The organism is Vreelandella piezotolerans, assembly GCF_012427705.1.
In the GTDB taxonomy this organism is placed as follows: Bacteria; Pseudomonadota; Gammaproteobacteria; order Pseudomonadales; family Halomonadaceae; genus Vreelandella; species Vreelandella piezotolerans.
On record NZ_CP048602.1, the window covers coordinates 573,134 to 1,032,679 of the forward strand.

General features: G+C 59.0%; 419 protein-coding genes, 4 tRNA genes, 5 pseudogenes and 1 riboswitch (2 of these 429 only partly in view). Of the genes and pseudogenes, 240 read left to right on the top strand and 188 right to left on the bottom strand.

What is annotated here, in order from left to right; translation table 11 throughout:
* From dapD to map, 5 genes are all read right to left on the bottom strand, one after another.
* Positions 1–352, bottom strand: the start of a protein-coding gene (gene dapD / locus GYM47_RS02665; RefSeq protein WP_153843445.1) for a 2,3,4,5-tetrahydropyridine-2,6-dicarboxylate N-succinyltransferase. It extends 674 nt beyond the left edge of the window; 352 of the gene's 1,026 nt are visible here — the first part of the coding sequence; its start codon is at positions 350–352; its stop codon lies off the left edge, out of view.
* Positions 353–394: 42 nt separating this feature from the next.
* Entirely contained in the window at positions 395–739 is a 345-nt protein-coding gene (locus GYM47_RS02670) for a Spx/MgsR family RNA polymerase-binding regulatory protein (RefSeq protein WP_139528311.1), read from the bottom strand.
* Between the two features lie 33 nt (positions 740–772).
* The gene (gene dapC, locus GYM47_RS02675) at positions 773–1,969 is read right to left on the bottom strand and encodes a succinyldiaminopimelate transaminase (protein ID WP_153843446.1); all 1,197 of its coding nucleotides are present in this window, start codon (positions 1,967–1,969) and stop codon (positions 773–775) included.
* A 122-nt stretch (positions 1,970–2,091) separates the two neighbouring features.
* Positions 2,092–4,767 (bottom strand): [protein-PII] uridylyltransferase, encoded by a 2,676-nt coding sequence (locus tag GYM47_RS02680; protein ID WP_153843447.1) that lies wholly within the window; start codon positions 4,765–4,767, stop codon positions 2,092–2,094.
* Positions 4,767–5,558 carry a type I methionyl aminopeptidase gene (gene map / locus GYM47_RS02685; RefSeq protein WP_139528314.1) on the bottom strand — a complete coding sequence of 264 codons (792 nt, stop codon included), beginning with the start codon at positions 5,556–5,558 and terminating at the stop codon, positions 4,767–4,769. The genes GYM47_RS02680 and map overlap by 1 nt, the downstream gene beginning before the upstream one ends.
* Before the next feature lie 322 nt (positions 5,559–5,880).
* Here map and rpsB point away from each other — a divergent pair, with 322 nt between their 5' ends.
* The 18 genes from rpsB (at position 5,881) to tilS (ending at position 26,587) form a co-directional block, all read left to right on the top strand.
* Complete coding sequence (gene rpsB / locus GYM47_RS02690; RefSeq protein ID WP_139528315.1) at positions 5,881–6,633, top strand: 30S ribosomal protein S2; 753 nt, start codon at positions 5,881–5,883, stop codon at positions 6,631–6,633.
* 212 nt (positions 6,634–6,845) lie between these two features.
* Positions 6,846–7,715: a translation elongation factor Ts gene (gene tsf, locus GYM47_RS02695; protein ID WP_139528316.1), complete on the top strand. Its 870-nt coding sequence runs from the start codon at positions 6,846–6,848 to the stop codon at positions 7,713–7,715.
* A 122-nt stretch (positions 7,716–7,837) separates the two neighbouring features.
* On the top strand, positions 7,838–8,608 hold the full coding sequence (pyrH, locus tag GYM47_RS02700; RefSeq protein ID WP_139528317.1) for a UMP kinase: 771 nt from the start codon (positions 7,838–7,840) through the stop codon (positions 8,606–8,608).
* A 4-nt stretch (positions 8,609–8,612) separates the two neighbouring features.
* Positions 8,613–9,170: a ribosome recycling factor gene (frr, locus tag GYM47_RS02705; protein ID WP_139528318.1), complete on the top strand. Its 558-nt coding sequence runs from the start codon at positions 8,613–8,615 to the stop codon at positions 9,168–9,170.
* Between the two features lie 87 nt (positions 9,171–9,257).
* Positions 9,258–10,043 (top strand): polyprenyl diphosphate synthase, encoded by a 786-nt coding sequence (uppS, locus tag GYM47_RS02710; protein WP_153843448.1) that lies wholly within the window; start codon positions 9,258–9,260, stop codon positions 10,041–10,043.
* Positions 10,036–10,857 carry a phosphatidate cytidylyltransferase gene (locus GYM47_RS02715; RefSeq protein ID WP_153843449.1) on the top strand — a complete coding sequence of 274 codons (822 nt, stop codon included), beginning with the start codon at positions 10,036–10,038 and terminating at the stop codon, positions 10,855–10,857. Before uppS ends, GYM47_RS02715 begins: the two co-directional genes overlap by 8 nt.
* Positions 10,854–12,050 (top strand): 1-deoxy-D-xylulose-5-phosphate reductoisomerase, encoded by a 1,197-nt coding sequence (gene ispC / locus GYM47_RS02720; protein ID WP_153843450.1) that lies wholly within the window; start codon positions 10,854–10,856, stop codon positions 12,048–12,050. The genes GYM47_RS02715 and ispC overlap by 4 nt, the downstream gene beginning before the upstream one ends.
* Before the next feature lie 43 nt (positions 12,051–12,093).
* Positions 12,094–13,452: an RIP metalloprotease RseP gene (rseP, locus tag GYM47_RS02725; protein ID WP_153843451.1), complete on the top strand. Its 1,359-nt coding sequence runs from the start codon at positions 12,094–12,096 to the stop codon at positions 13,450–13,452.
* Between the two features lie 100 nt (positions 13,453–13,552).
* Positions 13,553–15,904 (top strand): outer membrane protein assembly factor BamA, encoded by a 2,352-nt coding sequence (gene bamA / locus GYM47_RS02730; RefSeq protein WP_369692960.1) that lies wholly within the window; start codon positions 13,553–13,555, stop codon positions 15,902–15,904.
* 19 nt (positions 15,905–15,923) lie between these two features.
* Complete coding sequence (locus tag GYM47_RS02735; protein ID WP_139528410.1) at positions 15,924–16,424, top strand: OmpH/Skp family outer membrane protein; 501 nt, start codon at positions 15,924–15,926, stop codon at positions 16,422–16,424.
* 51 nt (positions 16,425–16,475) lie between these two features.
* On the top strand, positions 16,476–17,513 hold the full coding sequence (gene lpxD / locus GYM47_RS02740) for a UDP-3-O-(3-hydroxymyristoyl)glucosamine N-acyltransferase (RefSeq protein ID WP_153843452.1): 1,038 nt from the start codon (positions 16,476–16,478) through the stop codon (positions 17,511–17,513).
* Positions 17,514–17,648: 135 nt separating this feature from the next.
* Entirely contained in the window at positions 17,649–18,092 is a 444-nt protein-coding gene (gene fabZ, locus GYM47_RS02745) for a 3-hydroxyacyl-ACP dehydratase FabZ (RefSeq protein WP_044629712.1), read from the top strand.
* Complete coding sequence (gene lpxA / locus GYM47_RS02750; protein ID WP_153843453.1) at positions 18,089–18,856, top strand: acyl-ACP--UDP-N-acetylglucosamine O-acyltransferase; 768 nt, start codon at positions 18,089–18,091, stop codon at positions 18,854–18,856. The genes fabZ and lpxA overlap by 4 nt, the downstream gene beginning before the upstream one ends.
* Before the next feature lie 29 nt (positions 18,857–18,885).
* Positions 18,886–20,061, top strand: coding sequence for a lipid-A-disaccharide synthase (gene lpxB / locus GYM47_RS02755; RefSeq protein ID WP_153843454.1), 1,176 nt, complete (start codon positions 18,886–18,888; stop codon positions 20,059–20,061).
* The gene (gene rnhB / locus GYM47_RS02760; protein ID WP_153843455.1) at positions 20,051–20,668 is read left to right on the top strand and encodes a ribonuclease HII; all 618 of its coding nucleotides are present in this window, start codon (positions 20,051–20,053) and stop codon (positions 20,666–20,668) included. The genes lpxB and rnhB overlap by 11 nt, the downstream gene beginning before the upstream one ends.
* Positions 20,669–20,710: 42 nt before the next feature.
* Entirely contained in the window at positions 20,711–24,214 is a 3,504-nt protein-coding gene (dnaE, locus tag GYM47_RS02765; RefSeq protein WP_153843456.1) for a DNA polymerase III subunit alpha, read from the top strand.
* Positions 24,215–24,360: 146 nt separating this feature from the next.
* The gene (gene accA / locus GYM47_RS02770) at positions 24,361–25,317 is read left to right on the top strand and encodes an acetyl-CoA carboxylase carboxyl transferase subunit alpha (protein ID WP_139528328.1); all 957 of its coding nucleotides are present in this window, start codon (positions 24,361–24,363) and stop codon (positions 25,315–25,317) included.
* The gene (gene tilS / locus GYM47_RS02775; protein WP_153843457.1) at positions 25,298–26,587 is read left to right on the top strand and encodes a tRNA lysidine(34) synthetase TilS; all 1,290 of its coding nucleotides are present in this window, start codon (positions 25,298–25,300) and stop codon (positions 26,585–26,587) included. Before accA ends, tilS begins: the two co-directional genes overlap by 20 nt.
* On the opposite strand, the gene ppx is transcribed toward tilS, so the two are convergent.
* A complete protein-coding gene (gene ppx / locus GYM47_RS02780; RefSeq protein ID WP_153843458.1) occupies positions 26,584–28,131 on the bottom strand; it encodes an exopolyphosphatase in 1,548 nt (515 codons plus the stop codon). The genes tilS and ppx overlap by 4 nt on opposite strands.
* Positions 28,132–28,608: 477 nt before the next feature.
* On the opposite strand from ppx, the gene rho reads away from it, so the two are divergent.
* The 8 genes from rho to GYM47_RS02815 all read left to right on the top strand — a co-directional run bounded on the left by rho (position 28,609) and on the right by GYM47_RS02815 (position 35,394).
* Positions 28,609–29,868 (top strand): transcription termination factor Rho, encoded by a 1,260-nt coding sequence (gene rho, locus GYM47_RS02785; RefSeq protein ID WP_139528331.1) that lies wholly within the window; start codon positions 28,609–28,611, stop codon positions 29,866–29,868.
* A 60-nt stretch (positions 29,869–29,928) separates the two neighbouring features.
* Entirely contained in the window at positions 29,929–31,422 is a 1,494-nt protein-coding gene (ubiD, locus tag GYM47_RS02790; protein WP_153843459.1) for a 4-hydroxy-3-polyprenylbenzoate decarboxylase, read from the top strand.
* Positions 31,423–31,464: 42 nt separating this feature from the next.
* Positions 31,465–32,229 carry an NAD(P)H-flavin reductase gene (locus GYM47_RS02795; RefSeq protein ID WP_153843460.1) on the top strand — a complete coding sequence of 255 codons (765 nt, stop codon included), beginning with the start codon at positions 31,465–31,467 and terminating at the stop codon, positions 32,227–32,229.
* A gap of 65 nt (positions 32,230–32,294) precedes the next feature.
* Entirely contained in the window at positions 32,295–32,423 is a 129-nt protein-coding gene (locus tag GYM47_RS18455; RefSeq protein ID WP_255303977.1) for a hypothetical protein, read from the top strand.
* A 372-nt stretch (positions 32,424–32,795) separates the two neighbouring features.
* On the top strand, positions 32,796–32,969 hold the full coding sequence (locus GYM47_RS02800) for a hypothetical protein (RefSeq protein ID WP_168444428.1): 174 nt from the start codon (positions 32,796–32,798) through the stop codon (positions 32,967–32,969).
* A gap of 3 nt (positions 32,970–32,972) precedes the next feature.
* Positions 32,973–34,046 (top strand): 3-deoxy-7-phosphoheptulonate synthase, encoded by a 1,074-nt coding sequence (locus GYM47_RS02805; protein ID WP_153843461.1) that lies wholly within the window; start codon positions 32,973–32,975, stop codon positions 34,044–34,046.
* Positions 34,047–34,107: 61 nt separating this feature from the next.
* Positions 34,108–34,617 (top strand): DUF3087 family protein, encoded by a 510-nt coding sequence (locus tag GYM47_RS02810; RefSeq protein WP_139528336.1) that lies wholly within the window; start codon positions 34,108–34,110, stop codon positions 34,615–34,617.
* A gap of 48 nt (positions 34,618–34,665) precedes the next feature.
* Entirely contained in the window at positions 34,666–35,394 is a 729-nt protein-coding gene (locus tag GYM47_RS02815) for an MliC family protein (protein WP_153843462.1), read from the top strand.
* Positions 35,395–35,417: 23 nt separating this feature from the next.
* On the opposite strand, the gene GYM47_RS02820 is transcribed toward GYM47_RS02815, so the two are convergent.
* Positions 35,418–36,488, bottom strand: coding sequence for a metal-dependent hydrolase (locus GYM47_RS02820; protein WP_153843463.1), 1,071 nt, complete (start codon positions 36,486–36,488; stop codon positions 35,418–35,420).
* A gap of 213 nt (positions 36,489–36,701) precedes the next feature.
* Between GYM47_RS02820 and gloA the strand changes: the two genes are divergently transcribed.
* Together gloA and GYM47_RS02830 are read left to right on the top strand one after the other, a co-directional pair.
* Positions 36,702–37,142, top strand: coding sequence for a lactoylglutathione lyase (gene gloA / locus GYM47_RS02825; RefSeq protein WP_139528339.1), 441 nt, complete (start codon positions 36,702–36,704; stop codon positions 37,140–37,142).
* Positions 37,143–37,203: 61 nt separating this feature from the next.
* Positions 37,204–37,629, top strand: coding sequence for an META domain-containing protein (locus tag GYM47_RS02830; protein ID WP_153843509.1), 426 nt, complete (start codon positions 37,204–37,206; stop codon positions 37,627–37,629).
* Between the two features lie 12 nt (positions 37,630–37,641).
* Here GYM47_RS02830 and GYM47_RS02835 read toward each other — a convergent pair whose 3' ends face one another.
* The 17 genes from GYM47_RS02835 to GYM47_RS02915 form a co-directional block, all read right to left on the bottom strand.
* On the bottom strand, positions 37,642–38,823 hold the full coding sequence (locus GYM47_RS02835) for an FAD-dependent oxidoreductase (RefSeq protein WP_153843464.1): 1,182 nt from the start codon (positions 38,821–38,823) through the stop codon (positions 37,642–37,644).
* A complete protein-coding gene (locus GYM47_RS02840) occupies positions 38,820–40,964 on the bottom strand; it encodes an FAD-dependent oxidoreductase (RefSeq protein WP_153843465.1) in 2,145 nt (714 codons plus the stop codon). The genes GYM47_RS02835 and GYM47_RS02840 overlap by 4 nt, the downstream gene beginning before the upstream one ends.
* Before the next feature lie 54 nt (positions 40,965–41,018).
* Positions 41,019–41,642: a TIGR04282 family arsenosugar biosynthesis glycosyltransferase gene (locus GYM47_RS02845; protein ID WP_153843466.1), complete on the bottom strand. Its 624-nt coding sequence runs from the start codon at positions 41,640–41,642 to the stop codon at positions 41,019–41,021.
* Positions 41,632–42,351, bottom strand: coding sequence for a TIGR04283 family arsenosugar biosynthesis glycosyltransferase (locus GYM47_RS02850; RefSeq protein WP_269202176.1), 720 nt, complete (start codon positions 42,349–42,351; stop codon positions 41,632–41,634). Before GYM47_RS02850 ends, GYM47_RS02845 begins: the two co-directional genes overlap by 11 nt.
* Positions 42,338–42,973: an ATP-binding cassette domain-containing protein gene (locus GYM47_RS02855; RefSeq protein ID WP_153843468.1), complete on the bottom strand. Its 636-nt coding sequence runs from the start codon at positions 42,971–42,973 to the stop codon at positions 42,338–42,340. The genes GYM47_RS02850 and GYM47_RS02855 overlap by 14 nt, the downstream gene beginning before the upstream one ends.
* Positions 42,974–42,997: 24 nt before the next feature.
* Positions 42,998–44,686, bottom strand: coding sequence for an ABC transporter permease (locus GYM47_RS02860; protein WP_153843469.1), 1,689 nt, complete (start codon positions 44,684–44,686; stop codon positions 42,998–43,000).
* A 36-nt stretch (positions 44,687–44,722) separates the two neighbouring features.
* On the bottom strand, positions 44,723–45,940 hold the full coding sequence (locus tag GYM47_RS02865) for an ABC transporter substrate-binding protein (protein ID WP_153843470.1): 1,218 nt from the start codon (positions 45,938–45,940) through the stop codon (positions 44,723–44,725).
* A gap of 24 nt (positions 45,941–45,964) precedes the next feature.
* Positions 45,965–47,014, bottom strand: a complete 1,050-nt coding sequence (locus tag GYM47_RS02870; RefSeq protein WP_153843471.1) for an aminoglycoside phosphotransferase family protein — start codon at positions 47,012–47,014, stop codon at positions 45,965–45,967.
* A gap of 201 nt (positions 47,015–47,215) precedes the next feature.
* A complete protein-coding gene (locus tag GYM47_RS02875; RefSeq protein ID WP_153843472.1) occupies positions 47,216–50,062 on the bottom strand; it encodes a valine--tRNA ligase in 2,847 nt (948 codons plus the stop codon).
* A gap of 106 nt (positions 50,063–50,168) precedes the next feature.
* The gene (locus GYM47_RS02880) at positions 50,169–51,485 is read right to left on the bottom strand and encodes an HlyD family type I secretion periplasmic adaptor subunit (RefSeq protein WP_153843473.1); all 1,317 of its coding nucleotides are present in this window, start codon (positions 51,483–51,485) and stop codon (positions 50,169–50,171) included.
* Complete coding sequence (locus GYM47_RS02885) at positions 51,482–53,620, bottom strand: type I secretion system permease/ATPase (RefSeq protein WP_153843474.1); 2,139 nt, start codon at positions 53,618–53,620, stop codon at positions 51,482–51,484. Before GYM47_RS02885 ends, GYM47_RS02880 begins: the two co-directional genes overlap by 4 nt.
* Complete coding sequence (locus GYM47_RS02890) at positions 53,607–55,034, bottom strand: TolC family protein (protein WP_153843475.1); 1,428 nt, start codon at positions 55,032–55,034, stop codon at positions 53,607–53,609. Before GYM47_RS02890 ends, GYM47_RS02885 begins: the two co-directional genes overlap by 14 nt.
* A 34-nt stretch (positions 55,035–55,068) precedes the next feature.
* Positions 55,069–55,848 (bottom strand): SapC family protein, encoded by a 780-nt coding sequence (locus tag GYM47_RS02895; protein ID WP_153843476.1) that lies wholly within the window; start codon positions 55,846–55,848, stop codon positions 55,069–55,071.
* 74 nt (positions 55,849–55,922) lie between these two features.
* Positions 55,923–57,101, bottom strand: coding sequence for an MFS transporter (locus tag GYM47_RS02900; RefSeq protein ID WP_153843477.1), 1,179 nt, complete (start codon positions 57,099–57,101; stop codon positions 55,923–55,925).
* A gap of 55 nt (positions 57,102–57,156) precedes the next feature.
* Entirely contained in the window at positions 57,157–57,588 is a 432-nt protein-coding gene (locus GYM47_RS02905) for a DNA polymerase III subunit chi (protein WP_153843478.1), read from the bottom strand.
* A gap of 80 nt (positions 57,589–57,668) precedes the next feature.
* Positions 57,669–58,790 (bottom strand): branched-chain amino acid aminotransferase, encoded by a 1,122-nt coding sequence (locus GYM47_RS02910; RefSeq protein WP_153843479.1) that lies wholly within the window; start codon positions 58,788–58,790, stop codon positions 57,669–57,671.
* A gap of 154 nt (positions 58,791–58,944) precedes the next feature.
* Positions 58,945–60,465, bottom strand: coding sequence for a leucyl aminopeptidase (locus GYM47_RS02915; protein WP_153843480.1), 1,521 nt, complete (start codon positions 60,463–60,465; stop codon positions 58,945–58,947).
* Positions 60,466–60,599: 134 nt separating this feature from the next.
* On the opposite strand from GYM47_RS02915, the gene lptF reads away from it, so the two are divergent.
* From lptF to bfr, 5 genes are all read left to right on the top strand, one after another.
* Entirely contained in the window at positions 60,600–61,679 is a 1,080-nt protein-coding gene (gene lptF / locus GYM47_RS02920) for an LPS export ABC transporter permease LptF (protein WP_139528359.1), read from the top strand.
* A gap of 5 nt (positions 61,680–61,684) precedes the next feature.
* Positions 61,685–62,749, top strand: a complete 1,065-nt coding sequence (gene lptG, locus GYM47_RS02925) for an LPS export ABC transporter permease LptG (protein WP_153843510.1) — start codon at positions 61,685–61,687, stop codon at positions 62,747–62,749.
* 34 nt (positions 62,750–62,783) lie between these two features.
* The gene (locus GYM47_RS02930) at positions 62,784–63,257 is read left to right on the top strand and encodes an RDD family protein (protein ID WP_230834473.1); all 474 of its coding nucleotides are present in this window, start codon (positions 62,784–62,786) and stop codon (positions 63,255–63,257) included.
* A 157-nt stretch (positions 63,258–63,414) separates the two neighbouring features.
* Positions 63,415–63,621: a (2Fe-2S)-binding protein gene (locus GYM47_RS02935; protein WP_139528361.1), complete on the top strand. Its 207-nt coding sequence runs from the start codon at positions 63,415–63,417 to the stop codon at positions 63,619–63,621.
* 183 nt (positions 63,622–63,804) lie between these two features.
* Positions 63,805–64,290, top strand: a complete 486-nt coding sequence (gene bfr, locus GYM47_RS02940; RefSeq protein ID WP_139528362.1) for a bacterioferritin — start codon at positions 63,805–63,807, stop codon at positions 64,288–64,290.
* Positions 64,291–64,403: 113 nt separating this feature from the next.
* Here the strand turns inward: bfr and GYM47_RS02945 are convergent, their stop codons facing one another.
* Together GYM47_RS02945 and sodC are read right to left on the bottom strand one after the other, a co-directional pair.
* The gene (locus GYM47_RS02945) at positions 64,404–65,873 is read right to left on the bottom strand and encodes a carbon starvation CstA family protein (RefSeq protein WP_153843481.1); all 1,470 of its coding nucleotides are present in this window, start codon (positions 65,871–65,873) and stop codon (positions 64,404–64,406) included.
* A gap of 200 nt (positions 65,874–66,073) precedes the next feature.
* Positions 66,074–66,607 (bottom strand): superoxide dismutase family protein, encoded by a 534-nt coding sequence (gene sodC / locus GYM47_RS02950; protein WP_139528368.1) that lies wholly within the window; start codon positions 66,605–66,607, stop codon positions 66,074–66,076.
* A 267-nt stretch (positions 66,608–66,874) separates the two neighbouring features.
* Here sodC and GYM47_RS02955 point away from each other — a divergent pair, with 267 nt between their 5' ends.
* From GYM47_RS02955 to GYM47_RS02980, 6 genes and pseudogenes are all read left to right on the top strand, one after another.
* Positions 66,875–67,648, top strand: a complete 774-nt coding sequence (locus GYM47_RS02955; protein ID WP_153843482.1) for a pseudouridine synthase — start codon at positions 66,875–66,877, stop codon at positions 67,646–67,648.
* Between the two features lie 8 nt (positions 67,649–67,656).
* Positions 67,657–68,505: a tRNA cyclic N6-threonylcarbamoyladenosine(37) synthase TcdA gene (gene tcdA, locus GYM47_RS02960; protein WP_153843483.1), complete on the top strand. Its 849-nt coding sequence runs from the start codon at positions 67,657–67,659 to the stop codon at positions 68,503–68,505.
* Positions 68,502–68,720 carry a DUF1653 domain-containing protein gene (locus tag GYM47_RS02965; protein ID WP_153843484.1) on the top strand — a complete coding sequence of 73 codons (219 nt, stop codon included), beginning with the start codon at positions 68,502–68,504 and terminating at the stop codon, positions 68,718–68,720. Before tcdA ends, GYM47_RS02965 begins: the two co-directional genes overlap by 4 nt.
* A gap of 166 nt (positions 68,721–68,886) precedes the next feature.
* Positions 68,887–69,795 carry an MBL fold metallo-hydrolase gene (locus tag GYM47_RS02970; protein WP_153843485.1) on the top strand — a complete coding sequence of 303 codons (909 nt, stop codon included), beginning with the start codon at positions 68,887–68,889 and terminating at the stop codon, positions 69,793–69,795.
* 33 nt (positions 69,796–69,828) lie between these two features.
* A complete protein-coding gene (locus tag GYM47_RS02975; RefSeq protein ID WP_153843486.1) occupies positions 69,829–70,257 on the top strand; it encodes a protein tyrosine phosphatase family protein in 429 nt (142 codons plus the stop codon).
* A gap of 69 nt (positions 70,258–70,326) precedes the next feature.
* Positions 70,327–72,059 (top strand): annotated as a pseudogene (locus tag GYM47_RS02980) (SulP family inorganic anion transporter).
* 10 nt (positions 72,060–72,069) lie between these two features.
* Here GYM47_RS02980 and zigA read toward each other — a convergent pair.
* The 4 genes from zigA to GYM47_RS03000 form a co-directional block, all read right to left on the bottom strand.
* Entirely contained in the window at positions 72,070–73,296 is a 1,227-nt protein-coding gene (gene zigA, locus GYM47_RS02985) for a zinc metallochaperone GTPase ZigA (RefSeq protein WP_153843487.1), read from the bottom strand.
* A gap of 147 nt (positions 73,297–73,443) precedes the next feature.
* A complete protein-coding gene (locus GYM47_RS02990) occupies positions 73,444–73,719 on the bottom strand; it encodes a TIGR03643 family protein (RefSeq protein WP_153843488.1) in 276 nt (91 codons plus the stop codon).
* A gap of 119 nt (positions 73,720–73,838) precedes the next feature.
* A complete protein-coding gene (locus tag GYM47_RS02995) occupies positions 73,839–74,453 on the bottom strand; it encodes a class I SAM-dependent methyltransferase (protein ID WP_153843489.1) in 615 nt (204 codons plus the stop codon).
* Positions 74,454–74,666: 213 nt separating this feature from the next.
* Positions 74,667–75,029, bottom strand: coding sequence for a helix-turn-helix domain-containing protein (locus GYM47_RS03000; RefSeq protein WP_168444429.1), 363 nt, complete (start codon positions 75,027–75,029; stop codon positions 74,667–74,669).
* Positions 75,030–75,542: 513 nt separating this feature from the next.
* Between GYM47_RS03000 and GYM47_RS03005 the strand changes: the two genes are divergently transcribed.
* Positions 75,543–78,347, top strand: a complete 2,805-nt coding sequence (locus GYM47_RS03005; RefSeq protein WP_153843491.1) for a sensor domain-containing phosphodiesterase — start codon at positions 75,543–75,545, stop codon at positions 78,345–78,347.
* On the opposite strand, the gene GYM47_RS03010 is transcribed toward GYM47_RS03005, so the two are convergent.
* Entirely contained in the window at positions 78,328–79,296 is a 969-nt protein-coding gene (locus GYM47_RS03010) for a helix-turn-helix domain-containing protein (RefSeq protein ID WP_153843492.1), read from the bottom strand. The genes GYM47_RS03005 and GYM47_RS03010 overlap by 20 nt on opposite strands.
* Positions 79,297–79,508: 212 nt before the next feature.
* Here GYM47_RS03010 and GYM47_RS03015 point away from each other — a divergent pair, with 212 nt between their 5' ends.
* The 7 genes from GYM47_RS03015 (at position 79,509) to GYM47_RS03040 (ending at position 86,569) form a co-directional block, all read left to right on the top strand.
* Entirely contained in the window at positions 79,509–80,915 is a 1,407-nt protein-coding gene (locus GYM47_RS03015; protein ID WP_153843493.1) for an ethanolamine ammonia-lyase subunit EutB, read from the top strand.
* Between the two features lies 1 nt (position 80,916).
* Positions 80,917–81,759, top strand: coding sequence for an ethanolamine ammonia-lyase subunit EutC (gene eutC / locus GYM47_RS03020; RefSeq protein ID WP_153843494.1), 843 nt, complete (start codon positions 80,917–80,919; stop codon positions 81,757–81,759).
* A gap of 155 nt (positions 81,760–81,914) precedes the next feature.
* Entirely contained in the window at positions 81,915–83,348 is a 1,434-nt protein-coding gene (eat, locus tag GYM47_RS03025) for an ethanolamine permease (RefSeq protein ID WP_153843495.1), read from the top strand.
* A gap of 96 nt (positions 83,349–83,444) precedes the next feature.
* Positions 83,445–83,639: a CIA30 family protein gene (locus GYM47_RS18460; protein WP_269202177.1), complete on the top strand. Its 195-nt coding sequence runs from the start codon at positions 83,445–83,447 to the stop codon at positions 83,637–83,639.
* Positions 83,603–83,944 (top strand): CIA30 family protein, encoded by a 342-nt coding sequence (locus GYM47_RS03030; RefSeq protein WP_269202178.1) that lies wholly within the window; start codon positions 83,603–83,605, stop codon positions 83,942–83,944. Before GYM47_RS18460 ends, GYM47_RS03030 begins: the two co-directional genes overlap by 37 nt.
* A 112-nt stretch (positions 83,945–84,056) precedes the next feature.
* Positions 84,057–85,823 carry a bifunctional isocitrate dehydrogenase kinase/phosphatase gene (gene aceK, locus GYM47_RS03035; protein WP_153843496.1) on the top strand — a complete coding sequence of 589 codons (1,767 nt, stop codon included), beginning with the start codon at positions 84,057–84,059 and terminating at the stop codon, positions 85,821–85,823.
* A 32-nt stretch (positions 85,824–85,855) separates the two neighbouring features.
* On the top strand, positions 85,856–86,569 hold the full coding sequence (locus GYM47_RS03040; protein ID WP_153843497.1) for an SIR2 family NAD-dependent protein deacylase: 714 nt from the start codon (positions 85,856–85,858) through the stop codon (positions 86,567–86,569).
* Between the two features lie 55 nt (positions 86,570–86,624).
* Here GYM47_RS03040 and bioA read toward each other — a convergent pair whose 3' ends face one another.
* The 6 genes from bioA to bioB are packed head-to-tail and all read right to left on the bottom strand — an operon-like array spanning position 86,625 to position 92,321.
* Entirely contained in the window at positions 86,625–87,893 is a 1,269-nt protein-coding gene (gene bioA, locus GYM47_RS03045; RefSeq protein WP_153843498.1) for an adenosylmethionine--8-amino-7-oxononanoate transaminase, read from the bottom strand.
* Positions 87,890–88,612: a dethiobiotin synthase gene (gene bioD, locus GYM47_RS03050; RefSeq protein ID WP_139528397.1), complete on the bottom strand. Its 723-nt coding sequence runs from the start codon at positions 88,610–88,612 to the stop codon at positions 87,890–87,892. Before bioD ends, bioA begins: the two co-directional genes overlap by 4 nt.
* Complete coding sequence (locus GYM47_RS03055) at positions 88,609–89,394, bottom strand: methyltransferase domain-containing protein (protein ID WP_153843499.1); 786 nt, start codon at positions 89,392–89,394, stop codon at positions 88,609–88,611. The genes bioD and GYM47_RS03055 overlap by 4 nt, the downstream gene beginning before the upstream one ends.
* Entirely contained in the window at positions 89,391–90,104 is a 714-nt protein-coding gene (locus tag GYM47_RS03060) for an alpha/beta fold hydrolase (protein WP_139528399.1), read from the bottom strand. The genes GYM47_RS03055 and GYM47_RS03060 overlap by 4 nt, the downstream gene beginning before the upstream one ends.
* Positions 90,101–91,246: an 8-amino-7-oxononanoate synthase gene (gene bioF, locus GYM47_RS03065; RefSeq protein ID WP_153843500.1), complete on the bottom strand. Its 1,146-nt coding sequence runs from the start codon at positions 91,244–91,246 to the stop codon at positions 90,101–90,103. The genes GYM47_RS03060 and bioF overlap by 4 nt, the downstream gene beginning before the upstream one ends.
* Positions 91,233–92,321: a biotin synthase BioB gene (gene bioB, locus GYM47_RS03070; RefSeq protein WP_153843501.1), complete on the bottom strand. Its 1,089-nt coding sequence runs from the start codon at positions 92,319–92,321 to the stop codon at positions 91,233–91,235. The genes bioF and bioB overlap by 14 nt, the downstream gene beginning before the upstream one ends.
* Positions 92,322–92,490: 169 nt before the next feature.
* On the opposite strand from bioB, the gene GYM47_RS03075 reads away from it, so the two are divergent.
* The 3 genes from GYM47_RS03075 to GYM47_RS03085 all read left to right on the top strand — a co-directional run bounded on the left by GYM47_RS03075 (position 92,491) and on the right by GYM47_RS03085 (position 94,126).
* Positions 92,491–92,796: a nucleotidyltransferase domain-containing protein gene (locus tag GYM47_RS03075; RefSeq protein WP_139528402.1), complete on the top strand. Its 306-nt coding sequence runs from the start codon at positions 92,491–92,493 to the stop codon at positions 92,794–92,796.
* Positions 92,793–93,272 carry a hypothetical protein gene (locus GYM47_RS03080; protein WP_176558261.1) on the top strand — a complete coding sequence of 160 codons (480 nt, stop codon included), beginning with the start codon at positions 92,793–92,795 and terminating at the stop codon, positions 93,270–93,272. Before GYM47_RS03075 ends, GYM47_RS03080 begins: the two co-directional genes overlap by 4 nt.
* Positions 93,273–93,349: 77 nt before the next feature.
* Entirely contained in the window at positions 93,350–94,126 is a 777-nt protein-coding gene (locus tag GYM47_RS03085) for a tRNA-uridine aminocarboxypropyltransferase (protein WP_153843502.1), read from the top strand.
* On the opposite strand, the gene GYM47_RS03090 is transcribed toward GYM47_RS03085, so the two are convergent.
* The 8 genes from GYM47_RS03090 to def all read right to left on the bottom strand — a co-directional run bounded on the left by GYM47_RS03090 (position 94,123) and on the right by def (position 102,518).
* The gene (locus GYM47_RS03090) at positions 94,123–95,034 is read right to left on the bottom strand and encodes a DMT family transporter (RefSeq protein ID WP_153843503.1); all 912 of its coding nucleotides are present in this window, start codon (positions 95,032–95,034) and stop codon (positions 94,123–94,125) included. The two genes, GYM47_RS03085 and GYM47_RS03090, sit on opposite strands and share 4 nt — an antisense overlap.
* The gene (locus GYM47_RS03095; RefSeq protein WP_153843504.1) at positions 95,031–96,284 is read right to left on the bottom strand and encodes a TraB/GumN family protein; all 1,254 of its coding nucleotides are present in this window, start codon (positions 96,282–96,284) and stop codon (positions 95,031–95,033) included. The genes GYM47_RS03090 and GYM47_RS03095 overlap by 4 nt, the downstream gene beginning before the upstream one ends.
* Before the next feature lie 36 nt (positions 96,285–96,320).
* Positions 96,321–97,769 carry a TrkH family potassium uptake protein gene (locus tag GYM47_RS03100; RefSeq protein WP_139528406.1) on the bottom strand — a complete coding sequence of 483 codons (1,449 nt, stop codon included), beginning with the start codon at positions 97,767–97,769 and terminating at the stop codon, positions 96,321–96,323.
* Positions 97,770–97,817: 48 nt separating this feature from the next.
* Positions 97,818–99,191 carry a Trk system potassium transporter TrkA gene (trkA, locus tag GYM47_RS03105; RefSeq protein ID WP_168444430.1) on the bottom strand — a complete coding sequence of 458 codons (1,374 nt, stop codon included), beginning with the start codon at positions 99,189–99,191 and terminating at the stop codon, positions 97,818–97,820.
* A 111-nt stretch (positions 99,192–99,302) separates the two neighbouring features.
* Positions 99,303–99,509, bottom strand: a complete 207-nt coding sequence (locus GYM47_RS03110; RefSeq protein WP_044628944.1) for a dodecin — start codon at positions 99,507–99,509, stop codon at positions 99,303–99,305.
* Between the two features lie 38 nt (positions 99,510–99,547).
* A complete protein-coding gene (gene rsmB, locus GYM47_RS03115) occupies positions 99,548–100,879 on the bottom strand; it encodes a 16S rRNA (cytosine(967)-C(5))-methyltransferase RsmB (RefSeq protein ID WP_153843969.1) in 1,332 nt (443 codons plus the stop codon).
* Positions 100,876–101,868 carry a methionyl-tRNA formyltransferase gene (fmt, locus tag GYM47_RS03120; protein WP_153843970.1) on the bottom strand — a complete coding sequence of 331 codons (993 nt, stop codon included), beginning with the start codon at positions 101,866–101,868 and terminating at the stop codon, positions 100,876–100,878. The genes rsmB and fmt overlap by 4 nt, the downstream gene beginning before the upstream one ends.
* Before the next feature lie 137 nt (positions 101,869–102,005).
* Positions 102,006–102,518: a peptide deformylase gene (gene def / locus GYM47_RS03125; RefSeq protein WP_153843971.1), complete on the bottom strand. Its 513-nt coding sequence runs from the start codon at positions 102,516–102,518 to the stop codon at positions 102,006–102,008.
* A 176-nt stretch (positions 102,519–102,694) separates the two neighbouring features.
* Between def and GYM47_RS03130 the strand changes: the two genes are divergently transcribed.
* The 5 genes from GYM47_RS03130 (at position 102,695) to aroE (ending at position 107,368) form a co-directional block, all read left to right on the top strand.
* Positions 102,695–103,741 (top strand): LysM peptidoglycan-binding domain-containing protein, encoded by a 1,047-nt coding sequence (locus tag GYM47_RS03130; protein WP_139525038.1) that lies wholly within the window; start codon positions 102,695–102,697, stop codon positions 103,739–103,741.
* A 33-nt stretch (positions 103,742–103,774) separates the two neighbouring features.
* Complete coding sequence (dprA, locus tag GYM47_RS03135; protein WP_153843972.1) at positions 103,775–104,896, top strand: DNA-processing protein DprA; 1,122 nt, start codon at positions 103,775–103,777, stop codon at positions 104,894–104,896.
* Between the two features lie 48 nt (positions 104,897–104,944).
* The gene (tsaC, locus tag GYM47_RS03140) at positions 104,945–105,502 is read left to right on the top strand and encodes an L-threonylcarbamoyladenylate synthase type 1 TsaC (protein ID WP_139525040.1); all 558 of its coding nucleotides are present in this window, start codon (positions 104,945–104,947) and stop codon (positions 105,500–105,502) included.
* A 105-nt stretch (positions 105,503–105,607) separates the two neighbouring features.
* Positions 105,608–106,540, top strand: a complete 933-nt coding sequence (gene hemF, locus GYM47_RS03145; protein WP_153843973.1) for an oxygen-dependent coproporphyrinogen oxidase — start codon at positions 105,608–105,610, stop codon at positions 106,538–106,540.
* 9 nt (positions 106,541–106,549) lie between these two features.
* Positions 106,550–107,368: a shikimate dehydrogenase gene (aroE, locus tag GYM47_RS03150; RefSeq protein WP_153843974.1), complete on the top strand. Its 819-nt coding sequence runs from the start codon at positions 106,550–106,552 to the stop codon at positions 107,366–107,368.
* Between the two features lie 42 nt (positions 107,369–107,410).
* Here the strand turns inward: aroE and GYM47_RS03155 are convergent, their stop codons facing one another.
* Together GYM47_RS03155 and GYM47_RS03160 are read right to left on the bottom strand one after the other, a co-directional pair.
* Positions 107,411–107,668: a hypothetical protein gene (locus GYM47_RS03155; protein ID WP_153843975.1), complete on the bottom strand. Its 258-nt coding sequence runs from the start codon at positions 107,666–107,668 to the stop codon at positions 107,411–107,413.
* 19 nt (positions 107,669–107,687) lie between these two features.
* Positions 107,688–108,491 carry a M48 family metallopeptidase gene (locus tag GYM47_RS03160; RefSeq protein WP_139525044.1) on the bottom strand — a complete coding sequence of 268 codons (804 nt, stop codon included), beginning with the start codon at positions 108,489–108,491 and terminating at the stop codon, positions 107,688–107,690.
* 97 nt (positions 108,492–108,588) lie between these two features.
* Between GYM47_RS03160 and GYM47_RS03165 the strand changes: the two genes are divergently transcribed.
* The gene (locus tag GYM47_RS03165; RefSeq protein ID WP_153843976.1) at positions 108,589–109,461 is read left to right on the top strand and encodes an ATP-binding protein; all 873 of its coding nucleotides are present in this window, start codon (positions 108,589–108,591) and stop codon (positions 109,459–109,461) included.
* Between the two features lie 15 nt (positions 109,462–109,476).
* Here GYM47_RS03165 and GYM47_RS03170 read toward each other — a convergent pair whose 3' ends face one another.
* The 15 genes from GYM47_RS03170 to GYM47_RS03240 all read right to left on the bottom strand — a co-directional run bounded on the left by GYM47_RS03170 (position 109,477) and on the right by GYM47_RS03240 (position 123,738).
* Complete coding sequence (locus GYM47_RS03170) at positions 109,477–110,091, bottom strand: hypothetical protein (RefSeq protein ID WP_139525046.1); 615 nt, start codon at positions 110,089–110,091, stop codon at positions 109,477–109,479.
* 189 nt (positions 110,092–110,280) lie between these two features.
* Complete coding sequence (gene der / locus GYM47_RS03175; protein ID WP_139525047.1) at positions 110,281–111,684, bottom strand: ribosome biogenesis GTPase Der; 1,404 nt, start codon at positions 111,682–111,684, stop codon at positions 110,281–110,283.
* Positions 111,681–112,862, bottom strand: a complete 1,182-nt coding sequence (gene bamB, locus GYM47_RS03180; RefSeq protein WP_153843977.1) for an outer membrane protein assembly factor BamB — start codon at positions 112,860–112,862, stop codon at positions 111,681–111,683. The genes der and bamB overlap by 4 nt, the downstream gene beginning before the upstream one ends.
* Positions 112,862–113,521, bottom strand: coding sequence for a YfgM family protein (locus GYM47_RS03185; RefSeq protein WP_153843978.1), 660 nt, complete (start codon positions 113,519–113,521; stop codon positions 112,862–112,864). Before GYM47_RS03185 ends, bamB begins: the two co-directional genes overlap by 1 nt.
* 79 nt (positions 113,522–113,600) lie before the next feature.
* Entirely contained in the window at positions 113,601–114,911 is a 1,311-nt protein-coding gene (hisS, locus tag GYM47_RS03190) for a histidine--tRNA ligase (protein WP_153843979.1), read from the bottom strand.
* 69 nt (positions 114,912–114,980) lie between these two features.
* A complete protein-coding gene (ispG, locus tag GYM47_RS03195; protein WP_153843980.1) occupies positions 114,981–116,096 on the bottom strand; it encodes a flavodoxin-dependent (E)-4-hydroxy-3-methylbut-2-enyl-diphosphate synthase in 1,116 nt (371 codons plus the stop codon).
* Between the two features lie 8 nt (positions 116,097–116,104).
* Positions 116,105–117,097, bottom strand: a complete 993-nt coding sequence (locus GYM47_RS03200; protein ID WP_153843981.1) for a RodZ domain-containing protein — start codon at positions 117,095–117,097, stop codon at positions 116,105–116,107.
* 40 nt (positions 117,098–117,137) lie between these two features.
* Positions 117,138–117,872: a type IV pilus biogenesis/stability protein PilW gene (gene pilW / locus GYM47_RS03205; protein ID WP_139525053.1), complete on the bottom strand. Its 735-nt coding sequence runs from the start codon at positions 117,870–117,872 to the stop codon at positions 117,138–117,140.
* Between the two features lie 115 nt (positions 117,873–117,987).
* Positions 117,988–119,172 carry a dual-specificity RNA methyltransferase RlmN gene (gene rlmN / locus GYM47_RS03210; RefSeq protein WP_139525054.1) on the bottom strand — a complete coding sequence of 395 codons (1,185 nt, stop codon included), beginning with the start codon at positions 119,170–119,172 and terminating at the stop codon, positions 117,988–117,990.
* An 82-nt stretch (positions 119,173–119,254) separates the two neighbouring features.
* Positions 119,255–119,680: a nucleoside-diphosphate kinase gene (gene ndk, locus GYM47_RS03215; protein WP_153843982.1), complete on the bottom strand. Its 426-nt coding sequence runs from the start codon at positions 119,678–119,680 to the stop codon at positions 119,255–119,257.
* Between the two features lie 177 nt (positions 119,681–119,857).
* A complete protein-coding gene (locus GYM47_RS03220; RefSeq protein ID WP_139525056.1) occupies positions 119,858–120,184 on the bottom strand; it encodes a HesB/IscA family protein in 327 nt (108 codons plus the stop codon).
* 43 nt (positions 120,185–120,227) lie between these two features.
* Positions 120,228–121,397: an aminotransferase class V-fold PLP-dependent enzyme gene (locus GYM47_RS03225; protein ID WP_153843983.1), complete on the bottom strand. Its 1,170-nt coding sequence runs from the start codon at positions 121,395–121,397 to the stop codon at positions 120,228–120,230.
* A gap of 31 nt (positions 121,398–121,428) precedes the next feature.
* Entirely contained in the window at positions 121,429–121,896 is a 468-nt protein-coding gene (gene iscR, locus GYM47_RS03230) for a Fe-S cluster assembly transcriptional regulator IscR (protein ID WP_139525058.1), read from the bottom strand.
* A gap of 77 nt (positions 121,897–121,973) precedes the next feature.
* Positions 121,974–122,888: a serine O-acetyltransferase gene (gene cysE, locus GYM47_RS03235; RefSeq protein WP_331250811.1), complete on the bottom strand. Its 915-nt coding sequence runs from the start codon at positions 122,886–122,888 to the stop codon at positions 121,974–121,976.
* Between the two features lie 103 nt (positions 122,889–122,991).
* Positions 122,992–123,738 (bottom strand): RNA methyltransferase, encoded by a 747-nt coding sequence (locus GYM47_RS03240; RefSeq protein ID WP_153843984.1) that lies wholly within the window; start codon positions 123,736–123,738, stop codon positions 122,992–122,994.
* A gap of 140 nt (positions 123,739–123,878) precedes the next feature.
* Here GYM47_RS03240 and GYM47_RS03245 point away from each other — a divergent pair, with 140 nt between their 5' ends.
* Positions 123,879–124,673, top strand: coding sequence for an inositol monophosphatase family protein (locus GYM47_RS03245; protein ID WP_139525061.1), 795 nt, complete (start codon positions 123,879–123,881; stop codon positions 124,671–124,673).
* Between the two features lie 121 nt (positions 124,674–124,794).
* Here the strand turns inward: GYM47_RS03245 and secF are convergent, their stop codons facing one another.
* From secF to queA, 5 genes are all read right to left on the bottom strand, one after another.
* Positions 124,795–125,721, bottom strand: a complete 927-nt coding sequence (secF, locus tag GYM47_RS03250) for a protein translocase subunit SecF (protein WP_139525062.1) — start codon at positions 125,719–125,721, stop codon at positions 124,795–124,797.
* A 49-nt stretch (positions 125,722–125,770) separates the two neighbouring features.
* Positions 125,771–127,624 carry a protein translocase subunit SecD gene (gene secD / locus GYM47_RS03255; RefSeq protein WP_139525063.1) on the bottom strand — a complete coding sequence of 618 codons (1,854 nt, stop codon included), beginning with the start codon at positions 127,622–127,624 and terminating at the stop codon, positions 125,771–125,773.
* 134 nt (positions 127,625–127,758) lie between these two features.
* Complete coding sequence (gene yajC, locus GYM47_RS03260) at positions 127,759–128,085, bottom strand: preprotein translocase subunit YajC (protein ID WP_044628915.1); 327 nt, start codon at positions 128,083–128,085, stop codon at positions 127,759–127,761.
* Between the two features lie 78 nt (positions 128,086–128,163).
* Positions 128,164–129,291 carry a tRNA guanosine(34) transglycosylase Tgt gene (gene tgt, locus GYM47_RS03265; RefSeq protein WP_153844005.1) on the bottom strand — a complete coding sequence of 376 codons (1,128 nt, stop codon included), beginning with the start codon at positions 129,289–129,291 and terminating at the stop codon, positions 128,164–128,166.
* 54 nt (positions 129,292–129,345) lie between these two features.
* On the bottom strand, positions 129,346–130,377 hold the full coding sequence (gene queA / locus GYM47_RS03270) for a tRNA preQ1(34) S-adenosylmethionine ribosyltransferase-isomerase QueA (protein ID WP_139525064.1): 1,032 nt from the start codon (positions 130,375–130,377) through the stop codon (positions 129,346–129,348).
* A 113-nt stretch (positions 130,378–130,490) separates the two neighbouring features.
* Between queA and GYM47_RS03275 the strand changes: the two genes are divergently transcribed.
* The 12 genes from GYM47_RS03275 (at position 130,491) to GYM47_RS03330 (ending at position 146,131) form a co-directional block, all read left to right on the top strand.
* Positions 130,491–130,577 (top strand) — tRNA-Leu (locus GYM47_RS03275).
* A gap of 280 nt (positions 130,578–130,857) precedes the next feature.
* Positions 130,858–137,124, top strand: coding sequence for a calcium-binding protein (locus GYM47_RS03280; RefSeq protein ID WP_153843985.1), 6,267 nt, complete (start codon positions 130,858–130,860; stop codon positions 137,122–137,124).
* Positions 137,125–137,317: 193 nt separating this feature from the next.
* On the top strand, positions 137,318–137,674 hold the full coding sequence (locus GYM47_RS03285; protein WP_153843986.1) for a RidA family protein: 357 nt from the start codon (positions 137,318–137,320) through the stop codon (positions 137,672–137,674).
* A 119-nt stretch (positions 137,675–137,793) separates the two neighbouring features.
* A complete protein-coding gene (locus GYM47_RS03290; protein ID WP_153843987.1) occupies positions 137,794–138,561 on the top strand; it encodes a helix-turn-helix transcriptional regulator in 768 nt (255 codons plus the stop codon).
* A gap of 116 nt (positions 138,562–138,677) precedes the next feature.
* The gene (locus GYM47_RS03295; protein ID WP_153843988.1) at positions 138,678–139,034 is read left to right on the top strand and encodes a RidA family protein; all 357 of its coding nucleotides are present in this window, start codon (positions 138,678–138,680) and stop codon (positions 139,032–139,034) included.
* 1 nt (position 139,035) lies between these two features.
* Entirely contained in the window at positions 139,036–139,980 is a 945-nt protein-coding gene (gene lhpI, locus GYM47_RS03300) for a bifunctional Delta(1)-pyrroline-2-carboxylate/Delta(1)-piperideine-2-carboxylate reductase (RefSeq protein WP_153843989.1), read from the top strand.
* Between the two features lie 107 nt (positions 139,981–140,087).
* Positions 140,088–141,161, top strand: coding sequence for a TRAP transporter substrate-binding protein DctP (dctP, locus tag GYM47_RS03305; protein ID WP_139525069.1), 1,074 nt, complete (start codon positions 140,088–140,090; stop codon positions 141,159–141,161).
* 45 nt (positions 141,162–141,206) lie between these two features.
* Positions 141,207–141,752 (top strand): TRAP transporter small permease, encoded by a 546-nt coding sequence (locus tag GYM47_RS03310; protein ID WP_139525070.1) that lies wholly within the window; start codon positions 141,207–141,209, stop codon positions 141,750–141,752.
* Positions 141,749–143,023 carry a TRAP transporter large permease gene (locus GYM47_RS03315; RefSeq protein WP_153843990.1) on the top strand — a complete coding sequence of 425 codons (1,275 nt, stop codon included), beginning with the start codon at positions 141,749–141,751 and terminating at the stop codon, positions 143,021–143,023. The genes GYM47_RS03310 and GYM47_RS03315 overlap by 4 nt, the downstream gene beginning before the upstream one ends.
* A 20-nt stretch (positions 143,024–143,043) precedes the next feature.
* Entirely contained in the window at positions 143,044–144,075 is a 1,032-nt protein-coding gene (locus tag GYM47_RS03320) for a histone deacetylase family protein (protein ID WP_153843991.1), read from the top strand.
* Complete coding sequence (locus tag GYM47_RS03325; protein WP_153843992.1) at positions 144,072–145,178, top strand: class II histone deacetylase; 1,107 nt, start codon at positions 144,072–144,074, stop codon at positions 145,176–145,178. Before GYM47_RS03320 ends, GYM47_RS03325 begins: the two co-directional genes overlap by 4 nt.
* Positions 145,175–146,131 carry a branched-chain amino acid transaminase gene (locus GYM47_RS03330; RefSeq protein ID WP_153843993.1) on the top strand — a complete coding sequence of 319 codons (957 nt, stop codon included), beginning with the start codon at positions 145,175–145,177 and terminating at the stop codon, positions 146,129–146,131. The genes GYM47_RS03325 and GYM47_RS03330 overlap by 4 nt, the downstream gene beginning before the upstream one ends.
* Before the next feature lie 52 nt (positions 146,132–146,183).
* Here GYM47_RS03330 and GYM47_RS03335 read toward each other — a convergent pair whose 3' ends face one another.
* The 6 genes from GYM47_RS03335 to GYM47_RS03360 all read right to left on the bottom strand — a co-directional run bounded on the left by GYM47_RS03335 (position 146,184) and on the right by GYM47_RS03360 (position 153,848).
* A complete protein-coding gene (locus GYM47_RS03335; protein WP_153843994.1) occupies positions 146,184–147,308 on the bottom strand; it encodes a pyridoxal phosphate-dependent aminotransferase in 1,125 nt (374 codons plus the stop codon).
* Between the two features lie 25 nt (positions 147,309–147,333).
* The gene (locus GYM47_RS03340) at positions 147,334–148,716 is read right to left on the bottom strand and encodes an FAD-binding oxidoreductase (protein WP_153843995.1); all 1,383 of its coding nucleotides are present in this window, start codon (positions 148,714–148,716) and stop codon (positions 147,334–147,336) included.
* A gap of 35 nt (positions 148,717–148,751) precedes the next feature.
* On the bottom strand, positions 148,752–150,383 hold the full coding sequence (locus GYM47_RS03345) for an ABC transporter ATP-binding protein (protein ID WP_153843996.1): 1,632 nt from the start codon (positions 150,381–150,383) through the stop codon (positions 148,752–148,754).
* Positions 150,384–150,392: 9 nt separating this feature from the next.
* Entirely contained in the window at positions 150,393–151,226 is an 834-nt protein-coding gene (locus GYM47_RS03350) for an ABC transporter permease (RefSeq protein WP_153843997.1), read from the bottom strand.
* Entirely contained in the window at positions 151,223–152,200 is a 978-nt protein-coding gene (locus GYM47_RS03355; RefSeq protein WP_139525078.1) for an ABC transporter permease, read from the bottom strand. The genes GYM47_RS03350 and GYM47_RS03355 overlap by 4 nt, the downstream gene beginning before the upstream one ends.
* A gap of 91 nt (positions 152,201–152,291) precedes the next feature.
* On the bottom strand, positions 152,292–153,848 hold the full coding sequence (locus GYM47_RS03360; RefSeq protein WP_153843998.1) for an ABC transporter substrate-binding protein: 1,557 nt from the start codon (positions 153,846–153,848) through the stop codon (positions 152,292–152,294).
* Positions 153,849–154,060: 212 nt separating this feature from the next.
* On the opposite strand from GYM47_RS03360, the gene GYM47_RS03365 reads away from it, so the two are divergent.
* The 11 genes from GYM47_RS03365 to GYM47_RS03415 all read left to right on the top strand — a co-directional run bounded on the left by GYM47_RS03365 (position 154,061) and on the right by GYM47_RS03415 (position 166,687).
* On the top strand, positions 154,061–154,753 hold the full coding sequence (locus GYM47_RS03365; protein WP_062373147.1) for a GntR family transcriptional regulator: 693 nt from the start codon (positions 154,061–154,063) through the stop codon (positions 154,751–154,753).
* Positions 154,750–155,772: a histone deacetylase family protein gene (locus GYM47_RS03370; RefSeq protein ID WP_153843999.1), complete on the top strand. Its 1,023-nt coding sequence runs from the start codon at positions 154,750–154,752 to the stop codon at positions 155,770–155,772. The genes GYM47_RS03365 and GYM47_RS03370 overlap by 4 nt, the downstream gene beginning before the upstream one ends.
* Positions 155,773–155,842: 70 nt before the next feature.
* Entirely contained in the window at positions 155,843–159,502 is a 3,660-nt protein-coding gene (locus GYM47_RS03375) for an ATP-binding protein (protein WP_153844000.1), read from the top strand.
* Positions 159,499–160,128: a condensin complex protein MksE gene (locus GYM47_RS03380; RefSeq protein ID WP_153844001.1), complete on the top strand. Its 630-nt coding sequence runs from the start codon at positions 159,499–159,501 to the stop codon at positions 160,126–160,128. The genes GYM47_RS03375 and GYM47_RS03380 overlap by 4 nt, the downstream gene beginning before the upstream one ends.
* Positions 160,125–161,402, top strand: a complete 1,278-nt coding sequence (locus tag GYM47_RS03385) for a hypothetical protein (RefSeq protein ID WP_231125667.1) — start codon at positions 160,125–160,127, stop codon at positions 161,400–161,402. The genes GYM47_RS03380 and GYM47_RS03385 overlap by 4 nt, the downstream gene beginning before the upstream one ends.
* Entirely contained in the window at positions 161,399–162,265 is an 867-nt protein-coding gene (locus GYM47_RS03390; protein ID WP_153844002.1) for a DUF7281 domain-containing protein, read from the top strand. Before GYM47_RS03385 ends, GYM47_RS03390 begins: the two co-directional genes overlap by 4 nt.
* 248 nt (positions 162,266–162,513) lie before the next feature.
* Complete coding sequence (locus tag GYM47_RS03395; RefSeq protein ID WP_153844003.1) at positions 162,514–162,990, top strand: hypothetical protein; 477 nt, start codon at positions 162,514–162,516, stop codon at positions 162,988–162,990.
* Positions 162,991–163,103: 113 nt separating this feature from the next.
* Complete coding sequence (locus tag GYM47_RS03400) at positions 163,104–163,673, top strand: hypothetical protein (RefSeq protein WP_153844004.1); 570 nt, start codon at positions 163,104–163,106, stop codon at positions 163,671–163,673.
* Between the two features lie 121 nt (positions 163,674–163,794).
* The gene (locus tag GYM47_RS03405; RefSeq protein WP_168444432.1) at positions 163,795–165,369 is read left to right on the top strand and encodes a transposase; all 1,575 of its coding nucleotides are present in this window, start codon (positions 163,795–163,797) and stop codon (positions 165,367–165,369) included.
* Between the two features lie 204 nt (positions 165,370–165,573).
* Positions 165,574–166,239 carry a DUF2971 domain-containing protein gene (locus tag GYM47_RS03410; protein ID WP_153842120.1) on the top strand — a complete coding sequence of 222 codons (666 nt, stop codon included), beginning with the start codon at positions 165,574–165,576 and terminating at the stop codon, positions 166,237–166,239.
* Between the two features lie 217 nt (positions 166,240–166,456).
* Positions 166,457–166,687 carry a type II toxin-antitoxin system CcdA family antitoxin gene (locus GYM47_RS03415; protein WP_231125502.1) on the top strand — a complete coding sequence of 77 codons (231 nt, stop codon included), beginning with the start codon at positions 166,457–166,459 and terminating at the stop codon, positions 166,685–166,687.
* A gap of 72 nt (positions 166,688–166,759) precedes the next feature.
* Here the strand turns inward: GYM47_RS03415 and GYM47_RS03420 are convergent, their stop codons facing one another.
* Complete coding sequence (locus GYM47_RS03420) at positions 166,760–167,077, bottom strand: CcdB family protein (protein ID WP_153842121.1); 318 nt, start codon at positions 167,075–167,077, stop codon at positions 166,760–166,762.
* Positions 167,077–167,322 carry a type II toxin-antitoxin system CcdA family antitoxin gene (locus GYM47_RS03425; protein ID WP_039180194.1) on the bottom strand — a complete coding sequence of 82 codons (246 nt, stop codon included), beginning with the start codon at positions 167,320–167,322 and terminating at the stop codon, positions 167,077–167,079. The genes GYM47_RS03420 and GYM47_RS03425 overlap by 1 nt, the downstream gene beginning before the upstream one ends.
* 123 nt (positions 167,323–167,445) lie before the next feature.
* Between GYM47_RS03425 and GYM47_RS03430 the strand changes: the two genes are divergently transcribed.
* Positions 167,446–168,408, top strand: coding sequence for a ribonuclease Z (locus GYM47_RS03430; RefSeq protein ID WP_153842122.1), 963 nt, complete (start codon positions 167,446–167,448; stop codon positions 168,406–168,408).
* 41 nt (positions 168,409–168,449) lie between these two features.
* Here the strand turns inward: GYM47_RS03430 and GYM47_RS03435 are convergent, their stop codons facing one another.
* The gene (locus GYM47_RS03435) at positions 168,450–168,872 is read right to left on the bottom strand and encodes a hypothetical protein (RefSeq protein ID WP_153842123.1); all 423 of its coding nucleotides are present in this window, start codon (positions 168,870–168,872) and stop codon (positions 168,450–168,452) included.
* A 114-nt stretch (positions 168,873–168,986) separates the two neighbouring features.
* Positions 168,987–169,217, bottom strand: coding sequence for a type II toxin-antitoxin system VapB family antitoxin (vapB, locus tag GYM47_RS03440; RefSeq protein WP_153842124.1), 231 nt, complete (start codon positions 169,215–169,217; stop codon positions 168,987–168,989).
* Between the two features lie 98 nt (positions 169,218–169,315).
* On the opposite strand from vapB, the gene GYM47_RS03445 reads away from it, so the two are divergent.
* Both GYM47_RS03445 and GYM47_RS03450 read left to right on the top strand, forming a co-directional pair.
* Complete coding sequence (locus GYM47_RS03445; protein ID WP_153842125.1) at positions 169,316–169,969, top strand: DsbA family oxidoreductase; 654 nt, start codon at positions 169,316–169,318, stop codon at positions 169,967–169,969.
* A 65-nt stretch (positions 169,970–170,034) separates the two neighbouring features.
* Complete coding sequence (locus tag GYM47_RS03450) at positions 170,035–170,730, top strand: aspartate/glutamate racemase family protein (RefSeq protein ID WP_153842126.1); 696 nt, start codon at positions 170,035–170,037, stop codon at positions 170,728–170,730.
* A gap of 63 nt (positions 170,731–170,793) precedes the next feature.
* On the opposite strand, the gene GYM47_RS03455 is transcribed toward GYM47_RS03450, so the two are convergent.
* Both GYM47_RS03455 and GYM47_RS03460 read right to left on the bottom strand, forming a co-directional pair.
* Positions 170,794–171,990 (bottom strand): E22 family MetX-like putative esterase, encoded by a 1,197-nt coding sequence (locus GYM47_RS03455; protein ID WP_153842127.1) that lies wholly within the window; start codon positions 171,988–171,990, stop codon positions 170,794–170,796.
* 78 nt (positions 171,991–172,068) lie between these two features.
* On the bottom strand, positions 172,069–173,241 hold the full coding sequence (locus GYM47_RS03460; RefSeq protein WP_153842128.1) for a UbiH/UbiF/VisC/COQ6 family ubiquinone biosynthesis hydroxylase: 1,173 nt from the start codon (positions 173,239–173,241) through the stop codon (positions 172,069–172,071).
* Positions 173,242–173,337: 96 nt separating this feature from the next.
* On the opposite strand from GYM47_RS03460, the gene GYM47_RS03465 reads away from it, so the two are divergent.
* Positions 173,338–174,204, top strand: a complete 867-nt coding sequence (locus GYM47_RS03465) for an NAD-dependent protein deacetylase (RefSeq protein ID WP_153842129.1) — start codon at positions 173,338–173,340, stop codon at positions 174,202–174,204.
* Here GYM47_RS03465 and GYM47_RS03470 read toward each other — a convergent pair.
* Positions 174,201–174,854: a DNA-3-methyladenine glycosylase gene (locus GYM47_RS03470; protein WP_153842130.1), complete on the bottom strand. Its 654-nt coding sequence runs from the start codon at positions 174,852–174,854 to the stop codon at positions 174,201–174,203. The genes GYM47_RS03465 and GYM47_RS03470 overlap by 4 nt on opposite strands.
* Before the next feature lie 70 nt (positions 174,855–174,924).
* Here GYM47_RS03470 and GYM47_RS03475 point away from each other — a divergent pair, with 70 nt between their 5' ends.
* From GYM47_RS03475 to GYM47_RS03490, 4 genes are all read left to right on the top strand, one after another.
* Entirely contained in the window at positions 174,925–176,403 is a 1,479-nt protein-coding gene (locus GYM47_RS03475) for a protein adenylyltransferase SelO (RefSeq protein ID WP_153842131.1), read from the top strand.
* A gap of 183 nt (positions 176,404–176,586) precedes the next feature.
* On the top strand, positions 176,587–177,633 hold the full coding sequence (dinB, locus tag GYM47_RS03480; RefSeq protein ID WP_153842132.1) for a DNA polymerase IV: 1,047 nt from the start codon (positions 176,587–176,589) through the stop codon (positions 177,631–177,633).
* Positions 177,634–177,737: 104 nt separating this feature from the next.
* Positions 177,738–178,547 (top strand): alpha/beta fold hydrolase, encoded by an 810-nt coding sequence (locus GYM47_RS03485; RefSeq protein ID WP_153842133.1) that lies wholly within the window; start codon positions 177,738–177,740, stop codon positions 178,545–178,547.
* A gap of 19 nt (positions 178,548–178,566) precedes the next feature.
* Complete coding sequence (locus GYM47_RS03490; RefSeq protein ID WP_153842134.1) at positions 178,567–178,815, top strand: YkoF family thiamine/hydroxymethylpyrimidine-binding protein; 249 nt, start codon at positions 178,567–178,569, stop codon at positions 178,813–178,815.
* Positions 178,816–178,838: 23 nt separating this feature from the next.
* Here the strand turns inward: GYM47_RS03490 and GYM47_RS03495 are convergent, their stop codons facing one another.
* The gene (locus GYM47_RS03495; RefSeq protein WP_153842135.1) at positions 178,839–179,255 is read right to left on the bottom strand and encodes a hypothetical protein; all 417 of its coding nucleotides are present in this window, start codon (positions 179,253–179,255) and stop codon (positions 178,839–178,841) included.
* 116 nt (positions 179,256–179,371) lie between these two features.
* Positions 179,372–180,409, bottom strand: a complete 1,038-nt coding sequence (locus GYM47_RS03500; protein ID WP_153842136.1) for a zinc ABC transporter substrate-binding protein — start codon at positions 180,407–180,409, stop codon at positions 179,372–179,374.
* Positions 180,410–180,521: 112 nt separating this feature from the next.
* Between GYM47_RS03500 and GYM47_RS03505 the strand changes: the two genes are divergently transcribed.
* From GYM47_RS03505 to folE2, 6 genes are all read left to right on the top strand, one after another.
* On the top strand, positions 180,522–181,268 hold the full coding sequence (locus GYM47_RS03505; RefSeq protein WP_231125505.1) for a metal ABC transporter ATP-binding protein: 747 nt from the start codon (positions 180,522–180,524) through the stop codon (positions 181,266–181,268).
* Positions 181,258–182,094 carry a metal ABC transporter permease gene (locus tag GYM47_RS03510; RefSeq protein WP_153842138.1) on the top strand — a complete coding sequence of 279 codons (837 nt, stop codon included), beginning with the start codon at positions 181,258–181,260 and terminating at the stop codon, positions 182,092–182,094. The genes GYM47_RS03505 and GYM47_RS03510 overlap by 11 nt, the downstream gene beginning before the upstream one ends.
* Positions 182,095–182,180: 86 nt before the next feature.
* Positions 182,181–182,843, top strand: coding sequence for a DUF1826 domain-containing protein (locus tag GYM47_RS03515; RefSeq protein ID WP_331250782.1), 663 nt, complete (start codon positions 182,181–182,183; stop codon positions 182,841–182,843).
* Between the two features lie 115 nt (positions 182,844–182,958).
* Positions 182,959–183,423, top strand: coding sequence for an RNA polymerase-binding protein DksA (dksA, locus tag GYM47_RS03520; RefSeq protein ID WP_153842139.1), 465 nt, complete (start codon positions 182,959–182,961; stop codon positions 183,421–183,423).
* A 5-nt stretch (positions 183,424–183,428) separates the two neighbouring features.
* Entirely contained in the window at positions 183,429–184,490 is a 1,062-nt protein-coding gene (locus GYM47_RS03525) for a CobW family GTP-binding protein (RefSeq protein ID WP_153842140.1), read from the top strand.
* Positions 184,487–185,389 (top strand): GTP cyclohydrolase FolE2, encoded by a 903-nt coding sequence (folE2, locus tag GYM47_RS03530; RefSeq protein WP_153842141.1) that lies wholly within the window; start codon positions 184,487–184,489, stop codon positions 185,387–185,389. The genes GYM47_RS03525 and folE2 overlap by 4 nt, the downstream gene beginning before the upstream one ends.
* 68 nt (positions 185,390–185,457) lie before the next feature.
* Here the strand turns inward: folE2 and GYM47_RS03535 are convergent, their stop codons facing one another.
* From GYM47_RS03535 to csiR, 7 genes are all read right to left on the bottom strand, one after another.
* On the bottom strand, positions 185,458–186,195 hold the full coding sequence (locus GYM47_RS03535) for a metal-binding protein ZinT (protein WP_231125506.1): 738 nt from the start codon (positions 186,193–186,195) through the stop codon (positions 185,458–185,460).
* A gap of 258 nt (positions 186,196–186,453) precedes the next feature.
* Entirely contained in the window at positions 186,454–187,728 is a 1,275-nt protein-coding gene (gabT, locus tag GYM47_RS03540) for a 4-aminobutyrate--2-oxoglutarate transaminase (RefSeq protein WP_153842142.1), read from the bottom strand.
* A gap of 56 nt (positions 187,729–187,784) precedes the next feature.
* Positions 187,785–188,723 (bottom strand): GGDEF domain-containing protein, encoded by a 939-nt coding sequence (locus GYM47_RS03545; protein ID WP_153842143.1) that lies wholly within the window; start codon positions 188,721–188,723, stop codon positions 187,785–187,787.
* Positions 188,724–189,518: an EAL domain-containing protein gene (locus GYM47_RS03550; protein ID WP_153842144.1), complete on the bottom strand. Its 795-nt coding sequence runs from the start codon at positions 189,516–189,518 to the stop codon at positions 188,724–188,726. It lies immediately after the preceding gene.
* 266 nt (positions 189,519–189,784) lie between these two features.
* Positions 189,785–190,999 (bottom strand): CaiB/BaiF CoA transferase family protein, encoded by a 1,215-nt coding sequence (locus tag GYM47_RS03555; RefSeq protein ID WP_139525116.1) that lies wholly within the window; start codon positions 190,997–190,999, stop codon positions 189,785–189,787.
* Between the two features lie 27 nt (positions 191,000–191,026).
* Positions 191,027–192,205 carry an acyl-CoA dehydrogenase gene (locus GYM47_RS03560; protein WP_153842145.1) on the bottom strand — a complete coding sequence of 393 codons (1,179 nt, stop codon included), beginning with the start codon at positions 192,203–192,205 and terminating at the stop codon, positions 191,027–191,029.
* Positions 192,206–192,289: 84 nt separating this feature from the next.
* Positions 192,290–192,979: a DNA-binding transcriptional regulator CsiR gene (csiR, locus tag GYM47_RS03565; protein WP_153842146.1), complete on the bottom strand. Its 690-nt coding sequence runs from the start codon at positions 192,977–192,979 to the stop codon at positions 192,290–192,292.
* Between the two features lie 111 nt (positions 192,980–193,090).
* Between csiR and lhgO the strand changes: the two genes are divergently transcribed.
* From lhgO to GYM47_RS03585, 4 genes are all read left to right on the top strand, one after another.
* On the top strand, positions 193,091–194,284 hold the full coding sequence (lhgO, locus tag GYM47_RS03570; protein WP_153842147.1) for an L-2-hydroxyglutarate oxidase: 1,194 nt from the start codon (positions 193,091–193,093) through the stop codon (positions 194,282–194,284).
* A gap of 155 nt (positions 194,285–194,439) precedes the next feature.
* Positions 194,440–195,399 (top strand): TAXI family TRAP transporter solute-binding subunit, encoded by a 960-nt coding sequence (locus GYM47_RS03575; RefSeq protein ID WP_139525120.1) that lies wholly within the window; start codon positions 194,440–194,442, stop codon positions 195,397–195,399.
* Between the two features lie 18 nt (positions 195,400–195,417).
* A complete protein-coding gene (locus tag GYM47_RS03580; RefSeq protein WP_139525121.1) occupies positions 195,418–195,912 on the top strand; it encodes a DUF1850 domain-containing protein in 495 nt (164 codons plus the stop codon).
* A gap of 104 nt (positions 195,913–196,016) precedes the next feature.
* Positions 196,017–198,029, top strand: coding sequence for a TRAP transporter permease (locus tag GYM47_RS03585; RefSeq protein ID WP_153842148.1), 2,013 nt, complete (start codon positions 196,017–196,019; stop codon positions 198,027–198,029).
* 81 nt (positions 198,030–198,110) lie between these two features.
* Here GYM47_RS03585 and GYM47_RS03590 read toward each other — a convergent pair whose 3' ends face one another.
* Positions 198,111–200,639, bottom strand: coding sequence for a penicillin-binding protein 1A (locus tag GYM47_RS03590; RefSeq protein WP_153842149.1), 2,529 nt, complete (start codon positions 200,637–200,639; stop codon positions 198,111–198,113).
* A 193-nt stretch (positions 200,640–200,832) separates the two neighbouring features.
* On the opposite strand from GYM47_RS03590, the gene pilM reads away from it, so the two are divergent.
* The 12 genes from pilM to eno all read left to right on the top strand — a co-directional run bounded on the left by pilM (position 200,833) and on the right by eno (position 217,906).
* Positions 200,833–201,894 carry a type IV pilus assembly protein PilM gene (gene pilM, locus GYM47_RS03595; protein ID WP_139525124.1) on the top strand — a complete coding sequence of 354 codons (1,062 nt, stop codon included), beginning with the start codon at positions 200,833–200,835 and terminating at the stop codon, positions 201,892–201,894.
* Complete coding sequence (locus GYM47_RS03600) at positions 201,891–202,460, top strand: PilN domain-containing protein (protein WP_139525125.1); 570 nt, start codon at positions 201,891–201,893, stop codon at positions 202,458–202,460. Before pilM ends, GYM47_RS03600 begins: the two co-directional genes overlap by 4 nt.
* Positions 202,457–203,104: a type IV pilus inner membrane component PilO gene (locus tag GYM47_RS03605; RefSeq protein WP_139525126.1), complete on the top strand. Its 648-nt coding sequence runs from the start codon at positions 202,457–202,459 to the stop codon at positions 203,102–203,104. The genes GYM47_RS03600 and GYM47_RS03605 overlap by 4 nt, the downstream gene beginning before the upstream one ends.
* A complete protein-coding gene (locus GYM47_RS03610) occupies positions 203,101–203,619 on the top strand; it encodes a pilus assembly protein PilP (protein WP_153842150.1) in 519 nt (172 codons plus the stop codon). Before GYM47_RS03605 ends, GYM47_RS03610 begins: the two co-directional genes overlap by 4 nt.
* Positions 203,620–203,674: 55 nt before the next feature.
* On the top strand, positions 203,675–205,738 hold the full coding sequence (locus GYM47_RS03615) for a type IV pilus secretin PilQ (RefSeq protein WP_153842151.1): 2,064 nt from the start codon (positions 203,675–203,677) through the stop codon (positions 205,736–205,738).
* Positions 205,738–206,304 (top strand): shikimate kinase AroK, encoded by a 567-nt coding sequence (gene aroK / locus GYM47_RS03620; protein WP_139525129.1) that lies wholly within the window; start codon positions 205,738–205,740, stop codon positions 206,302–206,304. The genes GYM47_RS03615 and aroK overlap by 1 nt, the downstream gene beginning before the upstream one ends.
* Positions 206,301–207,404 (top strand): 3-dehydroquinate synthase, encoded by a 1,104-nt coding sequence (gene aroB, locus GYM47_RS03625; RefSeq protein WP_139525130.1) that lies wholly within the window; start codon positions 206,301–206,303, stop codon positions 207,402–207,404. Before aroK ends, aroB begins: the two co-directional genes overlap by 4 nt.
* A 455-nt stretch (positions 207,405–207,859) precedes the next feature.
* Positions 207,860–212,302: a glutamate synthase large subunit gene (gene gltB, locus GYM47_RS03630; protein WP_139525131.1), complete on the top strand. Its 4,443-nt coding sequence runs from the start codon at positions 207,860–207,862 to the stop codon at positions 212,300–212,302.
* Between the two features lie 32 nt (positions 212,303–212,334).
* Positions 212,335–213,753, top strand: coding sequence for an FAD-dependent oxidoreductase (locus tag GYM47_RS03635; protein WP_139525132.1), 1,419 nt, complete (start codon positions 212,335–212,337; stop codon positions 213,751–213,753).
* 265 nt (positions 213,754–214,018) lie between these two features.
* Positions 214,019–215,674 (top strand): CTP synthase, encoded by a 1,656-nt coding sequence (locus GYM47_RS03640; RefSeq protein WP_139525133.1) that lies wholly within the window; start codon positions 214,019–214,021, stop codon positions 215,672–215,674.
* A 10-nt stretch (positions 215,675–215,684) separates the two neighbouring features.
* Positions 215,685–216,548: a 3-deoxy-8-phosphooctulonate synthase gene (gene kdsA / locus GYM47_RS03645; RefSeq protein ID WP_139525134.1), complete on the top strand. Its 864-nt coding sequence runs from the start codon at positions 215,685–215,687 to the stop codon at positions 216,546–216,548.
* A gap of 68 nt (positions 216,549–216,616) precedes the next feature.
* Positions 216,617–217,906 (top strand): phosphopyruvate hydratase, encoded by a 1,290-nt coding sequence (gene eno, locus GYM47_RS03650; protein ID WP_139525135.1) that lies wholly within the window; start codon positions 216,617–216,619, stop codon positions 217,904–217,906.
* 496 nt (positions 217,907–218,402) lie between these two features.
* On the opposite strand, the gene fdxA is transcribed toward eno, so the two are convergent.
* Positions 218,403–218,726, bottom strand: a complete 324-nt coding sequence (gene fdxA / locus GYM47_RS03655) for a ferredoxin FdxA (RefSeq protein ID WP_139525136.1) — start codon at positions 218,724–218,726, stop codon at positions 218,403–218,405.
* Between the two features lie 182 nt (positions 218,727–218,908).
* Positions 218,909–221,476, bottom strand: coding sequence for a DNA mismatch repair protein MutS (gene mutS, locus GYM47_RS03660; protein ID WP_153842152.1), 2,568 nt, complete (start codon positions 221,474–221,476; stop codon positions 218,909–218,911).
* 121 nt (positions 221,477–221,597) lie between these two features.
* Between mutS and GYM47_RS03665 the strand changes: the two genes are divergently transcribed.
* The 9 genes from GYM47_RS03665 to GYM47_RS03705 all read left to right on the top strand — a co-directional run bounded on the left by GYM47_RS03665 (position 221,598) and on the right by GYM47_RS03705 (position 228,738).
* Positions 221,598–222,122: a CinA family protein gene (locus GYM47_RS03665; RefSeq protein WP_153842153.1), complete on the top strand. Its 525-nt coding sequence runs from the start codon at positions 221,598–221,600 to the stop codon at positions 222,120–222,122.
* A gap of 89 nt (positions 222,123–222,211) precedes the next feature.
* The gene (recA, locus tag GYM47_RS03670) at positions 222,212–223,273 is read left to right on the top strand and encodes a recombinase RecA (RefSeq protein WP_139525139.1); all 1,062 of its coding nucleotides are present in this window, start codon (positions 222,212–222,214) and stop codon (positions 223,271–223,273) included.
* 38 nt (positions 223,274–223,311) lie between these two features.
* Entirely contained in the window at positions 223,312–223,773 is a 462-nt protein-coding gene (locus tag GYM47_RS03675) for a regulatory protein RecX (RefSeq protein ID WP_153842154.1), read from the top strand.
* A 148-nt stretch (positions 223,774–223,921) separates the two neighbouring features.
* Positions 223,922–226,531: an alanine--tRNA ligase gene (gene alaS, locus GYM47_RS03680; RefSeq protein WP_153842155.1), complete on the top strand. Its 2,610-nt coding sequence runs from the start codon at positions 223,922–223,924 to the stop codon at positions 226,529–226,531.
* A gap of 106 nt (positions 226,532–226,637) precedes the next feature.
* Positions 226,638–227,888 carry an aspartate kinase gene (locus GYM47_RS03685; protein WP_139525142.1) on the top strand — a complete coding sequence of 417 codons (1,251 nt, stop codon included), beginning with the start codon at positions 226,638–226,640 and terminating at the stop codon, positions 227,886–227,888.
* 192 nt (positions 227,889–228,080) lie between these two features.
* On the top strand, positions 228,081–228,269 hold the full coding sequence (csrA, locus tag GYM47_RS03690; RefSeq protein ID WP_039180068.1) for a carbon storage regulator CsrA: 189 nt from the start codon (positions 228,081–228,083) through the stop codon (positions 228,267–228,269).
* Between the two features lie 124 nt (positions 228,270–228,393).
* A tRNA-Ser gene (locus GYM47_RS03695) sits at positions 228,394–228,486 on the top strand.
* Between the two features lie 30 nt (positions 228,487–228,516).
* Positions 228,517–228,593 (top strand) — tRNA-Arg (locus GYM47_RS03700).
* Between the two features lie 68 nt (positions 228,594–228,661).
* Positions 228,662–228,738, top strand: a tRNA-Arg gene (locus tag GYM47_RS03705).
* Between the two features lie 189 nt (positions 228,739–228,927).
* On the opposite strand, the gene GYM47_RS03710 is transcribed toward GYM47_RS03705, so the two are convergent.
* Positions 228,928–229,932, bottom strand: coding sequence for a tRNA dihydrouridine synthase (locus GYM47_RS03710; protein WP_231125508.1), 1,005 nt, complete (start codon positions 229,930–229,932; stop codon positions 228,928–228,930).
* A gap of 127 nt (positions 229,933–230,059) precedes the next feature.
* Between GYM47_RS03710 and GYM47_RS03715 the strand changes: the two genes are divergently transcribed.
* The 3 genes from GYM47_RS03715 (at position 230,060) to GYM47_RS03725 (ending at position 233,550) form a co-directional block, all read left to right on the top strand.
* The gene (locus tag GYM47_RS03715; protein ID WP_153842156.1) at positions 230,060–230,317 is read left to right on the top strand and encodes an OadG family protein; all 258 of its coding nucleotides are present in this window, start codon (positions 230,060–230,062) and stop codon (positions 230,315–230,317) included.
* 92 nt (positions 230,318–230,409) lie between these two features.
* The gene (gene oadA, locus GYM47_RS03720) at positions 230,410–232,215 is read left to right on the top strand and encodes a sodium-extruding oxaloacetate decarboxylase subunit alpha (protein WP_153842157.1); all 1,806 of its coding nucleotides are present in this window, start codon (positions 230,410–230,412) and stop codon (positions 232,213–232,215) included.
* A gap of 12 nt (positions 232,216–232,227) precedes the next feature.
* The gene (locus tag GYM47_RS03725; protein WP_139525145.1) at positions 232,228–233,550 is read left to right on the top strand and encodes a sodium ion-translocating decarboxylase subunit beta; all 1,323 of its coding nucleotides are present in this window, start codon (positions 232,228–232,230) and stop codon (positions 233,548–233,550) included.
* A gap of 68 nt (positions 233,551–233,618) precedes the next feature.
* On the opposite strand, the gene GYM47_RS03730 is transcribed toward GYM47_RS03725, so the two are convergent.
* Complete coding sequence (locus GYM47_RS03730; protein ID WP_139525146.1) at positions 233,619–234,236, bottom strand: IMPACT family protein; 618 nt, start codon at positions 234,234–234,236, stop codon at positions 233,619–233,621.
* Positions 234,237–234,265: 29 nt separating this feature from the next.
* Positions 234,266–234,736 carry a LexA family protein gene (locus tag GYM47_RS18325; protein WP_231125509.1) on the bottom strand — a complete coding sequence of 157 codons (471 nt, stop codon included), beginning with the start codon at positions 234,734–234,736 and terminating at the stop codon, positions 234,266–234,268.
* Positions 234,737–234,993: 257 nt separating this feature from the next.
* Between GYM47_RS18325 and ccmA the strand changes: the two genes are divergently transcribed.
* The 13 genes from ccmA (at position 234,994) to GYM47_RS03800 (ending at position 250,412) form a co-directional block, all read left to right on the top strand.
* Positions 234,994–235,614 carry a cytochrome c biogenesis heme-transporting ATPase CcmA gene (gene ccmA, locus GYM47_RS03740; protein ID WP_139525147.1) on the top strand — a complete coding sequence of 207 codons (621 nt, stop codon included), beginning with the start codon at positions 234,994–234,996 and terminating at the stop codon, positions 235,612–235,614.
* 55 nt (positions 235,615–235,669) lie between these two features.
* Entirely contained in the window at positions 235,670–236,362 is a 693-nt protein-coding gene (gene ccmB / locus GYM47_RS03745) for a heme exporter protein CcmB (RefSeq protein WP_176558205.1), read from the top strand.
* A gap of 14 nt (positions 236,363–236,376) precedes the next feature.
* Positions 236,377–237,117: a heme ABC transporter permease gene (locus tag GYM47_RS03750; protein WP_153842158.1), complete on the top strand. Its 741-nt coding sequence runs from the start codon at positions 236,377–236,379 to the stop codon at positions 237,115–237,117.
* On the top strand, positions 237,117–237,371 hold the full coding sequence (gene ccmD / locus GYM47_RS03755) for a heme exporter protein CcmD (RefSeq protein ID WP_153842159.1): 255 nt from the start codon (positions 237,117–237,119) through the stop codon (positions 237,369–237,371). The genes GYM47_RS03750 and ccmD overlap by 1 nt, the downstream gene beginning before the upstream one ends.
* Positions 237,361–237,870, top strand: coding sequence for a cytochrome c maturation protein CcmE (gene ccmE / locus GYM47_RS03760; RefSeq protein WP_044629992.1), 510 nt, complete (start codon positions 237,361–237,363; stop codon positions 237,868–237,870). Before ccmD ends, ccmE begins: the two co-directional genes overlap by 11 nt.
* A 50-nt stretch (positions 237,871–237,920) precedes the next feature.
* Positions 237,921–239,927 carry a heme lyase CcmF/NrfE family subunit gene (locus GYM47_RS03765; protein ID WP_153842160.1) on the top strand — a complete coding sequence of 669 codons (2,007 nt, stop codon included), beginning with the start codon at positions 237,921–237,923 and terminating at the stop codon, positions 239,925–239,927.
* Entirely contained in the window at positions 239,924–240,451 is a 528-nt protein-coding gene (locus GYM47_RS03770) for a DsbE family thiol:disulfide interchange protein (RefSeq protein ID WP_139525153.1), read from the top strand. The genes GYM47_RS03765 and GYM47_RS03770 overlap by 4 nt, the downstream gene beginning before the upstream one ends.
* Positions 240,442–240,912, top strand: a complete 471-nt coding sequence (locus tag GYM47_RS03775) for a cytochrome c-type biogenesis protein (protein ID WP_153842161.1) — start codon at positions 240,442–240,444, stop codon at positions 240,910–240,912. The genes GYM47_RS03770 and GYM47_RS03775 overlap by 10 nt, the downstream gene beginning before the upstream one ends.
* Positions 240,909–242,150: a c-type cytochrome biogenesis protein CcmI gene (ccmI, locus tag GYM47_RS03780; RefSeq protein WP_153842162.1), complete on the top strand. Its 1,242-nt coding sequence runs from the start codon at positions 240,909–240,911 to the stop codon at positions 242,148–242,150. The genes GYM47_RS03775 and ccmI overlap by 4 nt, the downstream gene beginning before the upstream one ends.
* 33 nt (positions 242,151–242,183) lie before the next feature.
* Positions 242,184–245,684 carry a chromosome segregation protein SMC gene (smc, locus tag GYM47_RS03785; protein WP_153842163.1) on the top strand — a complete coding sequence of 1,167 codons (3,501 nt, stop codon included), beginning with the start codon at positions 242,184–242,186 and terminating at the stop codon, positions 245,682–245,684.
* 591 nt (positions 245,685–246,275) lie between these two features.
* Positions 246,276–248,018, top strand: coding sequence for a cell division protein ZipA (gene zipA, locus GYM47_RS03790; protein WP_153842164.1), 1,743 nt, complete (start codon positions 246,276–246,278; stop codon positions 248,016–248,018).
* An 88-nt stretch (positions 248,019–248,106) separates the two neighbouring features.
* Positions 248,107–250,143 carry an NAD-dependent DNA ligase LigA gene (gene ligA, locus GYM47_RS03795; RefSeq protein ID WP_153842165.1) on the top strand — a complete coding sequence of 679 codons (2,037 nt, stop codon included), beginning with the start codon at positions 248,107–248,109 and terminating at the stop codon, positions 250,141–250,143.
* A complete protein-coding gene (locus tag GYM47_RS03800; RefSeq protein ID WP_139525159.1) occupies positions 250,140–250,412 on the top strand; it encodes a YheU family protein in 273 nt (90 codons plus the stop codon). Before ligA ends, GYM47_RS03800 begins: the two co-directional genes overlap by 4 nt.
* On the opposite strand, the gene mnmC is transcribed toward GYM47_RS03800, so the two are convergent.
* Both mnmC and GYM47_RS03810 read right to left on the bottom strand, forming a co-directional pair.
* Positions 250,406–252,439 (bottom strand): bifunctional tRNA (5-methylaminomethyl-2-thiouridine)(34)-methyltransferase MnmC2/FAD-dependent 5-carboxymethylaminomethyl-2-thiouridine(34) oxidoreductase MnmC1, encoded by a 2,034-nt coding sequence (gene mnmC / locus GYM47_RS03805; protein ID WP_153842166.1) that lies wholly within the window; start codon positions 252,437–252,439, stop codon positions 250,406–250,408. The genes GYM47_RS03800 and mnmC overlap by 7 nt on opposite strands.
* A gap of 159 nt (positions 252,440–252,598) precedes the next feature.
* Positions 252,599–252,898, bottom strand: coding sequence for a YciI family protein (locus GYM47_RS03810; RefSeq protein WP_139525161.1), 300 nt, complete (start codon positions 252,896–252,898; stop codon positions 252,599–252,601).
* 146 nt (positions 252,899–253,044) lie between these two features.
* On the opposite strand from GYM47_RS03810, the gene GYM47_RS03815 reads away from it, so the two are divergent.
* Both GYM47_RS03815 and GYM47_RS03820 read left to right on the top strand, forming a co-directional pair.
* Positions 253,045–253,986 (top strand): PHP domain-containing protein, encoded by a 942-nt coding sequence (locus GYM47_RS03815; RefSeq protein WP_153842167.1) that lies wholly within the window; start codon positions 253,045–253,047, stop codon positions 253,984–253,986.
* Positions 253,987–254,045: 59 nt separating this feature from the next.
* Positions 254,046–254,675 (top strand): L-threonylcarbamoyladenylate synthase, encoded by a 630-nt coding sequence (locus tag GYM47_RS03820; protein WP_153842168.1) that lies wholly within the window; start codon positions 254,046–254,048, stop codon positions 254,673–254,675.
* Between the two features lie 48 nt (positions 254,676–254,723).
* Here GYM47_RS03820 and GYM47_RS03825 read toward each other — a convergent pair whose 3' ends face one another.
* Both GYM47_RS03825 and GYM47_RS03830 read right to left on the bottom strand, forming a co-directional pair.
* On the bottom strand, positions 254,724–255,629 hold the full coding sequence (locus GYM47_RS03825; protein ID WP_139525164.1) for an ion transporter: 906 nt from the start codon (positions 255,627–255,629) through the stop codon (positions 254,724–254,726).
* 41 nt (positions 255,630–255,670) lie between these two features.
* Positions 255,671–256,570 carry a CYTH domain-containing protein gene (locus GYM47_RS03830; protein WP_153842169.1) on the bottom strand — a complete coding sequence of 300 codons (900 nt, stop codon included), beginning with the start codon at positions 256,568–256,570 and terminating at the stop codon, positions 255,671–255,673.
* Between the two features lie 136 nt (positions 256,571–256,706).
* On the opposite strand from GYM47_RS03830, the gene GYM47_RS03835 reads away from it, so the two are divergent.
* From GYM47_RS03835 to argA, 3 genes are all read left to right on the top strand, one after another.
* Positions 256,707–257,387 (top strand): TIGR00153 family protein, encoded by a 681-nt coding sequence (locus tag GYM47_RS03835; protein ID WP_139525166.1) that lies wholly within the window; start codon positions 256,707–256,709, stop codon positions 257,385–257,387.
* A gap of 9 nt (positions 257,388–257,396) precedes the next feature.
* A complete protein-coding gene (locus GYM47_RS03840; protein ID WP_153842170.1) occupies positions 257,397–258,662 on the top strand; it encodes an inorganic phosphate transporter in 1,266 nt (421 codons plus the stop codon).
* Positions 258,663–258,821: 159 nt separating this feature from the next.
* The gene (argA, locus tag GYM47_RS03845) at positions 258,822–260,138 is read left to right on the top strand and encodes an amino-acid N-acetyltransferase (protein WP_153842171.1); all 1,317 of its coding nucleotides are present in this window, start codon (positions 258,822–258,824) and stop codon (positions 260,136–260,138) included.
* Positions 260,139–260,200: 62 nt separating this feature from the next.
* Here the strand turns inward: argA and GYM47_RS03850 are convergent, their stop codons facing one another.
* Positions 260,201–261,055 (bottom strand): SDR family oxidoreductase, encoded by an 855-nt coding sequence (locus GYM47_RS03850; RefSeq protein WP_139525169.1) that lies wholly within the window; start codon positions 261,053–261,055, stop codon positions 260,201–260,203.
* A gap of 396 nt (positions 261,056–261,451) precedes the next feature.
* Between GYM47_RS03850 and GYM47_RS18465 the strand changes: the two genes are divergently transcribed.
* From GYM47_RS18465 to GYM47_RS03865, 4 genes are all read left to right on the top strand, one after another.
* Positions 261,452–261,574 (top strand): hypothetical protein, encoded by a 123-nt coding sequence (locus tag GYM47_RS18465; protein ID WP_255303816.1) that lies wholly within the window; start codon positions 261,452–261,454, stop codon positions 261,572–261,574.
* 201 nt (positions 261,575–261,775) lie between these two features.
* Entirely contained in the window at positions 261,776–262,222 is a 447-nt protein-coding gene (locus GYM47_RS03855; protein WP_139525170.1) for a hypothetical protein, read from the top strand.
* A 58-nt stretch (positions 262,223–262,280) separates the two neighbouring features.
* Positions 262,281–262,709 (top strand): phage holin family protein, encoded by a 429-nt coding sequence (locus GYM47_RS03860; RefSeq protein ID WP_139525171.1) that lies wholly within the window; start codon positions 262,281–262,283, stop codon positions 262,707–262,709.
* A complete protein-coding gene (locus GYM47_RS03865) occupies positions 262,706–263,731 on the top strand; it encodes a DUF3618 domain-containing protein (protein ID WP_139525172.1) in 1,026 nt (341 codons plus the stop codon). The genes GYM47_RS03860 and GYM47_RS03865 overlap by 4 nt, the downstream gene beginning before the upstream one ends.
* Positions 263,732–263,763: 32 nt before the next feature.
* Here GYM47_RS03865 and xseA read toward each other — a convergent pair whose 3' ends face one another.
* Positions 263,764–265,119 carry an exodeoxyribonuclease VII large subunit gene (gene xseA / locus GYM47_RS03870; RefSeq protein ID WP_139525173.1) on the bottom strand — a complete coding sequence of 452 codons (1,356 nt, stop codon included), beginning with the start codon at positions 265,117–265,119 and terminating at the stop codon, positions 263,764–263,766.
* A gap of 217 nt (positions 265,120–265,336) precedes the next feature.
* Between xseA and guaB the strand changes: the two genes are divergently transcribed.
* The 7 genes from guaB to GYM47_RS03905 all read left to right on the top strand — a co-directional run bounded on the left by guaB (position 265,337) and on the right by GYM47_RS03905 (position 276,343).
* Positions 265,337–266,806 (top strand): IMP dehydrogenase, encoded by a 1,470-nt coding sequence (gene guaB / locus GYM47_RS03875; RefSeq protein ID WP_139525174.1) that lies wholly within the window; start codon positions 265,337–265,339, stop codon positions 266,804–266,806.
* A gap of 89 nt (positions 266,807–266,895) precedes the next feature.
* Positions 266,896–268,473, top strand: a complete 1,578-nt coding sequence (guaA, locus tag GYM47_RS03880; protein ID WP_139525175.1) for a glutamine-hydrolyzing GMP synthase — start codon at positions 266,896–266,898, stop codon at positions 268,471–268,473.
* Positions 268,474–268,572: 99 nt separating this feature from the next.
* On the top strand, positions 268,573–269,316 hold the full coding sequence (locus GYM47_RS03885; protein ID WP_139525176.1) for a zeta toxin family protein: 744 nt from the start codon (positions 268,573–268,575) through the stop codon (positions 269,314–269,316).
* Positions 269,313–269,465 (top strand): hypothetical protein, encoded by a 153-nt coding sequence (locus tag GYM47_RS03890; RefSeq protein ID WP_168444433.1) that lies wholly within the window; start codon positions 269,313–269,315, stop codon positions 269,463–269,465. The genes GYM47_RS03885 and GYM47_RS03890 overlap by 4 nt, the downstream gene beginning before the upstream one ends.
* Positions 269,466–269,609: 144 nt before the next feature.
* Positions 269,610–272,003 (top strand): type I restriction-modification system subunit M, encoded by a 2,394-nt coding sequence (locus GYM47_RS03895; RefSeq protein WP_153842172.1) that lies wholly within the window; start codon positions 269,610–269,612, stop codon positions 272,001–272,003.
* Positions 272,000–273,229 carry a restriction endonuclease subunit S gene (locus GYM47_RS03900; protein WP_153842173.1) on the top strand — a complete coding sequence of 410 codons (1,230 nt, stop codon included), beginning with the start codon at positions 272,000–272,002 and terminating at the stop codon, positions 273,227–273,229. Before GYM47_RS03895 ends, GYM47_RS03900 begins: the two co-directional genes overlap by 4 nt.
* Positions 273,230–273,238: 9 nt before the next feature.
* Positions 273,239–276,343: a type I restriction endonuclease subunit R gene (locus tag GYM47_RS03905; protein WP_153842174.1), complete on the top strand. Its 3,105-nt coding sequence runs from the start codon at positions 273,239–273,241 to the stop codon at positions 276,341–276,343.
* 103 nt (positions 276,344–276,446) lie between these two features.
* Here GYM47_RS03905 and GYM47_RS03910 read toward each other — a convergent pair whose 3' ends face one another.
* Positions 276,447–277,409 carry an XRE family transcriptional regulator gene (locus GYM47_RS03910; protein ID WP_139525180.1) on the bottom strand — a complete coding sequence of 321 codons (963 nt, stop codon included), beginning with the start codon at positions 277,407–277,409 and terminating at the stop codon, positions 276,447–276,449.
* 103 nt (positions 277,410–277,512) lie between these two features.
* On the opposite strand from GYM47_RS03910, the pseudogene GYM47_RS18560 reads away from it, so the two are divergent.
* Positions 277,513–277,682 (top strand): annotated as a pseudogene (locus GYM47_RS18560) (DeoR family transcriptional regulator); the annotation flags it as partial.
* A 33-nt stretch (positions 277,683–277,715) separates the two neighbouring features.
* Here GYM47_RS18560 and GYM47_RS03920 read toward each other — a convergent pair.
* Positions 277,716–278,024: a hypothetical protein gene (locus tag GYM47_RS03920; protein WP_139525181.1), complete on the bottom strand. Its 309-nt coding sequence runs from the start codon at positions 278,022–278,024 to the stop codon at positions 277,716–277,718.
* Between the two features lie 254 nt (positions 278,025–278,278).
* Between GYM47_RS03920 and GYM47_RS03925 the strand changes: the two genes are divergently transcribed.
* The 6 genes and pseudogenes from GYM47_RS03925 (at position 278,279) to GYM47_RS03950 (ending at position 282,425) form a co-directional block, all read left to right on the top strand.
* On the top strand, positions 278,279–278,860 hold the full coding sequence (locus tag GYM47_RS03925) for a DedA family protein (RefSeq protein ID WP_139525182.1): 582 nt from the start codon (positions 278,279–278,281) through the stop codon (positions 278,858–278,860).
* A gap of 66 nt (positions 278,861–278,926) precedes the next feature.
* Complete coding sequence (locus tag GYM47_RS03930) at positions 278,927–279,718, top strand: PhzF family phenazine biosynthesis protein (RefSeq protein ID WP_139525183.1); 792 nt, start codon at positions 278,927–278,929, stop codon at positions 279,716–279,718.
* A gap of 181 nt (positions 279,719–279,899) precedes the next feature.
* Positions 279,900–280,709, top strand: a complete 810-nt coding sequence (locus GYM47_RS03935) for a type IV toxin-antitoxin system AbiEi family antitoxin (protein WP_153842175.1) — start codon at positions 279,900–279,902, stop codon at positions 280,707–280,709.
* A 121-nt stretch (positions 280,710–280,830) separates the two neighbouring features.
* A pseudogene (locus GYM47_RS03940) lies at positions 280,831–281,616 on the top strand (nucleotidyl transferase AbiEii/AbiGii toxin family protein); the annotation flags it as partial.
* An 89-nt stretch (positions 281,617–281,705) separates the two neighbouring features.
* On the top strand, positions 281,706–281,870 hold the full coding sequence (locus GYM47_RS03945; RefSeq protein WP_139525184.1) for a DUF808 family protein: 165 nt from the start codon (positions 281,706–281,708) through the stop codon (positions 281,868–281,870).
* A gap of 75 nt (positions 281,871–281,945) precedes the next feature.
* Entirely contained in the window at positions 281,946–282,425 is a 480-nt protein-coding gene (locus tag GYM47_RS03950; RefSeq protein ID WP_139525660.1) for an NYN domain-containing protein, read from the top strand.
* A 92-nt stretch (positions 282,426–282,517) separates the two neighbouring features.
* Here the strand turns inward: GYM47_RS03950 and GYM47_RS03955 are convergent, their stop codons facing one another.
* From GYM47_RS03955 to GYM47_RS03970, 4 genes are all read right to left on the bottom strand, one after another.
* The gene (locus tag GYM47_RS03955; protein ID WP_139525185.1) at positions 282,518–283,039 is read right to left on the bottom strand and encodes a cupin; all 522 of its coding nucleotides are present in this window, start codon (positions 283,037–283,039) and stop codon (positions 282,518–282,520) included.
* An 89-nt stretch (positions 283,040–283,128) separates the two neighbouring features.
* Positions 283,129–283,425, bottom strand: coding sequence for a DUF1330 domain-containing protein (locus tag GYM47_RS03960; RefSeq protein ID WP_139525186.1), 297 nt, complete (start codon positions 283,423–283,425; stop codon positions 283,129–283,131).
* Between the two features lie 60 nt (positions 283,426–283,485).
* Positions 283,486–284,034 (bottom strand): hypothetical protein, encoded by a 549-nt coding sequence (locus GYM47_RS03965; RefSeq protein ID WP_231125512.1) that lies wholly within the window; start codon positions 284,032–284,034, stop codon positions 283,486–283,488.
* 29 nt (positions 284,035–284,063) lie between these two features.
* A complete protein-coding gene (locus tag GYM47_RS03970) occupies positions 284,064–284,516 on the bottom strand; it encodes a MerR family transcriptional regulator (RefSeq protein ID WP_054641266.1) in 453 nt (150 codons plus the stop codon).
* A gap of 70 nt (positions 284,517–284,586) precedes the next feature.
* Here GYM47_RS03970 and GYM47_RS03975 point away from each other — a divergent pair, with 70 nt between their 5' ends.
* Positions 284,587–284,937 (top strand): permease, encoded by a 351-nt coding sequence (locus GYM47_RS03975; protein WP_231125513.1) that lies wholly within the window; start codon positions 284,587–284,589, stop codon positions 284,935–284,937.
* A gap of 48 nt (positions 284,938–284,985) precedes the next feature.
* Here the strand turns inward: GYM47_RS03975 and GYM47_RS03980 are convergent, their stop codons facing one another.
* The 3 genes from GYM47_RS03980 to GYM47_RS03990 form a co-directional block, all read right to left on the bottom strand.
* Positions 284,986–286,254: a PQQ-dependent sugar dehydrogenase gene (locus tag GYM47_RS03980; protein WP_422822478.1), complete on the bottom strand. Its 1,269-nt coding sequence runs from the start codon at positions 286,252–286,254 to the stop codon at positions 284,986–284,988.
* 47 nt (positions 286,255–286,301) lie between these two features.
* A complete protein-coding gene (locus GYM47_RS03985; protein ID WP_139525189.1) occupies positions 286,302–286,730 on the bottom strand; it encodes a DUF2231 domain-containing protein in 429 nt (142 codons plus the stop codon).
* Positions 286,731–286,905: 175 nt separating this feature from the next.
* On the bottom strand, positions 286,906–287,298 hold the full coding sequence (locus GYM47_RS03990; RefSeq protein ID WP_054641267.1) for a RidA family protein: 393 nt from the start codon (positions 287,296–287,298) through the stop codon (positions 286,906–286,908).
* A 144-nt stretch (positions 287,299–287,442) separates the two neighbouring features.
* Between GYM47_RS03990 and GYM47_RS03995 the strand changes: the two genes are divergently transcribed.
* On the top strand, positions 287,443–288,369 hold the full coding sequence (locus GYM47_RS03995; protein ID WP_139525190.1) for a LysR family transcriptional regulator: 927 nt from the start codon (positions 287,443–287,445) through the stop codon (positions 288,367–288,369).
* Between the two features lie 10 nt (positions 288,370–288,379).
* Here the strand turns inward: GYM47_RS03995 and GYM47_RS04000 are convergent, their stop codons facing one another.
* The 6 genes from GYM47_RS04000 to msrP form a co-directional block, all read right to left on the bottom strand.
* On the bottom strand, positions 288,380–290,410 hold the full coding sequence (locus GYM47_RS04000) for an FUSC family protein (protein ID WP_153842176.1): 2,031 nt from the start codon (positions 290,408–290,410) through the stop codon (positions 288,380–288,382).
* Between the two features lie 2 nt (positions 290,411–290,412).
* On the bottom strand, positions 290,413–291,297 hold the full coding sequence (locus GYM47_RS04005; protein WP_139525192.1) for an efflux RND transporter periplasmic adaptor subunit: 885 nt from the start codon (positions 291,295–291,297) through the stop codon (positions 290,413–290,415).
* A 40-nt stretch (positions 291,298–291,337) separates the two neighbouring features.
* Positions 291,338–291,556 carry a DUF1656 domain-containing protein gene (locus GYM47_RS04010; RefSeq protein ID WP_139525193.1) on the bottom strand — a complete coding sequence of 73 codons (219 nt, stop codon included), beginning with the start codon at positions 291,554–291,556 and terminating at the stop codon, positions 291,338–291,340.
* 95 nt (positions 291,557–291,651) lie between these two features.
* Positions 291,652–293,445, bottom strand: coding sequence for a S8/S53 family peptidase (locus GYM47_RS04015; RefSeq protein WP_196781577.1), 1,794 nt, complete (start codon positions 293,443–293,445; stop codon positions 291,652–291,654).
* Between the two features lie 114 nt (positions 293,446–293,559).
* Positions 293,560–294,192 carry a protein-methionine-sulfoxide reductase heme-binding subunit MsrQ gene (gene msrQ / locus GYM47_RS04020; protein WP_153842177.1) on the bottom strand — a complete coding sequence of 211 codons (633 nt, stop codon included), beginning with the start codon at positions 294,190–294,192 and terminating at the stop codon, positions 293,560–293,562.
* Positions 294,192–295,208: a protein-methionine-sulfoxide reductase catalytic subunit MsrP gene (msrP, locus tag GYM47_RS04025; RefSeq protein ID WP_153842178.1), complete on the bottom strand. Its 1,017-nt coding sequence runs from the start codon at positions 295,206–295,208 to the stop codon at positions 294,192–294,194. Before msrP ends, msrQ begins: the two co-directional genes overlap by 1 nt.
* 229 nt (positions 295,209–295,437) lie before the next feature.
* Here msrP and GYM47_RS04030 point away from each other — a divergent pair, with 229 nt between their 5' ends.
* Positions 295,438–296,385, top strand: coding sequence for a pirin family protein (locus GYM47_RS04030; RefSeq protein ID WP_153842179.1), 948 nt, complete (start codon positions 295,438–295,440; stop codon positions 296,383–296,385).
* A 143-nt stretch (positions 296,386–296,528) separates the two neighbouring features.
* Positions 296,529–298,298, top strand: coding sequence for a mechanosensitive ion channel family protein (locus GYM47_RS04035; RefSeq protein ID WP_153842180.1), 1,770 nt, complete (start codon positions 296,529–296,531; stop codon positions 298,296–298,298).
* Between the two features lie 58 nt (positions 298,299–298,356).
* On the opposite strand, the gene GYM47_RS04040 is transcribed toward GYM47_RS04035, so the two are convergent.
* Positions 298,357–301,821 carry an acyl-[ACP]--phospholipid O-acyltransferase gene (locus GYM47_RS04040; protein WP_153842181.1) on the bottom strand — a complete coding sequence of 1,155 codons (3,465 nt, stop codon included), beginning with the start codon at positions 301,819–301,821 and terminating at the stop codon, positions 298,357–298,359.
* Positions 301,822–301,957: 136 nt separating this feature from the next.
* Between GYM47_RS04040 and GYM47_RS04045 the strand changes: the two genes are divergently transcribed.
* Both GYM47_RS04045 and GYM47_RS04050 read left to right on the top strand, forming a co-directional pair.
* A complete protein-coding gene (locus GYM47_RS04045) occupies positions 301,958–302,728 on the top strand; it encodes a helix-turn-helix domain-containing protein (protein WP_153842182.1) in 771 nt (256 codons plus the stop codon).
* Positions 302,725–303,588: a putative RNA methyltransferase gene (locus GYM47_RS04050; protein WP_153842183.1), complete on the top strand. Its 864-nt coding sequence runs from the start codon at positions 302,725–302,727 to the stop codon at positions 303,586–303,588. Before GYM47_RS04045 ends, GYM47_RS04050 begins: the two co-directional genes overlap by 4 nt.
* Positions 303,589–303,694: 106 nt before the next feature.
* On the opposite strand, the gene GYM47_RS04055 is transcribed toward GYM47_RS04050, so the two are convergent.
* Together GYM47_RS04055 and GYM47_RS04060 are read right to left on the bottom strand one after the other, a co-directional pair.
* Positions 303,695–303,901 (bottom strand): cold-shock protein, encoded by a 207-nt coding sequence (locus GYM47_RS04055; RefSeq protein WP_054641274.1) that lies wholly within the window; start codon positions 303,899–303,901, stop codon positions 303,695–303,697.
* A gap of 216 nt (positions 303,902–304,117) precedes the next feature.
* The gene (locus GYM47_RS04060; RefSeq protein WP_054641275.1) at positions 304,118–304,333 is read right to left on the bottom strand and encodes a TIGR02450 family Trp-rich protein; all 216 of its coding nucleotides are present in this window, start codon (positions 304,331–304,333) and stop codon (positions 304,118–304,120) included.
* Between the two features lie 184 nt (positions 304,334–304,517).
* Here GYM47_RS04060 and GYM47_RS04065 point away from each other — a divergent pair, with 184 nt between their 5' ends.
* Both GYM47_RS04065 and GYM47_RS04070 read left to right on the top strand, forming a co-directional pair.
* Positions 304,518–305,783 (top strand): dicarboxylate/amino acid:cation symporter, encoded by a 1,266-nt coding sequence (locus GYM47_RS04065; RefSeq protein ID WP_153842184.1) that lies wholly within the window; start codon positions 304,518–304,520, stop codon positions 305,781–305,783.
* A gap of 27 nt (positions 305,784–305,810) precedes the next feature.
* A complete protein-coding gene (locus tag GYM47_RS04070; RefSeq protein ID WP_153842185.1) occupies positions 305,811–306,287 on the top strand; it encodes a nucleoside deaminase in 477 nt (158 codons plus the stop codon).
* Between the two features lie 102 nt (positions 306,288–306,389).
* Here GYM47_RS04070 and GYM47_RS04075 read toward each other — a convergent pair whose 3' ends face one another.
* Entirely contained in the window at positions 306,390–306,563 is a 174-nt protein-coding gene (locus tag GYM47_RS04075; RefSeq protein ID WP_044629799.1) for a YqaE/Pmp3 family membrane protein, read from the bottom strand.
* Positions 306,564–306,737: 174 nt separating this feature from the next.
* Here GYM47_RS04075 and GYM47_RS04080 point away from each other — a divergent pair, with 174 nt between their 5' ends.
* Complete coding sequence (locus GYM47_RS04080) at positions 306,738–308,780, top strand: TonB-dependent receptor family protein (protein WP_153842186.1); 2,043 nt, start codon at positions 306,738–306,740, stop codon at positions 308,778–308,780.
* A gap of 90 nt (positions 308,781–308,870) precedes the next feature.
* Here the strand turns inward: GYM47_RS04080 and GYM47_RS04085 are convergent, their stop codons facing one another.
* From GYM47_RS04085 to GYM47_RS04095, 3 genes are all read right to left on the bottom strand, one after another.
* Positions 308,871–311,414, bottom strand: a complete 2,544-nt coding sequence (locus GYM47_RS04085; RefSeq protein ID WP_153842187.1) for a glucose/quinate/shikimate family membrane-bound PQQ-dependent dehydrogenase — start codon at positions 311,412–311,414, stop codon at positions 308,871–308,873.
* Positions 311,415–311,688: 274 nt separating this feature from the next.
* Complete coding sequence (locus GYM47_RS04090) at positions 311,689–312,693, bottom strand: NADP-dependent oxidoreductase (protein ID WP_153842188.1); 1,005 nt, start codon at positions 312,691–312,693, stop codon at positions 311,689–311,691.
* Between the two features lie 190 nt (positions 312,694–312,883).
* On the bottom strand, positions 312,884–313,276 hold the full coding sequence (locus GYM47_RS04095; protein ID WP_044629795.1) for a septal ring lytic transglycosylase RlpA family protein: 393 nt from the start codon (positions 313,274–313,276) through the stop codon (positions 312,884–312,886).
* A gap of 333 nt (positions 313,277–313,609) precedes the next feature.
* On the opposite strand from GYM47_RS04095, the gene GYM47_RS04100 reads away from it, so the two are divergent.
* From GYM47_RS04100 to GYM47_RS04110, 3 genes are all read left to right on the top strand, one after another.
* Complete coding sequence (locus GYM47_RS04100; protein ID WP_153842189.1) at positions 313,610–315,052, top strand: hypothetical protein; 1,443 nt, start codon at positions 313,610–313,612, stop codon at positions 315,050–315,052.
* Positions 315,053–315,165: 113 nt separating this feature from the next.
* Positions 315,166–315,957: an RsiV family protein gene (locus tag GYM47_RS04105; RefSeq protein WP_231128598.1), complete on the top strand. Its 792-nt coding sequence runs from the start codon at positions 315,166–315,168 to the stop codon at positions 315,955–315,957.
* Positions 315,958–316,095: 138 nt separating this feature from the next.
* Positions 316,096–316,575, top strand: a complete 480-nt coding sequence (locus GYM47_RS04110) for an NUDIX hydrolase (protein WP_153842191.1) — start codon at positions 316,096–316,098, stop codon at positions 316,573–316,575.
* Here GYM47_RS04110 and GYM47_RS04115 read toward each other — a convergent pair.
* The gene (locus GYM47_RS04115) at positions 316,558–317,436 is read right to left on the bottom strand and encodes a DMT family transporter (protein ID WP_153842192.1); all 879 of its coding nucleotides are present in this window, start codon (positions 317,434–317,436) and stop codon (positions 316,558–316,560) included. The two genes, GYM47_RS04110 and GYM47_RS04115, sit on opposite strands and share 18 nt — an antisense overlap.
* A 134-nt stretch (positions 317,437–317,570) precedes the next feature.
* Between GYM47_RS04115 and GYM47_RS04120 the strand changes: the two genes are divergently transcribed.
* Entirely contained in the window at positions 317,571–318,443 is an 873-nt protein-coding gene (locus GYM47_RS04120) for a LysR substrate-binding domain-containing protein (RefSeq protein ID WP_153842193.1), read from the top strand.
* Between the two features lie 88 nt (positions 318,444–318,531).
* Positions 318,532–319,089, top strand: a complete 558-nt coding sequence (locus GYM47_RS04125; protein ID WP_153842194.1) for a cytochrome b — start codon at positions 318,532–318,534, stop codon at positions 319,087–319,089.
* Positions 319,090–319,109: 20 nt separating this feature from the next.
* Here the strand turns inward: GYM47_RS04125 and GYM47_RS04130 are convergent, their stop codons facing one another.
* Positions 319,110–320,903, bottom strand: a complete 1,794-nt coding sequence (locus GYM47_RS04130) for a diguanylate cyclase (protein WP_153842195.1) — start codon at positions 320,901–320,903, stop codon at positions 319,110–319,112.
* A 160-nt stretch (positions 320,904–321,063) separates the two neighbouring features.
* On the bottom strand, positions 321,064–321,930 hold the full coding sequence (locus GYM47_RS04135) for a LysR family transcriptional regulator ArgP (RefSeq protein ID WP_153842196.1): 867 nt from the start codon (positions 321,928–321,930) through the stop codon (positions 321,064–321,066).
* Between the two features lie 156 nt (positions 321,931–322,086).
* Here GYM47_RS04135 and GYM47_RS04140 point away from each other — a divergent pair, with 156 nt between their 5' ends.
* A complete protein-coding gene (locus tag GYM47_RS04140; RefSeq protein ID WP_153842197.1) occupies positions 322,087–323,742 on the top strand; it encodes a multidrug ABC transporter permease/ATP-binding protein in 1,656 nt (551 codons plus the stop codon).
* Between the two features lie 8 nt (positions 323,743–323,750).
* Here the strand turns inward: GYM47_RS04140 and fhuF are convergent, their stop codons facing one another.
* The 3 genes from fhuF to GYM47_RS04155 all read right to left on the bottom strand — a co-directional run bounded on the left by fhuF (position 323,751) and on the right by GYM47_RS04155 (position 326,026).
* Positions 323,751–324,524 carry a siderophore-iron reductase FhuF gene (gene fhuF / locus GYM47_RS04145; RefSeq protein WP_153842198.1) on the bottom strand — a complete coding sequence of 258 codons (774 nt, stop codon included), beginning with the start codon at positions 324,522–324,524 and terminating at the stop codon, positions 323,751–323,753.
* A 110-nt stretch (positions 324,525–324,634) separates the two neighbouring features.
* Positions 324,635–325,402 (bottom strand): ATP-binding cassette domain-containing protein, encoded by a 768-nt coding sequence (locus GYM47_RS04150; protein WP_139525215.1) that lies wholly within the window; start codon positions 325,400–325,402, stop codon positions 324,635–324,637.
* 66 nt (positions 325,403–325,468) lie between these two features.
* Positions 325,469–326,026 (bottom strand): cytochrome b, encoded by a 558-nt coding sequence (locus GYM47_RS04155; protein ID WP_153842199.1) that lies wholly within the window; start codon positions 326,024–326,026, stop codon positions 325,469–325,471.
* Between the two features lie 162 nt (positions 326,027–326,188).
* Between GYM47_RS04155 and fhuB the strand changes: the two genes are divergently transcribed.
* A complete protein-coding gene (fhuB, locus tag GYM47_RS04160) occupies positions 326,189–328,168 on the top strand; it encodes a Fe(3+)-hydroxamate ABC transporter permease FhuB (RefSeq protein ID WP_153842200.1) in 1,980 nt (659 codons plus the stop codon).
* A gap of 116 nt (positions 328,169–328,284) precedes the next feature.
* Positions 328,285–328,896, top strand: a complete 612-nt coding sequence (locus GYM47_RS04165) for a LysE/ArgO family amino acid transporter (RefSeq protein ID WP_054645171.1) — start codon at positions 328,285–328,287, stop codon at positions 328,894–328,896.
* A gap of 27 nt (positions 328,897–328,923) precedes the next feature.
* Here the strand turns inward: GYM47_RS04165 and ltaE are convergent, their stop codons facing one another.
* Positions 328,924–329,934: a low-specificity L-threonine aldolase gene (gene ltaE, locus GYM47_RS04170; protein WP_054641357.1), complete on the bottom strand. Its 1,011-nt coding sequence runs from the start codon at positions 329,932–329,934 to the stop codon at positions 328,924–328,926.
* On the opposite strand from ltaE, the gene GYM47_RS04175 reads away from it, so the two are divergent.
* Together GYM47_RS04175 and speG are read left to right on the top strand one after the other, a co-directional pair.
* Positions 329,933–331,291, top strand: coding sequence for an NAD(P)/FAD-dependent oxidoreductase (locus GYM47_RS04175; RefSeq protein WP_231125514.1), 1,359 nt, complete (start codon positions 329,933–329,935; stop codon positions 331,289–331,291). The genes ltaE and GYM47_RS04175 overlap by 2 nt on opposite strands.
* Before the next feature lie 124 nt (positions 331,292–331,415).
* On the top strand, positions 331,416–331,970 hold the full coding sequence (speG, locus tag GYM47_RS04180) for a spermidine N1-acetyltransferase (protein ID WP_058578657.1): 555 nt from the start codon (positions 331,416–331,418) through the stop codon (positions 331,968–331,970).
* 54 nt (positions 331,971–332,024) lie between these two features.
* Here the strand turns inward: speG and GYM47_RS18470 are convergent, their stop codons facing one another.
* Entirely contained in the window at positions 332,025–332,147 is a 123-nt protein-coding gene (locus GYM47_RS18470; protein WP_255303821.1) for a hypothetical protein, read from the bottom strand.
* Between the two features lie 574 nt (positions 332,148–332,721).
* Here GYM47_RS18470 and GYM47_RS04185 point away from each other — a divergent pair.
* The 4 genes from GYM47_RS04185 to GYM47_RS04200 all read left to right on the top strand — a co-directional run bounded on the left by GYM47_RS04185 (position 332,722) and on the right by GYM47_RS04200 (position 337,699).
* The gene (locus GYM47_RS04185) at positions 332,722–334,434 is read left to right on the top strand and encodes a thiamine pyrophosphate-dependent enzyme (protein ID WP_153842201.1); all 1,713 of its coding nucleotides are present in this window, start codon (positions 332,722–332,724) and stop codon (positions 334,432–334,434) included.
* Between the two features lie 63 nt (positions 334,435–334,497).
* Positions 334,498–335,301: an alpha/beta fold hydrolase gene (locus GYM47_RS04190; RefSeq protein WP_139525221.1), complete on the top strand. Its 804-nt coding sequence runs from the start codon at positions 334,498–334,500 to the stop codon at positions 335,299–335,301.
* A 43-nt stretch (positions 335,302–335,344) separates the two neighbouring features.
* Entirely contained in the window at positions 335,345–336,112 is a 768-nt protein-coding gene (locus GYM47_RS04195) for a metallophosphoesterase (protein ID WP_054641358.1), read from the top strand.
* Positions 336,113–336,202: 90 nt separating this feature from the next.
* Positions 336,203–337,699, top strand: coding sequence for an alanine/glycine:cation symporter family protein (locus GYM47_RS04200; protein ID WP_058578655.1), 1,497 nt, complete (start codon positions 336,203–336,205; stop codon positions 337,697–337,699).
* 44 nt (positions 337,700–337,743) lie between these two features.
* Here GYM47_RS04200 and GYM47_RS04205 read toward each other — a convergent pair whose 3' ends face one another.
* The gene (locus tag GYM47_RS04205; protein WP_058578654.1) at positions 337,744–338,682 is read right to left on the bottom strand and encodes a cation diffusion facilitator family transporter; all 939 of its coding nucleotides are present in this window, start codon (positions 338,680–338,682) and stop codon (positions 337,744–337,746) included.
* A 129-nt stretch (positions 338,683–338,811) separates the two neighbouring features.
* On the opposite strand from GYM47_RS04205, the gene GYM47_RS04210 reads away from it, so the two are divergent.
* Together GYM47_RS04210 and GYM47_RS04215 are read left to right on the top strand one after the other, a co-directional pair.
* The gene (locus GYM47_RS04210) at positions 338,812–339,366 is read left to right on the top strand and encodes a GNAT family N-acetyltransferase (RefSeq protein ID WP_153842202.1); all 555 of its coding nucleotides are present in this window, start codon (positions 338,812–338,814) and stop codon (positions 339,364–339,366) included.
* Between the two features lie 46 nt (positions 339,367–339,412).
* The gene (locus tag GYM47_RS04215; protein ID WP_153842203.1) at positions 339,413–340,249 is read left to right on the top strand and encodes an alpha/beta fold hydrolase; all 837 of its coding nucleotides are present in this window, start codon (positions 339,413–339,415) and stop codon (positions 340,247–340,249) included.
* Positions 340,250–340,337: 88 nt separating this feature from the next.
* Here the strand turns inward: GYM47_RS04215 and nirD are convergent, their stop codons facing one another.
* From nirD to GYM47_RS04230, 3 genes are read right to left on the bottom strand one after another with little or no spacing between them, the layout of a single operon-like run.
* The gene (gene nirD / locus GYM47_RS04220; RefSeq protein ID WP_153842204.1) at positions 340,338–340,712 is read right to left on the bottom strand and encodes a nitrite reductase small subunit NirD; all 375 of its coding nucleotides are present in this window, start codon (positions 340,710–340,712) and stop codon (positions 340,338–340,340) included.
* A gap of 28 nt (positions 340,713–340,740) precedes the next feature.
* Positions 340,741–343,266 carry a nitrite reductase large subunit NirB gene (gene nirB, locus GYM47_RS04225; RefSeq protein WP_153842205.1) on the bottom strand — a complete coding sequence of 842 codons (2,526 nt, stop codon included), beginning with the start codon at positions 343,264–343,266 and terminating at the stop codon, positions 340,741–340,743.
* Positions 343,267–343,283: 17 nt separating this feature from the next.
* Positions 343,284–344,591 carry an NAD(P)/FAD-dependent oxidoreductase gene (locus GYM47_RS04230; RefSeq protein WP_139525227.1) on the bottom strand — a complete coding sequence of 436 codons (1,308 nt, stop codon included), beginning with the start codon at positions 344,589–344,591 and terminating at the stop codon, positions 343,284–343,286.
* A 634-nt stretch (positions 344,592–345,225) separates the two neighbouring features.
* Between GYM47_RS04230 and GYM47_RS04235 the strand changes: the two genes are divergently transcribed.
* The 3 genes from GYM47_RS04235 to arfA all read left to right on the top strand — a co-directional run bounded on the left by GYM47_RS04235 (position 345,226) and on the right by arfA (position 349,250).
* Complete coding sequence (locus tag GYM47_RS04235; protein WP_153842206.1) at positions 345,226–347,949, top strand: nitrate reductase; 2,724 nt, start codon at positions 345,226–345,228, stop codon at positions 347,947–347,949.
* Positions 347,909–348,793 (top strand): uroporphyrinogen-III C-methyltransferase, encoded by an 885-nt coding sequence (gene cobA / locus GYM47_RS04240; protein WP_139525229.1) that lies wholly within the window; start codon positions 347,909–347,911, stop codon positions 348,791–348,793. The genes GYM47_RS04235 and cobA overlap by 41 nt, the downstream gene beginning before the upstream one ends.
* A gap of 307 nt (positions 348,794–349,100) precedes the next feature.
* Complete coding sequence (gene arfA, locus GYM47_RS04245; RefSeq protein WP_074210948.1) at positions 349,101–349,250, top strand: alternative ribosome rescue factor ArfA; 150 nt, start codon at positions 349,101–349,103, stop codon at positions 349,248–349,250.
* A 99-nt stretch (positions 349,251–349,349) separates the two neighbouring features.
* Here the strand turns inward: arfA and GYM47_RS04250 are convergent, their stop codons facing one another.
* A complete protein-coding gene (locus GYM47_RS04250) occupies positions 349,350–350,066 on the bottom strand; it encodes a response regulator transcription factor (RefSeq protein WP_139525230.1) in 717 nt (238 codons plus the stop codon).
* Between the two features lie 155 nt (positions 350,067–350,221).
* Here GYM47_RS04250 and GYM47_RS04255 point away from each other — a divergent pair, with 155 nt between their 5' ends.
* Together GYM47_RS04255 and GYM47_RS04260 are read left to right on the top strand one after the other, a co-directional pair.
* Positions 350,222–350,728, top strand: a complete 507-nt coding sequence (locus tag GYM47_RS04255; RefSeq protein ID WP_139525231.1) for a putative pterin-binding protein — start codon at positions 350,222–350,224, stop codon at positions 350,726–350,728.
* Positions 350,729–350,753: 25 nt separating this feature from the next.
* Positions 350,754–353,009, top strand: a complete 2,256-nt coding sequence (locus GYM47_RS04260; protein WP_153842207.1) for an ATP-binding protein — start codon at positions 350,754–350,756, stop codon at positions 353,007–353,009.
* Positions 353,010–353,087: 78 nt separating this feature from the next.
* Here GYM47_RS04260 and GYM47_RS04265 read toward each other — a convergent pair whose 3' ends face one another.
* The 9 genes from GYM47_RS04265 to GYM47_RS04305 form a co-directional block, all read right to left on the bottom strand.
* Complete coding sequence (locus tag GYM47_RS04265; protein WP_153842208.1) at positions 353,088–354,239, bottom strand: EAL domain-containing response regulator; 1,152 nt, start codon at positions 354,237–354,239, stop codon at positions 353,088–353,090.
* Between the two features lie 165 nt (positions 354,240–354,404).
* A complete protein-coding gene (locus GYM47_RS04270; RefSeq protein ID WP_153842209.1) occupies positions 354,405–356,087 on the bottom strand; it encodes a methyl-accepting chemotaxis protein in 1,683 nt (560 codons plus the stop codon).
* Between the two features lie 133 nt (positions 356,088–356,220).
* Positions 356,221–358,062 carry an ABC transporter ATP-binding protein gene (locus GYM47_RS04275; RefSeq protein WP_153842210.1) on the bottom strand — a complete coding sequence of 614 codons (1,842 nt, stop codon included), beginning with the start codon at positions 358,060–358,062 and terminating at the stop codon, positions 356,221–356,223.
* 106 nt (positions 358,063–358,168) lie between these two features.
* Complete coding sequence (locus tag GYM47_RS04280) at positions 358,169–359,776, bottom strand: gamma-glutamyltransferase family protein (RefSeq protein ID WP_153842211.1); 1,608 nt, start codon at positions 359,774–359,776, stop codon at positions 358,169–358,171.
* A 32-nt stretch (positions 359,777–359,808) separates the two neighbouring features.
* A complete protein-coding gene (locus tag GYM47_RS04285; RefSeq protein ID WP_153842212.1) occupies positions 359,809–361,314 on the bottom strand; it encodes a tripartite tricarboxylate transporter permease in 1,506 nt (501 codons plus the stop codon).
* 16 nt (positions 361,315–361,330) lie between these two features.
* On the bottom strand, positions 361,331–361,801 hold the full coding sequence (locus GYM47_RS04290; protein ID WP_139525238.1) for a tripartite tricarboxylate transporter TctB family protein: 471 nt from the start codon (positions 361,799–361,801) through the stop codon (positions 361,331–361,333).
* Positions 361,802–361,870: 69 nt separating this feature from the next.
* Positions 361,871–362,851 (bottom strand): Bug family tripartite tricarboxylate transporter substrate binding protein, encoded by a 981-nt coding sequence (locus GYM47_RS04295; protein ID WP_139525239.1) that lies wholly within the window; start codon positions 362,849–362,851, stop codon positions 361,871–361,873.
* A gap of 124 nt (positions 362,852–362,975) precedes the next feature.
* Positions 362,976–363,506: a chromate transporter gene (locus tag GYM47_RS04300; protein WP_153842213.1), complete on the bottom strand. Its 531-nt coding sequence runs from the start codon at positions 363,504–363,506 to the stop codon at positions 362,976–362,978.
* A complete protein-coding gene (locus GYM47_RS04305; RefSeq protein WP_139525241.1) occupies positions 363,503–364,060 on the bottom strand; it encodes a chromate transporter in 558 nt (185 codons plus the stop codon). The genes GYM47_RS04300 and GYM47_RS04305 overlap by 4 nt, the downstream gene beginning before the upstream one ends.
* 188 nt (positions 364,061–364,248) lie before the next feature.
* On the opposite strand from GYM47_RS04305, the gene GYM47_RS04310 reads away from it, so the two are divergent.
* Complete coding sequence (locus tag GYM47_RS04310; protein WP_139525242.1) at positions 364,249–364,917, top strand: GntR family transcriptional regulator; 669 nt, start codon at positions 364,249–364,251, stop codon at positions 364,915–364,917.
* Positions 364,918–365,006: 89 nt separating this feature from the next.
* Positions 365,007–365,573: a DUF1415 domain-containing protein gene (locus GYM47_RS04315; protein ID WP_153842214.1), complete on the top strand. Its 567-nt coding sequence runs from the start codon at positions 365,007–365,009 to the stop codon at positions 365,571–365,573.
* On the opposite strand, the gene GYM47_RS04320 is transcribed toward GYM47_RS04315, so the two are convergent.
* From GYM47_RS04320 to GYM47_RS04330, 3 genes are all read right to left on the bottom strand, one after another.
* Positions 365,551–367,206 carry a sensor domain-containing diguanylate cyclase gene (locus GYM47_RS04320; RefSeq protein ID WP_153842215.1) on the bottom strand — a complete coding sequence of 552 codons (1,656 nt, stop codon included), beginning with the start codon at positions 367,204–367,206 and terminating at the stop codon, positions 365,551–365,553. The genes GYM47_RS04315 and GYM47_RS04320 overlap by 23 nt on opposite strands.
* A 129-nt stretch (positions 367,207–367,335) precedes the next feature.
* Positions 367,336–369,012 (bottom strand): methyl-accepting chemotaxis protein, encoded by a 1,677-nt coding sequence (locus tag GYM47_RS04325; protein ID WP_153842216.1) that lies wholly within the window; start codon positions 369,010–369,012, stop codon positions 367,336–367,338.
* A 382-nt stretch (positions 369,013–369,394) separates the two neighbouring features.
* Positions 369,395–369,898, bottom strand: coding sequence for a GNAT family N-acetyltransferase (locus tag GYM47_RS04330; protein WP_153842217.1), 504 nt, complete (start codon positions 369,896–369,898; stop codon positions 369,395–369,397).
* 109 nt (positions 369,899–370,007) lie between these two features.
* Between GYM47_RS04330 and GYM47_RS04335 the strand changes: the two genes are divergently transcribed.
* Positions 370,008–370,640: a LysE family translocator gene (locus GYM47_RS04335; protein WP_153842218.1), complete on the top strand. Its 633-nt coding sequence runs from the start codon at positions 370,008–370,010 to the stop codon at positions 370,638–370,640.
* Between the two features lie 10 nt (positions 370,641–370,650).
* On the opposite strand, the gene GYM47_RS04340 is transcribed toward GYM47_RS04335, so the two are convergent.
* The 7 genes from GYM47_RS04340 to GYM47_RS04370 form a co-directional block, all read right to left on the bottom strand.
* Positions 370,651–371,643, bottom strand: coding sequence for an LLM class flavin-dependent oxidoreductase (locus tag GYM47_RS04340; RefSeq protein WP_153842219.1), 993 nt, complete (start codon positions 371,641–371,643; stop codon positions 370,651–370,653).
* 110 nt (positions 371,644–371,753) lie between these two features.
* On the bottom strand, positions 371,754–372,440 hold the full coding sequence (locus tag GYM47_RS04345) for an SDR family oxidoreductase (RefSeq protein ID WP_139525250.1): 687 nt from the start codon (positions 372,438–372,440) through the stop codon (positions 371,754–371,756).
* Between the two features lie 76 nt (positions 372,441–372,516).
* Positions 372,517–373,782, bottom strand: coding sequence for a nitrate regulatory protein (locus tag GYM47_RS04350; protein ID WP_153842220.1), 1,266 nt, complete (start codon positions 373,780–373,782; stop codon positions 372,517–372,519).
* Between the two features lie 78 nt (positions 373,783–373,860).
* Complete coding sequence (locus tag GYM47_RS04355; protein WP_153842221.1) at positions 373,861–375,213, bottom strand: NarK family nitrate/nitrite MFS transporter; 1,353 nt, start codon at positions 375,211–375,213, stop codon at positions 373,861–373,863.
* Positions 375,214–375,549: 336 nt separating this feature from the next.
* Positions 375,550–376,569, bottom strand: a complete 1,020-nt coding sequence (locus tag GYM47_RS04360; RefSeq protein ID WP_153842222.1) for a patatin-like phospholipase family protein — start codon at positions 376,567–376,569, stop codon at positions 375,550–375,552.
* 84 nt (positions 376,570–376,653) lie between these two features.
* Positions 376,654–377,751, bottom strand: coding sequence for a CZB domain-containing protein (locus GYM47_RS04365; RefSeq protein ID WP_153842223.1), 1,098 nt, complete (start codon positions 377,749–377,751; stop codon positions 376,654–376,656).
* Positions 377,752–377,905: 154 nt separating this feature from the next.
* On the bottom strand, positions 377,906–378,634 hold the full coding sequence (locus tag GYM47_RS04370; protein ID WP_153842224.1) for a murein L,D-transpeptidase catalytic domain family protein: 729 nt from the start codon (positions 378,632–378,634) through the stop codon (positions 377,906–377,908).
* A gap of 170 nt (positions 378,635–378,804) precedes the next feature.
* Between GYM47_RS04370 and GYM47_RS04375 the strand changes: the two genes are divergently transcribed.
* Positions 378,805–380,436 (top strand): L,D-transpeptidase family protein, encoded by a 1,632-nt coding sequence (locus GYM47_RS04375; protein WP_153842225.1) that lies wholly within the window; start codon positions 378,805–378,807, stop codon positions 380,434–380,436.
* Between the two features lie 88 nt (positions 380,437–380,524).
* Here GYM47_RS04375 and GYM47_RS04380 read toward each other — a convergent pair whose 3' ends face one another.
* Positions 380,525–382,219 (bottom strand): peptidoglycan DD-metalloendopeptidase family protein, encoded by a 1,695-nt coding sequence (locus GYM47_RS04380; protein WP_153842226.1) that lies wholly within the window; start codon positions 382,217–382,219, stop codon positions 380,525–380,527.
* A 617-nt stretch (positions 382,220–382,836) separates the two neighbouring features.
* On the opposite strand from GYM47_RS04380, the gene GYM47_RS04385 reads away from it, so the two are divergent.
* Together GYM47_RS04385 and GYM47_RS04390 are read left to right on the top strand one after the other, a co-directional pair.
* A complete protein-coding gene (locus GYM47_RS04385) occupies positions 382,837–383,757 on the top strand; it encodes a LysR family transcriptional regulator (RefSeq protein ID WP_139525664.1) in 921 nt (306 codons plus the stop codon).
* Between the two features lie 81 nt (positions 383,758–383,838).
* The gene (locus GYM47_RS04390) at positions 383,839–384,837 is read left to right on the top strand and encodes a glutathione S-transferase family protein (protein ID WP_153842227.1); all 999 of its coding nucleotides are present in this window, start codon (positions 383,839–383,841) and stop codon (positions 384,835–384,837) included.
* A 78-nt stretch (positions 384,838–384,915) separates the two neighbouring features.
* Here GYM47_RS04390 and GYM47_RS04395 read toward each other — a convergent pair whose 3' ends face one another.
* Entirely contained in the window at positions 384,916–385,395 is a 480-nt protein-coding gene (locus tag GYM47_RS04395; RefSeq protein ID WP_139525259.1) for a PRC-barrel domain-containing protein, read from the bottom strand.
* A 94-nt stretch (positions 385,396–385,489) separates the two neighbouring features.
* Positions 385,490–385,687: a CsbD family protein gene (locus GYM47_RS04400; RefSeq protein ID WP_139525260.1), complete on the bottom strand. Its 198-nt coding sequence runs from the start codon at positions 385,685–385,687 to the stop codon at positions 385,490–385,492.
* 519 nt (positions 385,688–386,206) lie between these two features.
* On the opposite strand from GYM47_RS04400, the gene GYM47_RS04405 reads away from it, so the two are divergent.
* Entirely contained in the window at positions 386,207–387,919 is a 1,713-nt protein-coding gene (locus GYM47_RS04405) for a DEAD/DEAH box helicase (protein WP_139525261.1), read from the top strand.
* 133 nt (positions 387,920–388,052) lie between these two features.
* Positions 388,053–388,757 carry a deoxyribonuclease V gene (gene nfi / locus GYM47_RS04410; RefSeq protein WP_139525262.1) on the top strand — a complete coding sequence of 235 codons (705 nt, stop codon included), beginning with the start codon at positions 388,053–388,055 and terminating at the stop codon, positions 388,755–388,757.
* Here the strand turns inward: nfi and GYM47_RS04415 are convergent.
* Positions 388,754–389,464 (bottom strand): glutamine amidotransferase, encoded by a 711-nt coding sequence (locus tag GYM47_RS04415; RefSeq protein ID WP_139525263.1) that lies wholly within the window; start codon positions 389,462–389,464, stop codon positions 388,754–388,756. The two genes, nfi and GYM47_RS04415, sit on opposite strands and share 4 nt — an antisense overlap.
* A gap of 112 nt (positions 389,465–389,576) precedes the next feature.
* Between GYM47_RS04415 and tpx the strand changes: the two genes are divergently transcribed.
* Positions 389,577–390,080 (top strand): thiol peroxidase, encoded by a 504-nt coding sequence (gene tpx / locus GYM47_RS04420; RefSeq protein ID WP_153842228.1) that lies wholly within the window; start codon positions 389,577–389,579, stop codon positions 390,078–390,080.
* Here tpx and GYM47_RS04425 read toward each other — a convergent pair.
* Both GYM47_RS04425 and GYM47_RS04430 read right to left on the bottom strand, forming a co-directional pair.
* Positions 390,070–390,753 (bottom strand): gamma-glutamyl-gamma-aminobutyrate hydrolase family protein, encoded by a 684-nt coding sequence (locus GYM47_RS04425; RefSeq protein ID WP_153842229.1) that lies wholly within the window; start codon positions 390,751–390,753, stop codon positions 390,070–390,072. The genes tpx and GYM47_RS04425 overlap by 11 nt on opposite strands.
* Before the next feature lie 46 nt (positions 390,754–390,799).
* Positions 390,800–391,807 (bottom strand): amidoligase family protein, encoded by a 1,008-nt coding sequence (locus GYM47_RS04430; protein ID WP_139525266.1) that lies wholly within the window; start codon positions 391,805–391,807, stop codon positions 390,800–390,802.
* Positions 391,808–391,933: 126 nt separating this feature from the next.
* On the opposite strand from GYM47_RS04430, the gene GYM47_RS04435 reads away from it, so the two are divergent.
* Complete coding sequence (locus GYM47_RS04435; protein ID WP_153842231.1) at positions 391,934–394,360, top strand: mechanosensitive ion channel family protein; 2,427 nt, start codon at positions 391,934–391,936, stop codon at positions 394,358–394,360.
* Here GYM47_RS04435 and GYM47_RS04440 read toward each other — a convergent pair.
* Together GYM47_RS04440 and GYM47_RS04445 are read right to left on the bottom strand one after the other, a co-directional pair.
* Positions 394,277–394,708, bottom strand: coding sequence for a hypothetical protein (locus GYM47_RS04440; protein WP_153842232.1), 432 nt, complete (start codon positions 394,706–394,708; stop codon positions 394,277–394,279). The genes GYM47_RS04435 and GYM47_RS04440 overlap by 84 nt on opposite strands.
* Positions 394,709–394,739: 31 nt before the next feature.
* The gene (locus GYM47_RS04445; protein ID WP_153842233.1) at positions 394,740–395,714 is read right to left on the bottom strand and encodes a DnaJ domain-containing protein; all 975 of its coding nucleotides are present in this window, start codon (positions 395,712–395,714) and stop codon (positions 394,740–394,742) included.
* A gap of 111 nt (positions 395,715–395,825) precedes the next feature.
* Here GYM47_RS04445 and GYM47_RS04450 point away from each other — a divergent pair, with 111 nt between their 5' ends.
* The 5 genes from GYM47_RS04450 to GYM47_RS04470 all read left to right on the top strand — a co-directional run bounded on the left by GYM47_RS04450 (position 395,826) and on the right by GYM47_RS04470 (position 401,600).
* Positions 395,826–397,235, top strand: coding sequence for a hypothetical protein (locus GYM47_RS04450; RefSeq protein ID WP_139525270.1), 1,410 nt, complete (start codon positions 395,826–395,828; stop codon positions 397,233–397,235).
* Between the two features lie 138 nt (positions 397,236–397,373).
* Positions 397,374–398,153 (top strand): ThuA domain-containing protein, encoded by a 780-nt coding sequence (locus GYM47_RS04455; RefSeq protein WP_153842234.1) that lies wholly within the window; start codon positions 397,374–397,376, stop codon positions 398,151–398,153.
* Positions 398,150–399,199 carry a Gfo/Idh/MocA family protein gene (locus GYM47_RS04460; RefSeq protein ID WP_153842235.1) on the top strand — a complete coding sequence of 350 codons (1,050 nt, stop codon included), beginning with the start codon at positions 398,150–398,152 and terminating at the stop codon, positions 399,197–399,199. The genes GYM47_RS04455 and GYM47_RS04460 overlap by 4 nt, the downstream gene beginning before the upstream one ends.
* Positions 399,200–399,263: 64 nt before the next feature.
* Positions 399,264–400,526 carry an ABC transporter substrate-binding protein gene (locus GYM47_RS04465; RefSeq protein WP_153842236.1) on the top strand — a complete coding sequence of 421 codons (1,263 nt, stop codon included), beginning with the start codon at positions 399,264–399,266 and terminating at the stop codon, positions 400,524–400,526.
* Between the two features lie 84 nt (positions 400,527–400,610).
* Complete coding sequence (locus tag GYM47_RS04470; protein ID WP_153842237.1) at positions 400,611–401,600, top strand: LacI family DNA-binding transcriptional regulator; 990 nt, start codon at positions 400,611–400,613, stop codon at positions 401,598–401,600.
* On the opposite strand, the gene cdd is transcribed toward GYM47_RS04470, so the two are convergent.
* From cdd to GYM47_RS04505, 7 genes are all read right to left on the bottom strand, one after another.
* On the bottom strand, positions 401,597–402,004 hold the full coding sequence (gene cdd, locus GYM47_RS04475) for a cytidine deaminase (RefSeq protein ID WP_153842238.1): 408 nt from the start codon (positions 402,002–402,004) through the stop codon (positions 401,597–401,599). The genes GYM47_RS04470 and cdd overlap by 4 nt on opposite strands.
* A gap of 36 nt (positions 402,005–402,040) precedes the next feature.
* Positions 402,041–402,766, bottom strand: a complete 726-nt coding sequence (gene deoD, locus GYM47_RS04480; protein WP_153842239.1) for a purine-nucleoside phosphorylase — start codon at positions 402,764–402,766, stop codon at positions 402,041–402,043.
* A gap of 14 nt (positions 402,767–402,780) precedes the next feature.
* Positions 402,781–404,025 (bottom strand): phosphopentomutase, encoded by a 1,245-nt coding sequence (locus tag GYM47_RS04485; protein ID WP_139525277.1) that lies wholly within the window; start codon positions 404,023–404,025, stop codon positions 402,781–402,783.
* Positions 404,025–405,377, bottom strand: coding sequence for a thymidine phosphorylase (deoA, locus tag GYM47_RS04490; RefSeq protein ID WP_153842240.1), 1,353 nt, complete (start codon positions 405,375–405,377; stop codon positions 404,025–404,027). The genes GYM47_RS04485 and deoA overlap by 1 nt, the downstream gene beginning before the upstream one ends.
* The gene (gene deoC, locus GYM47_RS04495) at positions 405,378–406,184 is read right to left on the bottom strand and encodes a deoxyribose-phosphate aldolase (protein WP_153842241.1); all 807 of its coding nucleotides are present in this window, start codon (positions 406,182–406,184) and stop codon (positions 405,378–405,380) included.
* An 83-nt stretch (positions 406,185–406,267) separates the two neighbouring features.
* Positions 406,268–407,551 carry a NupC/NupG family nucleoside CNT transporter gene (locus GYM47_RS04500; RefSeq protein WP_153842242.1) on the bottom strand — a complete coding sequence of 428 codons (1,284 nt, stop codon included), beginning with the start codon at positions 407,549–407,551 and terminating at the stop codon, positions 406,268–406,270.
* 34 nt (positions 407,552–407,585) lie between these two features.
* Positions 407,586–408,431: an outer membrane protein OmpK gene (locus GYM47_RS04505; protein WP_153842243.1), complete on the bottom strand. Its 846-nt coding sequence runs from the start codon at positions 408,429–408,431 to the stop codon at positions 407,586–407,588.
* Positions 408,432–408,722: 291 nt separating this feature from the next.
* On the opposite strand from GYM47_RS04505, the gene GYM47_RS04510 reads away from it, so the two are divergent.
* The 6 genes from GYM47_RS04510 to cyoE all read left to right on the top strand — a co-directional run bounded on the left by GYM47_RS04510 (position 408,723) and on the right by cyoE (position 414,686).
* On the top strand, positions 408,723–409,490 hold the full coding sequence (locus GYM47_RS04510) for a DeoR/GlpR family DNA-binding transcription regulator (RefSeq protein WP_062374779.1): 768 nt from the start codon (positions 408,723–408,725) through the stop codon (positions 409,488–409,490).
* Positions 409,491–409,789: 299 nt separating this feature from the next.
* On the top strand, positions 409,790–410,836 hold the full coding sequence (gene cyoA, locus GYM47_RS04515) for a ubiquinol oxidase subunit II (RefSeq protein ID WP_153842244.1): 1,047 nt from the start codon (positions 409,790–409,792) through the stop codon (positions 410,834–410,836).
* A 2-nt stretch (positions 410,837–410,838) separates the two neighbouring features.
* Positions 410,839–412,866 (top strand): cytochrome o ubiquinol oxidase subunit I, encoded by a 2,028-nt coding sequence (cyoB, locus tag GYM47_RS04520; RefSeq protein ID WP_153842245.1) that lies wholly within the window; start codon positions 410,839–410,841, stop codon positions 412,864–412,866.
* Positions 412,866–413,477 (top strand): cytochrome o ubiquinol oxidase subunit III, encoded by a 612-nt coding sequence (cyoC, locus tag GYM47_RS04525; RefSeq protein WP_044629016.1) that lies wholly within the window; start codon positions 412,866–412,868, stop codon positions 413,475–413,477. The genes cyoB and cyoC overlap by 1 nt, the downstream gene beginning before the upstream one ends.
* A 1-nt stretch (position 413,478) precedes the next feature.
* The gene (cyoD, locus tag GYM47_RS04530) at positions 413,479–413,805 is read left to right on the top strand and encodes a cytochrome o ubiquinol oxidase subunit IV (RefSeq protein WP_044629017.1); all 327 of its coding nucleotides are present in this window, start codon (positions 413,479–413,481) and stop codon (positions 413,803–413,805) included.
* The gene (cyoE, locus tag GYM47_RS04535; RefSeq protein ID WP_153842246.1) at positions 413,763–414,686 is read left to right on the top strand and encodes a heme o synthase; all 924 of its coding nucleotides are present in this window, start codon (positions 413,763–413,765) and stop codon (positions 414,684–414,686) included. The genes cyoD and cyoE overlap by 43 nt, the downstream gene beginning before the upstream one ends.
* 95 nt (positions 414,687–414,781) lie before the next feature.
* Here cyoE and pta read toward each other — a convergent pair whose 3' ends face one another.
* Positions 414,782–416,965 (bottom strand): phosphate acetyltransferase, encoded by a 2,184-nt coding sequence (pta, locus tag GYM47_RS04540; RefSeq protein WP_153842247.1) that lies wholly within the window; start codon positions 416,963–416,965, stop codon positions 414,782–414,784.
* Complete coding sequence (locus tag GYM47_RS04545) at positions 416,962–418,146, bottom strand: acetate/propionate family kinase (RefSeq protein ID WP_153842248.1); 1,185 nt, start codon at positions 418,144–418,146, stop codon at positions 416,962–416,964. The genes pta and GYM47_RS04545 overlap by 4 nt, the downstream gene beginning before the upstream one ends.
* Positions 418,147–418,298: 152 nt before the next feature.
* On the opposite strand from GYM47_RS04545, the gene GYM47_RS04550 reads away from it, so the two are divergent.
* The 9 genes from GYM47_RS04550 (at position 418,299) to GYM47_RS04590 (ending at position 426,915) form a co-directional block, all read left to right on the top strand.
* Complete coding sequence (locus GYM47_RS04550; protein WP_153842249.1) at positions 418,299–419,219, top strand: EamA family transporter; 921 nt, start codon at positions 418,299–418,301, stop codon at positions 419,217–419,219.
* Positions 419,220–419,350: 131 nt separating this feature from the next.
* Positions 419,351–419,860, top strand: a complete 510-nt coding sequence (locus tag GYM47_RS04555) for a porin family protein (protein WP_153842250.1) — start codon at positions 419,351–419,353, stop codon at positions 419,858–419,860.
* A 230-nt stretch (positions 419,861–420,090) separates the two neighbouring features.
* A complete protein-coding gene (locus tag GYM47_RS04560; protein ID WP_153842251.1) occupies positions 420,091–421,143 on the top strand; it encodes a type 2 periplasmic-binding domain-containing protein in 1,053 nt (350 codons plus the stop codon).
* 78 nt (positions 421,144–421,221) lie between these two features.
* On the top strand, positions 421,222–421,737 hold the full coding sequence (locus tag GYM47_RS04565) for a TRAP transporter small permease subunit (protein WP_139525289.1): 516 nt from the start codon (positions 421,222–421,224) through the stop codon (positions 421,735–421,737).
* A complete protein-coding gene (locus tag GYM47_RS04570; protein WP_153842252.1) occupies positions 421,734–423,062 on the top strand; it encodes a TRAP transporter large permease in 1,329 nt (442 codons plus the stop codon). The genes GYM47_RS04565 and GYM47_RS04570 overlap by 4 nt, the downstream gene beginning before the upstream one ends.
* Positions 423,063–423,230: 168 nt before the next feature.
* Positions 423,231–424,292 carry an HlyD family secretion protein gene (locus GYM47_RS04575; protein WP_153842253.1) on the top strand — a complete coding sequence of 354 codons (1,062 nt, stop codon included), beginning with the start codon at positions 423,231–423,233 and terminating at the stop codon, positions 424,290–424,292.
* Between the two features lie 49 nt (positions 424,293–424,341).
* Entirely contained in the window at positions 424,342–425,400 is a 1,059-nt protein-coding gene (locus GYM47_RS04580; RefSeq protein ID WP_231125515.1) for a DUF2955 domain-containing protein, read from the top strand.
* A gap of 106 nt (positions 425,401–425,506) precedes the next feature.
* Positions 425,507–425,692 (top strand): CsbD family protein, encoded by a 186-nt coding sequence (locus GYM47_RS04585; RefSeq protein ID WP_139525293.1) that lies wholly within the window; start codon positions 425,507–425,509, stop codon positions 425,690–425,692.
* A gap of 143 nt (positions 425,693–425,835) precedes the next feature.
* A complete protein-coding gene (locus GYM47_RS04590) occupies positions 425,836–426,915 on the top strand; it encodes an NAD(P)-dependent alcohol dehydrogenase (protein ID WP_153842255.1) in 1,080 nt (359 codons plus the stop codon).
* A 17-nt stretch (positions 426,916–426,932) separates the two neighbouring features.
* On the opposite strand, the gene thiC is transcribed toward GYM47_RS04590, so the two are convergent.
* Positions 426,933–428,849, bottom strand: a complete 1,917-nt coding sequence (gene thiC / locus GYM47_RS04595; protein ID WP_153842256.1) for a phosphomethylpyrimidine synthase ThiC — start codon at positions 428,847–428,849, stop codon at positions 426,933–426,935.
* Positions 428,850–428,874: 25 nt separating this feature from the next.
* Complete coding sequence (gene tenA / locus GYM47_RS04600; protein WP_153842257.1) at positions 428,875–429,543, bottom strand: thiaminase II; 669 nt, start codon at positions 429,541–429,543, stop codon at positions 428,875–428,877.
* Between the two features lie 79 nt (positions 429,544–429,622).
* A riboswitch (TPP riboswitch) is annotated at positions 429,623–429,774 on the bottom strand.
* A 385-nt stretch (positions 429,775–430,159) separates the two neighbouring features.
* On the opposite strand from tenA, the gene GYM47_RS18565 reads away from it, so the two are divergent.
* The 3 genes from GYM47_RS18565 (at position 430,160) to GYM47_RS04615 (ending at position 431,901) form a co-directional block, all read left to right on the top strand.
* Positions 430,160–430,426, top strand: a complete 267-nt coding sequence (locus GYM47_RS18565; protein ID WP_153842258.1) for a DUF4238 domain-containing protein — start codon at positions 430,160–430,162, stop codon at positions 430,424–430,426.
* 31 nt (positions 430,427–430,457) lie between these two features.
* Entirely contained in the window at positions 430,458–431,147 is a 690-nt protein-coding gene (locus GYM47_RS04610) for a DUF4238 domain-containing protein (RefSeq protein ID WP_479694259.1), read from the top strand.
* A 130-nt stretch (positions 431,148–431,277) separates the two neighbouring features.
* Positions 431,278–431,901: an FtsB/FtsL family cell division protein gene (locus GYM47_RS04615; protein WP_231125517.1), complete on the top strand. Its 624-nt coding sequence runs from the start codon at positions 431,278–431,280 to the stop codon at positions 431,899–431,901.
* Positions 431,902–432,032: 131 nt separating this feature from the next.
* Here the strand turns inward: GYM47_RS04615 and GYM47_RS18570 are convergent.
* Positions 432,033–432,143, bottom strand: a pseudogene (locus GYM47_RS18570) (IS30 family transposase); the annotation flags it as partial.
* 55 nt (positions 432,144–432,198) lie between these two features.
* Between GYM47_RS18570 and GYM47_RS04620 the strand changes: the two are divergent.
* The 5 genes from GYM47_RS04620 to GYM47_RS04640 all read left to right on the top strand — a co-directional run bounded on the left by GYM47_RS04620 (position 432,199) and on the right by GYM47_RS04640 (position 434,519).
* On the top strand, positions 432,199–432,456 hold the full coding sequence (locus GYM47_RS04620) for a type II toxin-antitoxin system Phd/YefM family antitoxin (protein ID WP_138438255.1): 258 nt from the start codon (positions 432,199–432,201) through the stop codon (positions 432,454–432,456).
* Positions 432,444–432,746 carry a type II toxin-antitoxin system RelE/ParE family toxin gene (locus GYM47_RS04625; protein WP_153842261.1) on the top strand — a complete coding sequence of 101 codons (303 nt, stop codon included), beginning with the start codon at positions 432,444–432,446 and terminating at the stop codon, positions 432,744–432,746. The genes GYM47_RS04620 and GYM47_RS04625 overlap by 13 nt, the downstream gene beginning before the upstream one ends.
* A 136-nt stretch (positions 432,747–432,882) precedes the next feature.
* Complete coding sequence (locus GYM47_RS04630) at positions 432,883–433,155, top strand: CopG family ribbon-helix-helix protein (protein ID WP_153842262.1); 273 nt, start codon at positions 432,883–432,885, stop codon at positions 433,153–433,155.
* The gene (locus GYM47_RS04635; protein ID WP_139525304.1) at positions 433,152–433,433 is read left to right on the top strand and encodes a type II toxin-antitoxin system RelE/ParE family toxin; all 282 of its coding nucleotides are present in this window, start codon (positions 433,152–433,154) and stop codon (positions 433,431–433,433) included. The genes GYM47_RS04630 and GYM47_RS04635 overlap by 4 nt, the downstream gene beginning before the upstream one ends.
* Before the next feature lie 105 nt (positions 433,434–433,538).
* A complete protein-coding gene (locus GYM47_RS04640; RefSeq protein WP_153842263.1) occupies positions 433,539–434,519 on the top strand; it encodes an alpha/beta hydrolase in 981 nt (326 codons plus the stop codon).
* Between the two features lie 149 nt (positions 434,520–434,668).
* Here the strand turns inward: GYM47_RS04640 and GYM47_RS04645 are convergent, their stop codons facing one another.
* The 3 genes from GYM47_RS04645 to GYM47_RS04655 all read right to left on the bottom strand — a co-directional run bounded on the left by GYM47_RS04645 (position 434,669) and on the right by GYM47_RS04655 (position 436,156).
* Entirely contained in the window at positions 434,669–434,923 is a 255-nt protein-coding gene (locus GYM47_RS04645) for a Txe/YoeB family addiction module toxin (protein WP_117618974.1), read from the bottom strand.
* Positions 434,920–435,171, bottom strand: coding sequence for a type II toxin-antitoxin system Phd/YefM family antitoxin (locus tag GYM47_RS04650; RefSeq protein ID WP_039176654.1), 252 nt, complete (start codon positions 435,169–435,171; stop codon positions 434,920–434,922). Before GYM47_RS04650 ends, GYM47_RS04645 begins: the two co-directional genes overlap by 4 nt.
* A 163-nt stretch (positions 435,172–435,334) precedes the next feature.
* Positions 435,335–436,156, bottom strand: a complete 822-nt coding sequence (locus GYM47_RS04655; RefSeq protein WP_153842264.1) for an aldo/keto reductase — start codon at positions 436,154–436,156, stop codon at positions 435,335–435,337.
* Positions 436,157–436,460: 304 nt separating this feature from the next.
* Between GYM47_RS04655 and GYM47_RS04660 the strand changes: the two genes are divergently transcribed.
* From GYM47_RS04660 to bla, 7 genes are all read left to right on the top strand, one after another.
* Entirely contained in the window at positions 436,461–436,817 is a 357-nt protein-coding gene (locus tag GYM47_RS04660; protein WP_331250785.1) for an OsmC family protein, read from the top strand.
* 105 nt (positions 436,818–436,922) lie between these two features.
* On the top strand, positions 436,923–437,450 hold the full coding sequence (locus tag GYM47_RS04665; RefSeq protein ID WP_231125518.1) for a GNAT family N-acetyltransferase: 528 nt from the start codon (positions 436,923–436,925) through the stop codon (positions 437,448–437,450).
* A gap of 22 nt (positions 437,451–437,472) precedes the next feature.
* The gene (locus GYM47_RS04670; RefSeq protein WP_153842266.1) at positions 437,473–437,943 is read left to right on the top strand and encodes a GNAT family N-acetyltransferase; all 471 of its coding nucleotides are present in this window, start codon (positions 437,473–437,475) and stop codon (positions 437,941–437,943) included.
* A 43-nt stretch (positions 437,944–437,986) separates the two neighbouring features.
* Positions 437,987–438,415 carry a GFA family protein gene (locus tag GYM47_RS04675; protein WP_153842267.1) on the top strand — a complete coding sequence of 143 codons (429 nt, stop codon included), beginning with the start codon at positions 437,987–437,989 and terminating at the stop codon, positions 438,413–438,415.
* A 2-nt stretch (positions 438,416–438,417) separates the two neighbouring features.
* The gene (locus GYM47_RS04680; protein ID WP_153842268.1) at positions 438,418–438,876 is read left to right on the top strand and encodes a GNAT family N-acetyltransferase; all 459 of its coding nucleotides are present in this window, start codon (positions 438,418–438,420) and stop codon (positions 438,874–438,876) included.
* 134 nt (positions 438,877–439,010) lie between these two features.
* Positions 439,011–440,417, top strand: a complete 1,407-nt coding sequence (locus GYM47_RS04685) for a sensor histidine kinase (protein ID WP_153842269.1) — start codon at positions 439,011–439,013, stop codon at positions 440,415–440,417.
* A 93-nt stretch (positions 440,418–440,510) separates the two neighbouring features.
* A complete protein-coding gene (bla, locus tag GYM47_RS04690; RefSeq protein WP_153842270.1) occupies positions 440,511–441,392 on the top strand; it encodes a class A beta-lactamase in 882 nt (293 codons plus the stop codon).
* Between the two features lie 109 nt (positions 441,393–441,501).
* Here bla and GYM47_RS04695 read toward each other — a convergent pair whose 3' ends face one another.
* Positions 441,502–442,062, bottom strand: coding sequence for a manganese efflux pump MntP (locus GYM47_RS04695; RefSeq protein WP_139525312.1), 561 nt, complete (start codon positions 442,060–442,062; stop codon positions 441,502–441,504).
* A 290-nt stretch (positions 442,063–442,352) separates the two neighbouring features.
* Positions 442,353–443,072, bottom strand: a complete 720-nt coding sequence (locus tag GYM47_RS04700; RefSeq protein WP_153842271.1) for a CDP-alcohol phosphatidyltransferase family protein — start codon at positions 443,070–443,072, stop codon at positions 442,353–442,355.
* A 259-nt stretch (positions 443,073–443,331) separates the two neighbouring features.
* On the opposite strand from GYM47_RS04700, the gene GYM47_RS04705 reads away from it, so the two are divergent.
* From GYM47_RS04705 to GYM47_RS18330, 4 genes and pseudogenes are all read left to right on the top strand, one after another.
* Positions 443,332–444,312: a zinc-dependent alcohol dehydrogenase gene (locus GYM47_RS04705; protein WP_153842272.1), complete on the top strand. Its 981-nt coding sequence runs from the start codon at positions 443,332–443,334 to the stop codon at positions 444,310–444,312.
* A gap of 33 nt (positions 444,313–444,345) precedes the next feature.
* Positions 444,346–444,744, top strand: a complete 399-nt coding sequence (locus GYM47_RS04710; RefSeq protein WP_139525315.1) for a 6-pyruvoyl trahydropterin synthase family protein — start codon at positions 444,346–444,348, stop codon at positions 444,742–444,744.
* The gene (locus tag GYM47_RS04715; RefSeq protein WP_153842273.1) at positions 444,741–446,675 is read left to right on the top strand and encodes a glycosyltransferase; all 1,935 of its coding nucleotides are present in this window, start codon (positions 444,741–444,743) and stop codon (positions 446,673–446,675) included. The genes GYM47_RS04710 and GYM47_RS04715 overlap by 4 nt, the downstream gene beginning before the upstream one ends.
* 2 nt (positions 446,676–446,677) lie before the next feature.
* A pseudogene (locus GYM47_RS18330) lies at positions 446,678–447,544 on the top strand (lysylphosphatidylglycerol synthase transmembrane domain-containing protein); the annotation flags it as partial.
* 123 nt (positions 447,545–447,667) lie between these two features.
* On the opposite strand, the gene GYM47_RS18335 reads toward GYM47_RS18330, so the two are convergent.
* The gene (locus GYM47_RS18335; RefSeq protein WP_153842457.1) at positions 447,668–448,492 is read right to left on the bottom strand and encodes a RibD family protein; all 825 of its coding nucleotides are present in this window, start codon (positions 448,490–448,492) and stop codon (positions 447,668–447,670) included.
* A 97-nt stretch (positions 448,493–448,589) separates the two neighbouring features.
* On the opposite strand from GYM47_RS18335, the gene ribA reads away from it, so the two are divergent.
* Positions 448,590–449,693: a GTP cyclohydrolase II RibA gene (gene ribA, locus GYM47_RS04730; RefSeq protein WP_139525317.1), complete on the top strand. Its 1,104-nt coding sequence runs from the start codon at positions 448,590–448,592 to the stop codon at positions 449,691–449,693.
* On the opposite strand, the gene GYM47_RS04735 is transcribed toward ribA, so the two are convergent.
* From GYM47_RS04735 to GYM47_RS04750, 4 genes are read right to left on the bottom strand one after another with little or no spacing between them, the layout of a single operon-like run.
* On the bottom strand, positions 449,690–450,490 hold the full coding sequence (locus tag GYM47_RS04735) for a creatininase family protein (protein WP_153842274.1): 801 nt from the start codon (positions 450,488–450,490) through the stop codon (positions 449,690–449,692). The two genes, ribA and GYM47_RS04735, sit on opposite strands and share 4 nt — an antisense overlap.
* A gap of 52 nt (positions 450,491–450,542) precedes the next feature.
* Positions 450,543–451,316 carry an FkbM family methyltransferase gene (locus tag GYM47_RS04740; protein ID WP_153842275.1) on the bottom strand — a complete coding sequence of 258 codons (774 nt, stop codon included), beginning with the start codon at positions 451,314–451,316 and terminating at the stop codon, positions 450,543–450,545.
* Entirely contained in the window at positions 451,317–453,287 is a 1,971-nt protein-coding gene (mdoH, locus tag GYM47_RS04745) for a glucans biosynthesis glucosyltransferase MdoH (protein ID WP_153842276.1), read from the bottom strand.
* The gene (locus GYM47_RS04750; protein ID WP_153842277.1) at positions 453,280–454,809 is read right to left on the bottom strand and encodes an OpgD/OpgG family glucan biosynthesis protein; all 1,530 of its coding nucleotides are present in this window, start codon (positions 454,807–454,809) and stop codon (positions 453,280–453,282) included. Before GYM47_RS04750 ends, mdoH begins: the two co-directional genes overlap by 8 nt.
* Positions 454,810–454,985: 176 nt before the next feature.
* On the opposite strand from GYM47_RS04750, the gene GYM47_RS04755 reads away from it, so the two are divergent.
* Both GYM47_RS04755 and GYM47_RS04760 read left to right on the top strand, forming a co-directional pair.
* The gene (locus GYM47_RS04755; RefSeq protein ID WP_153842278.1) at positions 454,986–456,581 is read left to right on the top strand and encodes an alkaline phosphatase family protein; all 1,596 of its coding nucleotides are present in this window, start codon (positions 454,986–454,988) and stop codon (positions 456,579–456,581) included.
* On the top strand, positions 456,578–457,987 hold the full coding sequence (locus tag GYM47_RS04760) for a mannose-1-phosphate guanylyltransferase/mannose-6-phosphate isomerase (RefSeq protein ID WP_153842279.1): 1,410 nt from the start codon (positions 456,578–456,580) through the stop codon (positions 457,985–457,987). Before GYM47_RS04755 ends, GYM47_RS04760 begins: the two co-directional genes overlap by 4 nt.
* 10 nt (positions 457,988–457,997) lie before the next feature.
* Here the strand turns inward: GYM47_RS04760 and GYM47_RS04765 are convergent, their stop codons facing one another.
* The 3 genes in view from GYM47_RS04765 to GYM47_RS04775 are tightly spaced (at most 12 nt apart) and all read right to left on the bottom strand, a layout consistent with a single transcriptional unit that may run on beyond the window.
* Entirely contained in the window at positions 457,998–458,348 is a 351-nt protein-coding gene (locus GYM47_RS04765; RefSeq protein ID WP_139525324.1) for a DUF4870 family protein, read from the bottom strand.
* Positions 458,349–458,360: 12 nt separating this feature from the next.
* Positions 458,361–459,293: a lysophospholipid acyltransferase family protein gene (locus GYM47_RS04770; protein ID WP_153842280.1), complete on the bottom strand. Its 933-nt coding sequence runs from the start codon at positions 459,291–459,293 to the stop codon at positions 458,361–458,363.
* A gap of 3 nt (positions 459,294–459,296) precedes the next feature.
* Positions 459,297–459,546, bottom strand: partial view of a DUF4870 family protein gene (locus GYM47_RS04775; protein WP_153842281.1) — the 3' portion only. The gene runs 155 nt beyond the window's last position; the window shows 250 of its 405 coding nt (coding positions 156–405); its start codon lies beyond the right edge, outside the window — the gene reads right to left on this strand; the stop codon is at positions 459,297–459,299.

A 459,546-nucleotide genomic window follows, 5' to 3' on the forward strand; every position in this document is an offset into this window, starting at 1 on the left:
GGGGCTTCACCAGGCGGTGGGACAGCAGGTGCAGCTTCAAGTACACCTCAGGTGCGGTTTGCGGCGGCTGATCGCTCTCTAAGAACATCGCCACCAGCGGACGCTGGCTCGCCGCCAGTGACTCTGCCAGTGCGGCTTGGTCGGAGTGGCCTGCCGCTTCCAGCGCTTTGGCCAAGCGGGTGCAATCTTCTGGCAGGAAACTGACCGGGGCATTGCCTGTTGGTGCGTCCAGGGCTTCCTTGGCCGCTGCGACCAGGCGCTCGTCTGGGTGGAATAGTGGAGCCGGGTAGTAGATTTCCAGCCAGTCGCCCTGGGTGTTTTGGGTGCCGATTCCAAGCGCGAAGCTCAGCATAACGCGTATTCCTTAGAGGTTGGTGAGAGGTGTCGGTCAGGATTAGCCACTTAGCGAATCGTAGTCGCCGTCTTGATAGCCGATCATGATGGTACCGTCGTCGAGTTCCAAAAGCGGCCGCTTGAGCAGCGTGGGGTGCTGAAGCAACAGCTGGCGCGCCGAGTTGGCATCAAAATCCTTCTCTTCATCGGAGAGCTCGCGCCAGGTCTTACTCCGCTTGTTGATCACCTCGACCAGCGGCGCGCGATTCAAGATGTGTTCGAGCAGTGCCGCCGACAGGCCATCTTTACGCAGGTCGTGGGTTTTATACATCAGCGCTTTGTCGTCCAGCGCTTTGCGTGCTTTGCGGCAGGTGTCGCAGTTGTGAATCATATAGAGCGTCAGCATACAGCCTCCTTTCGTCGTCTTGGTCGGCGCGGGCTAGCCGCGTTCGAGCAGTTGGCGAAGACGCGTGGCCGCTTCCAGCGTCGGTTCGAGCTCCGCCACTAGGGCTAAGCGTAGCCGCCCAGCACCGGGATTATGGCCGTGTTGTCCTGGGCGGCCCATCAAGCTGCCGGGAAGTACGCTCACGTGCTGCTCGCTGAATAGCCGTTGACTAAAGGCGATATCGTCACCGCCCGTAACCGCAGGCCAGAGGTAGAAGCTCGCCTCGGGCGTGGGGAAATCCATCACCGGGGCGAGCACCTCCGTGACCGCACTGAATTTCTTACGGTAGGCGTCGCGGTTGGCCCGTACGTGGGCTTCGTCCTGCCAAGCAGCGATGGACGCGTGCTGCAGCGGTAGCGACATGGCGCAGCCGTGATAGGTGCGGTAGCGCTTGAACGGGGCGAGCAGGTCTGCATCGCCTGCCACGAAGCCCGAGCGCAGCCCCGGCAGGTTGGAGCGTTTGGAGAGCGAGTGAAACACCACGCAGCGGCGGTAGTCGTCGCGGCCAAGCTCGGCGCAGGCTTGCAGCAGCCCCGGCGGCGGTGTGCTCTCGTCCAGATAAAGCTCGGAGTAGCATTCGTCGGAGGCGATGATGAAGTCGTGCTCGTCGGCCAGGGCAATCAACTCTTTGAATTCGGCCAGCGGTGTGACCGCGCCGGTCGGGTTGCCCGGCGAGCAAATAAACACGATCTGCACGTCGCGCCAAGTGTCGGCGCTGACCGCAGAAAAATCGGGACGAAAGCCGTTCTCGGCCGTGCAGTCCAGGTAGAGCGGCTGGCCGCCTGCCAGTAGCGTCGCCCCTTCGTAAATCTGGTAGAACGGATTGGGCACGGCGACCTGGGCAGGGCGAGTGCGGTCCAGCGCTGCCTGCACGAAGGCAAAGATGGCCTCGCGGGTGCCGTTCACGGGCAGAACTTGGCGTTCGGCGTCTAGGCCGGCGAGGCCAAAGCGCTGGGTGGCCCAGGCAGCGATGGTCTCACGTAGCGCGGGCAGGCCGTTGGTGGCCGGGTAGCGGGCCATCTCGAGCTGGTGGGCAACGAGGGCATCCAGCGCGCCCTGGTAAGGCACATGCTGGGGTTCGCCGATCGTCAGCGGAATGTGCGTCAGCCCCGCCGGGGGCGTGAGTGTCGCTTTGAGAGCGGCCAGCTTTTCAAACGGATAGGGATGAAGGGCGTTGAGATCTGGGTTCATGGCGCGTCCGTTGAGAGCGTGAAGGCGGGAGCTGTGAGCAAAACCATTTATCGAACCACCGATTATAGGCAAGCCCTGGGGCAGGCTCAAACCTAACCACCAGGGCATGGCATCTTTCTGGTTTAGACGCCTAGTACTTCAATCAGCCGTTCACGAAGCTGCTGCTGGCGTTCGGGGTCGGTGAGCGGCTCGCCTGCCTTGGTGGTAATGAAGAACACGTCCTCTACTCGCTCGCCCAACGTAGCGATCTTGGCGGCCGAGAGGGCGATATCCTGCTCCATGAAGATGCGCCCTACCCGAGCGAGAAGGCCGGGGCGGTCGGGGGCGGTCAGCTCCAGCAGGGTGCGCTCGTTGGCTGGGTCCTGTTCGATCACCACTTCGGTAGGCACTTTGAAGTGCTTGAGCTGTCGCGGGGTGTGGCGGGTGACGATCTCGGGGTAGTCATCCGGGTCGTCCAGCTCTTCAACCAGGTGGCTGCGCATCTCTTCGATACGCTCTGAGTCACGAATCGGCTGGCCATGGCTATCCAGTACGATAAAGGTGTTCAGCGTCCAGTCGTTGTGGGACGTGGCAATCCGTGCATCGTGGATGGACAGCCCTAGCTGCTCCATGGCGGCGGCCGTGGCGGCAAACAGATCATCCGCCGAGCGGGTGTGGATGAAGACCTTGGTACCGCCCTCGGCCATGTCGGCGGTGGGTGCACTGATCAGCACTAGCGGCAGCGGTGAGGGCTGGTGGTTGAGAATGCCTTGGGTCTGCCAGACGATCTCGCTGGGTGCGTACTGCAGGAAGTAGTCCTCCCCCAGCGATTCCCAAAGCCGGTCGATGTGAGCGCTATCGACACCCACCGTTTGCAGTAGCGAGCGCGCTTCGGTGCGCGTTTCGCGTACCCAGTCGTCGCGATCTGGCGGATTTTTCAGGCCGCGCCGCAGGGCGCGCTTGGTTTCCGCGTGAAGTTGGCGCAACAGCGACGCCCGCCAGCCGTTCCACAGCGTTGGGTTGGTCGCGTTAATGTCGGCGACGGTGAGCACGTAAAGGTAGTCCAGGCGGGTCTCGTCGCGCACGATCAGCGCAAAGTCGCGGATGACGTCCGGGTCGCTGATGTCGCGCTTTTGCGCGGTCATCGACATCAGCAGGTGGTGCTCCACCAGCCAGCTCACCAAGTTGGTGTCGTGCTGGGAAATGTGGTGGCGATGACAAAACTGCTCGACGTCTCGCGCACCGATTTCGGAGTGATCGCCGCCACGGCCTTTGCCAATGTCGTGGAACAAGCCTGCGATCCACAGCAAGTCGAGCTTGGGCAACTGGTGGATGAGCGTCGCTGCCACGGGGAAGTCGCCTTTGGCCTCTGGCTTGCGGAAGCCGTGCAGGAATTTCAGCAGGCGCAGGGTGTGGGCATCGACCGTGTAGATATGGAACAGATCGTGCTGCATCAGCCCCACGGCGCGGCCAAACTCCGGCAGGTACTTGCCGAGAATGCCGTAGCGGTTCATTCGCCGCAGTTGGCGAGGAACGTTTCCCGGTGCCCGCATAAGGGCCATGAAGAGCCGCTGGTGACGCGGCTCTTCCCGGTAGTGATCGTCGATTTGATGACGGTGGTCACGAATCAGCCGAATGGTATCGGCGCGTACCCCCTCGATCTCCGGGTGTTTGGCCATTAGCAGGAAGAGTTCCAGCATGGCCGCCGGTCGCTCGCGGAACAGGTTGCGCGAGCGCACTTGGATGTAGCCGCCTTTGGTTTCGAAGCGCTCGTTGAGCTTGACGGTTTCCAACGACTCTTTACCGCGCAGAATGACTTCGTCGAAATGCTGCAAGAGCATGTCGTTGAGTCCGGCGAGGGCCGTTACATGGCGGTAGTAGCGCTTCATGAACTGTTCGACGGCGAGTCGTTCGGGAGTGTCCTTGAAGCCGAACATCTCGGCAATGGTGCGCTGATGATCGAACAGCAGCCGATCTTCGGCCCGGCCCGTGAGCATGTGCAGAGCGTAGCGCACCTGCCAGAGAAATGCTTGACCCTGGCTGAGAATGCGCAGCTCGGCGTCGTTCATGAAGCCGTTGGCGACGATGTCGGTGTACTGCTCGGTGCCGAAATGGCGCTTGGCCACCCAGCCAATCATTTGGATATCGCGCAGGCCACCGGGGGAGCTTTTGAGGTTGGGCTCCAGGTGATACTCGGAATTGTTGTAGCGGTAGTGGCGGGCGATCTGTTCCTGCCACTTGGCCTCGAAAAATCGGTCGGCAGGCCACAGGTTCGTTGCGCTCAAGCGCTCGCGCATCTTTTCGCGCAAGCTTTCCGGCCCGGCGATGAGGCGTGACTCCAGCAGGTTGGTGATCACCGTGACGTCCGCTTCGGCTTCGCGCTCGCAGTCGTTGAGTGAGCGCACGCTATGGCCAATCTCGAGGCCGATATCCCACAAAAAGGTGATGAAGGCGCTCAGCGGCTCACGGTAGGGGGAGTCATCGTCGTGTTCGAGCAATAGGAGCAGGTCGATGTCCGAGTGGGGGTGTAGTTCTCCACGCCCGTAACCACCCACCGCTACCAGCGCGACCCCGTCGTCGGGCCAGGCATGCTGCGCCCAGGCGATGGCAAGCAGCTGGTCGAGATACCATGCACGGCCGCGTACCAGATCGCGAATATCGGCCCCAGCGCGAAACTGCTCGTCCAGCCGCGCCTGAATGTCCCGTAAGGCCGCTTTGAACGGCGCAATGGGCGAGCGTGATCCGGCAAGCTCGGTGCGAAACAGGTCGAGATCGAAAAGCGACGTGTCCGGCTCGAACCGGTAGTGGTGAAGAAGCATCAGGCGTTCAAAAAGCTAAAGTCTTCGTCGCTGCGTGCGGTCAGCACGTCAACGCCGGTGTCGGTGACAAGCAGGGTGTGCTCCCACTGCGCCGACAGGCTGCGGTCTTTCGTGACGGCGGTCCAACCATCCCGCAGGACCTTGGTTTTGTAGCCACCTACGTTGATCATCGGCTCGATGGTGAAGCACATGCCCGCCTCCAGGCGAATGTCGGCATCCGGTGCATAGCCGTCGTAGTGCAAGAACTGCGGATCTTCGTGAAAGTCCGCGCCAATGCCGTGGCCGCAGAAGTCGCGCACCACGGAGTAGCCGTGAGCTTCGGCATGCTGCTGGATCACCCGGGCCAGCTCGGAAAGGCGTACGCCGGGCTTCACTAGCTCGATGCTTTTATATAGGCACTCCTGGGTGATGCGGCACAGTCGTTCACCCTGAATGGTGTCGCCAATCACGAACATGACACTGGAGTCGCCGTGGTAGCCGTCTGGCGTGCGCACGGTGATGTCCAGGTTCATGATGTCGCCGTTTTTGAGCTTTTTGCCATCATCGGGAATGCCGTGGCATACCACGTGATTGATCGAGGTGCAGGTCGCTTTAGGGAAACCGTGATAGTTCAGCGGTGCTGGCGTCGAGCCCAGTTCGTTGACGATGTACGCATGGCACAAGCGGTCGATCTCACCGGTGCTGATACCCGCTGTGACGTGGGGAGTGATCATTTCGATAACGCTGGCTGCCTGGCGACCGGCTTCGCGCATTTTCTCGATTTCAGAAGGCGTCTTGATAGGAACGTTCATGAATTCTCGATGTGGCTTCTGGGTGAGTGATGAGTGGCAAATTCAGCGTCTAAACGCGCCTGCGACTTCATCTTGGCAATGATCTATGGTATAAAGCCGCGCGCTTTCCTGCAATCGCCATCCCTCGCTTCTTTCCAGGGCGGCGGCGCGTGGAAAGAGTAACGAGATCGCAACCCAGCACCGCTGAGTTGCACGACAGCAAGCCTTGAAAACACACATGCACCGGCACATGGTCCCGGGTGCCTCTAGCGACGTTCGTCGGCGCTACTGGTCGGATCCATGGGGTGCGTGGAGGCCTAACCCGAGTTTCAGGAGTTTTACCATGTCTCACGTCAATATGCGTGACCTGCTGAAAGCAGGTGCTCACTTCGGTCACCAGACCAAGTACTGGAACCCGAAGATGGGTAAATTCATCTTCGGCGCGCGCAACAAGATTCACATCATCAACCTCGAGCACACCCTGCCGGCGCTGAACGAAGCGATCGACGTGGTCGAGAAGATGGCGGCGTCCAACAACAAGATTTTGTTCGTTGGTACCAAGCGCAGCGCCAGCAAGATCATCAAAGAAGAAGCGAATCGCGTTGGCCAGCCGTTCGTCAACCATCGCTGGTTGGGCGGCATGCTGACCAACTTCAAGACCATTCGTCAGTCCATCAAACGTCTGCGTGATCTGGAAACCATGCGCGAAGACGGTACCTTCGAGAAGCTGACCAAGAAAGAAGTCTTGATGGCCACGCGTGAGCAAGAGAAGCTCGAGCGTTCTATCGGCGGTATCAAGAACATGGGCGGCCTGCCGGACGCGCTGTTCGTGATCGACGTTGATCACGAGCGCATTGCGATCAACGAAGCCAACAAGCTGGGCATCCCGGTCATTGGCGTGGTCGATACCAACTCCAACCCGGATGGCGTTGATTACGTGATCCCGGGCAACGATGACTCCATCCGCGCTATCCAGATCTACGTGAAGGCGATTGCCGACGCGTGTGGTCGCGCGAAAGAAGGTCGTCCGGACGAGTTCGTCGAAGTGACTGAAGAAGAAGCCGCTTCTGCCGACACAAACGCTGCTGCCGAGTAAGGCTGCAGTGGTGCGGCGGGCAGGTGAGCCGCATCGTATCAGAGGGGGCCTTATGCCCCCTTTTTCCCGCTTTGGGTTCGCCCAGGCGGGCCGATCATGCCGGATCAATGCCGGCAAGCGCTCTGCACAGTGATACGCAACGGTCATCTATCGTGCTTATACTCTGTAGCGCGTTTAACTCTCAGTTAGAACCATTTCCGAGGTGAAATCTCATGGCAGCTATCAGCGCCTCTCAGGTTAAGGAACTGCGCGAACGTACCGGTCTTGGCATGATGGAGTGTAAAAAAGCACTCACCGAAGCCGACGGTGACATTGAAGTCGCGATCGAAAACCTGCGTAAAAGCTCTGGTCTTAAAGCCGCGAAGAAAGCGGGTCGTACAGCTGCAGAAGGTGCGGTGGTGACTCGCGTAGCAGACGATGGCAGCTACGGCGTCATGGTCGAAATCAACTCTGAAACCGACTTCGTTGCTCGTGACGATAACTTCATCGGCTTCGCCAACAAGATCGCCGATGCGTTCTTTGCAGCGAAGAGCGAAGACGTTGCCGCCGTGATGGCGGGTGATCTCGAGTCCGCTCGTGAGCAGTTGGTTCAGAAAATCGGCGAAAACATCGGCGTGCGTCGTGCCGTGGTCGTCAATGCCGTTGACGGTGGTTTGGTAGGCGAATACGTGCACGGCGGCCGCATTGGTGTCTTGACCGTCCTGAAAGGCGGCACCAGCGAAGCGGCCAAAGACGTTGCCATGCACGTCGCGGCGATCAACCCGGCCGTTGCGCATCCGGAAGAGATGCCGCAAGAGCAGCTGGACAAAGAGAAAGCGATCATCCTGGCCCAGCCGGACATGGCCGGTAAGCCTGAGCAGATCGCTGAGAAGATGGTTCAAGGCCGCCTGAAGAAGTACCTGGCTGAGAACAGCCTGACCGAGCAGCCGTTCGTCAAAGACCCAAACCAGTCCGTGGCTGAATTCGTCAAAGCCGCCGGTGGCGAAGTGGTCAGCTTCACTCGCTTCGAAGTGGGCGAAGGCATCGAAAAAGAAGAAGTCGACTTCGCGAAAGAAGTCATGGAACAGGCTGGCCGTCGCTAAGGTCAGAGGTTCCAGTTAGAAGATGGCGTGCGCGCGAGCGCACGCCTTCGTGTATCCGGCCCCTGTGAAATACAGGCGCTGCCTCGCCCACCTGTGCCCAGGTCTGCCCCAGGAGAGATGCCATGTCACGTGATGTTCAAGAGTCTACCCCCACTGCTGCTACCAAAATCGATAAGTCGAAGTCGAAGTACAAGCGTATTTTGCTGAAGCTGTCGGGCGAAGCGCTGATGGGTGAGCACGATTTTGGTATCGATCCGAAGGTGTTGGATCGCATGGCGCTGGAAATTGGCCAGTTGGTGGGGATTGGCGTCCAAGTCGGTATCGTCATTGGGGGGGGTAACCTGTTCCGTGGCGCGGCGCTCAACGAAGCCGGCATGGATCGGGTCACGGGTGATCACATGGGAATGCTGGCAACGGTCATGAATGCGCTCGCGATGCGCGATGCGCTGGAGCGCTCCAATATACGCTCCCGCGTGATGTCAGCGATTCCCATGAGCGGTGTGGTGGAGCATTACGACCGCCGCACGGCCATCCGTTATTTGACCTCGGGTGACGTGGTGCTGTTCTCCGCGGGCACCGGAAACCCCTTCTTTACTACGGACTCCGCGGCCTGTTTGCGCGGCATCGAAGTGGACGTAGACGTCGTCATCAAGGCCACCAAAGTAGACGGCGTGTACAATAAGGATCCGGTGAAGCACCCCGACGCCGTAAAATACGACCAGCTCTCCTATGACGATGCTCTGGATCAGAAGCTGGGGGTAATGGATTTGACCGCAATCTGCCTGGTACGTGACCATAATATGCCGGTGCGGGTATTTGATATGAACAAGCCTGGTGCCCTGCTCAACCTCGTGGTTGGGGGCAAGGAAGGCACGCTGATAGACAGAGGGTAACAACGTGATCAACGACATCAAGAAAGATGCAGAGTCTCGCATGAAGAAGAGCGTTGAGGCGCTGCACAGCAACTTCAACAAGATCCGCACGGGCCGTGCTCACCCCAGCATCCTGGATGCCGTGACCGTCGAGTATTACGGGGGCCAAGTACCGCTGAATCAGGTGGCATCGGTGAACGTCGAAGATGCGCGTACCTTGACCGTGGCGCCCTGGGAGCAGGGCATGGTGCCGAAAATCGAAAAAGCGATCATGACCTCTGATCTGGGTCTGAACCCGTCCAGCGCCGGTAACGTGATTCGTGTGCCGATGCCGATGCTGACCGAAGAGACCCGTAAAGGCTACATCAAGCAGGCACGTAGCGAAGCGGAAACTGCCCGCGTGGCCGTGCGCAACGTTCGCCGCGATGCCAACGGTGACTTCAAATCCTTGCTCAAGGATAAAGAGATCACCGAAGACGATCAGCGTCAGGGCGAAGACGAGATCCAGAAGCTGACCGATAAATATATCGCTGAGATCGACAAGGCGCTGACCGCAAAAGAACAGGATCTCATGCAGGTATAACGCCTGCGTTCACTTTGCCACGGGCGGCTTGGCCGTCCGTGGGCCATCGCTTGGCTTACTTATGACTGATCTTTGGTGCGAGAACCCATGACGTCTCCGCAGCTTCCCCAAGAGCAGCCGGGCGGCACGACGCTTTCTCGATCCGAGGAAGCGCTGCCGTCCCATGTTGCTATCATTATGGATGGTAACAACCGCTGGGCGCGGGCACGGGGGCTGTCGGGAGTGCGCGGCCACCGTGCGGGTGTCGAAGCCGTACGTGCGGTGATCGAGCGTGCGGCCGAGCGAGGCGTGCAAACGCTGAGCTTGTTCGCCTTCTCCAGTGAGAACTGGAAGCGCCCAGCCGCCGAGGTGAACGCGCTCATGGAGCTGTTTTTGATGGCGCTCAAACGTGAGGTCAAAAAGCTCAACGAGCGCAATATCCGCCTCTCGATTATTGGTGAGCAGCGCGGCTTTTCCCATGCAATTCAAAAGCATATCCAGCGTGCCGAAGCGCTGACCGCCGAGAATACGGGCATGCACCTAGTGATCGCTGCCAACTACGGCGGCCAGTGGGACATCGCCCGAGCCGCCCGCGAGCTCGCCGAGCAGGTGGCGGCCGGAGAGCTGTCGGCCGACGACATCGACGAAGCACGCTTGGATGCGGCCATGAACACCGACGCCGTGCCGCCGGTGGATCTGTGCATTCGCACCAGCGGCGAGCAGCGGCTCTCGAACTTCATGCTATGGCAGTTGGCCTATGCCGAACTGCATTTTTCGCCCTTGCTTTGGCCAGATTTCGATGGGGCGGCCTTCGACAAAGCGCTCGACGATTTTTGCTTACGACGTCGCCGTTTTGGAATGACTGACGAACAAATAGAGGCGCAAGGTGCTTAAACAGCGGATGATCACCGCAGCCTGGTTGGCGCCCGTGACGCTAATCGGTCTGTTTGGCTTACAGGGAGGTACCTTTGCGCTGTTTACGGCGTTGATCGTGCTATTGGGTACCTGGGAGTGGACCAACCTGGCAGGCGTAGGCGCGTCGCGCACGCGGATGGCGCTGGTCGCGGGGATGGCGATACTGTTGGCGCTGCTGTGGCTGGGCGGTGCGGCGTATGCGGTGTGGCCGCTATGGCTGGCGGCCGCCGGTTGGCTGCTCAATCTTTACTGGGTGACGCATTACCCGCAAAGTAGTCAGCAGTGGCATACCACGTCGCGTCGCCTGCTAATGGGTGTGTGGGTGCTGCTACCGTGCTGGGTAGGCTTCAACGTACTGCGCGAGAGCGGGGCGGTGTGGCTGCTGTTCGTGTTACTGTTGGTTTGGACGGCCGATATTGGTGCCTATTTTGCCGGACGCCGCTGGGGCAAGCGCAAGCTGGCACCGCGGGTGAGCCCAGGAAAATCCTGGGAGGGTGTCTACGGCGGGTTGGCCGCTACGACGCTGCTGGCGTTGCTATTTGCCGCCTGGCAGCCATTGGGTGTACTGGGTGGCGTCGCACTGGTAGCGATTACCGCGGTGGTCACGCTCACCTCCGTGTTGGGTGACCTGTTCGAAAGTATGTTGAAGCGCTACCGCAATATCAAAGACTCCAGCCAGCTACTGCCGGGCCACGGCGGTGTGTTGGATCGTATCGATAGCCTCACGGCGGCCATTCCCATCTTCGCGCTGTTCTATCTGCAGGTGCTATCCCTTCAGGTGAGCGCGCTATGAGTCATGCCTCGATTCAATCGGTCACCGTACTGGGTGCCACTGGCTCCATTGGGAAAAGTACGCTGGACGTCATCGCGCGCCATCCTGATCGCTACCGGGTCCATGCACTGACAGCGCATACCTCGAAAGAGGCACTGCTGGAACAGTGTCATACATATAGCCCCCGCTTTGCCGTGCTGGATGACGCCGCCGATGCCGATTGGCTGCAGCAGGCGCTTCGCCAAGCAGGCTCTGATACCCTGGCGCTGGCGGGGCAGGAAGCATTGTGCGATGTCGCCCGTGCCCCTGAGGTCGATATCGTCATGGCGGCAATCGTTGGAGCGGCGGGACTGTTGCCCGCGCTGGCGGCGGCCGAGGCGGGTAAGCGCGTACTGCTCGCCAATAAAGAAGCCCTGGTGATGAGTGGGGCGCTGTTCATGGACGCCGTGTCGCGTTCAGGGGCCACGCTACTGCCGATCGATTCTGAACATAATGCCATCTATCAGTGTCTACCCTGCGAGCATCGCGGTGGATTGGCCAAGCACGGCGTGCGTCAGCTACTGTTGACGGCTTCCGGCGGGCCCTTTCGTAACTGGTCGGCCGAGCAGATCGCACGTGCCACGCCCGAGCAAGCTTGCGCCCATCCTAACTGGTCCATGGGGCGAAAAATCTCGGTGGATAGCGCCACGCTGATGAACAAAGGTCTCGAGTTGATCGAGGCGTGCTGGCTCTTTGATGCCTCGCCCGAGCAGATTCAAGTGGTCGTTCATCCCCAGAGCGTCATTCACTCCATGGCGGCCTATGACGATGGTTCGGTAATCGCGCAGTTGGGCAATCCCGATATGCGCACGCCCATCGCTTATGGTTTGGCTTGGCCCGAGCGGATCGACGCCGGTGTAGAAGCACTTGACCTGTTCCAGGTGGCGCGACTCGATTTCGAGGCTCCCGATGAAGCGCGCTTTCCTTGTCTGCGTCTCGCCCGTGAGGCGATGCAGGCCGGTGGTGCCGCCCCGGCCATCTTGAATGCAGCCAATGAAGTGGCCGTCGAGGCATTTTTAGCGGGAAGCATTGCGTTTGGCGCGATTCCGGAGCTCGTCGCCGATGTCATGGCGCTGCCCTACCGCGGCGAGGCCGATTCTTTGGAGTGCGTGCTGGCGGCGGATCGCTGGGCGCGCGAACAGGCGGCACTTACCCTACGTCAGTCAATCGCTTAGCCTCAGCTAATGCTGAGCAGCGCGTCGTGCAAAGGAGCGAAAAGTGGGCCTGATACAGAATATCTTAGCCGTCATTGTGGTGCTGGGACTGCTCGTGACCTTTCATGAATTCGGGCATTTTTGGGTCGCGCGTCGCTGCGGCGTCAAAGTGCTGCGCTTTTCAGTAGGGTTTGGTAAACCGCTATGGTCGACGGTGGATCGTCACGGCACTGAGTTTGCGGTGGCGGCCATTCCGCTGGGCGGGTACGTCAAAATGCTTGACGAGCGCGAAGCGCCGGTGCCAGACGACCAGTTGGAGCAAGCCTTCAATCGCAAAACCGTATGGCAGCGCATTGCCATCGTCGCTGCGGGTCCCATCGCCAACTTTTTGCTCGCCATCGTCGCCTACTGGGCACTGTTCGTGGCGGGAACGACCACGGTGGCACCGCTCGTCGGCGACGTTACTCCGAACTCGCCGGCTGCGCAGGCGGGCTTGGCGCAGGGCAGTGAAATCACCGCTATCCAGGGCGAGCCAACGCGCTCTTGGGAAGAGATCAATCTGAAGCTGGTGTCCATGATCGGCTATAGCGGCGAGCTCACCATCGAGGCAACGCCAGAGGGGGCGAGTGCCACACGCCGCTATCAACTGCCAATCAGTAACTACATGGTGCGCCAGGATCCGCCTCAACCGTTGCAAACACTGGGCTTTTCACCCTGGCGCCCTGACATACCAGCAGTGCTCGGTCAGGTCGTTTCTGGGCAGGCGGCCGATGTCGCAGGGCTTCAACCGGGGGATCGTATCGTGTCGCTCGATGGCGAACCCATCGATGATTGGATGCAGTTCGTCGCTGTGATTCGCGACAGCGCGGGTGAGACCTTAAGCGTTGCGTACCAGCGTGGAGGCGAACAGGGCACGCTCTCGCTCACGCCAGGACGTAATACGCTGGAGAGTGGTGACGAGGTTGGGTACATTGGAGCCGGTGCAGAGCCGTTTAGCTGGCCTGAGTCGCTGCAACGCGAAATTCGCTATGGGCCGATCGAAGCCGTCGGCCAAGCGCTGTCGCGCACCGGTGAAATGGTTCTACTGACGGTAGATGCGATCCGAAAGATGCTGGTGGGGCTTATCTCCCCCTCTAACCTCTCCGGGCCGATCACCATTGCACAAATCTCCGGCGACTCGGCACGCGCGGGGCTCGAAGCCTTCGTAGGCTTCCTCGCCTATCTGTCGATTAGCCTAGGGGTGCTGAATTTGCTGCCCATCCCCGTGCTCGATGGCGGTCATCTGCTTTACTATTTCGTCGAGGTGTTACGTGGGCGGCCGGTATCCGAGCAAACACAAGCGATAGGGCTGCGCATCGGGCTCGCCATGGTCGGTACCCTGATGCTAATGGCGCTCTATTTCGATTTGATGCGCCTGTGGTAATAACGCGTGTAGCGCGCTGGATGCCTTGTCATCTGCCTGCACAAATGTATATGGTGCCTGTCTTAACCGACGGGCAGACCAACGCGAGCGAACTGACTGCATGAAAATCAAGACCCTTGGAATGGCGGCACTCTTGCTGGTAGGCGCCAGCGGCGCCCAAGCACAATCCTTTGACGTTTCAGACATTCGTGTGGAAGGACTGCAGCGGGTTTCCGCCGCCTCGGTCTTTAATGCGTTCCCGGTGAGCGCCAACGACCGTGTCGACGAGCAGCAGCTCGCCGCGGCCGCCCGTGACCTGTTCGCCACCGGTTTGTTCGAAGACGTCTCGTTGGCCCGGGAAGGCGATGTGCTGGTGATCCAAGTGGTCGAGCGCCCCACCATCGCGCGCTTGAACATCGAAGGTAACGACCAGATCTCTGATGAAGACCTGCGCAACGGGCTACGCCAGTCGGGTTTGTCGGAAGGGCAGGTCCTACAGCTCTCGACGCTCGAAGAGATCGAGCGTGAGCTCGAGGGCGTCTATCAATCCCAGGGGCGTTACAGCGCTAGCATCGACGTTAACGTCGAGGAGATCGACGAAGGCCGCGTTCAGGTCAACATCGATATCAACGAAGGCGAAGTGGCCAAGATCCGCCAGATCAATATCGTCGGTAACCAGGATTTCGACGATGAGACGCTGCGCGACGTCTTCGAGCTGAACGACCGCCCAGGGCGTATCTTTGGCTGGTTCTCCAAAGACGAGTACTCCCGCGAAGCGCTCTCTGGCGATATCGAGCGTCTGCGTTCGTTCTATTTGGATCGTGGCTACGTCAACTTCGATGTGACGTCGACCCAGGTATCGATTGGCCCCGAGAAGTCCGACATCTTCATTACGCTCAATGTCGATGAGGGCAGCCAGTACCGCGTAGGCGATATCCGCTTTGCCGGTGATTTGCAGATCAGCGAAAACGAAGCCCGCAACCTGCTCGAAATCAACAGCGGCGATATCTTCTCCCGTGGCGATGTCAACGCCTCGACGGAAGCGCTGCGCCAGCGTCTGGGCGCGGAAGGCTTCGCCTTTGCCGAGGTGCAGGGCATTCCTGAAGTGGCCGATGACGGTGAAACGGTCGATCTCGTGATTGCTGTGAATCCAGGTCAGCGCGCTTACGTGCGTCGAATCGAGTTCTACGGTAATACCACGACCCAGGACGAAGTATTGCGCCGCGAGATGATCCAGCTCGAAGGCGCACCGGCATCGACGGAGTCGATCACGCAGTCGCGTCAGCGTCTGGAGCGTTTGGGCTTCTTTAGCCAAGTGGAAGTCGACACGCAGCCGGTACCGGGTGAGCCCGATCTGCTGGACGTGACTTATAACGTGGAAGAGCAGCCCTCCGGTTCGGTCTCTGCAAGCGTCGGCTTCTCGCAGAGCGCGGGCGTGATTTACGGGGTCGGCCTGGCTCAAAACAACTTCCTTGGCACCGGTAACCGTGTCAACGTCGGCGCCCAACGCAGTGACACCTTCACCAGCGTCAACTTCGCCTTCACCGATCCTTACTGGACGCTGGACGGCATCTCTCGCGGGTACAACGTGTTCTACCGCGAAACCGACTACGCCGACTCCGATATCTCGACGTTCTCGACCGATGCCTACGGTGCCGGTATCAACTTCGGCTACCCCATCAGCGAGTTGTCTCGCCTGAACTTCGGTGCCAGCGTCGAAGACGTCACGGTGAAAACCTACTTCGACACTGCCTCGGAAATCCGCCGCTATGTGGAAGATGAAGGCGAAAATGCGCAAAGCCTGAAGTTGACCGCGAGCTGGACACGCAACAACCTGAACCGGGGCATCATGCCGACCGCCGGTAATTACCAGCGCGTCTCGTTGGAAACCGGCGTGCCGGGTAGCGATGCGGAGTACTACAAACTCCAGGCCCGCGCGCAGCAGCTCTTCCCGTTTAACGATGACGAAACCTGGGCGCTGAAGTTCAGCGGTAATTTGGGCTACGCCGATACGCTGGGCAGCAACGATCCCTACCCGTTCTACGAAAACTTCTATGCAGGCGGCCTGGGCTCGGTGCGTGGTTTTACCTCCAACACCTTGGGCGAGCGCACCACGCCCGCCCGTGAGGGTGGCCGTGACCGCACCTTGGGCGGTAACGTACTGGTAGAAGGCTCCGCCGAAGTGCTTTTCCCGATGCCGTTCGTCGAGAACCAGCGCTCGGTACAGCCCTCGCTGTTCTTGGATGCAGGTAACACCTTCCTGAGCTCGTGCTACGACGTGCTGGAAGCGGATGCAGGACGCCAGCAGTGCAGCTCGGGCGTTGACCTTGGCGATCTGCGCTACAGCGTGGGCGTTGGCCTCTCGTGGCTGACGCCGGTAGGCCCGCTGACCTTTAGCGTGGCCGAGCCGCTGAACGACGAAAGTGGTGATGATACGCAGTTCTTCCAGTTCTCGCTGGGTCAAACGTTCTAATTGAAGGAGTAACACCATGGTGCGTAAACTGACTGCTGCTGTGTGTCTATTAGGGGCGATGACCCTACCGGCGTATGCCGCTGAAGTTGCGGTACTGGACTGGCGTGCGGCGCTGATGAATACACAGTCGGCTCAATCTTCGCTGAGTCAGCTCGAAGGGCAAATCGGTAGCCAGCAGCGTGAAGCCGAGGCGCTGGGCGGCGAGTTACAGCAGTTGCAGACGCGTCTGCAGCAGGAAGGGGAGACCATGTCTCAATCGGAGCGCGAGTCGCTGATTGCCGAGCTGCAGCAGAAGGGCGGTCGCTTCGAGCAGCTGCGCCGTGAAGTGCTGCAAGCGCAACAGGCCTCCGAGCAGCAATTCTTGCAAGGGGCCGAAGCCAAACTGGAGCAGGCCGTCGAGCAAGTGCTCGAACGTCATAACATTGACGTCCTCGTAGAGCCGCAAGGTGTGCTGCACTCCTCGACGGATCTACCCAACGTGACCAACGAAGTCACCCAGATTTTCGATTCGCTGAACTAATTTAATGACCCTCGGTGCGGCTTGGCCGCACCACTGCTTCCTTGGGCTCCCATGACGCACGCTTCTTACACTCTCACCCTTGCGGACATCGCACGTCACCTCGGCGTTGATTTCGAAGGCGACGACCATCAGCCCATCCGCGGTTTGGCAACGCTCAAGGAAGCAGCGTCGGATCAGGTCGCGTTTCTTGCCAATCGCGCCTACTTGAAAGACTTGGCCACCACCCAGGCGGCGGCCGTGCTGCTGCACCCAGAGCATGGCAAGAACTGCCCGGTGCCGCGCTTGGAGATGGAGAACCCCTACTTGGGTTACGCCAAACTGTCGCAACTGTTCGATCCGTTACCGGCGCGAGACGTGCCGGGCATCCATCCCACCGCCATGGTCGCCGATGGCGTCATGCTGGGAGACGGTGTCTGCGTGCAAGCGAATGCAGTGATCGAGCCTGGCGTCGTGCTAGGAGATCGCGTGGTCGTTGGGGCAGGTAGCGTGATTGGCGCGGACTGCGTGATTGGCGATGACACGCGGCTGCACGCCAATGTGACCGTGTGTCACGGCGTCGTGATGGGCAAGCGCGTCATTCTACAAAGCGGCTGCGTGATTGGCGGCGACGGCTTCGGTTTTGCCCACGATGGGGCTGGCTGGCACAAGATTGCTCAGCTGGGCGGCGTGGTGCTCGGCGATGATGTGGAGGTCGGAAGCTGTTCCAGTATCGACCGAGGCGCGTTGGGCGATACCGTAATTGGCAACGATGTCAAAATCGACAGCCAAGTGCAGATTGCCCATAACGTCACCATTGGTGACCATAGCGCGCTAGCTGGCTGCGTCGGCATTGCAGGCTCTACCAAAGTGGGTAAGCACTGCATGTTGGGCGGCGGCGTGGGGCTCTCGGGCCACCTGACCATCTGCGATGGGGTGCAGGTCACAGGCATGAGTTTGGTCACCAACTCGATTCACGAACCGGGGGTGTACTCGTCGGGTACCGGTGCCATGAGCAACACCCAATGGCGCAAAAATGCAGTGCGCTTCAAGCAGCTCGACGATATCGCCAAGCGTTTGGCGCGGGTAGAAAAAAGCCAGCGTGAATCGTGAAGAAAGAAGGATTTCCTAAGGGAGTGGCTTGAGGCTTCATAGCAGAAGGTTATAATCCACTGCCTTTTTACCAGTAGGATTGCTGGTACGTGCCTGACACTGCTCAGGCCTTTCGTCATTTTAGAGGTCGTTACGATGGTTATGGATATCAACGAAATTCGCGAATACTTGCCCCACCGCTACCCGTTCTTGCTGGTGGATCGAGTCACGCAGTTAACCGTGGGCGAAACCATCGTTGCGTACAAAAACGTGAGCATCAATGAGCCGTTCTTCAACGGCCATTTTCCTCACCATCCCATCATGCCCGGCGTACTGGTCGTTGAAGCGCTAGCACAGGTATGCGGTATCCTTGGGTTCAAGACGGTCAACAAGCTGCCGGCCGACGGCTATGTCTATTACCTCGTAGGCAGCGACAACGTACGCTTCAAGCGTCCTGTCATGCCAGGTGACCAGCTAACGCTCGAAGCCAACGTCATTCGCGGCAAACGGGGCATTTGGAAGTTTGCCTGCCGTGCCACTGTCGACGGCGAGCTGGCCTGCGAAGCGGAAATCATTTGTGCCGAGAGGAAGGTGGCTTGATACATCCTACTGCTTTGGTCGACCCAGCGGCACGGCTTGCCGATGACGTCGAGGTTGGCCCGTTTAGCGTGATTGGGGCAGACGTCACGATTGGCGCAGGTTCGGTCATTGGCCCCCATGTGGTGGTGAAAGGCCCCACGATACTGGGGGAGCGCACGCGTATCTTCCAGTTCGCCTCGGTGGGCGAAGACTGCCAGGACAAGAAATACGCGGGCGAACCAACGCGTCTCGTGATGGGTGACGATAACGTGATCCGAGAGGGGGTCACGCTGCATCGTGGTACCGTGCAAGACCGCAGCGAGACCACTATCGGCTCGCGCAATCTGTTTATGGCATACGTACATGTCGGCCATGACTGTGTCATTGGTAACGACTGCATCTTGGCCAACCAAGTGACCTTGGCGGGTCACGTGACGCTGGGCGATCACGCCATTTTGGGCGGCTTGTCCGCCGTGCATCAGTTCTGCCACTTTGGGGAGCACGCCATGGCGGGCGGCGGCTCGATCATTACCAAAGACACGCCTGCCTACGTCATGATCAATGGTAATCCCGCAGAGGCGCGTGGCTTGAACTTGGTCGGCTTGAAGCGCCGCGGGTTTAGCCGTGAAGCGATCGCTGCGCTGACCTCCGCTTACAAGCTGGTGTATCGTCAAGGCTTGACCGTCGAACAAGCAGTCAGCGAAATGCGCAGCCGCTTCGATCTGCCGGAAGTCACGCAGTTTGCAGACTCCATTGAGCGCTCGACCCGCGGTATCGTTCGCTAACTCTTCTCTTAACCGGCTCTCCCGTCACTATGACACTGCAGCGCGTATACCTTGTGGCAGGCGAACTCTCCGGCGATATCCTCGGTGCGGGACTGATGCAGGCGCTGCGCGCCCGCCATCCCCAGGTGGAGTTTCGCGGCATGGGCGGCCCTCGTATGGAGGCCCAAGGCTTGAAGAGCCGCTTTCCTCTCGAAACCCTTTCGGTGATGGGCTTGGTCGAGGTACTCAAGCACCTGCCCGAACTCATCCGTGTGCGCCGTACCCTGCGTGAAGAGGCGCTGGCTTGGCAGCCGGACATCATGATCGGCATCGACGCCCCCGACTTCAATATCGGCCTGGAGAAGCAACTTCGTGCCGCGGGTATCACGACGGCCCATTACGTGAGCCCCTCGGTATGGGCGTGGCGTCAGGGGCGTATGAAGAAAATCGCCAACGCGGTGGATGCCATGCTCACGCTGCTGCCTTTCGAGGCGGATTTCTACCATCGCCACCACGTTCCCGTGGCCTTCGTTGGTCATCCGTTGGCCGACGAACTGCCGCTGGAAAATGATCGCGAGGCGGCCCGCCGTGCGCTGGGCTTGGACCCGGGCGCACCGGTATTAGCGCTACTGCCCGGCTCTCGGCGGAACGAAGTTCGTTTCATGGGGGCCACCTTCTTGGAGGCGGTGACGCTGCTGTGCCAGCGCCACACGGAGTTGCAGGTGGTGATCCCTGCGGCCACCGCTCAGCGCTATACCGAGCTTGGCGCGCTGTTGGCAGGCTACCCCGCGTTGGCCCAGCGGATCACGCTGCTGGAGGGCCAAGCCCGCGAGGCGATGGTCGCCAGCGATGCGGTACTGCTGACCTCCGGTACGGCGGCGCTAGAGGCCATGCTGTGCCATCGCGCCATGCTGGTGGCGTATAAAATGGCACCCGCGACCCATTGGCTCGCCAAACGACTGGTGAAAACCCAGTGGATCTCGCTGCCGAATTTGATTGCTCAGGAGAGCGTGGTACCAGAGCTGATTCAGCACGCGGCGACGCCGGAGGCGATTGCCGAGCAGTTAGACCAGCGACTGAGCGATGCCGAGACGCGTCACGCACTAGAAGCGCGCTTTGCCTCGATGCATGCCACGTTGCAACGCACGGCCAGCGAGCGCGCCGCGCAGGCGATTACCGCTTTGGTTGCAGGCGAGCCGCTGGAGGCTAAATCGGATGCCGACTAAACCAGCCGACTTTCCACCGCTGGTGGTGGAGTATGCGGGGGATTTCCTGGCGGGGGTCGATGAAGTCGGTCGTGGGCCGTTGGTGGGGAGCGTCGTCGCCGCCGCCGTGATTCTTGACCCCAAGGCGCCCATCGTTGGGTTGACCGACTCCAAAAAGCTCACTGCCCGCAGGCGTGAGTCGTTGGATGTGCTCATTCGCGAGCATGCCCTCGCGTTTGCCGTGGCAGAGGCGAGCGCTGAAGAGGTCGACTCGCTCAATATCTATCATGCGACGCATCTGGCCATGCGGCGCGCGGTGGATGCCCTACGTCCCCAGGCCGAGTACTTGCTGGTGGATGGCAATCGGCTGCCGGGGCATGCGCTGCCGGGGCAGGCCGTGGTGAAGGGTGACGCTCGTCATCCCGCGATTGCCGCCGCCTCGATTCTGGCCAAGGTGGCGCGGGATGCGCAAATGGCCGAGCTGGATCTGCGCTATCCTGAATACGGGTTTGCCCGCCACAAAGGGTACCCCACCAAGGAACACTTGGCGGCGCTGGAAGCCCACGGTGCACTGGCCGAGCACCGGAAGAGCTTCGCGCCCGTACAGCGCCAGTTAGCGCTGCTGTAGTCGCACACTTCATTTCATTTAGCGTTCAATGCTGAGAGTCCCATGACGGTTCCGTTCGTTCATCTTCGTTTGCACAGTGAATACTCTCTGGTCGATGGCTTGGTCAAACTCAAGTCACTGGTCAGCACGACCGCTGAGCGCGGGATGCCGGCGCTGGCGCTCACCGATGAAGCCAACCTGTTTGGTTTGGTCAAATTCTACAAAGCCGCCCAGGGCGCCGGGCTGAAGCCGATCATCGGTAGCGATCTCTGGCTCTCGAATCCCCATGATGAGGCGCACCCCTATCGCATCACGCTGTTGGCGATGAACGACGTGGGCTACCGTAACCTGACCGAACTGATCTCCAAAGGCTGGACCGACGGTCAGCGCCAGGGACGGGCGATCCTCGATAAACAGTGGGTATTGGCGCAGAGCGAAGGTCTGATTGCCCTGTCGGGCGGGCGTGAAGGCGAGATTGGCCGCCATCTGCTCTCCGAGCACGAGCGGGAAGCGCGCCAGCTGCTGGAAGAGTGGCAGCAGGCGTTTCCCGACCGCTTCTACCTGGAGCTCATCCGCACCGGCCGCCCTCTGGAAGAGGCCTGCGTACACGCTAGCGTTCAGTTGGCGATCGAGACCGGCACGCCGGTCGTCGCCACCAACGACGTGCGCTTTCTGGAGCGTGAGGATTTCTGGGCCCACGAAACCCGCGTCGCCATTGGTGAGGGTAAAGCCCTGGACGACCCGCGCCGCGAACGCCGCTATACCGAAGAGCAGTACCTCAAAAGCCCCGACGAGATGGCGGCGCTGTTTGCCGATATCCCCGAGGCGCTGGAAAACAGCGTGATGATCGCCGAGCGCTGCAGCGTCGATGTGCGTCTGGGAGAGATCTTCCTGCCCGAGTTCGGCATTCCCGAAGGCATGACCCAGGATGAGTTCTTTCGCAAGGTCTCCCACGATGGCCTAACGGAGCGGCTCGATTTTCTGTTTCCCGCCGAGCAGTACCCCAGAGACAGCGACACGTTTCGCGAGATCGACCAGCGCTATCGCGACCGGCTGGAGTTCGAGCTCAACGTCATCATTCAGATGGGCTTCCCCGGCTACTTCCTGATCGTGATGGACTTTATCCAGTGGGCCAAGGACAACAACGTACCGGTGGGGCCAGGGCGTGGCTCCGGTGCGGGTTCACTAGTGGCCTACGCGCAGAAGATCACCGACCTCGACCCCATCGGCTACGATCTGCTGTTCGAGCGCTTTCTTAACCCTGAGCGTGTGTCCATGCCCGACTTCGACGTCGACTTCTGCATGGAGAAGCGCGACCGGGTCATCGAGTACGTGGCCGACCGCTACGGTCGTAACGCGGTGTCCCAGATCGTCACCTTCGGCACCATGGCGGCCAAAGCCGTGGTGCGCGACGTGGCCCGTGCCCAGGGCAAGCCCTACTCGCTGGGTGACAAGCTCTCCAAGCTGATCCCGTTCGAAGTGGGCATGACGCTGGCCAAGGCCATCGAGCAGGAGCCCGCGCTCAAAGAGTTCATCGAGAATGACGAAGAGGCCGAAGAGATCTGGGAAATGGCCCTGAAACTCGAGGGCACCACGCGGGGTACCGGTAAACACGCAGGGGGGGTGGTGATCGCTCCCACCAAACTCACCGACTTTTCGCCCCTGCTATGCGATGAAGACGGCGCGGGCTTGGTGGTGCAGTTCGATAAGAACGATATCGAAGACGCCGGCCTGGTCAAATTCGACTTCCTGGGCTTGCGTACCCTCACCATCATCGATTGGGCGCTTGAGATGGTGGACAAGGTGCGTGACGCTAACGGCCAGGGACCGCTCAATATCGACGCCATTCCCCTGGACGACGGCAAAACCTTCGAGATGCTCAAGCGGGCAGAAACCACGGCGGTCTTCCAGTTGGAATCCCGCGGTATGAAGGAGCTAATCAAGCGCCTGCTGCCCGACTCCCTGGACGATATGATCGCCTTGGTAGCCCTGTTCCGCCCCGGTCCATTGCAGTCGGGCATGGTGGATGACTTCATCAACCGGAAACATGGCCGGGCGGAAGTCTCTTATCCACACCCGGATTATCAGCACGACCTGTTGAAACCGGTGTTGACGCCTACCTACGGCATCATTCTCTACCAAGAGCAGGTCATGCAGATCGCCCAGGTCATGGCGGGGTACACCCTCGGGCAGGCCGACATGCTGCGCCGTGCCATGGGTAAGAAAAAGCCCGAAGAGATGGCCAAGCAGCGGGCAGGTTTCATGGAAGGGTGTGCCGCCAACGGCATCGACAAAGACTTGGCGGGCAATATCTTCGACTTGGTGGAGAAGTTTGCCGGTTACGGTTTCAACAAGTCGCACTCGGCGGCCTACGCGCTGGTGTCTTATCAAACCGCATGGCTCAAAGCTCACTACCCAGGGCCCTTCATGGCGGCGGTGATGTCCACCGAGATGGACAACCTGGACAAAGTGGTGCCGCTGATCGAAGAGTGTCGTCACTTGAAGCTGACGGTGACGCCACCGGATGTCAACGTCGGTGGCTACAAGTTCACCGTGGATACCGATGGGCGGGTGGTGTACGGCTTGGGCGCGATACGTGGCGTCGGGGAAGGCCCGATTGGCGCGATTGTGGAAGCGCGAAACGCGGACGGACCGTTCAAGGATCTGTTCGACTTCTGCCGCCGCATCGATCCGAAACGGATGAACAAGCGTACCCTGGAAGCGCTGATACGCTCTGGCGCGTTGGATAACCTGGGGCCTAACCGGGCGGTGCTGTTCGCGGCGATGGAAGATGCACTGAAGGCGGCAGCGCAAAATCACGCCAACCAGAACCTGGGCATGATGGACATGTTTGGCGATGCCTTCGTCGCCGAAGAAGAGGCCAGCGATGTTTACGCCGAGTATCGTCATGTGCGCGAATGGACGGACCGTGAGCGGCTCTCTGGTGAAAAAGACACCCTGGGGCTCTACCTGACCGGGCACCCCATCGACGAGTACGAACGCGAACTCAAGCGCTTCGTGTCGACGCGTATCAGCGATTTGAAACCCTCTCGGGAACCGCAGCGGGTAGCGGGTTTGGTGGTCGCCATGCGCACCATGAAGTCCAAACGTGGCGATACCATGGCATTCATCACCCTGGACGACCGCACCGGACGTATCGAAGCGTCGCTGTTTGGCGAACTTTTCGAGCAGCTACGCGGCCAAATCGAGTCGGATCAAGTGATCATCGTGGAGGGCGAAGTCTCCAGCGACGACTTTTCCGGTGGCCTACGGCTGCGCGGCAAAGACGTGACGCCGATGGTCACGGCCCGCGTGCGCTACGGCCAAGCCGTAGAGCTGGCGCTGGATGCCGGACAGATCAATGGCCGATTGGTCGAGAGCCTGCGAGATAGCTTGACCCCTTTTCGGGATGACACCGGACTCCCCGTGCGGTTGCAGTACCGCCATCCAGACGCGACCGCTTGGCTGGAGCTGGCCGAGGAGTGGAAGGTTGCGCCGAGCGATGATCTGCTGCTTGCGCTGCGTGATGTGCAAGGGCAGGTAGGCGTCCAGTTACGCTACCGTTAATCACCTAGCGTACGAGCGCCCCAGGGCGCTCGTACGGAATTGAGCGGGCATTGCCTTGCGTGGCAGGGTCAGGGTGCGATAATGGCGCCCAATATGCTCGTTTCGACAAGGCTTATTTTTTTATAGGCAGCTTACAGGCAGAGCCGATGAATCCTAACTATCTCGATTTTGAACAGCCCGTTGCCGAACTCCAGGCAAAAATTGAGGAGCTGCGTTTGGTGAGTTCTGACAGCCAAGTGAATCTCTCCGATGAGATTTCACGGCTGGAGGAGAAGAGCCGCAAGTTAACGGAATCCATCTTCAAAGACCTGACACCGTGGCAGGTGTCGCAGCTCTCGCGGCACCCCCAGCGTCCTTACACGCTGGACTACCTAGCGCACATCTTCACCGATTTCGACGAGCTGCACGGCGACCGTAACTTTGCCGACGATGCCGCTTTGGTCGGCGGGGTCGCCCGTTTGAACGACGCCCCGGTCATGGTGATTGGGCATCAGAAAGGTCGCGACGTGAAAGAGAAAGTGCGCCGTAATTTCGGCATGCCGCGTCCGGAAGGCTATCGCAAGGCCTGCCGTCTGATGGAGATGGCCGAGCGTTTCAAGATGCCGATCCTGACGTTCATCGACACCCCAGGGGCCTACCCGGGTATCGACGCCGAAGAGCGCGGCCAGTCGGAAGCGATTGCTTATAACTTGGCGGTCATGTCACGTTTGAAGACGCCGATCGTCTCCACCGTGGTAGGCGAGGGTGGCTCCGGTGGAGCGCTGGCGATCGGTGTGTGCGACGAGTTGCACATGCTGCAGTACTCGACCTACTCGGTGATTTCTCCGGAAGGCTGCGCCTCCATTTTGTGGAAGAGCGCCGAGAAAGCCTCCGACGCGGCTCAGGCCATGGGCATTACGGCCGAGCGTTTGAAGGAGCTGGGCTTCGTGGACTCGTTGATCAAAGAGCCGCTGGGCGGCGCTCATCGTCACCCGATCGATACCGCAGCGCGGGTTAAAGAAGCGCTGTCGGCCAGCCTCGAACGCCTGCAGGCGCTGGATAGCGACGCCCTGCTAGAGCGCCGCTATGCGCGGCTGATGAGCTATGGCGCCCCAGCCGCCTAAACGGCTGTTAGGCCTGCTCGAAGACGCCCTGGCGGAGACCCCGCCAGGGCGTTGCGTTTGGGTTGCCCTCTCCGGCGGCTTGGACTCCTCGTTGCTGCTGGCGCTGGCTGCCGAGGTGTGTCGCGGCAGCGGCAATAGACTGCGCGCGTTGCACGTCAATCACGGTCTTCAAGCCGCCTCCAATGACTTCGAAAGCCACTGTCAGCGGCTGTGCCAGCGCCTGAGCGTCCCACTCACCATCGAGCGTGTGGCCGTGGACGTCAAGGGAGACGGTGTGGAAGCCGCCGCCCGGCGTGCCCGCTACGCGGCCTTTGCGCTGCATGTGCCTGCGGGTGACACCCTATGGCTGGCGCAGCACCAGGACGATCAGGCAGAAACGCTGCTGCTGGCAGCGTTGCGGGGTAGCGGCATTCGTGGGCTGGCAGGCATGCCATTTCGACGGGAGTGGCAGGGCATCACGCTGCTGCGCCCGTGGCTTGGCGTCACGCGTCAAACCCTGGCCGATACGGCCCACGCGCTGTCGCTTGATTGGTGTGAAGACCCCAGCAATCGCGATATAGCATTCGATCGCAACCGCTTGCGCCATGAGATCCTGCCAACGCTGACTCAGCGCTGGCCAGGGGCGGTGCGCTCCCTGGCCCAAAGTGCAGGCTTGGCTGGTGAGGCCGATACGCTGCTCGCCAGCTACGCTGCCGATGAGCTGGCCGGACTCACGTTAGCGCCGGGCTGTCTCGACGCGTCGGCACTGATGGCGCTGCCACTACCCCGCCAGCGCCTGCTGGTGCGCACACTCTGCCAGCAATGCGGGCTGCCGACGCCTCCCCAGGCACGCTTGACCAGCCTGCTCGGCCAGCTCAGCGCTGCCCAGGATGCCCAGGTGCTCGTCGAGTGGTCCGGTGCCCAGGCGCGGGTATGGCGGCGCAGGCTGTATCTGATGGCGCCATTGGTTGCGCTGCCAAATTGGCAAACGCCGTGGAACGGCGCTCCGGGGGTTTCAACGCCACTGGGGCCGCTGCAGCTGCGCTTGAGCGTCGATGGCGACCGCACCGCCCCCGTTGTGCTGCGCTGGCGACAGGGCGGCGAGATGCTCGACCTGCCTGGGCGCGGTCGGCGTGATCTCAAACGCTGGCTGCAAGAGAGGGCGCTACCACCCTGGGAGCGCAGGCGTTTGGTGATCGTCATGGCAGGAGAGCGCTGTCTAGGTGTGCTCCAACCGCCTGCCAAGGTACTTTGGCAGGCGGAGGGGGTCACGTTCGAGCACGAGCCTTAGGTCGGTATGTTCAAATGAAGCGTCAAACCTGCGTTGGTCATGAACGCCTGCTCCTGCTCTAAATCAGTGCTGAGCAGCGTTGGTTCATCGCTGGGGGGCAGCGTGATGGTCATCGTTTCACCTTGATGATCCACCGTGATCTCGGGCGGGATCGGCGCGCCTTCCGGGCGCGAGTGGTTGATCAAGACCGCGAGACGCAGCAAGCGCGCCAGTTTGACTGCGCTGGCCTGCTGGGACGCCGGCAGCGCTTGCCACTCTTTAATGGGGAATTTACGCCGATGGGCACGCACCAAAAACGCCAGCAACCGCTGCTCGGGGCGTGAAAATCCGGCTAGGTCGGAGTGCTCCAATAGATAAGCGCCGTGGCGATGAAACTGGCTATGGGAGATGGCCAGACCGATTTCATGCACATGGCTAGCCCACGTCAGGTAGTGGCCCTGCTCGGCGGTCAACCCCCACGGCTTTTTAATCGCTTCGAACAGACGATTGGCCGTGTCGGCGACGTTGTCCGCCTGGCGCGTATCGACGTCGTAGACCCGTTTGAGCATCTCCAACGTGTTGGAGCGGGTGTCTTCGGCGCTATTGCGTCCCGCCATGTCGTACAGGACTCCTTCACGCAGCGCGCCATCTGCAAAGCGCATCTGTTCGAGGTCGAACGCCTCGAAGATAGCGCTCAAGATGGCAATGCCTGCAGGGAAAACGCGCGCACGATCAGGCTTCAATCCCTCCAATTCCACTTTGTCGAGCTGTTTGCATTTTAGCAGCCGCTCGCGCAGCTTCTTGAGCCCGCTGCGTGTGATTACGCCTTCTTGTGGCGTGTCGCCATAGGCGAACAGGACGCTAGCGGCGGCCTTGATCGTGCCGCTGGAGCCAACGGGGTCGTCCCACCCCAGGCGCTGGTAGGGACGCTGTATATTGGCCAGCTCCGAGAGGGCCGCCAGCTCGGCGCGACGCATACGTTTTTCCGTCAGATCGCCATCGGCGAAAAAACGGCTGGTAAAGGTAACGCACCCCATGCGCAGACTCTCCAGCGCTTTGGGCTCGAAGGCTTCGCCAATAATGAATTCGGTAGAGCCACCGCCAATATCGACAATCAAGCGTCGGCCGCTTTCGGCCAGCGCGTGGGCGGCGCCCAGATAGATCAGACGGGCTTCTTCACGCCCGGCGATGATTTCGATGGCGTGGCCGAGCTGCGCCTCCGCTCGTTCGATGAACGTTTGGCTATTATGGGCGTCTCGCAGCGCGTTGGTCCCCACGATGCGCAGGTGAGACCCCTCAATATCGGTCAAAAACGGCGCAAATCGGCCCAGACAGTCGAGCGCGCGCTGCATGGCGGCTTCGCTGAGATAACCGTTTTCGTCGAGTCCTGCCGCCAGTTGGACCTTCTCGCCCAGGCGTGCCACGACTTGCAATCGTTCATTTTGGTAATTAGCCACCAGCAGGTGAAAGCTATTGGAGCCCAGGTCAATGGCGGCTAGGCGCTGCGGCTCGCCGCTCTCGAACTCGGCAGGGGCGGCGATGGGGAGCGAAATGTCCTTGGGCATGAGCTATCCTTCAAATTGGCTATGCCAAGGTTGCTGCGACCTCTGGCTATTGTCAATTGCCAAAGGCTTGCGTTTGTCGCGGGGCTTGACTACCATCGAGCTACTGGCTTGATCCGAGTTGGCTTGTTCGTCTAAACAAGCGCACTGACTCGGGCACCCCGAGCAGTACGTACCCAGATGGCATCAGCCAGATGTCCAAGTCGTCAGACAACCCGCTGAAACGCATTCTCCGTGCCAATCAGATTAGCTAGTTTATTTGCACCCTCATGCTAAGCAGTCAGTGATACCGCTTTTACGTATTAGGTATCGTTATGGCGACTGCCCGGCTTTTACCACGCGAGCGTGTGCCTAAATGGGGTCTGAACGCATCACTCGGCGCTTAGCCCTATGATATTGACCCTATGATATCGGCCAAGCCTCCTGTCTTATTCCTGGCGCTTAGCGCCTAGCTTTCATGAGCAATTTTCTAACACACCGATGAATCTCACTGAACTCAAGCAAAAAACCGTTCCCGAGCTGCTCGATATCGCCCGTGAAATGGGCATCGACAACCTGGCCCGTTCGCGCAAACAGGACATCATTTTCGCCATCCTCAAGAAGCATGCCAAAAGCGGCGAGGATATTTATGGCGACGGTGTGCTGGAAATTCTTCAGGATGGCTTCGGCTTCCTGCGTAGCGCCGACAGTTCGTACCTCGCCGGACCGGACGATATCTACGTATCGCCTTCACAGATTCGTCGTTTCAATCTGCGCAAGGGCGACTCCATTTCCGGCAAAATTCGTCCGCCCAAAGAGGGCGAGCGCTATTTTGCGCTGCTCAAAGTCAGCCAGATCAACTTTGATCGTCCGGAAAATGCCAAGCACAAGATTCTCTTCGAGAACCTGACGCCGCTGTTTCCGAACGACCGTCTGCGTATGGAGATCGGCAACGGGTCGACCGAAGATCTGACCGCCCGGATCATCGATCTGACCGCGCCCATCGGTAAAGGTCAGCGCGGCCTGCTGGTGTCTCCCCCGAAAGCGGGTAAGACACTGATGCTGCAGAACATCGCGACCTCGATCACGCGCAATAACCCCGAGTGTCATCTGATCGTGCTACTGATCGACGAGCGCCCGGAGGAAGTCACCGAGATGTCCCGCACCGTGCGCGGTGAAGTGGTCGCCTCCACCTTCGATGAGCCGCCTGCCCGCCACGTACAGGTAGCCGAAATGGTCATCGAAAAAGCCAAGCGCTTAGTTGAGCACAAGAAAGACGTGGTGATCCTGCTCGACTCCATCACTCGCTTGGCGCGTGCTTACAACACCGTCGTACCCAGCTCTGGCAAGGTGCTCACCGGTGGTGTGGATGCCCATGCACTCGAGAAGCCGAAACGCTTCTTTGGGGCGGCGCGTAATATCGAAGAGGGCGGCAGCCTGACGATCATCGCCACCGCGCTGGTCGATACCGGCTCGAAAATGGACGAAGTCATCTTCGAAGAGTTCAAGGGCACCGGTAACATGGAAGCGCACCTTGACCGCAAACTGGCGGAGAAGCGTGTCTTCCCGGCGATCAACATTCGCCGCAGCGGCACTCGCCGTGAGGATCTATTGGCCTCTGAAGATGAAATGCAGCGTATGTGGATCCTACGAAAACTGCTCAACCCGATGGAAGATACCGCAGCCACCGAGTTCTTGATCGATCGTCTGAAAGACACCAAGACCAATCTCGAATTCTTCGAAGCCATGAAGCGCCGTTAAGGCGCTCCAGGGTGGCGGTACCGCTATCAGGCATCAGACAGCCGGGTTGAGGAGAGGGCATTGAAGTACAACGATCTGCGTGACTTTATCGCAGCGCTGGAGGCGCAGGGTGAACTTAAGCGCATCACGGCCGAAGTAGATCCCTACTTGGAAATCACCGAAATCTGCGACCGCACGCTGCGTGCCGGTGGTCCTGCACTGCTGTTCGAAAATGTGAAGGGTCACGACATGCCGCTGTTGGGAAACCTGTTCGGCACCCCAAAACGGGTCGCGCTGGGCATGGGGCAGGATTCAGTCGAGGCGCTGCGCGAAGTGGGCAAGCTCTTGGCATTTTTGAAGGAGCCAGACCCGCCCAAAGGGTTAAAAGACGCTTGGGACAAATTGCCGATCTTCAAGCAAGTGCTCAGCATGGGGCCCAAGAGCGTCAAGCGTGCGCCGGTTCAGGAAGTCGTTTACGAAGGCGATGACGTGGACTTGGGGCGCTTGCCGATTCAGCACTGCTGGCCGGGCGATGCGGCACCGCTGGTCACGTGGCCGCTGGTGATCACCAAAGGCCCCCATAAAAAGCGCCAAAACCTGGGCATCTATCGCCAGCAAAAGATCGGAAAGAATCGCCTGATCATGCGCTGGCTCTCCCATCGCGGCGGCGCGCTGGATTTTCTCGAGTTCCAAAAAGCCCATCCCGGCGAACCGTTCCCCGTCGCGGTGGCGTTAGGCGCCGACCCGGCGACCATTCTCGGTGCGGTGACGCCCGTGCCGGACACGCTCTCCGAATATGCCTTTGCAGGCCTGCTGCGCGGCTCGCGCACCGAGCTAGTGAAATGTGGCCATGCGGACCTCGACGTGCCCGCCTCCAGCGAAATCATCCTGGAAGGGTTCATCTATCCGGATGACATGGCGCCAGAAGGGCCGTTTGGTGACCACACTGGGTACTACAACGAGGTGGATCACTTTCCCGTTTTCACTGTGACACGCATGACCATGCGTCGCGACGCCATCTATCACTCCACGTACACTGGCCGTCCCCCCGATGAGCCTGCCATTTTAGGTGTGGCGCTCAACGAAGTGTTCGTGCCCATCCTATGCAAGCAGTTTCCTGAGATCGTCGACTTCTACTTGCCTCCGGAAGGGTGCTCTTACCGCATGGCGGTCGTCACCATGAAGAAGCAGTACCCTGGTCACGCCAAGCGCGTGATGATGGGCGTATGGAGCTTCTTGCGCCAGTTCATGTACACCAAATTCGTCATCGTGCTGGATGACGATGTGGATGCACGAAATTGGGAAGACGTGATGTGGGCGATCACCACGCGTATGGACCCTGCTCGAGACACCGTCATGGTCGAAAATACCCCCATCGACTACCTCGACTTTGCGTCGCCAGTGTCTGGGCTTGGCTCAAAAATGGGATTGGACGCGACCAATAAATGGCCCGGCGAAACCGACCGCGAGTGGGGGACGCCCATCGTCATGGACGAAGCGGTGAAAACCCGTGTCGACGAGCGCTGGGGCGAACTGGGCATTGATATTCCGCTACCCACACCGCGTCATGGTTAAGCGGATGTGCGGGGCCGAACGACTTTCCACAAAGAGGCTTTCATGAGCGCTACGTTAACGTGCAAAACGCTAACCTGCCAAGTCACCGCCGTCGAGGACCTCAATCCCGACGTGTTCCAAGTGACGCTTGCCGGTCGCGCTGAGGCAATGCAGCATGCGCCCGGTCAGTACCTCGAGCTAATGCTGGACGAGGCCACGTGGGTGCCCTTCTCGATTGCGAGCTGCGACAGAGGCGACGGCACGCTGGAGTTACAGATTCAGCACTGGCCCGAGCGAGATAACTCCCAACGTCTACGCCAACTGCTACAGGTGGCGAATCAGCTCACCGTTCGTTTGCCGAGCGGAGAGTGCGTGTTGGATACCCAGAGTGAGCGTCCGCTACTGCTGATTGCCGCAGGGACGGGGTTCGCCCAGATGAAGGCCATCGTCGAGGCTGCCCTGCGTGACCAGCCCACACGACCCATTTCGCTATGGTGGGCAAACCGTGAGCACCGTGACCTGTATGCCGAAGACCTCGCCTGCGCATGGGCACAGCAGCATGACCAAATAGCGTTCCATGCCGTTACCGAGTTTCCGCTCACCGAGCCGCTCGCTTCTGGAGAACGCATCGTCCATCACCAAGGTCGCGTCGACTTGGTGTTGGAGAGTGAGCTTGCCAAGGCCCCCATCCAGCCAAGCGACTGCGATGTCTACCTCTCGGGCTCGCCCGGCATGGTGTACGCTTGCGTGGACGTGCTGGAACGTTTTGGGGTGAGCAGTGCGCAAATGTTTTCGGATGTGTTTGCCTACGCTCCTCGGCCTCACTAAAATGATTGATCACTTTTAGTGTACGGCTTAAGCCGTCAACTCGATCCGCTATTGAGGAGGCTGTCATGGCCCATCACGACGACAATTTCAAAGACGATTCTGGCATTCTGCCGATCATACTGGGCATCGTGGTCTTGGTCGGTATGAGTGCACTGCCCGCCACGATTGGTTGGATCCAAGCGTTCGGCAGCTAATCACTTGCTCATGGGCAACCCGCACGCAAATTCTCGGTTGCCATTTGGCGCCTGCGCAGGCAGGATAAAGACAGTTCGTCATTAATCGATTGAGGAAGTCCCATGCTACACGGCACGTTGTCATCAAGCGTCACCGCCAAACCGGAAACGGTGGCGTACGCTTGGGCGAGCGTCGGTGTCACTCAATTCGGTTACTATGCAGCGTATTGGTTTAGCCACGGTGTGCCCCTGGCTGACGCTTAGCGTCGCGCCAGCAGGCACACCGCTCCGGTTGCCTGCCGCATGCAAAGAAGCCTCGGTGGGTAACTCCACCGAGGCTTCTTTCGTTTTACGCAACCACATTTCATACGTCATTCATTCAGGAGCTGCACCATGTCTTACCGCGCATACTTTATCGCTAGTCTGAACGCCATCCGTTATATCGGCTATGGCTGGCGATTTAGCGTCGCGCGGTCGGTGCTAGCTGCCACCTCCGACCGTGCCCATTTGGGTGGCAAGTTGGTGATGCGATGTCACGCGCTATGCCCTACGAATTCGGAGAGTTAACTGATGAATGCCCCTATCCATACTGCCAATACTGCTTGCCCCACGACTGCCCCGGCTTCCTCGCTCATGTCTGCAACGGCTCTGCCGCTACCCGCTGAGCTGCGTCAGCGGGTGAGTGTGAACAGCACGCTCCGTTCCCAAATCGATCAGCAGCGCCAAGCGGTGCAGCGTATTCTCAACGGGCATGATGATCGCCTGCTCGTCGTGGTAGGACCCTGCTCCATCCACGATCCGGATGCTGCCCTGGAGTACGCGGATCGTTTGGCCGCGCTCAGCGACGAGGTGCGCGAACGGATTCTGCCGGTGATGCGGGTGTACGTTGAGAAGCCGCGCACTACGGTCGGTTGGAAAGGGCTGGCCTACGATCCCGATCTGGATGGTAGCGGTGATTTGCCGCGCGGTATGACACTATCTCGTGAATTGATGCACGCCGTCGCCTCCCGCGGCCTGCCGATAGCCACCGAGCTATTGCAGCCGATGCTGGCCCCCTACCTGGATGACCTGCTGAGCTGGGTGGCGATTGGGGCGCGCACCACGGAGTCCCAGCTACACCGTGAATTGGCTAGCGATCTCAGCGCTGCCGTAGGCTTCAAAAATGCCACCAGCGGTGACGTGCAGGTGGCCATCGATGCCATGCAGGCGGCGGCCCACTCCCATCAGCGTTTTGCCATGGATAGTCAGGGCCGCCCGATCATGCAGGAGACCGCAGGCAACCCACACACCCATGTGGTATTACGTGGTGGTCACGGTGAACCTAATTACCAAGCGCACCATGTGCGCCGCGCCGTGAATACGCTATGCGAGGCGGGCCAGAATCCGCGCTTGATGGTGGACTGTAGCCACGCCAACGCCCGTAAGGATCACCGCCGCCAAAGTGAAGTCATGCTGGACGTATTGGCTCAGCGTCAAGCGGGCGACGCAAATTTGGTGGCATTGATGCTAGAGAGTCATTTGTACGAAGGCAAACAAGCGTTGACGCCCAGTGCGCTACGCTACGGCGTCTCGGTCACTGATGCCTGCGTCAGCTGGGAGACCACCGAGCGCTTGCTGAAAACCGCCGCGGAACGACTGACCTAGCGCGTTGACTGACCCGGCCAGCCCCGTATCATAAGGACTCCTTTCGATCACGAGGTTGGCCATGGCCTTTACCCTTGAACAGCACGACCCTGCTACGTACCGTCGCAAAGCCCGTATCATCAGCGTGGCAATGGCCGGGCAACTGATCATTTTTGGCCTGCTGTTTTCCATGCTGCTCACCGCTACCTTTGGAAGCAGCATCTGGCTGAACGCGCTGGGCGTTCTGCTGGGCCTGCTCGCCACCAGCGCCATGTTCGCTGCGCTCAGAGAGCGCCCGTGGATGGCCGAAATGCGCTACGTTTGGCAGCTCAAGCACCACTTGTCGCGCATTAGTAGCTATCTGCAGCCGCTGCGCCGTGCGGTGGAACAGGATAATCGTTTAGCGCTGGATATTCTGACCTTCTACCACCAAGGCATGGCTCAACTGGCAGAACTGAACGGCCGCACCACCGATGACGATGCCGAACGGCTCGCAGAAAAAATGCAGGTCAAAGTAAAGCGTGACGAACTAGGGCTACCCAAAGAGGTAGCCACGTTCGACCCGCACGACCTGAGCGCTTTTAAGAAGTAAGTGGTGTAATAAGCCATGAAATGAGGGATTCGATAGGGAGCACGTTCGATGAAGGCTAATACGGCATCACTACGACTCGCCACCGCGGTAGCGACCGCGATACTGCTGGGCGGCTGCGCCACCAGTGCGCCAGTCGATGAGCAGCCAGTGAAAACCACCGTGCAGAGCAGCGCGCCGCTGCTGCCTTCGGTGCTGTTTCCCGGCAGCGCCGAGCGTTTTCAGGCCTGGAACTGCCAACCAGCCAATCAAGACTTGGTCACGGCTGTCAATGGGAACGAGTTACGGCTGTGGTCGTTACACGGTGCGTGGCGATTGCCTCAAGCCGTAGTGGCCAGCGGTGCCCGTTATCAGGATGGCGATATCAGCTTCTGGAATCGCGGCGATCGGGCGCAAATCGAAACGCCGCGAGGGCAGCTACAATGCCATCAAGGGGTTCAGCGGGAGATTGCCACGCGTGGCAGCCACCCGGGTGTGATGTTGTTAGCCCGCGGTAACGAGCCCGGCTGGACGATCGAACTGGCGAACGATGCGCCCGTCATGACCTGGACCACTAATTACGGCAGCGACACGGCGACCATGCCCTATATGGTCAGCGTGATGGATAACGACGCGGGCCGGGTGGTGATCGAGAATGCCAACGCCGAGCAGTTTTTCCGCGTACGTATTGAATCAGGTGCCTGTTTCGACGACATGAGTGGCGAACCCTATCCTGCTCGCGTGACGTTCACCATTGATGGCGAACAATATAAAGGATGTGCACAAGGCATTGCGCCGTAGCCTGTCATGGCCTTGTACGGCCACTAGCAGCGATAGAGGAACGGCTCTGCGCGCCACTGTGGCTCTACGTAGTCGCTGGCGCACAGGGCCGATACATCGCCGCCTGCCCGGGCGGCAAGACGTGCCAGTGTCGCCAAGTGCAGTCCTCTGGGGCTGCGTACTTCTTCACTGATCGCAACGGGTACCCAGCGATCGCCTTCTCGGGTTGCTAGGGTAAAGTTGAAAGGATGAAAACCGGGAAAGCCTAGCCGAATGTCAGTGGCGATAATCGTCTCTTGCCCATCGATGTGACGTGTCTCGAAACGTAAGAACGGCCCAGTGAACCATGTAAGCCGCTGGCCTAGCGGCCCCTCCAGAGCACTTGGCTCCAGCTCGACGTTACGACGCAACGGCTCCAAGGCTGGGGCCCGTTCACGATCGAACACGCTGATCAAACTCTCGTAATAACGATCATCGTCGATGACCGTCGCCCGCCATAGCGCGATGTTGAACGGCGTCGGTTGAATCAGTACGGGAGCCGTCTGTAAATCTGCGTCGGCCAGTGTCGGTGCAAGACGTTGCTCCACGCTCCACTTGGCGCCAGCCGCTGCTATGAGATAAACGCAGGAGATGGCTAGCCCCGCTCGGCAAGCGCTGTGTACCTTGCCGGAGACGCTGGCAATGGTGAGCGCTATCAGCAGCGGCAGCGTGTAAAAAGGGTCGATGATGAAGACGATAGGCCACGCGACCGGTGGCGCGTCCAGCGGCCATAGCAGTTGTGTGCCATAGGTGGTGAGCGAATCGAGCAGCGGGTGCGTCACCAATATCAGCGTAAAAAAACTCCACCAGCGGCCAAACGAGATGTCCTGCGGTGGCGCGAAGCGAGCGCAGAGCACGGCTAGCAGCGTGGCAAGGCCCGTCAATACGAACAGGGAATGGCTGAAGCCACGGTGCTCGGTGACGTTGGCAATGGCGTCGCCATAATCCAGCGCCACGTCCAAATCGGGTAGAGTACCCAGTAGCGCACCTATGACGATGGCCTTTCTGCCCAGGCGCTTACCCAATACCACCCCTCCGACGGCTGCCCCAAGCGCTGCTTGCGTAATCGAATCCACAGACCTCTCCTCGACGAGCCGATAGCGAATCGTCATAGTTACTTGGCATGACGCACGAGATGCACCACCATGACATTATTGTACAGCACATCTATCTTATATTTTAATGTGGCACTCTTGTCTATGTTTTGAGGGTGCCACATGACCCGCGCGACAACGTGCGCTACGGTTTTACAGGATATAATTACCCTTTTTCGATGAAGAGGAAATGACATGCAGTTTTTACATACCATGGTACGTGTCAGTGACTTGGACGCCTCGCTTCACTTTTATTGTGAGTTGCTGGGCCTCAAAGAAGTGCGCCGTAAAGAGAACGAAAAAGGTCGCTTTACACTGGTGTTTCTGGCGGCGCCCGACGACGAAGCCCGCTCCGAGCGCCTTACTGCCCCCGAGCTCGAGTTGACCTACAACTGGGACCCGGAAGAGTACACGGGTGGCCGTAATTTCGGCCATTTGGCCTACCGAGTCGACGATATTTATGGCCTTTGCCAGAAACTTCAGGATAACGGCGTGACCATTAACCGTCCGCCCCGCGACGGCCACATGGCGTTCGTGAAGTCGCCCGACGGCATCTCTGTCGAGCTGTTACAAAAAGGCGATGCATTGTCTCCCCAGGAGCCTTGGGCCTCCATGGAAAACACGGGTAGCTGGTAAGTAGCTGGTAAAACGCATAAGGAGTACGAACAAGGTGAAAGGACAAACCCGCCATATCATCATGGGAATGGGGCTTGCGCTGCTGCTGAGCGCTTGTGGCAGCACACCGCAGCAAGAGCGAACGGATGTACCGCAGGGCGGCACGCTCTCTGGGCCGGTAGTGGAGCAGCGCTGGAACTTACTGCTGGTAGGGACCGATGAGCGGCTCTCCATGCCCGAGACACCGTTCTTTCGCATTGGACGCGACGGGAAGGTTAACGGCTCTGATGGCTGCAACCAGTTCACCGGTAAGGTGAGTTTAGGTGAAAGCCAACGCATCTCGTTTAGCGAGCTGGCCTCTACCCGAATGGCGTGTCCGAACATGGAGGACGCCAAGCGGGTGACTGATATGCTAGATAATGCCTATCGGTATTTGATCGACCATGACCGGTTGGTGTTCTTCGGACCAGATAGCCGCGTCCTCGGCGGTTGGCGAGAAGCTAACTAAGCCGCTATCGGCTTAGTCAGTAAAAGGCGGGTTGAAGCGGGCAAGAAAGCGCGCATCGATCCGCTGTTTCCACTGCCATACCCAGCGGCCCGAAAAGCCTATGGACCCACGGCTGGCAATCGCGTGGCCGTCGCCGGTGCCAATCAGTGCTAGCACGCGACGCGGAGGCTGCCACGGGGTGAGCGTTAAACCGTGGCAGGCGGCCCGCAGATTCTCTGCTAATGCGGGGCCCATACGCACCGCATAAACGCCTGCCTTAGGGAGTGGGGAGGAGCGCAGCGCAGCGCAGTCGCCAGCGGCAAAAATGCCGCGCTGGCCAGTCACTTGAAGCGCCTCGTCCACAGAAATAAAGCCTTTCTCATCCAGCGGCAGCGCCGTTCGTTGCAGCCACGTTTGGCCCACGGCGCCGGTCGCCCAGAGTACGATATCCGCTTCGATGTGCTCACCAGTGTCGGTTTGCACACCGCCAGGTACCAAGGCGCGCCCCCGCACTCCTGTGAGGACGCGCACGCCCGCACGTGTGAGCGCTCGCGCCGTTAACCAGCGAGGCAGCCAGCCAGCGCCAGGCAGCAGCGTTTTGGCGGCGCTGATCAGCTCGCCTTGCCAGTGAATGTCCGGGCGCTGCTGGCGAAGCTGCGCCAAGACGCTCATCAGCGTCTCGCAGCCTGCTGCGCCGCCGCCTACGCTCACAACGTTCTGATGCGCTCCTGCAGGCAGTTTAGCCACCTCTTCGCGTAATGCTTGCCAACAGTGGTGCAACGAGCTGAGCGGGCGCATGGCCAGCAGCGTGGGCGACGTACTCTCCTCAATACCTTTTGGCCCGATACCCTCATCGCTTTGCGGGGCAATAACTTGAGGCAACGTGAGCGTCGAGCCGACGTTGAAGGAGGCCACGTCAAACGCAATCACACTGCCATCCGCCAGCGTTACTTGACGCTCGCTCGTGCATAACGCCACGGCTGGAGAAGCAATAAAGCGAGCCCCCGCCCGCTGGCAGAGCGCCGCGATATCCATCTGAGTCTCCCGCAGCGTGTACTCCCCAGAGAGCCACGCAGGCACGCTGCCCGAGTAGGCGGCCAGTTGGCTGTCGCTCACGACGGTGATCGACACCGCTTTATCCGGGCGTTGAGCAAACGCCTCCAGTACGAAGGCATGGGCGTGACCCGCGCCGATGAGCAGTAGCTGCCGTGTCATTGGCCCTCACCGCGCCGCCAGCTAAAGTACTTCTGCAGCAGTGCCAACACTCGCTCCGGCTTATGGGCGTTTTTCCAAACGCCTGCGGTGGCTTTGGCGGCTTCGCCTAGCGTGGGGTAGGGGTGAATGGTGCCGAGCAGTTTATTCAGCCCCAGCCCGTGCTTCATGGCGATGGTGAACTCGCCCAGCCACTCCCCGGCGTTCTCCGCGACGATCGTCGCCCCCAGAATTTTGTCTTTGCCGGGCACGGTGAGCGCCTTGATAAAGCCTTCGGACGCGCCTTCGGCAATGGCGCGGTCGCTTTCGCTCATGGCGTAGCGGGTCACTTCAAAGGCGACACCTTTCGCGGTGGCCTCTTTTTCGTTGAGACCCACTCGCGCTACTTCCGGCTGAACATAGGTAACGGCGGGCATAAAGCGGTAGTCCACCGCGAAGCTTTTCAGCTCGCCAAACAGCGCATTCACGGCGGCGTGCCACGCCTGATGGGCGGCCGCATGGGTAAGCTGGTAGGGGCCTGCTAAGTCGCCGCAGGCCCAGATGTTGGGCAGGCGCGTCTGCAGCCGCTCGTTGAGCGCCAGCGTGCCGATATCCGTGGTGGTAATTCCTAGCGCTTCCAGCCCTAACCCCTCCACGTTGGCCTGACGGCCTGCGCTCACCAAAAGGTAATCGAACGCCAGAGTATTGCGCTCACCCTCGTGCTCGATCACCAACTGATACTCACCGTCCGTTTGGTTCACCTCCAGCGCTTTCGCGCTGGTCATCACCGTTACGCCCTCTTGGGTGAGGGTGCGCTCCACGTGCTCGCTGACCTCGTTATCCTCTCGGCCCAGTAACTGTGGCGCGCACTCGACCAAGGTGACCTGGCTGCCCAGGCGGGCAAAGCTTTGGCTGAGTTCGCAGCCAATCGCCCCGCCGCCAAGCACCACCAACCGTTTGGGCAGCTCGGTGAGCGACCAAAGGTTTTCAGAGGTGAGCAGCGGCGCGTGCTCGATACCGGGTAGGGGCGGCACGCGGGGGCGCGCCCCGGTGGCCAGCACGATATGGCGAGCGGTGAGGGTTTGTTCACCCACGCGAATTTCCCACGGCGATACCAGGGTGGCGTGCGCTTGATACACCTCCACTCCGAGCTTGGTGTAGCGCTCGACGCTGTCATGGGGCTCGATATCGCGGATGGCCTGATGCACATGCCCCATCACCTTGGAGAAATCCACGCGGGGCTCGCTGGCGCTCACGCCAAAGCGGTGCGCCGTGCGAATGTCATGGGCCGCGCGAGCCGCCCGGATCAATGCTTTCGAGGGAACGCAGCCCGTATTGAGACAGTCGCCGCCCATCTTGTGTTTTTCGACCAGGGCCACCTTGGCCTTCACGGCGCTGGCGATATAGCTAGTGACTAACCCCGCCGAGCCGCCGCCAATCACCACGATGTCGTAATCGAAGCGGCTAGGGCGCGTGAAGCCTTTATAGGCGTTGCGCTTTTGCACCAACACCGCAATGCGCCGGGCCACCCAAGGGAACACCGCCAGCAGCGCAAACGAGGCAATGAGCCAAGGCGAAATAATGCCGCTCAGGCTTTCCAGCTCGCCGAGCTGGCCGCCCGCATTCACGTACACCGCCGTGCCAGGCAGCATGCCCAGCTGGCTCACCCAGTAAAACGTGGTGGTTTTAATCCGCGTCAGCCCCATGACGAGGTTGATCATGAAAAACGGAAAAATGGGCACCAAACGCAGGGTGAACAGATAAAACGTGCCATCCTTCTCGACGCCCCGGTTCACCGTGTCGAACTGGCGGGGAAAGCGTTTTTCGATGGGCTGCCGAAACAGAAAACGGGAAAGCAGAAAGGCGAGCGTCGCGCCGATGGCGCTGGCAAACGAGATGATGAGCAGCCCCCAGCCCAATCCAAACAGTGCACCCCCCAGCAGGGTGAGCAGGGTAGCACCGGGGAGTGACAGGGCCGTCATGACCACATACACCGCAAAGAACATACCCGCCACCTGCCAAGGCGATTGCTGAAAAGCTGCCTGAAAATCGCTGCGGTAGGTTTGCAGGGTGTCCAGCGTGAAAAACGAATGGGCGCCGCTAGCGTAGAAGCCAATCACGGCCAATAGCAGTAGGGCAAACATCAGCAGGCGCTGACGGTTCATGGCAGGCTCCTTGGAAAAAGGGGGGCTGACTCAGTGCTCAAATGGAGGGGTTCCTTACACGTTGGCGTGGCGCTGCCGCTGCCAGCGCTGCCAATCTTCGGGGCGGTCGATGTCCCACATGGTATCTGGGTAGGCGGCTTCCAGGCCCAGCGCCGCCAGGCGCGCTTGCGTCACGCTCAGTACCTGTTCGGTGCCCCAGGGAATGTCTTCAAACAGGCTGGGGTGATCCTGGTGGCTGCCAATCAGCCCGTAGCCGCCATCCTCAGCCGGTAGAATTACCACGGCAAAGGTGCTCAAGGCTGCTCGGCAGCGCTTGAGCATGGCGCTGATAATGCTGGGGCAGTCAGTGCCCATCACCATGGCGGGGCCGTCGGTGCTGTTCAGTGCATGGCGAACGCGCCTGCCCACATCGCCCTGCTGCTGGGCGGCCAAGGCCATGCCGTGTTGGGCCTGAAGCTCTAAAAATAGCGGGTGGTGGTGGTCTAACGAGGTCCACAGCGTGACATTCTCCGCCCCCAGCGCTTCGCAGCCGGTGGCAACACAGTGGCGCACCATGGCGGCGTGGGCTTCGGCGGCGCCCTCTGCGCCCAAGCAGGGGATCAAACGCGTCTTGGCCTGACCCGGCAGCGGTGCTTTGGCCAGCAGGTGCAGGTGGGGCGCGGCGGGCTTAACGTGCATCGCGGTACTCCTTAGCCAGTTGTGTGGCGCTGACACCGCGCCAATAGCGGTAGCGTAGCCGCCACATCAGGCGAATGGTGGGCCAAGCGCCGAACTCGTCCCAGCGCCTGCCCGAGCTTATCACCTTCTGGCGCAGGCAGGCGGGGGATGAATGGGCCTTCAGCCGTTTGCTGAGTTCGATGTCCTCCATCAGCGGCTGATCGGGAAAGCCGCCCAGTGCGAAAAACGTGTCCCGGCGCACAAAGATGCCCTGGTCACCGGTGGCGATACCACTGAGTCGCGAACGTAGGTTCATCAAGCTCGCGACCACTGGCAGCCAGCGGCTTTTGCCCGCGAGCTGAATATCGAACCGCCCCCAGGCGTGTTGGGCAACCGCCTGCTGTAGATTCGTCACCGCACGCTGCTCTTTGTCGGGCGGTAGTCGAGTATCGGCATGCAGAAAGAGCAATGCCAGGCCGCGGGCGTTTTGCGCCCCCAGGTTCATCTGACGTGCGCGCCCAGGTTCACTCTTCAGGACCGTATCGGCAAGTGGCGCGGCCAAGGCCACGCTGGCATCGGTGCTGCCGCCATCCACGACGATGAGTTCAACGCCTGAGGCGCGCAGCAGCTGTAGCCGCGTGAGCGTTGCCTGAATACCGGCTGCTTCATTGAGCATGGGAATGATGATACTCAGTGACAAAGGCGTAGGGTGCGGATCAGCCAAGGGCAATGATCGGTCCTCCTGCGGCGGTGGCATCGGCGTCGTCATGGGTGACGAGTAGAGCGGGTAGGCCCGCTTCCCGCAGTTGACTGAAGACCAGCGCGCGCATCTCTTGGCGTAGGGTCGTATCCAGCTTGGAGAAGGGTTCGTCCAGTAATACGGCGCGGGGTTGGGAGAGCAGCAGCCGCATCAATGCCACCCTAGCCTGCTGCCCGCCAGAAAGCGTGGCCGGATCGCGGGCTTCAAACCCCGCAAGCCCTATCTGGTCGAGCGCCTTGGCAATCTGGGCACTTTTCTGCGGGCTTCTACGGGGCAGGCCAAAGCGCAGGTTGCCGCCGACACTCAAATGGGGAAACAGCAACGGGTCTTGAAACAGTAACCCCACGCCGCGCTGCTCGGCGGGCAGGTGTAGTATGTTGGTATCCCCAAGGCGAACCCGCCCCTGGGCGGTGAACGTGTTGGGTAAAAAACCGGCGATAAACGCTAGTAGCGTCGATTTACCAGAACCCGAGGGACCCATCACGGTGAGCACGTCGCCTGGGGCCACCGTTGCATCGACTGTCAACAGCAGGCGTTCAGCTAAGTGAATGCTTACTTGCTCGAGGGTCAGGGCGTTGGCAGCGTTATTCATGAGGTTCCTTATCCACAGGGCGTCTTAACCTTGGCGTTTAACGTTAAGAGGTGTGCGTCTTGGAGCGCCCAGCCACCTTGGCAAGGCGACGGCGATCATAAAGCCGACGAGCGGCAGGCCCGCTTGCACCAGCGCCCATACGCCGATTAAGCGGCGGTTTCCCCCGGAGGCCAGCGCCACGGCTTCGGTGGTCACCGTTGGGACTCTGCCTGCGCCTAATAGTTGGGTGGGTAAATATTGGCCAATACTGACCGCCAAACCCACCGCCACGGCGGTCAGCAGCGGGGCGAGCAGGAGTGGCAGCCGCACGCGCCAAAACGCCCTGCGGCGCGAGACGCCCAGCGACTGCGCAATGTAGAGCCAGCGCGGATCCAAGCGGCGGTAGGCCTCGGCTAGCGAGAGATACACATAAGGCAGCACGAACAGCAGGTGGCCCGCTACCACCAGCGCTAGCTGAGGGAGAATGCCCAGGCGCTCGGCGGCCACCACTAAGCCATATAAAAATGCGATTTGCGGCACCAGCAGTGGCAAATAGAGCAGCCAGAGCGAACGGGTAGGGTGAATCTGCTGGCGCTGTTCATTTTCGAGAGTGGCGACGACCAACACGGCCGCCACGCCGGTCGAAAGCAGGGCAATGAGTGCGGTATGGGTCAGTGGGCCAGCCAGCATGCTGACACTGCGCTGCCAGTGGTCGACGGTAAGCGACTGCGGTAGCAGCTCAGGAAAACGCCAGAACCCGGCCACCGAGAAGAGCCCAAGCCCCGCCAGCGAGGCCAGCGCGGCGGCGCTTGCCAGAGCAAGCCCTACGCGTCCGAACACACGAACGGCGGCGTCTCCCCGCGTGCGCTCGCCATTGATCAACCAGCGCTGGCTCAGCCTGCGGGCTAGCTGCTCCAACAGCCACCAGCTCAGCAGCGCGGCCAGCGTTACGCCCAGCTGCAGTACTGCCGCCGCCGACGCCATGAAGCGACGGGTGAGGTCGGGGTCGCTAAACCAGCCAAGAATCGAGACGCTCAAGGTAGGTGGCAAGCGCGGCCCCAAAATCAGCGCCATATCCACCACGGAGGTCGCATAAGCAATCACTGCATACACCGGTAGGCGGATGAGTGGATAGAGCGACGGCAGCACCCCTTTGAGCCAAGCAACCGTGGGCGAGTAGCCCAACGATCGTGCCAGCCGCAGGCGCTGCTCGGCCTGGAGCTGAGGCAGTGCCGCGAGGCTCATTAGCAGCAGAAAGGGCGCTTCCTTCAAGACGAGGCCAAGCGTGAGCGCAAGCCCCCACGGATCGTTGACGATCAGCGCATCGGGGGGCGCCTCCCAGCCGGAGAGCCACGGGGAGATCAGTCGTGCCATCAGCCCAGAAGGCGCAATCAGAAAAGCAAAGCCAAACGCCACCGCCGCGTGGGGAATCGCCAGCAAAGGTGACACTAACCGGCGCAGGCTGCGGTCCAGCCAAGTGCCTTGGCTGGCAGCTAAAAACAGCACGACGATGAGCAGCGCTAACGCCGTACTGGCCAGGCCGCTGGCAAAACTCACCGCCACCGAGCGGCCAAGCCCCGGCTGTGCGAAAAGCATTTGCCAAGCAAAGAGGTTGGCCTGATCGCTCCCCAGTACCGGCAAGTAGCCAAAGGCGGGCAGTAGTACCATGCCAAGCCCCGCGGTGACGGGTATCACCAGTAGGGCAATGATCACGATCGGCGCTAGCCGTAGCATGGTTCAGTGAGTCGCACGCGACGAGGAGGAGTGCGCTTAGTTGACACCGTAACGCTCGAGCCAAGCATCCTGTAGGGCGTTCATCCAGCTAGGATGGGGTTCTGCCAGGGTGTTGGATAGCGCATCGACCGGCAGCGCCGAGGGATGACGGTCACCCTGCTCGAAGAGTGCCTGGTCGCTTGGCTCGAGCTGCTGAATGGCCAGCACGCTGCGGTCGCCCCACATGCTGAGCGACTGCTTCTGGGCCTGCGCTTCCGGGGAGAGCAGGAAGTTGGCTAGCGCCATCGCGCCCGCTTTATGCGGCGAGTTGTAGGGAATGGCTACGAAGTGCACGTTGCCTAGGGTGCCGCCTTCGAGTACGTAGCTGCGCACGCTTTGCGGCAGTTCATACTCCATCACCGCTACGGCAGCGTCGGTGGGGTAGAACGAGAAAGCGAGGCTGAGTTCACCGTCGCTCATCAGCGTACGAAGGTTAGGGCCGGATTCGGGAAAGCTGCGCCCGCTGCGCCATAAATGTGGGTGAAGCTCGTCCAAGTAGGCCCACAGCGGCGCGGTGATCTCTTCGAATGTGGTCTCGTCGACAGGGGCATAGAGCGCGTCAGCTTGGTCGGTGAGCTCGATCAGCGCCTGTTTTAGGAACGTACTGCCGGTAAAGTCGGGGATACGCGGATAGCTGAACTGTCCAGGATTCGCTCTGGCCCAGGTGAGTAATTCCTCGATGCTTTGGGGCGGCGTATCGGTTTGGGCGCTGTCGTAGTAGAAGGTGATTTGCGCCTTGCCCCAGGGGGACTCGTAGCCTTCGGTGGGTAGAGTGAAGTCGGTGACGACTTCGGGATTCTCGTCAGGATAGGTAAGAGCGAAGTTCGGCAGCGACGCCGCAAAAGGCCCAAACAGCAGGTCTTGCTCACGCATGGCGGCGAAGTTTTCGCCGTTGATCCAAATAAGATCAATGCTGCCATCGCTATCGTTGCCCGCCTGCTGTTCACCCAGCACCCGTGCCACGGCGCTGCTGGTATCGTCGAGCTTCACGTGCTCTACGCGAACGCCGTAGCTCTCCTGCATCTGCTCTGCGACCCAGGCAATATAGCGGTTGGTGCGCGCATCGCCGCCCCAGGCATTCCAGTACACGGTTTGGCCGTCGGCGGCGTCCAGTACGCTCTCCCACTCTTGCGGGTCGGGCGTGGCAACCGCAGGCGCGGCTAGGCTTATCAGAGCAAACGCCACGGCGGTGGCCAGAGCAGAGCGTGGTTTCATCGCACACCTCATCAAATCAGTTGGTTATAGAGCGGTTTGTAGGCACTGAAGTTCACTGTGAACATGGTCGATAATGGGCAGTGAGAGGTAGTGTTCCACGCGGTCGCGCACGTGGTCGATCACGGCGGCATCGGTGAGCTCCGCCGACCAATCCTCTCCCCGGCGCTCGCTATCCTGGCGTTGCAGGTGCTGAGCGCGCCACTTGGCACACCACGTCAGCGACCATAGCCACGTCGCGCGCCGACAGGCAATTAGCGTATTCACGCTGGGAAGCACGATATCAGGCGTGGCGGCCATGGCCGTCTGCCAGCGGCGATAGAACGCAATGACCTCGTCCAAGCTGAGCACCGCCTGGCTGTTAAGGTCCCAGGTGGTCGAGGTGTAGAGTGAGGTATGGGCTAAATCGATGCCCGGCAGTCCGTAGCGGCATTTTTCGAGATCGACGAGTATGGCGCGCCCCTGGTCCTTGACCAAAAAATTGCCGGGGTGGGTATCGAAGCTGATCAGCGTAGCGGCGGCGTCATCCAGCGTGCTGGGCAGTAAATCCAGCTCCTGTTGAATACGCAGATGAATGCTGCTGGGAAGCTGGGCGTCGTCGAGCCATTTTGCCTGCAGAGACACTTCTTCCACCATGGCCTGCCAAGGTGATTTGGGGGCCAGTAACGGCGGGCGGTGGCGAGGCAGCGGCTGGCGGTGCAGGCTGGCGAGGGTGTCGGCAATGGCAGGCAGGTCCTGGGGAAGTTCGGCCAAGCGCCCGCGAATTGCCTCGACCAGCAGCGCGCCGCGTGGTAGCGATTCGCTGGGCGGTAGTACGCCCTGCAACCGAGGCGTATGTCCGCCTTGGCTGGCCCGTTCATAGCAGGCGGCTTGATAGGCCAAGTTCTCTTCTGGCGGCAGATTCATCTGGCTCTGTTTGGGCAGCCGAGCCACCCAGTCATCGGCGTCTCGGTGGATCCACACGTGGTCGTGTGCTAGGCCCGTATCCGCCATGGGCGTCAGCGAACGGTAGTCGATCTTTGCTTGCTGCAGCGTACTGCCCAATGCCTTCAGGCGCGCCTCAGAGAGTGTCGGCATAAAGCGTTCCGTGTGATTGACGAGAGGTCATGTCATGAATGGTCGACGCGTGCGACTGTCAGTCAGTGACAGCATGACGTTTAACCTTACACGGTTCGTCATAAAAAACGATGGCCATGCAGGTCGTCGCGTGAAAAAGGCGATGTAGATACGACAACGGCACCCAGTAGGTGCCGTTGTGAGACTGTCATGAGCGGGGGATTACATCGCGGCAATCTTCGCTTGCTGCTCTTCCAACAACTTTTTGGCGGACTGGTACTCTGCCAGTTTGCCGCGCTCCTTCTCGATCACGGCGTCGGGGGCTTTGGCAATGAAACCTTCGTTGCTCAGTTTCTTCTCGATACCGCCGATGAGCTTATCCTGCTTCTCGATCTCTTTGGCGAGGCGGGCAAGCTCCGCGTCTTTATCGATCAGGTCTGCCATCGGTACCAACACTTCCATATCGCCGACCAGCTGGGTGGCCGAAAGCGGGGCGTCTTCTGGGTTGGCCAGCCAGGTCACGCTCTCCAGTTTCGCCAGCTTGGCCAGGAAGCGGCGGTTCTGCTCCAGGCGCTCGGCGTCCTCGGGCTGGCCTTTGGTCAGCAGCACGTCCAGCGGCTTACCAGGGGCAATGTTCATCTCGGCGCGGATGTTGCGCACGGCGATGATCACGCCTTTCAGCCATTCGATGTCGCGGGTGGCCTGCTCGTCGATCTTGCTATCGTCGGCTTCCGGCCACGCCTGGTGCATGATGGAGGCGCCGTCGCCCATGTAGGTGCCCGTCAGGGGAGCCACCCGCTGCCAGATCTCTTCCGAAATGTAGGGCATCATCGGGTGGGCCAGGCGCAGAATGGTTTCCAGTACCCGCACCAGGGTGCGGCGGGTGCCGCGTTTGGCTCTATCGCTGGCCGCCTCGTCCCAGAGGACCGGCTTGGAAAGCTCCAGGTACCAGTCGCAGTACTCGTTCCAGACGAACTCGTAAAGTGCCTGGGACGCGTGGTCGAAACGGTACTCGTCCATGGCTTTGGTGACCTGCGCTTCGGTTTTCTGTAGCTGGGAGATGATCCAGCGGTCCGCCAGCGAGAGCTCCACTTCCTCGCCCAAGGTGCCACAGTCCTCGCCCTCGGCGTTCATTAGCACGTAGCGCGAGGCGTTCCAGAGCTTGTTACAGAAGTTGCGGTAGCCATCCAGGCGGTTCATGTCGAACTTGATATCGCGCCCGGTAGTGGCCTGTGAAAGGAACGTAAAGCGCAGCGCATCGGTGCCGTGGGGCTCGATGCCGTCTTTAAATTCCTCTTTGGTGGCTTTGGCAATCGCCTTGGCTTTCTGGGGCTGCATCATGTTGCCGGTGCGCTTTTCCAGCAGCGCGTCCAGGCTGATGCCGTCGATCAAGTCGATGGGGTCCAGCACGTTGCCCTTGGACTTGGACATCTTCTGGCCCTGACCATCGCGTACCAGGCCGTGGACGTAAACGGTCTTGAAGGGGACTTCACCGGTAAATTTCAGCGTCATCATGATCATCCGGGCGACCCAGAAGAAGATGATGTCGAAACCGGTGACCAGCACGCTGGAGGGGTGGAAGGTTTCCAGCTCCGGCGTTTTCTCCGGCCAGCCGAGGGTGCCAAACGTCCATAGGCCCGAGCTGAACCAGGTGTCCAGCACGTCTTCGTCCTGGGTCAGTACGACGTCAGCGCCGAGGCCATGCTTCTCGCGGGCTTCCTCTTCAGTTCGAGCCACGTACACATTGCCGTCGGCGTCGTACCAGGCAGGAATGCGGTGGCCCCACCACAGTTGGCGGGAGATACACCAGTCCTGCAGGTCGCGCATCCAGGCGAAATACATGTTTTCGTAGTTCTTCGGCACGAACTGAATGTCGCCGTTCTCCACCGCCTCGATGGCGGGCTTGGCGAGGCTCTCTACGGCCACGAACCACTGGTCGGTCAGCAACGGCTCGATGACATCGCCGGAGCGGTCGCCGTAGGGCAGGGTATTGTTGACGCTCTCTACCTGTACCAGCAGGCCGAGGGCCTCCATGTCGGCGACGATCTGCTTGCGTGCTTCGAAACGATCCAAGCCAGCGTATTTCGCGGGCAGGGTGGCATCTTCATCGGGCTGCGGCTGACCTTTCAGGTCGAAGATTTCCGCCTGCTCGAGGATCGTTGCATCTTTGGTGAATACGTTGATCAGCAGGTGGTTCTGACGCTTGCCGACTTCGTAGTCGTTGAAGTCGTGGGCCGGGGTAATCTTCACACAGCCCGAGCCTTTCTCCATATCGGCGTGCTCGTCCGCCACGATGGGGATGCGGCGGCCTACCAGCGGCAGCTCGATGAACTTGCCGACCAGGGAAGCATAGCGCGCATCCTCCGGGTTGACGGCCACGCCGGTATCGCCCAGCAGGGTTTCCGGGCGGGTGGTGGCGACCACCACGTAATCCTTGCCGTCGTCGGTCTTGACGCCGTCGGCCAGCGGGTAGCGGAAGTGCCAGAAGCTGCCCTGCTGCTCTTTGTTTTCCACTTCCAGGTCGGAAATAGCGGTGTGTAGCGTCGGATCCCAGTTGACCAAGCGCTTGCCGCGATAGATCAGTTTCTCTTCATGCAGGCGCACGAAAACTTCTTGAACCGCTTTATAGAAGCCATCGTCCATGGTGAAGCGCTCACGGCTCCAGTCGACGCTGGCGCCCATGCGGCGCAGCTGTCGGGTAATGTGGCCGCCGGACTCCTCCTTCCACTCCCACACTTTATCGATGAACGCTTCGCGGCCGAGGTCATGGCGGGTTTTGCCTTCCTCGGCGGCAATTTTACGCTCCACCAGCATCTGCGTGGCGATACCGGCGTGGTCGGTGCCTACCTGCCACAGGGTGTTGTTGCCCTGCATCCGCTTCCAGCGCGTCAGGGTATCCATGATGGTGTCCTGGAACGCGTGGCCCATATGTAGGCTGCCGGTGACGTTGGGCGGCGGAATCATGATCGAAAAGGGCTTGCCGCGGCCAGATGGGGCGAAGCGGTTATCGGCTTCCCAGCGTTCGTACCAGCGGGTTTCGATCTGTTCGGGTTGGTAGGTCTTTTCCATGGGGAGTCGGCTCACGGCTTGCAAAAAATGGTGGCAAGTATAGCGCGAACGCCCTGCGCTCGTCAGGGGCGTTGCGCTTTGCTTGTATGGGCGCTCGATTCGGTGATCAGTCGCGCAGGGCGCGGTCGCGAACTTTTACCACCGGCTCCATCAGGTAATCCAACACGCTGCGCTTGCCGCTGAGAATGTCGATCTCTGCCACCATGCCGGGCATGATATCCAACGGCTGGTTATCGGCGTCGTAGAGATAACCGTCGGTACGCACTTCCACGGGATACATCAGCTCGCCGCTCTCCGGCATCTCGACCGCGTCGGCGGCGATGGTGACCAGCTCGCCATCCAAGCCGCCGTAGCGGGCAAAATCATAGGCGGTCAGTTTCACTTTGACCGGCTGGCCGGGGTAGAGAAAGGCGATGTCGGACGGGCGGATATGCGCTTCTACCACCAGAGCATCGTCGGCGGGCACTACTTCCACCAGCGGCTCGCCAGAACCTGCCACCCCGCCCACGGTACTGATATGGACTTGATTGACCACGCCATCCACCGGCGAGCGAATCGTGGTGCGGGCGACCTGATCGGCGCGCCCTGGCAGGGTTTTTTGCAGCTCGGCGACATGGGAGGTCGCTTCGGCCAACTGAGCTAACGCATCGGCTTCGAAGGCGTTGCGTGCCGCCACTTTACGATCTTCGATTTCCGCAATGGACGCCTCGGCGCGGGCCACCGCGCTCTGTTGACGGGCCACTTCACCTCGCAGCTCGTTGAGCGATTGGCGTACCCGCAGTAGCGAGGTTTCCGGTTCGATGCCGCGCTGGGCCAGCGGTTGGATGATCGCCAGCTCCTGTTCGGCTAGCTGGACGCCTGAGCGTGCCGTGCTAAGGGCGGCTTCCAGCTCCGCTGTCTCTTGGCGTCGCTGGTAGCCCTGCTGCTCCAGCACCTGTAGCTCTGCGTTTAGCTCTAGTTGGCGGCCATGGAAAAGCCGCGTTTCACTGGCGGCCACGCTGGGGGCTGCTTGGCTCAGAGCGTCATCCAGCGCCAGCGGCGTCTGGTTGATTTCGGCCTCTAAGCGCTGGATACGCAGCTGGAGCGAACGCAGGCGCTGGAGGCTTTCCTCGTAGTCACCCTCGAGGGTACCACCGCTGAGCACCATGAGCGTATCGCCTTGGGCGACCGTATCGCCCCGGCGCACGTTGATCTCCGTGACCACGCCGCCCTCCAGGCTTTCGACCACTTGCAAGCTGCGTGAGGGCACGACTTTGCCCTGGCCGCGGGTGACTTCATCGACTTCCGTGAGATACGCCCAAATGAAACCAATCAGCAGAAACGCGATGATCGTGAGCAGAAGTAGGCTACTGCCGATGGGACGCTTGGCACGTCCATGGCGTACGAAGTGCTCGAAATCCAGTTGAGAAGTAGGACGATTCACTGAGTAGTTCCTTCACGCGAACGGTGGGGGGCGGCTTCCACAGGGCGCATGACCTGAGCTTTGGGGCCATCGGCCACGATCTGGCCCTGGTCGAGAATGACCACGCGATCCACCAGCTCCAACAGGCTGGTACGGTGGGTGACCACCACCAGCGTTTGTGCTGTGCTCGCGGCTTTCAAGCGCGCAATGACCTCTTTTTCGGTTTGGATGTCCATGGCGCTGGTGGGCTCATCCATCAGCAGAATGGGCGGCGCGCCCAGCAGGGCTCTGGCCAGACAGATCAGCTGGCGCTGACCGCCGGAAAGTCCCTCGCCGCGCTCGCCAATCGGCATGTCGTAGCCTTTCGGGTGGCGGGCAATGAAGTCATGGGCTCCGGCAAGTTTCGCGGCGTTGAGAATCTGCTCATCGGTGGGGTGGTGGGCTCCAATGGCAATGTTTTGCCGCACGGTGCCGGAGAAGAGCCAGGCTTCTTGTAGAACGCTGCCAATGTTGTGGCGTAAATCCGCAGGGTCGATTTGGCGAAGGTCGGTATCGTCGACCAGCACGGCACCCTGTTCCGGTGGGTAAATGCCCAGCAGCAGACGTGCCAGCGTACTCTTGCCGGAGCCGACGCGGCCAAGCAGGGCGACTTTCTCGCCGGGCTCGATGGTCAGGTTGATATTTGCCAGCGCAGCGGTGGTTTGCTCGGGGTAACGGAAGCTGACGTCCTGCAGGCGCAGCTTGCCTTCCAGCGTGGGACGGCTGAGGTAGTGGCGGCCTGCCGGGCGCTCGGAGGGCATGTTCATCAGCTGGTCGAGCGCGCGGTAGGAGGTACGCGCTTGGTTGATGCGGGTCATGGTTTGCGCCAGCTGTGCCAGCGGCGCCAGCGCGCGCCCAGTGAGAATGACGCAGGCAATCATGGCCCCCATGGAGATCGTGCCAGCGCCCACCAGAAAGACCCCGTACACCACGATGCTCACCTGGGCGGCCTGCTGGGCAAAGGCGGTGGCGTTGAGGGCGAACTGCTGAATCGCGCGACCTTGACGCCCTACAGTCGACTGCTGGTGCACGCTCTCTTCCCAACGTTTGCGAATCATCGGTGCTGCGCCGCTGGCCTTGATGGTCTCCAAGCCCGCAACGGCCTCGATCAACACGCCCTGCTTGGAGCGGCTCTCTTCAAAGGCTTGACCAGAAAGACGTTTGAGAAACGGCTGAACAGCAATGCCGATCAGCAATACGAGGGGAACGGCGATCATCGGGATGAGGGCCAGCGGCCCGCCGATCAGATAAATCACGCCAATGAATAGCAGGATGAACGGTAGATCGACGATGGCGACCAGCGACGCCGAGGCGAAGAAATCGCGCAGCGTCTCGAACTCTCTGAGGGTATTGGCAAAGCCGCCGGTGGAGCCGCGCTTGGCACTCATTTGCAGGTTGAGCACGTGATCAAAGATACGCCGCCCCATGCGTAAGTCTGCTTCCTGGCCAGCCCGTTCGATAAACAGCTGACGCAGGGTTTTTACCGCAAAATCGAACAGCAGGGCGATACTCACACCGATGGTGAGCGCCACCAGCGATTCAACCGCTTCATTGGGTAGTACGCGGTCATACACCACCATGATGAACAGCGACGTGGCCAGGCCTAAAAAGTTGGTGAGCGCGGCGGCAATCACCACTTGGGTATACACCCAGCGATTCGAGGAGAGCGCACTCCAGAACCAGTGGCCGCCTTGAATGGCCGGTTCGCTATTCAAACTGACCGGACGGTAGCGGGCGCGTACGGCAATCAGGTGGCCGATATACGCCTCTTCAAGGGCGCTTACATGGGTTTCGACGGGCTGTTTACCCAGGGCCGGATCAAACAGCGCGAAGCGATTGTCATCGATACGCTCGATGAGGACCACCGCGCGGCCATTTTTCAGCAGCGCCACTGCAGGCAGCAGGGAGTTACCCAGCGTGGCGAGAGGATGCTCGCCCAGTGCGGCGACCATGCCATGGCGTTCGGCGGCATCAATGAAGCCATCAGGTGTCAGTGGGGATTCGTTGCCTACTCGGTGAGCACGCACGGCAGCTTCGGAAACGGGCAGCGCTAGATGGGCGGCCACGAAGGTCAAGCACTGCTCTAGATCGTCCTGATAGGGGTTAGCGGCGTTCAAGGTGAATCTCCATCACATCCAGCAGTTCACCAGTGACCGCGAGCTGCTGGAAAGCGGCCTGTTCCCAGCGCACCCGGCGGTTGATCAGCTCCAGCGCGGTTTGAAATAAGTCGCGCTGGGCGTCGAGCAAGTCGTTGATGCTGCTGCGGCCAACGGCAAACTGCTCGCGATAGGCCAGTAGGGCCTCCTCTTCGGCGGCGAGCGTGGCGGTTTGCGCTTCCAGCTCCGCACGACGGGTGCGGGTATCGGTGTAGGCCGAGCGGACTTCGCGCTCTAACTCACGGCGCAGCGCTTGCTGCTCGTACTGGCTCTGCTGCTGGCGTTCGACCGCTTGAGCAACCCGCGAGGAGGTGGCGCCGCCGCTGTAGGGGGTGTAGTCGACATTGAAAAGTAGCGCGACGTCGTTATCGGATTCGTTGAAATCGTTCACATCGAACTGACGGCCCTCGACCGCCACGCTTAGGCTGGGCAGGCGGGCATTACGGGTGGCCTGGGCCTCGGCATCGCTGGCTTCACTGGTGAGCGTTTGGCTGCGCAGCGCGGCGTTTTTCGCCAGCGCTCTGTCCAACAGGCGGTCTGCGTTGGCATCGCTCAATAGCGCGGCACCCTGGGGCAGCGCGAGTACATCCGGCGTGGAGAAAAACGCTTCCTGATACACGTTGATCGCTCGGGCCAGCTCGCCCTCCAGTGTGACCAAGCGTGATTCGGCGTCGCTCAATCGGCTTTGCGCGCGCAGTACGTCGGCCCGCGAGCCAGCGCCCGCCTCACGGCGTAGGCTCACGTCTTCAAAAATACGCTGATGCTGCTCAAGATTATGCTCGGCCAGTTGGCGCTGGGCGGTCAAGCGGGCCACATCCAGGTAAGCGTTCACCGCGTAGAGGACTTCCTCTTCAACGCTAGACTGGGACTGCCAAAACGCCGCTTCTGCGCTGAGATCGGCGGCGCGAACGCGTTCGCGACTCGCGCCGAAATCCAGCAGTAGCTGGCTCAGCGTGACCACGGCATCGACGCGCGAGCCGCGATCGGGCAGTGATTCAGTACGCTGGAGGTCGTTGCGGTACTCGAGGCCTGCGTTCACCTGCGGGCGGCGCACCGCGCGCACTTCGTCAATGCGCAGCACGGATTCCCGCTCTCGAGAGCGCTGAGCCAGAATGCCGGGCTGCTGCTCGATGGCTTGCTGAATTTTTTCACGTAACGCGATCAGCGCCATAGAACTGCCTGTCGCCTCACTGGCTTGCCATCGCAAGCGGTCGAGGAGCTCTTGGAGCTCGGGCGAAAACGCCGGGCCATCCAGAGAGGAAGCGGGCAAGGCGGCCGTCTCGGCCAGTGGCTCCTCCAGCACGGGTTGCGCCATCAGTGGGGGGCTGACCAGCAGTAGGCCGAGTATGAGCGACCTGGTTACGTTCACATTCATTATCGTTCCTGAAGAGCATCGGTACTTAGCGCGTTTAGGTAGCGCTCGGCCAGTCATATTCGGCTTCGCTGCTCAGCGCTTCTTGCCATTGGGCAAGGGGGTCTGAGGAGTGCGTCGAAGGCTCTGCCGTCGCCTTGCGTTGCCGATAGAGCTGCAAACGGCCAAGCTGCTGTTGCGATTGCAACAGAGCGTACACCAAAGGAACGGCGCCCAATTGCCAGAAAAGCCCTATTTGTTTGGCAGAAAGGGCCTGCCAAGCGCGCTCGTCGATTTGATACAGCGGTGTGCTGCCTTGATAGCCGTGGGGCTGCCAGGGCGTCAGCAGTGCCGACTTGGATAGCGCGGTAATACGCGTGGAAAGCCGCTGACAGCCTTGCTCACGCTGCTGTAGAAATGCCAGCACTTGGGCGGGAAAGCGGGCAAGCTCCCCGTGCTGGTTGAAAAAAGGCTCGGCATCCAGGCGCTCGACGACATAGGGCGAGTGCTGGTCGATGCACAGTCTACCGGGATAGTCAGGGTGCAGCCCAAACGGGTGGCTGCGCAGCGCGGCAGGCACGTAGGCGGCCCGAAAGCGGCCTTGGTCATCCACCAGAAGGTTCTGGCCATCTTCCAGTCCCAGCAGCGCAACAGCCTGCCAACCTGCGCCCGTGTCCGCCAGCGCGATGGGAAAGTTAGCCGCCGCATGGCGCAGCTCAGCGTCTGCCAATGCGACTTGGGTAGTGGTTTGCGCAAAGTGGTAGGCGGTAAAACGCTGCCACATTAAACCGCCGTGGTGCTCTGGGTTGAGCGGCACCCACTGGGCAGCGTGATTCATGGCGACAACCTTCTGTGATCGGGCGTTGAGGGGTAATAAACGGTAAGGCACCTTACCAAACGTCGCTTCTACCGTCAGCGGGTGATCAGTCTACGCATCGTGATGAGGCCAATGATCGGCCCAGGCAGCAGCCACCAAATCACCAAAGGCCCCTGGTTGGCCCATAGTGCCGTGACCAGCGCAATGGAGGGAATCGTCAGGCCAAAGCCAATCGCATTCATCATGGCCAGCGCGGCGCCCAGTCGCTCCGGCGGTGCGCTGGCAGACGCCAGGGCAGAGAACTGCGCTGAGTCGGCGATCACGCTCACGCCCCAGAGGGCAAGCAGGGCCAACAGCAGCCAGGGCGACAGGCCGCCTAGCAGCGGATAGGCAAGGCACAGCGTGCCAGAGACCGCCAGTGCGATAAACGCGACCCGTGCGCTACCGATGCGTCGGCTCCACCGGCCTGCCATCACGCAGCCGGGAAGCCCCAAGGCGATGACCGCGAAGCTTAGCCACGGCTGCAAGCCAGGGGCCGCGCCCAAGCGCTCCAACTCCCTGGTGACTAAAAAGGGCACCAGCGCCCAGAGGGCGTAAAGCTCCCAGCAGTGGCCGAAGTAGCCCAGCGCGGCGGCGCGGAAGTTCTTCTCTTTGAATGCGGCAAGCCCCGCCCAAGGTCGCCCGCCGTTGGCCTTGGCAGGCAGATGTGGCCCCACGCCTAGTTGGAAAATCATCAGCGCTGCCAGAAGAGCAAGGGCAGAGGCCAATAGCAGTGGCCACTGCCAGGGAAGATGCAGGGTGAGCCCGCGCAGCAGGTGCGGCGAAGCAATGCCAAGGGTGAGCATGCCGACCAACCAGCCAAGCGTCGAGCCTGCGTGGGTGGGCGTCCAGCTCACCACTAGCTTCATGCCCAGCGGATAGATGCCCGCAAGACAAAGCCCGACCAAAAAGCGAGCCCCTGCCGCCAACGTGACGTTATCCGCCACGCTGATGAACGCCGCGTTGATCAGCGCGCCGAGTACGGCAGACATCGCAAACAGGTGGCTGGCGCGCACTCGGTCGGCCAAGCCCGTGGTCGCAATCAGCAGGGTGCCGGTAATAAACCCCGCCTGCACAGCGATAGTAAGCAGCCCGAGGTCGCTTTCGCTAAGGCCCACGGCTTCCTGCAGCGCTAAGCCAACGCCGTTAACGCTAAACCATAGCGAGGTGCCAAACAGTTGGGCAATGACGATGACCGCTAGCGGCGTGCGGGCTAACAAGGTATGGGAAAGCATCGGCCGTCTCATCCATTGAGTTGTTGTTATGGAGGGCTTTCAAGTCGTTGGACACTTATCCCAATTTATGCGGCACGACCTCATGCCCCAGCGCCTTGTAGCGTTGCCAGCAGGCACGCTTGGCGACCAGTACCTGCTGGTGCTGGTTGATGATTTCCGCGACGCGGGCGTAACGCTCGACCCCATCGGGAATGTCAGGGTGAAGATTCAGCAGGGCGGTGTCTGCCTGCGGGCTGGGCAGGGTTTGCCAGCCAAGGGTAATGGGCACGCTGTCAGCCAAGTCGCTGTCTTCCAGCGCATGGGGAAGGTAGGCGTCCTCGCGGAACTGCCACAGAGCGTCGTCGGCCTGCTCGGCCAGCGCTTTGTCTTCGCAGTGCAGGTGCAGCCGATAGCCCTTGCGGTGGATGGTCTCGGCGAGCTTACAGGCGAACTGCAGGCGGGCTTCTAGGGTGGTGTCGGGCAGAATATAAAAATCGATGCGTGCCATGGTGGCTCCAGCGGTGTCAACGCGCCTGGCAACCTAGCCGCCACGGTGCGAGTGGCGGCTAGGTTTGTAACGCTAGGGGATTATACCAAGCGGGTCAGCCAGCCGTACTTGTCATCACTGCGGCCGTATTGAAGGTCGAGCAACGTCTTGCGGATGCGTTTGGCCACTTCACTGTTGCCATTGCCCTGCAAACGAATGCGCTCGTTCTCCGTGACCAGCTCACCCACCGGCGTGATGACCGCTGCCGTGCCACAGGCGAAGACTTCGGTAATCTCTCCAGAGGCGGCACCTTCGCGCCACTCGTCGATGCTGATGGCGCGCTCTTCCGGTGTCAGTCCCGCGTCTTTGGCCAGGGTCAGGACGGAATTACGCGTCACGCCTTCCAGAATGGTATCGGTCAGGCGCGGTGTGACGATGCGGCCGTCTTTGTAAACGAAGAACAGGTTCATGCCGCCCAGCTCTTCGATCCACTTGTTTTCTGCAGCGTCGAGGAAGGCAACCTGGCTGCAGCCGTTGGCGGCGGCCTCTTTTTGGGCGGCCAGCGAGGCGGCGTAGTTGCCCCCGCACTTGGCAAAGCCAGTGCCGCCGGGGGCCGCACGTTTGTAGTGGGAGGAGAGCCAGATGGAGACCGGCTCGATGCCGCCTTTGAAATAGGCGGCCGCCGGGGAGGCGATCACGTAGTAGTCGACTTCATGAGCTGGGCGTACGCCAAGGAAAGCCTCGGAGGCGATCATGAACGGGCGTAGGTAGAGGCTGCACTCGTCGGCGTCGCTGGCGGGCGTGGGCACCCAGGCGTGGTCTTGCGCCAGCAGCGCTTTCAGTGAGCCGATGAAATCGTCATCCGACAGCTCGGGCAGCGCTAAGCGGCGGGCGCTACGGCGGAAACGCTCGGCGTTCTTCTCGGGGCGGAAGGTCCAAATCGAGCCGTCGGCATGGCGATATGCTTTGATACCCTCGAAAATTTCCTGGCCGTAGTGCAGCACGGAAGCGGCGGGGTCGAGGGTCAGTGGGCCGTAGGGGCGCACTTGGTGGCCGTGCCAATCGGCATCGACGGTCCAGCGCACGTGGGCCATATGGTCGGTGAAATGTTTACCGAAACCTGGATTTTGCAGAACGTTGTCGCGGATCTCATCGGCCATCGGCTGGTTGGTCGGCAGGATCTCAAAGCGTGTTTCTAACTGGGCATCTGAAGCTGTGGGCACGGCGTGTTCTCTCCGCTAGAGCCAAGCCCCGAAGGGCATCTATTAAGCGTATCGTTTGGACAGCGTGTGCCAGCCTATCCAGGGCACACGCTCATGCGTTCAGGTTTAACGGTTGCGTCAACGAAAGGCAACCATTGTTGGCCGGTTTGTGGGATTAGGCCTCGCCATTTTCGACTTGGGCGTCGGCTTCACGGTCCAGCAGATACTGGGTGAGCAGGCCCACTGGGCGGCCGGTGGCGCCTTTCTGCTTGCCGGAGTGCCACGCCGTACCTGCGATATCCAGGTGCGCCCAGGGGAAGTGGTCGGCAAAGCGCGATAGGAAACACGCCGCGGTGATGGTGCCGGCCGGTCGGCCACCGATGTTGGCCAAATCGGCGAAGTTGGAGTCCAACTGCTCCTGGTACTCATCCCACAGTGGCAGATGCCATGCCCGGTCCCAGGCGACTTCACCGGCCTCTAACAAGTCGAGGGCGAGATCGTCGTCGTTGGAGAGCAGGCCGGTGGCGTGGTGGCCCAGGGCAATAATGGCCGCACCCGTCAAGGTGGCGATATCCACCACGCTGGCGGGGGTGAATCGCTCGGCGTAGGTGAGGGCATCGCACAGTACCAAACGGCCTTCGGCATCGGTGTTGAGCACTTCGACCGTCAGGCCCTTGAGGGTCTTGATGATATCGCCCGGCTTGGTAGCGGCGCCGTCGGGCATGTTTTCGGCAGCGGCGACGATGAACACGGCGTTGAGCTTGGGCTTGATCGCCAATATGGCGTTGACCGTGCCAAACACGCTGGCCGCGCCGCCCATATCGAATTTCATCTCATCCATGCCCTCGCCGGGCTTCAGCGAAATACCGCCGGTATCGAACGTGATGCCTTTACCGATCAATACATGGGGCGCTTCATCGGGGTCGTCGGCGCCCTGGTACTTCATCACGATGAGGCGCGACGGCTCGGCGCTGCCGCGGCCAACGGATAGCAGCGAGTGGGCGCCAAGGGCTTCAAGTGCCTCTTCGTCTAGGATGTCGACGGCCAGCGCGCCTTGGGAATCGCGTCCCAGCGCTTGGGCCTGCTCGGCGAGGTAGCGCGGCGTACATACATTGCCCGGCAGATTGCCCAGCGTACGGGTGACGTTGATGCCTTGGCCAATGGCAATGCCGAGTGCGGCCCCCTGTTTGGCGAGCGGCGCATCATTGGCATCGCTGACGATCAGCGTCAGTTTGGCCAGGCTCGGCGCTTTGGCTGGCGACGACTTGAACTGATCGAAGCGGTAAATAGCACGCTCGGCGGCCTCGAGGGTCTTGCGCGCTTTCCAAACGGCGTCTCGATCATCGATCAGTACGTCGGTAAAGGTGACGCTGGCTTCGTCGACGGGCAGTTTGATCAGCGCTGCCATGGCGGTGTCGAGGGCTTTAATAAAAGCGGCTTCCTGGCATTTATCGCGCTCACCCAAACCCACCAGCAGAATACGCTCCGCCCCTAGCCCCGGTGCAAACGGCACGAGCTGCACGTTACCCAGTGCGGCGTCGAAGTCGCCGCGCTCCAACAGTTGGCCGATCAAGCGCTCGCTGGCGTCGTCTAATTTGGCCACGGCAGGCAGTAAGTCGCTACCTTTATAGACAGGGAGAACGAGGCAAGCCGTTTCGGCTTTGGCGGGGTTTGCGGTCTGAACGGAAAATTCCATGACGTCTCCAACAAGACAAGCAACGAGTGATTCGGGATAATGCCCCGTTATTTAGTGTTTGCTACCAGTTAGATTAGTGTACCCAAGCCATGGGCGCATTGCATGGCCACCTGCACCACTAGTCGGAGAGCGCGTTGATTCTATTCCGGTACTTAACTCGTGAAGTGTTACTGACCATGTCTGCCGTGGCGGGCATCCTGCTGCTGGTGATTATGGGCAGCCGCTTTATCCGCTATTTTTCGGATGCTGCCGAGGGGGATTTCCCGGTCACGATACTCGGCAGCCTGATGCTGTTTCACTTGCCCGGCTTCATGGAGCTGATCCTGCCGCTGTCGTTTTTTCTCGGCATTCTGTTGGCCTATGGGCAGCTCTATATGAACAGCGAAATTACCGTGATGGTGGCGTGTGGCATGAGTCCGACGCGGCTGTTTCGCGTGACGCTACTACCCGCTACGGTAGTGGCCGTGCTGGTCGGTCTTTGCAGCCTATGGTTGACGCCTGCGGGGGCACTGCAAACCGAGGCGACCCTGGAAGAGCAGCGCAGCCGTTTGGACGTATCGGTGCTCGCGCCAGGGCGCTTCCAGGATTTTGGCGGAGGGCGCACGGCTTACATTACCGATTTCAGCAGCGACGGAACTCAAATGCAGGAAGTGCTGGTGCACGAGCAGCCCATGGCGGGGGCAGAAAAAACGCATAGCTACATCACGCGCGCGGGATCGGGCTACCAGGAAACGAACGTCGATACCGGCAGCCGTTTTCTCATTTTGGAAGACGGCGAACGCTACGGCGTAACGCCCGGACGCCAGGATGCCGAGCGTTTGACCTTCGAGCGCTACACGCTGCGTTTGGGACTTAGCCGAGATCGCCAGGAGCTGGATTCGTTGGAGTACGCCACGACCGCCGAGCTGTGGCAAGATCCCGATCCACGCGCTCAGGCACAATTTCAGTGGCGGGCAGGGTTGCCGCTCATGGTCTTCATCTTAGCGCTGTTGGCCCAGCCGCTGTCACGGGTAAACCCACGGCAAGGGCGCTTCGCAAAACTGTTGCCCGCTGTGTTTCTATACGTTGCCTATTTGAGTTTACTGCTTGCCGCTGTCGATGCGATTGGGAGTGGTTCTCTGGCCGTGGCGCTGGGTGTTTGGCCGGTGCATGCGCTGTTCTTGGGGCTCGGTGTGCTGCTGCTGTGGCACTCGCAACGAAAGGGAATGCGCTAATGCTGATCGCCATGGATCGAATGGATCGCTATATCGCCCGCAACGTCCTGGCTGCCATCGTGGTGGTGCAGTTCGTGCTGCTGGGGCTTGATATCACCATTGCCTATATCGGTGACTTAGGGGACACCCAGGGCGACTACAGCGCGCTGGACGTGTTGCTCTACTTGGGGATGCGACTCCCATGGCGCTTTTACCAGTACGCGCCGGTCGCCGTGCTGATTGGCGCACTCATTGGCTTGGGCAGCATGGCCTCCAGCAACGAACTGACGGTCATGCGCGCTGCTGGCCGCTCGCTGGCGCGCATCGTTTGGGGCGTGATGAAGCCCGTGCTGCTAGTGGTCATCGTGGTGCTGCTAGTAGCGGAGTTCGTTAGCCCCAAAACCGAGCAGTATGCCGAAGCGTGGCGATTGGAGCAGCGCCAAGGCGAGGGCGCCATGCTGACTACCCGCAGTGGCTGGCAGTTCGAAGGCGATAGCGTCTACCGCTTTGGGGCCATTCGAGCGGATAACGTGGTGCTGGACTTAACCCGCTACCGCTTCGACGAGCGCCGTCTCATCGAAGCGACCCATGCCAATCGTGCCCACTGGGAGGAGGGGGCATGGCAATTGGAAGGCGTGACCATGACACGTATTTTCGATAACCGCACGGAGTCGGCGTATCAACCGAGTGCGGCATGGGAAACGGCGCTCACCCCGACCCAGTTGGAGCGGCTGCTACGTGACATCGAAAGCCAGGCGCCCAGCGAGCTATGGGCCTACGCCAATTTCCTCCAAAGCCAGAACCTTCAGGCAGACCAGCCGCTGCTCTATTTCTGGCAAAAGGTATTGATGCCGCTCACCATGGGGTCGCTCGTGCTGATTGCCGCCTCGTTCGTGTTTGGGCCACTGCGCTCGGTGGCAGCGGGTACGCGGGTTTTTTATGGCGTAGTGACCGGTCTGGTGTTCAAGTACGTGCAGGATTTGCTCGCCCCGGCGTCGACCATCTTTGGCTTTTCCCCTGTCTGGGCGGTGCTGGTGCCGACTCTTGCCTGTGCCGCGGTGGGCATCTATTTCTTGCGCCGAAATGGCTAAAGGCCGCGCAGACGCACATCAGGAGAATAGAGCAGTGACGACGCGACGTTTTACCCAGTTGGATGACGTTTGGCCCGCCGGCATAGGTCGCCGATTGGGCGCCATGCTGTACGACGGTTTTTTGGTGACGGCCATCTGGATCGCCGTCACCGTGGCTCACTTGGCCTTTTTCCGCTTCGTGCTGGGTCAAACGGCAGAAGAGATCGGTACCACGGCCTTCGACATCTGGAGCCTGCGGCTCATGCTGCTGTTTTTCGTGACGCTGTTCTTCGTCTACTCCTGGCGTCGAGGAGGGATGACGCTAGGTATGCAGGCGTGGCGGCTGCGGGTGCAAACGCTGGATGGCCATGCGATCACGTTAAAGCAGAGCCTGATACGCTGCGCGACGGCCTGGCTGTCCTTGGCGGCCTTCGGTATCGGCTATTGGTGGGTGCTGTTCGATGGGCAGCGTAGAAGCTGGCCAGACATTGCATCCAAGACCGAAACCGTGGTGCTTCCGAAAAAATAATTTTGGGCGTTTTTATTGAAAATAGCTCACCCGTCAACGGGTTATCGTATGTCTCAATGGGCTTAAGGCGAATCGATACTAAAGAACAACGTTTTCTACTTGAAAAGATGTATGCGAATCATTTACATTCATCTCATGATTTTTATGAGGTGTCGCCATGTACGTGTGTGTGTGCAAGGGAGTAACCGATCATCAGATTCGCCAGCAGATTAGCGATGGAGCGCGCAGCTGGCGAGAAGTGCGCGAAGCCACTGGCTGCGGCACCCAGTGTGGTAAATGCGCCTGCTTCGCCAAATCCCTCACCCGCGAGGCCGTTCAGGCCGTACGCGCCGAGTCTGATATGAGTCTCGCTTACGCCGTATGACGCGAATCACTCTTGTTAGACTTATCGTTAGCAAATAACTGATTTGCTTGAATTTTTGTCGTCACGACTGATACTCTCGACAGCATTGGGAGTTAGCCTTTTTATGGCCTATACTCCTTGATTAATGTAAGAGTACGCTGCAAAACAGTACGTTATTGATCAATACGCTAAAAAGGTGACGGCATGAAAGGCGATCCGAAAGTAATTCAGCATCTCAATATCGCGCTTGGCAACGAGCTCGTGGCGATCAACCAGTACTTTTTGCACGCCAAAATGTACAAAGACTGGGGCCTCAAAGTACTTGCTAAATGGGAGTATGATGAATCCATCGAAGAGATGCAGCACGCCGATAAGCTGATCGAGCGCATTCTGTTTTTGGAAGGTATCCCGAACCTTCAAGATCTCGGCAAGCTGCATATCGGTGAAAACGTCAAAGAGATGCTCGAGTGCGATTTGAAGATCGAGCACGACGGCCGCAACGACTACATTGAGGCCATCACCTACTGTGAGAGCGTCAAGGACTACGTGACCCGCGATTTGCTTCGCGATCTGCTGGCCGACGAAGAGGGTCACATCGATCACATCGAAACCCAGCTGCAACTCATCGATCAGGTCGGTATCCAAAACTACCTGCAAAAACATATGGCACTGGCCACTGACGAAGAGTAAGACGTCGTCCGCTTGGCAGTAGGCGATTAAGCGCCGAGCGCTAGCTAATACAAAACGGGCAGCCCCTTGGGGCTGCCCGTTTTGCGTTTCAATGCAAAGTGTTGACCTGATATTTATCGACTGCTCGTGGCCAGCGTAGCGTCTTGATCCAGCGCACCAGGCACCGGCTCATCCACGCTAAACGTGGCGCGGCTCAGGCGGCGTACCCGTTTCATAAACAGCGCGATACAGACCAGCGTGCCAAGGGCGGCGACGATATAGCTGGTTTGCAGCGGCAGATTAAAGCCAATCGGTGCATAGGCCAGGTAAGTGAAGGTTGCCATGGTCATGAAGACTGCCGGGATGGACGTGATCAGGTACGGCTTACGCGAGAGCACAAGGTACATGGTGCCCGTCCAGAGCGCGATCACGGCGGTGGTTTGGTTGGCCCAGGAGAAGTAGCGCCATAGCAGCGTGAAGTCCATATGTGTCAACGCGTAGGACGCCACGAACAGCGGCAGCGCAATCACGATGCGCTTGACGATGGGCTTCTGCTCTACCTTCAAATAATCGGCAATGATCATGCGCGCGCTGCGAAACGCCGTATCACCCGACGTGATGGGCAGCACGATGACACCCAATACGGCCAGCGTGCCGCCCACGGCGCCTAGCATGGTGGTCGAGACTTCGCTGACCACAGCGGCTGGGCCGCCTGCCGCCAACACGTCAGACAACGACTGCTCGCCCTGGAAAAGACTCATGGCGGCCGCCGCCCAAATCATGGCAATCACGCCTTCGGCAATCATCATGCCGTAAAAAATCTTACGCCCGTTGGTTTCATTTTCAGTGGTGCGCGAAATGATCGGCGTTTGGGTGGCGTGGAAGCCCGACAGCGCGCCGCAGGAAATGGTCAAGAACAGCAGTGGGAAGATCGGTGCGCTATCCGGGTGCATGTTCTGGAATGACAGCTCAGGGATCGGCGCGCCCGTGACGACCAAGCCAATGCCGATGCCTGCGGCGCTAAACAGCAAAAGTGCTCCGAAGTAGGGATAAATACGCCCAATGACTTTATCGATGGGCAGTAGCGTTGCGATCAGGTAGTAAGCAAAAATCGCCAGGATGATCAGTGTCAGCGATAGCGATGTCATGTTGGCCAACAGCGCCGCAGGCGACGTGACGAACACGGTGCCCACCAACAGCAGTAACAAGATCGCAAAGCCGTTGACCACGTGCTTCATCGTTTTGCCCAGGAACTTACCCGCCAGTTGGGGAAGGTGAGCACCGTGGTTGCGAATGGAGATCATGCCGGTCAGGTAGTCGTGAACCGCACCTGCGAAAATGCAGCCAATCACGATCCATACAAACGCCACCGGGCCATAGAGCGCCCCCAGGATAGGGCCGAAAATGGGGCCTACCCCGGCAATGTTCAGCAGCTGAATGAGCGAGTTGCGCGTGGTATTCATCGGTACATAGTCGATGTCGTCGCGCATACTGAACGCCGGTGTTTGACGCTTACGATCGGCGACAAACACGCGCTCGACGAACTTGCCGTAGGTAAAGTAACCCACGACTAATAGCACTATCGAGAGAATGAACGTAATCATAAAAAGCACTCAACTGGTCAGGGAGGGTGTCAAGCGAACGGCTAGGCAGCAAGCCACGCTTATTTAGCCGGGGTGAATGTACAGAGACGTGTCGATAAGTGCTTTACGACTTTAGTGGTCTGCGACGTTAGTCGCTGATACACAAAATAAAATGGGCAGCCACAAGGCTGCCCAGTGCTAAACGTGGCCTTGATCGAGCGTTAAGAAGAGATCACGCCGCAAGCCATGCGTGCGCCGCCGCCGCCGAGATGAGGCTCATCTGCGTAGGTGTCGCCCCCGGCGTGAATCATCAGGCTGCGCCCAGGCATGTCTTCCATGCTCAAGCGCGGGGCCAGCACCGGCAGGTTGGCTTCACCGTCGTCATTTACCGTCAGCACGGGCAGGTCGCCCAAGTGGCCGTCACCGTAGGGGCCTTGGTGGGTGCCCGTCTCTTCAGGATCATAGTGGCCACCGGCCGATAGCGCGGCGGTCATTTCGCCGCTGTCGTTTTCAGCGGGCTCACAGCTGGCATTTTGGTGAACGTGAAAGCCATGAACGCCCGGTTCCAAATCGGTCAGCGAAGGCGTCAGCAGAACGCCGTGCTCGGTATGCTCGATGGCCACCGTGCCGATGGACTCCTCCACTCCGTCGGCGCTGACCTTATGCATCTCGACATCCAACGACTCGTTGGCGTGAGCCGCCGTGGCCAATAGCATACTCGCCGCGATACCGGTGAGGGGTAGTAGATAGCGCATCTTGGTTGCTCCTTTCCTTGTCCATGGAAGCCCTGCTCCAGGGCACTCTTTCAAGGTAGCTGCCTGCTGCCTCCCCTGCCAGAACGATGCGAGCCCTCGGTTGCGCTCGTGACCTAAGGGCTCAGCCACACGACAAGGAGAGCATGGGCGCGCTAGCGCAGCGTTACGTTCGCCCCAGCGGATGACATAAGCGCCCTAAGTCGCGACAATAGCCAGCGACGACATACCCCTATTGCCGTGTTCTCGGCCTACGTTGCGAGGAGACCCATGCAGCCACTCACCATCCTCTATCAGGATGAGCATCTTGTAGCGGTGCATAAGCCGTCCGGCCTATTAGTGCACCGCTCAGCGTTGGCGCGTGGAGAAACCGAGTTTCTGCTCCAGCGCCTGCGCGACCAGCTGGCCAAGCGGGTTTACCCAGTACATCGGCTGGATCGGCCGACCTCCGGCGTCATGGTGTTTGGCCTCTCCTCCGAGGCCGCCGCCCTGCTCAGCGAGGGCTTTAGCGAACGCCAGGTGGAGAAGCGCTACCTCGCGGTAGTACGCGGTAAAGCACCGGAGCAGGAGCGGCTGGACTACCCGCTCAGGGAGGAGGACGGCACGCGCCCCAAGGCGGAGATGCCTGCCATGCCCGCGATGACCGATATTCGCCGCTTGGATAGCGTCGAGCTGCCGGTGCAGGTAGACCGCTACCCGGTGGCGCGCTACTCGTTAGTAGAAGCACGGCCGCTGACCGGTCGGCGACACCAAATACGCCGCCACTTATCTCGCCGTGGCTACCCGATCATTGGCGACGCCAAGCACGGTAAAAGTGTCCACAATCGCTTTTTTGCCGAGCAGCTGGCTGCCCCTCGGCTGCTGCTCGCCGCCACCTATTTAGCGTTCGATCATCCGCTGTTGGGTAAGCGTATTCAGCTCAGCTGCGCCGTGGATGAGACGATGAAAAATCTGTTCGAGCAGTTTGGCTGGCAGGGGCATCTACCTCTAGATAGCGTGCGAACGCCGCCCATCGCCACGCCTTCTGCCCTGCAAGCCCTGTGAGCCAGCCCATGTCATTGAATGAATCCACGACTTCCTCTAGCGATTATGACTTCCGTTTTGGCGGTATTCGGCGCCTTTACGGCCAGCGTGCGGCGCAGGCATTTCGCCGTGCCCACGTGGTGGTGGTCGGGGTCGGAGGTGTGGGCAGCTGGACGGTCGAGGCGCTCGCTCGCTCGGGCATCGGCAAGCTTACGCTGATTGATCTGGACGACGTGTGTGTCTCCAATGTCAACCGCCAGCTCCACGCGCTGGATGGTACGATTGGCCAGCCCAAAGTAGACGTGCTAGCCGAGCGCTGCCGCCTGATTGCCCCCGAGATCGAGATCATCGCGGATACCGCCTTCGTCACGCCCACCAACCTGGCCGAACGCATACCCGACGATGCCGACCACGTGGTGGATGCCATCGACAGCGTCATCGCCAAGGCCGCGCTGATTGCCTGGTGCAAGCGGCGCAAAATCCCGATTACCGTCACCGGCGCGGCGGGCGGGCAGACCGACCCCACGCGCATTCAAGTGGCGGATTTGACCCGCACCGAGCACGACCCGCTGCTCTCCAAAGTGCGCTCAAGATTGCGCCGCGACTACGGCTTCTCCCGCAATCCCAAGCGGCGCTTCTCGGTGGAGTGCGTCTACTCCGATGAGCAGTTGATCTACCCCAGTGCCGACGGCGAAGTGTGCCTGCAAAAGCCCGGCAGCAACGAGGCTACACGGCTGGACTGCGCCTCTGGCTTTGGCGCGGCGACCTTTCTCACCGGGACCTTTGGCTTCGTGGCCGCCTCCAAAGTGTTGGAGCGCCTCGCCAAGAAAGCGAATCAGCCCTCCGCCACTCAAGCCATTCAAGAGGAAAACGAATGACCACTCCCGTTCCCGGTATTTACCGCCACTACAAAGGCAGCCTTTACGAAGTGATGGGCACCGCCCAGCACAGCGAAAGCGAAGAACCGCTGGTAGTCTATCGCGCGCTATATGGCGACTACGGTCTTTGGGTGCGCCCGCTGGCGATGTTCATGGAGAGCGTGACGAAAGAAGGGAACACCCAGCCGCGCTTTGCGTTGGAGAAAACGTTCTAGCCCGTATTGATTGCTCCATCGTCGCTCTTATTGTCGCCGCCCCCTGTTAGCAGGGAGGCGGCGTTTTTGTGGTTGTTATTGCTTATATTTCATAATCAGCTATCTTTATAACAATTTTTGGCGCTTTGGCGTCAGGCAACCCTACTCAAGTAGCCGGGAGATAAGCATGCAGACCTTTGCCCTTTCTCAAAGCACAGGCACAGGCTCACCTGATGTTGCGGGCTTTTTTGATCCACGTACCTTTAGCATCCAATACATCGTCAGCGACCCTGCCACCAAGCAGTGCGCGATTATTGATCCGGTGCTGGATTTCGACGAAAAGTCTGGCGCAACGGCCACCTTTTGCGCTGACGCGCTGTTGAAATATATCGAGGAAGAGGGACTGAAAGTGGCGTGGATTCTGGATACGCACCCCCACGCAGACCACTTTTCAGCAGCCCAGTACCTAAAACAGAAAACCGGCGCACCGACGGCGATTGGCCAGTACGTCACCCAAGTGCAGGCACTATGGAAGGAGATTTATCACTGGCCAGAGATGCCCACCGATGGCCGCCAGTGGGACACGCTGTTTGTGGAGGGCGATACGTTTGCCATTGGAGAACTCAGCGCCCGCGTGCTGCACTCGCCTGGCCATACGCTGGCCTCCATCACCTACGTCATCGGTGATGCCGCCTTTGTGCATGACACCCTTTTCCAGCCTGATTTTGGGACGGCGCGCGCCGATTTTCCCGGTGGGGATGCCAAGTCCCTATGGAACTCCATCCAGCAGATTCTCGCACTACCGGGCAATACGCGGCTGTTCACCGGCCACGACTATATGCCCGACGACCGTGAACCGCAGTGGGAGAGCAGCGTCAATGAGCAGCGAGCCAACAACCCGCACTTGGTAGGCAAAAGCGAGGAAGAGTACATCGCCCTGCGCCACAAGCGGGATATCGAGCTGCCCATGCCCAAGCTGATTTTGCACGCGCTGCAGGTGAATACTCGCGGCGGCCGTTTGCCGGAACCAGAAGCCAACGGCAAGCGCTATCTGAAAATCCCCCTGGATGCCCTGGAAGGTGCGGCCTGGGATTAAGGTTATCCAACCCAATAGGAGGTGTGCTCGGTCATGCAAACGAAGCCATTGGAGCCAGGCGTTGAGATCACCTCAGCGCTGGCGGTGGATGAGTTGGAAGAGGTAAAAGCGCGTGGTTTCAATGCGGTGGTGTGTAACCGCATCGAGGGTGAGAGCGAAGACTTTCCCGACGAGGCGCGCTATCGCGAAAAAGCCGAGCAGCTTGGCCTTGCCTGGGTGTATATCCCCGTGAAGCCAGGCGAGTACAGCGAAGCTGACATCCGCGCCTTTGCTGAAGCGCTCCAACAGCTGCCGCGCCCTCTCTTGGCGTTTTGCCGCTCAGGTAAGCGGGCCACACACCTGTGGGCCTACGCCAAGCGTCAGCACGAGCAGTGCGATTTGGCGGAACTGTTTACGGCGGCCCATGCGGCAGGGGTGGACTTGGAAGATCAGCGCCAAGGTCTTGAACGGAGCGTCCAATAAAAAGCGAAGATGAGTAAAACCCTAGTACGAAGGCCCCGTATCAGCAGATACCTATTATGAGACTGCATCATGAACATTGAGCGCTGGGTGCCGCTAATCGGCTGGCTGCGAACCTATCATCGGGGGTTGCTCACGCGGGATGTACTTGCCGCAGTGATCGTCACGCTGATGCTGGTGCCGCAAGCGCTGGCCTACGCCATGCTGGCAGGGTTGCCGCCGGAAATGGGGCTTTACGCCAGCATGCTGCCGCTGGTGCTATACGCCATCTTTGGCTCCAGCGCGAGTTTGGCCGTAGGGCCGGTGGCGGTGGCAGCACTGATGACGGCCTCGGCGCTGAGCAGTTTTGCCGCGCCGGGCAGCCCGGAGTATATCGGTGCGGCGCTGGTGCTTGCCGCGCTCTCTGGGCTGATTCTTATCGCCATGGGCGTGCTTCGGCTGGGCTTTTTAGTCAACTTTCTCAGCCATCCGGTGATTTCTGGGTTTGTGACTGCCTCGGGAATTTTGATCGCGATCAGCCAGTTGAAGCACATTTTTTGGGGTCGAAGCATCCGGCCATAACGTGGTGGAACTGCTGCGTGCGCTATTGGGCCAGTGGCAGCAGGTGAATGTCATAACGCTGCTCATTGGCCTTGGCGTTTGGGCGTATCTATGGGTGTGTCGCAAGCGTTTGAATGGCTGGCTGACCAAGCTGGGAATGCCTGCCAGTTGGGCAGGGTTAATGGTCAAAGCCGCGCCTATTTCGGCCGTGGTAGTGACCAACCTGTTGGCCTGGGGCCTCCAACTGGAGCAGCGCGGGGTCGATGTGGTGGGCTTTGTGCCCAGTGGCCTGCCTGCCATTACGCTGCCGAGTCTGGATCAATCGCTATGGCTCGGCCTGCTGCCGGCGGCGCTGCTGATCAGCTTGGTAGGGTTTGTAGAGTCGGTGTCCGTGGCGCAGACCCTGGCCGCCAAGCGCCGTCAGCGTATTGACCCTAACCAAGAGCTGATTGCGCTCGGTATGGCGAATCTTGGCGCTGGCGTTAGCAGTGGCTCGCCGGTTTCGGGCGGTTTTTCGCGCTCGGTGGTCAATTTTGAAGCCGGGGCGGCGACGCCGCTGGCGGGGGCTTTTACCGCGCTTGGGATTGTGTTGGCCACGCTGCTACTCACTGACTTACTGGCTTTTACCCACCGCCACGCTGGCCGCCACGATTATCGTGGCAGTGGGGACGTTGATTGATTTGCCTGCGGTAAAGCGGACCTGGCAATACTCCCGCAGTGACGGGGTGGCGATGGTCGCTACTTTGCTGCTGACCCTTCTGCACAGCGTGGAAGTGGGCATTATCAGTGGGGTGGTGCTCTCGCTGGGGTTACACCTTTACCGCACCAGCCAGCCCCACAGTGCGGTGGTAGGGCGGGTGCCGGGTACCGAGCATTTCCGTAACGTGAAGCGCCATCAGGTAGAAACCGACGAGCATGTGGCCATGCTGCGCATCGATGAAAGCCTCTATTTTGCAAACGCTCGCTATCTCGAAGATACCGTCATGGCGCTGGCTGCCCGCTCGCCGTCGATCAAGCACATTGTGCTCACCTGTCAGGCAGTGAATGTCATCGATGCTTCGGCCCTGGAGAGCCTGGAGGTCATCAACGGTCGGCTGAAAGACGCCGGTGCCATGCTCCACTTGGCCGAGGTGAAAGGGCCAGTGATGGATCGCCTAAAGCACACGGCGTTCTACCACGAACTCACCGGCCAAGTGTTCTTTACCACCTATGATGCTTGGCAGGCGCTGGCGCATCCGGCCAGTGCTGAGGTGGTGTCGGTGTGAAGTGGTGCTTTTACTCCCAGGCCGGGAATGGATCGGGCAACTGCTGCCATGTCTCCATCCCTTCTAATAGTTCGGCCTCGCTGAGTAAACAGTCGTCCAGCGCTTCACGCATTTTGGTCTCATCTAGGTTCTGGCCGATAAACACCAGCTCCTGGCGCATGTCGCCAAACGGCTCTTGCCATTTCTCCAGAATGAACTGGCGGTATTCCGGGTCTTCCGGCCAGCTGGCTTCCGGGATGGCCTTCCAGAACACTCCGGCAGGGCCGTGATGGGCAATGCCGCCTGCCTGGCTCCACTGGCCCGCGTAGCGGGGGCGAGTAGCCAGCCAGAAAAAGCCTTTGGAGCGCAGCAGGCCCTTGCCGAACCACTCGGCATTCAGCAGGTCGTGAAATTTTTGCGGGTGGAAGGGGCGGCGGGCGTGGTAGGCGAAGCTGCCAATGCCGTACTCTTCGGTTTCCGGCACGTGCTCTCCGCGCATCTCCTTGAGCCAGCCGGGCGCCTGCTGGGCGCGCTCGAAATCGAACTTGCCGGTATCCAACACCTTGTCCAGCGGGACGCCGCCCTGGGTGATGGGCACCAGCTCGGCCTCCGGGTTGAGCGAGCGTAGAATCGCTTTCAATGACGCCAGTTCAGTCTCACTGATTAAGTCCGTCTTGCTGATCAGCAGCACATCGCAAAACTCGATCTGATCCACCAGCAGGTCGGCAACGTTGCGCTCATCGTCCTCGCCCAGACTTTCTCCCGCCTCGGCCAGGCTCTGCGCTTCCTGATACTGAGCCAGGAAGTTGGCGCCATCGACCACGGTGACCAGCGTGTCCAGTCTTGCGACCTGGGAAAGACTCTGGCCGCTTTCGTCTTCGAAGGTAAAGGTTTCTGCCACGGGCAGCGGCTCGGAGATGCCCGTGGACTCGATGACTAGGTAATCGAACTTCCCTTCACGGGCCAGTTGGCTCACCTCCACCAGCAGATCCTCGCGTAAGGTGCAGCAAATACAGCCATTGCTCATCTCGACGAGGCGCTCTTCCGAGCGATTCAAGGCGACGTCGCTATCCAGCGTCGGCTCGCCTGGGCCGCCACGCACCAGTGCACCATCGATATTGACCTCGCTCATGTCGTTGACGATCACTGCAACACGTCGGCCCTCGCGATTGGCGAGAATATGATTGAGCACGGTGGTTTTACCGGCACCCAGGAAGCCGGAAAGCACGGTGACGGATAGGGGAGAAAATGCAGACACGGATAGGTCCTCTCACTTTTATATATTATGTGATAATATAACACTTAGTGGCGGCTGAACATATCCTGTCATGGCGACATGAACGTGGGCGGCACGGCGACTTTGCCAGTGAAATGAGAGGCATTAGGCAGCGGTGAGAAGAAAAGCTTAGCGCTTGTATTGAGTAGGGCAGTAGCCACGCATGACATCGGGCGAACGCAGGGCTCGGTGCTTGGTCGTGCGGCCCGTGACCCGCTTGCGCCATAGGCGGAATGAACTTGGCTTCATCTGGTGACGCATCACCTCGATCACATCGGATTCGTCCAATCCAAAGAGCCGCTCGATGGCTTCGAAAGGCGTGCGGTCTTCCCAGGCCATTTCGATGACGCGTGACTGCTCATCCTCGGGTAGGCAGCGAAAGCGTTTGACCGCCGCTTTAGGCATGGCGCGTCCTCGTCGGTGACATAAAGCAGGACAGTCATGCTATGTCGATTTATGTGCAAAATCTATACATTGATATTTTATTGTATAGAGTTTTGTTGATGGCTAGCAATTTCGCTCACTTACTTCACTGCGAGCAGTGCGCGGAACAGGCCGCTCATGAGCACCGGTTCGTCGCGCTGAATACGAAAACCTGCGTGTTGGAGCATGGGCGTGGCTTGCCTTGTGATATCGGTTGCGATGAAGGAGGTAAGGATGTTGACTGCGCGCCGTCCCCAGCCCGACGGTTGGTCATCGGGCTGGAACTTATCCATAACGCACAGCTGCCCACCAGGCTTAAGCACACGGTAGGCCTCGGTCAGTCCCTGCTCGGGGCAGGGCATCACCGCCAAAATCAGATGCATGACGACGACATCGAAGTGCTCATCGGGATAGAGCAGTTGAGTGGCATCCATGACGTGACAAGCCACATCTCGCTGATAACGCTCGGCCCTGGCGCTGGCTCGTCGGACCATACCAGGTGTAAGGTCGGTCAGGTGTATTTCTAGCCCATGGGGTATGAAGGGAAGGTCCAAGCCCGTTCCTGCGCCCACCAAAAGAATGCGCATACCGGGCTCCCAGTCGACGTGGCTGAGCGCGACACGCCGTGGACGACGTAACGCTCGCGATACGACCGCATCATAGAAAGGTGCATAGGCACTATAGCGAAGGCGATTCCATGTCGTCGTATTCAGCATAGGGCCCCTCAAGAGACGGTTGGGCTAGCGCAGAGGTTGCGTCATGCTGGGTATGGATCATGCGCACTGCATAAGGTGCTCAATAGCTACTCCGTCCAGTATCTATAGCACGAAGCGTTGATAAGCTCCAAAACGCTGGAAACATGACGCGCATTCCACGACAAACGCCAAGCGATGTGGCGATATCCGAAGAGGTGTTCGTTGGGCGTGAGGCTACTTTTCGGTCGATTCGTCTTGTTGAAAACGTATGGCCAAGCTCTCTACGAGTTCTAACATCAACTCTCGATCACGTTGTTTTAATGGAGCTAATAACGTTTTAATTCGGTGTGTTTGATCATCGACATGAATACTGGCTTGGCCTAAAAGCTCCGCTGCTTCGCAGTTGAATATCTCGGCTAATTCTAATAAGCGTATAATATTGGGAATAACTCGCCCTCGCTCGATTCGAGAAACGGCTTCGTTGCCAACCCCAAGGCGTTCGGCTACTTCTTCTTGGGTCAACTGGCTGCGTATTCGCTGTTTGGCGATGGCTCTGCCGATGTTGCTAGCTAGCCGTTTCTGTTCGGTTTTATTCACACGGTCCTCCATATAACCTTGAATGGTTGGGGAACGGCCTATTGACATGAAGGACTGTTTAGGTTGAATATCACCTTCGCAGGTTGATAATGAGTGGCATCATCTGCTTTTTTTGCAACGCGTACTGAAAGGCGATAACTAACAAAGTTAAATCTATTTAAATTGATCATCTAAAATAAAAACGTGGTGAGATTCTTTAAAACTTAAAGGCCGTATAGTAATAGCCTTAAGCGTTATTGTTTGAAGTGTTGGCTGGAAGAGCAAGAGATGAGATGTCTGCCGTACGTTAAGTCATTAAATTAAAAGACATCCCTGTTGAACACTATGGTTCAGGTGGTATCCATTGGCATGAATAACAAGGACGGACAATGCTCTTTAAGGTAGCTGTGCAAACGTAACAGCCACTATCACTGTATGGTTCAGGGATGATCACACAGCGGTCAATTCGGCTTTGATCAAAGCATTTGGCTTGCCAACGTGGCTTACCTATCAAACCCGAAGGCGCTTAATATCATGTCTCCTACGACGGCACCAGAAATTTTCAAACAGCTCGCCGAAGGATTGTCCCGCGTCAATAAAAGCGGGTTCTTTCACCATTTAGCAAGCACCTTGGCGAAGTTGCTCAGCGTCGACCACGCATTGGTCGCTCGTATCGATCATCGCGATACCGCCACGCCATTGGCCATGTGGTCCGAAGGTACGTTTGTCGAGGCGACCTCCTATCTGCTTTGTGGCACCCCCTGTGAGCGAGTGAAGAGTGCGCACGCTTGTTTTCATATCACTTCCCAGGCGCGTGCCTGCTTCCCTAACGATGCTCGGCTGACAGCGCTCAGTGTCGAAAGTTATCTCGGTGTCCCCATGGCAGATGCATCGGGCCGCTGCCATGGGATTCTCGTGCTCATGCATTCGCGACCGCTTCGGTTGCCTCGATACACGAAAGAGGTCATGCGTATCGTTGCCTCGTTAGCAGGCGTCGAACTCTCCCGTCAGATCATCGGTCATCAGGCCGATCAGCGTATTGCCAGTAAGCAACGGGCGTTGAGGTTGCTGAGTAGAGGAAATGACGCACGGTTTCACGCCCACGATGAAACGTCGCTACTGCAGTCGGCGTGCCGTATTCTAGTGGACGTCGGGGGCTACACGGCGGCTTGGGTGCTTCATGGTCTGCCTGGGGAGGAAGGCGTCGAAGGGGGGCTAAAAGCCTGTGTCGATAGAGAAACCGATGTGTCGGGTTGGTTAAGTCCAAAGCAGCTGCTGGTGGAGGGCTATAGCCGCGAACTACGTCACCAAGCGATGGCCCGCCGTGCACCGGTGGTATATTCGCCTCGGCTCGATCCCGACGCTTCGGGGCACGATGCCACGCTGGTGGCGCTAGACGTCGCCGTGTTGGTGGCGTTGCCGTTGGCGTATCGGGGGCAACTGCTCGGTGTCATCACGCTCTATCAAAGCGATGATGCGCCCATGACGGCTGCCGAAGTGCGCTTATTGAGTGAACTAGCTGACGATATCGCCTTTGGTATTGACAGCCTTCGACACCGTCAAGCCGAACAGCGTATCCAGCATGCGGTGGCTCAAGTGGCCACCGCCGTGTCGGCGCAGCACGGCGAAGCCTTCCTGACGCAATTGACCGATCATATGGCCAACGCGTTGGCTGCCGATGTCGGCTTCATTGCGACGCTCGACGATCAGGACCCCAACGTTGCCAATGTGTTGTCGCTCTACGTTAACGGCGAGCGTCAGCCTGCGTTTAGCTACCATTTGGCAGGCGTGCCCTGTCAGGACGTGTTGACACAGCGTGAATGTATCGTGCTCGAAGGGGCTGGTATTCGTTTGCCGGTCGAGTCCAATGGCGCACTGTCATGGGTCAACGCATACGTTGGTCGACGCTTGGACGATGCCCATGGGCGTCCTATCGGCATTATTGGCGTGATGTTCAAGGCACCGCTCTCGGAAACGAAAATCGTCAGCGCGGTATTGCAAATATTCGCCGCAAGAGCAGCGTCCGAACTTGGCCGCCAACGTGACGAGGCTCGCATACGCCAACTGGCCTATTGTGATGCGGGCACTCGGTTACCCAACCGCACGGCTTTCATGCAGCGGCTCGAGCAGTGTGTCAACGCCGAAGCGCAGCTACCTTTTGCGCTATTGCTGCTCGATCTCAACCACTTCAAAGAGATTAATGACACCGCTGGCCATGATGTCGGTGATTTGGTGCTAAAAGAAGTCGCGCAGCGCTTTCGCAGCGTACTGCCTACGGGAGAGTTTGTCGCCCGGCTAGGTGGAGACGAGTTCGTGATCATTTGTCAGGAAGCGAACGACGAGCAACACGCCCAACAAATAGCGGACACCCTCTGTGCGAGTCTCCATGAGCTGATCATGATAGAGCAGCACTCGTCTGAACTGTCAGTGAGCGTGGGAATCGCGCTATACCCGGCCCACGGTCAATCGGCGCAAGCGCTCTTGAAGCATGCCGATATCGCTATGTACCAAGCAAAGCGCCAGAAACTGTCGACGCGTACGTTCGAGTATTGGATGGGGCATGCGGTCGCACAACAGCTGCATATTGCCAAGCGCTTGGCACTGGCGATTGCGAACCACTCGTTCTACTTACATTTTCAGCCGCAGGTGGATATGCGCAGTGGCCAACTCATTGGGGCGGAAGCGCTGTGTCGTTGGTGGGATGACGAGTTGGGAGACGTCTCGCCCGGGCAGTTCATCGCCATTGCCGAAGAGCGTGGAATGATCGTGCCGCTAGGAAACTGTGTCATCGATAAAGCTTGCCAGCAGTTAGCCCAGTGGCAGCGTCAAGGTCTGCAACTGCAAGGGCCGTTAGCTATCAACATTGCGGCCGACCAGTTCGAAGATAGCGATCTGGTGGCGACGCTGCTGGCCAGTTGCCGCACGCACGGCGTGTCTCCTCACGCCTTGAGTATCGAAATCACCGAGAGCGGGATCATGGCCCACCCAGACGATGCCATCGCCATCACCGAGATATTGAAGGGGCATGGCATGGGGCTCTCGATCGATGACTTCGGTACCGGTTATTCGTCATTGGCCTATTTAAAACGATTTGCCGCCGATAGGATCAAAATCGATATCTCGTTCGTGCGCGATATGCTCACTAGCGACAATGATCGCATCATCGTGGCCACTATCATCGCCATGGCCAAAACGTTAGGGCTGGAAACCATTGCAGAGGGCATCGAGACCAAAGCGCAGAGTGAGGCGCTATTGGCCATGGGCTGTACCCAGGCCCAAGGGTATTACTATGGCCGACCGCTGAGTGCCGAGCAGTTTGCTAAGCACTGGTTGACATAGTGCCGCTTGGAGACTGATTGAGCGTGTGCGACGGGCACTCACCAAACTGCTGCTTGTAGTCGTGGGCGAACTGCCCCAAATGCCAAAAGCCCCAGTACGTCGCAATCTCGGTGACCGTTTGGGGCGGCTCGGCCGCGCGTAACGCACGGCGAACGCGATTCAGCCGCGTTAGTCTTAGAAACTGCAGCGGGCTGATACCTAAAATCGTCGTAAAGCTATATTGCAGCGTGCGTCGGCTCACATGTGTCAGCTCGCATAATGCTTCCATGGTAATCGGCGCTTCTAGATGCTCATCGACATACTGCTTGACCCGGTCGACGACGGCCTTTCGGTGAACGTAGCTAGGAGGCAGCTCTTTGCTGGGCTGCTGGGCATCCAGCAGCTCTAACAGGCCAGTCAAGAGAATATCCTGATGTAGCCTCTCGGCGATGGCGCTCTGCTGCTGGCCTAACAGGCGTTCCAAAAGAAACAGTAAGGCGCGCAGCGTGACAGGGTTCACATGACGGCGGGGCGCAGTCATCCACTGCTCATCCAGCGTGATGCCCTGGCGCTCGGCAGCGGCGTATAACGCCGGTAGACGTATCACCACCCCGTAAATATCGAAGGCTTCCGGGGTCACCAATTCAAAATCGCGCCCGCCGGGGCGGCACATCACTTGCTGTGCGTCGAGGGGTTGTCCATTGATACGCGACCCCGCCGAGCGGGGTGGAATCCCCAGCCACAGTGAGTCCTCCCACACCCGACACTCCTGACGCAGCGCTTGGCCCGTGTGCTCTTTGAAGACTTGAAGGGCAGGCAGCGCAATTTCATCCAGCCGTCCGTAAAAACGTCCCGGGGTGAGCTGATCGTACTGCTGCTGCCAGCGGGTCAGATTTTGCGCATGCTCATCGGCATCGAAGGCTTCTTGAATGCACTTTTTTGGTGCGCTTTGAGTCGGCGTCGAGGACATCACCCGCTCCTAGTGGCGTGACCGACTAGCGTCCACGCCTTGTTGTCGTTATTAACCAGCTGTTTCTTATTGGTTTTTATAGCCTTGGTGTGTTTTGCCAAAACTCGATACTCCCCGTTAAGTGATAGCGCTATTGTGAGAACAAGCAAGTTTTGTTCCTCAACGCGCATACCGTGCCTTGAGTATCGAACAAGTAAGAGAAGGGAAGGCCCATGGCGCAGACCTATCACACCACGGTGGGGAGCCGCCGCTATCGCTTTAGCGGGCTCGCCGAACTGATGGCCAAAGCCACGCCGCCGCGCTCGGGCGACCGCCTCGCTGGGGTGATGGCAGAGTCCGCAGAAGAGCGGGTCGTCGCCCAAATGGTGCTGGCGGAGCTGCCGCTCACCACCTTTTTGAACGAGGCGCTGATCCCCTACGAGCAGGACGAAATCACCCGCCTGATTATCGACGACCACGATGCAGAGGCGTTTGCGCCGCTGCAGCACCTGACCGTAGGCGATTTTCGCAACTGGCTGCTTTCGGACCACGCCACCAGTGAAGCCCTGGCCGCTGCCCGGCCCGGCATTACGCCGGAAATGGCCGCGGCGGTGAGTAAGCTGATGCGCAACCAGGACCTCATGCTGGTGGCGAAGAAATGCCAAGTGACCACGGCATTTCGCAACACCATTGGGCTGCCGGGGCGGCTTTCGACCCGCTTACAGCCCAATCACCCCACCGATGACGTCACCGGCATCGCGGCCAGTATTCTCGATGGCCTGCTGTATGGCAGCGGCGATGCGGTGATTGGTATCAACCCGGCTACCGATAACGTCGCCCAGAGCATCAAGCTGATGCGCCTGATGGACGACGTGATCCAGAAATACGAGATCCCTACGCAATCCTGCGTGCTGACCCACGTGACCAATACGCTAGAAGCCATTGAACAGGGCGCACCGGTGGATCTGGTGTTTCAGTCCATTGGCGGCACCGAAGCCACCAACCGCAGCTTTGGGTTCGATTTGAGCACCCTGGCGGAAGCCGAAGCCGCTGCACAAACGTTGAACCGAGGCACCGTGGGTCGCAACGTGATGTATTTCGAAACCGGCCAAGGCAGCTCGCTCTCCGCCGACGCCCACCACGGGCTGGATCAGCAAACCTGCGAAGCCCGGGCCTACGCCGTGGCGCGCAAGTTCAATCCGCTGCTGGTCAACACGGTGGTGGGGTTTATTGGCCCTGAATATCTCTACGACGGTAAAGAGATCACTCGCGCCGGGCTGGAGGATCACTTCTGCGGCAAGCTCTTAGGTGTGCCGATGGGGTGCGACGTGTGTTACACCAACCACGCCAACGCCGATCAAAACGATATGGATAATCTGCTGACGCTGCTGGGCGTGGCGGGCTGCAACTTCGTGATGGGCATCCCCGGCTCTGACGACATCATGCTCAACTATCAAACCACGTCGTTTCACGATGCGCTCTATGCCCGTCGGGTGCTGGGGCTAAAAGCCGCGCCAGAGTTCGAACAGTGGCTGGCCAAGATGCAGATCTTCCAAGATGTGAGCACCCATCGTCTTAACGACCAGCTGCCCGCCGCCTTTGCCAACAGCCTGCGCCACTTGCCGAAGGGGAGCGACTGAAATGCCTAAGCAACCCACGCAGGAAACCACTGCGCCTATCGTCATTGAAAACCCCTGGGAGCGCCTGCGCGCCTTTACCGACGCGCGCATTGGTCTGGGGCGCGCGGGGGTGAGCCTGCCCACCAAGCAGCTGCTCGCGTTTCAACTCGCCCATGCCCAAGCTCAAGATGCGGTTCACTGCCCGCTGGAGTGTGAGGCGCTGGCCGAGGAGCTGACCCAAGCGCTTGGTTTGAGCACCGCGCCGCTTGCGGTGCACAGCCGCGCAGAGGATCGCGAAATGTACCTGCAGCGGCCCGACTACGGCAGACGCCTTAACGAGGCATCCCGGCAGACGCTGCAGCAGGCGGCAGAGGGCGGCCAACGGTTCGATCTGGCGGTGGTGATCGTCGATGGCCTCTCGGCGCTGGCGGTACAGCAAAACAGCATCCCGTTTCTTACCGCGCTGTATGACGCATTCGGGCGCGACAAGAACGAATGGCAGCTCGCGCCGCTGATCCTTGTCGAGCAAGGGCGCGTGGCCATTGGCGACGAGGTGGGCGCGCTGCTCAACGCCGATGCGGTGCTGGTCATGGTCGGCGAACGCCCCGGCCTTAGCTCCCCAGATAGCTTAGGGCTGTATATGACCTGGAGCCCCGAGGTGGGCTTAAAAGATGACCGGCGCAACTGCATCTCCAACGTGCGCCCGGCCGGGCTTGCGTATGAAGAAGCGGCCCGGCGTTTGCTGCTGCTGCTGACCGAGGCGCGGGAGCGCAAGCTCTCCGGCGTGAAGCTCAAAGATCGCAGCGAAGATAACGTCTTGGAGGGCGGCAGCGGTTCGACTCGAAATTTCCTGGTGGCCGATTGACGGTCACCACGCGCAACAACGCTAACGATATTTTCAATAACACCGCTGACGTCATTTCAATAACACCGCTGATGGCTCTCCCAAAAACAAGACGGAACCAGGACCACAGCACGCCGCTGACACCCATTGCGTTCCACACTGAAAAGGGCAAAACGATGACACAACCAACGGTTGATCAGGCGTATCTGGCCAAGCGCCAGCTGCGTAAAGGTACGGCAGGCTGGATGCTGCTCGCGGGGCTTGGGGTTTCCTATGTCATTTCCGGTGACTTTGCGGGCTGGAACTTTGGCATCGCTGAAGCAGGCTGGGGCGGGTTTGCGATTGCTGCTTGTTTGATGGCGCTGATGTACCTCGCGCTGGTGCTGGCACTGGCGGAAATGTCCGCTGCGATTCCTGCCGCTGGGGGCGGTTACAGCTTCGCTCGGCAAGCCATGGGGCCTGCGGGGGGCTATTTGACTGGACTTGCCGTGTTGATCGAGTACGCGCTGGCCCCGGCGGCCATCGTGATTTTTATCGGCTCGGCGGTAGAGGCCTTGTTAGGCGTTAACGGGCCGCTGGTGTATCTGCTGTTTTATGCGGTGTTCATTGGCATTCACTTGGCGGGTGTGGGGGAAGCGCTGAAAGTGATGATGGTGATCAGCGGTTTGGCGGTCTTTGCCATTCTGGCCACTGCGGTAGCGCTAATTGGTGACTTCGATGCGGCCAACCTGTTCGATATTGCCCCCACCGAGGCGGCGGGTGCGAGCACCTTCATGCCTTTTGGCTGGTACGGCATTTGGGCGGCGCTGCCTTTTGGTATGTGGCTGTTTTTGGCCGTTGAAGGGGTGCCGTTGGCGGCCGAAGAGGCGAAAGACCCTGCTCGCGATATGCCTAAAGGCATTATCGGTGCCATGCTGTTTCTGCTCTTCACCGCCCTGCTCGTGGTGGTGCTGTTAGCCGGTGCCGCAGGTGCGGAGATGATTGGCCAAAGTGGCGTGCCGCTGGTGGATGCCTTGAATGCTGCAGGTAACCCGACGCTGGCGACCCTGGTCAACGTGCTGGGCCTGGCGGGTTTGATCGCCTCCTTCTTCTCGATCATTTATGGCTACAGTCGCCTGGTGTTCGCGCTCTCTCGAGCAGGCTATTTGCCCAAACCGCTGTCGCTGACCAGCGAGCGTAAAGTGCCTTACTTAGCGCTGATAGTGCCCGGCATCTTTGGTTTTCTCGCGTCGCTGAGCGGCGAAGGCGATCTGATGTTAGGCATGGCGGTCGTTGGTGCGACTATCTCCTATGCATTGATGGCCTTTAGCCATATTTGGCTGCGTCTCAAGCAGCCCGATCTGCCGCGCCCCTATAAAACCCCAGGCGGCGTGGTGACGTCAGGCATCGCGCTGGTGCTCTCGCTCGTCGCGCTGACCGGCGTTTATGCCTTCGATCCTCGGGCGTTCAACTACACCATCTTGCTGTTCATTGCTGGAGCGGCGTACTACTTCCTCTACAGCAAACACCATCTGGTGGCGAAAACCGCCGAAGAGGAGTTCGCGCTAGTGACCGCCTCGCCGGAGGAGGCCGAGCCCGTCGCTCCGGCGGCTGCTTCCGCAAAGCTGTAATCACGGCGGCGCATCGCCTAGTCTGAACCATGTCAATGCGCCTCTGGGCTCTTGCTCAGGGGCGTTGTCTTTGGCGGACAAGGAGGAGCTCGAAGGATGCTGAACTTTAACGAATCGAACATGGCCGAGGCAGAGCAGCGGCGCTGGTACGCGGTGGACGATGGCGTGATGGGCGGCGTGTCCCACAGCGGCTTTCGCTTGGAAGCGGGTGCTGGCTGCTTTTATGGCGAGGTGTCGTTGGAAAACGGCGGTCGGTGCGCCGTGAACCAGACGGTTTCGAGCCGACCCTAGCCCACGGCCTAGGCGTTACGCTGCGCGTGCGTGGCGATGGTCGTACCTATCAGCTACGGTTCAAAAGCAGCGCGCTAGAGGAGGCCAGCGCCTACCGGGTGGCCTTCACGCCCACGGCTCACCAGTGGGAAACGCATCGATTCACCTGGGCGCAGTTCGATGCGGTGCGCCGGGGCACGCTGCTTTCCAGCGCGCCGGCTCTCGACCCATCGACTATTCTCCAGCTCGGATTTTTGATTGCCGACCGCACCGCGGGGCCGTTTCGTCTGGAGGTTGCCTCCATTGCGCCGTATTCACAGAGCTGACACTGTCAGGGCTAACACTGACAGGGCTGACATTTACAGGACTAAGGTCGTCTCGTATGTAGTGGGCCGTTCACGGACTCTGGGAAGCTCTCTTTCGACGTGAGCTCGCGTGATGAAACACTCCCCCGCGTACCGCCTAGCGGCCACCGTGTTGCACGGTTTCGATGAGTACCGTGCCCGCTTCAAGCAGATCACTTCCGATGCCAGCCGCCGCTTTCGCGACGCCGCCTGGCGAGAGGCGCAGCAAGCCTCCGCGGCGCGCATTAATCTTTACGGTGAAAAAGTGGGCGATACGCTCGGTCGATTGCAGCGCACCTTTGCCCAGGAGGTGCTGGCCCACTGCGAAACCTGGCAGGAAGCACGCGGACACTACGCCCAGTTGATCAGCCAGCGGTTGGATTACGAGCTGGCGGAAACCTTCTTCAATTCGCTGTTCTGTTCGGTGTTTCAGCATCGCCATATCCGCAATGACTGGATGTTCGTCTACAGCTCCCGGGAGGATGCCGCGCACCGCTCAGGCATCGAGCTGTGCCGTCGGTATGACGTCAAAGGTGACTGGGCAGGGGCGCTCGCTTGGGCGCTGAGCGAAGCTCCTTTCGAGTCCCCCTTTGCCGACGTCGAGCGCGACAGCCAGCTCGGCGCTGGATTGCTGGAAGCTCAGCTCCCTGCTGCAATTTGGCAGGCAGACGATGCCCAGGTAGAACTACTCAACAGCGTGTTTTACCGCAACAAAGGGGCGTATCTGGTGGGGCGACTTCTAGGTGGCGGCGAGCAGGTCCCCTTGGTGCTGCCCGTTCTACATGGGGAAGGGTTTGGCGAGCAGCAGGGGGGCGACCCCTGCCTGCACTTGGATACGGTCCTCACCGAAACCGATGAAGTGTCGATCATCTTCTCGTTCACTCGCGCCTATTTCCAGGTAGACGTGCCGGTGCCGGGAGAGTTCGTCGCCTATCTAAAACAGCTCATGCCCCACAAGCCCGAGGGCGAGCTGTACGCCGCCATTGGCTTTTTCAAACACGGCAAAACCGAATTTTTCCGCGCGCTGAACCAGCAGGTGGCCAAGCGCGAAGAGCGCTTCATGATCGCGCCGGGGGTGCGGGGCATGGTGATGGCGGTATTCGTGCTGCCGAGCTTTCGCACCGTGTTCAAGATCATCAAGGATGAGTTCGACCCTGCCAAAGAGGTCACCCACGCCATCGTGCGGGAGAAGTACCGGCTGGTAAAACGCCACGACCGGGTGGGGCGCATGGCCGACACCCAGGAGTTCTCCAACTTTATCGTCCGCCAGGACCACTTCGAGCCGGAGTGTTTGGCCCATCTACTTGAGGTTGCGCCCTCCACGGTGTCGCTGAAAGAGGACAAGGTGATCATCAAGCACTGCTACACCGAGCGAATGATGACGCCGCTGAATATCTACCTGGAGCAGTGCAGCGCCGATGAGCGAGTGATGGTGCTAAAAGATTACGGCAACGCCATCAAACAGATGGCAGCAGCGAATATTTTTCCTGGCGATATGCTGCTGAAGAATTTTGGCGTCACTCGCCACGGACGGGTGATTTTCTACGACTACGACGAGGTGAGCTATCTCACCGAGTGCCGCTTCCGCCATATTCCCAAATCCCAGGGGGTCGACAGTTACATGGATGGCGGTACCAGCCTTTCCATTGGCCCCAACGATATCTTCCCCGAAGAGTTTGGCCCGTTCATGTTTGCCAACCCGGAACTGCGCGCACTATTCATGGAGCAGCATCCGGAGCTGTTCGACCCGGACTACTGGCTGACACTACAGCGGGCGATTCTGGAGGGGCGGGTGATCGACGTGTACCCGTATCGCAACAAGCAGCGGTTCGCGGGCACCGTGGGGCAACTGGTACATTAGGCGTTTACTGGACGACGTAAGCCGAGGACAGCATGACTTCAGCCCCGCACTTGGTGGTATTTACCGGCTCGGGAATCAGCGCGGAGAGCGGCATCAAAACCTTCCGCGCCAGCGATGGCCTCTGGGAGGATCACCCAGTGGAGGAGGTCGCCACGCCGCAAGGGTGGCGGCAAGACCCAGAGCGGGTGTTGGCGTTCTATAACCAGCGTCGGGAGCAGATTCGCCGTGCAAAGCCCAACGCTGCCCATAAAGCGCTGGCGGCGCTGGAGCAGGAGGGCTTCAAGGTCAGCGTGATTACTCAGAACATCGACGACCTGCACGAGCGGGCAGGCTCCCGTCACGTGCTGCACCTGCACGGCGAGATTTCAAAGGCCCGCTCATCGGTGGATGCGCGGCTGCGCTACCCGCTGTCAAAGGGCGGAATTGCCCTGGGCGATGTGTGCGATAAGGGCAGCCAGCTGCGCCCAGACGTGGTGTGGTTTGGCGAAGCGGTACCGCTGTTCGAAGAGGCCTGCGAGCTGGTGAGCCAAGCGGACTTTCTGCTGGTGGTGGGTACCTCGTTGGCAGTGATGCCCGCCGCATCGCTGCTCACCTATATCGATTATGACACCCCCTGTGCGCTGGTAGACCCCGACGCCGATGAGCTAAGCCCACCCGGCGTGCTGGCGATCAATACCACGGCGGGGGAAGGCGTGCCGGCGCTGGTTAACCAGTGGCGTAAGCAGGGGAATTTGATACTGCCTTGATCGGCAGGATCGCTCTCCACGTCCTCACCTGACCTGTTCATGACGTTGGATGACGCTATTCTAAAAACCACGCTTTCATCACCCCGGTAATCTGGGTGAGCTCGGCATCTGTTGCGATATAGGCGGGCATGGTGTAAAGCCAGCGGCCAATGGGGCGCAGCCACACGCCCCGCGCTCGGGCAAATGCGGCAACGCCTTTCAGCGCTTCGCTGCTGTGGGCTTCGATCACCGCCGTTGCGCCCAACACGCGCACGTCCGCGACGGCCGGATGTGCGCGCAGCGCTACGTCTTCTAATAGCTCGCGCTGTAACGTTTGGCTGAGCGCGGCAATTTTCTCCAGGTAATGCTCCTCCTCGAACACCTTCAGGCTCTCCAGCGCCACGCGGCAGGCCAGGGGGTTGCCCATAAAGGTGGGGCCGTGCATGAACGCGTGGTGCTCGCTGTCGCCAATGAACGCCCCGTGAACCCGGTCGGTGGCCAGCGTGGCCGCATGGCCCAAGTAGCCGCCGGTCAGCCCTTTGGAGAGCACCATGATATCTGGCGTGACGCCCGCGTGGTCGGCGGCAAACAGCTTGCCGGTGCGGCCAAAGCCGGTAGCGACTTCGTCGAAAATCAGCAGCACGCCAAACTCATCGCACAGCGCCCGTGCGCCGCGCAGGTAGTCCGGCGAGGTCATGTTCAGCCCGCCCGCCGCTTGCAGCAGCGGCTCCATCAGGAGTGCAGCAATCTCATGGTGGTGGCGCGCTAGCACCGCCCGCAGCCCGGCGAGGTCCCGCTCTACCTGCTCTGGCGTCGCGTCGAAGGGGGCCGTGGGGGCTGGGGCGAAGTGGTGCTGGGGCAGCAGGCTGGCGAACAGACCATGCATGCCCTCTTCGGGATCGCACACCGCCATGCAGCCGGTGGTGTCACCGTGATACGCCTTCATCAGCGAGAGCATTTTGCGCTTGCCGGGGAGGCCCGAGAGCACTTGGTACTGCAGCGCCATCTTCATGGCGACTTCCATGCCCACCGAGCCGCTATCGGAGAAGAACACATGATTCAGCCCCGGCGGGGTAATGCGCACCAGCGCCCGCGCCAGCTGGTCGGCGGGGTCGTGGGTGAGGCCACCCAGCATCACATGGCAAAGCTCCCCCGCCTGCTCGCGAATGGCGGCGACGAGGCGCGGATGGCCGTAGCCGTGAATCATGCACCACCAGGAGCAGGTGGCATCCAGCAGGCGCTCACCGCTGTCTAGCGTAAAGTAGCTGCCGCTGCCGCCCACCACCTTGGGCGCAGGCGTTTGGGTCTTGAGGTGGGCGTAGGGGTGCCAAACGGGAGAGTTCATAGCGTTGCTTCCTGGGTGGCAAAAGGGAGCAACGCATCAAGGAAGATAAAGCGCTGCGCGGTGGAGGCATCGGCGTGTGCCAAATGAGGAATGAGCCCTAGGCAGGGAGCAGGTAAGGCGCGCTTCAGCAGCGCCACATTGGCCGTGAAGCGTGCGCTATCGCTGGCAAAGGCAGGATCTACCACGCTGCCCACCCAGCCCGCCAGCGTCAAGCCATCGGCAGCGATGGCCTCGGCAGTGAGCCGAGCATGGTTGAGGCAGCCCAGTTTTAGCCCGACCACCAGGATCACCGGCAGCCCGAGCGCGCAAGGCAGGTCGGAAAAGTCGTCTGCATCATTCAGCGGCACCCGCCAGCCGCCTGCGCCTTCGATTAGCGTCAGATCCCGTGGCGTGCCGGTTAACGTGTCGCTGAGCGCCTGAGTAACGCTTGCCACGTTAAGCACCGCACCTGCTTCCAGGGCGGCGAGATGCGGTGCAATGGCGGGAGCAAAGGTCCAGGGGTTGATCGTTGGGTAATCCACTGGCGGGAAGCTTTGCGCCTGTAGCGCCAGGGCATCGCGGTTGCGCAGGCCGTTGGGCGTGGCCTCGCTACCTGAGGCAATGGGCTTCAACCCTAGCGTGGTGAGCTGGCGCTGGCGGGCGGCGCACAGCAGCGCGCTGGTGGCCAGGGTCTTGCCCGCATCGGTGTCGGTACCAGTAACGAAATAAGTGTTGTTCATCTCGCGCTTTCCAGTCGTAGCGTCAGGCAGTGGTAGCTCACCGGCAGCCCCTGCGGTGTGCGCAGCGATTCATAGCGAGCCTGGGCATTAATGAGCGCTTGGCGGGTCAGTCGAGCGTTGGGTCTGGCTACTTGGGCGCCTACGCCTTTGATGGAGGCCATGACGGCGTTCATATCGGAATAGAAAAACCGCCGCTGCGCACGGGTATGCTGGATGAGGCGCAGGCCGCTTTGCTGAATCGCCCGCTGTACGGTGCTGGCATCCGGTGTTTGCAGCAGCGCCTCGGGCCGCTGCCAAGCGGTGGCGACTTCGCTCAGCGTGCCGGGCAGCAGGGTGGTGATGCGCGCCTGCCCACCCGGGGCGAGCACCCGGGCGAGCTCCTGCATCACTGCGCCGATATCCGGACACCACTGAATCGCCAGGTTCGAGAACACGAGATCCACGCTGGCATCGCTGAGCGGTAGCGCGGCGGCATCTCCCTGCTCCCAGCGTATGGCATCGCCATACTGCGCCTGTGCCTGGGCGAGCATACCGGGCGCTAGATCGAGCCCGGTGATGGCAGCATCGGGATAGTGTTCCGCTAGCCGCTGGGTCCAGTAGCCGGTGCCGCAGCCCAGGTCGAGCACGTGATGAGACCTCTCGGGCAGCGTTTGCCAAAGCGCCTCGCCGATATCGCGCTGGGCGCTGGCGAGGGTGTCATAGCGTGGTGCCGCTCGGGAAAAGGCCCGAGCCACACGCTCCTGCCAGTGGGTGAGTGGAAGCGGGGTAGCCGGTGAGTTCATCGCGGCTCCTGGAGGATGGCCTGCTCGGCCAGCCGTGCCGCCAGTGGGGCGGGCTGGGAGAGCATGGGGCAGTGTCCTGCGGCTTCCAGCCGTAGCGCTTGCTGGCGAGAGCGGCCGGGTAGCAGCGGGTCATGGGCTCCCGCCAATCGGCGGATAGGGCAGGGAGGGTGCGCGAGCAGTGCTCGGTTATCCAGCGTCTCGAGCCACATGAGCCCTTGCGCGAGCGTGTCGGTATCGGCGTGGGGAGTCTCGCCTAACCGTGCGCGTAGCTGGCGGTGGGCCTCGCGGGCGTTGGGCTCGCCTTGGGCCTGCCAGCGTAGAAAGTGCCGCCACGTGGCAACCGGATCACGATGGAAGGCGCGCTGAAAGCTGGCCAGCTCCTCATACGTCACACCGCCATCCTCCCCGTCACTGCAAAAACGGCTGCCTGCACCCAGTAGCAGCAGGGCCTGGGGCGGCGGCAAGTGATCGAGCAGCGCTGTGGCCAGCAACCCTCCCAGCGACCAGCCTACCCAGACGGCATCGCTGGGTAGCTCGGGGGCCATCCGTTCGGCCAGGGCGGCGATGCTCATCGGCGTGGACAGCGCTGGAGACTCACCGTAGCCGGGCCACTCCACTGGGGTGGGTTCGATGGTAGGGTGCCAGTGCGCCGCCAGCGTCTGCCAAATGCGGTAATCAACGCCCCAGCCTGACAGCAGGATGAGCTTCATTGTTGCTTCTCCCGCAGGCAGGCAGCAGCAACCTCCAAGAGCCTGTCGATATCGCTTTGGGTGTGGCGAGCGCTCAGGGTGATGCGCAGCCGCGACTCGCCGTTGGGCACTGTGGGCGGTCGAATCGCCCCTACCTGGATATCGTGCTGGTCGAACGTGGACGCCCAGGCCAGGGTACGCTGTTCGCTCCCCAGTAGCAGCGGCTGGATGTGCGTTTGGGAGTGGCCGAGTGGCAGCCCTAAGGCGGCCGCCTGCTGGCGAAAGTAGTGTATGTGGCGAGTGAGCCGCTGGCGGTGCTCGGGCTCCCGCTGCACGATGGTGAGTGCTTCTAACGTGGCGGCAGCAATCGCGGGCGGCTGGGCGGTGGTATACACGTAGCTGCGGGAAAACTGAATCAGGTGTTCGATCAACGCGGCGTCACCCGCCACAAATGCGCCTGCGGTGCCTAGTGCCTTGCCCAGGGTGCCGACCAAGATCGGCACGGCGTGGCTATCAAAACCTTCTACGCAGCCCGCGCCGTGTTCACCCAGTACACCGAGACCATGGGCGTCGTCGATCATCAGCCAGGCGTCGTGCTGCTGGCTGAGGTGGGCGAGCTGCTCGATGTCGGCGATATCGCCATCCATGCTGAACACGCCGTCGCTGACCACCAGCTTATGGGTGGCCGTGCTGCGCTCGAGCAGGCGCTGTAGATCGTGACCATCGCGGTGGTGATAGCGCCGGGAGCGTGCGCCGCTCAGCGCGGCCCCGTCGAGTAGCGAGGCGTGATTGAGACGGTCCTGAAATACCGCGGTGTTCGAATCCGCTAGCGCCTGCAGTACGCCCAGGTTCGCCATATAACCCGTGGAGAACAGCAGCGCCCGCTCGCGCCCGGTCCACTCGGCCAGCGCCTCTTCCAACGCATCGTGAATGCCCAGGTGCCCGCTGACCAAGTGCGACGCCCCGGCCCCGGCGCCAAAGCGTTTCGCGCCTTCCGCCTGAGCCGCCTGTACGCGTGGGTCTTGGGCAAGGCCTAGATAGTCGTTGCCTGAAAAGTCGAGTGCCCCATGGGCAGAAACCCGGCGGCTGCGCCAGCGCTGCTGACGCTCGCGCTCGTGGCGGGCTGCCGCCAAGCGCTGGTGCCACACCTCAGACACTGGCATCCACCGCCAGCGCCGCAGCGCGCTCGGCCTGTGCATTACGCTGCGCCTGTTGGGCCAGCCGCTCGGAATGCTGCGTGTCGTCTTCGCAGGTGTCGCGGCGCTCGGGGTGCAGGCCTAGTTTGGCAAACAGCGCGCGGTCGCGCTCTGCTTGAGGGTTGCCGGTGGTCAGCAGCTTGTCGCCGTAAAAAATGGAGTTGGCACCGGCTAGGAAAGCGAGCGCCTGGGTGGATTCGCTCATTTGCTCGCGACCCGCCGAGAGGCGTACATGGCTTTGGGGCATCATGATACGGGCCACGGCGATGGCGCGGATGAACGCCAGCGGGTCTAAATCCTCGACGTTTTCCAGCGGTGTCCCCGGTACTTTGACCAGCATGTTGATAGGCACCGATTCAGGATGCGGCGAGAGCTTGGCCAACTGCTGCAGCAATGCGCTGCGATCCTGTGCGCCCTCACCCATGCCTAAAATGCCGCCGGAACACACTTTCATACCGGCGTCGCGCACGGTGGCCAGGGTCTCCAGGCGGTCGCTGTAGGTGCGGGTAGTGATGATTTCGCCGTAGAAGTCGGGGGAGGTATCGAGGTTGTGGTTGTAGTAGTCGAGCCCGGCAGCGGCCAGCCGCGTGGCCTGCTCGCCGTCGACCATGCCCAGCGTCATGCAGGTCTCGAGCCCTAGCGCCTTTACCTGGCGCACCATCTCTTCCACCGCCACTAAATCTTTATCCCGTGGGCTACGCCATGCGGCCCCCATGCAAAAGCGGCTGGCGCCTGCTTCTTTAGCTGCTTTGGCCTGCGCCACCACCTTCTCGATTTCCAGCAGCTTCTCTTTTTCTAACTGGGTGTTGTAGTGACCCGATTGGGGACAGTACTTGCAGTCCTCCGGGCAAGCCCCGGTTTTGATCGACAGCAGGGTAGACACCTGCACCGCGTTGGCGTCGAAATGCGCCCGATGTACCTGCTGGGCGCGAAACAGCAGGTCGTTAAAGGGCAGCGCAAACAGCGCGTTGATCTCGTCAAGCGTCCAGTCGTAGCGCGGCGCGGCATCCGCCGCGTGAGAAGAAGTCGAGGTGGCGGTCACGGGTAAACCTATATTCTTTTGAAAGTTGACAGGACTCTAGCGGGGCTGTGCCGAAGGTGTCAACTTTTTGAAGAGAGTTGGTTTACCATGAGTGGGGATAAGAAAGGCTAAAATATGCTAGCCTTTTGAAAGTAATAAATGGCTAGTGCGTAGGCTAAGGAGGTCAACGATGCGCTTAAATGATGTTCAGCGTCAGGCCATCGTCAGCGCCGTGAAGTCGTGTTTTGGGCCGCAAGCGAACGTAAAGCTTTTTGGCTCCCGCACGGATGATCAAGCCAAAGGTGGCGATATTGATCTTCTGATCACAACCGATATCCGCGATGTCAATGACATAGTACGGGCTGAAATGCGCTGCCAAGTAAAGCTTCAGCAGCTACTCGGCGAGCAAAAAATCGATATGCTGATTGATTATCCCAACCGCCAGAATTATCCGGCCATTTTTAGCATTGCTGAGCGGGCAGGACTTCCATTATGACACAGGATATTGCACTACTACGTTTGCAAGAAGCATGGCGTGAGTGCCAACGGCATATGCATTTTATTGACTATGCGCTCTCCTCTCTTACACCATGCTTACCGCTGTCGGGGAGTCAATTAGCGGCGCTGGACGATGCGCAGATTCAAAGCTTGGATCAATTCGTACTAAGATTTGGCAAATTACAAGATGCGATGGGGACTCGGCTGTTCCCCTCGGTGCTGCTTTACCTGCAAGAGCCCTACGAAGATCGCCCAATGCTGGATAAGCTCCATCGTTTAGAGAAATTGGGCTATTTGGAAGAAAGTGAGCAGTGGCAGTCCCTACGGATGCTTCGCAATCGCTTTGCCCATGAGTATCCAGACGACCCGGATAAAAATGCAGCGCTATTAATGCTAGCCATTGAATCTGTGCCTAGTTTGGTGGCTATGCTTGAGCGTATTGGTCAAAAGTTGTCGCTGACATTTGAAAGATAGCTGCCGGAATAGCATCTGGCTGTTCAACCCCACGCTGCTTTATACTCTGCGCCCTTTGATGACACACTGGAGCGCAGATGCCTGACGCGACCTCGCTGCCCCCCGAGCAGGATGCATTGACCGACCGCGACCCGGCCACCGGACATCCGCGCCCGCCTCGTCGTGAATTCAAAGCGCGGGGCAGCTTCGTGACGCGCTGTGAGGGCTGCAACTTACCTGAGCTGAACTGCCTCTGCCCGTATCAGGTCAAGGCGGAGAGCGACGCTCAGGTATGGCTGTTGACCCACTCCATCGAGCACTACAAGCCGACCAATACCGGGCGTTTGATTGGCGATGTGCTCACCAATACTCGCGTGTTTACTTGGTATCGCACCGCGCCGGACGACACGCTGGCGGCGCTGTTGGACGATCCACGCTACGCACCGTTCGTGATTTTCCCCGATGACCAGCCGGATTACGCCGACCGCGTGGTGGATATCGGCGCGGTGCATGCTGCCAAGCAGCAGGCGCGCATACCGGTATTCATCATTTTGGATGGCACCTGGCGTCAGGCGCGGCGTATGTTCCGCAAAAGCCCTTACCTGGATGCACTACCGGTGCTGCCGCTGCGTACCGAGCGGGAGACCCGCTACCGGCTGCGCAAGCCCGCCTCAAAAGCGCATCTGTGCACTGCTGAAGTCGCTATTGAGTTACTGCGTCAGAGTGGCGATGAAGCAGCGGCTAGCGTGTTGGATGACTACTTTGACGTGTTCAACGATAGCTACGCCGAGAGCCGCTATTATCGCAAGATCGAAGAGCCTACGGCAGCCATGCAGCGGCTATTGGAGCGGCAGCGGGCAGAAGAGCACGGTTAGCGGGAAGGATTGCCACCGGGCAGCCAGCGCAGCAGCACTTTGCGGACCCAGTACCAGCGATTGATCAGTAGTGCCATAAAGATCAGGCTACAGCCAAGCAGTTGCAATGCGGTCATGGTTTCGCCAAACCACCAAGCGGCAAACAGCGCGGTCCAGACGGCTTCTAGCATCAGAATCACCGCCGCATGGCTAGGCGTGGTCATGCCTTGCGCTTTGATTTGCAGAAAGAAGCGCAGCGAGCTGGCCAGCAGCACGCTGGCCATGAACCAGCTGAGAATCGACGGGCTGAGCGCCAGCGGCTGGTGCTCCACCACCAGGGAAAGCCCCGTTAGCACCACGCCTACCGAGATCAGTTGCAGCGTGGTTAGCGGCAGCGCAGGCACATTGCGCACTACGCGGGTATTGACGTTGATCAAAAGCGCAAAACAGAGCGCGGCGCACACCATCAATAGCTGGCTGGCTTCCACTCGAAATCCCGCATTGAGCGATAGCAGCGCAAAACCGAGCAGCGCAATGGGCAGCGCGATCCACGTGCTGCGCGGTGGGCGGTCACCAAACAGCAGCCGTGCGACGACGGGAACCAGCAGAATGCCCAAGCTGTTGATGAAGGCACTTTCACCCAGGTGATCGGAGTAGTGAAGCCCGAGCACCCAAAACGCGATGGCGGCGCTGAACAAAACGCCGACCAGCAGGCCGCGGCGCACACGGCGTAGAGGCATGCGCCGTAGGGCAGGCCAAGAGAATCCCAGCAGGATCAGCCCGGCGAGTAAGAAGCGCGTGCCGATGAACAGCAGCGGCGGCATGCCCACCAGCGCCTCCTTGGAGAATATCCAGCCACCGGCCGCCACGACCGTGACCAGCAGAAGCAGTGCGTCGGCCTGCCAGGGGGCTTGCTTGATCGAGCTCACGCAGCACCGCTGCCGAATAGCGCACCGGCGATTCTAAACCCAGCGACCCAGGTGCCCACTGCCGACCCCAGCGTAGCGAGAATGAACACCAGTAGGGTGCGCGAGACGCGGTTCTTCCACCAGCCTTTCAGCTGCGTCACGTCGTGGCGCAGACTAGAGAAGTCGCGCACTTTGGGCTTGCGCATATAGAGCTCTACCCCAGCGGCCACGAAGCCGGCCCCAATCGTTGGGTTGAGCGATGTGAGCGGCGCGGCAAAGAAGGTGGCAATGACCGTCACCGGGTGAGCGAGAGCGGCAATGGTGGCTCCGCCGGATAGAATCCCGTTGATCAAAAACCACTCGATGACTAGCTGCCAGCCAAGCTCGGTATTGCGCGAAAAGCCCACCACGAAACCGGTAATGACCAGCGCGGTAATCAGCCAGGGAGTGGCTTTACACAGTTTGGAGGGCGGCGGTGTCGCTTCGAGTGACGCCCTCTCGATGGTGGGGTTTTCCGGCAGCGGTGCTTCCAGGTGCTCGCTCGTCCCCTTCAAATGTCCGGCGCCCAATACCACCAGCACGTTCTGGTAGCGTCCGGGAGGTGCGTCTTCCGCCAAACGCAGCGCCATATAGCGGTCGCGTTCACGAATCAGCGGCGTATAGAGTGCCTCCGACTCTGCGGCAAACTCGCTGAAGGTCGCTTCCAGCATGTCGCCCTCTTTGAGCTTTTCGATATCCTCTTTGGAGACATCCTGACGCGAGAGCACGCTGCCAATTAGTCCGGAAAACAGCGAGAAGCGCTGCCACCAGGGCACGTTGCGGTAAATGCGTTTGAGGGTGATGCCTACATCCCGGTCGACCAGCAGTAGCGGTAGATCGCGCGAGCGGCACTCTTCCACGGCAGCGCGCATTTCGGCGCCAGGCTGAATCCCGGACTGCTCGGCAATACGCTGCTGGAACGCGCCGAGGGCGAGGCTGGCTGCGACCATCCCCGCTTTGCCCTGCTTGAATACCTGGAACAGGTCCTGCTCGCCCATGGCGTCGGGATTGTCCATGCTTTGGTGACGAGCGTCGCACAGCTCGATGGCCACGGCGTCGAACTGGCCGCTGTCGATCAATTGGCGAACGTCGTCCGCGCTCTCGGCCGACACGTGGGCCGTTCCCAGCAGGGTATAGTGCGTCGTGCCCACTTGAACGGTCGTCAGCGGGCCGCTAGTCGTGGGCAGCACGAGGCTCTCTTGAGCCAGCGGTGTTGCATCATCTTGGGTCATTAAAAAGTCTCAATGAATAAGTCACTCGCAGTGTGTTTAACGCCGCCAAAAGGCGGGGGTAAACAGCACCAGTACCGTAAAAATTTCCAAGCGGCCCAGTAACATGGCCAGTACTAAGATCCATTTGGCAAGGCTTGGCAAGTCGCCATAGTGGCTACTGGCTTCACCGAGCGCAGGACCCAGGTTGTTCAGTGCAGAGCCAACGGTCGACCATGCCGTCACCTGATCGACGCCCGTCGCCATCACACCCACCAGCATCAAAAAGAACAGCATCACATAGGCAGAGAAAAATCCCCAGACGGCCTGCGCAATGCTATCAGGCACGCTCACTTTGCCGACCTTGACGGCAATCACCGCGTTGGGGTGGATCAGACGCATCACCTCGCGCATGCCCTGCTTCAAAATCAGAATGATACGGATGACCTTCATGCCCCCGGCGGTGGAGCCCGAGCAGCCGCCGACGAATGCCGCCACGAACAGCAAGAACGGCAGCGCCCCTGGCCAACCGGAAAAGTCCGCCACGGCAAAGCCCGCGGTCGTGGCCACCGAGACCACCTCGAAAAGCGCGTGCCGAAGACCAGTGATGCTCTCGTAGGTATCGGTGAGCCATAGGGTCACCACGGTGATGGTGGTGAGCCCGGCTAAAAACAGCATCAGAAAGCGCGCTTCGGGATCTTGGAAATAGTGCAGCAAGCGCTTTTCCCGCCAGGCAATGAAGTGCAGGCTAAAGCTGAAGGCGGAAATCAGCATGAAGGCCACGCAGATGAGTTCGATGGCGGCGCTATCGAAATAGCCAATGCTGGCATCGTAAGTAGAAAAGCCGCCAATGGCGACAGTGGAAAAGCTGTGCCCCAGGGCATCGAACCAGTTCATGCCCGCCAGCATGTAGGCAACCGTGCAGGCGAAGGTCAGCGTCGCGTAAATGTACCAAAGCGCTTTGGCGGTTTCGGTGATGCGTGGCGTGAGCTTGGAGTCCTTGAGCGGGCCGGGGATCTCGGTGCGATAGAGCGCCATACCGCCGACGCCCAGGGTGGGCAAAATAGCCACGGCCAGTACGACGATCCCCATGCCGCCCAGCCACTGGAGCTGCTGGCGGTAGTAAAGAATCGACTCAGGCAAGAAATCGATGCCGGTGATCACCGTGGCCCCAGTGGTGGTCAGGCCGGAGAACGACTCGAACACCGCGTCGGTCATGCTCAGCGCGTCTTCGCCAAACAGCATCAGCGGCAGCGAGCCGAACAGCGCCAGCACGGTCCAGAACATGGCGGCGATGATGAACCCGTCGCGGATGCGCAGCTCTTTATGGGCACGGCGGTTGGGCAGATAGAGCAGCAGCCCCGTCATGACGGTAATTCCAATACCGCTCATGAAGGCATGCCAAACGCCGTCACGAAACCAGAGCGACATGAGCATGGGAGGGAGCATCGTTAGGCTGAAGAGCATCAGCAGCAGGCCCAAAATTCGTAAAATGACCCGCAAACTCATCGTGCTGTTCGCCCCGGTTGTGGCTGTGTCATCACGCTGGCACGCTCCTTAGAAAAACGTTAGCCCGACTTGGAACAAGCGCTCCACGTCGCGAATACGCCGCTTGTCGATCACGAACAGAATCACGTGGTCGCCGCTCTCCACCTTCACATCGCCGTGGGCAATCAGCACCTCTTTGCCGCGTACGATGGCACCGATGGTGGTGCCCTCGGGCAGGTCGATCTCGGCGATGGTGCGGCCCACGACTTTCGACGACTGCTTATCGCCGTGGGCGATGGCCTCGATCGCCTCTGCAGCGCCCCGGCGCAGCGAGTGTACGTTGACGATATCGCCCCGGCGTACGTGGGTGAGCAGGCTGCCGATGGTGGCCTGTTGGGGGGAGATGGCGATGTCGATATCGCCACCCTGCACCAAATCCACGTAGGCCGCGTTGTTGATCAGCGTGAGGACCTTCTTCGCTCCCAGCCGTTTGGCCAGCAGCGACGACATGATGTTCACTTCGTCGTCGTTGGTCAGCGCGCAGAAGATATCGCAGTCTTCGATGTTTTCTTCTTCCAACAGCCGCTTGCTGGTGGCGCTGCCGTGCAGCACCACGGTGCGGTCCAGCCGCTCGGAGAGCGTGGTGCAGCGCTCCAGGCTGTGCTCGATGATCTTGACCTGATGGCTGTGCTCCAAGTGCTCCGCCAAGCGTTCGCCGATATTGCCGCCTCCGGCGATGACGACCCGGCGGAAGTCCCGCTCCACCTTGCGCAGCTCGCTCATCACCGCGCGGATATCCCGCCGAGCGGCCAGGAAGAACACCTCATCGTCGGCTTCGATGATGGTGTCGCCCCGGGGGATGATCGGTCGGTTGCGGCGGTAGATCGCCGCGACGCGGGTTTCCACGTTGGGCATGTGCTTGCCCAGAAAGGCCAAATCCTGGCCCACCAATGGACCGCCGTAGAAGGCTTTCACCGCCACCAGCTGTACCAACCCGCCGGCAAACTCCAGCACCTGCAGCGCGCCGGGGTGCTCGATCAAGCGGCGCACGTGGTCGGTCACCACCTGCTCGGGGCTGATCAACACGTCGATGGGAATGGCTTCGTGGGCAAAGAGGCCTTTACGAGTCAAGTAGGCGGTGGAGCGGACCCGGGCAATTTTGGTGGGGGTGCGAAACAGCGTGTGAGCCACCTGACAGGCGATCATATTGATCTCGTCGGTGTTGGTCACCGCGATCAGCATATCGGCGTCTTCGCAGCCCGCCTGGCGCAGCACGATCGGGTAGGAGCCTGCGCCGGTCACCGTGCGGATATCCAGCTTGGTGTGCAGCTCGCGCAGTTTTGCGCCGTCGGTATCGACGACGGTGATGTCGTTCTCCTCGCGGGCAAGGTGCTCCGCAAGGGTGCCGCCGACTTGGCCGGCGCCGAGAATGATGATTTTCATCGCTAAGCATCGGTTCCGTTATGAGCGCCAACGTTTTATCAGCACGCAGTGTGCGCTGCAACAAAGACGGCGGCCAGTGTAAACCAGCCGCCGTCGAAAAGCAGGTAGGGATTATTCCAGCGTGAAGCCGACTTTGATCGTGACCTGCCAGTGTGCCACGCGGCCATCCTCGATGTGCCCACGCGTGTCGGTGACTTCAAGCCAGCGCATATTGCGAACGCTTTCGGCGGCTTTGGTCAGGGCATTCTGCACGGCGTCCTCGATTCCTTTTTCGGATGAACCGGTTAGCTCGATATGTTTATAGGTATGATGACTCATGCTGTCTCCTTGCGTGTCATGAAAAGGCGGCCTAGTGCTTAAGCCGTACGCTTCTCTAGTCTGGCATAAAAAAAGCCATCGTGACTGTTCACGTCAGGAAACAGCTGGCGGCCCGTGCCGCTTTGCTCACCCCAGGCCACGTCATGGGGCGTGGTGGCATGGGCGTCCGGGGTGCGGTCTAAAAACGCATCGATTTGTGCGGCGTTCTCTTCGGGCAGCACCGAACAGGTAGCGTAGAGTAGGGTCCCACCTGGGCGTAGCAGTGGCCATAGATTATCCAGCAGCCGTTGCTGGAGCTTGGCAAGCTGGCGAATGTCCTCTTTACGGCGTAGCGCTTTGATGTCCGGATGGCGACGAATCACGCCGGTGCCGGAGCAGGGGGCATCCAGCAAAATGGCATCAAAGGGCGTGCCGCTCCACCAGTCGCGGGTGGTGGCATCGGCGTGCTTTAGTTCGGCACTGAGCCCTAAACGGCCGAGCGTGTCGTCGACTTTTGCCAGCCGCTGGTTGTCGCTATCCAGCGCGGTCAGGGAAATGTCGAACTGCTCTAGCAAGTGAGCGGTTTTGCCGCCAGGGGCGCAGCAGGCGTCTAGTACATGGGCGCCGGGACGTGGCGCGAGAGCCGGGCCCAGCAGCGCGGCGCAGAGCTGTGCCGCCTCGTCCTGCACGCTGACGTGGCCCTGTTCGAAGCCAGGCAGCGTCGAGACATCGCAAGGGTGAGTCAGCGTGATGCCATCGGGGGCATGGAGGCAGAGGTGGCCATCCAAGCCCTGCTCGGTGAGCCGCTGCAAGTACGCTTCACGATCATTGTGGCGCTGATTGACGCGCAGCGTCATCGGCCCCGGTTCGTTGTTGGCCTCGGCAATGGCACGCCACTGCTCGGGCCAGGCGCTGCGCAGCTTGCCGAGCAGCCACTGGGGGTGTTCCAAGGCCACGCTCTCATCACGGTCCACTTCGGCCTGCAGCGCATCGGCCTCGCGCTGCAGTCGGCGCAGGCAACCGTTGAGCACGCGAGTTGCCCACTCTTTGTCCAGCAGGCGTGCGGCCCCGGCGGTTTCCCCCACGGCGGCGTGGGCAGGTGTGCGCATGTAGAGCAGTTGATAGATACCGATCAGCAGCAGGGCCTGGATATCCGCATCACGCTTTTTGAAGGGCTGCTTCAGCAGGCGGCTGGCCAACGCTTGCAGGCGCGGCAAACGTCGGCAGGTGCCGTAACAGAGTTCTTTGAGCAGCGCGCGGTCTCTGGCAATGACGCTGTGCTCATCGAGCCCGGCCAGGGAGCCTTTATCGGTGAGAATCGGCACCAGGCTTCTGGCCGCCGCCGCGCGCACGTCCAGGCCGCTATCGCCTTTGGTGGGTCGCTCGCTCATGGGTGCGCTCCTTGCGAGGCTGGCTGTGAAGGCTGTCCAAGGCGAACACCCTCGCTCAAGGGCGTTTGGCGGGCATTCAAAAGATCACGCACTGCCATGGCTTTGCCGCCGGGCAGCTGGGCACGGCTAACGCACAGCACTTCCTGGCCCTGGGCACCGCAGGCAATGCGCAGGTGTTCGTCGCCATGTGCCAACAGCGTACCTGGGGCGACGGGCGACTGCTCACCGGGCTCTACGCTGGCCATCAACAGCCGCAGACGATCGTTCCCCAGGGTGCACCAAGCCACCGGCCAAGGGTTGAAGGCGCGGATTTTACGCGCCAGCTGCTCGGCGGGCTGGCTGAAGTCGAGTTCGGCTTCGGCTTTGCTGAGCTTGGCGGCGTAGGTCACCCCCTCGTCGGGCTGCGGGGTTGCCTCCAGGCTTCCGCTGTCCAACTGATCGAGTACGGTCACCAATGCATTGGCGCCTTGAATGGCCAGCCGGTCGTGGAGGTCGCCGCCCGTGGTGCGTGAGGTGATCGGCGTGCGCACGTCGTAGAGCATGGCGCCGGTATCCAGCCCCGCGTCCATCTGCATGATGGTGACGCCGGAGGCGCTATCACCCGCTTCGATGGCACGCTGAATCGGCGCCGCGCCGCGCCAGCGGGGCAGCAGCGAGGCGTGGACGTTGATACAGCCTAACCGCGGCGTATCCAGCACCGCCTGGGGCAGCAGCAGCCCATAGGCGACCACCACCATCACATCGGCATTCAGCGCCGCCAGTTCGGCTTGCGCATCGGCGTCTTTCAAGCTGACGGGTTGGACCACCGGCAGCCCGTGCTCTTGTGCCAGCTGTTTGACCGGGCTGGGCGTGAGCTTGCGGCCACGTCCAGCGGGACGGTCAGGTTGGGTGTAAACCGCCACCACTTCATGTTCGCTGTCGAGAACGGCAGCAAGGCTGGAGGCGGCGAAGTCTGGCGTGCCAGCAAAAACAACGCGTAACGGTGACATGGTGGAGAGCCCCTAAGAGAAGAGAGAAAGTGCCATCTATGAAACGCACAAAGGCCGAGAGGCAGCGCTATCGTGCAGGCATTCAGCCTGTGAGTCAGCGTGTCAGCTCGGCCAGTGGCCAGGTGATGAGGTGCCGATTAGGCGTCGTTCATAAGCTTGTGGCGCTTCTGCATTTTTTTCATCACTCGGTCGCGCTTGAGCGGAGAGAGGTAATCCACGAACAGGACACCTTCTAAATGATCGAGTTCATGTTGAATGCAGTGGGCCAGCAAGCCGTCCGCTTCCAACTCGTAGGGCTCTCCGTTACGGTCCAGCGCGTTGAGCGTCACTTTCAGGTAGCGCGGTACTTCGGCATAGTACTCAGGGATCGACAAGCAGCCCTCGGAGAGCGGCTCTTTGGCATCACCGATGGGCTCGTAGCGCGGGTTGATCAGCACCAGCGGCTGGGAGTTATCGTCGCTGACATCCATGACGACCACGCGGCGATGGACATCGACTTGCGTTGCGGCAAGGCCGATGCCGCGTGCGTCGTACATGGTCTCCAACATATCGTCGACGAGCTGGCGGACCTCGTCGTCAACGGTTTCCACCGGTACCGCCTTGGTGCGCAGGCGCTCGTCGGGGAATTCGAGAATAGGAAGTTTGGCCATGGCGTTACAATCACCGTTATGCTGAGTCTTTAAGATGAGTTAGCGGCGAACCTGTGTCAGCGCGCCTAACTACTTTACTATGGGCCACTATATCATGCTGATAGCGTTCCTGGGCACGCGCGACACCGTGTGGCCCTCTTCCTCTGCTTTACCAACGACTGCCTGGAGAGAACCGGATGGCGGCCCGAAAGCCTCTTTATTATAGCGTCTTTGGCGTGCTCTTAACGTGGGTGCTGTTGTCCAGCCAAGCTGTTTTAGCTCTGGAAGGCTTACGTCACGATGCGCCGCAGCGCTACGAGGTAGTGCCTGGCGATACCCTATGGGATATCTCGGCCCGCTACCTCCACTCCCCGTGGCAGTGGCCGTCGCTGTGGCGGTCGAATCCACAGGTGCGCAATCCACACCTCATTTATCCTGGCGACGTGCTGCTGCTGGGCAGCTGCGAAGGCCAGCCTTGCGTCACGTTGGAGCGTGGTCAGAGCATCGTCAAACTCTCCCCGCAAATGCGCACCGTGCCAGAGCGTGAGGCCATTACTCCCATCCCGATGGAAGTGGTCCGCGCGTTTTTGCGCGAGCATCGCGTGGTCGAGCCAGGCGAGCCCCTGCAGGAACTCGCCTACGTGGTAGGCGGCGACAACCAGCGTCTGATTAGCGGGGCAGGCGATAGGTTGTACGTGCGTGGAGAGCTGCCGGAGCGCGCGAGCTTAGGCATTTATCGTCCAGGCGAGCCCTACATCGCCGCCGATGGCACACGGTTGGGCGATGAGCTGATCAATATTGGCGAAGCGCGCTACGTTAGCAGCGAGGGCGATATCGCCCGGGTCGAGGTGCTCAGTGCTTATCAGGAAGTACGTAACAACGACATTCTGCTGCCCCTAGAGGATCGTGAGCTGAGCGCGTCGTTCGAGCCCCGCGCACCGTTGAATGACGTCTCTGGACAGATCGTTGCAGTACCGGGCGGGGTGCGTTTTATTGGGCGCCTACAGATCGTTGCGCTGGACTTAGGCACCCAGGATGGCCTGCAGCCGGGGCACGTCCTGCGTGTCGACCAGCAGGGCGAGCTCGTCACCGATCCTCGCACCCAAGAGCTGCTGCGTTTACCTGACACTGAAGCGGGGCTGGTGATGGTTTTTCGACCTTACGATCACATGAGTTTCGCTCTGGTCATGCAGGCGTCACGGGTATTGGCCGTCGGGGATCGCGTGCGTTCGCCCACGCGCTAACGAACGAATCATCCGTTACAAGAGGGAACAGCGATGGATGCCAAGGAGTGGTTGGCAGTGCATGCACTGCCTGGGATGGGCGCAACGCGCATTGGACAACTGGTGGCGCGGCAGCCATCGTGGCCGCAAGGCTGGTTGGCGGCGTTGCCCAGTAGTGCCGCCAATGCGTTACGCCTGTGGCTCGCTCACCCGACGCGCAGCCCTTTGCAACACGCGGTGGACGACACCTTGACCTGGCTGCAAGGCGCGCCTCATCGTCATCTACTACACCGCGATCATCCTGATTGGCCTGAGTTACTCGATCAGCTTCCAGACCCACCGGTGGTACTGTGGGCGCAGGGGGATTTACGTGCCCTGAGCGCCCCGAGCATTGCCATGGTCGGTACGCGCCGGCCCACGTCGGAGGGCGGTCGCAATGCACAAGCGTTTGCCCGCGAATTGGCTGGGCGCGGCTGGTGTGTGGTGAGCGGTATGGCCTTGGGGGTCGATGGCATTGCCCAGCGTGCCGCGCTGGAGGCAGGTGGCACCTCCATTGCCGTGCTGGGAAGCGGTATCGACGTCATTTACCCCGCACGCCATCGGGATCTCTATGAACAGCTCAGCACCCAGGCCGGCGGTTTGGTGCTGTCCGAACACCCGCCGGGCACGACGGCGCGTCCGGCCTTTTTTCCCCGCCGTAATCGTATCGTCACTGGACTATCGCTTGGCACTCTGGTGGTCGAAGCCACCGAAAAAAGCGGTTCGCTGGTCAGTGCCCGCCTTGCCCTGGAGCAAGGGCGCGAGCTTTTTGCACTGCCGGGCTCGGTGCATAACGTGCAAGCCCGTGGCTGCCTGCAACTCCTGCGTAGCGGGGCCACGCTGGTGCGCCATGTGGACGACATGCTCGAAGAATTGCAGCAATGGGCGCCCCACTACCTGCACGAAGAGGCGGCTGTCGGTGCCGAGCCGGTCTCCCATGGCACCGACAGCCCTTCGCCTATCACCGGCGACCCGCTGCTCGATGCACTGGGCACTTCGCCAACGCCGATCGATCTGCTGGTGCAAACCACCGGTCTCTCGGTCAGTGATTGCCAACAGCGGCTGTTAATGCTTGAGCTCGAAGGTCAGGCGACGCAGCAGGCAGGTGGCTGGGTGAGAATGACGGCCCCGTGGTAAGATGCAGCCACCTTTGTTCGATTGGCTGAGAGCTTATCAGGAGCGTCTATGAAACCGGCGGTTGACGTGAAAGCGGCGGTAGCTGCGCTGCGTAAAGGCGGTGTGATTGCCTGCCCCACCGAAGCGGTGTGGGGGTTGAGCTGTGACCCCGATAACGACGAAGCGCTGGCGCATCTCATGCGTATGAAGGAGCGCGATCCGGCCAAGGGCGTGATTTTGGTAGCGGCGACCATTCAGCAGTTCCAGCCCTGGCTCAATCAGCTACCGTTAGCGTTACATGCGCCGCTGGCCGCCAGTTGGCCCGGTCCCCATACGTGGTTGGTGCCCGATAACGGCAGAAGCCACGGCCTGGTGCGCGGCGCTCATCAAAGCGTGGCGCTACGCGTCACCGACCATCCGCTGATGAAAGCGCTGTGTGAGGCGTTTGGTGGTCCGCTCGTTTCTACCTCGGCCAACCGAGCCGGTGACCCGCCTGCCATGAGCGCAGACGAGGTCGCCACCATTTTTGGCGAAGACGTCGCAGCTATCGTGGCGGGCGAATTGGGCGGCAATGCCAAACCCAGCACCATCCGCGATTTAGTGACCGGCAAAGTGATGCGTGACTAGCTGCTCGGCTTCGTCACACTGTCAGCGATTCACGATTCACGATTCACGATTCACGATTCACGATTCACGATTCACGATTCACGATTCACCTCACCAGGAGTCAACGTGGCCCACGAGCACCTAGACGACGTCAAAGCGTATCTACTCGATCTTCAGGAGCGCCTATGTGAAGGGCTTGCCGCCGCTGACGGACGGGCCGCGTTCAAAGAGGATAGCTGGCAGCGAGAAGAGGGGGGCGGAGGGCGCTCGCGGGTGATGGAGTCGGGCGCTGTTTTCGAAAAAGGCGGCGTCAACTTTTCCCATGTGTACGGTGCGCAATTGCCGCCCTCAGCTACCGCCGCACGGCCGGAGCTGGCCGGACGCAGTTTTCACGCGGTCGGCGTCTCTTGGGTCATGCACCCGGAGAACCCCAACGTACCCACCAGCCACGGCAACGTGCGCTTTTTCATTGCCGAAAAAGAGGGCGAGCCGCCGGTGTGGTGGTTTGGCGGGGGCTTCGACCTGACCCCCTACTATCCCGTGTTCGAGGACGTAGTGCACTGGCATCAGGTCGCACGCGACGCCTGCGCGCCCTTTGGAGAGGGTGTTTATGAGCGCTACAAAGCGTGGTGCGACGACTACTTTTACCTCAAGCACCGCGAAGAGACTCGCGGGGTGGGTGGCCTATTCTTCGACGACCTGAACGAAGGCAGCTTCGAAGAGTGTTTTGCCTTCCAGCGCGCGGTAGGCGATAGCTTTCTGGACGCTTACCTTCCCATCGTCGAGCGTCGGAAACAGGACGCATGGGGCCAGCCGGAGCGGGAGTTCCAGCTCTATCGGCGTGGCCGCTACGTCGAATTCAACCTGGTGTGGGACCGAGGCACGCTGTTTGGCTTGCAAAGCGGCGGACGCACGGAATCGATTTTGATGTCCATGCCGCCGCTGGCCCGCTGGGAGTACGCCTTCACGCCTGAGGCAGGTAGCCGTGAAGCCGTGCTGTACGACTATCTGGTGCCCCGCGATTGGCTGACCGAAGCCGCCCAGCAGCGCCATGTCTAAGGAGTGTCGATGACCGACCGTTACTGCGTGTTTGGTAATCCGATCAAACACTCGAAATCACCGCTGATTCACGGTGAGTTCGCCCGTCAAACCCAGCAGCCCATGACGTACACGGCGGTACTGGCGCCTGAGGATGGTTTTACAGACGCATGGCGAGCTTTCGTGGCGGGCGGTGGCCGGGGTGCCAACGTGACCGTGCCGTTCAAAGGCGATGCTTTTGCGCTTTGCGATACGTTGAGCTATCGCGCCAAGCGCGCCCAAGCGGTCAATACGCTGATCGTGGGGGGTAACGGGCGCACCTACGGTGATACGACCGATGGTATTGGATTAGTGCGTGATTTGGCCTATCACCGCGTCCCTCTGGCGGGTAAGCGCGTGCTGGTGCTCGGCGCTGGCGGTGCCGTGCGTGGCATTTTAGAGCCACTGCTGGCCGAAAAACCCAGCGAGGTGGTCGTCGCCAACCGAACCGTGGCAAAAGCCGAGCAGTTGGCGGAGGCGTTCGTGGATCTGGGGCGTATTTATGGCGGTGGCTTTGCGTCGGTAAAGGGGCCGTTCGATGTGGTCATTAACGGCACCAGTGCCAGCCTGTCAGGCGAGCTGCCGCCGCTACCGGAGACACTGTTTGGCGAAGGTGCCTGGGCCTACGACATGATGTACGGCGCCGAGCCGACGGTGTTTCTTCAGTGGGCAGGACCGCGCGGCGCAAAGCTGCTGGATGGTTTGGGTATGCTGGTCGAGCAGGCGGCCGAATCGTTCTTTGCATGGCGCAACGTGAGACCCGAAACGGCCAGCGTACGCACGCTTCTACGTCAATCGCTCAATTATTGAGCAGGGCGATGGGGGCGAGTGCCCCCATCGTGTCGTCGTGACCTAACGCGATTTGGTATAAAACCCCACCATACACATCACCAGCCCCACCACGGATAGCAGCATGCCGCCGTTGACCAGCAGCGGTGAACGCTCGAGCCACGACACGAAAGGCTGCGGTGTGTCATAGCATGCACCATCCAGATAGTTCCAATAGCCGCCATCGAGTTGGCAAGCGCGGACGTCCCCCAACTCCCAAAAATAGACGCCTAGTAGCACCAGAACTGGTAGCACTAATAGCAGTAAACCCAATCGGATCATCGAAAACCTCTAAGTGGAGCTACGGGCGTGGGCAGTTGGGCGTGCGGCCGCTGCTGCGCGCCTGCTCGTAGGTGGCCAGCGCTTGATCCATGTTGGCTTGCAGGCCTTGAATCCGCTGGCCTTGACTCGGGTGGGTCGACATCCAGGCGGGAGGCGCGCCGCCGCCCGATGCGGCCTGCATGTTCTCCCATAGCGTGACGCTTTCGCGCGGATCGAACCCCGCCTGCGCCATGAGCTGTAAGCCAATCACATCGGCCTCGCTCTCATGACGTCGGGAGAACGGCAGGGCGATCCCGTATTCGGCACCCAAGCCGAGCACGCCCATGAGCTGCTGGCCTGCCGGTGTCTGCATCCCCGAGGTGCTGGAAATGACCGAGAGACCCAGCGACGTGGCACTTTGGGTGGAGGCGCGCTCGTTGGCATGACGCGCGAGCACGTGGCCGATTTCATGGCCGACGACCGAGGCGAGCTGGTCCTGCGTGGTGGCAATATCCAACATGCCGGTGTTGACGCCCATGTAGCCGCCCGGGAGGGCGAAGGCGTTCGGCTGTTCGGATTCGAAGACACGAATTTGCCAATCGAGGTTACGCTGTTCGTTGGGGAGGACGTCGACGATCGCATTGGTGATGCACTGCACGTAGCGGTGGCTCGCCTGGCCAGCGGTCGGAATGTTTTGCTGATATTCGGCGAAGGCCTGCTGGCCCATTTGATTGAGCTGATCATCGGAGAGCAGCAACAGCTGTGAGCGGCCGGTGGGTGAGGTCGAGCAGGCTGCGATCGAGGCGCACAGCGCCGTCACCGCTAATGGGCGAAGCCAACGCATAGACAGTTTCCTTATAGACGAGTAGGGATCCTTGCACACAAGATAACCACTGACCGTGGTAAATCAACCCCTATCATAACGCACTCTGAGGATGACGATGGATGCCGAATTAAGCCAACGCCTGGCGCGATTACTCGATCATGTCGACCACTGGCTGCCACCCGCACCTGTCCCGGTCGAGTGGGAAAAACACGTGGCGGCCATTTGGCAACGCCACCCGCTGGGTGGGCGGTTGGTGCCCGTGCCGCCAAGAGACACGATGACGCTGGACGACCTGCTCGGTATCGAGCGGCAAAAGCTGGCGTTGGTCGATAATACGCGCGCCTTTTTACAAGGGCTACCTGCCAACCATGCGCTGCTGTGGGGCTCCCGTGGAAGCGGAAAATCATCGGTGATACGCGCACTGCTCAACTCGCTGGCCACAGAGGGGTTACGGCTGATCCAGGTTGACCGACATGATCTGTCGAGTCTGCCGCTGCTAGTGGAACAGCTTCGGCATCAGCCGCATCGCTTCGTGGTGTACTGTGATGATCTCTCCTTCGAGGGTAACGATGACGCGTATAAGGCGCTTAAGAGCGTGCTAGACGGCGCGCTGACCGGGCCACCAGATAACGTACTGCTCTATGCGACCTCGAATCGTCGCCATCTGTTGCCGGAGTCCATGGACGATAACAGCGGTTCACGGCTGGTCGGCGAGGAGTTGCATCATGGCGACGCGGTGGAGGAGAAAATTTCGCTGTCGGATCGGTTCGGCCTATGGCTGGGTTTCCACCCCTTCAGCCAAGCGACCTATTTGGAGGTATGCGAACACTGGGTGGGGCGTATCGGCACGTCCCAGGACTGGGACGATGCGGCACGGGCAGAGGCGATTCGCTTTGCCACGCTGCGCGGAGGGCGAAGCGGCCGCACGGCGTGGCAATTTGCGGCCCAGTACGTGGGCCGCAAACGGCTGCATGAGCGCGGTGAGTAACGCGCTTGGCAAGACTCAGCGTTGAGGAATGAGCTGCCCGTCGTCACCGACGTTCAGGCGAATCGTCGGAGTGAGCAGGCCTGACGGCAGGGTCATGCCCAAACCGCGCAAATCGCCAGGAGTAATGGCCAGTTCGCTACCCGCGGGCAGTTCCCCTTGGCTTGCGAGCTGGCGAGCTAACGTCAACATCGGCGTCATTTGCTGACGGTCGGCGGCGAGAATATCGAACGCCACCGGCAGGCGCAGATTGGCGTCCTCGCCAGAGGTGAGGGTAACGTTCTGCTGATAGTTGCCCTGCACTGGGTCCACGCCAGGCATGTCCAGCGTCCAGCGAAAGCCTGACATCTCGACCGGCGGCATGCCAATGGGCAAGCCAAGCCCCATCGCCAGCGTGGCCTGCACCGGTAGACTGCCTGTGCCCAGGCTAGAGGCCAGCAGGCTCGAAAGGTCGCTGGTGTCCAGCCCGGCATTGACACTATAGGGGCCAATACGCACGTCTTCGATACCGAGCGAGGTGACCGCCAAGCGAAAGGCAAACAACCCTGTTTGTGGCAGCGCCAAACAGCCCGTCAACAGGCTGGCTAACAGCAGTAACACCAGGCCGCGTCCGCGACGAAAAACAACGTGCATGTGACTCCCTCCTGAGAAGGACAAGGGTGAATGAGCTAAGGGTAGGTAAGGTGAGTAGCGATGAAGCTGGACCAGAAAAGCGCCGCTATTTGAGGGTGGGCGAGGGTTTCTGTCAAGCAGATTTGTCAGTAATGACACAATAAAAACGCCCGCTGCGACAGCAGCGGGCGTGAAGACACGAAGCCGCGTTTAGCGGCGGCTTTTGCGTGCCTCTTTGGTACGGTTGAGCTCGCGCTTTTTGGCTTTCTCTTTGTCGCTGGCCCCCGCCATAGGGTCATAGGGGTTGTCGCCGGAACGAAACTCGAAGCGCATCGGCGTACCGCGCACCTTCAACACTTTACGGAAGGTGTTGGTGAGGTAGCGGCGGTATGCTTCGGGCAGCGACGACGTTTGGTTGCCGTGTACCACGATGATCGGCGGATTGCTGCCGCCCTGGTGCGCCATACGCAGCTTGATGCGGCGGCCGTTGACCATGGGGGGCGGATGCTGGCTGACCGCATCCTGCAGCAACGTTGTAAGGCGGTTGGTCGACCAGTGCGCGTTGGCAGCGTTGAACGCCCGTTCGATGGAAGGGTAGAGATCGCCCACCGCCGTGCCATGCAGCGCGGAAATGAAGTGCAGCTCGGCGTAATCAGCAAAGCCCAGACGGCGCTTGATATCGGCGCGCATCTTCTCTTTGGCGTCGCTCTCTAGGCCGTCCCACTTGTTGACGGCCAGTACCAGCGCACGGCCCGTGGTGAGCACGTAATCCAGCAGGTGCAGATCCTGTTCGACGAGACCACTGCGGGCATCCAGCACCATCACCGCCACGTGGCTCTCTTTGATCGCATCCAGTGTTTTAATGATCGAGAACTTCTCAGCGATTTCACGCACGTTCTTGCGTCGCCGAATACCTGCGGTATCGATCAGCACGTAGGGTTTTCCGTTGCGCTCGAAGGGGATTTCGATGGCGTCGCGGGTGGTGCCCGCTTCATCGAACACCACCACCCGCTCTTCGCCTAGCAGACGGTTGACCAGCGTCGACTTGCCCACGTTCGGGCGGCCGATGACCCCGATACGAATACCTTTGGTTCCCGTGTCGGCCGGGATGCTAGCATCCCGCTCAGGGAAGGGCTCGAGCACCGTATCGATCAGCAGTGACACGTTGCGGCCATGGGCAGCCGCAATCGGCCAGGGATCGCCCAGACCCAACGTCCAGAAGTCGGCCATGGCCGAGTGCTCTTCCAAACCGTCGGTCTTGTTGACCACCAGCCAGGTTTTTTTCTGATTGACGCGCAGATGATTGGCGATGGCTTCGTCCGCGACGTTCAGTCCGGCGCGGGCATCGACCAGGAACAGCACGATATCGGCTTCGTCGATGGCCGCCAGCGACTGCTCGGCCATCGCAGCATCGATGCCTTCTTCGTCACCGCTGATACCGCCGGTATCGATGACGGTGTACGCCTTTCCACCCAGCATGCCGTTACCGTATTTACGGTCACGGGTCAGGCCAGGGAAGTCTGCCACTAGCGCATCGCGCGAGCGGGTCAGACGGTTGAACAGCGTCGATTTACCCACATTGGGGCGACCGACTAATGCAATGACGGGTGTCATGGAGTGACTTCCAGGGTTTCCAGGCGACCATTGTTGGCCTGGACATGAATGGTGCTGCCTTCCGTGACCGGGCGCACGCTGATGCCCGAATCATCGATTCGGGTGCGGCCGACCAGATTGCCATCGCGGGCGTCGATCAGATGGACATAGCCCTCGAAATCGCCCACGACGATACGGCCATCGGCAAAGGCGGGAGCGGTGAGCCAGCGGTCTTCGAGATCGTCGTTACGCCACATCTCCTGGCCGCTATTGGCGTCGAGTGCCACGAGATGGCTATCGTCGCTGACTACGAACAGGACATTACCGACTAGAATCGGTGTATGGCGGCTGGAGAGGCTGGTTTCCCATAGCATGCCGCCACGGGTGGCTTCCAGTGCGGCAACCCGGCCGTTGTAGCTAGTCACGAACAGACGGCCATCCGGACTGAGCACTGGCTGGCCCGTTAGGTCTACCAGTCGCTCGACATCGCTACGTCCGCGTGGGGTGGCAATCTGCATATCCCATAGCGCTTGGCCGCTACGGTTATCGAGCGTGGCCAGACGCCCGTTGGCTAGGCCCACGAAGGTAACCGGGTCGATGACCATTGGCGTGCCGGTACCACGCAGCGTCAAGGCAGGCTGCGAGCTGGTATACACCCAGCGCTCTTCGCCGCTAGCGCGATCCAGGGCCGTGATCTGGCCGTCCACGCTCTGAACTAGCAACAATTGTTGATTGGCCTGCGGAGCCGCCAGCACTTCGCTGGAGACCCGCGAGCGCCAAGTAACGCTTCCGTCGCGTTGGTCGAGGGCAATCACCTCACCGTTGCGGGTACCGAGATAGACGTGACCTGCAATGGCGTTCAGCGCGCTGGAAATCGGGCTATCCAGCTCGACTTCCCACTCACGCGCGCCGCTGTCGGCATTGAACGCGGCGACCAAACCGTTGGCATCCGCTGCGAAGAGCGTATTGCCTTCACGCGACGGGGCGATGGGGTAGCGGGCACGACCAAAGCCATCGCCGACGCGGCGGTCCCACACGCTATTCAGCGACGAGGTTTCATCGAAGCTACGCAGCTCTTTGGGAGTAAAGGCAGGTTGGCCTTTGCTGGCACAACCCGCTAGCAGCGCTAGCGCGAGGGCTCCCAGGGTGGTGCGCATCAGATGTTTGGAAAAGAGCGGTTTAGACGGGTGAGTCGTCATCACTGTGTCGCCTCCTCGGCGCCGAGATCGTCGAGCTTGAACTGTACGCCGTACAGCGGCTGGTTCTGGTTTTGGGCGATGGACTGCGCAGTTTGCCACGCTTCGCGCGCTTGCTCGGGCTGGTTCTGTGCGAAGAACGCATCGCCCCGCACATTGGCTTGTTGAGCCGCCAGTGCATCGGAAATGGGCTGGTCGAGCAGCGCGAGCGCGGCTTCTGGATTGCCCTGCGCGACCTCGATGCGCGCTAGGCGCAGCCACGCCACGCTTTGCACATAGCGGCGCGATGAGTGGCTGGCGACGTCTTGCAGTGCCTGCTTGGCCGTGGACAGATCGTCTTGCTCGACGGCAAGACGAGCCTCCAAGAGCTGTGCCAGTTCGGCATACAGCGTGTTGCCGTAGTCGTCGGTGAGCTCATCGATCAGCGTCTGTGCTTCGCTAAGCTGGTCGTCTTCCAAGGTCGTGCCAGCCGTCATATTGATGAGCTGCTGATAACGGGCAGAGGCGGCTTCCGCTTTACCTTCTTGGTAGTTTTGCCATGCGTTCCACCCAAAGACACCCGCCGCCGCGAGTACGGCACCAGCGATCAGCGAGGTTCCGTTCTCTTTCCACCAGCGTTTGACGACTTCTAGCTGCTCTTCTTCGCTTCTCAGCTCCGCCACGGGCGGCCTCCTGTTCCATGGGTCAACCGCTGCTGCGGCCAACGATGTTCATCTGCCCAAACCGTGCTGGGCAGTTACGTTAGTGAGACGGTACGTTCGACGACAGTATCTCGCGAAGCGCGTCGGCCAGCTCGGCTTGGGCCACTTGCTGCTGCTCGCGATCATCGCGCAAATACTTCAGTGTGGCGGTTTGGTGGGCAAGCTCGTCTTCGCCCAGCAAAATCGCCACCGGCGCGGCGCTCTTGTCGGCTTTTTTCATGCGGCTTTTGAAGCTGCCGCCGCCACAGTGCAGCTGCAGACGCAGGGTGGGCAGCGCGCTACGCAGCTGCTCGGCGAGTGTCAGGGCGGCCACACTAGCGCTGTCGTCCATCGGCATCAGATAGACGTCGCAGCCGCCCATGGCCTCATCGGGCACCAGGTCGAGCGTTTCCAGCAGCAGCACTAGGCGCTCGATGCCCATGGCAAAGCCCACGGCCGGCGTGGGTTTGCCACCAAGCTGCTCGACCAAGCCATCGTAGCGGCCGCCAGCGCACACGGTGCCTTGGCTGCCCAACGCGGCGGTCGTCCACTCGAACACCGTGCGGCAGTAGTAGTCCAGGCCGCGCACCAAGCGCGGGTTGACCACGTACGGTATACCGGCAGCCTCCAGCATCGCCTTGAGCTGCTCGAAATGCGTGCGGGACTCGTCGTCCAGATGGTCCATCAGCTGCGGGGCCGCATCGAGCATGTCGGCCATGTCCGGGTTTTTGGAGTCCAGAATGCGCAGCGGGTTGCTGGTCAGGCGGCGTTTGGAGTCCTCGTCGAGTATGTTTTGGTGCTGCTCGAAATAGGCCACGAGCTTATCGCGGTAGGCCGCCCGCGCCTCGGCGGAGCCTAGCGAGTTCAGCTCCAGGGTGACGTGCTCCATCAAGCCGAGCTCTTGCCATAGGCGCGCCGAGAGCAGGATGACTTCGGCATCGATGTCAGGGCCCTCGAAGCCGTATGTCTCCACGCCCACTTGGTGGAACTGTCGGTAGCGCCCTTTTTGGGGCCGCTCGTGACGAAACATCGGCCCCTGGTACCAAAGCCGCTGGGTTTGGTTATGCAGCAAGCCGTGCTCCATGGCCGCCCGTACGCAGCTGGCGGTGCCTTCGGGACGCAGTGTCAGGCTGTCACCGTTGCGGTCGTCGAAGGTGTACATCTCTTTTTCGACGATATCGGTGACTTCACCGATCGAGCGGGCAAACAGCGCCGTTTGCTCGACGATGGGTGTGCGAATTTCATCGAAACCATAGCGGTGCATCAGTTGGCGTACTTTGCCCTCAAAAAATTGCCAGCGAGGGCTATCGCTGGGCAATAGGTCGTTCATACCACGGATGGCTTGAATCTTTTTAGCGGCGGACTTGCTCAATGAAAACTCCTTATGGGGCGGCAGCGGACGAGGCGGGCGTCGACATCGCCTAGGCCTGCGACACGGGCGTTAAACGCTGCGCGCAATCATGTTCTCTTGCTGCTGCTCTTTTTGACGCACTTTATCGCGAATCAGCTTTTCCAGATCTTCGACGAGGTGGTCATTGCGCAGCTTGCTCGCCGGCTTGCCATCGATATAGACCAAATTGGCAGGCGAGCCGCCGGTGAGGCCGATATCGGTCTCCTTGGCTTCGCCAGGGCCGTTGACCACACAGCCAATCACCGAGACGTCCAGCGGTGTCATCACGTCTTCAAGCCGCTCTTCGAGCTGGTTCATGGTGCTGATGACGTCAAAGTTCTGCCGCGAGCAGCTCGGGCAAGCAATGAAGTTGATTCCCTTGGCGCGCAACTTCAGGCTCTTGAGCATGTCGAACCCGACCTTGATCTCTTCTACCGGGTCGGCGGCCAGCGAGACGCGAATCGTGTCGCCGATACCGTCCATCAGCAGCATGCCCAGGCCAATGGACGATTTCACCGTGCCCGAGCGCAGGCCGCCCGCTTCGGTAATGCCCAGGTGCAGCGGCTGCTCGATGCGGTTTGCCAGGTCGCGATAGGCGGCCACGGCCATGAACACGTCCGATGCTTTGACGCTGACTTTGAATTCTTGGAAATCGAGACGATCCAGGTGGTCGATATGGCGCATCGCCGACTCGACCAGCGCCGCAGGCGTGGGTTCGCCATACTTCTTTTGCAGGTCTTTCTCCAGCGACCCCGCGTTCACGCCGATACGGATCGGAATGCCGTGGTCTCGGGCGGCGCTCACCACCGCGCGCACGCGGTCTTCCCGGCCAATATTGCCGGGGTTGATGCGCAGACAGTCCACGCCCAGCTCGGCGACCCGTAGCGCGATCTTGTAATCGAAGTGGATATCGGCCACCAACGGCACGGCCACGCGCTGCTTGATCTTGCCGAAGGCCTCTGCGGCATCCATATCGGGCACCGAGACGCGGACGATATCCGCCCCGGCTTTTTCCAATTGCTGGATCTGTCCGACAGTGGCCTCGACGTCCAGCGTGTTGGTGTTGGTCATGCTTTGCACTGAAATCGGTGCATCACCGCCCACCGCGACGTTGCCAACGTGAATTTGGCGTGACGGGCGGCGTTTGATCGGAGAAGGGGCGTGCATAAGACGGGTCACTCTCCCAGGGTAAAGCGGGCAACGTTATTGGCACCGGCGCGCTCGGCAAGGTCGACTAACTCACCTTGGTAACGCAGCTCCACGCCAGTGGCGTTGCCAACGGTTAAACGAAAAGGCGGTTCGCCCTCAACGCTGGCGGTGGTGCCGGGGTTTTGCAGGCCGACGAACACGCGCTGGTTGTTGGCATCGAAAATCTCGGTCCAGGATTGCTCGTTGAACGTCAGTTCGAGCAGGTTAGGGTTGGCGGCGGGAGCCGCCTCGGCCACGGTTTCCTCAGGCGCGTTGGTGGCTTCGACGGCGGCCTCGGTCTCGGCCGTTTGGTCGGCAGGCGTTTCATCGCTTGCCTGTGCGGGCTCGTCATTGCTCGCCAACGGTGCGGTGGCCGCATCGCTGAGATCGCTGTCAGGCGAGGCATCGCTAGCGGTGTCGTTAGTCGGCTCTTGCGTGACGGCAGGCTCGGGCGTGATCACCGGCGTGGCGACTGGCGTGGGCTCGGGGGCTGGCTCGCTGATCGGCGCTTCGTTATCTTCCATCGTGGAAGAGGTACCAATGCTCGGCGGCTCGCTGCCGCCGCGGCTCTGCCACCAAGCGACCGTCACGGCAATCAACCCCGCAATCACCAACAGGGTGACCAATTTGAAAAGCCAGGCACCTACCTTGGAGGGGGGCTTGGTGACGGCAACTGGCGCTACTTTGCGATCGGCATCGCTGGTGCCATGGCGCGCTTGGTAAGCGTCGAGCACCATGCGGTCGTCCATGCCCAGGTATTTGGCATAGGCGCGAAGGTAGCCGCGACGATAGGCGGCGACGGGAATCTCTTCGTAGTGATCGCGCTCTAGGCCATCCACCACGGCGGGGCGCAGGTTGAGGGCGCGGGCGGCATCCGCTAACGGAACACCAAGCGATTCGCGTTGACGCGAGAGCAACTCACCAGGGGTTGCTGTGCTGGGGGCTGGAGTAACGCTATCGTGTAACTGTGTGTCGCTCATGGCTGAGCATCCTTCAATAATGTGGTGATCAGAGCGTTGATCAGCGGTTGAGCAAGCGCTGGTAGTCGGTGGCCGCGGCGTCGTCACCGCGGGCGAGGGCGACATCGATCGCCAGTTCCAGTGCTGCTGGGTCGGGGCCTGCCAGCTGCAAGTAGTTCTGCAGCGGCGCCCAGGCCTGATCATAATTGCCCTGTGAAATTTCGAGTTCGGCTAACATTAAATACCCGCGGGGGTTGCGCGGGTCGATGCTTTGCGCGCGCTGCAAACGTTCGCGCGCCTTATCCAATTCGTCGATGGCCAAATAGCACTGCCCTAAGTTGGTGAATAGCTGGGCGCGATTGGCGTACTGGGCATCTTGGGATGCCCTTTCTAACTGTTCGCAGGCTTGTGGAAACTGTTCCTGCTGGTACAAAAACGCGGCGTAGTTGTTACGTGCGCGGGTGAACGATGGCTCGGCATCTAGCGCTTGTTCGAAATAACGGTTGGCAAGCTCGCTCTCTCCCTGCTGCTGGTAGACCAGCGCAAGGGCTTGAAGTGCCTCGGGATGACGTGGGTTTAGCTCCAAAGCGCGGTCGAGGGCATTCAGGGCACGTGTCAGGTTATCACGCTCTAAGTAGGCGACGCCAAGCTGGGTATACGCCTCTACCGCAGCGGGATTGGCATCGCTGCGAACGGCCTGACCAGAGGTGGCGCAACCCGCTAGCAGCAGGCTGCCAGCAAGCACGGACAGCATGGGCATCCTGATGGAAATAATGCGCCTGCGGTGACCGATCATCTACGCCCTCTTGTGTCGGGTTGAACCATTGCCATACAGCGGGCGATTGCCAAGCGCCCGGCAAAAAACGTGTCCATCAAAGCGCTGTGTCGGTTGGAAGTCAAGACGACAGCGGTCAGTCAGCGTCGAGCTGTACAGACTGAATGTAGCGTGCGCTGCGCTTGGTACGATCCTTCACGCGGCCCACCAGCTGGCCACAGGCGGCGTCGATATCATCGCCTCGGGTGGTTCGTACGGTGGCGTTGTACTCCAAATCGTAGAGCCACTGTTGAAAGCGCATCACTTGGTTGCGTGACGGCTTCTCGTACCCTGAATGAGGGAACGGGTTGAACGGAATCAGGTTGATCTTGCACGGCAGCTCCTTGAGCAGTGCCGCGAGCTGTTCAGCGTGTTCCTGCTGATCGTTGACGTCTTTGATCAACGTGTATTCGATGGTGACCTGACGATTATCGGGGCACTTGGCCAGGTAGCGGTGGCAGGCGTCCAGCAGCGCACGTATGTTGTACTTACGGTTGATCGGCACCAGCTCGTTGCGCAGCTCATCGGTGGAGGCGTGTAGCGAGATGGCAAGGCTCACATCCAGTTCGTCGCCCAGTTTGTCCATCATCGGCACCACGCCGGAAGTGGAGAGCGTGACGCGGCGCTTGGAGAGTCCGTAACCGTTATCGTCGAGCATCAGCTTCATGGCTGGCACGACGTTATCGAAATTGAGCAGCGGTTCGCCCATGCCCATCATGACCACGTTGGTCACCGGGCGATTGGCGGTATCACGGCGTGGGCCAACGCTGCGTTGGGCGACCCACACTTGGCCGATGATCTCGGCGGCGGTCAAATTACGCTGAAAGCCCTGTTTACCGGTCGAGCAGAAGCTGCAGTCCAGTGAGCAGCCCACCTGGGAAGAGACGCATAGCGTGCGGCGCTTACCGTTTTCGGCAGGAATGAGCACCGTCTCGACGTAGCTGCCATCTTCTACCTCTAACACCCATTTACGCGTGCCGTCGCTAGACGTGCCTTCGTAGACGACGCCTGGACCGCGGATTTCGGCCACCTGGGAGAGCTTGTCGCGCAGGGCCTTCGACAGGTTGGTCATCGCCGTAAAGTCGTCGATGCCCTCCTGATGCATCCATTTCATGACCTGCGTGGCGCGAAATTTCTTTTCGCCGATCGACAAAAAGAACGCTTCCATCTGCTCGCGGGAGAGTCCCAGTAGGTTCTGGCGAGCGGGTGCTGGGTGTTCGGCCGTGGTGTTGTCCGGCGTCGTACGAGTGGCAGGCGTGTGTTGAGCTACGGTGGTGGTCATGGCGGTCAGCGTTCAGGAAGAGGCGGGGGCAAAGCCCCCGCAAAAATGGCCGGCAACGAAGGTTGAAACGGCAGCGCTTGATTTAGCGCGGGCAGATTTCGTCGTTACCGAAGAAGTAGCTAATTTCGCGCTCGGCGCTTTCCGGAGAATCAGAGCCATGGACAGCGTTGGCGTCAATTGTTTCCGCAAAGTCGGCACGGATGGTGCCTGGAGCCGCTTCTTTCGGGTTGGTGGCGCCCATCAACTCACGGTTTTTGGCAATGGCGCCTTCACCTTCCAATACCTGTACCACGACCGGACCGGAGGTCATGAAGCCGACCAGGTCTTTGAAGAAGGGGCGCTCTTTGTGCTCGGCGTAGAAGCCACCAGCCTTCTCTTCGGAGAGGTGCATCATTTTGGCGGCAACGACCTTCAGGCCGGCTTTTTCGAAGCGCGCGATGATGTCGCCAATGGCATTTTTAGCAACGGCATCGGGCTTGATGATGGAAAGAGTACGTTCAGTCGCCATGCAGAAATCTCCTCAAAAGGGATAAAGCAGAAATTGCCGCCTCGGAAAGCCGAGGCGGCGCAGGAAAAAAGGGTCGGCCAATGCCGCCTACTTCACCGGCTGCCGAGTGGCCGCGATTATAGCGCCTCCCGGTGGGGATGAATACCGGTGATATACGCTAGGTCTTTAACGTGCGGCTTAGACCGTGAAGCTTTCACCGCAGCCGCACTGATCTTTGACATTGGGGTTGTTGAAGCGGAAAAAGCGGTTCAAGCCTTCGTTGACGTAGTCCACTTCGCTGCCGTCGAGCATTTCGAGCGCCTCGGGAGCGACATACACGCTGGCACCATGTGCCTCGAACCGAACGTCATCTGCTTGGGCTTCATCGGCAAAATCAAGTACGTAGCTGTAGCCAGAGCAGCCGCTGGGTTTGACCGATACGCGAAGGCCCAAGCCTTGGCCTCGCTCGTCCAGCACTCGGTGAATCTGTTCTGCCGCTGCGGGCGTAATGTTCAGTGTTGCCATGGAGCGTTCTCCTTTGAGAAATCGTTAGCCGTGCGTCAGCCGTCTAGCGCGCGTTGGCACGTAAGCCGCTCACCGCGTGGCGCAGTAGGGTGGCGGCGTGATCGATCTCGGCCTCTTGGGTAAAGCGCCCAATACTGAGTCGTAGCGACGACAGTGCCAGCCGACGGGGCGTACCAATACCCAACAGGACGTAAGAGGGATCGACGCTGGCCGAGTTGCAGGCCGAGCCGGTGGATACCGCTACGTCTCGCAGCGCCATCAACAGGGCCTCGCCATCCACGCCCTCGAAGGCCAGGTTGAGTATGTTAGGGACGACGTGTTCCAGCGGTGAGTTGGAAACGACGCCCTCTAGGTCGGCCAAGCCGCTCAACAAACGCTCGCGTAACGCCGCAATGCGCGTTTGGTCCTCGCCCTGTTGCTGCTGCATGATGGCAAAGGCTTCCCCCATCCCGGCGATCTGATGGGTGGGCAGCGTGCCGGAACGCATGCCGCGCTCATGCCCGCCGCCATGAATCAGGGCTTCGAGGCGAATGTCTGGGTGGCGCTTCACGTACAGTGCACCGACGCCTTTGGGGCCGTAGGCCTTATGGCCAGAAAGCGACAGTAAATCGATATGCTGGCCGACCACGTCGAGCGGAATCCGACCCACCGCCTGCGCAGCATCGCTATGAAACGCCGCGCCGAAGTCATGGGCGACCTCTGCCAGAGCAGCGATATCATGGATGCTGCCCAATTCATTATTCACCGCCATCAGCGATACCAGCGCCGTATCATCTCGCATGGCGGCGCGCAGTTGCTCGGGCGTGACCCGACCGTCATGGCCAGGCGTGAGCCAAGTGACTTCGAAGCCTTCGCTTTCAAGGGCCTTGGCGGTATCTACCACCGCTTTATGCTCGATGCACGAGGTGACGAGGTGCATGCCTCGCTCGCGGTTGGCGCGCATGAAGCCGATGAGTGCGAGGTTGTTGGCTTCGGTGGCACCACTGGTCCAGACGATCTCACGCGGGTCGGCGCCGATCATGTCGGCCACTTGACGCCGCGCCTGTTCAACCACCTGTTCGGCTTGCCAACCTAGCATATGACTACGCGAGGCGGGGTTGGCGAACAGTTGATCGACGGTGAGGTAGCGCTGCATGACCTCGGCCACGCGCTCATCGACCGGCGTCGTGGCGGCATAATCGAGATAAATGGGCAGCGAAGGGGTAGCAGTCATCGTCATGGGTTCCAGCGTGAAATAAAGGCTTTCAAGGTGAGGAGGCGAGGATGCCAGCCTCGACCCGCTGCTGTTGCCGGGTTGCAATACGAATGACATCTGGACGCTGTATCAACTGCGCCAGGGTAATATCGTCGAGGAAACTGCGAATTTGCCCTGACAGCTCGCACCACAAATGGTGGGTCAAGCAGGTATCGCCCTGCTGGCAGTCGGAAAGCCCCTGACAGCGCGTCGCGTCGACGGTTTCATTGACCGCATCGATCACCTGAGACACGCTGATCGCCTCGGGCGCTCTAGCCAAGAGATAGCCGCCCCCCGGTCCGCGTACGCTGCTGACCAGCCCTGCCCGACGCAGTCTGGCAAACAGCTGCTCTAGGTAGGAGAGGGAAATCTCCTGGCGCTGGGAAATATCGCCCAGGCTGGTGGGGCCGCTTGGAGCGTTGATCGCCAAATCCAGCATGGCGGTAACGGCGTAACGGCCTTTCGTGGTCAAGCGCATGGCAGGTACCTCGTCGCTGAACGTTCAGCGCGCTGGCAGCAAATGTTGCGCCATTATGGAAATCCTGAGTGCTTTGGTCAACTATTGCGCGTCGTGCTGCTCTTGGCCGCCTCGTCGCTACGCTCCTGGGGGGTGCGACGCAAGCCAGGGCAGCCAGTATCGTTCTCCTCCAGAATCTCGGCAAAGTCTTCGTCCCGCAGGGCTGGCAACTGGCCGTCACGGTAGTTAGCGTCCAGCTTGCGCAGCGTGGAGCACATGCGCTCGATACGCTCGTCCACGGCGTGCATATGATCGAGCATCGCCTGCATCGAACGTGCCACTGGGTCGGGCATGTCTTGGCTGACGCCGTAAGCATCGAAGCCAAATTTCTGGCAGATGGCTTCGCGGCGGGCGGGATCGATGTCCAGTGCCTCCTCTACGTCCGGATCCGCGCGCTTGACGATTTTGCCAGGAATACCCACGACGGTTGCCCCCGCCGGCACTTCTTTGGTGACCACGGCATTCGAGCCGATCTTGGCACCGGCTCCTACGGTAAACGGCCCCAGTATTTTGGCGCCGGCACCGACGATGACACCGTCTTCCAGAGTGGGGTGACGCTTGCCTTTGTTCCAGCTCGTGCCGCCCAGCGTCACGCCTTGGTAGAGCGTCACGTTATCGCCGACGCGGGCGGTTTCGCCAATCACGACCCCCATGCCGTGGTCGATGAAAAAGCGTCGCCCGATGGACGCGCCCGGATGGATTTCGATGCCGGTCAGCCAGCGGGAAAAGGTCGATAGCGTCCGTGCCAACCATTTGAAGTTCTTTTGCCATAGCCAATGGCTGCAGCGGTGCAGCAGCAGGGCGTGCAGGCCAGGGTAGTTGGTCAGCACCTCAAGAAAGTTACGTGCCGCAGGGTCGCGGTCGAAAACGCTATTGATGTCTTCACGCAGGCGTTGAAACATGGGTGATCCTTGGGCGGTGAGGGCGGCAGCACGTCGGTGTTGGCGTGTCATTAGCGCACAGCGACAGTCGACAGTGCGATGTTGGGGCGCGTGAGCACCACTTCAAGTTTAGGTCATCGCCGTTTGACTGGCGCGCGTGTCTAGCCTTGTCATCCTACTTCTCTACGTGTGGCTGGGCGGCTTTCTCAGTGGCCGACAGAATGCCGCGCAGGATGTTCATTTCCATCTTTTCCGGTCGTGACCGTAAATAGAGGCGGCGCAGGCGTGCCATGAGTTGGCGTGGCTGTGCAGGGTCGTGGAACTCGATAGCGATCAGCGTGCGCTCCAGGTGTTCGAAGTAACGCTCGAGCTCCTCGTGGGTCGCCAGCTCGTCCTTGTCATCGGCCATTGCGGGGGCCTCGGATTGGCCAAGCCACGCCATGCGGCACTCGTAAGCCACCACTTGAACGGCCGCAGCGAGGTTGAGCGAGCTGAAATCAGCGTTGGTGGGAATATGCACGTGGGCATGACAGCGCTGCAGCTCGGCATTGGTCAGTCCACTATCTTCACGACCAAACACCAGCGCCACGCGGGCGTTGTCGGCCTGGCACTCGCCCGGCAGGCGCTCGGCAAGCGCCCGTGGAGAGATCATGGGCCAAGGTAGCGTGCGCGAGCGTGCGCTGGCGCCCACGGCCAGGGTGCAGTCGGCCACCGCGTCTTCGAGCGTGGCGTGTACCGTGGCTTGATGCAACAAGTGGTCCGCACCAGAGGCGCGTGAGATGCTGTCTTGGGTGACCACATCGCAGCGCGGCGCGACCAGGGCGAGATCCGCCAGCCCCATGTTATGCATAGCGCGTGCGACGCCGCCAATATTGCCAGGGTGGCTGGTACCAATTAGAACGATTCGGATGCGCTCAAGCATAGTAGGCCCGGTTAAAATGGCTAAAACGCGCAGTCTAGCACGAGTCGATGGCATGCCCGAGGGGGCTCTGTTAGAATTGCCCGCCATAAGGCGCATGGCGCCTGCCCCGTTCTTTAACATCACTGTGACAAGGCCCGATCATGAATCCGATGGTCCAATTTACGCTGCGCGCTGCGCGTAGCGCCGTTGAGCACTTTTTACGCGTCCGCGAACGCATCGAAAACGCCCATGAAGAATTCAATCTCGACAGATTGTTAGAAGATACGGCGCGCAAGGCCGAGGCGACCATCGTTCAACAGCTGCAGCGCGGTTATCCGCAGCATGGCTTCTCCGGCCGCTACACCCCCCATAAAGCGGGGGAAGGCGAAGGTGAAGAGATCGTTTGGAAAATCGAACCGCTGCACGGCTACTCTAACCTAGCCGTGGCCGGTAAGGGCTTTGCACTCTCAGTGGTGTGTCTTGTCAAAGGTCGCCCCGAACACGCGGTGGTGATCTCTCCTTTTGGCGACGATGAATACATCGCCAGCCGTGGCCGCGGTGCTCAACACAACGACAAACGGATGCGTGTGAGCAAACCGACCTCGATCCCTGCAACGCGCATGGCGATGAGCCTGCCGGAAGCCTGGCTGCGCCCGAGCCACTTACCCGCTTACTTGACCATTACCCAGCAGCTCGCCCCGCAGGTGGAGTCGCTGCTGGCCACGGGTAGCGGCCTGCTGGACATGTGCGAGCTGGCCGCTGGCCGCGTCGATAGCGTCTTCGTGCTGGGCCTGGAAGAGCAGGACATGCAGGTCGGCACACTGCTGCTGAAAGAAGCGGGCGCCCTCATGGGCACCCCGGACGGCAAGCCATCCGTGGATGTCGAAGGTCAGCTCATGGCGGCAGGCCCGCGCCTGTACAAGGCGCTCATCAAGCAGTTGGCGCCGCACTTCTAGTCATTGGCGGCGCGATGGCGTTGTGTGTGATGGGTGAGTGGTGGATGGTACGTCGTCAATGATAGTAAAAAGGCCCTGCCGGGTGTCCGGCAGGGCCTTTTCGTTGGCGGCTATCCCATGATTAGGGCAGCTCTTCTTCCTCTTCATCCACTTCTTTCTTGGTAGGAATGAGGTCTTCCCGAGAGAGCTTCAGCGGAATCAGCAGGGCGCCGGAGATGTAAATAGACGAGAACGTGCCCACCACGATACCCACTAATAAAGCGATGGCGAAGTTCTCGATCATGTCGCCACCAAGCATTAGTAGCGCCAGCAAGACCAGAACGGTCGTGCCCGATGTCGCCAGCGTGCGTGACAGCGTGGCGTTCAGTGCTTCGTTGAAAATCTGCGGCATGTCGTCGATACGCGAGGTGCGAATCGTCTCGCGGATGCGGTCATACACGACGATGGTGTCGTTTAGCGAGTAGCCGATGACTGCGAGAATCGCCGCCAGCACCGTCAGATCGAAGTCGAGCTGGAACAGTGCAAACACCCCAACGACAATGATGACGTCATGCAGCAAGGCCAATAGAGCACCGAGTGCGAACTTGTACTGAAAGCGAAAAGCCACGTAGAGCATGACCACGCCCAGTGCCACGAGCAGCCCCAGACCACTCTGGTCGCGAAGCTGATCGCCGACTTGGGCGCCGACGAACTCGGCGCGTACCAGATTGACGCTATCGCCGTTGGCCCGCAGGAGGTTGACGACGTCGTTACCCACATCACCATCGAAGGCTTGCTGTAAGCGAATCAGGACCTCCGTCGACGCGCCAAAGGTCTGCACCGATACATCTTGGAAGCCGCTGCTTTCTAGCAGTTGCCGTATGGCATCCAGGGAGGGAGCGGTGCCGTAGCGAACCTCCACCAGGGTGCCGCCCGTGAAGTCCAGCCCCAGGTTGAGCTGCTGGAAGACGATGGCACCGATCGAGACGATCAGCATCACCGCCGAGACGATGAACGCCAGGTTGCGCCGTCCCATGAAGTCGATGCGCAGTTGGGTTAGGGGTTTCATGACCACCTCTTAAATTCTTTGCTGAGCGCGTGTTGTGATCTCATCGATATCAGATCCACAGCTTTTTGACGGGCTTGCCACCGTAGGTCAGATTGACCATGGCACGCGTGACCAGCAGCGCAGTGAACATCGACGTCAAAATGCCGATAGAGAGCGTAACGGCAAAGCCTTTTACCGGGCCGGTACCAATCGAGAACAGAATCACTGCCACTAGCAAGGTGGTAATGTTGGCATCCACGATCGAGGTAAAGGCACGCTCGTAGCCCGCATAAATGGCCTGCTGAATCGACATGCCGTTACGCAGCTCTTCGCGTATCCGCTCGAAGATCAGCACGTTGGCATCCACCGCCATCCCGAGCGTCAGCACGATACCGGCAATGCCTGGCAGCGTGAGCGTGGCGCCTAGCATCGACATCACCGCGACCAGCAGCGTCAAGTTGAGCGCCAGCGCCACGTTGGCAAACACGCCAAATACTTTGTAACGCACCAGCATGAACAGCACGACCAACAGTAAGCCGATCTGAACCGAGAGCAGGCCGCGTTCGATGTTTTCTGCGCCCAGGCTGGGCCCGATGGTGCGCTCTTGCACGAAGTAGATTGGCGCTGCGAGCGAGCCGGAACGCAGCAGCAGAGCGAGTTCGGCAGCTTCGGTGGGGGAGTCGAGACCAGTGATGCGGAAGCTGTTGCCCAGCGCACTTTGAATGGTCGCCAAGCTGATCAGGCCACGCTCGGTGTAGGGCTCACGAACGATGGTCTCTTCGCCGGTTTCCGGGTCGACTTCGATGCGGTCTTCGCTTTTATGCTCGATGAACAGCACCGCCATGTTGCGCCCGATGTTGGTGCGCGTGGCGCGGTTCATCAGCGTACCGCCGGTGCCGTCCAGGTTGATGTTGACCTGAGGGCGGCCGTTCTCGTCGAAGCTATTACTGGCGCTGGAAACGCTGTCACCGGTGATGATCACATCGCGCATCAGCTCTGCCGAACGAGAGGGATCGTTGCGAAACTCGAAGCGTTCGGTTTCGGCATCCGGTGTATCGTTGCGCGCCTCGAGACGAAATTCGAGGTTGGCCGTCGCACCGACGATCCGCTTGGCGGCCACGGTGTCCTGCACGCCCGGCAGTTCGACCACGATTTGGCTCGGGCCTTGGCGCTGCACCATGGGTTCGGCGACGCCCAGCTCGTTCACCCGGTTACGCAGCGTGGTCAAGTTCTGGTTGATCGCATAGTCCTGGATTTCGTTGACCGTCATGTCGCTTAGCGTCATGACCAGGCTCGAAGCGCGGCCATCCCCTTCGTTGGTGTACTCGAAGTTGGGGAAGTCGCGGCTGATCAAACGGCGGGCGGCGTCGCGGTCTTCGCTGCTGGCGAAGTCGATCGACAGCGAGCGGTCGTCAATGGTGGTGTTGCGGTAGCGAATACGCTCGCTGCGCAGTAACTCACGCATGGCGCTGGCGTTCACTTCGAGGCGTTGTGTTAGCGCCGCCTCCATATCCACTTCCAACAGGAAGTGAACACCGCCGCGTAAATCGAGGCCCAGCGTCATGGGGGAGGCCGCAAACGCTTGCAGCCACTCAGGGGTGGCATCGGCCAAGTTGAGGGCAACGGTGGCGTTGGGGCCCAGCACGTCGGCGGCGATGTCACGGGCGTCGAGCTGGTCGTCATCGCTCTGTAAACGAATCAGCCACTGACCGTTGGTCTCTTCGACGGCTTTGACGGCGATATCGCTCTCGCTGAGCGCTTCTTCGACACGGGTAATCTGCCGTTCATCCAGGGCGTTGCCTTGTGCATCGCTCACCTGAATGGCGGGATCTGCGGGGAATAGATTGGGAAGCGAGTAGATAAGGCCAACCACCAGGACGACCAGTATCAGCAGATACTTCCACAGGGGGTAACGGTTGAGCATGCAAGCCCTGCCTTCAATTACAAACGGAATCGCTGTGCACAGACAGGCTGCGCACAGCAACGTTCACCATCGACGCTACCATGTCACCCCTGCCGGGGTGGCTGGCACTGGGTCGGCAGGGGGGAGTGCAAGCGTTAGATGGACTTAATGGTGCCTTTAGGCAGTACGGCGGCCACGGCGTTTTTCTGCACGTTGACTTCGGTACCTTCAGAGACTTCCAGGGTCAGGAACTCGTCGCTGACTTTGGTCACGCGGCCAACCAAACCGCCGCCAATCACGACTTCATCGCCCTTGGCTAGACCCGATACCAACTGCTTGTGCTGCTTGGCACGTTTGGCTTGCGGACGCCACAGCAGGAAGTAAAAGATCAGCACGAAGCCGACCAGCATGACGATTTGCGCGATGCCACCGCCAGCGGCGGCTTCTTGGGCATGGGCTGGTGAGATGAAGAAATCCAGCATTGCAGGGAACTCCTGGGTTAGAACACTCAATGGGTGAGTGGGTCATGCCACCCGCAACGGCGGGCGGCCATAAAAGGATTAGGACTCAGCGCCCGCAAGGGGTGGCACCGGGAGGCCGCGCCTTGCATAGAAGCTTTCCACAAAGGTCGTCAATGTACCCGCTTCGATTGCCGCGCGCAAATCAGCCATCACCCGCTGGTAGTAGCGTAAGTTATGGATCGTATTGAGCATGGAACCGAGCATTTCATTGCAGCGATCCAGGTGATGCAGATAGCCACGGGAGAAGTTTTGACAGGTGTGGCAATCGCACTCTTCATCCAGCGGACGGGTATCGAAACGGTGCTTGGCGTTGCGGATCTTGACGGTGCCTTCGGAGGTGAACAGGTGGCCGTTACGCGCGTTACGCGTGGGCATCACACAGTCGAACATATCCACCCCACGACGTACGCCTTCGACGAGGTCCTCTGGCTTGCCCACGCCCATCAAGTAACGGGGCGTGTCGTCGGGCATCCAAGTGGGCAGGTAGTCGAGGACCTTGATCATTTCCTCTTTGGGCTCGCCCACCGAGAGGCCGCCGATGGCCAAGCCATCGAAGCCGATCTCCAACAGCCCCTTGAGCGAGCGCTCACGCAGCTCTGGGTGCATGCCGCCCTGGATGATGCCGAACAGGGCAGAGGGCGAGTCGCCGTGGGCATCCCGGGAGCGCTTGGCCCACCGCAGCGATAGTTCCATGGATTTTTCGGCCTCTTCGAACGTGGCCGGATAGGGCGTGCACTCGTCGAAGATCATGACGACATCAGAGCCCAGCGAGCGCTGCACCGCCATGGACTCTTCCGGACCCATAAACACTTTGCTGCCGTCCACCGGCGAGCGGAAATGCACGCCCTGCTCGGTGATCTTGCGCATCTCGCCCAGCGAGAACACCTGGAAGCCGCCGGAGTCGGTCAGGATCGGCTTATCCCACTGGGCGAAGTCGTGCAGGTCGCCGTGAGCTTCGATCACCTCGGTGCCGGGGCGTAGCCAGAGATGGAAGGTATTGCCCAGGATGATCTCTGCGCCGATCTCTTTGACCGACTCGGGCGTCATGCCCTTGACCGTGCCGTAGGTGCCGACCGGCATGAACGCAGGGGTTTCCACCGTGCCACGGGGGAAGTGCAAACGGCCACGACGCGCGCGGCCATCCTCGGCTAAGCGCTCGAAGCGCATGAAGCATTCGTTTCGCATCACAATAACTCGTTGTTCAATCGGTAAGCGCGTCGGTTAGCGGGTCAGCAGCATCGCATCGCCGTAGCTGAAGAAGGCGTAGCGCTCTTCAACTGCCGTGCGGTAGGCCTGCATGATGTGCTCATAGCCCGCGAACGCCGATACCAGCATCAATAGGGTGGATTCGGGTAGATGGAAATTGGTAATCAGAGCATCCACGCAGCGCCACTCGTAGCCGGGGTAAATGAAGATGTCGGTATCGCCACTGAACGGCGCTATCTGGCCATCGCTACTTTTCATGCAAGCGCTCTCCAGGCAGCGAACGCTCGTCGTTCCCACGGCGATCACGCGTTTACCGGCGGCTTGCGTCTCGCGAATCTGTTGGCAGGTCGCGTCAGTCACCTCGATCCACTCGCTGTGCATGTGGTGTTCGAGGATGTTATCCACCCGCACCGGCTGGAAGGTGCCCGCACCAACGTGCAGCGTCACGAAAGCACTGTTGATGCCTTTTTCGGCCAGGGCGTCCAGCAGCGGCTGGTCGAAGTGGAGCCCAGCAGTCGGTGCTGCGACGGCCCCGTCTCGGCGAGCGTAGACGGTTTGGTAGCGCTCACGGTCGCTTAGCTCGTCTTCCCGGGTAATGTAGGGGGGCAGCGGCATATGGCCGTGCTTTTCCAGCAGCGCGATCATCGGCGTGTCGCCTAAAAAGCGCAGCTCGAATAGGGCGTCGCGGCGGCCTTCGACCACGGCGTGGATGTCGCCTTCGAAAATCAGCTCGGTGCCCGGCTTGGGCGACTTGCTCGAACGAAGATGCGCCAGTCCGCGGTGGCTATCCAGCGGACGCTCCAGCAGCATTTCCACCTTACCCCCGCTGGCCTTGTGGCCGTGCAGGCGGGCGGGAATCACTCGGGTGTCGTTGAAGACCAACAGATCGCCGGGTTCCAGCAGGTCCAACAAATCGGGAAAACGGCGGTGGTCCAGCGCGCCGTTTTGGCCATCCACACACAGTAATCGGCAATCGCTGCGCCGTTCGGACGGATAGCGGGCAATCAACTCATCGGGTAGCTCGAAATGGAAATCCGCGCGCTGCATGTGAAAAAAGCTCTTTCAGTGGTCGAACAGGCCGCCTAGGATAGCGCTTTAGGTCGATAAAGTCAGCGATGTGATTGACTTGACGGGCGATCTGCGTATAATTCGCCTCCATTGCCGGTGTGGCGGAATTGGTAGACGCAGCGGATTCAAAATCCGCCGCCTTTACGGGTGTGCCAGTTCGAGTCTGGCCACCGGCACCAACATCAAAGGCCTAGCGTTTATTGCTAGGCCTTTTTTTGTGCCTGCCTCTCAAGCCGTGCTGATGTTTTTGCCCGCGATGCTCTCCTCTAATCGCGGGAAGAACGGGATTACCCCGCCTTATTGCAGGTTTGTTTCCTGCTTTTTTATGAAATACTCGGATCAATTTTTTATGGCTGCTCGTCATCCACGACGGATGAGAGCGCTAAGGCGGTCAACGCCAGACTTACATAAAAACGTTTGGCGCAACGCGCTTGCGAATCTTTAGTGGAGATGTGCTCAATGGCGAAGTCATCAGCCGATATGCTTAAGTCAACGCGGCCCGGAGTTATGAGTGGCCATCTGCTCAACGGTGTCAGGGTCAGCCATCAAGAAGCCCAAAGCGACTGGGACTCACTGGCCAATACACGTGACGACGTGGTGCGTATCGACGTTCCGGCTGATCCTCAAGAGCGCATGGCCTTCGTTCGTCGCTGGATGGCCAACAACCAAAAAGCATTGAAGCAAGGGGGGATGGCCGCGACGTTGGTGCTGCCGTTACTCGCACAGCAGGCGCTGGCCGACCCAATGGTCGCCGTCAATGATCTACAAGGGGTGGCGGAAGTGATTCGCCAACCTAACGGTAGTCTAACGCTCATCATGAACAGCGGTCAGCGTATCGACATGGCCGCCGCGGATGTGGCGCTGGAAAACGGCCGTGTCGTCGTCGATATCGATTCGCTGATGGAGCTACTGGGCAATGATAGCGGTCTTCTCGTCCCGCTTAGCCAGCTTCCCGACGTTCAGACCTGGGAACTCTTGCCCGACGGCAATGTCTTGATCACCCGTCCCGACGGCACGCAAATGGTCATCGAGCGCGGCGCGCTGGTCCAGCAGGGCGATCTATTTCTCATCAGCCCTAGCAATGCCCTTCAACAAGGTATTGCCAGCGGCGAAGATTTCGGCAACTTATTATTCGTGCCTAGCGCGTCTTTCGCCAATCAGCCGTCGAGCACCAGCAGCTTCCCGAGTACCGCAAGCAGTAGTAGCGAGCCAGTCAGCTCGTTTGGTGATATTCCCCCCTGGCTGTATGTCGGCGGCGGCGCCATTGCGGTAGGGGCTGCCGCTGCGGGCGGTGGAGGCGGCGGTGGCGGTGGTGATGGTGGTCCTGCCACCATCAGCGGCTATGTGGTCGATGGGTATATTTCCGGGGCCACCGTGACGCGTGCCGTCAACTCGAATCAAGTCACCACGAATGACGATGGCTTCTTCAGTGGTTTGCAGGGCAGCGGTATCTTGACTGCCACTGGTGGTGTGGATATCTCCACAGGGTTGCCGTTTACCGGCGTATTACGGGCACCGGAAGATGCGACGGTGATTACCCCGTTGACCACCCTGATGGTGCAGCTCTCGCAACAGTTCGGCTTGAACGATGCTGATGCCCAAACGGCGATCAAAACGGCGCTTGGCCTCGACCAGCGAATCGATCTGATGACGACAGATCCGTTGGCAGAGGCATCGCCTAATCTGGATCTGCTCATTGCGGGTGTCAAAGTGGCAAGCCTGTTGGCCATGGCGGCTACGGCAGGGATTAGCAGTGCCGATGCGCTCTCGCGGCTGGGAACTGCCTTCAATCAAGCGAGCGACGCTGGCCGGGAGTTGACCAATCAGGAAATGGCCGATGCGTTGGGCCTTCCTTCCATTGCTGGCCAAGTAAAGCAGGCACTGGACGCCATCGATAACGCCAGTGACGGCCTTAATATCGATGCCTACCGAGACGGCAACAATAACCCGCTTCGGGACGCGCAAAGAAATGCTCAAGACCCGAATAGCGACCTTTCCGACACGATCGGTACCCGTGCCGAGGTACCTTATCTAACGCTACAACAAGCAGTGGCGCTGGCGGCCAATGACGAACTTCCGGCGAACTACTTGATCAACCCCAATCAGCCGTTTGCGGCAGGTACGTTGGGGTTGACGGCTGCAGGCAACCAGCTGGCGTTGGTCGAAACCGTGCTGGCGGGCGACTTCGATGTGGCGACTGCCCCCATTGCATTAGGCGATATTTATACGTGGTCGATTCGCGCGGATGCCGAAGATGTGTTGGTGAGCGGTGGTCTAGGTCGCCCTGAGGTCGTTGGGGCGCAAAGCGTGACGCTCACCAACACCACCATCCGTCCTGATCAGTTCGCTGATCTCAATACCTTGGATAATTTCGATCTGGGCAGCACGGTCGTGCCGTACACGTTGGAACAAGCGTTGGCGACCGACGTAATGCCTGCTAACTACACGCTCAACCCAAGTAGGCCTTTCTCCGCGGGTGACTTAACCGTGCGTGAGGCTGCTGAGTTGATCGATAGCACGCGTGTGCTACTGGATCTCGCCCAAAACACTGACAGCGACAATCTCACCCGTGATCTGCTCCTAGAGTGGAATATCGTCGATAGCCTTGCCACGATTTTAGGAACGCCCTCCGCACGCCCACAAATTGCCGAAGCCAATAGCATCAGCGTGACGGAAGCGATCATTACCCCTGCGCAGTTCGTACAGCTCAATGCGTTGCCTAACTTCGTGCTCGGCGAGACCGAGGTCGATTACACGCTGGCCGAAGCGCTGGCTGCCGATCCTCTCGCCAGCAACTACATCATCGACCTTCAGGCAGTGCTGAACGCAGGCACGGTGACCGTGGACGAAGCGGAAACCGAATTTGCCAACGTTAGTCGGGTACTGGAAGGCGCTAACAACCAGCCGCCACTTACGCTGTTCGAGTGGGTCATTCGCGATGACGTTGGTTGGATAATCGCTGATTTAGACCAAGGCCACGTGATCGAAGCCAACCAAGTATCAGCGAAAGATCGAGTGATCACGTCCGCTCAATTCGACCAGCTCAAGACGCTGGACAACTTCGAGCTGGGTACGACCATCGTTCGCTATACGCTGGAAAACGCCGTCAATGCAGATGAGCTAGCCGCCAATTACGACATCGACACCACCGTGCCCTTTGAAGCTGGTGAAGTCAGCGTCGACGCCGCCGCCACAAGGCTGGCAGCGGTAGAACGAATCCTCGATGGCGCCCTTAACACTCAAACACCCAACGCCGATGCGCTGTTCAACTGGACGGTCGTCGATAGCGCTTCCTCGATTTTAGAAGCGCGTAATGTTCCTCATCTCACTCGAGCAGATGCAGTCAACGTTAGTGACGACATCATTACCATTGCACAGTTCGAAGCGCTAAGCGCGGCGGATTTCAACTACGTTCGCCTCGGTGAGTTAGTGGAATACACGTTGGCTAACGCCATCTATGTCATTGATGCTGGCAATGGCCCCCTGGTTGCCGACTATGTGATCGACCTGGAAACATCGTTTAACGACGTTTGGACCGTCGCCCAGGGAGCGAGCTATTTCGCCATTATCGCGGGTGCAGAGAACCGGACTGCGCTACTCGGCAGCGATGCAGTGGTGTGGCAGGTCGAAGACAGCATTGGCAACTTGATCAATGGGATCAGTAACGAAAACCCGGATGATAATGCGTTTGACGACGATGCCATTGTGAACGCCCAAACAGTTCGCGTTTTAGGCGCGACCATCACTCAAGCTCAGTACGAAGAACTATTGGGGGTGTTAGGGAATACGCTGCGCTTAGATGCAGGGGAAGACGCAGTCAAAACCACCGTTACCTATGCGAACCTGGAAGCGGCGGTAGGAGCAGTGAGAGCCGGGGGAGGCGATGTGCTAGCCCCCAGTGAGTTTTACTCAATTACTGATAGTGATGCACGCTACATAAAATCCGATAATCCTTTAAGTGTTGCAGATGCCTTAGATGAAATTGCACTCGTCAAAAGAGTTCTAGATGGTGCTGTAGGACGTTCTGCTGCGGAATTTGGTACGCTGTATGAGTGGACCATCAGGGATACCGCAAGAAATATTCTTGACGAGATTGAAAATGCTGGTTCTGCACTTCCTGAAGTTCTGGCGAGTGCAGGGATTACGAATTCGGAAGAAGTTTCTATTTTTGCTGCAAACGCACCAGATGAAAATGGTGAAGAAAATATATTAGCTGATCAGTATGACGACTTAGTAGCCGCGTTGGGCGAAAATGGTTTTGGTTATAACCAAGTCGAATATACACTTGCTTACGTATTTGATGAGACTGCGAACACTTTTGCTGATCCCGATGAACTCGCTGACCGTTTCTTCTTCACTGAAGATGTATTTGAAATCAATGACTCGCTGGGCGGGGGCAACATCAATGTAGTCTTGGCTGCAGAATATTACAGCGCTGTTCAGACACTTGTAGACCGCAGCAGTGATCCCCTCGATGTGAAGGATATTTATAGGTGGAGCGTTTTAGATAGCGCGTCTAATATTGTTACAGCTTACGCTAATAACGGTAATCAACATCCTCCACACATACGCGAAGCGACGCTGGTCGAAATAAACGACACGGCAGTTATTACGTTTGAGCAATATGGCATTCTGGAGCAAATTCCTGAGTTTGAAATTCAGTCGTATACGCTCGAAGAAGCGGTGGATATTTATCGAGAAGACAATAGTGAATTGGTGGCGAATTATATTATTGATGATTCAACACCCTACTTGGCGGAAGAACTGTCTCTTGATCAGGCTTTAGAGTACAGAAATGCCGTTAGTTTAATTGTGGATGAAAGCGAGCAGTCTGCAAGGAATGCGCGATTAGATAGCACAGCTTTGGATGAGCTTTATAGCTGGACAGTGCTAGACACTGCTGCTGCGATATTAACTGCTGGCAACACCAATGAGAACATTTCTGGTGCCATAGAAGTGTATGTTAGTGATGATGTGATTACTTCATCTAATGCACAAACCCTGATACGTGATTTTTCGAATTTTGTCCTGGGTGATACGCCGGTTAGCTTCATTTTTACTGAAACCCTTGAACTTTCTCAGATCGAGAGGATTACCGAGAATTATCAAATCCTCTCTGATGGAAATATTCCAAATTTTGATTTATCAGGCGTATCATCAGCCGAAGCGCGCTATACAGAAACACAAGAAATCGTGAACGGCGCGATTAACAGAAATGACGTGTCGGTTGAGCAGCTTCAAACGTGGACGATTGCTGATGCTGGCTCTGTGGAGTTATTCAATGCACGGGCAGAGGCGTGGGTGACTGGTGCTGATAGCATTACCCTCGACCTATCGGCTGGCGCAACGCTCACTCCTGAGCAGTATGAGGCATTCTTGGTCTTGGAGAATGTGATCCTTGATACGGCAAGTGTCGAGTATACGTTGCAGCAAGCGGTTGAATTCGTAGATGGTGGCGGCGTGCTACCTGAAGGCACCACTGCACGCCCTGGTAGTTATCAAATAGAATCTTCAACAGTGTACAGCCCAGCCAATACACTGTCAGTTGATCAGGTAAATGCACTGTTAGGGACGGTTAATTCTGTGTTGGCTGTTGCTAGCAATAGTGATGATTTAGATCGCAGTGCACTCTTCAGTTGGGCAGTAGTCGATACTGCAGATACTCTTATTGGCGCTATTGATGAAGTCGCAGTGACAGGTGCTGATAGTGTACGTGTCGATGTGCCAGAAATTGGTTATGAGGATTTTGAAGCACTAAGCGTTTTAGATAACTTCAATCAGGATGGCTTGACGGTCTCTTATCCCTTGGGTGAGCTGGTAGAGCGCTTTCTCAGTGGCGAAGATATTCCCGCTACCTATGCGATTGATACTGGAGCGGCGCTCTTTGAGGCAGGCGCTCTAGATGTTCATGCCGCAGAGCGCCTCTACGATACGGCGACAACGCTGATTGATGGCGCGGTCAATAGTGACGTGTCGCTATCTTCGCTAACCTCTTGGATCGTTCAAGATACGTTTGATAACATTTATACACAGAATATTGCTGGTAGGGATGATCCAGCCGCATTTTTAGTCAGCGAAGCTGCCACTATTTACGTTGTTGATGATGATCTCGAGCCTGGAGAGAGGCAAAGCTTAGCGTTGGAATTAGACCCAGACGGGTTTGAAGAGCGTCCAGAGCTTTCCCCAGGCGGCAGCATTGACCAACTCTCTAAAACGTTTGCCATCAATGGGCAGCCGGACGGTGATGTTGAACTTATTACCGATTTTCGAGTGGGGGAGGCTCTAGGTCGAGATGAGCTGTTCATCGAGCTAGAGACTAGTGACGTTGAAATGCTTCGTGGTTACGATATGAGCAATGTTAGCGACAATGTTTATAGTGCTGGCTTCGGGAAATATGATGTCACTGAAGATGGTGTCGATAGTGCGACATTAGCTGACACTGATGTTGCTTTTGCTGTGTTTACAACTGCTGAATTTGGCGCAAACGGCGCTAATTGGCTTAGTGAGCTTGGGCTTCAAACTGGCGAAGTGATTTATTTGTTGGCAGGTAATAGCGATACGCAAGACAACCTTGATGATGCTTTATTACTGCGAGTGGAGGCGGTAGAAGAAAATAGTGTTACAGGCGACAGCTTAGGCGTGTTAGCAACCTTCGACAATTTGAATCTCGATGGCTTCTCTGGTTCTGGTGAAAACTGGAACACCAACTACTCCATCATTACCTAATTTGTAACTAAAAAAAACCCAGGCGGCCTTCCGGCAGCCTGGGGTTTTTAATTTGCCCCCCACGTGATTCCCTCAATCCATCATCACCCAGCCGCGCCCTATCTATTGTTGAATCCTGCCAAGCATCGTATAAAGGCGGTGCTTTGTGGCATATCAACGCAATAACAGACACCTCTTCGCTGGAGATACCCCCATGGGCGTGACCTATCACGAAAGCAATGCGCGTATGAGCCAAGTGGCCATTCATAACGGTACCGTCTACCTTGCGGGCCAAGTGCCGACGGATACCACGGTGGGCATGCGTGGGCAAACCGAGCAGGTGTTGGCGCGTATCGATGAGCTGCTGGCGCAGGCGGGCACCTCGAAAGAGCACTTGATCTCTGCCCAGGTGTGGGTCACCGACATGGTCGAGTTCGCAGAAATGAACGAAGCGTGGGAAGCCTGGGTAGTGCCGGGTCGCCCGCCGGTGCGCGCCGCGTTGGAAGCCAAGCTGGCCAAGCCCGAGTGGAAAGTGGAGATCATGGTCATCGCGGCACTGCCCGACGCCTGATCGGTTATCTCAAGGCAGTAGCGAGGGGGCGTTAACCAAGCGTTAACGCCCCCTCGCTTTTTATTCCGCGATCGTTTTATAGTGGAGTCTTCTTCTCACACTTCCCGAACGGTACGGTCATGTCCCAGTTCGAGCTGCATAGCCGCAACCTAGCGCAAGAACAGGTGGCACACACTCACGATTTTCACCAGTTGATACTGGCGACGTGTGGCGTGACTGAACTCTCCATGGAAGGCCAGGGTGAGCGGGTCACCGCTCGCCGAGGCTGTTTGATCCCCTCATCGCGCCATCACGAGTACCAAGGCGATGGCAGCAATCGAACACTGGTGCTGGATATCCCTGTGCAGCACTTAGCCACGCTGGAAAAGGGCAGTGAGATCGAGCGCTTATTCGATAAGCCGCGCTTCTTTACCGTGCCACCCGCTTTAAATCAGCTGACCCATGCGCTGGCGCATCAGCTGGATCAGTGCCCGGCGCTGCAAAACGAAATCGCCGTCCTGCTGCTGCGGGCGCTCTATATGTACCTGCACGATGCGCCAAAACAGACGGCTGACCAGCTCGGGGTTCGCTGTATTAGCGAGCGGCTGGATTTAGAGCGCTTGGATGCCTGGCTAGACCAACATCTGGCAGATGACATACGTGTCGAGCAGCTAGCAGCCCTGTGTGCATTGAGCCCTGGGCACTTTCACAGCTGTTTTCGTGAATTAACCGGGGTGACGCCGCTGGCCTATGTGCAGCGCAGGCGGCTAGAGCATGCGCGCACGCTGGTACGACATAGCGCGCTAAGCCTTGGCCATATTGCCATGCTGGTGGGCTTTCGCGATCAGGGCAGCTTTTCCCGCGCCTACCGGCGCTACTTTGAGATTTCCCCCTCATCTGACCGCTAATGGCTGACGTCCCTGTCTGCCTGACTTGCGGGCAAATTTACCCGAGTTTCGGGCAAGCACACGCCAAGGCATCGTCGTAGTCTCAAGAGGAACCCCACCTTCCTTGGAGAGACCCCATGGGCGTGACCTATCAAGACAGCAACCTCCGCATGAGCCAAGTCGCCGTGCATAACGGCACGGTCTATCTCGCAGGCCAAGTACCCTCGGATGCCACCGCCGATATGCGCGGACAAACGCAGCAGGTGTTAGCACGTATCGACCAACTGCTGGCCCAGGCAGGCACCTCTAAAGAGCAGCTGATCTCGGCGCAAATCTGGGTCACCAGCATGGCGGAATTCGACCAAATGAACCAAGCCTGGGATGCCTGGGTCGTGCCTGGTCGCCCACCGGTGCGTGCTGCGGTAGAAGCCAAATTGGCCAAGCCCGAGTGGAAGGTGGAAATCATGGTCATCGCTGCGCTGCCGGAGGCTTGATATGCAGGTCGTTTCAGCAGCGGAAGTCGCACAGCATCTCACTTGGCAGGGCGTCATCGACCGTTTGCGGCATACCTTTGTGAACGGAGTGGAGTCACCACCGCGCCACCATCACGCCATGCACCGGCCCGACGGCGAAGCCACCATGCTGCTGATGCCCGCCTGGGAAGCTGCTGGCTATATCGGTGTGAAGATGGTCAACGTGTTTCCGCAAAACGCCGAGCACGGTGTTCCGGCTATTTCGGGGCTTTACTTGCTCAGCGAAGGCAAACACGGCCAGCCGTTGGCGTGTATCGATGGCAGCGAACTAACCCGCCGCCGTACCGCCGCCGCCTCGGCGCTGGCGGCTCAAGCATTGGCCAATGAAGATGCCGACACCCTGCTGGTGGTGGGTACTGGCAAACTGGCTCCGATGGTGATCGAAGCCCACGCCAGCGTGCGCCCCATCAAACGGGTGCTGATATGGGGCCGTAATCCCAATAAAGCCGCCGCGATTGCCGAGGAGTATGCAGACCGCTTTGCTACTCAGGTGGTAGACGCGTTACCCGACGCTGTCGCGGAGGCCGATATCATCAGCTGTGTGACGCTCTCCACCCAACCGATCATCAAAGGCGAATGGCTCACGCCGGGTACGCACGTGGATTTAATCGGCGCGTTTCGCCCACAAATGCGCGAAACCGATGCCGCGTGTTTAGGCCGCGCGCAGGTGTTCGTAGACACCTACTCAGGCGCAAAAGGCGAAGCGGGGGATATTCTGCAGGCCATCGAGGAGGGCGCTTTTCAGTTTGACGCCATTCAAGCGGAGCTGGCCGAGGTGCTGTCCGGGGCCAAACCAGGGCGCTCGGGTAAGGAGGCCATCACGCTGTTTAAATCGGTAGGCGCTTCTCTTGAGGATCTCGCCGCCGCCATCGAACTATGGGAGTCACTGCCCAAGCATCATTCATAAAACCACGCTGCAGGCCTGGCCAGACAACAACAATAAAGGCCGCTACGCCAGCAGCACTGCAACGCCAGTCATAACGAAGACCATCAATAACCAAAACGAGGTGTGTTATGAACGCTAAGCGCTCTTTACTCTTCACTGCCCTAGCAGCCCTCCCGCTGGCCATTGCCAGCAACACGGCCCAGGCCCAATCTTATGAAATGGTGATTGCGACCCAACTTCCGGAGGATATGAGCAACAACGAAATCTATCCGGCGCTGGTGCATTTTAAGAATCTCGTGGAAGCCCGCACCGATGGCGATCTCGAAGTGACGATCTTCGGCGGTGGCCAGCTCGGTTCTGAAGTAGAAAATGGCTCGGAAGTGCAGGGTGGCCGTACGTTACAGTCCACCATCATGTCTGCCGGGGCCATGTCGTCGTTCTATGGCGACTACCAAGCGGTGACCGCGCCGTTCCTCTTTACCAGCTGGCGGCAGGCGTGGACGTTCTTCGATAGCGAGTGGTTTGCCGACTTTATGTCGGGCACCGTGGAGGCCGCAAACATGCGCTATCTAGGTACCTTCGATGACGGCGGCGGCTTCGTGGCTTTCACCAACAACGTCCGCTTGATCGAGACCCTGGAAGACCTAGAAGGGCTCAATATTCGTACTGAAGAGAACCCGGCCCACGTTGCCATCATGCGCTCGCTAGGCGCCTCCGCGACGCCACTGCCCTGGGGCGAGCTGATCACCGCACTGGAAACCGGATTAGCCGATGGCCAGTTCAACGCGCCGGTGCTCAATACCACGTTCAACTTCGATGCGGTGACCGACTACACCACGCTCACCGGGCATGTGTATAACAGCGCGCCCTGGATGGTGAGCGAGTCCTGGTACCAATCGCTGCCGGAATCCCATCAGCAGGCGGTGATTAGCTCGGCACGGGAGGCTATTCAGCTCAGCCACGGCATGTCGGGCGCCCTTGCCACCGCCAGTTGGGTCGAGTCCTGCGAGCGTTTCGAGGCCTGCTATCTGATGCCCGATGCCGAACGTGAGCGCATGGCCGAGATTGCCCGCCCCGCCTGGCAGGAGTGGATCGTCAATGACTTCGGAATGGACGAAGCGCGTGTGCAGGGCCTGCTGGATGAGGTCGAACGCGTGGGCCAGCAGCTAGCGGAAGATGATCTGCGAATTTACGGACAATAACGGTAATCAACGCTGGGGCCCTACGCCCCAGCGTGAGGAATGGCCATGGGCGTTTTGACTCCTTTACGTCGCGTGAGCGATCTGGTCAATCAGGTCGCTATCGTGGTGTGTGTAGGCTGTATTTTGGCGATGCTGGGCATCTCTTTTACCGCATTTTTATACAAACTGATCACGGGCAGCACGCTGAGCTGGACCTACTCGCTGGCGCGGCTGTTTTTGCCCTGGATTGGTTTTCTCTCGATGACGATTTCGCTGCGCTATGGCGAGCACGTCGCCATGACACTGCTAGTACGCAGCCTGCCAAAAGTGATGGTGCAGGTGGCCGCCGGGCTCTGCCTAGCGGTGATCGGCCTATTTGCACTCTTGCTTACCTGGTATGGCTGGGACTACTTCACTAGCGCCACCCAGGTGTACATGGTCTCTGACCAAATCCGCATTCCTAGCAAGGTCACTGCCATCGTGGTGCCGATAAGCGGCGTGATGATGCTGCTGCACTTGGTGCATGGGTTTGCACTGCTAGAACACTTTATGGACGAGCAGGACGTGATTGGCGAGCTTATCGACACCGCTGATAGGGAGCACCGTTCATGACACCTGCGATCATTGCGTTCGTCGTCCTGCTACTGATTGGCGCGCCGGTAGCCGTCGTGATGGCGATGTCCGGGTTGGCGGGCGGTTTTGCCATTGGCGGCGAACGGATGCTCGGCATCATCGCCGACCGCATGTTCTCCGGCGTTTCCGGCTTTCTGCTGATCGCCGTACCCTACTTCATTTTCACTGCTGAGCTAATGAACCAGGGCGGGCTAACCCACAAGCTGATTGCCTTCAACAATGCGCTGTTTGGCCGAGTACGGGGCTCGCTTTCTCACGTGAACATTTCGGTCTCGGTATTCTTTGCGGGCCTCACGGGGGCAGCGGTGACCGATACGGTGGCCATCGGCAAAATCATGATTCCCGAAATGAAAAAGCAGGGGTACGACGCGGAGTATGCGGCGGCAGTGACTGCATGCTCGTCGATCATCGGGCCGATCATTCCCCCCAGCGTGGTGATGGTGGTCTACGCTACGTTGCTGCGGGATATTTCGGTCATCGACTTGTTTGCCGGTGGCATCATCCCTGGCTTGCTAATGGCCTTGGCATTGTTGGGCGTCAGCTTCTTTTTAGCCTGGAAGCGCAACTACCCGAAACAAGCCCCCACGCCCTTCAAAATGGCCATGATGTCGTTCGTGCTGGCACTACCCGCGCTGGTGGTGCCGTTGATCATTCTGGGCGGCATTCTCTCAGGCCTCACGACCATTACCGAAGCGTCGGGGTTTGCGGCGGTGTACGCCATCGTGATCGGCGTGGTGTTCTACCGGAACCTGACGTGGCGAAAAATCTGGGAGGCGCTCGTCACCACCGTGCGCTTTTCTGGGGTGGTGTTTTTCCTGCTGGCCACCTCGGCTGTGCTGGGCTGGTTCGTGACCCGCTCCGGTATCGCTCGGGATGCGGCCAGTATCATCACCACCTTTAGCGATGCGGCCTTCGTGCAGCTGATGCTGGTCTGCCTGCTGCTTCTGGCGGTGGGAACGGTGATGGACGTACTGCCCGCGCTGGTGGTCATTGCGCCAGTGCTAGTGCCCGCGATGATTCAGCTTGGCTTTGATCCGCTCCACTTCGCTATCCTGATGATCGTGGTGCTCAATATCTCTAACGTTACACCGCCGGTGGGAATGACGCTAATGACGGCCGCGCGAATAGCCGAGGTGCCCTACGAACGGGCCATCGTGGCATCGCTGCCGTTTTACGTCTCGTTCTTGGTGGTGATCGTGCTGCTGGCGGCCTTCCCGGCGCTCTCTACCTGGATACCGTCACTGCTGTGACTAGCTAAGGACTGCGACTCATGAAGTGTTTTTACCACCCTGACCAAGCGATGCATGCGCCGCCTACCTTCCTGCTACGTGGCCAGCCCGCCGCCTCGCCAGAGGGCCCGGTGCGTGCCGAGCTGCTAACGCAGGGGTTAGCGAAGGCTGGCTTAGTGTTCACTGCGCCAGTGGAGTCAGACTCTCCCACGCTGCGTAAACGCCTGGAGCAGATTCATACGCCGCGCTATTTGACGTTTTTAGAAACGATCTACGCCCGCTGGCAGGCGCTGCCCAATGCCGCCGAGTTCGTGGCACCCAACATTCACCCCTGCGGCGGCGGCTTCCACTATCCCCGCCATCCCATTGGGCAAGCGGGCTGGCACCTGCACGATATGGCTTGCCCGCTTAGCGCGACCAGTTTTCAAGGCGCACTGGCCTCCGCCGCCACTGCTCAGGCAGCCGCTGAAGCCGTGCTGGCGGGGGAGGAAGTTGCCTATGCGCTATGCCGCCCGCCGGGCCATCACGCCGGGCCGGAGCGGGCTGGCGGCTTTTGTTTGCTGAATAACTCGGCGCTGGCCGCCACCGTGCTGCGCGAACGTTTTGCCAAGGTGGCGATCATCGATGTGGACCTGCACCACGGTAACGGCACCCAGGATATTTTCTACGCCAGGGGCGACGTATGGACAGGCTCGCTGCACGCTGACCCGAGTGATTTTTATCCCTTTTTCTGGGGCGGCGCGGACGAAGAGGGCGGCGATGAAGGTGTAGGGGCCAACGTCAATCTCCCTCTGCCGGTGGGCAGCGATGGCGAGGTCTATTTGGATGCCCTGGCGATCCTGATCGACCACCTGCAGCGCTTTGAACCGGATGCCGTCGTGGTGGCACTCGGACTCGATGCCCATAAAGAGGACCCGCTCGCGGGCCTCAACGTGGAAACCGAGGCGTTCATCGAGGTGGGAAAACGCCTGCGAGCGCTCGCGCTACCCATGGTCATCGTGCAGGAGGGTGGCTACCCCACCGAGCATTTAAGCGCCAACCTGGCGGCCTTTATGCAGGGGTTTAACGTATGAGCAGCACCGGTTTCTATTGGCACGAGCGCTGCTTTTGGCACGATCAGGGTGCCATCGGCGTATTCTCTGCGCCGGGCGAATTTCTGCAGCCCCAAGCCGCCTCGGAAAGCCCCGAGAGTAAGCGGCGGTTGAAAAATATCCTGGAAGTCAGCGGGCTGATCGACGAGCTGCACGTGGTCAAGCCCCCCGCTGCCACGCTGTCCGACCTTAAGCGTTTTCATACCCCGTGCTACCTGGATGAACTGCAGGCAGGAGACAACGCCCAGGGCGGCAATGGCGGCGACTGCGCGCCTTACATGCCGGGCAGTTGGGCGGCGGCGACGCGCTCAGCAGGGTTGGCCATTGCCGCTGTGGAGGCCGTGGCGCTGGGCGAGGTGGCTAACGCCTATGCGCTGTGCCGCCCGCCGGGCCACCATGCCGAAGCCGACCAGGGCCGAGGGTTCTGCCTGTTGGGCAATATTCCCGTGGCGGTGCTGCGTGCTCGCGCCCTTGGCCAAGTCAAGCGCGTGGCGATACTCGATTGGGACGTTCACCACGGCAACGGCCAGCAGGCGGCGTTCTATCACGACCCCGATGTCTTCACCGTTTCCATCCATCAAGCGGCCAACTACCCGCTGGAAACCGGTGGTTTCGATGAGCAGGGCGAAGGAGCCGGGATAGGCGCCAACCTGAATCTGCCGCTGCCTCCTGGCTGTGGCCTAGGGGCCTACGCGTATGCCATGGAAATGCTGGTGCTGCCCGCGCTGGAAGCGTTCGCCCCCGACCTGATCGTGGTGGCCTGCGGCTATGATGCCTGCGCCAAAGACCCGCTCGGCAAGATGCTGCTCAACAGCCAAGCCTTCGCCACCATGACGGCCCACGTCATGGCCGTGGCAGAACGCTGCTGCAGCGGCAAGCTGGTGGTGGTGCATGAAGGCGGCTACTCCGAAGGCTATGTGCCGCTCTGCGGCCACGCGGTGATTCAAACCCTCGCAGGCAGCCACACGGCTGTAGTCGACCCGCAAAACGATGAAATTGCCGCCTGGGGCTACCAAGCGCTGCAGCCGCATCAGCAGGCGCTCATCGATGGCTGGCAACAACAGTGGGAGCAAATGACCCGATGACACCGCTTTATGATCGTGACGGCTGGATTTGGCAGGATGGCCAGTGGCTGGCCTGGCGGGACGCCAAAGTGCATGTGTTCATCCATACGCTGCACTATGGCATGGGCTGTTTTGAAGGCGTGCGCGCCTACGCAGGGCCGCAAGGCCCGCAGCTGTTTCGGGTGGCGGAGCACACGCGAAGGCTAGTGGAAAGCGCCCACGCGCTGGATATTCCGCTGCCGTTTAGCGAAGCCGAACTGATCGATGCTCAGCGTGAGAGCCTGACCAAAAACGGGCTAAGCAGCGCCTATTTAAAGCCCACCGTGTTTCTGGGCGCGGAAGGCCTGGGGCTGCGTGCCCAAGGGCTGACCACTCATGTCATGATTGCCGCCTGGGATTTAGGGCCCTACCTTTCCCCGCACGCAGCGTCCCACGGACTGCGCGCCTTGACCTCCTCCTGGGCGCGCCATCACGTCAACATCAGCCTTTGCCGTGCTAAAACCAGCGGCCACTACGTGAATTCGATGCTGGCGCTCAACACGGCAGTCAAAGCGGGCTTTGATGAAACCATCATGCTCGACCCCGAAGGCTACGTGGCCGAGGCCTCGGCGGCGAACGTCTTTTTACTGCGTGATGGCGTGCTGCACACCCCGGAAGTGACCTCCTGCCTGCAGGGCATCACCCGGGATAGCGTCATTCAACTGGCCCGGGATGTGTTGGGCATCGAAGTCAAAGAACGGCGCATTACCCGCGATGAGCTTTACACCGCCGATGAGGCATTTTTGACCGGCACCGCCGCCGAAATTCTGCCGCTAAGAGAGCTGGATGGGCGCAGAATCGGCACTCGCGCCGGGGCGCCGCCCCTTAGCGAGCCGATGGCGGCGAATAGCGTGACGGCTCGGCTCCAGCATCTTTATCGCCAAGCAGTGCGCGGCGAGTTAGACGCCTACCGGCACTGGCTAACACCGGCATAACGGTGGCTGATCGCTTTTTAATCGCCCCGGCATCGCACCGGGGCAAACGGCGCTAGCCGTGCTGCTGAAGCGCTTTTTCCAGCGTGGCCAATCTGCCGGGCGCTAACGCGTCTTCGACCGCTGTAATCCGGATCACGTTGGCCAATTCCGGGTGGGCGAGGCGGGCTACCAGCACGCCCTCGGCCAACAGCTCCTGATGCACCGCCGCCGCCAACTCCGCGCTGGGTAGCCGAATGCCGACGAAGTTCGTCGCGCTGGGCAGCACGTCGGCCCCCAGGCCGATAAAGTGCAGCGCCAGCTGCTCGCGGCGGGCTTTCACCGCTTCGATGTGCTGGCGTACTTCGTCGGGGTGATCGAGCACGACTTCAGCCGCCGCCTGGGTGAACGACGACACCGCGTAGTGAATACGCACTTTCATCATCATCGCCAGCACGTCGGGCTCGGCAATCGCGTAGCCAATACGCATGCCGGCCAGGCCGTGCGCCTTGGAGAGCGTACGCAGGCGAATTACCCCCGGCAGCGCTGTGCCGAGGAACTCGCTGCCTGCATCATCACGAAAATCGCCGTAGGCCTCGTCCAGCAGCAGCCAGCACGCCTCCGGCAGCGCCTCGCGCAGCTTGAGAATCGCGCTATCGCTATGCAGGTGTCCGCTAGGATTGTCGGGGTTCGCCAGGTACACCAACCGCGCCTCTTCTTGATGGGCGGCGGCTGCCAGCGCTTCTAAATCCGGGGCGAGCACGCCGGGGGCTTCATGGTAGCTGGGCTCGATCAAGTGGCAGCCCTGGCCCTGGGCGAAGTAACCGAAGGTAGGGTAGGTGCCTGCGGTGCTCACCACCGCATCGCCCGCCGTGCAGGTAGTGCGCAGCGCCAGGGCGATCAGACTATCGGCACCGGCATCCACCAGCAGATGCTCCAGCGGAATGTTCTGCTGCGCGCTCAAGCGCTGGCGCACTCCCAAGGCCTCGGCATCGCCATAGCAGTACACGTGCTGTGCCACCGCGTCGCCAAAGTGCTCCCGCAGGGCGCGGTGCGGCATGTCTAACCCCTCGTTAGAGCCCAGCCGATGGGGAAGCTCCCGGCCAAGTTTCCGCTCCAACACTTTAATGCCCGGGAATGGGTTGTGGGGACCTTCGCCGGTCAGGTGCGCGGGGTGGCGGGGCGTTGTATGCGAGGACATGGGCGAATCCTAAAAATAAAAGTGGTTAGCTTAAAATCTTACCGCGATTCAGTAGTCGGTGTGGGTCAAGCGCGTGCTTTAGCGTCTGCATCAGTTCGATTTCCGCGCTAGAGCGGCAGGTGCTTAGCCAGGGACGTTTCTCCAGGCCGATACCGTGCTCGGCAGAGACCGAGCCGCCCAGTGCGGCCAGCGGTTGATAGACCATGGCCTCTACCTCGCGCCGAACCGGCAGCTCGGCACTGCCCGCGCTTACGGAAATATGCAGGTTGCCATCACCTAAATGGCCAAACACCACCAGTCGTGCGTCGGGCCAGCGCTTGGTCAACTGCGCTTCCAGCGCATCGGTATAGCGCTGCATCTCGGCAATCGGCAGGCTGACATCGAAGGTCAATACGGGGGCAAGGCCTTTGACCAGGCCTTCGATATCCTCGCGTATTGCCCATAGGCCGTCGCGCTGGGTGCTCGACTGCGCCAAGACAGCATCGACGATCAGCCCGCTCTCTAGCGCGCTTTCCAAGGCTTCACGAAACTGGGTAGCGTTACGCTCGGCATCGCTGCCTAGCGATTCGATGATCACATAGAAAGGGTGCTCAGGAGCAATCGGTGGAGCGTGGCGGCCAAGCGTTTCCGTCAGCAAGTGGTAGTGGTTCTGCCACATGACTTCGAAAGCACCCAAACTGCCGCCCAGCGCTTTCCCCATCTGGCTGAGCAGCCCCGTCAGTGCGTCGAAGGAGGGGCAGGCCACCATTGCGGTTTGTTCAAAAGGCGTCGGGGGCTGCAAGCGTAGCACGGCGCGGGTAACGATCCCTAGCGTGCCTTCGCTGCCGATGAAGAGCTGCTTTAAATCGAACCCGGCGTTGTTCTTCAGCATCCGGTTCATGGAGCTGACCACCCGGCCGTCGGCCATGACGGCCTCTAGCCCCAGCACCTGTTGGCGCATCATGCCGTAACGAATCACCCGCACGCCCCCGGCGTTGGTGGCGATATTGCCCCCGATGGTGCAACTGCCCCGCGCGCCCAAATCCAACGGGAACTGCAGGCCTACCTCTCTGGCGGCTTCCTGCACCCGCTGCAGCGGTGCCCCCGCCTGCACGGTCAGCGTCCCGCCCACGCGGTCTATCTCTTCGATGGCCGTCATGCGTTCGAGGGAAATCACCAGCTCGTCGGGGCATGCTTCGGCGCCGTGCACCAGCCCCGTCAAACCGCCGTGAGTCACGATTGGCTGCCTTGACTCATGGCAGGCGTGCATCACCGCCGAGAGCTGTTCTGTATCCGCCGGCCGAACGATAGCGCCTGCTTGGCAGGGGGCGCCGGTCATCCAATCCTCACGCCGACTGCTCACATCGTCGCCGGTCAATACATGAGGCGCGCCGACGATGGCACGCAGCGTTTTCAGGGGTATTTGCATGTGTGTTCCTTCGCCTATCGTGTCCATTTCGTCAATCACGCGGTGGCTGCCACGGGCGCTTCGCGGCCTGGAATGGCGTCGAGCAGGTCTTGGGTATACGCCTCACGCGGGGCGAGAAAAATCTGCTCGGCGCTGCCTTGCTCGACGATACGGCCGTATTGCATCACCACGATGCGGTCACACAGCTGAGCGGCGACGCGCAGGTCGTGGGTAATGAATAGCAGCGAAAGCGATAGGCGCTGTTTCAATTCCTCCAGCAGTTCCAGCACCTGGGCTTGAATGGAGACGTCGAGGGCGGAGACGGCTTCGTCGGCGACGATCAGTTCCGGGTTGAGCGCCAGCGCTCGGGCGATGCCGATTCGCTGGCGCTGGCCGCCGGAAAATTCGTGGGGGTAGCGCTCCACGGCGCTGGCGCCCAGGCCCACCATATCGAGCAACTCTCCTGCCTGTTTCAGTGCGGCGGCCTTCGGCGTGCCGTTGGCCATCGGCCCTTGGGCAATCGCCATGCCCACCTTAGTGCGTGGGTTGAGCGAGGCGTAGGGGTCTTGGAAGATCATCTGCACCCGGTGGCGCTCGCGGCGCAGCGCGTCGCCTTTTAGCTGCGAGAGGTTGACGCCGTCCAGCAGCAGCTCGCCGCTATCCGGATGCTCCAGGCGCACCACGCAGCGGCCCAGAGTCGATTTCCCCGAGCCGGATTCGCCCACGATACCCACGGTTTCCCCCCGGGCGAGCGTGAGCGATACGTCATTCAGCGCATGTACCTCGCGGGCAGGCTTGAACCAGCCGCCTCGCGAGCGGAACACTTTTTGCAGCCCCTTGATTTCCAGCAGCGGCGCGACCTGGTCGGTGTCGCGGTGGGGCGGCACCGCATTACTGGGAATGGCCGCAATCAGCGCCTGGGTGTAGGCGTCTTGAGGGTTCTCCAGCACAGAGCGGGCGTCACCCAACTCGACGATCTTGCCGTGGCGCATCACGCACACGCGGCTGGCAATCTCGGCCACCACGCCAAAGTCGTGGGTGATGAACATGACGGCCATGCCGCGCCGCTGCTGCAGGTCGCGAATCAGCGCCAGAATCTGCGCTTGGGTGGTGACATCCAGCGCCGTGGTGGGCTCATCGGCAATCAGCAGCGTGGGCTCTAGCGCCAGCGCCATAGCAATCATCACCCGCTGGCGCTGGCCGCCGGAAAGCTCGAACGGGTAGGCGCGAATGGCTTTCTCCGGCTGCGGAATACCGACTTCGATGAGCAGTTCCAGTGCGCGGGCCTGGCGCTCCTTGGGGGTAAGCTGACCGTGGGCTTCGAATACCTCGGCAATCTGTGCGCCGACGCGCATCAGCGGGTTCAGGGCGGTCATCGGCTCTTGGAAAATCATGCCGATTTTCAACCCGCGCAGGGTGCGGTGCTGCTTTTCCGTCACAGCGAGCAGGTCCTGCCCTTCGAACAGCACTTCGCCCTGGGTGGCGCTCACGCCTTTGGGCAGTAGGCCCATGATGGCGTTCGCCGCCATCGATTTTCCAGAGCCCGATTCACCCACCACGCACATGATTTCTCCGCGCATGACCTCGTAGCTAACGCCCTCGACCGCGAGTGCGCGGTCGGCCCCTTTCGGGAGGGCAATGCTCAATTCGCGAATGCTGAGGACCGTTTCTGTAGTGACATCCGTCATGGCGAGCTCCTAGCGTTCGCGGGAAAGTTTCGGGTTGAGGGCGTCGTCGAGTCCTTCGCCCACCAGGTTGAGCGCGAGCACCGTCAGGAGGATGGCCAAACCGGGGAAGAAGCTTAGCCACCACGCCTGACGAATGACCGTTCGCGCCGCCCCAATCATGTAGCCCCAGGACATCACGTTGGGATCGCCCAAACCGAGAAATGACAGCGCCGACTCCAGCAGGATCGCGGTGGCCACCATCAGCGAGGCAAGCACGATAATCGGCGATAACGTGTTGGGCAGAATCTGGCGCAGAATGATCGTGCTATTGGATTGGCCCACCAAGCGGGCGGCTTCGACATACTCGCGGTTGCGCAGCGACATGAACTCCGCGCGCACCAAACGCGCCACCGGCGGCCAGCTGACAATCGCAATCGCCAGGACGATCGAGGTGACGCTGGGCTGCATGATCGCCACCAGCACGATGGCCAGCGCAAAGTTGGGAATCGTCTGGAAGAACTCGGTAAAGCGCATCAGCGCGTCATCGACCAAGCCCCCGTAGTAACCGGCAATGGCCCCAAGCGGCACGCCAATCAATAAAGCAACGCAGGTGGATACCAGCCCGATCAATAGCGAGACCCACGCGCCGTGCATCAGGCCCGCCGCCACGTTACGGCCCATGGTGTCGGTGCCCAGCAAAAAGCCCTCCTGGGAGAACGGCGGCAAAAAAGGCCGCTGCACCATGCGCCAGGGCGATTCAGGAAACAGCACGGGGGCCAGCACCGCCATGGCAATCATCAGCAGCAGAATGACCAGCCCCACGAGGGCCCCACGGTTCTGCGCAAAGCGTGCGAAAAGGCTCATGACGCCCCCTTGATACGCGGATCGGCCAGGCGATACACCACGTCGGTGATGATGTTGAAGACGATGACCAGCGCCGCCGAGAAGAAGAAAATGCCCAGTAGCAGGTTGTAGTCCCGCTGCTGCAGCGCTTCGAACATCAGGCGGCCGATACCGGGCCAGGCAAACACGGTTTCGGTTAGGATCGCCCCGCCCACCATTTGCCCGGCCTGCAGGCCCGCCAGCGTGATGATGGGAAGCAGAGCGTTGCGCAGCACGTGGCGGCGCTGAATGACCCCCGGCTTGAGCCCTTTGGCCCGCGCCGTTTTGACATAATCCTGCTGAGCGGCATCCAGCATGGAGGTGCGCGTCATGCGGGTATAAATCGCCATAAAAAATAGCGCCAGCGTAGTGGCGGGGAGCACCAAGTGCTTAGCCACATCGAGCACCAGCGCAAACCCTGTGTGGCCCGCGCCCACGGTATACAGCCCGTAGGCGGGCAGCCAGCCCAGGTAAACCGAGAACACCACCACCGACATCAGCGCCACCCAAAACAGCGGCGTGGCGTAGAACACCAGCGCTAACGCCATGATCAGCGAGCCGGACGGTTTCTTGACACGGGCGGCCGCCATGGAGCCGGCCACGATGCCCAACACCAGCGAGAGTACGAAGGCGGTGCCGGTCAGCAGCAAGGTGGCAGGTAAGCGATCCATGATCAGATCGAACACCGGCACGCCCAGCCGATAGGAGTAGCCGAAATCGAGCATGGCGATACCTGACACATAGCGCCAAAGCTGCACGTACATCGGCTGGTCGAGCCCGAAGCGCTCGCGTAACTGGTCGAGAAACTCCTGGTCGGCGGCACCGGCTTCGCCCGCCAGAATGGCGGCCGGGTCCCCGGGGGCCATTTGAATCAGTAAAAAGTTAAAAATAACGATGAGAAACAGCACAATCACGGCTTTGAACAGCCGCATCAGAACGAGGCGCGCATAAACCATAAGTCGTTTCCTGAAGGATACCTTCGAGACATAGCTAACGAGCGATAGCTAAAAAAAAACCAGGCAGCTCGCGCTACCTGGGTGGCCTGGCCTAGCGATCTAACCAAGCATCTTTAAAGCCGTCGTTAACTCCCACGCCCGAGGTGACGAGGTTTTTCACATCACAGCGGTACAGCGTCGGGAAACCCAGTTCCATCAGCCAGCCGACCGGGACATCCTCATGCAAAATTTCCTGTACTTCGTGGTACAGCGCTTCACGCTCTTCATCGGGGAAGGCGGTGGCGGCCGCGTTGAAAAGTTCGTCTACGCGCTCGTTTTCATAGCCTTCGACGTTATTCCAGGGCGAGCCCTTGGCGATGTTGTCGGACAGGTAAGTGCGTGAAATCCCCAGTGCCGGATCGCCATACTGATAGAGGTAGGTAAAGGCCAGGTCGTACTCCCAATCGCCCAGGCGTTGGTTCCAGCCGCCCACGTCGGTGGCTTGGGTGCTGACGTTGATACCCACTTCACGCAGATTTTGTTGCACGGCTTCGGCCCAACGGGTCCAGGTCTCGCCGTAGGGCAGCGGTAGGATGGTGATCTCCTCCCCGTCGTAGCCCATTTCGTCGAGCAGCTCGCGGGCACGCTCAGGGTTGTGATCGTAGGGCTCCAGGTCGTCGTGTTGGAAACGCGCGTTAGAGCCAAACGCCGAGAGCGGTACGTTGCCCAGGCCGTTCCACAGCACGTCCTTGGCAAAATCGCGATCCATGGCGTACATGACCGCTTGGCGGAAGCGTTTGTCGGCGGTCGGGCCTTCGCGGTTATTCATCCATAGCATGGCGAAGGGGCTGAAGTACTCGTGGCCCTCTTCGGTCATACAGACGTTATCCATGGCCGAAAGGCGCGGAATATCGAAGTTTTCCACGGTGCCGCTGGGCAAGACATCGATGGTACCGTTTTCGAACGCCACCGCGCGGGAGCCGCCATCGGGAATCACGTGCCAGTTGACGCCATCCAGATAGGGCAGCCCCTCTTCATAGTAGTCGTCATTTTTGACCAGCTCGATGACGGTGCCGCGCTCCCAGTTGGCAAACTTGAACGGGCCCGTGCCAATCGGGTGGTCGTTATGCTCGTTATTACGGAAGTCGGTGCCCGCGTAGAGGTGCTCGGGCACCATGGTGAATGTGCCCGCCTCGAACGAGATCAGGAAAGGCCCAAATGGCTCCGTCAGTGTGAATACCACCGTGTGGTCGTCGGTGGCCTCGATGCTTTCCACATGCTGTAACACGGCCCGCGCGCTGGGATTCAACTCACGGTGGAAAACATCGGCGGAGAACACTACGTCATCGGCGGTGAAGGGTTCACCGTCGTGCCAGGTCACGTCTTCCCGAAGATGAAACGTGTAAGTGCGCCCATCGTCACTGACCTCCCACGACTCGGCCAACTGCGGCATGGGTTCTAAATCCGTGGTGTAACGCAGTAGCCCCTCATAGATATTGCCCGCGACGGTGCGGGTAGGGGCGTTTTGAATCATGCCCAGCACCAAGCCCGGCGGTTCAGGCTGAATGATCGTATCGATGGTGCCGCCCGATTGGGGCTCTTGGGCCGTGGCGGCGGTGGAAAGGGCAAGCGCTGCAGCGGTAATGGCCCAAGCCAAAGGTGTCTTCATGTTTCTTGCTCCTCGGTTATTAGCACGTAATGGGGTTACGTCGTCGTTAGGCGAGCGAGGCGTGACGGTAGCGACCGATTGTGATGTTTGTTGGAGGTCCTCTTTGACCATAGCAGCGCTTGGTTAAACTGTCGACAGTCGTCAATCGGCCGTCGACAAATAGTTCGTTTTCGTCATACTGAGCAGTATATGGATGATCGAGAGTGCACTTTATGGCCCCTCCGCTAGCCGCGCCCAATACCTACATTCAGCAGCACAACCTGGTCGAGCAGGTGGCCGATTACTTAACGCAAGCGATTATTCAGCAGCACTTTTTACCCGGCGAGCGCCTGTCAGAAGTGCAGCTCTCCAAAGACCTAGGCGTGAGCCGTGCGCCTGTGCGTGAAGCGGCGCGTTTGCTGGAGAGTCGCGGCCTGCTGATCTCGAAACCGCGACGTGGGTTTTTCGTTAGGGCGTTGAATGCCGTTGAACTGGAAGACGTCTTCGATCTGCGGCTGTGCTTGGAGCGGCACGCCATTCAGCGGTTGGCCGAGCGTTACAGCGGCGAGGCTGAGCGCGCGTTGAAACAACAAGTAGAGGTGTTGTGCGAGGCGGCCGCCAGTAACGACGGGACGCGCCGTATCGAGGAAGACCTGCAGTTTCACCGCCTCATGTTGCACTACGCAGGCAACGAGCGGCTGCTGCGCGCCTTCGATAACCTGACCCACGAGCTGCGGCTCTGTATCACGCTCATCACCAAGACCCACGAAGCCCCCGACACCATCGCCACCAGCCATTTCAAGCTGCTGGATGCCCTAGCCAGTGGCCAGGCGGCTACATGCCGCGATGCCATCGATTACCACATCGGCGTCGCCCGCGATTTCGTGGTGAAAGGGGTGAGCGACAGCGGAGCCCCCTTACCATGAAGACGTTCTTTCACGCGGATCAGGCGCTCCATCATCCGCAGACCTACTTCTCCCGGGGCAAAATGCGCACGCCTCAAGAAGTGCCCGAACGCGCCATGCACTTGCTGGCCGCTGCCAAGCGGCTGGGCTTTGATATTCGGAGTCCTGCGGATCACGGCGTGGGGCCGATCAGGGCCGTGCACTCGCTGCCCTATCTGCGTTTTCTGGAAAGCGCCCATCGGCGCTGGCAGGCGGTGGGCGAGGATTGGGGGGAGGAGGTGATCTCCAATATCTTCGTGCGTTCGCCCAACGCCCTGCGCGGCATCCTGGCCGAAGCGGCGCGCTATCTGGCCGATGGCAGCGCGCCGGTGGGGCAGCACACTTGGCACTCTGCGTACTGGTCGGCGCAAAGTGCCGTGGCGGGTGCCGAGGCGTTACTGGCCGGGGAGCCTTTCGCCTATGCGTTGTCTCGCCCGCCGGGCCACCACGCGGGCATCGACTCTGCGGGTGGTTTCTGCTTTCTCAACAATGCCGCCATTGCGGCTCAGCATCTCACCTCGCGGTTTCCGCGCATCGTCGTGCTCGACCCGGACATGCACCACGGTCAGGGCATACAGGAGATCTTCTACCAGCGCGACGATGTGCTCTATATCTCCATCCATGGCGATACCACCAACTTCTACCCAGCGGTCTCCGGTTTCGAAGAGGAGCGCGGGAAAGGGGCAGGGCTGGGCTACAACCTCAACCTGCCCATGCCGCACGGGTCAAAAGAGGCGGTGTTTTTCGACCGCTTGGCGGACGCTTGCCAGGCCATTCGCCTGTTCGAGCCCGACGCGCTGGTACTGGCACTGGGGTTCGATATCTATGAGCGCGACCCTCAAGCCAAAGTGGCCGTCTCTACCGCCGGGTTTGCGGAACTTGGCCGTCGGGTAGCAGAGCTGAACGTACCCACCCTGGTCGTGCAGGAAGGCGGCTACTACCTGGAAGGGCTGGAAGCCAACGCGGTGAGCTTTTTTGAGGGGTTGTTGGGTAAGGCGTAATCAATAAGACAAGCGCTGGAGGTGTCTGGCAAGATAGCGTTTTCGGACGTTAAACGATCAAGGACACGGCATGGCGCATCTGCTACGCATCGTGATGATTCACGGCCACCTGAACGGCGTGGTCGAGCTCAGTGTGGACGGCCACACCAATATTTGCGGTACCAACGCGTCGGGCAAAACCACGCTCCAGCGGCTGGTGCCGGTGTTTTACGGCGAGCTGCCCAACAAGGTGGTGCCGAAAACCCGCATGAAATTCGATGCGTTCTATTTGCCCCACCGCAATAGCTACCTGGTGTATGAGTACCGCCGCGAAGCGGGCAACGTGTGTCAGGCGGTGCTGACCCGCAAGCAGGAAGGCGGTGTGGAGTACCGCTTCGTCGGCGCGCCCTACCGCCCGGAAGACTACCTGGTCGACACCGAGCAGGGGCCGCTGGCGCTGGACTACACCCAGTGGGCCAGCGAGCTACGCCGCAGCGGCACGCCCGTTTCTCCCAAGCTGGGGGCCACCTCCGAGTTCCGCTCGGTGATCCAGAACGACTTTACCCAGCTCCACGGCAACAGCCGCGAGGGCTTGAAACTGCGCCAGATCGCCGCCCAATTCAGCCTGGTGAATCCCGAGCGGCGCATTCGCCATATCGAAAAGCTGGTCTCGGCGGTGCACGCCAAAGAGGGCAAGATGGACACCCTCAAGACCATGCTGGCGGCGATTTTCGAAGAGGACGGCGTCGAGCTACCCGTCACTCGCATTCGCAGTGCCAAGGCCCGCGAATGGATTGCCCAGATGCGCCAATCCATGCGCCTGGAGCCGCTGCAGGCCGCGCTGGCCAAACTCTCCGGCATCGACCGCGAGCTGGCCGAACTCGACGCGACGCTGTGGCAGCTCAAACCCCAGCTAGCCGCCGACCGGGAACGGACCCAGCGGCAAATGGCTGACCTGGAGAGCGAACTCAACCGCCATCAGCGGGAGTTCCAGGCCGAGGAGCAGGCCTACACCGAGCGGCGGGATGCGCTCAACGACCAGCACAGCGAAGTGGCAAGCGACCTGCAGCATACCCAGCGTCGCCTCAACGACCTGCAAACCCGCTTCGAGCAGTACGCCGATGCCGACATGCCCGGCCTGGAGCGGGACATCAACGCGCTGCCCCAATGGCGCGAACAGCGCGACCAGCTGCAACAACATCTGCAAGTGATGCAGGACGCAGTGAAGGAAAGCCAGGCGCGCCTGGATGGCCGACTGCGCGAACTCTCCGAAAACCTCGCCCGCCAGACCCAGGAGAGCCAGGAACTGATCGACGCGCTGGTGGAGGAGAAAGCCGAGCGCCGCGAGCAGCAGTGGCAAACCGAACAGCATCATAGCGATCGCTACCAGCAGGCTCGCCAGAGGCTGGAGAGCGAGTATCAGGCCCAGCTGGAGCTAGGCGTCGAGCAGCTGGCCGAGCTGAAGGCCCAGTTGGCCATGCCCAGCCAAACCCGCGAAGAAGCCCAGGAAGCCGAGCTGGCCCAGGCGCGGCTGGACGACGCCCAGCAGGCCCGCAGCGCGGCCGGGGCCACTCTGGAAGCGCTGCGCCGAGAGCTGGAAGCCCACAAGCGCGAGCGCGACACCGCCGAACAGCATCTCGTGCAGTGCCGCCAACAGCGCGAGCGCGCCGAGCAGCACTGCTACACGCTCTACCAGCAGCAAACCCCCGAGCAGGGCAGCTTGCGCCACTTTTTGCGCTACCACCGCCCCGGCTGGGAGCAGCAGCTCGGCAAGGTGATCGCCCCGGAACTGCTGGAGCGCCGCGACCTCGCCCCCCAACTGGCCGACAACGCCAGCGACGACCTGTTCGGGCTGGCGCTGGACCTTTCCGCCATCGCGCTGCCCGACTACGCCCAGGACGAAGCCAGCCTGCTGGCCGCCATCGAGGAAGCCGAGAGCGCCAAGGCCCGTGCCCACACCGCCTGCACCGCCGCTGAAAAGACCCTCAAGCAGCACAACGAGCGGGTACAGCAGGCCGATGACGCTCAGGACACCGCCCGCCTGGCCCACCAGCGCGCCGAGCAGGAGGTGGAGTACGCCCTGGAAGCGCGCCGCCAGCAGCAGGCTCGCCACGCAGAGAGCCAAAAAGCCCGCCGCGCCCAGATCGAAGCTGCCCTGGCCCGCCAGGAGCAGGCCCAAACCGAGCTGCGTGACGAGAAGCGCGACGCCCTGGCCGAGCTGGCCGAAACCCACCAAGGCCAACTGCTGGAACTCAAGGCCGACGCCCAGAGCCAGCTCGATGGCCTGGATGCCCAGTTACGCACCTATAAACAGCAGCTCAGCGATGCCAACGCCGAACACCAGCGCCAGCGCGCCGAACTGGAAGAGGCCTTCAGCCAGGAGCTGGCCGAACAGGGCGTCGACCCTGCCCAGCTCAAGGCCACGCGAACTCGCCTGGAAGCGCAGAACGAGCGCATTCGTAAAACTGCCGCTCGCCAGGAGGAACTGGCCGAGTACCAGCGCTTCATGCGCATCGAGTGGGGCCAGCACAAACCCCAGCTGGTGGCGGAAGAGGCCGAACTGGCCCAGCGCGACCAGCAGCTCAAACGCGATAAAGCGCATCTGAAAAACGCCTTCCACGCTGCCAGAGAGGCCCACCAGCAGGCAGTGAACGGCCTGAAGGCCCAGCGCGATAGCGCCCGAGGCACCCTGGACACCCTCACGCCGCTGCTCAACCAGTTGGACGGCCTGGAGCTAGTGGCCGAAGGAGCGCCAGCGGAAGCTAGCGTGGGCGATGTGGACGAACGCATCGAACGTACCCGCCAAGCGCTGACCAGCCGCCACCAGCAGCTAGAGCAGCTGCGGCGTGGCTGCCTGGAGGTGGAAAGCCAACTGATCAAGGACGCCAGCAGCGGCTTTGCCGATGCCCTGCAGAGCGAACGCGACAAGCTGCCCAGCGACAGCCCACGGCTACTGCTGCCGCTTTTACGCGGCATGCTCAAACTACTGGAGGATCAACAGCAGCAGTTGATTCAGGAAGGGCGCAACCTCAGCGACGACCTGGATAAGTTCTTCATCGTCTTCCGCGATTTGAACCGGCGCATCAGCGCCCAGAGCCGTCGGCTTTCGGAAGAGGTCGCCGATGACCTGCGCCTGGAAGGCATCACCAAGGCGGAAGTGCGTATTCAATCCACCATCGACGAGCTGGGCTTCTGGGAGCCGCTCAAGCTGTTCGCCCAGCGCTACAAGGCGTGGCGGGAGTCCGGCCAGACGCTGCCCAGCGACGACTACCTCAACGCCCTGGCCGACGTGGTCGATTTGCTGCGCAGCGACCAGCAGTACAGCTTCGAAAGCCTGCTGCGCCTGGAGCTGCACCTGAACGAAGGCGGCACGGACCTGGTAATCAAGAACGACCGCCAGTTGCTGGAGTCCTCCAGCCACGGCATGGCGTATCTGATTTTGTGCAAGTTCCTGCTGGCGTTTACCCGCCTGCTGCGGGGCGATGCGCACATCGCCATCCACTGGCCCATCGACGAGATCGGTACGCTGGCCTACCACAACGTCGAAAAACTGTTCGACGCCTGCGACAGCAACCGCATCCATATCGTCGGTGCCTTCCCCAACCCGGAATCCGACGTACTGCTACTGTTCGCCAACCGCTACCTCATCGAGCGGGACGCCCAGCAACAGCGCCAGCTCAAGCGTATCGAGCCGCGTCTCAGCGCGCTGGCGCAGAAAATCAAGCAGCGCCAACAGGAGGTGAGCGCATGATCGAACACGGCCCCCTGCTCGAACGCCTGCTAGCAGGCGATTTCATCTGCGCCATCAGTGAAGAGAACGCCTACCGCCACCTGGCCAACGAAGAGACCCGCGAGGCCATCGACGCCTACCTGCGCCCGCTCAATCGGCGGCTGGCCAGCAACGAGGATGCCAGCGTCTACTTCCTGGCCTGGCGGCAGCTCAACGACACCGCCCGGGAGCAGCTCTCCCGCCAGCTCGCCGACACCCTCAACAGCCTGCTGCCCATGCTGGAGTGGCTGCAACTGGTGCAGGAAGCGCTGGGCCGCGACGCCCTAGCCGCTCCTGGCGACGTGCTCAAGCCCGCCGAGTTCAGCGCCAAGTGCGAAGACAACCAGAGCCTGCGCGAGCGCCTGGAGCGGCTGGCCACAGACAGCTTCTTTGGCTCCCAGAGCGACCAGCTGGATGCCCAGGTGAAGCAGATCTTCAAACGGCTGAAAGAGCACGGCTACCTGATGCAGCCTCACAGCGAGCGGCAGGTCTTCGTGGTGACGGGCAAGATGGATTACCTGGTGGACGTAGTGCGCTTCATCCGCGACGAAGAGAACCTGCCCATCGATGCCGACGAGGACATGGGCACCCAGGAGGCCCTGCTGTGAGTCGGCGTGAGAATAGTGCTTTAGGCAATGGGGCGGGCAGTGGCGTGAGCGAGCTGGAGAGTCGCCTGCTCAAGACCGGCGCGGAGCGCCTGGCGCTGCTGGGCAAACACGCCGAGCGGCTGATGCAGGCCTACACCCGCGACGACGTACCGCTGGAAGGCCTGAGCGACGGCGCGCTGCGCAAGCTGCTGGCCGCCCGGGTGCTATGGCGGCCCGACGAGCAGAGCGGCGTCAAACTATCGCCCAAGGTGCGCGACCTGATTGCCGAAATGCTCGCCGACGAAACCCGCCGCCACGTCAATGCCGACGTGGCCGAAACCCTGGAGCTGATTCGCACCCAGGTAGATAGCTACCGGGAAGCCCGCAGCAAGGGCGAACACTGGCGCCAGGAGCAGCAGCTACTGCGCCTGCGCCAAGAGGTGGACGACCTCAACGGCCGCTTTGCCGACGCCATCGACAGCCTGTGGCAGCGGCTCAACAGCGATTTCGGCTTCGTCAGCCAGCTCAACGACAAGATCCGCGAGAACGACCGCGCCCAGAAGCAGATCGTGCGCCTGCTCGATGGCCTCGCGCTGATCGACTTCGACGAGCTGATCGCCCTGGTGGGCAGCGACGGCAGCCTGCGCAAACTGCTCATCAGCCAGCTCCAGAACCGCCTGAGCCACCACTACACCAGCCTGCGGGAAGTGCAGCGGCGGCTGATCGAACTCATGGCCCGCTTCCGCAAGCAGCAGGCCCGCAGCCGCCTGATGACCGGCATGGCCGCCTTCCTGCGCGAACACCCGGGCTTCGTGCCCGGCAACTACGCCCAGCGCAGCGAGGTGCCCGCGCTGTTCAACCGCGCCGCACCGCTCAACGCCGCCGCCGCCCCCGCGCTGGACCGCGCCCTGGACACCCGCGTTCTGGCCGAGCTGCTGCACGAACTGCCCGCCCCGCGCCACGCCGCACAAAACGTCGCCGTGGCCAACGCCGTTCAGCCCGTCGAAGAGAGCCTCGCCGCCGCCCGCCAGCAGGCCCTCAAGCTGGACGTCGAGCGCTTCTACCTCGCAGTGCTCGACCAGCCCCCGGCCGAGCCGGTCAGCGCCCTGGCGTATCTGCAAGAGAGCGGCCTGGAGTGGGCGTATGAAATCTGGCTGTTCCAGGTGATTGCCGAATACCAGGGCCTGCCGCGCAGCGAACAGCAGGCCTTCCGCCTGCAGCAAGAGGAGAGCAAGGCCAGCGCCTATAACGACCTGCGTTTGATTCACGATGTGGCCCTGGCGGTGGCGGTATGAACCTGCCCAGCCGCGCACGGGCAGGGCTCAACGGCGTGGCCCGGGAACTCAACCGCCAGCCCACGGTGGAGAAGCCCCGCCGCCAGTGGGTGGAAGACGTGGTGGCCTGGTGCCGCCAGCAGGATATCGATCTCGGCATGCGGCTTTCCAGCCAGGCCCTGCGCTTCGATGCCGAGCTGCTAGCGCAGATCGATAGCGTTCTGGCCAGCGCCCACCTCGCCCCGCTGGGCCGCTCGCTCAGCGGCCTGAGCAGCGCCGCCCAAGCCAAAGAGGGCGTGGAAGAAGACAAGGCCACCCGCGAAGGCCCCCGCGCCTGGCGCGTACTGCTCAACCTGCCGCCCCAGCCCACCCCAGGGCTTGCAAGCGAGTCGCGCTGCAGTCGCGACGTGGACGTTCGCCACCTTACGTTGGGGGCCTTCGGCGCGCTGGTACAGGTGGAAAACCTCGACAGCTTCTACGCTTTCAACCCGAACATCAGCGCCCTCAGCGGCTACGCCCAGCCGCTCATCGCCTACCGAGGCGACAACCACTACGGCGGCGGCTTCGCCCACCTGGCCGAGGTATGGCGCAAAACCCGCAGGCCGCACCTCTACGCAGGCGACTTCGACGCCAAGGGCGTTACCCTCGCGCTGGACAGCGGCGCCACGCACCTGCTGCTCCCCGACATGGCGTGGCTCACCCAACACGCCACCCCCTTGCACCAGCCCGCCGGGCAGCTCCCCTACCAACGGCGCCTGCGCCAACTCCACGTCAGCCTACCGCCCCAACACCCGCTAAGGCCTTACCTCACACTGCTGGAAAAACAGCGCGGCCTCAAACAGCAGTGGTTTGAGGGGGAATTGGTGGCGGTGGGGGCTGGTTAACGGCTTGTGGGCTTTGTGTGGCGCATCCGCCGTGCAGTGCTTTTCTTGCGGTACGCAGAGGGAAAGCAAAACGCGCAGCATGCGAATTTTGGCTATGTCGCCAAAATTCTCTTTACACGCTGTAGAATCAATGAGGTAGAGTCGATTTGATGGCTATGAAACCTCAGTCATTGTGATGTCGCGTTCATTGAGGTTTCATAGTGGGGCGTGTAATCACTATTAAGCCCAAAGGGAGTCAGGGAGTCAGGGTGTCAAAGTACGAGATTTTAAGTGTTCTCTTAGGCTGTATCGCCACGATCGTTAGTTTGATTGTTTGGTTTGGCCAAAGGAAAATTCAAAAAGAATCCAACGACCTGCAGCGGGCTACGTCCGAGCTCGCCAAAAAGCAGCTGGAAATTTTGCTGCGCGAAGAGCGAGGGAAAAATACTGCTCGACTGTCAGTCGATCTTTTCAAAGATGGCAAGACTTACCGTTTCCGCATAACCAATATCAGTGATGTAGATGCCAAAGATGTTGATTTAAACTTATTGGTAAAGCCGGAAGATAGCCCGCTAGTGAAAAATGACTACGAAGCAAAATTCCCCGTTCCAAAGCTCCAACCAGGCAGTTCAGTAACTTTAATAGCTGCGATCCACCTAGGGAGTCCTACTGCCTACAACGCAGTGCTCTCTTGGGTGAACCCGGACGGTACTAAGGTTTCGGAAGAGACCTATGCGGCATTGTAGGCTTAACAAGTCACTCAAGTTCGTTCCGGCCCTGGCGGGCCTCCACCGGACCGGTTTTCCGTTGCGCTCCAAACCGGCCGCTTAATATTAGCGTTATGTGCCACGAGGTAGTCATGAGTAAGGCCACGGTTTCAGGTCGGCAAACAACAAACACCTTCGCTTATATGTTCATTGGAGCGAAAGCGATGTTGGAGCAGGCAGAGCGAGATCAAGATAGCCAACTATACAATTTAGTAAGCTGCCTTATCTATTGTGCGTTTACTATCGAAGCTTATATTAATCATCTAGGCCAATTAAAGTGCAATGATTGGGATAGAAAAGAAAGAACGATGTCAAAGCTTAAAAAATTCAAGTCTCTTTGCGGCGAGGCTGGTATCGATCCTGATTTCAGCCAGCGCCCGTATTTAACATTACGTGAATTGTTTTTGTTCAGAGATAAAATGGCCCATGGAAAAACTACCACTGAATCTGTGCGAAAAGAAGTGGATCTTACGGGCGACTCTCTTCGCTTCACGACTGAGAGTGAGTGGCAGGAGTTTTCAACAATAGAAAATGCTAGGCGGGCCATAGAAGATACAGAAGAATTAGTCAAAGAGCTTCACGAGAAAAGTGGGCAAAATGGGAACCCTATGAACTACCTTGGTGGTGGGCTTTTCGGGGTTCAGAGGCACAATGCTACATAACCAACGCGGGCAAGGGGCGCTCCTGACGTCGCACCCCTGCCGCTGGCGTTGAGGCTGTAGAAAAACCCCTTTGACAGCCAGGTTTTGGTAGGATCGGGAAAACAGACGGGGAGTGGTCAGCATGCCGCGCTTCAAGGTTTACAACTACGATCAGAACGCCATGGTGGTGATCAACTACCAGGATCAGCTTCAGCCTGGCACCTTCGAACACGCAGTGCATTACCTGATCGAGCACAAACTCGACTTGTCGGTTTTCCATCCGGGGTATCGCAACGACACGACAGGTCGGTTGGCCTATGATCCGGCCATCCTGTTGAAGATCATCCTGTTTGCCTACTCAAAAGGGATCACCTCTAGTCGTGAGATGCAGTGGTGCTGCGAGACCAATATCATTTTCAAAGCCCTTTCCTGCGATACCGTTCCCCACTTTACCACTCTGGCAAGCTTCGTTAGTCGGCATGCCGACGAAATTGAAGCGCTCTTTGAGCAAGTGCTGTTGGTGTGCCACGAACAAGGCTTACTGGGCAACGAACTCTTTGCCATTGATGGCTGCAAGATGTCCTCCGATGCCTCTAAAGAGTGGTCGGGTACGTTCAAGGAGTTGAGCGAGAAGCGGGAGAAGCTGAGAGGCCTGGTTCGGCATCACCTGCTAGAGCACTACGCTCGTGATGAAGCCGAAACGGAAGCCGATCTGGATCGGGACATTCGCCGAGCCAGGATGATCCTCTCACTAGATGCTGCCATGAACAAAGTGGATCGCTTCCTAAAGACGCACAGCCCAAGGATGGGCCGGGGGAAGCGAATCAAGGAGGTGAAGAGCAACCTCACCGATAACGAAAGCGCCAAGATGACCACTAGTAAAGGCACGATCCAGGGTTATAACGGTGTGGCGACGGTGGATAAGAAGCATCAGATCATCATTGACGCTCAGGCCTCTGGTGAAGGCCAGGAACACCACACCTTGCAGCCCGTACTGGAAAGCGTAGAAGCGCGCTTTAAAAAGCTAGGCATTGTGGACAACATCTACCAGACAGGCACCGTCGTGACCGCAGATACAGGCTTCGCCAATGAAGCAAATATGAAGTACCTGCACGAACGCCAGATCAATGGCTACATCCCCGATAACCAGTTCCGCAGCCGAGATCCGAAGTTCGCCGACCAGAAAGATAAATACGGAAAGCGCCACCAGCACCTACCGGACAAAGGCTGGCGTGAGACGACGCCAGCCAGCGCGTTCCAGTTTGATCCAGTAGCGCTCACGTGTATCTGCCCAACCGGCGAAAAGCTGTCTTATCGCGGGCAACGAGAAACGGACACTGGCAAGGTTCGGGTACACTTTGAAGGACGTTTGCTGCAATGTCGGCACTGCCCAAAGAAATCCCGTTGCATGCAGAACCCGGGCTCGGCCGATCATCGCCAAGGCGCAGGGCGACAAGTATCTTTTATTATCGAGAACAAACGCTTACCCAATTACACAGACTGGATGAAACACCGGGTGGATAGCCCGAAGGGCAAGGAAATCTACAGCCATCGTATGTCAGTCGTAGAGCCGGTATTCGGCAACATTGGCACGACGAAAAGGCTGAACCGATTCAGTCTACGGGGTAAGAAAAAGGTGCAGGGGCAGTGGCAGCTCTACTGCCTGGTTCACAACATTGAGAAGTTAGTGAATTATGGTCATTTGGCCTCGTCATGAAGGGCTTGGAGCGGGATAAATTGCTTTGTAAGAGCAAAATACTGCCTTCATCTAGCTTTAAATGGTAGCTCAAGTGGCGGAATGCCGGTATGAATATTATCCAGCCAGATGGCTGGCTGGATCAGTAAATGATGAAGAGAGGCGGTGGAGACGGCTCGAAATCGGGTTTTCCTACAACCTCGTTAGGCTTCTTTATGGGGAAATATGAAAAATTCTGCTGGAAGATTGTATCGAATAATTAATTTCCATCATGCTGTTCAGGTTTTTGAAAAGGGCGAGCTTTTCTTTTCTCATCCATCGAAATGGGAAGATCCGTACGAAACCCGTCTTATTCATAGAGAGAGTCATAAAGTATTTTCGCAATGCTGGTGTAGCAACGGGGTTTCAGATGCCATGTGGCGAATTTACTCGCCTAACCACTTGGGCATCAGGGTAGGCACAAGTACTAACAAGTTAAGAGCTGCTTTAGAAAAGGGCATAAAGGGAAGCGCCAAGAAACTTCGAATGGATGATGTCTCTTACATTTCTCAGCATAGCCTTAATATGAAATCACAAAGCATCAGAGATCAACTCGAAGGGAGCTTCGATATTGATAAGTCGATCGATTTGCTATTCATGAAGCGAGACGCGTATGAGCACGAATCGGAATATAGAGTCGTTCTGATTGATGAGCAGCCACCTGAAGAGGGAGGTGGGGTTTCTGTAAGTATTAATCCACATCAAGTAATTGATAGCATACTTATTGATCCTCGTGCACCTAAAGAGCTAGCTGACGCCTTAGTTTTCTACTTCAAGGAAAAAATAGGGTTCAAGAAAAAATGTGAGAAATCTAGGTTGTATAAAACCCCAATGCCTCTGGTGGTAGATTGAAAATTCACAGCCTAACAATCACAGGCAACGGACGCAAAAATGCTACGTTCGTTCCTCACGTCACATTTTCCCGCCCCTGATGTGGGCATTATGCCGCCGAATCATGAGGTCTAGAGCGCGAAAAGACTTACCGTCGCGCAGGCTTGATGTGCAAGTAGTATGCGCATATTGTAGGTGCATTATTCCCCGCGAGGATTGAGCCATTCCTGCTCCTGAAGTGACGAAATCCCTCCGAAAACCAACCAACCTGTCGCTAGATAGCGCCCTTCTCAAAGAGGCAAAAGCTTTGGGGATCAATGTCTCACGGTCCGCAGGGGCGGGGATCGCGGAGGCTGTGAAACGGCATAAACAGAAGAAGTGGCTGAAAGAGAATGCCAACGCTCTGGCAAGCTCGAACGCATACGTTGAAGCCAACGGTTTGCCGCTCGCGCGGCACCGTCAATTCTGATGGCCCGCTTCGACATGAGCGTCTAACATGATGGCTTTGCCTCCATGAGGTTGCCGCATCATACTGCCAGTGTTAAAAGCCGGTGATCGCCAGGTCCAGAGCCCCGACAATTTGGTCTCTACAATGCGCGAGAGAGCCGATGGGATTCTGTAGATGTTTTTCAGGCACCGACGAAATCTGTGGCGTTAGCAGCAATAGCACCTGATCGCCAAAGCTGATTTCTGGAGTGAGTCCTTGCAGGGTGTCGTTGCCGAAGGCGGAACGGTTGCCCAACGGGATGACGATGCGAGTGGCCAGTTCGCTTAGCAAGCTGCTTTGAACATCCACAAGGTATGGGTAGTGCGCTTTGCTGGTTTTGCTTGGATTGGGGTATACATCGAACTGTGCCATTAAAATTCCCTGAATTCGTCGCCAAAACATCCGTGTTGTTCGACAAAATCGTTATAACTTTTTATCGCAGCTCGATTTTCTTCGACCCATCGTTGTGCTTCGCATTTGGCAAGCTCTTCTTTCAGCGCTCGCTCCAGGGTGGCAGACAAGTTAATGTTCAATTCACGTGTCCTGCGCAGCAGGTCGCTATTGATGGAGAGGTTCGCTGCTTTTTTAGGTGCGGCTGCATCGTAGAGTTCGGCCATCGTCGTCTCCTGGTGGCTCTTGATGTATCGCCTGATTTTATGCGCATGGTAATGCGCATTCAAGCACGCCTCGTTGCTTCGAACGTCACCCCTTCACGCTCATTGCTGACTCGCCAATAAGATATGAACCTACTCTTCCTCGGCACCTCCGCCGGTGTGCCCACCAAAACCAGAAACGTCTCCGGCATCGCCCTGCGCGAGAGCAAAGGCAAAGGCTGGTACCTGATCGATTGTGGCGAGGGCACGCAGCATCAGGTCTTGCACACCAAGCTGTCGTTCCATTCGCTGAAGGCCATCTTGATTACCCACGTGCACGGCGACCACTGTTATGGGCTGCCGGGTATTTTGGCCAGTGCGGCCATGGGCGGGCGCACGGCGCCGCTGACCCTTATGGCACCCAAGGGTATTCAAACTTGGTTGGAGGCGACGTGCGAGGTAACGCAGCTCAGCTTGCCTTTTGTGCTGGAATTCATCTGCTCGGACGAACTGCCCAGCGTCGAATTCGAGAACATGGCGGTAGAGACGTTTGCGCTTTCCCACCGCGTGCCGTGCTACGCCTATGCGTTCACCGAGCGCAACGTGGAGGCGGCTCTAGACGTGGATACATTAGATCGGCAGGGCATTCCCAGAGGGCCGTTGTGGGGACAGTTGAAGCAGGGCGTGGACGTAACGTTCGAAGGCAAGCAACTACGCAGCCAGGATTACCTGCTGTTCAAACACGCCCCCAGAAAGGTGGTGATTGCCGGAGACAACGACCGGCCCGAGCTGTTGGCGCAGGCGTGCGCTGGGGCGCAGGTGCTGGTGCACGAAGCCACCTACACCGAAGCGATGGCCGAGAAAGCTGGTGAGGTAGGGCATAGCTACGGCAAGCAGGTGGCGGCGTTTGCTCAAGCCATCAAGCTGCCCAATTTGGTGCTCACCCACTTCAGCCCCCGTTATCCGCTTATCTCCCATACCTCGCCTTCCATTGAGGATATTCGCACAGAGGCGCAAAGCGTCTATTCAGGCGCGCTCTACCTGGCGCGGGATTTTGTCGAATACAGCCTGGATAAGGCGGGGCAGTTGACAGAAGTGTCGAGCGAATAGCCCATGTCACCGTGCCATTTCTTGATATCCCAACGGGTAGATTAGTCGCGGCAATAGCCTTCGCCTGTTTTCACTACTAGGCAGTCTTCTTTTTCCAATAGCCACTTCATGCCGGTGGCTTCGCCATCGCCAGCTCGGAGCAAGTGTTGGCCGTCCTCGCGGTTGAAGCGAATACCCTCGGCGGTGGCCTGTCCCTCGAAGGTGCCGATTTGGTCGGCATCCAGGCCGTACTGCATTTCAAACAGATAGTGGCCCGGGCCTGCAGGCTCGTTCTTGCTGATGTCTAGAAATAACCCTTCAACGCCAATCCATCGGCCGACCCATTGGTCGGTTATCTGGTGGTGGGGCTCGCTTTGCTCGGTTGATGTACCTGCGTGCGGCGAGCCTGGTGCGGCGGTATTGCTGTTTTGGGCGCATCCGCTGATAAGTAATAGGGTGCTTAGAGCTAACGCGGTTTTGATCATGAGTATTGATACCTGCTGGGGGGGAATGGCCGTCTAAATCCAATTCCTACTCTAAGCTTTGATCACCTTTAATGGTAAACATGCAAATATTTATTATAAGCAAGTACTTAAGCATCAAAATGCCTCACGTTCCTGTTCATTTGGCTGCTCGCGTTCACTCATAAAGCCTGCACTGACACTTTCGCCATCAAACCAGCTGTCCCACGCTTCACCTACGGGGGCGATCAAGCGCGCGCGACCCAAAGCAATAACTTCAACGCGTTTAACGTTTTCAGGCAGCGCAAGGGATTTCGGCATGCGCACCGTTTGACTGCGTTTGCTTTTAAATACCGTTGCCTTTTCCATGGAGGTCCCCATATCTGTACTGCCGTTACTCACAATATACACGTACCATGCTTTCTTTAGTTTGATCGAATTTTGAGATATGTCGAAGGGATATATAAATGCAAAAGGTAAGAATCGACCTAGTCTCCGACGTGGCCTGCCCGTGGTGCGCCATTGGCTACCGGCGTTTGGAGCAGGCGCTAGAGACGCTCGAGAGTGAAATCGATGTCGAGCTGGTCTGGCAGCCCTTCGAGCTGAACCCTGATATGCCGCCTGAGGGCGAGCCGATTTTGGAGCACTTGTGCCGCAAATACGGCAAAGACGCGGCCACCATGCAGCAGTCCCAGCGCGAGATCATGGCCGCCGCCGAGGAGCTTGGCCTGAATTTCCGGGGTGCGCTGGAGCGCCGGGCGAACAACACCTTTGCCGCGCACCGGGTGCTGGCGTGGGCCGGAACCCAACACCAAGAGACGGCGCTGCAGTTGGCGCTGTTCGAGGCCTATTTCGGTGAAGCGAAAAATCCCGCTGACCCCGAGGTGCTTCGCGAGAAGGCCATCGAGGTGGGGTTGGACGGCGACACCGCCGAGGCCATCGCCCGCTCTGATCAGTACGCGGACGAAGTGCGTGAGGCCGAGCAGCGTTTTCGGCAGGCAGGGGTCAACGCCGTGCCTGCGTTCATTCTCGAAGGGCGTTATTTGATTTCAGGTGCCCAGCCTGCTGATGTGCTTGTGGATGCGCTGCGCCAAGTGGCCGAAGAGAACGCTAGCGGCTAAGGTTGCCGGATGAACGCTCATTCATAGGGCATCACCAGCGGCCCGCGAGCTTGAAGGGAGTCACGATGAAAACGATTGGCTTAATCGGCGGGATGAGTTGGGAGTCCACGCAAACCTACTATCGCCTTATCAACCAGCATGTGCGCGATGCGCTGGGCGGGCTGCATTCGGCCAAGGTGGTGCTGTACAGCGTGGATTTTGCCGAGATAGAGGCGCTGCAGCACCAGGGCGACTGGCAGGCCACCGCCGAGATACTGGGGGCAGCGGGTAAGTCGTTGGCCGCCGCCGGGGCCGATTTTCTGGTGCTGTGTACCAACACCATGCACAAGGTGGCCGAGCCGCTGGAAGCGGCGGTCTCTATTCCGCTTTTGCATATCGCCGATGCCACGGCCCAGGTGCTGCAACAGCAGGGCATTGGCTGCGTGGGGTTACTTGGGACGCGGTTCACCATGGAGCAGGCGTTCTATATCGAGCGCCTGCAGCGTCACGGCATCGAGGTGGTGGTGCCCAGCGAGCCACAGCGCGAGCACGTGCACTCGGTGATTTATCAAGAATTGTGCTTGGGCGTGGTGAAGGCAGATTCCAAAGCTGACTACCTGGATATCGTCGATTCGCTGGCTGAGCGCGGCGCGCAGGGCGTGATTTTAGGCTGTACCGAGATCGGCCTGCTGATCCAGCAAGCGGATACGAGCGTGCCGCTGTTCGATACCACTGAGATTCACGCAGCGCAGGCGGTGCAGTGGGCGTTGGAGCATGGTTAGTCAGACGCCTGTGTAGTGACATTTTTAAGCGCTGGCTTCTCAAAGAGGCCAGCGCTTTCTTTCTTACTGCAAAAACTCTCGCAGTGTATCGCTGGCTTGCTCGATGGAAACGACGCCATCTAGGTGGCCCCGGTTGCCTTCCAGCGTTTCCAAGGTGACCTCGGTGCCGTCGGATTCAATTAGCTCGGCGGTGCGGCGCACGCCCTCGGGGGCGAAGACCAAATCGTTCTCGCTATACAGCATCAGCGTGGGCGCTTCGATGGCGGCTAGGCCTGCTTCTAACGAGTCGCCGTGGCCTGCCATAAAGGTTTGGTTGGCGCGCACTAGGTAGAGCAGGTGGTTGGCATCTGAGAGCTTCGCCCGTGCGCCTGCGATGTCATCCAGGGTTTGCTCGATGGCGTAGCGGGCGTTGATATCCTGGGCGGGGTCGCGAGCGTCATCCGCCCAGTCGCGGTTGAACGCTTCATTGGCCCACTGCCAGTGGTTGGCATTGAGCGTGACCAGCTTTAGCGCCTCTTTTAGCCCCTCGGTGGGCGGCTCGCCATCGTAGTAGTCGCCTTCGTTCCAGTGGGCATCCAGGCGAATCGGCGCGGCCCAGGCACTTAGCGTGGCCAGCAGCCACGGGTCGGCCACGCCGCCGCCAATCACAGGAATCAACCGCTCGACCCGTTCAGGGTAAGCGCTGGCCCACTCGATGGCCTGCAAGGCACCCATGGAAGCGCCCATGACCGCATGCAGTGATTCGATGCCCTGGCTTTCCAGCAGGGCGCGCTGCACCTCGACAAAATCACGGATGGTCACGACCGGAAAATCCATGCCCCAGGGCTCGCCAGTATCGGGGTTAATGGAGGCTGGCCCGGTGGTAATAACGTTCGGGTCATTCGCCCCCAAGTTGACCAGCGTATCGGAAGAGATGATGTAGTACTCATCGGTATCCAGTGGCTTGCCAGGGCCAATGATGGCATCCCAGTAGCCTGTGGGCTCACCATCGGCGCTGTAGCGGCCTGCGGCGTGGCTGGTGCCAGAGAAAAAGTGGGTAATCAGAATCGCGTTGTCGCGAGCCTCATTTAGCTCACCGTAGGCTTCCCAGCCGATCGTCACGTTGGGAATCGTCTCGCCGCCCTGCGTGGTAAAACTCTCCATCTCGAACGTCTGCTTCTCGACTAGGCCATCCCAGGCCCATAAGGGCGTGGCCAACAGCAGGCCAAGGCCGGTAAACGAGGCGACCGCCACGAGCGTATAGGGTTGCTTGCGTCGCATGCGCTTTCCTTTTTTGAGGGATTATTGTGATTGTTTTAGGGCTGCTGATGGCAGCCCGCCCCCTCAGCATAGTCAGCGTTAGCCGATTTTAAACGGATTCAGCCCATTGGCCTGCTGCATCATCATGCGTTTGGCAAACGGCACGCGCTCAGCCAAGTGCAGGCTGAGATCGCCCAGTTGGCGCAGCGGTTTTGCGCCGGTGAACAGGTGGTGGAAGCTGTCGGTGGCGGCAATCATCGCTTGGTTGGCGAGGCGGCGCTGGCACTCGAAGCGGTGCAGGCTGATGTGGTCGCCGGGGTCGCGGCCTTTGATGATCAGCTCGGCCAGGGTGTCGGCGTCGTGCAGGCCGATGTTCAATCCTTGCCCCGCCAGCGGGTGTACCACGTGGGCGGCGTCGCCAATCAGCGCGAGGCGTTTGCCGATGTAGCGTTTGGCGTGCTGGCGCTTAATGGGGAAGCTGGCCCTCGCCACAATACGGGTGAGCTTGCCCAGGCGTTGGGGGAAGGTGGTTTCGATGGCGTGCTGGAGCGCGTTGTCGGAGAGCTGTTCGCGGGCTTTGGTGGCTTCATTGCTGTCGTACCACACCAGCGAGGCGCGCTGGCCGGGTAGCGGCAGCATGGCAATCGGCCCTTTGGGGGTAAAACACTGCCAGCTAACGTCCTGCTGGGGCAGCTCGGTCTCGACGTTAATGATCATCGCCCGCTGGTGGAAGTCGTAGCTGGTCACGCCAATGCCCGCCAGCTCGCGTAGCGTAGAGCGGGCACCATCGGCCCCCACGATCAGCCGGGCGCTTAGGGTTTTGCCGTTATCCAGCTCTAGCATGCGGGCGGTGGTGGCCGCCATGGTGCTCAGCGGGGCGCACTGGGTGTAGCAGGTCACGCTTGGCAGCGCTTCCAAGCGTTGCCACAGGGCGTATTGCAGGGCGCGGTTTTCGATAAAGATACCGAAGTCGTTCATGCCGCTCTCTTCGGCGGAGAACACGGAGTGGCCGGTGCCATCCTGATTGGCCACATCAATATGCCGGAACGGGCAGCAGCGCTCGCCGGGCAGTATCGTGCCGCTGGCTTTCACGAACGCCAGCGAACGGGCGTTGAGCGATGAAATACGCAGGTCGTAGTCGCCGCTGGCGGGTTTGGGGGCGCTACCGCGCTCGACGAGCCCCACGGAAATGCCCGCTTGGCCTAACCGTGCCGCTAGGGCCGCGCCCACCATGCCGCCACCGACAATAATAATCTCGTGATCCCACTGCATGAGAGGCTCCTTACTCCGCTATCGAGGGCACATTGCATGTGCTTATATTGTCATACAGTATCGTTGACTTGTCGCAGTGTTGCCTAGGGTGATCCATTGACGCAGGCCGTGGAAAGTTCAGAAAAACGCGAGAGCAGCCAGGTGGCCGGTGAAGCGCTGGCCGCGTTCATCAAACGCCACCCCAAACTCTGGGTGATTACCGGGGCGGGGGTGAGTACCGACAGTGGGATTCCCGATTACCGCGATGCCGATGGCCAGTGGAAGCGGCCGCCGCCGGTGCAGCACGGTGATTTCATGAGCTCCTTTGCCGTACGCCAGCGTTACTGGGCGCGGGCGCTGGTGGGCTTCAAAGCCATGCGCGAAGCCCAGGTGAGCGGGGCGCACCGAGCGCTTGCAGAGCTTGAGGCCATGGGGCATGTGGCGCTGCTGGTCACGCAAAACGTGGACCGCCTGCACCAGCGGGCGGGCTCGAAAAAGGTGATCGATCTTCACGGCAGAGCGGACGTGGTGGCCTGTATGGCCTGTGGCTATCAAATGATGCGCCACGCCATGCACAGCGAAATGGCGCGCATGAACCCAGCCTTTGCCGCGCTGGACGCCCACCACGCGCCGGATGGCGATGCGGATCTGGAAACCGATTTCTCCACCTTCAAGGTGCTGGATTGCCCGCGCTGCCAGGGCATCCTCAAACCGCAGGTGGTCTATTACGGCGATGTGGTGCCCCCGGCGCGTCGGCTGGCAGCACAGGCGGCGCTGCAGCAAGCCGATGCGGTGCTGGCGGTGGGGACATCGTTGATGGTCTATTCCGGCTACCGCTTCTGCCGGGATGCCCATGCCATGGGCCTGCCCGTGGCATCGCTCTCGCTGGGCGTGACTCGCGCCGATGAGTTTTTGACTCACCAGTGGCGCGCGCCGCTAACGCCGGTGCTGGAGCAGGCGGTTGCGTGCCTGAAGGGCGCTTAACGCGCTTTGGAGACCCACGGGTTACCTTCGCTCCAAAGCCGCCAAGGGGCGTCGCGGTCGGCGGGTTGGGCGTAATCGATGCCGACTCTTGGGCCGCTGGCAATCGCGCTGGGCGGGTCGCCAGACGTAATCCATAGCCCGTTCGCTTGATCGCTGTTCTGCGTCATATCGTGGCCGTAGAGGGCGTTGTCGATACGCAGCGCGCGGGTGAGTTTGCCGGGGCCGTTACACAGGTTGCGCCCCGCAACGCTGCGCCATGCGCGCATGGCAGGCTCGCCAATCACCGGTTCCACCGCGCGAATCAATACCGCGCAGGGGTTGCCTTCTGGCTGGGTGACCACGTTCAGCAGCCAGTGCATGCCGTACACCAAATAGACGTAGGCGTGACCGGGCGGGCCAAACATCGCCTCGGTGCGCGGGGTTCTACGCCGGTGGGCGTGGCAGGCGGAATCTTCCGAGCCGCGGTAGGCCTCGGTTTCCACGATGCGCGCGGCCATCAGCTCGCCATCCAGCTGGCGCACCAGCCAACAGCCCAGCAGGTCTCGGGCCACTTCCAACGTATCGCGGTTGTAGAAACCCAGGGGCAGGGGCGTGAGCGCCTCTTGCGTTATCGATGACTTAACAGGGGTTAACGCGTCTCTTTGCGGCATGCTATCGCCCATTACTTGAGTAAGCTGCTAGGGTATTCTTTAGGCCATTCATTGAAAAGCGGAGTTGCCCGTGCTGTCTTTCGAACATCAGTTCGCCACCTTGCCGGAACCCCTGTGGGTGGCGTGCCAGCCCACGCCCGTTGCCCAGCCCAGCCTGATCGCCTTCAACGATGCCTTGGGCGCGCAGCTAGGCATGCAAACGCGGCCCGACGACGCCACGCTGGCCCAGTGGTTCAGCGGTAACCAGCTACCGCCGGGTGCCGAGCCTAGAGCGTTGGGCTACGCCGGGCACCAGTTCGGTAACTTCGTGCCTCAGCTAGGCGATGGCCGCGCGCTGTTGTTGGGCGAAGTGGTGAACCAGCAGGGTGAGCGCCGTGATGTGCAGCTAAAAGGCAGCGGGCGCACGCCGTTTTCTCGCGGTGGCGACGGCCGTGCGCCCCTTGGCCCGGTGCTACGCGAATACCTGGTGAGCGAGTTCATGGCCGCCGTGGGCGTACCTACCACTCGCGCCTTGGCTGCCGTTTCAACCGGCGAACGCGTGGTGCGCCAAATGGCCGAGCCGGGAGCCGTGCTGACCCGCGTGGCCAGCAGCCATATTCGTGTGGGCACGTTCCAGTTTGCCGCCGTTCGCCGCGATGAAGACGCGCTAAAAGCGCTGGCCGACCATGTGATTGCCCGCCACTACCCAGAGGCGGCCAATGCTGACGATCCGTACCTGGCGCTGTTGGAGGCGGTGACCGCCCGCCAAGCGGCGCTAGTGGCGCGTTGGATGAGCTTGGGCTTTATTCACGGCGTGATGAATACAGACAACTGCAGCATTGCCGGTGAAACCATCGATTACGGCCCCTGCGCGTTTATGGAGCAGTTCGACCCGCAGAAGGTGTATAGCTCCATTGACCAGGGCGGGCGCTACGCCTTCGACAATCAGCCTGGCATTGCCCAATGGAACCTGGCTCGTTTTGCCGAAACCCTGCTTCCGCTGATGCGCGTTGAGGGCGATGCTGCGGTAGAGCAAGCCACCGAGGTGCTACGCGGCTTTACCGCTCGTTTTGGCGCCGAGCAGCGCCGCCTGCATGCCGACAAGCTGGGCCTTGCCCCGGAAAGCGATCGCGCCGTGGCGCTGATGGAAGCGCTAGAGATCCAGATGCATCAAGGCCGCATGGACATGACCGCGACGTTCGACGCGTTGACGCACTATGCTCAAGTCTTGAGCGCGGACACGTCAGCCCACTCCCAAAAAGAGGCGCTGCTGGCGCTGACCACGCAGCCCGCTGGCCTGACCGCTTGGCTGGCCGACTGGGAAAACGCCCAGCAAGCCAGCCAGCAGAGTGAGCGCCTGGAGGTCATGCGTCGCGCCAACCCGGTGGTGATTCCCCGCAATCACCGCATTCAAGAGGTCATCGATGCGGCGGTAGAAGGCGATTTCGCGCCTTTCCACACGCTGCTCGCGGCGGTCACGCAGCCCTTTGATGAATCCGAAGAAGCGCGCCGCTTGGCCGCTCCGGCCACGGAAAGCGAGCAGGTGTTGCGCACCTTTTGTGGTACGTGATTTAGACCAGCGAGTATGGGCGGAAAACCCGTAGCGGGGGTCTTTCGCCAGGGATGGCGAAAGTAGCGTCCAGGGAGGGATTCACAGCGCCCCCGCCTAGGGTTTTGCTGCTCATCAGCGCTGTAGCACACCCTGTGATAAACTGTGCTTTTTTACAGGTAAGGGCGGAGGCAAGGTCGGCCTGTGCGCAAAATCATCCACTGCGACTGTGACTGCTTCTATGCGGCGGTCGAGATGCGCGATAACCCCGCGTTGACCGATATCCCCATTGCCATTGGCGGCAGTGTGGAGCAGCGCGGGGTGGTTGCCACCTGCAACTACCCGGCGCGTAAGTTCGGTATTCACTCCGCCATGCCCATGGCCCAGGCGCTCAAACGTTGCCCCCATCTCACGGTGATTCGGGGCGATATGGCGAAGTACAAAGATGTTGCCCGCCAGGTGTTTGCCATCTACCGCGATGTGACCGAGCTGATCGAGCCGCTGTCGCTGGATGAAGCCTTTCTGGATGTCTCGGAGGTCACGCTGTACCACGGCAGCGCTACCCGCATGGCCGAAGCCATTCGTCAGCGGGTGAGGCAAGAAGTGGGTATTACCGTTTCGGCGGGCGTGGCACCCAACAAGTTTCTCGCCAAGATCGCCAGCGACTGGCGCAAGCCCGATGGTCTCTTTGTCATCACGCCTAACGATATCGACGCCTTCGTGCAGCAGCTGCCGGTGAAAAAGATCCACGGCGTGGGGCCGCGGACCGCTGAAAAACTCGCCGAGCTGGGCATTCAGACCGGCGCGGATCTGCGCGCCCGGCCGTTGACCGAGCTGGTGGAACGCTTTGGCCGCTTTGGTCATCGGCTACACGAACTTAGCCACGGGCGCGATGAGCGCCCGGTCAAAACCCACCGCGAGCGCAAGTCGATCAGCACCGAGCAAACCTACTCCCAGGATTTACCCACCCTAGACGCCTGCCGCCAGCAGCTCCCCGAGCTGATCAGCGATTTAGAGCGCCGTTACGCTCGCCTAGACCCGGCCCCCGCCGTGCGCGGGGTGATGGTGAAAGTAAAGTTCAACGACTTCACCCAAACCACTGTCGAACACGCCGACCCCGCACCTAACCTGGAGCAGTTTGAGACACTGCTCAACGTGGGCTGGGCGAGGGGCGCACGCCCCGTGCGCCTGCTGGGCGTCGGCTACCGCTTGGCGGAAGAAACCGCTGCCCAGCAGCTCTCGCTGTTTTAATTAGCCGGTTAATCCTTGGATGGATTGACGAGGTTCGGTGCCCGCGTTAAAACAGACGTATGATAGATAGCGCCCCTTCCCGTTAGCCGACCCGCGAGCCTGCCATGCCTGCCGATGCCACCCAACGCCCCCGCTTAGTGTTTGCCCATGCCAATGGCTTTCCCGGCTTGAGCTACCGCAGCCTGTTAGACCCACTGGCAGAATCGTTCGATGTCCACCCGCTGGACCGCCTGGGCCACCACCCGGATTATCCAGTGAACCATAACTGGAGCAACCTGGTGGATGAATTGCTCAGCTACCTGCCCGAGACCGACGCGCCACTGCTGGGCGTGGGGCACTCGTTGGGCGGCACGCTGATGGCCATGGCTGCCGACAAGCAGCCGGAGCGTTTTCGCGGTGTGATCATGCTCGACCCGCCGCTGATGCTGGGGCCGGATGCCTGGGCGATGAAAGCGGCCAAGCGCTTTGGATTGATGGATCGCATCACGCCGGCGGGTAAAACCAAAGGGCGTCGCAGCGTGTGGCCCAGTCGCGAGGCGATGGCGACCTCGCTGCGTCGCCGTGGTCTCTTCCGTCGCTTTACCCCCGAGGCACTCAACGACTACATTGAAGCAGGCACGCGACTACTGGACGACGGCAGCGCTGAGCTGACCTTCGACCCCAACATCGAGCTGGAGATTTTCCGCCACTTGCCGGATCACCTCTCCAAATTACCGCAGCGCGTGGGTGTGCCCATTCAACTGGTGGCGGGGCAGCAGTCGCACTTGATGACGCCGGGGCGGCTCAAGCGTATCGCTCGTCGCGGGCTGCCGGTCAGCACGGTGCCGGGGACACACATGTTCCCCATGGAGCATCCAGATGAGACGCGTACGGCCATACTGGCCGCGTGGCAGCAGTTTCGAACTGCGCCATAGAAACGATCGAGGAGGCGATATGTACCTTTCTGTACAGCTGAGCTACTACCCGCTGGCCGATGATTTCAAGCCAGTCGTCAAAGAGGTGGTCCAACGATTGGAGGCTACCGGACTGGAGGTTCACCCCAACCGAATGAGCACCCAGGTATTTGGCGAGTTCGATGAGGTGATGGCGGCACTGAGTGACGTGATGAAGTGGTCGTTCGAGACCCACGGAAAAGCCGTGTTTACCGCCAATTTCCTGGAAGGCGACCGGCGGCCACGGTAAATGATGCCGTCGGGGAGGGCTTCCTAGCCGTTTCCGCCTGCTTCGAAGGGCGTATTGCTGATGAAGCGGTTTCGCCAATCAGCACGCCACTGCGGCATGCTGATAAAGAAGTGCTGCATCTGCTTATCGAAGCGCACCCAAACGATGGCCTCTAAATAGCGGCTATTCTCGGATGTCGTCGAAAAGTCGATATGCTGCGTGTCGAAAAGGGGCGTGCGATAAACGTTCGCGGGCGCTGCCCGCTCGATGACACGCAGGTAAGCGACGCCTCCCAAGGGGGCGAGTAGTCCTGAGACTCTCACCGATTCGATCAGGTAATCGCCCATCGGGCTGACCACCGAGACGCTCGCGGGCGCATGAAGGGTGCGATAAAGACTCACGCACAGCGTGAGTGCGATGAGCAAGGCCATGCCAACCGCAGTGCCTGCGACGCGCTTCATGTCATCGCTCCGTCGTTGAGTAGTCGAGTCATCGCTCCTTACCGAGGCTCACGTAACGCTGCGCTCAGCACTTCGCACGCAGCGTTACGTTTGATCACTTAGGCAAATGACGAGTATTACTCACTTTTAGCACTCGTGCAGTTGGTTATTTCACCGGCTAGCTGTTCCAGTAATGCAGAGTACAGTCCCGCATCCAGCGTCAAGCCTACGCCGAGTGGATCCATCACGCCCAAGTACGCCGACGTATCCCCAAACACGTTGTTGACCATCTGCGGGTTGAACTGCGGTTCGCTGAAGACACACTGAATGTTCTCTTCGTTGACGAGCGTCTGTAACGCCTCGATGCGTGCCGGGCTGGGTGCAGACGCGTCGCCGATGGAAATGGCCCCCGCAGCATGAACGTTAAAGGCCTCTTCGAAGTACTGGTACGCATCGTGGAATACGATGAAGCGGGTGTCCGTGCTGTCGGCCAAGCGCTCCTGGAGGCGCTGTTCGAGGGCGGTCAGTGCTTCTTGACCCTGCTCGGCGTTATCGCGGTAGATCGCCGCGTTATCCGGATCGAGTTCGCTTAGCTGCTCGGCGATGGCCGCCAGCCACTGGCGGGCATTCCCAGGGGCGAGCCAAGCGTGCGGGTTCATGCCGGTATGGCTATGATCATGACCATGGTGATCATGTCCTTGGTCTTGCTCGTGTTCGTGGTCATGCCCGTGCTCGTGGCCATGCTCGTGTTCGTGATCATGCCCGTGTTCGTGATCATGGTAATGGCCGTGTGCCAGCTCACCGTCTAGAGAAAACGTCGCCCCCTCGCGATATTCCAGCGTGCGGGTGCCGGGTACGTCCATCAGTTCTAGGTGGCGAGCGTCGCCCGCTAGATTGTCCACCGGGCCTTCCAGCCAAGGGGTGAGCGCATTGCTGACCCATATCACCAGATCCGCACTGTCCAGCGCGCTGGCTTCCGAGGGGCGCAGCGAATAGCCGTGAGGAGAGGCGCCGGGCTGAATGAACAGCTCGGGCGAGCCAACGTCGCCCATCACGATCGATACCAGTGAGTAAACGGGGGGAATATCGACCGCGACGCGGGGCACTTCCGCCGAGGCTGCTAAGGGAAAGGCCGTTAGTAATGGCAGAGCGAAGTACGTAAAGCGGTGTGGCATGAGGGCTCCTGATGAGACGAGGCTGAGTGAACGAGACAAGAAAGGACATCCAAGTATCGCTGGTCTTAATATTTATGTTATAACATAACAAATACGTCAAGAGCGGATGTCAATGATGTCACTTGCATCTTCCCTCCATTGTGAAGCGGTACTCAGCGTTCGTCAGTTGAACGTTCGCTTCGGTGGGCAGCAGATACTCGAGAATATTCATCTCGACTTGTTTCGTGAACAGGTACTCACGTTGATTGGCCCCAACGGCTCGGGAAAGTCGACGCTGGTGAAAACCCTGGTGGGCGCGGTGAAACCCACCTCGGGCAGCGTTACTATCGCTCCGAATCAGCGCATTGGCTACGTGCCCCAACGGCTCCATCTGGACCCTACGCTACCGATGACGGTCCAGCGCTTCATCAACTTGCCGCGCCGCCACTCACGTCAAGAGGTCGATAGCGCCCTTGAAGACGCCGGTGCCGAGACACTGCGGCAGGCCAATATGAGCGAGCTGTCAGGGGGACAGTTTCAGCGCGTACTACTGGCGCGAGCGCTGCTGGTCAAGCCCGACATTTTGATTCTCGATGAGGCAACGCAAGGCCTCGACCACCAGGGCACGGCGGCGTTTTATCGCCATATCGATAGCGTTCGCCGCACTTATGGCTGCGCCGTTTTAATGGTCAGCCACGACCTGCACGTGGTGATGCAGACCTCGGATCATGTGCTTTGTCTGAATCGCTGCGTCTGTTGCCAGGGCAAGCCCGAGCACGTGGCCTCGACGCAGGATTATCGCTCGTTGTTCGGTGACCAGGCCGCACAAACGCTGGCGCTCTATCGTCACCAACCCCAGGAGACCGCCCATGCTGGATGACTTCATGTGGCGCGCCATGTTGGCGGGCATCCTCGTGGCGATGGCCGCCGCTCCGCTGGGCTGTTTCGTGGTGTGGCGGCGTATGGCGTACTTCGGCGATGCAACGGCCCACGCGGCCATTCTGGGCGTGGCGCTAGCGCTGTTGATGAATATCTCGATTTTCCTCGGCGTACTGGCGGTGGCACTGTTAATGGCCACCAGTGTTTCCCTGCTGAGCGGCCGTGGCTACGCCATGGATACGTTGCTCGGCGTGATGGCCCACTCGGCGCTGGCGATTGGGCTGGTCGCCGTGTCGTTTCTCAGCGGAGTGCGTATCGACCTTCACGCGTATCTGTTCGGCGATATTCTGGCCCTCGGTAAACAGGATTTGTGGGTGATCGGCGGCGGCGTGGCGTTGGTGTTGCTGCTGCTGTGCTGGCGGTGGCCCTTTTTACTGGCCGCCACGCTCAGCGAAGAGCTGGCCTACGCCTGCGGACTTCAGCCGCGTCGTGAACAGTTAGTGCTCACTCTGGCGTTGGCCCTGGTCGTTGCCGTGGCGTTGAAGGTCGTCGGTGTTCTGCTGATCGCCGCTCTGCTGATCATACCCGCCGCCACGGCACGTCCGTTTTGTCGCACGCCCGAGACCATGGCGCTGCTTGCCATGGGGGTGGCTGTGCTGTCGGTGGCGGGAGGGCTGAAAAGCGCCTATCTCCTCGATACGCCGACCGGCCCTACCATCGTCTCGCTCGCCGCCCTGCTGTTCATGCTGTCAACGCTGATCTCACAGGGCTGGCGGTTCGTTCGCCAGCGCTTTGCGCTCGAGCCAGAGCGCTTTCCCATGCGTTAACGCCGCCGTGCTGGCAGCGGTCGGCCGTCTGCCCCGGTGCGAGCGTGTGGCCGTCTCCATCGATTTCTCACACTATCGGAGTTCACATGATGTCGTCGCCCGTTTCTTATGTATCCCCCGCTGACGCATGGCCTGCGCACGCGGCCATTGGTCAGGACATTAGCGTGTTACCGCGTATTTTCGAAGAGGCCGTGAATATCGCGATTTTCGAACGCCCCATGCCCGCTGAGATCGCCTTGAGTGCCCAAGCTCAGTGCCGAACGGAGCGCGCCTGGCAATATAGCTGGTTGGGGCAGCCCGACGATGCCATGGTGGCGGACCTGCTGCGCCAGCTTCCCGCACCCGAAGCAGCCAAGCCGCTGGTGGACGACATCGCCACCATTGCCGAAGCGATGGCCTTCCTATTCGAAACGCGTACCGTCGGTCTTCGCCTGCGCTTGCTTGATGGTGCCATGTGCCCCCGCTTTCACTGCGACAACCTGCCGGTGCGGCTCGTCACGACCTATGTGGGCCCAGGCAGCGAGTGGTTGCCGGAGGACGCCATCAATCGTAAAGGGCTGGGGGCGCCGCACCCCGATAAACCCGAGATTGCCACCGACAATGCGGCAGTCCGGCGCCTCTCGCCCGGCGATATCGGTTTGATCAAGGGCAGTGGCTGGATCGGCAGCGAGGAGCGGGGCCTGGTGCATAGAAGCCCGTCACTGGAGAGCGGCAGTAAGCGCCTGTTGATGAGTATCGATCCCGCCTAGCGCTAGGAGAGCCTCTTTACAAACGACTCGGCAGCGCATGAGCGCCGAGGGGCACCCATGATCGCTGACTATTTTGTGTGACTTTATAACGTACTATTTTGGATGGGATGACGCTATGCCAGATCAAGGCAACCCCGCCGACACGCGCCCGAGAAAGGCTGATAAAGCCTGGGCAGATAAGCTCCTGGCGATGCCCGACAGCGACTATATGAACGACGAACAGCTCGCCTTTTTCCGTCAGCGGTTGCTGGAGGAGCGCGACGAAATAGAAGCGCATCTACAGGAGATCCGGCGCGTCATTGCTTCTCATGAGCGTGACAGCGACGAAGCCGATCAAGCGGCGTTCGAGGAGGAGCTGCGTTTGGCGTTGCGGCAAGCCGATCGCGAGAGCCGTCTGCTCAATAATATTGCCGCCGCGTTGAAACGTATCGAAAGCGGCGACTACGGCTACTGCGACGAAACCGGAGAGCCCATCGGCTTGGCCAGGCTGATGTTTCGGCCCACCGCCAAGCTCTGTATCGAAGCGAAAGAGCGCCAGGAGCAGCACGAGCACCATTACCGCAAAGCGAGGTGGGGGTAGGGTATATGCCGGATCCATCGTTAACGCCCATCAACCTACTCACGGGCTTTCTGGGCAGCGGTAAAACCACGCTGCTCAACCGCTGGGTACACCAAAGCTCCATGCAGAACACCCTGGTGGTGATCAACGAGTTCGGTGCTATCGGGCTCGACCACCAGCTCATTACCCACAGCGATGAGCAGGCGGTCATCGAAATGAGCAGCGGCTGTTTGTGCTGCACGCTACGGGGGGATCTCAGCCGCACCTTGCAGCAAGCGTGCGATGGCTTGGAGGCGCAAGGCAAGCCACTGCCCGCCCGCGTGGTGATCGAAACCACTGGGCTGGCCGAGCCAACATCTCTGCTCCAACTGTTGATGACGGATCACTGGTTAGCACACCGATTCAGGCTGGATAGCGTGGTGTGCTGCGTGGATGCGGTCAATGGGGTTGCTACGTTGGATGCCCACCAGGAGGCCCAGCAGCAAGCCGCCGTGGCGGAAAAGCTGCTGATCACCAAGACGGACTTGGCGAGCGACGAGCAGGTTTCCCGCCTAGCGAATCGCTTGGCCAAACTCAACCCTGCCGCCGAGCAGTGGCAGGTGATCAACGGCGAACTGTCGGCCGATCTACTGGTGGGCGCGGGGCTTTACTCGGAAGAAAGCCAAGCGTTCCAAGTGGCTCAATGGCTTAGCGCCAGCCGTTACGAGTTACATCCGGTGGAGCAGTACAAGGGGGCTTTTGCCAACTCGCAGGCCAATGCGGTCCAGCATGGCGATGGCATCCACTCCTTTTGCTTTAGTGTGAACGAGCCGATCGAGCCGGACGCCTTGGAAGAGTGGCTGAACTTGTTGATGTCCCTGATGGGCGAAAAGATGCTGCGCATGAAAGCCGTGGTACACCTGACCGACAGAGAAGCCCCGCTGGCACTGCACGGCGTGCAGCATATTTTTCACCCGCCGGCGCCGCTGCCCAAGGCCAGTGTGGGTGATCGTGTCTCCCGCTTCGTTTTCATTACCCAGAACGTGTCGCCCGATACCGTCGCAGGACTCTACCGCTTTTTTACCGCCGCTCAAGAGGTTACTCCATGATCGTTTCCACCATGCCCGATGTCGCCAAGCAAGCCCCTAATTCGCAGGGCACGTTGACCCGTGTGGGCATGGAGGGCATCGCGATGCCGGTACTGCTCGGCACCCAGCGCGTCGCTGCCAAGCTCGATGCCACGGTCAGTCTCGACGCGAAAGAGGCCCGGGGCATTCATATGTCGCGGCTCTATCTAGGGTTGGCGCCGCTCGAGCAGACACCGCTCTCCCTAGGGTTGGTGCAGAGCGTGCTCGAGCGTTTTTTAGCCAGCCAGGAGGGGCTGTCCCAGCACGCCTACCTCAGCATCGCAGGGGAGTTACCGCTCGAGCGCGCCGCGCTGATTAGTCCGCTCTCGGGGTGGAAGTACTACCCCTTCACGTTGCGCTGCGAGTTGTCCCCCGATGGGTTTCAATCGGCGCTCGATCTCGAGGTGGGCTACTCTTCGACATGCCCATGCTCGGCTGCTTTGGCGCGGCAGTTGATTCAGCAAGCCTTCGAAGAGGACTTTGAGGACATACCGCTGAGCAAGTCGGCGGTATTGGCGTGGCTGGGTAGTGAAGAGGGCATCTTGGCGACGCCCCATAGCCAGCGTAGCGTGGCTCACCTCACGTTTCGCCTTGCCACGACGGACGACGCTGCCATCTCGATAGAAACGTTCATGGAGAACATGATCGACCGGGTAGAGCGAGCCCTAGGTACGGCACTGCAAACCGCCGTCAAGCGCATCGACGAGCAGGCGTTTGCCTTGGCCAACGGGCAGAACCTGATGTTCTGCGAGGATGCCGCACGGCGGCTGGACACCACGCTGCGCCAAGCGCCAGGTGTGTCGGGGTTCCGGCTAAAAGTGGTGCATGCCGAGAGTCTGCATGCCCATGACGCGGTTGCCTATAGTGAATGGTGGGAGTGAAAGGAGAGATGAAGAGAGCGCTGGCGTAGTGGCCAGCGCTCGGGGATGGCGAGTGTCGGGCTAAACCGTCAGTGAGCCAACATTTCGTCGACGATCTCTTCGCCACTGAGCGACGAAGGATAGTAGGTCGGCCAGTGGGTCAACTCCTCCAGCAGCGCTTCACGATCATCTCCCCAATACAAGTGGTAGTGGCCTGCATCCGTCGGGTAGATGCTGTGGTCGCTGAACTGAATATAGTGGGGGAGCGCATCTTCGCTGGCGTCGTCTGCTAGTTCGAAGATGAAGCGAACGCCTCGGTTACCGGCCTCGTAATTCAAGATCTCGTAGCCATCGTACTGGTAGTCGCCGGTCATCGACTCGCCGTTGGCAAAGAAGGTGACGCTGCTGCCATCGATCACGATCCGCTCGACATCGGTGGCATAACCGGTGTCGTAGTAGGCTTTGTACTCTTCGGCAGTTTTATCGCCTTGTTCGGCTTTATGCGCGAAGACAGGGTCTAGAGTGCCGTCAAGTAAATAGGGATATACGGATTGCCAGTCGCCTTCCCAGTCGGAAAGCGCGCGATCGGCAATTTGCGCATCGTCGAAATAGCCCGCGTAAATATCGTTGTCATGCGCATGGCCCTGGTCGTGATCGTGGCTATGATTGTGGTCATGGTCATGGTCATGGTCATGGTCATGCGCGTGGGCTTCACCATCATCGTGGTGATGGTCGTGATCGTGATTAGCAAAGGCATGCGGGGCGCTGGCTAGGATCGCAATGCTTAGCGCCATCGCGCAGGCCTTTTTGTTAGCAAGTGTTGGCATGATCAAATCTCCGTTGTGTTGTTTTGATATGTTATAACGTATTGCAAGAGGCGTTCAATAGAGGAGTCGTGATTGACATCAACATGTCCGACAGTATCGCGTGTTTTCTGTGATGCTATAGCTGCAGCGACGTGTACATAAGAAGGAGAGGGTGTTCGCGTGGGTCAGTAGGCTGGTTCCCCTGTGCATCTGACGAGAATAAACGTGCACAAACGACAGCGCCGCCCATAGAGGCGGCGCTGTGGCTCGTATCGAAGCTTAGATCAGTGACTCTAGGCAGGACTCGATGATATCCAGGCCTTCATTCAACACGTCATCTTCAATGGTGACGGGCATCAAGAAGCGAATGGTGTTGCCGTACATACCGCAGGACAGCAGGATCAACCCCTCTTCGCGGGCTTTCTTGCACAGCGCCGCAGCGAGTTCAGGGTTTGGCGTGCGGTCGGTCTTGTTATTGACCAGCTCGAACGCGGCCATGGCGCCCATGTTGCGCACGTTGTCGATGCAGTCGAATTTGCTCTGCCAGCCACCGAAGCGCTGAGCCAGCTTTTCACCCACCGCTTGGCTCTTCTCGAGAATGTTCTCTTCTTCGAAGACTTGCATGACGGCCAGCGCCGCTGCACACGCAGTGGGGCTACCGGTATAGGTGCCGCCCAGGGAGTTCGGGCCTGAGGCATCCATGATTTTATCGGTACCGACCACGGCAGAGATCGGCATGCCGTCGGCCATGCTCTTGGCCATGGTCATCATGTCCGGCTCGACGCCGCTGTGCTCGATGGCGAACATCTTGCCGGTACGACCAAAGCCCGACTGCACTTCGTCGATGATCATCAGCATACCGTGCTCATCGCAAATTTCGCGGATCTTTTCCAAGAAGCTCTTCGGGGCCGGATAGAAACCACCTTCACCCAGCACCGGCTCCAGAATGATCGCGGCGGTGTCTTTCGGGTTGGCGTCGGTTTTCAGCGCCATTTTCAGGCCGCGAATCGCTTCGTCTTCACTGACACCGTGATAAGGCACCGGGTAGGGGGCGCGGAAGACGGTGCCGGGCATCGGGCCGAAATCGGTTTGGTAGGGCGCGACCTTACCGTTCATGGCCATGGTGTAGAAGGTCCGGCCATGATAGCCGCCGTCGAAACAGATGACATTAGAGCGGCCGGTGGCGGCGCGGGCAATTTTTACTGCGTTTTCCAGCGCTTCGGCACCAGAGTTGGCCAGCATCACTTTGGCGTGGCCACGCACAGGAACGATGTGGCTCAGCTTCTCGGCCACTTTGACGTAGCCTTCATAAGGCATGACCGTTTGGCAGGTATGCATCACCTTATCTAATTGGGCTTTGACGGCGGCCACGACTTTTGGATGCCGATGCCCCACGTTCAACACGCCAATGCCGCCTGCGAAGTCGATGAAGCGGTTGCCGTCGGCGTCCCAGATCTCAGCGTTTTCGGCGCGATCCGCAAAGGCGGTAGCGGGGCTTGCAGCGCCCGCCGCGACGTATTTCTGCTTTAGTTCGTTAAGCTCGGCATTGCTCATGACTCAGCTCCTTTTAGGATAGGGTGTTGCTTTAGCATAGTGCGCAATAGCGTTGATCACACAGGTGACGGTGCGATGACAACCCGGTTGCGCCCGGCTTGTTTGGCCTGATACATCGCTTTATCGGCGCGATCAAGCATTCGAGTACTCGAGGCTTCAATGTAGCATGCGATGCCCGCCGATAGCGTGACGGTTAGCGCATGTTCGGTGTAGGGCGTTCGCGCGACTTCTTGGCGAATGCGCTCCATGGCGATACGGGCCGAATCGGCATCGACTTCTGGCATGATGATCAAGAACTCTTCGCCGCCAAGACGTATTTGGAAGTCGGTCTCTCGCAGCTGTTGATTGACGACCTGCGTCAGCGCTTGTAGAACGCTGTCGCCGGTACTGTGGCCGTAGGTGTCATTGATGTTCTTGAAATCGTCGAGATCGAACAGCACGATGCTGAGCGGGTTGCCGTAACGGCGAGAGCGCTCGATCGCCTCTTCGAGTTTGGCGAGGCCTTGGCGACGGTTGAGCAGCCCAGTGAGCTCGTCATGGTGGGCCAAATACTCCAAACGTTCGTTGGCCTGTTTCAAGCGCTCCTCGAGCTGCTTGCGCTGGGTGATATCGACGATGAAGGTGACTTTGCGCGATTGACCATCGTCGCCCTCGATACGGGCAGCTTCGGCGATGATGGTGCGGGCTTCGCCATTCTTGCAGCGCACTTCCCACTCCTGACGCAGTTCATGGGTCTCCTCGCCGTGGATGAACTCATCGTGGAGTTGACGCATTTGGGCGCGGTACGCCTCAGGCACCACGAGCGTGAAGTGCTGGCCAATCAGCTCCTCTTCTCGATAGCCGTAAAATTGACAGTAGGCCGGATTGACCATCTCGAAATACCCGTGAGGATCGGTAATGCAGATACCGAGAGGCGCCGTTTTGATGACGTTCTCCGTATTCCGTTTGGAACGGTTCACCAGTTGGTAGAGATGGTCCGTGCTCATGCTGGTCATTCAGCTCTCCGTGCGTCGCTGGGACTCTGACCGCAGCGCCTCGAGCAGCGGGGTCAATTCGGTGCCCAGCTTGCCGATCGCCGGTTTGGCATAGAAGAAGCCCTGCTGACGTGTAATCCCCGCCTGGGCAAGCCATAAGGCTTCAGCGCGGGTCTCGACACCTTCGGCAATCAGCGTCATGTCGAGTTCGGAGGCGAGCACAATAATGGCATTCAGCAGCGCCTGACGACGAGGGTCGTGGTCGCACTGCATCACCAGTTCGCGATCGATTTTCAGCTTGTCCGGGGCGAGGTCGGTGAGCAGGTCCAGGTTGGCATAGCCGTTACCGAAGTCATCGAGAGCGGTTTTGAAGCCCATGGAGCGATAGGCGTCGATGATGTTGCAGATGTGTTGCCGGTCGCGCACACGCTCGGTTTCGGTGATCTCGAAAATGAGCTTGTCGGTTGGCCAGCCGACTCGCTGCGAGACTTCTAGCGTTGCCTGAATACATGCTTCCGGTTCGTATACGGCATTGGGAAGAAAGTTGATGGAAAGATCCGTTTCCATACTTAGTTCACTGGCAAGCTCGATGGCTTTGACTCGGCAGGATTGATCAAAGCGGTAGAGTAGGTCATCGGTGACTTGGGAAATGACACTCCAAGCCGACTCGCCATTGATGCCTCGAACCAAGGCTTCGTGGGTCGTCACGCGTGCCAGGGCAACGTCCACGATGGGTTGAAACGCCATCGTGAAATCAAAGGGGAGCGCTCCCTCGCAGCGTTTACACGTGCCATTTACCCGCGCGCAGTTACCCATAACGTCTCCTGACATGTTCGCTTGCGCTCGCTAACGTGGCGGCAATACCGCTCACCTTGATTGTCAAAAGCCCGAGTATGTCCGTGCTTTGTTAGACAGGTATCAACAGAGAAGATATCGCCAGTCTAGCGGCTTATGTCATGTCTGTATAGGTTTTGTATAGCGAAGTGGGCGATGAGGTGAACGCTTTCCTCCCAATAAAAAACGCCCCGAAGGGCGTTTTGAGAAGCGGGGCGGTAGGTTCGTTTGCCGCCAATAGCGTCTGATTAGATTATGCCCGCTTGGCGAAGCGCTAGGCGCTGCTCATCGCTGATGCCGATGGCATCCAGCACGCTGTCCGTGTGCTCGCCAAGCGTGGGCGGCGCTGTGGTGGCACTGATCGATTCGCCGTTGATGCGGATCGGATTGGCTACGAGGTTGACCTCACCTGCCTGGGAATGGGGCAACGTTTGTTTCAATCCGCGTGCTTTGACATGGGGGTCGTCGAACACGCGATCCAGGGTATTGATCGGCCCGCAGGGCACGCCCACGGCCTCGAAGGCCGAAAGCCAAGTATCGGTAGGTTGTGCGCCAAGTGCCAATTCCAGAAGCGGTATCAAGGTGTCGCGATGCTGAACTCGGCTGCCGTTGGTGGCGAAGCGCTCGTCTTGAGCGAGCTGCGGCTGGTCGATCACCTGGCAGAAGCGTCTGAACTGCTCGTCATTACCGACTGCCACGATCATATGACCATCGGCCGTGGCAAAGGCTTGATAGGGCACGATGTTGGGGTGTGCATTACCCAGACGTTGGGGCACCTGGCCAGACGTCAGGTAGTTCAACGCCTGATTGGCCAACACGCCCACCTGCACATCCATGAGTGCCAGATCGATATGGCAGCCTTTGCCACTATCGCGGCGTTGGTAGAGGGCCGCCAGCACCGCATTGGCGGCGTACAGGCCGGTAAAAATATCGGTGATGGCGACCCCCACCTTGACCGGGCCGCCCCCGGATTCACTGTCCGGTTTACCGGTCAGGCTCATGAGGCCGCCCATGGCTTGGATCATGAAGTCGTAGCCCGCCCGGTGGGCGTAAGGGCTTTCCTGGCCAAAGCCGGTGATGGAGCAGTAGACCAAGCCGGGATTGAGTGCTTTCAGGCTCGCGTAGTCCAGGCCATACTTTTTCAGCCCGCCCACCTTGAAGTTCTCGAGCAGCACGTCCGACTGCGCGGCGAGCTGCTTGATCAGCGCTTGGCCTTCGGGCTTGGCCATATCCACCGTCACCGAACGCTTACCGCGATTGGCGCACAGGTAATAGGCCGATTCCGTGCTGCCGGAGAGCCAGGGCGGCCCCCAGTGGCGGGTATCATCGCCGCTTTGGGGACGCTCGATCTTGATCACTTCGGCACCCATGTCGGCCAGCATCTGCCCACACCAAGGGCCTGCTAGTACCCGAGAGATATCGAGTACTTTAATGCCTGCTAGGGGCTTGGCGGCTGTGCTCATCGGGTGCCTCGCTGAGTAGCTACGAATTTAGAAGAACGACTGGATGCCGGTTTGCGCGCGGCCCAGAATCAGGGCGTGCACATCATGAGTTCCTTCATAGGTATTCACAGACTCCAGGTTCACCATGTGACGAATCACGCCGTACTCGTCGGAGACACCGTTTCCACCGTGCATGTCGCGGGCCACGCGAGCGATATCCAGCGCTTTACCGCAGTTGTTGCGCTTGATCAGCGAGATCATTTCCGGCGCCCAGTTACCGCTGTCCATCAGGCGGCCCACTTGCAGAGCGGCTTGTAGGCCCAGGGTGATTTCGGTCTGCATGTCGGCCAGCTTCTTCTGGATCAGCTGGTTGGCGGCCAGCGGGCGGCCAAACTGTTTACGGTCGAGGGTGTACTGACGGGCAGCGTGCCAGCAGAACTCGGCGGTGCCCATCACGCCCCAAGCGATGCCGTAGCGGGCTTTGTTCAAACAGCCGAAGGGGCCTTTCAGGCCGCTCACGTTAGGCAGCAGGTTCTCTTCGGGCACGAAAGCGTTGTCCAACACGATCTCGCCGGTGATGGAGGCGCGCAGAGAGACCTTGCCTTCAATTTTCGGGGTGGAGAAGCCTTCGGTGCCACGCTCGACGATGAATCCTTTGATTTGGTTGTCGTGGGCGGCAGATTTCGCCCATACCACGGCAATGTCGGCAATCGGACTGTTGGTGATCCACATTTTGGCGCCGGTCAGGCGGTAACCGCCATCGACCTTTTCCGCACGGGTAATCATGGAGCCTGGGTCGGAGCCATGGTCGGGTTCGGTCAGACCAAAGCAGCCGACCATCTCGCCGCTGGCAAGCTTAGGCAAGTACTTATGCTTCTGCTCTTCGGAGCCGTAGGCTTCGATGGGGTACATCACCAGCGACGACTGGACGCTCATGGCCGAGCGGTAGCCGGAATCGACACGCTCTACTTCGCGGGCGATTAGGCCATAAGCCACATGGTTGACGCCCGCACCGCCGTATTCCGGAGACACCGTGGCACCTAGCAGGCCCAGCTCGCCCATCTCGTTCATGATCTGTCGATCAAAACGCTCTTCACGGAAGGCGCTGAGCACCCGAGGCTGCAGGTTTTCCTGGCAGTAGTCGTGAGCGGCATCGCGGATCTGGCGCTCTTCGTCGGTGAGCTGGCTTTCCAGCAGTAGCGGGTCGTCCCAGTTGAAGCGTGTCATGGCGTGAACTCCGAAAGATGATCGTGTTGAGCCCAATGTATCGCCGTTATTTAAAAATTTCTACATTTTTTTAAAACGAAGATTTTAATCGATGCCACGGGCTTGGAGTACCCGGGTAATGATGGGAACTGGCGTCATGAGGTGGTCGCGCATCAGGTTAGCGGCTTGCTCGGCGTTGCGCGCCAGAATCACGTCGACCAGAGCGGCATGCTCCTGGCGTTTGGTGTCAAGGGCTTGGGGCGACATGACGGTCTCTTTCAGCCATAAATGGCGGTAGCGCTCCACCTGATCGAAGAGGGTGTCACGCATTTGCAGCAGGTGCGGCGAGTTACAGCCGCTGGCGATGGCGGTGTGAAACGCTTTGTGGCGCAAATCCCAACCATCCAGCAGCTCGTCGGGGGAGCTGACTTCGGTCACTTTGGCTAGCCGGTGGGCGGTCGCCAGTACGTTGGCTTCCCAATCGTCGTCGCCGCGCTCGATCGCCAAGCGCAAAATCAGCCCTTCCAACTGGGCGCGGGCATCGTAGATATCGTTCAGCTCGGCCAGCGACATGGCGGCCACTCGGTAGCCGCGTTGACTGATGGCGACCACCAAACGGTCGGCCACCAGCTGTGAAAGGGCTTCGCGCAGCGGCCCGGTGCTCACCCCGTAATACGCTTTCAAGCGGCTCATCAAGAGCTTCTCTTCAGGCGCGTAGCGGCCGCGAATGATGTCATGCTTGAGCGATTGGTAGGCGCTCATCGCGAGGTTTTGACGCGGGGCTTCATGCTCCATGGGAACTCCTTGAACCAATGTGGCTTAGACCAATGTAGGGGCGTGGCGGTCAACGCTGAATAGCGGCTATTATCAATAAATTTTGAAAATTTGGCACAGGTAACGACATTCATGTGGGATTTCATCATTGTAGGCGGTGGTATTTTGGGATTTTCTACCGCCATGCAGCTGCAACAGGCGTACCCAGATAAGCGCCTTTTGGTGATCGAGAAAGAGTCGGGAGCGGCCCAGCATCAAACCGGTCACAATAGCGGTGTGATTCATGCGGGGGTCTACTACACGCCGGGCAGCCTGAAAGCGAGGTTCTGCCTGGAAGGCAACCGCGCCACCCGTGAATTCTGCGACCAGCACGGCGTGCGCTACGACATCTGCGGCAAGCTGCTCGTCGCCACCAATGCACTCGAAAAACAGCGCATGGAGGCGCTGTGGGAGCGCACCGCCGCCAACGGATTGGAGCGAGAGTGGCTAGAGACCGAGGCGCTCAAAGAGCGCGAACCCAATATCACCGGCGTGGCGGGGATTTACGTGCCTTCGAGTGGCATTGTGAACTACGCCGAGGTGACCCGTGCCATGGCGGCGGAGTTTACCCGCCTTGGCGGTGAGATCCGCTTTGACCACCGCGTGACCGGGTTGGAAGAGCGTACCAACGAGGTAGTGGTGACGACCCAAAAGGGCGCTTTCACCGGTCGTTACCTCGTCTCTTGCTCGGGACTGATGGCCGATCGCGTCATCCGCATGCTGGGCAAAGACCCTGGCTTTACGATTTGCCCCTTTCGCGGTGAGTACTATCGGCTACCCGAGCGCCACAACCAAATCGTCAACCATCTGATTTACCCTATTCCCGATCCTGCCATGCCGTTTTTGGGCGTTCACCTGACGCGGATGATCGATGGCACGGTCACCGTGGGGCCGAACGCCGTGTTGGCGTTAAAACGCGAGGGCTACCGCAAACAGGACATGTCGCTGAGTGACATGGGCCAGATGTTCACCCACCCTGGTATCTTGAAGGTGTTAGGTAAACACTTGAAGCCGGGGCTCTTCGAAATGAAAAACTCGCTCTACAAGCGTGGCTATCTCGAGCTGGTGCGTAAGTACTGTCCCAGCTTGACGCTCGACGATCTTACGCCTTATCCCGCAGGGGTGCGCGCCCAGGCGGTCTCTAAGGATGGCAAGTTGGTGGACGACTTTTTGTTCGTGAACACCAAGCGCACGGTGAACGTTGGCAATGCGCCGTCGCCGGCGGCCACGTCGGCGCTGCCTATCGGGGCGCATATCGTCGAGCACGTCAAAGCGCTGTTGAAATAAAAAGCCGCATGGCGCTGGATTAGCATCTTACGCGCCAGCCGTGCTAACTTCTGTCCACCGCTCCAAAGGCTGGCAACACCAGCCTGGGGCTGGGGCTTCACACCTCCTTTACGTCAACCATACCTATAAGTCCAAGTAGGACGGAGGAAACGCTCATGCGAACTCTAAAATATACCGTCGCCGCCTCCATGCTCGCCGTGGCGCTGCCTGCCAGCGCGCAGCAGCTCTCGATTGCCACGGGCGGTACTGGCGGCGTTTACTACCCCATCGGCGGTGGCTTTGCCGAAATGATCAACAACCATATCGAAGGTGCTCAAGCGACGGCTGAAGTGACCGGCGCCTCGGTCGAGAACATGGGCTTGATCATGCGTGGCGACGCCGATATGGCGCTGGCGTTGGCCGATACGGTCTACCAAGCCTATACCGGCACCGGCGATTTCGAAGGCCGCCAGATCGAGAACACCCGCGCGCTGGCGTCGGTGTATCCCAATGCCGTGCAGCTCGTCACCCTGGCAGAGTCTGACATTCAGAGCATTGCCGACCTGGCCGGTAAGCGTGTCTCTGTAGGCGCACCGGGTAGCGGCACCGAGCTGAACGCCCGTGCTCTGCTAGAAGCCAACGGCGTGAGCTATGAAGACTTCACGCCCCAACGTCTTAACTTCAACGAAACCGCTGACGCCATTCGTGATGGCGATATCGATGCCGGTTTCTGGAGCGTTGGGCCGCCCACCAGCTCCATTCTCAACCTCGCCGCGACCCGCGACATTCGCCTGATTAGCCTGTCGGATGAAGAGATCGCCAACGCTCAGGAAGAGGAAGCGGTCTTTGCACCTTACGAGCTGGCGGCGGGCATGTACGACGGTATGGACGAGGCGGTACAGACCATCGGTATCCCTAACGTGCTGGTCGTCAACGCCGATATGGACGAGGAGCTGGCCTACCAGTTGACTCAGCTGCTGTTCGAAAACACCGATGAGCTGATTGCTGTCCACCCGGCTGCCAATGACACCACCATCGAGTTCACTATGAACTCTACGCCGGTACCGCTGCATCCGGGCGCGCTTCGCTACTTCGAAGAAGTTGGCGCTGAGATCCCGGACCGTCTGCGTCCGTAACCCATTAGGAGCCGTGCCATGCAGTGGCAACGACGACTGATGGCGCTCTTACTGATGAGTGGTTTGTTCGCCGAAGCGGGGGCCTCCCCCGCTTCGGCGACTGCGTCTTGGCATCTGCGGGTCGTGACCGAGCAGGGCGACACGCTCGTAGATGCAGCCGCGCCGCAGGGCAGCCGCTGGTGCATCCAGTGGCAGCACTCTGTCGAGCACTTTACGGTGTTGGACTGTTACCGCAACGCGGGTGGCACGATGCAGCTCGAGCGCAGCCACCAACCGGATTTTGCCGCTGGGCTTGGGCACATTTTCGGGCGCGGCGAGCAGGTGTCGGACGGCCAGGGCGGTTACTGGATCAATGCCATCGACGAGCCAGTGGCGAACAATCGCTACGTACTACGGGTCGGCTCGACGGCCGTCAATCACCGCGTCATGTGGCCAGATGGCGAGCATCCCACCGTGAGCCTGAGTGAGCGAGCGGCTGGCCAACGCGTCACGATAGCCTTGTCATCGCGTTGAGTGTCGTTAGCCAAACACCTCATAAGTGCGCCGATCGATGTCGCTTTTCATAAAAATTAAGTGGGTGTTAACCCCCAAAGTTAGCTTATGCTTCCGAGGACTTCATGAACGAATCCACGCCACCGCCGACTGTGATGCCGGGCGGCAATGCGATTCAACCCCGCTTCGTTTTATGGTGTATCACCATCGTGGCGGTGGGACTGTCGTTATTCCAACTCTACTCGGCGGGTATTCAGCCGCTGGGCCTATTTTATCAGCGCAGCATTCACCTAGCGCTGATCATGCTATTGGCCTTTTTGATGTTTCCGGCCTTTGGGCCAAATCGTAAGCGCGGCATCGTGGGCTGGGGAATCGACCTGGTCTTCTTTGCCGGTGCGCTGATCACGGGTGGCTACTTGGTGTTCAACTTGGATGCCATCTTCAGTCGCGCCGGGTTCTGGAACCAGACCGATATTTTGGTTGCCTGTATTGCCACGGTCACCGTACTCGAGGCCAGCCGCCGCGCGGTGGGTTTTGGTATGACGGTGATTGGCTTGCTCGCTATCGTTTATGCGTTTGCCGGCCCCCGTGGGGAGCTTCCCTGGCTGGGCGAGTGGATGCCCGGCATCATGGAGCACCGTGGCTACAGCCTCGACCGCGTGGCCGGGCAGCTTTACCTGGGCCAAGAGGGCATTTTTGGCCTGCCGCTGGGAGTTGCCGCTACCTATATCTTCATTTTCGTCCTCTTCGGTGCTTTTTTGGAAAGCACGGGTGCCGGTAAGTTTTTCATCGATATGGCTTACGCCGCTACTGGACGCCAGCGCGGCGGTCCGGCCAAAGCGGCCGTTCTGGCCTCGGCGGGTATGGGATCGATTTCGGGCAGCGCCATTGCCAACGTGGTCACCACCGGCGCGTTCACCATTCCGCTGATGAAGAAACTGGGCTACCAGCCGAAGCAGGCGGGGGGCATCGAAGCGGCCGCTTCCACCGGCGGGCAAATCATGCCGCCGCTGATGGGTGCAGGCGCCTTCTTGATTGCCGAATATACCAATACGCCTTATTTAGAGATCGTCAAAATCAGCATTCTGCCGGCGATCATGTACTTTGCGACGGTCTATCTGTTCGTCCACATCATTGCCTTGAAACAAGGCATGCAGGGCATGGCCAAGAGCGAGCTGCCCCAAATGCGCCAAGTCATGAAAGATGGCTGGCACTTCCTCCTGCCGCTGGCGGTGTTGGTATGGCTGCTGGCCATGAGCATGTCGCCCATGCGCGTGGGGTATTACGCGGTCGTCACCATGGTGGCGGTGGCCGTCTTGCGCTATGCATTATGGTACTTCTTCGTGGCACCCAAACAGGGGCAACCGGTCACGGTCGAGCGCACGAAAGCGGTCGTGTGGGCAGGGCTCGTGAAGCTGGTCCAGGGATTAGAGTTGGGCGCGCGCAATGCCGTGGCGGTCTCCATGGCTTGCGCTGTCGCCGGTATCATCGTCGGCGTGGTCGGTTTGACCGGCCTGGGTCTGAAGTTCTCCTCCATGATGCTGGCGTTCTCCGGTGGCAACCTGGTGCTGGCACTGCTGTTGGTGCTGTTGGCGAGCCTAATTTTGGGGATGGGGTTACCGGTCACTGCCAGCTACATCGTTCTGATCGTGCTGGTGGGGCCAGCGCTGACCGCCGAGTTCGGTGTGCCGCTGTTGATCGCTCACTTGGTGGTTTTTTGGTACTCCCAGGACTCCAACGTCACGCCACCGATTGCCCTGGCGGGGTTTGCGGGGGCGGCCATTGCCGGCAGTAAACCCATGGAGACGGGCTTCCAAGCGTGGAAGTTTGCCAAGGGGCTCTACCTGATTCCGCTGTTCATGGTCTTCAATCCGGAGATCATCATTGGCGGGCCGGTGCTCGTGGTGGTATGGAATGCAGTCATCGCGCTACTGGCGCTATGTGCGTTCGCGGCCTCGCTAGAAGGCTACCTGTTTACGCGTATGTCTTGGCTGCCTCGTTTGGCCATTGGTGGCGCCATTGTCGGTGTGTTCTACCCAAGCTTGTGGACGGAGGTGGCCGGCGTCACGGTCATGGTCGTAGCCATCGCCGCTAACTGGCAGGCGAGCAAACGGGAGCCAACGCCGGTGGCCGGTTGATTTTGCCTAGGAGAAAAGCAGCACCAAAAAAGCCCGGGAACATTCGTTCCCGGGCTTTTACGTTTTAGCGTCGGTTCGTATTTAGAAGATCGACTCTGCCGTGCCAGACCCCTGCGAGCCACTGGCTTCCTCAAGCTCTTGGCTAATGCGCCGAGGCTGGAAATCCGGTAGATGGTCTCTGTGGAACAGCTCGGTCATGCCGCCCGGTTGGTCATCGTGTAAACGACGGCCCGTCTCCGGGTCCACCCGTGCGGTGACGATGGTGTCGGGACGCTCTGGCAGTGCAGAGGGGGTTCCTTCGAGCGCATCGCCCATGAAGTCGATCCAGATGGGTAGAGCGGCATTCGCGCCATACTCGGCAATGGTGTCGTTGCTGTCTTTACCGACCCACACCGTGGTGACGAGATTGCTATTGAAACCGGCAAACCAGGCGTCTCGCTGGCTGTTGGTCGTGCCGGTTTTACCGACGATATCCTCACGGTTTAGGCTCAGTGCACCTCGGCCCGTACCGGAGGTAATGACGTCGCGCAGCATGTCTCGCAGAATATATACCGCTGCTGCGTCGGCCACACGAGGGGCGATCGGGTAGGTCTTGCCATCGATCTCGACGGTTTCCTGGCCCTCGGCGCAACTCACGCAGGCAACCTGCGGCGTAGCTTCATCGATCACTTCGTTATCGTCATCGCGGGTCACCCGCTCGATGAACCAAGGCGAGACTTGGAAGCCGCCGTTGGCGATCACCGCGTAGGCGTTGGTCATCTCCATGGGCGTGAGACTGGCGCTACCCAGGGCCAGTGACAGGCCGCGGGGCAGACGCTCCGGCGAGAAGCCGAACCCTTCCAGATATTGGATCGTGTGGTCGAGCCCCATGGTTTGCAGCACGCGAATGGTGACGAGATTGCGCGAACGTGCCAGTGCCGGGCGCAGGCGCATCGGACCTTGGAAGTCGCGGCTTGAGTTGACCGGGCGCCATAGTGAATCGCTGCCATCATCCAATACCACCGGCGCGTCGTTGACCACGCTCGCCGCGTTCATTTCGCCATCTTGCAAGGCGGCGAGATAAATGAACGGCTTGAAGATTGAGCCGGACTGACGCTGGGCTTGCACGGCGCGGTTGAACTTACTAGCGTTGAAGTCGAAGCCGCCCTGCAGCGCCAGAATCGCACCGGTGCGTGGGTCTTGCGCCACCAGCGAGCCTTCGGCGTCTGGACGTTGGGAAAGGCGCAGCGTGCCGTCATCGGTCTCGATGACGCGGATGAGGTCGCCCCGTTCGGCAATCTGTGCCGCATTGGTCGGTTCGGCCCCTCGGCTACGCGGGCTCAAATAGGGGCGCGCCCAGCTAAGACCACTCCATGGAATCGTTTGCAGCTCACCGCCACGAGTCAGCACCTGCATCTCACGGCCACTGCTCTCGACCACGATGGCAGGCTGCAGCAGGCCATAGTTGGGCGTACGCTCCAGTACCTGAAGCCAGTTGCTCACATCGCCATCCACGCCTTCGACTTCGGTTTGGCTACGCTGGGCAGCCTGACGAGCGGTTTGGCGGATCTCCGGCGACTCTGACAGCTCCTCTTCCAAACCCTGGGTAGTGGTCTGCTCTTGGGCTTCGACCAAGCTGGGGGCAATGTCCTCTTGCTCGGCACCCCGCCAGCCATGGCGTAAGTCGTAAGCGATCAGGCCATTGGCCAGCGCCTGACGGGCAAACGGCTGCAGTTCGCTATCGATGGTGGTGTAAATGCGGTAGCCACCGGTATAGGCGGTATCACCAAAGCGCTCGATGGCGTATTGGCGTGCCATCTCTGCCACGTAGGCGGCATCCACCTCGGTTTGGGTGTAGTGGCGGCGTGCGGTGACTGGGGCCTGAACGGCACTTTGATAGGTATCGTTATCGATATACCCAAGCTCACGCATGCGGAATAGGATCCAGTTGCGACGAATCAGCGAACGCTCGGAGTTGGCCAGTGGGTTGAACGCCGAGGGGGCTTTGGGCAGTCCGGCAATCATGGCGGTTTCCGCCAGGCTCAGCTCGGCGAGTGGCTTGTCGTAATAGGTCTCGGCGGCAGCGGCAATGCCATAAGCACGGTTACCTAGAAAGATCTTATTGACGTAAAGTTCGAAGATCTCCTCTTTGTCGAGAATCTGCTCCATCTGTAAGGCCAGCAGAATCTCGCGAATTTTCCGTGTGAACGTCTGGTCGAGGGTCAGCATGTAGTTACGTGCGACCTGCATGGTGATGGTGGAACCCCCCGATTGAATGGTGCCGCCACTCTGAACCAGCTCGACCGCCGCGCGCGCCAAGCCGCGCGGGTCGACGCCTGCATGATCGAAGTAACTGGCGTCTTCGGCAGCAATCAGCGCGTTGATCATGTCTTGGGGAATGTCATCGAAGTCGATCGCCACGCGGCGCTCTTCACCGAATTCGCCGATCAGCTTGCCGTCGTTGGTAAAAATCCGTAGTGGCGTGTGCAGTTCGAAATCCTGCAGCTGACGCACGTCGGGCAGGCCCGGCGAAAAATAGATCGCCGCACCGATCACCGCCAGTATGACCGCACCCGAGAGCGCAACGACCAGTGAAAATAGTGACAGCACAAGAGTCCGTAAAAACGTCATGAACAGTGGGCACCCGTAAAAAGAGGAGTAGCCAGGGCAGTATTAACGCCATGGCGCGCAAGTGGCTGCCATTATAGGAAGGGGAGGCAGCGGCCACCAGTGTTGATATGGCGTAGAGGCATTGGCGTGTGCCTTAACTAAAAATCATGTAACCTCGAAACTCGCACGATAGGCAGGCGGAGCCGAACTCAACATGCGTTTACTAACACCCAGTAAAGGGTTGATTGGTGTCGATATTACCTCGGCGACCGTCAAGCTACTCGAACTCAAACGGTGCAACGATAATTACCAAGTCGAGAGCTACGCCGTGCGCCCGCTTCGCGAAGGTGCGGTGGTCGAACGCCGTATTCGAGATATGAACGATGTGGCCAACATGCTGAGTCGCGCCGTCGAACACGCCAAACCCTCAACGCGTAAAGCTGCCGTGGCCGTTCCGGCCAGCGCTGCCATTACCAAAACGCTTCAGTTTCCCGTCTCGCTGAGCGAAGACGAGATCGAAGAGCGCATAATCGCCGAGTCAGACCGGCATATTCCGTTTCCGTTCAATGAAGTGGCGTTCGACTTCCACTGCCTGGGCCCTGCGCCCTTCGATGACGAGCAGCAGCAGGTCATTTTGGTGGCTTGCCGCCAGCAGGATGTGTCACAGCTCACCGAAACCTTGGAGCGTGCCGGATTGGAGCCTGCGGCGGTGGACGTGGAAACCTTCGCCATGGAGCGCTCGCTGGCCGAGCTGCGTCGTCAGCTCAACGTCGACAGCGACCCCAACGCCTGCGTAGGGCTAGTGGATATTGGTGCGAACATGAATGCCTTTCACGTCGTGCGTGGAGGTCACATCGTTTATAGCCGGGACACGGTGTTTGGCGGTCGCCAGCTCACTGACGCGATTCGCGACCATTACTCTTTGAGTAACGAAGAGGCGGGCTTTGCCAAAAAGCGCGGCGGCCTGCCTGAGGATTACCACGAGAAAGTGCTCAATCCGTTCCTGGAAACCGTCGTGCAACAGGTGGGGCGCTCCCTGCAGCTCTATTATACCGCCGGGCGCCAGCACGAAGTGCAGCACATCGTACTGGCAGGCGGCTCGAGCGTCATTCCCGGCTTGGCCGAGCGCATCGCCGACGATAGCGGTATGTCGGTGACCATCGCCAATCCGTTTCAGCGTATGCGTGTCAATAAGCGCCTCAATATGGAAGGTTTGACGAACGATGCTCCAGCCATGCTCACCGCGGGCGGTTTGGCGATGAGGGTTGGACTATGAGCATTAATATCAACCTGCTTCCCTGGCGGGAGGCGCGTCGGGAGAAACGCACCCGCCGTTTTTACGGGGTCGTCGTGCTGATGCTGATCGCCGGGGTTGCGCTGGGCCTGGGGGTCGCTCAGCTTTACCAGCAGAAGCTCGCCGCTCAGCAGCAGCGTAACGCCTATATCACCCAGCACATCGAGCGCCTGAATAACGAAATTGCCGATGTGCAGCGCTATCAACAAACCGCCGAGCGACTAGGCGAGCAGTTGGCGCTGTTCAACACGCTGCAGGCCGAGCGGGTGAGTACCGTGCAACTGTTCAACGATATCGCTGCAAGCGCGGTAGACGGCGTGGTGTATCAGCGGCTGACCCGTAACGGCGAGCAGGTAAGCGTATCGGCCATGGCGGGCAGCGAACGTCAGGTATCCGATCAGCTGCGTCAGATTGCCAGTATGCCTGGGCTGGGAGTGCCGCTACTGTCGGAGGTGACCAGCGGGCAAGATGGCAATAGTCGCTTGTTCCAGTTCGAAGTGGTGCAGTCGTCGCTGAGAGAGAGTGGTGACGGGGAGGAGTCGCCATGATAGGGGGGCGCGAGCGCTGGCGGGATGAGTGGCAGCGATTGAAAACGCTGGATTGGCAGTCGCTGGATGTCAAAGAAGCGGGCGAGTGGCCCGTGCTACTCAAGGTGCTGTGTGGCGCGCTAGCGTTTTGCGTAGCCTTGGGCGGACTGAGCTGGTGGTTGGTGAGCGAAAAGCGCATCGAACTGGAAGCGGCACAGCGCCAAGAGGCACGTCTTCTGAACGAGTATCGTAGCAAAGTCTCTGAAGCGGCCTTTTTGCCCGAAGTGCGTGACCAACTCATCGCGCTCGAAGAGCAGATGACCACCATGCGCTCCATGCTGCCCACCAGTGCCGAAATTCCCTCGTTATTGGATAGCATTAGCGAGGCAGCGCTGGATAATGACTTGAGTATCGAAACGATTCGCCTGCGCCCCACCGTGCGAAATACGCACTACGTGGAGCACCCGCTGGATATTCAGGTGCGCGGCGGCTATCACGAGCTGGCGCACTTCGTGGCCGACATTAGTCAGTTGGCACGTATCGTGACCCAGCACGATATCGCGCTCTCACCGGCCGAGCAGAGCGGTGAGTCGCTGCGTATGTCATTGGTCGCTCGCACCTATAGCTATATAGACGCAGCAGACGGGGAGGCGCCCGTACCATGAAGCGTTTACTCACTTTTGGCGTAATGGCGCTTCTCGCGGGTTGTAGTGACGCCAACCTTGGCCAGCTAGCGTCGGTGTTGGACGAGATTCGGCGCGCTCCAGCGGGACAGCCGCCGGTCGCCATTCCAACGATTCCCGACTACCAGCCGATAGAGTACCGCTATAGTGATGCCCGCAGTCCGTTCCTCGCTCCTGAGAGCGTGCGAGCGACCGAGGCGGAGGCCGTCTTTGCAAGCGCCCTGGCCCCCGACCAGCAGCGAAAGACCGAGCCGTTAGAGCAGTTCCCGCTGCAAAGCCTACGTTTGGTGGGCACGCTGCGGATGGGCGGGCAGCAGGTGGCACTGATCAGCGCGCCAGACGGTAGCGTCACTAGCGTGCGCGAAGGCAACTACCTAGGCACCGATTTCGGGCAGGTGACCACGATCAGTCCGCAAGAAGTGCGCATCACCGAACGTACGTTACATCAGCAGTTAGGTTGGCAAGAGCGCGAGGCAACGCTCACGCTAAAGGAGTAGCTAGCCCCACGCTACTCGGCAGTACACTACATTGACTCGTTACCGGATGATATCTATGGCCGTCACGCTTCGTCGAATTACGCTATCACTGTTAGCTCTGTTGCCGACTTTTGCCTTTGGGTCTGTGCTAACCGACTTGGACGTGCGCCAAACCGACAGCGGTGAGGTCGAGCTGCTCTTGCAATTCAGTGGCGGCGTGGCCGAACTGCGTGGCTATCGGTTGGACGCGCCGCCCCGCTTAGCGCTGGACCTGGCCGATACCCAAAGTGGCTTGCCCCAGCGGCGGATCAACGTCGATCGCGCAGGCGTCGAGAAGATTACTGCATTGGAAGGAAATGGCCGAACGCGTCTGGTGGTCGACCTACGCCAACCGCTCGAGTACACCTCCCGCGTGGAAGGCGATCAGCTACGAATTACCTTGAAGAGTGCTGGGGACGTCCCAACGTCCGAGCGCGTGGCCTTGAGCAGCGCAGCGCCGCCATCGGTCGATAGTGGCTTGGAAACGTCTGAAGGCCCACGCGTCACCAATATCGATTTTCGCCGAGGGGAGGATGGAGCTGGCCGTTTGCTGGTCACCTTCGACCGGGAAGGTGTGGTGACACAGGTGCGCGAAGGCAGTGGCGGCGTGGTCGTGGCTGAACTCCGCGATGTAGACATTCCCGATGCGCTCAACCAAATCTATGACGTAACCGATTTTGCCACGCCGATTACCCGTATTACGCCCCGTTCCGGGCAGCGCGATACACTGCTGGAGCTGCAAACCAACGGCCCCTACGCCATGGTCTCATCGCAAAGCGGACGCACGCTCACCGTCGAAGTGCAGCCGGTGAGCCAGGCCAGCCAGCAAGAGCGTGAGCGTCAGGGCGAGAGTTTTACCGGTGATCGCTTGAGCCTCAATTTCCAAGATATCGAAGTGCGCGCAGTGCTGGCCACGCTGGCCGAATTTACCGGCTTGAACCTGGTGGCGAGCGACAGTGTGACGGGGCGTGTGACACTCAATCTCAACGATGTGCCCTGGGACCAAGCGCTGGCACTGATTTTGCAAAGCCAGGGGCTCTCAAGCCGTGAGCAGGGGAACGTGATCGTCGTGGCACCTGCGGGTGAGTTGGCAGACATCGAACGTCAGGAAATCGAAGCGCGCAACCAGCAGCAAACACTGGCGCCGCTGGTGACCGAGTTCATCGAGGTGAAATACGCCCGTGCCGAGGACCTGGCACAGCTGCTGCGCGGAGCAGAAGGTTTCGGTCTGCTGACCGAGCGTGGTCGGGTGAGCGTCGATCAGCGTACCAACACACTACTGATTCAGGATACCGCTGTTCAGGTACGTGACATCTTGCGGACTCTCGACCGTCTCGATGTGGCGGTTCGACAGGTGCAAATCGAAGCACGTATCGTCATTGCGCGGGATACCGCCTCTCGCGAGCTGGGCGTGAACTGGGGCGTTTCCAGCACTCGCGGCTTTTTAGAAAACGATGACGGCACCTTCTCACGCCGGGATATCAACCCCAACGGTATCAATCGTGCCCAGGGGGGATTGGCGGTGGATTTGGGGTCCACGGCAGCAGCCAACACCGGCTTCAGCTTTGGCTATTTGTCGGGGGATATTCTGCTCGACCTGGAACTGCGTGCGCTCGAGAGTGAAGGGAAGAGTCAGACGATCTCACAGCCTCGCGTGATCACGGCCAATCAGCGCACGGCCACCATTCGCCAGGGCGAAGAGCGAGCATTTCAGAGTGTCGATGCGCAGGGTAACCCAGACACCGAATTTAAAGAGGCAGAGCTATCGCTGGAGGTAACGCCGCAAATCACCCCAGACAATCGCATCATCATGGATCTGGTGATCAAGAACGATAGCTTTCGAGAGAGTGAGTTTGGCGGCGAGCCGCCCATCGATACCAACCAAATCGAAACCCAAGTGCTGGTGGATAATGGTCAGACGGTGGTATTGGGCGGTATTTTGACCACGGAGCAGCTCAGCCAGATGGCGAAAACGCCGCTATTAGGCGACCTGCCCGTGCTGGGTCGACTCTTTCGCTATACCGAAGAGAGCAATGAAAAGGTAGAGTTACTGGTCTTTATTACTCCACGACTACTTGACGATGGTTTGGCGGTTCGCTGATGCAGGATTTACCCAATCTTTTTTTAATAGGCCCCATGGGGGCTGGCAAGAGCACGATAGGTCGCCTGTTGGCAGGGGAGCTATCGCGCCCATTTTACGATAGCGACCACGCCATACAGGATCGTTGTGGTGCCGATATTCCCTGGATCTTTGACGTCGAGGGCGAGCCAGGTTTTCGTCAGCGTGAAATTCAGATGATCGACGAGCTTACCCAGCTAGCGGAGGTGGTCGTTGCCACCGGTGGTGGCGCGGTACTGCGAGAAGAGAACCGTCGGGTGCTCCGCGAGCGTGGCACCGTCATCTACCTGATGACCACCGTCGAACAGCAGCTGAAGCGCACCGCGAAAGACCGCAATCGTCCACTGTTGCAGTGCGCGAACCGCGAGCAGGTGCTCAACGACATGTTCGCCGCCCGCGATCCGCTTTATCGTGCGACCTCTGACATTACCGTGCGGACGGACCGCCGCAGCCCGCGTGCGGTGGTCAATGAGATATTGCGCCGCGTACACCGCCTGATCGATCCGTTGGACGCTGTCAGCGCCCCACAGAAGAAGGTTTCTCCATGACCGAATACGCCCCCCAACGCACGCTCACCGTCGATCTGGGCGAGCGTAGTTACCCCATCCATATTGGCGTAGGGCTGCTGCAACGCGCAGACAGCTTCGTGCCTTATCTGGCGGGCAGCCAAGTGATGATCGTCACCAACGAGACGGTGGCCCGGCACTATTTGCAGACGCTGCAGGCGTCGCTGCCCGAGCGGCTCGACGTGCGTACCGTGGTGCTACCGGATGGGGAGCAGTACAAAACCATCGAACAAGTGGGGCGCATTTGGGATGCGCTGCTCGAGGCAGGCTTCAATCGCCGCTGTACCCTGATTGCCTTGGGAGGTGGTGTGATTGGCGACATGGTGGGGTACGCGGCCGCGTCCTATCAGCGCGGCGTGGCGTTCATTCAAGTGCCCACCACACTACTTTCTCAGGTGGACTCCTCGGTAGGCGGTAAAACCGGGGTCAACCATCCGCTGGGCAAGAACATGATTGGCGCATTCTGGCAGCCCAGAGCCGTGGTAGTGGATATCGCCACGCTGACCTCGCTGCCTGCGCGGGAGCTCTCTGCAGGGCTGGCGGAGGTGGTGAAGTACGGCTTCATTCGCGATGCCGCCTTCCTTGCTTGGCTGGAACAGAACATGGCGGCGCTGCGCCGCGTCGAACCCGAGGTGGTGGCAGATGCAATTGCCAAAAGCTGCCAGATCAAAGCCGATATCGTAGCGGAAGACGAAACCGAGCAGGGCGTACGTGCGCTGTTGAACCTAGGACACACCTTTGGCCATGCCATCGAGGCGCATCAAGGTTACGGCAACTGGCTGCACGGCGAAGCCGTAGGGGCCGGCATGGCGATGGCCGCCACGCTCTCCCACCAGTTGGGGTGGATCAGCGCTGATGCCTTAGAGCGCACGAAAGCGGTGATCGAAAGCGCGGGCCTTCCGCTTGTTGCGCCAATGGGCATGTCGTCGGATGACTTCTTGACACGAATGCGGCTGGATAAAAAGAACGTGGACGCGCGTCTGCGTCTGGTGCTACTGAACGACTTGGGCGATGCCTGCGTTAGCGATGCCACGCCTATCGAGACGCTGAGACAGCTACTTGATGGTTATCCGCGCGGCTAGGGGAATCAATCGTAAGCGCACCCGCTCAAAACCCGCCTCGAAACAGGCGGGTTTTGTTTGCCTAGAAAGCGCCGAAATGGCTGCTGACTAGTGATATCCGTATGCCTTATGCGCCATCGGCATGGGGTTTTTGGTTAAAATTAGACTAAAGTCTAGTGTTCTATATTGGTCGTTAAAATACCGTTTCTTTAGCCTGCAAGCCGTTGAAGTATAACTGTTTTTTTATTGAACGGTAGTGCAACTACGGGATTTGGCGAGGGTTTTTGACGATTGGCGAGTGTCGAGCGATTGCGCTACGCGGTGGCAAATCGCTATGCTGAGCGACCATTTTCTTGCAGCAGCGAATGCGGAAAACACCCTATTTTGGGCGGGTAACAAGAGCCATAAAAAAAGAAAAACCCGTAACAATACCATAAAAACGCTGCTTACAAAATACGCTGACTAGAGGCACGCCCATGAATAGAGGTCTTCACCAGCCAGGCGAGTTTCGCGATAACTGCGGCTTTGGCCTTATTGCCCACATGGAAGGGCAGGCCAGCCACGACTTGCTGAAAACGGCTATCGAATCACTGACTTGCATGACCCACCGCGGTGGCATCGCGGCAGATGGTAAAACCGGCGACGGTTGTGGCCTGCTGCTAAAGATGCCCGCACAGTTCATGCGTGCTGCTGCTAAAGAGTCGCTCGATGTAGAGCTGGGCGAGCGCTTCGCGGTGGGGTCGGTATTTTTACCCAACGACGATGCGCGTGCCGCCAAAGCTAAAGAGACGCTGGTGGCTGAGTTAAGCGCACGCGGTTTGGACGTGCTGGGCTGGCGCGTAGTGCCCACGGACTCGAGTGTCTGTGGCCCCATGGCGCTGGACTGCCTGCCGCGTATCGAGCAGCTGTTCGTTGCCCCCGGCAGCAGCGACAATTTCGATGTCGATCTTTTCATGGGTCGCCGCTACGCCGAGCAGGCGCTGCGCAGCGACGAAGACTTTTACGTGGCGTCGCTCTCCACCGAAGTGGTCTCCTATAAAGGCCTGGTCATGCCGGAAGATCTGCCGGCCTTCTATAAAGACCTGAACGACCCACGCCTGGAAACCGCCATCTGCGTCTTCCACCAGCGCTTTTCGACCAACACCGCACCGCGCTGGCCGTTGGCACAGCCGTTCCGCCTGCTGGCGCACAACGGCGAGATCAACACCATCGAAGCCAACCGCGGCTGGGCGAACTCGCGTAAGGCAAACTTCGTCAACGAGCGTCTGCCGGATATCGCTAAACTAGACGAAATCGTCAACACCACCGGCTCCGACTCCTCCAGTATGGATAACATGCTGGAAGTGCTGCTGACCGGCGGTATGGAGCTACACCGCGCCGTGCGCATGATGGTGCCGCCCGCCTGGCAAAACGTCGAGACCATGGACGCCGAGCTGCGCGCGTTCTACGAGTACAACTCCATGCACATGGAGCCGTGGGACGGCCCTGCAGGCGTGGTCATGACCGACGGTCGCCAAGCGGTCTGTATGCTGGACCGTAACGGCCTGCGCCCCGCGCGCTGGGTGATTACCAAGAACGGCTACATCACCTTGGCCTCCGAAATCGGCACCTACGGCTACAAGCCGGAAGACGTGGTGGCAAAAGGCCGCGTCGGCCCCGGCCAGATGCTGGCCGTCGATACCCAAACGGGCGAAGTGCTGCACACTCAGGACATCGATGATCGCCTGAAGTCCGCATACCCCTACAAGCGCTGGCTGAAACAGGAAGCGAACTACCTGGAGTCGGCGCTGACCGAACTGGCGCGCTTCCAAACGATGGACACGGATGCGCTGAACGTGCAGCAGAAGATGTTCCAGGTAACGTTCGAAGAGCGCGACCAGGTACTGCGCCCGCTAGCGGAGAGCGGCCAGGAGGCGGTGGGCTCCATGGGCGACGATACGCCGATGGCGGTACTGTCGAGCCGCCCGCGCCTGCTCACCGACTACTTCCGGCAGAAGTTTGCCCAGGTCACCAACCCGCCGATCGACCCGCTGCGCGAAGCGATCGTGATGTCGTTGGAAACCTGCTGTGGCGCGGAGCTGAACGTCTTCAAGGCCACACCGGAACACGCCCATCGCTTGATTTTGACCACGCCGGTGCTCTCGCCGCGTAAATTCACCGCCCTGGTGAGCCAGGACGATCCGGCCTTTGCTAGCCATATGCTGCCGCTCGGGTACGATCCAGAGCAGACCAGCCTGCAGCAGGCGATTACCGCGCTGTGCCAAGAAGCCGAAGCGCAGGTAAAAGCGGGTAAAGTGATTCTGGTGCTGAGCGATGCGGAGCTGCCCAAAGGCCAGCTGCCCATTCAGGCAGCGCTGGCCGTGGGTGCGGTGCATTCCCACCTGGGCCGCCTGGCGCTACGCCCCAATGCCAACATCGTGGTCGAGACTGGCTATGCCCGCGATGCGCACCAGATGGCGGTGCTGTTCGGGGTGGGCGCGACAGCGGTCTACCCATGGCTGGCGTATCAGGTCATGGCGGATATGCACCGCACCGGGGAGCTGACTGGCAACCCGGCAGACGCCCGCGAGAATTACCGTAAAGGCCTGCAGAAGGGGCTCTTCAAGATCCTTTCGAAGATGGGCATTTCGACGCTGGCCTCCTATCGTGGCTCCATGCTGTTCGAGGCCGTCGGTCTGTCGAACGAGGTCATGGAGACCTGCTTCGTGGGCATGGCGTCGCGTATTCAAGGCACCGGCTTCGCCGAGCTCCAGCTTCAGCAAGAGCTACTAGCCAAAGAGGCGTGGATTCCCCGCAAAGGTATCTCCCAAGGCGGTATGCTCAAATACGTGCACGGCCATGAGTATCACGCCTACAACCCGGATGTGGTGAAGTCGCTACAAGCCGCCGTGCAAGAGGGCAGCTACACCAAGTGGAAGAAATTTGCGCAACTCGTGAATGAACGTCCCGTGGCCACCATTCGTGACCTGCTGACGCTCAAGCCTTCTGAGTCGCCCGTGCCGCTGGAAGAGGTCGAGCCCATCGAAGCGCTAATTCCGCGTTTCGATAGCGCCGGTATGTCGCTGGGTGCACTGTCGCCCGAAGCGCACGAAGCGCTGGCACAGGCCATGAACGAGGCGGGCGGTCGCTCCAACTCCGGTGAAGGTGGCGAAGACCCGGCCCGTTACGGCACCATTCGCAGCTCGAAGATCAAACAGATCGCCTCAGGTCGTTTCGGTGTTACGCCAGCTTACCTGGTCAATGCCGACGTGCTGCAGATCAAGGTGGCTCAGGGCGCGAAGCCCGGTGAAGGCGGCCAGCTGCCGGGCGGCAAGGTCAATCAGCTGATTGCCCGCTTGCGCTACTCGGTGCCCGGCGTCACGTTGATTTCGCCGCCGCCGCACCACGACATTTACTCCATCGAAGACTTGGCGCAGCTGATCTTTGACCTCAAGCAGGTCAACCCAGACGCGCAGGTCTCGGTGAAACTCGTCTCCGAGCCAGGGATCGGCACCATTGCCACCGGCGTCGCCAAAGCCTATGCGGACTTGATCACCGTGTCTGGCTACGACGGCGGCACCGCGGCTAGCCCGCTCACCTCCATCAAGCACGCCGGTTCTCCTTGGGAGCTGGGCCTGCCGGAGGTGCATCAGGCGCTTCGCATCAACGGCCTGCGGGACAAAATCCGCCTACAAACCGATGGTGGCCTGAAAACCGGTCTTGACGTCGTCAAAGCGGCGATTCTGGGGGCCGAGAGCTTCGGTTTTGGTACCGCGCCGATGGTGGCGCTGGGCTGTAAATACCTGCGTATTTGCCACCTGAACAATTGTGCCACCGGTGTAGCGACCCAGGACGACTTCCTGCGCGGCGAGCACTTCCGCGGCACCGTGGATATGGTGAAGAACTACTTCCGCTTTATTGCCGAAGAAGTACGCGAGCTGATGGCCATGCTGGGCGTTCGCAAGCTCACCGACCTGATTGGCCGCACGGACCTGCTGGAAGTGTTGGAAGGCAACACGGCATCACAGCGCAAGCTGGATTTAATGCCGCTGTTGGCGAACGACTTCGTGCCTGCGGATGCGCCTCAGTTCTGTGAAGTGAGCCGCAACGTGCCCCACGACCCGGGTGCCAAGAACCAGGAAGTGCTGGCGGCGCTGAAAGAAGCCATCGAGTCTCAGTCAGGTGGCACCTTCGACTTCACCATCACCAACTGCGACCGCAGCGTCGGGGCGCTCACCTCCGGTGCCATTGCCAAGCGTTACGGTGAAGAGGGGCTCGAAGCCGCACCGGTGACGGCGCGCTTTATCGGTGTGGCGGGCCAAAGCTTCGGCGTGTGGAACGCCCGTGGTCTGAACCTCTTCCTGGAAGGCGATGCCAACGACTACGTCGGTAAAGGCATGAACGGCGGCAGCATCGTCATCGTGCCGCCCAAGGTCAGCCAGTTCGAGAGCCACAAAACGGCCATTATCGGCAACACCTGCCTCTATGGGGCTACGGGTGGCACGCTGTTTGCCGCCGGTACCGCTGGCGAGCGCTTTGCGGTACGTAACTCCGGCGCCACGGCCGTGATCGAAGGCGCGGGTGACCACTGCTGTGAGTACATGACCGGTGGTTTGGTCTGCGTGCTGGGTGAAACCGGCGTTAACTTTGGGGCGGGCATGACCGGTGGCTTTGCCTACGTGCTCGATGAAGACCGGACCTTCGTGGACAAGTACAACCACGAGCTGGTCGAAATTCACCGGGTCAACACCGAAGCGATGGAAGCCTACCGTCGCCACCTGCGGGAAATGATCGAGGCCTACGTGGCCGCGACGGGTTCCGCACGCGGTGCGGCGATTCTGGAAGACTTTAGCGACTACGCGCGCCACTTCTGGCTAGTGAAGCCAAAAGCGGCCAGCCTGGGTAGTCTGCTGGATCAGTCTCGGCGTCAGCCGCAATAACCGTCAGCGCCTACGCTTCGAGGAGAGAGATCATGGCCAACCGTTTGAATAACGATTTTCAGTTTGTCGACGTGGGTCGTAAAGACCCACAGAAAAAACCGGCGCACACCCGGGCCAAAGAGTTCGCGGAAATTTACGAGCCGTTCAAGCCCACCGATGCGGCGAGCCAAGCGCACCGCTGCTTGCACTGCGGCAACCCTTACTGCGAGTGGAAGTGCCCGGTACACAACTACATCCCCAACTGGCTGCAGCTGGTGGTGGAAGGCAACATCATCGAGGCTGCCGAGCTATCCCACAAAACCAACTCGCTGCCGGAAGTGTGTGGCCGCGTGTGCCCCCAGGATCGTCTGTGCGAGGGTGATTGCACCTTGAATGACGGCTTTGGTGCGGTGACGATTGGTTCGGTGGAGAAGTACATCACCGATACCGCCTTTGCCATGGGCTGGCGCCCGGATATGTCCAAGGTGGTGTGGACCGATAAGAAAGTCGCGATTGTCGGTGCAGGCCCTGCGGGCTTGGGCTGCGCCGACATTCTGGCGCGCAACGGCGTCAAGCCGGTGGTGTTCGATAAGTACCCCGAAATTGGCGGTCTGCTGACCTTCGGTATTCCTGAGTTCAAGCTGGAAAAGAACGTCATGGAGCGCCGCCGCGCGGTCTTCGAGGAGATGGGCGTCGAGTTCCGTCTGAATACCGAAATCGGCACCGATGTCGAGTTCGAGACGCTGCTGCAGGAGTACGATGCGGTGTTCCTGGGCATGGGGACGTACAAATACATGCAGGGTGGCTTCCCCGGTGAAGACCTGCCCGGCGTCTATAAGGCGTTGGACTTTCTGATTGCCAACGTCAACCGCCGCTTGGGTTTCGAGAAGGACCCGAACGACTTCATCTCGATGGAAGGCAAGCGCGTGGTGGTGCTGGGCGGTGGTGATACTGCGATGGACTGTAACCGCACCTCGATTCGTCAGCGTGCTGCCAGCGTGACCTGTGCCTATCGCCGCGATGAAGAGAACATGCCGGGTTCGCGCCGCGAAGTGGCCAACGCGCGGGAAGAGGGCGTCGAGTTTCTGTTCAACCGCCAGCCGGTCGCGGTAGTTGGTGAAGATAAGGTCGAAGGCGTGAAGGTGGTTCGTACGCGCCTGGGCGAGCCGGACGAAAACGGCCGTCGCCGCCCGGAGGTCGTGCCGGGGTCTGAAGAGATCATTGCCGCTGACGCCGTGGTGGTCGCCTTTGGTTTCCAGGCAAGCCCGGCGCCGTGGTTCGAAAGTGCCAAGATCGACGTCAACGATTGGGACCTGGTCAAAGCGCCCGAGCACGGCCAGTACGCCTTCCAAACCAGCAACGAAAAAATCTTTGCCGGTGGCGACATGGTGCGCGGCTCCGATCTCGTGGTCACTGCTATTTATGAAGGGCGTCAGGCGGCTGAGGGCATCCTTGATTACCTAGGGGTTTGATTTTTTTCGCGGGGTTCTCCAGCCCCGCGACATTACCCGTCTCAGGCCAACGCGAGGGCGCTGTGAACCCAACCTTGGGCGCTACTTTCGCCATCCATGGCGAAATACCTTCGCGTTGGCCTGATCCCGGCGTCGTCAGTTCTCATCCTTCATTAGGTGGCCTCGGCAGTTCAAATTGAGCCTTAAGGCGTACTCTGCTATTCTGTCGTCCCATCCTGGTGTGGCTTTCTGTTACGCCTTTTGATCACGTTTCGACAGGTTTTCCATGACACGATATATCTTCGTGACCGGCGGCGTTGTGTCCTCTCTTGGCAAGGGCATCGCGTCTGCCTCGCTGGCGGCGATTCTAGAGGCCCGCGGCCTTAAGGTCACCATGCTCAAGCTCGACCCGTACATCAACGTGGACCCGGGCACCATGAGTCCTTTCCAGCACGGCGAGGTATTCGTCACCGAGGATGGCGCCGAGACGGACTTGGACTTAGGTCACTACGAACGCTTCATTCGTACCAAAATGACCCAGGGCAACAACTTCACTACGGGCCGTGTGTACGAACACGTGCTGCGCAAAGAGCGCCGTGGCGATTATCTGGGCGGCACCGTGCAGGTCATTCCGCACATCACTGATGAAATCAAGCAGCGCGTCTACGCCGGTGGCGAAGGCTTCGACGTGGCGCTGGTGGAGATCGGCGGTACGGTCGGCGATATCGAGTCACTGCCCTTCCTGGAGTCCATTCGTCAGATTCGCAGCGAGCTTGGCGCCAGCCGCGCCATTTACATGCACCTGACTCTGGTGCCGTACATCAAGACCGCTGGCGAAACCAAGACCAAGCCGACACAGCACAGCGTCAAAGAGTTGCGCTCCATCGGTATCCAACCAGACATTCTGATTTGCCGTAGCGAAGTCGAGCTCGAAGAGAGCGAGCGCCGCAAGATTGCGCTGTTCACCAATGTGGAAGAGCGTGCAGTAGTGCCGCTGCAAGACGCCGACACCATCTACCGCATTCCGCTGATGCTCCACGAGCACGGTCTAGACGATATCGTCTGTGACAAGCTGCGCCTGGAAGCGGCACCTGCGGACCTGTCGGAGTGGGTCAAGGTACTCGATGCCAAGCTCAACCCGCTGAAGTCGGTGAGCATCGCCATGGTCGGCAAGTACATGGAGCTGCTGGATGCCTACAAGTCGCTGAATGAAGCGCTGATCCACGCGGGTATTCAGGGTCGAATCAAGGTCAACGTCGACTATATCGACTCCGAAGACATCGAGCGTCACGGCACCGAGCGCCTGGCAGGCAAAGACGCCATTCTAGTGCCCGGTGGTTTTGGCGAGCGCGGCGTGGAAGGCAAGATTCTGACCGCTCAGTTCGCTCGCGAAAACAACATCCCTTACCTGGGTATTTGTCTGGGTATGCAGGTAGCGGTGATCGAGTTCGCGCGTAACGTAGCTGGTTGGAAAGACGCCAACTCCACCGAGTTTACCCACGACACCAAGCACCCCGTCGTGGGCTTGATCACTGAGTGGATCAACGCCGAAGGCAAGATCGAGCTGCGCGATGCGGCCTCGGATCTTGGTGGCACCATGCGCTTGGGTGGCCAGGTTTGCCATTTGAAATCAGGCAGCAAAGCCCGCGAAGCCTATGGGGCTGACGAGATCGTCGAGCGTCATCGTCACCGCTTCGAGGTCAATAACCAGTTCATCGATGAGCTGGAAACGGCAGGCCTGGTGATTTCCGGCAAGAGCGTTGATCAGTCGCTGGTGGAGATGGTCGAGCTGGCCGATCACCCCTGGTACGTGGCGTGTCAGTTCCATCCAGAGTTCACGTCCACCCCTCGTGATGGTCACCCGCTCTTCTCTGGCTTCGTCAATGCCGCGTTAGAGCACAAAACGGCACGGACCCGTGCCCACGCCGCACCTCAGGAATAAAGGGGGAAGCATGTCTTCTCAGTCTCCATTCCCAGAGCATCACATCCACGTTGCCGGCTTAACCGCCGGCAATTCTTTGCCACTCATGCTGCTGGGCGGTATGAACGTACTGGAGTCGGCGGAGCTGGCCGATGAAGTCGCACAGGCTTATGTGAATGTGACGCAAAAGCTGGGCATGCCGTATGTGTTCAAGGCCAGTTTTGATAAAGCGAACCGCAGTTCGATCCACTCTTACCGCGGGCCTGGGCTGGAAAAAGGCCTGCAAATCCTGGCTGATATCAAGGCCCGCCATGACGTGCCCATCATCACCGACGTGCACGAGCCGTGGCAGGCAGCGCCTGCGGCGGAAGTCGCCGACATCATCCAACTGCCGGCCTTTTTGGCGCGCCAAACCGATCTCGTCGTAGCAATGGCGAAAACCGGTGCGGCGATCAACATCAAAAAGCCGCAGTTTTTGGCCCCGCACGAAATGCGCCATATCCTCACCAAGTTTCAGGAAGCGGGCAACGACCGCCTGATGCTATGTGAACGCGGCACCAGTTTTGGCTACAACAACCTCGTCGTGGACATGCTGGGCTTTGGCGACATGAAGCAGACCGGTTATCCGGTGTTCTTCGATGTCACCCATGCTCTGCAGCGTCCAGGTGGCCGGGCGGACAGCGCCGATGGCCGCCGTGCCCAGGTTGCCGAGCTTGCTCGCGCGGGTGTGGCAGTGGGCTTGGCCGGGCTGTTTTTGGAAGCTCATCCAGACCCCGATAACGCCAAGTGCGATGGCCCCTGCGCACTGCCACTGGACCAGCTCGAGCCGTTTCTGACCCAACTGTCACAGCTGGACGCACTGGTCAAAGGCTTCGACCCCTTGACCATCCGTTAATCGCGGCGGATATCCGTGGTATACATTGGACCTCTCATCGATTAGACCGACAACCAAAGGACACTGTCATGACCAAAATTGTTGAAATCAGTGCGCTGGAAGTGCTCGATTCGCGCGGTAACCCGACCGTTCAAGCCACCGTACGTTTGGAAAGCGGTGCCGTCGGCGTTGCCTGTGCCCCCAGCGGTGCCTCCACGGGCTCCCGCGAAGCACTCGAACTGCGTGATGGCGACAAGGCGCGCTACCTCGGTAAAGGCGTTTTAAAAGCCGTCGAGGCCGTGAATGGCAAGATTCGTGATGCGTTGTTGGGAATGGATGCGCGGGACCAGCGCGGTTTGGACAATGCCATGCTGGAGTTGGATGGCACGGATAACAAGGCGACTCTGGGAGCCAATGCGATTCTGGCGGTGTCGCTCGCGGCAGCCAAGGCGGCGGCCAATGCTAAAGGCGTGCCACTGTATGCCCATATCGCCGAGCTTTACGGCCAGCCCGGCCAGTACAGCATGCCGGTCCCGATGATGAACATTCTGAACGGCGGCGAGCACGCGGACAACAACGTGGATATTCAGGAGTTCATGGTGCAGCCGGTTGGCGCTACGAACTTCCGTGAAGGTCTGCGTATGGGCGCAGAGATCTTCCACGCCCTCAAGAAAGTGCTCTCTGCCAAAGGGCTGTCTACCTCGGTGGGTGATGAAGGCGGTTTTGCGCCAAACCTTGCATCCAACGCCGACGCGCTGGCGGTCATCAAGCAAGCCGTTGCCGATGCGGGTTACACGTTGGGGAGCGATGTCACCTTGGCCTTGGACTGTGCTTCCTCCGAATTCTATAAAGACGGCCAGTACGACCTCTCTGGCGAAGGCAAGCGCTACGACGCCGAAGGTTTTGCGGACTACCTGGCGGGCCTGTGTGCCGACTACCCCATCGTGTCTATCGAAGACGGCATGGACGAGTCCGACTGGGCCGGTTGGAAAGCCTTGACCGACAAGCTGGGCGACAAGGTGCAGCTGGTGGGGGACGACCTGTTCGTCACCAATACCAACATCCTTAAGCGTGGCATTGACGAGCAGATCGGTAACTCGATTCTGATCAAGTTCAACCAGATTGGCTCGCTCTCCGAAACTCTCGACGCGATCAAAATGGCCCAAGATGCGGGCTTTACGGCGGTCATCTCCCACCGTAGTGGTGAAACCGAAGACACCACCATTGCCGATCTGGCCGTAGGCACCTGTGCGGGACAAATCAAGACCGGGTCGCTGTGTCGCTCTGACCGTGTCGCGAAGTACAACCGCCTGCTGGTGATCGAAGCCGAGCTGGGTGATGTGAGCTACCCCGGTTTGAAAGCCATCAAAGGCCAATAGGTCAAAAATATAGCGTTCGCGTGTAAGAGATCTCTCAAAAATTTGTAAGAGATCTCTTACAAATGCCGACGACATTCGCTCGGAACCGTGTAGGAAAAAGCGAATTTTTTCACTAATCTTAATTTAATTCGTTGATATTTAAGATTTTTTGTCTGAAGGGCGAGCCGGGGAGGCTCGCTCTTTGTATTTTCTGCTGGCTTGTGAAGTTAGCCTGTTCTGCCACAATGCACACAGGACAAGGGGAGGCAAGGATGCTTCAGGCAGGATGCAACGGGATGTAAGTAGGTGCGCCGGGTGACACAGTGATGTGAGCCCTGGCAAGGACGTCACCTAAGGAGGTTGACACAGGGAGTGGTCAGAGGAAGTGCTTGGAGCGGGCGGCCTACGGGCCGCCTTTTTTTGTGCAGGCCATTTACGCAATCATGAACGTCTTCCATCCGACCACAAAAAAACCAGCGTAAACGCTGGTTTTTTGCGATGTGCTAACACTCTGCGCTCAACGCTCGAGTTTTTCCAGCTTACCCGTTTTGCCATCCCACTCTTCTGCATCGGGCAGAGGGTCTTTCTTCTCGGCAATATTGGGCCATACTTCGGCCAGCTCCGCGTTGATCTCGATGAAAGGCTCCTGGCCATCGGGCAGCTCATCCTCAGAGAATATCGCCTCAGCAGGACACTCTGGCTCACACAGCGCGCAGTCAATGCACTCGTCTGGGTGAATGACCAGGAAGTTGGGGCCTTCGTAGAAGCAGTCGACCGGGCAAACTTCCACACAGTCGGTGTATTTGCATTGGATGCAGTTCTCGGTAACGACAAACGTCATCTTGCTATCCCTCTTGCGAGACCGAGAAGCCTCCCGGTCGTGGTCAATCGTGAATGGTTATAAATCAGCGATTTTTTATAAGGTAAAAAAGTATGGGCGACATTCTAGTGGTGCCCATACCTGGCGGCAAGCGCTCGCGCTCATCTGTTGATGCGATTACTGCCGCTCATTATATCCATTGTCTATAGCAGCTCTCGCCACTGATACAACAGGGCCAGCGCTTCGCGAGGCGACAAGTCGTCGATATCCGCCTTGCCGAGCGCTTCTACCACCGGGTGCGGGACGCTGGCGAACAGGTCGTTTTGCTGCGGTATCGCAGGGCTCGCTGAGGGCCGCTGCTGCTCGTCGACATCCCGCTGTTCGAGCATCATCAGCTTTTCCCGAGCGCGACGAATCACCGGAGCCGGGACCCCGGCGAGTTGGGCGACCTGTAAGCCATAACTCTGGCTGGCGGGGCCCGCCTCGATACGGTGCATGAACACGATGCCATCGCCGTGTTCCGTTGCTGTCAAATGAATATTGGCGACGCCCTCCGCCTGCTCAGGCAGTGCCGTCATTTCAAAATAGTGCGTGGCAAACAGCGTGAGCGCCCGGGCGTTGGCGAGATGCTCGGCGCTCGCCCAGGCCAAGGAGAGGCCGTCGAAGGTGCTGGTGCCGCGGCCAATCTCATCCATCAGGACTAGGCTGTGCTCGGTGGCATTATGCAGGATATTGGCGGTTTCGGTCATTTCCACCATGAAGGTCGAGCGTCCCCCGGCGAGATCATCCGACGAGCCAATCCGGGTAAAGATGCGATCGACCGGACCGATCTCAGCGGCATCGGCAGGCACGAAGCTGCCGCTATGGGCCAGCAGTGCAATCAGCGCCGTCTGGCGCATGTAAGTCGATTTACCGCCCATATTGGGGCCGGTAATGATCAGCATGTGCTGCTCTGGGGTGAGCAGTACGTCGTTGGGCACGAACGGCTTATCGCTGACCTGCTCTACGACGGGGTGACGGCCCGCCGTAATCGTGATGCCGGTGCTGTCGACCAACTGCGGGCGCACCCAGTTGAGCGCATCGGCGCGCTCGGCGAAGGCGCACAGCACGTCTAACTCTGCGAGCGCTCGGGAAGTGTTTTGTAGCTCGTGCAACTGGGCATTGAGGTCAGCCAGCAGCTGATCGTAAAGCCATTTTTCTCGAGTGAGCGCGCGCGACTTGGCAGAAAGCGCTTTGTCCTCGAACTCCTTGAGTTCTGGAATGATGAAGCGTTCGGCGTTTTTCAGCGTTTGACGACGGATATAGTCGGCGGGCGCCTGCTGTGCCTGGGCGCGGGGCAGCTCGATGAAGTAGCCGTGCACGCGGTTATACCCGACTTTGAGGTTGGCGAGCCCGGTACGCTCACGCTCTCGCAGCTCCAGTTGTACGAGGTAGTCGCCCGCGTTTTCGGCCATGCCTCGGTGCTCGTCCAGCTCGGCATCGAAGCCGTCGGCGATGACGCCGCCATCCCGAATTACCACGGGCGGGTTGTCGACCAGCGCGCGTGCTAGCGTATCGGCCAGCTCGGGGTAGGGGCGAATGTGTGGCTTGAGGCTATCCAGGGCACTGCCGCTGTCGATATCGGCCAGCAGCGCTTCCAGCGTGGGCAGCGTGGCGAGCGCATCTCTCAACCGTGCGAGATCTCGCGGTCGGGCGCTATAAAGAGCGACACGGGCGAGTATGCGTTCCACATCGCCCACATCGGTTAATGTTTCCCGCAAGCTCATATAAGCGGCATCGATGGAGAGCAGGGCAACGCCGGCTTGGCGGCCTTCGACGATCTCTCGCTGACGCAACGGGCGATTCAGCCAGCGTTTTAAAAGCCGTGACCCCATGGCGGTCGTGCAGGTGTCGAGCACGCTGGCCAGGGTGTTGTCACTGCTGCCCCCCAGATTGATGTCGATCTCCAGGTTGCGGCGGCTGGCGGCGTCGATCACCACGGCATCATCGCGGTTCTCTACGCTGATGGCCCTCACGTGGGGCAGGCGCGAGCGCTGGGTGTCGCGGGCATAGTCGATCAAGACACCGGCCGCGATCAGCGCCGTGGAGAGGTGCGCGCAGCCAAAGCCACGCAGATCGCTGACCTCGAACTGGTCGCACAGGCTGCGGGTGGCGCTCTCCAGATCGAATAGCCACTCCCCCTGTCGGCGTAGGCTGCGCTTTTGCGACCACACATCGGGCAGCGTCAGGCTTTCGGGGACCAACAGCTCTGCCGGAGAGAGCCGGGTCAACTCGGCGAGCATTTCCGCTTCGCTCTCGACTTCCAGCACGTTGAAGCGACCGCTGGAGAGCTCCAGCCACGCCACCCCCCAGCCCGCCTTGCCGGGGGCGACGGCCACTAGAACGTTATCTCGCCGTGCATCGAGCAGGGCTTCGTCGTGCAGCGTGCCGGGTGTCACGATACGCACGACCTGGCGCTCGACGGGCCCTTTGCTGGTGGCCGGGTCGCCGATTTGCTCGCATATTGCGACCGATTCGCCCCCAGCCACCAAGCGCGCCAAATACCCCTCGGCGCTGTGGTAAGGCACTCCCGCCATGGGGATGGGCTTGCCCCCCGATTGGCCGCGTTGCGTCAGCGTAATATCCAGCAGCGCGGCGGCGCGTTTTGCGTCGTCGAAAAATAGTTCGTAAAAATCCCCCATGCGGTAAAACAGCAGTACCTCGGGGTGCTCGCGCTTGATCTTAAGGTATTGCGCCATCATTGGCGTATGGGCGGGGCTGGCCTGTGACATGGGCGTCCTGATTGAGCGTGGCGCAAGCGATTGGCTTGCGGCATGTTCGTTGGGCAATTTCGTTGAGAAAGCTAAACGCAGTATTCTACGCTACCCTAAGGTCCTACATGAAGGAGTCACCATGGCCCCCAGCGTTTCAAGCCTCAAGAACCTCGATTTATCGCTGCTTGCCCAGCGCCTGGGGCGGCAATGTCTTCAACTGGGCATGGAAGTGACCACCGCGGAGTCCTGCACCGGTGGCGGCATCGCCAGCGCCATTACCTCGGTGGCCGGCAGCTCGGCTTATTTTACGGCCGGTTACGTCACCTACTCCAACGCCGCGAAAACGCGCCTGCTAGGCGTCGAGCAAGCGACGCTCGATGCCCACGGCGCGGTCAGCGAGCCGGTGGTGAAGCGCATGGTGGCCGGTGCTTGTCGTGAGAGCGGTGCCGATATGGCCGTGGCGGTGAGTGGCGTCGCCGGACCCGATGGCGGCAGCGATGACAAGCCGGTCGGCACCGTATGGATCGCTTGGGGCGGTGCCGAACAGCAAGAAGCCGAGTGTTTCCATTTTCCTGGCGACCGCCAAGCGGTGCGTGAGCAGGCGGTGCGCGAAGCACTGGCAGGGCTGGTGGCTCGGTTGAGCGCCCAAGCGCAGAAGAAATAATCGTTAAAGTAGCCGTTGAGGATTTGTTTAGCCGCGAATCTTTGGCATACTACTGGCTAATTATACAGCTTGTTATGAGGAATCTCTGCATGGCTCAGGAAGACAACCGCACTAAAGCGCTCAATGCCGCACTCAGTCAAATTGACCGCCAGTTTGGCAAAGGAACCGTCATGCGCCTCGGCGATGCGCCACGCGTCGTGATGCCGTCTGTCTCCACCGGTTCTCTGGGGCTGGATATTGCGCTGGGAATTGGTGGTTTGCCGTTTGGTCGCGTCGTCGAAATCTTTGGTCCAGAGTCGTCGGGTAAAACGACCCTGACGCTGTCGGTCATCGCCCAGGCGCAAAAGCAGGGCAAAGTGTGTGCTTTCGTGGATGCCGAGCACGCGCTCGACCCTAGCTACGCCGAGAAACTGGGCGTCAACCTGGACGACCTGCTGGTCTCTCAGCCGGACACGGGTGAGCAAGCGCTGGAGATTACCGACATGCTGGTGCGCTCCGGCGGTGTCGATGTGATCATCATCGACTCCGTGGCGGCGCTAACCCCGCGTGCCGAGATCGAAGGCGAAATGGGCGACTCCCACGTCGGCCTGCAGGCGCGTTTGATGTCCCAGGCGCTGCGTAAAATCACCGGTAACATCAAAAACGCGAACTGCTTGGTGGTCTTCATCAATCAGATTCGTATGAAAATCGGCGTGATGTTCGGCAGCCCCGAGACCACGACCGGCGGTAACGCGCTGAAGTTCTACTCCAGCGTTCGCTTGGATATTCGCCGCACCGGTTCGGTGAAGGCGGGAGACGAAGTCACCGGTAACGAAACCCGCGTGAAAGTAGTGAAGAACAAGGTGGCGCCGCCGTTCCGTCAGGCCGAGTTCCAAATCCTGTACGGCAAAGGTATTTACCACGCCGGCGAGGTCATCGATCTTGGCGTGCAGTGCAACTTGGTCGATAAAGCGGGCGCTTGGTACAGCTACAAAGGCAACAAGATCGGTCAAGGCAAAGCCAATGCGGCCCAGTACTTGGAAGAGCATCCCGAGATCATGAACGAGATCGAGACTCAAATCCGTGAACAGCTCCTCGCCAAGGCCGAGCCGAAGAAAGAAGAAGCGCCCGCCGCGGATGTGGCCGCCGATGGCGACGACGATCTGCTCTAAACGGCCATTCCCGTTGGCGTGGAAAAGAGGAGGGTGCCATGTTCCCCTCTAATGCAGATGCCTCGCCACGGGACGTGGCTATTCAACTGCTGGCTCGGCGCGAGTACTCGCGCGTCGAGCTGGCGCGTAAACTTCAGCAAAAATCCTTCGACGGCGATGAAATCGAGGCCTGCCTCGATGCGCTGGCCGAACAGTCTCTCCAATCGGATGCGCGCTTTGCCGAGAGCTTCGTCCGTTCGCGAATTGCCCGTGGGCAGGGCGTGATCCGCATCAAGGGCGAACTTCGTCAGCGAGGTATCGATCAGGAGACACTGACGGCTGCGCTAGAGGCCGTCGAGGAGCGAGAAGCCATCGATTGGTTCGAGCTGGCCAAAGAGACCCTAGCAAGACGTTACGACTCCCCCGGCGATACACCCAAAGAGCGCGCCAAGCGCGAGCGTTTTCTGGCGACACGTGGCTTTGACTTCGAGCAAATCCGCTACGCGCTTTCCTGCCTATAATACGCCCTTTGGAACCGCTCGTTTTAGGTTCTGCCACTAACTGCGGCTTTAGTCGTTTGACAACTGCGTTATAATGGATCCTTTGCGACCCCAGCGGGTGGCGGCGACAGCGCCCTGGGGCATCACGCTTTCTTGTTACGGATACCCTATGAAAAGCGCAGAGATCAGACAGGCCTTCCTATCGTTTTTTGAAGAGCACGGCCACACGGCAGTGCCGTCTAGCTCGCTGGTGCCGGGCAACGACCCGACGCTGCTGTTCACCAATGCGGGCATGGTGCCTTTCAAAGATGTGTTTTTGGGTCGTGACCCTCGCCCCTACGTGCGTGCCACCTCTGCTCAGCGCTGTGTGCGTGCCGGCGGCAAACATAATGACTTGGACAACGTAGGTTACACTGCGCGCCACCACACCTTCTTCGAGATGCTGGGCAACTTCAGCTTTGGTGATTACTTCAAGCGTGACGCCATTCGCTTTGCCTGGACATTCCTGACCGAAACCCTGGGGTTACCCAAAGAGAAACTCTGGGTCACCGTACATATCAGCGACGACGAAGCCGAGCGCATCTGGAAAGATGAGATCGGTATCGACCCCGAGCGTTTCTCCAAGCTGGACGAGGACAACTTCTGGCAAATGGGCGACACCGGTCCCTGTGGCCCTAGCTCAGAGATTTTCTTCGATCACGGCCCGGAGGTGTGGGGTGGCCCGCCTGGAAGTCCTGAAGAGGATGGCGACCGCTACATCGAGATCTGGAACCTCGTCTTCATGCAGTTCGAGCGCGATGCCCAAGGCACCCTCAACCCACTGCCGAAGCCCTCTATCGATACCGGCATGGGGCTGGAGCGTGTGGCGGCTGTCATGCAGGGCGTGCACTCCAACTACGAAATCGATCTGTTCCAGAATTTGCTCAAGGCGGCAGCAGACGCCACGGGACATGGCGATACCACCACGCCCTCGTTACGCGTCATCGCCGACCACATTCGCTCCTGCGCCTTCTTGATCGTCGATGGCGTGCTACCTTCCAACGAAGGTCGTGGCTATGTACTGCGCCGGATCATTCGTCGGGCGATTCGTCATGGCCACAAGCTGGGCGCGTCCGAGCCGTTCTTCCATAAGTTGGTGAGCGCTCTGGATGACGAAATGGGTGATGCCTACCCCGAGCTGCGCGATGCCAGCGAGCAGATCGCCCGCGTACTGCTGAAAGAGGAAGAGCAGTTTGCGCGGACGCTGGATCACGGTATGGGCTTGCTGAACGCGGCGCTCGAAGAGCTGCAAGGTGACGTGCTGCCCGGCGAAACCGTGTTCAAACTCTACGACACCTACGGCTTCCCGTTCGATTTGACTGCTGACGTGTGCCGAGAGCGTGAGGTGACACTGGATGAAGCCGGTTTCCAGCGTGAACTCGAAACTCAACGCGAACGCGCTCGTGCCGCCAGCCAGTTTGGCGCGGATTACACGGCCTCTATCGAACTGGACGGCGAAACCCAGTTTACCGGCTACGAGCGGCTGGAAGACCAAGCCACCGTAACCGCCATCGTAGACAGCGAAGGCAACGCGCTGGCGGCTTTGGAAGCCGGTCAAAAAGGCACCGTAGTGCTCGATCGTACGCCATTCTATGGGGAGTCCGGCGGACAGGTGGGCGATACTGGCTACTTGCACGTCGATGGTGGTCGTTTTCAGGTGAACGATACCCAGAAACAGAGTGGCCACCACCTTCACCAGGGGGTAATGGTCGAAGGGAGTCTGAGTGTCGGCGCCAACGTGCGCGGTGAAGTCGATGCCAGTCTGCGTGGCGCGACCATTCGTAACCACTCCGCGACCCACCTGCTGCACAAAGCACTGCGAATGGTGTTGGGGGATCACGTGCAGCAGAAGGGCTCGTTGGTCAACGCAGAGCGTCTGCGTTTTGACTTTAGCCACTTCGAACCGATGACCGCGGAGCAGCTTGCTGAGGTCGAGCGCATCGTCAACGAGCAAATCTTGGCGAACGCGCCGACCAAAATCGAGCAGATGAGCCTCGCCGATGCCAAGGCCAAAGGCGCGGCAGCACTGTTCGAAGCCAAATACGCTGATAACGTGCGCGTATTGACCATCGGTGCCGATGACTTCTCCATCGAGCTTTGCGGCGGTACCCACGTCAAGCGCAGTGGCGACATTGGCTGCTGCCACGTGGTCAGCGAAGTAGGTATTGCCTCGGGTGTGCGTCGTATTGAAGCGATCACCGGCGAAAACGCACTGGCGTATTTCCGTGAGCAAGAAGCCCGCGTTCAGCGGATTAGCGAACGCTTAAAAACCAAGCCAGAGCAAGTGGAAGCGCGTGTCGAATCGCTGGTGGAGCGCAACCGCAGCCTGGAAAAAGAGCTCGAGCAGCTCAAAGCGAAGCTGGCGAGCGCGGCGGGTAGCGATATGCTCAGCCAAGTGCAGGAAGTGGGCGGCGTGAAGCTGCTGGTAACTGAGTTGGATGGCGTGTCTGGTAAAGATCTGCGCGGCGTATTGGATCAGCTGAAAAACAAGCTAGGCTCTGGCGTGATTATGCTAGCCACTGCTGACAAGGCCGCTGGTAAAGTCAGCCTGATTGCTGGGGTCACTTCTGATTTAACTGGCCGTGTTAAAGCGGGCGAGCTGGTTAATCATGTGGCCTCCCAAGTGGGTGGCAAAGGGGGTGGGCGCCCTGATATGGCTCAAGCAGGCGGCAGTCAGCCCGATGCGCTGCCGGATGCGTTGAACAGTGTCCCGGCTTGGTTGGAAAACACACTTCGCTAAATAGAGAGGCCGGTGGCATTATTTGCTACCGGCCTTTTTGCTAGTTAGGAAAGCTGGCAACAATAATATTCACCCTCCATTCCCGAACGTAAAGGAAAAACGGCATATGGCACTATACGTACAGAAGTTCGGCGGCACCTCGGTGGGCTCTGTCGACCGTATCAAGGCCGTGGCGGAAAAAGTGAAAGGCTTTCGCGACCAGGGACACCAGGTCGTGGTCGTCGTTTCCGCGATGAGCGGCGAAACGAACCGCCTGACCGAGATGGCCCATGCGCTGAACGAAGAGCCCGCACCGCGTGAGATGGACATGCTGCTCTCCACCGGTGAGCAAGTCACTATCTCCTTGCTGGCCATGGCGTTACAGCAAATTGGCGTTCCGGCGACCTCGCACACCGGTGCACAGGTAGGGATCTTGACCGACAGCGCCTACACCAAAGCGCGTATCCAGCGCATCGAAACCGACGACCTGAAATCTGATCTGGACGAAGGTAAGGTCGTGGTCGTGGCCGGTTTCCAAGGCGTCGACGAAGACGGCAACATTACTACCTTGGGTCGTGGCGGCTCGGACACCACCGGCGTGGCCCTGGCAGCGGCTCTGGGCGCTGATGAGTGCCAAATCTATACCGATGTGGACGGTGTCTACACCACCGACCCGCGCGTCTGCTCCAAAGCGCAGCGCCTGGAGAGCATCACCGTCGAAGAGATGCTCGAGCTTGCCAGTTTGGGCTCTAAAGTACTGCAAATTCGTGCTGTTGAATTCGCTGGTAAGTACAACGTACCGCTGCGGGTACTGTCGAGTTTCGAAGACGGCCCGGGCACCCTGATTGTCGCTGACTCTGACCAAGACGAGGATTCTATGGAAGAACCGCTAATCTCCGGTATCGCGTTTACCAAGAACGAAGCCAAACTGACGCTACTGAACACGCCAGACGTTCCGGGCGTAGCATCGCGCATTTTGGGTCCGATTGCCGACGCCAACATCGAAGTCGATATGATCGTTCAGAATGTGGCGCCAGCGGGGGACTACACCGACTTCACCTTTACCGTGGCGAAGGGTGACTACAAGGCCACCAAAAAGCTGTTAGAAGAGACCGTTATTCCTGACCTGGGTGGCGGCGAACTGCGTGGCGACGACAACATCGCCAAAGTTTCTCTGGTGGGCGTTGGTATGCGCTCTCATGCCGGTGTCGCCTCTAAAATGTTCCGCGTATTGGCCGATGAAAACGTCAATATCCGTATGGTCTCCACGTCCGAAATCAAGATTTCTGTCGTGATTGACGAAAAACATATGGAACTTGCGGTCAATGCCTTACACAAAGCATTTGGCCTTGATAAATCCGATATCGAATCTGAATAACAATTGTGTCCTAAACCTTCTACGCTGAAAGTACTTGCTGCTCTGTGGTGGTGAGCTTTCTTTCAACGGGAGGTTAAGGTGTCATAGGGGCCAAAGCCATTGGTGGCAGGGGTCACCATGTCGCATAATGGCATGGTGACGCCACTGGCGGACACATCCCGTTGTATAAAACGTCTGAGAAGGAGATCAGCCATGCTCATCCTAACCCGCCGCGTTGGCGAAACGCTGATGATCGGTGATGAAATCACCGTCACAGTATTAGGTGTGAAAGGTAATCAAGTGCGCATTGGTGTGAATGCACCAAAAGATGTCGCGGTTCACCGTGAAGAGATCTATCAGCGCATTCAGCGTGAACGTAATAGTGAAAGCGAAGCAGAATAAATGGCTGTCCGTGTTACGCTCATTAAAGGGCGTTTAAGCGGTGATTTTAGGCCGGTGCGAAAAAAATCGGAATAAGGCTGGACACCAGTCATCAAAATCGGTAATATTCGCGCCGTGCCGTTGAGGAGAGGTGGCCGAGTGGCTGAAGGCGCTCCCCTGCTAAGGGAGTATAGGGTTTATAGCCCTATCGAGGGTTCGAATCCCTCTCTCTCCGCCAACTGCATGATGTAGCATCGTAATTTGATACGCGCCCGTAGCTCAGCTGGATAGAGTACCTGACTACGAATCAGGTGGTCGGAGGTTCGAATCCTCCCGGGCGCGCCAAGTTGCAAAGCTAAGTGCTTGATGTTACACTGCTTTCCTTGCTTAAGGAATTAGGCAATGAATGAAAAGCGCCCGTAGCTCAGCTGGATAGAGTACCTGACTACGAATCAGGTGGTCGGAGGTTCGAATCCTCCCGGGCGCGCCAGATTCCAAAACCCGCTCTCATAGGAGAGCGGGTTTTCTGTTTTCTAGCCTGACTATCGTGGCTCGCGCGGTAGTCTTGCGATCGTGTAAAGCGCCCCCGCATCCTTGCGGAAGGGCGCTTTTTTTTGGCCCGTAAAACGCCAGGGGAAGAGTGTCGGGTAGCGAAAGCTGGCGATGGTCCTTGATGGCCTTAGGCGGGTTCGCAGGCGTTGAGCGCGCTCGTGCTAGGGGTAAGGCTGCCCAGAAGTGTGTCCAAGTCGGTCAGGCGCTTCAAGCGTTGAAAATGCTGGTTGGCTTCGGCGTTGCCCTGACGCATCTGGGCAAGCCACTGCTTCACCAGGGAGACCACCACGCGGTCAGGAAGATGTTGGCGCTGCAGCGCGGCGTACTCTTGCAGCACGCTGGCGCGCATTGTCCAAGTGGTGTCCGCCAAGCGTTCGCCGGTTTGCTGCCAGTGGCGAATGCGAGGGGCCAGCCAGGGGTCGGCGAGGGCGCTGCGTCCTAGCATGACGTCGCAGCAGCCCGAGAGCGTGCGCGCTTTCCAGTAATCCTCGAGTGTCCAGATATCGCCATTGGCCACCACGGGGATGGAAACGTGGCGGCGCACTTTGCCGATCCACTCCCAGTGAGCGGGGGGGCGGTATCCCTCGTCTCGCGTCCGCCCGTGGACGACCAGTCGCGCCGCGCCGCCCGACGCGGTGGCCTGCGCACACGCCACCGCCAAGCGACGATTGGCAAACCCCAGGCGGATTTTTGCCGTCACCGGTATCTCGCCGTCTAACGCCTCGGCCACCGCTTTCACGGCGCGGTAGACGCGCTCGGGCTGGCGCAACAAGGACGCGCCACCGTCGTGGCGGTTGACCAGCTTGGCCGGGCAGCCAAAATTGAGATCGATACTGATGGCGCCCAACGCAAGCGCTTGGCGGGCATTCTCCGCCAAAGCCTGTGGGTCGGCGCCTAGCAACTGCAGGTGCACCGGCACGCCGCTGGGCGTGGCGACGGGGCGTTGCTGTAATTCGGGGCAGTGTTTATAAAACACGCGTGGGGGGAGGCGCGTGTCGACGACGCGGACGAACTCGGTGACCGACCAGTCAAAGCCGGCCTGCCGAGTGAGTAGGTCTCGAGTGAGTGCATCGATGACGCCCTCCATCGGTGCGAGACCGATCTTACCTTTATGTAGTAAATTAACAACCATGACTTCCACTATGGCGCGATTGCATTCTATCCTGGATGTGGCAGGTTAGTGTATTACCCTTATTGCGCCAAGCGCCGTTGGAGGCGTTTGGTGTGCCAATAACCCTATAAAATAAGGAGAGCACGCTATGCAAGGGTCGGAGTTGCTCCAAGAGGGGCTTGCTCTAATGGGCCTGGGTATGGGCTTTGTTTTTGTTTTTCTTACTATTTTGGTCATAAGCGTCACGCTGATGTCGAAGCTGATCGACCGTTATCAGCCTGTCCCTGTGGCGGCGCCAGCGGACCGAAAAAGTGGAAAAACACCCGCCAAACACGGTCAAAACGACGAAGTCGTCGCGGTGATCAGTGCTGCGGTGCATCGTTATCGTTCGTCTCGCCGCCAGTAAGCGGCACGCGCCAGCGTGTCCATTTCGCTCCTGATGCAATTTTTTTGTTAAATTTACTACAAATTCATAACGCCAAACTGTGAGCCATGACCATGAATGAAATAAAACGTCCTCTGGGAATCACCGATGTGGTGCTGCGCGATGCGCATCAATCCCTGTTTGCCACGCGTCTGCGCTTGGACGACATGCTGCCCGTTGCCGAAAAGCTGGATAAGGTCGGCTACTGGTCGCTGGAAACCTGGGGCGGTGCCACCTTCGATGCGTGTATCCGTTACTTAGGGGAAGACCCGTGGGAGCGTATTCGCACCCTTAAAGAGGCGATGCCCAACACGCCCCAGGCTATGCTGCTGCGCGGCCAAAACCTACTGGGCTACCGCCACTACGCTGACGATGTTGTCGATAAGTTTGTTGAGCGCGCCAAGACCAATGGTGTCGATGTATTCCGCGTATTTGATGCCATGAACGACCCGCGCAATTTAGAGCGCGCTATTAAGGCAGTGCGTCAGGTGGGCGGCCATGCGCAGGGTACCATTTCTTACACGGTGAGCCCGGTACATACCCTGGATAGCTGGGTAGATCTTGCCAAGACCATTGCCGCAATGGGTGCAGATTCGCTGGCTATCAAGGATATGGCGGGGCTACTCACGCCGTATACGGCGTATGACTTGGTCACGCGTCTTAAAAAAGAGCTCTCCATTCCCGTCCACCTGCACTGTCACGCGACGACCGGCTTATCGACCTCGACCATTTTGAAAGCGGTCGAGGCAGGGGTCGATAACGTCGATACCGCCATCTCCTCCATGTCGATGACCTACGGCCACAGCCCGACGGAGTCCGTGGTGGCCATGTTGAAAGATACCGACCGCGACACCGGCTTGGACCTGGAGCTGCTGGAAGACATCGCTGGCTACTTCCGCGAAGTGCGTAAAAAATACGCCGCCTTCGAAGGCTCGCTGCGCGGTATCGATTCGCGCATTTTGGTGGCCCAGGTGCCCGGCGGCATGCTCACCAACATGGAGAGCCAGTTGAAAGAGCAGGGCGCTGGCGACAAGCTGGATGACGTACTGAGTGAAATCCCCCGCGTTCGTGAAGACCTCGGGTTCATTCCGCTGGTGACCCCTACGTCACAAATCGTGGGCACCCAAGCGGTCATGAACGTCATGATGGGCGAGCGCTACAAGTCAATCTCCAAAGAGGTGCAGGCGCTGCTGAAGGGGGAATACGGCGCTGCCCCGGCACCCTTCAATGCCGAATTGCAAAAGCGTGTGCTGGAGGGTGGCGAGCCAATTACCTGCCGCCCGGCAGACAACCTCTCCCCGGAAATGGACAAGCTTGCCGCCGAGCTTAAAGAGAAAGCTAGCGCCGAGGGCATTCGCCTTGCCGAAGACGAGCGGGAAGTGGATGACGTGCTGACCTATGCGCTGTTCCCGCAGATTGGTTTGAAATTCCTCAAGAACCGCGACAATAAAGACGCTTTCGAGCCTGCGCCCCAAGCCGCTCAAGCGTCGACACCGGCCAAAGCAGACGCCGCTCCTGCCGCCGCACCGAGCGCTGGCGGTGGCCCGGAAACCTATACCGTGAAGCTCAACGGCAAGGCGTACGTGGTCGAGGTGTCAGAGGGTGGCGAGATCGGCAATATTGAGGAGCAGCCCGCCGCACAGCCTGAGGCTGACACCCCTGCGTCTAGCGGTGTCAGCATCGACGCACCGCTGGCGGGTAACATCTTCAAAGTGAACGTGCGTCCAGGTGATCAAGTGGCCGAAGGCGACGTCGTGATCATTCTCGAAGCCATGAAGATGGAAACCGAAGTGCGTGCCAGCAGCGCCGGTACGATATCGAAAGTCAACGTCAATGAAGGCGATAGCGTTGCCGTTGGCGATGCGCTGATCGAGCTTTAAGGGCCTCTCGGAATGGATAAACTAATCACTTTATGGGAAGGCTCCGGGCTTTATAACCTAGAGCTTGGCCAAGCGGTGATGATCCTTGTAGGGCTTGGGTTGCTCTACTTGGCGATTCACAAGAAGTTCGAGCCGTTGCTGCTCGTACCGATTGGGTTTGGTGGCATTCTCGCCAACATTCCCGAGGCTGGCCTCGCGATTTCGGCGCTGGATCAAGCGATCGAAGTCGCCAAGCCCGCCGTGCTTCAGCAAATGGCTACCGCGTTGGGAGCTACACTCGACCCCTTGGCCGGTGTCGAGGGCTGGCGTGACACCCTCAAGGCGATTGCCCACGATTCGGCGGCGCCGGATCAACTGCGCGCCGCGAAAGATATTGCGGTGAGCGTCGGCTACAGCGACGGCATGCTGTATAACTTCTACAAGGTTGCCATTGGCTCTGGTATCGCGCCGCTGCTGATCTTCATGGGCGTAGGGGCGATGACCGATTTCGGCCCGCTGCTGGCCAATCCGCGTACGCTGTTTTTAGGGGCGGCGGCGCAGTTCGGTATCTTTGCCACGCTGTTTGGGGCGGTGCTGCTGACCTCCATGGGCATCATGGATTTCTCGCTCAATCAGGCGGCAGCGATTGGTATTATCGGCGGGGCAGATGGCCCGACGTCGATCTACGTCTCCAGCGTGCTGGCACCTGAGTTACTAGGGGCGATTGCCGTCGCGGCGTATGCTTACATGGCCCTGGTGCCATTGATCCAACCGCCGATCATGCGCCTTCTGACCACTGAAAAAGAGCGCAAGATCACCATGACGCAGCTGCGTCCGGTCTCCAAGCTCGAAAAAGTGGTTTTCCCGCTGATGCTATTGATCGCCGTGGCGCTGTTTCTACCGGACGCGGCACCTCTGCTAGGCATGTTCTGCTTTGGTAACCTGATGCGCGAGTGTGGTGTGGTCGAGCGCCTTTCCGATACCGCGCAAAACGCGCTGATCAATATCGTGACGATCATCCTCGGGCTCTCTGTGGGCTCGAAACTGATGGCCGATAGCTTCCTGGCGTTTGAAACCCTGGGTATTCTGGGACTGGGGATCGTAGCCTTCGGCATTGGGACTGCTGCCGGGGTGTTGATGGCCAAGCTAATGAACGTGGTTAGCAAAATGCCCATCAACCCGTTGATTGGGGCGGCAGGGGTGTCGGCCGTGCCGATGGCCGCGCGCGTGGCGAATAAAGTCGGACTGGAAGCGAACCCGCACAACTTCCTGCTGATGCACGCCATGGGGCCCAACGTGGCCGGGGTGATCGGCTCGGCGGTCGCCGCTGGTGTGATGATCAAGTACCTAGGCTAAGCGGCCGTTAGAGCGCTGCCCATCTGAAACGTGGCTTATCGAGCAGGGCTCGTGTAAGCCGCGTTTTTTCATGCCCGCCGCGGTTCGACGGCGGTTTTGAGGCGGTTTTCTAGGCCGCTGATATCCAACTCGACATCCCGCGGCCAGCCGATGGTCAGGCGCACGCCGTCGCCATCGTAGTCTGCCTGCTGCACGGGCAGCGCCTGCTCGTCGCACCATGCGCGCGCTTGCGCTTCGTGGGCGAAGCTGACCTTCAACCGATAGCTGTCCCGCTCGATGACTTCCCGGGTGGGCAGCGTTTCCAAGCCGGCTTTGACGGCCTGAGCATAGGCGCGGGCCAGCCCGCCAGTGCCTAACTTGGTGCCGCCAAAGTAGCGAATCACCACGCAGCCGATTTCGCCGATCTGGCTGCCCTGAAGTGCCTGGAACATGGGGCGTCCGGCGGTGCCGCCCGGTTCGCCATCATCAGAAAAGCCAATATGGGTTTGCTCGCCAGGAGGGCCAGCAATGAAGGCCGTACAGTGATGGCTAGCGTTTGGGTGAGCAGCTTTGGCCGCTTGAAGCAGCGTGTCGAAAGCGTCAGGGGTGGGGGCATGGCACAGCCAAGCCAAAAATTGGCTTTTCTCGACGTCGATGTCGGCGGTGTGCCATATACCAAGGGCTAAATCAGGGACTCGAAAACGCAACGAGGGCTCCCGGCAGGGTGGGTGACCAATTAGTGATGCTGGGTTTCCGTGGTGTGTTGGGCCACGCCCATTACCATGCCCAGCACCTGAATGTCACAATTATGCAGGAATAGGTCCGGTATGGCTGCATCTTCCGGCCATAAATGGATGCCCAAGCGGCTAATGGAGAGCTGCTTAAGCGTCACTTCGCGCTGGTTGATCGTCGCAACGGCGGTCTCTTGATGGGCGTCGTGCTGGTGACGGTGAATGATGATGACATCGCCGTCGAAGAGATTGCAGTCGCGCATGCGGTCGCCGCGAATACGCAGGGCGTAGGTGTTGCGACGTGTGACGCGAGGGGATGTGCACGCTTGGCGCGCATGTGATGAGGCGCTGCGAGACGCTAGTGGGGTAGGCGTCGATGGCGCTACCGGTTGAGACAGCGTCTGAGAGGGTACGTAAGAAGGAACCTGAGACGTTACCCTAGAGGGTAGGCAGATCGTCATAGTGTGTTCTCCCATGCAGCGCCCGTTGTCGAGGCGTTTGATTGAGGCGATACCTGTTGTTTTATTCTGTGGTGTCTATTCATACAGTGTTTACAGTATAAGCCTGTTTTTGCATACAGTGCTAGTCCTGTCTTTTGCAGGACGCCTCCATGAGGTGCTTAAGCAAGCATTGGTTTGGGGCACGCTGCGACCCAAGACCGCAGAGCCCGACTGGCGGGGAAGGGCCTTTCCGTGTAGAGTTCGACCCAAAATCAATGCGCCTGGAGTGTCTTTTGAGCCTGTGCCTGCAAGCCCGACAATTGGCCTGTGAACGCGACGACCGTTGGCTGTTTGAAGGGCTCGATCTCGATATCCAATCGGGTGAGATCGTGCGCATCGAGGGCCCAAACGGCAGCGGCAAAACGACGCTGCTAAAAATACTCTCAGGGCAATTAACCGATTACCGTGGCGAGCTTTTCTGGAATGGCGCGCCCATGCGCCAAGCCCGTGAACATTTTCTCGCCAATTTGCTCTATTTAGGTCATGCCCCCGGTGTGAAGGCGGGTCTCTCGCCGCTGGAGAATTTAGCTTGGTATCAAGCGCTTAGCGGAGTGGTGGGCAGCGAGCCTGCACGGGAGGCAGCGCTGGCAGCCGTTGGACTTACCGGTTTCGAGGACGTGCCTGCCGGTCAGCTGTCTGCCGGGCAACAGCGGCGTGTGGCGCTGGCGCGTTTGACCCTCACTCAGCGTGCGCTGTGGGTGCTAGACGAGCCTTTCACTGCCATCGATCGTCAAGGGGTGGCGGCGCTGGAGGCGCAGTTGGTGGCCCATGCGCAGTCTGGCGGCTGTGTGTTGGTGACCACGCACCATGCGCTGGCCGAGTCACCCGTGCTCAGGCGTATTCAGCTGGGGTAAGAAGGAGACAGCGTTGCAACGTTCACACGCTCCATTAAGCCCCCCCGAGGTGGCCATGCATGCCCCCCAGGGCGGTCTGCTGGTGGCCATCAAGGCCACGCTCAAGCGCGACCTCACCCTGATGCTGCGCCGTCGTGGCGAGGTGCTCAATCCGCTGGTGTTCTTTGCACTGGTGATTACCCTATTCCCCATTGGGATTTCACCGGATCCAGCGCTGCTGGCAAGCATTGCGCCGGGGCTGTTATGGGTAGCTGCGCTGCTAGCCGCACTGCTCTCGCTGGATAGCCTGTTTCGCAGTGACTATGACGATGGCAGCCTTGAGCAATTACTACTGGCTCCCCAGCCGCTGGCGGCGCTGGGGTTGGCAAAAGTGGCGGTGCATTGGCTGCTGACCGGGCTGCCACTGGCGCTCATGGCGCCACTCTTGGGCATCATGCTGTCGCTTCCCGCAGGAAGCTACGCCGTGCTGTCGCTGTCGTTGGCGCTCGGTACGGCCAGCTTGAGTCTGATTGGCGCCATCGGGGCGGCATTGACGGTGGGGCTGGCGCGGGGCGGTGTGCTGCTCTCGCTGCTGGTGCTGCCGCTCTATATTCCAGTACTGATTTTCGGCGCAGGTGCCGTACAAGCCGCTATTTTTGGCGATGGAATGGCCGCTCATCTGGCGATTCTAGGGGCACTGCTGGCGCTAGCACTGATGCTGGCACCCTGGGCCATTGCGGCATCGCTGCGCATCAGCATCAACGGTTAGAGGACGGGAACACCATGTGGGCCTTTATCAACAAACTAAGATCACCCAAATGGTTCTATGCCATTAGCGCCAAACTGCAACCGCTTTTTTGGGTAGCGGCAACGCTGTTGCTGCTGGTCGGCACCGTTTGGGGGCTCGTCTTTGCGCCTGCGGATTATCAGCAGGGCAATAGCTTTCGCATCATTTATGTCCACGTACCCGCTGCGTTCCTAGCCCAATCCATCTTTGTCTCCATGGCGGTCTCCGGGCTGGTATTCATGGTCTGGAAGATCAAAGTGGCGGATATGGTCGCCACCGTGATGGCCCCGCTGGGTGCCGCGATGACCTTCGTAGCGCTTTTTTCGGGCGCAGTATGGGGCGTGCCCACCTGGGGAACCTGGTGGATGTGGGATGCACGGCTTACCTCCATGCTGATTCTGCTGTTTCTCTACCTGGGCGTAATTGCCTTGCGCGGTGCGTTTAGCAGCCGCGATAGCGGCTCCCGTGCCGCGTCTGTGCTAGCGATGGTTGGCGTGATCAATATTCCGATTATTAAGTACTCAGTGGATTGGTGGTACACCCTTCACCAGCCCGCCACTTTCACGATTACAGGGCGCTCTGCCATGACCATGGACATGTGGGCACCGCTGCTGATCATGGTATTGGGCTTTTACAGCTTTTTTATTGCCCTCACGCTGATGCGCACGCGTAGCGAAATTCTGCGTCGTGAAGCCAATAAGCGCTGGGTGCGCGAGCTTGCCGAGGAGACGAACTAATGGCCTTTTCCTCGCTAAACGAATTTTTTGCCATGGGCGGTCACGCGGTCTACGTGTGGGCTGCCTGGGGAGTTACTGCGCTGTTGATGCTAATGATCGTGTGGCACGCACGTCAGGAGCGCCGCCAGCTACTCAACGTGGTAAAGCGCCGGGCGCGTCGTGAAAATGCCCAGCGCAACGCTCAGCCATCGCACGCGCAGCCCCTGCAAGAGCCAGTTAACTCTGCTCAGAAGGACGTTCACTATGACGCCTAAACGTAAACAGAAGCTGTTTGTTATCTTAGGGCTATTGTCGCTCACCGCCATTGCGGTGGGGCTCACCCTGTATGCGCTGCGCGCCAACATCAATCTGTTTTTCAGCCCGGTACAAATTGCCCAAGGCGATGCCCCCATGGAGCGCCAAATTCGCGCGGGGGGCATGGTCAAAGAGGGCTCTGTGTCCCGCGACCCGGAAAGCCTCGATGTTGAGTTCGTGGTGACTGACTACGTGGATGATCTAGAGGTCTACTACAGCGGTATTCTGCCGGACCTATTCCGTGAAGGGCAGGGCGTGGTGGTGGTCGGCGAACTGCAGGCCGATGGCCGACTCTACGCCGATAAGGTGTTGGCACGCCACGATGAAAACTACATGCCGCCCGAAGTGGCGCAGGCATTGGAAGAAGCAGGCTACTCCCCGGCAGACTTTCAAGCGAAAGCTGCCGAAGTGGGCAAGCGCCTAGAGCAGGAAGGCTCCCCAGAAGGAAGCGACTATTAACGACTGCACGCACGCTGTGCGATAAAGCCTGATGCTAATTCGGAGCACCCATGTTGATTAAGATCATTCCTGAAATCGGCCACTTTGCCCTGGTCATCGCGCTACTCATGGCGGTGGTTCAGGCGGTGATGCCGCTTGCCGGGGCTGCCACGCGTCGCCCGCTGTGGATGGCCTATGGTCGTCCCATGGCCATCGGCCAATTCCTGTTTGTGACCATTGCCTACCTCTGCTTGACCGCCAGCTACATGCTGGACGATTTCAGCGTGGCTAATGTCGCTAACAACTCCAACTCTCTGCTGCCCTGGTACTACAAATTCAGCGCCGTGTGGGGTAACCATGAAGGCTCGGTGCTGCTATGGAGCTTGATGCTGGCGGGTTGGGGATTCGCGGCATCGGTCTTCTCGGGCGACTTGCCCCGCGACATGGTGGCCAGAGTGCAGGGCATCATGGGCATGGTGTGTGTGGGCTTCTTGCTCTTCATTTTGATGACCTCCAACCCCTTCGAGCGCTTGCTGCCGAACATGCCGCAAGATGGCGCCGACTTGAATCCGCTGTTGCAGGATTTTGGCCTAGTGGTTCACCCGCCGATGCTCTACATGGGTTATGTGGGCTTTTCGGTGGTGTTTGCTTTCGCGATTGCCGCCCTGCTGGGCGGGCGCTTAGACGCCGCTTGGACCCGCTGGGCGCGCCCCTGGACCAACGTGGCCTGGGCGTTTCTCACCGTCGGGATCGCACTCGGCAGCTGGTGGGCCTACTACGAGCTTGGCTGGGGCGGCTGGTGGTTCTGGGACCCGGTGGAGAACGCTTCGCTATTGCCCTGGCTAACGGGCACGGCACTGGTTCACTCGCTGGCGGTGACCGAAAAACGTGGCTCGTTCAAGAGCTGGACGGTGTTGCTGGCGATCTCGACGTTCTCGCTGTCGCTGATGGGCACCTTCTTGGTGCGCTCGGGCGTACTGACCTCGGTCCATGCCTTTGCCAATGACCCCTCGCGTGGCTTCTTCATCCTGATGCTGCTGGCAATCACCGTCACGCTATCGCTGCTGGTGTTTGCACTGCGTGCACCGCGCGTCAGCCATAAAGTGGGGTTCAACTGGCTTTCGCGGGACTCCCTGCTGCTGATCAACAACATCCTGCTGGTCATCATGACCGTCACGGTGCTGCTGGGCACCGTATACCCGCTGATTCTGGACTCTTTGGGGCTGGGTAAAATCAGCGTAGGCCCGCCTTACTTCAATGCGCTGTTCGTACCGCTCACCGTGGTGATGTGTGTCTTCATGGGCTTGGGGCCGGTGGCGCGTTGGAAAAGCATGAGCGGTCGTGAGCTGTGGCGGAAGCTAGGTCTCGCAGCAGCAGCTGCCATCGTGCTGGGTGTAGCCATGCCGTTGGTCTACGGCGGCGAATGGAATTTGTGGGTGTCATTGGGAATCGTGTCGGCGCTATGGATCGTGCTGCCCATGGTGCGCGACCTGTTCGACAAGACCCGTCACGCCAGCTCGTTTGTCGCCGGGCTGCGCAAGCTCTCGCTCTCTTATTGGGGAATGGTGCTGGGCCACGTGGGCATTGCGGTGACCATCGTGGGCGTTGCCGTCGTTTCGAATTACAACATCGAACGCAACGTGCGCATGTCGCCGGGCACCACCGTGGAAGTGGCGGGCTATCAGTTCACCATGACGGAACTCACCAACCGACGTGGCCCCAACTTCCTGGCCGATACTTCGATCATTCAGGTACAGCGCGGGGACGAGGGACGCAGCTTCGTGATGCGCCCCGAGAAGCGCCTTTACCTCGCCACCGGCATGCCCATGACCCAAGTTGCGCTGCGCCCTGGTTTGTTCCGCGACCTCTATGTGGCCATGGGTGAAGACCTGGGCGACGGCAGCTATGCCATGCGCGTCCAGTACAAGCCGTTTGTGCGCTGGCTGTGGTTAGGCGGCCTGCTCATGGCCTTCGGCGGCGTTCTAGCCGTTGTGGATAAACGCTATCGTCGTGTCGCGAGTCGCCAGACAGCTCCCGCTCGGACGGATCGTTCGTCGTCTCAGGAGGCTATGGTATGACACGACGCCTGCTGCTTTTACTCCTGCCGATTGGCTTTCTCGGTATCGCGCTGTTTCTGTACCAAGGGTTGGGGCGCGATCCGTCGCAGCGTGACTCTGCGCTGATGGCACGTGAGTTTCCCGTATTCGAAGCCACCACGCTACGCGATGCTGATCGCCAAGTGGATCAAACGCTGATGATGGGGGAGGTCACGCTGGTCAATGTCTGGGGTGAGTGGTGCCCTGCATGTAAGCAGGAGATGCCCCAGCTTTTAGAGCTCGCCGATCACGGCATTCGTATGGTCGGCATCAACTACCGGGACACCCGTGAAAAGGGGCTAGAGTTTTTGAGCGAGTTCGGTGACCCGTTCGAGGTCAACGTGTTCGACCCCGAGGGCAGCCTGGGTTTCGACCTCGGTGTTTATGGTGCGCCTGAGACGTTTTTGGTGGATGCCGCAGGCGTGATCCGATACCACCATAAAGGATACGTGTCACCTGAAGACGTTCGTGAGCGCATCCTGCCGGAGGTAGAAAAATGGCGTTAATGCGTGGGATCTTCGCCGTGATGCTGCTGGCACTGGCGGGCAGTGTCGTGGCGGCAGGCATTGAAGTTCGCGAGTTCGACGACCCGGTGATGGAGCAGCGCTACCGTGACCTCACGGCCTCCATGCGCTGCCCGTTATGCGAAAACCAGGCTATCGATGACTCTGATGCGCCGATCTCTGGTGATATGCGCGAGCGGGTCTATCAGCTGCTTCAAGATGGTCAGTCGGATATCGAAATCATCAATCACATGGTGCAGCGTTTTGGGGAGTACATCCTCTACAACCCGCGCCTGGAAAACCGCACCTACCTGCTGTGGGGGCTGCCCATCGGTCTGTTCGTCCTCGGCACGCTCGTGGTCGTACTGATGGTGCGTGCTCGACGGAATGCGTCTGCGAAAGCGTTGAGCGCCGAAGAGCGCGCCCGCTTGGATGCTCTGATCAACCGCGAGAGGTCTTCATGACACCGCTCTGGATAGCGATTGCACTACTGTTATTACCTGCTCTATGGCTGCTGATTGCCCCCATGCGCGGTGCCCGCGTTCTGCGCGACCAGCTAGATCACTTTGAAGCCAACGATACGTCTGCCGAGCAGAACGTGGCGATTTTCCAGCGGCGCATGGCGTCCCTGGAAGCGGCACGCGAGCGTGGCGACATCGACGACGCTCGTTTTAATGAAGATCGCCTAGAGCTAGAGCGCAGCCTGCTGGAAGACACCGCCACTCAGGCCAAGCGGCCGCTGAAAGCTGCGAGCGCTGGACGGCTGGTGGTGCCGCTGGTCATGGTAGCGGTGGTGGGTGCCAGTACGTTTTGGTATCAGCAAAACGGTGCCGAAGGAGACCTGACGCTCTACGCGATTCAAGAAGAGATCAGAAACGACCCGGAAGGCTCGTTGATGATGTTCCTGGAGCGCATGGAAGCCGAAGCCGAGCGCCAGCCTAACAACCCCAACGTGTGGAGCTCGCTGTTTCCACTCTACCGGGATACCGGTCAGCCTGACAAAGCGGTCGATGCGCTGGAGCGCTTGATCGCCATCGAAGGGCGCATTCCGCCGCTGCTCGCTCAGTTGGCGCAGCTCCGCTTCTTCATGGCCGAGCGGGAGTTAACGCCCGAGGTACAGGCGCTGGTCGATGAAACGCTTGAGCTAGACCCCCGTCAGCCCACCGTGTTGGGGCTTCTGGGCATTCACGCCTTCGATAACGGTGATTATGAAACGGCCGTCGACCGTTGGCGCCGTGCCGTTGCCAATATTTCAGACCCAGAGACGGCTGCTTCCCTGCGTGAGGGTATCCGGGTGGCCCAAGAGCGCATGGGCGTCGCACCGGAGCCATCTGCCGCCGCTCAGGGCCAAGGCGTGCGGGTGAGCGTCTCGTTGGATGAGGCGCTGGCAGACCGTGTCAGCGACGATGCGACGGTGTTCATTACCGCACGGGACATCGATGGCGAGCTGCCGCCGCTGGCGGTGACCCGCGCTCGGGTCTCTGAGCTGCCGATGACCGTGGTGCTGGACGACGCCGCTGCCATGTCGCCGCAAGCGCAAATCTCTCAGGTGCGTGAAGCGCGCCTGGTGGTGCGTGTCTCGGAATCTGGGCAGGCCACGCCGCAGCCTGGGGATCTGTTTGGCGATTTGGAGAGCGTTAGCGTCGGCCCCATTCGCGAAGACGCTACCGCCAATGTCGTTATCAACCGTGTTTTTGAATAACCACCACGTAAGCTACCGCTGCTAAGGGTCGCAATGCGCTTAACCTCTATACGTCTCGTTGGGTTCAAGTCCTTTGTCGATCCGGTCACCGTGCCCTTCGATGGCAACATGACGGCCATCGTTGGGCCCAACGGCTGCGGTAAATCCAATATTATCGACGCCGTGCGCTGGGTGATGGGGGAGTCCTCCGCCAAAACCCTGCGCGGCGAATCCATGGCCGACGTTATTTTCAACGGCTCTACCGGGCGTAAGCCGGTAGGGCAGGCTTCTATCGAGCTGAAGTTCGATAACCGCGATGGCGGTATGGGCGGTTTATACGCCCAGTACTCAGAAATTGCCGTCAAACGCCTAGTGACCCGGGATGGTCAGTCCAACTACTTCTTCAACGGCCAGAAGTGCCGCCGCCGGGATATCGCCGACCTGTTCATGGGGACCGGCCTAGGCCCGCGCTCCTACGCCATTATCGGCCAGGGGATGATCTCGCGACTGATCGAAGCGCGCCCCGACGACCTGCGTGCCACACTCGAAGAAGCCGCGGGGATCTCCAAGTACAAAGAGCGCCGTCGGGAAACCGAAAACCGCATGCGGCGCACCCAGGAGAACCTGGAGCGCCTGGACGATATTCGCGAAGAGCTGGATAAACAGCTCGAACGCCTCAAGCGCCAAGCGGAAGCCGCCAAGCGTTACCAAGAGCTCAAACAGCAAGAGTACCGCTTAAAAGGCGAGTTGGCGCTGCTGCGCGGCCGCACCCTGCGGGCCGAACAGTCTCACCAAGAGAGCCGTGTCCGCGAGCTGGAAATTGCCGTCGAGAAAGACGTGTTTGGCGTACGTCAGTGCGAAACCCGCCTGGAGCAGGCCCGCGAACAGCACGACGAGCTGGCCGACGTGTTGGACCGCCACCAGCAGCAGTTTTATGAAACCACCACGCGCATTGCCCGCTTAGAGCAGGATCAAGCCCACCGCCGCAGCCGCGAAGCACAGCTGGCTAACGACATTGCCACCGCCCGACGGGATCTCGACGAGCAGCGCCAGGTCAGCGAGGGCGACCAAGAGCGGCTCGCGGTGATCGACGAGCGCTTTGAGGAGCTGCTGCCCGAGCACGAAGCGCTGGAAGAGCAGCTCGAAATGCTCGAGCAGACCCTGGCCGACGCAACGCCAGCGCTGGAAGCCGCCGAACAGCAGTGGGCCGACGCCGAAAACCGCTGGCGTGAGGCCAGCCGCGATGCCGACCGTAGCCAAGACCAACTGCGTGATTTAGAGCAGCGTATTGCCCGTTTGCAGGCTGAGGGGCAACGCCGCCGCCAGCAGCGCGGCGAGCTGGCCGACATGACTGCGCTACAAAACGAGCACGCCGAATACCAAGCCCGCCTGGAAGAAGCCGACCAACGTGCCGACGCCTTCCAAGTGGAGCGAGAACAGTGGCAGCAGCGCTACAGCGATGCCAAAAGCGCCTACCAGCAAGCGGTAACCTCCCGCGACGAGCAACGCGCTGCGCTTAGCCAGCAGCAGGGTGAACTTGCTTCGCTGCAGGCGCTGATGGATGCCGCCCTGGCCGATCACGACCCTCAGCTAAGCGAAACACTTGCCGCTCATGGCCTTGCTGATGCCCCCCGCTTGGGTGAAGCCATTTCGGTCAGCCAAGGCTGGGAGCGGGTTATTTCCTGGCTACTCGCCCCTTGGTTAAACGCCCGACTGGTAGCCGCCCATCAGCTAAACGCGCTGCCCGAAGCGCTGGCGACAGAGTGGTGCTTGATTGATCAAGCGTCGCCTTCCACAGCCACGGCGGGCGCAGGCCATCGCCTCAGCGATTTGGTGAAAGGCGCGGGCGCGCTAACGGAGTGGTTGGCGAGTATTCACTATGTTGATACTGCTGACGCGGCGGAAGCGTTGTTGCCTACGCTTGCTCCCGGTGAGAGTGTGGTTAGCCAAGACGGCGTATGGCGCGGTCGCGGTTGGCTGCATCAGCAATCCAATGGCGAAGGCGTCGATGCGCTACTGGTGACGCGTCGTCGCTTTGAGGAGCTGGCCGCAGAGCGTGAGCGGGCGGAAGAGGCGCTGGCGCTCTTGGATGAACAGTGCGAAGCCGCCAACGAGACGATTGAAACGTTAGAACTGACCCGTGAGCAGCAGGCGGAGCAGGAGCGCGACCACGCCGCCACCCGCCAACAGCTAGCGGTGCAAGAGCAGCGGCTTGCCCAACGCCTTGAGCATCTCTCCAGCCGCGCCATGGAGCTGGACGACGAACTGGCGCAACTGCAAGAAGATGAGGCGGAGTTAACGCTTACTTTAGAAGAGCAGCGCGCTCGTTGGCACACGGCCATGGAGCAACTGGAAACCGCCGCAGAAGCCCGCGAAACCAGCGCCGAACAGCGCCACCGCCAGCGTGAGCAGCGCGAGCAGCTCAACCAACAGTATGCCCCGCTCAAAGCGCGTCAGCAGGCGTTGGCCCTGGAGCGTGAGCGCTTAAAAGCCGAGCGCGACAGCCTGCGCGCTCAGGAGGCCCGTTCAAGCGATACCGAAGAGCGCCTCTCGCTGCGTATTGCCGAGTTGGAAGAGTCTCGCGAAATGCTGGTCGAGCCCGACGAGCTGGCCGCTGAGGAGCTCGAAGAGCTGCTTCACCAGCGCGAACAGCAGGAGCGGCGGCTCAACGAGACGCGCCAGCAAGCTCAAACCTTGGCCGAGCAGCTGCGTAACGACGAACTAGCCCGCCAGCAGCATGAGCGCAATCTGGAACAGAGCCGCGAACAGCTCCAGCAGCGCCGTATGGAGGTGCAGGCGCTGGCGCTCAAAGCCGCCACCCAGGATGAGCAGTTAGCAGAACTAGGCCACGATGCCGATGCGCTCGCCAGCACGCTGCCCAGCGATGCCAGTGAGCCAGCGTGGCAAGAGCGCTTGGAGAGCACCTCGGAAAAGATCCGCCGACTGGGGGCGATCAACCTCGCCGCGATCGAGGAGTACGACCAGCAGGCCGAGCGGCGTAATTACCTCGAAGCCCAGCATGCCGAGCTTTCCGAAGCGCTCGACACGCTGGAGCGGGCGATCAAACGGATTGACCAAGAGACCCGCGTGCGTTTCCGGGAAACGTTCGATCAGGTGAATAACGGGTTGCAAACCCTCTTTCCTCGCGTATTTGGCGGTGGGGCGGCGTGGTTGACGCTCACCGGTGACGATTTATTGGAAACCGGCGTGGCCATCATGGCTCGCCCGCCGGGCAAGAAGAACAGCACCATTCACTTGCTGTCAGGGGGCGAGAAAGCGCTGACCGCGCTGTCGCTGGTGTTTGCCATCTTCCAGCTCAATCCAGCCCCGTTTTGTATGCTGGACGAAGTCGATGCGCCACTGGATGACGCCAACGTGGGCCGCTACGCCAAGCTCGTTAAAGAGATGTCGGAAAGCGTGCAGTTCATCTACATCACTCATAACAAGATCGCCATGGAGGCTGCCGAGCGCCTGATGGGGGTCACCATGCAAGAGCCTGGTGTCTCACGGCTGGTGTCCGTGGGGATCGATGAAGCGGCAGAACTGGTCGAGTAGGGCCATGGTTCGAGACGATGTTGGGCGCGGTTTCCCAAGAGTTTCCTTATTTGCTCGTGTCATGTGCCGAGCGCTGCTGGTCAGCGTTTGATAACACCCAGCGTTGATCAGGTCGTTGACAATTAAATCTTTTAATAACAATGGGTTGCTGACAATGAGCCTGGGCGGCTCGAGGTGGGAGTAGGCGCCCGCATGAAAGCGTTATTGTTACGTTTCGTCTGCCTAGCCTGCCGTCGAAAGCGCAAAGGATTAATAAGAAACTAGCGATAGTGAATAACATTCACTAGCATAACGTTTAAATAGAGTGATTGAAGCAGGTAATGGCTTCCCCTTGCAGGGTGTGTTCAAACACTATTTAAAGAGATGAAATAACGCGATGGGCACTTTTGCTGGTTGATAAGGTCGAAAAATTCGCCTAAAAAACGTTCATAGCGGCTCAAACGTGTGAAAATCAGCAAAAATTGGCTCTTTTCGTAGCAACCGCGCTATGCTTGGTGCTAAATATCGATTTATAAGAAGGTTCCCATATTCTGGCGCAGTGCCGCGCACTGTGCCCTAGTAACCGGTTAGATGACCCATGGAATGCTCGACATGGAATTAAGAGAGTGGTTAATCATTCTAGGACTGGCACTGGTTTCGCTAATCGTTGTCGACGGTGTGCGTAGGCTCCAGCGTCAGCGTCGTGTGCCCCGGCTAGACCAAGCGGTAAAAGATTTGCCTACCGCGAAGTTGGAAGAGTTAGACGACGAGGCGAAAGAAGCCGAGATCAATTGGGAGCTGCCCAACGGCGGTGCTCGGGTCGTTAAACCCGCCGACTATAGCGGGCTGGGACAAAAGCCCAAGCTCAAACGCCAAGAGCACCCTGGCCCTTCCAAAGTGCTGTCGGATTTCCGTCGTTCGTTCAGTAAACCCTCTAGTAAAACCACGTCTCGTCCCGAGCCTGCTGCCCCCGGGCCTGCCGAACGGCACGCGGCAGCTCAAGAAGTGAAACCAGAGCTCCGTCGCGAGCCGAGTGTGTTTGCCAAAGACGACGCAGAGGTAACGGCACCCCCACCGTCTGTGTCTGTCGATGCAGAGCCGACCCAGCCAATGCCTGCGGCGACTCAGCCAACGCCTGCGGCAACGCCTGACCCCGTCAAGGCCTCCAGCAGCGCACCTGCCATGAGCGCTTCGGCCGAAGAAGAGCCCGCTGTAACGGCATCGGCCGATGAGCTGCCAACCACTCAGCCTGACATGCCTAAGACGGCCGAAGCGCCCACAGCGAAAGAAGCCGCTGACGATGAGCCGACACCGACTCCCGATCCTGAACCGGTGCTGCGCGCTGAGCCAGAGGACGCCGTTTTTGCCAAGCACGCCGCTGACGCTCCCAAACGTCGGCAACTGCGTGATGAGACCGTTGGCGACCGTGAGCTGGACGACGAAATCGACGAGTACCGCTTGGTCGATTTCGAAGGTATTGGACGCTCGTTCAAACGCCGCATCATTGAGCGCCGTAAAGAGAGAGCGATCAAAAAGGCCGAGAAAGCCAAACGCGCCGAAGCATTAGCCAAGCAGAAGGCCGAGCGTAAAGCGCTGGAAGCCGAACAGCGCCGTGAAGCCAAGCAGGCTGCTGAAGCGGAAAAAGCACGTATCGCACAAGAGAAGGCTCAAGCCCGAGAGGCCGCTGCCTATGAAGCAGCCGCCAAACAGGAGGTCCCACAGTCGGCGCCCGTATGGGATGAGTATGAGGACAGCGCACGACATTACGATGAGCATTACCAAGGCGTCGATGACGAGCTGGAAACGACCTACGCTACACAAGATAACGTGGTGCGCGCCCATCCGACCTTGGAAAAAGCGCTACGTCACGATGTGAACGGCGAGCACGCCAAAGAGACGTTGGCCAATGCCGACGAGATGGTGGTGATCAGCGTTCTTTCCCGTGACCCGGACGGGTTCGATGGCGGTAAGTTGCTCGAACTCATCATGGCATGCGGGCTGCGCTATAGCCGTACCATGGGCGTATTTCACCGTTTCGAAACGGAAAGCCCAGACAGCGAGCTGCAGTTCTCCATGGTCAACGTGCTCAAGCCCGGCACGTTCCCCATCGAAGAGATGGACGAGTTCGTGACACCCGGTATTACGTTCCTAATGCCGCTACCCGGCGCGGTGGATAGCTCTGCCGCCTTCGAGGCGATGGTCGAGACCGCCATGGTCGTCGTTCGACATATGGGCGGTGAATTGAAAGACGAAAACCGTAGCGTGATGACGGCACAAACCATCGAGTTTGCCCGTCAGCGGGTGCATGAATTCGAACGTCGTCACCGTTTGCATCGCCAACTGCAGGCGCGTTAACCGCCACACTGCGCTGACACCCGCCTTCTTCTGGAAGGCGGGTGTTTTTGTTACTGAATACCCGTTTATCTGTCTTCGGAATTTCTGAATGAGTCAGCCTGACCCCACTCTGTTGGAAGAGATCAGCCAGCTGCGCGCCGATCTCGATGATGCCAATCACCGTTATTACGTGCTGGACGAACCCACGCTCACCGATGCGGACTATGACCGTAAACTGCAGCGCTTGAAACAGATAGAGAGCGAGCACCCCGAGCTGATCTCCCCCGACTCGCCCACTCAACGAGTCGGTGCCGCCCCGGCAGAGGGCTTCCCCGAAGTCGCCCACGCCATACCCATGCTGTCGTTGGATAACGCCTTTAGCCGTGGTGACATCGCGGCCTTTGCCGAGCGCGTTGCGGAGCGTTTGGAGTGCCAAGCCAGCGAGATCGCGTTTAGCTGCGAACCTAAGTTGGATGGTGCGGCGGTTTCGCTGGTGTATGAGCAGGGCGTACTGGTCAGCGGCGCGACGCGGGGAGATGGCCGCACCGGGGAGGGCATCACCTCCAACCTGCGCACGCTGCGCTCGGTACCGCTCAAACTCATGGGCCAACAGGTGCCTGAGTTACTGGAAGTGCGCGGCGAAGTGATCATGCGCCATGCCGGGTTCGAAGCCCTCAACGAGCGGGCCAGAGAGGAGGGCAGCAAGGTGTTTGCCAACCCGCGTAACGCCGCTGCCGGTAGCCTGCGCCAGCTCGATCCGCGCATTACGGCGACCCGCCCGTTGGAGTTTCACGCGTACCAAGCCGCCCGCTTGGAGCCCGACTTGGGCGACACCACCCACAGTGCGCTAATGTCCCGTTTATCCACATTGGGTTTTCGCACCAGTACAGAGCTCACCACGCTGCAAGGCCCCGACGCCGTCGCGGACTACTGCGAGCAGCTCGGTGCTAAGCGCGATCAGCTGGGCTACGACATCGACGGCGTGGTGATCAAGGTCAACGACCTGCGCCATCAGCGGGAGCTGGGCTTCGTTGCCCGCGCGCCGCGTTGGGCGGTGGCGTTCAAATTCCCCGCTCAGGAAGAGGTCACCACCCTAAACGACGTGGAGTTTCAGGTGGGACGCACCGGCGCCATTACGCCGGTCGCCCGGTTGGAGCCGGTCACCGTCGCCGGGGTGACGGTCTCGAATGCCACGCTGCACAATGCCGATGAGATTAGTCGCCTGGGCGTGATGATTGGCGACACGGTCGCGATTCGCCGCGCGGGCGACGTCATTCCTCAGGTCGTGCGCGTGGATGAAGAGAAGCGTCCGGCGGACGCCCGGGCGATCGTTTTTCCAGATCACTGCCCTGTGTGCGGTTCGGATATCGAACGTATCGAAGGCGAAGCCGTGGCGCGCTGCTCCGGTGGGCTTTACTGTGCCGCCCAGCGTAAAGAGGCGCTAAAACACTTCGCCAGCCGTAAAGCGCTGGATATCGACGGCCTGGGGGAGAAGCTGATCGAACAGCTGGTGGAACAGGCGTGGGTGAAAACCCCGGCCGATCTGTTCCACCTTGGCGTCGATCCGTTGAAGAGCCTGCCGCGCATGGGCGAAAAGTCCGCCACCAACCTGGTCAATGCACTGGAAAAAGCCAAGCAGACCACGCTGGCGCGGTTCATCTACGCGCTGGGCATCCGTGAGGTGGGCGAGGCCACGGCGGCCAATGTGGCCAACCACTTCGGTACGCTGCAAGCGTTACAAGAGGCCGATTTGGCGGCGCTGGAGGCCGTCAATGACGTGGGCCCCGTGGTGGCTGCGCATATCCACACCTTTTTCCGCCAGCCCCATAACTTGGAGACGCTGCAAGCGTTGATCGAAGCGGGCGTGACCTGGCAAGAGGCCGAGGTGACGCAAGGTCCCACGCCGCTGGAGGGGCAGACTTGGGTGCTGACCGGCACGATGGACAGCATGACCCGCGACGAAGGCAAAGCGCGACTGCAAGCGTTAGGCGCCAAAGTGGCGGGCAGTGTCTCCAAGAAAACGACCTGCCTCGTGGCGGGTGAGGCAGCGGGTAGCAAACTCGCCAAAGCCGAACAGCTGGGGGTCGAGGTGATCGACGAAGCCACGTTCATCGAGCGCTTGGCCGCCTGGGAGCAGAGTGAATGAGCCGTTTTATCGAAGTCCCGGCGCGCATGCTGCCGCCGGACACCCTCACCGCGCTATTGGAAGCCTTCGTCACCCGCCAAGGGTATGACACCACCGATACCGGCGAAGGCATGAGCGGCTGGGTCGCCGAGCTCAAGCAGCAGCTTGACCGTCACGAGCTGATCATTGCCCACGACTTAGAGCTCGAGATGACTGAGGTGATGACTCTCGCCCAGTGGCGCTCGTTTGGGCGAGAGCTGGCAGATGACGAGGAGGAGGGCGACTACTGAGCCCGCACCAGCGCGGTGATCAGCCGCCGCCCCGGATGAAGATGGTCCACCAGCGGCTGCTCGACGGGTAGCGGCTCATCGCAAAGGCGCGATGCAATGACTTCCGCACATAGCGGCGCGCTGGCCAGTCCTCGGGAGCCATGCGCGGTGGATATCCACAGCCCTGGGTAGTGTTCACCGGGGATGGACGGCACTTTCGAGGCATCCTTGCGCAGCACGGCATAGTCCCTCTGCCATGCCGCCGCGTTGGGCACCGGCCCCGCGTATGGGGTTTTATCGGGGCTGGCGGCCCGCACCGCAGCCCGGCCTTCCAGCGACTCTGGGCGTAATGAAATGCCGGAAGCCTCAAGCGCGGCCACCCACTCTGGCAGCGCCTGGCGCAGTTCGTCGATATTGCGCTGGTGCTCTTTGTCGATGACGTGGCTCGTCGCGTCGTTGGGAACGAAGCTTGCACCAAAGGTCAGTACGTTCTCGATGGACGGCGATACGTAGCCTCCCGCGCACACCACTTTATCCGGTGTCTGGGTGCCTTCTGGCAGCGTTAGCTCGCTGACCTGGCCCCGAACCTGCTGCAGCGACAATTCGGCGGTTTGGGTAAACCGATTGGCCAGCGACGCCGTGGCGATCACCACGTGGTCGGCCTGTAGCCTCTCTCCATTGGCCAGCGCGACCTGCCATCTCGGTGTCTGTTCCGATGTCTGTGCCAGCCCGGTGACGTCGCCCTGCTGCACGGTAATGCGGGGGTGGTGCAACCACTGCTCGCAAAGCCGTTTTGGCCGTGCCCATCCCGCTTGTGGGTAGTAGAGCCCCTGGGAGGCCGAGACCGGCACGCCCGCCAGCTCGCTGAGTGTGGTGTCGGTGTGTGCCGACACGACGGAGGCGGGCAGCGGGTGATGGGCCATGAAGCGGCGTTGGCGCGTGGCCTCTTTATCGCTGAGCGCCAGCTGCACGACGCCGCACGGCTGCCAAAGCGGCGGCTCCTGTGGATGAGCCGCCGCCAGCTGTCCAAACTGGCGCTGGCTATACAGAAGTCCCGCTAAATAGAACCGGCTCTGCAGGTTGGTATCTACCGCCAGCTTCACATAGAGCGCCCCCTGGCGGTTGCCGGAGCCGCCTGCGCCTGGTGCGTCGCGCTCGATGACCGTCACCCGTTTGCCGCGCTTGGCCAACGCCGCCGCCACGCTGCTTCCCGCCAGGCCCGCGCCGATCACCACCACATGGTGCGCGTCGCGGTGAGTGGGGGGCATGAACCAGGGCGTTGCGCTGCGCCGCGCATCGGTTGGGGGTGTTTCAATGCCACCAGCCAGCATCTCTCGCTTGCGGCCAAACCCCGGTACTTTCTGCCAGTGAAAGCCCGCCGCTTTCAGGCCGCGCTTGACGATGCCCGCGCAGGTAAAGGTGGCGAACGTCGCCCCCGGGCGAGACCGGGCGGCCATGGCCTCGAACAACTCGGGTTGCCACATATCCGGGTTTTTCGAGGGTGCAAAGCCATCGAGAAACCAGGCATCCACTTGGCCGTCCAGCAGGTTGAGCCGTTCGGTGGTGTCGCCAAAGTGAAGGTCGAGGGTGACACGCTCGCTTAAATGTAAGCGGTGAATACCGCTGACCGCGTCAGGCCAGAGGGCACATAGCACCTGTGAATAACTCGCCAACGAGGGCCAGGCGCTGAGCGCGCGCGTCAACGCTTCCCGGCTTAACGGAAATTTTTCTGTGGATAACAGGTGCAGTCGCGCGTCGGCTGGAGCGTTCTGCTCGAAACAGGCCCACGCACAGAGCATATTGAGGCCAGTGCCAAAGCCCGTTTCGCCGATCACGAACGCCCGCGATGCCTGCCACGCCGCAAAGCGCTCTGGCAGCCGGTTCGCTCCCAAAAACACGTGCTCGGTTTCGGCACGGCCATCCTCACGGGAAAAATAGACGTCGTCGAAGGCGTCCGAGTGGGGTGATGTGTCGTTCCAAGTGAGCTGTGGGGCGCTCAATGCCGCCAGTGGCGGCAGGGTGGGAGCTTGAGCAGGGCGTTGTGTCACGCGGGCATCCGTGGGTAATGAATGGCTGGTTAAAAAATGATCAATTTGTTCATCGGGGCGCTATCTCTGGCTTATAGAAAAGCGTCCGCCGGGTTTTCACAGAGTTTTCCACAGGCTCTGTGAAAAAGCGGGCGGACCCTCCATACTCGCCCCAAAGCGTCAAGGCAAAACTTTTTTGAATGGCTTAACAATTACCTTGGCATAGACCCCAGCGATGATGTAAGGATCGGCGTCTGCCCATGCCTGCGCCTCTTCTAAACTGTCGAATTCCGCCACGACCAAGCTGCCGCTAAAGCCTGCATCGCCGGGGTTATCGGCATCGATGGCGGGATGTGGGCCTGCCAAAATGAGCCGCCCCTCGTCGCGCAGTGCTTCCAGACGCGCAAGGTGGTCAGGGCGAGCCGCCAGGCGGCGTTCTAGGCTGTTGGCAACGTCTTCGCTGATAATGGCATAAAGCATGGGTATAACTCCTTGAAGGCAGGGGACGTGGCGACGTTGTCGTCAAGGTCAATACATTGACCGCACCCCGGTTAGCGCGCACCATGGCGAGCCTGTTCGTGTTGTACACGCCTATTCTGACAAACTCGCCACACGGCGTCATGCTAATGCCCCTACTTCCTAATGCTCTTGCGACGGCACTGCCCGCCGCCTTCGAAGCCGACCAGCGTTACACGGTAGATTTGCACATGCACTCGACCGCTTCCGATGGTGCGCTCTCGCCTACCGAGCTGGTCGCGCTGTGTGCCGAACGCGGTGTCACCCACCTCTCCTTGACCGACCACGACACCATGGCGGGGGTGGCGGAAGCGAGCATCGCCGCCCAGCAGCAGGGGCTCTGCCTAGTGCCTGGGTGCGAGTTGTCCACTCGCTGGCAGGGCATCGGCATCCATGTGGTTGCGCTGATGCCAGGCGGCTTGCAGGGGCCGATGGTCGAGGGGTTGGAGCGCCAGCGCGACGCGCGCATCCAGCGTGCCGACGTGATCGCCGCAAGATTAGAAAAGATGGGGCTGCCCAATGCGCTGGAAAAAGCCCGCGCCCAGGCGGGCAGCGATCGCCCGCTCGGGCGGCCCGATTTTGCCCGGGCGCTAGTGGCGGAAGGCGTGGTGGCCGACTGGGCCGGCGCGTTCAAACGTTATCTAGGCAGCGGAAAGAAGGGCGATGTTAAAGCCCACTGGCCGGAGATCAGCGAAGTGGTGGGTTGGGTCGTGGCGTCTGGCGGGGTGGCCGTGCTGGCTCATCCGCTACGCTACGGGCTCACTCGGCGGAAACGCGGTCTGCTAATGGATAGCTTCATGGACGCCGGAGGCCAAGGGGTGGAGCTAGTGAGCGGACAGCAAAACCCGGACACCACCCGCGACCTTGCGCGCCAGCTCGTCGAACGCGAGCTATACGCCTCACTGGGTAGCGACTTCCACTTTCCCGGCAGCCATGCCGCCCCCGGCAGCATGAGCCCGGTACCCCGTACCGCCGCGCCGCCGATTTGGCAGCATCCTCGCTTGGCTCATCTGCGCGATGCCCCCAGTGGCATGCTGGCCCGTGGGTGTTAAGCGGTTGAATCAGCTACGCTGAAGAGAACACTCTCACCTCTGCCGACTAGGAGTCATCGATGAGCCAGTACTTTCAGATACATCCGGAAAACCCGCAAAAGCGGCTGATCGATCAAGCCACCGAGATCATTCGCAAAGGCGGCGTGGTGGCGTACCCCACGGACTCGGGCTATGCGCTGGGTTGCCATCTAGGCGAAAAAAAAGCCATCGAGAAAATCAAATGGCTGCGCTCGCTGGATGACAAGCACAACTTTACCCTGGTGTGTTCGGACCTGTCCGAAATAGGTACTTACGCCAAGGTGGATAACGCCGTATTTAGACTGCTAAAGGCCCATACCCCGGGCCCTTACACCTACATTCTCGATGCCACCACCGAGGTGCCGCGCCTATTGCTGCATCCCAAGCGCCGCTCCATCGGCGTACGGGTGCCCGACCACCGAATTACCCACGCGCTGCTCGACGCGCTGGGTGAGCCGCTGATGAGTGTGACGCTCATTCCTGTGAGTGAGGCGCTGCCGATGAGCGACCCCGAGGAGATCCGCGACCGCTATGGGGCTCATCTGGATTTGATTATCGACGGCGGTGCTTGCCACCTCGACCCCACCAGCGTGATCGACCTGCGCGAACTGCCGCCAAAAATCGTGCGGGAAGGGCGTGGCGACATCACCCCGTTTCAAGACGGATACTAAACGTGTCGTACGACGGGGGCGCTTGGCGCCCCCGTTTCCGCATGAGCGCTACGACTCGCTTGGTGTGTCATCGTCAGTGTCGTCCTCTTTTTTCTGCGCTTTCTTGCGTGGGTCTTCGCTATCTTCATCCAGCCAAGTGCCGCAGCGTAGGCAGTAGCGGGCGCGCTTTTCATGACGGTCGTGGCCGCAGCCAGGACAGGCCTCTTCCGAGTAGCGGTCTTCACGAATCGAACGAATGACTTGGGCCGAGAACACGCCGGTGGGCACGGCGATGATCGAGTAGCCAATCAGCATCAGGATGACGGTGATGGCTTTCCCTAGGGGGGTGGCGGGCACGATGTCACCATAGCCCACCGTGGTCATGCTCACGATGGCCCAGTAGATCGACATGGGAATGCTGGTAAAGCCCGCCTCGGGCGATTCGATGGTGTACATCAGCGCGGCAAACAGCGTGACGACCATGAGAATGCTGCTAAAAAAGAGCAGAATCTGGCGCAGACTGCGTTTGAGCGCATCCAGCAGTAGGCGACCTTCGCCGACGAATTCCATCAGCCGTAAAATGCGAAAAATCCGCAGCACGCGCAGAATTCTCACGATCACCAGCCCATGGGCGCCCGGCACCAGCAGCACCAGCCAAGTGGGAATGATGGCCACGACATCGACGATGCCATAAAAGCTCTTGAGGTAGACCGTCGGGCGCTCCAAACAGTAAAGACGGACCAGCAGCTCCAGGCTGAACAGTAGCGTAAAGGCCCACTCTACGTAGAAGAAGAGCTGCCCGTAACGTTCGGCATAGATCTCGATACTGCCCAGCAAGATCACCGTCACGCTCAGCAGGATGGCGACGATGAGCGCAATGTCGAACGCCTTGGCCCCCGGCGTATCGGATTCGAAAATAATGTGAAACAGCCGGGCGCGAAGTCCGTCGGCACCGGGCGTAAGGGGAAAGCTCATTGCATCATCCTGAAGTCGGCTTCATCAATCGGGCAGTGTGGTTAGCGTAGCGCGGTTTCGTGGGCCAAGCGACGGGCCAGATTTAACGCAGCAACGCCGTAGGTCGTCGACGGCATGCCTTGGGCATTCAGCGCGTTGGGCAGTGCTTCTGCCTCGCTGCGCGCTGCACTATCGAGCTGGGGGTGCTGGGCCAACGTATCCAGCGCCTGCCGTGCGGCGTTTAGATGCGCAGCGTCGCCGCTATCATGATAGGCGTCCAGCGCGACGGTGGCGCGGTGCAGCCACTCGGCAGGGCGCTTGGCGGTGGGCAGCGGCCAGTGCTGGTGGCCTAGGGCATTGCCCCGCGCTGCCTTGCTGGTATCGGAGGGGCGCAGCGCTATTTGGCTCGCCAACTCGACGGCGAGCGTCCAGAGCGCTGCCGGGGCACCGGCTTTCAGTTCCAGCTCCACTTCACGAATCGGCGCTCGCGCGCTGCCGCAGACGATCTCTCCTTCGTCCAGCACCAATTCGATGTCGCTGTCTTGCCATACTAACTGCCAGCTTTTCCGGGTGAAATCGGTGCTGAGCGTCGGGCGCAGCGCTGCGATGCAATCGCCAAGCGCCCCTTGAAACGGAGGCAGCTCTGCCAGCGCCGCCTGGTCGAGAGCGGCGGAGGGAACTTGCCACTCCCACTCCTGTCGGCTGGAGAGTCCGCCACCGCCCTGGCCGGCCGTTTTAACGGTTTGCAGCACTTGCTGATCAATGGTGCGAAGGCGCACCGCCACCCGTGCGGCGGCCAAGTCGCCTGTGGGGGTATCGAAGTAGGTGTTGGCGAGCTGCTGCTGGTGCGGTGACGTCGCGGCCAGTAACGGATGATGGCACAGCGCACCCGACTGACCGCTGGGCAGGGCCAGCTTGAGCTCCACTTCCGTAAGGGCTGGCGTTTTGGTTGACTCTTTCATGACAATCGCCACCTCGATATTGTGACATTTCGGTTAATTTTTGATGACATTATGAACTTTTCATGACGGCGGCGGGCGCACTCTTTATACTGGCGCCCGCCATTTCCAGGCTCCCCGAAAACAGGCTAAAGGCTATATGGTAACCTCCAACCCTTTTTCCGCGATGTTTGGCCGCTCGCCATTCCAGCCGCTGCTGGCCCACATCGTCAAGGCCAATGAATGTGCCGATCAACTGCTCCCGTTCTTCGAGGCCACGTTGACCGGTGATTGGGATACGGCGGCAGAACTGCGCGAGAACGTGACGCGCTTAGAGCACGACGCCGACACCCTGAAGACAGAGCTGCGGCTGAACTTGCCCAACACTATGTTCCTGCCCGTCTCGCGCTCTGACCTGCTCGACCTGATCAGCGTGCAGGACAAGATCGCCAATAAAGTCCGCGACATTACCGGCATCATGCTGGGCCGTAAAATGCGCGTGCCCGACGTGTTGGCCGAGCCGATGCGTGACTACATGCGTACCAGTGTCGCGTGTGTGGCCCAAGCGCGCCAAGCATTGGAAGAGTTGAAAGACCTGCTGGAGTCCGGCTTTGGTCGCAACGTTTCCGACGTCATGCAGAACATGATCCGCGAACTCCACACCCTCGAACATCAGGCCGACAGCCAGCAGGTGGCGATCCGTCGTCAACTGTTCGAGTTGGAGAGCCAACTGCCGCCGGTGGACGTGATCTTTCTCTACAAGATCATCGAGTGGGTCGGTGAAGTCTCTGACCGCGCAGAGCGCGTGGGCAGCCGCCTGCAGATTTTGACCGCACGCTAAGGGATACTCATGCAGATTATTGCTCAGCACGGTGACATCTTCATCATTCTGGCCTGTTTGTTCGGCTTCTTCATGGCCTGGGGCGTGGGGGCCAACGACGTGGCCAACGCCATGGGCACTTCGGTGGGGTCGAAAGCGATCACCATCAAACAGGCGATCATCATTGCGGTGATCTTCGAGTTCCTGGGCGCGTGGCTGGCGGGTGGCGAGGTGACCAACACCATCCGTAAAGGGATCATCGACCCCGAACTGCTGCAAGAAGACCCGCAACTTTTGGTGTACGGCATGTTGGCGGCGCTGTTGGCCGCCGGTACGTGGCTGCTGGTGGCCTCGGTGAAAGGTTGGCCCGTCTCCACCACGCACTCCATCGTCGGTGCGATCGTAGGCTTTGCGGTCGCCGGTCTGGGGGCGTCTACCGTCGATTGGAGCGCGGTGACCACGATTGCTGCCAGCTGGGTCGTTTCCCCGCTGCTGGCCGGTACCATCGGCTTCGTGCTGTTCAAATCGGTGCACCACCTGATCTTCGAGAACGATAACCCGTTCACGGCCGCCAAGCGCTACGTGCCGGGCTACGTGTTCTTGGTAGGGTTCATCGTTGCCATGGTGACCTTGACCAAAGGTCTCTCCCACGTGGGGCTCGATCTCACCTTCAACCAGAGCCTGCTGCTATCGATCATGATCGGCTTGGTCATCATGGGCATCGGCATGCTGATGCTTCGCCGTATCAAGTTCGAAAAGAGCGCCAACGACCACTTTGGCTACGCCAACGTAGAGCGCGCGTTTGGCGTGCTGATGATCTTTACCGCCTGCGCCATGGCGTTTGCCCACGGCTCTAACGACGTGGCCAACGCCGTGGGGCCGCTGGCAGCGGTCATCAGCGTGGTGCAAACCGGCGGTGAAATCGAAGCGTCCGCGCTGGTGCCCTGGTGGGTACTGGTGTTGGGGGGCGGCGGTATCGTCGTGGGCTTGGTGACCTACGGCCATAAAGTGATCGCCACGGTCGGTACCGGCATTACCGAACTGACCCCGAGCCGCGGTTTTGCGGCGACGCTGGCAGCGGCCACCACGGTCGTGCTCGCCTCGGGTACCGGCCTGCCGATTTCGACGACCCACACCTTGGTTGGGGCCATTCTCGGCGTCGGCTTGGCGCGCGGGATGGCGGCGTTGAACCTGCGCGTGATTGGCACCATTGCCATGTCCTGGTTGATCACGCTGCCGGCTGGCGCGGGCTTGGCCATTCTGTTCTTCTTCATGTTCAAAGGCATGTTTGGTTAAACGTTCGGCACGCCAAGACGACACTGTTTGACCTACAGCGGCACCTTCTTTGCAGATGATCTTCTTATGAGATCGTTGCAATAGAAGGTGCCGCTGTTTTTGGTGCTCTGTTAAAGTAACTAGCGTCACTTTCATTCACCTGCTGCCGGAGAGCGGCCCTTGGACACTCGTTTCCCCTTCGTAGATTGGTTTCGTAACGCCTCCCCGTACATCAATGCCCACCGGGGGCGAACCTTTGTCATCTTGATCGAAGGCGAAGCCATGGCGTCTGGCCGAGGGGAGCAGCTCATTCAGGACTTGGCGCTGCTGCACACCTTGGGCGTGCGCTTGGTGGTGGTGTTTGGCATTCGCCCCCAAGTGCACGAGGCGCTGACGGCCGCCGGTGTCGAGCCTACCCGCATCGATGGCCGCTGGGTGGCCGACCGCGCCGTGATGGCTCATGTGGAGCAGGTGGCCGCTCACCAGCGACTCTGGTTGGAAGCGCGGCTCTCGCTGGGCCTGCCCAGCACGCCGCTGCACGGTGTCGAGCTTAGCGTGATTTCCGGTAACCTCGTCACCGCCAAGCCGCTGGGCGTGCGTGAAGGCGTAGACTTCGACCATAGCGGCGAAGTGCGCCGGGTGCGCGCCAGCGCCATCGAAGGGCTGCTGGATAAAGGATCGCTGGTGCTGCTACCGCCGCTGGGGTTCTCCAGCACTGGAGAAGTGTTCGATCTGGACGCCTCTGAAGTGGCCCAGCACGCCGCCGTGGCGCTCAAGGCAGACAAGCTGATTCTGCTGGGCGAGTCGGACGGTTTGGAGGACGAGCAGGGCGCGCTTCTGCGCCAGCTTTCGCCTTTCGAAGCCGAACCGCGCTTGCAGCAGGCCGTGCCCGGCAGCGAGCTGGCGCGGCACTTAAACGCCGCCTGCACCGCCGCCCGTGAAGGGGTGGCGCGCACCCACCTACTTTCCTGGCGTAACCACGATGCGCTGCTGGGCGAGCTGTTCACCCGCGACGGCGTGGGCACCATGATCACCCAGCATCGCTACGAGCAGCTTCGCCCCGCCACCCTCAACGACGTGGCAGGTCTGCTCGAGTTACTGGAGCCGTTAGAGCGGCGTGGCATGCTGGTCGCGCGTTCCCGCGAGCGGCTGGAGCACGAGATCGACGATTACATGGTGATCGAACGCGACGGTATGGTGATCGGCTGTGCGGCGCTGCACGTCTTCCCCGACACCACCGTGGGTGAGTTAGCCTGTGTGGCCGTTCACGGCAACTACCGGGGCGGCGAGCGCGGCGAGCGCCTGGTCGAAGCCCTTGAACGACGCGCCCGCCAGCGGGGGCTGTCCGACATGTTCGTGCTCACCACCCACACGGCCCACTGGTTCGTCGAGCGCGGCTTCCGCCCGGCAAGCCTAGAAGACCTGCCGCCGTTGAGGCGCGAAGCTTACAACCATGCTCGTAAATCCAAGGTGCTGGTGAAAAATTTGGCGGGATGAAAGTGAGTGGAAAAAGGTGAGTGGTGAGTGGCCGGGGCGGCTACGCCGCCCCGGAATGCTACTCAGGTATTGAGAATTACGCCGCCGTTCAAGTGCATGGTTTGGCCGCTCATATACGACGACTCTTCGCTGGCCAAGTAGACGTACGCCGGGCCGATTTCGCTGGGTTGGCCCGGGCGCTTCATCGGCACTTGGTTGCCAAATTCCGCCACTTTATCGTCCTCGAAGCTCGCGGGTATCAGCGGCGTCCAGATGGGACCGGGGGCCACGGCGTTCACACGAATGCCACGCTCCATCAGCGACATCGCCAAAGAGCGCACCAAGCCTTGAATGGCCCCTTTGGTGGCGGTGTAGTCTATCAGCGTGTCGTTGCCTTTGAAGGCATTGATCGACGAGGTGGCAATGATCGTATCGCCCTCGCTCAAGTGGGGCAGCGCCGCTTTGGTCAAGTAGAAGTGGCTGAAGATATTGGTTTGAAAGGTCCGCATCAGTTGGTCGTCGGGGATCTCGGTGATGTCGTCCCAGTCGTACTGCTCGGCGGCGTTATTGATCACGATGTTGATCTTGCCAAACGCTTGTTGGGTACGGTCGACGATCTCTCGGCAGAAGCTAGGCTCGGCCACGTCGCCTTTCAGCACTAGGCAACGGCGGCCTTCCGCCTCCACGAGCCGCTTGGTTTCTTCGGCATCTTTGGTCTCTTTGAGGTGCACGATCACGCTATCCGCCCCTTCACGGGCAAAATGCACGGCCACGGCGCGGCCAATACCGCTATCACCGCCGGTGATGATCGCCACTTTATCGCGCAGTTTGTCGGTGCCGCGATAGCTCTCGCGAATGTACTCCGGCTCCGGACGCATGGCGTACTCGTCGCCGGGCTGCTTGTCCTGATGCTGTGGGGGCTGCTGCTGTTCGCTCATGTGCGGTCACTCCTTTGTGTGCACGAATCGCTTCGAACTGTCGACAGGGCGGCCCGTCTCCTGGGTGGCTGGCTGTCGACGGGGAGCTTTCAACGTAGACCAACGGCGAAGAGAAGGGCAAACGACGCAGCGACAGCAGCGGCGATGTATAGCCAGAATTAATAAAAGCTATTTAAACTGCTCATCTACACGGTTATGGCGGCTATGGTTTTTTTAATTCTATGTTTTAATTGACTTTTTATGTTTTTTTGGGTGCTGGATCAGCCTTGGGAGACCTGCCGTGCTGCATGGCAATCAACGTGTCAGCGGCTATAGTGAGTGAGGCCTGTCCAGAGTCATATGTAGACAGCCACTTTCTCGATCACCAAGCTCGACCACCAAGGAGTAGGAGGGACTATGTCTCCGGATAAAGACGATCAAAAGAAAGACCAGCGCGACGACCATCATGACGATGCGAACCCCATGCCCGATACGCACCACGTCAACCCGGATAGCGATGACGAGTCGGATAAGAAATAAGCCCAATCCCGTTACTGAAAAAGGCGCTTTCAACAGCGTCTTTTTTTATGGGGGCAGCCAGCCAGATGGCTTTAACCATTATTGACTTAACCTTTGTTGCTGGCCGGGTCGCGCTGGGTTAATTCGGCGGTATGGACATGGAAAGGGGCCCCAGGCTCGCTATAGTTCTGGTGAAGTTTCACTGACACGGAGAACGTCACCATGAACGATCAAGGACCCCATCACGATCACGAAACGCTCAAGCAGAAAGGCCAGCAAAGCGCTGATGAGCTGAAAGAGGCCGCCCGCGAACAGGCCGAGAGCGCGTTCGACCGACAGCGCGATAGTGTCGCGCAGCACACTCACACCTTCGGCTCGGTATTGCAGCGCGCTGCTGACGAGTTCGACCGCCAAGAGCAACCCTTCTGTTCCGAGCAGGCCAGGAAGCTGGCCGACCATACCGAGCGGTTTTCCCAGCGGCTACGCGATAAAGACCTCCACGCGCTGTGTCGTTCAGCGGAAGCGTATGGCCGCCGTGAGCCCGCCATGTTCATTGGTGGCGCGATTGCTGCAGGCTTTTTAGTCACGCGTTTTCTGCGCAGCTCCCCCGCCAAGGCATCGTCGTCCGATGTGTCAACCGAATCCAAGGCGCCCGACCAAACGCTTTGAACCCCTGTGTTCATCAGACACCCATACCATTTTTCATGCAGGAAGCGGGAGAGCAAGAATGGAATCGGAAAGCCATAAAAGCAGTTCGATAGGCACGCTGCTATCCACGTTACTCAACGAAGTCTCTGCCCTGGTGCGCGGCGAAGCGGCGCTCGCCAAGGCCGAAATGTCAGAGAAGACTCACCAGGCCATGGCAGGCGTAGGCGCCGTGGCGACGGCCGGTGCGGTGCTCTTCGCTGGCTTGTTGACGCTGTTGGCGGCGCTTGTGATGTTGTTGAACGAGGTACTGCCACCGGACACTCGCCCTTGGCTGGGCGCCGTGGTGGTAGGCGCCGTGGTCACGCTGATGGGCGTGGTGATGCTCAAGGCAGGGCTCAAAAAAGTACGCGCCCAGGGGCTCATGCCAAACCGCACCATGCAGAGCCTGCGCAGCGATAAAACGCTGGCCAAGCAGCATCAGCAGCACGTCAAGGAGGAGGTGAAATGAGCCAGGATGAACGTTCACATCGCCAAACAGAGCGCGATCCGGACCAAATCGAGCAAGAGATTCATCAATCTCGCGAGCGGCTGGATGCCACGCTGCATCAGATCGAAGAGCGCTTCTCGCCAGAACAGTGGCTGCACAGCACGTATGATTACCTGCGCCACGGCGGTGCCAATGAGTTCTTTGACAACCTGGGCACGACCGTTAAGCAGAACCCCGTGCCTACGCTGCTTACCGGCACGGGCCTAGGTTGGCTGATGCTTAGCCAGCGCCAACCGCATCGCTCCCATTCGCGTGGCTCTGCGCACGTCGATGCCACTGACGTACATGCCACGCCGCCGCCTCCTGATGAAGTGATGTCGCCTCAGCGTGCAAGTGCCGGGCAGCACGACCCGCGAAGCGATTCACACGGACCAGGCCACGGCATCAAAGAGCGCGCCCGACATATTGGTCATAGCACGAAAGGGGCCGCGCAGCAGTTCAGCGACAAAGCTCACCAAATGGGAGGACGTATGCACGATTCCATGTCCCACGCCCAGCAGGGCACGCATCAGCGGATCGATCACATGAAAGAGCGCGCTCATCATGTCAGCGACCGCTCTTCGGATTTCATTCAAGAGCACCCACTGGTCGTGGGAGCGTTAGGGTTTGCTCTGGGGGCGGCGCTGGCCAGCCTGAGCGCTACGACACACAAAGAGAACGAAACCCTGGGTGAGTATCGTGATCACGCCATGGACCAAGCGACCAAGATGGGCGAGGCGCAAGTGGACAAAGCGCAGCAGGCAATTCACGACACGGCAGAATCCGTGAAGCAGCACGCCCATGAGCAACGCCACGAGGGGCACCAGAACGAGGATAACCCCACCCAGCATAACGAGCCGGGATTAGCGGGGTCGAGCACGCCGTCAGGCAACACGCAGGGCGCGGGTACGAACACGGCTACCCATCCTGCTAGCAGCCCCACTACACCGGGGGCGAATACCGCCACGCAAACGTCCGAGACGCGTAAGCCACCGCTTCCGTAACGGCTGAGTTGGCTCGTCCCTGGTTCACGGCGCTACTTCTTGTAGCGCCGTTTTACGTCGACGCTGAGGCGTCCTTCGCCCAGGCGCAGCGTGAGGCGCTGGCCGGGCTGGGTGTCGTCGGCGCGACGGACGACTTGGCCTTGGGCATCTTGAGCGATGGCATAGCCGCGCCCGAGTACGGCCAGCGGACTGACGGCGTTGAGTTCTCGGGCGGCGCTATGTAGGCGTGCTTGACGCGTCTCCAGCAGGCGCTGCATCGCATTGGCCAAGCGGCGCTGTAGGCTGCTTACCCGTTCGCTGTCGGCGCGGTGCAGCCTTTTCATATCTTGGCTGGCAAGGCGGCGAGTAAGTTGGGCCGTTTGCGCCTTTTGCTGGGCGAGGGTGTGTTGTATGGCGCGGTGTAACCGCTGCTGCAGCGCGGTGAGGTACTGGCGCTGGCGGGCGAGCTGTTCGCCGGGGTGACGAAGGCGGGCGCGTAGGGTGTCTAGCCGCTGGCTATCTCGCTCTAACCGGGCCTGCATGGCGCGCTGTAAGCGCTGCTCTGCCTGGGTGAGCTGGCGCTTCAAGGCGTGTTGGTCGGGTACGAGACGCTCGGCGGCAGCGGAAGGCGTGGGCGCGCGCCTATCGGCGGCATAATCCGCCAGGGTGACATCCACCTCATGGCCCACCGCCGACATCACCGGCAGCCGGGAGTGAAAAATCGCCCGCGCCAAGTGCTCGTTATTGAACGCCCAGAGATCTTCCAGACTGCCCCCGCCACGGGTGATCAGCACCACATCTAGCTCGGGGTCTAACCGCGCCTGCCGGTTGAGCAGGCCGAGTGCCGAGATCATCGCCGGGGCGGCATCGGCCCCCTGAACCGGTACGGGAATTAGCGTCACGTCCGCCAGCGGCCAGCGGGCGGCCAGCACCGCCAGCACATCGCGAATGGCCGCGCCGGTAGCAGAGCTTAAAATCAAAATCTTGCGCGGTGGCAAGGGCAGGGGGCGCGCATTGGCGAACACGCCTTCGCCTTCCAACTGCGCTTTCAAACGCTCGAAGGCCGCCAGCAGCTCGCCGAGGCCAGCGGCCTGTACCGCCTCGGCAATGAGCTGGTAGTCGCCCCGTGGCTCGAACAGCGAGACGCGTCCGCGTAGCTTCACCTGGTCGCCATCGCGCATGGGCGCGGCCACGAAGCGCGCCCGCTGACGGAACAGCGCGCAGCGAATCTGCGCCCGGTCGTCTTTCAGGGTGAAGTAGATATGCCCCGAGGCCGGACGCGAGACGTTGGAAAGCTCGCCCTCTACCCACACGTCCCCCACGTCGCGCTCCAGGGTTTGCTTGGCGCGCTGGTTGAGTTGGCTCACGGAGAGCGCTTGGGGGGCGGGTGCCGTGCTCGTTGGTTCCATCGTTGGCCTTGGTGGTTCTCTCGTAGATGTCACGATACCTCAAACGCGGCTCATAAGGCTTCCCTTCACCGCATATTCCCGGCTGACGCTGACCGTCATTAGCAATTGGTATAAGCCTAACCGCCTCTCCGCGTTGCTGGAGCGGCCCTCGAAACGTTATAATGGGCGATTAACTTTCCACGCCCCATCTTCCCACTTCTCAATGGGTGTTGCCGCTATGCTACGTATGGCCCAAGAAGCGCTTACGTTCGATGACGTACTTCTCGTTCCTGGCTTCTCCGACGTTCTGCCCAAGGATGTCAGCCTAAAAACCCGCCTGACCCGCAATCTCTTCCTGAACATTCCCCTGCTTTCCGCTGCAATGGACACCGTGACCGAAGCGCGTCTCGCCATTGCCATGGCGCAGGAAGGCGGCATTGGCATCATCCATAAGAACATGACCATGACGCAACAGGCTGCTGAAGTGCGTAAGGTGAAGAAGCACGAAAGCGTCATCGTCAAAGACCCGGTCACCGTGAGCCCCAAAGCCAAGCTGGAAGACCTGCTGGCCATGGCCCGCGAATACGGCTTCTCCGGCTTCCCGGTGGTGGAAGGCGAAACCTTGGTCGGCATCGTCACCGAGCGTGACATGCGCTTCCAGCCGAACCACGGTGACAGCGTGGCCGATATCATGACCCCCCGTGAGCGTCTGGTCACCGTACCGGAAGGCACCGAACTCGAAGTCAGTAAAGCCAAGATGCGCGAACACCGCATCGAGAAAATGCTGATTGTCGATGACGCCTTCCACCTGCGCGGCCTAGTGACTTTCCAAGACATCGAAAAAGCCCGCACTTACCCGATGGCCGCCAAAGACAGCGATGGCCGCCTATTGGTAGGTGCCGCCGTCGGTACCGGTCCGGAAACCCCGGACCGTGTCGCGGCACTGGCCGAAGCAGGCGTTGACGTGATCATCGTCGATACCGCCCACGGCCACTCTCAAGGCGTGATCGATCGTGTTCGCTGGATCAAAGAGCATTTCCCGCAGATTCAAGTGATCGGCGGCAACATCGCCACCGCCGCCGCTGCTAAAGCCCTGGCGGAAGCAGGCGCAGACGCCGTGAAAGTAGGTATCGGCCCCGGCTCCATCTGCACCACCCGCATTGTGGCAGGCGTGGGCGTACCGCAAATCACCGCCGTTTCCAACGTGGCCGAAGCGCTGAAAGAATTCGACATTCCGCTGATTGCCGATGGCGGCGTGCGCTTCTCTGGCGACCTGGCCAAAGCCATTGCCGCTGGCGCCAGTGCGGTGATGGTAGGTGGCCTGCTGGCCGGTACCGAAGAAGCGCCGGGTGAAGTCGAGCTTTACCAAGGCCGTACCTACAAAGCCTACCGCGGCATGGGTTCCATGGGCGCGATGTCCCAGAACCAAGGCAGCGCCGACCGCTACTTCCAAGACAAAGATGCCGGTGCCGAAAAACTGGTACCGGAAGGCATTGAAGGTCGCGTGCCCTATAAAGGCATGATGGGCGCCATCGTCCACCAGCTGATGGGCGGCCTGCGCGCCTCCATGGGGTATACCGGCTGCCGCGATATTCAAGAAATGCGCACCAAGCCGGAATTCGTACAAATCACCGGCGCTGGCTTTAACGAGTCCCACGTTCACGACGTGCAGATCACCAAAGAAGCCCCCAACTACCGGGTGAGCTAACCAGCGCATCAAGTGACACGGCGGCGGGCATTGCCCCGCCGCTTGCTTTTTAGCCAATGCGGCCCGTTCCGCGTTATAGAGGCTCCGCCATGAGTGACATTCACGCCCATAAGATCCTGATTCTCGACTTCGGCTCCCAGTACACCCAGCTGATCGCCCGCCGGGTACGCGAAATCGGCGTATTCTCTGAAATCCGCGCCTTCGACATCACCGAAGAAGAGATTCGCGAATACAACCCCAACGGCATCATCCTGGCCGGTGGCCCGGAATCCGTCACCGAGCTGGATTCCCCCCGCGCCCCGCAGTGCGTGTTCGAAATGGGCCTGCCGGTATTTGGTATCTGCTACGGCATGCAAACCATGGCCGAGCAGCTGGGCGGCAAGGTAGAAGGCTCTAACCAGCGTGAGTTCGGCTACGCCCAGATTCGCCTGGACGCGGAAAGCGCGCTGTTCAAAGACATCAAAGACCACGTCGACGCCGCCACCGGCAACGCGCTGCTAGATGTATGGATGAGCCACGGCGATAAAGTCGCCAAAGCCCCCGACACGTTCACCGTGACCGCCTCTACCCCAAGCTGCCCGATTGCGGCCATGGCCTGGGAAGAGAAGCAGTTCTACGGCGTACAGTTCCACCCGGAAGTGACCCACACCCTGCAAGGCCAGCGGATTCTTGAGCACTTCGTGCTGGATATCTGTAAAGCCGAAAAGCTGTGGACGCCCGCGCAAATCATCGAAGACCAAGTACAGCGCGTACGCGAGCAAGTCGGCGACCGCCACGTACTGCTGGGTCTTTCTGGCGGTGTCGATTCTTCTGTTGTGGCCGCGCTGCTGCACAAAGCGATTGGCGACCAACTGACCTGCGTGTTCGTCGATAACGGCCTGCTGCGTAAAAACGAAGGCGACCAAGTGATGGAAACCTTCGCCAAGCACATGGGCGTGAAGGTGATTCGCGTCGACGCCGAAGCGCTGTTCCTCGATAAGCTGAAAGGCGAAAACGACCCGGAAGCCAAGCGCAAGATCATCGGCAACACCTTTATCGACGTGTTCGATGAAGAAGCCAGCAAAATTGAAGGCGTGGAGTTCCTGGCCCAGGGCACTATCTACCCGGACGTGATCGAATCCGCCGCCTCGAAAACCGGCAAAGCGCACGTGATCAAATCCCACCACAACGTGGGTGGCCTGCCGGAAACCATGAAGCTGAAGCTCGTCGAGCCGCTGCGCGAACTGTTCAAAGACGAAGTGCGCAAACTCGGCCTAGAACTCGGCCTGCCCTACGACATGGTCTACCGCCACCCGTTCCCCGGCCCTGGCCTGGGCGTGCGCATTCTGGGTGAAGTGAAGAAAGAGTACGCCGACATCCTGCGCGATGCCGACGCCATCTACATCGAAGAACTGCGCGCCGCCGGTTGGTATGAAAAAACCAGCCAAGCCTTCGCCGTGTTCCTGCCGGTGAAATCGGTAGGTGTCGTAGGCGACGGCCGCCGCTACGAATGGGTCATCGCGTTACGCGCCGTCGAAACCATCGACTTCATGACCGCCCGCTGGGCGCATCTGCCCTACGAGCTGCTGGAGAAGGTTTCTAACCGGATTATCAACGAGTTGGAAGGGGTGTCGCGGGTGACTTATGATGTCTCCAGCAAGCCGCCTGCTACTATTGAGTGGGAGTGAGGTTGCGTCAATCATGATAATCGCTAGCTAGACTTCGCAAAGCCGCTCCATGATTGAGCGGCTTTGTTGTATGGTGCGCTTATACCTACAGGGATGAGCATGATGAGCGACGAGGAAGTTAAAGCCAATGCAGTAGCCTTTGCCAAGCGACATAAGAAGCGCATTGCCTCTGAACGAACGGATATCGAGCAGTACGTGCCGGAAGAGCGGCCTATCTCCATTTTTATGGCGGGTTCTCCGGGGGCAGGCAAGACCGAGATAGCCAAGGAGTATGTTGCAGCGCTGGATGAATTAGAGTCCCAAGGGTTCGAAGGGCTGGGCAGGATACTGCGTATTGATCCTGATGACCTGAGAGAAGAGCTCCCAGGCTATACGGGTGGCAATTCCCGGTTGTTCCAGGGCGCGGTGTCGATACTCGTGGATAGAATTCACGACGTCATGCTGAAACAGCGGCAGTCCTTCCTTCTGGATGGCACACTCGCAAGCTTTGATATCGCCAGCAAGAATATTGCCCGCTCTTTAAAGCGAGAACGTGACGTCCAAATATTCTACGTCTATCAGCATCCGCTACTGGCTTGGCAGTTCGTCTGCGGTCGCGAGAAGGTCGAAGGCCGAAATATTCCGCTCGAAAGCTTTATTGAACAGTTCCTCGGTGTTCAAGAGGTGGTGAATCGAGTCAAACGAGAGTTCGGCTCAAAGGTCTGTCTCGACCTCATCATCAAAGACACAGACCACACAAATCAGCACTGGGAATCGGATATCGATTCGATTGATCCATTCCTGCCCGAGCGCTACACTCATGAACAGCTGAAAAGCCTACTATCAGGCGAGGATGAGTCATGAAAGATAAAATGTCGAAATCTACCCCGCTAACGCATTTTGCGCGTCATGCGAGCGCTGAGCAGAAACAAGCCGTGCGTAACAAGGTCATCCATAACGCCATCGCTCGTCAAAAGCGTGTTCTCGACCAAGCTAAAGAGCTGAATTGCTAGCTTAGCTGTTGAGCAGTCGCATTTCCTTGGCCCGCCGATGAGCGGGCTTTCTGTTTCTGCCTGTTTTTTAGTGGCTTACGAACAGCAGTTCATGCGCCCTAAAAATCGGGCTAGCGTTAAATATCATAAGGTTACATTTCATCAATGAATCAGGTTTCTCATAACAGCCTTGTCTCTTTTATTTGGAAAATTGCCGATGACTGCCTGCGCGATATTTATGTCCGCGGCAAATACCGTGATGTCATCCTGCCCATGGTGGTGTTGCGCCGCCTGGACACCCTGCTGGAGCCGACCAAGGACGCGGTGCTCGAAGAGGTTCGCTACCAGAAAGAAGACGAAGGCGCGCTAGAGCTGGATGAGGAGCCTTTGAAGGAAGCCTCCGGCTACGTGTTTTACAACACCAGCCATTGGACGCTAAAGAAGCTACACGGCACCGCCACCAATAACCAGCAGATTCTGCTGGCGAATATCGAGGACTACCTTGACGGTTTCTCCGATAACGTCAAGGAGATCATCCGCCGTTTCAAGCTTTTCGATCAGATGCGCCACATGGCCGACAAACAAGTGCTGCTGGAGGTCATCGAGAATTTCGTCTCGCCCTATATCAACCTGACGCCCCACAATACGGAAGACCCCGAAGGCAACACATTACCGGGGCTTTCCAACCTGGGCATGGGCTACGTCTTCGAAGAGCTGATCCGCAAGTTCAACGAAGAGAACAACGAGGAAGCGGGGGAGCACTTCACGCCGCGCGAGGTGATCCACCTCATGACGCACCTGATGTTCGACCCGATCAAGGATCGGCTTCCCCCGCTCATGACGATTTATGATCCGGCCTGTGGCTCGGGCGGTATGCTGACCGAGGCGCAGAACTATATCAAGGATCCAGAAGGCCTGATCAAGGCCAGCGGCGACGTCTATCTCTACGGCAAGGAGATCAACGACGAGACCTATGCGATCTGTAAATCGGACATGATGATCAAGGGTAACAACCCCGAGAACATCCGTGTCGGTTCCACGCTCTCCAGCGATGAGTTTTCCGCCGAACGCTTTGACTTCATGCTCTCCAATCCGCCCTACGGCAAGAGCTGGAGTAGCGAGGTCAAGTACATCAAGGAGGGCAAGGATGTCATCGATCCTCGCTTTCAGGTGGAGTTGGCGGATTATTGGGGAAATAAAGAGACCGTAGACGCCACCCCGCGCTCCTCGGATGGTCAGTTGCTGTTCCTGATGGAGATGGTCAACAAGATGAAGCCTGCGGGTACCAGCCCGCTTGGTTCGCGCATCGCCTCCGTTCACAACGGCTCCAGCCTGTTTACCGGCGACGCGGGCAGCGGCGAATCCAACATCCGCCGCTACATCATCGAAAATGACATGCTGGATACCATCATCCAGCTGCCGAACAACCTGTTCTACAACACCGGTATCACCACCTATATCTGGCTGTTGACCAACGCCAAGCCGGAAGCCCGAAAAGGGCGTGTCCAGTTGATCGACGCCAATCTGCTCTACCGCAAGCTGCGCAAGAACCTGGGCGACAAGAACTGCGAATTTGCGCCCGAGCATATAGAAACGATCACTAACGCCTACCTCGACTTCGCCCCCATCGAGCGGGAAATCGACGCCAACAATGACCCGCTGGGCATTGCCGTGCAGGTGTTCGAAAACGACGACTTCGGTTACTACAAGGTCACCATCGAGCGCCCCGACCGCCGACGCGCCGGTTTCAGCGCCGAGCGCATCGCACCGCTACGCTTCGATAAAGCATTGCGGGAGCCGATGGAGTGGCTGTGGGAAGCCCACAGCGACAAGGTTTACGAACCAGGCTTTTTGAAAGGCGAAGCCAAAGCCATTGCCGCCTGGTGCGAAGAGCAGGGCATGACCCTGAACGCCAAGCAGCGCGGCAAACTGACCGATACCCGCCACTGGCTCAAGCTGCGCGACTTGCATGATGCCGCCACCGCCTTGATGGAGCAGGTCGGCACGCAAGAGACCGATGACTTCAACGCCTTCCGCGAGATCGTCACCAAGACGCTCAAAGCACAGAAGATCAAGCTAACCGCCGGTGAGAAAACAGCGCTCTTGAACGCCGTAAGCTGGTACGACGAACAGGCGCACAAGGTGATCGACAAGCGCTACCCGCTCTCGAAAGAGGGCGTGAGAGGCCTGACCGAGCGCTACGGCTGCACCGAGGAAGCGCTTTCGGACTTCGGCTACTACCTTCAAGACGACGGCAGCTATCTGACCTATGAGAGCGCCACTGACCTGCGCGATGCCGAAAGTGTGCCGCTGAAAGACAGCATCCACCGCTATTTTCAAGCCGAGGTGAAGCCGCACGTTAAAGAAGCCTGGATCAACCTCGACTCCGTGAAGATCGGCTATGAGATCAGTTTCAACAAATACTTCTACCGCCACAAGCCGCTGCGCAGCTTGGACGAGGTCACGCGGGATATTTTGGAGCTAGAGGAAAAAGCCGATGGGTTGATTGCGGATATTCTGGGCGTTGAGGTGGCAACCAAGTTGGAGTCGGTGGAATGAGTATTTCGGCTTATCCAGCGTACGAAAGCTATAAAGCAAGCGGTGTGGAATGGTGGCCACGGACTCCTGCACACTGGACAGTGGCACCTCTCAAGCACGGTCTTCGCATTAATAATGGCCAAGACCACAAAGATGTCTTGGCCGATGACGGTTATCCAGTTTATGGGTCAGGCGGGCAATTTGCCTATGCCTCCTCATATCTACATGATGGCGAGGCTATTTTACTTGGTCGAAAAGGGACAATCGATAAGCCCCTGCACGTGTCCGGCAAATTCTGGTCAGTCGACACCATGTTCTATGCAGTATGCAACGCTCGGTTAATACCTAGGTTCGCGTACTATTTCGTGACTACAATCCCGTTTTTTTACTTCTCTACTTCGACCGCACTCCCGAGCATGACGCAGGACGATCTGAAGAACACTCCAGTATCTCTGCCTCCCCTCCCCGAACAACGCTCCATCGCCGCATTTCTGGATAATAAATGCGCCAAGATCGATGAGGCTGTACGGATCAAGGAGGAGCAAATCAAGCTCCTGCGCGAGCGTCGGCAGATCCTGATTCAGCAGGCCGTCACCCGTGGCCTGACCCCTGACGTGCCCACGAAGGACAGTGGCATCGATTGGATTGGGGAAATTCCTGCACATTGGGAAGTGCGGCGAAGTAAATTCCTATTTAAGCAAAGTAAAGAGTTAGCCCGTAAGGACGATATTCAATTATCGGCTACCCAATCTTACGGAGTTATCTCACAGGAAAAGTTTGAGTCCTTGGTGGGACGTAGAGTCGTTAAAATTTCGACTAATCTCGACAAGCGAAAGCATGTCGAACTAAATGATTTCGTTATAAGCATGAGAAGTTTCCAGGGAGGGCTCGAGCGAGCCTATGCAACAGGCTGCATTCGTTCGTCCTACGTCATTCTTAGACCTGACCCTGAAGTGAATCCCGATTTTTTTGGCTATTTGTTAAAGATCCCGCGCTACATCCATGCGCTGCAAATTACCGGGAATTTTATTCGGGATGGACAAGACCTGACATTTGAAAATTTCGCTGACGTGGATCTCTTCATCCCGCCATATCAGGAACAGTCTGAAATTGCAGATCATATTAAACGCAGCTGCGACAGAATCGATGATGCTATCACGATCAAGGAAAACCAGATCGCCAAGCTAAATGAATACAAAACCAGCCTAATCAACGCGGCGGTAACGGGCAAAATCAAGGTCAGTTAAGGGGCAGTCATGAGTTATGCGGTAAGCGACACCACGGAGAAAGCGCTGGAACAGGCCATCGAACGCAGCCTGACCGGCACTACCAGCGAAGCACAGGCGCAGGGCATTACCGAGCCTGCGGCTTACGGCGTGAGTGGTGCTTACCGCCTTGGCCATGGCAGCGACTTCGATGCCACGTTGGCGCTGGACACTGCCCGGTTCTGGGCCTTTCTGGAAACCACACAAAGCAAGGCCTTGGAAAAGCTCAAGACCCGCCACCCCGCTGATTGGCAGGCGCGTATTCTTGGCCAGTACGACAAACTGATCAAACGAAAGGGCGTATTGCACCTGTTGAAAAAAGGCCTGCCGGTCGAGGATGCGCACTTTACCCTCATGTACCCCGCGCCGCTGGCCAGTTCCGCCCAAGCGGTACACGACCACTTTGCCGCCAACGTGTGGAGCGTGACGCGTCAGGTGCACCACTCGCTGGCGAACCCCAACGAATCCATCGATATGGTGCTGTTCGTCAACGGCCTGCCCATTGTTACCCTGGAGCTCAAAAACGCCTGGACGCAGCAAACGGCACGCTACCACGGCCAGAAACAGTACCGCGACCGGGATGCCACCCAGCCGCTGCTGCAGTTCGGCCGGGTGCTGGTCCATATGACCGCCGATACCGATGAGGCCTGGATGGCGACCAAGCTCGCCGGAGGCGCCACCTGGTTTTTGCCGTTCAACAAAGGGCATAACGAAGGCGCGGGCAACCCGCCCAACCCGAACGGCCACCGCACCGCTTATCTATGGGAAGAGGTGTTCAAGCCTGACAGTCTCGCCGGTATCATCCAGCACTTCGTGCTGCTGGAAGGTAAAAGCACCGACCCGCTGGCGAAGAAAAACCTGATTTTTCCGCGCTACCACCAGCTCAACGTGGTACGCAAGCTGCTCGCCCATACCGCGGTGCATGGGGTGGGCCAGAGCTACCTGATTCAGCACTCGGCAGGCTCAGGAAAATCCAATTCGATTACCTGGGCCGCCTACCAACTGATCGAAAGCTACCCCGAGCAGGTCGACCTGCCCGGCGCGAAGGCGCTGGATGCGCCGCTGTTCGATAGTGTGATCGTGGTGACCGACCGCCGCCTGCTGGACAAGCAGCTGCGCGAGAACATCAAAGACTTCTCCGAGGTGAAGAATATCGTCGCCCCGGCGATGCGCTCTTCGGATCTCCGAGCGGCACTGGAGAACGGCAAGAAAATCATCATCACCACGATTCAGAAGTTTCCCTTCATTATCGATGGCATCGCGGATCTCTCCGATAAGCGTTTTGCCGTGATCATCGACGAAGCTCACAGCGGCCAAACCAGCCACTCTCAAGGCAACATGAACAAGGCCATGGGGGGAAGTGCGGAGACGGACGACGAGGACAACCAGGACAGAATTCTCACATCCATACGGGCGCGCAAGCAGCGGGGCAACGCCTCTTACTTTGCATTCACGGCGACCCCCAAGAACAGCACGCTGGAGATGTTCGGGGTGGCGCAGCCTGAGGGCGGCTACAAGCCTTTTCATCTTTACAGCATGAAACAGGCGATCGAAGAGGGCTTTATCCTCGATGTGCTGGCCAACTACACCACCTACAAGGGCTATTACGAGATTCAGAAGTCCATCGAAGACAACCCGCTGTTCGATACTATCAAGGCGCAGAAAAAGCTGCGCGCCTTTGTCGAACATCGCCAGCAAACCATCGACATCAAGGCCGAGGTCATGGTGGATGACTTTGTCGATAACGTGGTCAACAAGAAGAAGCTGCGCGGTAAGGCGCGGGGAATGATCATCACTCAGAATATCGAGATGGCCATTCGCTACTATCGCGCGGTACAGAAAGAGCTGGAGAAGCGCGGCAATCCGTTCAAGGCGTTGATTGCCTTTTCGGGTGATAAGCAGGTCGACGGCATCAAGTACACGGAAGCCGAGATGAACGGTTTCCCCGAGGAGAAGACGCGCTTCTATTTCGATGGCTACGACGATAAAGGTAAGCCGATGCTGCTGAACGGCCAGAGCGTCGAGAACACCTTTCGGCTACTGGTGGTGGCTAATAAGTATCTGACCGGCTTTGATCAACCCAAGCTTTGCGCCATGTATGTGGATAAAAAGCTGCAGTCGGTGCTGGCCGTTCAGGCGCTATCGCGTTTGAATCGCTCGGCGCCCAAACTGGGCAAGCGGACCGAAGACCTGTTCGTGCTCGATTTTTTCAACGAGGTCGACGACATCAAAAAGGCGTTCGATCCCTTCTTCACCGTGACGACGCTGTCGCAGGCGACAGATGTTAACGTTCTGCATGACTTGAAAGATGCACTCGATGAGACCGGTGTTTACGAGTGGGAGGAAGTTGACGATTTCTGCCAGCGTTTCTTCAACCAGGAGGATGCCCAGAAGCTGAGCCCACTCATCGATACAGCTGCCGAGCGATTCAACGCGGAGCTGGGGCTCGAGGATAAAGACAAGATCGACTTCAAGATCAAGGCCAAGCAGTTCGTCAAGATCTACGGTCAAATGGCATCGATCATGCCGTTCGAAGTCGTGGCGTGGGAAAAGCTTTTCTGGTTTTTGAAGTTCCTCATTCCGAAGCTGAAGATTCAGGACCCGAACCAGGATGAACTCGATGAGCTGCTTGAGTCTGTCGATCTTTCCTCCTACGGATTGGGCAGAACGAAGCTCAACCATGCCATTACACTGGATGCCGAGGAGGCCACGCTCGATCCGCAAAACCCCAATCCGCGTGGGTACCGTGAAGAAGAGAGCCAGAAGGACCCGCTCGAGGAGATCATCAAGACCTTTAACGAGCGCTGGTTTCAAGGCTGGAGCGCTACGCCAGAAGAGCAGCGCGTCAAGTTCCTGAATATTCTGGACAGCGTGAGAGCACATCCAGATTTCGAGCAGAAATTCAGCGATAACCCAGACCCCTACTCGCGTGAAATCGCCTTCGATAAAATCATGAAAGAAGTAATGTTGAAACGGCGCAAGGAGGAGATGGAGTTATACAAACTCCACGCCCAGGACCCGACGTTCAAAGCGGCGTTTTATCAAAGCCTTAAAAATGCTTTGATGAAAACAAATATAAGTGGTTTTTCCTATTAGAGGCTACTGTTGATGATAGTAGGGGTGCGGTTTTTAATCGCACCGTTTTAATGTAAGTCACGTATTTTGGTGTGAGAGGTTAAGGGTGATTTACGTAGATCTTTTAAGTGTTTCTTCTTGCTCTGCTGTTAACTGAAAGTTCAGCTATATCTAGCTCAAATTCTTTATCGATATCCAGTTTTTTTAAGATGGCGGGCAAAACTTGGTGAATCGTTCTCATACCGACCAAAAGTTCATTCATATATATGTCAGGATGTAACTGAGTTGTATTGATACCAAGGCTCTCTGCTTCTGCTGAGTGATCCAGTTCGTCCGGTGAACCGTAAACTATGTCCATCAGTTCGGCTTTGAGTGGTACACGACCTTGAAAGGCAGTTTCTTTTACAATAAGAATCCACTTTTCATAATCGCTAATCACCTCATGCCGAAATTTAGTGAAATTTGGTGCTAGTGCTTGATCGGCTTCAATCTTGGTGGCAGCCAAAGAGAGCAAGCAAGGCTCTATGTTCTCGGCAGGTGATGAATAAAGATCGAGCCTTTCGTCATTAACGATATGATCAATGTAAGCGATATAAAAGCCATAGACACTGTTTAAAGATAAATATATGTCATAAATGAGTGAAGCCAGTGGGTTGTCTCTAAAGCTAAAGTCGCCGTCTTCGTTTATAAGGCTTTCGTTTAGCTCCTTTGGGAATTCCTTGGGAATGGTAACGCCCATCTCAGTCAACGTATTTAGCGTATTACCTAATAGCAGATCAAGATCGTCTTCCAGGGGTAGTGTGTAATACCCGGTTTCAGCATCCTCTTGGGCAAGCTCGGCCAGGTTTTGAGTTAGAGTTTTCCACTTCGCGCAGTTTTCCACAGACCCACATAGGAGAACATCGGACGGATCCAGGTCGCCGATTTTTGTCAGTTCTCGAAATTTGTTCTGCATTACCAGCGATATGTGTTCGCCATTTTTCCATTTCGTAATTTGGGTTGGCGAAACTCCCAGAAGCCCAGACAGCTTTTTCTGGTTACATTGCAGAATATGCAAGGCGAGTTCAACGAATGCTTTACTGCTCATGGCGACCTCCCATTTGATAAGAGATGCAAGTCTAGACTGTAATTTACTTAATTAAAATATTTTTTTACTAAATTTTCGGTTGATTCACTCATCAGCTGGAGGGACTGCAGGTGATGAGTTTGCGCAGGGTATCAATGCCCGCAAGTACCAATCGTTGGCTAAGGTGAGCAAAGCCACCGCCACCCGGGATTTGCAGAGTTGGTGGAGAAAGGCTGCCTTTCCAAGCTGCCCGGCGGTGGGCGCAGCACACGTTACTCCGTGGAGGTGGGTTAGGGTTGCCTGTTGAGAACGATAGGTTCCAAGGCGTTAGTCAGAAACCCTATCGCAGTTGTCTTGGTACAGCGGCGCATCGGTGCCCAGCGCTAGGCGCTCGGTGGCGCTGTTGTAGTAGAAGTGGCCATGCTCAACGTTGGCAAGGTGATAATCCCCGCAAACCCCATAGCCCTTATTGACGCGCTTTAAATGCGAAATGTCAGCTTGCGTCTGGCTACCGAGGTGTTCCGATATGCTTGCGGCGATGTGCGCATCACGCTGTGCCTCGGAGTGGGCTTGGCCACCGAATAACAGGCCCGCCACGATGAAAATGGCGACAACGGGAATCCATAGGTTATGCATAGCGTGCCCAGTGAGTTGGTGTGGTGTGCATGATGCCAGTAGGGAAAGTAGTTATCAGGATAATAACGGGTTGCTGGTTTCGCTGCACTGATGGGTGTGGGCTGCGTGCGTTGCTGTTGAATGCCTCTCGCAGATTGAATAAGCTGCCTGCCGCTAAAAAGCCCTATTCAACCCTCCGCATCATCCCGAATCGCGATAAAAATGGCGTTTACGTGCCGCCCACGGCTCCGGGGTAACTTTATGGATGAACGCAAATGACTGTCGAGCAGTTGGTGGAGTCTTATGGCAGCGTCGGCCTATTCGTGGGGTCGAGCCTGGAGGGCGAAGCCAGCGCAATGCTGGGCGGCATCATGGTTCACCAGCACTTGATTAGATTTTGGCCCGCGATCATCGCTCTGGCGCTGGGTTCTTTCCTGGCGGATCAAGTATTCTTCCTGCTCGGGCACTGGTGGCGCAACAGCGCTATCGTTCGTTCGGTTCAGGGTAGCACAGCGGGTGCGCGTGTACTGACCACGTTCAATGCTCGCCCGGACGTTTTCGCGTTCTCCTTGCGCTTTCTTTATGGGTTACGCATGGCCGGTGCGGTGACGATCGGTACGACCGATTACCCTTGGCTGCGATTTATCCTGCTCAATGCTATGTCGGCGCTGATCTGGGCGCTGGCCTGGGTCACGCTCGGTTATCTGTTTGGTCAGGCCCTTGCGCCACTGTTCGAGCGGCTGAGTGGCTATTCCCATTTTATATGGGCGGGTGTTGTCGTTGCCTTTTGCATCGCGGCAGTGGCCGTGATGGCTTCCAGGCGGAGACGAGCTAAGCGCATGACGACGCGCGATTGAGCTCAATGCCTCCGCCAGAAAGCGGCACTAACCTAGCGTTTTCGCCTCTCTTTTTCGGTAACTGCCATGAAAATCGACCTCTACCAAGTAGATGCTTTCGCCTCAAAACCCTTTGAAGGCAACCCAGCCGCCGTGTGCCCGCTGGAGGCGTGGTTGGATGATGCGCTGCTGCAGGCCATTGCAGCGGAGAATAACCTGTCCGAAACCGCATTTTTCGTACCCACGGAAGCGGGCTATCACCTGCGCTGGTTTACGCCTTCGGTGGAGGTGGATCTGTGCGGCCACGCCACCTTAGCGGCGGCCTGGGTGGTGTTCCATGCCTTGGGCGTGGTGGCCGAGGCGGTGGCCTTTGAAACCAGAAGCGGTGTACTGACCGTTCGCCGTGAAGGCGATATGCTGGTGATGGAATTCCCCGCAAAAACGCTCGCCCCGCTAGACATGCACGCGGAAGTCGCCGCTGCCCTAGGCGGTATCGAAATCGAGGAACTGCTGATCTCGGATGACATTGTGGTGGTAGTCGAGGAGGCGAGTGTGATTGAACGCCTTGCACCAGATATGCAGCGGCTTAAGCAATTACCGGGGCGGGGTGTGGCTGTTACTGCGAAAGGTGATGATGTGGATGTTGTATCTCGCTGGTTTGGCCCCAAGGTCGGCGTGGAAGAAGACCCGGTCACCGGCTCGGCGCATACGTCGCTCGCACCTTACTGGGCAGCGCGTTTGGGTAAGCAAGCGCTGACTGCCCGCCAGGGAGGGGCGCGCCAAGGCGCGCTGAGCTGCGTGGTAGAAGGTGAGCGCGTGATGATTAAAGGCCGCGTTGCGCCTTATCTAACGGGGCAAATCACGCTGCCTGATAGCTAATGAGCATAGTCTATGGCGATGAGGCTTCGTGGGAGTATCAGGATTGAAAACAAATAAGTAAATAAGTATACCGTTCTTTTGCTTTATGAATCTGGTGGTTTGTGGTCTATAGGTACACCAAATTTACATTTTTCAAAGTAGAGTGTGGCAACTCCTTTAGTTAAATGCTACTTTGTGTCCTATGAGCACACAAAATAAATCAATATTAAAGAACCTATTAGAAGCCATACCACCTGGGTTTATGGCGGATACCGCTTGGCTTGAACGACATGGCGTTAGCCGCTTTCTGGCACGTAAATACGTCGAAAATGGCTGGCTAGAGAGGGTTAACCGAGGCGTATTCCGGCGTCCTGTGCCCAGCACAGCCATCGATTGGAAAACCTGCCTGCTCTCCATGCAGCACATCATGCGTTATGACATTCATATCGGAGGCACCACGGCACTCTCCTTGCAGGGGTATGATCATTATTTACGTTTGGGCAGCAATGCGCCTGTTTGGGTATACGGTGATACGATCCCTAGCTGGCTCAGCAAGCTACCACTTACCGCCCCCATCAAAATCCGCAACACGTCACTGTTTTCTGATTCATCGCTAGGGCTAGCTAATCAGAGAAACAATGATGAAGACGCACTGCCATGGGAGTGGGTGCTGAATATGTCGATGCCCGAAAGGGCGGTGATGGAAGCTATGGATGAGCTGCCCGACCACGAGAGCTTTCATCACCTCGATATGCTCTTTGAGAGCTTGACGACGTTACGACCAAAAGTGCTGTCCGTACTACTGCACAGTTGTAAGAAGATTAAGGTAAAGCGGCTATTCTTTGTCTTTGCGGATCGCCATGACCACCCTTGGCGCAAGCGTCTTGATGTCACCGCGTTCAACCTTGGCAGTGGCGATAGGGCACTCGTCAAAGGCGGTAAGATTCATCCTCGCTATCGTATTATGGTGCCTGCAGAATTTACGGGGGAGGGTGCTAGCGATGGCACGTGAGATTTATGAGGCGCAGGTTGCGCTACTTGTACGTATCCTTCCGTATGTTGCTAAGGAAGAGGTCTTCGCGCTCAAGGGCGGCACAGCGATAAACCTGTTTTAACGTGATTTTCCCCGGTTATCGGTGGATATCGATCTGACCTACCTACCGATGAAAGATCGAAGTGACAGCCTTACTGATATCAACGAAGCAATGGACCGCATTGCGGTGTCTATTGAAGGCGGCATCGTTGGTGCCAAAACGCAACGTATAAAAGGCGGCGGTGGTGGAGCCACGCGTTTGCTGGCGCGTCTTGGTGGTGCGGAGATTAAGATTGAAACGTCACCCGTTGCACGTGGTATCGTTCATGAGCCTCAAATGCGCTCAGTGTCCGATACTGTTGAGGATGATTTCGGCTACGCAGAAATGAGGATCGTTTCATTCGAGGACTTGTTTGGCGGAAAACTGCATGCCGCCTTAGATCGTCAACATCCGCGTGATCTTTATGATGTGAAGCTACTTTACGATAACGAGGGCCTAACGGATGCTTTGTTTCGCACCTTGTTGGTTTATATAGCGAGTTCTTCGCGCCCTTCACATGAGCTACTGAATCCAAACCTCATCGATCTTGATCAGCCTTATACACAAGAATTTGAGGGTATGACCAGAACTCCTGTTAGCCTCGAAGAACTGTTGAGCATACGTAAGCGATTGATTGCGGATATTCAGTCACGCTTTGATGAAAATACCAAACGCTTCTTACTGAGCCTGCATGACGGTCTACCGGATTTTGATGCCATCGGCCGCCCAGAAGCGGCCAATCTGCCTGCGGTACGCTGGAAACTCATCAACCTAAAAAAACTGAAAAACGATAACGCCTCGAAACATGCTGAGCAACGCCATGAGCTGGAGCACTTGCTGGGATAAGAGGTGCAAATCGGGATGCGAAAGAGACCGCTCGCCCCAGCCACCGTGTGCTTTACTATCTGCAATGCTGATTCACGGAGGAAGCCCCCATGGCCATTGGCGGCTTGATAGGATTACTGGACGACGTTGCCGCATTGGCGAAGTTGACCGCAGCATCACTGGACGATGTGAGCGCAGCCGCTGGGCGAGCAACGGCGAAGGCGGCCGGGGTGGTGTCGCGCCTCGTGCCTATCCAGAGGGCGCATTCTAAATAACGGCGCGGTACCATGCACCCTTACCAACGCCAGCCTCATGAGGCTGGCGTGTTATTACTTGCCGAGGCCTTTTCCATGACCCGCGTCGCCATCTTCGTCGATACCCAGAACGTCTATTACACCGTGCGCGAGGCCTACGGCAAACACTTCGATTACCGCCGTTTCTGGGCCAAGGTGACGGCGAACCGGGAGGTGGTGGCCGCCCGCTGCTACGCCATCGATAAGGGCGATGCCAAGCAGCGCGAGTTCCAAACTATCCTTCGCTCGATTGGGTTTGATGTCCGGCTCAAGCCCTTCATTCAGCGAGCGGACGGCTCCGCCAAGGGCGATTGGGACGTCGGCATCACTCTCGATGCCATCGAATACGCCGAGAAGGTGGATGTGGTGGTGCTGGTGTCCGGCGATGGCGACTTCGATCTGTTAGCCCAGAAAATCCGTGAGGTGCACGGTAAACGTGTCGAGGTCTACGGCGTGCCCCAGCTCACCGCCGCCTCGCTCATCAATGCCGCGAGCGAGTTCATCCCCATCGAGCGTGAGCTGTTGTTGGGCGGATAGCAGCGGCTGAAAGACCGGCTGAGCCGAATACGTTGGCTTATCGGCTCATTTTGTGAGCCGATAAGGGGCGGTAAGGCGGCGAATCCGTCTTATCAAGGCGTCGCCGATTGCCAGAGATCGCTCAATGGCCCCCCGACCGGGCTGAACTCGGGAATCGCCACGCGGGCTGCGCGGTTTTGCGCTTCGCCGAGTCGTGCGGGGTCACCGAGCTCGATCTCGGGCTGCTGGTTAGGGGGATAGGCACCCACCATGCAGAAATCATCGTCGGCGGTCAGACTGGCGTGGCCGACACCGGCAGGTAGTACCAACACATCGCCAGGATAAAGCATCAATGTGCGGCCGTTAGGACCCCCCAGGCGTGCCAGGGTTTGCCCGCGAAAGATACCCAATGCCTCATGAGCCGTTGAGTGAAAGTGATCGAAGTCGTAGAGGTGATAGCGCCAAGCGGGCAGCCAGTGGTGGCGTTGGAACAGGCGTTCGAATGCGTCGGCTCGCTTCTCCGCGTCGCTGGTGTCGACGACATGCCGGTAAATCAGCACCGGTAAGGCGGCGTTGGGATAGCCGGTGGCACCGTCGGCATCCAGGTAGAGTGTGTCGGGTGACGGAGCGTCCATGATGTCCTCCTGAGGCTGATGGAAGCGTTACATGCGTCAGCCTAGCCACTTTTTCTGCCCTTAACAGCGTGGCGCTTGTTTGGGGAGTCTCATGCCTCTGTCAGGCCATCCACCAGGAAGACACGGTAATCGGCGCCCTGGAAGCGGTGCTTGCGGGCCTCTTGGTAGGCGGGGCTTTGGTACCAGGCGCGGGCGGCGGCCATGTCGGGGAAGCGTAGAATCACCGCACCTTCCATGTCGCTGCCTTCCAATACTTCAACATCGCCGTAAAACGCTAGCGGCTGCGGGTCGTGGCCTTCGCGGGCGGCTTTGGCTTTTTCGCTATAGCGCTGCATCTCTTCGCTGTCGTGGGTGCGCTCACGGGTCAAAACGATATAAGCGGGCATTCCTTTCTCCTAGATAAGATGACAAGACGCTCCAGCATACCATTGCCGACGGACGCTGCCTTATGAATCAGGGCGAGTGGGGCCGTCGGTGGGTGTGTACGCGTCCGTTTCGATCACGGCGTCGTCCTCTACCGCGCGTTCGAGCTGGCGGTGCTCTAGGGCAGCGAGTGCGATGCGGTAGCAGTCGTCGATGTGGCTGTTACCCATGTATTTCATGGCGGTAAAGCTGATGCCGCCTGCCACGGCACTGCCGATCAGCGGTACGAACTTGGACGCGCCTTTTGCCGCCACCCGAACGCCCATTTTGCTAAGTAGCGAGACGATGAGGTTCTGGGTGATGTATTTGCCCGCCATCTTGCTGCCGGTGTTGGAGATAGCGGTCATGACGAACAGCTTGCTCTCGGTATCCAGGCCGTCGATTTGCTCCGGTGTCAGGCCAAACTGGCTATTAATTTTGGGGATGATGCGCATCAGAATCGCCACGTCCGAGCCGATATCCAGTCCCGGTACGGGGATGATGGCGGTGCCCGCTGAGAGTCCGGCACTTTTGGTCACCATCGCTTGGCATGTCTTTTTGATGGCCTCGAGTTCTTCCTTCGTTTCGATCATGGGCAGTTCCTTTGGGGGATGGCCGCGCGTCATTTGAGCAAAGATTGGCTGTCGCCACAGCGGGTGTCACTGCAGCTGGGCTGGTGCTCATACAGCGTTTGGATGATTTGGCAGTCGGCGGCTTTGCCGCCCCGGCACTGGTGCACCACTTGGCGCAGCTCGTCCGCTAGCGCCTGCAGTTTGGCAATGCGCGCCTCCAGGTGCGCGAGATGGCGGCTAGCAATGTCATCGGCGGCGCTGCAGTCGGTGTCAGGGTGGTCTGAGAGCGCTAACAGCTCCTGAATGCTGTGCAGGTCTAGCCCCAGGTTGCGGCCATGGCGAATGAAGCTGATGCGCTCGAGCGCCGCCTGGTCGTAGTGTCGGTAGCCCTGTTCACCGCGTTGTGGGGGCGGCAGCAGGCCGAGTTTCTCGTAGTGGCGAATGCTCTCCGGTGAACAGCCGGTGCGGGCGGCCACTTCGCCAATGCGGTAGACGTGTGTCATGGCTTGACCCTGTAACGATGACAGGGTTTAGGCTAGTCCTTATTCCCCGAGTGGACAAGCAGGTGATGACATGACGCTGATGACCGAGCTGCTGCAAATTGCGCTGACGGCGGCCCCGTGGCTGCTGCTGGGGCTGGTGATTGCCGGCATGATCAAGGCATGGTTGCCAGAAAGCTTGCTACAGCGCTGGATGGGCGGGCGCGGCCTGGGCAGCATCGTGAGGGCGGCGGTGATTGGCATGCCCCTGCCGCTGTGTTCCTGCGGGGCGATTCCCACTGCGATTGCCCTGCACCGGGGCGGCGCGGGACGCGGGCCAACGACCTCGTTTTTGATCAGTACCCCAGGCCAGCCAAGTGCAAGAGCTACTGCCCCACTGGTTGGAGTGGTTAGCGTTGGTGGTGCTGGCGCTGGTGGCTATTAGGCCGGTGCGCCGCCGCGTGATGGGGTTTTAAACAAGCGCACGGGCTGGTCACTCGCGCCTCATTGACGCGTCGTCCGGGGTCACGCGCCAAATGGCGTTAGTGAGATCGTCGGCAATGATCAGTGCACCGTCGGGGTCGACGGTCACCCCCACCGGGCGACCACGGGTGCTGCCGTCATCGGTGAGAAAGCCCGAGACGAAATCGACGGGGTCACCGCTGGGCTGGCCATTACTAAAGGGTACGAACACCACTTTGTAGCCAACGGGGTCGGCGCGGTTCCAACTACCGTGCTCGCCAATGAACACCCCGTTGGCAAACTCATCACCCATGGACGCGTTCGAGAAAGCCAGGCCGAGCGGTGCCACGTGGGAGCCTAGGGCATAATCCGGCGCGATGGCACTTTCGACTTTCTCCGGGTTGCGAGGCTGCACGCGGGGGTCGACATGCTGGCCCCAGTAACTGTAGGGCCAGCCGTAAAAGCCGCCTTCTTGAACGGTAGTGAGGTAATCAGGCACGAGATCTGGGCCTAGCTCGTCACGCTCGTTGACCACCGTCCATAGCTGGTCGGTGTCGGGCTGGATCGCCATGGCGGTGGGGTTGCGAAGCCCCGTGGCATAGGGCCGGTGCATGCCGGTGTCAGGGTCGATCTGCCAAATTTCGGCGCGATTGACCTCTGCCTCCATACCGCGCTCGGTGATGTTGCTGTTGGAGCCAATCCCTACATACAGAAACTCCCCATCGGCACTGGCGGTCATCGCTTTGGTCCAGTGGTGGTTGATCTCGGCGGGGAGCTGGGTAACCACCTCGGGTGGTCCGCTGGCCTGGGTTTGGCCCTCTTCGTAATCGAAGCGTACCAGGGCATCCTGGTTGGCGACATAGAGGGTGTCATCGATCAGCGCGAGGCCGTAGGGAGCGTTAAGATCTTCCGCAAAGGTGGTTTGCTCTTCATAGCGGCCGTCGCCATCGCCATCGTGTAACAGTGTCAGCCGGTTACCGCTCTGCACGGAGGTCGTGCCTTGTGATTTGATCAGCCCAGCCACGAAATCCTTTGGCTTGAGAGAGGGGGCGTTACCACCGCTGCCTTCTGCCACCAAAATATCGCCATTGGGCAGCACCAGGGTTTGGCGGGGGATCTGCAAGTCGGTGGCTATCGCGGTAATCGTGTAGCCCTCGGGCACGTTAGGGAGAGTGTCGCCCCACTCGGCGGGTTCGGGCACGCTCATGCTGGGCAGCAGGCCGCGGGAAGGCTCGGGTAGCGTGGGGTTTGGCCCGTAGCGGGTGAACTCTTGGGCGCTGACACTACCGGCTGCCAGCATCAAACAGAGCGGCGCGGCATAACAATGCGGACGTCGTAGAGCGCGCTTCATGGTTTACCTCCGTGGCCAAAACGGGAAAATCCCATCCAAACGGCGGTGCCCGCAAAAATGGTGACCACCATGGAGAGGGCAAAAGCAATCGGCATCATGCCCCAGGCGTCTCGCGAGTGGATCAGGGCGTTCACAAAGCCGAGCACCCACGTGAGCAGCAATAGTGCGGGATAGATCAGGAGAATGATGCTGCGCGACCTGGCACGGAAGAAACTAATGAGGGCGCTAAGCAATGCGAGCCCCGCAAACACCAATCCACCGGCATTTAGCCAAGCGGCGAAGGTGGCCCACTGGATTTGATAGCTATTGGCGTAGGCGTAGTCGCTGAGCGTGGCGCCTAGAAACAGCGGCAGACACCCCACCAAAAACACCGAATGAAAGAGGGGCAGCCCACGTTGATAGGTATGCGTACGGGTAGCTGTCACGGCATGCTCCTTATGCTGATCTAGCGAATGGCACTACCTGGCAGAAGTGATGCTGAGCCTCCTTGCCAAGCAATGGTGTCCTGTAGTGCCTACCCAGTGTAGGACAGCCGCCAAGATTTACCCAAAGCGAAGCAAGCATCGCCTGAAGGTGGCCGCTGAAGTGTATGACGAACGGTTATGCAGGGAGCCGAGCGATGACCTTGATCTCAAAGTCGAATCCCGCCAGCCACGTCACCCCGACCGCCGTCCAGTTGGGGTAGGGCTTTTCTGGAAACGCACGTGCTTTGGCGGCCATCACCGTCTCGAACTGAGTGTCGGGGTCGGTGTGGAAACTCGTCACATCGACGATATCCTCGAAGCTAGCGCCTGCCGCTGTTAAAACTCGCTGCAAATTGTCGAAGGCGAGCTGTACCTGGGCAGCGAAGTCTGGCTCGGGGGAGCCGTCTTCACGGCTGCCAACCTGGCCCGACACGAATAAAAAATCACCGGTGCGGACAGCCGCCGAATAGGCGTTCTGCTCATAAAGCGCCTGGCGGCCCTTGGGGAAAACGACGTCGCGCTTAGCCATGTAACTATCTCCATTCGTAATTAAAAAATGACTCGTTACTGACGGTGATATCACTTTATGGCGGCGACAGGGGGTGGATAAACGGCCAATTCTGTTCAACATTGTTTGGATATTTCAAACAATGTCGAGGCGTTTGATTCAGCCATGGATCGTTTCAATGCTATGCAAGCATTCGCCCGTGTCGTGGAAACGGGCAGCTTCACCAAGGCCGCGGAAACACTTCACTTGAGTAAGACCAGCGTGACGCAGCTCGTGCAGCAATTAGAGGGGCGGCTGCGCGTTAAGCTGTTGAATCGCACCACCCGCAAGGTGAATGTGACCGCAGATGGGGCCGCTTACTATGAGCGAGTCATCAAGCTGCTGGCCGACCTGGACGATGCCGAAACAAGCCTTTCTGCTGCGTCGCTGCAGCCACGCGGCCGACTGAGGGTCGACGTGCCCAGTCCGTTTGCTCGGATGATCTTGATTCCAGCCTTGCCCGCTTTCTACGCTCGGTATCCCGAGATTCAGCTCGATCTAGGGGTGAGTGATCGCAGAGTGGACCTTTTGGAAGAAGGCGTGGACTGCGTCGTTCGCGGCGGAGAGATGACGGACTTATCGTTGGTGGCACGTCGGGTGGGGGATTTGACGATGGGGGTTTATGCCACACCTGGTTATCTGGAAATGCGTGGTTATCCGGCGCACCCGCAGGCGCTGTCACTCCCACCCCACTACATGGTGAATTTCAGGTGGGAGCGGACAAATATGGCGTTTCTCAATACCTTGAGGCGTGATGACGAGAGTGTCACCGTGCAAGGGAGCTACGTGATCTCGGTTGATGACGGGAACGCGGGTTTGGCCGCTGGTTTGGCGGGGCTCGGTGTCCTTTGGCTCCCGGATTATATGGCCCGAGAGCATGTGTCTCGCGGTGACCTGGTGCGTTTGTTTGACGATTGGCACATTGATCCGATGCCCATGTATATCGCTTTTCCACCGAATCGGCACGTGAGTGCCAAGCTGCGCGTGTTCATGAACTGGGTAGAGGCGTTAATGGCTCAGCATGCGCCTCGGGTGGAGCGACGTCGTCAATGAGCACGAAGAGTTATGTCGTTCGTTCCGCCATGAGGCGCGCCAACCGCTCCAACGCCAGATCTAGTCGCTCGACCAAGCCTTTCAGCAGCACGCGGCGATCGCCTGTCACGTTGTCGTGGCGGGCGAGAGCATCATCCAGCTGTTGCCCCGCGTCGAGAATGCCCTGAGGAGGGCGCCCGTTCGCACCCGCTTCAAAACCGTTGGCAAGCGTGCGCAGCAAATGCGCGTGGGCCTCGCGAATGTGTGGGTGCGGCGCGGTATCTAATTGATCTCGCAGGCGTAGGATGGCCGTACCCACGTCGAGCCCGGTGAGCCCCAGTACGAAGAGGTGGCGCTGCTCTTCTGGCAGCAGGTCATCGTGCTGGGCTAGGTGCAGCAGGCGGTCGGCCATATGGCCGCTAAAGCGCGTTTCCGCTTGATGGGTGGCGCGCTTTCTGAGGTCGTTAATGTCGCGGGTAATGGCGTTGATCAGACGCCGTTTACGCAGCTTGGCACCGGGCCCCGGCAGCAAGCGAAAGGCCATGACCACGCTGGTCAAGCCAATCACGACCGCGACTGCCCGGTTGGCAAAGGCATCGAACGAGAAATCCATGCCGTTACCGGGCATGGTCAGCAGAATATTGAAAATCGTAAACGCGAGGCAGTACCCCATGGTGGCCGGCTGGGTGGCGCCGAGTAGCCCCAGAAATAGCGGGGTACCAAAAATCAGCGCCAGCAGCGGGAAGCCGTTGACTTGCGACAGCAGCACATGGCCAAACAGAAACGCGCTGGGAATCGCGGCCAGCATGCCTTTGTAAAACATCATGGTGATGGCAATGGGGTTGTCGCGGCTGGCAAAAAACGCAGAGAACAGCGTTCCCAGCATCATCGCGATCATGGCGCTTTGCCAGGCAGTGACGATCCAAAACGTGGCCAATAGGGCAAACAGCAGCCCCGAGCGGAGGGCGTTGATGCCTGCCGAGAGGTGGTCGCGGTGCCAGGTCAGCGGGGTGGAGCGCAGCCGATGGCGGCTCGGGTGGGCAATGGCCTCGCGGGCATCCAGCATGACCATGGCGTGGCCAATCGTCTCCCGCAGGCCCAAACGAACGCGACGATCCAACGGCGCTTCCGATGTTGGCTCATCGCATGTATGTACATGGGTGCGCAGCGTCTGCAGGGCCGCTCTGGCCTCGGTCACGCCCTTGACGTGCTCGGCATCGCGAAACTCTTGGGCGATGCGGCGGGCGAGTTCGATGCTGTGGGGGGCTAGCCTGTCTGCGTGGTCGAGCATCAGTTGGTGAAGTGCCTGCAGCGTGGCGAAAAAGCGTAGCGTGCGCCGGGTGAGTACGTGGGTGGCGCGCACCCGGCCTGGGCCAGCAGGGCCTTCAAAGCGGGCAGCTTGGCTGTCGGTTTCCAGCACGGTGAGCGGGGTGAGACTGCCGCGCAATGCGTGTTGCATGGCGGTGACGTCGTCGCTGGCATCTAACCGCAACGCCGCGTGGGTGAAGGCCTCGTTGATCACCGTGTCGGCTTGGGTCGCTAAATGCGTGCCCACATGCGATGGCCACAGTAGCGCGCTGACCAGCATGGCGCACAGGGCGCCTAGCCCCAGCTCGGTCATGCGCGCGACGGCGATATCGAAAATGCCCGCCGGGGTGCTGCCGCTGGAAATGACCACGATGAGCATGGCCGTTACGGCCGCCATGAGGCAGCCGTAGGTGTAGTTATTGCGCCACAGCGAGCCGACGTAGGTACACAGCATGATCCAATAGGTCAGCGTCAGCAGGGCAGGCAGCCGTGCCTGGGCAAACAGCGCCATGATGAAGATACCCACCAGGGCGCCCAGCGCGGTGCCCCCTAGCTGGCAAATGCCTTTCTCGACCACCATGCCGCTCATGGGGCAAATTTGTAGAAACGCTGCCGAAATCAACGCCCAGTAGGGGCGCTCCACGTCGAAGGCCAGCGCCACATAAAGCGCCAGCATCATGGCCAGCGTGGTTTTAATGGCAAATTTTACCGCCGTGGCGCTGGGCGTGAGATAGGTGCGTAAGAAGGGCGGCATGGTTACGGCGAAGTGGCCTGAGCACTCGGTTCAGGACGTACGCGCACGGTGGCGGTCATGCCCACGCTGAGCAGGGTGTCGTCGGGAACATCGTCCAAGGTGATGCGCACAGGAATACGCTGCGCTAGTCGCACCCAGCTAAACGTGGGCTGTACTTGGGGAAGCAGCTGTTGATTGAGCGCCGTGTTGCTGTCGGCAATGCCGCGGCCAATTCCCGCGACGCGTCCGTTCAAGTGGGTATTGCCATTCATCAGCACCACTTCGACCGGGTCACCCACCTCGATGGAGGCCATTTTGGTCTCTTCGAAATAGCCCATGACGTAGTAGGAGTCATCGGCGATGAGCGCCATCACTGGCGTACCGCGATTGACGAAGTTGCCGCTGGTGAGTTGAACGTTGAGTACATGCCCTCTCACAGGGGCGACGACCTGGGTACGGGCGAGATCGAGCTGCGCGCTCTCCAGCGCCGACTGCGCCTGTTTGACATCGGCTTCGGCTATCCGCGAGTTGATCTGGGCGATCTGCTGGGCCTCGGCGCTAATGGCCTGGCGGTTGCTCAACTGGTTGCGACGGCCTGCTTCGGCACGGTTGAGCTCCAGGGTGGCTTGCCGATGCTCCAGGGTCGCCTGGGCGCTATCGACGGCGGCTTGGTAGCGGGTATCGTCGATGGTAAACAGCGTGTCGCCCTGGGCAATATAGTCGGTATCGGCAACGTCCAGGCGCTTTACCCAGCCGGTGACGTCGGGGGCGATGGTGATCACGTCCGCATGAATCCGGGCGTCCCGTGTCCAGGGGGTGTAAAGATAGTAGCGCCATAGCCACGCCCCTGCGGCGATGGCGATGGCGACGATCAGTAGCGTCAGCAGCACTCTCAGCGATGGGCGCATAGGCGTTTCTCGATCAGGTAAAAAACATGGGCTCAGCCCATTAGGGATGTGCGAGCACCGTCGCGAATAAAAAAGTGGTGGCGGCGGTCAAGATGATAAACAGCGAAATATCGAACCACGCCTCATACCAGAGCGCGACGTGCCCCACCACCCGATGCAGCAGCGAACGCACGACCAGGGTGGCAATGAGGCCAATCAGCGCATAGACCAGCAGCGGGCTTATGAAAATACCGCCGATGGCGATCTCTTGAAGTCCCATTCGTCGTCATCCCTTTGAAAACGCTCTAAGAATAGGCGAAGGCCGAGCTGCGGGCCACTTTGACTTTTGCGTCATGATGCTGACTTGTATCACGCTTAGCGTTCGCGGCTCAGGCTCTGCACGGTCAAGTCGAGCGCTTTGTACATATCGAGCCGCGCAGAGCGTCCAATATCGGGATGATTCAGCTCGTTGGCGCGTTCCGAGGGGAGAATCGGCGCGGTGAGATCGTCGGCATCGGTGGGTTCGAAGTCGTACTCTTCGCCGATGGTCATGGCGCTACGACGCAGCAGCATACGAAGCTGGGCCGGGGTGAGCGCGGGATCGAGCGACATCATCGCCGCCAGTAGCCCGCCGACCAGCGGCGTGGCATAAGACGTACCGCAGTGCGCTTCGCCCTTTTCGCCCGCCACGGCAGTGGAGCCATGCACGCAGGCGGCCGCGGTAATGTCCACGCGCATGTCGATATTGGAGGCGTTGCGTTTGACCGCGTAACCGGGGTCGTTGACCGGGACGTCTTGCTCGCTGCGCTCGTGCCCGCCCACCACGAAGAGCTGGTCGGTGACGAACGAGGAGGGCAGGCGGTATTCGTCTCGGCTGGAAAACGACGAGGCGTTCCCCGCTGAGTTGACCACGACCACGTCAGGGTGCTCCTCGCGTAGCCATAGGAAGAACTCTTCGAGCAGCTCTTCGTAGCCGCTCATGGCGATGCCGGAGCGTACTAGGGAGTCGACTTCATCGCCGTTGATGTCGATTGCGCCGACGCGGTGGATGCCCCAGCTCCAGTTGATCACTCGGGCACCGTCTTCGACCAAATTCACCGAAGCGGCGACGTTGGCGGTAATGCCTGCATCCGAATTGCGGTCGACGATCACGTCAAATCCTGGGCCAACGTCATCTAGCCCGCGCAGAAAGCCACTGTTGCCGCCCTCGTTCCAGGCGGCGGCGAAGACCCCCGCGACCGTGGTGCCGTGGCCATCCGGTTTGTCGGCGTCGCGGCCGTACACGCAGGTGCGCTGCGCGTCCGCTCGGCAGTCACCCAGATAATCGGCGAAATCTGGGGCGTCAAAATCGACGTTGCGCTCGATCACCCCAATGCGAATGGGCTGGGTGTCGATCTCATCGCCCGCGCGCCCTATGCGCCGCTGATAGAAGTTCACCGCATCGAGAAAGCGGTTGGCGGCCCACTCTCGATCGTCTTCGGCGGCAGGGGGCGTATCGTTCGGTTCGCGCTCGATGCTCTCCTCGGCGCCGGACTCTTCGGTGACCACTGCATCGACGCTGACCTCATTGCCGAGCCGCAGCACCAGGGCATCCCTCTCATCCAGATCATTCGCGGGTAGACGCAGTTGGTAGGTGTTCAGCGGGGGGATCATGCCCACGACCTCAGCACCGTACTTATCCGCCAAGCGCCGTGCCTCTTCGGCGCCGTCGTGGCTCTCTTCGATGATCAGGCTGACCAGATTCACATAGGTGCTAATGCCGTCCATGTTATCGGCGACGTCCTCTTGCGTGGCCGCGATCACGTGGCTGCCTCGTAGCGTCAGCCATACCGGGTTGCTGGCGCTCTCCTGCTGTTCGATCCATAGCGGGCCGCTCTCGGCCTGCGTCGCGTCGATGTGCAGGCGTAAAAGATCACCCTGCTGCTCGATGTGATCGGCTGACAGCGGTTCACCGTCGAGTTTTACACGGTACGCGGCGCCGTTGAGTCCGCTGACATCGAGACAGAATTCCTGCGTGTCCAGGGTGAGTAAGTTGCCACAGCGCTGTAGCGCTTCGATGCGTAACGGCGCATCGGCGTCGGCCGCTGGTGTCATCATCACCATGCCGCCGACGCACAGTGCCATCCATCCCCAGCTCCAGCGTTTCGCGTTCACATACCGTCTTGCCATCCTACTGACTCCTTTCCATCATCCTTGGATCGCACCTAGCCTACATCGCGTAAGCTGAACGCAACGTGAACACGTCCTCCCCATCGAGCGGTGTCCTTATCGGTCTTCGCCGTCCTAGCGGGTGCGGAGCTTAGGCAGCGTGCGAGCCACCGGCGGCAGGCGGGTGGCCATGATGAGCGCCGCGAGGGCGGCATACATGGCCCACTCCTGCATGTCGGCGCGTACCACCCAGAAAAAGTGCAGCAGCACCAGCCCCAAAATGGCGTAAGAGCATTTGTGCAGCGGCTTCCAGCGTTTACCGAGGCGCTTCATCGCCCAGCGGTTGGAGGTCGCGCCCAGCATGGCGAGACCGATCAGCGCGATCATGCCGACGATGATATAGGGCCGTTTGATGATCTCGCTTCCCAGCCGAGACCAGTCGAGGCCTAAAATGAACAGGGCGTAGCTGAGCAGGTGCAGCGTAGCGTAGGTAAGCGCCCAGAGGCCTAGCTGGCGTCTGATCAGTGCAAAGCCTTTCCAGCGGGTGAGCTTGGTGAGCGGCGTTAGGCAAAGCGTGAGCAGCAGCATCCACAGCCCCCCGATGCCGATATTGAGCAGCAGATAGCGCCCTGGCTCGGGGCCAGCGGCGTTGTTGGCGACCATCCAGCTCCAGTAGAGCAGCGGCGCGAGCGCGGCTAAAAAAACGCCCGCCCGCCATATCCACCATTTCGTCTGGCCATGGGGGGAGCGACGTGTGTGGCTGCCCATCAGTAGTGCTTCCTCAAGTCCATACCTGCGTAGAGTTCGGCTACCTCGTCGGCGTAACCATTGAACATCAGGGTATCGATGGTGTTGGTGTTGAACAGGCTGTTGGGCAGTCGACGCTCGGTGGCTTGGCTCCAGCGGGGATGGTCGACCTCGGGGTTGACGTTGGCGTAGAACCCGTACTCGTCGGCAGCGATCTGCTGCCAGGAGTTGAGCGGCTGCTCTTCCACCAGTGAAATACGCACGATCGACTTGATGCTCTTGAAGCCGTATTTCCAGGGCACGACCAAGCGCAGGGGCGCGCCGTTCTGGTTGGGAAGCTCGCGGCCATACATGCCCAGCGCCAAGATCGTCAGCGGATGCATGGCTTCGTCCATGCGCAAGCCTTCCACGTAGGGCCATTCGATGATCGAGAAGGAGGAGCGCTGGCCGCGCATCTGCTCTGGGTCGACCAGGGTTTCGAAGCGAACGTACTTGGCGTTACTGGTGGGCTCGGCACGCCGGATGATGTCCGCCAGCGGGATGCCCAGCCAGGGAATCACCATCGACCAGGCCTCGACGCAGCGCAGGCGATAAATGCGCTCTTCGAACTGGGAGGGTGTGGCAAGGTCTTCGAGCGCTATGCGCCCGCCGTTATTGACTTCGCCGTCGACGACCACGCTCCAGGGCTGCGTTTGTAGGCTTCCCGCGTGGCGGGCCGGATCCCGTTTGTCGGTGCCGAACTCGAAAAAGTTGTTGTAACCGCTGGCATCATCGAAGGGGGCAATGCGATCTTTGTCCGGATCAGTGGGCGTGACGCTGCGCCATTCGGTCTCGCTGATTTTTTCTTGGAGCCAAGGCGGCGCATTGCCCTCGGGAACGTCGGTATACGCATCGCTGGCGTGGACACGCCTTGAGAGCGCAAGCCCAGCCCCCAAGCCCGCCATGCCGCCCATGAAGCGTCGCCGGGAGAGATAGATCGATTCAGGCGTGACGTCGGATTCGTGTAGATCACTCGGTTTGGCAATTTTGATCAGCATGGAAGTATCCTGTTTGTGCTCGCCGAAAAGCCGTCGCCGTTTGACGTTGACGGAGAAAAAAGGTTCTACGCTCCTTGTATCATGACATTTAGTGGCGTCGTCTGTGCATAAGTTGAGCGTATTGCCTAACGTGACGAGGAGAGAGACAACACGTTTATTCAAGGCAGTGCCGCTCTGTATCCGCTATACCCTTATGACGCAGAACGCAAACATGCTGGAGAGCCGGATAATGAGTTGGATGCCTGATATCGAGCCAAACTGTCCTGATGCTGGCCGACTGGAGGACATTGAGACGCTGATCGTTCCCCGAGCCCGCGACATCGGCGGTTTCGAGGTGCGCCGAGCGCTGCCTGCTCCGAAAAGACAAATGGTGGGGCCGTTCATCTTCTTCGATCAAATGGGCCCGGCCGAATTCCTGCGTGAAGAGGGCATTGACGTGCGGCCGCACCCGCACATTGGGCTAGCGACGGTCACCTATCTTTACCAGGGGGAGTTTCAGCATCGCGATAGTTTGGGTACGAACCAGATGATTCATCCGGGCGCAGTGAATTGGATGGTCGCGGGTAACGGCGTCACCCACTCGGAGCGAACGAGTTCCGCTACCCGTAAACGGGATCACTCCTTGTTTGGCATTCAAACCTGGGTAGCACTGCCTGAGGCTTATGAGGATAAGCCCGCAAGCTTTGCCCATCACGGTGAAGAGACGCTGCCACTGCTTCGCGGCGAAGGCAAAGAAGTGCGTCTGATTTTGGGGAGTGCCTGGGGCGAGCGCTCCCCCGTGCAGACCTTTTCGGAAATGTTTTATGCCGACGCAGTGTTGGCCCCTGGTGCCAAGCTACCGCTGCCTGATCATCATGAAGATCGTGGGCTTTATGTTACCTCTGGCGCGATTGTCGTGGCAGGCGAGACGTTCGAGGCAGGACGTATGATGGTGTTTCGGCCGGGTGATGCGATGACCGTGATGGCGGGCGAGCAGGGCGCGCGGTTGATGCTTCTGGGGGGCGAAACCCTCAATGGCCCGCGCTATATCTCTTGGAATTTTGTTGCCTCCTCACGTGAAAAGCTGGACGCCGCCAAGCAGGCGTGGGTCGAGGGTGACTTCGAGCACGGCCGTTTCAAGCTGCCGCCAGAAGATGAGCACGAGTTCGTTCCCTTTCCCGGACAGCCTGAACATTAATCTGCGCGCTTGCCTGATGGAGAAACGTGGTCTGTACTTTGATCCAACATCGACACGGATAGCTCACGAGAGGGCGTGAGCGGGCGGCGCAAGCCGCGGGTTGATGGACGATTATTGGCTCACTTTCACTCAATAAGGCAAGTATGAAAAATCACAGCGCGTGGCCTATGTGGTGTGTGCTGGCCGTTACGCTGCTCTTTACCAGTGTAAGCATGGCGCAGTCACAGGGCGAGGAGAGCGCAGACTCCCGTTGGTTTACCATGGATGCGATCAACACCGGGTTGGATGACGTACCCGAAGAGGCGAAGCGCATGTCGCCGAGGGAGACCATTCGCAGCTTTTTGAATTTCACCGAAGAGGAAAATTACGCCGATGCGGCGCATTTGCTCAATCTTGCGGATATCGATCCCAGCGAGCAAGCAACGCGTGGGGCTGAGTTGGCTAAACAACTTGCCGAGGTCTTACGCCGCGGCGAGTGGCTAAACGCGTCTAACTTGCCCGGACGCCAGGACGCCGCCATCGAGGACCCCTCCGGCCAGAACCCGCAGGCAGGCCAACCCAGGCGCAACATCGAGCTAGCCGCGTTACGCGTAGACGGACAAGCCTACGATGTGCGTTTGGGTCGCTATCGCGTTGGCGAAGAGGACCCCGTTTGGCTGATCATGCCGGAGAGCGTGTCGTCGATTCCGACGCTTTATGAAGAGTACGGCCCCTCCATGCTGGAGAGCTACATCCCAGAACGTTTCAAGGCCTCGTTTGGCGTCCTGAAAGTCTGGGAGTGGCTGGCAATTCCTGTCTTTCTGGTCACCATTGGTATCGTTGGCGTCGCCACCTATTACCTCGTCGGGCTCATTGCGCGTGTGTTGCCCTCTGGCGTGTCGACCATTTTTGCCGATCAAATCGGCGTGCCGGTCGCGCTGATCGTGATGTCGCTGGTCACTCAGATGCTGCTCGATTACGTGGTGTCGTTTTCGGCCGTGGCCACCACGACGTTTAGAGTACTGCTGATTGCGATCATGGCCTGGGGTGCTGGCACCATTGCGCTGCGACTAGTGGATACCATCATGCTGCGCATGACGCGCCGCTTGGTGGGTGAGATCGATGACACCAAGCCTAAAGACAAGCGTCGCCTGTTAACCTCGCTCTACGCTTTGCGTCGGGTGATTATTTTGATCACCGTCGTGTCGGTGTCGGTTTATGTACTTGGGCAAATCCAGCTGTTCGAGTCTTTAGGCCTATCCATTCTGGCGTCTGCCAGCGTGTTGGCGGTGCTGGTGGGTATCGCGGGTCAGGCGGTGTTGGGCAATATTCTGTCCTCGTTTCAGCTCTCGTTGGCCAAACCGATCCGTATTGGCGACTTGGTGATCTTCGAAGGACAGTGGTGCTACGTGGAAGGGATTTTTTATACCTTCATTCGCTTGCGCTCTTGGGATGAGCGGCGGCTGATCGTCCCCGTTACGTACTTTACCTCCAAGCCGTTCGAAAACCTCTCGGTGAAGAGCACCAAAATGTATCGCTTTATGGAGTTAACCCTGCACCTCAGTGCGGATATCTCCCAGGTACGCGAGAAGTTTTTCGAATTCGCCAAGGAAGAAGATAGCGTGATCGAGCACCACAAGCTGCTCTGCTACGTCACTGGCCAAACCGAGCACGCGCAAACGGTCACCTGTTATCTGATGACCTCAGACCCCATGGCAGGCTGGACCGCGGAAATGAACGTCCGCGAGAAGCTGATGGCCTACATACGAGACGAACACCCCGATTGGTGGCCCCGCGACGTGGTGGTGATTAGCCATCATGATATCGCGCGTGGGGAGCGTGCCGCACCAACGAGCGGACAGCAAAAGAGAGCGACTGGAGAGACCAGCGAGTCAAACGACTCAAGTGATTCGCCGGACGGCAGTGCGGAGTAAGTTCATCAGAGAGGGCAGCGGCTAGACCGCTGCCCTGTTACTAGGGAGATTGTCTGACCTAAGAGGCCAGTTGCGTCTCGGCAAGCCGTTTTGCGCCTGCAAAGTCGGCTTTTCCTGACCCCAAGCGAGGTATCTCTTCCACGGTGAGCCAGTCACTGGGGATCATCAGCGCGGACGTGCCTTGCTGGCGGAGCGCACTCTTGAGCGTTTTGGCATCTAGCGCGGCTTCGCTCAGTAGGACGATCCGTTCGCCTTTGTTGGCATCGGGCAGGCTGACGGCCATCATTGGCGTGTCAGGATCCTCGATGACCGCCTTGACGGCGGTTTCGACGGCGCTGAGGCTCACCATTTCGCCGCCGATTTTCGCAAAACGCGTGTAGCGGTCGATGAGCGTCAAAAAGCCATCTTCATCGATGAAGCCTTTATCGCCAGTGACGTACCAGCGTTGACCGTCGACGGTTTTGAGTGCCTGCTCGGTACGCTGAGGGTCGTCGAGATACCCCTGCATTACCTGTGGCCCGCTGATCACGATCATGCCTGGCTCAAGGGTGGGCAGCTCCTCGAAGCTCTTAGGATCGACGACCTTGATGCTGGTGCCGGGGAGCGGCATACCGACGGTGCCGGGCTTATTGCCTTTTTGTACCTGCTGGTAGTGAACGCCTGCGGCGTCGGGCAGATTGACGGCCGCCACGGGGGCGGTTTCCGTCGCGCCGTAGCCTTCATAAATAGCTTTGCCGAATTTTTCCGCAAACCCTTCACGCACGCGATCGTCGAGTTTTTCTGCCCCGGCGACCACCACGCGCAGGCTCTTGAGCCTATCGGGCGTGACCTTCGAACTGCGGTTGAACAGTCGCAGCATGCTGGACGTACCGAACATGATGGTGGCGCTGTGTTTGGCGACCGCGTTGGCAACACCCGAGACATCGGTAGGGTCGGGATGACTGACGAGCGGCAGCCCCTCTATCAGTGGGAGTAACTGGGTGACGGTAAAGCCGAATGCGTGAAAGAGCGGCAGCGAGGCCATCACCACATCGTCGTGCTGGGTATTGAGCACGTCGGAGGTCTGTTTGATATTGGCCATCAAGTTACGGTGGCTGAGCATGACGCCTTTTGGCTGTCCTTCACTACCGCTGGAGAACAGAATAGCCGCCGTGGCGTCCGCATCCCGGCTATAGCAGAACAGCGCTTGTAACAACCAAGCGGGCAGCAGGCGTACGGCAAGAAACGTTCCGATGCGTTCCAATCGGGAGAAGCCTGCCTGCAAGTCTTCCAAGTAGAGCACCTGCTGGCCTTCCAGGAGTACGTCGACCGCCAGCCCCCGCTGGCTCAGTTTTTCCACGAAGCGCCGCGAGGTCACGACGGTACGTATATCGGCTTGCTGCAGCGCGTAGGCCAGGGCGGCTTGGCTAGTGGTGTAGTTCAAGTTCACCAGCGTTTTGCCCGCCAGCAGCGTAGCCATATTGGCCAGCACCCCGGCGGTGCTGGTAGGCAGCAGTAGGCCAAGCGTCGATTCATTGACGCTGCGATGGCGAAAGCGCTTGGCGAGCAGCAGGCTTGCAGTGAGCGCTTGGCCTGCGTTGAGCGGGCGACTCAAGGTGTCGGCCAACGCCGCTGCCCTGGGACGGCGCTTGACGCTGCGAATCCAAGCGCTGGGCAGTGTGGGGAGCTCATCGATGGCATGCTGCCAGGAGCGGGTGGCTTGCTCGAAAATGCGCCTCTTCAACACATCGGCAGGCGTGTTGTTAGGCAGCGGTTTGCCAAAAGCGACGACGACCGAGCGGTGCAGCGGCGCGTTACGTAGCTCTTTGAGCTTGCTCGACGAGCGTGAGAACTGGCTGCCCCACAAGCCGCGCAGATAAAATGGCACGATGCGCACGTCTGGGTGGGTCTGTTGACAAGCACGCTCATAACCACGGCGCAGCTCGCCGAGCTGGCCGTTGCGGCTGATCGCTCCTTCGGGAAACAGACACACCACTTCACCGGCGTTGAGCTGTTCGGCAACGGCGGCCAGGGCGTTCTCTGCCCCAGCGCCGCGCTCGATGGGAATGCAGCCCAGCGCTTTGAAAAACCAACGCAAGTACCAACGCTGATAAATGCTTTTCAGCATGACGAAGCGTACCGGGCGCGGGCTGGCAATTTGCACCATGGCCCAGTCTACCCAGCTAATGTGATTGCCCAGCAGTAGCACGCCACCCTGGGCGGGCAGATTCTCGAGCCCGTGAACGTCCACTTTATAGCGACGGGTGAGCAAAAAGCTCAACATGAAGCGCACTAGGCTCTGGGGCAGTTTGAAAATCGTATAGCCACCGCCCACCATTGCCACGCTAGCGACCAACAGCAGCAAGTAATGGCTGTCCACGCCTGCCAGCGCAAACAGTGCAGTGAGCACCAAAAAGCCCAGCATCGAGAGGTTTTGTATCCAGTTATTGGCCGCGAGTACCGTGCCTAGCTCGTGGTCTGCCGCATGAAACTGAATCAAGGCGTTGAGCGGCACGATAAACAGCCCGCCCATCATGCCAATGAACACGAAGTTCAGCGCTTGGCTCGTGGGCGTCGTGAACAACGGCAAGCACCACAATCCCACCGCGACGCCCACGGCCCCCAGAGGTATTAAGCCGGTTTCGATGCGATTGCGGGAGAGCCTGCTGGCTAACAGCGAGCCCAGGGCGATGCCGATACCGCTGGCGGCGAGAATGGCTTGTAGCACCAGCGTGTTCTCGATGCTGAGCGCCTCTTTGGCATAAGCGGGGAAGGCGGCCAGCAGCACTTGCCCGACCGACCAGAACGTCGCTAAGCCAATGATGGAGAGCCGTAGCACAGGCTGATGGGCAAGAATGCTTAAATTCTCTTTCAGCGCGGCGCCGCTACGGTAACGGGCCCAGGTGAGCGGGGTAGCCGCCGGCTGCGCGTCGTCCGGCTTGAGCCGATAAAGAGCGACGACCTGCAGGCCGCTATTAAGCACCAGCAGCCAGCCCAGCGGGGCAATATTGCGTAACAGCTCACCTGGCGTGTGGACGCTAGACGTCACCCAGTGTTCGAAAAGGGCGGTGAATGCCACCGTTCCGGCCAGAATGGCACCAATGGTCACCGCCTGAACGAGCCCGTTGGCTTCGGCGAGCCTCGGTTTACCAAACAGTCCTTTCACTAAGCCGTACTTGGCGGGCGAATAGAACGCCGACTGAATGGCCAGCAGCAGCGTCATTGCAAAGGCAAGCCAAAACCAGCCTTGGTAATAGGCAGCCGTGATGCCTAGCGATACCGCTACCGCCGCCCAGGCGGAGAGCCTGAGCACGCGTACTTTGGGCGTGCTGTCGGCCACATGGCCTGCCGGGCTGAATAGCAAAATGAACGGCAGCAGAATCAGCGCGTTCACCAAGGCGGTGAGCACGACTTGAGTCGCGCCATCATAGCTTTTGAAAATCGTATTCTGAATGACGATTTTATGCCCGAGATCTACGAAAGCGTTGAGAAAAATGGCCATCAAGTAGGGCCAAGCGCCTGCAATGCGCAGCAAAGGTTGCATGGTGTGTCGCCTTAATCGCCGAAAGTGTAGGCACTGTCGGCAAATGGGGTGAGCGTTGCAATACTCACCGTTCAAGTTGCGTTATGGGGGCTTTCCGGTATCGTTATACGCTACTTTTCCACGTGTCGGAGGCCCTGTGAGCCAAACCAGCGCGCTTATCGATACGTTGAAGCGCCAACTGCGCGCCCAAGGTTACACCTATGCCGATGTGGCGCGGTGGCTTGAACTGAGCGAAGCGTCGGTGAAGCGGCTGTTCGCAGATAAGCACGTTACCTTAGAGCGCTTGGAAATAATTTGCGACCGGCTCAATCTGGAATTTTCTGAATTGATCAGCGCCATGCACGCCGATGAGCAGCGGGTGCAGGAATTGACCCAAGCGCAAGAGCAGCGCATCGTCGACGACCGTGAGCTGTTTTTGGTGGCGGTATGTGTGATCAACGGCTATCGCTTCGAAGAGATTCACCACCAATATCGGCTGAGCGAGGTGCAGTGCATTCGCCATTTGCTGACCCTCGAGCAGTTGAAGCTCATCGAGCTGCTGCCAAGCAATCGTATTCGTCGACGGGTGGCGGCGAATTTTCGCTGGCGCCCCGGCGGTCCGATTCAGCAATTTTTCCAGCAGCACATCGCCACCGAGTTTTTTCAGTCGCGGTTCGATCGCGATACCGAAAAGCTCATGGTGCTCAATGGCCTGCTCTCCCAGGCGGGCAGCGCCGAATGGCAGCAGATCATGCAGCGCCTAGCCAATGAGTTTCACGCGCTGTGCGAACGAGAAAGCAACCTGCCCCTGCAACAGCGCTTTGGCACCACCTCGGTGCTGGCGGTGCGTCAGTGGCAGTCCACGCTATTTAAAGATGTGTCCCGCACTGCCATGCCCAACAAACGCCCTAACGAGACTTCTTTGTGACCCATCGATCCCCTTTTCAGGCTCTGGCCTGCCCGTTAGACGGCGAACCGCTCCATTTGGAAGGCGGCACCTGGCGGTGTGCGTCAAACCACAGTTTCGATGTGGCCAAACAGGGGTACGTGAATTTGCTGCCCGTTCAGCAGAAGCGTTCCACCGACCCCGGCGACAGCAAAGCCATGGTGGCGGCACGTCAGCGTTTTTTGGCGGCGGGTGAGTATGCGCCCATTGCCGAGGCGCTTAGCCAGGCGGTCGTGAGCCACGCCGATCAGACACAGGCAGAGACGTATTGCTGCCTGGATGCTGGCTGTGGCGAGGGGTACTACTTACGCCAGTTGGCCCACAACGTTCCCGAGTCGCAGGCGCTGTCACTATTGGGGCTGGATATCTCGAAGTGGGCGGTGCAGTCGGCGGCGAAGCAGGACGATAAACAGGCACCCATTTGTCGCTGGGTTGTCGGCAGTAATGCCCAATTGCCGATTCAGTCGGCAAGCGTGGATAGCGTGCTGTGCATGTTTGGCTTTCCGGTGTATAGCGAGTTTGCGTGTGTGCTTAAAACGGGCGGGCAGCTGATTCAGGTTGACGCGGGGCCGCAGCACCTGCGCGAGCTACGGAACATTATTTACCCCACCTTAAAACCTACTCGTGAGAAAGAAACCAACGTACCGGAAGGGTTTGCCCGCCGCGCTTCCGAGCAGATTTGCTACGCTATTTCGTTAGAAGGGGGAGACGTTATCCGCGATTTGCTGACCATGACGCCACATTTGTATCGTGCCAGTGCGGAGGGGCGCGAAAAAGCGGCTGCTTTAGATCAGCTGACGCTCACGATCGATGCCCAGCTCACCGTATGGGAGAGGGATTGACGTATAAACGCAAAAAGGCCCGCCGAGGCGGGCCTTTTTGTTGAACCGTTCACCTAGAGGGCAAAGGTTCTAGCAATCTTATCAGTGCTATCGAAAGCGATAGAACTTAGGAGATTTGCTTGATGTTAGACGCCTGAAGGCCTTTTTTGCCCTGGGTAACGTCGAAGGAGACGTTAGCGCCTTCTTGCAGGGTTTTGAAGCCGTCGGCCTGAATTTCGGAGAAGTGTGCAAACAGGTCGTCACCACCGTCAGAAGGAGCGATGAAGCCGAAGCCTTTGGTGTCGTTGAACCATTTAACTGTGCCAGTTGCCATTGTGTAGATCCTTTTGCGCGAATGCGCTGTCGTAAAGTTCCTGGTATGACCCAGATGAAGTAGCGGGTGAAACAAGGAATACAAGATCAGGCAGCCGAAAAAGATCGTACGCTTCTGAAACCATGCTGCTTGCTAACCACTGGCGCTACAGTGTCATGCTTCCAGGGTTAGGTCAAAGCCTTTCGCGTTTATTTTACGATGACCGCTGAGCGTCAATCATTTCCAGCCCATCTTCCAAATGCTGGCATCTTTGAGTGCTTGCCAGGGCAGCGTGCTTTCTCGGTGGGAGTGCACCGCTTCAAGCACCACGTCAACGACATTTTCCTCCTCGTCACGGAGCAGTTGCGTCACGATGAAGTGTTTCTCCTTATGTCGGGGAGTCACGGCAGTCCATTTGCTGTGGTGTAACTTGTTGGGGTTGATGCGGTTCATCAAAGCTCCAAGTTCAGTAGATCGGCAGCGTTCGTGAAGGAGGCTGTGCGTGTGGTCAAAGGGGCCGTGCTAAGCTATTTCACCTACGTGACATGCTCACGCGCTATCGCTCTCTATGTCAGCCATTCATAGTGATGGTTCATGGCATGGTAGGTTCCACGGATTTATCTGGACAGGACATTCAATGACATATCTCTGGAAGCGCTATCTTCAAGCATCGCTCATCCTCCGTGTGACGATTGCGCTGATACTGGGCGTGCTGGTGGGCATCGTGGGTGGTGACGAAGTGACCGTTTGGCTAGCGCCCGTGGGGGATTTACTGCTCCGGCTACTGACGTTTCTGATCGTTCCCATCGTGCTGTTCACCCTCATGGTTGGGGTGAACCAATCACGGGAAGGCAGTGCCGGCCGTGTGGGCGGTAAGGTGTTCCTCTACTACTTAGGCTCTTCTGCGCTGGCCATTACGGTGGGGCTGACCGTTGCCACTCTATTTAGCCCGGGCAGCGGCATGACGCTCAACGACAGCGCGAGTTTTTCGGTGCCCGACAACCCTGGCGTGATCGATGCTCTGCTCAACATCGTGCCGAACAACATCGTGGGTGCCTTTGCCGAGCTCAATATGCTGGGCATCATCTTTACCGCGCTGGTGTTTGGTATTGCGCTGCTCAAAATGCGTCAGTCGGAGCAGCAGCATGCGCTGGGTGAGCAGCTTTACCAAGTGATCGAGGGGCTGAATGCCGTCACGCTCAAAGTGATGTCGGGCGTGCTGCATTTTGTGCCCATTGGCGTTTTTGCCATCGTTGCCGAAACGGTGAGCCAGCAGGGTATGGAAACACTGCTGTCGTTGGGCGATATGGTAATGGTGCTGTATATCGCACTCGGAGCGCAGCTATTGATTTACTGTGCGGTCATGCTGCTGTTCGGTGTGAGGTTGCGCACCTTTTTCGGTGAGGCGCGCACGCCGATGGCCACTGCATTCGCAACCCAAAGTAGCTCCGGTACGTTACCCATCACGATCAACGCCGCACAGCGGCTGGGCATTCCGAAAAGCATTTATGGCTTTAGCTTGCCGCTGGGGGCAACGCTCAATATGGACGGTGCCGCCATCCGTATTGCCATTTCAGCGGTGTTTGCCGCCAACGTCATGGGAGCTCCTCTCGACTTCATGAGCATGGTGCAAATCGTACTGATTGGTACGCTGGTCACGGTGGGCACCGCCGGGGTGCCGGGTGCGGGCATTATCATGATCGCCACCGTGTTCGCGCAAGTGGGGCTGCCCATTGAAACCGTGGCGCTACTCACTGCCATCGATGCGTTGGTCGGCATGGGGGCAACGGCGTTGAATGTCACGGGGGATTTGGTGGGTACCTCCGTGATTGCCAAAAGTGAAGGGCATTCACTCGCTGAAACGCCTGACGAAGCGGGCGGTCAGGCGGCGGAAAACGGTTGATACGCGTTTTGACGATAGGAGTACACCATGATTCACGAACGTGAGTATCGTTATTTGCAGCGTGCCGTGGTACTAGCTGAAGAGGCGCTCGATGCGGGAGACGAGCCTTTTGGCAGCGTATTGGTCAGCGCTCAAGGCGAGATACTGGCGGAAGACCGCAACCGCATTGCTGGCGGTGACGCGACGCAGCACCCTGAATTTGCTCTAGCGCGTTGGGCGGCGAATCATCTCACGCCGGAAGCGCGTGCGGCTGCGACGGTGTATACCTCGGGTGAACATTGCCCCATGTGCGCGGCCGCCCATGGCTGGGTGGGGCTGGGGCGCATTGTTTACGTCAGTTCGACCGAACAGTTATGTCAGTGGCTCGCCGAGTGGGGCGTGGCCGCACCGCCCGTGGCAACGCTATCGATCAACGAAGTAGTGCCAGGGCTTACGGTAGAAGGTCCGGTACCTGGCCTGGACGAGCAGGTTCACGCTTTGCATCGCCGTTTGCACGGCAAGTAACCGAGCCGTATCAGCTAGGGTTAAAGAGAACTAGGGTTAAAAGAGAACGCCGCTTTGCGCAAGGCAAGGCGGCGTTTGTTAAACTCAATACGTCACGAGTGGCTAGTGCTTAAGAATGACGTAGAAGGCGTGGATGATGCCTGGAATGAAGCCAAAGAGCGTCAGCAGGATGTTGAGCCAGAAATGTCCCTTAAAGCCGACCTCGAAAAATACCCCGAGTGGGGGAAAGATCACTGCAAAAATCATCTTGATCGGGTCAGTCGCGGTAAATGCCATGTAGCCTCCTTTGCTTACACGATGAAGGTGAAATCACCCTTGCGCCAGTGTAGAGCGAATCCAGTCACTTGGCGAACGAGCCACTTGGCTGTATGACTACGTTACCGTTTGATTGTTCCCTACAGAGCGCTAGAGCGCTGATTATTCACTTGAATATCGTTTGGAAAGGATGCCATGAATCGCTACTTCACCCCTTCGCTGCTGCTCATTAGCTCGGCTCTAACAACGCCCGTATGGGCGCAAACCGCGACCCAGGCCGCGCTCCCCACCGTCGAAGTCAACGCGCCTCGGTTGTCGCGAGAGCTCTATGCCACGCCGGCCGCTGTTTCAACCATCGATCGCGATGCCATTGCCCAAGGCCAGCAGCGGGTGCGCCTGGATGAGTCGCTCGATCGCGTGCCGGGCGTGTTCCTGCAGAATCGCGATAACTTTGCCCAGGGGCAACGTATCTCGATTCGTGGCTTTGGTGCCCGTGCGCCGTTTGGGGTGCGGGGCATTACGGTCATGGTGGACGGCATCCCTTATACGTTGCCGGATGGGCAGGCCCAGTTGGACGCCATCGATCTGGACAGCGCCGAGCGCATCGAGGTGATTCGTGGGCCGTCGTCCGTGCTGTATGGCAACGCGGCGGGAGGGGTGATCGACATTACCACCGCTGACGGGCGCGACAACCCTGGCACGCGGCTGCGTGTAGGCGCTGGAAGCGATGGGTATCAGAAAGTGGCGCTGCAAAATGGTGGCGTACAGGGGGATTGGTCGCACCATATCAGCCTCACCGCGCTGAACGTGGATGGCTACCGGGAGCAGAGTTCTACCGAGAAGTATCTACTCAATGCCAAGCTGCGCCGTGAGTTGGGCAGTGATCGAGCACTCACCGCCATCATCAACTTGCTGGATAACCCTCGCTCGGAAGACCCCGGCGCGCTCAACGCCCGCGAGGTTGCCGAAGGGCGCGACCAAGCCGCACCGAACTCGCTGGCGTTGGATGCCGGTCAAACCGTCGACCAGCAGTTGATCGGGCTGCAGTATGAGGATTTAGCGGCCGGAGATGGGGAGCTGTATCTGAAAGGCTTCATCGCCCAACGGGATTTCGAGCAGCAGCTGCCGTTCGTGGGCAGCAGCCGCTTGGGTTATCAGCGCGATTACATGGGGGCCAGCGCCGAGTATCACCATGAAGTCACGCTAGGCAGCCTGCCGCTGAATTACATCGTCGGGGTGGATGCCGCGCGTCAGAAAGACGAGCGCTTCCGTAACGCTGTGAATTCGCAAGGGGCGGTGGGCGAGCCGCTCGCCGATGAAACCCAAACCGCGACCTCCACTGGCGTGTTTGCCCAGGGAGATATAGCGCTGTCTGAGCCGCTGACGCTGTCGTTGGGCGCGCGGTTTGATCGGGTGGATCTCGATGTGGATGACGATTTTGCCGCCGACGGTGACCAGAGTGGCCAGCGCACCTTTAACGAGTGGAGCGGCTCTGCCGGGCTGAGTTACCGCTACCGCCCGCAGCATCAGGCGTATATCAACACCGGCACGGCCTTTGAGACCCCCACGTTCTCTGAGTTTGCCAACCCGGCAGGGGGTGGCTTTAATCCTAGCGTGGAACCGCAAAAAGCCTGGAACCGTGAAGTGGGGCTGCGTGGTTACATCGCACCGCTGGCGCTGGATTACGATGTGGCGTTCTTCTCCGTCCGCGTGCGCGATGAGCTGGTGCCCTACGACGAAGGCGGCCGCACGTTCTACCAGAACGCCGGGGATACCAATCGTGATGGTGTCGAGCTGGCGCTGGGCTGGCAGTTGGCCGACCAGTGGCGCTTGGACAGCGCGCTCACCCTGGCGCGCTACGAGTTCGATGAGTTTGCCACGCCTTCTGAGCGTTTCGATGGCAACCGCATACCTGGGTTGCCGGAGCAAACCTGGGTGAGCCAGCTCACCTGGGAGAACCTCGGCGAGCGTTTTGCCACGCTGGAGACCGAGTATGTGGGCGATTTGGTGGCCGACAACGCCAACCAGACGGCGGTGGATAGCTACTGGCTGGTGAACCTGCGGGTAGGCGACGGCTGGCAGCTGAGCCCACAGACGCGACTAAGCGCTTACGTGGGCCTGCGTAACCTGCTGGATGAAGAGCACTACTCAAACGTGCGCTTGAACGGCACCTTTGGGCGCTTTTACGAACCTGCTCCAGGGCGCAGCGTCTACGGTGGCCTAGAGCTGAGTTTTTAAAACTGACGACGCTTTAGACTGCCGCATAACACGAAAAGGGCGGCCCATGGCCGCCCCTTGTCTATCTAGCTGACTCCGTGGAGCGAGCGGTTACTGCGGTAACGCGTAGCCAATCACGTAGTCACCCATCTTGGTACCAAAGGTACCGTGACCGCCCGCCGTCACCACCACGTACTGACGACCGTCGGCGCCGGTATAGGTCATCGGCGTGGCCTGACCACCGGCGGGTAGGCGCGCTTTATAAAGCTCTTCACCCGTGGTGATGTCGTAGCCGCGCAAGTACTGATCCAGCGTCCCACTCAAGAAAGAGACGCCGCCAGCGGTGGTCAGCGGGCCGCCCAAGGCGGGAACGCCGACGTTCAACCCAATCGGCAGGTCAAAAGGCATACTGTCGCGGGTAGTACCGTTACGATGTTTCCACACCACTTGCGCCTCTTGCAGGTCGATACCCGCCACATCGCCCCAGGAGGGCGCTTGGCAGGGTAAGCCCAGTACGGAAAGCAGCGGGCCTAGCTCTACCGCATAGGGCGCGCCTTCGTTGGGCTGTAGGCCCTGCTCGCTGGCGGAGCCCTGGCCCTCTTCTACTTGGTCGCGGGGGACCAGTGTCGATACGAACGCGAGGTACTTCGCACCGGTAAACAGCGCCTGGCGCTCAGGATCGACCGCAACGCCACCCCAGTTCATTACCCCCACATTACCCGGGTAAACGATGCTGCCTTCCAAGGAGGGCGGCGTGTACTGGCCTTCGTAACGCAGCGAGCGGAACTGGATGCGGCACATCATTTGATCGAAGGGTGATGCGCCCCACATATCCCGTTCGGTGAGCGGCGGTGGTAGCAGGTTCAGCGCTGAGCGAGGCTGTGTCTCTGCGGTCCAGTCGCCGTCGATGGCCCCCTGCGGCGCGGGCACTTCGTCGATCGGCACGATCGGCTCGCCGGTTTCCCGGTTGAGGACGTAAAGGCTGCCCTGCTTGGTGGGCTGAATCACGGCGGGCTGGGTGCCGTTAGCCGTTGCTAGGTCGATCAGAACCGGCTGAGCCGGGGTATCCATGTCCCACAGGTCGTGGTGAACGAATTGGTAAACCCAGGCCACTTGGCCGTCGTCCAGATTCAGCGCTACGAGTCCTGCGCTATACGTTTCATCGTTTTCAGAGCGATCGGCACCGTACTGATCCGGCGTGGCGTTGCCCATGGGCAGATACACCAGCCCTAATTCTTCATCGACGCTGATGGGGGCCCAAACGTTGGGAGAGCCGCGGGTATAGGTGTCACCCTCGTCGAGTGGGGCGGTGTTATCGGGGTTGCCGCTGTCCCAGTTCCACACCAGCTCGCCTGTGTGCACGTCGAAAGCGCGAATCACGCCGGAGGGCTCGTCGATGGAGCTATTATCGGTGACATGACCGCCCAAAATGACCAAATCTTCCGTCACCGTGGCCGGCGAGGTGGAATAGTAGCCGCCAGGGGCGAATTCACCAATGTTATTGGTAAGATCGATCTCGCCGTTGTTGCCAAAGCTTTCGCAGCGCTCGCCGGTATCGGCATTCAGCGCAATCAGACGGGCATCGGCCGTCGGCAAATAGAGCCTGCGCGGGCACATCACGTCCGTGGCGCTGAGCATGGCAGCGTCATCGTCGGATGCCAGCGAGGAATCATCGGCCAAACCACTGATGAAAAGCAGAAAGGCTAGATCCAGATCGAACTGGCTGCCATCATCGAACAGCGAGCGCGCCGAAGCGGTATCGTCGGCGGGTGACGTAGTGTCATCGTTCGGGCTGCTTTCGGTGCGCTCGGCTGCGTAGTTTGCAGCATCGTAATAGGCGAGGCCGCGGCAGGTCATGTGGGCCCAGCCGGAGAAGTCGTCGGCACCCATGGTGCTGATATTGGGATCGAACTCCCACAGAGTTTCGCCGGTTTCCGGTGACAGCGCCATGGCACGGCTATGCGACGTGCAGATGTACAGACTGTCGTTCACTTTCAGCGGCGTATTCTGGTTGGTGATTTCCGGCGGCGCATTGGGGCCAGGCTCATCGCCGGTTTGAATGCGCCACACCTCTTCCAGCTCGCTAACGTTCTCGGGCGTAATTTGGTCGAGTGACGAATAGTGGGTACCAGCATTAGTACCGCCGTAGGCAGGCCAATCGTCACCCGCGACCTGGGCCGGGTTGACGGCTTCGGTGTTATTGGCGGACTCGATGCTGCCCTCGATGGTGCCTGGGTAGCTAAACTGGCTGGCGATGGCGACGATGATAGCGGCGCCAATGCTGGCCATAAGGGCGAGACTGCCACCGCGCGAGTTGAGCGGTTTGCGCCACCATGGCAAAAGCATGATGAGGCCGATGAGGCATGGAATGGCGACCCTGGGGACCAACTGCCACCAGTCTAGGCCGACTTCCCAGAGCGCCCATCCCAGGGTGGCGAACAAAATGAGGGCGTACAGCCAAAGCGCTGCGCCTTTGCGCAGGGCAAGCAGCAGTCCGGCGACGGCCACGGCGATCCCCGCGATGACGTAGTAAGCGCTGCCGCCTAGCATGAGCAGCTTAACGCCACCCACGGCCAGGGCGATGCCAGCTAACGCCAGCAGCAAGCCCAGCAGTAGCGCTGGCCATTTGCTGCGAGCACGTGTGTGTTCATCCATGAGGTAAACCCCTGTTAACAACGAGTTGATGCCGCTTGCCGGTCAAGGTGTGCGGCGGCTCCACAACGTGCCCTAACCCATCGGCAACGCCGATGGGTTAAAACACACATTGATTGGCTGTGATTTTAATAATCAATTCGCTTTTGGTCTAATGATTTGCTGGCTAATTAATGCCCATAAAAACGCCGCGCTATTCAACATAGCGCGGCATGGCGAGGTTAAAAGAGATGAGGAGCAGATTTAACCTAGCGTAATGGGCTGGAAAGCGGGGTGATCAGGCCGATAGCTTGACCAGCATCTTACCGGTATTGCCGCCCTCGAAGAGTGCCAAGAAGGCATCTGGGGTGCTCTCCAATCCCTCTTTGATCGTCTCTTTGTAGTCCAGTTTGCCATCGGCTACTTGAGGAGCCACTTCGTTCAAAAAGTAGCGATAGCTGGACCAGTGATCGGCGACGATGAAGCCCTGCATCTTGGCTTTGCGAACCACCAATTGCGACAGGTTGCTCGGCCCAGGTGTAGGCGTTTCGGCGTTGTAGCTATCGATCATGCCGCAGACGGCAATGCGCGCACCCTCGTTGAGCTGGCTGAGTGCCGCTTCGAGGCAGATACCGCCCACATTCTCGTAATAAACATCGATACCATTCGGGCTGGCGAGTTTGATGGCATCGCTGAGCTCTTGAGCGCTGCGATCTCGGTAGCTGACCGGCTCGACGCCCAGCGACTCTAGCCAGGCAAGCTTGTGAGCAGCGCCTGCGATACCCACCACGTGACAGCCTTTTGCTTTGGCCAGCTGTACCGCCAGGGAGCCGACGGCGCCACTGGCAGCACTGACGAGGACATTATCGCCCGGCTTGCATTCGGCAATCAGATTGAGGCCTGTCCACGCCGTCATACCGGGCATGCCCAATACGCCTAGATAGGCTTGGTCGGGCACGTTCGAATCGGGCAGCGCTGTGACGCCATCTCCCGACAATTGTGCGATATCGCGCCAGCCCCCCATGTGGCTGACTTTATCGCCCACCTTGACGTCAGCGTGCTTCGAAGCGATGACTTCACCGATGGCTCCACCCTCCATGGGTTGGCCCAGTTCGAAAGGGGCGACATAGGTGCGTATGCCCGACATTCGGCCTCGCATGTACGGGTCGACCGATAGCCAGTGATTACGAATGCGCACTTCGCCATCCGCTAACTCGGGTAACTCCTGGGTCTCTAGCGAAAACAACTCGCGCTTGGGTAAGCCGGTGGGATAGTCGGTAAGCGTGTAAAAACGAGATTGCATGGCTGCCTCCTGCATTGAAGTAAGCGTCGTGTTCCTTGCAGAGTAGAGACCATTAGCAAGCTTGCAAGTTCGTCAGGTGACCAAGACACATAAAAAAGCGGCCCGAGCGGGCCGCTTTGTTCAGCAAGGGCTGCTACATGGCAGCGCTGATCGTTTAAGGGGTATCACACGCTTGCGGGTGTGTTATCCGTTAATCTACCAGAGTGATCATCACGGGGGCCGTACCTCGGCGAATCATCCCGAGGGCTCGCGCTGCCCGTTTAGAAAGGTCGATCACGCGTCCTTTTACGAACGGGCCACGATCATTGATCATGACTTCGACTTCTTGCCCGGTATCGGGGCGGGTGACCAGCACCTTGGTACCGAAGGGCAGACTCGGGTGCGCTGCAGTCAGCGCTTGTTGATCGAAGGGTTCGCCACTGGCGGTGGTGGCCCCTTGGAAGCGGTCGCTATAGAAAGAAGCCACCCCTTCTTGTAACTCAGTTTGCGCATTGGTTTGATGAGCAACTGCTTGATTGGCCGTCAAAAAAAGCAGTGCGACTGCCAAGCAGGTCGTTCGTAGTCGGTGTTTATGGGCTCCCATAGGAGTACCTCAGTGGTTCGTAAAGCGGACTCCGCATTCGTCGACGAGGTGCCGATAGGCGTATGGATAGTAGCTTGCCATTCAAGGGTCGGCAAGCTTTAAGAAGATCGGCACAATTACCCCCATAATTGCGCTTTTTATCAATATGCGCTACACCCTTGCGTTTCAGTAAGTTAGGCATCTCCCAATGAATCGGAGTAATGACCCTGCGTCAGCGCCGCCATATTTTTCATCAAACGCTCACTTTAACTCGTTAGACGCCTTATAATTTATCAACATCATTGATATTGACTATCACTCAACCCACCCTCGCCAATGAACAAGGATGCCCCTATGGCTAAGTCTTCTTCACTGACTCTTTTGGTTGTGGCGGTCGGCGGCGCTGCCGTTGGTTACTTCGCCGCGCAAACGTTGCCCAGCGTGACCCCCTCGTCAGAAGAGCCCGACGCAGACACCACTACCGAACAGGAAGCGATGCCTGCGGCCCTTCAAGGCCTGGACTATCTCACCTTGGGTGAGCGCTCGCGGGGCGAAATCACCTCCGCCAGCGAGCTCAATGGCAAAGATGGCAGCCGCTTTACGCGTTATGCCATTTCATTGGAGGAAGAGGCACTGGTCGAGGTATCGTTGAGCGGTGCGCTACAAGGCACGGTAGCGCTATATGACGATCAGCTCCAGCTATTGGCTAACGCAGAGACGGTGCGTCATCGTATCGAAGAGGGTGGCGATTACATCGTCGTCGTAAGCGGTGCCGATGCTCATAGCTATGGTCCGTTCAACGTCAGCAGCCGTACCATCGAGCTGAGCGATGCGGATAGCATGACCGTGGGCACCCCCGTCGACAGTTGGCTCGATGCCACCGAGCGCGAGATCACACTGACTATCGAAGAAGCGGGCATGTACCAAATCGAGATGCGCGCGGATGACTTCGATGCGTACCTCGAGCTGGAAGGCCCCAACGGTTACTATCGCGAAGATGACGACAGCGCCGGTAATTTGAACGCACGCATTACCGATTTTCTCGCCCCGGGTGAGTACACCCTGACCGCACGCTCGGCCTATGGTGACGGCAATGGCCTGTTCACCTTGGCGGCCGACCCCCGCGAACTGCCGGATGACGGAGAGCTACGTAACGACGGTACCGTCGTGCCCAACGAGACGCTAAGCGGTTGGTTCAGTGGCCAAGACCTAACGTACGACTTAGAAATCGACGAAGCGGGCATGTATCAAATCGATATGAGCTCCAGCGATGTAGACGCTTATTTGATACTCGAAGGCCCCAACGGTTACTTCCGCGAAGATGATGACAGCGCCGGTAACTTGGATGCGCGCATTGCAGATTTCCTAGCGCCGGGCTCTTACCAGCTAACCGCGCGCACGGCCTATGGCACCGACAGTGGACTTTTCACCCTGGCCATCGAACCCCGCGAACTACCGAACGGCGTCGAGCTGCGTAACGACGGCGCGATCACGCCAGACGAAACGCTCAACGGCTGGTACAGCGGTGAAGCGTTGACCTACCAGCTCACGCTAGAGGAGAGCTCGCTGGTCACGCTGACCATGACGTCCAACGATTTCGATACGTACCTCGAGCTGTATGGCGAAGGCGTGTCCTATACTGATGACGACAGCGGCGGTGGCACCAATGCTCGCCTGGAGCAGGCGCTACTGCCTGGTACTTACACGGTGAGCGCACGTGGCTTCAGTGCAAGCGGCAGTGGGATGTTCGAACTGCAGGTGGAGACAGAGCCCACCGAAATGCAGCCGGACACCTAAGAATCGCCCACGCGTGACGGTGTTTCCAACAGCGCCCCTGCCATACTGCAGGGGCGCTGCCGTTCTACCACGACCCGCTCGCCTTATCAGGAAGCATGATCCACAAGGAGGTTATGATGTTACGCACGTTCAAAACGCTAGGTGCAGGGCTATCACTCGCCGGAACGCTATTACTAGGTGGCTGTTTGGCCGCTGATAAGCCTCCCCGCGAGCCGATTGCCTTGGCCTCGCTGGCCGTGGAAAAACAGTACGTGGCGCCAAGTTGCCAGGCCGAGCAGTGCTCGACGGTGACTGTCTCGGCACTGACGTTTCCTCAATCGTCCACACTGAGTGACGCCTTACGAACACGCTTGCTCACTCTAGGCATGCCCATTAGCGACGAGGAAGCGGCGCAGCCTGCACAGAGCTGGGACGAGTACGCCGATCGTTTCTTGGCCATGGCGGCGGAAGATAATCGTGTTGCGCCAGGCCACATGACCAGCGAGGCATTGTTGGAAGCGTCGGTCTACGCGCGTCACCACGATCTACTAGTGATCGAGCTGAACAGCTATGTGTACCACGCAGGTCAGGCTCATGGACTGCCGCTGACGGACTATATGGTCATTGATGAGCGCGAACATCGTGTCGTCGAGCCCGACGAGATGCTGATAGAGGGGCAAGCGGCTGCTTTCGATGCGCTGTTGAAAGAGGCACATCGGCGCTGGATCACCGAGGCGGGCTTCGATGAGCAGTTTGCCGTTGACTGGCCGCTTAGCCAGAGCCGCAACATTGCGCCGCTGGAGGATCGCTGGGAAGTGACCTACAACGTCTATGAGATTGCGCCTTATGCGGTGGGCCAACCCACGCTCACCCTCCCTCTTGATGCGTTGGCGGGGATAGCCAAGCCCCGCTACCTAGGGCAATGACGCGAATCGAGCAATCGCACCTAATGGCTTAAAACAAATCGCCGATGATCGGCTACGCTGAGAAGCAGCGGCCCGCATGAGACGTGCTGGTCGCTGCTTTTTTATTCTTCCACGTAGATCGATAGGCATGGACCGCTTATGACACTCGATACGCAAGCCGCTCGGCAGGTGCAGCTACTGGTCGTTGACCCAAAGGGGCATTTGCTGCTCAAACGCGATGAGTCGCTTGACCATTGGACGCCATTGGGCAGCGCATTAGCACACGATGATGATTATCCAGCCGCAGCGATACGCCTGCTTTATGCAGATGTCGGGCTTGTCTGTCCTTTAGGTCCATTACTTCGTCAGCGCCGACAAACCGATAGCGCAGGCCAGCCCTTCGAGGAGCGCTTTTTCCTTGTGCGCTGCCCCGACACTCAGCCGACCCCCCACAGAAGCCTTCAAGGCACGCGGTTATTGGCCCACGGCGGCGGCACTGCGCCTGGTTTTGCATGGTGGTCGCTCGCGCAGATGCAGAGCGCCGAACAGGAGGCCTTTTCGCCCTCCTGGTTGCCCGAGCTACTGGCCAGCGTGCTGTTTAGCGAGATGATGATGCCCACCTCAGCGGCCCGCCTTTAAGCAGCCCACTACCACCAGTAGCGCGGCGGTGGGAAGCCGCCAGTCAAGCACGCTCATGCCGGCCAAGACCAGCAGCAGCGCTGCCAGAATGGGCACGCCGTAAGCCAAGCTGCCCACGAGGCTAGCCTGACCAAAGCGCAGCGCTTTGTCCCACGCCACCATGGCGATGCCGTAGGGCCCCAAGCCCAACGCGATACCGGCCACCAACGCTTCACCACGGGGAAGCGCAACGCCGCCCTCGAGCCAGACACTCCCAAGACAGGTGAAGGCGCAGGCTATTAGCAGCAACCGCGGCAGTAGCGGCGTCAATGCGATGGGAGCCGCTTGACCCAGCCATGAGTAGAGTGCCCAGCAGCACGCCGCAAGCAAGGCCAACCCATAGCCCCAAGCCACACCGCCGAAGCCGCCGTTGAACGCCTGGGGCAGCAGCAATATAGCCGCGCCCGAAAAAGCAATCAGCGCCCCGGCCACACTGGCCCAATGCAATCGGCCCCAGCGGCTCCACTGGCTCAACAAGACGAACAGTACAGGCCATGTATAGGTGATCAGCGCCGCCTCTGCGGCGGGAGCAAGACGCATACCAATGAAGTAGCTACTGACGGCGCCTACGATCAGCAGCGGAATACCTAGCCAAACGCCCAGCGTCCAGCTCAGCGCGCAGCGGGCCATCGGCACGCGGCGACTCAGCGGGAGAGTCGCCAGTGCGCCTGCCAACAGTGTCAGCGCGGTTAGCTGAAGGGGTGCGGTGGCACGGGCAAGCTCCGCCATCAGGGGTGCCATGCTCCATAATGTGACGGCCACCAGGGCCGCACCGATACTGTAGGACGGGGATTGCAAAATCGATGAGTGACGGGTCTGCATCGCGCGTCTCCTTGTGTGTTGACTCACCCTGGTGGCAGCGAGCCTTGAAATACCTTCATGACGCGCAGCATACTCATCACAAACACATCAAGATAACGATCTTTTTTGATCGATAACATCGACAATGGTGATATATGAGGGCGCCTACCTTTGACCTAACGCTGTTGAGAACGCTGGTGGCCATTGCAGATACCGGCAGCGTTACTGCTGCGGCCAAACGGCTGGCGTATACGCAGTCCACCGTCAGCATGCAGCTACAGCGGTTGGAGGCGCAGTTGACGGTCAGCTTGCATGAACGAGAAGGGCGGCGGCTGCGCTTTACCCCAGAAGGAGAGCGTCTGCTAGCCCATGCGCGAAAACTGCTCGCCCTCAATGATGACGCCTGGAGCGATATGCAGGCCCGCCAGATTACCGGCGATCTTACGCTGGGCATTCCTGAGGATTACGCCTCGCTGCTGCCGTCGGTATTCGCGTATTTTCATCAGCTCTACCCGGCCGTGGGGCTGACGGTTCAGTGTGGGACCAGCGCGCATTTGGTCGAACAGGTGAAAGCGTCGGCGCTGGATTTGGCGCTGGTGACGCGCCAGCGGCACTCGCCCGGGGGCGATGTGATTCGCCGTGAGCCGCTGGTCTGGGCGGTGGGGGTGCATCAACAGCCCTCCATGAGTGATCCTATTCCACTGGCGCTTTACACTCCAGGCGCGGATGTATTTCGCGAAGTGGCCGAGCAGGCGCTGCAAGCCGCCGGGCGAGATTGGCGAGTGGCTTATACGAGCCAATCCATGGCGGGGCTAGCGCCGATTGTCACGGCAGGGCTGGCGGTAGTGGTGGTCACGCGCAGCATGCTCACGCCTATGCTGCGCCCGCTGGATGAGAGCAGCGGGTTGCCTGCACTGCCGATGATCGAGCTGGCGCTCCACCGGGCACCTCACCGGCCTTCCGAGCCCGCTCGTCGGCTTGGAGAATTGATCCGCGAACAGCTAGCGGCTTCCAGCGAAGCGTTATAAGGTAAACCGCTGGCTAATCATTATTTTTCTAACGGGTCGACGTTGCACTATGCTGACGGTGACGACATGGCTGGGCAGGGAGTCTTGAATGCACGAGTTAGATCACTACATCTATCCACACCGGGTGCTGCACTGGCTGGTGGCACTGGCGGTGCTGCTCTCGCTGGCGAGCGGCCTGACACTGGGGTTTTTGGGCTATGAACGCACCTTGGCGCTGGTCGGGAATACGCTGACCAACATGCTCTATACCAGCCATAAGACGCTGGGAGTAGCGATTCTGCTGCTGATGACGCTTCGCATCATCACGCGGGTCGCCTTCGTGGTGCCGGACCATGACCCGCCTTTGAACGCTTTCGAGCGTGTCCTCAGTACCAGCGTTCATCACTTGCTTTACGCGGGGCTGGTAGCGATGCCGTTGATCGGCTGGGCCGCCACGGCAACGGGCGGTTTTCCCGTGGAGTTCTTTCACTGGCATTTGCCGGGACTGCTAGGCAAGAACGAAGCACTCTCAGACACCCTCTTCATGTGGCACGAGCGTTTGGGGTGGGCACTGGTCGTATTGATCACACTGCACGTGGCGGGTGCGCTATTTCATTGGCGAATCAAGCGCGATAACGTCATGAAGCGCATGAGCCTGTTTGATTGAATGCCCCATCCCTGCAAATGTCACGCTGAACCGTAGCCATAAAAACGCTTGGTTTGGCGTGATTTTTGGGCATACATCTGACGATCGGCCTCTTTGAGCAGTTGGGCGAAAGTGGCGTTGCCGTCGCGGCTAAGAGTGACGCCGATGCTGATCCCTACGTGGATCATGGTTCCGCAGGGTAGTTTGATGGGGTCGCTCAGGGCTTGAGTGATGCGGCTGCAGATGTCCTCCAGCAAGCTGGGGTGTTGAATTTGCTCCAGCAGCAAAATGAATTCGTCGCCACCAAAGCGAGCACAGTGATCTCCCTCGCGTGCAATATGTTCTAACCGTTTGGCTACTTGCTGAAGCACGAAATCCCCTGCCTCATGCCCATACTGGTCATTGATCGGTTTGAAGCGATCCAAGTCGCACATGATGAGCGCGAGCGGTTCCCCGTGAGTATGGCTACGCGCCAGGGCAGCATCGGCATGCCGAACTAAGCCGTGCCGGTTGAGTAGCCCTGTCAGCATGTCGTAATTGGCGAGCTTCTCTAGTGCTTCGGTCCGAGTCGCCACTTTGGCTTCTAAAATGGCCTCTTGTTTTTTCAGCATCGCCACGGTATCGGTTTGCGCTTGCTCTTTTTGCCTCTTCAATTTATTGAAACGTGCCGCCAAGGCAAAGGAGAGCAGCAACATTTCGATGGCGGAGCCAATCTGAATGCCGTGGAGCGTGACGAAGTTGGCGGGCAATATACTCATATTACGCAGTGCAAACACGGCTGCGCCGAGTAAAAAGATCGACCATGCCACAACGAATAGGCGAGCACTGGGGACGCGTCGCCATGAGCAATAGAGTCCGCAAACCAGTAGTAGTAGGGCAGCCGTAAAGCCTGCGATATCCATCAATATCAGCGCCGGTTGGATAGGGATGACGAATACCGTGATGAGCACCCCCCAGCACACAAAGCGAAATCGCGTGAGCGTCCGGTGCCAACGTGGGCTATAACGCCACGTATTCAAAAAACTTTGGGCAAACAGCGTGGCCATAGCCGAAGCAAACGTAAACCCAATGGCTACGAGCCGGGCAGTCTGCTCACCAAGAAAGCTCCAGAAAATCAGCGTCCCCAAACCGTTGAAGGTCAAAATCGCCAACGTGAAGCCGAAGGCAAACAGCGAGTAGTAGAGAAAGACGCGTTCTTTGAGGCCAAAGAAAAGCAAAAAGTTATACAGCCCCAACGCAAGCAACATGCCGAAGTACGTGGCGAGCCAAAAATTGTGGCGGTCGTTTTGGGCGTAGAACGCTTCGGGCGTCATGACGCTGTAATTCAATACTTTGCTACCGACAGCCGAGACTTGACTATACAGCGTGACGGTTTCGTCGCCTGCTAAGGTCACAGGAAAAATGGCCTGACGATGAGCGAGGGCGCGCTCTGATAGCGGCAGGGCACTGCCGCTTTGCTGCACGTCGGTAAAGTGCGCCCTCAGCGTATAGAGCGTGACGTGATCCAAAAAAGGGTATTCGAACGTGACCAGCCACGTGGCAGGGCGTGGGGAGGGATTATGCAAGCGCGTGGTTAGCCAAGTGTCGCCTTGCGTATAGCCAAAGTGCAAATCAGATTCACTTGTAACGGGTTGAAAATCGTCCGTGCGGGCTAGCACATCACGCAGCGTCAGTGGGGTATCGGTATGCCAATAGCGGGTCACGTTATTAAGCGAGTAACGGTCGTGTTCGGGAGACGCCGACAGCGTATCAGCAGCGTTGACCTGACTGCCTGCAATGAGTAAGAGCGTAAGAAAAGTGGCAAATAGGCGCTTCAAACAACCGTTAGCATCCATAGCGTTCGCTTTCTTGATGTTTGTTGTTACTCCGCTCAGGCAACCCTGATCGCTAACGAAAAGGCGAGATAATGACGCCCCTTCCTATCAAACAGCATGACATCGTTCTAAAAACATTTTGATTGTAGACGCGTTTGTCCCCGAGTAGATGAGAATGATGCTAAAGCGTGAGATGGCTCAGCCTTTCGGTCAGCCGTTGTATCAACTGCCCACTGTGTCGCCAAAAGTGCCAATATAGGGGGACGGTCAATCCATGCCCTGGTGCAATGCTCACCAACTGACCTGACTGTAGCGACTCGGCGGCCTGCCGCTGGGGAATCATGCCATAGCCAATGCCGGCGGCTGCCAGCCGAACGAAGCCCTCTGATGAGGGGCATAAATGGTAGGGGAAATATCCCTGATAGCCCCACTGCGCTAAAAACTGATGCTGTAGCTGGTCGTGTGGGCCAAATACGATGGCCGGTGCGTGTTGAAACGCATTCAGGCTTGGGCCGTCCGGGAAATAGCGTGCCACGTAGGAGGGCGATGCCAACGGCTGATAGTGCATGTCACCGACGTGCAGGCAGCGAGCGCCGGCGATGGGCTGGGGAGTGGCGCACAGGCAGGCTGCCACGTCGCCATCGCGCAGTCGCTTCAGTCCAACGTCCTGGTCTTCGATGACCAAGTCCATCAGCACCCCTTCCGACTGACAAATATCCGCCACGGCATCGGCCCACCAAGTCACGACGCTGTCGGCATTGATGGCGATGCGCAGTCGCGGCGCGGCTTTTTCCAAGGTCGGAAGCGCCTCGTGTAAGTCCCGTTCTAGCAGCTGCACTTGCTGATAATGGGCAAGCAACCGCTGGCCTGCGGGCGTGGGTGCAAGCGTGGGGTGGCGCACCAGCACCGGCTGGCCCAAGCGGACTTCCAGCGCCTTTATCCGCTGTGAAATGGCCGACTGCGAGAGGCCCATCATGTCGCCTGCCCGCTCGAAGCCGCCGCACTCCACCACGGTGGCTAGGGCATGCAGTAATTTGTAATCCACCATGGCGTTCTCTCAGTGGTTGGCTAGGGCAGTTAAGCAACACTGCCGCGATGAGTAAAGGCGCGTGAGCCAAACTGCGTAAATGAAAATCAGTCTCTTTGTTTGACTTGGCAGAGAAGTGCGTCACAATTCGCCGCCTGTGCGTAAAGGGGATGGGGTATGGAATTATTGCGAGTGGTGTTTCGCCATTACCGCTGGCCGTTTTTGGGCGCGCTGGCGCTGAGCCTGATGAGCGCCGGACTGGGCGTGGGGGTGATTGCGTTCATCAACCAGCGGCTGATCGAAGCGGGTAGTGCCCTCCCTGCGCTGCCTCAATTTTTAGGGCTATTGGCGCTGCTGCTGGCGGTCACGCTGGGCACACAGCTAGCGCTCACCTTGTTGGGCCACCATTTCGTCTTCGACCTGCGCTCCCGGCTGGTGAAGCGGATTCTGGATACCGATATCGAACGGTTAGAGCAGCTAGGTAACGCCACCCTGCTGGCAAGCCTCTCCAGCGATGTTCGCAATATCACCATCGGTTTCGTTCGCCTGCCGGAGCTGGTGCAGGGCGTGGTACTCACGCTGGCCTCGGTGGCTTACCTTGCGTGGCTCTCACCGCAGATGGTGGTGATTACCGTGCTCTGGATGGCCTTCACCATGGGCGTTGGCTGGGTGCTGGTGTCGAAGGTGTATCGCCACTTTCATCAGGTGCGCGAAAGCGAGGATCGGCTGTATAAGGATTATCAATCGGCGATAGAAGGCCGCAAAGAGCTGGCGCTTAACCGTGACCGCGCACGGCGCTTTTTTGATGAATCCTACACGGAGAACGCCAAAGCGTACCGTCATCATATTATTCGCGCAGACACCTACCACCTCAGCGCCAATAACTGGTCCAACATCATGATGCTGGGCGCCATTGGCGTGGTGTTTTTCATGGCCAACGTGCTGGGGTGGGCAAGCCCTGCGGTGGCGGCCACTTTTGCTTTGACCCTGCTGTTTTTACGCACGCCCTTGATTCAGGCCGTGGGGGCATGGCCTACACTGATCAGCGCCCAGGTGGCGTTCGATAAACTGGCCAGCCTGGCGTTGGCCGAGTACCAGCCGGGTTTCGAGGTGGAGGACCGCTTCCACGATTGGCAGCGCTTGACGCTCACCAACGTGGTGTATCGCTACACCCCATCCTCCGGGGGGGAAGGCTTCCAGGTGGGGCCGCTCAATCTTACGCTGGCGCGTGGCGAGCAGGTGTTTCTGATTGGCGGCAACGGCAGCGGAAAATCGACGCTGGCGCGCCTGCTGTCAGGGTTGTACCGCCCGCAAAGTGGCCAAATCAGCGTGGATGGCAAGGAGCTTGGCCCTCCAGAGTGGGCGGCGTTTCGGGCGCGCTTTGCCAGCGTCTTTACCGATTTCCACCAGTTCGACCAAGCCATGGGGCCGAGTGGCCGCGTGGCCGACCCCGCGCTGGTCACGACCTGGCTCGAGCGGCTGCAAATGCACCAGAAGCTGGAGTGGCAGGCTGATCGCGTGGTGAATACACAGCTCTCGCAAGGGCAACGCAAGCGTTTGGCACTGCTGCTGGCGATTGCCGAGGAGCGGGATATTCTGCTGCTGGACGAGTGGGCGGCCGACCAAGACCCGCAGTTCAGGCGGCTGTTTTACCGCGAGCTGTTACCCCATTTGAAAGCGATGGGCAAAACCGTGTTTGCCATTAGCCATGACGACAGCTACTTCGTCCATGCGGATCGTTTACTGGAAATGTCCAAGGGGCAGCTGAGTGAGCTGACGGGAGAGCAGCGGGCACAGGCCAGTGAAGATGCGGTGGCGCAGATCAGCTCGTAACGAGCGGCTTATCCTTTGCGACGCGCTTGGCGGTCGCACCCTTCTAGCGGGCAATTACCGCATACGTCAAACTCATCGAGCAGGTAGCGCAGGCAGCAGAGCTTGCGCACCCGCTTGACCTCTCCGCTGCCGCTGGGTTGGTACGTACGTACTGGCTCATACAACGGGTTGCGCTGTCCGTTGAGGGTGCGCGACTCCAGCAGTGCACGCGTGGCGGCCAGGGCGTCTTGGTTGACCAGCGGGTGTGCTGCCAGGGCATTGACGTAGTAATCCACGTAGCCGCCTGCGTTGCTCCAAAATACCCGTGGTGCGGCCCCGGAAATGGCCGAGAGGCGCTCGATGAGCGGGGCCCAGTGCTGCTCGATGAGCGTGGCAAAGCGAGCAGCGGTGTCCAGCGTAGTAAAACGCTCGCCTTCATGGGGTAGCCAAAGCCCTTGAGTACAGCCTTCCTCATTTTGAATCACATAGAGATCATCCAGCCCGACGGGTAGGTCGCGATTCAGCAGCAGATGAGCGGTCAGCGTGGGAACGGTGAGGGTGCTGAAGTGCCATTTCGACCAAAGCGAGGCGATGGCGCGCTTGTCTCCATTCGGGTAGCGGCTGGCGTAGCGCGCCATGTCCTCTTCGAGCAGCGCAGCATTGCGCCAGCGAGACGCCTTGATAGCCCCCTGTGGCACCGCTCCTTCGATCAATGGCGGCGTAAAATGCTCAAGTGGCCCTTGATAGCAATCAGCGAGAGACAGTGGCAAGACGGTGTCGGGTTGGCGCAAAGCGAGAGGCATAACCGAACTCCAAGACGTGATAAGCGCACGTGAGTAGAGTCTCAGCATAAGCGATAATGCTTATCAGTTGAAGAGTTAATTGAGAACGACTCTTCTTCCAGCCGTGGCGTTCATTGCGCCACGGCTATGCGGTGTCCGCCATTGGGGTGCTGCATGACCTGCATGGGTAGGCCGTAAATGGCTTCTAACGTGGTATTTTGCATCAGGGCATCGGGCGTGCCGTGGGCCAGCAGGCGGCCACTGTGAAGCGCCATGAGTTCATCGCAATAGCGCGAGGCCATGTTAATGTCGTGAAGAACGATGATCACGCCCAGGTTCAGCTCGTCGCAGAGCTTACGAATCAGCGCCAATACTTCCATTTGGTGGGCGATATCCAGCGCCGCGAGCGGCTCATCCAACAGTAGAAAGCGGCTGCCCTGGGCAATCAGCATGGCCAGCCATACCCGCTGGCGCTCTCCGCCCGAGAGCGTATCCACTAAGCGGTCAGCGAAGGCTTCCGTGTGGGTGAGGGCAATCGCCCGCTCGATCGCCTCTTTGTCTTTTTGATTATGGCGACCCAGTAGACCGTGCCAGGGGTAACGCCCAAACGCCACCAGCTCGCGTCCGGTGAGATTTTCGGCACTGGGTAGATGCTGGGGCAGGTAGGCAACTTGACGGGCAAACTCACGATGCCCCCACGCCTGCAAAGGGCGTTCATCAAAATGAATGTCGCCTTCACTGACGGGCTGCTGCTGGGCCAGCAGCTTGATCAGCGTCGATTTTCCAGAGCCATTATGGCCAATCAGACCATACACCTTGCCTTCTTCAAAGGTGTGGTGAATCGGTTGAAGAAGGGGCTTGCCGTTGATGGCGAAGGTGGCACCCTGAACGTTAAACATGCGTCACTCCTGGCCAAGCGGGCATCGAGCAAATGAAAGATATATTGTATCGCTAATAGTTATCATTTAGAAATTTTTCCGTGACCGGCCGCCTATAATGGCCATGACGATATGCCCGGCCACCAGCAGAAGCAGTAGCCAAGAGAGCGGACTGTGCAGCAGGTCGGCAGGGAGCATGAGCGCCGGAGTATCGTTCTCTGCACCAGGAATCAGCTCCCAGCCATACGCCTTGAGTGGCCAGCCGCCAGCGTAGTGTCTGATTAAGCCAAGGCTGGCAATCAGCATTAACAGGGCATAAAACGCCCCATGCACGATGCGCGCCAGTCGGCCACGTAGCGTTTTCGGTGGCTGCGGCCGCTGATGACGCTGGCTATACCACCAAAGTAATCGCCCTAAAGTGATGACCATTAGCAGTAGTCCGATCGCACCGTGTGGCGCTAGCCGTGACAGCATTAACGTCACGCTCGTTTCGCCCAACACACGCCACATGGCCACGACGAAAAACTGGGTGAGTACTAACAACGCCGTGAGCCAGTGAAACGAGCGGCTGACGAGACCGTAGCGAAAGGGCGTATCTCGCCACGTGTTGGGCAAGGCGGCAGAGTTTGACACTGCTTTCAACATAATGAGGCTCATGAGTCATGGGCGTTGGACAAGATTGTAGTGTGAATACTTATCATTTAGAATCTCGCCCTTTGATTTATTTTCTGCTTTCTCGATTGCCAAGGTCACGCCCATGACAATGCCTGCCCGTGCCTCCGCTGTCCTCGTTGACGGGATATTGTCATGCACCTGATGCGTCGCCGTTCTCCCGCTCCTATCTGCTTACTGCTGAGCTTGCCGTTGATGGTATTGCTGTGGCTGAGCTTGCAGCAGCAGGGCGGTATCGCGCAGAGCGCACAGGCGCTGTTGTCTCCCACGTTCGATAACGTCGATGAGCTGCTGCTGCACTTCGCTTGGTGGCCGCGCTTTACCATTGCGCTATTAGCCGGTGGCGGTCTAGCGCTGGCTGGGGTGCTGATGCAACAGGTGCTCCGTAACCCGCTGGCATCGCCCACCACCTTGGGCGTGGCGTCGGGCGCCAACTTGGCGCTGATGGCGGTGACGCTATTGGCCCCCGGCATGCTTGCGATAGGCAGTGAGTGGATTGCGCTGCTAGGTGGCGCTGCCGCTATGGGGCTGGTGTTTGCACTCTCGTGGCGGCGTGGATTGGCGCCCATCGCGGTGGTGCTGGCGGGGTTGGTGGTCAATCTGTATCTGGGCGCGCTCTCTACAGCCTTGCTGTTGTTCAATCATGAAACCCTGGCGGGGCTGCTGATTTGGGGGGCAGGCTCTCTGGCGCAGAATGGCTGGGATGGCGTGGCGTCACTGGCGCCACGACTGGCTCTTTGCGGTTTGGCCGCGTGGCTGTTGCTTCGCCCTTTAGCCGTGTTAGAGCTTGACGACGCCAGCGCCAAAAGCCTGGGGATTTCGCTCAAGCATTTGCGCTTTGCCGGGTTAGGGCTGGCGGTCTTCCTCACCGGTAGCGTGGTGAGCGTGGTCGGGATCATCGGCTTCATAGGGTTAGCGGCTCCCAATATCGTCCGTATGGCGGGAGCACGCACATTGCGCGCGCGCATACTTTGGTCGACGTTATTAGGCGCTGTGCTGCTGGCCACCACGGATCTCTTGCTGCAGCGCTTTTCCGGCATGGTAGCGACGCTAATTCCCACCGGGGCCGTGTCCGGAGCGTTAGGCGCGCCACTACTCATGTGGTTGATTCCCCGCCTTAAGCTGCAGGGGGACCGTCCGCCCCAGGCATCTGGGGTGGTGATCACGCGTCACGCTGCGCCCCACCGTTTAATCACAGGGCTACTGCTGGCGCTGGTGGCGGCCATGGTGGTGGGCCATTTAGTGGGGCAAGGGGCCAACGGCTGGAGCATCATTGCCCCGACGAATTGGGGGGTGATTGAGTGGCGCTTTCCGCGCGTAATGGCGGCAGCGGCTAGCGGTTTGATGCTGGCAATAGCGGGGACCATTCTTCAACGCCTTTCGGCCAACCCCATGGCGAGCCCCGAAGTGTTGGGTATTAGCGGTGGCTGTGCTATTGCGCTGATCTTGGGTATTTATCTACTCCCTGCCCCCAGTCATGCACTATTAGTGGCGATAGGAGCGCTAGGGGCACTGGCGACGCTACTAGTATTGGTAGTGCTCAATCGTAAAAGTGGTTTCGTACCGGAGCGGCTCCTGCTCAGCGGTGTGGCGATTAGCGCGCTGTTCGATGCGGTGCGCAGTGTGCTACTGGCAGGTGGTGATCCGCGCGGACAGCAAGTCATCGCCTGGCTGGCAGGCTCTACCTATTACGTGGAGGTGGGTAGTGCGCTGCTCGTGGGAGGAATCGCAGCGGCACTAGCGCTGATATCGCTGCCGTTCACTCGCTGGTTAGACATCATGCCGATGGGCGCCGCTACCGCGCGTTCACTGGGCATTGGCTTAAACCATGCGCGCCTAGCGCTACTGCTGCTGGTCGCTCTGCTCACCGCCTGCGCCACCCTGGTGGTGGGGCCGCTCTCCTTCATTGGCTTATTAGCCCCGCACATGGCTCGGCTACTGGGCTTCTCCCGCGCCCGCCAGCACTTAGTAGGCGCTGCCTTGATCGGTATGTTGTTGATGGTATTGGCCGACTGGGTGGGCCGCCAGATCATGTTCCCTTATGAGATTCCGGCAGGCTTAGTAGCATCGTTGCTGGGCGGTGCCTACTTCATGTGGGGGCTGCGGCGGTTATGAGCACGTAGTCTCGGTATGTATGAATTTTACTAATGCATCATTAGCAAGATGATTTTTTTTATATGAGCCCTCCCTTACCCTAGCGCCATCTTTACTCAAGCATAAGGCGAACGGCAATGTGGGAAAGCTACCTAACGGGGTTAGTGGTGTGTGGCGGCATCATCATGGCGATTGGGGCGCAGAACGCTTACGTGCTGGGGCTGGCCGTTCGCCGCGAATACCACTGGTGGTCGGCGGGGCTGTGCATGAGTGCGGATGTCGTGCTACTGACGGCCGGCATGTTTGGTGCCAGCGCATTTTTGCTCACCATGCCGAGCGCCATGGAAGCCATGCGCTGGGTGGGCGTGCTGTTCTTGAGTTGGCTGGCGGCACAAGCGCTATGGCGTGCAGTCAGCGGCCGTGAAGGCTTGAAAGTCAACGGCGTCAAAGCCCGCAGCCTGCGCAGTGTGCTGCTGGCGACACTAGCGGTGACGGTGCTCAACCCGCAGGTCTACCTCGATACGCTGCTGCTGATTCCCGCTATTGGTGCCCAGCAGGAGAGTGCTGGCGTGTTCGTCGCGGGGGCGTCGACAGCGTCGATTCTCTGGTTCAGCCTGTTGGCCTGGGGCGGGGCGGCGCTATCGCCATGGCTCTCCCGTCCCGGCGCATGGCGCACCATCGATGGGCTGATCGGCCTGATGATGGCGGCCATCGCAGTGCACCTTGCGTTCGACTCGGTACTGTTTTAAGCAACGTGCAAGAAACGCATCCTCCGGCTACGCCTGATCGAAGTAGCGCTGGACGATGGTCAGCACTTGTTCGATATCGTCGTCGCTAATGTCTCGATGCACGACCATGCGCGTAGCGTAAAGAAGTTCTATCAGCACGCCATTCGCCTTGAGCCACTTAGCCAACGGCGCGACATGCGCTGGGTCGATGCGCACGAATACCATATTGGTGGCCTGGGAGGTCACCTCGATGGCGGAAAAGGCTGCCAAACCTTCGGCCAAGCGTGCCGCACGACGGTGGTCGTGAGCCAAATCTGCCACGTGGTGATCCAGGGCGTGCTGGCAGGCGGCGGCGATGAGGCCTGCTTGGCGCATACCGCCACCCACGACCTTTCGCCAACGTCGAGCCCGGTCGATCAATGCCTGAGAGCCCACCAGTGCCGAGCCCATGGGCGTGCCTAACCCCTTCGAGAAGCATAGCGACACGCTGTCGAAAGGCTGACAAAGCTGTTTGAGAGAGGTGTCCGTGGCCACGGCGGCATTGAATAGCCGGGCACCGTCTAGGTGGGTAGCCAGGCCGTGTTCTCGGGCCAGCGCGGTGGCCTGCTGCACGTACTCGGCAGGCAGTACCTTGCCACCTATGGTGTTCTCCAGCGCCAAGAGCCGAGTACGGGCAAAGTGGAAGTCATCGGCCTTGACGGCGGCGGCGATTTTGTCGAGGGGCAGGCTGCCGTCTGGTGCGTTTTCGATCGGCTGGGGTTGAATGCTGCCCAATACCGCGGCACCGCCCCCTTCGTAGCGATAGGTGTGGGCGTTCTGGCCGACGATGTACTCATCACCCCGCTCGCAGTGGGCCATCAAAGCCACCAGGTTGCTCTGGGTGCCGCTGGGGAACAGCAGCGCCGCTTCTTTACCCGCACGCTCGGCCAGCGTGGCTTGAAAGGCGTTCACCGTCGGGTCGTCGCCCCATACGTCGTCGCCCAGCGGGGCCGCCATCATGGCGTCTCGCATGGCGGCGGTAGGGCGTGTCACCGTATCGCTTCTTAAATCAATCTTCATGGAACGACTCCTGGTTGAGGCAGAGACAGGGCACGCTGCCAATCATCCACTATGGTTAATGGGTGCGACACCCAACGTTTATCTGCCCGGTCTGACCGTATGGCAATCCAGCATAGGCAATAAGATGGATCTTAAAAGTGGTTATCCGTTCTGGACGGTAAAAAATGGATTATTGACCCCTTTTCCGCAGCTTAACCAGGATTTGCAAGCGGAAACAGTGATTATTGGCGGCGGTATTACCGGTGCTTTGATCGCCGACGAGCTAAGCCGCCACGGCCATCGCGTCGTAGTGCTCGAGAGGCGTGATGTAGGGTGGGGAAGCTCTGCGGCCAGTACGGCGCTACTGCAGTATGAAATCGACACCCATATGGTGCATTTGGCCGAGCAGTACGGTGAGGCCAATGCCGTGATGGCCTATCGAAGCTGCGCCGAGGCGATTGTCTCGCTAGAGCGCTTGGCTGCCGAGTTGGGTAATGTCGCTTTCAGTCGCCAGAAGAGCCTCTACTTCGCGAGCCAAGAAGCGGATGTCGACGCGTTGAAGGCTGAGCTTGCGATGCGCAAGCGCTTCGGCTTCGATGTCGCTTGGCTGGAACAGCGTGCGATTGAGGCTGACTACGGCTTTTCAGCGCCAGGGGCGATCCTGTCCTCGTTGGCCGCCCGTATCGACCCATACCGCATGGCATATCACTTACTGGAAAACGTCGTCCGTCGGGGCAGCCAAGTGTTCGATCGCACCCAGGTGGAGCAGCTGATAACTGATGACGACGGCGTCAACGTTCGGCTTCGTAATGGGGCTACGCTGCGTTGCCAACAGGTCATTATCGCTTCTGGGTACGAAAGCCAAACGTGGTTGCCAGCGCCAGTGGCTGCCAATCGTAGTAGCTATGCGTTTGTGACCGACCCCTTGCCTAGCGAGGTATTGGGCAAGCTGGGACACACGCTGGTGTGGGAGTCCGCACGACCGTATCTCTACCTGCGTTCCACGCAAGAAGGGCGGTTATTGATCGGCGGAGAGGATGACGATGAAGACATTGCCGAGCGTCGGGACGCACGGGTGATGGAAAAAGCGCGAACGCTGGCGGCCAAGGTAGAAACACTGTGGCCTGACCTTGAGATCAATCCGACGTTTTGCTGGGGTGGCACGTTCGCGGAAACCGACGACGGTTTGCCCTATTTCGGGCCTCACGAGGCGCTAGGTCCTCGAGTGCATTTCGCCATGGCCTACGGCGGTAACGGCATCACGTATAGCATGATAGGTGCCCAACTGCTGCGTGCACTGATCGAAGGTCGCGAGCACCCCCTTGGGGCGTTGTTCTCCTTTCAGCGAGAGCCTTCGATGGCGTCAACGCGCCGTTAATAAAACGCTACACTACGAGAGCTAACACACCCAGTTGCGTCAATCCTGTCGTTAAAATGACTGACCTGCCACATTGCCCGTGTGATGGCATTGTCTCGTTTGATGAATTAAGAGAGTGTCGACCATGAGTCCCGCTTTGTTCCTTCGTGCCCTGGAGCGCAATGATTTGCGCTTCGTCCATGAACTCAATAACAACCAGAGCATCATGTCGTACTGGTTCGAGGAGCCTTACGAATCCTTCGATGAACTCGAAGAGCTGTACAACAAGCATATCCACGACAACGCCGAACGGCGTTTCGTAGCAGAAGACAGCGCCGGTAACGCGATTGGTTTGGTGGAACTGATCGAAATCGACTACATCCACCGCAGCGCCGAGTTTCAGATCATCATTACCCCAGAGCACCAGGGCAAAGGGTTCGCACGCTCACTGATTCGCCAAGCGCTGCACTACTCCTTCACGATTTTGAATCTGCACAAGGTCTACTTGATCGTAGCGGTACAGAACGTCAAAGCGATCCATCTCTACGAGGAGAGCGGGTTCATCGAAGAGGGCCACTTGGTTCAGGAATTCTTCATCAACGGCCAATACCGTGACGTCAAACGTATGTATATCCTGCAGGAGACGTATCTGGCGCAGTTGAATCAGCAGCCCATTGAAGAGGGCGGTTGGGAGTCATGACACCCCACGTCTTGGTCGTTTGCCAAAGGCGCTGACCAAGACGTAGTCAGTGCCTTACTGCTGGCGCATATAGGCAGCGAGGGCGTCGAACGCGGCGCGTTGCTGCTGCGCGCGTTTTGCCCAGACTTCCATGACGTCGACTTCCATGGCCGCATTATGAGTAATGGCATCCTTCATGGCGAACACTCCTGGTGCAGAGGTAGAGGAATCGTTTTTGTTATACGCAGCTTGCTTTGTGCAGTGCAGTAAGATAGCTGTGATATGAATATTAGGCGCTTTTGCAGAGCGTTTCTAGTCCAAAAGATGTAAGTGATTTGCCATGTCGCGTAAGAAATAGCTTACAAAAAGGGGCGTCAATACGAAGATGCTTGTTAGATCATTGAATGGAAAAGGTTTTCATAATATAAAAAAGCCGACACGCTGTGTCGGCTTTGCAGGTTATCTTTTCGTCTAAGTAGGCAAATACAGGCGCATAAGCGCTGGCTATCCGTAAAAATCGGCGATGGCATCGTTGGCGGCGCGCAGCCAATACGCCTGACATTGCCAAAACGCTAGCACCTCATCGCTCACGGGTGTGATGATGCTCGAGTTGGTCATCGCAGGGTCCTCCTATAGGGCACCCTTTTCAGTGTAGACCCATTTATGCTGCGACGCAGCATGGTGCGCTACTCTCTGACCGCCCGGCAAAACTCATCGTCTCGGTCTAGGCTTGGTGGTGGACGTGCCATTTCCCCCGCGAAAGGAGTCGCACATGAGCGCAAACGTTGCTGAGATCATCGTCGAAACCCTGCAAAGCGCCGGCGCCAAGCGCTGCTATGGTGTGGTGGGCGATACGTTGAACCACTTTACGGACGCCCTACGGCAAAGTGATATCCAGTGGGTGGGCGTTCGCCACGAGGAAGTCGGTGGTTTTGCCGCCGGTGGCGAAGCCTATATGACACAGGAGCTAGCGCTCTGCGCAGGCTCCTGTGGCCCTGGTAGCCTGCACTTCGTGAACGGCTTGTTCGATGCGCATCGCAATGGTTCACCTGTCGTGCTTATCGCCTCGCAAATCGCGCTAGGCGAAACGGGCAGTCAGTTCCCGCAGGAAGTCGATCAAAGCGCTATTTTCAAGCAGTACAGCGTGTTTTGCGAAACCGTCGTCTCCGCCGAGCAGGCGCGGCGCATGGCCGCGTTAGCCGCCCAAGCGGCGCTTGCCAGAGGTGGCGTTGCGGTCCTTATCGTGCCAGGTGATGTGATGACACAAACCCCGGAGAATCAGCTGGGCTATCGCACGCACCGGTTTAGCTACTCGGTACGCCCGACGGCAGAGTCGCTAGTGCCCGCCGTCGAGCAGCTCAATAAAGGCGGCAACATCACTATTTTTGCAGGCGCTGGCTGCGACGATGCGCGGGAGCAGGTGATCGCGCTTGCCGAAAAGCTGCAAGCACCGATTGCCTGGACATCCCGGGCAAAAGATTTCATGGAGTACGACAATCCCTATCACGTGGGAATGACGGGCGTTTATGGTCTTGAGGGCGGCTACCATGCAGTGGCCGAGTGCGACACGCTGCTGTTACTCGGCTGTAATTTCGCGTTCACTCAGTTCTATCCGGAGCGCGCCACGATCATTCAGGTAGATCGAGATCCCGCACAAATTGGCAAGCGCTATCCGGTGGACGTGGGCATCGTCGGCAGTACGCGGGATACTTGCGAGGCGCTCGTTCAAGTCGTTAAGGAAAATACGCGCAGTCACTGGCTAGAGAAGTGCCGCAAGCGCTACGCCAAGTCGTTGGAAAAGTCTGCCCATGGAAGTCATGATAGCCAAGTGATCCACCCACAAGAGCTGACGTTGGCGATTGACCGTCACGCGGCAGAGAACGCACTGTTTACGGCAGACACTGGCAGTGTCAACGTATGGATGCTGCGCCATATTCACGCCTCCCAGCAGCGCCGCACCCTCGCGAGCTTGCAGCATGGCACCATGGCCAATGCGTATCCTCAGGCATTGGGTATTCAGCTCGCGCATCCCCACCGCCAAGTCATTGCCATGTGCGGGGATGGCGGGTTAATCATGCTGATGGGGGATTTATTGACCCTGGTACAGCAGCAAATTCCGCTAAAAATCGTGGTGTATAACAACAGTTCCTTGAGCTTTGTGGAGTTAGAACAAAAAGTAGAGGGAATGCTCGATGCCTACACCGAGCTCGAAAACCCCAACTTTGGCGAGGTTGCCGCTGCCATGGGATTATGGGGCCGCCGAGTCGAGCAAGAAGACGAGCTGGACGTCGCGATTAGCCAGTGGCTCGCCCAGCCGGGGCCTGCCTTGTTGGATGTGGTGGTGAATCCCATGGAGCTGGTGATGCCCCCCAAGGTCGAGGCCGGGCAGGTCGCCTCGACCGCCCTCTACTCCGCTAAAGCCGTGTTGAGCGGGCGCATGGATGAGGTCGTTCACTTAGTCAAAAGCAACTTCTTGAAACGCTAGTGGGTTATCGCATGCTATGTTGGCAGTGGCGCATGACACACTGACAATATCAAGAGCAATGCTATGACGCTAACGCCAGCTATTCATCACTATGACCGTTGGGTGAGTACCCCCAACGGTCGTTTATTTACGCGCACTTGGGAACCAGATCGCATACGGTCAGAGGTTCCTATCCTACTGTTTCACGACTCTCTCGGATGCGTGGATTTGTGGCGCAACTTCCCCGAAGCATTATGCGCAGCAACGCGGCAACGGGTCATTGCCTATGACCGGCTCGGCTTTGGCCGCTCCGATGCATCTTCAACACCATTGCCGCTCAGTTTTATCGACGATGAAGCGAGGGGCAACTTTGCGGCCATCTGTCATGCGCTACAGGTGACTCGCTTTATTGCGTTAGGCCATAGCGTGGGTGGCTGTATGGCCGTGCACTGCGCCGGATATTATTTTTCGCAGTGCCAGGGGCTCGTCACTATCGCCGCCCAAGCGTTCAATGAAAATCGCACGCGACAAGGGATCGAAGAGGCAAAAGCGACGTTTCAGACGCCGGAACAGTTCGCTAAGCTGGTCAAGTACCACGGCAACAAAGCCCGTTGGGTGTTCGATGCCTGGACGGATACTTGGCTAAGCCCCGAATTTGCGGCGTGGTCCCTCACTCCTGCGCTTGAACGTGTGCGGTGCCCTACGCTCGTGCTGCATGGCGAGAAGGATGAATACGGCTCTCACCGTCAGCCTGAACGCATTGCCCGCTACACCCAAGGCCCCGCCCACTGCGAAATGTTGCCCGGCATCGGTCATGTGCCACACCGGGAGGCCGAAGCCGTCGTGGTGGAGTTCATCCGTCAGTTTATTTTTCGCCTTGACGATTGACGACCCGATACCAAGCCCATGTAGGCACCACGTGAGACGTTCTATGCGTTTAAGAGTCTTATCCGATCTTCATTTAGAGCATTTTGATGGTCACCGCGAGCTGCCCCCTGCCGACGCGGATGTGGTGGTGCTGGCAGGGGATATTCATCGAAGAGCAGAAGGGCTGGCGTGGGCACGCCAGCAGTTTCCCGACCTGCCGATTCTTTACGTGCCGGGCAACCATGAGTTCTATGGCACCTGCATGCCGCTGCTGCGCCAAGAGTTAGCGCTGGAAGCCGCTCGGTATGATATCGAACTGCTGGATAATCGCTGCGTGACCCTAAGAGGCGTGCGCTTTTATGGCACCACGCTATGGACGGATTTCGCGCTTTATGCCGATGACCCCACACGCAACCCTGCCGATACCGAGTCTAAAGCGCTGCGTTACATGCCTGATTTTCGCATCATTACCACGGCCCCCGGCCAAGTGTTCACGCCTCAAGCCAGCCAATACATGCACCGGGAAGCACTGACGTGGCTGCAAGATGAACTCCAACAAGCTTTTGATGGCCCCCGCGTGGTGATTACACACCATGCGCCTTTACATCGCTGTATTCCAGAGCAGTACTTAGGCGATTCGTTGTCCCCAGCCTTTGCCTCCCACTTGCCGCACTTAATGGGCAAGATGGATCTCTGGATCCATGGTCACGTTCACGAGCCGGTGGATACGTGGTGCGATGGCACCCGCGTTATCGCCAACCCGGGCGGTTATCCAGAGGAGTTTTCGCCGCCGCTGTTTCGGCCTGATTGGGTGGTCACGGTAGGTGAATAAGTGCTGAAATGACGCGCTGCTCTATAACCTAGCTACACTCCTACTTGTGACGATGACAGTTGCTCATATAACCACAGGGAGTGAAAGGCCATGGAATTATTAGAAACGGTGCTAGGGCCACTTCGCGACGGCCTTTATGCCGTCATGATGCCCATCAGCAACTTTATCTGGAGCTATATCCTGGTATACCTGCTACTGGGAGCAGGCCTGCTGTTCACGATCATGACGCGCGGGATGCAGTTTCGCATGTTTCGGCACATGGCCCACGTGACCTTTACCGCGCGCGGAGCGGGAGATGGCATCAGTGGTTTTCAGGCATTCGCGACCTCCATGGCGGCGCGGGTCGGAACCGGTAATTTGGCGGGTGTCGCTCTGGCACTATGGATTGGCGGGCCGGGAGCGATTTTTTGGATGTGGGTGACGGCTCTGGTGGGGTTTGCGACCTCGTTTATCGAGTCGACGTTGGCGCAGGTGTACAAGCACCGCAACGAAGATGGGGTCTTTCGCGGCGGCCCTGCGTTCTATATCGAGCGCTGTCTGGGTTGGCGCTGGCTGGGGTCGCTGTTTGCGGTGTTCTTGATCATTGCCTACGGACTGGCATTCAATGCGGCGCAATCCAACACCATCGCCCAGGGCATGAGCGGTGCCTTTGGCATTCCTAACTGGCTGACCGGCGTGGTTATTGCGGCACTGGCAGGTGTCGTGATCTATGGCGGGTTAAAGTCGGTGGCACGCACGGCTGAGAAAATCGTACCGGTCATGGCCATTGCCTACCTGCTGGTGGCGCTATGGATTCTGTTTGCCAACCTCTCCGCCGTGCCCGACATGCTGTCGTTGATCGTGATGAGTGCCTTTGGGTTAGGCCCGGCGGTCGGTGGCGCGGCGGGTTACGCCATCAAGGCTGCCATGGAAAACGGGATCAAGCGCGGCCTCTTTTCTAACGAGGCCGGTATGGGCTCGACCCCCAATGCGGCGGCCCAGGCCACTGTGAAGCATCCAGCAGCCCAGGGGTTAGTGCAATCCTTTGGGGTGTTTGTCGATACCATCGTGATTTGTAGCTGCACGGCGGTGGTGATTCTGCTTTCCGGTGTTTATGAACGGCTGCTATCCGAGTCGCCGGGGGAGAGCATCGAGGGCATCCAGCTTACCCAAGATGCCATGGTGGATCATCTAGGGGGCTTTGGTGAGATCTTTATTGCCATTGCCATACTGTTTTTTGCCTTTACCTCGATTTTGGCCAACTTCTCCTTCTCTTCGGTAAACATCGAGTACCTGTTCCGCCGCCACGCCAAAAAAGCGGTGGGCGCATTCAAGATCGTTATCATCGCCATGGTGTTGCTGGGCTCTGTCGCTGAACTCAGCGTGGTCTGGGATTTTGCCGACCTCGCCATGGGCCTGATGGCCACGACCAACCTGTTTGCCATTCTACTGATGGCGCCGATTGCGGTCTCGGTGTTGAAGGATTACGAACGTCAGCGGCGACAGGGCATCGAGGAACCGCTGTTCGACCCCGCCATACTCAAAAATCCAGAGCTGGTGGATGAGGATGTGTGGCCGGTAAAAGATGAAAAGCCGGTCGATCGGTAAGCGCGTCAAGAGCGGCCTTCGAGCCGCTCTTGACGTGTTAGGGGTTAGCTAGCAGGTTTCTCTACCAACAGCCCACAAGAGGGCGCCGCCCAGCGGTTGTCGGCAGTAAAGACCACGTCGCACACCACGGGCGAATAGTCGCGGCGTACTTCTTCGTCGATGCGCTGACGCAGCGCGTCCTGTTTCGCCAGTGTCGCTTCGGGGAGGCCCTTGGGCAGCACCACATGGACGATGACGTAGAGCAGGCGGCCGGGGCGCACCATACGCACGCGCACTTCCAGGGTGTCGATATCGGCAAGGCCACGGGCAACGGCTTGGCGCACCGGTTCGGCGACGGCTTCTTCCGGAGTTTTGTTGAGCAGCTCTCTTAGCGCTTGCGATGCCATGCGCACGGGGACCCCCAGGCAGAGGACGACGACCGCAATGACCAAGACCGAATCGATGTAGGGAAGAACAGTCCGCCAGCCGAGACGATCAAACAGCATCACTAGGCAAAAAGCCGCCAGTACGGCCCCTGAAATCACGCTATTGACCAGCCAGTTTAGTTTGTCGGCGGCCACCAAGGGGCTACTGACATGGCGTTGACTACGCTGCATGACCCAGGCAGTGAGCGAGCAAGCGGCGGTCGCAAACAGCGCATACATTACCGCAAGCCCTGCAGAAATCTCCCGCCCACCCGTCAGCAAAGCGGCCACGGCATCTACCAGCGCGAAGATGGATACCCCCAAAATCAGCAAACCTTTGCATAAATTAACCAGCGACTCGAAGTAGCTGTAACCAAAGGGGTACGACTCGCTATCTGGGCGACTGGCCAGCTTGCTGACCTTGATGGTCACCAGCGCTACGCTAAAGTAGATAAGATTGAACAAGCCGTCCAATAGGATGGCTTGGGAGTTCGAGGCCAAGGTGGCCACAATACCGGCACAGCCAATCAGCAGTGCCATGAAGGCGGAAAAGGCCAAGGTACTGGATTCTGTCTTCACGAACGTATGGCTCCCATGCCTACCGAATCAAGAGGCTGGCAAGCATAGCAATATCACGCTAGGGAATGTCAGTGATTTATGCCCCGCCATGAGCTTACCCCTGCACTGCACCCAAGGAGGGATGTGGAGATGCGCCATGTCAAAGACGTAACCTTCCATTTGTTAACGCACGAAGATGCGGTTGAGCTGCTGCAGTTCGAGCGCGCAGAGCGTGCGTGGTTCGAGCAGCATATCGAGGCCAGGCCCGAGTGCTTTTACACCTTACAAGGGGTGGCTAAACACATCATCGATTGTTTAGCACTCAATGCGCAGCGCAAGATGCATCCGCTCATCATTCGCCAGCGAGGTGTCATCGTGGGACGCGCTAACCTACGTAACATTGCCGATGATCATGCCTGGGTGGGATATCGGATTGCGCAGGGTGCCGGTGGTCGGGGGGTGGCGCAGAGCGCACTTAAACACCTGCTGACGGAGGCGCGTTGCGTGTACGGTGTTACGCAGTTGGAAGCCGTCGTGGCGGTGGACAACGCAGCTTCCCAACGTGTCCTGGCAAAAGGTGGATTTACCGCCCAGAAGCGATTGCCTGGCTACTCCAGGGTAAGTGGAGCGCCTAGAGATTGCTGGATATTCGAGTACTCACCTGCCTTGTCCCATGGTTTGGCAGCTAATAACACGTTGTACTAGCCTTGAATGACGTTTTCCGTAAACGCCAAACCAGGAGGTTGATGCGATGCCATTTCTGAATGCAGGCACCGAGCAGGGCACACCGGTCGAGATTTATTACGAGGTTCACGGGGCAGGTAAACCGGTCGTACTGATCCACGGTTGGCCATTGAGTGGGCGCTCCTGGGAGAAGCAGGTACCCGCGTTGGTGGAAGCAGGCTATAAAGTGGTGACCTATGACCGCCGTGGCTTTGGCCGCTCGACGCAAGCGGACGGTGGTTACGATTACGATACACTCGCCTCGGATCTCAAAAAGCTGCTGGACGTGCTGGATCTCAACGATGCGACCCTGGTGGGCTTTTCCATGGGGGGCGGCGAAGTCGCGCGCTATTTGTCGAGCTACGGCACCGAGCGTGTCAGTAAAGCGGTGCTGGCTGCGGCGGTGCCGCCTTATCTGTATAAAACCGACGATAACCCGGAAGGCGGGCTGGACGATGCCACCATCGACCAGTTCCTGCAGGCGGTGCAAGGCGACCGTATCGCGTTCTTGGACGATTTCACCAAGAATTTCTTTACCGCCAACGACAACAGCGACCTGATCAGCGAGCCGAACCGGCTTTACCACCGCGATATCGCGGCGTTCGCCTCGCCTAAGGCGACGTACGACTGTATCAAGGCGTTTAGCTACACCGATTTTCGCCAGGATTTACCCAAGATCGACATTCCGGCGCTGGTCTTACACGGGGATGCTGACGGCATCGTTCCATTTGAAGTGAGCGGCAAACGCGCCGCTGAGCTGCTACCCAACGCGTCGCTAGAGGTGATCGAGGGCGGCCCACACGGGCTGAACGCCACCCATCCCGAGGCATTCAACCAGGCGCTGATCCGGTTTTTGGATCAATAAAGAGCGTCCCTCTCAAACAGCCGCGCCGCCTGGAAAGGCGGTGCGGCTGTTTGCATGGCAGGGTGGCGCTGTAGAAGCATGCGTTTGGCTAGCCTTCCACCCACACCTTATCTCCCTTGAAAGCGACGCGCCAAGTGCGCAGCTTTACCTCATCTTCTTCCAGGCATTGGCCATCCTCTAGGCGGAAGTGCTGTTTGTAGAGTGGCGAGGCCACGACGGGACTGCCTTTGATATCGCCGACGATGCCACGGGCAATCACATGGGCCTTCGAGAAAGGGTCGAAGTGATCCAGGGCATAGAGCTCTTGGGCGTGGCCGGGCAGATAGAACAGCGCCACTTGGGCTGGGCCTGCCGATGTCGTCAGCCATGCGGCGACGCCGGAAAACGCCACGAGGTCTGCTTTGGTGCAGAGCGGTTGCCAAGTAGCGTTGCGGTTCGTTGGTTTGAGTGCGGTGGCGGTCATGGTCATCCTCGATTCGGTGGTCACTGGATTACGCAGGGCGGAGCTGGCCGCGCTCCGACGTCATGATGATGGAGGGGTCGGGCCGCGTATCGTTGACGAAACTTCTAAAGCGCTTGAGCTTTTCGGGGTCGCTGATGGCGTTGGCCCACTCACACTGGTAGCTCTCCACCACGTGCTGCATTTGACGCTCCAGCTCGTCACCTAGGCCTAGGCTATCCTCCAGAATCACTTCTTTGAGGTAGTCGAGGCCACCTTCCAGGTTTTCCCGCCATACCGAGGTGCGCTGTAAGCGGTCGGCCGTACGCACGTAGAACATCAAAAAGCGGTCGATGGTGCGGTAGAGCTGTTCGTCATCCAAATCGGTGGCGAAGAGTTCCGCATGGCGCGGGCGCATGCCGCCGTTGCCGCACACGTAGAGGTTCCAGCCGTTTTCGGTGGCGATGATGCCGATGTCTTTGCTCTGCGCTTCGGCGCACTCCCGGGTACAGCCGGAAACGCCAAACTTGATCTTGTGCGGGGCACGCAGGCCCTTGTAGCGGTTCTCCAATTGAATCGCCATGCCCACGCTGTCCTGCACGCCGTAGCGACACCAGGTACTGCCGACGCAAGATTTCACGGTGCGCAGCGATTTGCCGTAAGCGTGGCCCGTCTCGAAGCCCGCCTCGATCAGTTCGCCCCAAATGGCCGGCAGGTCTTCCAGCCGCGCGCCGAACAGGTCGATGCGCTGCCCGCCGGTAATCTTGGTGTAGAGCTGATATTTCTGGGCCACCTGCCCGAGAACGACCAGTTTATCCGGGGTGATTTCACCGCCGGCAATGCGCGGCACCACCGAATAGGTGCCGTTTTTCTGCATATTGGCCATGAAGGTGTCGTTGGTATCCTGCAGCGGCACGTGGGCGGCATCGGTGATCGGCTCGTTGAAGCAGGAGGCGAGAATCGAGGCCACCGCCGGTTTGCAGATATCGCAGCCTAGTTGGTGCGTCTCGGCGTTGCCGTGCTTCTCCATCAGCTCGCTGAACGTCTTGATGCCTTCGACACGCACGATGTCGTAAAGCCCTTGGCGGGTATGGGCGAAGTGCTCGCAGATCGATGTATCCACCTCGACGCCGCGGGCCTCCAGTTCGTGGTCCACCACGCTTTTGAGCAGCGCCGCGCAGCCGCCGCAGCCGGTACTGGCTTTGGTCGCGCCTTTGACGCTGCCAAGATCCGCCGCGCCCGCGTCGATGGCGCTGCAGATGCTGCCTTTGGTCACGTTATGGCAGGAGCAAATCATCGCCGTGTCCGGCAGGGCATCCGGCCCCAGGGCTGGGGCGGCACCGCTTTGTTGCGGCAAAATGAGCGATGCGGGTTCCTTAGGCAGCTCGATACCGTTGGCGTAGTACTGCAGCAGCGTGTCATACACACTGTTATCGCCTACCAGCATGGCGCCCAGCAGCTTCTTACCGTCGCCCGTGACGACCAGTTTGCGGTAGACCTGGGTGAGCGGGTCGAGGTAGCGGAACATGCGGGCACCAGGGTGTTGGTTGCCGTGGGCATCGCCAATGGAGCCGACATCCACACCCAGCAGCTTGAGTTTGGTGCTCATGTCGGCACCGCTAAAACGGTCATCGCCCCCCGTTAGCGTGGCGACGGCCGTTTTGGCCATTTGGTAACCAGGGGCGACGAGGCCGAAGATACTCTGATTCCATAGCGCTACCTCGCCAATGGCGAGGATGTTCGGGTCGCTGGTGCGGCACTGGTCGTCGATCACCACGCCGCCGCGTTCGCCGATGCTCAAACCGCACTCTCGGGCGAGGCTGTCTTGCGGGCGAATACCGGCGGAGAAGACGATCAAGTCGGTTTCCAGCACCTTGTCGTCTTGGAAAACCATGCGTAGGCGGCTGGTGTCGCCGGATTCGATACGTTGAGTCGCACGCTCGGTGAGGACCTGAACGCCCAGGGCTTCGATTTTCTCTCTGAGCAGCTCGCCGCCTTCGCTATCCACTTGCATGGGCATCAAACGCGGGGCGAATTCCACCACGGCGGTGTCCAGGTTCAGGCCGCGCAGCGCGTTGGCGGCTTCCAGGCCGAGCAAGCCGCCACCGACCACCACGCCGTTGGTGGCGTTTTTGGCCGCTGCCTGAATGGCATCCAGATCATCCAGGGTGCGGTAGACCAAACAGCCGTCGCTGTCGTTGCCGGGAATGGGGGGCACAAAGGGGAAAGAGCCGGTCGCCAGCACTAACTGGTCGTAGGAGTAGCGCCCCTGGGCAGTCATCACCACCTGCGCTTCGCGGTCTATCGCCGTGACGGCTTCACCGCTGCGTAGTCGAATGCCGTGGCTGCGGTAGTAATCGGCATCACACAGGGCCAGCGACTGTGCGTCGCGCCCGCTAAAGTACTCGGATAAATGCACCCGGTCGTAAGCGCGATGGCGCTCTTCGCCAAAGATAGTGACGTCAAACCCGGCCAGCGCGCCGCTTTCCACCAGCTGTTCGGCAAAATGGTGGCCGACCATGCCGTTACCTACAATGATCAGCGTTTGTTTGTTGGAAGACGTAGTGGGAGTAGACATTGTGTGATTCACCATAGCTAAGCCGCCTCACGGGGGAGAGATAAAGAGGGTGACGAGGTGTCGAGATGCGCATCGAGCGCCGTTTGGGCATCGGTGGCGCCAAACAGAAGCAGGTGGCGGCACGCGGTTAAATCGGTCGCGGCCAGCGCCTGCTCGAAGTACCAGGGGCCGTGGCGGGTATCGCCATACAGCACCGCGCCGACGAGGCGGCCTTGCTGGAGCAGTAAGCGGCAGTAGTCGCCGGTTTCTGGGTCTTGGTAGCGAAGTTCTTCGTGCTTGGCGGCGGCCTCGGTGGGGCCAAAGGCAAACAGGCTGACACCGCTGACCTTGAGTTTGGTGGCCGTGGGGGCTTCTTGATACGCCGCGGGCGTTTCACCACACAGCACGGCGGCCAGCACGTCCACCTGCCGCCAAATCGGTTCCACCAGCCCGTAAGTGTGCTGCTCGAACTGGCAGCATTCGCCTAGCGCATGGATGTGGGCGTCGGAAGTGGTCAGGTGGCCGTCCACGACGATGGCGCGATCGCAGACGAGTCCACTCTGCTGTCCTAGCTCCGCATTCGGGGTAATGCCCGCCGCCACGATGATGCTATCGGCAGGAAGCTTTCGGCCATCGCTCAGGGTGACCGACTGCACCTGTCCTCGACCGTTATCTTCCAAGGCGGCGAGCGATGCGCCGGTTTCAATGAGGATGCCGCGTTCGCGCAGCGTGGCTTCCAGCAACTGAGCGGCGGTGGTGTCTAGCTGACGGTTCATCAACCGATGACTGCGCTGCAAAACGCTGACGGTGAGCGCGCGTCCGCCCCGTTTGCGCAGCCCTTCGGCGGCTTCCAGCCCAAGCAAGCCGCCGCCAATCACCACGGCGTTGCCGCCTTGCCGAGCAATGGCTTCCAAGGCGCTGACGTCGCGCAGGTCGCGAAACGTGTGAACACCGTCGAGCGTGATGCCGGGCACCGCTGGCAGCGCGGGGCGCGAGCCAGTGGCCAAGACCAAGCGGTCATAGCGTAACGTGTTGCCGCGATGTGTGATGAGCAGGCGGCGTTCGCGGTCGATGGCGGTCACGCGGTCGCCAAGTATCAGCGTGACGTCGTTATCGGCGTACCAGGAGGCGTCTTGCAGAGTGAGCGCCTCGGGCGCCAGTTCGCCTGCCAATAAAGGGGAGAGCAAAATACGGTTATAGGCAGGCACCGGTTCCTCACCCACCACCGTAATGCGGTGGGGGCGCTGGGGATGTCGAACCAGCGCGTCGAGCAGTCGCTGGCTCGCCATGCCGTTACCGATGATGACGAGGTGGTCTGTCTGTGAGCACCGGGAAGCGATTTCCATGGGTAGCTCCTTTGGTTGAAGCATCATGTTCAGCAAATAAAAACGCCCCTGGCACAGCCCTCTCAAGAAGGGAGTGTCAGGGGCGTCGTTGCCCGTTGGCGTCGTCGATAACGCGCAGCAACCGCCGTTGGTTGCCGAACTGTCTTATCCTAGTGGTCAGCAAAAAGCCCGCCAGCTCTTGCCGCAGGTGGATTTAATTCAGCTTAATCAGCGTATTAAGCGTTTTTGAGGATTCGGTGGGCCGCGCATAGTTGAGTTGGCGTGCCCTACTTTGGTGCTTGAGCGACGATTAATGCACCCCCTTTAGCCGCTTATTCGACAAAGAGCATTCCTTTAGCGAGTAATGAAAATACAAGCATGTTTATAAGTTATTGTTTTTATAATATTTAATGGTTTTAAGGCCGAGTGGGCGCAGGGTTTGCATTTGTTCAAGTAACAAGGAACAACGGCTCAGTGCAGGGTCTTTGCTCATAACGATCACAACCATAAATTGCGTCGAACAATACCAACGGCAGCAAATCACTGATGAGTACGGCACCGGGTAAATGGTGCCCCTGAGACAACGGCGTCCAGGCAGGCTTCTTTTGAAGCTGGCTTGGGCGCTTTTTGCTTTTTAACGCGGGAGGAAACTGCCATGCCACAGGTCAATCGGCTCGCCCGAACCACCTGCCCCTATTGCGGCGTCGGCTGCGGCGTGACTGCAACGCTTGAAAGCGGCCAGCTCATTGCCGTCGAGGGGGACCGCGAGCACCCAGCCAACTACGGCCGCCTATGTGTGAAAGGCACCGCGCTGCACGAAACGCTCGGCGCACAGGGGCGCTTGCTGATGCCCCGCGTGGATGGACAGGAGGTCTCCTGGGAGCAAGCACTCACCGTCACCGCCGAACGCTTGCAGGCCCAGCGCACTGCCCATGGCCCGCAGACGGTGGCGGCGTACTTATCCGGCCAGCTGCTGACCGAAGATTATTACGTCGCCAACAAGCTGTTCAAAGGTTTCTTGGGCACTCCGCACCTGGATACCAACTCGCGGCTCTGCATGGCGTCCGCCGTGGCGGGCTACAAGCGCGCCTTTGGGGCCGATGCGGTACCCTGCAGTTATGAAGACCTCGAAGAGGCGGAGCTGGTAGTGCTGGTGGGGTCCAACCTTGCCTGGAATCATCCGGTGCTCTATCAGCGTTTGAAGATAGCCAAAGAGCGCAACCCGTTGATGCGGGTCGTGGTGATCGACCCCCGCGTGACCGACACCTGTGAAATGGCCGATCTTTACCTGGGTATTCGTCCGGGTAGCGATGCGTACCTGTTCAACGGGCTGCTGGCGTGGATGGACGACCATAACCGATTGGATGCCGTGTACTTAGAACGCCACACCGAGGGGTTAGACGACGCGCTGGGCGCTGCCAAGCAGAGTGCAGGCAGCGTGGAAGCCGTTGCTCACGAATGTGACGTGGATCCTGAACGCCTGGAAACCTTCTATTACTGGTTTGCCAGCCAGCTCCACGTGGTCACGCTCTACTCTCAGGGGGTGAATCAATCCTCAAGCGGTACCGACAAGTGCAACGCGATCATCAACTGCCATCTAGCGGGCGGGAAAATCGGCCTGCCGGGGGCGGGGCCGTTTTCGATCACTGGCCAGCCCAACGCCATGGGCGGGCGGGAAGTAGGCGGGTTGGCCAATCAGCTGGCGGCGCATATGGATTACCACACCCCGGGCGCCCGTGAGTTGGTTAGCCGCTTCTGGACTACCCAGCACTTAACGCCCGTACTACCGGACGCCCCGGGTTACAAGGCGGTGGAGCTCTTCGATGCCATCGAGCGTGGCGAGATTAGCGCCCTGTGGGTGATGGCCACCAATCCAGCAGTGAGTATGCCGGATGGGGAGAAAGTGCGCCGCGCGCTGGCAAAATGCCCGCTGGTGATCGTCTCGGAGTGCGTCGCCAATACCGACCTGCTGCCCTTTGCGGATATCGTGCTGCCCGCGTCGGGCTGGTCGGAGAAGGATGGCACGGTGACCAACTCGGAGCGGCGCATTTCCCGCCAGCGGGGGTTGCTGCCGGCCCCTGGCGAGGCCAAGCACGACTGGTGGATACTCTGCGAAGTAGCAAAACGCTTAGGGTGGGGCGAAGCCTTCGATTACACCCAGCCATGGGAGATTTTCGATGAGCACGCGCGCCTTTCAGGCTATGAAAATAGCGGCGATACCCAGCGGCTATTCGACATCTCAGGGCTGGCAGGCCTGGGCCAATCGGCTTATGATGCGCTCGCTCCGATCCAGTGGCCCGTGACTCAGCAGGCCCCCCGTGGAACGGCAAGGCTGTTCGAAGATGGCCGGTTTGCGACGCCGAACGGTCGCGCGAAACTGCTGCCGATTACGCCGCGCCCGCCCGCGCAGGCGCTGAGCGACGACTACCCGCTGCGTTTGAATACCGGGCGTATACGGGATCAGTGGCATACTATGACGCGTACCGCCCGTGCGCCGCGCTTGATGAACCACCGCGCCGAACCCTTCATCGAGCTGCACCCGGAGGATGCCGCCCGGGCTGGCTTGACGGATCAAGGCTTGGCGAGGTTGACCGCTGCCGCCGGGGAGTACCGTGGGCGGGTTCGGGTCTCCCACGCCCAACGCCGAGGCGAGGTGTTCGTGCCGATGCACTGGACCGACTGCTTTACCAAGCAGGGGCGCAGCGGCGCATTGATTCAGGGGTATACGGATCCGCTCTCCGGACAGCCGGAAGCCAAACAGGGGGCGGTGGCGGTGAGCAAACTTCTCGCTGCGTGGCAGGCGACGCTGCTGCTCGCCAACGGGTTGGATGCGCCATCGTCGCCGTGGTGTCGCAGCGATTACTGGGCGCGGATCCCGATGGCCAGCTGCACGCGGTGGCAGCTGGCGGATAGTCAGCCGGTCGCGGATTGGCTGGCGCAGGTGGCGGCGTGGTGCGGCGTGCCCGCTTCGCTGTGGTGTGACGACCCGGCAACCGGCAGGCTGCGGGCAGCGGGCGTGGTGAACGGTCGGCTTTGCTGGTGGCTGATGGTGGGCCCCCCCGACGAACTGCCCGGGCTAGCCTGGCTTGAAGCGCGCTTCAATGACGCTACCCTGGAGACACGGCACCGTAGACGCCTGCTGGCCGGATGCGACGATGGCGCTGTCGATACGGGGCCGGTGGTGTGTAGCTGCCACCAGGTCGGCCAAGCCTCTATCGTCAAGGCGATCCATGCAGGCGATACCAGCGTCGAAGCGTTAGGCGCACGATTGGCCTGCGGCACCCAGTGCGGCAGCTGCCTACCCGAACTAAAAGCGATACTCGAAGAGGAGCGGCCTCATGCGCGCGCTAAGCAAACAGCTAACACAGAAGTGGCCTGATGCGCTGTGGCGTCTGGCCCAGCGGGCGTGGGCGCCGTTGAGCCGCGATAACGCCCCACGCTTGCGCTTGCCGCTCAGCGGTGCCTGCCAGCCAGGCACCGTCTATTTGGTCGGCGCGGGTAGCGGCGATGTCGAATTGCTGACGCTCAAAGCCGCGCGACTGCTGATGCAGGCAGACGCGGTCGTGTATGACCGCCTGGTTGGGGACGACGTGTTGGGGCTCGTTCCGCCGGGCACCGAGCGCTACTACGTCGGCAAAGCCAGCGGGCATCACAGCATGCCCCAAGCGGAGATCGGTGCGCTGATCGTCTCCCTGGCCCAGGCAGGCAAGTCGGTGGTGCGGTTGAAGGGCGGCGATCCCGGCGTCTTCGGGCGTATGGGCGAAGAGCTTGCAGCCCTGGCAGAGGCGGGGCTGCCCGCCGAGATCGTGCCGGGCATTACCGCCGCCTCCGCCGCAGCGGCGGGGATGGGGATTCCGCTCACCGATCGCGGCCACGCCCAGCAGGTGCGTTTCATTACGGCGCAGCTATGCCGGGAAGGCGGGATGCCGGACTGGGCGTCGCTGGCGCGTCAGGACGAGACCCTGGTGTTCTACATGGGGCTTTCCAAAGTGGCGGCCATTTGCCATGGCTTGCGCCAAGCGGGTCTGCCCGATACGTGGCCCGTCATGCTGGTAGCCAACGCCAGCCAGCCCGAGCAGCAGTCACTGGTGGGCACGCTTTCCGACATACCCGAACGCCTCGCTGCTCGGCCGCTGCCATCGCCTTGCCTAATCATGGTGGGCAGCGTGGTGAGCATGGTGGCCCACAGCCCCGCCGCTCGACTCTCTCAAACGCAGTGCTGAAAGCAGCGTTGATAGCCGAGTCGTGTTCTTTTGCGAAGCGTTTAAAACGCTGGGGTTGAAGTCTTCAAAGGCTCTCCCCATATTCGTTAACCTGCTATCAACCAGGCGGTGGAGAGGAGAGTCAGGAGTGCACGACGATGTCTCTAGGCGCGATGTTGGCCAGCAGCAGTACGGTCGGCCATTCGGCATCTCATGGGGCTTGTTGAAAACTACCGTGCTGGCAGGAACCGATGGCGACGCGAATGTTCATAGGAGCGAAGGCTTCCACTGCCCGGTTAAGCGTCTCTTAATAAACTAGGAGTATTCTATGAAAAAACACAAGGTTGGCGAAAACGCGCTCAAAGCGCAGTTACGTACCCCTATGTTCAAAATGCAGCAGCAAACGCCGAAGAAAGGGAAGGGCAGCTACTCTCGTAAAGGGCGTCATGCTCAAAGAGGGCATCGCCAAGCCGCTTGAACCAGCGTTTTGGCGATGCCTTCCCCAGGCATCGCTGCAGGCAATTTGCCAGTCTGCAGACTCTCATCAGCTTTTGGCCGACCGCTAGGTCGGCTTTTTTTAATTGGCGACTCGCTGTTCGACGGCAGAGGTGCTGCACACCTCCATACGGTAACCCGACTGATACACGCTGCGCAGGCGCAGCCCATGGCGACCATCTAGCTCCAATTTCCGGCGAAGACGGCTGACATGGGTATCTACCGTTCGTGTCGATACGTCACCTTTAATGCCCCAAACCAGCTCCAGCAAATGTGCACGGCTCAACAGCTCACCCACTTTGGAAAAAAACAGCGTGGCTAGGCGATATTCCCGCTCGGTTAGCTCCACGGCGTGACCGTCGACTTTGATCGTGTGCTCGTCGGTGTTGATCGCAAAAGCGCGCGGGCAGGAAACGGAGGGGCGGGGCGTATCGTAGCCGGCTCGACGGCCCAGTGCGCTAATGCGGGCTAAAAACTCTTTGGGGCGCAGCGGCTTCGCCAGAAAATCATCGGCGCCTTGTTCCAGTGCTTTAACGACGTCGTCTTCACCTTGGCTGGCGGTAATAAATAGAATGGGGCCACGCCAGCCGTCGTTTTGACGAAGGTGGCTTACCACGTCCATGCCGCACCCATCGGGCAGTCGCCAGTCGATAATCAGAAAGTCGAAGCGCTGCTCTTGCGTGGCGCGCCTGAGCTCACTTGCCCTAGCAAAAAGAGAGACCTGATGCCCTGCTGATAGCAAACACTGCTCAATAAATGCCTGTTGGTCGAGATCATCTTCCAGCACACCGATATGCATAGTGAGTTACCTATTTTTATCGTGTGATCAACCTCACACCATGGATGGAAAACTCATGCGTTAATTCTAGTTTAGGTAGGGGGAACGACACAAAGGTTTACAGTTAACGCTTAAGTCGTAGCGCTATACTTCGTTCATCATTTAGGAGGTATAAAATGGCTAAGCGTCTGATTAATAAAACTCTTCTCGTTTTAGTGGGGACATGTGTCTTCAACGCTGCGCAAGCCCTCGATGCGCCTACTGGCACGGTGATTTTAGAAGTGGCGGGCAACATTTCCCAAACTAACGTCGGTGACGAAGCACATTTCGATAAAGCTATGCTGGAAGCATTGACGCAGCGTACCACGAACACTAGCACGCCTTGGCACGATGGGGTGGTGAGCTTTGAAGGGCCGTTGGGAAGGGCGTTATTGGAAGCTGTGGGGGCCGATGGCGAGCAGCTCAACGTCGTGGCGCTCAACGACTACTCCTCCAAGGTGCCGGTTAGCGATTTTTATGATCACGAAGTCATTTTAGCGATGCGCGCCGATGGGCAGCCGCTGAGAGTGCGCGATCATGGGCCGCTGTTCATCATTTATCCCTTCGATGAAACTCCTGCGCTGTTGAACGAAGAAGTCCTTACACGCTCGGTTTGGCAAATCAAGCGGATCGAGGTCGAGTAGTCGTCGCGATGTCTAGGTAAAGACCATGTTGCCTGTCTTGAAACACTACTTTTCGCGTCGTGTGAGGGTCGCGACGTTTTCAGCGATCCTCTTTTTTCTGTCGGCCATCATCACAGGCGGCGTGATTTTCCAGCGGCAACACGCCATCGAAAATCGGTTACTGGAAAACCTCGTATGGACGGGGTATCAGTTCGATAGGGAAGTGCGCGAGTTTCATTTGTTGCTGATGGATAACCAAGTAGGCAGTGCGACGGCAGAAGACCTATTGCTACGCTTTGAAATACTGTTTAGTCGGAAAACGCTCTTCCAGCAGGGAGAGATAAATTTGGCGGTGTCTAAAATCGAGGGCGTCAATGCACTGGTCGAAAAAGCCGCCGCCGTGATTGATGACATCGACCGATTGATCGAGCCCCTTTGGGAGGATTCAAGCCGTTTAAATGACGAGATGATCCGTCGGGCAATCGACCATACGGCCCGTCTGCAACAAATGACAGGCTCTATCTTAATCGATACCAATGCGAGCGTTGCGCGACTGCGCACGTTAGAGCGGGAAAAGATGACCCAGCTTTATGGGTTAGCTTTGATCCTTCTGCTCTCGCTCATGTTATCGGGCGGTCTGCTAGTTCGCGCCCTGCTCATCGAAGGCAAAATCAGTATTCGCAAGGCCCAAGCGCTAGAGGTGAAGAGCCGAGAGCTAAAAGAGACGGCCAAGCGCGCTGAAATCGCCAGCCAAGCCAAATCCCAGTTCATGGCGGTAATGAGCCATGAGATTCGTACACCCCTCAACGGCGTGGTCGGCATGGCCGATCTGCTGAGTGAAGAAGTGCATTCACCCCGAGGTTACGCGTATTTGTCGGCACTCAAACGCAGTGCCGAGAGTTTGCGCGCCGTGATCAACGATATTCTGGATTACACCAAAATCGAGAGCGGTCGGCTCGATTTGGACGCTCGCCCCTTCGATCTCCATGAGTGTATCGAAGCGCTCTGTACGGGGTATGTGCTGCAAGAGAAGAGTAAGCCGGTCGTGTTCAATTACTCCATCGACCCCTCGCTGCCACGCTTCGTAATGGGCGACATTGCTCGCCTTCGCCAAGTCATCATGAACCTGATCAACAATGCGCTGAAATTTACCGAGGAGGGCTCCGTGACGTTTCATGCGGCACCGGGGGAGGGGCATGACGTACTGTTCGAGGTCCAAGACACGGGATGCGGTATCGATGCAGAAGATCAAGCAAGACTGTTCTGCGCTTTTTCACAAGTAGATACGTCGATCGCGCGCCGTCACGAAGGCACGGGGCTTGGATTAGCTATCTGCAAACGGCTCGTTCATGCCATGGAGGGCGAGATCGGTGTCGCCAGCCAAGTAGGTTTGGGCAGCCGCTTCTGGTTTTCGGTCGCGCTACCGGCAACAGAGGGTTTGGAGGTCTATCATCGCAGCGAACAGCAAGCCACGCTGGTGGACGATCATCATATCCTGGTCGTGGAAGATAACCCGATCAACCAGACAGTGGCGAAAGTCATGCTGGAACAGCTCGGGCAGCGTGTCACGATTGCCGAGAATGGCCAGTCAGCGTTGCAGCAACTTCAAGAGGAGTATGCACTCATCGATCTCGTGTTGATGGATATGCAGATGCCGGTGTTGGATGGCCCTGACACGACGCTGCGCTGGCGGGCCTTCGAAAAGGAGAATGCTCTGCCGAGGCTTCCCATCGTGGCCATGACGGCCAACGTCATGCCCGAGCACCGTGAGCGCTGCTTCGAAAGCGGCATGGATGACATGATCAACAAACCGTTCACGCGAGAAGAACTGTATCAGCTGATTAGCCGCTTTGTTCCCAGCGCTAACGTCAGCATTGGGCGTCTTGAACGACATGGCAGCGACGTCAGCGAGCAAAAGGGCGCAGCAGTTTCCTTTGTAAGTGAGCGTGGTGTGCTGGACCTGCTAGATCGCAAAATATGTGCTGAGCTGCAGGAAGCGTTTGACTCGGTATCACTCAACGCGCTGCTGAACGCCTTTCTAGCTCGCTTAGAGGAGCGTTTGATTCGGCTTCGCGCATGTTGGCTTGCAGGGGACCATGAGTCATTACGTAAAGAGGCACACTCCCTCAAAGGGGCCGCCGCCTCACTGGGCTGTGCTGCGATTGCTGAACAAGCCGCTCTTTTGGAAAAAGGCGCTCACCAGGAGAGTGATGCATCGATCGTGGGATTTTTAGATACGTTGGAAGCGCTGAAATTCACCACGCAGCAAGCCTTATTGGATCATGGTTTGATAGCCATATAGGAACTGCCGCTTCCAGAGTTGATTCAACGTCGCTTTGAAAGCAGCCGCTACATATTCGGTGGGTGAGGACGAAGCGCTTTAGGCCACCATCGTTTGGTGCCCTAACCACTTCTCGAACTGAGTGGGGGCAAGAGGGCGAGAGATGAAATAGCCTTGACCAACCGGACACTTTGCCTTGGTGAGTAGTGTCTGCTGCTCCGCGTTTTCGATGCCTTCGGCCACGACACTCATTCCCAAACGCGCGCCTAGCTCGACGATGGAGAGCGTAATTGCCTGAGCGTTGGGCTCGCTGTCGATGAAAGAAACGAAACTTCGATCGAGTTTTAATTCATCGAACGGTAATCGGTAGAGCTGGGTCAGCGAAGAGTATCCGGTACCGAAGTCGTCTAGGGCTAACTTGCACCCTCGTTTGCGCAGTTCGTCCAAAATGTGTCGAGCATACCCCAGACACTCTACGCCTACCGACTCCGTCAGCTCCAATGTGACCTTTGTCATATCGATAGGGTATTTGCCACAGAGCGTGTCGAACATGGACAGCATGTTTTCGGCTTTGATGAACGCGGCCGGCACATTGACGGCGATGCTCAGCGGCAGCCCCCGAGCGTGCCAATCGGCCAGCTGTGCAAAAGCGAGCTCTAGAATACACCACGTCAGGGGTACCATCAGCCCGCTTTTTTCAGCGAGAGGAATGAAGCTGTCGGGATAAATCGTTCCGCGCGTTGGATCTTCCCAGCGCACCAACGCTTCAGCCCCCACGACGATGCCAGTTGCCAGTGAGAGCTTAGGCTGCAGCGCAAGGCAAATATGCTGCTGCTTGATGGCCTGGGCTAATTCCCCCACCGAGGGTGGTTTCGGCGACGCCTCTATCTGTTCGATAAAGTCGCCAAGCCCGGTCATGAGCTTCGCTTTGGGGAGGAACCCCAACATCTTTAGCCCTTTGGCTTTACCTTCGGCAATCGCATGGGCGGCCGTTTCGTCCGAACAACTGCTCAGCAGCAAGATAGGGGCAAGAATCTTGAGATCATAGAGATAGTCGAGAATATCCAGCCCGGTAAAGTCACCCAAGCCAAAATCGAGCACGATTAGATGCGTGTTGAGAAGGCCAGGTTGGCGCGCCAGTTCTCCTAGACAACCGGCGGTGGCGACATCAAACCCATGTCGGCTCAGCAGCATTTTTCCAAGCAACTGTATATCGACGTCATCATCGATCACTAACGCACTGGGAGGCATGATGTGTCCTTGCATATAAGAAGCGTTTGTAGGGCAGTGGTGTAGTGCTGCTCAACAAACGCATGGCCAGTCCCGGCAGTGCAAAAGCGCCTTCGGGGGCCAGGGGAGAAACCCGAAGACGCATGGAAACGCCGTTAATTCAAACGAGAAGTATCATTGATGACATTAGAAAGACTCCCATTGAGGGGCTGGGCGACTCACTAAATTCTTAGGCACTGTAGTTGATAAAGGTAGTGTGCGTTTCATTGTTTGATCAAGTAAGGCTTGACGCTTCGAATCAACGTTCGAATCACTGTGGCTCAATTTGAAGGAGCCCACCAGCGTACTGAGTCGATCTGCCTGCTCGCGCAGTTCCGCAGCGGCAGCGCTAGACTCCTCCACCATCGATGCATTGTGCTGCGTCATGCTATCGAGTTCGTTCACCGCGTCATTGACTTGACCAATGCCCACGCTTTGCTCTTTTGCCCCGGCACTGATTTCTGCCACCACATCGGCAACCCGCTCGATGCTTTGCATCATGCTGTGCAGCGTGTCGCTGGCGGCTTTTACTTGCGAGACGCCGGAGTGGGTGCGTTCCGCCGACGTGCTAATGAGCTCGGAAATGCTCTTCGACGCTTCACTCGTGCGGCTTGCCAGGATGCGTACCTCTTGTGCCACCACGGCAAAGCCTCTGCCATGCTCTCCTGCTCTGGCTGCTTCGACCGAGGCGTTGAGAGCCAATATATTGGTTTGAAAGGCAATGCTTTCGATCATGGTGACGATGTCACTGATCTGGCCGGACGACTCGCTAATACTGCCCATGGTTTTCTGAACGCCCTGCATGGCATTCAAACCTTGATGGGCAATGTCTCGGGTCGATAGCGCTAGCTGGTTCGCTTGCTGGGCAGCGTCGGATGCGTTATTCACTACGGCGGCAATTTGCTCCATGGAGGCAGACGTCTGTTGTAAGTTTGCAGCCGCTTGCTCGGTACGTGTGGCCAGTTCTTGGCTGCCTTTAGCGATTTCCGTTGACGCGTGCTGTAAGCTAATCGTGCTGCTGCTGACGGATTGCAGGGTCTCATCGATACGCTGGATAAAGGCGTTGAACGCTACCGCCAGTTCTCCCAGCTCATCTTTACGCTGATTATGAATACGCGCGGTTAAATCGCCATCGCCATCGGTAATTTCTTTAATTCGGAAGCTCACTTGTCGTATCGCTTTAGACATCAATTTAGGGCCGATGAAAGCAATCAATAAGACAACTAAAAAGACGATGCCCGAAAAAGCGAGTGTCGCTGTTTGTTGAGCTTTGATTCTATTTAATACGGTCGTTTCTGCCTCTATTGTTGCCCGTTCAATGCTTTGGTCAGAGATGTCGTACAGTTCGCGAAGGCGCTCGAAACTCTCGAGGGAGCTACCCGATAATGCAGTTAAAGCGGCTTCGATATTTCCCGCATTATATAATTCAAAGACCCGTTGGCTCTCCACCCTCCAGCTGTCATAAAGAGGTTCAAAGTTTTGCAGGTGTTCTGTGAGTAAAGGGTAGTTTTGCATTTTCTGAGCATACACTTGCATTCTGTCATAGGCTTGTTGTGCATTCTCTTCATAGCTTGCAAGCAGTTCAGTACTTTTTTCGGAGCTCGGCTCCGTCAATACGTATTCCATTTGCGCTACACGCGCTTGGTATAAGTCGCGATCGGCATTGAGCGTCGCCGACATGGCAGGAATGTAGTTTTCGATAAACGTATTGAGTCGGCCTTTGACCATGTTGACGAGCATCGCATCGGCAATGACGACCGCTAAGAGCGATAAAGCGACAACGATAAAAGCAGCCGCGTATTTAAAGCTGATTTTGTGAATGGTTTTCATTTTGCAGCACCCCCGTGCCTTTTTTGGGATGCTTCAACTATACGATTAGATAAAAGGGCTGGCGATAACGGACAAGCCGGTGTCACTATTGTTTACGTTTGAACAATGGCTCGGGGTAAAGTGTGAATATTTGTCATTGATACCCTTCTGCCTGCAAACGAAACAGCGCCGCATAGCGCCCGTTCGTCTCCATGAGCGTGTCATGGGTACCGCGCTCGATGATGCGCCCTTGGTCGATGACGATGATGTGGTCGGCGCTGCGGACGGTCGAGAAACGATGGGAGATCAGAATCGTCATCTTGTCGCGGCTGTGATCACGAAAGCGGGCAAAGACATCCGCCTCTGCGGCGGCATCCATCGCGGCGGTGGGCTCGTCCAGTACCAGTATATCGGCCTCTTTGCGCATGTAAGCGCGGGATAGTGCTATTTTCTGCCACTGTCCGCCCGAGAGCTCTTGGCCATTTTTGAACCAGCGTCCAAGCTGGGTGTGGTAGCCATCGGGCATGCGTGCGATGAAACCATCGGCTAGGCCATCTTTGGCGGCCTGTTGCCAGCGCTGTTGATCATCGAAGGCCGCGATGTCTCCTACCCCAAGGTTTTCACCCACGCTTAGCTGGTAACGTACGAAATCTTGAAAAATGACCCCCACTCTTGCTCTGAGCGTTTGGGTATCCCAGTCGTTGAGATCGCTGCCATCCAGCAAGATGCGCCCCCGGGTCGGTCGGTAAAGCCGCGTCAATAGTTTGATCAGCGTAGTTTTGCCCGAGCCATTTTCGCCCACCAAGGCAAGGCTACTGCCGGGAGGGATATGCAACGAAATATCATGCAACACGTCATGGCCACCGGGGTAGGCAAAGCTCACCTGCTCGAAACGTAGACCGTCGCCCTGCACGGCACCTTGGGTCACATGGCCAGCGTCGGCCTCGGTGGGCTGTTCCAGGTATTCATACAAGTTGGAAAGGTAGAGGTTATCTTCGTACATGCCGCTAACGGCGGTGAGGCTGGCCGACAGCGCACTTTGGCCTTGCTTGAAAACCATTAAGTACATGGTCATCTGCCCGAGTGTTAGCGCGCCGATAACGGTTTCGACGACGACCCAACCATAGGCCGCGTAGAACGTTAGCGTTCCGAGTAGGCCCAGCACGAAGCCCCAGCTTTCACGGCGCAACGTCAAGCGGCGGTCTTCGCCATAGAGCTGATGAAAAATATCCCGGTAGCGCTGCAGGAAACGCGACTCCAAACCGAATAGTTTGACCTCTTTGATGCTATCCTCTCGGGCCAGTACGGTTTCTAGGTACATCTGCATGCGGGTTTGCGGTGAACGCCAGCGAAATAGTCGGAAAGCATCGCCAGAGAATTTCGCTTCGGAGAAAAATACCGGTAGCGCGCCCACCACTAAGATCAGTAGCGCCCAGGGTGAAAACTGCACCAGTAGAAAAGCAAAGCTGCCAAGTGAAATGGCATTCTGCAGCAGCCCAAAGGTTTTATTGACCAATGCCAGTGGGCGGGTCGAGGCCTCTCTCCGAGCCCGAGTGAGCTGGTCGTAAAGCTCTGAGTCTTCAAACTGGCTAAGCGATAGGGTGCCCGCTTTTTCCAGAATCATGACGTTCACTTTCTGACCGAGCAATGCCCTTAACAGCGACTGTTGGGCCGAGAGACCACGCTGGGCTAACGCCATCAACGCAATGATAGCGCCTTCGAGCGCTACTAGGCCCAGTACCGGCATTAGCGTTACCCATACATCCGGTTGACGGGCCGCCTCATAACTCTCCATGGCCGCCAACACGCCATCGACGATCAGTTGACCCACATAGGCGGCCACCGCGGGCAGCACGCCTGCCACCAGCGTACAAAGCGCCAAGCCCAGCATCATCCAGCGTGAGGTTTCCCATACCAGAAACAGAGCACGGCGACTGTAGCGAAACACGCTGAAAAAGCGATTAAATGGGGAGGCAGAAGAAGGAGAGTACGGCATCGTGGCGTAGCAGCATCAATTCAATAGGCTGCCATGATGCGGTGCTTTGGCGTTGATAGCCAGCCTGCTGCCCTTACTCGGGCAGCAGGTGATGAGCTGAAAAGCACTATAGCGGCAGTACTGCCCCATCGGTGCGGGGTTCGGTGCCGCCCTGCAGCACGCCAGTAACAGGGTCGCGGAGAATGATTTGACCACGGCCAAAGCTGATGGAGTCGGCTACCTTGACGATCTTATGGCCGCGCCGGGCGAGCGCCAGTGCCAAGTGGTTGGGGAAGTCGGCTTCCACCTCGACCGTTCTACCCGTGGTCCATTTCCAGCGCGGCATGTCCAGCGCAGCTTGCGGATTCAACTGATCCTCGATCATTGACGTGACCACTTGCACCTGACCCTGGGGCTGCATATAACCGCCCATCACACCAAAGGGCCCAACGGCCTGATCATCTTTGGTGATGAAGCCCGGAATGATGGTGTGATAAGTGCGCTTGCCGGGGGCCAGTGCATTGGCATGTTCAGGATCTAGCGAGAACGACCAACCGCGGTTTTGTAGGCTAATCCCGGTGCCGGGTACTACCATGCCAGAACCAAAGCCTTTGAAGTTACTCTGGATGAACGACACCATATTGCCATCGTCGTCCGCGGTGGCGAGATAAACGGTGCCTCCCTGTAATGGGTTGCCGTGGGCAGGATCCACCGCGTGTTCACCGATCAGCGCCGCGCGTGCCTTGAGGTAAGCATCGTCGAGCATTTGCTCGGTGGTAGGCACCATCTCACTGCGTTCGGTGATGTGTTTGAAGCCATCCATATAGGCAAGCTTGGTGGCTTCGATCCGACGATGCAGGGTTTCAACGGCATCCCCTGGGCACGGGTCTAACCGTTCCAGCATGCCGAGTGCCTGCAGCACGATCATGCCGCTGCCGTTGGGCGGAATTTCCCAAATATCGTGGCCCTGATAACGCACACTGATCGGGTCGACCCACTCGGGCTGATACGCCGCTAAATCCTCTTTACGAATCAAACCACCGTGCTCGCGGGAGAACGCATCGATGGCTTCAGCCAGCTCACCACGGTAAAACGCCTCGGCCTTGGTAACCGCAATGGCAGATAAGCTTTTTGCGTGGCCGGGTGACGACCATAGCTCGCCTGGACGCGGCGCACGGCCTTTGGGAGCAAAGGTATCGAACCAGGGCTTGAATGCCGCATCTGGGTAAGTGGCGTAGTTATGAAAGGCGTCTTCCCACATTTGATGGATCACTGGCGTCACGGCAAATCCCTCTTCCGCCAGTGCAATGGCCGGGGCGAGCAGATCGGCAAACGGCAGTTTGCCAAAGCGCTCGGAGAGTGCCGCCCAGGCAGCAGGGGCGCCGGGCACTGTGACTGGTAACAAGCCGTGGTTGGGCATGGTGTCATGCCCCAGAGATTCGAGGGCCTCGATCGTGGCCGCCTGGGGGGCAGGCCCGCTGGCATTGAGACCGTGTAGCTTCCCATCGACCCATACGATCGCAAACGCGTCGCTGCCAATACCGTTCGAGGTCGGCTCCACGACGGTCAGTGCGGCAGCCGTGGCAATCGCGGCGTCAATGGCGTTGCCGCCCTGCTGCAACATAGTAATACCGACCTGAGCGGCAATCGGTTGAGAAGTGGCGACCATGCCACGCTTGCCAAAGGTAGCCATACGCCGCGAGGCGCTAGGGTAATAGAGAGCGTCGTTATGCATGTTGTAGAATCCTTTGCGTCGATGAGTCATCACTATTGGGATGTCGCGGGTTTTAGGCGTTTCAGTTTGCGGTCTTGATAGAGCGAGAAGACGACCGAAGCGACCGCCAACACTAAGAACAGGGCAGAGAGTGGCCGCGTGAGAAAGGTGAGCCAGTTAGGGTCGAGTTCGAGCGCCCGGAAAAGCTGCCGTTCCAAGTTATTGCCCAACACCACGCCGAGAATGAGCGGTGTGAGAGGAACCCCCGCCTTCCACAGCAAGTAGCCGACGATCCCGAAAATAAACAGCACCCAGATATCAAAGAGGTTGTTATTGAGTGCATAGGCGCCGATCGCGCAGAGCATCAGTACGACGGGCACCAATATTTGTTGCGGAATTAACGAAATTTTGGCGAACCAGCGCACCAGCAGCAGATTACACAGCACCATCACTACCGCACCGATCAAGAGGCTTGCATAGATGGCGCCGACCAAAACGGGGTTTTGCTCAAACATCATCGGGCCTGGCGTAATGCCGTGAAGAATCAGCACGCCCATCATGATGGCCATTGGAAGATCCCCCGGTATGCCCAGTGCTAACGTCGGTACGAACGCGCCGCCCGCTACTGCGCTATTGGAGGCCTCAGAGGCAACGATCCCGTTAGGCGTTCCGGTGCCAAACGTTTCAGGATGGCGGGAAAACTTTTTCGCCTGATCGTAGCTCACAAAGTTGGCAACGGTACCGCCGGTGCCCGGTAGCGCGCCGATTAGGCTGCCGATCAATGACGAGCGTAGGGTGTTGAGTTTTTGGCCTGCCATATCCCTCATGATCTGGCGGTAAGGAATGGCCACGTTCGTATCCACGCCCTTGCCGCCGTCGGGGCCGTCGCGCATTTTTTCGATATTGCCGAGCAGTTGGGAGAAGGCAAAGACGCCAATCATTACGGGTAGCATCTCAAATCCCGAGCTAAGCGCAGGCAGGTCAAAATCAAATCGCAGGTTACTGTTGCGGTCATAGCCGACGGTGGTAATCAACAAGCCTAGCGCGGCGGCCAAGAGGCCTTTCAAGAGCGCGCCATTCGATAACCCGGCTACTAGAGTAAGGGCAAAGAGAATCAGCGCGGTAATTTCCCAAGGGCGGAAATTCATGCTGAAACTGGCAATCAGCGGTCCAAAGAAGACCAGCACGGCCACGCTGATAATCGTGCCCAGAAAAGAGGCCATCACGCCAATGCCTAGGGCTCTGCCGGGTTCGCCCTTTTGGGCCATCGGATAGCCGTCATAAACGGTCGTTATCGATGAAGGTGTCCCCGGTATACCCAACATGACACCCGATACGATACCGCCTGAGTATCCGCCGACAAACACGCCGACCATGAGTGATACGCCGCTCACCGGGTCCATGGCAAAGGTGAAAGGGAAGACCACTAGAATGGCCATGGTCACGGTAAAGCCCGGGATGCTCCCCCCGACAATACCGAACAGCACGCCGAGGATGATCAAGCCCAGGACGGAGATGCTTCCGACCTCGCTGAGTGCTTGAAGAAAGAAATGAGTCATTGGTCGTTCCTCAGCGTTAGGGCAGCCATACGTTCAGGCCATAGCGGAAAATCACGAATACCAGCGGCACGAACGTGCAGCTGATCCCTAGGTTAATCAGCCATTTACGCTTGGTGTCGACGCCTAACAGCAAAGCAAAAGAGGCCACTAAAAAACCGATGGTGGCCACGATATAGCCCAGTAAGGGCAGCAGTACGGCATAAAGCCCAAACAGTATAAAGAGCGCTACGACGGACTTACGCCGCGCGAACCAACCGCTGATCTCCATTCGCCAGGACGCCACGGGAGCAACGCGGGTGAACAGAGAGCGGATCAGCAGCAAAAGCGATAAAAGCCCGATCGTGACGAGTAACATGCGTGGGAACAGGGCAGATCCATAAGGCTGCCAGCTTGTCGGCGGGCGAATGGAGCTCGACTCCACCCACATGACAGCCACCATTACAAGCAGCGCGAGCGCCAGCGCGCGGTCTTTGGTAAGCGTTAGCATTAGCATAGCCTCCAGGTGCTCCCAGGCGCGTTGCCCTGGGAGCATGAGCGAGAAATGACGTCGAAACGCTTAGTTTTGGAAATCGATGTTTTCAGCCGCCGCCGAAAGCGCCGCCTCGTTTTCCTCTAAGAACGCTTGGTAATCCTCGCCTGCCAGGAAGCGTACAACCGAGCCGAACTCATTCTCGATTCGGCTTTGTACTTGCTCCTCCTCCAGTGCTTGACCATAGGCCTCTGCGACGGCATCTAGTACCTCTTGAGGTGTGTCTTTGGGCGCAAAGATACCGCGACTGGTGGAGTGATCCATCTCGATACCCTGCTCCCGAAGGGTCGCTACATCCGGCATGCTGTCTAAACGCTCGGGATGCGCAATCCCGAGAGGCTTGAACGTACCATCTTCATAAAAAGCGCCCCCAGAAGGCAGGTTGAACATGGCAAAGTCCACTTCCTCTGCCATCAATGCCGATACTTGTTGGCCAGTGTCGGGGTAGCCCACTAGACGAACATCGGCCATATCGATGCCAGCCTCTTGGAAAAACTGTGCCCAAAAGAAATGATCGGTAGAGCTTGGAATCATGCTGAAACGAACTTGGCCTGGGTTTTCGCGTACGTAGTCAGCAATATCTGCCGCGCTCTCTACGGGGTGTCCGGCATACGTGGTTGGAATATTGATGGTTTGTGTGAGTAGGGCGATGGGCTCAAACGCGTCGTAGGAGTAATCGACGGTACCGGCGAGCTTTGAAAGCGCAATGGTGTCATGGCTGCCCAGCAGCGTGTAGCCATCGGGCGTGGCGTCCTTGACGTTGCGTGACCCAAGCGTTGCGCCCGCCCCGGCCATATTCACCGGAACGATCGAAGCACCTAAGTGCTGCTCTGCTTCTTGTGATACCAAACGGAAAATAATATCCGTGGCACCACCGGGCCCATAAGGAATGATCAAACGAATATCCTGCTCGGGATAATCCGCGTGGGCAGTGGATAGGAGCGCCAGGCTGGACGTCAGCCCAATGGCGGCGAGTGTGGTACTTAGAGCAAGTTTAGAACGCGTCATTTTTATACACCTTTTTGATGGAGTTGGTGTGGTGATCCGCTGCGTCAAGCAGCGGTGAGGTGAGCGCGTGGTCCCATTTTGGGTTCTTATTGTCTGCAGTGAATCGTCTTTAGTGCACAACAGGTCAACCGAGAAAGAGCCCTCCATAAACCAAGGCGCCGATAACGACAAAGGCGGGGTGAGTGTTAAAGCGCACCAGGGCAAGAGCCGCCACGACACCCAAGAGCAGTGTGTGGAGTGCGCCGCTTGCGTCGATACTTTCCATAAAAAAGCCGAGGGTGAGCCACGCCATCATCATGGCGATAACGGGGCGTACCCACTGACTCATGCGCTTGACGCGCGGGGAGTCGCGGTGGCGATATAGAAGCCCGAGTGCGCCAAGCATGAGCAGCAGTGAAGGAACTACCGTGGCGGCCACGGCGACGAATGCGCCGCCGATGCCCGCTACCTCGTAACCTACATAGCCCGCCATTTTGGTGGCGATGGGGCTAGGCAGCGCGTTGCCAAGGGCTAGGGTTTCGGCAAAACCTTGTGAAGTCATCCAGCCATAGCGGCCGACGACCTCGGCTTCAATAAGCGGAATGATGGCAGGACCGCCGCCATAACCAATGATGTTGGGGATGAAAAACGCTAGAAATATATCCCAGTAAATCATGCGGTGCCCTCCACGTGTTTTTTACGCGAAGGGCGTAGCAGTGCCGTGAGTAGAATGGCTCCAATGACCCAGCCAGGGTGCACGCCGAGCCAGTAAATCACCGCACCCGACGCGACCGCCATCACAATGCTGACCCACCAGCCAAGGGCGGCTTTGGACTTATCGAAGAAGTCCCAGGTCAGTTGCGCCATCATGACCATGACCACGGGAATGACCGCTTGCCCCATACCGCGAATCCAGGCGACGTCGCGGTAGCGGCTAAAAATGCCAAGCATCACGATCATGGCCACGATCATGGGCAGAATGACGGCGATCACCGCGGCAGCACAGCCGCTGATGCCCGCGACTCGATAGCCGATATAGCCGGGCATTTTGGTCGCGATAGGCCCGGGTAGGGTATTGCCAATGGCCAACACATCGGCAAACTCTTCATCCGTCAGCCACTGGTGGCGTGTCACGACTTCCGCTCTGACCAGCGGGATCATGGCCGGGCCGCCGCCAAAACCGAAAATACCGACGCGGAAAAAAGCCCAAAAGAGTGCAGTTTGCTTCATGCAGTCAGCGCCTGTAAGGAGATCGATGAGGTCAACAGCATAAATGTCCCTATTTATCGTTTGTTGGTTAAAAAATCGATTATTTTGTCTAAAATAGAATATAGGTGAGCCTACCAAGAGGCGTCAACACCTAGTGTTGGACGTTCCGATAACCGAAGCCTTGCGATGTGACGCAAAAGGACGCCGAAATGAATAAGCACGTGCAGCTTCCCACCAGCAGCGCCTCTAGTTCTATCTACGATGTGCTGCGTCGAGACTTGGTGGGGGGGCGCTTCAAAGCAGGCGAAAAGCTCGCCATCAATGCGCTCAAAGAGCAGTATCAGGTGGGGCTCAGCCCTCTGCGTGAGGCGCTGAATAAACTGGCAGCGTATGGTTTGCTGGTTCAAGAGAATCAGCGAGGGTTTAGGGTACCCAAGCTTACCCGTGAAGAGCTCGATGACATTGCGCGCCTTCGCACCGAATTGGAAGGAATGGCGCTAGAGCGCGCCATTGCCCACGGCGATGCTGTGTGGGAAGCCGATTTGCTGGCGGCGGCACATCGATTGAAGCGAGCGGATATTACGCTGGACAAAGGCGAGGAGTGGGAGCGTCTGCACACCCACTTCCACCGGACCCTGGTGGCGCCTTGCGGCTCGGTGTGGCTGTTGCGGTTCATCGAGCAGTTGCACGACCAATTCGATCGTTACCGGCGTTTAGGCCCCAAGATGCCCACCATTCGACAAGAGCTGGATGAGCAGCACCACGAATTGGTGGAGCTGGCGCTCAAGCGTGATGCGCGTGCTGCCCGGGCATTGATGGATGATCATATTCATAAATCCTACGAGGTCGCGTTGGCTCGCTATCAGCAGCACGCCTGACGGGGTATGAACTTCGCTGTACACTGGTGGCCAGCGCGAGGCACTCGCCACCTAAAAAGTGCTTACAGCAGGCCAATGTGGGAGTGGAGATGACGCAAGACGCCGATCAGCAAATCGTGGAGCAGACACTCGTTTGGGTGCGCCGGTTTATCGTAGGACATGAGATTTGCCCTTTTGCCAAACGGGAGTTGGAGAACGACACGATACGTGTGGAGGTGGTGCGTTCTAAAAAAGTGGAAGTAGCGTTGGAGGAGCTGGCTGCCGAGATGGTTTGGCTCGATGAGCACCCTGAAACAGAGACGACTTTATTGACGTTTCCGACGCTGTTTAAAAGTTTCGACCACTATCTGGATTACGTCGAGCTGGCGGAAAATCTATTGATCGAACTAGGCTACGACGGTGTGTATCAGTTGGCCACGTTTCACCCTGACTACTGCTTCGATGGCGCAGGCCCCGACGACGCCGCCAACTACTCCAATCGTTCGCCCTATCCCATGGTGCACGTATTGCGCGAGGCTAGCGTCGAGCGAGCCATCGCGTTTTACGGAGATACGGCCGCCATCCCTGAACGAAACATTGCCTACTTGACTGGACTGGGCAGCGATGTGGCCGAAGCGCAGTTGCAAGAATGTTTCAAGACGATTCCCCGTAAATGACCAATCGGTGTTTGCCTTTGCTTTTGGCCTGATAGAGCGCCATATCGGCTAGCTGCATGACGTGTTCGATGTCGTGGCCGTGTTGAGGCCACCAGGCTGCTCCCAGGCTGCAACCTACCTGCGCTTGGTGCCCTCCGGGCAGCATCACCGGGCTTGCGATACGTTGCAGCAGCCGTTGGCTGACATCGGTCACCACATGGGCGCTTTGCTCAGCCGTACTTTTCAGAATCATCACGAATTCGTCGCCCCCTAAACGAGCCACTACGTCACCGCTGCGCAACGTCGACTTGAGCCGTTGGGTGACCTCGATCAGCAGTAAATCCCCCGCATGATGGCCAAGCTCATCGTTGACCCGTTTAAAGCCATCGAGATCGAAGAGCAGTACGATGACGCTCTGGTGCTGCCGACGTGCCTCGGGCAGCGTATGCTGCAGGTAGTGGTTGAGGAAGGCGCGGTTAGCCAGCCCCGTCAGCGGGTCGGTATTGGCCAAGTCTTCCAAACGGCTGATGGTGCGGCGTTGATCGATCAAGCGCTCGACCATGTCACGCATGGACGTCGATAGCCGTTTGAGCTCGGGGGAGCCGGTTTCCAGCGTCAATTCGCTGCGGCTGGTGGCCGTCTGGATGTTGTCAGCCGCGCGCGCCAAGCGCGTGAGCGGTGCGACTAAACGAGCGGCCACGATCCAGCCGATGATGGAAAACAACAGCGCTACCAGTAGCCCCGTGCCGAGAATCAGTTCGTAAAGCTGGTCGACTGGAATGAAAGCAGTACTCACGGGCTGCCTGCTCACAGCGACCCAGCCCAAGCCTGGGAAATCTCCAAACCCATGGCTACGCGCTATTCCCGTGACATAACGTTCCCCATCGGGCCAGGTTTCGATGGTCCAAGTGGGTGTGGGGCTGTTAATAGTTCCCTCCATGAACGCCAGCGATTCACCGACAAGTTCAGTGGGGCCAAGAATCACCTTGCCTTGCGAGGAGAGCAGCAGTAGTTCGGTTTGCTGGGCACGCAGTTGCGGTGAAAGCATTGAGTTTTTCACCTGTTTTGCCCACTCCCAGCTGAGATGGACGGCGAGCACACCAGTAAAGATGCCCCTCGAATCGGTGAGCGGAGCGGCGATATCGACGAACTGAATGGGCTCGCCCGTGGGGTTGGGGAGTAGCTGGGATAGCATGACGGCATCATGAACATCCCCCACCCATAACGCTTGTCGCCCTTCGATAAATACCGGCCGCTGGGCAATCGACGATCCTTCGAGAAGCCCTCCGGTAGAGGCGATCACCGTTCCACTGGCATTCGTTACGCCAATCCAAGACGGCACGTCATAGTTACGCTGCAGATGTTCGAGCTGGGCGCGCACCGAGGAGGGGTCGGTGCGATCGGCAAACTCTTTGATGCCCAACAGTAGGCGCACCTCTTTAACCCGCGCATCCATGCTGCGGCTGAGTTTATCCACCATTTGATACGCGGTATCAGCGCTGCGGTACCCGATATTTTCCTCGAGTTGTAGCGCCGCCTCGCGGGAAGCGACCCAGCTCAGCAGGAGCGTGATGGCAATCACTAACGAGGTGATCAAGCCAATGATGCGGGTGCGCAAAGAGATACGCGTCAGCAGTGAAGGGTGATTAGGCATCGATAGGCCAAGCGAGTCGTCGTCAAGAGAGTCACCCTAACGTAATTTTTGTTATGGCACGAATCGATAGGGTCAACGGAGGCTGCGTGGGACAGCGGATGTGCTCCGACACGCAGCCTGGAGGCTCGATTAAAACGCTTCCCACTCAGGCTCGGCTGCTGGCCGCTGGCGTTGAGCCGTGCTGACAGTTTGTGAGGGAGCGCGCAAACGCTGGGTAGGCGCTGAAGCGGCGGATGGGGCAAGCATAGAGTGACGGTCGGAGGCGTTGATCCGGAACGCGGCGACCAACTCTGCCAACCGTGAGGCTTCATCTTGTAGTGAGGCTGAAGCCGTGCTGGTTTCTTCCACCAAAGAAACGTTCTCCTGGGTAGCAGAATCCATTTCGGCAATCGCCGTACTGATTTGGCTGATCCCAGACTCTTGCTCTTTCGCCGCCAGCGCTAGCTCCTGCATCATATCGTTGACTCGGATGATGGCTTGGTTGATGTCGTCCATGCTCTCGCCATTTTTCAGCGCTTGATCGGCACCTTGTGCAATGCGGCCCGCGATATCCTCGATCATCGTGCGAATTTCTTTCGAGGAGTTGGAGGTTTTCGTTGCCAACGAGCGAACTTCACTCGCCACGACGGCAAAACCGCGGCCGTGTTCGCCTGCACGGGCGGCTTCCACCGAGGCGTTCAACGCTAGAATATTGGTCTGGAAGGCGATCGAGTCGATGACCTGAATGATTTCATTCACTTTTTGAGAGCTGGCTTCCAGTTCGCGCATCAGCACACTGGTTTGCTCCGACTCCTGCTTACCATGGGCTGCTTTTTTGGAAGCATCCTGGGTCAAACGCTCCGCCTGTGCGGCGGTGTCGGCATTTTGGCGGACGATGGAGGAAATCTCATCCATACTGGCAGCGGTTTGTTGCAGCGCGGCGGCCTGCTGCTCGGTACGTGAGGCGAGATCCTGGCTGCCCCCAGCGATTTGGCGGGAACTGGCAGCCACGGCGCTACTGCTTTGGGTAAGCGTGCCTACCATACTTTGCAGCTTGCCCTGCATATCATGCATGGCGCTGTAGAGCCGACCAATTTCGTTGTTACCCAGCGATTCGATATGGCGGGTCAAATCGCCCTTGGCTATATGCTCACAAAGCTCCACTGCGCGCTGCAGCGGGCGCACGATAAGGCGATTGATACCGATTTGGACGCCCAGCGATAACAGAAGCGCCAGCACAATCAATGCACCGCTGAACAGCATGGTCACTCTGTGTCCCTGTTCGGCGTGAGCAATGTTTTCGGCTGCTAGGGCTTGCGCGCGGCTGTTGAACGCACGAATGGCATCGCTAAGCCTGTCGAACTCCACATTGAAGCGTTCGCGGTGCTGCACGATCGCAGCGTAATTGGCAGCCGCTAAATCGCTGCGAAACGCCTCGTTGATCATTTGCGGGTAGTAATTATCAATGGCTGCAATGAGCGGTGCACGAACGGCCGTAGGCGGTACTTCAATGGCGGTAAACTCAGCGTAGCGTGTATCGGCTCGCTGGAGCGCTGCGCGTGCGAGTTCGAGCGCTTCTTGCGCAGAGGGATTTTCACCATCCTCGACATAAGCGGTATAGCGAGCCAAGCGTAAGCGCATTTCCATTAAATTGACTTCTGCGCGGTTGATCGACGCCACTTGCTGGGCCGCGACTTCATCGAGCTCTCGCAAGCTCTCCATCACACTCATTTTGGATACGATACCTGTCGCTGCGATGGCCAGCAGGGCGATCACCATTAGCCCTTGCACGGCTGCCAACAAGTGTTTGACAGGGAAGTTTCTCATGATGACTCTCTCGGGAGGAAAAGGAGGGGGGGAACACCTGCAAGGAGGGGAGCCTCGCCTGTACATTATCGACACAAAAAGAGAGACATTGAGAGGTGCTGAGCAGTTTTTTTTACACTTTTTTGCAAGGTCGTGGTGTTAAGAAGGGAAAGCTTGTGCATCTATTAAAAAGGGCCAGCAAGCCAGCCCTATTAAGTAATGAGCATCGTGACACAAACGATGTGAAGCAATCGGCTAAAAAGCTTCCCACTCAGGCGTAGCCGCCGTCCGCGAAGGGGGCGATCCTACCAGGGGAGAGACGTAAGCCGTGCTGGTTTCCTCGACGAGCGACACGTTCTCTTCCAGGCAGGCAGCTGCTTTCAGTCAGGGTAGAAGCGCTTGGTTAGTGTGGGGTTAGTGCTTTGTACATGACATGGGTATCCACATACCCTAATGAAGCGTGCTGATAGGCGTTTGGCACGGTACCGACGATCTCGAAGCCAAGGCGTTGCCATAAGCCCACGGCCACGTGATTGCTGGCGACGACGGCGTTGAACTGCATGGCTTTGAACCCCTGCGTCACGGCCTCTTGCTGTGAGTGTTCGCACATGGCGCTTGCCACCCCTTTGCCCCGCGCTTGCGGTGTGACCATATAACCACAGTTACATACATGCTGGCCGGGGCCTGCGGCGTTGGCCTTCAAGTAGTAGCTGCCCAGCAGTGTTCCCTGCTCATCTTTTACCGCCATGCTAAGATGTGGCGTTTGACACCACAGCGCAAACGCTTCCTCTTGGCTAATGTGGGGGTCTATCGCGTAGGTTTCCTGGGCGGCTACAATGGCTTGAAACGTAGGCCAGAAGAGCGCGAACTCTTTGGCGGTCATCGGCGAAAACTGAAGGCTGGACATAAGGTGTCTTCCATGGGTGTCGTCATGCGCAACGTTAGCACACTCTAATGCGTATCTGCGCGACGGGTACGTTGATAAGTGAACCACTGGACCGCAAGAGGGCAAGACCATGACCGTTGAGAGTGCTCTGACGTATTTTCTGGCGATTTTCGTTTTCGCCGTGACCCCCGGACCGGGTATTTTTGCCCTGCTGGCGAAGGGAATGGCATCGGGAGCGCGCTCGTGTATCCCGTTAGCCTTGGGAATGACGGTCAGCGATGTGATTTACCTGCTGCTGGCGTTTTACGGTTTGGCGGCGCTGGCGGAACACTGGGGAGACGCCTTTACGCTACTGCGCTACGCTGGCGCCATCTACCTGTTCTATTTGGGCTGGAAAATGTGGACCGCCGAGGTATCCCCGCAAACGCTCGACGCCCTCCCAGCCAGCCGTGGCGCTTGGCGTCGTGATGCTGCAAAGAGTTTTCTGCAAGGTTTTATGATCTCGGCCTCCAACCCGAAAGTCATTCTGTTCTATATCGCTTTCTTACCGACCTTTATCGATCTCACCGCGCTCGACCGCAGCGATATGGTGTTGGCGGTCGGGTTGACGCTGGTGGGGCTGATGATGGGATTGATGCTGGTCGCCTCATGTGCGTCTTCCGCACGCCGCTTCTTTCAGTCTGAGCGCGCACAAAAAGGCACCAACCGCACGGCCGGTTCGCTGATGTTCGCAGCAGGCGCTTTTCTGGTCGCTAAAGGTTAAGGCAGACAGTTTAACGAACTGCCTCGGCGACGATCTCATAACTCCGCAAGCGATCCGCGTGACTGTAAAAATCGCTATTGATCATCAGCTCGTTGGCCCCCGTGCGTTCTTGAAACGCGGCTAGCTGTGCTTTGATCGTTTCTGGGCCACCGATGATGGCTGCTCCCAAAAACTGCTCCACCTGGGCGCGTTCCATGGGTGACCAATCCAAGGCATCGACCGGTGGCAGCGATTGTGTCGGCTTCCCCCGGATCAGGTTCAAGAATTTTTGCTGGGCGGTGGTGGCCAAGTAGTGCGCCATCTCGTCGCTATCAGCCGCCATGACCGGCAAGCCGACCATGGCATAGGGTGACTCTAAATGCGCGGAGGGGCGGAAGTTGTCTCGATAGAGGCGGAGTGCCTCGAACAGATAACCCGGGGCGAACTGGGCGGCAAATGCGAAGGGCAGGCCCAGCTTCGCCGCAAGCTGGGCACTGTAGCCGCTAGAACCCAGTAGCCAAATGGGTACGTGTGTGCCCTGGCCGGGCACGGCTTTGACGGTTTGGCGGGGATCCTCGTCGTCTAAATAGCGGCGCAACTCTTCTAACCGCTCCGGAAAGTCGTCGACACCTGCATGGGCGTGACGGCGCATTGCTCGCATGGTCGCCCCATCCGACCCAGGGGCTCGGCCAAGGCCCAGGTCGATGCGCCCAGGATAGAGCGTCTCAAGCGTGCCAAACTGCTCAGCAATGACCAGCGGTGGATGATTGGGCAGCATGATGCCACCGCTACCCACGCGTATCGTGGACGTTTGCCCCGCCACGTGACCAATCAAGACCGAGGTGGCGGCGCTGGCGATACCGGCAATGTTGTGGTGCTCGGCTAGCCAGTAGCGCCGATAGCCCAGCGATTCTGCTTGCTGGGCCAGTGATACGCTGTCACGGAACGTTTCGCCTGCGCTTCCGCCTTGACGAATGGGCGCAAGATCCAGAACGGAGAGGGCGGTGCTCGCAAGTTGGCTCATAAATCACCTAATAAACGTGCATGGTCAGCGGGCTATTTTTGTTAGCACGCTTCATAATGCAGCGTTTATGTGGGCGGCCAAGTGCAATTACAACCGCCGTGGCGTTGGGGTCACTCTTTGGGGGGCGTCGGGCGTACCAAGATTTCATTGACATCCACGTGTGGCGGCTGAGCGAGCGCGTAGATCACCGCATTGGCAATATCGCGGTCTTGCAGCGCATACTCGGGCGGCTCGTCGAAAAACGGTGTGTCGACCATACCGGGTTCGATCAATGTGACCCGCATGCCGGAGCCGCGCAACTCTTCGCGCAGGTTGTAACCAATGCCCGTGACCGCCCATTTGGTGGCGCTGTACATAGAACCGGGGATGGTCGTGCGTCCCGCAGCCGAACCGGTCAGCAGCACGTGTCCTTGACGGCGTTTCAGCTCCGGCAGGCAGGCTTGCAAGGTTAGGCCAACGCCGTAAATGTTGGTCAGAATCATCTCCCGCCAAGCGTTATGGTCGGCGCTGCTAAAACCGCCGGGCGAGCCCCCGCGGCCCGCATTGGCGAATACCGCGTCGATACGGCCGAACGTTTCAATGGCGTGCTCCACCATGGCTTGCTGCTGGTGTAAGTCGGTGACATCGACGTCGCACGTGAGCACGTTCTCTGGGCCGAGCTCTTGGGCAAGGGAGGTCAACTTATCGGCAGAACGCGCGGCCAGCACCAGTTGATACCCTTCTCGGGCCGCTGCCCGGGCGGTGGCCGCGCCAATGCCGCTGGAAGCGCCGGTAATTAACAGTACGCGGTCTTGCATCGTTGGCTCTCCTTGCTGTCATACATGAACCTTCAGCATGGCCAAAACCGAGTGGGGTTGCAAACGAGCGCCGTCGCTAGGGTGTATCTTGCTGTCGTTGCAGCATGGCAGAGAGATCTAGGATCGAGCGTGCCATATCGGCCATGCTTCTGCTTTGATCCATCGACGTTTTGCGCAGAAAACGGTACGCCTCCTCCTCGCTCATCGACTGATGGGCCATGATGAGGCCTTTGGCTCGTTCGATCAGCTTCCGCTCCCGCAGCGCTTTGCGCGTGTTTTCCAGTTCGTCGCTGAGTCCTTGCAGACGACTCGACTGCGCATGCGTCAATTCCAGCAGCGAACGACTCAGCGGCGAATGGAGAGCAGTGGCGGTCAAATCGCCCAGCGGTTGAGAGGGGCTAAGCGCCAGCAACTGTTCGCAGGGGGCTGGAAGTGGTCTGTCGGGTGTGGCCGAGGCGTGATCCAGCGCCGCTTGTGCGTGGGCGATTTTATGGTGGCATAGGGCCATGAGCTGCGTGTTGAGCGTGTCTTCCACCGTTTTGATGGTATCGATTCGTAGGGTCGTCAGCTCATACCAGGTTTCCCCCAAGGTGTTGCCCGACGCCGTTCGATGTTCCGAGCGTTGGCAGGCGATGTCGCGTAGCTGGCTAATACCGGCCAGCGTTCGGGGCGAAAGCGACTGTTCCCAAGCGCTCAGTGCTTCTGGGGTGGCGAATTCGGCAAACGTATCGAAGCAGCGTTGCTGGGACTCGACGAGTTCGTTGAGCAGCGTGCGATGAGCGTCATCGAAATGGCCTAGGGTAAACCCAAAGGCACCGCAGGCACGCTCTTGTCCGGCAAGCTCCTTGCCTTGCATGAGGTGGAACGTGGCTACCAGAGCGCGGGTGATGTCTGGATCGACAGCCGTGTCTGCGGCCTCGAAGACGATCGCCAATAAACCGCTAATCAGGTGATTGAATGCCTGCGTGGCCGCGTCCGGTGAAATATGAAAGGTATCGATGGCTCGACGCAGGGCATCGAGCTCATCCAGCGCTAGCCAAACGCTGGCAATGCGGCGCAGCAAGCGTGCGGTGGCTTGAGGTCGAGCTTCCTGGCTGAACGTTTCTAAACGCAGGCGCATCGAGGCTTCGGCCGATTGACTATGTTGAACGTAGGTCGTTCGGCGGGTTTTGAAACGCTTACCTTGTGAGGCCAGGTAAATCGTCGAGGCGCCGCGTTCGCGCTGCAGCACATGAATGAACTGGCTGATATCGCTCACGATATCCACGGTCGTAGCGAGATGGTGAAGGTTATCGATGTCGCAGCGCAGGGCAGTAAAGAGAAGCTGTTGGGCAGAAGACATGGTGATTTCCTTGATACTCGCCGCCAAAAGTCAAATGCCCCCGCAGCGGCACACTGGCAGGGGCAATATTCACAGATATTAACGTAGTGAGAGAGCACCTGCGCCCGTATCGTCGCCGACGGCATCACGGTATGCGCTGGCCTCTTCGGCTTCGGTGGCCTCGCTAAAACGCACCACCAGTACGCAAGACGCTAGTACCAACACGGTCAGGCCCAGGTAGAAAAGACCCTGCTGGTAGCTCAAGCTTTCGTTACGAAATAGAAACGCCGCAGACACCGCGCCCACGTTGCCGCCGGCCCCTACGATACCGGCCACGGCCCCCAGGGCTTTTTTGTTGATGAAAGGCACCACGCCAAAGGTGGCGCCTTCGGCCATTTGCACGAAGAGGCTAAACACTAACATGATGCCAATGGCTAGGCTGAGCACGTGCATTTGGGAAAACGCTACCAGGGCAATGCCTTCGCACACCAGCGCTATGAAAAGCCAGCGAACGCGTCCTTTTAGCCCACCATGTTTGGCGAACAGATCGGAAAACACGCCGCCCAGTGTGCGAGCGAAGATGTTCATCAAGCCGAAGAGTCCGGCAATGAGCCCAGCGGTCGCCAGGGTCAGATCGAATTTGTCGAAGAAGTAGATGGCGGCAATGTTATTGATCGTTAGCTCGACGCCAAAGCAGAGCCCATACACGACGAACAGTGCCCATACGCGGATATCCTTCGCCGCCGCCAGGAAGCTTTGGGCGGCACCGTGCTCACCGGTAGCGGGTGGCAGCTCACCGCGTGCGCGCAGCTCGCTGAAGTTGCCATTGGGGGCGTCTTGTGTGAACAGCCAGTAGGCAATACCGGTAAAGAACAGCACCACACCAGGCACCACCATGGCGAGTCGCCAGCCGAGGGCTTCGTTCACGCCGAGCATCAGAACGCCGGCGAAAATCAGCGGCATGACGATTTGGGTGGTACCGCCGCCCAGGTTGCCCCAGCCAGCGCTGGTGGCATTGGCGGTGCCTACCACGTTGGGCGCAAACATCAAGGTGGTGTGGTATTGGGTAATGACGAACGATGCGCCGATGGCGCCAATCGCCAAGCGTGCCAGTAAGAAGGTCTCGAAACTGTCGGCAAGGCCAATTCCCATTACGGGAATGGAGCCCAGCATCAACAGGCCCGTATAGGTTTTGCGTGGGCCGATACGGTCGCAGAGTACACCGATCAGCAGCCGAACGATCACGGTGATCGCCACCGAGGCGATGATGGTATTGCCGATTTGGGTTTGCGTTAGCGCGAGATCCTCGCGCACCACGGCCATGAGTGGTGCGATACCGAACCAGCCAAAAAAGCAGATATGGAATGCAAACCAGGAGAGGTGAAAGGCCCGCATTTGCGGCGTCGAGAAATTGAGCAACCGGATACGGTTGGCTTTGTTGCGGATCTCCATGGGAGTGACCTCACAGCGTACGAACGAGTTTGTCGAGACGCAACGCGCAGGCGTTACGTGGTTACGGGAACATGCCTTCATCGTTGAAGGTCAGGTCCGACGCACTCGTACCCTGTTGGGCCTGGTCCACGCCTATCACCATGTAGAAAAAATAAGCAAATACTCCGCCATCACTCTTTTAAATCAGTGAAAACAGTTGGTTAAAGATTTTGCTTAGATAGGAGACTGCTTGGCAAGTGGCAAAGACGGGGGAGAGTAGAGCACTTAACGCTCGTTTAGCGCACTCTGCTTGGGCAGCGTGCGCTAAGTTGGGGCAGTGGCTGGGCGTGAGCGCGCTTATTCGTGTAGGTAGACCGCATCGATATCGAGTGTGGACACCCTGCCAAGGGCATCGAAATGCGTGGCGAGCCAATGCTCGGCCGCCTCTCGGCCTTGCTCGAATAGGTGACAAAGGAAGGGCCATTCGGAGTTGAGCTTACTGGAAACCGATAGGTTATCCAGGGCTTGGTCGCCGCTAATGCGGTGAAAGAGGGCCTGCTGATAGCAGTTCTCGATACCTTGCTCTTCGAGAGCGTGCTTGAGTAGTGCGATCATGCGTACCTCTTTGATCAGCGCAGCGTTGAAGGTGATCTCGTTGAGGCGGTTCATGATCGCCGAGGCGGAGGTGGGAAGCTCTTCGCGACGAATCGGATTGATTTGCACCAGCAGGATGTCCCGCGCGCTGCACTCCTCCATGAGAGGGAACAGCGCCGGATTGCCCATGTAGCCACCGTCCCAATACGCTTCGCCATCGATCTCCACCGCTTGAAACATGAACGGCAGGCAAGCGGAGGCCATGACGGCGTCGACACTCATCTCTTCGCGGCGAAAGACGCGCTGCTTGCCCGTGCGTACATTGGTAGCCGCGACGAAAAGCTTGAGCTGGTCGCACTGGCGTACGCGTTCGAAGTCGATATGAGCCGCCACGATATCCCGTAGCGGATTCAAATTGAGTGGGTTGAGTTGGTAAGGTGATACCAGGCGCGTCATCAAGTCCATGGCGATATAGCCCGGCGAGTGGTCGAGGCTCCAGTTGCCGGTCAGAATATCCATAGGGGAGCGGCGAATGGGGCTGGCCATGCCAGCGCGGCTAACGGCCTGCCAAAACTCCCGCAGTGCCTGACGCGCCGCTCGCTTTCCGCCTCGAGTCAAAGCATCAGCCATCACCACGCCGTTCATGGCGCCTGCGCTGGTGCCGCTGATGCCCTCGATCTCGATGCGATCATCTTCCAGAAGGCGGTCGATCACCCCCCAGGTATACGCGCCATGAGCACCTCCGCCCTGTAGCGCGAGGTCGAGCTTTTTTACCGGTGCCATCGTCATCCTTTCCGTCTTTGATGGAAGTGCCTTTAGCATGGCATAAAAGTCGCCGGACGGAAGAATGGGGAACTACCCCGCAGACTAGGGAGCGTCGGCCAACGGTGATGAACGGGTCTGGGGCAGCGGCTGGTCGTACACCGCATGCTCCATCAACCTGTCGAGCTGCTGGGCCAGCGTCACGCTGGCCTCTTCCATGAGCGCCAGCGAGGCCAGCTCGCCGGTCAGGTCCCCCTGTCGGGAATAGCGCAAGGCCTCTAGACCGCTCTCATGGAAACGGCGGTGAGCCACGGCCAGTGCACGGTAAGCATCGCTTTGCTGATAGCGGCGACTGTCACCTGCCAAGTACCAGCGACCCAGCGCGCAGTGGTGCTGATCCGTAAGAGGAACTTCTTGGGAAGCTGATAATAGTTGCTGGTAAAGACGACTTTTCCACACGGCATGTTCCACTTTGGCCGCGTGTAGACAGGCCGTCGTAGTGCTGTGGTGGATCACCTTGTACATATGGCGTGCTTGGTCGGTGAGCTGTTCGATCACTTGTTCGGCGTCTTGCGCGGCGCGCGCCAAAGCGTTTGCGCTTTCGCGTTGATGGCCAAGGACCCGAGCATCCTCCTTCAGCATGGTAGCCGTTTGCTCGACCCATTGATCCAACTGGTGCGCCAACTGCTGGGTGCGCTCGGCCAGGTGCTGGATGTCGCTCACCACGGCGGTGAGGCCGCTGGGCGCTTCCTGAACGTGAACCGCTTCGAGTGCCGTGCTCATCGCCAAGGCTCGGGTATGACCAGCCATACGGGCGAGTTCGACGCTCATGCCGCGCAGCTCGTGAAGGGCCGTGTCGCTGGCGAGTGGCGCCGCGTAATGCGTATCGGCCTGCTGGTGCCTTTGACACTGCTGTTGAAGATGTTGAGACGCTTTTTCTGCGTCATGTAGCCGGGTAAACAGGTCGGTGAGCGTGGCGCGTTCACTGGCAAGCTGTTCGGCGTGCCGTTCGGCGCCCTCTTCTAGGGATGTGAGCATATCCGCGCCTTTGGACTGAAGCATACTCACCGACTCCAGGGGCGTCATTAAGCTAATCGTGCGGCAGCCCCGCGTGCTCTTGGCCACGGCCAATTGAGCGTGTAGCTCGGCGACTTGCTGCTCCAGGCGGCGGATCGTTTGATAGGGGTGCATAAAGGCAAACATTGACCGGTACCTTCAGTGATGACGCAATTTGTGATGTTTTGTCACAAAGTATTGCAGAAGGTTTTTATGTTTGCCTGTGAAGCGTGGCCTTAGCTGATGAAAATCAGCCTCTTGTCATCGCAAAAAAGGAGCATCGCCATACCACTCGCCTGCGCTATTTCATCTCGGCTAGGTGCATGGGCGTCGACGACTCACAGCGTAAAAACGCTGACGTGGCTAACCACTCTTCATCCGGATAGTAGGCGAAGACGTACTGGTCCTCTTTTAGACTGTCGATTAGCGGGTAAGTGATGTCCTCACGTACCGCCGGGCAGCCATGGCTTCGCCCTAGGCGACCGGTTTGGGTGATGAAATCGTGGCTTACGTAGTCCGCGCCATGAATGACGATCGCTCGCTCGAAGGCCAGATCGTTGACGTCAGGCTCCAGGCCATCCAAGCGTAGTGAATAGCCATTGCGGCCGTAGTAACTGTTCATGGTGCGAAACAGACCGATGCTGGATTGATGGCTATCGGGAACATTGGAAAACGCGTTGGCCACGGCATCGCCAGATCCTTGTCCATGGGACACTAATTCCTCGAACAGCAGCTGATGTTGGTGAAGATCGAACACCCACATGCGCGGCTCTGTGGATGGCAGCGAGTAATCGATGACGGCCAGCCGCTCTGCGGATGGATCGGCACAGCTCAATGCCTGGGCCGCTAACCTGAGGGCAGTTGGCGTGGCATTAGGCGCTAACTGCAGTAACTGATGATGAAGGGGGGATACCCCCGCAGCTGGGGCGGCGGCCACTTGTGAGAAAAAGCCAGCGGCTTGAAGAGGATAAGAAAACAGTACGATGGATAAAGAAAACAGTACATTCATCATGCGTGATCGAAAAAGCATGGGGCGTTATCCTGCTGAAGGAGTCAAAAGCGTAACGAGGTCGATACATCAAGAGTCAGCGTAAGCGGCTATGATAAAAAACGTGTATCAGAACGGGAACTACTGATACGACGGTAAGCAAAAAGAGTGAAGCCACATTACAACGCAGCATAGTAACGCAAGGAGAGGCGATGAACGACCACCAGCCACTAAGACGATGGGCGATAGGAGCGGCGCTCTGTCTGGCGCTGAGCGGCCCGATAATGGCCGATGCCAATGAGCCAGCCAGCGCCGCGTTGCAGCAAGCCCTCGCGCAGCATCTTCAACACCATGAAGGGTCGCTGCCCATCGCGTCGTTCTATGAACTGCGCGGTGGGCAGCCGGCGTGGCAAGAGCTTCAACGCGTTCAGTCGCTGGTCAGCGCGTTGAACACGTTGCCCGATGACGGGTTGACGCCCGACGACTATCAAGCCTCGTCGTTGCTGAGTGACTTCCAGCAAAGCCAGCAATTGGACGATCGTGCGAAGGCCAATTTCGACGTGCGAGCCACTCGGGCCCTGCTCTTGGCGTTGGATCATCTATCGATCGGTAAAGTGGATCCTAAACGCGTCGAGCCGAATTGGGATCTGCAGCGACCTGAGCGGCGTTATGCGCTGCCACGTGTAGTGCAAGCCGTCGAGGAGGGGAGGGTCGAGCAAGCGCTGTCACTGGCGAGGCCGAATATGGCGGCCTATGCCCAGCTTCGTGAAGCGTTGGTGCACTATCGTCGGCTGGCCGATCAGATGAGCGTGCCCTATTTACCAAGACGCGATGAGTCGCTGCGCCCCGGCGATATCGACGATGACGTGCAAACGCTTCGCCAGCGCTTGACGCTATGGGGCGAGCCCCACCTGCTGGCAGCAGATAGTAGCGCTTACCCCATGGTCGACGTGCAGGCGTCAGGAGCTGACCCTCGCAGCTTCGACCGAGAGTTAGCGCAAGCGGTCATGCGTTTTCAGCGACGCCACCAGTTGCAAGAAGATGGCGTAGTGGGAGAGCGCACACGGCTGGCACTGAACATGCCCGTCTCCGCACGAGTGAACCAACTGCGCATCAACCTGGAGCGAGCCCGCTGGATTCGCCCTTCGCTGGAGCGCACGCCCAACGTGTGGGTCGATATTGCAGGCTATCGCTTGCATTATACGCGCCCCAATGGCCAGCATTGGGATACCCGAGTGGTGGTGGGCTCGCCCAGTCGTGAAACGCCGATCATCCACTCCTCGATCAGCCACTTGACCGTCAACCCAAGCTGGACGATCCCCCCGACCATCATGCGGGAAGATGTGCTACCACGGATCCGCCAGGACGAGCAGTATCTGGCGCGGCAGAACATTCAGGTAGTGAGCCTATCCGGAGAAACGCTGGATGCGAGCACGATCGATTGGCAGCGTCCGGGAGGCGTGATGCTTCGCCAAGTGGCAGGGAGCAGCAATCCTCTGGGACGTGTCGTGGTGCGTTTTCCCAATAACGACATGATTTACTTGCACGATACCCCGGCAAGAGGGCTCTTTCAGCGTGAGCACAGGGCACTGAGCTCTGGCTGTGTGAGGGTTGAGGGGGTAACGGAATTTGCCCAGCTCCTACTGCAAGACAGCGGCAGCCGTTATCAGCTCGATACGCTGATCGCGAATGGCCGCAGCGATCAAAACGTGAACTTGCCTAACCGTATTCCGGTAGCGCTGCACTACCTGACTGCTTGGCCCAACGGGCAAGGAGACGTAGTGTTCAGAGAGGATATCTATCACCGCGATGCGGCGCTGCTCGCAGCGCTCGAAGCAGTGTAAGTCGCTCGTCATTCATCAGGACTGGTAGTGTCAAAAAAGCCGCCCCACGTCGTGTGGAGCGGCTCTTTTGTATCGCCGTGGAGAGTGCTTATTGGAGGCTTTCGTCGCTGTCGTTATTGCGCTCATAGTTAGCCACGCTGATGGTGCCGGTTTCGCCACTCTCCAGCGCGGCCAACATTGGCTCGGCTTGGCGTTGGAACGCGATAAGCGTATCGCCGCTTAGGCTAGTGTTCTCGGGCAGTTCGACCGTCATCGCGTTCACCGGCGTGTTATTGACGATGACTTCATAATGCAGGTGGGGGCCTGTGCTGCGGCCGGTATTACCGGACAACGCAATACGCTCGCCCATCGTGACGCGCTCGCCCTGGCTGACCAATGGTTGCGACAAGTGCAAATAGCGGGTGCGGTAGCCATTGTCATGGCGCACGACAATGTAACGACCGGCAGCGTGGTGGTTGCCGACACGCTCGACACGACCATTCGCAGGCGCGGTAATGGGGGTACCAATGGGCATCGCAAAGTCGGTGCCGTTGTGCGGGCTCACTCGACCGGTGACCGGGTGTAGGCGGCGTGGGTTGAAGTTGGAGCTAAGACGATAATTACCTTCGAAAGGACGACGCGCAAAGGCCGGATCGAGGCTGCTGCCTTCGGGCGTGTAAAAATTATCGTCGGTGGTATTGCGCACGACGGTCAGGTCCATACGCTCGCCGTCATACTTAACGGCCAGTACACGCGAATCAAGTGTCTCGCCATCGATCATGTCAGATTCGACCAAGACCTGAAACTGATCCCCCCGGCGGCTGTCACGACGGAAGTCCAGCTTTTTTTGCAAGATGCGCGTAAGCTCCGTGACGGAGCTGCTGCTCAAGCCGGTGGCTTGGGCTGAGCGAGCAAAGCTGCCCGTTACGCTACCGGCATAAAGGCGCTGTACGGGCTCACCCTGACGTTCGATAGCCGTAATGGCGTATTGGTCACTATCCCGCTCTAGTAGAACGCCTTCGCGCGTGTTCTTCATCATGCGCAGTGCCAACAACCGGCCCGTTTCGTCCAACTGGTAGTCGAAGCTGTGACCTGCACGCCAATGCGTCAACATACGAGGATCGGGTAGGTCGTCCAGCAGGGCGAGCACTTCGCTGTACCCCAAGCCCAGCTCGTTTTGCGCTAACACGGCAAACGTCTCGCCAGGCTCGACGATATGTGTTTCCCACTCAGGAACGAACGGCTCTTCGGCTGCCAGCTCCAGTTCCAGGAACGACACATCGTCCTCGTAGAGTTCGACCCCATAATCCTCGTAAGAAGTGGCATCAGCGATTTCGACGGAGTCGTCGACATTGAGCATGCCGCTTGTAATCGTGCCTAACACGATCGCCATATGCAGCGCGCCATCATCCAACGGGCTGTCGCTCAGCGCGACCCGAGGATGCGCAGCGTGTGGGGCTGCATCACTTGCCATGGACGCTTCGGCACTGGGAATCACATCGAGATCGACGATCTCGGTGGCGGTGAGTTCACTCAAAGGGATGTGTTCGCGGGTCGCGTCGAGGGCGCGAGAAGCACGGTCGATCGCTTCTGCCACTGGCGTTCGCTCTTGACGAAGCGACGGGACGCCGGGGGCTGAGTCGCTAGGTAGCGGAACGAGCACGCTCTCCAGCGGTGTTTGAGGTTGATTCAGGTCATGATAGGTGGTGATGAGTTTTTGTGCGCCCAGCACGGTGACCATGGTGGCCACGGGTAACAGTAATAATTTGTGCGTGCGAGGCAGCGAATGGAGGATTCGCAACATGAGTAAATAGGCCGCCGAGTTCGTGAAATAAAAGTAACATGAAAGTAAGCAAACTCGGGAACCATACCCCAAGGGAAAGGGGGTGAATAGACTGTACATTCATACACAAAATATACTTCCGCTGAATAGCGCAAATATGAAGGGTTCTTATTCAGCCATGAACACCGTTTGCTAACAAAAGTAACCAAAAGGCCGCAGCTTTCTAAAGCCAACAAAACGGTGTATTCACCTTCACCATAGACGCAAATGAAGTCTTGTGACAGGGAAATATAACGTGCGTCTAAATAAACGAGCGTTTTGTGCCCATATCAGCATGTAAGCCCGCATTAATAACATCCATAACACCGGTTAACGATTCAAAAATGCAACGCCGCGTCAATCGTATGAGTGCAAGGCGTATCCAGCGGAGTTGCTAATAGTAATAGGGTAATTTTTTGTATTTTAATGTTTCATTGAGTTTCTTTGGGGCTTTTTGGGGACTATGACTCCGTGAGACGGAGCAGTGAGTCAACGAAATTCGCTAACAAACAAGTACTCACCCTCATTTCCTGGCATTCTAGGATTGTTTTTCGAAGATGAAGCGGATGGTTTCGCTGTATGGCGTCGAGGAAATCGAAATGTCTCGGGTAACACTAGCGCAGTGGCAAATGCTGGCCGCCGTGGTGGATCATGGCGGCTTCGCAAGGGCGGCAGAGGCGATCCATAAAAGCCCCTCTACGCTGAATCATGCGGTGCATAAATTAGAAGAACAGTTGGGTATCCAGGTGCTCGAGCCCATCGGGCGGCAGGTGCGGCTGACCGAAGCGGGTGAGTTGCTGCTTCGACGGGCCCGGCAGCTGATCGAAAGCGCGGCGTCTCTGGAAGACGTCGCCTCGCGCTTGGCGGCGGGGCTTGAAGCAGAGATCGTCGTGGCGATCGATCAGATTTTTCCTGCAGCGGCGCAAGCCAAAGCACTGGAACGCTTTTCGGAAACCTATCCTCAGGTACGCGTGCAGCTCCACGAGAGCGTGCTGAACGGGGGGACCGAGATGCTCTACGATGGCCGTGCCGACTTAGTGGTCTCCGGTATCGAGGCCCAAGGGTTTTTGGGAGAGCCGCTGGTCAATATTCGTTTCGTGGCGGTAGCGCATCCGCGTCATCCTCTGCATCAACTTGGGCGCTCGCTGGATTTGCGTGATTTAGCCCAACATCGTCAGCTCGTGGTGCGCGATTCCGCGCTGCGTCAGTCCACCAATGCGGGATGGTTGAAAGCCGAGCAGCGCTGGACCGTCGGGCATGTGGGCACCTCATTGGACATGCTGCGACGCGGACTCGGGTTCGCTTGGATTCCAGAAACTCGTATTGCCGACGAACTGGCCAGTGGAGCCCTGAAGCCGCTGCCGCTCACTGCGGGAGGCGTTCGCGAGGTCCCTGTTCAGCTTATCTTTCGTGATCGTGATCGTGCGGGTCCAGCCGCCCATGCCATGGCGGCAGCGCTGAAGCGAGCAGTGAAAGAGGTATGCGAGCAACGTTCGATTCCCTCGAATGAACAGCCGTAAAACATCCGCTTGAGCCTTATCCCGTCGGGAGTATGCTGAACGGTATACACATCGAAAAACGTTCAATGCAGGAGGCGCCCGATGGGACTGTTAGTCAACGGCGAATGGGTCGATCAGTGGTACGACACCAAAAAGCATGGCGGGGAGTTCGTTCGCGAATCCGCGCAGCTGCGCGATTGGGTGGGTAGCGACCAAGCCTCTGACGGGGATAGCTACCCGGCTCAAGCCGATCGCTACCACCTTTACGTATCGCTCGCGTGCCCCTGGGCGCACCGGGCGCTCATCATGCGTAAACTAAAAGGGCTGGAGTCGCTGATCGGCGCGTCCCACGTGAGTCCGCTGATGTTGGAAAACGGTTGGACCTATCATCAAGACGAAGGGTCGAGCGGTGATCCCATCAACCATGCTGAGTTTCACCATCAGCTCTATACCATGACCGACCCAACGTACACTGGCCGGGTCACTGTGCCGGTTTTATGGGACAAAAAGCGCGGCGCCATCGTCAATAACGAATCAGCCGATCTGTTGCGCATGTTCAACCGCGCCTTCGATGAATTGACTGGCAATGACTTGGACTTCTATCCAGACGATTTGCGCAGCGTCATCGATGACGTGAACGATGATGTGTACGACCACATCAATAATGGGGTGTACAAATCCGGTTTTGCCACGGATCAGCAGGTCTATGAGAAGCACGTGACGGCGCTGTTCGATGCGCTAGACCGCATGGAGAAGCGGCTCGGAGAGCAACGCTATCTGGCGGGTGAGTGGCTGACCGAAGCGGACATTCGTCTCTTCACTACGCTGATTCGCTTCGATGCGGTCTACTTTGGCCACTTCAAGTGCAATTTCAAACGCATTGATGACTACCCCAATCTCTCGAATTACGTACGCGAGCTTTATCAGTGGCCTGGAGTGGCCGAGACGGTCAACATGGATCACATCAAGCGTCACTACTATTATAGTCACGATACGATCAATCCTACCCGTATCGTACCTGCTGGGCCGCTATTGGACTTTACTCGTTCTCATGACCGTGAGCGTTTGCCAGGCCAGGGAATACGTCGCCACTCATCCTGACCCCGTGCTTCAAATGCAAAAAGGCCATCCGCATGGATGGCCTTTGACTTTGTCACAGCAGGACAAATTTAAAACCTATTACTCGTCGTTCACGGCTTCACGAGTCGTCTGCCAGGCGCTCTGGGCGCCTTCTTTAGTGGTTTGCCACGCATCCCGCGCATTGGCTTTGGTCTGTTCCCACCAATCACGATCATACGTTGGGAAGGATTCTACCTCTTCTGACGTGGCTTCTAGCATGATGCGGTGTTCGGTTTCACCATCGCTTTCCGTGTGCGTCTCGAGCGTGAAATTGTCCGTGTCGACGACGATTTCACGGCCACCTAAGCCCAACACCGCACCACTCTCGATGACAAGTGCAGAAATTCGCATCTCTTCATCGAACAGAATATCGTCGACTTCCCCGATTTCTTCGCCAGAACCATTGGCAAAGAAGACGTCTGCATCGAGGATGTCTTCAGCGGAATACATACCCTGAGGCTCGGTTTGGGCGTGAACACCAAACGCCATGCCGCCTAAGAGGGCCGTTGTGATGGCAGTCGTTAAAATAGATTTACGCATAGCTTCTCTCCATGTGGCTATCGGTAGGTAGCGTCATGCTACTCTTGATAAATTCGGTATTAAGACTTAGTGAAAGGGCGTCGTACGACAGAGTTTAGAGACCGTTGGCCCAATCATCCGCGCGGCGCTCAGCTTCTTCACGTTCCAAGCCGTATTTTTGCTGAAGCTTACCGACCAATTGATCCTTTTTACCGCCGATCTGATCCAGCTCGTCGTCAGTGATCTCACCCCAACTCGCGCGGGCTTTACCTTTCACTTCTGTCCATCTGCCTTCGATTTGATCCCAGTTCATGTTTATCACTCCTTGAAGTTCGTGAACGTCATCAGGCATCTCTCAGGTTAGACGACATATGCACATGTGCAAGCTCGGGTATTGATATGGGTTAAAACAAAAAGGCTGGTCAGAACCCGTGGGGGGTGTTAGGATGCGCGCTCCTCGCATGTGTTGACCCCTCCATCACGACGATAAACGTTCATCACTGACGCTGAGCAGTACGTGCCACGCCAGTCGAAACGTTTGCGGGAACATCTCACTGACTGCAGATGTTCATTGCTGTGAAGATGGCGCGCCTCCAGTATTTCACCAAACGGGTGAAATCGGCGCAGAAGGTCGCCACAGCGGTTGGCCCGCAAATGCGGTGTTGCCAGCCGAATGCTAGGTGCGACCGGCGTCTCCGACTCCACTGATGACGATATCCGCGATGCGGAGCCTTGTTCTTTTGCAGCGTACTGTTACGCGCTGCATGAAAACAGAGTCAGAGACGCTTACAATGTTTTTTGCCGGTTCTTCCGGCCTACCAAGGTGTGATTAATGACCTCGACTTCTGTCGCCTCGCCGAGCTTCGGCGATCTGGCTCTATTGCCTGCCGTTCTGTCTGCTGTTGAAGCACAGGGCTACGAAACTCCTTCACCCATCCAGGCGCAGACCATTCCTGCGTTGCTGGAAGGTCGCGATATGCTGGGCCAAGCGCAAACGGGTACCGGCAAAACCGCTGCTTTCGCATTACCGCTGCTGTCGCGTCTCGACATGCAGCGTCGCGAGCCCCAGGTGCTGGTGCTTGCGCCGACCCGCGAACTGGCTCAACAGGTCGCCGTCTCTTTTAGCCGTTATGGCCAAAACCTTCAGGGGTTGGAAGTGGCTACCCTCTGCGGTGGTCAAGAGTACCGTGAACAGCTAGGTGCGTTGAAGCGTGGCGCACAAGTGGTCGTTGGCACACCGGGCCGAGTGATCGACCACTTGGATCGCGGCAGCCTGAAATTGGACGGTCTCTCCGCACTGGTACTGGACGAAGCCGACGAAATGCTGCGCATGGGCTTTATCGACGACGTCAAACGCGTGGTTGCCGATACCCCGAAAGATGCCCAGCGTGTCTTCTTCTCGGCCACGCTGCCGACGGAAATCGAGCGCATCGTCAACCGTTATTTGGTCAACCCGGTGAAGGTGGCGATCGAGTCGCGCACGACCACAGGTGAAAACATCGAGCAGCGCCTCGTGCGTGTCGACGGTGGTGCCAAGCTGGAAGCGCTGTCGCGTATTCTCGAAGTCGAGCCGGTCGATGCCGCTATCGTCTTCGTGCGCACCCGTGCGGCCTGTACCACGCTGGTCGAGCAGTTGACCGCTCGTGGCGTCAACGCCGCTGGCCTATCGGGTGATTTGGATCAGAGCCTGCGCGAGCGCACCATTACCCGCTTGAAGCGTGGCAAGGTCGATGTGTTGATCGCGACCGATGTGGCGGCCCGTGGCCTCGACGTTCCGCGTATCACCCACGTGATCAACTACGACCTACCGCAAGATGCAGAAGCCTACACCCACCGTATCGGTCGTACCGGTCGTGCGGGCCGTAGCGGCATCGCGATTACGTTCGCGGGTTTCCGTGAAGGCCGCAAAGTGGGCTGGATGGAGCAGGCCACCGGTCAGAAAATGACCGAAATGCCGCTACCTGACGAAGCCGCTATCCGCGCTCACCGTGACGACGTATTCCATCACCGCGTGGTGGCTGCACTGACCAAAGGCGCTGAAGAGCAGCGCGCCCTGGTCGAGCGCCTGGTGGAAGAGGGGCATGACGCCGTTGAGCTGGCCTGCGCGTTTGCCGCCATGGCCCGTGCTGACGAAGCGCCGATTGGTCGTCTTCAGGCACCGCGCAAAGAGCGTGCCCCGCGCGATGGCGCACCGGGCAAGCCGGGTGGTGCCCGCCGCGAGCGCTCCAGCGCGCCCAGCGAAGGCATGACCCGCTACCGCGTCTCGGTAGGCCATAAAGACGGCGTGAAGCCGGGCCAACTGGTCGGCGCGCTGGCGAACGAAGGTGGTATCGAAGGCGCACGTATCGGCCGTATCGATATCCGTAACGCCTTCTCCGTGGTCGAGCTGCCCAGCGGGTTGCCCTCCACGATTCTGGCGAAAATGGCCCGCGCCCGTGTGGCCGGTCGCCCGCTGGAAATCAGCGAAGACCGTGCGCCGGAGCGCGCCCCGCGCCGTCGTCGTGACGATGGCGATGCCCCGGTTCGCCGTCGCGAACGCGCATAACTCATTGCTAGGCGCTGGTTAGCGCCTAACCGATGAGTCACATCCCCCTATGCCACTGGCCCCGTGCCTGCTGGCATAGGGGGATTTTTTTTGGCTACGCTAAATGTTCATTACCTGGATACAAGGAGCCTGCATGGACGCTGCGCTACACGAATGGAACCTGTCACCCAAACAGGCGATTGCCCTGCAGTCACGGCTCGCCAAGCAGTTGGAGAGCCGTGATCGCATCGATCCGGTGAGGTATATCGCGGGGGTGGATATTGGCTTCGAGGAGGAGGGCGCGGTAACGCGGGCGGCGGTGGTCGTATTGAAGTGGTCACCTGAGGCGGCTCCTCAGTTGCCCGTGGTCGAGCAGGTGGTGCATCGCGAACCTACCCGCATGCCCTATATTCCCGGCTTGCTCTCCTTTCGGGAGATTCCTGCCGCGCTAGGCGCATTTGCCAAGCTCGAAACGCGGCCACAGCTTGTTATGGTCGATGGCCAAGGCATTGCCCATCCAAGGCGACTTGGCGTAGCAGCACACTTGGGGCTGTGGCTCGATCTGCCTACCATCGGTATCGCCAAGTCACGCTTAACCGGCACGCATGGCGCGGTAGGCGACGCGCGGGGTGATTGGGTGCCGCTGATGGCGGATCAAGAGGTGATCGGTGCCGTGCTGCGCTCGCGGGAAAACGTCAAGCCGGTGTTCGTCTCGCCGGGGCATCGGCTCACGCTGGAAACGTCGCTCGAGTGGGTGTTGCGATGTCTGGGACGCACCAAGCTGCCCGAGCCGACCCGGTTGGCCGATCGGCTGGCGTCACGGAGGGACCATAAAGCGAGCCAAAGGCGGCTGCTTTAGATAAAGCCGAGAAAGCGCTGCAGCAAGCTGGTGGCGTCTGGCGTTTCACGAATGTCGTCCAGCAGTCGATCAGGATCGTCGCCCTGGTCGCGTAGGGCGGCGCGTTGACGCTCGATATAGGCACGCATCACCGGGGAAGAGAACTCCGGGTGAAATTGCACGCTCCATTGGCGTGGCCCGTAACGCAGCGCTTGGTGAGCGTCGTGACAGTTGTGGGCCAAAATCGTGGCGCCATGGGGAAGCTGCATTACCGACTGGGCATGGGTGAGGTGCGCGGGAAAGTGCTCGGGTAGCTGGCGAAAGAGTGGGTCTTGCTGGCCTGCTTGGGTCAATCGCACCGTGCGCGTGCCCGATTCTCGCCCGGCAGGGTGGTAGTCGCTGATGCCGCCAAAGGCCGCTGCCATGAGCTGATGTCCGTAACAAACGCCCAGCAGCGGCAGGTCATCGGCAAGGGCTTGCTGCAGCCACGGCTTGAGCGCCTCGCTCCAGGAGGGTTGCTCGCTTACCATGCTATGCGAACCGGTGATCACGGCGCCGACGATGTCGTCGGGTGGGGTCGACGTCAGCCGCGCATCCCATACCTCGAGCGTGACTCCCGAAGGAAGCGCCTCGTTCAATCGGCGTGTGAACAGCTGCTCGAAATCACCGTGTTGGTCGACCACTTCAGGGAAGGCATCCCCGGTTTTGATGATGACTAAAGAGGCCATGGCATTCTCGTTATCGTATCGCGGCAGTGGAAAGATAGCCGAATCGGGTGATTCCGCTGTAAGCTAAAACGTCTTCCTCGACCAACGTTTTACCATACATTAGGAGCTGTAGATGCAACAGATTACCCGCGCGGGCGCGCCGATGGACGTTGCGGGCACGCTGCCTGCGGTAGGTCAAGCTGCCCCCGAGATGACGCTGACAAACACCGACTTCGAAGATGTCACCCTGGAGACCTATCAGGGCAAGCGTAAGGTGCTAAACATCATCCCCAGTGTCGATACCCCTACCTGCGCGATGTCCACTCGGCGTTTCAACGAGCTGGCCTCCCAGTTGGAGAATACCATCGTGCTTGTCGTATCCGCAGACCTGCCGTTTGCCGCCAAACGCTTTTGTGGCGCCGAAGGGTTGGACGATGTCGAAACGCTCTCCACCTTTCGTCATCGCGAATTTCAAAAGGCCTGGGGTGTGGCGCTTTGCAATAGCGCCATGGAAGGACTGTGCGCGCGGGCCGTGGTCGTGCTGGATACGGACAACCGTGTGCTGCATAGCGAGCTAGTGAGCGAACTGAAAAACGAACCGGATTACGACGCGGCGCTGGCAGCGCTCAAGCGCTAGCCCGTTCGCGGCTCTGTTTGGCGGCCGTCACCAGCGCGCTAATGAGGCGCTGCTGGGGACGGTTGAAAATCAGCCACTCCGGGTGCCACTGCACGCCGATCAGAAAGTCGTGGTCCTCTGATTCGATCCCTTGGACCAATCCGTCGCGATCCCGTGCAACGATCTGGATGCCTTTTCCCGCGCGGTTGACGGCCTGGTGATGCAGGCTGTTCACCCGACACCAAGTAACGCCCAGCAGTTGATACAGTTGGCTGCCGCCGACGATATCGACCGTTTTACGGGGCAGCACGGTACGCCGCCGCTTCAAACCTTCATGGGTGGTATAGATATCCGGATCCAGCGTGCCGCCTAGGTGCACGTTGATCAACTGCGCCCCACGACAAATGCCGAGTACCGGCGTGTTTTGCGGGATGAAGCGGTTGAGCAGGCTCAGCTCCAGCTCGTCTCGGGCGGGGTCCAAACGCACGTCGAGCTGAACTTCGCCGCCGTATAGGTGCGCTTGAATGTCGTCGCCACCGCCAATGATCAAACCGTCCAGGTGGTCTGGGAGAGCCCGAGAGGGCGACAGGCGAAGCGGCTTGCCGCCCTGTCGCCAGACGGCAAACCAGTCAAAGCACCAGGCAAGTTGGCTTTTACGATCCGAGGTGGTGATTCCGATCAGCGGTCGAGGCATGCGGTGAGCGTCTCTTATTGCTGTGATGAATGAAGGCAGGGGAGAGTCATGAGGCGCCAAACGGCCTCGATAGCGCTGCCTTCAAGCGTTCCCACCAAGGCTTGCCATGCTCGGCAATGTATTCATCGCAGCGCGCTCGCAGCACGTCATCGTTGGCGGCTAGCTTCTCGACTTCGACCCAGCGGTTCCACTCCAGTACCGATCCCCAGCCTGGCTGTGAGAGCTGGGCATTGGGCAGGCGATAGTGGAAGGTCGGGCGCGGCTTGGTCAACTCGCCATGCAGCAGCGGGTGCGGGTGGTTGGGACGCAGATACGCAAACAGCGGGAGCAGATCCAGCTCTCGGTTGCGGGTGGGGTTGTGGTCCAGGTAGTCCTCGATGAAAGTATCCAGGTCCGGCTGGTAGCGGGCGTCCAGCACCTTCAGCGCATACTCTTTATGAAACGGGTTGGCGTGGGGCAGCATTTCCCGAGTGATATCGACTTTGATCTCTTCGCGTAGCCAGCTGGCCAGCAGCAGATAAGCGCGCATCATGGCGAGCAGATAATCCACCTCATCGCTCTCCACCTCGGGATTGAGATGCAGGCCAAAGCCATAGAGCAGGCTGGCATCGGTGCCTTTGGCACCTTTTTCTCGCAGCGTTTCGAAGAGCGTATCCAGCGTTTCCAGCTCGTCCCATGGAATGGGTGGGCAGACGATTTCGGTGGGCACCAAGCCGGTCACCATGTCGCCAATCAGTTCTCGGGTTTTTTGATGGAACTCGACCCGACGCTGATGCTGTTGACGTGCCCACTCGCTATCGCTTTCGTGATGCTCTTCCAGCAGGGCTTTATCGGGGTGGGCATATTGGGTGTCCAGCTCGATACCGAACTCTCCCCAACGGGTGCCTTCCACCTGTAGCCGATGAGGGCTGACCACGTTAAGCTCCCCACCAAACAGCATGCGCACCAGCTCGGCGGTCTCGCGTGGCGGTAAACCAGCGAATTCGATTTCGACGCCGACACGGCGCCGCTGGCCATCTTTATTGTCGCGTTTGGGTGGGGCTTGCAGCGTCATCTCGGTATCCTTGAGGTGAACGTTTGTAGCGTCAGCCTATCATAATCACGCGTCGAGGCTGAGCGCCATCCGCGTGTTCAATGTTAATCACCGGCTCCCTTGGCCGGTCTATGTCGGGAGCAATGCGTGCGACAGCACTGGATAACCAAGATCATCGTCGGCATCTTACTCAGCCTGCTGCTCGGTTCTGCGGCGTCTGCGCAAAGTGTCTCGCTGCCCAACCTGACCGGCAGTGAGTCGTCGGAGCAGGCGGAGGTGAGCAACGAGGAGTTTCAGAGCTCGCTGAGCGATGTGATCTCGATGCTCGAAAACGAGGAGCAGCGCACCGCACTACTGGACTCGCTGCGCGAGCTGCAGGTGAGCACCGAGGCCGCCGAGGAGGATGGCGTCGTTCGCCAGGGGTTGTTAGGCGCGCTGGCCGACACGTTGACCGACATTGGCGAGCAGGCTCAGGCGGGCGACTCGCCCATCGATGAGTGGTCCCGCCAGCTCGTGCAGGGCGTCGAGGACTTACGCGCCCTGAACGATGATGCAGATCAAGGAGAAGCCATTCGCGCGATAGCCGACGGCGCGGTGTTGGCCTTCGTGTGGAGCGCGTTATTGGTCGTCATGATCGCCTTTGGTCGCTTGATCGCCACGCGACGTCACTGGCCGCTGGACCTGCCAAGGGACCCCAAAGCGTGGCTGTTGGCAGTGCATTTTTTGCGTCGAATGCTGCCCTGGACGCTGGCCTTCGCCATTACCCTCGGTATCGGGCAAATTCTCCCCTATAGCCCCGGGCGGGCAGTGGTATTGGTGGTGGCGTACATCTGCCTATGTGGTCGGGCGCTCTCGGTGGTTTTCGAGACCGTCATTGCCTTCTTTAGCCGTGGGCACCGCTTCCCGGCAGTGCAGGTGTTACAGCACAAAGCGCTACGCGGTCTGTTCGTCATCGGCGCGCTGATTGCCTTGGGCGATGCGGTGAACTCCACGCGGCTGGTGGAGCTGCTGGGGGCAGAGCTCTCCAGCCTCGTATCGGTATTGGCGAACATGCTGGCAGCGCTCTTGTCGGCTCGTTTCATCTTCAAATTTCAGCGGCCGATCCGTCATCTGATTTGTAACCGACCCTACAAACAGCGACGCGATGCCAGCACCGCCGTCGAGATGGTACGGGCGCTTGGCGGGCTATGGCATATTCCGGCATTGCTGATGGTGGGCGGCTCGCTGCTGGCGATTTTCATTACCGTGGGGGATGTGGGGACGGCCCTGGCGCGCTCGATTGTCTCTGCCAGTTTACTGGTGCTGACGCTAGTCGTGACCGGGCTGCTGCGCCGCCAAGCCGAGCGGCTCAACAAGCGCCGCCATCGCCGCCGCTTCAGCCAGTACCGCAAGCGTTTGGAACGTTTCGGGTTCGTGCTGGCACATATTTGCGCGTGGATGGTGTTCGCCGAGCTCTCCATGCAAGTGTGGGGCGGTTCGCTGTTTGGTTTAGGCCAGCAGGCGGTGGCCAGCGCCCGCATCGGGCAAGCGCTAGTAAGTCTAGGGGCAACGATCTTGCTGGCGTGGTTGGTATGGATCTTTGCCGATACGGCCATTCAGCGGGCGCTGACCTCGTCGGCCCGCTCACGCGGGCGGCGGGTGAATCAAGCCCGTGCGCAAACCATCACGCCGATGATTCGCAACGTCATTTTCGTAGCGATTCTCATCATCGCAGTGATCGCAGGGCTAGCCAATCTTGGGGTAAACGTCACGCCGCTGCTGGCCGGTGCCGGTGTGATCGGTCTGGCCATCGGTTTTGGTGCGCAAACCCTGGTGCAGGATTTGATCACCGGTATCTTCATACTGATCGAAGACTCGCTAGCGGTGGACGACTTCGTGCAGATCAACGGGCACATGGGCACGGTAGAAGGTCTGACGCTGCGCACCGTGCGGCTGCGAGACCTGGATGGCGTGGTGCACATCATCACCTTTAGCCGCATCGAATCGATCCACAATATGTCTCGCCAGTTCGGTATTGCGCTGATGCGTATTCGCATTCCTTACGATATGAAAATCGACGATGCGATTACTCTGATGCAGGAGACCGCCCAGGAGCTGCGCAAGGACCCGATGATGCGTCACTACATCTGGTCGCCGCTAGAGATGCAGGGCGTGCAGGGCTTCGAAGAGGGCTGCCCCATCCTGCGGATGCGTTTTCGCACCGCACCGGAAATGCAGTGGGATGTCTCTCGTGCCTTCAATCTGCTGCTGAAGCAGCGCATGGAAGCGCAAGAGATCGACCTGGGCGTGCCGCGTTTGAGTGTCAGCATGGAGGCACGCTCCGAGTCGCGTATGGAAGACGCCTCCGGCACCGACCTAAGCCTGGAGCGAGGGGAGGAGAGTGCTTCCTCTTCGGCAGACGAGGCGCACAAAAAGCCGACGCCCCCGAAGCCCGCACCACGCCCCACTCAGGCGGAAATCCGTCAAGACGAGCGGGAGCGCCACGGCACGTCAGCCCAAGCCAAGCCCCATGCTCAGGGCAAACCCCAGAGCGAGGCCTATACTCGCCCCCACGGTGAAAACGGCGATGAGTAGCCATGGCCCGCGCAGGCGGCGCCAGCGGTTGTAGAGCGAGACCGCATGGCTGACGCGATCGACCAGTTCATCGTGGCGAGAGATTGCATGATCCGGCGGTAAAGAGAAGTCGTTGGCCACGTCGCCCTGCCAATGGGCACCGTGGGTCAGGCCTAGGCGAGCGCGCAGGCGGCCAATGTCACTCAGCGTATTGTGCAGGGTGTCGTAGGTTTGCCGATGAGGCGGCACGGCGAGCACGGACGTGGCATCCTGGCGTAGCGCGCTATTGGGGCAGCGGTCCACGGCACTCTTGATCTGCTGGTCGTTGGCCTCTGGTGTCAGGGCGAGGCGTTGGTACAGGTCGCGCATAATCCAGGAAGTCTCTTTCCAAGCGTAGTGATTAGTAGGTTTGCATCAAATAATCATAGGCATTTTTGATGCGTTGAAAACGCGCCGACGCTAGAGCGACCTGGTGCTCGCTCTCGGAGTAGAAGCGATCTGGGTGGTGAAGCTGGGCCATGCGGCGATAGGCGCGGCGTACATCGGTTTTGCTCGCCCCTGGCGTCAGCCCCAGGACGGCGAGGGCGCGAGTGGTGCGATCGGGAGGCGGTGGGCTGCTACGTTGCTGGCGTCGTCGTGACTCCTCTTGCCGCGCCTGCTCTTGGCGTGCCTGCTCCTGACGCGCTTGTTCGGCTCGGGCCTGTTCGGCGCTGGACTGTTCCGCCCGCGCTTTGGCGCGGCGGGCGTCCTCTTTCTGCTGCTTTTTTTCCTGCTGCTTCTGTTTTTTTTCCTGCTGCTTATCGGCTTTGGCCCGCTGCTGCTGTTCTTGCTCGGCCTGCGATGCCTTGGCGCGTTGTGCAGCCTCGGCTTCTTCCCGCGCTTTGCGGGCATAGTAGTCCGGGTCGTGAGCTTGCCAGTAGGCGTCGCGGCTCGGGTCTTCCGGCTGGCGCAGCGGCTGGCCGGTCAGCTCTTGGAACAGCGTACCCAGGGTCGTGGGCGTCACGTTTAACAAATCGGCTAAAAACCGCAGAATGTAATGATTAGCCAACGAAATATCGCCGTCGTCCGTGGCCACGGTAATCGCTTGGTGCATCACACTCAGGCTACGCTCTTTAGAACACTCTTTGCGTACCACCTCGGCGGCCAGCTGAATGGCGTGCAGGTCTTGGCTGTGGGCAATACTCATCACCGGCCCCAGTTCGTGTCCGTGGCGAAACTGCGATGTCACCTGGGCCAAGCGGCGACGCCGCTGGCCTTCCGAGACGTGCTGGCGGTGCACCAGCACCCAGCCCAGCAGTAGTAGTGTGGCCGTATCCACTTGGCTGCGGCTTTTGAGCAGCAGCAGCTCAAAGGGTGAAAAACGGGCGATGGACATTCCCTAGCTCCAAGGCGAAGTAGTAAACCGTAGCCTCTGTTTAGCAGACCACTATGGCGAGCTCACCATGGTATATCATCGTGTTTGGCAATGAAGTAGGAGATTCGTGAGGTGATCAACGTTGAGCGTAAAAATAGCTTCCAACTGCGCCTATCGCGGCGGCTAAAAGAAGAAACCTCGCATACGCTCGATGTGTATTTGTTCGTGCCCAAAGAGCTTGGGTTGAGCACTCACGTCATTTCCGAAGAGGCATTTTATCATGGTGCGATCAGTGTCTCGCGCACCTACTACAGCGACGAGTATCACTTGCCGCTGGTGCATAGCCGATTGGCTAGCCGTAACCAGTTGGGCAGCGACTCTTACCGCTTGAGCCTCAGCCTTTACGCCTATCAATACGTGGGGGCCTTGGAGCGCACCACCCAAGCCTTGCTGGCTGACGCCCGTAAGCTGCGTCGCGATCCAACCGATGAGCCAGACGCCTGGGATGAGAAGGCCAACGCACTGACCAAACGGCTCGCGGAAATGAGTGACCTGAGTGACGGCATTCTCAAACGCCTGCGGCGCAACCCGCCCAGCGACGATCGTCTTTATAAATACTTTGCCAATATCGACAACTACCTCTCCTGGTTCACCGAGCAGCAGCTGTTGGCGCTGATCGCGCACATGCCCAGGGGAGGGCGATTTAGCGACATCAAACGGCGCTTCTTGACGGTTTGTCAGCGCGAAGGGGAGTATCGTCAGACGCAGGAGTACAACGCTGAGCGAGTGGTGGAAGACCCCACTCGCATGTCGAATAAAATGCGTTTATTGCGACGTCTCATCGAGCATCCCATCACCCTGAAACAGCGTGCTTTGGAGCTGGGTAATGGCGAGCAGAAAGCAGTGAAAGCCCTGGCAACAGCGGTGGTGATGGCATTCGTTTCGCTGGGCGTGCTGCAACTGCGCAGCGCCCTGGGCGATATCACCGCCCTGTTCGTACTGGCCATGGCGCTGCTCTATGCGTTGCGGGAAGTGTTCAAAGACGATCTGCGCAACACGCTATGGCGCTGGTTACGTCGTGGCCGTCCCAAATGGCGACGTCAGTATATCGACCCTACCCGCAATGCCCTGGTGGGGCGGCAGCTTGAGTGGTTTGACTACAAACGCTACGCCGCCTTGGATCGTGACATTCAGCAGATGCGGCGGCGCACCGTTGCCCAGCGGGACGAAGTGGTCATGCATTACCGCTCCAGCTCGCATATGTCGCCCACCCGCTTTCTAAGCGGATACGAACACACTCGTGAAACGCTGCATATCGACCTCTCGATGCTGACGCGTTTGATGAGCAAAGACAAACACCACATCTATCGTCTCAAAGAGGGTCAGGCAGTGCGGGAGAGCGTCGAACGTCGCCATCTTTTCAATCTGGTGATACGCGAGACCGGCAGTGAAGATGCCCCCTATCTGGCCCGTTGGAAAGTCGTGGTGAGCCGTTCCGGTATCGTGGATGTCGAGCGAGTTGCCGAAAACCGCGACACCTAATCGCTTTTCCTTTGCCATTGAATGCGACTAAAAGCTAAAAAGTAAACGTTTACTCTGAAATCGTAAACGTTTACTTTTTCCCAGGCGCCGGTCAAAACGGCTGGTGAGGCGATATACGAATACGCTTGGGAGAGAGCGATGGCACTGCGAGTCACCGTATGGGGCGAGAACGTCCACGAGCAAACCAACGAGGTGGTAGCGCGCATTTACCCCACCGGCATGCACCAGTGCATCGCCGACGGTTTGAATGAGTCAGAGGCGCTGTCCGCCACCGCCGTCACGCTGCAAGATTTAGAGCAAGGGCTCAGCGAAGAGACGCTGGAGAATACCGACGTGCTGCTGTGGTGGGGCCACGCCGCCCACGGCGACGTGCTGGAAGAGACCGTCGACCGCGTGCAAAAGCGCGTGCTGCAGGGCATGGGGTTGATCGTGCTGCACTCCGGTCACTACTCGAAAATCTTCAAACGCTTGATGGGCACTACCTGCTCACTGAAATGGCGAGAGGCCGGCGAGCGCGAGCGCCTTTGGGTCGTCAACCCTGGCCACCCCATCGTGCAAGGGCTCGGAGATTACCTCGAACTGCCCCATACCGAAATGTACGGCGAACCCTTTGCGGTGCCCAACCCGGACGAGGTGATTTTCATCAGTGCCTTCGAGGGCGGCGAAGTGTTCCGCTCTGGCCTGACCTACAAGCGTGGCAACGGCAAGATTTTCTACTTCCGTCCCGGCCACGAAACCTACCCGATCTACTACGACGAGCAGGTCAAGCGGGTGCTCAAGAACGCCGTGCTCTGGACGCAGCCGGAGGGCGCCCGGTGGATCGACAGCTGCCCCAACATCCCCGCCGACCAGGCACCCAACCCGGTCGAGATCAAAGGCGAAAGCTTGCACAAACCCGGTGAGGAGGGCTTCAAATGATCCGTATCGCAATCATTGGCGCGGGCAGCATGGCGGGGGAGCACGCCAAGCACTATGGCCGCATCGAAGGCGTTGAGGTCGTGGCCGTTTGCGATCGCGACTATCCCAAAGCCCAGGCGTTTGCCGAACGCCACGGCATTGCCGATGTGTATCAAGACCTGGACGCCATGTTGGCTCGGGACGATATCCACGCGGTGAGCAATGTCACTCCGGATGGCGTGCACAAGGCCACGTCGTTGGCCGCCATTGCAGCGGGTAAACACATTCTGTGTGAAAAGCCTCTGGCCACCAATGCCGAGGATGCCCACGAGATGGCCGCTGCCGCCCAGGCCGCCAAGGTCATCAACATGGTTAACCTGAGCTACCGGGATGCCCCTGCCATTCAGCACGCCCGAGCACTAATTACCGGTGGTGCCATCGGCACCGTTCGCCACGTGGATGCCAGCTATCGCCAGAGCTGGCTGGTAAGCAACGCCTGGGGGCGCTGGGATGAGGATAGCCAGTGGCTCTGGCGGCTCTCGGAAGCCCACGGCAGCAAAGGCGTGCTGGGCGATGTGGGCGTGCATATCGTCGATTTTGCCAGCTTCCCGGTGGGCGATATCACCCGGGTCAACTGCGAACTCACCTGCTTCGACAAAGCCCCGGATAACCGCATTGGCGACTACGTGCTGGATGCCAACGACACTGCGCTGATGCGCGTGCGCTTTGCCAATGGGGCCATGGGTACGATTCAAGCGACCCGCTGGGCCACCGGCCACCACAACTCGCTAACGCTGAGCGTTCACGGCGATAAAGGCGCGATTCGCCTGGATCTGGACGCCTCCAAAGACGACGTACAGGTGTGCCTGAACGATGACGTGCACCCCGCCCGCTGGAGCACCGTCAAGGCGCCGCCAACGCCCAGCATTTATCAGCGCTTTATCGAAAGCATTCGCACCGGCGAAAACGATCAGCCCGACTTTGCCCGTGGTGCGGCCATTCAAACCGTGCTGGACGCCTGTTTCGTTTCCAGCCAGGAGGACCGCAGCCTGGCAATTGCCAGCTAATAAGTACCATTTCATCACGCATCTTTTGAGGCAAGACACCCAATAACAAGATGAGGATTCCCCGATGCGCCCTACATTGAAAACACCGTTGCTGCTGATGACGTTACTGCCAGTGGCACTGCCTGCTTTGGCCGCCGAGATCACCGTGGCCTGCGGTGATGGCGGGGCAGCGGATTTCTGCCCCGAACTCTCCCAGCGCTGGGCCGAGGCCAACGGCCACCAGGTCACTATCGTCACTACGCCCGCTTCACCCACTGAAAAGCTCTCGCTTTATCAACAGCTGCTGGGCAGCCAGTCGGAAGATGTCGATGTGCTGATGGTGGATATCGTCTGGCCGGGGCTGCTGGCAGAGCACTTGGTGGATTTGAACGAGTATCTACCAGCATCCGCCACCGAGGGTTTCATTCCCTCGCTAATGGAGAACAATACCGTACAGGGCAAGCTGGTCGCGCTGCCGTGGTTCACCGATGCGGGACTGCTCTACTATCGCCACGATCTTCTCGAGCAGTATGGCGCCGAGGTGCCGCAGACGTGGCAAGCGCTGACCGACACTGCCCGGCGCATTCAAAACGCCGAGCGGCAGGCGGGCAACGAGCGCATGCATGGCTTCGTCTTTCAGGGCCGCGCCTACGAAGGGCTGACCACCAATGCGCTGGAGTGGGTGGCAAGCCATGGCGGCGGTACCTTTGTGGATGCTGAAGGGCAGGTAACGGTGAATAACCCACAAGCGGTGGACGCCCTGACGCTGGCGGCCTCCTGGGTGGGGGATATCAGCCCAGAAGGCGTGCGTAATTACATGGAAGAGCAAGCCCGCGGCGTTTTCCAGGCGGGCAATGCGGTGTTCATGCGTAACTGGCCCTACGCATGGTCGCTGGGCCAAGCGGACGGCACGCCGATTCAAAACAAGTTCAGCGTAGCGCCGCTGCCCAGTGGACCTGAGGGCGAGTCCGTTGCCACGCTGGGCGGTTGGAACTGGGCAGTTTCCCGCTATTCGGACGAGCCGCAGGCCGCCGCTGACTTGGTGGCCTATCTTACCGCCGAAGCACAGCAAAAAGCGCATGCCATCGAGTTTGGACGCAACCCCACGCGCCCCGCGCTGTACGAAGACGACGAGGTTCTGGCCGCGCATCCGTTCATTGGCGAGCTTTATGAAACGGTGATGAGCGGCGTGCCGCGCCCGGCCAGCGTCACTGGCGATGCTTACACACGTGTCTCCAACGCGATCTTCAATCGCGTTCACGAAGCGCTGTCCGGCAGCGTCACGCCAGAGCAGGCGGTGCAGCAGTTGGATAGTGAGCTGGCGCGTTTAGGGCGGCGTGGCTGGTAGCGCGAGCAGCGTTAGCGTCCGTGTACTCAGCGATTTTCGGCCACGCTTTTTGTACAATCAGGGCCCGACTGGCTGAGGCATGGCATGAAACAGAACACACCGAGCGCGCAAACCGCCACCATCCGCGAAATCGCCCGGCGCGCCGAGGTCTCGATTGCCTCGGTCAGCCGGGCGCTCAACGGTAAACCGGGGATCAGCGACGCGCTGCGCGATAAAATTCTCACCATTAGCCGTGAAGTGGCCTATCAGCCCAGCGCGGCGGCGCGGCAGTTGATTAGCGGAAAAGCCGCTGTGGTAGGCATTTCATTGGGGCGGCAAGATATCGAACTGCGCCCTTACTATATTCTCCTCTACCAGCACCTAACCGTCGCGTTGCACCAGCAGGGCATGGTGCCGATCTTCTTTCACCACGACCAAACCTCGGCGCTGCCCGAAAGGGCCGGCGCAGCGATTTTGCTAGGGGAAACCGGCGAAGACGAGCGCCCAGCGCTGCTACGTGAGGCGGGCATACCGTTCGTGCGGATTGGCAACGCCGGGGAAGGGTTCTCGGTGGCCCCGGACGATGTCTCAGGCCTGTACCAAATCACGCGCCATCTGATCGGGCAAGGGCGAACACGGATTGCCTTCGTGGGTGGCGAGTTGGACGTGCCGCGCCCCCATAGTCGTCTTTCCGGCTATCAACGAGCCATAGCGGAAGCGGGGCTGAGCGAACAGCTTCTGAGCCTGCCCCATCGGTTCACTTCCGACTCGCTCACTAGCTACCGACACCTCAACCGCTTTCTCGATCATGGAAACACTACGTCATTACCGTTCGATGCGCTGGTCTGCGCCACCGACGAACTGGCGCTCGGCTGTGTCGCTGCGCTGGAAGATCGCGATATTCGTGTGCCCGAAGACGTGGCCGTGACCGGCTTTGACGACCTGCCTACCCTAGCCACCGGATTAACGACGGTGCGCCAGGACATTGCCGCCATTGCGGCGATGAGTGTCGAGCTATTGAGCGAAGCGCTGGCGGGAAAAGCGCCCCGGCACGTGTCGCTGCCGGTGGCGCTGGTGCTGCGCGAAACCTCTTAGCGCTCCGGCAGCTGCTCCGGGCCGAAGGCGTCGGGCAGTAGGCTGTCCATGGTGTAGGTTTTCAGCACCTCGCCCTGCTTGGAGAGCACCATGATTTGCGTGCTGGGGGTGGCGAACTCGCGGATGCGCTGGCGGCAGTCGCCGCAGGGTGTACAGAGGTGCTCGCCAGGGCCCATCACATACACCTTGGCAAGCTCGCGCTGGCCAGCGGTGATCATGGCAGAAATGGCCGAGGCTTCGGCACACAGCCCTTTGTAGTGGGCCACTTCTACGTTGCTACCCGCAAACTGCTGGCCGTCGGGGCACTCCATCACCGCCGCCACGGGGTGGTTGGAGTAGGGCGCGTAGGCGTTGCCCAGGGTGGTCAGCAGCGTGTCGACCAAGGCCGGATCCGCTCGATTCATGCTGTTATCCTCTGAATGGCGTGAGTGGGCATCGTCTTAGGCGCGGGCGGCGTCGTCGCGTAGCACGGTATCGAGCGCAATCACCATCATGTCGTTGAAAGTGGTTTGGCGGTCGGCGCTGGAGAGCGAGTCGCCTTTTAGGATGTGATCCGACACGGTGCAGATGGTCAGCGCGCGGGCACCGAACTCGGCAGCCACGCCGTAAAGGCCAGCGGCTTCCATCTCGACGCCGACGATGCCGTAGCGCTTCATCAGCTCGGCCATGTCGGTTTGCGGGTTGTAGAACAGGTCCGCTGAGAAGATGTTGCCGACTTTGACCGGCACGTTCTGCGCTTTGGCGGCCGCCACGGCGTGGCTGGTCAGCTCGAAGTCGGCGATGGCAGCGAAGTCGTGGTCGTTGAAGCGCATGCGGTTCACTTTGGAGTCGGTGCAGGCACCCATGCCGATCACCACGTCACGCACGTTCACGTCGTCGCGCACCGCGCCGCAGGAGCCGACGCGAATGATCGACTTCACGCCGTAATCGGTAATCAGCTCTTTGGCGTAAATGGAGACGGAAGGAATACCCATGCCGTGGCCCATTACGGAAATCTCGCGGCCTTGATAAGTGCCGGTGTAGCCGAACATATTGCGCACGTCGTTCACCTGGCGCACGTTCTCGAGATAGGTATCGGCGATGTACTTGGCGCGCAGCGGGTCGCCGGGCATCAGGACGGTATCGGCGAAATCGCCTTTTTCGGCATTGATATGGGGGGTAGCCATTGTGTCTCTCTCCTTTAAGCGGCTTTGGTCAAAAAGCTGTCGCCGTCGGCCATCGCCTCGAGCGTGAAGTAGTCGGCCAGGGTTTGGCCGATGTCGGCGAAGGTGCCGCGCTCGCCCAGCGGGCCGGGGGCGAAGCCTGCGCCGCGCACCATGATCGGTACGTATTCGCGGGTGTGCTCGGTGCCTTCCCAGCTGGGATCGCAGCCGTGGTCGGCGGTGAGCAGCAGCAGGTCGTCGTCGTTAAGCGCCGCCAGCAGCTCCGGCAGGCGGGCGTCGAAGTGCTCCAGCGCAGCGGCGTAGCCCGGCACGTCCCGGCGGTGGCCATAGACCGAGTCGAAATCTACGAAGTTGGTCATGATCATGGTTGGGCGGTCGCTAGTCTCGCGTGCGGTGCGCGCGACTTCCGCTAGAGTGGCCTCCATGAGCGCGTCGTGGCCGCTGGCTTTGACCTTGTGGGTGATGCCGCAGTGGGCGTAGATGTCGGCGATCTTGCCAATCGAGACCACTTCGCCCCCGGCATCGGCGAGTTTTTGCAGCACGGTCGGGGTGGGCGGCTCGATGCTGTAGTCGCGGCGATTGCCGGTGCGGGCAAAGTTTTGGCTGTCATCGCCGATGAACGGGCGGGCGATGACGCGGCCAATGTTGTACGGCGCCAGCAGTTCGCGCACGGTTTCGCACAGGGCGTAGAGGCGCTCCAGGCCAAAATGCTCTTCGTGGGCGGCAATCTGGAACACGGAGTCTGCCGAGGTGTAGACGATCGGCTTGCCGCTCTGGATATGCTCTTCACCCAGGCGGGCAATGATCTCGGTGCCCGAGGCGTGGCAGTTACCGATCACGCCAGGCAGGTCGGCCTGCTCGACGATGCTGTCCAGCAGCGTTTGGGGGAAACTGTCGGTCTTGTCGCTGAAGTAACCCCAGTCGAAGCGCACCGGTACTCCAGCAATTTCCCAGTGGCCGGAAGGGGTGTCCTTACCGCTGGAGATCTCTTTGGCGTGGGCGTAAGCGCCGCTCAACTGCTCGGGCAGGCTGACGCCTTCCGCGACGCTGCCGGTGGCATCCCGGTGGGCGTGGAACAGGCCGAGCGCGGCCATGTTGGGGAGCTTCAACGGGCCGGAGCGCTCGGCGGTATCCGCTTCGCCACGGGCGCAGGCCGCGGCGATGTGGCCCAGGGTGTCGGCACCCTGGTCGCCAAAGGTAGCGGCGTCCGGCGCGCTACCGATTCCAAAAGAGTCCAGAACTAAGACGATGGCACGACGCATTAGGCTTCTCCTCGGAAGGTCTCTTGCAGCAGGGCGTCGGCGGTGGCCTCGGCGTCGCCGACGGTGACCGCCGCGCGTAGCTGGGCGGCGGCACGAGCGGCGGCCTCTTCGGTGCGGGCGTGAACGATGGCCAGCGGGCGCTGGCTATCCACACGGTCGCCGATTTCGGCGATATCGCTAAACCCGACGCTGTGGTCGACGCTGGCGTCGTTACGCAGACGGCCACCGCCCAGCTCCACCACGCTCATGCCCACGGTACGGTTATCGAAGCGCTGCACGATGCCGCTCTGCTCGGGGTACACTGCCTGAATGACCGGTGCGGTGGCCAGGTAGCTGTCCGAACGCTCCATGAAGTCGGCGGGGCCGCCCAGTTCGCGCACCATGCGGGCGAAGACTTCTGCGGCTGCGCCGGAGGTGAGCGCTTTGTCTAACTTGGTAAGGGCTTCTTCGCGGTTAGCCACCAGTTTGCCCGCCATCAGCATTTCGACGGCGAGTTCGCGGGTGACCTGCATCACGCGGCTGTTGGCGCGCTCGCCGCGCAGCAGCGCCAGGGTTTCGACGATCTCCACCGCGTTACCGGCACACGGGGCCAGCGGCTGGCTCATATCGGTCAGCAGGGCGGTGGTGGGCGTGCCTGCTTGGGTCGCGACATTGGCGATACTTTTCGCCAGTTCGCGGGATTTTTCCGGGGTGGGCATGAACGCGCCGCTGCCGACCTTGACGTCCATGACCAGGGCGTCCAGGCCAGACGCCAGCTTTTTACCCAAGATGGACGCAGTGATCAGCGGAATGGATTCCACGGTGGCGGTCACGTCACGCACGCCGTAGATGCGCTTGTCCGCCGGGGCGAGGTTGCCGGTTTGGCCGATGATCGCCACGCCGGTGGATTTTACGACCTCGCTGAAGCGCTTGGGAGCGGGGTAGGGGTCGTAGCCAGGGATCGATTCCAGCTTATCCAGCGTGCCGCCGGTGTGGCCCAGGCCGCGGCCAGAAATCATCGGGACGAAGGCGCCGCAGGCGGCGACCCAAGGGCCCAACACCAGCGATACCAGGTCACCCACGCCGCCGGTAGAGTGCTTGTCCACGATCGGGCCAGGCAGGTTGAGCGAATCCCACTGCATCACGTGGCCTGAATCGCGCGTCGCGGTGGTCAGCGCCACGACCTCTTCACGACTCATGCCATTCAAAAACACCGACATGGTGAAAGCACCGATCTGCGCGTCGCTGATGCGGTCGTCGGCAATGCCCTGCACGAAAGCTTTGATCTCTTCAGCGGGCAGCGGCTGGCCGTCGCGCTTCAGGCGAATCAGTTCTTGGGGGAGCAGGGCATGGTGAGAAGCGTTTGACGACATTTAGTAGCCTCCATTGGTCGCGGCATCGGCATTGCCGTTGAGCGTGTTCAGTAGGTTCGTCAGTAGGCTGGACGCACCGAACCGGAAGTGCTCGGGCGTCACCCACTGCGGACCCATAATGTCGGCAGCCAGCGCCAGATACTGGGCCGCTTCTTCGGCGGTGCGAACGCCACCAGCGGCTTTGAAACCGACATTTTTACCGCTGGCTTTGATGGCTTTTAGCATGATCTCAGCGGCGTCTAGCGTGGCGTTCACCGGTACTTTACCGGTGGATGTCTTGATGAAGTCAGCGCCACCTTCGATGGCCAGCTCGCTTGCACGTTGGATAAGCGCAGGCTCCTTGAGTTCGCCAGATTCGATGATGACTTTAAGCTGGGCTTGCCCGCCGCAGGCGGCTTTGCACATTTCCACCAGCTCGCGCCCCGTCTCTTCATCGCCTGCCATCAGCGCACGGTAAGGAAACACCACGTCGACCTCGTGGGCACCTGACGCTACCGCTTCGCGGGTTTCACGGGCAGCGCCCATGATATCGTCGCCGCCGTGGGGGAAGTTGGTGACCGTGGCGATCTTGACTTGGCTCTCCAGCTTGTGGGCACTGAGCGCGCGGGCAGCGGTGACGATGAACTGCGGGTAAACGCACACCGCCGCCGGGTTGCCGAACGGCGTTTTTACCTGCTGGCACAACGCTTCGATCACGCTGTCGGTGTCACTGTCGTTCAGGCTGGTCAAATCCATTAGCGACAAAGCTTGACGAGCGGCTTGGGTGAGTTGGGCTTGGGTGAGCTGGGGGGAGGCAGTAGCGTTCATGACATTCTCGCAAATCGATAAAAGACAAAACGGGCACTGCGAAAACATAGCAGCGCCCGTTGAATGGTGTGGTGCTCGCTGCGTTACGCCGTCAAACTGCTTAGCGCAATGAAGAAGCCGGCGATGGAAGCAGACATCAAGTTAGAGAGCGTACCGGCCAAGACCGCTTTGACACCGAAGCGGGCAATTTCTTTGCGGCGCGTGGGAGCAATGCTACCCAGGCCACCCAGCAGAATGGCAATCGATGACAGGTTAGCGAAACCGCACAGGGCAAATGACAGGATGGCCATGGTGTGCGGGGTCATCAGTTGACCCGTTGCCGCCACGACCTGTTCGCCATCGATGTACGGCGCTAGATTGATGTAGGCGACGAACTCGTTGACCACCAGCTTTTGGCCGATGAACGAACCTGCCAGCGTTGCCTCTTCCCACGGCACGCCGAGCAGGAACGCCAGCGGCGCAAACAGCCAGCCGAGAATGAGCTCGAGGCTCAGCGATTCAAAGCCGAACCAGCCGCCAACGCCGCCTAAAATGCCGTTGATCAGCGCGATCAACCCGATGAACGCCAGCAGCATCGCACCAACGTTGGCTGCCAGCATCAGGCCGGAGGTCGCGCCGGACGCCGCGGCATCCAGTACGTTGGTAGGCTTGTCGTCCTGCTCTTTCAGCTCTTCATCGACCTTGGAAACGCTGTCGCTGTCTTCGGCGTCTTGGGTTTCCGGCATGATCAGCTTGGCGAACAGCAGACCGCCCGGTGCTGCCATGAACGAGGCGGCCACCAGGTACTCCATCGGAATGCCCAGCGCGGCGTAGCCCGCCAGCACCGAACCGGCCACCGAGGCCAAACCGCCGCACATCACCGCGAATAGCTGCGATGGCGTCATGCGGGCAATGAATGGACGCACCACCAGTGGTGCTTCGGTTTGGCCGACGAAGATATTGGCCGTGGCCGAGAGCGATTCGGTACGCGAGGTGCCCAATGCTTTTTGCAGTGCGCCGCCCAGAATCCGAATGACCCACTGCATGATGCCCAGGTAGTAGAGTACGGCAATCAGCGACGAGAAGAAGATGATGACCGGCAGTACTTTGATGGCAAACACGAAACCGACGTTTTCTACATCGGCAATGCCACCAAACAAAAAGCCGATACCGTCGTTGGCGTACACCAGCACCTGGCTAACGCCCGCCGAGATGGCCTGAAGCACCGCTTGGCCAAACGGAACGTAAAGCACGAACGCGCCAATACCGGCTTGGATGGCAAAGGCACCCAGCACGGTGCGCAGCCGAATCGACTTGCGGTCGTAAGAAAAAATCAGGGCAATGGCCACTAGGGTGACCATACCAACCAAGCTCATGATGAGGGTCATGGGAGTACCTTCGGATCGTGAGGAGTGTGAGCGATTACAGTAAGTTCAACTTCACTGAGTAGATCATCGCGTTTTGGTAAGCATCCGGGGTGCCCAGTTTATTCTCTGAGTAGCGGTACTGCACGCCCGTCGTGATCAGGTCGGACGGGTGCCACCATAGGCTCAGCGCTCCGTTGGTGCCCACGCTGCCAGCGGTACCATTCACGTAGTTCTGAGAAAGATACTCATCGTCACGACCGAAGGTCTGCTCGTGCCAGTTGGTGACGCTGAAGTTTTGGTTGCCAGCGGTGAAATCGTAGCCCGCGACCCAGCCTGCCATGAAGCCATTCATGCCAGTGTAGCCATCGCTTTGTACTCGCGCGGCACCAATGAAGGGCTTGAACCACAGACCATTATCGAACGTGGTGCGATAGCCGAGGCCAAGAATTTGATCCTGCTCGCGGCCGTTGAAGCCGTAGTCGCGGAAATCGTACAGGTGGGCGTAAATCGACAGCGGGCTGTCGCCCAGGTAGATGTGCGAGGTCACTTTACCAGCGGTGCGGAAGTTGTCTTTACCTCCGCTGGCTTGGTCGAATTGATCATTGGTCGGATTCTCGAAATCGAAGAAGCCGTAGAACTCGCCCCAGCTAAAGCCGACGCCGCCTTCGATTTCGACGAATGTAAAGTCGCTTTTCGCGGCATTGCTAGCCGTGCGCGCTTCGGTGCCGTTGGACCAATCCAGGTAGTTGACCGAGACGTTGGCAAACGACCACAAGCGGTCGAGGGTACGTGGTTCGGCATCGTCTGCCAAAACGGGTGTAGCGAGCGCCGCACCGGTCAGTAAAACGCCAGCGCCAAGCGTGACGAAAGTAGAAGAACGAGTGTGAGAGTGAGCAGTCATGGAAGCCTCAACAGGGTTGTATCTCGGAGCCAGAGGGGCTGGCGTTCCGACGTTATGGGTCGTGTGGGCTGGCGTTGATGTTAAAATTATAACATTGAGTGTTATTTTTTTAACGCTGATTTGCAAGTATCGTCACATCAACGCTATTTAAATGTGATATGCGCATCACGGGTGGGTGACGCCAGTGAAAAGAGTGCGCAGTAGTGGAAATTGGCAGGGGCCTAGCTCAGCATAGGATGCCTGGCGGGGCGCAATGCCGATAACAAAATGAATCATAAGGAGATGCCGGACATGAACGATCGCAGCGCACAGCGCATGGCCATGCTGCAAGAAGCGCTGGCCAGCGGGGGAACCCTGCATCTTCGCGATGCCGCCGAGCTGTGCGGCGTCTCCGAAATGACCATTCGACGGGATCTCTCGACGCAGCCGTCGGCCATTAGCCTGTTGGGCGGGCGATTGGTGATGGCCAGCTACCCCGGCGTGACGCCGGTATACGATTTGACCGAGCAGCAGGCGAGCCATTACCAAGTCAAACAGCGCCTTTGCCAGCGCGCGGCCAGCTTCATCGAAGAGGGCGATACGCTGTTTATCGACTGCGGCTCCACGCTCATTCCACTGTTGGGTCAGCTTAGTCGTTTCCGAGAGCTTACCGTAGTGACCTATGCCCTCAACGTAGCCAACGCCGTCGCTGGGCTGCCCAATGTGCGCCTCGTATTGCTAGGTGGGCTTTTCTACGCGTCCTCTCAATCGTTTGGCAGCGACGGCATGGGCGCGGCCATCGAGCGCTTGGGCATCAACAAGGCGCTGATCTCTGCTGCCGGCGTGGATTGCGAACGAGGCGTAAGCTGCTTTCATTTTCACGAAGTAGGGCCAAAGCAAGCGGCCATTGCCACGGCAATGCAGCGCCTGTTGGTGGTCGATGCCAGCAAATTTGGCGTGGTGCGCCCGGCCTATTTTGCCTCGCTGGAAGACTTCGATGTCATCGTCACCGACGACGAGCGCGCCCCTGGTTTACTGGAGCGCCATCCGCTGCCCGCGCTTAACGTCACGCTCGCCTAATGAAAGACGGTCGAAGCCCCGTATCGCCCTCTTCAAACCGGTGCGCGGGGTGCGGCATAACGTCTCTTTCTGATTGACTCAGATCAATAGAAAATACTTTAGTCTTAGTTGATGCGCATCAGCGCATGGCCGAGGCTCGCCACCAACCCCATGCGGTGGCGCATATTTTTCCCGGAGCAACGCTTACGCTCTCACTGTTCTGGGAAAAGTATGGGGTGATAGTTAGCTTGCTATATAGCTGGCTAGTTAGCCAGCCAAACAGCAGGCTGTTTTAGACAACTCTCTGATGAGATCACACCATGCAACTACCTACCCACTGGCGCAGGCGAGGCACGTTTGTGCTCGTCGTATTGTGCTTGCTGTTAACGGGCTGCAGTTCTGCATTGCTGGATCCGAAGGGGCAGATTGGCGTCGAGCAGCGCTCGCTGATTCTGACCTCCTTTGGGTTGATGCTGATCGTGGTCATTCCGGTCATCGTGATGACGCTTTTGTTCGGCTGGCGTTACCGCCGCAGCAACCGCGTTGCCAAGTATCTGCCGGATTGGGCGCACTCCAATGCCATCGAGGCGGCGGTTTGGACCGTTCCCTGCTTGATCATTGCCGTTCTCGCCTTTCTTACCTGGAAAACCTCTCACAGCCTGGACCCCCACAAGCCGATCGAAGGCAGCGTGGAACCCATGGAGATTCAAGCCGTCGCGTTGGATTGGAAATGGCTGTTCATCTATCCCGAACAGGGGATTGCCAGTGTCAACGAGTTGGCGTTCCCAGTGGATACGCCGGTGCGCTTCCGGGTGAGCTCTGGCTCGGTGATGAACGCCTTCTTCATTCCACGTCTGGGCAGCCAGATCTACGCCATGGCGGGCATGGATAACGACGTTCACCTGATTGCCGACGAAGAGGGCGTCTATCCCGGTCGTTCCACTAACTACAGCGGCGCTGGCTTTTCTGGCATGACCTTCGATGCCCACGTCACCTCCGCCGATGAGTTCGATGCCTGGGTGGAAAAGGTGCGTTCTGCCGACGAAACACTGACCTTCCCGAACGGGTACGAGGCATTGGCCCAGCCGACCGAGTATCACCCGGTGGAGTACTTCTCGGCGATCACGCCCGATCTGTATGAGTCGATCGTGAGCAGCTTCCACAGCGGTGACGGCAGCGGTCACGGCGGTCATTCGAGCCACGGTGACGCCATCAGTGATGCTCACGACAGTCACGGCGAATCCAGCGAGCTAGAGAGCGCCAGCGCGTCGCAACAGCAGGCCGCGATCGGCCATGTTACCAATCAGCATGCCGGTGATGACCACGCCCTGGGCGGCCATCCCACAAGCGTTGAAGCGGGGGGTTAAGCATGTTTGGAAAACTCACGTTAGAAGCCATTCCATACCACGAACCGATCATTATGGTCGTTGCCGCCTTTATGGCGATTGGAGGTGCCGCGCTACTAGGCGCACTGACGTACTACCGAAAATGGGGCTGGCTGTGGAACGAGTGGTTTACCTCCGTTGACCACAAAAAGCTTGGCATCATGTACTTCGTGGTGGCCTTGGTGATGCTGCTTCGCGGCTTTGCCGATGCGATCATGATGCGGACACAACTGGCCATGGCGGCCGGTGGGGCCGCAGGTTATCTCCCTCCTGAACACTACGATCAGATCTTTACCGCCCACGGCGTGATCATGATCTTCTTCGTGGCGATGCCCATGGTCATCGGTCTGATGAACCTGGTGGTGCCCCTGCAAATCGGCGCCCGCGACGTCGCTTTCCCGTTTTTGAATAACCTGAGTTTCTGGCTATTCGCCGTGTCGGCGATTTTGGTCAATATTTCCCTCGTGGTAGGGGAGTTCGCCAAAACCGGCTGGCTCGCTTACGCGCCGTTATCGGGGATAGAGTTTAGCCCCGGGGTGGGGGTCGATTACTGGATATGGGCACTGCAAATATCCGGGATAGGCACCACGCTCACCGGCATCAACTTCTTCGTCACCATTCTGAAAATGCGCACCAAAGGCATGACGATGTTCCGCATGCCAATTTTTACCTGGACGTCGCTGTGCGCCAACGTCCTCATCATTGCCTCGTTCCCGATTCTGACCGCGACCATCGCGCTGCTGACGCTCGATCGCTACTTCGGTATGCACTTCTTCACCAATGATTTTGGCGGCAACATGATGATGTACGTCAACCTCATTTGGGCCTGGGGTCACCCCGAAGTCTACATTCTGATTCTGCCGGCCTTTGGCGTGTTCTCTGAAGTGATCGCCACCTTCGCTCGCAAGCGCCTGTTTGGTTACAAAACCATGGTGTGGGCCACGGTGGCCATTACGCTGCTGTCGTTCATCGTCTGGTTGCACCACTTCTTCACCATGGGGGCCGGTGCCAACGTCAATGCCTTCTTCGGCATCATGACGATGATCATTGCCATCCCCACCGGGGTGAAGGTGTTCAACTGGCTGTTCACTATTTTCCGCGGCAGCCTAGAGCTGACCTCGCCAGTGCTGTGGACTCTGGGCTTCATCATCACCTTTACCCTAGGGGGTATGACCGGCGTCATGCTGGCGTTACCGGCAGCCAACTTCGTGTTGCACAACAGCCTGTTCGTGATTGCCCACTTCCACAACGTGATCATTGGCGGCGTGGTGTTCGGCATGATGGCGGGCCTGACCTACTGGTTCCCGAAAGCGTTCGGCTTCACGCTGAGCGAGAAGTGGGGCAAGCGCTCGTTCTGGTGCTGGTTCATTGGCTTTTACGTCGCGTTCATGCCGCTCTATGTCTTGAGTTTCTTCGGTGCCGTGCGCCGTATGCAGTCCTACGCCAATCCTGAGTGGCAACCCTGGATGATTCTGGCCTGGGTAGGTGCCGTGATCATCATGATGGGAATTGCCTGCACCATCATTCAGTTCTGGGTCAGTATCCGCGACCGCAAGCTGAATGCAGATCTGACCGGCGACCCCTGGGATGGCCGCACGCTGGAGTGGTCCACCTCGTCGCCTGCACCGTTCTACAACTTCGCGCGCCTGCCGGAAGTCGGCGACATCGACAGCTTCTGGTCGCAAAAGCAGCGTAGCAACGAGCAGTTGGACGAAGCGCCCTACACCGATATTCACATGCCGCGTAATACCGTGGCGGGTCCGGTAATTAGCTTCTTTGCGCTGATTCTAGGTTTTGCACTGGTATGGCATATCTGGTGGCTGGCCGCCGTCGGTGCGTTGGGTGCCGTCGCCAGCTTCTTGGCCCGTGTATTCAACGAAGATATCGACTACTACGTGCCCGCTGCCGAAGTGGCGCGCATCGAGCGCGCGCACGAAAAGCGCAAAACGTCTGCGCCGAGCAGCGCAGCGTCTGACCGTGAACAGACCAACTATGTGGAGGCACGCGCGTAATGGCCACCGATACCCTACATCATGGCGCCGCGTCCGAACCCCATGAGCACCACGACGCGACCGGCACGAAAGTATTTGGCTTCTGGGTCTACTTGATGAGTGACCTGGTGATCTTCGGGTCACTGTTCGCTACCTACGCCGTGCTGATGAAAGGCACGGCCGCCGGACCCACGGCAGCAGATATCTTCGAACTGCCCTTCGTGCTGGTGGAGACCTTCCTGCTGCTGTTCAGTAGCTTCACCTTTGGCATGGGCGTACTGGCGATGAATGCCGAGCGCGTCGGCCAAGTAAAAGCGTGGCTGGCGATCACCTTCTTGCTCGGTGCCGCGTTCGTCGGTATGGAAGTGTACGAGTTTCAGCACTTGATTCATCAGGGCTACGGCCCTGATCAGAGCGCGTTTCTCTCGTCGTTCTTTACCCTGGTCGGCACCCACGGCCTCCACGTGACCGTTGGTTTGGTGTGGATTCTAGTGATGCTGGTGCAGCTTTCAACCAAGGGCATCACCCCGATGACACGTCCGCGGATTCTGTGCCTGAGCCTGTTCTGGCACTTCCTGGACATCGTGTGGATCTGCGTCTTCTCGTTCGTTTATCTGATGGGAGTGCTGTGACATGAGTCATTCATCATCTTCAACGTCTTCTCACGGCAGCGTTAAATCGTATGTGACGGGGCTTCTGCTATCTTTAGTGCTAACCGTGATTCCGTTCGCGGTCGTTATGAGCGGTGCGTTGAGCACCGCCACGACGGTGGTGGTCATCGCTATAACAGCCGTGCTGCAGATTTTGGTCCAGCTGGTCATGTTTATGCATATGAATACCAAAGCCGACGAAGGCTGGAACGTGATGTCCTTCGTTTTCACACTGACGATACTCGTCCTGGTGGTAGGGGGCTCGTTATGGATCATGCAGCATCTGCATCTCAACATGATGATCGGCTGAACGTGGCGCCGAGCCGCTGGCGCGACGTGCTGGCGCTCACCAAGCCGGGGATCATTGGTGGCAACTTGATTGCGACCTTGGGCGGCTACTTTTTGGCCGCCCACGGCACTTTCGATTGGATCACCTTTGCCTCGGTAATGATGGGCATTGCCCTGGTCATCGCCTCGGGCTGCGCCTGCAACAACGTGATTGACCGGGATATCGATGCACTGATGGCGCGTACGCGCCATCGCCCGCTGGCCAAAGGGCGCATCTCGATCACTCAGGCGCTGGGTATTTCAGCGCTGTTGGGGGTGGCCGGTGTTGTCTGCTTGGCGCTGGGCACCAACGGGTTGACGGTCGCGCTAGCGGTAATCGGCTGGGGCGTCTACGTGGGGGTGTATAGCCTCTACATGAAGCGCCACTCCGAGTACGGCACGCTGGTGGGCAGTCTCTCTGGCGCCATGCCGCCGGTAGTGGGCTACTGCGCGGTCACGGGGCAGTTCGACAGCGGCGCGCTCATGCTGTTGGTGATTTTCTGCCTGTGGCAAATGCCGCACTCCTACGCCATCGCGATTTTCCGTTACGCCGATTATCGCCGTGCGTCGATACCCGTGCTGCCGGTGGTTCACGGTATCAAACGTGCCAAACACCATATTCTGGGCTATATCGTGGCCTTCATTCCCGCGTCACTGGCGCTGGTACTGGCGAGCCAAGCGGGCGCAGGCTACCTGTGCGTGGCGCTCACCATGGGGGGCTACTGGCTCTACTTGGCGCTGTGTGGCTATCGATTAGAAGACGACGTGCGCTGGGCGAAGAAAGTATTCGGCGTGTCGATTTTGACTATCACCGCCATGAGCTTAGTGATGGTGCTGGAGGCGATGGTACCCATGTGGGCGTGATACCTCCGAACAATTAAACCTGACGCAAAACCAAAACGCCCCGAACAGTTGACCGTTCGGGGCGTTGCTTTTAGCGCGTATAGACCGGTGAGTGCTTAGCTTTCCCGCTGACTGGCCTGAATGGCGGTGAGGGCGATGGTGTAGACGATGTCATCCACCAGTGCGCCGCGCGACAGGTCGTTCACTGGCTTGTTCAAACCCTGCAGCATCGGGCCCACGCTGACGACGCGGGCGCTACGTTGAACGGCTTTGTAGGTCGTGTTGCCGGTGTTGAGATCGGGGAACACGAACACGGTGGCCTTGCCCGCCACGGGGGAGTCGGGGGCTTTCTGCTTGCCCACGCTCTCGATAGCGGCGGCGTCGTACTGCAGCGGGCCGTCGATGGCGAGATGCGGTGCGCGCTCCTTGGCGATGCGGGTCGCTTCGCGCACTTTATCCACATCCGCACCGGTGCCGGAATCGCCAGTGGAGTAGCTGATCATTGCCACGCGGGGCTCGATGCCAAACGCTTCAGCAGAGCGGGCGCTTTGCAGGGCAATTTCGGCAAGCGTTTCGGCATCCGGGTCTGGGTTCACCGCGCAGTCGCCGTACACCACCACCTGTTCCGGCAGCAGCATAAAGAAGATCGAAGAGACCTGGTTGTACTCAGGCGCCGTTTTGATCAGTTGAAACGCCGGGCGAACAGTGTTGGCGGTGGTGTGCACCGCCCCTGACACCAGCCCATCGACCTCATCCAGCTGCAGCATCATGGTGCCCAGCACTACCGTATCTTGAAGCTGTGCTTCGGCGGTTAGCTCGTTCAGTTTGCCGCGTCGACGTTCCACCATGGGGCCGATGTAGCGGGCGCGGGTGCTTTCCGGGTCGATGATGGTCAGCGCATCGGGCAGCGTGAGGCCGCGGTGGTGGGCGACGTTTTCGATATCGTCGCGTTTGCCCAGCAGCACGCAGTCGGCGATGCCACGGCGCTGGCAGATGATCGCCGCTTCGATGGTGCGCGGCTCGTCGCCCTCCGGTAGCACGATACGTTTTTTGGCCTGTAGGGCTAGCTTCACCAGCTGGTGTCGGAACGCCGAAGGCGACAGGCGGCGCGTATAGCCACGGCTCAGTTTGGCTTTCAGCCACTCTAAATCCATATGGGCAGCCACGTAGCGTGCCACTTGCTCGGCGCGCTCGAAATCATCCATGGGGATTTCGGTGTTGAGCTGGCTCAGGTCCTGCGCCGTTGTCAGGCTATCGGTGTCGACTGCCAGCACCGGTAAGCCGGTTTTCAGCGCCGGGCGGCACATCTCGATCATGCCCTCGTTGGGCAAGAAGCCGTTGGTAAGCAGTACGCCCGCCAGCTGCGTACCGTTCATGGTGGCCAGCGCCGAGGCCAGCACCACGTCATCACGGTCCCCGGAGGCGACCACCAGACTACCCGGCGTGAAGATATGCAGCGCATTGGCCGCACTTCTAGCACACAGGCTGGTAGAGAGGACGCGACGACTAGCGGCGTCGCCTTCGTTGAGCATTTTTGCGTTCAGCGCCCGGGCCACGTCTAGCGTGCGCGGAGCGCTTAGGGTTTTGCTGTAGGGCACGACGCCAATCAGATGAAAGCTATCGGTGGCCAGCGCTGGCGAGTAGCGGCGCAGTTCGTTCAGGACTGGCTCTTCTAGCTGCGGCTTGATGGTGCCCGGTGCAGCGGAAAGATCATCCTCCTGACCGTAGGGCAGGTTCTTCATGCGCATCAAGATGCCGCCCAAGGTGCGGCTAGAGCTGACGCCACCAAAGCTGCGGGCGTGCATATCCAGCTCTTCTGCCAGCGCCTGGGGCTCGTTGAGATCCCCAGAGCCCACCAGAATGATCCGCGCGTTCAGCGCATGCGCAAGCTGCGCATTGGTTTGAGTGGCGTAGGTGGTGTGCTGGGTCGGTACCACGCCTTCCACCACGACCAGGTCTAGCGCGCTGCCATCTCGGTAGGCTTGCTGCACGACTTGTTCGTAGAGCTCGATGACGTTTTCCATCAGCTCATCGGTTTGGTCGTCGCGCAGGAGACGCTCCAGGCGCGTCTGAGAGATGGGCGACGGCGGGCGCTGATTCAATGTGCGTGATACGAGCGCCGTCGAGCGGTCCAAGCCTGGACCATTCAGCTCGTTCTGCATGAATGGCTTTAAAAAACCGGCTTTCAGGCCGATGGTGTCGAGCGCCTGAATCAGGCCAAGGCACGCGGAGGTGAGCCCCGCGCCCATGCTGGTAGGTACGAGTAGAATCGCTTGCGGTTGCTCGGGGGAGCTATTCATTCAGCGGTCTCCACGCAGTGGCGGGTTTCCATGGCAATGCGGCCCTCTTCATCGGTAGGGATCACCCACACTTCCGGGCCTTGGTGGCCAGCGCTATCCAGCTTGCTCTCTTTGCCACGAATGGTGACTTCGTTGCTCGCTTCATCCAAGCTGAAACCAAAGTGGGGCAGCAGCGCCAGCACTTCACGACGTACGATAGGCGAGTTCTCGCCAATGCCGCCAGTGAAGATCACGCCGTCTAACTTAGGTAATGCACAAGACAGCGCCGCCAGCGATTTGGCAATGCGGTAACAGAAGACGTCCAGTGCGAGTTTGGCAGCGGGGTGGCCAGCCACCGCTTGCTCTTCGACTTCGCGCATGTCGTTGGTCAAGCCGGAAAGCCCCAGCAGGCCACTTTGCTTGTTCAGCACGTCGTCGATCTCGTCCAGTGACCAGCCCAACTGGCGGTGCAGGTGAGCGTGCAGGCCGGGGTCCACGTCGCCGCTGCGGGTGCCCATCACCAGGCCTTCCAGCGGCGTAAGGCCCATGCTGGTATCCAGGCTTTGGTGGTTCCACACCGCAGCGGTAGAGCAGCCGTTGCCCAGGTGGGCGGTCAGCCAGCCGCCCGCGCCACGGCCGCTGAGCTCACCGGCACGCTGGCTAACGAAGGCGTGGCTGGTACCGTGGAAACCGTAGCGGCGAATGCCGTGCTCGGTATACAGCGCTTCCGGCAGTGCATAGCGATAGGCGCGGGGCGGCAGCGTCTGGTGGAACGCCGTATCGAACACGGCCACCTGAGGCAGGTCCGGAAACACCTTACGAGTCGCGGCAATGCCCGCCAGGTTGGCGGGGTTATGCAGCGGTGCCAAGGCAGCGGTGGTCTCGATGGCCTCGATCACACTGTCATCGATCAGCGCTGCTTGGGTGAAGTGCTCGCCACCATGAACGATGCGGTGGCCCACGGCCCCCGGTACGCGACCTTCCAAACGCTGAAGAATGGCGTTCAAGGCGTCGGCGTGGTCAGCATTCGGCAGCGGTTGGGTAAAGCTTTCACCGGCGCTGTCTTTACCTTTCAAGCGGGCGTCGCTGCTGCCTAAGCGCTCCGCTAGCCCGGCCAAGCGTGGTGCCTGCGGGTCCGCATCGATCAAAGCGTATTTAATAGAAGAAGAGCCACAGTTAATGACCAGCACCGGTGCGTTCATAACCACCTTTGTAACGTAATGAGGAAGTAAGGGAATAGACTTTAGTTTAACATGCTGCGACGCGGAAAATCAGCGAAGAATTTAGTTAGCCTTCTATGTAAAATGTCGGCATCCTGTTCCTTATATAACCCATCGTGAGCCGTTTTGTTCTTATGTCCTCGATTTCTAGCCCTAAGCTGTTACCCCGCCATCTGGCCATTCTGTTAATGATGACCGTGGCGACGATGTTCGCCGCGAACCACGTTTCAGCCCGTCTGGCCTTCGATAACGGCACGGGGCTGCTCTTGGCGGTGTTGATGCGCTCGGGTGTGGCTTGCTTGATTCTACTCTCGCTGGTGATTCTGCAGAAAAAGCGCCTTTGGCTGCCTGCCGGAACGTGGCCCTGGCAGCTGGCGGTGGGGCTACTCATTACGCTGCAAAGCGTTAGCCTTTACTCGGCCGTCGCGCGTCTTCCGGTGGTGATTGCTTTGCTGTTGGTGAATACCTTCCCCATTCAACTGGCGCTGATTAGCTGGGCGCTGGGCGGGCCTAGGCCTTCTTTACGTAGCTGTCTGATCATGGGCACCATTTTGATCGGCCTTCTGGTGGTGCTGGACATTCCCAGCTGGGTGGCTAACGCCGATGCCATGGGACCTGAGTGGCTGGCAGGCATTGGTTTTGGACTACTAGCGGCCTTTGCGTTTGCCTGCGCGCTGTGGGTCACCGAGCATCGCCTGTCTGGGGTAGGCAGCACGCTGCGCAGTCTGCTGACCATGCAAACCGTGTTCATCGCCATGATCATTGGAGGGTTTCTCGGGGCCGTACCGGGCGGTATGAGCCTACCGGATAACAGTACTGGCTGGGTGGGGTTAACGTTGCTGGCGCTGCTGTACGGCAGTGGCTTCTCGATTCTGTTCATTTTCGTGCCCCGGCTAGATATGGCCCGCAACGCGCCGGTGATGAACTTCGAGCCGGTGGCGTCGCTGTTGATAGCCTATCTGGTACTGGGCCAAATGCTCAGCCCTAGCCAACTCGTGGGCGGCGCGGTGGTGGTTGGGGGCATCGTCGTACTGAGCCTTTCCAAAGGGCGCTAGAAAACGTCATCAACAGCGCAAGAAAAAAGGAAACTCGATGCAAGCGTCAGTAGGTGAATTGCGTTCTTCATGGGCCTAGGCCACACTTCGAAAGCGTAAGGAAACACTGTTTTTTAACTGAGGTGATCCCCATGAAGATGACCGTACTATCACTGACCTCTGCAGCGCTTCTGTTAGGTGCAGGTGCGTTTGCGGCATCCGCCCAAGCCCAAGAATCTTTCCAATACCCACAAGGATACGTGGGTGGCGATGCCATGTTTTGGAGCCTTAACCCTGACCGTGGCGACTCCCGTGACGATGTCGGCCTACGCCTGCGCGGTGGTGCCCAATTCAACGATTACTTCGCCCTCGAGGGCCACCTAGGCACCGGCGGTTCGGATCGCGGCGCCGATCTAGACCATCTGGCGGGTGCGTATGCCAAAGGTATCCTCCCGGTAGCGCCCAACTTCCGTCTTTACGGTTTAGCGGGTTTCTCCGAGGTCGAGATCAGCGATAATCGCGAAAGTGGTCTCTCTTACGGCGCGGGTGCCGAGATGGACATTGCCAACAACGTCTCGATTGGTGCCGACTACATGCGCTACCTGGACGAATCCACCTACGATTTCGATGCGGCGAGCGTAGGCCTTCGCTACCGCTTCTAACACGGCAAGCGTTTAGCGCTTATTCATCAAGGGAATACGACCCCGCTGACCGAGCACAGACTCGGCAGCGGGGTTTTTGGTTGTGAGTGGGCCAATTCTGAGGATCAGCATAATTTCCCTCAGTTTGGGCCAAATGCTGCAAGCGCGAAGGTGGTACCTTCAAAAAAACGATAAACATAACGAATGGCCAGCGAACAAACTTATAACGCTCCATTTATGAGGAAACCCCCATGCGCAACCTAAATAAAATCGCACTTGCCGTTGGTCTCAGTATCGGTGTCTCGGCCACAGTCTCTGCAGCGGAAATGAACTGGCGAATGGCCACGCCTTGGAGCGGCGGCCCCTGGCTCGAGCGCGATGCGCAAATGTTTGCAGACCGCGTTGCCGAGCTGACCGATGGCAAGATCGCCATCGAAGTCTATCCAGGCGGCACCCTCGGTAGTGCGCTGCGCGTCACCAATACGGTGATGTCTGGCGTTGCACAAGTGAGCCATAACTATATCAACTACGACTACGGAACAGACCCCACCACGGCATTGCTGGCGGGCCACTCTAGCGGCCTGACTCCCGAAGAGTTCATGCTGTGGATGTATGAAGGTGGCGGTGCAGATCTCTATGAAGAGTATCGCCGTGACGTCTTTGATGTGGTCGCGTTTCCTTGTGCCATCTTGGGCACCGAGATTTTCCTTCACTCCAACAAGCCCGTTAGAACGCTCGAAGATTTCCAGGGGCTGCGCTTGCGCACGTCAGGCGCTTGGGCCGAAATCGCCTCGCGCCTGGGAGCCTCAACGGTGGTCATGGCGGGCAGCGATATCTACAGCGCTTTGGAGCGCGGCGTGATTGATGCTGCCGAATGGGGCAGCCCAGAAATGAACCGCCCGACGGGTTTTCAGGAAGTCGCTCAGTACGTCATTACGCCGGGCGTCCATCAATCAGGCGGTTTCCTCGAGTGCCAAGTGAACAGCGACACGTGGGAAGAACTATCCGAGCGTGAGCAAAACATGCTGCGTCTCGCGGGCAAACTGTCCGTGTTCGATACCTGGCTTGCCAGTTCGTTTGCCGATCTCGATGCGTATCAAGCGCTGGTGGAGGGGCCCAACGAAATCGTCGAGCTGGATCAATCCTTCATTGACGCTATCTACGAAGAGACTGCGAAATGGGAAGACGAATACGCCGCTGAAAACGAATGGTTTGCGCGGGTGCTCGAATCTCAGCGCACGTTCAAGAACGATATGAGCAGCTGGTCGGAGTATCGTCTGCCCATCGGCGTCATGGCACGCTAAGAGGCAACAGCGTCAACCAACAGAGAGGCCTCTACAGGCCTCTCTTTTATTTGTTTTTCCTATACGTTGAGAATTCCCATGAAACTAATCCGATCCATAGAGGCGCTGACACGCGTTGCTGGTTGGTTGGGAGCGATACTGGTCTTCCCATTGATAGGGGCACTGATCGTCGAGGTGTTCAGCCGTTATGTGGCGGGTCGACCGACCCTATGGGCATTCGAGGTCAGCTACATGGTCATGGGCGCCATGTTCATGTTGGGCATGGCCAATGCCCTGCGGGTGGGCCAGCACGTGAGCGTCGATATCGTGACGCTGCAGTTGAAACCGCGGGCGAACGCACTGATCCGGGCGGTGGGCTATGTGCTTTTCCTGCCAGTACTCGTGTGGCTGGTCTGGGAGCTATCCAAATACGCTTGGTCCGCTTTCGATACCAACGAGCGCTCGGGCCGCTCGGCGTGGAATCCGGTGGTTTGGCCAATCTTTACCGTGTGGTTTTTAGGCTTTGCCCTATTGGCACTGCAGGTGGTGGCCGAGCTGCTCAAATCGGTCAGAGTGCTCATGGGGATGACTGACGTCGAGGAGCCAGCCAAATGAGTAGCTATCTCGCGTTATTGATGTTCCCGGCGTTGATGGCCTTCATCATCGCAGGGTTTCCGATTGCGTTTTCGATGATTTTGGTGGCCACCGGCTTTGGCATCATCCAGTTTGGTGACGTGGCGGCTTACCAGCTGCTGACCAAAATAGAAGATACCGCTTCCAATTCCATTCTGGCCGCGGTGCCGCTATTTATCTTTATGGGCGCCATGCTGGAGCGTTCCGGCATTGCCGAGCGCCTGTTCGAAGCCATCCACATGTGGACACGCCGCTTGCCGGGTGGGCTGGGCATTGGCGCGATCATCCTCGGCACTCTGTTTGCCGCCTCTAGCGGGGTAGTGGGGGCCACCGAGGCCGTCATCGGTATGCTCGCAATCCCGGTGATGTTGAAGCACCAGTACAGCAAGAGCCTGATGTCGGGCACTATTTGTGCCAGTGGTTCATTAGGCACGGCCATACCGCCCTCCATTACGGTCGTGGTGCTAGGGCCCGTGGCGGGTGTGTCGGTAGGGTCACTGTTCAGCGGTTTATTGATTCCTGGCTTTTTGATGGCCGCGATGTTCTTGATCTACATCGTCGGTGTCGCCTATCTCAAGCCAGAGATGGCGCCGCGCATTCAGGAGCAGGAGCCGGATATTCCTTTTGGCGACAAACTGCGCATCACCTTGATTGCGTTAGTCCCTACCATGCTGCTGATTTTCACCGTGCTGGGGACCATTTTGCTGGGTATGGCAACGCCCACGGAAGCGGCTGCCTGTGGGGCGCTTGGCGCGATTATTTTGGCGGCCGCCTACCGTAATCTGTCCCTGTCGGTGCTTTGGACCTCGGCGATCAAGACCGTGAACATCTCCGCGATGATTCTCCTGATCGTAATGGGGGGCAGTATGTTTGCGGGCGTCTTTTTTGCCTCAGGTGGCATGGCGACTGTGCAAGCACTGCTAATGGACACGGGGCTTAGCCCGTGGATGATTTTGGGGCTGATTCTACTGATTGCCTTTATTGCCGGGTTTGTGCTTGATCTGATCTCGGTGGTGCTCATTATCATCCCGGTTGCCATGCCCATCGTGAGGATGCTCGGTTTCGATGAAATCTGGTTCTGCATTGCGTTCCTGGTCGTGCTTCAAACCAGCTACCTGACACCACCATTGGCACCGGCAATTTTCTACTTGAGAGCAATCACGCCACCAGAAGTGACGCTCAAACACATGTACAAAGGTGTGGTGCCTTTTATTATTGCCCAACTGGTGGTGCTGGCATTGGTCCTGATGTTCCCAGCCATTGCCCTGTGGCTACCGGATGTGATGGGAGGGCCTTCCTGGCGCTAGCCTTTTGAAACTTCCCAGTAATGACAAGCCGCTCAAGCCAGAGCGGCTTTTTATTGATCAGTCGGGCTTATTGTTAGCGTGCTAATAAATTTGTTAGACTAAGGTATTCCGTCTAACGCTACCCCGAGTGCACGTGACCGCTTGGGGGCCAGTGAACGAGTAATACCCATGACCCCTGATCAACGATTTACCCGCTGGGTGAAAATAGCCCTGGCGGCGTTTGTAGTGCTGTTCGTCTATTTCTTACTCGCCGATAGCTTTATGCCCATGACCCCGGAAGCACGCGCGATGCGGCCCGTGACGCGGATTGCGCCGGAGCTCAGCGCGCCGGTGAAAGACGTGGTGGTGCGGGACCATCAGCGGGTGGACGCGGGCGACGTGCTGTTTCGGCTAGACCCGGCGCCGTTCGAACTTGCCCTACAGCAGGCAGCGTTGAACCGCGAGCAGGCCGAGCAGGAGAACGCTCGGCTAACCGCCGAATTGGCGGCGGCGCGAGCCTCGCTGGCATCAGCTCAAGCCACGTTCGAAGAGCGTAGCGGTGAGCGCCACCGCGCCGAGGCGCTGTTAGGGCGGCAGGGCATCTCCCGCCAGCAGTACGAGCAGCAAGTGGCCGCCGAGCATACGGCCCAAGCTGCCGTGGCGTCTGCCCGCGCGCAAATCGATAGCCTAGAAGTGCAGCTAGGTGAAGAGGGCGACGCCAACCTGCGGCTGCGCCAGGCCGACAATGCGCTCGCCCAAGCCGAGGTAAACGTGGACCGCGCCACGGTAAGAGCGCGGGAGGCGGGCGAAGTCACCAACCTGCAGCTACAGCCGGGGGATTACGTGCAGGCCGGCCAGCCCGCCGTGGCGCTGGTGGCCAGCCGTGTCGACGTCGTGGCCGATTTTCGCGAGAAAAGCTTGCGCCACGTGAAGGAAGGCGACGAAGCAACGGTGGTGTTCGATGCGCTGCCGGGACGCCTGTTGGCAGGCCACGTGAGCGCGTTCGATGCCGGTGTGCGGGAAGGGCAGCAGGCGGCCGACGGGCAGCTGGTGGACATTCCGACCTCCGACCGCTGGGTGCGCGATGCCCAGCGGGTGCGTATTCACATCGCGCTGGACGAGCCTTTGGACGAGCTTCCGCCCAGCGGCGCGCGGGCCACGGTGCAGTTAGTGCCCGGCGAGCACGCGCTGGCCAAGCCGTTTGCCTGGCTGCAGGCCCGGCTCGTGAGCTGGCTTCATTATGTCTACTAAATCGCCTACTCAATCAAGTGCGCGTACGGGCACATCCGCTACGCGCTCAGTGCCCGCTTCCTCGGCGCTCAGTCAGAATGGATTTAGCCAGAACGGACTTAGCCAAAATGGACTGCGCCAGTGCCTGCGGGTCGCGGGCGGCGGCACCTTGGGGTTCATCATTAGCCAATTGATGGGCTGGAATTACGGCGTCTTCTTTACCGTCTTTCCGATGTTCTTGCTGGGTTTGGTGCCGGTGTTGAATGGCTCGATCATTCGCCAGTTCCTCTCTAACGTGAGCCTCAACGTGCTGGAGGTGAGCCTGGTGGTCGGGCTGTTAAAACACATGCCCGTGGTGATGACGCTGGTGGTGCTGGGGCTGTTTCTGCTGCGTTTCAACCTGATGGCCAAAGGCCCGCTGTTTCTGTTTGGGGCCAACGGCGTGTTGACGCTCAGCATACTGCTGCACTTTGCTAGTTACCCTGGAGTCGATTTGAGCGATCTATTGGCCAGCAATTTGATGGCCAGCGTACTGGCGGTGTTCATCGCCATGCTGATGTACACCCTGTTCCCCGATAGGGAACCCCGCCAACCGCCGCCCAGGGGCAGTAAATCGACGGCGCAAATCCGCCATGAAACCCTGATTGGCGGCATCACCGCCACGCTTTCGTTCGTGGTGTTTCAGGTGTGCGATCTGCGCGGGTCGCTCTCGGCGCAGATGGCCACCATCTTGATTCTGTTTACGCTGGGCTACTTTGGCGCCCAGGTCTCGGCGGCCAAGCGCGCGGTGGGCACGCTCTTGGGCTGTAATCTCGCGCTGGTGATGCAGCTGGCGCTCTACACCCAAAGCCACCACTTTCTGCTGGTGATTCTGCTTTATTGGCTGGGTTTGATGCTGTTCGCGCGGGAGCATATCTTGGAAGGCGGCGGCTCCGGCATCGGGTTTGGCGGGCTCACCACCATGGGCATTCTGTTCGGCCAGTCGTTGGGGCCACAGCAGGACTTGGTCTACAGCGCGCTGTATCGCTTTTCGTCCATGAGCGTAGCGCTGATCGGCACGCTATCGGTGATGATTTGTCTGCACTATCTGCTCAACCGCTGGGAACCTACTCGCCTGCCCGAAAAGTAGTTGAGGTAATTTTTTAACGACGCACTACGCTGAAAAGAGCCGCCGTCGATGTCCCATGCACGCGACGAGCGGCCTTTTCCCTCCTAACGGATTAGAGGTGTTCGTCATGGCAAGTGGCAAAGAAGACAAAGTGAAAGGCGCGGCCAACAAAGCCGCCGGGAAAGCCAAAGAAGCCGCCGGTAAGGCCACCGGCAGCAGCAAAACCGAAGCCAAAGGCAAAGCCCAGCAAGCCAAAGGCGAACTGCAAAAAGGCAAAGGCGATGCCAAGGAGGGGGCCAAGAAGAAAAAGTAATTCTCGATGGCACCCCATCAACCACCGGAGCCCAGGCTCCGGTGGCTGTTTTGGCACTTTACGTGACCCAGCGCACGATTTGCGGCTGCTATTTCACGCTTAATGGCAATGTGTCATGACTCCCCTCACTGAGGACGTGCCCCATGCCTACCATGATGAAAGCGGCAATTTTCGTTGAACCCGGCCGCATCGAAATCGACGATAAACCCATCCCCGAGATTGGTCCGAACGATGCCCTCATGCGCATCACCACCACCACCATCTGTGGTACCGATGTTCATATACTCAAAGGCGAGTACCCGGTCGAGCGTGGCTTAACCATCGGCCATGAACCCGTGGGTGTGATTGAAAAACTCGGTGCCAACGTCAAAGGCTATCAAGAAGGCCAGCGGGTGATTGCTGGCGCGATTTGTCCCAGTTTCACCTCTTACGCCTGCCAGGACGGTTGTTGTGCACAGGATGGCGGCCACCACAGCCACGGCTACAAGCCCATGGGTGGCTGGCGCTTTGGGAACACTATCGATGGTGCCCAGGCGGAGTATCTGCTGGTGCCTGATGCCCAAGCGAACCTCTCGCCCGTCCCCGATGGCCTAACCGACGAACAGGTGCTGATGTGCCCCGATATCATGTCGACGGGGTTTGCCGGTGCGGAATCGGCGGGCATTAAAATAGGCGATACGGTGGTGGTGTTTGCCCAAGGGCCGATTGGCCTGTGTGCCACCGCGGGCGCACGGCTGCGTGGGGCGGGCATGATTATCGCGGTCGACGGTGTTGATGAGCGCCTGCACATGGCCAAGCAAATGGGCGCGGATGTGACGCTGGATTTCCGCAAGGTCGATGTGGTGGAGGAGGTGCTCAAACTCACCGGTGGCCGTGGAGTAGATGCCGCCATTGAAGCGTTGGGCCTACAGCAAACTTTTGAGGCCGCGCTACGGGTGCTAAAACCCGGCGGCACGCTCTCGAGCCTGGGGGTCTACTCCGAAGACCTCACCCTTCCGCTAGGTGCGTTTTGTGCAGGGCTGGGCGATCATAAAATCATTACCTCGCTGTGCCCTGGCGGCAAAGAGCGTATGCGCAGGCTGATGAGCATGATTGCATCAGGCCGTTTAGACCTAGGCCCGCTGGTCACTCACCGCTACGCGCTGGAGGATATCGTGGAAGCCTACGACCTCTTCTCCCACCAGCGCGATGGCGTGCTAAAAGTGGCGCTTAGCGCTGGCTAAGCGCCATCGGTAGCGGGTTACACCTCTTGGTACAGCTCGCTACCTTTCAGGCGGAATTTCTCCGCTTGCTCCTGCATACCGCGCTTCACTGCTTCGGCATCGCTTTCAGCGGCGTTTTCCGGGGCGCGGTCGCGGTAGGTGTCGCGCACTTCCTGGCTGATCTTCATGGAGCAGAACTTCGGCCCGCACATGGAGCAGAAGTGGGCTACCTTGGCGGAGTCCTTCGGCAGGGTTTCATCGTGGAATTCCCGCGCGGTGTCCGGGTCCAGGCCCAGGTTGAACTGGTCTTCCCAGCGGAACTCGAAGCGCGCTTTCGATAACGCGTTGTCACGGCGCTGCGCCGCCGGGTGGCCCTTGGCCAAATCCGCCGCGTGGGCGGCAATCTTGTAGGTGATGATACCGGTTTTGACGTCGTCTTTATTGGGCAGGCCCAGGTGCTCTTTAGGCGTCACGTAGCAGAGCATGGCGCAGCCAAACCAGCCAATCATCGCCGCCCCAATGCCCGAGGTAATGTGGTCGTAGCCGGGGGCGATATCCGTCACCAGCGGGCCAAGCGTATAGAAGGGCGCTTCGTCGCAGCACGCCAGCTGCTTATCCATGTTCTCTTTTACCAAGTGCATGGGCACATGGCCGGGGCCTTCGATCATCACCTGCACATCGTGCTTCCAAGCAATCTTCGTTAGCTCGCCCAGGGTTTCGAGTTCAGCAAACTGCGCTTCATCGTTGGCATCGGCAATGGAGCCGGGGCGCAGGCCGTCGCCCAGCGAGAACGCCACATCGTACTGCTTGCAGATCTCGCAGATCTCCTCGAAGTGGGTGTACAGGAAGCTCTCCTGATGGTGATACAGGCACCACTTCGCCATGATGGAGCCGCCACGGCTGACGATGCCGGTGACGCGGTTGGCGGTAAGCGGCACGTAGCGCAGCAACACCCCCGCGTGGATGGTGAAGTAATCCACCCCCTGTTCCGCCTGCTCGATCAGCGTATCCCGGAAGATCTCCCAGGTGAGGTTTTCGGCAATGCCGTTGACCTTCTCCAGTGCCTGATAGATAGGCACCGTACCAATCGGCACCGGCGAGTTGCGGATGATCCACTCGCGAGTTTCATGGATGTTCTGACCGGTGGAGAGGTCCATGATGGTATCCGCGCCCCAGCGGATGCCCCAGGTCATCTTGTCCACTTCCTCTTCGATGGAAGAGGTGACCGCCGAGTTGCCCAGGTTACCGTTGATCTTCACCAGGAAGTTGCGCCCGATGATCATCGGCTCGCTTTCCGGGTGGTTGATATTGTTGGGAATGATCGCCCGCCCGCGAGCCACCTCGTCGCGCACGAACTCGGGGGTGATCTCTTTGGGCAGGCTGGCCCCAAAGCTCTGGCCCGCATGCTGATGGCCCAGAATGCGCTCTACCTCCGCCGTACCCAACGCTTGGCGGCGCTGGTTTTCCCGCAGGGCGATGAACTCCATTTCCGGCGTGATGATGCCCTGGCGGGCGTAGTGGAGCTGAGTCACGTTCTTGCCCGCTTTCGCCCGGCGGGGTGTGCGGCTTAAATCAAAGCGCAGCTGGGCAAGGGTAGGGTCGTTGGCGCGGCGCTGGCCATACTGGCTGGTGGGGCCATCCAAAAACTCGGTGTCGTTGCGCTCTTCGATCCAGGCCCGGCGCAGCTCCGGCAGGCCCTGGCGCAAATCGATGCGGGCGTTAGGGTCGGTGTAGGGGCCGGAAGTGTCGTACACCAGCAGCGGCGGGTTCTGCTCATCCACGCCGCTGGTTTTGGTGGGCGAGAGGGAGATTTCCCGAAACGGCACGCGAATATCCGGCCGCGAGCCTTCCACGTACACCTTGCGCGAGCCGGGCAGCGGCGCCACGGCGGCGGCATCGACCTGGGCGGTTTCGGCTAAAAAGTGCGCGGTTCTGCTTTTGACGGTCTTGGTCATGACGGTTGCTCTGTGTTGTAGGAGGTTATTCAGAAAGGTCTAAACCCATCTGCCAGAAGTCGATTTCCAGGCGGGTGGCATCGCGGAAGATCTTGCTCAGCTCTGCAAAACGGGCAGGGGTGACGTCCGCCAGGCGGGCATCGAGCCACGCAAGCTCGGCCTGCATGGCGGCCTGGAACTCCTCGCCTTCGTACATGGCGATCCAGGCATCAAAAGGATTCTGCTCGCCGCGCAGCGTAGAGGGCTGCGCGTTGAGCCAGTTGGCGATTTCACCGTAGCCTACCAGGCACGGGGCCAACGCCACGTGCAAATCGAGCAGGTCGCCGCGGTTGCCGGTATCCAACACATAGCGGGTGTAGGCCAACGTGGCGCGGGCTTCAGGGAGTTCGGCAAGCTCCTGCTCATTGATGCCCCACTCTTGGCAAAAGCCCACGTGCAGGCCCAGCTCCACATCCACGATGGCTTTCAGGCCCTCGTGGGCCTGGCGCAAATCCGCCAGGGTGGGGCTTTTATAGGCCGCTAGCGCGTAGGCGCGGGCGAAGTGGATCAAGAACAGGTAATCCTGCTTCAGGTAGTGGCGAAACGACGCCTCCGGCAGCGTGGCGTTGCCCAATTGGCGCACGAAATCGTGCTCGATGTAGGCGCGCCAATCTTGCTGGCAAGCGGTGGTGAGATCGGTAAAGCGGTAGCCCATGATGCCTCCGGTGGTAATGATCCGGAGGGCAGGCGAGAAAGATCGAGGGAATGGCACGGAAGAGTGGCGTAAAGGAGCGCCGCGGCCATCGCTTGATCCCTACGCCGGTACCCGCGCCACGTTCAAAGCAGCGCATTAGCCGGATCAGGTTCAGCGGGACCAGCGCTCGGTAGCCAAAAGCCCACCCTGCGCCATCTCAGCCGGATATCACCGGCACCCCGTCAAGCTGTTCGTGGGTGGAGTGTAGGAGGCGGGTGGGGGAGATGCAAGAGTAGGTTATTTAATTGGACGTAAAGGGATAGCCTGCCGTGCAACCAATAAACGACAAGAAAAGACAATGGCATTGAGTGCTTGACCCCCATGGTTGCCTTGACGCGTTCCATTAGTTTCATGGGCGAATGCCTCAATAATTCTGTTCATAAAAACAGTATTATTGAGGCAGGCAAAACGTGTAAGCCCGCGAATTTTGGCTACATCGCCAAAATTCTCTTTGCACGCTATAGAATCAATGAGGTAGATTCAATTTCGTGGCTATGAAACCTCAGTCATTGTGATGTCACGTTCATTGAGGTTTCATGGCAGGGCGTATAATCACTGTTAAATATGCAGGAGAGATATGGACAGGATTCGGCCAGATACTCCCAAAAAGCAACACTATGTGCCTCAGTTCTTGTTGAAGAACTTTTCCTATAGAAAGAAGCACAAGATTTTTGCCTTTGATAAATCAAGAGCAATTAGCTTTGGCACATCCGTGAGAGATAGTGCTAGTGAGAATGGCTTTTACAACTTAAATCTTGATGGGGAAAAGCATACCTTAGAGCATAGGTTGTCAAAATTAGAATCAATATGTAGTTCAGTAATAAAAAAAGATTTGCAGGAATGAGTCGCTTGAAGACCTTACCAATGATGATTACATCGTTCTATGTGTATTTGTGACAAATCTGCTCTTGAGGGTAAAAAAGCAAAGGGTGTTTTTCGACCAATTAAACAAAGGAATGGCTGAGTGGCTTCAAAATATGGGGCTGCGTCCTGAAGATGTCAAAAATTTTGAAGTGTTGGAAAAAGAAGATATTGATAAGCAGCACATTGAGTTTACACATGAGCATGTTTTTGAGATGGCAAAACGTTTCCATGACAAACCCATTGCTCTTCTGAAAGCACCTAATGGCTCGCATTTGATCATAGGCGACAATCCAGTGGCTATGTACAATCACTGGCCGCAGGGGTTAAGAGGCGATAAGGGCATTTCAGTACCTGGGGTTGAAATACAGGTTCCGATATCCAATAAGTTATGTCTCTCTTTCATTTGCCCTTTGCTTTATTCAGATTTAGAAGAAAATCTGGATTTCTTAGCAAAGCGTAGGGCACAAAATTTGCCCATAGATAATATTGATACTTCTTACGCGGAAATATTAATATCCTCAATTAGAGAGGGTGAAGCTATGGAGTTAAGCTCAGAAAACGTTAAATTTACTAATTCCTTGCAAATTTCTGGCTCTTTGAATTACATATATTCAGATAAAAATGATTTTAGGCTCGCAGAGGAAATGCTCAAAAAGAACCCAGACCTGGCGGACGGCAAAGTTATGTGGATGGGTATTTAACAAAGCGCTGTTGTCGGACTGTTTTTCCGCTGCGCTTCAAAACATCCGCAAAGCGCGGCGTTAGATTTCAGACTGGGGGTAACGGATGGAGTTGGGCCACACATTCTTGAAGCTCGACAAAGATTGGGAAATGCAAGAGCTTGCAGATCTTGCGAAGCTATATACCCAGTGCTATAGCTTGGTTTACTCACTATCTGGTGACAGAATCGAATCTGACGACCAGCGTGTTGTGGACTGGTTTCATGGCGTATATGCTAAATACCCTTGGAGAGGCGGCTATAGCGCTGTCAATTTTTATCATTCCTTGTACGCAAGAATTCCGTCTGAGCAGCGCCCTCAAATTGTTGAAATTAGGTATGCATCACCCGGCCATATTAAGCTAAAAGAAGCTGTGTTGGTCGCTGGTTTGCTGGCATGCATCGTTACTGCAGTAACTACTTCTTTTGATCAGGCTCATGAGAGTTATAACAAGATTCAGACTGGAATGTCGGAGAGAAAGCTAAGGAAGCTTGAAGTGGAGCTTGCTGAGCTTCAGCTAGACCAAGAACGCCTTCGTTTTGTGCAAGAAGCGAAACAGCAACTTATTGACCAAATGCAGATTCCGCAGGTAATGCAGGACGAGCTGACAAGGCGGTCTTCTGGAAATGATTTAATGCAGTTAAAAATACTTATGTCATTCTATCGCCGAGTGCAACCACTTGCAGAGCTTGAGCTTAGGGAAATGCTGCAAGTTGAGACAGATGGTGACGACTAAAAATCTAACAAGCGGCTGTTATCGCCCCTTCGGGGTTGGGACGGCCTTTCCGCCCCTTCGCGGCTACAGGCCGCCCTAAAGCCGGACGTTAACTGTACCAGGGAGGGCGGTCTCAAGTTCCAAGCGCAACGCTATTGAAGGATGCTCGGGCCAGCGACCGACTTCTTGAGCACCTCGGCGTAAACTACCAGCGGCGTGCGCCAGTTCAGTGTCTTGCGCGGCCGTGTGTTAGCTGTGATTGCCCTACCTGAAAAGTGATACTATAGTGTCACTATTAGTCTGATTCAGGGTGAGCCCATGAAAGTTGAGCTTGTTACAAACCTCAAGCGCCAAGCCACAAAGATTCTGGCAGATCTGCACTTGTCTAAAGAGCCGGTACTGATCACGGAGCATGGTCAGCCATCCGCATATCTTGTCGATGTGCAGGATTACGAGTTTATGCAGCGCCGACTTGAGCTGCTTGAAGGGCTCTCACGAGGAGAGCGTGCTGTACTTGAAGGAAGAATGTACAGCCAAAGTGAGGCCAGGGAGAAAATGAGTAAATGGCTGAAGTAATCTGGACGGAGCCAGCCCTTCAAGAACTGGATGCGATCGCTGAGTACATTGCTCTGGATAATCCTGCCGCTGCAAGTCGCCTGGTAGAAGAGGTTTTCGATAAAATCGACCGTTTGGAAGGTTTTCCCCAATCCGGGCGGATTCCAACAGAGCTCCCTAATTCGGTATACAGGGAAGTGGTTGCTCCACCATGTCGCATTTTTTATCGTGAGGATGAGAAGCAAGTTTTTGTCCTCTATGTCATGCGAGAGGAAAGGCAGCTTCGTGCGTACATGCTTGGGAGCAGCTAACCAGGCGCGTTACTCGGATGCCCTTGTCTCCGCTTCGCTACGTCAAGGTCACCGGTGCGCTTCGGGTTAAGTTTTTGCCTCACCTCGCAGACCATGCTGTAATACATTGTAGTTACTAGGTGTGAGGGGCATAGTCATGAGCGTCACCACGGTTCGCCTTCAGGCAGAAGTTGAACAGCGTTTGGAAGCAATCGCCAGCAGGCTGCACCGTAGCAAAAGCTGGGTGATCAACCAGGCATTGTCGGAATACATAGAAAAGCAGCAGCTTGAGCAAGAGCGTTGGAAACAAACGCTAGAGGCAATGGAGTCTGCTGCCCAAGGCAAGGTCGTTGATGCCAGCGAGGTTCACAATTGGCTTAATAGCTGGGGAACCGAAAACGAGCAGGATGCGCCGAGGTCAGGTAAGTGAAGCTGGTTTACACGGATGAAGCCATTGATGATTTGAAACGCCTCAGGGAGTTCGTTGCTGTGCACAACCCGTCGGCGGCAGCCAGGATTGCTACCGAACTGGTTGGCAAAATCGAATTACTTCCCGACTTCCCCAGAATGGGCACACCAGTTGAAATGGCACCGGTGCCTGACTCTGTTCGAGATATGGTTTTCGGAAAATACGTTGTTCGATATTCAGTTCATGCCAGTGCCATCATTATTCTCCGGGTGTGGCATGGCCTTGAAGGCGAACGATAGCAATTTAACCAAACGCGGCACTTGGACGCCCTTGTCTCCGCTTCGCTACGTCCTGGTCACGGGTGCACTTTGGGGTTAGCCCATCACATTGAGGGTTGTGTTCTCGTGATATTGCGCATCGCTGTTGGTTTCTTGATCCTGTTCTCGGCATCTGGCTCGGCGAGCGAGCCGCATGCCCCGGCGCAGCCCACCGAATCGGAAGTTCGTCTGGAAACTGGCACCGGCACCCTTTATGGTTCTCTGCTCCTGCCGCCCTCTACCGGGCCACATCCGCTTGTGTTACTGCATGCCGGTTCAGGTCCCACGGATCGCAATGGCAACAGTGCTCTCTTGCCGGGAGCAAACGACAGCCTGAAGCTGCTTGCCGAAGAACTTGCTGTGCGGGGGATCGCCTCGGTCCGCTACGACAAGCGGGGAGTGGCGGCCAGTGCAGCCGCTGCACCTTTGGAGAATGAGCTTCGCTTCGACACCTACGTAGAGGATGCCGCCTCATGGGTTCGTCAGCTTCGAACGGATTCTCGCTTTGATACGATCACCCTGCTCGGGCACAGCGAGGGGGCACTGATCGGCATGCTCGCAGCAAAGCAAGCGCGTGCGGATGCCTTCATCTCGGTTGCTGCACCGGCACGTTCCGCGCCAGAAATTATCCGCGATCAGTTGCGGCCGCAGCTTCCGGATGATCTGTGGCAGGATAGTGAGCGCATTCTCTCCGAGCTGGAGCAAGGTCGCACGACAGAGGGCGTGCCGCCAGCGTTGACCTCGTTGTTCCGTTCGAGCGTGCAGCCGTACCTGATCTCTTGGTTTCGGTACGTGCCGACCGAGGAAATCCAGCATGCCCCCGGCCCGGCAATGATCGTCCACGGCACCACAGACGTACAGGTCAGTCCGAGCGAAGCGGAGGCGCTCAAGCAAGCGCGTCCAGATGCAGAACTGTTGCTTGTGGAGGGAATGAACCATGTACTCAAGATGGTTCCGCCCAATCCGGCGCAGCAAAGCGCTTCGTACTCAGACGCATCGCTGCCTGTAGCCCCACTGTTGGTGGATCACATCGTCGAATTCACTGACCGTGTGCAGCGACTACCTTAGAAGCCCAACCAGCGTTATCGCTATTAAGGCGCTCCTGCCCTGGGCCGTTGGGGCCTGATATGTTAGGCCTTAAGTGGCTTATTCTAACAGCAGCTGTTTTGGTGATCTTATGAGGGCCTATCCACGTTGAGGGAAAGCTCAGCGCTATATCAGTAGTGATACCGCAGCTGGGCAATCAGCAAAGCGTCGTCCGTGACCTTGTAAACGATGCGGTGTTCTTCGTTGATTCGCCGAGACCAGTAACCCGCGAGGCTGTGTTTAAGGGGTTCTGGCTTGCCGACGCCTTCAAATGGCTCTCGCTTGATTTCTTTGATTAGCTTGTTGATTCGGTTGAGAATCTTTTTGTCAGTTTTCTGCCAGTACAAATAGTCTTCCCAGGCGTTCTCGGAAAAGATGAGCTTCATTCAAGAAGTTCCTTTTCCTGACCACCCCCTTGCTCCAACTCGGCAACGGATTCCAGTAAACGGCGTGCGTTCTTGGGCGCGCGCAGGAGATAGGCTGTCTCTTGCAGTGCTTCATAGTCTTCGAGAGAGATCATGACCACGGATTGCGCCTTATTGCGGGTGATGATCACAGGGGAGTGGTCTTCACAGACCTGCTCCATGGTTTTGGCTAGGTTGGTCCTAGCGGCGGTATAGCTGATGGCATCCATAAAGGGTACTCCTGTACGCGATGTTGTTAATGTACAGGATAGCGTACAGGATTGGGGTTGCCAATTGGCTTCGCCGCGTTCGGTTTTCTCCGCTTTAAAACAGCGGTTGAGCCGATGATGCCCACGAAGCGTATCCCACGCTAAGCCGTTGATAGGCGGTTGCTCACACCATCATTAAGCCCTGCTTGCGTATTGGCGGCGCGTAGGCGGCATCAATATCTGCCAAATCCTCGTCATCGAGCCTAACCTTATCCGCATTAGCGTTCTGTTTCAGGTGGTCCAGGCTCACGGCTTTAGGAATGGCAATCACGCCGGGATTGCGCAGTGCCCAGGCAAGCGCGATTTGCGCGGGGGTGGCGCTGTGTTTGTCAGCGATGCGTTTCAGAGTAGCGTCATGAAGTAGCGCGCCGCCTTGCCCGATGGGGCAGTAGGCCATAAGCGGCATGTTTTGCTGGGCTTGCCAGGGCAGTAAGTCGTACTCGATGCCCCGGGCGTCGGGGTTGTAGAGCACCTGATTGGTGGCGCACGCGGGCGCGTTTAGCTCTTCTAGGTCGTCAACGTCGAAGTTCGACACTCCCCAACGCCGTATCTTGCCCTGCTCGCGTAGCCGCTCAAACGCTTCCACGGTTTCACTCAGCGGGTACTGGCCGCGCCAGTGCAGCAGGTACATATCAATCGTATCGGTGCCCAATCGGCGCAGGCTGCGCTCGCAGGCGGCTTGAACACCCTGGGTGCTGGCGTTGTGCGGGTACACCTTGCTGACGAGATACACTTCATCGCGTCGCCCACGAATGGCTTCACCCACGATTTCTTCAGCGCCGCCCTCGGCATACATTTCGGCGGTATCGATCAGCGTCATGCCCAGGTCTATACCTTCACGCAGCGCCCTGATTTCTGCCTGTCGCTGCCCGGCATCCTCACCCATATGCCAGGTGCCCTGGCCGATACGGGGAACGCTGACGCCGCCTAGCTCAATCGTCTGCATCTCTCACTCTCCTAGTGTCATTCCATGATGTTATGTGGTTCTGACTGCCCAAGGCCATCGCCGTTCATGCTCCCATCGTAGTCGATCCGTATTGAAGGGGATAAACGAGAGAAGCTCGATGAGCACAATTCTGAGATCATGTCAGAAGTTACTCATGCCGCCTTCGTGGCCGCTTTCAATACTATCGAGAAACCCAAATGGACGAATACACCGCTTGCATTCAGTGGGCCCGTGGAGCCGATGAAGCCTTTATAGATCAGCGCTATAGTCGTGGCACGAATGGGTGTTCGATGGTGGCGTTCGCGTGCCTGCGTCGTCATCGCCTCATGTAGTGCCATTGCCCTATTCGGTCGAGGCCAACGTCGACCCGGAAGAGGCGTTCGTGGCCTCGCTCTCCAGTTGCCATATGCTGTTCTTCCTCGCCATCGCCGGGCAGCAGGGTTTTGTCGTGGAAAGCTACGTGGATAACGCGGTGGGGGTGATGGAGAAGGGCCGCGATGGAAAGATCGCCATGACCCAAGTCACGCTGCGGCCAAAGGCGGTGTTTGCAGGAGAACCGCCCTCTATTGAGGGGCTTGAGCACATTCACCACGCCGCCCATGAAAAGTGTTTTATCGCTAACTCGGTTAAGACCGATGTGGTGACCGAGATTCAGCATTAACGTCGTTAAGTCGTCAGTTGTTGGAGCGTGGTATAGCAAAACGTAATGGCAGCGGTTAGCCTAAACGGTTGGTTAATCACGCTCACTGAGCATATAGGCGTAGCCATGGAAGATACCTCTAACGTCAGGCTGGCGTTGGCAGGCGCATCGGCATTTGAAGCGTTCAAGCAAGAGTTAAAAGCCTCGTTTAGCGTGGCAGTGGAAGAGACGTTTGGCGCAGTGGAAGCGAGCTTGCTTCCTTCCGACGCCGATATCGACAACTCTCTTACCGCGCCAGATGCCGTGGTGCATCACATACTGTTAGACGGCGTGAAAGTGGGCGGCGCGATTGTGACCATTGACGAAGCCACCCAACACAACGCGCTGGATCTGTTCTATCTCCTACCCAGCACCCACGGGCGTGGCGTGGGCTACCGTGCCTGGCAAGCCATTGAGCAGATGTACCCACAAACGCGGGTATGGATGACCCACACGCCCTACTTTGAAAAGCGAAACATCCACTTTTATGTCAATAAGTGCGGTTTTAAAATTGTCTCTTTTTATAACCGTTATTACCCCTTACCGGATGATGAAGAGCGGGGTAGTAAGGCGCATAAGCTTGAGTTTTTTGGCTTTGAGAAAGTCATGAGGTAAGTCTCGAAAAAAGGATTTTAAAGTGACGGTAAGAGCTGCAGAAAGAACCGATATTGCTGCCATCGCTGAGGTGTATCAGGCCTGTTTCCCACGCGAGAAAAACCACGCCAGGTGGATAGAGGCGTCGTTTAACGCCTACCCAAGGGGCGTTTACTACGTGGTCGAAGTGGAAGGCCAAGTGCACGGTTATATCCTTTGGTGCGTGAAGAACGGCTTTCGGGAAGAGAGCATTATCGAGCTGGAACAAATCGGCATTCACCCAGATGCGGCGGGTAAGGGGCTGGGTAAACAGCTTATTGTGGAGTCGCTAGCGCCGTTCAAAGCCCATGTGCGCCGCCAGGGCTGCGGCGTGGGGGCGGTAATGGTAACCACCTCGGAAGGCAACTTCGCAGAGAAGCTGTATCAATCCACGCTAGGCGTCTCCCGCGCGGCGGTGATTAGTGGCTATGGCGCAGGGGATGAGGTGATCTTGTATAACGCCAGCGTGGAGTAGCGCGAAAGCGGTGATGTATCAAAAATTCCTTAAGGAGAAGGAAATGAAAGGCGAGTGCCTGTGTGGGGAGGTGGCGTTCACGATCGACGGTGAGCTACCGAACTTTTACCAATGCCACTGTGCGTTATGCCGCAAGGCCACCGGCGCGGCTGCCAATGCGGCCACCTTTGTGCAGGGTGAGCAGTTCCAGTGGCTGTCGGGGCAGGGGAGTATCCGTTCTTATCAGCGTGAAAGTGGCTACCGAAGTGATTTTTGCGCGACATGCGGCAGCCCGGTACCCAACCAACTGCGCGGTAGCGATTGGATGTGGGTGCCAGCAGGGTTATTAGAAGATGAGACCACTGCCCGGGTTGCCGTCCATCTTCATATGGCTTCGGCTGCCGCCTGGGAGCAGGAGGCAACCCACTGCCAGCGCTTTGATGCCTCCCCCGAGAGCCTGGAAGCACTTTACAGCGCACTTCGCCAGGTGTGAGCATGAATGCAAACTCAACCGACTATCGCATACGCGCCTTTCAGGCAGAGGATATGGAGGCCGTGCTCTCTATTTGGCTGTCGGCGTCGGTTCAAGCGCATGATTTTATCGCGCCCCGCTTTTGGGAATCGAAGCAGGGGGCGATGCGAGATGTGTATCTTCCTGCTTCTGAAACCTACGTGGCTGAAGCATTGGGCCAGGTGGTGGGCTTTTACAGCCTTTATGAAAACACGCTAGCCGCCATTTTTGTGCAACCCAACCAGCAGGGCTGTGGCTTAGGTAGTGCGCTGCTGGAAGATGCCAAGCGCCGCAGGGAGTGGCTGCAACTAACGGTGTATGCCCAGAATGTTTCTAGCGTCCGTTTTTATGAAGCGCGGGGTTTTGTGCCCATGGGCGAGCAGTTGGATGAGCACACGGGAGAGCCAGAGCTTCTCATGCATTTCAGACGCACCTCGGCATAGTGCGACACGCTGAGAGTTTTTTTGAAAGCCGCAATATATCGCTGGGTATTCTCTATTAACTCATAGAGTTAAATGATAAATGGCGTCTAACCTGCTATAGATGAATCAATCATTGTTATAGGTTTGGTGTTCCATTGATTAAAAAACTCACCCCGCCGATACTGCGTCGTTTGCAGTGGTGTGCTCTTGCCCTAGTCGCTTTCATGTTAGCCGCCATGGTATGGCAGGGAATTCGCGTTCAGGAAGCACTGCTGGATGCCAATGCTGCCGTAAACCGGCATTTGGAGAGTATCGCTCTCATACAAGCGTTCAAATCAACGCTGCTGGATCTGGAGACGGGGGAGCGGGGTTATGTGATCACTGGTCAACCAGCCTACCTGCTTCCCTATCAGCAGGCGCGTGCCCGCTTAGCACATCAACAAGAGCAGTTGAGGCGTATTTCATTGCCCACTGGCTCCGATGATCTGTTATCGGAAGAGGTGTTGTCGTCCTTGGTCGAGCGGCGTATGCAGATAGCAGAATCCAATATCTCCGTGCGTGATACGGATGGCCTGGAAGCCGCCGCGCTAAGACTGTTGGCGGCTGGTGGACGTCAAACGATGGATCGGTTACGTGGGCATTTAAATGCGTTAGAGCAAAATGAACGCGAGCGTTTGAGTGCCCAAACCCTGCAGGCCACTCGTCAAGCCCGGCAATCCCGTTGGGTGTGGGGGGGCGGTGCAGCGGTGATTGCAGTGCTGCTGCTGGTCACAAGTCTGTCGGTAATCAATCAGTGGCGTCAGCGTCAGCGGGTCATGACCATGCAGAAAACCTTCATCTCCACGGTGAGCCATGAATTGCGCACGCCTTTGACGGTGATTCTAGGGGCATTGAGCATGCTGCAAAGCGGTGTCGGTGGCACGTTGAGTGCGGATGCGCAGCGCTTGGTCGTGTTATCGAACGATAATGGCAAGCGATTGAAAAGTTTGATCGATGATATTCTTGATATCGAGAAGCTCGAAAGCGGACAGCTCACGTTCCAGCGGCAACACCTGCCGTTGCTTCCCTTGGTGGAACACGCGGTAGCGCTGAATCAGCCCTATGCAGAGAGTTTTTCAGTCTCGCTAGGGTTTCAAACGATTACCACACACGATCACGCGCCACACCGGCCAGCCATGCAACCGCTCGATGAGCATGACTATGTGAACATCGACCCGGAACGGTTTGCTCAAATCATGGCGAATTTGATCTCGAACGCTTGCAAGCACTCTGATCCCGGCGAACACGTTGCGGTAAGCGCAGGGGCAATCGATAGCCAGTGGCTTGAAATCCATGTGTGCGATCACGGAAACGGAATACCGTTGTTGTTTCAGCCGCGCGTGTTCGAGCGTTTTGCTCAAGCGGACGGGACAGACCGGCGACGCACCGGTGGGACGGGGCTTGGCTTGTCCATCACCAAGTCCCTAGTGGAAGAAATGGGGGGCAGCATCGGTTTTCACTCCGTACCAACGGAGGGCTGCTGTTTCTGGGTTCGCTTACCCAGGGTGGCAAAGCCAGCCTGATGGATCAGTGCAATGATGGCTCCGCTTGTTGCCGGGGCTGACCACGCCAACGCAGGGTATCTATGACCCTCTTAAGGACCAGGAAAATTAACCATGAATCATCGCCAACCACGTTGGTTGCGTGCAGCCCTATCGGCATGCGTGCTGTTCGCGTCATCTCATGCGATGGCGCAAGACGACCCCATTACCGCCGAGCTAGCGCGTATCGAACAGGCGCTGGACGCGCGTATTGGCTTTGCCGCGCACAACCTAGCCACGGGCCAGCGTTGGGAAGTGAATGCCGATGAGCGCTTTGCGATGTCCAGTACCTTCAAAACCCTGGCCTGCGGCGCGCTACTGGAGCAGGTAGATGAAGGGCAGTTAGCGCTGGAGACCGAGGTGAGTTTTGAGGAATCTGACCTAGTGACGTACTCCCCGGTGACTGAGCAGTATGCGGGCCATCAACCGATGACGCTGTTTGAGCTGTGCGATGCCACCATGACGACCAGCGATAATACCGCTGCTAACCTCGTGTTACAGGCGCTAGGCGGGCCGGAGGCGGTCACGGCCTTCGCACGTAGTATGGACGATCCTATTACTCGGCTAGACCGCTATGAAACTGAGTTGAACGAAGCCACTCCGGGGGACGAGCGCGACACCACCACGCCCAACGCTATGCTGGCCACGTTAGAAAAACTGGTGCTTGGCGATGTCCTAGCGGATGAGTCTCGGCAGCAGTTAGAAGCATGGATGAAAGGCAATGCCGTTGCGGATGGCCTCTTCCGTGCCGCCATGCCGTTTGATTGGGTGATCGCAGACCGAACTGGCGCAGGTGGTTATGGCTCCCGCTCGATTACCGCGATTATTTGGCCTCCAGAGCAACCACCCACGGTGGCGGTATTTTATATCACCGACACCGAGGCCTCGTTTGAAGAGCGCAATGCAGCCATTGCCTCGCTAGGGGAAGTGGTGCAAGCCACTTTAGCAGACGAATAACGAAACACGGGTGGCCAAACAGCCACCCGTTTTTGTAACCATTCATCTTTGAGCGACGCTACTATCGAGTGAACCTATCCGCCGTTATCGAGTGGGGAGGGGCCGTTGGTTATAAAACTCCCGTATGCTCTACCACCACCATGACGCCAATCCCCATCAGCACGACCCCGCCTATCAGTTCGGCCCAGTGGCCAACGTACTTGCCCAATGAGTGACCAAGCAGCGTTCCCATGGAGGCCATCACGGTGGTGGCAAGGCCAATGGCGAGGCTGGTGGTGATAATGTTCACATCGATGAATGCCAAGCTGGCACCTACCGCCATGGCGTCTAGGCTGGTGGCGGTAGCCGTCAGTATCAGCAGCCACAGCGTTTGCTTGCGGTGCGCTATCTTGTCTTCTTTCTTGAGACCTTCATGAATCATATGCAGGCCAATGACGGTCAGCAGCGTAAACGCGACCCAGTGATCCCAGGCTTCCACGTACTGTTGAGACGCCTTACCCGCTACCCAGCCAAGCACCGGTGTCATCGCTTCGATGATGCCAAACACCAAGCCAATGCCGATGGCGTGATGGAAGCGGGGTTTGCTCAGTTCCGCGCCTTTACTGATGGAGGCTGCGAACGCATCCGCCGACATGGAAACCGCAAGAAAAAGGAGGGCAACGGGTGTCATGGTGGGCAGACTCTTGAAGTAAAAGCGTTGTGTGAAATGCTTACTTGAGTGACAAAGGAAAGAATCGAATAGCGCGAAATCTTATCAGTTTTTTTGTTGATGACCACAAAGTTCATAAAAAATAAAGTTGATGATGGCGAACAAGTATTGCCTTAGCTAAGAATGTGTCTACTAGCTTATTTTGTTGCCTTTTTTGATACTTTGGGCCCGTGGGTAAGATGTAAGAAATGGCTGCTTTAAAGGCATCAGGTAACTTCTTTTTTAAACACGCCATGTAATGATGAATGCGTTTAGCGGTGTTGGTAAAGCCACTTAATATCCACGCCAAAAGAGTAAATCAACGTCACCAACGCGCTGAACGCCAGCAGTCCCGCTAACAGCGGTGAGGTCAGCGGCGTTAGCGCCAGCAGCATCGCCACGACCTGCCAGACGCACACGGCTTTGCGGCGGTAGCTGTCATTGAGCGGCGCCTCCAGCCAAGGGAAGGGAAGGCTAGCGGCCACGAATAAATAACGCATGCCGCCAATCAGCAGCACCCACAGCCCCAGCCCCTCTTCCATGATCAAGCCAACACACAGCAGCATGATCAGCAGGGCATCCAGTTCCATATCGAAGCGTGCCCCAAAAGATGAGTGGCAGCGAGTGCGGCGGGCGATCCAGCCATCCACGCCGTCCAGTAATAGTGCGATGACCGAGACGCCCAACCATAGCCAAATGGCGTCGATAAAGGCGTCATTCACCAGCGCGCCCGCCACCAGAGCGACCAGCACCGCGCGCCCCAGTGTCACCCGGTTGGCCCAACCCAGCGGGCCATGAGGCCAAAACACTAAGACCAATCCGCTGATCAGGGCATAAAAGGCAATGGCCACCCACCAGTTGGCTGCGCCGGGCAGGAGAGGCGCGAGCAGCGTCCCAAGACCTGCCAATAGTAGCGCGCCTACCAGCAGTTCGATGCTGCTGCACAGTCGCTTGGGCAGGGGAAATGGGGAGGAATTAGACACAGGCGGCATGGTGGCTCACGTAGCGGTATCGTCGACCGCAGTTGAAATTAATGATGCAATAATTTATCTATGTACCATTATTGTATAGGGTGTATGGTAGTCAGCATCCCCAAAAGTTCCCTCATTAAACAATGTTGAAGGTTGGCAAGCGTTAATAGACCGATTGCTTTTCTACGCTAAGCTATAGGTGAGCCATTGAAAAGTCGCCATATCTTAGTCACGTTAAGATCAACGGATGGAAACAGCGCTTCAACGATAAGGAAATGTCATGTCGGCGCCTAAGACGGCCATGGCTTTTTGGGTAACACACCCAGGCCAGGGCCAACTGCAGCAGGAACCGCTGCCCACGTTAGGTGAAGCAGAGGTGCACGTTCGTGCCCTGTACAGCGGCGTTAGCCGTGGCACGGAATCACTGGTGTTTCACGCACGCGTGCCGGACAGCGAAACCCAGCGCATGCGCGCTCCTTTTCAAGCTGGAGAGTTTCCCACTCCGGTGAAATACGGTTATTGCAGCGTCGGCCGGGTCACCCACGGGCCTGACGCGCTTGTCGATAAAACCGTGTTTTGCCTACATCCCCACCAGGATCATTATGTGGTGCCTGCCGATATGGCAGTGCCCGTGCCCGATAACGTGCCCGCGCAGCGCGCGGTGCTCACTGCCAACATGGAAACCGCGCTCAACGGCGTATGGGATGCCAACCCCATGCTGGGCGAGCGTGTTTGTGTGGTGGGGGCGGGTGTCGTGGGCGCGCTGGTGGCGTATTTGTGCGCGCGCATCGCGGGGGTCGAGGTCACGCTGGTCGATATCAATCCCGAGCGTGAAACCTTGGCCCAAGCCCTCGATGTACCGTATGCCCTGCCTGAGCAAGCCCCGAACGATCAAGACTGTGTGATTCATGCCAGCGGTCATCCCGACGGCCTGCGTTTGGCCATGTCGCTCGTCGGCAATGAAGGCCGTGTCATCGAGATGAGCTGGTTTGGTCAAGGAGAGGTGTCGCTGCCCCTTGGCGGGGCGTTCCACTCCCAGCGATTGACACTGCGTGCCAGCCAAGTGGGTCAATTGCCAGCCAAACTCCAGCCGCGCTGGAACTATCGCCGTCGCTTGAACGTGGCGCTTCGCCTGCTGGCCGACCCTGCCCTTGAGGCGTTGATCAGCAGTGAGTGCGATTTTGCCGATTTCCCCGAACGAGCCCCGGCGCTGTTTAGTCCACAGAGCACGGCGCTCTGTCACCGAATTCGCTACCCCTAATCTTTCAACCGTTATTTGCTTACGGGAGTTGCCATGTACCGTTTATGCGTTCGCGATCACTTCATGATTGCCCACAGTTTCAAAGGCGAGATCTTTGGCCCGGCCCAGCGCACCCACGGGGCTACTTACGTGGTCGACGTCGTGTTTCAGCGCCCAGAGCTGGATCAGGATGGCTTGGTGATCGACATCGGTCTAGCCAGCGAAACCGTCAAAGAAGTGTTGGCGGGCTACAACTATCGCAACCTCGATGAGGTCAGTGAGTTGTCCGGCCAGAACACCACCACGGAGTTCATGGCGAAAGTGATCTTCGACCAGCTCGCTGCGGCCATCAAGGCGGGCCGTATGGGAGAAACGGCCAAAGGCCTAACCCAAATGGAAATCAAACTGCATGAATCCCATGTGGCCTGGGCCAGTTACGAAGGAGCGCTATGAACCAGCGATTGACGTTACTGGTGGCGGGGGATCCCAACCAGCGCACCGGCGGTTATATCTACGATGCACACATCGTTGACGCGCTGCGCGAGCAGGGGCTGTCGGTGGATGTGGTCGGTCTGGAGGGGCGCTTTCCTCAAGCCGATGACACGGCCAAACGTGCGCTTGCCAGCGCGTTGGATACGTTGGCCGATGGCGAGCGAGTCATTATCGACGGTCTAGCCATGGGCGCACTGCCTGACGTGGTGGCGCGCCATACGGATCGGTTGGATATCACGTCGCTTTTGCATCATCCGCTGGGAGATGAACAGGGGCTCTCCAGTGAAGAGCAGCAGCAACTTCACCGCAGCGAACTCACCGGGCTTGCTGAAGTCGCCCGGATCATCGTCACCAGCCGCTTTACTGCCCGCCGTTTGAGCGAACTCGCGAGCGATTACTCCCTGCCGATTACCGCGCCGATTACTGTCGTGGAGCCGGGAGTTGCCCAAGCGCCGGTCAGCCCCGCACCTGCGGCGGGTGACACCATCCGCCTTTTGTGCGTGGCCACGCTGACGCCGCGCAAGGGGCAGGATGTATTGGTCAAGGCGCTGGCGCGAGTGGCTAGCGAACAGTGGCAGTGTGACTGCTACGGCGGTGTCCGCGATACGGCATTTAGCGCCAGCGTGCAGCAGCTCATCGATGAGCATCGCCTTGCCGAACGCATCACCCTACACGGTGAGTGTGACGCCGACACTCTCGAGGCGGCTTACCAACACGCCCATGCACTGGTGCTGCCTTCTTGGTACGAAGGTTACGGCATGGTGGTCACCGAGGCGTTGGTCCATGGCCTGCCGGTGATTACCACGACCGGTGGTGCCCTGCGCGATACCTTGCCAGAAGGCGCGGGTATTAGCGTGGCGCCGGGCGATGCCGACGCGCTCGGTGCCGCCATCGATAATTTCTGTTCCAACGAAGCGCTGCGAACCGAGCTGCGAGCGGGCGTTGCGCTGGCGCGGGGAGAGCTCAACGATTGGCAGGCGGCGGGCGTTGAGTTTGCCAAGGCATTGAAGGACGAAGGAACGGCTGAACTCACGGCGGGTAGTCAGTTTGCCGCTAGCTGGCTGACGCTGCGCGAAGCGGTCGATGGTCACGCCAGAAGCGAGGCGTTGGTCAGTCGGCTCGATGCGTGGCTCGCGACTTGCGAAGCGCCTGTGACGCTGGCGGACTTAGGCTGTGGGCGGGGCAGCAATGTACAGTTTCTTGCGCCTCGGTTGAGCGGTGCGCAGCGCTGGGCGCTGTTCGACCATGACGATGCCCTATTGCGCGAGGCGCGTCGCCGGGCCATGCCGTTGCACGATGCCACAGGCCAACCGCTACAAGTGGAAACACACTGCACATCACTCGCGACTCTCGAGCATCCCGCCTTGCAAGCGGCGGATGTCGTCAGTGCGTCAGCGCTCATCGATTTGGTGTCTCAGCCATGGATCGACATGCTGGCCCAGCAGTGTGCTGCGCATCGGCAGGCGCTGCTGGTGAGCTTGAGCGTGACCGGCGAATGGTGCTTTACGGATAGGGATCAGCAGCCCATCGACGACTCGGAAGATCGCTTTGTATTGGGGCTATTCAACGCGCATCAACAGCGAGATAAAGGGCTAGGTGAGGCGCTGGGCGGCGAGGCCCACCGGGCGCTCTACCACGCCCTGGCGGCGCAGGGGTATGACGTAGAGGAAGCCTCCACGCCCTGGCGGCTTGCCGCGGGTAGCCACGCGTCTCAGCCGCTCGTCAGTTCGCTGATCAACGGCTGGGCGGAAGCCGCCACCGAGCAGGCCCCCGACGCCGCCATGCGGATTGCCGAGTGGCGTACCGCACGCCTGGATGCCGTGGAGCGCGGCCAAATAGGGGTATGGGTGGGCCACCGTGACCTGTTGGCGCTGCCCGCGGTGAAGGGTTAGCCATGAGCGGGCACTGGTTACGTCGGCCATGGGTGCAGCGCGGCATCGTCAGCGCGGCGCTATTGGCGGCGGTGGCCCTGTGGGTAGAGCCTGCCGCCATTCTGGCCGAGGTGAAACGCTTCGCGCCCGAATGGGTGCTGGCGGCGTTAGCCATCAGTGTGCTGCAGGTGATGCTCAGCGCTTGGCGTTGGCAGTTCACTGCTGGTCGGGTAGATGTGCCGCTGCGATTTCGTTATGCCCTGCGCGAGTATTACTTGGCGCTGTTGGTCAATCAACTGCTTCCGGGGGGCGTATTGGGCGATGCGGGACGCGCCCATCGTCATGCTCGACAAGCTGCATCCAAGGGAAGCGCCTGGCGAGCGGTAGTCATCGAGCGGGCCTCGGGGCAAATGGCCGTGGTGGTGCTGACCCTGGTGGCACTGACGGCCTCGCCGCTGTGGCACGCCGCGCTGGGTGGCCCGCTGCTGTTCGGGCTGGTCGTCGGTGTGGCGGCACTGCTCTTGGCTGCGATCGCTCTGGGCGTTTGGTGTCGCAGCCCGAAAGGGCCTGCACTGCCTCAGTGGTGCATCGCGCTGGGACGGGATGTGCGCCGTGGACTGCTGGCGCGTCGGGCATGGCCGCTGCAGTTGGCCTCTTCGCTGGCCATCGTGCTCAGCTATGGCGGGGTGATGGTGTGCGCCGCCCGAGCCATGGGTAGCGAGATGCCCGTGTTCGACCTATTGGCGCTGACCCCCGTATTGCTGCTGGCCATGTTAGTCCCCTTATCGATTGCGGGCTGGGGCCTGCGGGAAGGCGCGGCTGCCGCTATTTGGGTCTTGGTGGGGTTGCCAGCCGCGCAAGGGGTTGCGATCTCGTTGGCCTACGGTGTCCTGGTGCTGCTCTCTAGTCTGCCGGGCATATGGGTGGCGTTGGCTAAACGTGGTCGCGCCACCCCTTCTACAGGTTCTACATCGACAGATTCCACGCCCTTTGGCCCGACCGCTGCAGGTGGGCTAGACGTCGCGCAGCATCACGTCGAACAGCGTGTCGTCGCCACACCGGAACGAGCGCATCGTGGGGCGCAGCGCGCTCTCCAGCGTCTCGATGGGCGTCATTTGCAGGCCGGGCCTGCCGGAGCCGATCAGCAGCGGGGCTACCATCAGATGCAGTCGATCAACGCAGTATGCCTCGATGAATTGGGAAATGGTGACACCGCCGCCTTCTACCAGCACACGTGTGAGCCCACGTTCCGCCAGCAGCGTAATGACCTTCGCTGGGTCGAACTGGCCGTGGGCATTCAAGGCCAGCACGCAGTGCTCCGCGTGGCTGGGCGCAGTCGTCACGTCTGGCCCAGTAATGTGCAAGGTCTTGACCTCGCTGCTGCGAAACAGCGCAAGATGACCGGGCACGCGACCACGAGGGTCGAGGACGACTCGCGTCGGGTGGCGGCCAGTGACATGGCGAACGGTGAGCTGGGGGTTGTCGGCCGCTGCAGTACCCGCACCGACCACGACCGCATCGGCCAGCGCGCGCAGCCGATGCAAATGCACGATGCTTTCATGGCCGTTGATGTAATGGGAGTGGCCGCTTTCCGTGGCAATTCGCCCATCCAAACTCTGCCCCAGCTGGGCGACGACCCAGCGGGGTTGCAACGCCAGCGGCGTCAGGCAGTCCAAGGCTGTCTGGGCTTGGGGCGTGACGGCGTGCGGCGACTGCCACGCGCCGTCGCGGGTGACCGAAAGATCCGCCTTGATAGAGGTGCCGTCGCTTTGGGCGAGCAGCCACTGCCAAGCGGTATCGAGATCGATCGAATGGGATGTACTACTGGAGTCGGGCATGACGCCTCCACACTGAAAATAACCTCAGATCATGCGGGGCCATGTTGCCCAACGCAAGCAACCTTTGCCCATACCATTAGGCAACCTGGAGGCCTACATGTATCAAATTGAACGCGCCATTTTCGATATTCGTCGCGGTTTACCGGTCGTGATCAGCAGCGGTGAGCAGCGCCTTCTGGTCCAAGCGCTAGAGGGTAGCCGTTCGGTGGATACCCTGGCCCAGCTGGCGGGTGCGCGCCCTGCGCTGGTGCTCACGCGGCATCGTTTGGAGGCCATGGGCATGTCGCTGAGTGCAGAGGCCGCCTGCCTGCCGTTGGCAGAACACATTGGCGAGCGCGAGCTGCATCAACTGGCCGTGGCTGACGCTGGCAAAAAGCCCAGTGCGCTGTTGAGCGGCTTGAAACCCGCTGGCGTCGCCGAGCGCGGGGCAGTGGCCCTCATGCGCCGAGCACTGCTGATCCCTGCCGCGTTAACCGCTCTGGTGAGTGAGGATGCTCGCCACGACATTGACAAACATATTGCCCAAGGGCGGCTACTGGAGGTCAACGCTGACGATGCGCATAAGTGTTTGGCGGGTGCGCCGGGTATGCTAAAGCGGGTGAGCGAAGCCAATATTCCGTTGGAAGATGCCCCCAATAGTCGCTTCGTGCTGTTCCGTGAACCGGATGGTTTGCGTGAGCATGTGGCCGTGGTCATCGGCCAGCTCGATGATGTGCAGGGTCCGGTACCGCTGCGTATGCATTCGGCGTGTTTGACCGGTGATTTGTTTGGCAGTCTGCGCTGCGACTGCGGTGAGCAGTTGCGCAACGCCGTGGCGGATATTCAGGCCATGGGTGGCGGTGTGCTGCTCTACTTGGCCCAAGAGGGGCGCGGGATCGGCTTGGCGAACAAGCTGCGCGCCTACACGCTGCAAGATAGCGGACTGGACACCGTCGATGCCGATCAAGTGCTGGGCTTTGGCGACGACGAGCGCCAGTACGCCGTGGCGGTGGATATGCTGAACGCGTTGAGTATCGATCAAGTGCAGCTACTCACCAACAATCCGCTGAAAATGTCAGCCCTGAAAGAGGGCGGTATCGAAGTGGTGTCCCGCCAAGCGCTATATGGCAGCGTAACGGATCACAACCACCGCTACCTAAGTGCCAAAGCCAGCCGAGCGGGTCACTTTTTGGATGAGGTGCTCGAGAGTCGCAGCCGTTAACGCTTGCCCGCCGCTGGCGCTCCCAGTGGCGGTAGTCGAGCGGTTTCCACAATGACCTGAGCAAGCTGGTAGGCATAGTGGTGGACGAGCCGTTCACCCAGTGCGGCGTTAGCGTGGCTGGCATCTCCAGCCACGCCATGTTCACTCAAATCTTCCCCTAACCAAGCAAAGGCAGCGCTACCCTCGGGGCTGACCAGCGCGCCTTCCGCAGGCATGGCTGGAGCAGCAGGCGTATAGTCATCGAGAGTGACGAGTTGCGGTGCTAAGTGCTGCATCATCGCCGTCTCCAGCAGCCCGCCATGCAGTCCATAACGTAGCTCATCGGCATTCATGGCGCCCTCTAAAGGCGGCAATCGTGTATAGGTCGCTTTGACTACGCGCATGTGACAGCGCCGCCGAAGCGTGAGCGCGGCTAGATCCATCACCGCTTTATTCCCGCCGTGACTATTAATCAGCACGAGCTTACGAATGCCTGTACGGGCAATGCTCTCGCCGTACGCTTCCAGCGTGGCAATAGCCAGCGGTGCGGGCAGGCTCAATGTGCCTGCGAAGCTTGCATGCTCGTCGCTGGCCCCTACCGCGATGGCGGGTAGACACAGCACCTCGACATCCTTCGCCAGACGCTCGAGTTGTACCAGCATGTCGGCCTGCAGCCCTTCACCAATGATGAGGTCGGTGCCCAAGGGTAGGTGGGTGCCGTGCTGCTCGATGGCACCTAAGGTAATGACCGCGACCGGGTCGTGCTGGGCAAGGGCATTCAGTTGAGGGGCGGTCAAGTGTTGCCAATGATAAACCATAGCGTCTCGTTAGCGTTTGTGTCGTTGGGGAGAAGCGCTGGGGCGCAGTGTGTTAGGAGGTGAGCAGCGGGTGATCGCTACGACAGGCGTAGATGTCGCCTGAGGCGAGCTGCTCAGCGCCTTCGGCTAACCAAGAGGCCATCTCCTCCGGAGTTAACCAAGTAGCAAAGCGGAACTGACGTTGCTCGCCAGCGATGGCATTGAAACGGTAGTCGCCTAGCCGGTTGACCTCTGCCAGGCAGGCGTGAGTGACATCCAGCATGCCTGCCACGAACTCCATCGATAAAGCGGCTACCGGGCAGGAAAGACCTTGCAACACCTCCGCCTCGAACCCCTCTACGTCGATTTTGATAAAGCGGGGTTCGCCGAAACGTTCGATCAAGGCATCCAAGGTGGTCATCTCGACCTGTAGCGTCTCTTCCCAGCGCACCCGTTGAAAGCCAGCGTTGCGCTCGCCCACGTGGCGGCGCCATTCGGTGGCAAGCGTCGAAAGAGTAGGGTTACCGACGCTAATGGCAATCTCCGCATGACCTGGAGTGGGGCCAACCGCCAGCGGCAGCAGTGTAATGTGTGGGCTTTTTAGCAGCCGTTGAAACCATTTGGCCAGCGCTGGCTGGGGCTCCAAGGCGATGACCTGGGCACCCAGCGCTTGAAACGCGGCGCTGCGGTCGCCTAGGTGGGCGCCAATATCGAAAGCGATATCGCCGGGCACTAGAAAGGGCTGGTAGAGCCGCTTCAAACTGCGTTGCCGCCCAGGCCGCCAATAGATGAACAGGGAACGGGCCAAGCCGCTGGCGCTGCGAAGTTGCTGAAGCGTAGAGGGCATTTAATGGGGTTCCTTCGCGCGTGAAACGGTCGACGTTTGTGACGACTTTCCGGGTCTTAAGAGTTGGCAAGGCATGTCGCCATACAGCTCACTGGGGGGGATATTCAGCGTGAGGTCGCCGTCCATGTTCAGCGCTGCAGGGCTGCGTGCCGTCAGATCGGCAAAATCTTTGAGGAGCGCCGGTTTCAGGCTAATGCTAGGCGTATGCAGCAACCCTAGCCGATGGCTCACCACGCCCCCCCAGGTACCGCTACTGGAGTACTTTACCAACGGTGCGGCGGCCACGAGCCCGAGCCAAGCAGGGGTCAACCAGCCGAACGCCGAGGGTGAAAACAGCACCATCACGCCCGCCCACAGCGCACCGCATAGCGTCATCCATCCGGTATGCCGCCAGGTTTCACGCCAGCTCAACGAGCGCTCGCCGCGATGTTGGGTTTGCCAGTCAATGGCACGACCAATCAACACATTGATGATGAATAGGCTGTGCCACGCCATCATCAGCGGCGCAATGAGCGCGGCAAATACGATTTCGAGCAGCGTGCTGACCACCAATTTGAAGCGCCCGCCAAAGGCGTGGGGGCACTGGCAGAAGGACAGCAGTAGGCCGAGTAGTTTGGGGGCCATCAGCATGCCGAGCGTGGTGCTCAATAGCCACAGCGAGAGCGCCTTGGGCAAGACCGGCTCGGTCGCCCCATCGATGGCGTGGTAGCCCACCATCAGGCTGGTACACACCAGCAGCCCCAGCCAGACCAGCGACGACAAGTAAGCAAACGCGCCAAAAAAGAAATGCAGGCGACTGATGACGTGAAAGCCCGCGCCCGTCAACAGGCGCAGGTGCTGAAGATTGCCCTGGAGCCAGCGGCGGTCGCGCTTGGCGAAGTCGAGTAGGTTGCTGGGCATGGCTTCGAAACTGTTGCGCGAGGCGCTGGCGTGGGGGTCGCGCCGGGACAGCGCTGCCGTTGCCGACGTATCCAGTAGCACCTGCCAGCCGCCACGTCTCAACAGAGCCGCTTCCACAAAATCGTGGCTCAACAGCTCGCCCCCTAGCGGCGGTTTGCCGGAGAGCGTTGGCAACCCTGCGTGGGCCATGAAGGCGCGGGTGCGAATGATCGCATTGTGCCCCCAATAGTTGGCAGCGTCGCCCTGCCAAAAGCTTTGGCCCGCTGCCAGCATCGGGCTGTACAGCGCCGAGGCGAGCTGGGTAAAACGGCCAAACAGCGTGCGCTGGCCAACGGGAATGGGCACGGTTTGAATCAGGCCCACGGTGGGGTAGCGCTGCATTTGGTGCACCATGTGCAGCAGCGTATCGCCGCTCATCAGGCTGTCGGCATCCAGGACGATCATGTAGTCGTAGCGGCGGCCCCAGCGACGACAGAAGTCGGCAATATTGCCTGCTTTGCGCTCGTGGTTATTGGGACGACGGCGGTAGTGCACTGCCATCTGGCCAGCCATACGTTGCTGAAGCGCAGCCACGTGGGCGGCTTCTTCGTCGGCTTGGGTCGGGTCTTGGTTATCGCTGAGGATGAACACTTCGAAGTGCTGACCGATGACGCGGGCGGTGTCCTCGCCCTGTGTGCTTGGCTGTTGAAGCAGTGAGCGGCAAGTAGCCTCCAATCCGGCAATGGTGGGAATGGGCGGCTCGGCGTAAATCGGCATGACCAGCGCCGTCCGGCTGACCAAGCGACTGGCGGTCGGTCGCTCTGCCGTCAAGGGTTTGAGGCTAAGCGGGTCGAGACGCAGCGCACAGATCACAAAACCGCAAATGGCCCCCCAAAAAGCCAGCGCAATCCAGCTGAAGGTGAGGCCAAATAGCGTCAGCATGGCGATTTGCCAGCCCAGCGCGAGGTTGGTCACTACTTGCACCATGGCGGCGCAGCCCAGCAGGCTGGTACCAATGACCAGCGTGGCTAGCAGTGCGCGCCGAGCGTTGAGCCACGGTATGGACGGCATTAACGAAGGTGGATTACGCATTGGGATACCACACGTAGTTCCAGGTTTCGGTGACGGGCTCACCGTCTCTCATCAAACGCAAGCGTATATCGCTCGGCTGGGGGCTGGGTGGAAGCCTGAACGTGGCGCGTCGGCCGTGATGGGGGAGTACTTTGATTTGGGGCAGTAGCGCTTCGCCATCGCGCACGCTGATATCCAGTGAGAGCTCTGCATCGGCCGCTAACGTCTCTAACGCGCCGCCGCTAAAATCGACCACGAACTGGCGCTGCTCGGCGGATGGGGAGTCCGCTTCACCCGGTACGGCGGCGCTGCCATGCCGAGTGCGTATCACTTTTCCCAGTGCGTGGGCGTCGGGCTGCTCGTTCAAAGTGTAAGTGCGGTAGTGCAGGCGCCGAGAGTCACCGGCGTCGAGCGCATCTTCGGCGACCCAGTAAGCCACGATGTTGTCGTGGGTTTCGTCAGGGGTGGGTATTTCCACCAGCTCCACGTGACCTTTTCCCCATGCCTCCAGCGGCTCGACCCACTGGCTAGGGCGGCGATGGTAGTTGGCTTCCAGGTCCAAGTAGCGGTCGAAGCGACGTTCGCGCTGCATCAGGCCAAAGCCTTGTGGTGCATCATCGACGAAGCTCGACACACGGACCTCACTGGGGTTGCTCAGCGGTCGCCAGATCCACTCGCCGCTACCGGTGTGCATTAAAAGACCATCGGAGTCATGCACTTGAGGGCGAAAGTCATCTGGCCGCTGGGCGCTCGCTTCTCCAAAGGTGAACATACTGGTCAGTGGGGCGATGCCGACTTTTTCGATATCTTCCCGGGCAAAGATCTCGGCTTCTATGTCGGCTTCGGTGTGCGCCCCAGGGGTGAGCGTGAATCGGTAGGCACCGCTGAGCGACGGGCTATCCATCAGCGCCATGAGCGTGACGCTCTCGGCGTCGCTGTCTGGCGTGACTAGCCAAAACTCACGAAAGGCAGGGAATTCTTCGCCCTGGGACGAGGCGGTGTCGATCGCCAGCCCCCGGGTGGATAACCCGTAGGCTTGATGTTGGCCCACTAAACGAAAGTAGCTGGCGCCGAGAAAGACGGAGAATTCATCCGCATAGTCGGGATTATTGAGCGGATAGTGGAGACGAAATCCGGCGTGTCCGCTGCCGCTCAGGTCGTGCTCCAGCAGGTCGCTGGCGTCGCCATCGTAGCGAAAATCGTCGGTGGTGAAGTCGAGCGGGACGACCTCACCGTTTTCGACCAGATTGAGTGCCACCGGCGTTTGAAATAGAAACCCGCTGTGGAAGAGCTGTAGGCTAAAGGGGCTTTCCTCGCGCCAGTAGGCGCGCTCTGGGTTGAAGCGAATTTGTCGATAGCCATCGTAGTCAAGTGATCGTAGCGCTTCGGGCAACTGGGCGTCGGGAGCTGTATAGGGGGCAGCAGCTAATTGTTTGGCGCGTTCTATGACTTGTTGAAACACGGGATCTTCGCTGGCGGCAGCGGGAAGGGCAAGCATCCAACTCAGTGAGACGATCCATTTTGCAGCCGTTCGACAATCCATGGGCGAGTTCCTTTCGTGACCTGATAGAGTGGACAACACGTCATTGTGTGAAATGTTTAAACAAAACCTATACGCTTAGCAAGCTGTGTTAAAAATAGTGGTTTAACGGTTCAAGGCTCCAGGGCCTTCAATCGGTTATACCGCTGATGCTCTCCTCAACGCTACTGGTGAAATGAATGCGTCGTCTCCTCATTACGGCTTGTGCGCTGAATGTGCTGCTGGTGGCTCCGCTGTGGTGGCGCTTTGGCACGCTATCGCCCTTGATCGCCTGGGAAGCGTGGGTGATTGCCCCGGCCATGCTACTGCTACCGGCCGGTCGCTGGCGGCGCTGGTTGGGGAGCGGTGTCGTGAGCGCCCTGGCATTGGCAACGGCGACCAACCTTGGCGATGCCGCTACGCATACGGCGTTTGGCCGTTCGCTGAACCTTTATCTGGACGTGCCGCTCGTGCGCTCCATTTACCATTTACTAGTGGGTAATGTAGGCCAACTGGCGGCAATTTGCCTGATGTTGCTAGGCGGTGTACTGCTCATTGGCGTGCTGTGGCTCATGCTGCGCCTGCTACTGCCTGCTCGCCCTCCCACGCGCCGTGGTCGGGCGAGAAACGCGGCCGTCGTGTTGCTAGTGGTCAGTTCGAGTATGGCTCTGTTAGAGGTAAATCACTATCGCCTAGTTCCCCAGGCCGCACTGCCGATGGTCGCCACTGCCCGTTTTCAGTGGGAACAGGTGGTCGATACGCACCGCGCTCGGCAAGCGTTTACCGCGCAGTTGGAAGAGACGCCGATAGCGGCGCAGGTACTGCCAGGTTTGGCAGGGCGAAACGTACTACTGACGTTCATCGAGTCTTATGGTGTGTCTGCCCTGAAAGACCCTCGCTATAACCGCACACTGCTGCTCACCTTGGAAGACCTTAAGCGACGACTATCCCAGCGTGACCTGCACGTGGTATCGGGGTTGGTCGCATCGCCCATCCGCGGCGGACAGTCGTGGCTTGCCCATGCGACGACGCTAAGCGGGCGTTGGATAGACAATCAGCTTTGGTATCGACTGATGCTAGAGAGCGGCCACTCGACGATGATCGACGATTTTCGTGCCTCCGGGCAGCGCACGCTCAGCGTGATGCCTGCGATCACCCTGGCGTGGCCAGAGGGGCGTGCTTACGGCTTCGACCAAATCGTCGCCGCAAAAGACATGCCCTACGAAGGGCCGCCGCTCAACTGGGTCACCATGCCGGATCAATTTACGCTCGACTATACTCAGCGCGAGCTGCTGGGTAACTCACCTCTGTTCGCCCAGATCGCACTGATCTCGAGTCACGCTCCCTGGACACCCATTCTGCCCGTGCTGGAAAACTGGTCGCTGGTGGGCGATGGCAGTCTCTATGCCCCTTGGGAGAACGCGGGTGATCCGCCCGAGGTGATCTGGCGAGATTTGGAGCGCATTCGCGACCACTATGCGTGGTCGGTGGACTACGCTGTTAGCGTGGCAGGACGCTGGGCCGAGCGCGTGGCCAATGAACAGACGCTGCTCATCGTGCTGGGCGACCATCAGCCCGCCCCGTTGATTACCGGCGACGAAGCCAGTGCTGCCGTACCGGTACATATCATCAGCGGCGATCCAGCACTGCTGGACCCTTTCAAACGGCGTGGCTTCGTGGAGGGGATGCTGCCCCCCCTAGCGCACCCGCAGGAGGCGCCGAGGATGAGCCAACTTCGCCACTGGCTGCAGCAGGACTTTGGCCCCGCAGCAACATCAGCAAGGACGACACCATGATTCAACCGGTTATTTTGAGTGGCGGAAGCGGTACCCGGCTTTGGCCGCTCTCCCGCGAGCAGATGCCCAAGCAGTTTTTGCGTTTGACCGGCAAGCAGAGCCTGCTTCAACAGACGCTCACGCGTCTGGAGGGCTTGTCCACGCTGCCGCCGATCTTGATGGGCCACCACTCGCACCGTTTTTTGATGGCCGAACAGCTGCGTGAAATTCAGCATGAGGGGCAAATCGTTCTAGAGCCTGTGGGCCGCAATACCGCTCCTGCCATTGCCTGCGCCGCTCTGCTGGCGCGCCAGTCGGGCGAGGATCCACTGCTATTAGTACTGCCCGCCGACCACGTACTAGGCGATGTTGCCGCGTTTAAGCACAGCGTGCAGCGTGCCGAGCCGCTGGCGGAGCAGGGCTATTTAGTGACGTTTGGCGTGGTGCCGACGCATCCGGAAACGGGCTATGGCTATATTGCTTGCGGTGACGTTTTGGGCGAAGGCCACCATTTGGCCGCGTTTATTGAAAAACCGGTATTGGAGAAAGCCAAAGCGCTGCTGGCCCAGGGAGATACGCTGTGGAACAGCGGTATGTTCTTGCTGCGCGCCTCCCGTTATTTGGCGGAGCTCGAGCGGCTTGCGCCCGATATGTTGTCAGCCTGCCAAGAAGCCGTGGCGCGCACTCAAAGCGACCTCGATTTTTTACGCTTGGACGAACACGCCTTTCAGCGTTGCCCAAGCGAATCGATCGATTACGCGGTCATGGAGCACTGTGCCCAGGCGGCCGTGGTGCCTTTGGACGCTCAGTGGAGTGATATTGGCAGCTTCGATGCGCTGATGGCCACGCATACGCCTGATTCGGCAGACAATGTGGTGACCGGTGATGGCGTACTGAGCGATACACGTCGCTCGCTGGTAGTCGCAAACCACCGCTTGGTCGCCACGCTGGGCGTGGAAGACCTGATCGTCGTGGAAACCTCTGACAGTGTATTGGTGGCCCATCGCGACAAGGCGCAGGGCGTCAAGCAGCTCGTCGCAGCGCTGACCCAAGCAGGGCGCAGCGAGCCGCAGACATCGCCTCAAGTGCACCGCCCCTGGGGCAGTTTTCAAGCCATGGATAATGGAGATCGCTACCAGGTGAAGCACATTACCGTGCGCCCCGGTGGGCGGCTCTCGCTGCAGCGCCACCATCACCGTGCCGAACACTGGGTGGTGGTCAGCGGCACAGCCAAAGTAACCGTGGATGAACGTACGTACTTGGTCAGCGAGAACCAGTCCACCTATATTCCTATCGGCGCACTGCACCGCTTGGAGAACCCAGGCAAAATTCCACTGGAGTTGATCGAAGTGCAGTCTGGCAGCTACCTGGGCGAGGATGATATCGAGCGGCTGGATGACGTTTATGCTCGCCACCGCGACGAGTAATGAGCCGTCGTTACCAGAGCCAGCTACCCGGCCTTGCTGGGGGCTCGCCTTTTCGCACGGCTACCCATCCGATGATGCAGCGCACGCCTAGCCAGACCACGAGTAGTGGCCAGAGCAGCGTGCCGATGAAGATCAGGCTCAAGGTGAACGTGACGATGAAGTAGAGGCTGCCGATCCAGAACGTGCGGATCAAATAGCGGTAGTGCGCCTGTAGCCAGGGCGCCGCTTCTTTTCGATAGACATAGGCGATGATGACGCCGATCAGCAGGGTGATGTTGGCCGTGATCAGGCCTGCCAAATAGAGTGCGTAAATAATTTGTGGCGGACGCGTATCCTCTTTGGGGAGGTATCGTTCGGTCATGCCCATCCTCACTTAATAGAGACGGAAGTCGTTGGCGTTTGGCAGCCCTTGCTGCTCTTCCACCACCTTACGGTAGCGTTTGTACTCCCATTGATATTGGGCCGGGTCGAGGGCAATCGAGGCCTCGACGCTGGCATTCACACCGGTGGCCGAAACAGCGTCTTCCTCGCTATACACCCGCTCGTCGGCATCGAGAAAGTGGATCTCGAAGCCTTTGCCTGGAATGCGTAGGGCCACACCGGTCACTACCCGCGCCTGGGTGCGCGCCACCAGTTTGGGTAACAGCGTGGCGGTATAAGCATCGCGGCCATAAAAGGGGGCAAATATACCGCTGCCCCAGTCCGGTTCTTGGTCCGGCAAAATACCAATCGCTTCACTTCGCTTGAGCGCTTTGAGCAGCGCCGCCACGCCCCGTGGATTCGTGGGTACGAGCTTGGCGCCCATGCGCTCGCGGCCATGGCGAATGATCGGCTCTAGCTCGGCGATTTTGGGGGGCTCGTACATGGCCGTAAACGGAAAGTGGCTGGAGAGCCAAAAGTTCAGCACTTCCCAGTTGCCAAAATGGGGGGCGAGCACGATCACACCACGCCCTTCTGCTCGTGCGCTGTCCAGCTTGTCGCGCCCATGTACCCTTAAAATACTGGCTTCTACCTTCTCTGGCGGGGCCATCCAAGCGTGGCCGAGCTCCAGCATCGTTGCGGTCGAGTGCTGTAGGCTCTGCTTTGCCAAAGCGCGCCGCTGACTGACAGGCGTGTCGGGATAGACTTTTGCGAGGTTGATGTCGGTGACGCGTCGCTCGCGTTTGCTGAAGCGATATACCTGGGGGCCGACCATGGCCGCGATACGCCATAGCCAGCGTATCGGCCAGCGGGACAGTCCGCGCCAGAGCAGGACGATGGCGCGGGCGCGAGCCCGCGTCTCGGAGGGAGTTGCCTGTTCGGTCATGGATTACAGTAGCCAGCTATCGACATTGGAGGGCGCGCGTTTTTCCTGCAGCCCTTTGAAGCCCTTCACGCAGCGCACGATGAACCAGACGGCCAGCGCCAACAGCATGGGAAAACCAATGAGCACGAGCGTGAGCAGGGTGGCAATACTGCCATACAACAAGCCCATCCAGAACGTGCGAATTTGGTAGCGGTAGTGCTCTTCCAGCCAGTGAGGCCCTTTGCCACGGTACACATAGGCAATGATGACCCCG

Bases quoted from the DNA above. Each gene is read 5' to 3' on its own strand.
- GYM47_RS02670 (WP_139528311.1), bottom strand. From the start codon at position 739: ATGCTGACGCTCTATATGATTCACAACTGCGACACCTGCCGCAAAGCA.
- dapC (WP_153843446.1), bottom strand. From the start codon at position 1,969: ATGAACCCAGATCTCAACGCCCTTCATCCCTATCCGTTTGAAAAGCTG.
- GYM47_RS02680 (WP_153843447.1), bottom strand. From the start codon at position 4,767: ATGCTTCTTCACCACTACCGGTTCGAGCCGGACACGTCGCTTTTCGAT.
- map (WP_139528314.1), bottom strand. From the start codon at position 5,558: ATGAACGTTCCTATCAAGACGCCTTCTGAAATCGAGAAAATGCGCGAA.
- rpsB (WP_139528315.1), top strand. From the start codon at position 5,881: ATGTCTCACGTCAATATGCGTGACCTGCTGAAAGCAGGTGCTCACTTC.
- tsf (WP_139528316.1), top strand. From the start codon at position 6,846: ATGGCAGCTATCAGCGCCTCTCAGGTTAAGGAACTGCGCGAACGTACC.
- pyrH (WP_139528317.1), top strand. From the start codon at position 7,838: ATGTCACGTGATGTTCAAGAGTCTACCCCCACTGCTGCTACCAAAATC.
- uppS (WP_153843448.1), top strand. From the start codon at position 9,258: ATGACGTCTCCGCAGCTTCCCCAAGAGCAGCCGGGCGGCACGACGCTT.
- ispC (WP_153843450.1), top strand. From the start codon at position 10,854: ATGAGTCATGCCTCGATTCAATCGGTCACCGTACTGGGTGCCACTGGC.
- bamA (WP_369692960.1), top strand. From the start codon at position 13,553: ATGAAAATCAAGACCCTTGGAATGGCGGCACTCTTGCTGGTAGGCGCC.
- lpxD (WP_153843452.1), top strand. From the start codon at position 16,476: ATGACGCACGCTTCTTACACTCTCACCCTTGCGGACATCGCACGTCAC.
- fabZ (WP_044629712.1), top strand. From the start codon at position 17,649: ATGGTTATGGATATCAACGAAATTCGCGAATACTTGCCCCACCGCTAC.
- lpxB (WP_153843454.1), top strand. From the start codon at position 18,886: ATGACACTGCAGCGCGTATACCTTGTGGCAGGCGAACTCTCCGGCGAT.
- rnhB (WP_153843455.1), top strand. From the start codon at position 20,051: ATGCCGACTAAACCAGCCGACTTTCCACCGCTGGTGGTGGAGTATGCG.
- dnaE (WP_153843456.1), top strand. From the start codon at position 20,711: ATGACGGTTCCGTTCGTTCATCTTCGTTTGCACAGTGAATACTCTCTG.
- accA (WP_139528328.1), top strand. From the start codon at position 24,361: ATGAATCCTAACTATCTCGATTTTGAACAGCCCGTTGCCGAACTCCAG.
- tilS (WP_153843457.1), top strand. From the start codon at position 25,298: ATGGCGCCCCAGCCGCCTAAACGGCTGTTAGGCCTGCTCGAAGACGCC.
- ppx (WP_153843458.1), bottom strand. From the start codon at position 28,131: ATGCCCAAGGACATTTCGCTCCCCATCGCCGCCCCTGCCGAGTTCGAG.
- rho (WP_139528331.1), top strand. From the start codon at position 28,609: ATGAATCTCACTGAACTCAAGCAAAAAACCGTTCCCGAGCTGCTCGAT.
- GYM47_RS02795 (WP_153843460.1), top strand. From the start codon at position 31,465: ATGAGCGCTACGTTAACGTGCAAAACGCTAACCTGCCAAGTCACCGCC.
- GYM47_RS18455 (WP_255303977.1), top strand. From the start codon at position 32,295: ATGGCCCATCACGACGACAATTTCAAAGACGATTCTGGCATTCTGCCG.
- GYM47_RS02800 (WP_168444428.1), top strand. From the start codon at position 32,796: ATGTCTTACCGCGCATACTTTATCGCTAGTCTGAACGCCATCCGTTAT.
- GYM47_RS02805 (WP_153843461.1), top strand. From the start codon at position 32,973: ATGAATGCCCCTATCCATACTGCCAATACTGCTTGCCCCACGACTGCC.
- GYM47_RS02810 (WP_139528336.1), top strand. From the start codon at position 34,108: ATGGCCTTTACCCTTGAACAGCACGACCCTGCTACGTACCGTCGCAAA.
- GYM47_RS02815 (WP_153843462.1), top strand. From the start codon at position 34,666: ATGAAGGCTAATACGGCATCACTACGACTCGCCACCGCGGTAGCGACC.
- gloA (WP_139528339.1), top strand. From the start codon at position 36,702: ATGCAGTTTTTACATACCATGGTACGTGTCAGTGACTTGGACGCCTCG.
- GYM47_RS02830 (WP_153843509.1), top strand. From the start codon at position 37,204: ATGGGAATGGGGCTTGCGCTGCTGCTGAGCGCTTGTGGCAGCACACCG.
- GYM47_RS02835 (WP_153843464.1), bottom strand. From the start codon at position 38,823: ATGACACGGCAGCTACTGCTCATCGGCGCGGGTCACGCCCATGCCTTC.
- GYM47_RS02840 (WP_153843465.1), bottom strand. From the start codon at position 40,964: ATGAACCGTCAGCGCCTGCTGATGTTTGCCCTACTGCTATTGGCCGTG.
- GYM47_RS02845 (WP_153843466.1), bottom strand. From the start codon at position 41,642: ATGCACGTTAAGCCCGCCGCGCCCCACCTGCACCTGCTGGCCAAAGCA.
- GYM47_RS02855 (WP_153843468.1), bottom strand. From the start codon at position 42,973: ATGAATAACGCTGCCAACGCCCTGACCCTCGAGCAAGTAAGCATTCAC.
- GYM47_RS02860 (WP_153843469.1), bottom strand. From the start codon at position 44,686: ATGCTACGGCTAGCGCCGATCGTGATCATTGCCCTACTGGTGATACCC.
- GYM47_RS02865 (WP_153843470.1), bottom strand. From the start codon at position 45,940: ATGAAACCACGCTCTGCTCTGGCCACCGCCGTGGCGTTTGCTCTGATA.
- GYM47_RS02870 (WP_153843471.1), bottom strand. From the start codon at position 47,014: ATGCCGACACTCTCTGAGGCGCGCCTGAAGGCATTGGGCAGTACGCTG.
- GYM47_RS02875 (WP_153843472.1), bottom strand. From the start codon at position 50,062: ATGGAAAAGACCTACCAACCCGAACAGATCGAAACCCGCTGGTACGAA.
- GYM47_RS02890 (WP_153843475.1), bottom strand. From the start codon at position 55,034: ATGAATGTGAACGTAACCAGGTCGCTCATACTCGGCCTACTGCTGGTC.
- GYM47_RS02895 (WP_153843476.1), bottom strand. From the start codon at position 55,848: ATGAATCACGCTGCCCAGTGGGTGCCGCTCAACCCAGAGCACCACGGC.
- GYM47_RS02900 (WP_153843477.1), bottom strand. From the start codon at position 57,101: ATGCTTTCCCATACCTTGTTAGCCCGCACGCCGCTAGCGGTCATCGTC.
- GYM47_RS02905 (WP_153843478.1), bottom strand. From the start codon at position 57,588: ATGGCACGCATCGATTTTTATATTCTGCCCGACACCACCCTAGAAGCC.
- GYM47_RS02915 (WP_153843480.1), bottom strand. From the start codon at position 60,465: ATGGAATTTTCCGTTCAGACCGCAAACCCCGCCAAAGCCGAAACGGCT.
- GYM47_RS02935 (WP_139528361.1), top strand. From the start codon at position 63,415: ATGTACGTGTGTGTGTGCAAGGGAGTAACCGATCATCAGATTCGCCAG.
- bfr (WP_139528362.1), top strand. From the start codon at position 63,805: ATGAAAGGCGATCCGAAAGTAATTCAGCATCTCAATATCGCGCTTGGC.
- GYM47_RS02945 (WP_153843481.1), bottom strand. From the start codon at position 65,873: ATGATTACGTTCATTCTCTCGATAGTGCTATTAGTCGTGGGTTACTTT.
- sodC (WP_139528368.1), bottom strand. From the start codon at position 66,607: ATGCGCTATCTACTACCCCTCACCGGTATCGCGGCGAGTATGCTATTG.
- GYM47_RS02955 (WP_153843482.1), top strand. From the start codon at position 66,875: ATGCAGCCACTCACCATCCTCTATCAGGATGAGCATCTTGTAGCGGTG.
- tcdA (WP_153843483.1), top strand. From the start codon at position 67,657: ATGTCATTGAATGAATCCACGACTTCCTCTAGCGATTATGACTTCCGT.
- GYM47_RS02965 (WP_153843484.1), top strand. From the start codon at position 68,502: ATGACCACTCCCGTTCCCGGTATTTACCGCCACTACAAAGGCAGCCTT.
- GYM47_RS02970 (WP_153843485.1), top strand. From the start codon at position 68,887: ATGCAGACCTTTGCCCTTTCTCAAAGCACAGGCACAGGCTCACCTGAT.
- GYM47_RS02975 (WP_153843486.1), top strand. From the start codon at position 69,829: ATGCAAACGAAGCCATTGGAGCCAGGCGTTGAGATCACCTCAGCGCTG.
- GYM47_RS02990 (WP_153843488.1), bottom strand. From the start codon at position 73,719: ATGCCTAAAGCGGCGGTCAAACGCTTTCGCTGCCTACCCGAGGATGAG.
- GYM47_RS02995 (WP_153843489.1), bottom strand. From the start codon at position 74,453: ATGCTGAATACGACGACATGGAATCGCCTTCGCTATAGTGCCTATGCA.
- GYM47_RS03005 (WP_153843491.1), top strand. From the start codon at position 75,543: ATGTCTCCTACGACGGCACCAGAAATTTTCAAACAGCTCGCCGAAGGA.
- GYM47_RS03010 (WP_153843492.1), bottom strand. From the start codon at position 79,296: ATGTCCTCGACGCCGACTCAAAGCGCACCAAAAAAGTGCATTCAAGAA.
- GYM47_RS03015 (WP_153843493.1), top strand. From the start codon at position 79,509: ATGGCGCAGACCTATCACACCACGGTGGGGAGCCGCCGCTATCGCTTT.
- eutC (WP_153843494.1), top strand. From the start codon at position 80,917: ATGCCTAAGCAACCCACGCAGGAAACCACTGCGCCTATCGTCATTGAA.
- eat (WP_153843495.1), top strand. From the start codon at position 81,915: ATGACACAACCAACGGTTGATCAGGCGTATCTGGCCAAGCGCCAGCTG.
- GYM47_RS18460 (WP_269202177.1), top strand. From the start codon at position 83,445: ATGCTGAACTTTAACGAATCGAACATGGCCGAGGCAGAGCAGCGGCGC.
- aceK (WP_153843496.1), top strand. From the start codon at position 84,057: ATGAAACACTCCCCCGCGTACCGCCTAGCGGCCACCGTGTTGCACGGT.
- GYM47_RS03040 (WP_153843497.1), top strand. From the start codon at position 85,856: ATGACTTCAGCCCCGCACTTGGTGGTATTTACCGGCTCGGGAATCAGC.
- bioA (WP_153843498.1), bottom strand. From the start codon at position 87,893: ATGAACTCTCCCGTTTGGCACCCCTACGCCCACCTCAAGACCCAAACG.
- bioD (WP_139528397.1), bottom strand. From the start codon at position 88,612: ATGAACAACACTTATTTCGTTACTGGTACCGACACCGATGCGGGCAAG.
- GYM47_RS03055 (WP_153843499.1), bottom strand. From the start codon at position 89,394: ATGAACTCACCGGCTACCCCGCTTCCACTCACCCACTGGCAGGAGCGT.
- GYM47_RS03060 (WP_139528399.1), bottom strand. From the start codon at position 90,104: ATGAAGCTCATCCTGCTGTCAGGCTGGGGCGTTGATTACCGCATTTGG.
- bioF (WP_153843500.1), bottom strand. From the start codon at position 91,246: ATGCCAGTGTCTGAGGTGTGGCACCAGCGCTTGGCGGCAGCCCGCCAC.
- GYM47_RS03075 (WP_139528402.1), top strand. From the start codon at position 92,491: ATGCGCTTAAATGATGTTCAGCGTCAGGCCATCGTCAGCGCCGTGAAG.
- GYM47_RS03080 (WP_176558261.1), top strand. From the start codon at position 92,793: ATGACACAGGATATTGCACTACTACGTTTGCAAGAAGCATGGCGTGAG.
- GYM47_RS03085 (WP_153843502.1), top strand. From the start codon at position 93,350: ATGCCTGACGCGACCTCGCTGCCCCCCGAGCAGGATGCATTGACCGAC.
- GYM47_RS03095 (WP_153843504.1), bottom strand. From the start codon at position 96,284: ATGACCCAAGATGATGCAACACCGCTGGCTCAAGAGAGCCTCGTGCTG.
- GYM47_RS03100 (WP_139528406.1), bottom strand. From the start codon at position 97,769: ATGAGTTTGCGGGTCATTTTACGAATTTTGGGCCTGCTGCTGATGCTC.
- trkA (WP_168444430.1), bottom strand. From the start codon at position 99,191: ATGAAAATCATCATTCTCGGCGCCGGCCAAGTCGGCGGCACCCTTGCG.
- GYM47_RS03110 (WP_044628944.1), bottom strand. From the start codon at position 99,509: ATGAGTCATCATACCTATAAACATATCGAGCTAACCGGTTCATCCGAA.
- rsmB (WP_153843969.1), bottom strand. From the start codon at position 100,879: ATGAGCGAGCGACCCACCAAAGGCGATAGCGGCCTGGACGTGCGCGCG.
- fmt (WP_153843970.1), bottom strand. From the start codon at position 101,868: ATGTCACCGTTACGCGTTGTTTTTGCTGGCACGCCAGACTTCGCCGCC.
- def (WP_153843971.1), bottom strand. From the start codon at position 102,518: ATGGCCAAACTTCCTATTCTCGAATTCCCCGACGAGCGCCTGCGCACC.
- GYM47_RS03130 (WP_139525038.1), top strand. From the start codon at position 102,695: ATGGCGGCCCGAAAGCCTCTTTATTATAGCGTCTTTGGCGTGCTCTTA.
- dprA (WP_153843972.1), top strand. From the start codon at position 103,775: ATGGATGCCAAGGAGTGGTTGGCAGTGCATGCACTGCCTGGGATGGGC.
- tsaC (WP_139525040.1), top strand. From the start codon at position 104,945: ATGAAACCGGCGGTTGACGTGAAAGCGGCGGTAGCTGCGCTGCGTAAA.
- aroE (WP_153843974.1), top strand. From the start codon at position 106,550: ATGACCGACCGTTACTGCGTGTTTGGTAATCCGATCAAACACTCGAAA.
- GYM47_RS03155 (WP_153843975.1), bottom strand. From the start codon at position 107,668: ATGATCCGATTGGGTTTACTGCTATTAGTGCTACCAGTTCTGGTGCTA.
- GYM47_RS03160 (WP_139525044.1), bottom strand. From the start codon at position 108,491: ATGCGTTGGCTTCGCCCATTAGCGGTGACGGCGCTGTGCGCCTCGATC.
- GYM47_RS03165 (WP_153843976.1), top strand. From the start codon at position 108,589: ATGGATGCCGAATTAAGCCAACGCCTGGCGCGATTACTCGATCATGTC.
- GYM47_RS03170 (WP_139525046.1), bottom strand. From the start codon at position 110,091: ATGCACGTTGTTTTTCGTCGCGGACGCGGCCTGGTGTTACTGCTGTTA.
- der (WP_139525047.1), bottom strand. From the start codon at position 111,684: ATGACACCCGTCATTGCATTAGTCGGTCGCCCCAATGTGGGTAAATCG.
- bamB (WP_153843977.1), bottom strand. From the start codon at position 112,862: ATGACGACTCACCCGTCTAAACCGCTCTTTTCCAAACATCTGATGCGC.
- ispG (WP_153843980.1), bottom strand. From the start codon at position 116,096: ATGCACGCCCCTTCTCCGATCAAACGCCGCCCGTCACGCCAAATTCAC.
- GYM47_RS03200 (WP_153843981.1), bottom strand. From the start codon at position 117,097: ATGAGCGACACACAGTTACACGATAGCGTTACTCCAGCCCCCAGCACA.
- pilW (WP_139525053.1), bottom strand. From the start codon at position 117,872: ATGATCGGTCACCGCAGGCGCATTATTTCCATCAGGATGCCCATGCTG.
- rlmN (WP_139525054.1), bottom strand. From the start codon at position 119,172: ATGACCACCACCGTAGCTCAACACACGCCTGCCACTCGTACGACGCCG.
- ndk (WP_153843982.1), bottom strand. From the start codon at position 119,680: ATGGCGACTGAACGTACTCTTTCCATCATCAAGCCCGATGCCGTTGCT.
- GYM47_RS03220 (WP_139525056.1), bottom strand. From the start codon at position 120,184: ATGGCAACACTGAACATTACGCCCGCAGCGGCAGAACAGATTCACCGA.
- GYM47_RS03225 (WP_153843983.1), bottom strand. From the start codon at position 121,397: ATGACTGCTACCCCTTCGCTGCCCATTTATCTCGATTATGCCGCCACG.
- iscR (WP_139525058.1), bottom strand. From the start codon at position 121,896: ATGCGCTTGACCACGAAAGGCCGTTACGCCGTTACCGCCATGCTGGAT.
- cysE (WP_331250811.1), bottom strand. From the start codon at position 122,888: ATGACACGCCAACACCGACGTGCTGCCGCCCTCACCGCCCAAGGATCA.
- GYM47_RS03240 (WP_153843984.1), bottom strand. From the start codon at position 123,738: ATGCTTGAGCGCATCCGAATCGTTCTAATTGGTACCAGCCACCCTGGC.
- GYM47_RS03245 (WP_139525061.1), top strand. From the start codon at position 123,879: ATGAATCCGATGGTCCAATTTACGCTGCGCGCTGCGCGTAGCGCCGTT.
- secF (WP_139525062.1), bottom strand. From the start codon at position 125,721: ATGAAACCCCTAACCCAACTGCGCATCGACTTCATGGGACGGCGCAAC.
- secD (WP_139525063.1), bottom strand. From the start codon at position 127,624: ATGCTCAACCGTTACCCCCTGTGGAAGTATCTGCTGATACTGGTCGTC.
- yajC (WP_044628915.1), bottom strand. From the start codon at position 128,085: ATGCTGGATTTCTTCATCTCACCAGCCCATGCCCAAGAAGCCGCCGCT.
- tgt (WP_153844005.1), bottom strand. From the start codon at position 129,291: ATGCGCTTCGAGCGCTTAGCCGAGGATGGCCGCGCGCGTCGTGGCCGT.
- queA (WP_139525064.1), bottom strand. From the start codon at position 130,377: ATGCAGCGCGCGGATTTCCATTTCGAGCTACCCGATGAGTTGATTGCC.
- GYM47_RS03280 (WP_153843985.1), top strand. From the start codon at position 130,858: ATGGCGAAGTCATCAGCCGATATGCTTAAGTCAACGCGGCCCGGAGTT.
- GYM47_RS03285 (WP_153843986.1), top strand. From the start codon at position 137,318: ATGGGCGTGACCTATCACGAAAGCAATGCGCGTATGAGCCAAGTGGCC.
- GYM47_RS03290 (WP_153843987.1), top strand. From the start codon at position 137,794: ATGTCCCAGTTCGAGCTGCATAGCCGCAACCTAGCGCAAGAACAGGTG.
- GYM47_RS03295 (WP_153843988.1), top strand. From the start codon at position 138,678: ATGGGCGTGACCTATCAAGACAGCAACCTCCGCATGAGCCAAGTCGCC.
- lhpI (WP_153843989.1), top strand. From the start codon at position 139,036: ATGCAGGTCGTTTCAGCAGCGGAAGTCGCACAGCATCTCACTTGGCAG.
- dctP (WP_139525069.1), top strand. From the start codon at position 140,088: ATGAACGCTAAGCGCTCTTTACTCTTCACTGCCCTAGCAGCCCTCCCG.
- GYM47_RS03310 (WP_139525070.1), top strand. From the start codon at position 141,207: ATGGGCGTTTTGACTCCTTTACGTCGCGTGAGCGATCTGGTCAATCAG.
- GYM47_RS03315 (WP_153843990.1), top strand. From the start codon at position 141,749: ATGACACCTGCGATCATTGCGTTCGTCGTCCTGCTACTGATTGGCGCG.
- GYM47_RS03320 (WP_153843991.1), top strand. From the start codon at position 143,044: ATGAAGTGTTTTTACCACCCTGACCAAGCGATGCATGCGCCGCCTACC.
- GYM47_RS03325 (WP_153843992.1), top strand. From the start codon at position 144,072: ATGAGCAGCACCGGTTTCTATTGGCACGAGCGCTGCTTTTGGCACGAT.
- GYM47_RS03330 (WP_153843993.1), top strand. From the start codon at position 145,175: ATGACACCGCTTTATGATCGTGACGGCTGGATTTGGCAGGATGGCCAG.
- GYM47_RS03335 (WP_153843994.1), bottom strand. From the start codon at position 147,308: ATGTCCTCGCATACAACGCCCCGCCACCCCGCGCACCTGACCGGCGAA.
- GYM47_RS03340 (WP_153843995.1), bottom strand. From the start codon at position 148,716: ATGCAAATACCCCTGAAAACGCTGCGTGCCATCGTCGGCGCGCCTCAT.
- GYM47_RS03345 (WP_153843996.1), bottom strand. From the start codon at position 150,383: ATGACGGATGTCACTACAGAAACGGTCCTCAGCATTCGCGAATTGAGC.
- GYM47_RS03350 (WP_153843997.1), bottom strand. From the start codon at position 151,226: ATGAGCCTTTTCGCACGCTTTGCGCAGAACCGTGGGGCCCTCGTGGGG.
- GYM47_RS03355 (WP_139525078.1), bottom strand. From the start codon at position 152,200: ATGGTTTATGCGCGCCTCGTTCTGATGCGGCTGTTCAAAGCCGTGATT.
- GYM47_RS03360 (WP_153843998.1), bottom strand. From the start codon at position 153,848: ATGAAGACACCTTTGGCTTGGGCCATTACCGCTGCAGCGCTTGCCCTT.
- GYM47_RS03365 (WP_062373147.1), top strand. From the start codon at position 154,061: ATGGCCCCTCCGCTAGCCGCGCCCAATACCTACATTCAGCAGCACAAC.
- GYM47_RS03370 (WP_153843999.1), top strand. From the start codon at position 154,750: ATGAAGACGTTCTTTCACGCGGATCAGGCGCTCCATCATCCGCAGACC.
- GYM47_RS03375 (WP_153844000.1), top strand. From the start codon at position 155,843: ATGGCGCATCTGCTACGCATCGTGATGATTCACGGCCACCTGAACGGC.
- GYM47_RS03380 (WP_153844001.1), top strand. From the start codon at position 159,499: ATGATCGAACACGGCCCCCTGCTCGAACGCCTGCTAGCAGGCGATTTC.
- GYM47_RS03390 (WP_153844002.1), top strand. From the start codon at position 161,399: ATGAACCTGCCCAGCCGCGCACGGGCAGGGCTCAACGGCGTGGCCCGG.
- GYM47_RS03400 (WP_153844004.1), top strand. From the start codon at position 163,104: ATGAGTAAGGCCACGGTTTCAGGTCGGCAAACAACAAACACCTTCGCT.
- GYM47_RS03405 (WP_168444432.1), top strand. From the start codon at position 163,795: ATGCCGCGCTTCAAGGTTTACAACTACGATCAGAACGCCATGGTGGTG.
- GYM47_RS03410 (WP_153842120.1), top strand. From the start codon at position 165,574: ATGAAAAATTCTGCTGGAAGATTGTATCGAATAATTAATTTCCATCAT.
- GYM47_RS03420 (WP_153842121.1), bottom strand. From the start codon at position 167,077: ATGGCACAGTTCGATGTATACCCCAATCCAAGCAAAACCAGCAAAGCG.
- GYM47_RS03425 (WP_039180194.1), bottom strand. From the start codon at position 167,322: ATGGCCGAACTCTACGATGCAGCCGCACCTAAAAAAGCAGCGAACCTC.
- GYM47_RS03430 (WP_153842122.1), top strand. From the start codon at position 167,446: ATGAACCTACTCTTCCTCGGCACCTCCGCCGGTGTGCCCACCAAAACC.
- GYM47_RS03435 (WP_153842123.1), bottom strand. From the start codon at position 168,872: ATGATCAAAACCGCGTTAGCTCTAAGCACCCTATTACTTATCAGCGGA.
- vapB (WP_153842124.1), bottom strand. From the start codon at position 169,217: ATGGAAAAGGCAACGGTATTTAAAAGCAAACGCAGTCAAACGGTGCGC.
- GYM47_RS03445 (WP_153842125.1), top strand. From the start codon at position 169,316: ATGCAAAAGGTAAGAATCGACCTAGTCTCCGACGTGGCCTGCCCGTGG.
- GYM47_RS03450 (WP_153842126.1), top strand. From the start codon at position 170,035: ATGAAAACGATTGGCTTAATCGGCGGGATGAGTTGGGAGTCCACGCAA.
- GYM47_RS03455 (WP_153842127.1), bottom strand. From the start codon at position 171,990: ATGCGACGCAAGCAACCCTATACGCTCGTGGCGGTCGCCTCGTTTACC.
- GYM47_RS03460 (WP_153842128.1), bottom strand. From the start codon at position 173,241: ATGCAGTGGGATCACGAGATTATTATTGTCGGTGGCGGCATGGTGGGC.
- GYM47_RS03470 (WP_153842130.1), bottom strand. From the start codon at position 174,854: ATGCCGCAAAGAGACGCGTTAACCCCTGTTAAGTCATCGATAACGCAA.
- GYM47_RS03485 (WP_153842133.1), top strand. From the start codon at position 177,738: ATGCCTGCCGATGCCACCCAACGCCCCCGCTTAGTGTTTGCCCATGCC.
- GYM47_RS03490 (WP_153842134.1), top strand. From the start codon at position 178,567: ATGTACCTTTCTGTACAGCTGAGCTACTACCCGCTGGCCGATGATTTC.
- GYM47_RS03495 (WP_153842135.1), bottom strand. From the start codon at position 179,255: ATGAAGCGCGTCGCAGGCACTGCGGTTGGCATGGCCTTGCTCATCGCA.
- GYM47_RS03500 (WP_153842136.1), bottom strand. From the start codon at position 180,409: ATGCCACACCGCTTTACGTACTTCGCTCTGCCATTACTAACGGCCTTT.
- GYM47_RS03505 (WP_231125505.1), top strand. From the start codon at position 180,522: ATGATGTCACTTGCATCTTCCCTCCATTGTGAAGCGGTACTCAGCGTT.
- GYM47_RS03510 (WP_153842138.1), top strand. From the start codon at position 181,258: ATGCTGGATGACTTCATGTGGCGCGCCATGTTGGCGGGCATCCTCGTG.
- GYM47_RS03515 (WP_331250782.1), top strand. From the start codon at position 182,181: ATGATGTCGTCGCCCGTTTCTTATGTATCCCCCGCTGACGCATGGCCT.
- dksA (WP_153842139.1), top strand. From the start codon at position 182,959: ATGCCAGATCAAGGCAACCCCGCCGACACGCGCCCGAGAAAGGCTGAT.
- GYM47_RS03525 (WP_153842140.1), top strand. From the start codon at position 183,429: ATGCCGGATCCATCGTTAACGCCCATCAACCTACTCACGGGCTTTCTG.
- folE2 (WP_153842141.1), top strand. From the start codon at position 184,487: ATGATCGTTTCCACCATGCCCGATGTCGCCAAGCAAGCCCCTAATTCG.
- GYM47_RS03535 (WP_231125506.1), bottom strand. From the start codon at position 186,195: ATGCCAACACTTGCTAACAAAAAGGCCTGCGCGATGGCGCTAAGCATT.
- gabT (WP_153842142.1), bottom strand. From the start codon at position 187,728: ATGAGCAATGCCGAGCTTAACGAACTAAAGCAGAAATACGTCGCGGCG.
- GYM47_RS03545 (WP_153842143.1), bottom strand. From the start codon at position 188,723: ATGACCAGCATGAGCACGGACCATCTCTACCAACTGGTGAACCGTTCC.
- GYM47_RS03550 (WP_153842144.1), bottom strand. From the start codon at position 189,518: ATGGGTAACTGCGCGCGGGTAAATGGCACGTGTAAACGCTGCGAGGGA.
- GYM47_RS03555 (WP_139525116.1), bottom strand. From the start codon at position 190,999: ATGAGCACAGCCGCCAAGCCCCTAGCAGGCATTAAAGTACTCGATATC.
- GYM47_RS03560 (WP_153842145.1), bottom strand. From the start codon at position 192,205: ATGACACGCTTCAACTGGGACGACCCGCTACTGCTGGAAAGCCAGCTC.
- csiR (WP_153842146.1), bottom strand. From the start codon at position 192,979: ATGGAGCATGAAGCCCCGCGTCAAAACCTCGCGATGAGCGCCTACCAA.
- lhgO (WP_153842147.1), top strand. From the start codon at position 193,091: ATGTGGGATTTCATCATTGTAGGCGGTGGTATTTTGGGATTTTCTACC.
- GYM47_RS03575 (WP_139525120.1), top strand. From the start codon at position 194,440: ATGCGAACTCTAAAATATACCGTCGCCGCCTCCATGCTCGCCGTGGCG.
- GYM47_RS03580 (WP_139525121.1), top strand. From the start codon at position 195,418: ATGCAGTGGCAACGACGACTGATGGCGCTCTTACTGATGAGTGGTTTG.
- GYM47_RS03585 (WP_153842148.1), top strand. From the start codon at position 196,017: ATGAACGAATCCACGCCACCGCCGACTGTGATGCCGGGCGGCAATGCG.
- GYM47_RS03590 (WP_153842149.1), bottom strand. From the start codon at position 200,639: ATGACGTTTTTACGGACTCTTGTGCTGTCACTATTTTCACTGGTCGTT.
- pilM (WP_139525124.1), top strand. From the start codon at position 200,833: ATGCGTTTACTAACACCCAGTAAAGGGTTGATTGGTGTCGATATTACC.
- GYM47_RS03600 (WP_139525125.1), top strand. From the start codon at position 201,891: ATGAGCATTAATATCAACCTGCTTCCCTGGCGGGAGGCGCGTCGGGAG.
- GYM47_RS03605 (WP_139525126.1), top strand. From the start codon at position 202,457: ATGATAGGGGGGCGCGAGCGCTGGCGGGATGAGTGGCAGCGATTGAAA.
- GYM47_RS03610 (WP_153842150.1), top strand. From the start codon at position 203,101: ATGAAGCGTTTACTCACTTTTGGCGTAATGGCGCTTCTCGCGGGTTGT.
- GYM47_RS03615 (WP_153842151.1), top strand. From the start codon at position 203,675: ATGGCCGTCACGCTTCGTCGAATTACGCTATCACTGTTAGCTCTGTTG.
- aroK (WP_139525129.1), top strand. From the start codon at position 205,738: ATGCAGGATTTACCCAATCTTTTTTTAATAGGCCCCATGGGGGCTGGC.
- aroB (WP_139525130.1), top strand. From the start codon at position 206,301: ATGACCGAATACGCCCCCCAACGCACGCTCACCGTCGATCTGGGCGAG.
- gltB (WP_139525131.1), top strand. From the start codon at position 207,860: ATGAATAGAGGTCTTCACCAGCCAGGCGAGTTTCGCGATAACTGCGGC.
- GYM47_RS03635 (WP_139525132.1), top strand. From the start codon at position 212,335: ATGGCCAACCGTTTGAATAACGATTTTCAGTTTGTCGACGTGGGTCGT.
- GYM47_RS03640 (WP_139525133.1), top strand. From the start codon at position 214,019: ATGACACGATATATCTTCGTGACCGGCGGCGTTGTGTCCTCTCTTGGC.
- kdsA (WP_139525134.1), top strand. From the start codon at position 215,685: ATGTCTTCTCAGTCTCCATTCCCAGAGCATCACATCCACGTTGCCGGC.
- eno (WP_139525135.1), top strand. From the start codon at position 216,617: ATGACCAAAATTGTTGAAATCAGTGCGCTGGAAGTGCTCGATTCGCGC.
- fdxA (WP_139525136.1), bottom strand. From the start codon at position 218,726: ATGACGTTTGTCGTTACCGAGAACTGCATCCAATGCAAATACACCGAC.
- mutS (WP_153842152.1), bottom strand. From the start codon at position 221,476: ATGTCACAGGCCAGCCCCGCCCATACGCCAATGATGGCGCAATACCTT.
- GYM47_RS03665 (WP_153842153.1), top strand. From the start codon at position 221,598: ATGGCCCCCAGCGTTTCAAGCCTCAAGAACCTCGATTTATCGCTGCTT.
- recA (WP_139525139.1), top strand. From the start codon at position 222,212: ATGGCTCAGGAAGACAACCGCACTAAAGCGCTCAATGCCGCACTCAGT.
- GYM47_RS03675 (WP_153842154.1), top strand. From the start codon at position 223,312: ATGTTCCCCTCTAATGCAGATGCCTCGCCACGGGACGTGGCTATTCAA.
- alaS (WP_153842155.1), top strand. From the start codon at position 223,922: ATGAAAAGCGCAGAGATCAGACAGGCCTTCCTATCGTTTTTTGAAGAG.
- GYM47_RS03685 (WP_139525142.1), top strand. From the start codon at position 226,638: ATGGCACTATACGTACAGAAGTTCGGCGGCACCTCGGTGGGCTCTGTC.
- csrA (WP_039180068.1), top strand. From the start codon at position 228,081: ATGCTCATCCTAACCCGCCGCGTTGGCGAAACGCTGATGATCGGTGAT.
- GYM47_RS03710 (WP_231125508.1), bottom strand. From the start codon at position 229,932: ATGGTTGTTAATTTACTACATAAAGGTAAGATCGGTCTCGCACCGATG.
- GYM47_RS03715 (WP_153842156.1), top strand. From the start codon at position 230,060: ATGCAAGGGTCGGAGTTGCTCCAAGAGGGGCTTGCTCTAATGGGCCTG.
- oadA (WP_153842157.1), top strand. From the start codon at position 230,410: ATGAATGAAATAAAACGTCCTCTGGGAATCACCGATGTGGTGCTGCGC.
- GYM47_RS03725 (WP_139525145.1), top strand. From the start codon at position 232,228: ATGGATAAACTAATCACTTTATGGGAAGGCTCCGGGCTTTATAACCTA.
- GYM47_RS18325 (WP_231125509.1), bottom strand. From the start codon at position 234,736: ATGGGAGAACACACTATGACGATCTGCCTACCCTCTAGGGTAACGTCT.
- ccmB (WP_176558205.1), top strand. From the start codon at position 235,670: ATGCATGCCCCCCAGGGCGGTCTGCTGGTGGCCATCAAGGCCACGCTC.
- GYM47_RS03750 (WP_153842158.1), top strand. From the start codon at position 236,377: ATGTGGGCCTTTATCAACAAACTAAGATCACCCAAATGGTTCTATGCC.
- ccmD (WP_153842159.1), top strand. From the start codon at position 237,117: ATGGCCTTTTCCTCGCTAAACGAATTTTTTGCCATGGGCGGTCACGCG.
- ccmE (WP_044629992.1), top strand. From the start codon at position 237,361: ATGACGCCTAAACGTAAACAGAAGCTGTTTGTTATCTTAGGGCTATTG.
- GYM47_RS03765 (WP_153842160.1), top strand. From the start codon at position 237,921: ATGTTGATTAAGATCATTCCTGAAATCGGCCACTTTGCCCTGGTCATC.
- GYM47_RS03770 (WP_139525153.1), top strand. From the start codon at position 239,924: ATGACACGACGCCTGCTGCTTTTACTCCTGCCGATTGGCTTTCTCGGT.
- GYM47_RS03775 (WP_153842161.1), top strand. From the start codon at position 240,442: ATGGCGTTAATGCGTGGGATCTTCGCCGTGATGCTGCTGGCACTGGCG.
- ccmI (WP_153842162.1), top strand. From the start codon at position 240,909: ATGACACCGCTCTGGATAGCGATTGCACTACTGTTATTACCTGCTCTA.
- smc (WP_153842163.1), top strand. From the start codon at position 242,184: ATGCGCTTAACCTCTATACGTCTCGTTGGGTTCAAGTCCTTTGTCGAT.
- zipA (WP_153842164.1), top strand. From the start codon at position 246,276: ATGGAATTAAGAGAGTGGTTAATCATTCTAGGACTGGCACTGGTTTCG.
- ligA (WP_153842165.1), top strand. From the start codon at position 248,107: ATGAGTCAGCCTGACCCCACTCTGTTGGAAGAGATCAGCCAGCTGCGC.
- GYM47_RS03800 (WP_139525159.1), top strand. From the start codon at position 250,140: ATGAGCCGTTTTATCGAAGTCCCGGCGCGCATGCTGCCGCCGGACACC.
- GYM47_RS03810 (WP_139525161.1), bottom strand. From the start codon at position 252,898: ATGCTTTATGCCATTATCAGCGAAGACGTTGCCAACAGCCTAGAACGC.
- GYM47_RS03815 (WP_153842167.1), top strand. From the start codon at position 253,045: ATGCCCCTACTTCCTAATGCTCTTGCGACGGCACTGCCCGCCGCCTTC.
- GYM47_RS03820 (WP_153842168.1), top strand. From the start codon at position 254,046: ATGAGCCAGTACTTTCAGATACATCCGGAAAACCCGCAAAAGCGGCTG.
- GYM47_RS03825 (WP_139525164.1), bottom strand. From the start codon at position 255,629: ATGAGCTTTCCCCTTACGCCCGGTGCCGACGGACTTCGCGCCCGGCTG.
- GYM47_RS03830 (WP_153842169.1), bottom strand. From the start codon at position 256,570: ATGAAAGAGTCAACCAAAACGCCAGCCCTTACGGAAGTGGAGCTCAAG.
- GYM47_RS03835 (WP_139525166.1), top strand. From the start codon at position 256,707: ATGGTAACCTCCAACCCTTTTTCCGCGATGTTTGGCCGCTCGCCATTC.
- GYM47_RS03840 (WP_153842170.1), top strand. From the start codon at position 257,397: ATGCAGATTATTGCTCAGCACGGTGACATCTTCATCATTCTGGCCTGT.
- GYM47_RS03850 (WP_139525169.1), bottom strand. From the start codon at position 261,055: ATGAGCGAACAGCAGCAGCCCCCACAGCATCAGGACAAGCAGCCCGGC.
- GYM47_RS18465 (WP_255303816.1), top strand. From the start codon at position 261,452: ATGTCTCCGGATAAAGACGATCAAAAGAAAGACCAGCGCGACGACCAT.
- GYM47_RS03855 (WP_139525170.1), top strand. From the start codon at position 261,776: ATGAACGATCAAGGACCCCATCACGATCACGAAACGCTCAAGCAGAAA.
- GYM47_RS03860 (WP_139525171.1), top strand. From the start codon at position 262,281: ATGGAATCGGAAAGCCATAAAAGCAGTTCGATAGGCACGCTGCTATCC.
- GYM47_RS03865 (WP_139525172.1), top strand. From the start codon at position 262,706: ATGAGCCAGGATGAACGTTCACATCGCCAAACAGAGCGCGATCCGGAC.
- xseA (WP_139525173.1), bottom strand. From the start codon at position 265,119: ATGGAACCAACGAGCACGGCACCCGCCCCCCAAGCGCTCTCCGTGAGC.
- guaB (WP_139525174.1), top strand. From the start codon at position 265,337: ATGCTACGTATGGCCCAAGAAGCGCTTACGTTCGATGACGTACTTCTC.
- guaA (WP_139525175.1), top strand. From the start codon at position 266,896: ATGAGTGACATTCACGCCCATAAGATCCTGATTCTCGACTTCGGCTCC.
- GYM47_RS03885 (WP_139525176.1), top strand. From the start codon at position 268,573: ATGATGAGCGACGAGGAAGTTAAAGCCAATGCAGTAGCCTTTGCCAAG.
- GYM47_RS03890 (WP_168444433.1), top strand. From the start codon at position 269,313: ATGAAAGATAAAATGTCGAAATCTACCCCGCTAACGCATTTTGCGCGT.
- GYM47_RS03895 (WP_153842172.1), top strand. From the start codon at position 269,610: ATGAATCAGGTTTCTCATAACAGCCTTGTCTCTTTTATTTGGAAAATT.
- GYM47_RS03900 (WP_153842173.1), top strand. From the start codon at position 272,000: ATGAGTATTTCGGCTTATCCAGCGTACGAAAGCTATAAAGCAAGCGGT.
- GYM47_RS03905 (WP_153842174.1), top strand. From the start codon at position 273,239: ATGAGTTATGCGGTAAGCGACACCACGGAGAAAGCGCTGGAACAGGCC.
- GYM47_RS03910 (WP_139525180.1), bottom strand. From the start codon at position 277,409: ATGAGCAGTAAAGCATTCGTTGAACTCGCCTTGCATATTCTGCAATGT.
- GYM47_RS03920 (WP_139525181.1), bottom strand. From the start codon at position 278,024: ATGCATAACCTATGGATTCCCGTTGTCGCCATTTTCATCGTGGCGGGC.
- GYM47_RS03925 (WP_139525182.1), top strand. From the start codon at position 278,279: ATGACTGTCGAGCAGTTGGTGGAGTCTTATGGCAGCGTCGGCCTATTC.
- GYM47_RS03930 (WP_139525183.1), top strand. From the start codon at position 278,927: ATGAAAATCGACCTCTACCAAGTAGATGCTTTCGCCTCAAAACCCTTT.
- GYM47_RS03935 (WP_153842175.1), top strand. From the start codon at position 279,900: ATGAGCACACAAAATAAATCAATATTAAAGAACCTATTAGAAGCCATA.
- GYM47_RS03945 (WP_139525184.1), top strand. From the start codon at position 281,706: ATGGCCATTGGCGGCTTGATAGGATTACTGGACGACGTTGCCGCATTG.
- GYM47_RS03950 (WP_139525660.1), top strand. From the start codon at position 281,946: ATGACCCGCGTCGCCATCTTCGTCGATACCCAGAACGTCTATTACACC.
- GYM47_RS03955 (WP_139525185.1), bottom strand. From the start codon at position 283,039: ATGGACGCTCCGTCACCCGACACACTCTACCTGGATGCCGACGGTGCC.
- GYM47_RS03960 (WP_139525186.1), bottom strand. From the start codon at position 283,425: ATGCCCGCTTATATCGTTTTGACCCGTGAGCGCACCCACGACAGCGAA.
- GYM47_RS03965 (WP_231125512.1), bottom strand. From the start codon at position 284,034: ATGATCGAAACGAAGGAAGAACTCGAGGCCATCAAAAAGACATGCCAA.
- GYM47_RS03970 (WP_054641266.1), bottom strand. From the start codon at position 284,516: ATGACACACGTCTACCGCATTGGCGAAGTGGCCGCCCGCACCGGCTGT.
- GYM47_RS03975 (WP_231125513.1), top strand. From the start codon at position 284,587: ATGACGCTGATGACCGAGCTGCTGCAAATTGCGCTGACGGCGGCCCCG.
- GYM47_RS03980 (WP_422822478.1), bottom strand. From the start codon at position 286,254: ATGCTGGCAGCCGGTAGTGTCAGCGCCCAAGAGTTCACCCGCTACGGG.
- GYM47_RS03990 (WP_054641267.1), bottom strand. From the start codon at position 287,298: ATGGCTAAGCGCGACGTCGTTTTCCCCAAGGGCCGCCAGGCGCTTTAT.
- GYM47_RS03995 (WP_139525190.1), top strand. From the start codon at position 287,443: ATGGATCGTTTCAATGCTATGCAAGCATTCGCCCGTGTCGTGGAAACG.
- GYM47_RS04000 (WP_153842176.1), bottom strand. From the start codon at position 290,410: ATGCCGCCCTTCTTACGCACCTATCTCACGCCCAGCGCCACGGCGGTA.
- GYM47_RS04005 (WP_139525192.1), bottom strand. From the start codon at position 291,297: ATGCGCCCATCGCTGAGAGTGCTGCTGACGCTACTGATCGTCGCCATC.
- GYM47_RS04010 (WP_139525193.1), bottom strand. From the start codon at position 291,556: ATGGGACTTCAAGAGATCGCCATCGGCGGTATTTTCATAAGCCCGCTG.
- GYM47_RS04015 (WP_196781577.1), bottom strand. From the start codon at position 293,445: ATGGCAAGACGGTATGTGAACGCGAAACGCTGGAGCTGGGGATGGATG.
- msrQ (WP_153842177.1), bottom strand. From the start codon at position 294,192: ATGGGCAGCCACACACGTCGCTCCCCCCATGGCCAGACGAAATGGTGG.
- msrP (WP_153842178.1), bottom strand. From the start codon at position 295,208: ATGCTGATCAAAATTGCCAAACCGAGTGATCTACACGAATCCGACGTC.
- GYM47_RS04030 (WP_153842179.1), top strand. From the start codon at position 295,438: ATGAGTTGGATGCCTGATATCGAGCCAAACTGTCCTGATGCTGGCCGA.
- GYM47_RS04035 (WP_153842180.1), top strand. From the start codon at position 296,529: ATGAAAAATCACAGCGCGTGGCCTATGTGGTGTGTGCTGGCCGTTACG.
- GYM47_RS04040 (WP_153842181.1), bottom strand. From the start codon at position 301,821: ATGCAACCTTTGCTGCGCATTGCAGGCGCTTGGCCCTACTTGATGGCC.
- GYM47_RS04055 (WP_054641274.1), bottom strand. From the start codon at position 303,901: ATGGCAACTGGCACAGTTAAATGGTTCAACGACACCAAAGGCTTCGGC.
- GYM47_RS04060 (WP_054641275.1), bottom strand. From the start codon at position 304,333: ATGAACCGCATCAACCCCAACAAGTTACACCACAGCAAATGGACTGCC.
- GYM47_RS04065 (WP_153842184.1), top strand. From the start codon at position 304,518: ATGACATATCTCTGGAAGCGCTATCTTCAAGCATCGCTCATCCTCCGT.
- GYM47_RS04070 (WP_153842185.1), top strand. From the start codon at position 305,811: ATGATTCACGAACGTGAGTATCGTTATTTGCAGCGTGCCGTGGTACTA.
- GYM47_RS04075 (WP_044629799.1), bottom strand. From the start codon at position 306,563: ATGGCATTTACCGCGACTGACCCGATCAAGATGATTTTTGCAGTGATC.
- GYM47_RS04080 (WP_153842186.1), top strand. From the start codon at position 306,738: ATGAATCGCTACTTCACCCCTTCGCTGCTGCTCATTAGCTCGGCTCTA.
- GYM47_RS04085 (WP_153842187.1), bottom strand. From the start codon at position 311,414: ATGGATGAACACACACGTGCTCGCAGCAAATGGCCAGCGCTACTGCTG.
- GYM47_RS04090 (WP_153842188.1), bottom strand. From the start codon at position 312,693: ATGCAATCTCGTTTTTACACGCTTACCGACTATCCCACCGGCTTACCC.
- GYM47_RS04095 (WP_044629795.1), bottom strand. From the start codon at position 313,276: ATGGGAGCCCATAAACACCGACTACGAACGACCTGCTTGGCAGTCGCA.
- GYM47_RS04100 (WP_153842189.1), top strand. From the start codon at position 313,610: ATGGCTAAGTCTTCTTCACTGACTCTTTTGGTTGTGGCGGTCGGCGGC.
- GYM47_RS04105 (WP_231128598.1), top strand. From the start codon at position 315,166: ATGATGTTACGCACGTTCAAAACGCTAGGTGCAGGGCTATCACTCGCC.
- GYM47_RS04110 (WP_153842191.1), top strand. From the start codon at position 316,096: ATGACACTCGATACGCAAGCCGCTCGGCAGGTGCAGCTACTGGTCGTT.
- GYM47_RS04115 (WP_153842192.1), bottom strand. From the start codon at position 317,436: ATGCAGACCCGTCACTCATCGATTTTGCAATCCCCGTCCTACAGTATC.
- GYM47_RS04120 (WP_153842193.1), top strand. From the start codon at position 317,571: ATGAGGGCGCCTACCTTTGACCTAACGCTGTTGAGAACGCTGGTGGCC.
- GYM47_RS04125 (WP_153842194.1), top strand. From the start codon at position 318,532: ATGCACGAGTTAGATCACTACATCTATCCACACCGGGTGCTGCACTGG.
- GYM47_RS04130 (WP_153842195.1), bottom strand. From the start codon at position 320,903: ATGGATGCTAACGGTTGTTTGAAGCGCCTATTTGCCACTTTTCTTACG.
- GYM47_RS04135 (WP_153842196.1), bottom strand. From the start codon at position 321,930: ATGGTGGATTACAAATTACTGCATGCCCTAGCCACCGTGGTGGAGTGC.
- GYM47_RS04140 (WP_153842197.1), top strand. From the start codon at position 322,087: ATGGAATTATTGCGAGTGGTGTTTCGCCATTACCGCTGGCCGTTTTTG.
- fhuF (WP_153842198.1), bottom strand. From the start codon at position 324,524: ATGCCTCTCGCTTTGCGCCAACCCGACACCGTCTTGCCACTGTCTCTC.
- GYM47_RS04150 (WP_139525215.1), bottom strand. From the start codon at position 325,402: ATGTTTAACGTTCAGGGTGCCACCTTCGCCATCAACGGCAAGCCCCTT.
- GYM47_RS04155 (WP_153842199.1), bottom strand. From the start codon at position 326,026: ATGTTGAAAGCAGTGTCAAACTCTGCCGCCTTGCCCAACACGTGGCGA.
- fhuB (WP_153842200.1), top strand. From the start codon at position 326,189: ATGCACCTGATGCGTCGCCGTTCTCCCGCTCCTATCTGCTTACTGCTG.
- GYM47_RS04165 (WP_054645171.1), top strand. From the start codon at position 328,285: ATGTGGGAAAGCTACCTAACGGGGTTAGTGGTGTGTGGCGGCATCATC.
- GYM47_RS04175 (WP_231125514.1), top strand. From the start codon at position 329,933: ATGGAACGACTCCTGGTTGAGGCAGAGACAGGGCACGCTGCCAATCAT.
- ltaE (WP_054641357.1), bottom strand. From the start codon at position 329,934: ATGAAGATTGATTTAAGAAGCGATACGGTGACACGCCCTACCGCCGCC.
- speG (WP_058578657.1), top strand. From the start codon at position 331,416: ATGAGTCCCGCTTTGTTCCTTCGTGCCCTGGAGCGCAATGATTTGCGC.
- GYM47_RS18470 (WP_255303821.1), bottom strand. From the start codon at position 332,147: ATGAAGGATGCCATTACTCATAATGCGGCCATGGAAGTCGACGTCATG.
- GYM47_RS04185 (WP_153842201.1), top strand. From the start codon at position 332,722: ATGAGCGCAAACGTTGCTGAGATCATCGTCGAAACCCTGCAAAGCGCC.
- GYM47_RS04190 (WP_139525221.1), top strand. From the start codon at position 334,498: ATGACGCTAACGCCAGCTATTCATCACTATGACCGTTGGGTGAGTACC.
- GYM47_RS04195 (WP_054641358.1), top strand. From the start codon at position 335,345: ATGCGTTTAAGAGTCTTATCCGATCTTCATTTAGAGCATTTTGATGGT.
- GYM47_RS04200 (WP_058578655.1), top strand. From the start codon at position 336,203: ATGGAATTATTAGAAACGGTGCTAGGGCCACTTCGCGACGGCCTTTAT.
- GYM47_RS04210 (WP_153842202.1), top strand. From the start codon at position 338,812: ATGCGCCATGTCAAAGACGTAACCTTCCATTTGTTAACGCACGAAGAT.
- GYM47_RS04215 (WP_153842203.1), top strand. From the start codon at position 339,413: ATGCCATTTCTGAATGCAGGCACCGAGCAGGGCACACCGGTCGAGATT.
- nirD (WP_153842204.1), bottom strand. From the start codon at position 340,712: ATGACCGCCACCGCACTCAAACCAACGAACCGCAACGCTACTTGGCAA.
- nirB (WP_153842205.1), bottom strand. From the start codon at position 343,266: ATGTCTACTCCCACTACGTCTTCCAACAAACAAACGCTGATCATTGTA.
- GYM47_RS04230 (WP_139525227.1), bottom strand. From the start codon at position 344,591: ATGGAAATCGCTTCCCGGTGCTCACAGACAGACCACCTCGTCATCATC.
- GYM47_RS04235 (WP_153842206.1), top strand. From the start codon at position 345,226: ATGCCACAGGTCAATCGGCTCGCCCGAACCACCTGCCCCTATTGCGGC.
- cobA (WP_139525229.1), top strand. From the start codon at position 347,909: ATGCGCGCGCTAAGCAAACAGCTAACACAGAAGTGGCCTGATGCGCTG.
- arfA (WP_074210948.1), top strand. From the start codon at position 349,101: ATGAAAAAACACAAGGTTGGCGAAAACGCGCTCAAAGCGCAGTTACGT.
- GYM47_RS04250 (WP_139525230.1), bottom strand. From the start codon at position 350,066: ATGCATATCGGTGTGCTGGAAGATGATCTCGACCAACAGGCATTTATT.
- GYM47_RS04255 (WP_139525231.1), top strand. From the start codon at position 350,222: ATGGCTAAGCGTCTGATTAATAAAACTCTTCTCGTTTTAGTGGGGACA.
- GYM47_RS04260 (WP_153842207.1), top strand. From the start codon at position 350,754: ATGTTGCCTGTCTTGAAACACTACTTTTCGCGTCGTGTGAGGGTCGCG.
- GYM47_RS04265 (WP_153842208.1), bottom strand. From the start codon at position 354,239: ATGCCTCCCAGTGCGTTAGTGATCGATGATGACGTCGATATACAGTTG.
- GYM47_RS04270 (WP_153842209.1), bottom strand. From the start codon at position 356,087: ATGAAAACCATTCACAAAATCAGCTTTAAATACGCGGCTGCTTTTATC.
- GYM47_RS04275 (WP_153842210.1), bottom strand. From the start codon at position 358,062: ATGCCGTACTCTCCTTCTTCTGCCTCCCCATTTAATCGCTTTTTCAGC.
- GYM47_RS04280 (WP_153842211.1), bottom strand. From the start codon at position 359,776: ATGCATAACGACGCTCTCTATTACCCTAGCGCCTCGCGGCGTATGGCT.
- GYM47_RS04285 (WP_153842212.1), bottom strand. From the start codon at position 361,314: ATGACTCATTTCTTTCTTCAAGCACTCAGCGAGGTCGGAAGCATCTCC.
- GYM47_RS04290 (WP_139525238.1), bottom strand. From the start codon at position 361,801: ATGCTAACGCTTACCAAAGACCGCGCGCTGGCGCTCGCGCTGCTTGTA.
- GYM47_RS04295 (WP_139525239.1), bottom strand. From the start codon at position 362,851: ATGACGCGTTCTAAACTTGCTCTAAGTACCACACTCGCCGCCATTGGG.
- GYM47_RS04300 (WP_153842213.1), bottom strand. From the start codon at position 363,506: ATGATTTACTGGGATATATTTCTAGCGTTTTTCATCCCCAACATCATT.
- GYM47_RS04305 (WP_139525241.1), bottom strand. From the start codon at position 364,060: ATGAAGCAAACTGCACTCTTTTGGGCTTTTTTCCGCGTCGGTATTTTC.
- GYM47_RS04310 (WP_139525242.1), top strand. From the start codon at position 364,249: ATGAATAAGCACGTGCAGCTTCCCACCAGCAGCGCCTCTAGTTCTATC.
- GYM47_RS04315 (WP_153842214.1), top strand. From the start codon at position 365,007: ATGACGCAAGACGCCGATCAGCAAATCGTGGAGCAGACACTCGTTTGG.
- GYM47_RS04320 (WP_153842215.1), bottom strand. From the start codon at position 367,206: ATGCCTAATCACCCTTCACTGCTGACGCGTATCTCTTTGCGCACCCGC.
- GYM47_RS04325 (WP_153842216.1), bottom strand. From the start codon at position 369,012: ATGAGAAACTTCCCTGTCAAACACTTGTTGGCAGCCGTGCAAGGGCTA.
- GYM47_RS04330 (WP_153842217.1), bottom strand. From the start codon at position 369,898: ATGTCCAGCCTTCAGTTTTCGCCGATGACCGCCAAAGAGTTCGCGCTC.
- GYM47_RS04335 (WP_153842218.1), top strand. From the start codon at position 370,008: ATGACCGTTGAGAGTGCTCTGACGTATTTTCTGGCGATTTTCGTTTTC.
- GYM47_RS04340 (WP_153842219.1), bottom strand. From the start codon at position 371,643: ATGAGCCAACTTGCGAGCACCGCCCTCTCCGTTCTGGATCTTGCGCCC.
- GYM47_RS04345 (WP_139525250.1), bottom strand. From the start codon at position 372,440: ATGCAAGACCGCGTACTGTTAATTACCGGCGCTTCCAGCGGCATTGGC.
- GYM47_RS04350 (WP_153842220.1), bottom strand. From the start codon at position 373,782: ATGTCTTCTGCCCAACAGCTTCTCTTTACTGCCCTGCGCTGCGACATC.
- GYM47_RS04355 (WP_153842221.1), bottom strand. From the start codon at position 375,213: ATGGAGATCCGCAACAAAGCCAACCGTATCCGGTTGCTCAATTTCTCG.
- GYM47_RS04360 (WP_153842222.1), bottom strand. From the start codon at position 376,569: ATGGCACCGGTAAAAAAGCTCGACCTCGCGCTACAGGGCGGAGGTGCT.
- GYM47_RS04365 (WP_153842223.1), bottom strand. From the start codon at position 377,751: ATGTTTGCCTTTATGCACCCCTATCAAACGATCCGCCGCCTGGAGCAG.
- GYM47_RS04370 (WP_153842224.1), bottom strand. From the start codon at position 378,634: ATGCTTTTTCGATCACGCATGATGAATGTACTGTTTTCTTTATCCATC.
- GYM47_RS04375 (WP_153842225.1), top strand. From the start codon at position 378,805: ATGAACGACCACCAGCCACTAAGACGATGGGCGATAGGAGCGGCGCTC.
- GYM47_RS04380 (WP_153842226.1), bottom strand. From the start codon at position 382,219: ATGTTGCGAATCCTCCATTCGCTGCCTCGCACGCACAAATTATTACTG.
- GYM47_RS04385 (WP_139525664.1), top strand. From the start codon at position 382,837: ATGTCTCGGGTAACACTAGCGCAGTGGCAAATGCTGGCCGCCGTGGTG.
- GYM47_RS04390 (WP_153842227.1), top strand. From the start codon at position 383,839: ATGGGACTGTTAGTCAACGGCGAATGGGTCGATCAGTGGTACGACACC.
- GYM47_RS04395 (WP_139525259.1), bottom strand. From the start codon at position 385,395: ATGCGTAAATCTATTTTAACGACTGCCATCACAACGGCCCTCTTAGGC.
- GYM47_RS04400 (WP_139525260.1), bottom strand. From the start codon at position 385,687: ATGAACTGGGATCAAATCGAAGGCAGATGGACAGAAGTGAAAGGTAAA.
- GYM47_RS04405 (WP_139525261.1), top strand. From the start codon at position 386,207: ATGACCTCGACTTCTGTCGCCTCGCCGAGCTTCGGCGATCTGGCTCTA.
- nfi (WP_139525262.1), top strand. From the start codon at position 388,053: ATGGACGCTGCGCTACACGAATGGAACCTGTCACCCAAACAGGCGATT.
- GYM47_RS04415 (WP_139525263.1), bottom strand. From the start codon at position 389,464: ATGGCCTCTTTAGTCATCATCAAAACCGGGGATGCCTTCCCTGAAGTG.
- tpx (WP_153842228.1), top strand. From the start codon at position 389,577: ATGCAACAGATTACCCGCGCGGGCGCGCCGATGGACGTTGCGGGCACG.
- GYM47_RS04425 (WP_153842229.1), bottom strand. From the start codon at position 390,753: ATGCCTCGACCGCTGATCGGAATCACCACCTCGGATCGTAAAAGCCAA.
- GYM47_RS04430 (WP_139525266.1), bottom strand. From the start codon at position 391,807: ATGACGCTGCAAGCCCCACCCAAACGCGACAATAAAGATGGCCAGCGG.
- GYM47_RS04440 (WP_153842232.1), bottom strand. From the start codon at position 394,708: ATGCGCGACCTGTACCAACGCCTCGCCCTGACACCAGAGGCCAACGAC.
- GYM47_RS04445 (WP_153842233.1), bottom strand. From the start codon at position 395,714: ATGTCCATCGCCCGTTTTTCACCCTTTGAGCTGCTGCTGCTCAAAAGC.
- GYM47_RS04455 (WP_153842234.1), top strand. From the start codon at position 397,374: ATGGCACTGCGAGTCACCGTATGGGGCGAGAACGTCCACGAGCAAACC.
- GYM47_RS04460 (WP_153842235.1), top strand. From the start codon at position 398,150: ATGATCCGTATCGCAATCATTGGCGCGGGCAGCATGGCGGGGGAGCAC.
- GYM47_RS04465 (WP_153842236.1), top strand. From the start codon at position 399,264: ATGCGCCCTACATTGAAAACACCGTTGCTGCTGATGACGTTACTGCCA.
- GYM47_RS04470 (WP_153842237.1), top strand. From the start codon at position 400,611: ATGAAACAGAACACACCGAGCGCGCAAACCGCCACCATCCGCGAAATC.
- cdd (WP_153842238.1), bottom strand. From the start codon at position 402,004: ATGAATCGAGCGGATCCGGCCTTGGTCGACACGCTGCTGACCACCCTG.
- deoD (WP_153842239.1), bottom strand. From the start codon at position 402,766: ATGGCTACCCCCCATATCAATGCCGAAAAAGGCGATTTCGCCGATACC.
- GYM47_RS04485 (WP_139525277.1), bottom strand. From the start codon at position 404,025: ATGCGTCGTGCCATCGTCTTAGTTCTGGACTCTTTTGGAATCGGTAGC.
- deoA (WP_153842240.1), bottom strand. From the start codon at position 405,377: ATGTCGTCAAACGCTTCTCACCATGCCCTGCTCCCCCAAGAACTGATT.
- deoC (WP_153842241.1), bottom strand. From the start codon at position 406,184: ATGAACGCTACTGCCTCCCCCCAGCTCACCCAAGCCCAACTCACCCAA.
- GYM47_RS04500 (WP_153842242.1), bottom strand. From the start codon at position 407,551: ATGACCCTCATCATGAGCTTGGTTGGTATGGTCACCCTAGTGGCCATT.
- GYM47_RS04505 (WP_153842243.1), bottom strand. From the start codon at position 408,431: ATGACTGCTCACTCTCACACTCGTTCTTCTACTTTCGTCACGCTTGGC.
- GYM47_RS04510 (WP_062374779.1), top strand. From the start codon at position 408,723: ATGAACGATCGCAGCGCACAGCGCATGGCCATGCTGCAAGAAGCGCTG.
- cyoA (WP_153842244.1), top strand. From the start codon at position 409,790: ATGCAACTACCTACCCACTGGCGCAGGCGAGGCACGTTTGTGCTCGTC.
- cyoB (WP_153842245.1), top strand. From the start codon at position 410,839: ATGTTTGGAAAACTCACGTTAGAAGCCATTCCATACCACGAACCGATC.
- cyoC (WP_044629016.1), top strand. From the start codon at position 412,866: ATGGCCACCGATACCCTACATCATGGCGCCGCGTCCGAACCCCATGAG.
- cyoD (WP_044629017.1), top strand. From the start codon at position 413,479: ATGAGTCATTCATCATCTTCAACGTCTTCTCACGGCAGCGTTAAATCG.
- cyoE (WP_153842246.1), top strand. From the start codon at position 413,763: ATGGATCATGCAGCATCTGCATCTCAACATGATGATCGGCTGAACGTG.
- pta (WP_153842247.1), bottom strand. From the start codon at position 416,965: ATGAATAGCTCCCCCGAGCAACCGCAAGCGATTCTACTCGTACCTACC.
- GYM47_RS04545 (WP_153842248.1), bottom strand. From the start codon at position 418,146: ATGAACGCACCGGTGCTGGTCATTAACTGTGGCTCTTCTTCTATTAAA.
- GYM47_RS04550 (WP_153842249.1), top strand. From the start codon at position 418,299: ATGTCCTCGATTTCTAGCCCTAAGCTGTTACCCCGCCATCTGGCCATT.
- GYM47_RS04555 (WP_153842250.1), top strand. From the start codon at position 419,351: ATGAAGATGACCGTACTATCACTGACCTCTGCAGCGCTTCTGTTAGGT.
- GYM47_RS04560 (WP_153842251.1), top strand. From the start codon at position 420,091: ATGCGCAACCTAAATAAAATCGCACTTGCCGTTGGTCTCAGTATCGGT.
- GYM47_RS04565 (WP_139525289.1), top strand. From the start codon at position 421,222: ATGAAACTAATCCGATCCATAGAGGCGCTGACACGCGTTGCTGGTTGG.
- GYM47_RS04570 (WP_153842252.1), top strand. From the start codon at position 421,734: ATGAGTAGCTATCTCGCGTTATTGATGTTCCCGGCGTTGATGGCCTTC.
- GYM47_RS04575 (WP_153842253.1), top strand. From the start codon at position 423,231: ATGACCCCTGATCAACGATTTACCCGCTGGGTGAAAATAGCCCTGGCG.
- GYM47_RS04585 (WP_139525293.1), top strand. From the start codon at position 425,507: ATGGCAAGTGGCAAAGAAGACAAAGTGAAAGGCGCGGCCAACAAAGCC.
- GYM47_RS04590 (WP_153842255.1), top strand. From the start codon at position 425,836: ATGCCTACCATGATGAAAGCGGCAATTTTCGTTGAACCCGGCCGCATC.
- thiC (WP_153842256.1), bottom strand. From the start codon at position 428,849: ATGACCAAGACCGTCAAAAGCAGAACCGCGCACTTTTTAGCCGAAACC.
- tenA (WP_153842257.1), bottom strand. From the start codon at position 429,543: ATGGGCTACCGCTTTACCGATCTCACCACCGCTTGCCAGCAAGATTGG.
- GYM47_RS18565 (WP_153842258.1), top strand. From the start codon at position 430,160: ATGGACAGGATTCGGCCAGATACTCCCAAAAAGCAACACTATGTGCCT.
- GYM47_RS04615 (WP_231125517.1), top strand. From the start codon at position 431,278: ATGCAAGAGCTTGCAGATCTTGCGAAGCTATATACCCAGTGCTATAGC.
- GYM47_RS04620 (WP_138438255.1), top strand. From the start codon at position 432,199: ATGAAAGTTGAGCTTGTTACAAACCTCAAGCGCCAAGCCACAAAGATT.
- GYM47_RS04625 (WP_153842261.1), top strand. From the start codon at position 432,444: ATGGCTGAAGTAATCTGGACGGAGCCAGCCCTTCAAGAACTGGATGCG.
- GYM47_RS04630 (WP_153842262.1), top strand. From the start codon at position 432,883: ATGAGCGTCACCACGGTTCGCCTTCAGGCAGAAGTTGAACAGCGTTTG.
- GYM47_RS04645 (WP_117618974.1), bottom strand. From the start codon at position 434,923: ATGAAGCTCATCTTTTCCGAGAACGCCTGGGAAGACTATTTGTACTGG.
- GYM47_RS04650 (WP_039176654.1), bottom strand. From the start codon at position 435,171: ATGGATGCCATCAGCTATACCGCCGCTAGGACCAACCTAGCCAAAACC.
- GYM47_RS04655 (WP_153842264.1), bottom strand. From the start codon at position 436,156: ATGCAGACGATTGAGCTAGGCGGCGTCAGCGTTCCCCGTATCGGCCAG.
- GYM47_RS04665 (WP_231125518.1), top strand. From the start codon at position 436,923: ATGGAAGATACCTCTAACGTCAGGCTGGCGTTGGCAGGCGCATCGGCA.
- GYM47_RS04675 (WP_153842267.1), top strand. From the start codon at position 437,987: ATGAAAGGCGAGTGCCTGTGTGGGGAGGTGGCGTTCACGATCGACGGT.
- GYM47_RS04680 (WP_153842268.1), top strand. From the start codon at position 438,418: ATGAATGCAAACTCAACCGACTATCGCATACGCGCCTTTCAGGCAGAG.
- bla (WP_153842270.1), top strand. From the start codon at position 440,511: ATGAATCATCGCCAACCACGTTGGTTGCGTGCAGCCCTATCGGCATGC.
- GYM47_RS04695 (WP_139525312.1), bottom strand. From the start codon at position 442,062: ATGACACCCGTTGCCCTCCTTTTTCTTGCGGTTTCCATGTCGGCGGAT.
- GYM47_RS04700 (WP_153842271.1), bottom strand. From the start codon at position 443,072: ATGCCGCCTGTGTCTAATTCCTCCCCATTTCCCCTGCCCAAGCGACTG.
- GYM47_RS04705 (WP_153842272.1), top strand. From the start codon at position 443,332: ATGTCGGCGCCTAAGACGGCCATGGCTTTTTGGGTAACACACCCAGGC.
- GYM47_RS04710 (WP_139525315.1), top strand. From the start codon at position 444,346: ATGTACCGTTTATGCGTTCGCGATCACTTCATGATTGCCCACAGTTTC.
- GYM47_RS04715 (WP_153842273.1), top strand. From the start codon at position 444,741: ATGAACCAGCGATTGACGTTACTGGTGGCGGGGGATCCCAACCAGCGC.
- GYM47_RS18335 (WP_153842457.1), bottom strand. From the start codon at position 448,492: ATGCCCGACTCCAGTAGTACATCCCATTCGATCGATCTCGATACCGCT.
- ribA (WP_139525317.1), top strand. From the start codon at position 448,590: ATGTATCAAATTGAACGCGCCATTTTCGATATTCGTCGCGGTTTACCG.
- GYM47_RS04735 (WP_153842274.1), bottom strand. From the start codon at position 450,490: ATGGTTTATCATTGGCAACACTTGACCGCCCCTCAACTGAATGCCCTT.
- GYM47_RS04740 (WP_153842275.1), bottom strand. From the start codon at position 451,316: ATGCCCTCTACGCTTCAGCAACTTCGCAGCGCCAGCGGCTTGGCCCGT.
- mdoH (WP_153842276.1), bottom strand. From the start codon at position 453,287: ATGCGTAATCCACCTTCGTTAATGCCGTCCATACCGTGGCTCAACGCT.
- GYM47_RS04750 (WP_153842277.1), bottom strand. From the start codon at position 454,809: ATGGATTGTCGAACGGCTGCAAAATGGATCGTCTCACTGAGTTGGATG.
- GYM47_RS04755 (WP_153842278.1), top strand. From the start codon at position 454,986: ATGCGTCGTCTCCTCATTACGGCTTGTGCGCTGAATGTGCTGCTGGTG.
- GYM47_RS04760 (WP_153842279.1), top strand. From the start codon at position 456,578: ATGATTCAACCGGTTATTTTGAGTGGCGGAAGCGGTACCCGGCTTTGG.
- GYM47_RS04765 (WP_139525324.1), bottom strand. From the start codon at position 458,348: ATGACCGAACGATACCTCCCCAAAGAGGATACGCGTCCGCCACAAATT.
- GYM47_RS04770 (WP_153842280.1), bottom strand. From the start codon at position 459,293: ATGACCGAACAGGCAACTCCCTCCGAGACGCGGGCTCGCGCCCGCGCC.